Annotated in this window: 376 protein-coding genes, 1 tRNA gene and 4 pseudogenes (2 of these 381 running past the window's edge); 193 read left to right on the top strand and 188 right to left on the bottom strand. The window is 67.7% G+C overall.

What is annotated here, in order from left to right:
• Both IEV93_RS03895 and surE read right to left on the bottom strand, forming a co-directional pair.
• A protein-coding gene (locus tag IEV93_RS03895) for a class I SAM-dependent methyltransferase (RefSeq protein ID WP_188487077.1) crosses the window boundary here: on the bottom strand, positions 1–523 show its 5' portion. 128 nt of this gene lie to the left of the window's left edge; 523 of the gene's 651 nt are visible here — the first part of the coding sequence; the start codon lies at positions 521–523; the stop codon falls past the left edge of the window.
• Between the two features lie 64 nt (positions 524–587).
• Positions 588–1,373 carry a 5'/3'-nucleotidase SurE gene (gene surE, locus IEV93_RS03890; protein ID WP_188487075.1) on the bottom strand — a complete coding sequence of 262 codons (786 nt, stop codon included), beginning with the start codon at positions 1,371–1,373 and terminating at the stop codon, positions 588–590.
• A gap of 136 nt (positions 1,374–1,509) precedes the next feature.
• Between surE and IEV93_RS03885 the strand changes: the two genes are divergently transcribed.
• Genes IEV93_RS03885 through IEV93_RS03870 form a run of 4 tightly spaced genes read left to right on the top strand, consistent with a single transcriptional unit; the run spans position 1,510 to position 4,652 of the window.
• Complete coding sequence (locus IEV93_RS03885; protein WP_188487073.1) at positions 1,510–1,929, top strand: TOBE domain-containing protein; 420 nt, start codon at positions 1,510–1,512, stop codon at positions 1,927–1,929.
• Entirely contained in the window at positions 1,926–2,753 is an 828-nt protein-coding gene (modA, locus tag IEV93_RS03880; protein ID WP_229704873.1) for a molybdate ABC transporter substrate-binding protein, read from the top strand. Before IEV93_RS03885 ends, modA begins: the two co-directional genes overlap by 4 nt.
• A gap of 55 nt (positions 2,754–2,808) precedes the next feature.
• A complete protein-coding gene (locus IEV93_RS03875; protein WP_229704872.1) occupies positions 2,809–3,573 on the top strand; it encodes an ABC transporter permease in 765 nt (254 codons plus the stop codon).
• Positions 3,570–4,652, top strand: coding sequence for a sulfate/molybdate ABC transporter ATP-binding protein (locus IEV93_RS03870; RefSeq protein WP_188487071.1), 1,083 nt, complete (start codon positions 3,570–3,572; stop codon positions 4,650–4,652). The genes IEV93_RS03875 and IEV93_RS03870 overlap by 4 nt, the downstream gene beginning before the upstream one ends.
• On the opposite strand, the gene IEV93_RS03865 is transcribed toward IEV93_RS03870, so the two are convergent.
• The 3 genes from IEV93_RS03865 to IEV93_RS03855 all read right to left on the bottom strand — a co-directional run bounded on the left by IEV93_RS03865 (position 4,639) and on the right by IEV93_RS03855 (position 7,489).
• The gene (locus tag IEV93_RS03865; protein ID WP_188487068.1) at positions 4,639–5,208 is read right to left on the bottom strand and encodes a dihydrofolate reductase family protein; all 570 of its coding nucleotides are present in this window, start codon (positions 5,206–5,208) and stop codon (positions 4,639–4,641) included. The two genes, IEV93_RS03870 and IEV93_RS03865, sit on opposite strands and share 14 nt — an antisense overlap.
• 86 nt (positions 5,209–5,294) lie before the next feature.
• Positions 5,295–6,287: an adenylate/guanylate cyclase domain-containing protein gene (locus tag IEV93_RS03860; RefSeq protein ID WP_229704871.1), complete on the bottom strand. Its 993-nt coding sequence runs from the start codon at positions 6,285–6,287 to the stop codon at positions 5,295–5,297.
• Positions 6,284–7,489, bottom strand: coding sequence for a TetR/AcrR family transcriptional regulator (locus IEV93_RS03855; protein ID WP_188487066.1), 1,206 nt, complete (start codon positions 7,487–7,489; stop codon positions 6,284–6,286). The genes IEV93_RS03860 and IEV93_RS03855 overlap by 4 nt, the downstream gene beginning before the upstream one ends.
• A 146-nt stretch (positions 7,490–7,635) precedes the next feature.
• Between IEV93_RS03855 and IEV93_RS03850 the strand changes: the two genes are divergently transcribed.
• Both IEV93_RS03850 and IEV93_RS03845 read left to right on the top strand, forming a co-directional pair.
• Positions 7,636–8,844, top strand: a complete 1,209-nt coding sequence (locus IEV93_RS03850) for an acetyl-CoA C-acetyltransferase (protein ID WP_188487064.1) — start codon at positions 7,636–7,638, stop codon at positions 8,842–8,844.
• Positions 8,845–8,894: 50 nt separating this feature from the next.
• Entirely contained in the window at positions 8,895–11,069 is a 2,175-nt protein-coding gene (locus IEV93_RS03845) for a 3-hydroxyacyl-CoA dehydrogenase NAD-binding domain-containing protein (RefSeq protein ID WP_188487062.1), read from the top strand.
• Positions 11,070–11,152: 83 nt separating this feature from the next.
• On the opposite strand, the gene IEV93_RS03840 is transcribed toward IEV93_RS03845, so the two are convergent.
• A complete protein-coding gene (locus tag IEV93_RS03840; protein ID WP_188487060.1) occupies positions 11,153–12,547 on the bottom strand; it encodes an MFS transporter in 1,395 nt (464 codons plus the stop codon).
• A 49-nt stretch (positions 12,548–12,596) separates the two neighbouring features.
• Here IEV93_RS03840 and IEV93_RS03835 point away from each other — a divergent pair, with 49 nt between their 5' ends.
• Positions 12,597–13,175: a TetR/AcrR family transcriptional regulator gene (locus IEV93_RS03835; RefSeq protein ID WP_188487058.1), complete on the top strand. Its 579-nt coding sequence runs from the start codon at positions 12,597–12,599 to the stop codon at positions 13,173–13,175.
• A gap of 57 nt (positions 13,176–13,232) precedes the next feature.
• The gene (locus IEV93_RS03830) at positions 13,233–14,768 is read left to right on the top strand and encodes a flavin-containing monooxygenase (RefSeq protein ID WP_188487055.1); all 1,536 of its coding nucleotides are present in this window, start codon (positions 13,233–13,235) and stop codon (positions 14,766–14,768) included.
• Here IEV93_RS03830 and IEV93_RS03825 read toward each other — a convergent pair.
• Entirely contained in the window at positions 14,754–15,668 is a 915-nt protein-coding gene (locus IEV93_RS03825; RefSeq protein WP_188487053.1) for a Brp/Blh family beta-carotene 15,15'-dioxygenase, read from the bottom strand. The genes IEV93_RS03830 and IEV93_RS03825 overlap by 15 nt on opposite strands.
• A gap of 277 nt (positions 15,669–15,945) precedes the next feature.
• Here IEV93_RS03825 and IEV93_RS03820 point away from each other — a divergent pair, with 277 nt between their 5' ends.
• The 3 genes from IEV93_RS03820 (at position 15,946) to IEV93_RS03810 (ending at position 18,867) form a co-directional block, all read left to right on the top strand.
• Positions 15,946–16,782: a bacteriorhodopsin-like gene (locus IEV93_RS03820; RefSeq protein WP_188487051.1), complete on the top strand. Its 837-nt coding sequence runs from the start codon at positions 15,946–15,948 to the stop codon at positions 16,780–16,782.
• A 111-nt stretch (positions 16,783–16,893) separates the two neighbouring features.
• The gene (locus tag IEV93_RS03815) at positions 16,894–17,745 is read left to right on the top strand and encodes an alpha/beta fold hydrolase (RefSeq protein ID WP_188487049.1); all 852 of its coding nucleotides are present in this window, start codon (positions 16,894–16,896) and stop codon (positions 17,743–17,745) included.
• Between the two features lie 297 nt (positions 17,746–18,042).
• Positions 18,043–18,867 carry a GNAT family N-acetyltransferase gene (locus IEV93_RS03810; RefSeq protein ID WP_188487047.1) on the top strand — a complete coding sequence of 275 codons (825 nt, stop codon included), beginning with the start codon at positions 18,043–18,045 and terminating at the stop codon, positions 18,865–18,867.
• Positions 18,868–18,870: 3 nt separating this feature from the next.
• Here the strand turns inward: IEV93_RS03810 and IEV93_RS03805 are convergent, their stop codons facing one another.
• The 3 genes from IEV93_RS03805 to IEV93_RS03795 form a co-directional block, all read right to left on the bottom strand.
• Positions 18,871–19,557, bottom strand: coding sequence for a GAF and ANTAR domain-containing protein (locus IEV93_RS03805; protein WP_229705118.1), 687 nt, complete (start codon positions 19,555–19,557; stop codon positions 18,871–18,873).
• Between the two features lie 342 nt (positions 19,558–19,899).
• A complete protein-coding gene (locus IEV93_RS03800; protein WP_188487045.1) occupies positions 19,900–21,900 on the bottom strand; it encodes a M13 family metallopeptidase in 2,001 nt (666 codons plus the stop codon).
• Between the two features lie 31 nt (positions 21,901–21,931).
• Positions 21,932–22,699, bottom strand: coding sequence for a pirin family protein (locus tag IEV93_RS03795; protein ID WP_188487043.1), 768 nt, complete (start codon positions 22,697–22,699; stop codon positions 21,932–21,934).
• A 202-nt stretch (positions 22,700–22,901) separates the two neighbouring features.
• Here IEV93_RS03795 and IEV93_RS03790 point away from each other — a divergent pair, with 202 nt between their 5' ends.
• The 3 genes from IEV93_RS03790 to IEV93_RS03780 all read left to right on the top strand — a co-directional run bounded on the left by IEV93_RS03790 (position 22,902) and on the right by IEV93_RS03780 (position 27,251).
• Positions 22,902–24,539, top strand: coding sequence for an NTF2-like N-terminal transpeptidase domain-containing protein (locus IEV93_RS03790; protein WP_229704870.1), 1,638 nt, complete (start codon positions 22,902–22,904; stop codon positions 24,537–24,539).
• 44 nt (positions 24,540–24,583) lie between these two features.
• Complete coding sequence (locus IEV93_RS03785; RefSeq protein WP_188487039.1) at positions 24,584–25,972, top strand: lipase family protein; 1,389 nt, start codon at positions 24,584–24,586, stop codon at positions 25,970–25,972.
• 67 nt (positions 25,973–26,039) lie between these two features.
• Complete coding sequence (locus IEV93_RS03780; RefSeq protein WP_188487037.1) at positions 26,040–27,251, top strand: alpha/beta hydrolase; 1,212 nt, start codon at positions 26,040–26,042, stop codon at positions 27,249–27,251.
• Here IEV93_RS03780 and IEV93_RS03775 read toward each other — a convergent pair.
• From IEV93_RS03775 to IEV93_RS03765, 3 genes are read right to left on the bottom strand one after another with little or no spacing between them, the layout of a single operon-like run.
• Positions 27,219–28,823, bottom strand: coding sequence for an ABC-F family ATP-binding cassette domain-containing protein (locus IEV93_RS03775; protein ID WP_188487035.1), 1,605 nt, complete (start codon positions 28,821–28,823; stop codon positions 27,219–27,221). The genes IEV93_RS03780 and IEV93_RS03775 overlap by 33 nt on opposite strands.
• 11 nt (positions 28,824–28,834) lie before the next feature.
• Positions 28,835–29,272, bottom strand: a complete 438-nt coding sequence (locus IEV93_RS03770; RefSeq protein WP_188487032.1) for a DUF3054 domain-containing protein — start codon at positions 29,270–29,272, stop codon at positions 28,835–28,837.
• 29 nt (positions 29,273–29,301) lie between these two features.
• Positions 29,302–30,507 carry a lysylphosphatidylglycerol synthase transmembrane domain-containing protein gene (locus IEV93_RS03765; protein WP_188487030.1) on the bottom strand — a complete coding sequence of 402 codons (1,206 nt, stop codon included), beginning with the start codon at positions 30,505–30,507 and terminating at the stop codon, positions 29,302–29,304.
• A 115-nt stretch (positions 30,508–30,622) separates the two neighbouring features.
• On the opposite strand from IEV93_RS03765, the gene IEV93_RS03760 reads away from it, so the two are divergent.
• Genes IEV93_RS03760 through IEV93_RS03750 form a run of 3 tightly spaced genes read left to right on the top strand, consistent with a single transcriptional unit; the run spans position 30,623 to position 33,793 of the window.
• Positions 30,623–31,915, top strand: a complete 1,293-nt coding sequence (locus IEV93_RS03760; RefSeq protein WP_188490353.1) for an AI-2E family transporter — start codon at positions 30,623–30,625, stop codon at positions 31,913–31,915.
• Positions 31,916–31,927: 12 nt separating this feature from the next.
• Entirely contained in the window at positions 31,928–33,124 is a 1,197-nt protein-coding gene (gene macS / locus IEV93_RS03755) for a MacS family sensor histidine kinase (RefSeq protein WP_188487028.1), read from the top strand.
• A gap of 15 nt (positions 33,125–33,139) precedes the next feature.
• Positions 33,140–33,793 (top strand): response regulator, encoded by a 654-nt coding sequence (locus IEV93_RS03750; RefSeq protein WP_229704869.1) that lies wholly within the window; start codon positions 33,140–33,142, stop codon positions 33,791–33,793.
• 24 nt (positions 33,794–33,817) lie between these two features.
• Here the strand turns inward: IEV93_RS03750 and IEV93_RS03745 are convergent, their stop codons facing one another.
• Complete coding sequence (locus IEV93_RS03745) at positions 33,818–34,258, bottom strand: hypothetical protein (RefSeq protein WP_188487026.1); 441 nt, start codon at positions 34,256–34,258, stop codon at positions 33,818–33,820.
• A gap of 226 nt (positions 34,259–34,484) precedes the next feature.
• Between IEV93_RS03745 and IEV93_RS03740 the strand changes: the two genes are divergently transcribed.
• Positions 34,485–36,518, top strand: coding sequence for a DUF2339 domain-containing protein (locus tag IEV93_RS03740; protein ID WP_188487024.1), 2,034 nt, complete (start codon positions 34,485–34,487; stop codon positions 36,516–36,518).
• 13 nt (positions 36,519–36,531) lie between these two features.
• Here IEV93_RS03740 and IEV93_RS03735 read toward each other — a convergent pair whose 3' ends face one another.
• The 3 genes from IEV93_RS03735 to trmB form a co-directional block, all read right to left on the bottom strand.
• Positions 36,532–39,681, bottom strand: a complete 3,150-nt coding sequence (locus IEV93_RS03735; protein WP_188487021.1) for an MMPL family transporter — start codon at positions 39,679–39,681, stop codon at positions 36,532–36,534.
• 162 nt (positions 39,682–39,843) lie between these two features.
• Complete coding sequence (locus IEV93_RS03730) at positions 39,844–40,560, bottom strand: NYN domain-containing protein (protein ID WP_371873789.1); 717 nt, start codon at positions 40,558–40,560, stop codon at positions 39,844–39,846.
• Positions 40,560–41,273, bottom strand: a complete 714-nt coding sequence (gene trmB / locus IEV93_RS03725; protein WP_188490350.1) for a tRNA (guanosine(46)-N7)-methyltransferase TrmB — start codon at positions 41,271–41,273, stop codon at positions 40,560–40,562. The genes IEV93_RS03730 and trmB overlap by 1 nt, the downstream gene beginning before the upstream one ends.
• A gap of 103 nt (positions 41,274–41,376) precedes the next feature.
• Here trmB and IEV93_RS03720 point away from each other — a divergent pair, with 103 nt between their 5' ends.
• From IEV93_RS03720 to IEV93_RS03680, 9 genes are all read left to right on the top strand, one after another.
• The gene (locus tag IEV93_RS03720; RefSeq protein ID WP_188487019.1) at positions 41,377–42,240 is read left to right on the top strand and encodes a hypothetical protein; all 864 of its coding nucleotides are present in this window, start codon (positions 41,377–41,379) and stop codon (positions 42,238–42,240) included.
• Positions 42,237–43,556 carry a hypothetical protein gene (locus IEV93_RS03715; protein ID WP_188487017.1) on the top strand — a complete coding sequence of 440 codons (1,320 nt, stop codon included), beginning with the start codon at positions 42,237–42,239 and terminating at the stop codon, positions 43,554–43,556. Before IEV93_RS03720 ends, IEV93_RS03715 begins: the two co-directional genes overlap by 4 nt.
• Positions 43,557–43,595: 39 nt before the next feature.
• A complete protein-coding gene (locus IEV93_RS03710) occupies positions 43,596–43,976 on the top strand; it encodes a DUF6802 family protein (protein WP_188487015.1) in 381 nt (126 codons plus the stop codon).
• 148 nt (positions 43,977–44,124) lie between these two features.
• Positions 44,125–45,948 (top strand): phosphoenolpyruvate carboxykinase (GTP), encoded by a 1,824-nt coding sequence (locus IEV93_RS03705; protein ID WP_188487013.1) that lies wholly within the window; start codon positions 44,125–44,127, stop codon positions 45,946–45,948.
• Between the two features lie 102 nt (positions 45,949–46,050).
• Positions 46,051–47,133: an esterase-like activity of phytase family protein gene (locus tag IEV93_RS03700; RefSeq protein ID WP_188487011.1), complete on the top strand. Its 1,083-nt coding sequence runs from the start codon at positions 46,051–46,053 to the stop codon at positions 47,131–47,133.
• Positions 47,134–47,326: 193 nt separating this feature from the next.
• Complete coding sequence (locus IEV93_RS03695; protein WP_188490348.1) at positions 47,327–48,100, top strand: ABC transporter ATP-binding protein; 774 nt, start codon at positions 47,327–47,329, stop codon at positions 48,098–48,100.
• Positions 48,100–50,649: an ABC transporter permease gene (locus IEV93_RS03690; RefSeq protein WP_229704868.1), complete on the top strand. Its 2,550-nt coding sequence runs from the start codon at positions 48,100–48,102 to the stop codon at positions 50,647–50,649. The genes IEV93_RS03695 and IEV93_RS03690 overlap by 1 nt, the downstream gene beginning before the upstream one ends.
• 55 nt (positions 50,650–50,704) lie before the next feature.
• On the top strand, positions 50,705–51,823 hold the full coding sequence (locus IEV93_RS03685; RefSeq protein ID WP_229705117.1) for an epoxide hydrolase family protein: 1,119 nt from the start codon (positions 50,705–50,707) through the stop codon (positions 51,821–51,823).
• Positions 51,824–51,877: 54 nt separating this feature from the next.
• The gene (locus tag IEV93_RS03680) at positions 51,878–52,756 is read left to right on the top strand and encodes a hypothetical protein (protein WP_188487007.1); all 879 of its coding nucleotides are present in this window, start codon (positions 51,878–51,880) and stop codon (positions 52,754–52,756) included.
• 10 nt (positions 52,757–52,766) lie between these two features.
• On the opposite strand, the gene IEV93_RS03675 is transcribed toward IEV93_RS03680, so the two are convergent.
• Positions 52,767–53,534 (bottom strand): class I SAM-dependent methyltransferase, encoded by a 768-nt coding sequence (locus tag IEV93_RS03675; protein ID WP_371873824.1) that lies wholly within the window; start codon positions 53,532–53,534, stop codon positions 52,767–52,769.
• A gap of 117 nt (positions 53,535–53,651) precedes the next feature.
• Between IEV93_RS03675 and IEV93_RS03670 the strand changes: the two genes are divergently transcribed.
• Positions 53,652–54,881: a glycosyltransferase family 4 protein gene (locus tag IEV93_RS03670; RefSeq protein WP_229704866.1), complete on the top strand. Its 1,230-nt coding sequence runs from the start codon at positions 53,652–53,654 to the stop codon at positions 54,879–54,881.
• Here IEV93_RS03670 and IEV93_RS03665 read toward each other — a convergent pair.
• A pseudogene (locus IEV93_RS03665) lies at positions 54,812–55,261 on the bottom strand (nuclear transport factor 2 family protein); the annotation flags it as partial. The gene IEV93_RS03670 and the pseudogene IEV93_RS03665 overlap by 70 nt on opposite strands.
• Before the next feature lie 29 nt (positions 55,262–55,290).
• Positions 55,291–57,030, bottom strand: a complete 1,740-nt coding sequence (locus tag IEV93_RS03660; protein WP_188487003.1) for an MmpA family trehalose lipid delivery protein — start codon at positions 57,028–57,030, stop codon at positions 55,291–55,293.
• A gap of 38 nt (positions 57,031–57,068) precedes the next feature.
• Here IEV93_RS03660 and IEV93_RS03655 point away from each other — a divergent pair, with 38 nt between their 5' ends.
• Positions 57,069–58,295, top strand: a complete 1,227-nt coding sequence (locus tag IEV93_RS03655) for a polysaccharide biosynthesis protein (RefSeq protein ID WP_229704865.1) — start codon at positions 57,069–57,071, stop codon at positions 58,293–58,295.
• Positions 58,296–58,332: 37 nt separating this feature from the next.
• Here IEV93_RS03655 and IEV93_RS03650 read toward each other — a convergent pair whose 3' ends face one another.
• Positions 58,333–59,160, bottom strand: coding sequence for a helix-turn-helix transcriptional regulator (locus IEV93_RS03650; RefSeq protein ID WP_188487000.1), 828 nt, complete (start codon positions 59,158–59,160; stop codon positions 58,333–58,335).
• A 114-nt stretch (positions 59,161–59,274) separates the two neighbouring features.
• On the opposite strand from IEV93_RS03650, the gene IEV93_RS03645 reads away from it, so the two are divergent.
• Together IEV93_RS03645 and IEV93_RS03640 are read left to right on the top strand one after the other, a co-directional pair.
• The gene (locus tag IEV93_RS03645) at positions 59,275–60,495 is read left to right on the top strand and encodes a pyridoxal phosphate-dependent aminotransferase (protein ID WP_188486998.1); all 1,221 of its coding nucleotides are present in this window, start codon (positions 59,275–59,277) and stop codon (positions 60,493–60,495) included.
• A gap of 114 nt (positions 60,496–60,609) precedes the next feature.
• Positions 60,610–61,362, top strand: coding sequence for an SDR family oxidoreductase (locus IEV93_RS03640; RefSeq protein WP_188486996.1), 753 nt, complete (start codon positions 60,610–60,612; stop codon positions 61,360–61,362).
• 61 nt (positions 61,363–61,423) lie between these two features.
• Here IEV93_RS03640 and IEV93_RS03635 read toward each other — a convergent pair whose 3' ends face one another.
• Positions 61,424–61,909 (bottom strand): YqeB family protein, encoded by a 486-nt coding sequence (locus IEV93_RS03635; protein ID WP_188486994.1) that lies wholly within the window; start codon positions 61,907–61,909, stop codon positions 61,424–61,426.
• 150 nt (positions 61,910–62,059) lie between these two features.
• On the opposite strand from IEV93_RS03635, the gene IEV93_RS03630 reads away from it, so the two are divergent.
• Positions 62,060–63,040: a TIGR03560 family F420-dependent LLM class oxidoreductase gene (locus IEV93_RS03630; protein ID WP_188486992.1), complete on the top strand. Its 981-nt coding sequence runs from the start codon at positions 62,060–62,062 to the stop codon at positions 63,038–63,040.
• Between the two features lie 98 nt (positions 63,041–63,138).
• Here IEV93_RS03630 and pgfA read toward each other — a convergent pair whose 3' ends face one another.
• Positions 63,139–64,614 (bottom strand): cell envelope lipid trafficking protein PgfA, encoded by a 1,476-nt coding sequence (pgfA, locus tag IEV93_RS03625; RefSeq protein WP_188486990.1) that lies wholly within the window; start codon positions 64,612–64,614, stop codon positions 63,139–63,141.
• A gap of 148 nt (positions 64,615–64,762) precedes the next feature.
• Here pgfA and IEV93_RS03620 point away from each other — a divergent pair.
• Positions 64,763–65,842 (top strand): annotated as a pseudogene (locus IEV93_RS03620) (acyltransferase family protein); the annotation flags it as partial.
• 14 nt (positions 65,843–65,856) lie between these two features.
• On the opposite strand, the gene IEV93_RS03615 reads toward IEV93_RS03620, so the two are convergent.
• The 3 genes from IEV93_RS03615 to IEV93_RS03605 all read right to left on the bottom strand — a co-directional run bounded on the left by IEV93_RS03615 (position 65,857) and on the right by IEV93_RS03605 (position 71,001).
• Positions 65,857–70,185: an alpha-(1->3)-arabinofuranosyltransferase gene (locus tag IEV93_RS03615; protein ID WP_229704864.1), complete on the bottom strand. Its 4,329-nt coding sequence runs from the start codon at positions 70,183–70,185 to the stop codon at positions 65,857–65,859.
• A 16-nt stretch (positions 70,186–70,201) separates the two neighbouring features.
• Positions 70,202–70,402 (bottom strand): DUF2613 domain-containing protein, encoded by a 201-nt coding sequence (locus IEV93_RS03610; protein ID WP_188486988.1) that lies wholly within the window; start codon positions 70,400–70,402, stop codon positions 70,202–70,204.
• 77 nt (positions 70,403–70,479) lie between these two features.
• Positions 70,480–71,001, bottom strand: a complete 522-nt coding sequence (locus IEV93_RS03605; RefSeq protein ID WP_229704863.1) for a universal stress protein — start codon at positions 70,999–71,001, stop codon at positions 70,480–70,482.
• Positions 71,002–71,092: 91 nt separating this feature from the next.
• On the opposite strand from IEV93_RS03605, the gene IEV93_RS03600 reads away from it, so the two are divergent.
• The 3 genes from IEV93_RS03600 (at position 71,093) to IEV93_RS03590 (ending at position 74,036) form a co-directional block, all read left to right on the top strand.
• Entirely contained in the window at positions 71,093–72,313 is a 1,221-nt protein-coding gene (locus tag IEV93_RS03600) for a glycoside hydrolase family 3 N-terminal domain-containing protein (protein ID WP_188486986.1), read from the top strand.
• Between the two features lie 428 nt (positions 72,314–72,741).
• Entirely contained in the window at positions 72,742–73,353 is a 612-nt protein-coding gene (locus tag IEV93_RS03595) for a TetR/AcrR family transcriptional regulator (protein ID WP_308690806.1), read from the top strand.
• A 56-nt stretch (positions 73,354–73,409) separates the two neighbouring features.
• Entirely contained in the window at positions 73,410–74,036 is a 627-nt protein-coding gene (locus IEV93_RS03590; RefSeq protein ID WP_188486984.1) for a TetR/AcrR family transcriptional regulator, read from the top strand.
• On the opposite strand, the gene IEV93_RS03585 is transcribed toward IEV93_RS03590, so the two are convergent.
• The gene (locus IEV93_RS03585; RefSeq protein WP_188486982.1) at positions 74,022–74,813 is read right to left on the bottom strand and encodes an SDR family oxidoreductase; all 792 of its coding nucleotides are present in this window, start codon (positions 74,811–74,813) and stop codon (positions 74,022–74,024) included. The genes IEV93_RS03590 and IEV93_RS03585 overlap by 15 nt on opposite strands.
• A gap of 126 nt (positions 74,814–74,939) precedes the next feature.
• On the opposite strand from IEV93_RS03585, the gene IEV93_RS03580 reads away from it, so the two are divergent.
• Positions 74,940–75,845: a helix-turn-helix domain-containing protein gene (locus tag IEV93_RS03580; RefSeq protein WP_229704862.1), complete on the top strand. Its 906-nt coding sequence runs from the start codon at positions 74,940–74,942 to the stop codon at positions 75,843–75,845.
• Here IEV93_RS03580 and IEV93_RS03575 read toward each other — a convergent pair.
• The 3 genes from IEV93_RS03575 to IEV93_RS03565 are packed head-to-tail and all read right to left on the bottom strand — an operon-like array spanning position 75,807 to position 79,610.
• Positions 75,807–76,664 (bottom strand): hypothetical protein, encoded by an 858-nt coding sequence (locus tag IEV93_RS03575; RefSeq protein WP_188486978.1) that lies wholly within the window; start codon positions 76,662–76,664, stop codon positions 75,807–75,809. The genes IEV93_RS03580 and IEV93_RS03575 overlap by 39 nt on opposite strands.
• A 4-nt stretch (positions 76,665–76,668) precedes the next feature.
• Positions 76,669–77,571 (bottom strand): glycosyltransferase family 2 protein, encoded by a 903-nt coding sequence (locus IEV93_RS03570; RefSeq protein ID WP_188486976.1) that lies wholly within the window; start codon positions 77,569–77,571, stop codon positions 76,669–76,671.
• Positions 77,572–77,582: 11 nt separating this feature from the next.
• Positions 77,583–79,610 carry an MMPL family transporter gene (locus tag IEV93_RS03565; RefSeq protein ID WP_188490342.1) on the bottom strand — a complete coding sequence of 676 codons (2,028 nt, stop codon included), beginning with the start codon at positions 79,608–79,610 and terminating at the stop codon, positions 77,583–77,585.
• A 244-nt stretch (positions 79,611–79,854) separates the two neighbouring features.
• Here IEV93_RS03565 and IEV93_RS03560 point away from each other — a divergent pair, with 244 nt between their 5' ends.
• Entirely contained in the window at positions 79,855–80,295 is a 441-nt protein-coding gene (locus IEV93_RS03560) for a MarR family winged helix-turn-helix transcriptional regulator (protein WP_188490341.1), read from the top strand.
• Here IEV93_RS03560 and IEV93_RS03555 read toward each other — a convergent pair.
• The 5 genes from IEV93_RS03555 to IEV93_RS03535 all read right to left on the bottom strand — a co-directional run bounded on the left by IEV93_RS03555 (position 80,287) and on the right by IEV93_RS03535 (position 85,327).
• The gene (locus IEV93_RS03555; RefSeq protein WP_188486974.1) at positions 80,287–81,204 is read right to left on the bottom strand and encodes an alpha/beta fold hydrolase; all 918 of its coding nucleotides are present in this window, start codon (positions 81,202–81,204) and stop codon (positions 80,287–80,289) included. The two genes, IEV93_RS03560 and IEV93_RS03555, sit on opposite strands and share 9 nt — an antisense overlap.
• Positions 81,205–81,295: 91 nt before the next feature.
• Positions 81,296–82,273 carry an aldo/keto reductase gene (locus tag IEV93_RS03550; protein ID WP_188486972.1) on the bottom strand — a complete coding sequence of 326 codons (978 nt, stop codon included), beginning with the start codon at positions 82,271–82,273 and terminating at the stop codon, positions 81,296–81,298.
• 106 nt (positions 82,274–82,379) lie between these two features.
• Entirely contained in the window at positions 82,380–82,958 is a 579-nt protein-coding gene (locus IEV93_RS22640; RefSeq protein ID WP_188486970.1) for a CsbD family protein, read from the bottom strand.
• Between the two features lie 133 nt (positions 82,959–83,091).
• Entirely contained in the window at positions 83,092–83,970 is an 879-nt protein-coding gene (locus IEV93_RS03540; RefSeq protein ID WP_188486968.1) for a MaoC family dehydratase, read from the bottom strand.
• Position 83,971: 1 nt separating this feature from the next.
• The gene (locus IEV93_RS03535) at positions 83,972–85,327 is read right to left on the bottom strand and encodes a 3-oxoacyl-ACP reductase (protein ID WP_188486966.1); all 1,356 of its coding nucleotides are present in this window, start codon (positions 85,325–85,327) and stop codon (positions 83,972–83,974) included.
• A gap of 137 nt (positions 85,328–85,464) precedes the next feature.
• On the opposite strand from IEV93_RS03535, the gene IEV93_RS03530 reads away from it, so the two are divergent.
• From IEV93_RS03530 to IEV93_RS03500, 7 genes are all read left to right on the top strand, one after another.
• The gene (locus tag IEV93_RS03530) at positions 85,465–86,796 is read left to right on the top strand and encodes an acetyl-CoA C-acetyltransferase (protein ID WP_188486964.1); all 1,332 of its coding nucleotides are present in this window, start codon (positions 85,465–85,467) and stop codon (positions 86,794–86,796) included.
• A 233-nt stretch (positions 86,797–87,029) separates the two neighbouring features.
• On the top strand, positions 87,030–87,908 hold the full coding sequence (locus IEV93_RS03525; RefSeq protein ID WP_188486962.1) for a siderophore-interacting protein: 879 nt from the start codon (positions 87,030–87,032) through the stop codon (positions 87,906–87,908).
• 129 nt (positions 87,909–88,037) lie between these two features.
• A complete protein-coding gene (locus IEV93_RS03520; protein ID WP_188490340.1) occupies positions 88,038–88,979 on the top strand; it encodes a FecCD family ABC transporter permease in 942 nt (313 codons plus the stop codon).
• A 77-nt stretch (positions 88,980–89,056) separates the two neighbouring features.
• The gene (locus IEV93_RS03515; protein ID WP_188490339.1) at positions 89,057–90,049 is read left to right on the top strand and encodes a FecCD family ABC transporter permease; all 993 of its coding nucleotides are present in this window, start codon (positions 89,057–89,059) and stop codon (positions 90,047–90,049) included.
• On the top strand, positions 90,046–90,903 hold the full coding sequence (locus IEV93_RS03510) for an ABC transporter ATP-binding protein (protein ID WP_188486961.1): 858 nt from the start codon (positions 90,046–90,048) through the stop codon (positions 90,901–90,903). Before IEV93_RS03515 ends, IEV93_RS03510 begins: the two co-directional genes overlap by 4 nt.
• Complete coding sequence (locus IEV93_RS03505; RefSeq protein ID WP_188486960.1) at positions 90,900–92,648, top strand: ABC transporter ATP-binding protein; 1,749 nt, start codon at positions 90,900–90,902, stop codon at positions 92,646–92,648. Before IEV93_RS03510 ends, IEV93_RS03505 begins: the two co-directional genes overlap by 4 nt.
• A complete protein-coding gene (locus tag IEV93_RS03500) occupies positions 92,648–94,447 on the top strand; it encodes an ABC transporter ATP-binding protein (RefSeq protein ID WP_188486959.1) in 1,800 nt (599 codons plus the stop codon). Before IEV93_RS03505 ends, IEV93_RS03500 begins: the two co-directional genes overlap by 1 nt.
• A gap of 28 nt (positions 94,448–94,475) precedes the next feature.
• Here IEV93_RS03500 and IEV93_RS03495 read toward each other — a convergent pair whose 3' ends face one another.
• Positions 94,476–95,123, bottom strand: a complete 648-nt coding sequence (locus IEV93_RS03495; protein ID WP_188486958.1) for a vWA domain-containing protein — start codon at positions 95,121–95,123, stop codon at positions 94,476–94,478.
• A gap of 106 nt (positions 95,124–95,229) precedes the next feature.
• Positions 95,230–96,177, bottom strand: a complete 948-nt coding sequence (locus tag IEV93_RS03490; RefSeq protein WP_188486957.1) for a methionyl-tRNA formyltransferase — start codon at positions 96,175–96,177, stop codon at positions 95,230–95,232.
• A gap of 137 nt (positions 96,178–96,314) precedes the next feature.
• Between IEV93_RS03490 and IEV93_RS03485 the strand changes: the two genes are divergently transcribed.
• The 4 genes from IEV93_RS03485 (at position 96,315) to IEV93_RS03470 (ending at position 122,999) form a co-directional block, all read left to right on the top strand.
• Positions 96,315–96,533, top strand: a complete 219-nt coding sequence (locus tag IEV93_RS03485; RefSeq protein ID WP_188486956.1) for an MbtH family protein — start codon at positions 96,315–96,317, stop codon at positions 96,531–96,533.
• Positions 96,530–98,257, top strand: a complete 1,728-nt coding sequence (locus IEV93_RS03480; protein WP_188486954.1) for an ATP-binding cassette domain-containing protein — start codon at positions 96,530–96,532, stop codon at positions 98,255–98,257. The genes IEV93_RS03485 and IEV93_RS03480 overlap by 4 nt, the downstream gene beginning before the upstream one ends.
• The gene (locus IEV93_RS03475; RefSeq protein WP_188486952.1) at positions 98,254–100,062 is read left to right on the top strand and encodes an ABC transporter ATP-binding protein; all 1,809 of its coding nucleotides are present in this window, start codon (positions 98,254–98,256) and stop codon (positions 100,060–100,062) included. The genes IEV93_RS03480 and IEV93_RS03475 overlap by 4 nt, the downstream gene beginning before the upstream one ends.
• A 95-nt stretch (positions 100,063–100,157) precedes the next feature.
• Positions 100,158–122,999, top strand: a complete 22,842-nt coding sequence (locus tag IEV93_RS03470; protein ID WP_188486950.1) for a non-ribosomal peptide synthetase — start codon at positions 100,158–100,160, stop codon at positions 122,997–122,999.
• Between the two features lie 88 nt (positions 123,000–123,087).
• Here the strand turns inward: IEV93_RS03470 and IEV93_RS03465 are convergent, their stop codons facing one another.
• Positions 123,088–124,077, bottom strand: coding sequence for an ABC transporter substrate-binding protein (locus IEV93_RS03465; RefSeq protein WP_308690804.1), 990 nt, complete (start codon positions 124,075–124,077; stop codon positions 123,088–123,090).
• Between the two features lie 225 nt (positions 124,078–124,302).
• Here IEV93_RS03465 and panD point away from each other — a divergent pair, with 225 nt between their 5' ends.
• Entirely contained in the window at positions 124,303–124,710 is a 408-nt protein-coding gene (gene panD, locus IEV93_RS03460) for an aspartate 1-decarboxylase (RefSeq protein ID WP_188486948.1), read from the top strand.
• Positions 124,710–126,005, top strand: a complete 1,296-nt coding sequence (locus tag IEV93_RS03455; RefSeq protein ID WP_188486946.1) for a lysine N(6)-hydroxylase/L-ornithine N(5)-oxygenase family protein — start codon at positions 124,710–124,712, stop codon at positions 126,003–126,005. Before panD ends, IEV93_RS03455 begins: the two co-directional genes overlap by 1 nt.
• Before the next feature lie 4 nt (positions 126,006–126,009).
• On the opposite strand, the gene IEV93_RS03450 is transcribed toward IEV93_RS03455, so the two are convergent.
• A complete protein-coding gene (locus tag IEV93_RS03450) occupies positions 126,010–127,860 on the bottom strand; it encodes a glycosyltransferase (protein WP_188486944.1) in 1,851 nt (616 codons plus the stop codon).
• 33 nt (positions 127,861–127,893) lie between these two features.
• Between IEV93_RS03450 and IEV93_RS03445 the strand changes: the two genes are divergently transcribed.
• Both IEV93_RS03445 and IEV93_RS03440 read left to right on the top strand, forming a co-directional pair.
• Positions 127,894–128,787, top strand: a complete 894-nt coding sequence (locus tag IEV93_RS03445) for a polysaccharide deacetylase family protein (protein WP_188486942.1) — start codon at positions 127,894–127,896, stop codon at positions 128,785–128,787.
• A gap of 6 nt (positions 128,788–128,793) precedes the next feature.
• Positions 128,794–129,522 (top strand): hypothetical protein, encoded by a 729-nt coding sequence (locus IEV93_RS03440; protein WP_188486940.1) that lies wholly within the window; start codon positions 128,794–128,796, stop codon positions 129,520–129,522.
• Positions 129,523–129,540: 18 nt separating this feature from the next.
• Here the strand turns inward: IEV93_RS03440 and IEV93_RS03435 are convergent, their stop codons facing one another.
• On the bottom strand, positions 129,541–130,947 hold the full coding sequence (locus IEV93_RS03435) for an HNH endonuclease (RefSeq protein ID WP_188486937.1): 1,407 nt from the start codon (positions 130,945–130,947) through the stop codon (positions 129,541–129,543).
• Between the two features lie 75 nt (positions 130,948–131,022).
• A complete protein-coding gene (locus tag IEV93_RS03430) occupies positions 131,023–131,877 on the bottom strand; it encodes a hypothetical protein (RefSeq protein ID WP_188486935.1) in 855 nt (284 codons plus the stop codon).
• A 60-nt stretch (positions 131,878–131,937) separates the two neighbouring features.
• Between IEV93_RS03430 and IEV93_RS03425 the strand changes: the two genes are divergently transcribed.
• Both IEV93_RS03425 and IEV93_RS03420 read left to right on the top strand, forming a co-directional pair.
• A complete protein-coding gene (locus IEV93_RS03425; RefSeq protein ID WP_188486933.1) occupies positions 131,938–132,756 on the top strand; it encodes an S-methyl-5'-thioadenosine phosphorylase in 819 nt (272 codons plus the stop codon).
• Positions 132,756–133,781, top strand: coding sequence for an NAD-dependent epimerase/dehydratase family protein (locus IEV93_RS03420; protein ID WP_188486931.1), 1,026 nt, complete (start codon positions 132,756–132,758; stop codon positions 133,779–133,781). The genes IEV93_RS03425 and IEV93_RS03420 overlap by 1 nt, the downstream gene beginning before the upstream one ends.
• 7 nt (positions 133,782–133,788) lie before the next feature.
• Here IEV93_RS03420 and IEV93_RS03415 read toward each other — a convergent pair whose 3' ends face one another.
• Genes IEV93_RS03415 through IEV93_RS03405 form a run of 3 tightly spaced genes read right to left on the bottom strand, consistent with a single transcriptional unit; the run spans position 133,789 to position 136,921 of the window.
• Positions 133,789–134,814, bottom strand: coding sequence for a sensor histidine kinase (locus tag IEV93_RS03415; RefSeq protein ID WP_188486929.1), 1,026 nt, complete (start codon positions 134,812–134,814; stop codon positions 133,789–133,791).
• Positions 134,814–135,551, bottom strand: coding sequence for a response regulator transcription factor (locus IEV93_RS03410; RefSeq protein WP_188486926.1), 738 nt, complete (start codon positions 135,549–135,551; stop codon positions 134,814–134,816). Before IEV93_RS03410 ends, IEV93_RS03415 begins: the two co-directional genes overlap by 1 nt.
• Positions 135,548–136,921 (bottom strand): glycosyltransferase family protein, encoded by a 1,374-nt coding sequence (locus tag IEV93_RS03405; RefSeq protein ID WP_229704860.1) that lies wholly within the window; start codon positions 136,919–136,921, stop codon positions 135,548–135,550. Before IEV93_RS03405 ends, IEV93_RS03410 begins: the two co-directional genes overlap by 4 nt.
• 107 nt (positions 136,922–137,028) lie before the next feature.
• On the opposite strand from IEV93_RS03405, the gene IEV93_RS03400 reads away from it, so the two are divergent.
• The 4 genes from IEV93_RS03400 (at position 137,029) to IEV93_RS03385 (ending at position 139,911) form a co-directional block, all read left to right on the top strand.
• Complete coding sequence (locus IEV93_RS03400; RefSeq protein WP_229704859.1) at positions 137,029–137,703, top strand: glycosyltransferase family 2 protein; 675 nt, start codon at positions 137,029–137,031, stop codon at positions 137,701–137,703.
• A 62-nt stretch (positions 137,704–137,765) separates the two neighbouring features.
• Positions 137,766–138,377: a TIGR04282 family arsenosugar biosynthesis glycosyltransferase gene (locus tag IEV93_RS03395; protein ID WP_188486922.1), complete on the top strand. Its 612-nt coding sequence runs from the start codon at positions 137,766–137,768 to the stop codon at positions 138,375–138,377.
• Positions 138,374–139,060, top strand: coding sequence for a class I SAM-dependent methyltransferase (locus tag IEV93_RS03390; RefSeq protein WP_229704858.1), 687 nt, complete (start codon positions 138,374–138,376; stop codon positions 139,058–139,060). Before IEV93_RS03395 ends, IEV93_RS03390 begins: the two co-directional genes overlap by 4 nt.
• 74 nt (positions 139,061–139,134) lie before the next feature.
• Positions 139,135–139,911 carry an SDR family NAD(P)-dependent oxidoreductase gene (locus IEV93_RS03385; protein WP_188486920.1) on the top strand — a complete coding sequence of 259 codons (777 nt, stop codon included), beginning with the start codon at positions 139,135–139,137 and terminating at the stop codon, positions 139,909–139,911.
• A 17-nt stretch (positions 139,912–139,928) separates the two neighbouring features.
• On the opposite strand, the gene IEV93_RS03380 is transcribed toward IEV93_RS03385, so the two are convergent.
• Entirely contained in the window at positions 139,929–140,720 is a 792-nt protein-coding gene (locus IEV93_RS03380; RefSeq protein WP_188486918.1) for an alpha/beta fold hydrolase, read from the bottom strand.
• Positions 140,721–140,912: 192 nt separating this feature from the next.
• Between IEV93_RS03380 and IEV93_RS03375 the strand changes: the two genes are divergently transcribed.
• The 5 genes from IEV93_RS03375 to IEV93_RS03355 are packed head-to-tail and all read left to right on the top strand — an operon-like array spanning position 140,913 to position 145,226.
• Entirely contained in the window at positions 140,913–141,818 is a 906-nt protein-coding gene (locus IEV93_RS03375) for an ABC transporter ATP-binding protein (protein WP_188486916.1), read from the top strand.
• Positions 141,818–142,567 (top strand): ABC transporter permease, encoded by a 750-nt coding sequence (locus IEV93_RS03370; protein ID WP_229704857.1) that lies wholly within the window; start codon positions 141,818–141,820, stop codon positions 142,565–142,567. Before IEV93_RS03375 ends, IEV93_RS03370 begins: the two co-directional genes overlap by 1 nt.
• A 4-nt stretch (positions 142,568–142,571) precedes the next feature.
• The gene (locus IEV93_RS03365; RefSeq protein WP_188486912.1) at positions 142,572–143,321 is read left to right on the top strand and encodes an ABC transporter permease; all 750 of its coding nucleotides are present in this window, start codon (positions 142,572–142,574) and stop codon (positions 143,319–143,321) included.
• A 28-nt stretch (positions 143,322–143,349) separates the two neighbouring features.
• Positions 143,350–144,564 carry a sensor histidine kinase gene (locus IEV93_RS03360; RefSeq protein ID WP_188486910.1) on the top strand — a complete coding sequence of 405 codons (1,215 nt, stop codon included), beginning with the start codon at positions 143,350–143,352 and terminating at the stop codon, positions 144,562–144,564.
• The gene (locus tag IEV93_RS03355) at positions 144,561–145,226 is read left to right on the top strand and encodes a response regulator (RefSeq protein ID WP_188486908.1); all 666 of its coding nucleotides are present in this window, start codon (positions 144,561–144,563) and stop codon (positions 145,224–145,226) included. The genes IEV93_RS03360 and IEV93_RS03355 overlap by 4 nt, the downstream gene beginning before the upstream one ends.
• A 9-nt stretch (positions 145,227–145,235) precedes the next feature.
• Here IEV93_RS03355 and IEV93_RS03350 read toward each other — a convergent pair whose 3' ends face one another.
• Together IEV93_RS03350 and IEV93_RS03345 are read right to left on the bottom strand one after the other, a co-directional pair.
• On the bottom strand, positions 145,236–145,739 hold the full coding sequence (locus IEV93_RS03350; protein WP_188486906.1) for a hypothetical protein: 504 nt from the start codon (positions 145,737–145,739) through the stop codon (positions 145,236–145,238).
• Between the two features lie 86 nt (positions 145,740–145,825).
• Positions 145,826–146,422 carry a TetR/AcrR family transcriptional regulator gene (locus IEV93_RS03345; RefSeq protein WP_188486904.1) on the bottom strand — a complete coding sequence of 199 codons (597 nt, stop codon included), beginning with the start codon at positions 146,420–146,422 and terminating at the stop codon, positions 145,826–145,828.
• Between the two features lie 84 nt (positions 146,423–146,506).
• On the opposite strand from IEV93_RS03345, the gene IEV93_RS03340 reads away from it, so the two are divergent.
• Both IEV93_RS03340 and IEV93_RS03335 read left to right on the top strand, forming a co-directional pair.
• The gene (locus tag IEV93_RS03340; protein ID WP_188486902.1) at positions 146,507–146,926 is read left to right on the top strand and encodes a nuclear transport factor 2 family protein; all 420 of its coding nucleotides are present in this window, start codon (positions 146,507–146,509) and stop codon (positions 146,924–146,926) included.
• On the top strand, positions 146,923–147,756 hold the full coding sequence (locus IEV93_RS03335; protein WP_188486900.1) for an NmrA family NAD(P)-binding protein: 834 nt from the start codon (positions 146,923–146,925) through the stop codon (positions 147,754–147,756). The genes IEV93_RS03340 and IEV93_RS03335 overlap by 4 nt, the downstream gene beginning before the upstream one ends.
• Before the next feature lie 131 nt (positions 147,757–147,887).
• Here the strand turns inward: IEV93_RS03335 and IEV93_RS03330 are convergent, their stop codons facing one another.
• Positions 147,888–149,720 carry an acyl-CoA dehydrogenase gene (locus IEV93_RS03330; protein WP_188486898.1) on the bottom strand — a complete coding sequence of 611 codons (1,833 nt, stop codon included), beginning with the start codon at positions 149,718–149,720 and terminating at the stop codon, positions 147,888–147,890.
• 204 nt (positions 149,721–149,924) lie between these two features.
• On the bottom strand, positions 149,925–150,704 hold the full coding sequence (locus tag IEV93_RS03325; RefSeq protein WP_188486896.1) for a deoxyribonuclease IV: 780 nt from the start codon (positions 150,702–150,704) through the stop codon (positions 149,925–149,927).
• 58 nt (positions 150,705–150,762) lie between these two features.
• Between IEV93_RS03325 and IEV93_RS03320 the strand changes: the two genes are divergently transcribed.
• Positions 150,763–152,169, top strand: a complete 1,407-nt coding sequence (locus IEV93_RS03320) for a WS/DGAT/MGAT family O-acyltransferase (RefSeq protein ID WP_188486894.1) — start codon at positions 150,763–150,765, stop codon at positions 152,167–152,169.
• A 66-nt stretch (positions 152,170–152,235) separates the two neighbouring features.
• Here IEV93_RS03320 and IEV93_RS03315 read toward each other — a convergent pair whose 3' ends face one another.
• Positions 152,236–153,129, bottom strand: a complete 894-nt coding sequence (locus IEV93_RS03315) for an alpha/beta fold hydrolase (protein WP_188486892.1) — start codon at positions 153,127–153,129, stop codon at positions 152,236–152,238.
• Between the two features lie 104 nt (positions 153,130–153,233).
• On the opposite strand from IEV93_RS03315, the gene IEV93_RS03310 reads away from it, so the two are divergent.
• The 3 genes from IEV93_RS03310 to IEV93_RS03300 all read left to right on the top strand — a co-directional run bounded on the left by IEV93_RS03310 (position 153,234) and on the right by IEV93_RS03300 (position 155,503).
• Complete coding sequence (locus IEV93_RS03310) at positions 153,234–154,379, top strand: phosphatase PAP2 family protein (protein WP_371873786.1); 1,146 nt, start codon at positions 153,234–153,236, stop codon at positions 154,377–154,379.
• On the top strand, positions 154,376–154,786 hold the full coding sequence (locus tag IEV93_RS03305) for a hypothetical protein (protein WP_188486890.1): 411 nt from the start codon (positions 154,376–154,378) through the stop codon (positions 154,784–154,786). The genes IEV93_RS03310 and IEV93_RS03305 overlap by 4 nt, the downstream gene beginning before the upstream one ends.
• A gap of 69 nt (positions 154,787–154,855) precedes the next feature.
• On the top strand, positions 154,856–155,503 hold the full coding sequence (locus IEV93_RS03300; protein WP_188486888.1) for a DUF305 domain-containing protein: 648 nt from the start codon (positions 154,856–154,858) through the stop codon (positions 155,501–155,503).
• Between the two features lie 7 nt (positions 155,504–155,510).
• Here IEV93_RS03300 and IEV93_RS03295 read toward each other — a convergent pair whose 3' ends face one another.
• Entirely contained in the window at positions 155,511–156,479 is a 969-nt protein-coding gene (locus IEV93_RS03295) for an EamA/RhaT family transporter (RefSeq protein ID WP_188486886.1), read from the bottom strand.
• A 137-nt stretch (positions 156,480–156,616) separates the two neighbouring features.
• Between IEV93_RS03295 and IEV93_RS03290 the strand changes: the two genes are divergently transcribed.
• A complete protein-coding gene (locus tag IEV93_RS03290; RefSeq protein WP_188486884.1) occupies positions 156,617–157,789 on the top strand; it encodes an ATP-grasp domain-containing protein in 1,173 nt (390 codons plus the stop codon).
• Positions 157,790–157,799: 10 nt separating this feature from the next.
• Here IEV93_RS03290 and IEV93_RS03285 read toward each other — a convergent pair whose 3' ends face one another.
• Genes IEV93_RS03285 through IEV93_RS03275 form a run of 3 tightly spaced genes read right to left on the bottom strand, consistent with a single transcriptional unit; the run spans position 157,800 to position 160,740 of the window.
• Complete coding sequence (locus tag IEV93_RS03285; RefSeq protein WP_188486882.1) at positions 157,800–158,633, bottom strand: alpha/beta fold hydrolase; 834 nt, start codon at positions 158,631–158,633, stop codon at positions 157,800–157,802.
• Between the two features lie 39 nt (positions 158,634–158,672).
• A complete protein-coding gene (locus tag IEV93_RS03280) occupies positions 158,673–159,458 on the bottom strand; it encodes an acyl-CoA thioesterase domain-containing protein (protein WP_229704856.1) in 786 nt (261 codons plus the stop codon).
• A gap of 4 nt (positions 159,459–159,462) precedes the next feature.
• Positions 159,463–160,740 carry an MFS transporter gene (locus IEV93_RS03275; RefSeq protein WP_188486880.1) on the bottom strand — a complete coding sequence of 426 codons (1,278 nt, stop codon included), beginning with the start codon at positions 160,738–160,740 and terminating at the stop codon, positions 159,463–159,465.
• Positions 160,741–160,800: 60 nt separating this feature from the next.
• Between IEV93_RS03275 and IEV93_RS03270 the strand changes: the two genes are divergently transcribed.
• Positions 160,801–161,247 carry a GNAT family N-acetyltransferase gene (locus IEV93_RS03270; RefSeq protein WP_188486879.1) on the top strand — a complete coding sequence of 149 codons (447 nt, stop codon included), beginning with the start codon at positions 160,801–160,803 and terminating at the stop codon, positions 161,245–161,247.
• Here the strand turns inward: IEV93_RS03270 and IEV93_RS03265 are convergent.
• Positions 161,216–161,773, bottom strand: coding sequence for a hypothetical protein (locus IEV93_RS03265; protein ID WP_188486877.1), 558 nt, complete (start codon positions 161,771–161,773; stop codon positions 161,216–161,218). The genes IEV93_RS03270 and IEV93_RS03265 overlap by 32 nt on opposite strands.
• A 61-nt stretch (positions 161,774–161,834) precedes the next feature.
• Between IEV93_RS03265 and IEV93_RS03260 the strand changes: the two genes are divergently transcribed.
• Positions 161,835–163,304: a YibE/F family protein gene (locus IEV93_RS03260; protein WP_371873785.1), complete on the top strand. Its 1,470-nt coding sequence runs from the start codon at positions 161,835–161,837 to the stop codon at positions 163,302–163,304.
• On the opposite strand, the gene IEV93_RS03255 is transcribed toward IEV93_RS03260, so the two are convergent.
• The gene (locus tag IEV93_RS03255) at positions 163,293–164,954 is read right to left on the bottom strand and encodes a diguanylate cyclase domain-containing protein (RefSeq protein WP_188486875.1); all 1,662 of its coding nucleotides are present in this window, start codon (positions 164,952–164,954) and stop codon (positions 163,293–163,295) included. The two genes, IEV93_RS03260 and IEV93_RS03255, sit on opposite strands and share 12 nt — an antisense overlap.
• 227 nt (positions 164,955–165,181) lie before the next feature.
• Here IEV93_RS03255 and IEV93_RS03250 point away from each other — a divergent pair, with 227 nt between their 5' ends.
• The gene (locus IEV93_RS03250; RefSeq protein WP_229704855.1) at positions 165,182–166,309 is read left to right on the top strand and encodes a beta-ketoacyl synthase N-terminal-like domain-containing protein; all 1,128 of its coding nucleotides are present in this window, start codon (positions 165,182–165,184) and stop codon (positions 166,307–166,309) included.
• Between the two features lie 56 nt (positions 166,310–166,365).
• Here IEV93_RS03250 and IEV93_RS03245 read toward each other — a convergent pair whose 3' ends face one another.
• The 3 genes from IEV93_RS03245 to IEV93_RS03235 are packed head-to-tail and all read right to left on the bottom strand — an operon-like array spanning position 166,366 to position 168,428.
• The gene (locus IEV93_RS03245) at positions 166,366–166,770 is read right to left on the bottom strand and encodes a PPOX class F420-dependent oxidoreductase (RefSeq protein WP_188486873.1); all 405 of its coding nucleotides are present in this window, start codon (positions 166,768–166,770) and stop codon (positions 166,366–166,368) included.
• 15 nt (positions 166,771–166,785) lie between these two features.
• Positions 166,786–166,989, bottom strand: a complete 204-nt coding sequence (locus IEV93_RS03240; RefSeq protein ID WP_188486871.1) for a hypervirulence associated TUDOR domain-containing protein — start codon at positions 166,987–166,989, stop codon at positions 166,786–166,788.
• A 41-nt stretch (positions 166,990–167,030) separates the two neighbouring features.
• Positions 167,031–168,428 (bottom strand): cation:dicarboxylate symporter family transporter, encoded by a 1,398-nt coding sequence (locus tag IEV93_RS03235; protein ID WP_188486869.1) that lies wholly within the window; start codon positions 168,426–168,428, stop codon positions 167,031–167,033.
• Positions 168,429–168,570: 142 nt separating this feature from the next.
• Between IEV93_RS03235 and IEV93_RS03230 the strand changes: the two genes are divergently transcribed.
• From IEV93_RS03230 to IEV93_RS03210, 5 genes are all read left to right on the top strand, one after another.
• Positions 168,571–170,172 carry a sensor histidine kinase gene (locus tag IEV93_RS03230; protein WP_188486867.1) on the top strand — a complete coding sequence of 534 codons (1,602 nt, stop codon included), beginning with the start codon at positions 168,571–168,573 and terminating at the stop codon, positions 170,170–170,172.
• Positions 170,169–170,909 (top strand): response regulator, encoded by a 741-nt coding sequence (locus IEV93_RS03225; protein ID WP_229704854.1) that lies wholly within the window; start codon positions 170,169–170,171, stop codon positions 170,907–170,909. The genes IEV93_RS03230 and IEV93_RS03225 overlap by 4 nt, the downstream gene beginning before the upstream one ends.
• 19 nt (positions 170,910–170,928) lie before the next feature.
• On the top strand, positions 170,929–171,810 hold the full coding sequence (locus tag IEV93_RS03220) for an aldo/keto reductase (protein ID WP_188486864.1): 882 nt from the start codon (positions 170,929–170,931) through the stop codon (positions 171,808–171,810).
• A gap of 11 nt (positions 171,811–171,821) precedes the next feature.
• A complete protein-coding gene (locus IEV93_RS03215; RefSeq protein ID WP_188486862.1) occupies positions 171,822–175,226 on the top strand; it encodes a pyruvate carboxylase in 3,405 nt (1,134 codons plus the stop codon).
• 103 nt (positions 175,227–175,329) lie between these two features.
• Complete coding sequence (locus IEV93_RS03210; RefSeq protein WP_188486860.1) at positions 175,330–175,884, top strand: HdeD family acid-resistance protein; 555 nt, start codon at positions 175,330–175,332, stop codon at positions 175,882–175,884.
• 79 nt (positions 175,885–175,963) lie between these two features.
• Here IEV93_RS03210 and IEV93_RS03205 read toward each other — a convergent pair whose 3' ends face one another.
• The 3 genes from IEV93_RS03205 to IEV93_RS03195 are packed head-to-tail and all read right to left on the bottom strand — an operon-like array spanning position 175,964 to position 180,851.
• Positions 175,964–178,672, bottom strand: coding sequence for a molybdopterin-dependent oxidoreductase (locus IEV93_RS03205; protein WP_188486858.1), 2,709 nt, complete (start codon positions 178,670–178,672; stop codon positions 175,964–175,966).
• Positions 178,669–179,478 (bottom strand): FAD binding domain-containing protein, encoded by an 810-nt coding sequence (locus tag IEV93_RS03200; protein WP_188486856.1) that lies wholly within the window; start codon positions 179,476–179,478, stop codon positions 178,669–178,671. Before IEV93_RS03200 ends, IEV93_RS03205 begins: the two co-directional genes overlap by 4 nt.
• An 8-nt stretch (positions 179,479–179,486) precedes the next feature.
• Positions 179,487–180,851, bottom strand: a complete 1,365-nt coding sequence (locus tag IEV93_RS03195) for an 8-oxoguanine deaminase (protein ID WP_371873784.1) — start codon at positions 180,849–180,851, stop codon at positions 179,487–179,489.
• A gap of 99 nt (positions 180,852–180,950) precedes the next feature.
• Between IEV93_RS03195 and IEV93_RS03190 the strand changes: the two genes are divergently transcribed.
• Complete coding sequence (locus IEV93_RS03190) at positions 180,951–182,345, top strand: guanine deaminase (protein WP_188490329.1); 1,395 nt, start codon at positions 180,951–180,953, stop codon at positions 182,343–182,345.
• Here the strand turns inward: IEV93_RS03190 and IEV93_RS03185 are convergent.
• From IEV93_RS03185 to IEV93_RS03165, 5 genes are all read right to left on the bottom strand, one after another.
• Positions 182,336–183,601 carry a lipase family protein gene (locus IEV93_RS03185; RefSeq protein ID WP_188486854.1) on the bottom strand — a complete coding sequence of 422 codons (1,266 nt, stop codon included), beginning with the start codon at positions 183,599–183,601 and terminating at the stop codon, positions 182,336–182,338. The two genes, IEV93_RS03190 and IEV93_RS03185, sit on opposite strands and share 10 nt — an antisense overlap.
• Positions 183,602–183,762: 161 nt before the next feature.
• Positions 183,763–184,671, bottom strand: a complete 909-nt coding sequence (gene pucL / locus IEV93_RS03180; protein WP_188486852.1) for a factor-independent urate hydroxylase — start codon at positions 184,669–184,671, stop codon at positions 183,763–183,765.
• A gap of 24 nt (positions 184,672–184,695) precedes the next feature.
• Positions 184,696–185,019, bottom strand: coding sequence for a hydroxyisourate hydrolase (gene uraH, locus IEV93_RS03175; RefSeq protein ID WP_188486850.1), 324 nt, complete (start codon positions 185,017–185,019; stop codon positions 184,696–184,698).
• 10 nt (positions 185,020–185,029) lie between these two features.
• Entirely contained in the window at positions 185,030–185,590 is a 561-nt protein-coding gene (gene uraD / locus IEV93_RS03170; RefSeq protein WP_188486848.1) for a 2-oxo-4-hydroxy-4-carboxy-5-ureidoimidazoline decarboxylase, read from the bottom strand.
• A 2-nt stretch (positions 185,591–185,592) separates the two neighbouring features.
• Positions 185,593–187,575, bottom strand: coding sequence for a solute carrier family 23 protein (locus tag IEV93_RS03165; RefSeq protein WP_188486846.1), 1,983 nt, complete (start codon positions 187,573–187,575; stop codon positions 185,593–185,595).
• A gap of 51 nt (positions 187,576–187,626) precedes the next feature.
• Here IEV93_RS03165 and IEV93_RS03160 point away from each other — a divergent pair, with 51 nt between their 5' ends.
• Complete coding sequence (locus IEV93_RS03160) at positions 187,627–188,322, top strand: nucleotidyltransferase family protein (protein ID WP_188486844.1); 696 nt, start codon at positions 187,627–187,629, stop codon at positions 188,320–188,322.
• Between the two features lie 9 nt (positions 188,323–188,331).
• Here the strand turns inward: IEV93_RS03160 and IEV93_RS03155 are convergent, their stop codons facing one another.
• Positions 188,332–189,651: a lipase family protein gene (locus tag IEV93_RS03155; protein ID WP_188486842.1), complete on the bottom strand. Its 1,320-nt coding sequence runs from the start codon at positions 189,649–189,651 to the stop codon at positions 188,332–188,334.
• 586 nt (positions 189,652–190,237) lie between these two features.
• Between IEV93_RS03155 and IEV93_RS03150 the strand changes: the two genes are divergently transcribed.
• On the top strand, positions 190,238–191,917 hold the full coding sequence (locus IEV93_RS03150) for an endo-1,4-beta-xylanase (protein WP_188486840.1): 1,680 nt from the start codon (positions 190,238–190,240) through the stop codon (positions 191,915–191,917).
• A 77-nt stretch (positions 191,918–191,994) separates the two neighbouring features.
• Here the strand turns inward: IEV93_RS03150 and IEV93_RS03145 are convergent, their stop codons facing one another.
• Positions 191,995–192,420 carry an SRPBCC family protein gene (locus tag IEV93_RS03145; protein ID WP_188486838.1) on the bottom strand — a complete coding sequence of 142 codons (426 nt, stop codon included), beginning with the start codon at positions 192,418–192,420 and terminating at the stop codon, positions 191,995–191,997.
• A 74-nt stretch (positions 192,421–192,494) separates the two neighbouring features.
• On the bottom strand, positions 192,495–193,418 hold the full coding sequence (locus IEV93_RS03140; protein WP_188486836.1) for a TauD/TfdA dioxygenase family protein: 924 nt from the start codon (positions 193,416–193,418) through the stop codon (positions 192,495–192,497).
• A gap of 175 nt (positions 193,419–193,593) precedes the next feature.
• On the opposite strand from IEV93_RS03140, the gene IEV93_RS03135 reads away from it, so the two are divergent.
• Genes IEV93_RS03135 through IEV93_RS03120 form a run of 4 tightly spaced genes read left to right on the top strand, consistent with a single transcriptional unit; the run spans position 193,594 to position 197,680 of the window.
• A complete protein-coding gene (locus IEV93_RS03135; RefSeq protein WP_229704853.1) occupies positions 193,594–194,634 on the top strand; it encodes an ABC transporter substrate-binding protein in 1,041 nt (346 codons plus the stop codon).
• 7 nt (positions 194,635–194,641) lie between these two features.
• Positions 194,642–195,481 carry an ABC transporter ATP-binding protein gene (locus IEV93_RS03130; RefSeq protein ID WP_188486831.1) on the top strand — a complete coding sequence of 280 codons (840 nt, stop codon included), beginning with the start codon at positions 194,642–194,644 and terminating at the stop codon, positions 195,479–195,481.
• Entirely contained in the window at positions 195,478–196,326 is an 849-nt protein-coding gene (locus IEV93_RS03125) for an ABC transporter permease (RefSeq protein ID WP_188486829.1), read from the top strand. The genes IEV93_RS03130 and IEV93_RS03125 overlap by 4 nt, the downstream gene beginning before the upstream one ends.
• A gap of 10 nt (positions 196,327–196,336) precedes the next feature.
• Entirely contained in the window at positions 196,337–197,680 is a 1,344-nt protein-coding gene (locus IEV93_RS03120) for an LLM class flavin-dependent oxidoreductase (RefSeq protein WP_188486827.1), read from the top strand.
• Positions 197,681–197,684: 4 nt separating this feature from the next.
• Here the strand turns inward: IEV93_RS03120 and IEV93_RS03115 are convergent, their stop codons facing one another.
• From IEV93_RS03115 to IEV93_RS03100, 4 genes are all read right to left on the bottom strand, one after another.
• Entirely contained in the window at positions 197,685–198,158 is a 474-nt protein-coding gene (locus IEV93_RS03115; RefSeq protein WP_188486824.1) for a TspO/MBR family protein, read from the bottom strand.
• A gap of 289 nt (positions 198,159–198,447) precedes the next feature.
• Entirely contained in the window at positions 198,448–199,428 is a 981-nt protein-coding gene (locus IEV93_RS03110) for an HNH endonuclease (protein WP_188486822.1), read from the bottom strand.
• A 53-nt stretch (positions 199,429–199,481) separates the two neighbouring features.
• Complete coding sequence (locus IEV93_RS03105; RefSeq protein ID WP_188486820.1) at positions 199,482–199,763, bottom strand: hypothetical protein; 282 nt, start codon at positions 199,761–199,763, stop codon at positions 199,482–199,484.
• Positions 199,764–200,244: 481 nt separating this feature from the next.
• Positions 200,245–201,432: a hypothetical protein gene (locus IEV93_RS03100; protein WP_229704852.1), complete on the bottom strand. Its 1,188-nt coding sequence runs from the start codon at positions 201,430–201,432 to the stop codon at positions 200,245–200,247.
• 365 nt (positions 201,433–201,797) lie between these two features.
• On the opposite strand from IEV93_RS03100, the gene IEV93_RS03095 reads away from it, so the two are divergent.
• The 8 genes from IEV93_RS03095 to IEV93_RS03060 all read left to right on the top strand — a co-directional run bounded on the left by IEV93_RS03095 (position 201,798) and on the right by IEV93_RS03060 (position 209,601).
• Positions 201,798–202,079 (top strand): hypothetical protein, encoded by a 282-nt coding sequence (locus tag IEV93_RS03095; protein WP_188486819.1) that lies wholly within the window; start codon positions 201,798–201,800, stop codon positions 202,077–202,079.
• 151 nt (positions 202,080–202,230) lie between these two features.
• Positions 202,231–202,917 carry a hypothetical protein gene (locus tag IEV93_RS03090; RefSeq protein WP_188486818.1) on the top strand — a complete coding sequence of 229 codons (687 nt, stop codon included), beginning with the start codon at positions 202,231–202,233 and terminating at the stop codon, positions 202,915–202,917.
• 222 nt (positions 202,918–203,139) lie between these two features.
• Positions 203,140–205,260 carry an AAA family ATPase gene (locus tag IEV93_RS03085; RefSeq protein ID WP_188486817.1) on the top strand — a complete coding sequence of 707 codons (2,121 nt, stop codon included), beginning with the start codon at positions 203,140–203,142 and terminating at the stop codon, positions 205,258–205,260.
• Positions 205,261–205,731: 471 nt separating this feature from the next.
• Positions 205,732–206,184: a hypothetical protein gene (locus tag IEV93_RS03080; RefSeq protein ID WP_188486816.1), complete on the top strand. Its 453-nt coding sequence runs from the start codon at positions 205,732–205,734 to the stop codon at positions 206,182–206,184.
• 204 nt (positions 206,185–206,388) lie between these two features.
• On the top strand, positions 206,389–206,613 hold the full coding sequence (locus tag IEV93_RS03075; RefSeq protein WP_188486815.1) for a hypothetical protein: 225 nt from the start codon (positions 206,389–206,391) through the stop codon (positions 206,611–206,613).
• Positions 206,613–207,269 (top strand): recombinase family protein, encoded by a 657-nt coding sequence (locus IEV93_RS03070; protein ID WP_188486814.1) that lies wholly within the window; start codon positions 206,613–206,615, stop codon positions 207,267–207,269. The genes IEV93_RS03075 and IEV93_RS03070 overlap by 1 nt, the downstream gene beginning before the upstream one ends.
• Positions 207,269–208,735, top strand: a complete 1,467-nt coding sequence (locus IEV93_RS03065; protein ID WP_188486813.1) for a tyrosine-type recombinase/integrase — start codon at positions 207,269–207,271, stop codon at positions 208,733–208,735. The genes IEV93_RS03070 and IEV93_RS03065 overlap by 1 nt, the downstream gene beginning before the upstream one ends.
• A 35-nt stretch (positions 208,736–208,770) precedes the next feature.
• Complete coding sequence (locus IEV93_RS03060) at positions 208,771–209,601, top strand: hypothetical protein (protein WP_188486812.1); 831 nt, start codon at positions 208,771–208,773, stop codon at positions 209,599–209,601.
• Positions 209,602–209,623: 22 nt separating this feature from the next.
• Here the strand turns inward: IEV93_RS03060 and IEV93_RS03055 are convergent, their stop codons facing one another.
• Together IEV93_RS03055 and IEV93_RS03050 are read right to left on the bottom strand one after the other, a co-directional pair.
• On the bottom strand, positions 209,624–210,895 hold the full coding sequence (locus IEV93_RS03055; RefSeq protein ID WP_188486811.1) for a hypothetical protein: 1,272 nt from the start codon (positions 210,893–210,895) through the stop codon (positions 209,624–209,626).
• Between the two features lie 150 nt (positions 210,896–211,045).
• A tRNA-Gly gene (locus tag IEV93_RS03050) sits at positions 211,046–211,119 on the bottom strand.
• Between the two features lie 66 nt (positions 211,120–211,185).
• Between IEV93_RS03050 and IEV93_RS03045 the strand changes: the two genes are divergently transcribed.
• From IEV93_RS03045 to IEV93_RS03030, 4 genes are all read left to right on the top strand, one after another.
• The gene (locus IEV93_RS03045) at positions 211,186–212,232 is read left to right on the top strand and encodes a PHP domain-containing protein (RefSeq protein ID WP_188486810.1); all 1,047 of its coding nucleotides are present in this window, start codon (positions 211,186–211,188) and stop codon (positions 212,230–212,232) included.
• Positions 212,233–212,374: 142 nt separating this feature from the next.
• Positions 212,375–213,832, top strand: coding sequence for an HNH endonuclease signature motif containing protein (locus IEV93_RS03040; protein ID WP_188486809.1), 1,458 nt, complete (start codon positions 212,375–212,377; stop codon positions 213,830–213,832).
• A gap of 22 nt (positions 213,833–213,854) precedes the next feature.
• A complete protein-coding gene (gene dcd / locus IEV93_RS03035; protein ID WP_188486808.1) occupies positions 213,855–214,424 on the top strand; it encodes a dCTP deaminase in 570 nt (189 codons plus the stop codon).
• 130 nt (positions 214,425–214,554) lie between these two features.
• Positions 214,555–215,904 (top strand): UDP-glucose dehydrogenase family protein, encoded by a 1,350-nt coding sequence (locus tag IEV93_RS03030; RefSeq protein ID WP_188486807.1) that lies wholly within the window; start codon positions 214,555–214,557, stop codon positions 215,902–215,904.
• 10 nt (positions 215,905–215,914) lie between these two features.
• On the opposite strand, the gene IEV93_RS03025 is transcribed toward IEV93_RS03030, so the two are convergent.
• Entirely contained in the window at positions 215,915–216,634 is a 720-nt protein-coding gene (locus IEV93_RS03025) for a MerR family transcriptional regulator (RefSeq protein WP_188486806.1), read from the bottom strand.
• 118 nt (positions 216,635–216,752) lie between these two features.
• Between IEV93_RS03025 and IEV93_RS03020 the strand changes: the two genes are divergently transcribed.
• The 4 genes from IEV93_RS03020 (at position 216,753) to IEV93_RS03005 (ending at position 221,736) form a co-directional block, all read left to right on the top strand.
• Complete coding sequence (locus IEV93_RS03020) at positions 216,753–217,685, top strand: alpha/beta hydrolase (protein ID WP_229704851.1); 933 nt, start codon at positions 216,753–216,755, stop codon at positions 217,683–217,685.
• The gene (locus tag IEV93_RS03015; protein ID WP_188486805.1) at positions 217,686–218,561 is read left to right on the top strand and encodes an SDR family NAD(P)-dependent oxidoreductase; all 876 of its coding nucleotides are present in this window, start codon (positions 217,686–217,688) and stop codon (positions 218,559–218,561) included. It abuts the gene before it with no gap.
• Between the two features lies 1 nt (position 218,562).
• A complete protein-coding gene (locus IEV93_RS03010) occupies positions 218,563–220,098 on the top strand; it encodes a flavin-containing monooxygenase (RefSeq protein WP_188486803.1) in 1,536 nt (511 codons plus the stop codon).
• A gap of 66 nt (positions 220,099–220,164) precedes the next feature.
• Entirely contained in the window at positions 220,165–221,736 is a 1,572-nt protein-coding gene (locus IEV93_RS03005) for a hypothetical protein (protein ID WP_188486801.1), read from the top strand.
• Positions 221,737–221,751: 15 nt separating this feature from the next.
• Here IEV93_RS03005 and IEV93_RS03000 read toward each other — a convergent pair whose 3' ends face one another.
• Positions 221,752–222,324: a TetR/AcrR family transcriptional regulator gene (locus tag IEV93_RS03000; protein WP_229704850.1), complete on the bottom strand. Its 573-nt coding sequence runs from the start codon at positions 222,322–222,324 to the stop codon at positions 221,752–221,754.
• Between the two features lie 150 nt (positions 222,325–222,474).
• Between IEV93_RS03000 and IEV93_RS02995 the strand changes: the two genes are divergently transcribed.
• Positions 222,475–223,446 (top strand): esterase/lipase family protein, encoded by a 972-nt coding sequence (locus tag IEV93_RS02995; RefSeq protein WP_229704849.1) that lies wholly within the window; start codon positions 222,475–222,477, stop codon positions 223,444–223,446.
• A 21-nt stretch (positions 223,447–223,467) separates the two neighbouring features.
• Here IEV93_RS02995 and IEV93_RS02990 read toward each other — a convergent pair whose 3' ends face one another.
• The 15 genes from IEV93_RS02990 to IEV93_RS02920 form a co-directional block, all read right to left on the bottom strand.
• On the bottom strand, positions 223,468–224,586 hold the full coding sequence (locus tag IEV93_RS02990; protein ID WP_188490324.1) for a PDR/VanB family oxidoreductase: 1,119 nt from the start codon (positions 224,584–224,586) through the stop codon (positions 223,468–223,470).
• 56 nt (positions 224,587–224,642) lie between these two features.
• The gene (locus IEV93_RS02985) at positions 224,643–225,560 is read right to left on the bottom strand and encodes a metal-dependent hydrolase (RefSeq protein WP_188486799.1); all 918 of its coding nucleotides are present in this window, start codon (positions 225,558–225,560) and stop codon (positions 224,643–224,645) included.
• A 10-nt stretch (positions 225,561–225,570) separates the two neighbouring features.
• Positions 225,571–227,322: an SDR family oxidoreductase gene (locus tag IEV93_RS02980; protein ID WP_188486796.1), complete on the bottom strand. Its 1,752-nt coding sequence runs from the start codon at positions 227,320–227,322 to the stop codon at positions 225,571–225,573.
• A gap of 103 nt (positions 227,323–227,425) precedes the next feature.
• Positions 227,426–228,676 carry a glycosyl hydrolase family 28-related protein gene (locus tag IEV93_RS02975; RefSeq protein ID WP_188486794.1) on the bottom strand — a complete coding sequence of 417 codons (1,251 nt, stop codon included), beginning with the start codon at positions 228,674–228,676 and terminating at the stop codon, positions 227,426–227,428.
• A 195-nt stretch (positions 228,677–228,871) separates the two neighbouring features.
• Positions 228,872–230,641, bottom strand: coding sequence for a condensation domain-containing protein (locus IEV93_RS02970; protein ID WP_188486792.1), 1,770 nt, complete (start codon positions 230,639–230,641; stop codon positions 228,872–228,874).
• 65 nt (positions 230,642–230,706) lie between these two features.
• Positions 230,707–232,077: a glycosyl hydrolase family 28-related protein gene (locus IEV93_RS02965; protein WP_188486790.1), complete on the bottom strand. Its 1,371-nt coding sequence runs from the start codon at positions 232,075–232,077 to the stop codon at positions 230,707–230,709.
• The gene (locus tag IEV93_RS02960) at positions 232,074–233,768 is read right to left on the bottom strand and encodes an alpha/beta hydrolase family protein (RefSeq protein ID WP_188486788.1); all 1,695 of its coding nucleotides are present in this window, start codon (positions 233,766–233,768) and stop codon (positions 232,074–232,076) included. The genes IEV93_RS02965 and IEV93_RS02960 overlap by 4 nt, the downstream gene beginning before the upstream one ends.
• A gap of 70 nt (positions 233,769–233,838) precedes the next feature.
• Complete coding sequence (locus IEV93_RS02955) at positions 233,839–235,611, bottom strand: Wzz/FepE/Etk N-terminal domain-containing protein (RefSeq protein WP_188486786.1); 1,773 nt, start codon at positions 235,609–235,611, stop codon at positions 233,839–233,841.
• Positions 235,608–237,023, bottom strand: a complete 1,416-nt coding sequence (locus IEV93_RS02950; RefSeq protein WP_188486784.1) for a hypothetical protein — start codon at positions 237,021–237,023, stop codon at positions 235,608–235,610. Before IEV93_RS02950 ends, IEV93_RS02955 begins: the two co-directional genes overlap by 4 nt.
• Positions 237,013–238,017, bottom strand: a complete 1,005-nt coding sequence (locus tag IEV93_RS02945) for a CgeB family protein (protein WP_188486782.1) — start codon at positions 238,015–238,017, stop codon at positions 237,013–237,015. Before IEV93_RS02945 ends, IEV93_RS02950 begins: the two co-directional genes overlap by 11 nt.
• Positions 238,014–239,303, bottom strand: a complete 1,290-nt coding sequence (locus IEV93_RS02940) for a lipopolysaccharide biosynthesis protein (protein WP_188486780.1) — start codon at positions 239,301–239,303, stop codon at positions 238,014–238,016. Before IEV93_RS02940 ends, IEV93_RS02945 begins: the two co-directional genes overlap by 4 nt.
• Positions 239,296–240,477, bottom strand: coding sequence for a glycosyltransferase (locus IEV93_RS02935; RefSeq protein ID WP_188486778.1), 1,182 nt, complete (start codon positions 240,475–240,477; stop codon positions 239,296–239,298). The genes IEV93_RS02940 and IEV93_RS02935 overlap by 8 nt, the downstream gene beginning before the upstream one ends.
• Entirely contained in the window at positions 240,477–241,523 is a 1,047-nt protein-coding gene (locus IEV93_RS02930; protein ID WP_188486776.1) for a glycosyltransferase family 4 protein, read from the bottom strand. Before IEV93_RS02930 ends, IEV93_RS02935 begins: the two co-directional genes overlap by 1 nt.
• 67 nt (positions 241,524–241,590) lie before the next feature.
• Positions 241,591–242,541, bottom strand: a complete 951-nt coding sequence (locus IEV93_RS02925; protein WP_371873782.1) for an amino acid--[acyl-carrier-protein] ligase — start codon at positions 242,539–242,541, stop codon at positions 241,591–241,593.
• A gap of 5 nt (positions 242,542–242,546) precedes the next feature.
• On the bottom strand, positions 242,547–243,704 hold the full coding sequence (locus IEV93_RS02920) for an acyl-CoA dehydrogenase family protein (RefSeq protein ID WP_188486772.1): 1,158 nt from the start codon (positions 243,702–243,704) through the stop codon (positions 242,547–242,549).
• A gap of 175 nt (positions 243,705–243,879) precedes the next feature.
• Here IEV93_RS02920 and IEV93_RS02915 point away from each other — a divergent pair, with 175 nt between their 5' ends.
• Genes IEV93_RS02915 through IEV93_RS02895 form a run of 5 tightly spaced genes read left to right on the top strand, consistent with a single transcriptional unit; the run spans position 243,880 to position 249,076 of the window.
• The gene (locus IEV93_RS02915) at positions 243,880–244,125 is read left to right on the top strand and encodes an acyl carrier protein (protein ID WP_188486770.1); all 246 of its coding nucleotides are present in this window, start codon (positions 243,880–243,882) and stop codon (positions 244,123–244,125) included.
• Complete coding sequence (locus tag IEV93_RS02910; protein ID WP_188486768.1) at positions 244,122–245,132, top strand: DUF1839 family protein; 1,011 nt, start codon at positions 244,122–244,124, stop codon at positions 245,130–245,132. Before IEV93_RS02915 ends, IEV93_RS02910 begins: the two co-directional genes overlap by 4 nt.
• Positions 245,051–247,534, top strand: a complete 2,484-nt coding sequence (locus IEV93_RS02905) for a glycoside hydrolase family 2 protein (protein WP_188486766.1) — start codon at positions 245,051–245,053, stop codon at positions 247,532–247,534. The genes IEV93_RS02910 and IEV93_RS02905 overlap by 82 nt, the downstream gene beginning before the upstream one ends.
• Positions 247,531–248,646, top strand: coding sequence for a glycosyltransferase (locus IEV93_RS02900; RefSeq protein ID WP_229704848.1), 1,116 nt, complete (start codon positions 247,531–247,533; stop codon positions 248,644–248,646). Before IEV93_RS02905 ends, IEV93_RS02900 begins: the two co-directional genes overlap by 4 nt.
• Positions 248,633–249,076, top strand: coding sequence for a holo-ACP synthase (locus IEV93_RS02895; protein ID WP_188486764.1), 444 nt, complete (start codon positions 248,633–248,635; stop codon positions 249,074–249,076). Before IEV93_RS02900 ends, IEV93_RS02895 begins: the two co-directional genes overlap by 14 nt.
• Here IEV93_RS02895 and IEV93_RS02890 read toward each other — a convergent pair.
• The 5 genes from IEV93_RS02890 to IEV93_RS02870 form a co-directional block, all read right to left on the bottom strand.
• Positions 249,053–250,342 carry a sugar transferase gene (locus IEV93_RS02890; protein ID WP_229705113.1) on the bottom strand — a complete coding sequence of 430 codons (1,290 nt, stop codon included), beginning with the start codon at positions 250,340–250,342 and terminating at the stop codon, positions 249,053–249,055. The two genes, IEV93_RS02895 and IEV93_RS02890, sit on opposite strands and share 24 nt — an antisense overlap.
• A gap of 276 nt (positions 250,343–250,618) precedes the next feature.
• Positions 250,619–251,875, bottom strand: a complete 1,257-nt coding sequence (locus IEV93_RS02885; RefSeq protein ID WP_188486760.1) for an EAL domain-containing protein — start codon at positions 251,873–251,875, stop codon at positions 250,619–250,621.
• A gap of 382 nt (positions 251,876–252,257) precedes the next feature.
• Positions 252,258–255,719: a (Fe-S)-binding protein gene (locus IEV93_RS02880; RefSeq protein ID WP_188486758.1), complete on the bottom strand. Its 3,462-nt coding sequence runs from the start codon at positions 255,717–255,719 to the stop codon at positions 252,258–252,260.
• A 128-nt stretch (positions 255,720–255,847) separates the two neighbouring features.
• Positions 255,848–257,131, bottom strand: coding sequence for an acyltransferase (locus IEV93_RS02875; RefSeq protein ID WP_188486755.1), 1,284 nt, complete (start codon positions 257,129–257,131; stop codon positions 255,848–255,850).
• Between the two features lie 160 nt (positions 257,132–257,291).
• The gene (locus tag IEV93_RS02870; protein WP_188486753.1) at positions 257,292–258,254 is read right to left on the bottom strand and encodes an alpha/beta hydrolase family protein; all 963 of its coding nucleotides are present in this window, start codon (positions 258,252–258,254) and stop codon (positions 257,292–257,294) included.
• Positions 258,255–258,497: 243 nt separating this feature from the next.
• On the opposite strand from IEV93_RS02870, the gene dnaK reads away from it, so the two are divergent.
• The 4 genes from dnaK (at position 258,498) to IEV93_RS02850 (ending at position 262,686) form a co-directional block, all read left to right on the top strand.
• The gene (dnaK, locus tag IEV93_RS02865) at positions 258,498–260,354 is read left to right on the top strand and encodes a molecular chaperone DnaK (RefSeq protein WP_188486751.1); all 1,857 of its coding nucleotides are present in this window, start codon (positions 258,498–258,500) and stop codon (positions 260,352–260,354) included.
• Positions 260,351–260,956 (top strand): nucleotide exchange factor GrpE, encoded by a 606-nt coding sequence (gene grpE, locus IEV93_RS02860; RefSeq protein WP_188486749.1) that lies wholly within the window; start codon positions 260,351–260,353, stop codon positions 260,954–260,956. The genes dnaK and grpE overlap by 4 nt, the downstream gene beginning before the upstream one ends.
• Positions 260,957–261,094: 138 nt before the next feature.
• On the top strand, positions 261,095–262,303 hold the full coding sequence (gene dnaJ, locus IEV93_RS02855; RefSeq protein ID WP_188486747.1) for a molecular chaperone DnaJ: 1,209 nt from the start codon (positions 261,095–261,097) through the stop codon (positions 262,301–262,303).
• Positions 262,288–262,686, top strand: a complete 399-nt coding sequence (locus IEV93_RS02850) for a heat shock protein transcriptional repressor HspR (RefSeq protein WP_188486744.1) — start codon at positions 262,288–262,290, stop codon at positions 262,684–262,686. Before dnaJ ends, IEV93_RS02850 begins: the two co-directional genes overlap by 16 nt.
• Before the next feature lie 295 nt (positions 262,687–262,981).
• On the opposite strand, the gene IEV93_RS02845 is transcribed toward IEV93_RS02850, so the two are convergent.
• The gene (locus IEV93_RS02845; RefSeq protein WP_188486742.1) at positions 262,982–265,462 is read right to left on the bottom strand and encodes a LuxR C-terminal-related transcriptional regulator; all 2,481 of its coding nucleotides are present in this window, start codon (positions 265,460–265,462) and stop codon (positions 262,982–262,984) included.
• Positions 265,452–267,320: an Hsp70 family protein gene (locus IEV93_RS02840; RefSeq protein WP_188486740.1), complete on the bottom strand. Its 1,869-nt coding sequence runs from the start codon at positions 267,318–267,320 to the stop codon at positions 265,452–265,454. Before IEV93_RS02840 ends, IEV93_RS02845 begins: the two co-directional genes overlap by 11 nt.
• A 283-nt stretch (positions 267,321–267,603) precedes the next feature.
• Between IEV93_RS02840 and IEV93_RS02835 the strand changes: the two genes are divergently transcribed.
• From IEV93_RS02835 to IEV93_RS02825, 3 genes are all read left to right on the top strand, one after another.
• Positions 267,604–272,058: an IniB N-terminal domain-containing protein gene (locus tag IEV93_RS02835; RefSeq protein ID WP_188486738.1), complete on the top strand. Its 4,455-nt coding sequence runs from the start codon at positions 267,604–267,606 to the stop codon at positions 272,056–272,058.
• Between the two features lie 206 nt (positions 272,059–272,264).
• The gene (locus tag IEV93_RS02830; RefSeq protein ID WP_188490322.1) at positions 272,265–274,151 is read left to right on the top strand and encodes a dynamin family protein; all 1,887 of its coding nucleotides are present in this window, start codon (positions 272,265–272,267) and stop codon (positions 274,149–274,151) included.
• Positions 274,148–275,611, top strand: a complete 1,464-nt coding sequence (locus IEV93_RS02825) for a dynamin family protein (protein ID WP_188486736.1) — start codon at positions 274,148–274,150, stop codon at positions 275,609–275,611. The genes IEV93_RS02830 and IEV93_RS02825 overlap by 4 nt, the downstream gene beginning before the upstream one ends.
• Before the next feature lie 2 nt (positions 275,612–275,613).
• Here IEV93_RS02825 and IEV93_RS02820 read toward each other — a convergent pair whose 3' ends face one another.
• Positions 275,614–276,168: a hypothetical protein gene (locus IEV93_RS02820; protein ID WP_188486734.1), complete on the bottom strand. Its 555-nt coding sequence runs from the start codon at positions 276,166–276,168 to the stop codon at positions 275,614–275,616.
• A 114-nt stretch (positions 276,169–276,282) separates the two neighbouring features.
• Here IEV93_RS02820 and IEV93_RS02815 point away from each other — a divergent pair, with 114 nt between their 5' ends.
• Positions 276,283–277,419: a DUF7159 family protein gene (locus IEV93_RS02815; RefSeq protein ID WP_188486732.1), complete on the top strand. Its 1,137-nt coding sequence runs from the start codon at positions 276,283–276,285 to the stop codon at positions 277,417–277,419.
• Here IEV93_RS02815 and IEV93_RS02810 read toward each other — a convergent pair.
• Positions 277,416–278,564, bottom strand: coding sequence for an FAD-binding oxidoreductase (locus IEV93_RS02810; protein ID WP_188486730.1), 1,149 nt, complete (start codon positions 278,562–278,564; stop codon positions 277,416–277,418). The genes IEV93_RS02815 and IEV93_RS02810 overlap by 4 nt on opposite strands.
• A gap of 78 nt (positions 278,565–278,642) precedes the next feature.
• Here IEV93_RS02810 and IEV93_RS02805 point away from each other — a divergent pair, with 78 nt between their 5' ends.
• Entirely contained in the window at positions 278,643–279,767 is a 1,125-nt protein-coding gene (locus IEV93_RS02805; RefSeq protein WP_188486728.1) for an amidohydrolase family protein, read from the top strand.
• Between the two features lie 65 nt (positions 279,768–279,832).
• The gene (locus IEV93_RS02800; RefSeq protein WP_188486726.1) at positions 279,833–281,287 is read left to right on the top strand and encodes an LLM class flavin-dependent oxidoreductase; all 1,455 of its coding nucleotides are present in this window, start codon (positions 279,833–279,835) and stop codon (positions 281,285–281,287) included.
• Here the strand turns inward: IEV93_RS02800 and IEV93_RS02795 are convergent.
• The gene (locus IEV93_RS02795; RefSeq protein WP_188486723.1) at positions 281,284–281,727 is read right to left on the bottom strand and encodes a hypothetical protein; all 444 of its coding nucleotides are present in this window, start codon (positions 281,725–281,727) and stop codon (positions 281,284–281,286) included. The two genes, IEV93_RS02800 and IEV93_RS02795, sit on opposite strands and share 4 nt — an antisense overlap.
• Before the next feature lie 252 nt (positions 281,728–281,979).
• On the opposite strand from IEV93_RS02795, the gene IEV93_RS02790 reads away from it, so the two are divergent.
• The gene (locus tag IEV93_RS02790) at positions 281,980–284,187 is read left to right on the top strand and encodes a glycoside hydrolase family 3 C-terminal domain-containing protein (protein ID WP_188486721.1); all 2,208 of its coding nucleotides are present in this window, start codon (positions 281,980–281,982) and stop codon (positions 284,185–284,187) included.
• Positions 284,188–284,284: 97 nt separating this feature from the next.
• Here the strand turns inward: IEV93_RS02790 and IEV93_RS02785 are convergent, their stop codons facing one another.
• The 6 genes from IEV93_RS02785 to IEV93_RS02760 form a co-directional block, all read right to left on the bottom strand.
• Complete coding sequence (locus IEV93_RS02785) at positions 284,285–285,034, bottom strand: MerR family transcriptional regulator (RefSeq protein ID WP_188486719.1); 750 nt, start codon at positions 285,032–285,034, stop codon at positions 284,285–284,287.
• An 81-nt stretch (positions 285,035–285,115) separates the two neighbouring features.
• Positions 285,116–286,867: a pyruvate dehydrogenase gene (locus tag IEV93_RS02780; protein ID WP_188486717.1), complete on the bottom strand. Its 1,752-nt coding sequence runs from the start codon at positions 286,865–286,867 to the stop codon at positions 285,116–285,118.
• Positions 286,868–286,986: 119 nt separating this feature from the next.
• Entirely contained in the window at positions 286,987–287,367 is a 381-nt protein-coding gene (locus tag IEV93_RS02775) for a VOC family protein (RefSeq protein WP_188486714.1), read from the bottom strand.
• Between the two features lie 25 nt (positions 287,368–287,392).
• Positions 287,393–288,730 carry an acetyl-CoA hydrolase/transferase family protein gene (locus tag IEV93_RS02770; protein WP_188486712.1) on the bottom strand — a complete coding sequence of 446 codons (1,338 nt, stop codon included), beginning with the start codon at positions 288,728–288,730 and terminating at the stop codon, positions 287,393–287,395.
• Positions 288,730–289,257, bottom strand: coding sequence for a MaoC/PaaZ C-terminal domain-containing protein (locus IEV93_RS02765; protein ID WP_188486710.1), 528 nt, complete (start codon positions 289,255–289,257; stop codon positions 288,730–288,732). The genes IEV93_RS02770 and IEV93_RS02765 overlap by 1 nt, the downstream gene beginning before the upstream one ends.
• Before the next feature lie 37 nt (positions 289,258–289,294).
• Positions 289,295–290,149, bottom strand: coding sequence for an aldolase/citrate lyase family protein (locus IEV93_RS02760; protein ID WP_188486708.1), 855 nt, complete (start codon positions 290,147–290,149; stop codon positions 289,295–289,297).
• 90 nt (positions 290,150–290,239) lie between these two features.
• Here IEV93_RS02760 and IEV93_RS02755 point away from each other — a divergent pair, with 90 nt between their 5' ends.
• Positions 290,240–291,139, top strand: a complete 900-nt coding sequence (locus IEV93_RS02755; protein WP_188486705.1) for a LysR family transcriptional regulator — start codon at positions 290,240–290,242, stop codon at positions 291,137–291,139.
• Positions 291,140–291,154: 15 nt separating this feature from the next.
• Here the strand turns inward: IEV93_RS02755 and IEV93_RS02750 are convergent, their stop codons facing one another.
• Entirely contained in the window at positions 291,155–291,571 is a 417-nt protein-coding gene (locus IEV93_RS02750; RefSeq protein WP_188486703.1) for a DUF732 domain-containing protein, read from the bottom strand.
• 300 nt (positions 291,572–291,871) lie between these two features.
• Here IEV93_RS02750 and IEV93_RS02745 point away from each other — a divergent pair, with 300 nt between their 5' ends.
• Positions 291,872–292,318 (top strand): DUF1877 family protein, encoded by a 447-nt coding sequence (locus IEV93_RS02745; RefSeq protein WP_188486701.1) that lies wholly within the window; start codon positions 291,872–291,874, stop codon positions 292,316–292,318.
• Positions 292,319–292,330: 12 nt separating this feature from the next.
• On the opposite strand, the gene IEV93_RS02740 is transcribed toward IEV93_RS02745, so the two are convergent.
• The gene (locus tag IEV93_RS02740) at positions 292,331–293,044 is read right to left on the bottom strand and encodes a hypothetical protein (protein WP_188486699.1); all 714 of its coding nucleotides are present in this window, start codon (positions 293,042–293,044) and stop codon (positions 292,331–292,333) included.
• Positions 293,045–293,178: 134 nt separating this feature from the next.
• On the opposite strand from IEV93_RS02740, the gene IEV93_RS02735 reads away from it, so the two are divergent.
• The 3 genes from IEV93_RS02735 to IEV93_RS02725 all read left to right on the top strand — a co-directional run bounded on the left by IEV93_RS02735 (position 293,179) and on the right by IEV93_RS02725 (position 295,903).
• Positions 293,179–293,784: a DinB family protein gene (locus IEV93_RS02735; protein WP_229704847.1), complete on the top strand. Its 606-nt coding sequence runs from the start codon at positions 293,179–293,181 to the stop codon at positions 293,782–293,784.
• Positions 293,785–293,850: 66 nt separating this feature from the next.
• Entirely contained in the window at positions 293,851–295,317 is a 1,467-nt protein-coding gene (locus IEV93_RS02730) for an MFS transporter (protein ID WP_188486697.1), read from the top strand.
• A gap of 70 nt (positions 295,318–295,387) precedes the next feature.
• Entirely contained in the window at positions 295,388–295,903 is a 516-nt protein-coding gene (locus IEV93_RS02725; RefSeq protein WP_229704846.1) for a PaaI family thioesterase, read from the top strand.
• Here IEV93_RS02725 and IEV93_RS02720 read toward each other — a convergent pair.
• The 3 genes from IEV93_RS02720 to IEV93_RS02710 all read right to left on the bottom strand — a co-directional run bounded on the left by IEV93_RS02720 (position 295,889) and on the right by IEV93_RS02710 (position 299,271).
• The gene (locus IEV93_RS02720) at positions 295,889–296,500 is read right to left on the bottom strand and encodes a DUF305 domain-containing protein (RefSeq protein ID WP_188486693.1); all 612 of its coding nucleotides are present in this window, start codon (positions 296,498–296,500) and stop codon (positions 295,889–295,891) included. The genes IEV93_RS02725 and IEV93_RS02720 overlap by 15 nt on opposite strands.
• Positions 296,497–298,044, bottom strand: coding sequence for an LVIVD repeat-containing protein (locus IEV93_RS02715; protein WP_188486691.1), 1,548 nt, complete (start codon positions 298,042–298,044; stop codon positions 296,497–296,499). Before IEV93_RS02715 ends, IEV93_RS02720 begins: the two co-directional genes overlap by 4 nt.
• Positions 298,045–298,245: 201 nt before the next feature.
• Positions 298,246–299,271 (bottom strand): zinc-dependent alcohol dehydrogenase, encoded by a 1,026-nt coding sequence (locus tag IEV93_RS02710; RefSeq protein WP_188486689.1) that lies wholly within the window; start codon positions 299,269–299,271, stop codon positions 298,246–298,248.
• 71 nt (positions 299,272–299,342) lie between these two features.
• Between IEV93_RS02710 and IEV93_RS02705 the strand changes: the two genes are divergently transcribed.
• Together IEV93_RS02705 and clpB are read left to right on the top strand one after the other, a co-directional pair.
• Positions 299,343–299,819, top strand: a complete 477-nt coding sequence (locus IEV93_RS02705; protein WP_188486687.1) for a winged helix-turn-helix transcriptional regulator — start codon at positions 299,343–299,345, stop codon at positions 299,817–299,819.
• 158 nt (positions 299,820–299,977) lie between these two features.
• The gene (gene clpB / locus IEV93_RS02700) at positions 299,978–302,542 is read left to right on the top strand and encodes an ATP-dependent chaperone ClpB (RefSeq protein WP_188486685.1); all 2,565 of its coding nucleotides are present in this window, start codon (positions 299,978–299,980) and stop codon (positions 302,540–302,542) included.
• A 41-nt stretch (positions 302,543–302,583) separates the two neighbouring features.
• Here clpB and IEV93_RS02695 read toward each other — a convergent pair whose 3' ends face one another.
• Positions 302,584–302,958 carry a winged helix-turn-helix transcriptional regulator gene (locus tag IEV93_RS02695; protein WP_188490320.1) on the bottom strand — a complete coding sequence of 125 codons (375 nt, stop codon included), beginning with the start codon at positions 302,956–302,958 and terminating at the stop codon, positions 302,584–302,586.
• A 100-nt stretch (positions 302,959–303,058) separates the two neighbouring features.
• Here IEV93_RS02695 and IEV93_RS02690 point away from each other — a divergent pair, with 100 nt between their 5' ends.
• Positions 303,059–303,778: an SDR family oxidoreductase gene (locus IEV93_RS02690; protein ID WP_188486683.1), complete on the top strand. Its 720-nt coding sequence runs from the start codon at positions 303,059–303,061 to the stop codon at positions 303,776–303,778.
• A complete protein-coding gene (gene budC, locus IEV93_RS02685) occupies positions 303,775–304,557 on the top strand; it encodes a meso-2,3-butanediol dehydrogenase (RefSeq protein WP_188486681.1) in 783 nt (260 codons plus the stop codon). The genes IEV93_RS02690 and budC overlap by 4 nt, the downstream gene beginning before the upstream one ends.
• Before the next feature lie 66 nt (positions 304,558–304,623).
• Here budC and IEV93_RS02680 read toward each other — a convergent pair whose 3' ends face one another.
• Positions 304,624–306,141 carry an MFS transporter gene (locus tag IEV93_RS02680; RefSeq protein WP_229704845.1) on the bottom strand — a complete coding sequence of 506 codons (1,518 nt, stop codon included), beginning with the start codon at positions 306,139–306,141 and terminating at the stop codon, positions 304,624–304,626.
• Between the two features lie 145 nt (positions 306,142–306,286).
• On the opposite strand from IEV93_RS02680, the gene IEV93_RS02675 reads away from it, so the two are divergent.
• Positions 306,287–306,934, top strand: coding sequence for a TetR/AcrR family transcriptional regulator (locus tag IEV93_RS02675; RefSeq protein WP_229704844.1), 648 nt, complete (start codon positions 306,287–306,289; stop codon positions 306,932–306,934).
• Between the two features lie 3 nt (positions 306,935–306,937).
• Here IEV93_RS02675 and IEV93_RS02670 read toward each other — a convergent pair whose 3' ends face one another.
• Positions 306,938–307,291: a VOC family protein gene (locus tag IEV93_RS02670; protein WP_188486675.1), complete on the bottom strand. Its 354-nt coding sequence runs from the start codon at positions 307,289–307,291 to the stop codon at positions 306,938–306,940.
• Between the two features lie 117 nt (positions 307,292–307,408).
• On the opposite strand from IEV93_RS02670, the gene IEV93_RS02665 reads away from it, so the two are divergent.
• Both IEV93_RS02665 and IEV93_RS02660 read left to right on the top strand, forming a co-directional pair.
• On the top strand, positions 307,409–307,840 hold the full coding sequence (locus tag IEV93_RS02665) for an SgcJ/EcaC family oxidoreductase (protein WP_188486673.1): 432 nt from the start codon (positions 307,409–307,411) through the stop codon (positions 307,838–307,840).
• Between the two features lie 28 nt (positions 307,841–307,868).
• Positions 307,869–308,645: pseudogene (locus IEV93_RS02660) on the top strand (M15 family metallopeptidase); the annotation flags it as partial.
• 47 nt (positions 308,646–308,692) lie between these two features.
• Here the strand turns inward: IEV93_RS02660 and IEV93_RS02655 are convergent.
• The 4 genes from IEV93_RS02655 to IEV93_RS02640 are packed head-to-tail and all read right to left on the bottom strand — an operon-like array spanning position 308,693 to position 313,100.
• Positions 308,693–309,373 carry an SDR family NAD(P)-dependent oxidoreductase gene (locus IEV93_RS02655; protein ID WP_188486671.1) on the bottom strand — a complete coding sequence of 227 codons (681 nt, stop codon included), beginning with the start codon at positions 309,371–309,373 and terminating at the stop codon, positions 308,693–308,695.
• Positions 309,374–309,390: 17 nt separating this feature from the next.
• Positions 309,391–310,038 carry a DUF998 domain-containing protein gene (locus IEV93_RS02650; RefSeq protein WP_188486669.1) on the bottom strand — a complete coding sequence of 216 codons (648 nt, stop codon included), beginning with the start codon at positions 310,036–310,038 and terminating at the stop codon, positions 309,391–309,393.
• A gap of 7 nt (positions 310,039–310,045) precedes the next feature.
• A complete protein-coding gene (locus IEV93_RS02645) occupies positions 310,046–311,707 on the bottom strand; it encodes a dihydroxyacetone kinase family protein (RefSeq protein WP_371873781.1) in 1,662 nt (553 codons plus the stop codon).
• A complete protein-coding gene (locus IEV93_RS02640) occupies positions 311,700–313,100 on the bottom strand; it encodes an amino acid permease (RefSeq protein WP_229704843.1) in 1,401 nt (466 codons plus the stop codon). The genes IEV93_RS02645 and IEV93_RS02640 overlap by 8 nt, the downstream gene beginning before the upstream one ends.
• A gap of 93 nt (positions 313,101–313,193) precedes the next feature.
• Between IEV93_RS02640 and IEV93_RS02635 the strand changes: the two genes are divergently transcribed.
• From IEV93_RS02635 to IEV93_RS02625, 3 genes are read left to right on the top strand one after another with little or no spacing between them, the layout of a single operon-like run.
• The gene (locus IEV93_RS02635; RefSeq protein ID WP_188486667.1) at positions 313,194–314,078 is read left to right on the top strand and encodes an SCO6745 family protein; all 885 of its coding nucleotides are present in this window, start codon (positions 313,194–313,196) and stop codon (positions 314,076–314,078) included.
• 51 nt (positions 314,079–314,129) lie between these two features.
• Positions 314,130–314,618: a hypothetical protein gene (locus IEV93_RS02630; RefSeq protein ID WP_188486665.1), complete on the top strand. Its 489-nt coding sequence runs from the start codon at positions 314,130–314,132 to the stop codon at positions 314,616–314,618.
• Between the two features lie 38 nt (positions 314,619–314,656).
• Positions 314,657–315,412 carry a maleate cis-trans isomerase family protein gene (locus IEV93_RS02625; protein ID WP_229704842.1) on the top strand — a complete coding sequence of 252 codons (756 nt, stop codon included), beginning with the start codon at positions 314,657–314,659 and terminating at the stop codon, positions 315,410–315,412.
• Between the two features lie 13 nt (positions 315,413–315,425).
• Here the strand turns inward: IEV93_RS02625 and IEV93_RS02620 are convergent, their stop codons facing one another.
• Complete coding sequence (locus IEV93_RS02620; protein ID WP_188486663.1) at positions 315,426–316,859, bottom strand: amidase; 1,434 nt, start codon at positions 316,857–316,859, stop codon at positions 315,426–315,428.
• Positions 316,860–317,071: 212 nt separating this feature from the next.
• Between IEV93_RS02620 and IEV93_RS02615 the strand changes: the two genes are divergently transcribed.
• The gene (locus tag IEV93_RS02615; RefSeq protein WP_188486661.1) at positions 317,072–317,824 is read left to right on the top strand and encodes a GntR family transcriptional regulator; all 753 of its coding nucleotides are present in this window, start codon (positions 317,072–317,074) and stop codon (positions 317,822–317,824) included.
• A 163-nt stretch (positions 317,825–317,987) separates the two neighbouring features.
• A complete protein-coding gene (locus IEV93_RS02610) occupies positions 317,988–319,373 on the top strand; it encodes an MFS transporter (protein ID WP_188486659.1) in 1,386 nt (461 codons plus the stop codon).
• Positions 319,374–319,422: 49 nt separating this feature from the next.
• Here the strand turns inward: IEV93_RS02610 and IEV93_RS02605 are convergent, their stop codons facing one another.
• The 9 genes from IEV93_RS02605 to IEV93_RS02565 all read right to left on the bottom strand — a co-directional run bounded on the left by IEV93_RS02605 (position 319,423) and on the right by IEV93_RS02565 (position 331,003).
• Positions 319,423–320,028 carry a flavin reductase family protein gene (locus tag IEV93_RS02605; protein WP_188486657.1) on the bottom strand — a complete coding sequence of 202 codons (606 nt, stop codon included), beginning with the start codon at positions 320,026–320,028 and terminating at the stop codon, positions 319,423–319,425.
• Positions 320,012–321,043: an ArsR/SmtB family transcription factor gene (locus IEV93_RS02600; protein ID WP_188486655.1), complete on the bottom strand. Its 1,032-nt coding sequence runs from the start codon at positions 321,041–321,043 to the stop codon at positions 320,012–320,014. Before IEV93_RS02600 ends, IEV93_RS02605 begins: the two co-directional genes overlap by 17 nt.
• Entirely contained in the window at positions 321,037–321,321 is a 285-nt protein-coding gene (locus IEV93_RS02595) for a hypothetical protein (protein ID WP_188486653.1), read from the bottom strand. Before IEV93_RS02595 ends, IEV93_RS02600 begins: the two co-directional genes overlap by 7 nt.
• Before the next feature lie 130 nt (positions 321,322–321,451).
• Positions 321,452–322,648: a M20 family metallopeptidase gene (locus IEV93_RS02590; protein WP_188490315.1), complete on the bottom strand. Its 1,197-nt coding sequence runs from the start codon at positions 322,646–322,648 to the stop codon at positions 321,452–321,454.
• Positions 322,649–322,674: 26 nt separating this feature from the next.
• Positions 322,675–323,901, bottom strand: coding sequence for an aminotransferase-like domain-containing protein (locus IEV93_RS02585; RefSeq protein WP_188486651.1), 1,227 nt, complete (start codon positions 323,899–323,901; stop codon positions 322,675–322,677).
• A 34-nt stretch (positions 323,902–323,935) separates the two neighbouring features.
• Positions 323,936–325,129 carry a M24 family metallopeptidase gene (locus IEV93_RS02580; RefSeq protein WP_188486649.1) on the bottom strand — a complete coding sequence of 398 codons (1,194 nt, stop codon included), beginning with the start codon at positions 325,127–325,129 and terminating at the stop codon, positions 323,936–323,938.
• Positions 325,130–325,161: 32 nt separating this feature from the next.
• Positions 325,162–326,625, bottom strand: coding sequence for an NAD-dependent succinate-semialdehyde dehydrogenase (locus tag IEV93_RS02575; RefSeq protein WP_188486647.1), 1,464 nt, complete (start codon positions 326,623–326,625; stop codon positions 325,162–325,164).
• Entirely contained in the window at positions 326,622–329,648 is a 3,027-nt protein-coding gene (locus IEV93_RS02570) for an FAD-binding and (Fe-S)-binding domain-containing protein (protein WP_188486645.1), read from the bottom strand. The genes IEV93_RS02575 and IEV93_RS02570 overlap by 4 nt, the downstream gene beginning before the upstream one ends.
• A gap of 11 nt (positions 329,649–329,659) precedes the next feature.
• Positions 329,660–331,003: an aspartate aminotransferase family protein gene (locus tag IEV93_RS02565; RefSeq protein ID WP_188486643.1), complete on the bottom strand. Its 1,344-nt coding sequence runs from the start codon at positions 331,001–331,003 to the stop codon at positions 329,660–329,662.
• A 93-nt stretch (positions 331,004–331,096) separates the two neighbouring features.
• Here IEV93_RS02565 and IEV93_RS02560 point away from each other — a divergent pair, with 93 nt between their 5' ends.
• The 5 genes from IEV93_RS02560 (at position 331,097) to IEV93_RS02540 (ending at position 334,972) form a co-directional block, all read left to right on the top strand.
• On the top strand, positions 331,097–332,071 hold the full coding sequence (locus tag IEV93_RS02560) for a D-2-hydroxyacid dehydrogenase (RefSeq protein ID WP_229704841.1): 975 nt from the start codon (positions 331,097–331,099) through the stop codon (positions 332,069–332,071).
• A 130-nt stretch (positions 332,072–332,201) separates the two neighbouring features.
• Positions 332,202–332,729 (top strand): hypothetical protein, encoded by a 528-nt coding sequence (locus tag IEV93_RS02555; protein WP_188486640.1) that lies wholly within the window; start codon positions 332,202–332,204, stop codon positions 332,727–332,729.
• A gap of 81 nt (positions 332,730–332,810) precedes the next feature.
• Positions 332,811–333,752, top strand: coding sequence for a TtfA family protein (locus tag IEV93_RS02550; RefSeq protein ID WP_188486638.1), 942 nt, complete (start codon positions 332,811–332,813; stop codon positions 333,750–333,752).
• A complete protein-coding gene (gene pyrE / locus IEV93_RS02545; RefSeq protein ID WP_188486636.1) occupies positions 333,745–334,317 on the top strand; it encodes an orotate phosphoribosyltransferase in 573 nt (190 codons plus the stop codon). Before IEV93_RS02550 ends, pyrE begins: the two co-directional genes overlap by 8 nt.
• The gene (locus tag IEV93_RS02540) at positions 334,298–334,972 is read left to right on the top strand and encodes a TrmH family RNA methyltransferase (protein WP_188486634.1); all 675 of its coding nucleotides are present in this window, start codon (positions 334,298–334,300) and stop codon (positions 334,970–334,972) included. Before pyrE ends, IEV93_RS02540 begins: the two co-directional genes overlap by 20 nt.
• 72 nt (positions 334,973–335,044) lie before the next feature.
• Here the strand turns inward: IEV93_RS02540 and IEV93_RS02535 are convergent, their stop codons facing one another.
• On the bottom strand, positions 335,045–336,043 hold the full coding sequence (locus IEV93_RS02535) for a hypothetical protein (protein ID WP_188486631.1): 999 nt from the start codon (positions 336,041–336,043) through the stop codon (positions 335,045–335,047).
• A 305-nt stretch (positions 336,044–336,348) separates the two neighbouring features.
• Positions 336,349–337,056, bottom strand: a complete 708-nt coding sequence (locus tag IEV93_RS02530) for a DedA family protein (RefSeq protein ID WP_229704840.1) — start codon at positions 337,054–337,056, stop codon at positions 336,349–336,351.
• 189 nt (positions 337,057–337,245) lie between these two features.
• Between IEV93_RS02530 and fbaA the strand changes: the two genes are divergently transcribed.
• The gene (fbaA, locus tag IEV93_RS02525; protein ID WP_188486627.1) at positions 337,246–338,283 is read left to right on the top strand and encodes a class II fructose-bisphosphate aldolase; all 1,038 of its coding nucleotides are present in this window, start codon (positions 337,246–337,248) and stop codon (positions 338,281–338,283) included.
• 73 nt (positions 338,284–338,356) lie between these two features.
• Here fbaA and IEV93_RS02520 read toward each other — a convergent pair whose 3' ends face one another.
• Positions 338,357–339,634 carry an Rv0361 family membrane protein gene (locus tag IEV93_RS02520; protein ID WP_188486626.1) on the bottom strand — a complete coding sequence of 426 codons (1,278 nt, stop codon included), beginning with the start codon at positions 339,632–339,634 and terminating at the stop codon, positions 338,357–338,359.
• Positions 339,635–339,821: 187 nt separating this feature from the next.
• Between IEV93_RS02520 and IEV93_RS02515 the strand changes: the two genes are divergently transcribed.
• From IEV93_RS02515 to IEV93_RS02495, 5 genes are all read left to right on the top strand, one after another.
• Positions 339,822–340,238 carry a DUF3151 domain-containing protein gene (locus IEV93_RS02515; protein ID WP_188490312.1) on the top strand — a complete coding sequence of 139 codons (417 nt, stop codon included), beginning with the start codon at positions 339,822–339,824 and terminating at the stop codon, positions 340,236–340,238.
• A gap of 46 nt (positions 340,239–340,284) precedes the next feature.
• Positions 340,285–341,397 (top strand): FUSC family protein, encoded by a 1,113-nt coding sequence (locus IEV93_RS02510; RefSeq protein ID WP_229705110.1) that lies wholly within the window; start codon positions 340,285–340,287, stop codon positions 341,395–341,397.
• A gap of 142 nt (positions 341,398–341,539) precedes the next feature.
• Positions 341,540–342,454, top strand: a complete 915-nt coding sequence (locus IEV93_RS02505; protein ID WP_188486625.1) for a cation diffusion facilitator family transporter — start codon at positions 341,540–341,542, stop codon at positions 342,452–342,454.
• A gap of 130 nt (positions 342,455–342,584) precedes the next feature.
• Positions 342,585–343,214 carry a pyridoxamine 5'-phosphate oxidase family protein gene (locus IEV93_RS02500; RefSeq protein ID WP_371873780.1) on the top strand — a complete coding sequence of 210 codons (630 nt, stop codon included), beginning with the start codon at positions 342,585–342,587 and terminating at the stop codon, positions 343,212–343,214.
• Positions 343,215–343,301: 87 nt separating this feature from the next.
• The gene (locus IEV93_RS02495) at positions 343,302–344,021 is read left to right on the top strand and encodes a hypothetical protein (RefSeq protein ID WP_188486620.1); all 720 of its coding nucleotides are present in this window, start codon (positions 343,302–343,304) and stop codon (positions 344,019–344,021) included.
• Here IEV93_RS02495 and IEV93_RS02490 read toward each other — a convergent pair.
• The 3 genes from IEV93_RS02490 to IEV93_RS02480 all read right to left on the bottom strand — a co-directional run bounded on the left by IEV93_RS02490 (position 343,990) and on the right by IEV93_RS02480 (position 351,901).
• On the bottom strand, positions 343,990–347,463 hold the full coding sequence (locus IEV93_RS02490) for an ATP-binding protein (protein ID WP_188486618.1): 3,474 nt from the start codon (positions 347,461–347,463) through the stop codon (positions 343,990–343,992). The genes IEV93_RS02495 and IEV93_RS02490 overlap by 32 nt on opposite strands.
• 9 nt (positions 347,464–347,472) lie before the next feature.
• Positions 347,473–350,943 carry an ATP-binding protein gene (locus tag IEV93_RS02485; protein WP_188486616.1) on the bottom strand — a complete coding sequence of 1,157 codons (3,471 nt, stop codon included), beginning with the start codon at positions 350,941–350,943 and terminating at the stop codon, positions 347,473–347,475.
• Positions 350,944–351,220: 277 nt separating this feature from the next.
• Positions 351,221–351,901, bottom strand: coding sequence for a hypothetical protein (locus tag IEV93_RS02480; RefSeq protein ID WP_188486614.1), 681 nt, complete (start codon positions 351,899–351,901; stop codon positions 351,221–351,223).
• On the opposite strand from IEV93_RS02480, the gene IEV93_RS02475 reads away from it, so the two are divergent.
• Complete coding sequence (locus IEV93_RS02475) at positions 351,879–358,031, top strand: cadherin-like domain-containing protein (RefSeq protein ID WP_188486611.1); 6,153 nt, start codon at positions 351,879–351,881, stop codon at positions 358,029–358,031. The genes IEV93_RS02480 and IEV93_RS02475 overlap by 23 nt on opposite strands.
• Positions 358,032–358,110: 79 nt before the next feature.
• On the opposite strand, the gene IEV93_RS02470 is transcribed toward IEV93_RS02475, so the two are convergent.
• Positions 358,111–358,893 carry a site-2 protease family protein gene (locus IEV93_RS02470; RefSeq protein WP_188486609.1) on the bottom strand — a complete coding sequence of 261 codons (783 nt, stop codon included), beginning with the start codon at positions 358,891–358,893 and terminating at the stop codon, positions 358,111–358,113.
• Entirely contained in the window at positions 358,890–359,519 is a 630-nt protein-coding gene (locus IEV93_RS02465) for a hypothetical protein (protein ID WP_229704839.1), read from the bottom strand. Before IEV93_RS02465 ends, IEV93_RS02470 begins: the two co-directional genes overlap by 4 nt.
• 161 nt (positions 359,520–359,680) lie before the next feature.
• Between IEV93_RS02465 and IEV93_RS02460 the strand changes: the two genes are divergently transcribed.
• From IEV93_RS02460 to IEV93_RS02450, 3 genes are all read left to right on the top strand, one after another.
• On the top strand, positions 359,681–360,967 hold the full coding sequence (locus tag IEV93_RS02460; protein ID WP_188486607.1) for an adenylosuccinate synthase: 1,287 nt from the start codon (positions 359,681–359,683) through the stop codon (positions 360,965–360,967).
• A gap of 4 nt (positions 360,968–360,971) precedes the next feature.
• Positions 360,972–361,637: a hypothetical protein gene (locus IEV93_RS02455; RefSeq protein ID WP_188486605.1), complete on the top strand. Its 666-nt coding sequence runs from the start codon at positions 360,972–360,974 to the stop codon at positions 361,635–361,637.
• A gap of 204 nt (positions 361,638–361,841) precedes the next feature.
• Positions 361,842–363,389, top strand: coding sequence for an alkaline phosphatase D family protein (locus IEV93_RS02450; protein WP_188486603.1), 1,548 nt, complete (start codon positions 361,842–361,844; stop codon positions 363,387–363,389).
• A 31-nt stretch (positions 363,390–363,420) separates the two neighbouring features.
• Here IEV93_RS02450 and IEV93_RS02445 read toward each other — a convergent pair whose 3' ends face one another.
• Entirely contained in the window at positions 363,421–364,830 is a 1,410-nt protein-coding gene (locus IEV93_RS02445) for a phenylacetate--CoA ligase family protein (RefSeq protein WP_188486601.1), read from the bottom strand.
• Between the two features lie 108 nt (positions 364,831–364,938).
• Between IEV93_RS02445 and IEV93_RS02440 the strand changes: the two genes are divergently transcribed.
• Positions 364,939–366,501 carry an adenylate/guanylate cyclase domain-containing protein gene (locus tag IEV93_RS02440; RefSeq protein ID WP_188486599.1) on the top strand — a complete coding sequence of 521 codons (1,563 nt, stop codon included), beginning with the start codon at positions 364,939–364,941 and terminating at the stop codon, positions 366,499–366,501.
• A 9-nt stretch (positions 366,502–366,510) separates the two neighbouring features.
• Here the strand turns inward: IEV93_RS02440 and IEV93_RS02435 are convergent, their stop codons facing one another.
• Entirely contained in the window at positions 366,511–368,115 is a 1,605-nt protein-coding gene (locus IEV93_RS02435; RefSeq protein ID WP_188486597.1) for a Na+/H+ antiporter, read from the bottom strand.
• A gap of 112 nt (positions 368,116–368,227) precedes the next feature.
• Here IEV93_RS02435 and IEV93_RS02430 point away from each other — a divergent pair, with 112 nt between their 5' ends.
• Genes IEV93_RS02430 through IEV93_RS02420 form a run of 3 tightly spaced genes read left to right on the top strand, consistent with a single transcriptional unit; the run spans position 368,228 to position 370,733 of the window.
• On the top strand, positions 368,228–368,536 hold the full coding sequence (locus IEV93_RS02430; RefSeq protein WP_188490310.1) for a UBP-type zinc finger domain-containing protein: 309 nt from the start codon (positions 368,228–368,230) through the stop codon (positions 368,534–368,536).
• A 10-nt stretch (positions 368,537–368,546) separates the two neighbouring features.
• Positions 368,547–370,250 carry a formate-dependent phosphoribosylglycinamide formyltransferase gene (gene purT, locus IEV93_RS02425; RefSeq protein ID WP_371873779.1) on the top strand — a complete coding sequence of 568 codons (1,704 nt, stop codon included), beginning with the start codon at positions 368,547–368,549 and terminating at the stop codon, positions 370,248–370,250.
• A gap of 3 nt (positions 370,251–370,253) precedes the next feature.
• The gene (locus IEV93_RS02420) at positions 370,254–370,733 is read left to right on the top strand and encodes a DUF456 domain-containing protein (RefSeq protein WP_188486594.1); all 480 of its coding nucleotides are present in this window, start codon (positions 370,254–370,256) and stop codon (positions 370,731–370,733) included.
• 184 nt (positions 370,734–370,917) lie between these two features.
• Here the strand turns inward: IEV93_RS02420 and IEV93_RS02415 are convergent, their stop codons facing one another.
• From IEV93_RS02415 to IEV93_RS02405, 3 genes are read right to left on the bottom strand one after another with little or no spacing between them, the layout of a single operon-like run.
• A complete protein-coding gene (locus tag IEV93_RS02415; protein ID WP_188486592.1) occupies positions 370,918–371,742 on the bottom strand; it encodes an ABC transporter ATP-binding protein in 825 nt (274 codons plus the stop codon).
• Complete coding sequence (locus tag IEV93_RS02410) at positions 371,739–372,845, bottom strand: FecCD family ABC transporter permease (protein WP_188486589.1); 1,107 nt, start codon at positions 372,843–372,845, stop codon at positions 371,739–371,741. The genes IEV93_RS02415 and IEV93_RS02410 overlap by 4 nt, the downstream gene beginning before the upstream one ends.
• On the bottom strand, positions 372,842–373,864 hold the full coding sequence (locus tag IEV93_RS02405; RefSeq protein ID WP_229704837.1) for a FecCD family ABC transporter permease: 1,023 nt from the start codon (positions 373,862–373,864) through the stop codon (positions 372,842–372,844). Before IEV93_RS02405 ends, IEV93_RS02410 begins: the two co-directional genes overlap by 4 nt.
• A 192-nt stretch (positions 373,865–374,056) precedes the next feature.
• Here IEV93_RS02405 and IEV93_RS02400 point away from each other — a divergent pair, with 192 nt between their 5' ends.
• The 4 genes from IEV93_RS02400 (at position 374,057) to IEV93_RS02385 (ending at position 377,355) form a co-directional block, all read left to right on the top strand.
• Complete coding sequence (locus IEV93_RS02400) at positions 374,057–374,449, top strand: hypothetical protein (RefSeq protein WP_229704836.1); 393 nt, start codon at positions 374,057–374,059, stop codon at positions 374,447–374,449.
• Between the two features lie 288 nt (positions 374,450–374,737).
• Positions 374,738–375,472, top strand: coding sequence for a lysophospholipid acyltransferase family protein (locus tag IEV93_RS02395; RefSeq protein WP_188486587.1), 735 nt, complete (start codon positions 374,738–374,740; stop codon positions 375,470–375,472).
• Between the two features lie 61 nt (positions 375,473–375,533).
• Entirely contained in the window at positions 375,534–376,328 is a 795-nt protein-coding gene (locus tag IEV93_RS02390; RefSeq protein ID WP_188486585.1) for an SDR family NAD(P)-dependent oxidoreductase, read from the top strand.
• 76 nt (positions 376,329–376,404) lie between these two features.
• The gene (locus IEV93_RS02385) at positions 376,405–377,355 is read left to right on the top strand and encodes an alpha/beta hydrolase (protein WP_229704835.1); all 951 of its coding nucleotides are present in this window, start codon (positions 376,405–376,407) and stop codon (positions 377,353–377,355) included.
• A gap of 49 nt (positions 377,356–377,404) precedes the next feature.
• Here the strand turns inward: IEV93_RS02385 and IEV93_RS02380 are convergent, their stop codons facing one another.
• Both IEV93_RS02380 and IEV93_RS02375 read right to left on the bottom strand, forming a co-directional pair.
• Entirely contained in the window at positions 377,405–377,995 is a 591-nt protein-coding gene (locus IEV93_RS02380) for a DUF1349 domain-containing protein (RefSeq protein WP_188486583.1), read from the bottom strand.
• 44 nt (positions 377,996–378,039) lie between these two features.
• Positions 378,040–378,459 (bottom strand): winged helix-turn-helix transcriptional regulator, encoded by a 420-nt coding sequence (locus IEV93_RS02375; protein WP_188486581.1) that lies wholly within the window; start codon positions 378,457–378,459, stop codon positions 378,040–378,042.
• A gap of 98 nt (positions 378,460–378,557) precedes the next feature.
• Between IEV93_RS02375 and IEV93_RS02370 the strand changes: the two genes are divergently transcribed.
• Positions 378,558–379,217 (top strand): SDR family NAD(P)-dependent oxidoreductase, encoded by a 660-nt coding sequence (locus tag IEV93_RS02370; RefSeq protein WP_188486579.1) that lies wholly within the window; start codon positions 378,558–378,560, stop codon positions 379,215–379,217.
• 22 nt (positions 379,218–379,239) lie between these two features.
• Here the strand turns inward: IEV93_RS02370 and IEV93_RS02365 are convergent, their stop codons facing one another.
• Positions 379,240–380,244 carry an amidohydrolase family protein gene (locus tag IEV93_RS02365; RefSeq protein WP_188486577.1) on the bottom strand — a complete coding sequence of 335 codons (1,005 nt, stop codon included), beginning with the start codon at positions 380,242–380,244 and terminating at the stop codon, positions 379,240–379,242.
• A gap of 62 nt (positions 380,245–380,306) precedes the next feature.
• Here IEV93_RS02365 and IEV93_RS02360 point away from each other — a divergent pair, with 62 nt between their 5' ends.
• Positions 380,307–380,741, top strand: coding sequence for a MarR family winged helix-turn-helix transcriptional regulator (locus IEV93_RS02360; protein WP_188486575.1), 435 nt, complete (start codon positions 380,307–380,309; stop codon positions 380,739–380,741).
• Positions 380,742–380,779: 38 nt separating this feature from the next.
• Here IEV93_RS02360 and IEV93_RS02355 read toward each other — a convergent pair whose 3' ends face one another.
• Positions 380,780–381,763: a hypothetical protein gene (locus tag IEV93_RS02355; protein WP_188486573.1), complete on the bottom strand. Its 984-nt coding sequence runs from the start codon at positions 381,761–381,763 to the stop codon at positions 380,780–380,782.
• Between the two features lie 73 nt (positions 381,764–381,836).
• On the opposite strand from IEV93_RS02355, the gene IEV93_RS02350 reads away from it, so the two are divergent.
• On the top strand, positions 381,837–382,400 hold the full coding sequence (locus IEV93_RS02350) for a TetR/AcrR family transcriptional regulator (RefSeq protein WP_188486571.1): 564 nt from the start codon (positions 381,837–381,839) through the stop codon (positions 382,398–382,400).
• 335 nt (positions 382,401–382,735) lie between these two features.
• Here the strand turns inward: IEV93_RS02350 and IEV93_RS02345 are convergent, their stop codons facing one another.
• Together IEV93_RS02345 and IEV93_RS02340 are read right to left on the bottom strand one after the other, a co-directional pair.
• Positions 382,736–383,104 (bottom strand): hypothetical protein, encoded by a 369-nt coding sequence (locus IEV93_RS02345; RefSeq protein ID WP_188486569.1) that lies wholly within the window; start codon positions 383,102–383,104, stop codon positions 382,736–382,738.
• 34 nt (positions 383,105–383,138) lie between these two features.
• Positions 383,139–384,071, bottom strand: a complete 933-nt coding sequence (locus IEV93_RS02340; RefSeq protein WP_188486567.1) for an alpha/beta hydrolase — start codon at positions 384,069–384,071, stop codon at positions 383,139–383,141.
• 121 nt (positions 384,072–384,192) lie between these two features.
• On the opposite strand from IEV93_RS02340, the gene IEV93_RS02335 reads away from it, so the two are divergent.
• Positions 384,193–384,603 (top strand): MarR family winged helix-turn-helix transcriptional regulator, encoded by a 411-nt coding sequence (locus IEV93_RS02335; protein ID WP_229704834.1) that lies wholly within the window; start codon positions 384,193–384,195, stop codon positions 384,601–384,603.
• A gap of 53 nt (positions 384,604–384,656) precedes the next feature.
• Here IEV93_RS02335 and IEV93_RS02330 read toward each other — a convergent pair whose 3' ends face one another.
• Positions 384,657–385,343, bottom strand: a complete 687-nt coding sequence (locus tag IEV93_RS02330) for a GntR family transcriptional regulator (RefSeq protein ID WP_188486565.1) — start codon at positions 385,341–385,343, stop codon at positions 384,657–384,659.
• 185 nt (positions 385,344–385,528) lie between these two features.
• Here IEV93_RS02330 and IEV93_RS02325 point away from each other — a divergent pair, with 185 nt between their 5' ends.
• From IEV93_RS02325 to IEV93_RS02315, 3 genes are all read left to right on the top strand, one after another.
• Positions 385,529–385,987 carry a carboxymuconolactone decarboxylase family protein gene (locus IEV93_RS02325; RefSeq protein ID WP_229705106.1) on the top strand — a complete coding sequence of 153 codons (459 nt, stop codon included), beginning with the start codon at positions 385,529–385,531 and terminating at the stop codon, positions 385,985–385,987.
• A gap of 637 nt (positions 385,988–386,624) precedes the next feature.
• Positions 386,625–387,320: a nucleotide-binding protein gene (locus IEV93_RS02320; RefSeq protein WP_188486561.1), complete on the top strand. Its 696-nt coding sequence runs from the start codon at positions 386,625–386,627 to the stop codon at positions 387,318–387,320.
• A 128-nt stretch (positions 387,321–387,448) separates the two neighbouring features.
• The gene (locus tag IEV93_RS02315; RefSeq protein ID WP_308690738.1) at positions 387,449–388,171 is read left to right on the top strand and encodes a ParB/RepB/Spo0J family partition protein; all 723 of its coding nucleotides are present in this window, start codon (positions 387,449–387,451) and stop codon (positions 388,169–388,171) included.
• A gap of 311 nt (positions 388,172–388,482) precedes the next feature.
• Here the strand turns inward: IEV93_RS02315 and IEV93_RS02310 are convergent, their stop codons facing one another.
• The 6 genes from IEV93_RS02310 to IEV93_RS02285 form a co-directional block, all read right to left on the bottom strand.
• Positions 388,483–389,301 (bottom strand): SDR family NAD(P)-dependent oxidoreductase, encoded by an 819-nt coding sequence (locus IEV93_RS02310; protein WP_188486556.1) that lies wholly within the window; start codon positions 389,299–389,301, stop codon positions 388,483–388,485.
• Between the two features lie 176 nt (positions 389,302–389,477).
• Entirely contained in the window at positions 389,478–390,638 is a 1,161-nt protein-coding gene (locus tag IEV93_RS02305; RefSeq protein ID WP_188486554.1) for an acyl-CoA dehydrogenase family protein, read from the bottom strand.
• 77 nt (positions 390,639–390,715) lie between these two features.
• The gene (locus IEV93_RS02300; RefSeq protein ID WP_188486552.1) at positions 390,716–392,197 is read right to left on the bottom strand and encodes a class I adenylate-forming enzyme family protein; all 1,482 of its coding nucleotides are present in this window, start codon (positions 392,195–392,197) and stop codon (positions 390,716–390,718) included.
• Between the two features lie 94 nt (positions 392,198–392,291).
• Positions 392,292–394,865, bottom strand: a complete 2,574-nt coding sequence (locus IEV93_RS02295) for a flavin-containing monooxygenase (protein WP_188486550.1) — start codon at positions 394,863–394,865, stop codon at positions 392,292–392,294.
• An 87-nt stretch (positions 394,866–394,952) separates the two neighbouring features.
• Positions 394,953–397,280, bottom strand: coding sequence for an ATP-binding protein (locus tag IEV93_RS02290; protein ID WP_188486548.1), 2,328 nt, complete (start codon positions 397,278–397,280; stop codon positions 394,953–394,955).
• A 236-nt stretch (positions 397,281–397,516) separates the two neighbouring features.
• A complete protein-coding gene (locus IEV93_RS02285; RefSeq protein WP_188486546.1) occupies positions 397,517–398,227 on the bottom strand; it encodes a hypothetical protein in 711 nt (236 codons plus the stop codon).
• Positions 398,228–398,989: 762 nt separating this feature from the next.
• Between IEV93_RS02285 and IEV93_RS02280 the strand changes: the two genes are divergently transcribed.
• Together IEV93_RS02280 and IEV93_RS02275 are read left to right on the top strand one after the other, a co-directional pair.
• Entirely contained in the window at positions 398,990–399,685 is a 696-nt protein-coding gene (locus tag IEV93_RS02280) for a nucleotide-binding protein (RefSeq protein WP_188486544.1), read from the top strand.
• 92 nt (positions 399,686–399,777) lie between these two features.
• Positions 399,778–400,551 (top strand): ParB/RepB/Spo0J family partition protein, encoded by a 774-nt coding sequence (locus tag IEV93_RS02275; RefSeq protein WP_188486541.1) that lies wholly within the window; start codon positions 399,778–399,780, stop codon positions 400,549–400,551.
• A 1,220-nt stretch (positions 400,552–401,771) separates the two neighbouring features.
• On the opposite strand, the gene IEV93_RS02270 is transcribed toward IEV93_RS02275, so the two are convergent.
• The 9 genes from IEV93_RS02270 to IEV93_RS02230 form a co-directional block, all read right to left on the bottom strand.
• Positions 401,772–402,092, bottom strand: a complete 321-nt coding sequence (locus IEV93_RS02270; protein WP_229704833.1) for a WhiB family transcriptional regulator — start codon at positions 402,090–402,092, stop codon at positions 401,772–401,774.
• A 105-nt stretch (positions 402,093–402,197) separates the two neighbouring features.
• The gene (gene leuD / locus IEV93_RS02265) at positions 402,198–402,788 is read right to left on the bottom strand and encodes a 3-isopropylmalate dehydratase small subunit (protein WP_188486539.1); all 591 of its coding nucleotides are present in this window, start codon (positions 402,786–402,788) and stop codon (positions 402,198–402,200) included.
• Between the two features lie 83 nt (positions 402,789–402,871).
• Complete coding sequence (locus IEV93_RS02260) at positions 402,872–403,237, bottom strand: hypothetical protein (RefSeq protein ID WP_188486537.1); 366 nt, start codon at positions 403,235–403,237, stop codon at positions 402,872–402,874.
• On the bottom strand, positions 403,234–404,094 hold the full coding sequence (locus IEV93_RS02255) for a DODA-type extradiol aromatic ring-opening family dioxygenase (protein ID WP_188486535.1): 861 nt from the start codon (positions 404,092–404,094) through the stop codon (positions 403,234–403,236). The genes IEV93_RS02260 and IEV93_RS02255 overlap by 4 nt, the downstream gene beginning before the upstream one ends.
• A gap of 45 nt (positions 404,095–404,139) precedes the next feature.
• Entirely contained in the window at positions 404,140–404,964 is an 825-nt protein-coding gene (locus tag IEV93_RS02250) for a citryl-CoA lyase (RefSeq protein WP_188486533.1), read from the bottom strand.
• Positions 404,961–406,139, bottom strand: a complete 1,179-nt coding sequence (locus tag IEV93_RS02245) for a CaiB/BaiF CoA transferase family protein (RefSeq protein ID WP_188486531.1) — start codon at positions 406,137–406,139, stop codon at positions 404,961–404,963. The genes IEV93_RS02250 and IEV93_RS02245 overlap by 4 nt, the downstream gene beginning before the upstream one ends.
• Before the next feature lie 39 nt (positions 406,140–406,178).
• A complete protein-coding gene (locus IEV93_RS02240; protein WP_188486528.1) occupies positions 406,179–407,543 on the bottom strand; it encodes an amidohydrolase family protein in 1,365 nt (454 codons plus the stop codon).
• 2 nt (positions 407,544–407,545) lie between these two features.
• Complete coding sequence (locus tag IEV93_RS02235; RefSeq protein ID WP_188486526.1) at positions 407,546–408,655, bottom strand: alpha/beta hydrolase family protein; 1,110 nt, start codon at positions 408,653–408,655, stop codon at positions 407,546–407,548.
• A gap of 2 nt (positions 408,656–408,657) precedes the next feature.
• Entirely contained in the window at positions 408,658–410,256 is a 1,599-nt protein-coding gene (locus tag IEV93_RS02230) for a bifunctional 3-(3-hydroxy-phenyl)propionate/3-hydroxycinnamic acid hydroxylase (RefSeq protein ID WP_188486524.1), read from the bottom strand.
• 263 nt (positions 410,257–410,519) lie between these two features.
• Here IEV93_RS02230 and IEV93_RS02225 point away from each other — a divergent pair, with 263 nt between their 5' ends.
• The 6 genes from IEV93_RS02225 to IEV93_RS02200 all read left to right on the top strand — a co-directional run bounded on the left by IEV93_RS02225 (position 410,520) and on the right by IEV93_RS02200 (position 416,393).
• A complete protein-coding gene (locus tag IEV93_RS02225) occupies positions 410,520–411,338 on the top strand; it encodes an IclR family transcriptional regulator domain-containing protein (protein ID WP_188486522.1) in 819 nt (272 codons plus the stop codon).
• 1,061 nt (positions 411,339–412,399) lie between these two features.
• Positions 412,400–413,095 (top strand): nucleotide-binding protein, encoded by a 696-nt coding sequence (locus IEV93_RS02220; RefSeq protein WP_188486520.1) that lies wholly within the window; start codon positions 412,400–412,402, stop codon positions 413,093–413,095.
• 128 nt (positions 413,096–413,223) lie between these two features.
• Entirely contained in the window at positions 413,224–413,976 is a 753-nt protein-coding gene (locus IEV93_RS02215) for a ParB/RepB/Spo0J family partition protein (protein ID WP_308690735.1), read from the top strand.
• Between the two features lie 421 nt (positions 413,977–414,397).
• Positions 414,398–414,961, top strand: a complete 564-nt coding sequence (locus IEV93_RS02210; RefSeq protein ID WP_188486516.1) for an amino acid permease — start codon at positions 414,398–414,400, stop codon at positions 414,959–414,961.
• A gap of 32 nt (positions 414,962–414,993) precedes the next feature.
• Positions 414,994–415,356: a TIGR04076 family protein gene (locus tag IEV93_RS02205; RefSeq protein WP_188486514.1), complete on the top strand. Its 363-nt coding sequence runs from the start codon at positions 414,994–414,996 to the stop codon at positions 415,354–415,356.
• Between the two features lie 2 nt (positions 415,357–415,358).
• Positions 415,359–416,393, top strand: coding sequence for an LLM class flavin-dependent oxidoreductase (locus IEV93_RS02200; protein ID WP_188486512.1), 1,035 nt, complete (start codon positions 415,359–415,361; stop codon positions 416,391–416,393).
• A 537-nt stretch (positions 416,394–416,930) separates the two neighbouring features.
• Here the strand turns inward: IEV93_RS02200 and IEV93_RS02195 are convergent.
• The 6 genes from IEV93_RS02195 to IEV93_RS02170 all read right to left on the bottom strand — a co-directional run bounded on the left by IEV93_RS02195 (position 416,931) and on the right by IEV93_RS02170 (position 423,498).
• Positions 416,931–417,506 (bottom strand): nuclear transport factor 2 family protein, encoded by a 576-nt coding sequence (locus IEV93_RS02195; RefSeq protein ID WP_188486510.1) that lies wholly within the window; start codon positions 417,504–417,506, stop codon positions 416,931–416,933.
• A gap of 296 nt (positions 417,507–417,802) precedes the next feature.
• The gene (locus IEV93_RS02190) at positions 417,803–418,819 is read right to left on the bottom strand and encodes an LLM class flavin-dependent oxidoreductase (protein WP_229704832.1); all 1,017 of its coding nucleotides are present in this window, start codon (positions 418,817–418,819) and stop codon (positions 417,803–417,805) included.
• A complete protein-coding gene (locus tag IEV93_RS02185; protein ID WP_229704831.1) occupies positions 418,816–419,136 on the bottom strand; it encodes a TIGR04076 family protein in 321 nt (106 codons plus the stop codon). The genes IEV93_RS02190 and IEV93_RS02185 overlap by 4 nt, the downstream gene beginning before the upstream one ends.
• A gap of 12 nt (positions 419,137–419,148) precedes the next feature.
• Positions 419,149–420,621: an APC family permease gene (locus tag IEV93_RS02180; protein WP_188486508.1), complete on the bottom strand. Its 1,473-nt coding sequence runs from the start codon at positions 420,619–420,621 to the stop codon at positions 419,149–419,151.
• A gap of 15 nt (positions 420,622–420,636) precedes the next feature.
• Positions 420,637–422,004: a flavin monoamine oxidase family protein gene (locus IEV93_RS02175; protein ID WP_188486506.1), complete on the bottom strand. Its 1,368-nt coding sequence runs from the start codon at positions 422,002–422,004 to the stop codon at positions 420,637–420,639.
• A gap of 48 nt (positions 422,005–422,052) precedes the next feature.
• Positions 422,053–423,498: an APC family permease gene (locus IEV93_RS02170; protein ID WP_188486504.1), complete on the bottom strand. Its 1,446-nt coding sequence runs from the start codon at positions 423,496–423,498 to the stop codon at positions 422,053–422,055.
• A 175-nt stretch (positions 423,499–423,673) separates the two neighbouring features.
• Between IEV93_RS02170 and IEV93_RS02165 the strand changes: the two genes are divergently transcribed.
• Entirely contained in the window at positions 423,674–424,252 is a 579-nt protein-coding gene (locus tag IEV93_RS02165) for a TetR/AcrR family transcriptional regulator (protein WP_188486502.1), read from the top strand.
• A gap of 65 nt (positions 424,253–424,317) precedes the next feature.
• Here the strand turns inward: IEV93_RS02165 and IEV93_RS02160 are convergent, their stop codons facing one another.
• A complete protein-coding gene (locus IEV93_RS02160) occupies positions 424,318–425,772 on the bottom strand; it encodes an aldehyde dehydrogenase family protein (protein WP_188486500.1) in 1,455 nt (484 codons plus the stop codon).
• A gap of 98 nt (positions 425,773–425,870) precedes the next feature.
• A complete protein-coding gene (locus tag IEV93_RS02155) occupies positions 425,871–427,373 on the bottom strand; it encodes a PAS domain S-box protein (RefSeq protein ID WP_188486498.1) in 1,503 nt (500 codons plus the stop codon).
• Between the two features lie 168 nt (positions 427,374–427,541).
• Here IEV93_RS02155 and IEV93_RS02150 point away from each other — a divergent pair, with 168 nt between their 5' ends.
• From IEV93_RS02150 to IEV93_RS02125, 6 genes are all read left to right on the top strand, one after another.
• Entirely contained in the window at positions 427,542–428,714 is a 1,173-nt protein-coding gene (locus IEV93_RS02150) for an acyl-CoA dehydrogenase family protein (RefSeq protein ID WP_188486496.1), read from the top strand.
• Positions 428,715–428,759: 45 nt separating this feature from the next.
• A complete protein-coding gene (locus tag IEV93_RS02145; protein WP_188486493.1) occupies positions 428,760–429,122 on the top strand; it encodes a hypothetical protein in 363 nt (120 codons plus the stop codon).
• A gap of 70 nt (positions 429,123–429,192) precedes the next feature.
• Entirely contained in the window at positions 429,193–430,470 is a 1,278-nt protein-coding gene (locus tag IEV93_RS02140) for an aromatic ring-hydroxylating oxygenase subunit alpha (RefSeq protein WP_188486491.1), read from the top strand.
• Positions 430,463–430,963, top strand: coding sequence for an aromatic-ring-hydroxylating dioxygenase subunit beta (locus IEV93_RS02135; protein WP_188486489.1), 501 nt, complete (start codon positions 430,463–430,465; stop codon positions 430,961–430,963). The genes IEV93_RS02140 and IEV93_RS02135 overlap by 8 nt, the downstream gene beginning before the upstream one ends.
• A gap of 10 nt (positions 430,964–430,973) precedes the next feature.
• Positions 430,974–431,753 carry an SDR family NAD(P)-dependent oxidoreductase gene (locus tag IEV93_RS02130; protein WP_188486486.1) on the top strand — a complete coding sequence of 260 codons (780 nt, stop codon included), beginning with the start codon at positions 430,974–430,976 and terminating at the stop codon, positions 431,751–431,753.
• 34 nt (positions 431,754–431,787) lie between these two features.
• Complete coding sequence (locus IEV93_RS02125; RefSeq protein WP_188486484.1) at positions 431,788–432,738, top strand: PDR/VanB family oxidoreductase; 951 nt, start codon at positions 431,788–431,790, stop codon at positions 432,736–432,738.
• Between the two features lie 5 nt (positions 432,739–432,743).
• On the opposite strand, the gene IEV93_RS02120 is transcribed toward IEV93_RS02125, so the two are convergent.
• The 3 genes from IEV93_RS02120 to IEV93_RS02110 are packed head-to-tail and all read right to left on the bottom strand — an operon-like array spanning position 432,744 to position 435,029.
• Positions 432,744–433,382 (bottom strand): response regulator transcription factor, encoded by a 639-nt coding sequence (locus IEV93_RS02120; protein ID WP_229704830.1) that lies wholly within the window; start codon positions 433,380–433,382, stop codon positions 432,744–432,746.
• Positions 433,383–433,393: 11 nt separating this feature from the next.
• Positions 433,394–433,702 carry a hypothetical protein gene (locus IEV93_RS02115; protein WP_188486480.1) on the bottom strand — a complete coding sequence of 103 codons (309 nt, stop codon included), beginning with the start codon at positions 433,700–433,702 and terminating at the stop codon, positions 433,394–433,396.
• Between the two features lie 31 nt (positions 433,703–433,733).
• Positions 433,734–435,029 carry an amidase gene (locus IEV93_RS02110; RefSeq protein WP_188490301.1) on the bottom strand — a complete coding sequence of 432 codons (1,296 nt, stop codon included), beginning with the start codon at positions 435,027–435,029 and terminating at the stop codon, positions 433,734–433,736.
• 184 nt (positions 435,030–435,213) lie between these two features.
• Between IEV93_RS02110 and IEV93_RS02105 the strand changes: the two genes are divergently transcribed.
• The 5 genes from IEV93_RS02105 to IEV93_RS02085 are packed head-to-tail and all read left to right on the top strand — an operon-like array spanning position 435,214 to position 439,559.
• The gene (locus tag IEV93_RS02105; RefSeq protein ID WP_188486478.1) at positions 435,214–436,449 is read left to right on the top strand and encodes a flavin reductase family protein; all 1,236 of its coding nucleotides are present in this window, start codon (positions 435,214–435,216) and stop codon (positions 436,447–436,449) included.
• On the top strand, positions 436,446–437,549 hold the full coding sequence (locus tag IEV93_RS02100; protein WP_188486476.1) for a mandelate racemase/muconate lactonizing enzyme family protein: 1,104 nt from the start codon (positions 436,446–436,448) through the stop codon (positions 437,547–437,549). Before IEV93_RS02105 ends, IEV93_RS02100 begins: the two co-directional genes overlap by 4 nt.
• A gap of 54 nt (positions 437,550–437,603) precedes the next feature.
• A complete protein-coding gene (catA, locus tag IEV93_RS02095) occupies positions 437,604–438,464 on the top strand; it encodes a catechol 1,2-dioxygenase (protein WP_188486474.1) in 861 nt (286 codons plus the stop codon).
• 16 nt (positions 438,465–438,480) lie between these two features.
• Positions 438,481–438,774: a muconolactone Delta-isomerase gene (gene catC / locus IEV93_RS02090; protein WP_188486472.1), complete on the top strand. Its 294-nt coding sequence runs from the start codon at positions 438,481–438,483 to the stop codon at positions 438,772–438,774.
• Positions 438,775–438,776: 2 nt separating this feature from the next.
• On the top strand, positions 438,777–439,559 hold the full coding sequence (locus tag IEV93_RS02085; protein WP_188486470.1) for an alpha/beta fold hydrolase: 783 nt from the start codon (positions 438,777–438,779) through the stop codon (positions 439,557–439,559).
• Between the two features lie 958 nt (positions 439,560–440,517).
• On the opposite strand, the gene IEV93_RS02080 is transcribed toward IEV93_RS02085, so the two are convergent.
• From IEV93_RS02080 to IEV93_RS02070, 3 genes are all read right to left on the bottom strand, one after another.
• Positions 440,518–441,741, bottom strand: a complete 1,224-nt coding sequence (locus IEV93_RS02080) for an alpha/beta hydrolase-fold protein (RefSeq protein WP_188486468.1) — start codon at positions 441,739–441,741, stop codon at positions 440,518–440,520.
• Positions 441,742–441,939: 198 nt separating this feature from the next.
• Positions 441,940–442,905, bottom strand: a complete 966-nt coding sequence (locus IEV93_RS02075) for an IS481 family transposase (RefSeq protein WP_188486466.1) — start codon at positions 442,903–442,905, stop codon at positions 441,940–441,942.
• A gap of 164 nt (positions 442,906–443,069) precedes the next feature.
• On the bottom strand, positions 443,070–443,840 hold the full coding sequence (locus IEV93_RS02070) for a siderophore-interacting protein (RefSeq protein WP_268237447.1): 771 nt from the start codon (positions 443,838–443,840) through the stop codon (positions 443,070–443,072).
• A gap of 160 nt (positions 443,841–444,000) precedes the next feature.
• On the opposite strand from IEV93_RS02070, the gene IEV93_RS02065 reads away from it, so the two are divergent.
• Positions 444,001–444,609 carry a TetR/AcrR family transcriptional regulator C-terminal domain-containing protein gene (locus tag IEV93_RS02065; RefSeq protein ID WP_188486463.1) on the top strand — a complete coding sequence of 203 codons (609 nt, stop codon included), beginning with the start codon at positions 444,001–444,003 and terminating at the stop codon, positions 444,607–444,609.
• 601 nt (positions 444,610–445,210) lie between these two features.
• On the opposite strand, the gene IEV93_RS02060 is transcribed toward IEV93_RS02065, so the two are convergent.
• The 4 genes from IEV93_RS02060 to IEV93_RS02045 all read right to left on the bottom strand — a co-directional run bounded on the left by IEV93_RS02060 (position 445,211) and on the right by IEV93_RS02045 (position 448,639).
• Entirely contained in the window at positions 445,211–445,699 is a 489-nt protein-coding gene (locus IEV93_RS02060; RefSeq protein ID WP_188486461.1) for a hypothetical protein, read from the bottom strand.
• Entirely contained in the window at positions 445,696–446,325 is a 630-nt protein-coding gene (locus tag IEV93_RS02055) for a nuclear transport factor 2 family protein (RefSeq protein WP_188486459.1), read from the bottom strand. The genes IEV93_RS02060 and IEV93_RS02055 overlap by 4 nt, the downstream gene beginning before the upstream one ends.
• 93 nt (positions 446,326–446,418) lie before the next feature.
• A complete protein-coding gene (locus IEV93_RS02050) occupies positions 446,419–447,471 on the bottom strand; it encodes an alpha/beta fold hydrolase (RefSeq protein WP_188486457.1) in 1,053 nt (350 codons plus the stop codon).
• A gap of 190 nt (positions 447,472–447,661) precedes the next feature.
• On the bottom strand, positions 447,662–448,639 hold the full coding sequence (locus tag IEV93_RS02045; protein WP_229705105.1) for a fumarylacetoacetate hydrolase family protein: 978 nt from the start codon (positions 448,637–448,639) through the stop codon (positions 447,662–447,664).
• A 300-nt stretch (positions 448,640–448,939) separates the two neighbouring features.
• Here IEV93_RS02045 and IEV93_RS02040 point away from each other — a divergent pair, with 300 nt between their 5' ends.
• From IEV93_RS02040 to IEV93_RS02015, 6 genes are all read left to right on the top strand, one after another.
• Complete coding sequence (locus tag IEV93_RS02040; protein ID WP_229704828.1) at positions 448,940–450,205, top strand: thiolase family protein; 1,266 nt, start codon at positions 448,940–448,942, stop codon at positions 450,203–450,205.
• A gap of 4 nt (positions 450,206–450,209) precedes the next feature.
• The gene (locus IEV93_RS02035; RefSeq protein ID WP_188486453.1) at positions 450,210–451,763 is read left to right on the top strand and encodes a class I adenylate-forming enzyme family protein; all 1,554 of its coding nucleotides are present in this window, start codon (positions 450,210–450,212) and stop codon (positions 451,761–451,763) included.
• 51 nt (positions 451,764–451,814) lie between these two features.
• Positions 451,815–453,017: a PucR family transcriptional regulator gene (locus IEV93_RS02030; RefSeq protein ID WP_188486451.1), complete on the top strand. Its 1,203-nt coding sequence runs from the start codon at positions 451,815–451,817 to the stop codon at positions 453,015–453,017.
• 152 nt (positions 453,018–453,169) lie between these two features.
• A complete protein-coding gene (locus IEV93_RS02025) occupies positions 453,170–454,330 on the top strand; it encodes an acyl-CoA dehydrogenase (RefSeq protein WP_188486449.1) in 1,161 nt (386 codons plus the stop codon).
• Positions 454,331–454,569: 239 nt separating this feature from the next.
• On the top strand, positions 454,570–455,754 hold the full coding sequence (locus tag IEV93_RS02020) for an acetyl-CoA C-acetyltransferase (RefSeq protein ID WP_188486446.1): 1,185 nt from the start codon (positions 454,570–454,572) through the stop codon (positions 455,752–455,754).
• Positions 455,755–456,179: 425 nt separating this feature from the next.
• Positions 456,180–456,659 (top strand): hypothetical protein, encoded by a 480-nt coding sequence (locus IEV93_RS02015; RefSeq protein WP_188486444.1) that lies wholly within the window; start codon positions 456,180–456,182, stop codon positions 456,657–456,659.
• Between the two features lie 280 nt (positions 456,660–456,939).
• Here IEV93_RS02015 and IEV93_RS02010 read toward each other — a convergent pair whose 3' ends face one another.
• The 4 genes and pseudogenes from IEV93_RS02010 to ald all read right to left on the bottom strand — a co-directional run.
• Positions 456,940–457,371, bottom strand: coding sequence for a RedY/HapK family protein (locus tag IEV93_RS02010; protein WP_188486442.1), 432 nt, complete (start codon positions 457,369–457,371; stop codon positions 456,940–456,942).
• A 1,090-nt stretch (positions 457,372–458,461) separates the two neighbouring features.
• Positions 458,462–458,620: pseudogene (locus IEV93_RS22705) on the bottom strand (putative immunity protein); the annotation flags it as partial.
• A 107-nt stretch (positions 458,621–458,727) separates the two neighbouring features.
• Entirely contained in the window at positions 458,728–460,650 is a 1,923-nt protein-coding gene (gene acs / locus IEV93_RS02005) for an acetate--CoA ligase (protein ID WP_188486440.1), read from the bottom strand.
• 12 nt (positions 460,651–460,662) lie between these two features.
• A protein-coding gene (gene ald, locus IEV93_RS02000) for an alanine dehydrogenase (protein ID WP_188486438.1) crosses the window boundary here: on the bottom strand, positions 460,663–461,373 show its 3' portion. It continues 402 nt past the right edge of the window; only the last 711 of its 1,113 coding nucleotides appear in the window; its start codon lies off the right edge, out of view — the gene reads right to left on this strand; its stop codon occupies positions 460,663–460,665.

Genomic DNA, 461,373 nt, shown 5'->3' with positions numbered 1-461,373 from the left:
CGAGACGACTCGTGATGCCGTCGAGCGTCGCGGTGGCCTCGTGTGGCGGGTGACCCGCCTCGTCATGTGAGCCGTGGTCGTGGTCGCCACTGCGGTGGCCGACGATCAGGATGGTGCCGCCGGGCGCGACCCACTGCGCCAGTCGGAGATAGAAATCCAGCTGTGGGATCGCCGGATGGGCATAGTTGGTCATCACCAGATCCCAGCGCTGCGACGGCTCCCATGCGCTCGCGTCGGCCTCGATCCACTCGATCTTCTCCGACACCGCAGCGGCGTGCGCTCGGTCGGCCGCCGCCTCCAACGCGGTCGCTGAGATGTCGACGCCGGTCACCTTCCAGCCCTGACCGGCGAGCCAGATGGCCTCCGAGCCGACGCCGCACCCGGCGTCGAGCGCTGTTCCCGGGGTCAGGTCACGCGTCTCGTCGACGACGTACGGATTCGGAGGTGGGACGCGGGACCCTGCGGTGGGCAGCGGGGATTCGCGCCAGTGGGTTTCCCAATACGTCTGATCGAAGTCATGCACACCACCGAGCGTGCCGCCACTGACCCTCGGAGGCAACTCTCTTTGCCAAAACGGCAACTCCGGTTCAGAGCGTCAGGTCGGCGGAGGCCACGCGCTCCAGGTGGGCCGCGACGCTGTCGTCGAGATGGCCGGTCACCGCCACGGCACTCAGGCTTACCAGCCCCGACTTGACCGCCGCGGTGTCGGTGCCCTCCTCGGCGGGCGGGCCGGGGGCGAAGGTGAGTGCGAACTCGCCGTCGCCCTCGCCCTCGCTGTAGCCCATGCGGCCCATCGGGAGTCGGTCGGGTTGTGTCGCAGCGAGTTCCGGCGTCCGCTCATGTCCGGGAGCAGGGACGTTGACGTTGAGGACGGTTCCCTCGTGGACGAGGTCGGCGGGGGTGCCCCACTCGAAAAGAGCCACTGTGACACGCGTGGTCGTGTCGAAGTCGGCGAGTTCCGCGGCGTGGTCCCACGCGAGGTCGGTGGAGACCGCGATGGCCGGGACCCCGAAACTGGTGGCGCAGACGGCTGCGCCGACCGTGCCCGAGAAGTGCACCGCCTGACCGGCGTTCGCGCCCGCGTTGGCGCCGGAGACGACGATGTCGGGTGGCGTCTCGGACAGGACGTGCGACAGACCGAAGATCACCGAGTCCGCAGGCGAACCGGACACGGCCCAGACGTTGTCGTGCCCGTCGGGCCGCATGACGGTCAGCTTGCCGGTGGCGCCGATACGGGCACTCGCGCCGCTCTGGTTCTCGGCCGGCGCGATGGTGAACACCTCATGGCCCGCGGCGCGCAACCCAGCCTCCAGGGCGCGGATACCGGGGGCGGCCCACCCGTCGTCGTTGGTCAGCAGGATCCGCAGGCTCATGGTCCCCGACGCTAGCCGACGCCCACGCCGTGCTGCCGTCCTGTCAGCACGAGACGTGGCAACCGTGACGCCGCGAGTTCGCACGTGCGGATACGATGTCCGCAAAGAACCGCAGATGCGACGACAACGAGGTGTGATGACCCAGATCAGGATCCGCCGGGCGGCTGAACTGCTCGGGGTCAGCGACGACACCGTGCGGCGCTGGGTGGCGAGCGGCGATTTGAGCGGGAGTACCGACACGTCCGGTCGCGCCGTCGTCGACGGCGCGGAGCTGGCCGAACTCGCCCGCGGGCGGGCACCCGAACCGGCCGCCGACGGCACCGGCGTGGAGAGCTCGGCCCGCAATCGGTTCGTCGGTCTGGTGACCGCGGTCCGCTCCGACACGGTCATGTCGCAGGTGACCATGCAGTGCGGCCCCTTCGAGGTCACGTCGTTGATGAGCACCGACGCCGTCGGTGATCTGGATCTGCGGGTCGGTGTTGTCGCCGCTGCGGTCGTCAAGGCCACCACCGTCATCGTCGAACGACCGGACACATCCACGAAAGAGGAACAGTGACACTGTCATTCACCACACGACCGCTCATCCGGATCGCCGCCCTGGCGGGTGTCGCGGCCGTTGGATTCGCTCTGACCGCCGGGTGTTCGTCGGACTCCGAGAACGCCGCCGGTCCGGTCGCGTCCGGATCCGCGGGCGGGAGTTCGTCGGCGGCGTCGTCGACGACGCTGTCGGTGTTCGCGGCGGCGTCGCTGAAGAAGGGCTTCACCGAGATCGCCGACGACTACATGAAGGCGCATCCCGAGGTCACCGTGAAGCTGAACTTCGACGGGTCGTCGTCGCTGGTCACCCAGATCAAGCAGGGCGCGACCGCCGACGTGATCGCCACCGCCGACCAGAAGACCATGACGAGCCTCGGCGATCAGGCCGTCGACCCGCAGATCTTCGCGAAGAACGTGTTGACGATCATCACCGCGCCGGGCAATCCCAAGAAGGTCACCTCGGTGGCCGACCTCGCGAAGCCGGGTGTCACCACGGTGCTGTGCGCGGTCGCGGTCCCGTGCGGCAACGCCGCCGCCCAGGTGGAGCGCATCGCCGGCGTCGACATCACACCCGCCAGCGAGGAGACGTCCGTGACCGGTGTGGTGTCCAAGGTGACCTCGGGCCAGGCCGACGCCGGTCTCGTCTACACCTCCGACGCCAAGGCGGCGGGGTCGAAGGTGGCAACGGTGAACGATCCCGCGTTCGCGGCGGTCGTCAACTCGTACCCGATCGCGACCGTGAAGGACTCGAAGAACGCCGGGGCCGCGGCGACGTTCATCCAGGAGGTGCTGGGCACGACCGGGACCGGCGTGCTCCGGGATCTGGGGTTCGGCGCGAAGTGATGCCCCCGCATTGACGTCACAGTCGGGTCTTCGACCAGTTCCGGCGTGGCTCTACGTGCCCGCCGTCCTCGGGTTCGCGCTCATCATTCTCCCGCCGATCGCGCTGGCGCAGCGCATGCCGTGGGACGACTTCTGGGGCTCGATCACCTCCGAGGCGTCCCTGCAGGCGCTCGGGTTGAGTCTGCGCACCGCCGGCGCCAGCACACTCGCCTGCATCGTCATCGGCGTCCCGATGGCGACCATCTTCGCCCGCAGCGACGGAATGGTGTTGCGCATCATCAGGTCCGCGGTGTTGCTGCCGCTGGTCCTCCCACCCGTGGTCGGCGGTATCGCGCTGCTGTACGCGTTCGGGCGCAAGGGCCTCATCGGTGAGCACCTCACCGTCTGGGGCATCGACATCGCCTTCTCGACCACCGCCGTGGTCCTCGCCCAGACCTTCGTCGCGCTGCCCTTCCTGATCATCAGTGTCGAAGGGGCCCTACGGGTCTCGGGGTCGTCGTATGAGCAGGTCGCGGCCACCCTCGGCGCCGGACCGACCCGCACCCTGCTCACGGTGACCCTGCCGCTGGTCTTCCCCGCGGTGCTGTCCGGGGTGGTGCTGGCGTTCGCGCGGGCCATGGGTGAGTTCGGAGCGACGATCACGTTCGCGGGGAACTCGCCCGGCGTGACGCAGACCGCGCCGCTCAAGATCTACGTCGACGAGATCAGCGATCCGCAGCAGGCCCTGCCGCTGGCGCTCGTGCTGGTGGTCCTCGCGCTGATCGTGGTCGTAGCAGTCCACCTGCGGCGTCCCGGACAACGGCGAACGGCCGTCGTGTGAGCACGGGTCTGAGCGCGTCTCTGCAGCTGGGCACGCCTGCCGTCGACGTCGACTTCGAGGTACCCGCGGGGGCCACGGTCGCGGTCCTCGGCCCCAACGGGGCGGGTAAGAGCAGTGTCCTGAACCTGCTGGCCGGACTGCTGCGGCCAGATCGTGCGACGGTGCGTGTCGGCGACCGGGTCCTGGTGGACGACACGACCTTCGTCGCCCCACACCGACGCTCGGTGGCGTTGCTGTCGCAACAGGCCCGACTGTTCCCGCACATGACCGTTCGTCAGAACATCGCGTTCGCGCCGTCGTCCGCCCGCCTCGGTCGCGCCGAGGTGCGCAGCCGGACGCAGGACTGGATGAGAGCGGTCGGCGTCGTGGACCTGGCCGACCGCAAACCGACGCAACTGTCCGGCGGTCAGGCGCAGCGGGTCGCGGTGGCACGGGCCCTCGCGGCCGACCCCGATGTGTTGTTGCTCGACGAGCCGTTCGCCGCACTCGATGTCGATGTCGCCGCGCGATTGCGGACACTGATCGGGGAGGTACTCGCCGACCGCGGACGCATCACCCTGTTCGTCACCCACGACATCGTCGACGCGGTCAGCCTCGCCGACACCGCGTTCGTGATGGCCGGGGGCCGGATCGTCGACCGCGGACCGGTGCGCGACGTGCTCGCGAACCCGGTCAACGACTTCGCCGCGCGGCTGGCCGGTCTCAACCTCGTCGGCGGGCTGTGGCGGTCGGATCACGTTGCGGGCGAGGGCATCGCCGTGATCGGGGAACCGGTCGACGGGGTCCGGCCCGGTGCATCCGTCCTCGCGGCCTTCGCGCCGCGCTCGGTCGCGGTCTACCGCGAACGGCCGCACGGCAGTCCGCGCAACGTGTTCGCGGGCACGGTGGCCCAGGTGGTCCCGCACGGCGATCGGGCGCTGGCCCGAGTCGAGTGTGCGACGAACACCATCGCCGCCGAACTGACGTGGGCCGCGGTTGCCGACCTCGGGCTGACCGCGGGTACGCCTGTACATCTCGCGATCAAGGCCTCCGAGGTGACCGTCTACCCCACTGCGACCCGAGAGGTCAGCTCGGGTTGACGACGTCGAGGACCTGCTTGCAGATGCCGTTGCCGTAGACCTCGTGTTCGACGACCCTCAGGTGCGTGGTGTCCTTGTCGGCCTGACTGAACAATCGTCTGCCTGCGCCCAGCAGCACCGGGAAGACCAGCAGGTGGTATCGGTCGACGAGGTCGGCGTCGGCCAGGGCCGCACCGAGAGTTGCGCTGCCCTGCACCAGGATCGGTCCGCCGTCGGCCTGCTTGAGAGCTGCGACCTCGTCCACCGACCTCAGGATCGTCGCGGGCCACCGCTCATCGTCGGAATCGAGGCTGGTCGAGACCACGTAGCGGGGGAGGGTGTTCATGTGCGCGAACTCCTCCATCGTCGGCCATACGGGGGCGAACACCTCGTAGGAGGTGCGGCCGAACAGCAGGGCACCGGCTTCCTGCTGCTCGCGACCCTTGATCTCGTACGCCGCGGGGTCGAACTCGATGTCGGTGAACGTCCACCCCGAGTTGCGGTAGCCGGGTTCTCCACCAGGAGCCTCCATGACACCGTCGAGTGAGACGAATGCGGTGACGATCAGTTGGCGCATGACTTTTCCTCCGAGGCTTGCTGTGGTGCGGTCAGCGATACAGACCGGACCCGACCCGGGAACTCATCGCGCCCGGCACGCCGTCGTCAGCTGTCGGGTACGTGATCGCGGTCGTACTCGATCACTCGGGCCTTGAGGTGGCGGTACCCGCGGACGCTCAGCGAGCCGATCGACTTGAAGAAGAAGCGGTCGTCGTCGACGACATCGGCGAACTCCGCGTCGCACAGGGATGTCCCGGGACGAGCGGAGCCGGTGAGTCTCGCGGCGATGTTGACCGGTTCGCCGAACACGTCGCCGAAGCGCGTGAGGACCCGCCCGTAGGCGAGCCCGACCCGCAGGGCGGGGATCTCCTCGCGCTCGGACAGTGTGTGCAGCTCGAGTGCGATCTGCGTCGCCTCGAGTGCGTCGTCGACGGTGAACATCACCGCGTCGCCCAGCGTCTTGACGATCTGACCGCCGTGGGTCGTGATGATGTCGCTGGCCCGCCCCTCGAATGACTCGAGCAGTGCGGTGAGTTCGTTCATCCCGATCTTGCGGGACAGGCTGGTGTAGCCGACGATGTCGCAGAACCCGACCGCCAGTTCGTGTCCCTCTCCGCCGCCGGCGTCGGCGATGCGGCCGGCGTCGAGTCCGCGCAACGCCGACGCGAGATGCCGCCGCCAGATGAGTGTCTGGACGCGGCCCATGGCGAGGGCCATCTGCGCCAGGCTGACGTCGACGTCGGGGTCCTTGTCGAGCTCGTCGAGCCGGAAGGCCTGCCAGTCGGCGAGTCGTGACATGGTCTGACCGATCGCCCTCGCCGCCGCGAGTGCCGACCCCTCCGGCGACGCGCGGTAGGCCGCGATGACCAGCCCCATGGCCGAGAGGTCGTCCTCGGTGAAGATGGCCTCGTCGCGGGCGTCGTGTGCGAAACCGAAGGCTCGCCATATCTCGTCGGCGAACGCACCGTCGATGTCGAGTTCGTCGACGGCCTGGTCGCGGGTGAACACGCGGGGACCACCGAGGAGCACCTCCTCGACGTGGGCGAGGCGATCGTCGGGCCCGTTGCTGTCCGAGGTTGTCGAATCGGGTTCCGTCACAGTCCCAGAACGCCTTTCATGAGGTACGCGAGCTGCCCCGGAAGGGCGGGTCGCTCTCTGCCCCGACGCATCCGCACCGTGTCGTTGGCGATGGACAACGCCGCGTGCACGGTGATCGCCGCCTCGGCCCGGGGGAGTCCGGGCTCGATCTCGGTGACCAGCGCGATCCAGCGTGCCACGTAATGGTGCTGCGCGGCGAGCAGATCGCGCGCATCCAGATTGCGCAGTACCGCGCCGTTGTTGAAGGCCACAGAAAGATCCGGTGTGCTTGTGAGGACGGCGACGTAGGACTCGGCCAGTGCGGCCAACAACTGCCTCGGTGAGGTGGTCACCGCGCCGGCGGCCATCGCGCCGGCCTCGAGTCTGGCGGCACTGCGCCGGCCGATACTGGTCAGGATCGCGATCTTGCTGGGGAAGTGTTTGTAGACACTCGGCCCGGTGATCCCCACGGCCTCACCGATCTCGTCGACCCCGACGTTGCCGAAGCCCTTGCGCTGGAACAGCTCCGACGATGCGTCGAGGATCTCCTCGCGCCGCCCGACGGCCTCGCCGGCGGGCATGGTCACCGCGGTGAGCTCCGGTGCGGTGGCCGGGCGCAGGGCGATCGCCCGACCGACGAGTGTCCGCAGCTGAGCCCGGGCCCGAGTGGCCGGGATGCGCGTCGTGTGCACCGACAGGCTGCCGGTGATGCTGAGCACCGCCCACGCAAGTTGTCGGATCTCCCACGGGCTCAAGTCGTCTCGGCCGAGGAACAGGGCCTGCGCCCAGCGCTCGAGCACCACCGTCGTGCGCGCGGCGACCTCGCTGTTCTGCTCGTCGGAGAGGAACGCGCCGTTCCACCGCCACAGCACCGCGGCCTCCGGACGGCGGATGCCGAGGTTGCAGATCGCGTCGACGAGGACGTCGAGCCGACGTGGGTCGTCGGCCGCGTACCGCTGCGTCGAGGTCAGTGCGCGGTCGGTGCACGTCTCCAGATCGTCCACACCGGTCAGCACGGCGGCGGTCAACAGCGCCTGCTTGTCGTCGAAGTGCCGGTAGAGCGACGGCCCGGTCACGCCGGCCGCCCGCGCGATCTCCGCCACCGACACCTGGGGGTAGCCGCGCTCGAGGAACAGCTGCGCCGCCCGATCGATCAGCTGGCGCTTGCGATCGGCCGGTCGGCGGCTCGTCGAGAGGGCCGGGGGCTCTGGGGTGGCGGACATGGTGAACAGACACTAGCGCAGAATCGAACACCTGCGAAGCAGTCTGACAAGCGGGTATAGCCAAATAAGTTATCGCGCGTTAGCCTATGGCGAACACGGTTGGAAACGTAGAGAGTTCCGAAGAGGAACTGAGAGGAACACCCACCATGAGTGACGCATTCATCTACGAGGCGATCCGCACGCCGCGTGGCAAGCAGCGCAACGGTTCGCTGCACGGAACCAAGCCGGTCGACCTGGTCGCCGGTCTGATCGGTGAGCTCCGCACCCGTTTCCCGGACATGGACCCCGCTGACATCGACGACGTCGTGCTCGGTGTCGTCTCCCCGGTCGGTGAGCAGGGCGCCGTGATCTCGCGGACCGCTGCGCTCGTCGCCGGCCTGCCCGACACGGTCCCCGGTACCCAGATCAACCGCTTCTGCGCCTCGGGTCTCGAGGCCACCAACCTCGCAGGCCAGAAGGTCGCGTCCGGTTGGGACAACCTGGTGATCGCCGGTGGTGTCGAGTCGATGTCGCGCGTGCCCATGGGCTCCGACGGTGGCGCGATGTTCCAGGACCCGGCCACCGCCTATGACCTCTACATCGCCCCGCAGGGCATCGGGGCCGACCTGATCGCCACCCTCGAGGGCTTCAGCCGCGAGGACGTCGACGCCTACGCCGTGGAGTCGCAGAACCGCGCCGAGGCCGCATGGTCGGCCGGCTACTTCGCCAAGTCGGTCGTCCCGGTCAAGGACATGAACGGCGTCCTGATCCTCGATCACGACGAGCACCGTCGCCCGGGCTCGTCGGTCGAGTCGCTGGGCAAGCTCAAGCCGGCCTTCGCGGGCATGGCCGAGATGGCCGGATTCGACGAGGTCGCCAAGCAGAAGTACCACGCCGTGGAGAAGATCAACCACGTCCACACCGGCGGCAACAGCTCCGGCATCGTCGACGGCGCCGCGCTGGTGCTCGTCGGTTCGGCCGAGGCGGGCAAGCGTGCCGGCCTCACCCCGCGTGCGCGCATCGTCGCCACCGCGCAGACCGGCAGCGATCCCACGATCATGCTCACCGGCCCGACGCCTGCGACCGAGCTGGTGCTCAAGAAGGCCGGACTCACCGTCGAGGACATCGACGTCTTCGAGCTGAACGAGGCCTTCGCCTCGGTGGTCATGAAGTGGATGAAGGACCTGAAGATCCCGCACGAGAAGACCAACGTCAACGGCGGCGCCATCGCGATGGGCCACCCGCTGGGTGCGACCGGCGCGATGATCCTCGGCACCGTGGTCGACGAGCTCGAGCGCAGCGGTGGCCGCTACGGCCTCGTCACGCTGTGCATCGGTGGCGGCATGGGCGTCGCGACCATCATCGAACGCGTCTGATCGCACTTCTCCCTTCCACGACTGCATCACATTAAGGACCTTCGAAACACATGAGCGACAACATGATTGCCTGGGACAAAGACGCCGACGGGGTCGTCGTCCTGACCATGGACGACCCGAATCAGGGCGCGAACACCATGAACGACCTGTTCATGACGTCGATCGCCGCAACGGTCGACCGTCTCGAGGCCGAGAAGGACGACATCACCGGTGTCGTGCTCACCTCGGCGAAGAAGACCTTCTTCGCCGGCGGCGACCTCAAGGACATGACCAGTGACCGCGGTGACCGCGACAAGGTCGAGATCGCCACCGAGATCACCAAGCGCACCAACGACATGAAGAAGAACCTCCGTCGTCTGGAGACCTTCGGCAAGCCGGTCGTGTCGGCCATCAACGGTGCCGCCCTGGGCGGTGGCCTCGAGCTCACCCTCGCGACCCAGCACCGCATCGCAGCCGACGTCAAGGGTGCCTCCCTCGGCCTGCCCGAGGTCACCCTCGGTCTGCTGCCCGGTGGCGGCGGCGTCGCGCGCACCGTGCGACTGCTCGGCATCCAGAACGCACTGATGGGCGTCCTGCTGCAGGGACCCCGGCTGCGTCCGGAGAAGGCCAAGGAGATCGGCCTGATCCACGAGGTCGTCGGCAGTGTCGAGGAGCTCCTGCCCGCCGCGAAGGCGTGGCTCAAGGCCAACCCCGAGGCCGTACAGCCGTGGGACGTCAAGGGTTTCAAGATCCCAGGTGGATCGCCCACGAGCCCGTCGGTCGCGCAGTTCCTGCCCGCGATGCCTGCCATCCTGCGTCGTCAGCTCAAGGGCGCCCCGATGCCCGCACCGCGCGCGATCCTCTCGGCCGCGGTCGAGGGCGCGTTGGTCGACATCGACACCGCCACCGAGATCGAGACCCGCTACTTCGTGTCGCTGGTGACCGGCCAGGTCGCGCAGAACATGATCAAGGCGTTCTTCTTCGACCTCAACCACATCAACGGCGGCGGCTCGCGTCCCGACGGCTACGACAAGTGGACCGCCACCAAGGTCGGCGTCATCGGCGCCGGCATGATGGGCGCGGCCATCGCGTACGTCTCGGCCAAGGCCGGCATCGACGTCGTGATCAAGGACATCGATCTCGATGCGGCCAAGCGCGGCAAGGCCTACTCGGAGAAGCTCGAGGAGAAGGCACTCTCGCGTGGGAAGACCACGCAGGAGAAGTCCGACGCGCTGCTCGCCCGCATCCACCCGACCGTCGACGCGGCGGACTTCAAGGGCGTCGACCTCGTCATCGAGGCCGCCTTCGAGTCGGTGGACGTCAAGCACAAGGTGTTCCAGGAGATCGAGGACATCGTCGAGCCCGACGCCGTGCTCGGATCGAACACCTCGACGCTGCCGATCACCATCCTCGCCGAGGGCGTCAAGCGCTCCGAGGACTTCATCGGCATCCACTTCTTCTCGCCCGTCGACAAGATGCCGCTGGTGGAGATCATCAAGGGCGCGAAGACCTCGGATGCCGTGCTGGCCAAGGTCATCGACTACACCCTGGCGATCAAGAAGACCCCGATCGTCGTCAACGACAGTCGTGGCTTCTTCACCTCGCGCGTCATCGGCACGTTCATCAACGAGGCCATCGCGGCCGTCGGTGAGGGTGTCGAGCCGCAGATCGTCGAGCAGGCGGGCCAGCAGGCCGGCTACCCCGCAGCGCCGCTGCAGCTCTCGGACGAGCTCAAGCTCGGTCTCATGCAGAAGATCCGCAAGGAGACCCAGGAAGGCGCCAAGGCCGAGGGCAAGGAGTTCCCCGAGCACGGCTCCTACGAGGTCATCGACCGACTGCTCGAGCAGGGCCGTGACGGCAAGACCGCGGGCAAGGGCTTCTACGACTACGACGAGAACGGCAAGCGCACCGGCCTGTGGCCGGGACTGCGCGAGGAGTTCAAGTCGGGCAGCAAGGAGGTCCCGTTCCAGGACCTGATCGACCGGATGCTCTTCGCCGAGTCGCTCGAGACCGTGAAGTGCTTCGACGAGGGCGTGCTGGAGTCGATCCCCGACGCCAACATCGGCTCGATCTTCGGCATCGGCTTCCCGGCGTGGACCGGTGGTGTCATCCAGTACATCAATCAGTACCCGGGTGGGCTGCAGGGCTTCGTCGATCGTGCCAACGATCTGGCGTCGAAGTACGGCAAGCACTTCGAGCCGCCGCAGTCGCTGGTCGACAAGGCCGCAAAGGGCGAGAAGTACTGATCTGACCCGACAGCAGATGCTCGACGAGCGGCCCGGTTCCTCACAGAGGAGCCGGGCCGCTCTCGTGTGCTGACCAGGACCGGCTATCCGACTTTCGAGGGCGATCGTCGTGCGGCGGGCCGTAGTTCGGAGCCCGCATTGCGGGGGAGCAGCCAGACCGTGATGGCGGGCACGAGACCCACGGCGGCGATGAGAACGAATGCCCATGCGAACGCCGTGTGCGTCCCGGCCTCGGTGAGCCTGCCCCCGAGACTGATCGCGATGGCTGCTGCGGCGACGCCCAGTCCCGTCGCGATCTGTTGGTTGACCACGACGACGGTGTTTGCCGCGCGGCGGCTCTCGGGCCCTATGGTCGCGAAGCCGACCACGGAGAATGCGGTGAGCGCGATGGACCGCAGGATCCCGCCGATGAACGCCAGTGCCGCAAGGGGCACAGGACCCGCCGACGCGGTGCACAGGCCGGTGAGGGCCGTGACGAGGACGAGCCCCGCGGTCGAGAAGGCGAGGAGCGGACGGAAACCGAAGGCTCGGATCAGGGCCGTGGTGAAAGGTTTCGCGCAGATGTTGCCCGCGAAGACGAACATCACGACGACGCCTGCGGTGACCGGACTCCACCCGAACACCGTCTGCATCATCAGCGGCATGAGGAAGGGAACGGCGGAGACGATCATCCAGAAGCCGGAGACGCTCAATTGGGAGATGCCGAGAACACGATCGCGGAGGACTCCGATGTCGACGATCGGCGAGGCATGTCGCCGTAGATGCGCCACCGCCGCTGCGCAGGCCAGACCGGCGCCGAGCACCCATGCCCAGGTGGTCGTCGACGTCGCGGCCGTGTCGCCGATGAGGTGCGCCGACCAGGTGACCCCACCGAGCCCGCACCCGAGCAGGACGAAACCAACCGCGTCGAAACGGCCTGTGCCACCGTCGGTGACCGCCGGTACGAGGCGAAACGCGGCCACGGCCGCGAGTATCCCCAGCGGCACGTTGATCCAGAAGATCGTCTGCCAACCGGCATGAGTCGTGATGAGACCGCCGGCGAGAGGTGCGATGACCGGAGCCAGCAGCCCCGGCCACACGATGAAGGACATGATCGCGAGGACCTTCTCCTTCGGCGCCTCACGCAGCACGGCCTGTCGCCCGACTGGAACCATCAGAGCGCCGCCGATCCCCTGCAGCACGCGCAGTGCGGTGAGTGTCGTCAGGTCGTCGGCGAACGCGCAGGCGAGCGACGCGGCGGTGAAAATCAAGACAGCACCGACGAACACAGTCCTCATGGGCAACCGGGTGATGAGCCAGTTCCCCAGGGGAATGACGACCGCCAGCGCCACCACGTAGGCCGCGATGATCAGGCCGACCCCTGCGGCCGGTACTCCCAGGTCCCGTCCGATGGATGGCGCGGCGGTCGTGACGATGGTCGCATCGAGGTTCTCCATGAAGAAGCATGCCGCCACCACGAAGGCGAGTGAGCGTTTCATACTCGCTAGGCTAGACGCACCGTTGCGTCTCGTCTAGTAGTATTTAGGCATGACCGGTCATCAGGGCAATCGCTACGGGCGGAGCGAGGAGGCGCGCGTGAAGATCGTCAATGCCGCTGATGATCTGCTTGCCGAGAAGGGTTTTGCCGCAACGACGATCGAGGGCATTGCCAAACGTGCGGGGGTGTCCAAGCAGACCATCTATCGCTGGTGGCCGGCCAAGACGGATGTCCTCCTCGAAGCGCTGGTCACCGACGCGACAGAGCGCCTCTCGATCCCCGACTGCGGTTCGCTCGCCGCCGACGTACGTGCGGCCGTCGCGGCGCATGTCCACTTCCTGGCCGAGGACGACGCGGGGAGAGTGCTGGTGGCACTGGCCGCGCACGCTCGCCTTGATCCTGCGTTCGCGGTCGACTTCGACGCATCGTTCCTGATCGAGCAGCGTGAACGTGAGGCCGAGCCGCTCCGAAGGGCGATCGCTCGCGGTGAACTCGGCGGGGACACCGACGTCACCCTTGCGTGCGCGACGCTCTACGGCCCGCTCCACATGATGACCGGAGAGCAGCTCCTGCGCATCGACATCGACGACTACGTCGCGCGCTGGCTGCGAAGTGTTCGTCGAGACTGACGTCGGCGTGACTCTGCGGGCTTTCCTTTCGACGCGTGGTCAGCAATAGTGACATCCATGAATGGCAACGTTGCGCAGTCCGTGCCCGACCACGACGTCGTGATCGTGGGTGGTGGGTTCTCCGGCATCGGCGCGGCCATCATCCTCGCTCGCGCCGGATTCACCGACTACCTGCTCGTCGAGGACGGCGACGGGCTCGGCGGCGCCTGGTTCTGGAACACCTATCCGGGTGTCGGGGTGGACATCCCGTCGTTCAGCTACCAGTTCTCCTTCGAGCAGATCTCCGACTGGTCGCGGGTGTACGCGCCCGGCGACGAACTCAAGCACTACGCCGACCACTGCGTCCGCAAGTACGGCGTCGACTCACACACCCGTCTCAACACCCGGATCGTCGGCGCGGTGTTCGACGACGACACCGACATCTGGACGCTGACCACCGCCGCCGGCGACACCATCTCCGCGCGCCACGTCGTCGGCGCGACCGGTGTGCTGACCCAGCCAAAGCCGCCCGCCATCGACGGACTCGACGACTTCACCGGCACCGTGATGCACACCGCGCGGTGGGACCACGACGTCGACCTCGCGGGCAAGAGCGTGGCGATCGTCGGCACCGGGGCGTCGGCGGTGCAGGTCATCCCCTCCATCGCCCCCGAGGTCGAGCACCTGACGGTCTTCCAGCGCACCGCGATCTGGTGTCTGCCCAAACCCGACGCGATCCTGCCGGGTCCGGCGCGCCTGGCCCTGCGGCGGATCCCGGGACTCAAACGCGTCGCGCGCACGGTGAGCCAGGCCTTCGTCGAGCTGAACTTTCCCGCCCCGGCCCACTTCAACGGCATCGTCCCGATCGCGACGGTGGGGGAGCGGATGGGTCGCAGGCACCTGAAGAATCAGGTGACCGACCCGGAGACCCGGGCGAAGCTGACCCCGCACTACGCACTCGGCTGCAAGCGCCCCAGCTTCTCCAACGCCTACCTTCGCGCATTCAACCGCGACAACGTCACGCTCGAGACCTCGGGCATCGAGTCGGTGACACCGACCGGCATCCGGACGGTCGACGGCACCGACCACGACGTGGACATGCTCATCCTCGCGACCGGGTTCAAGGTGTTCGAGCACGGCAACATGCCGCCATTCCCGGTGCAGGGATCGGGCGGACGCGACCTGGAGACCTGGTGGGACGAGAACCGCTTCCAGGCGTTCCAGGGGGTGTCGGTGCCGGGCATCCCCAACTTTTTCACCATCCTCGGCCCGTACGGCTTCAACGGCTCCTCGTACTTCAACCTCATCGAGACCCAGTCGAACCACATCGTCCGGGTGCTGCGGCACGCACGCGAACAGGCGGCGACGCGGGTCGAGGTGACCGAGAAGGCCAACGCGGAGTACTTCGAGTCGGTGCTGGGCCGGCGGAAGAACCAGGTGTTCTTCCAGGGTGGTTGTGGCAACGCCAACAGCTACTACTTCGACGTGCACGGCGACGTCCCGTTCCGTCCCTCACCCACGCTCGAGACGATGTGGGCGAGCCGTCGTTTCGATCTCGACAGTTATGACTACAGCCGACCTGCGTACGGTCGATCGGCCTCACCCGGCCACTGACACCCGGGAGTCTCTCGGTGGTCGATTGATCGTGGTGTCGATGCGTCGGCGGTGTGCGGCCGAATCCATCGCAGCCACAACGATCATGTGCGGTGTGGTCAGGGCGAGCAGGACGACGATGGCCGTCGCGACCGCGCCGGTGGACGAGCCGTACCCGACGACGACACCGACCACGGCTGCGAGGGTGGCGTAGGCGCCCAGGGTGGCAGGAGCCGCACGACGGATGGTCGCCGTCCACGCCTGCCGGGTGGTCGATGATCGGCGGCCGTCGGCCAACTCGTGTTCGACGAGACGCGCAATGTGCCTGGGGCCGTGCCAGAGTCCGAACCAGAGCGCGAAGGCGACCAGCGGTGCCACCACCGATCCGACCACGCCGATCGCGGCGACGTCGACCAGGACCAGCCATCGTCGCTCGACGACGAGCCGATGTGCAGACACCAGTGCGCTCACTGCCCAGATCGCGATCAGGACGAATCGGGTTGTGCCGCTGCCGAACAGGTCGGCCAACGTCGGCGACAGTGTTCGCAGGGTCTCGTCCCACCCCGGCCCACCCCGGGCGAGGGGCAGTATCAGAGCGCCGGCTCCCGTGAAGAGCATTGCCGTTCGGGCAAACATGCTGGTGCCGAACGGGATGTCCATCGTCTCGACCTCGCCGAGTCCGAAATGCACGATACTGGCGACGATCATCAACGCCAACGGCACCGCTCCACCCCAGTGCAGGACGGCCCACGCCGCGGCTGCGAGCGCCGCGTATCCGACGGTGGCGGTGACCGCCCGCACTGCCAGTACGTTCGCGGCCAGCAGGTGATCGAGCGACCCGTGGGGGACGCCGAGCGCCAGGCCCAGGGCGATGAGCGCGACGTTGACCGCGGTGGCGTCAGCCAGCAGATGCTCGGCCACGATCGCCACGATCGCTCCGGTTATGAGAGCGGCACGGGTCGCGGTTGCTGTGAAGCGAACGGCGCCAACGGATTCTGTGGAGGACACGTCGCCAGTATGCGCGTCGTGCGTCCAGAACCGAGGTCACGAACCGATCACGGTTTGTGAGCCGCATCACGGTTTGACGCCAGAAATCATGAACCATTGATTCATTACTGGACAAGGCGTTCATTTGACGGGTGGGCGTTCGCGACGTGCGAACGGAGCTCGAAAACCGCAGAACCGAAAGTCGAGTCCGATGATTCCCGACGTATTGACCAAGGGGCAGTTCGACACCGTCTACAACGTGCTGTCCCTCGCGATAGCCGCCCAGCTCTTCACGGCGGTGTTCCTACTCGCGGTGCAACCCCGTGTGCTGCAACGATATCGACAGGCCCTGGTCATCTCCGCGATCGTCTGCGGGATCGCGGCCTACCACTATTTCCGCATCTTCGGATCGTTCAAGGCGGCCTTCGTCTCCGACGCCAAGGGCGGCGACGGCACCTACACCCAGGCGATCGGCGAGTCCTTCAACGAGGGCTACCGGTATGTGGACTGGTTGCTGACCGTACCGCTGCTGCTGACCGAACTCGTGGTCGTGTTGGCTCTCGCCCGCAAACTGCAGGCATCGCTGCTGTGGCGGTTGATCCCGGCGTCGGCACTGATGATCGCACTCGGCTACCCCGGCGAGCTCAGTGCCGACAACGCAACGCGTCTCATCTGGGGCACCCTGTCGACCATCCCCTTCCTCTACATCCTCTACGTGCTGTTCGTCGAGCTGACCCGATCGCTCGACCATCAGTCGCCGTCGGTCCGAATGACCGTGTCGCGCATGAGGATCCTGCTGTTCGCAGCATGGGGCGTCTACCCGATCGCGTACCTGCTGCCGGTACTCGGCGGTGACGGAGCGATCGCCTGGGTCAGCAAGCAGGCCGGGTACTCCGTCGCCGACATCGTGGCCAAGTGCCTGTACGGAATCCTGATCTACCGCATCGCTCGACTCAAGTCGTTCGCCGATGACGCCGGCTTCGCGAAGGCTGAGGGCAAGGAAGAGATGGACGGCACCCACGAGGAGATCATCGAGACCCGCCGCTGAACCCGACCCGACACCGACACGAGACCCGGACGCAGCCCTCTGCGCCCGGGTCTCGTGTGCGTTCGACGCGCCGCGGTACCGCATAACTGAAACACGTTCTAGTCTGTCGGTGTGGACGTGACATTCGAGGGCACCGCGCGGGAACTGACCACCGACAACGGCGTGCTGCGCTATCACGAGGCCGGCGAGGGGCCGCCGCTGATCCTGCTGCACGGCTCCGGTCCAGGCGTCACCGGCTGGCGCAACTACCGCGGCAACCTCGGCACCTTCGCCGACCACCACCACTGCTACGTCCTGGAGTTCCCCGGATTCGGGGTGAGCGACGCATGGGGCGGGATGCCGGTGCTCGACGCGGGCAAGTCGGTCAACGTCTTCATGAAGGCGCTGGGGATCGAATCGGCGGCGTTCATCGGCAACTCGATGGGCGGTGTCGTCGGGGTCAACCTGGCCATCCGCAAGCCCGCATTGGTGTCGAAGCTGGTGACCATCGGCGGCGTCGGCGCCAACCTGTTCAGCCCGCAGCCCACCGAAGGACTGCAGCTCCTGCAGGAGTTCGCCGACGCCCCCGACAAGGACAAGTTGGTTCGCTGGCTACGCGGCATGGTCTTCGACAAGGCGCTGGTCACCGACGAGCTGATCGCCGAGCGGTGGGAGGCTGCGAACAACCCCGACGCGCTCGAGACAGGCCGATCGATGTACGGCTCCGCGGCATTCGAGATGCAGCAGCAGTTCATGGCCTCCTCCGACACCCCGCCCTACTGGTCGATGCTGCACAAGGTCGCGTGCCCCACGCTCCTCACCTGGGGACGCGATGACCGCGTCAGCCCACCCGACATGGCGCTGCTGCCGATGCGAACCATCCCGGACGCCGAGCTGCACGTGTTCCCGCGCTGCGGGCACTGGGTCATGATCGAGGCCAAGGCCGCGTTCGAGAGCGCCGTGCTGGCGTTCCTGGGCCGCTGACCAGGAATATCTTTACCATCTCTTTGCCATTGCTACTCTGGGCGGGTGTCCGGGGGGAACAGAGAGATCGACCTTGTCGATGAATGGGATCAACTGTCAACGGCTGTGGGGGCCCGTTTCACCGACGGCGCCGTCTACGGGGCTGCGGTTGCCGAGAGGCGTTCGGTTGCAACTGTATTGGTGCCGTCACGCGAGCGCGGAGAGCTACGCGCGATAGCGGCCCTGTCGACCCGCCGCGTCGGACCGGTCTCGGTGGCGAGGCTCGCCGGCCACGGCCTGGGGCAGGGGGGTGACGCCGTGACGGCCGATGCGTCGGCGGCGCGAGGGCTCGCGGATCGCCTGGCCGAGCGCCGGCTGATCCTGCACCTCGATCAGATGGCCACCGACAGCGATCTGCTCCACGCGCTGCGGGATCATCCGCAATGGCGCGTACACACGCGGGTCACCAGCGACATCCCCATGCTGACGCTCCGACCGGGATGGACCGCGCGCGACGTCCGCAGTGGGCGCACCCTGAGCCAACTCCGGTCGGTGCGCACCAAGTACGCCGCTGCCGGCGACGAGGTGCGGTTCGAGCTCCTGCAGACCACGGCCGACCTCGATCGCCGGTGGGATGACATGCGTCGGGTCGCGTCGAAGCGGGCCGAGTCGCGCCCCGAGTGGGACCAGTGGCTCGAGGGCGAGCGGGGCACGCTGGTTCGCGCGGTTCTCGACGGGGAGGCGCGTGCCGGTCGGATGCGGGTTCTGGGGATGACGGCCGGCGGCCAGTGGATCGGGCACGACATCGCCGTGAAATGCGGCACCACCTGGGCCCGGTACCTCACCCACTTCGACCCCGACCACGCCCGCGTGCAGCCCGGCCATCAGCTGATGGTCTGGATCATCGACCACCACGACGAACTCGGAGTGGACCGGATCCATCACGGTCGGGGAGTCACACCGGTGAAGAAGGCGTGGTCGGACGAGGACCTGCTCGATGCGGTCGACGTCTGGGCCGTTCCCACCTCGATCCCGGCCGCTGGCTCGGTGCTGGCCGTCATCACCGGGATCACGATCGCCCGGGTCCGTACGATCACCGCGCTCAAGCGTGTCGCGCGACGGTTGCTCCGGCGGAACAGGTAGTCGCTACTCGCCGGGGCCGGCGTCGACGACCTGCAGGGCCACGTCGGCCAGCTTCGTGTTGGAGTCCTGCGACAGCCGCGCGAGGAGTCGGAACGCCTCGTCGGAGTTCAGGGTGTAGCGCTCCATCAGCATGCCCTTGGCCTGGCCGATGATGTCGCGATTGGTGAGTGCGGCGCGGATCTGTTCCTTCTCCCGAACCGCGGAGAACGCGATCGCTGCGTGGGCGGCGAACAGACTGCCGATCGACCGGGAGTCGTCGTCGTATGCGTCGACCTGGGTGGAATGCAGGTTCAGGGCACCGAAGTTGTCGCCCTCGACATAGAGGCAGAAGCACAGCATCGAGCGGATACCCAGGTCGGCCGCCGCCCGGGAGAACGCGGGCCACCGATCCTCGGACCGCATGTCGCTGATCCAGACCGTGTCGGAATCGAGCGCGGACCTGATGCACGGTCCCTCGCGGAGTTCGGCCTGCAGACGGTCGGACTCGCGGGCGAGGTCGCCGATGAGCACCGGGCTCTCGACGGTCGCGTCGCCGGTGACCAGCGTGATGCTGGCGTACTCGGCGCCGGGAATGGACTCGACGGCCGACGTGCTGATGGCGCGCAGGATGGTCTCGGTGTCCTTGCTCTCCGACCGGAGGCGACGGGCGATGTCGGCCATCCGTGCGGGTAGGGCGGCGATCGGCGTCACATCGACCGCGCGCGGTGTCTGTGCCAGGACGCCGGCGTCCACGATCTCACCGTTCGATTCGGCGATGGTCTCCATGATCGTTCCCCCTGCGGTCTTCTCCGCGACTTCCTCACTCAACTGATCCATCTCATCTGCTGTTCGTTCGAGGCGCACGGCCACTGTTCGGCGACGACTCCACTCCAGACGACGTCAGTGGTGAGGTCAGTGGTGAGATTGTAGCCAGCGTTTCGCGCCGGTGGCCGGGCGATCGGATAAAGACTGCTTCGCCGACCTCGGTCGACGCGGGTCGAGCGCCTGACCTGCGCCGTTCGTCGGCCGCGGATTCGCACTCGGGTACGGCGCTCACCAGATGTGGACGCGTTGCGACTCCTCGAGATAGAGCGCGTCACCGGGGGAGACCTCGAACGCGTCGTAGAAGGCGTCGATGTTGCGGATGACGCCGTTGCACCGGAACTCCGGCGGCGAGTGCGGGTCGATGGACAGCCGTCGGATGGCCTCGGCCTCGCGGGTCTTGGTGCGCCACACCTGCGCCCACCCGAAGAACACCCGCTGCAGTCCGGTCAGACCGTCGATCACCGGCGGTTCGGAGTCCTCGGTCGCGATCCGGTAGGCGGCCAACGAGATGGACAGCCCGCCGAGGTCGCCGATGTTCTCCCCGATGGTGAATTCGCCGTTGACCGTGTACTTCTCGTCCAGGCCCTTCGGGGTGAAGGTGCTGTACTGCTCGATCAGGGCCCGGGTCCGCTTGCCGAACTCGGTGCGGTCGGAGTCGGTCCACCAGTCGACGAGGTTGCCGTCACCGTCGTACTTGGCGCCCTGGTCGTCGAAGCCGTGGCCGATCTCGTGGCCGATCACCGCACCGATGCCGCCGTAGTTGGCGGCGTCGTCGGCGTCCGGGTCGAAGAACGGAGGCTGCAGGATCGCGGCCGGGAAGACGATCTCGTTCATGCCGGGGTTGTAATAGGCGTTGACCGTCTGCGGTGTCATGAACCATTCGTCGTGGTCGACCGGTCCGCCGATCTTGGCCAGCTCGCGATCCTGCTCGAACGCGTTGGCGCGGGCGACGTTACCGACCAGATCGGCGCGATCGATGTCGAGGCCGTCGTAGTCGCGCCAGGTCTCGGGGTAGCCGATCTTCGGGGTGAACTTGCCCAGCTTGGTCAGGGCCCGCTCCCGCGTCTCCGGGCTCATCCAGTCCAGATCGGAGATGTTGCGGCGGTACGCCTCGACCAGGTTGGCGATCAACTCGTCCATCCGCGCCTTGGCGGCGGGTGGGAAGTGCTTGTCCACGTACAGCTTCCCGACCGCGAACCCCAGTCCGCCCTCGACGAGACCGACGCCGCGCTTCCAGCGTTCGCGCATCGCGGGCGTGCCCGACAGGTTGCGGCCGTAGAAGTCGAAGTTCTCCTCGACGACGTCGCCGGAGAGGTACGGAGCGGCCGAGTGCAGCAGCCGCCACTGCGTCCAGACGATCCACTCGGCCAGCTCCCGCTCGCCGAACAACGCGCCCACCCCGGAGATGAACGACGGCTGTCCGACCACGATCTCGGCGAAGGCCGCGTCGTCGGCACCGAGTCCCCGCAACCACGCGGCGATGTCGAAACCGCCTGCCTCCGTGGTCACCTCGGCCAGGGTGCGCAGGTTGTAGGAGAGTTCGGCATCGCGTCGCCGGACCACGTCCCAGTGGTGGCCGGCGATCGCGGTCTCCAGGGCCATCACGGTCTGCGCACGGTTCTCGGCGTCGTCGAATCCGGCGAGCGTGAACATTTTCCGGACGTGCTCGACGTACTGCTCACGGGTCTGTGCGTGCTTTTCGTCGTGGTAGTAGGACTCGTCGGGCAGCCCGATTCCCGACTGCGTCAGGTGCACCACGTAGCGGTCGGACTTCTTGGAGTCGGTGTCGACGTAGAAGCCGATCGCCCCACCGGTGCCGGTGCGCTGCAGCCCGCCGATGACGCCGGCCAATTCGCTCACCGAACCGACCGCGGCGATGCGGTCGAGGTCGGCGCGGATGGGGTCGATGCCCAGGGCGTCGGCGCGCGCGGCGTCCATGAAGCTCGCGTACAGGTCACCGATCCGTGCGGCGTCAGTGCCCGGGGCGGGGTCGGACTCGGCGCACTCGACGACCAGATCACGGACGTTCTCCTCGGCGGCGTCGCGCAGCGCGAGGAACGATCCGTCCAGCGGACGGTCGTCGGGGATGGCGTGGTCGCGGATCCAGACGCCGTTCACGTGCTCGAACAGGTCGTCCTGGGCGCGCACCGATTCGTCGACCCACTCGAGGTCGATGCCCGAGGGCGGTGTGGAACCGGAGGCGTTGGCAGTGTCAGTCGCAGAGGTCACCCGACCATCCTGGCACCGGTTTCGCGATCCGTCAGGTGCCGGTCATCTGATCGGTGAGCCCGCGGTGCATCTCCCACACCATGATCTCCGCGGCCGACGAGGCGGTGACCGACTCCGCGCCGTGGTCGGTGAACCGGACCGTGTCGCCCGCCGAGAGGGACGTCCCGTCGGACAGCTCGACCTCGCCCGCGACGACGAACAGATGCACGAACCGTGCGACCGGCAGCGCAACCGACCTCCTCGGCGCCGGCCGCCCGATGTGCAGGGACGCATCGCGGTTGCCGATGCCGATCGCGGGGTCGCGGCCCGGATCGCCCGAGGCGACCAGAACCAGCTCGCCCGCGCCGAGTTCGGCGGTCACGTCGTGCTGTTGGTAGCTCGATTCCCCACCCGGACGATCGGGGATCACCCAGCTCTGCACCAGGTGCGCGGGCGCCGCTCCCACGTCCGGTGAGTCGGGCCACGGGTCATTGCGTTCGGTGTGCTCGGTGCCCGAGCCCGCGCTCATCCGCTGCACCAACCCTTGGTGCAGCACGCCGGAGTGTCCGTCGGAGTCCGAGTGCACCATCGTCCCGGACACCACCCACGTGAGGACCTCCATGTCGCGATGCCGATGGGTGTCGAAACCCGCGCCGGGCGCGACGACGTCCTCGTTGAACGCGAGCAGCACACCGTGATGGGTGTTGTCGGGGTCGTAGTGGTCGCCGAAGGAGAAGCTGTGGCGCGACTCGAGCCACTCGGTGGCGGTCCGGGCGCGTTCATCCGAGCGGATGACCCGGCGCGACGATGCGGCAACCATCAGCAGATCCCTTCCGTGCGGTCGGCCCCACGGTAGTACCCGGTGAGTGCGGTGCGGCAGCGGTCGACCACCACATCTGGTGTCCACCCGGCCCCCTGCCCATACGTGCATTCGCCCTGGTTATGCGTTCGTGACGGGACTGTAAGCGAATCGGGAACACCAACGGTGTCATTCGTGATGTGACCAGAGTGAAATGAGTGACGTGAATGTGGCAGTGTCCGGTCGCGCGCGTGTCGCCGCGGCCTCAGTGGTCAGTGGTGTCCTCGTGCTGGCGTCGTGCGGGGTGTTCACCGACGCACCCAAGACCGAGTCGGCGCGCATGCTCGACACGTTCGCGGCCGCCCTCGGGGCGCAGGACGCCTCGCGAGCTGCGCAGCTGACGTCGGCGCCCGGACAGGCGGCCGAGCAGATCGGTGCGACCCTGTCGGGGATGCACGCCGCGACGGTGTCGGTGAAGGTCACCGACCCGGTGGAGTACTCCGACCACACCGCGACCTACAACCTGACCACCCGTTACGACCTGGGCAAGGACCGCGAGTACACGACCCAGACGACCGGGACCGCACGGAAACTGACGTCCGGGTGGCGGGTGCAGTGGGAGCCGACGCTGCTGGCCTCGGGGATGCAGGCCGGCGGTCATCTCGCCGCCGTCCGCACCGACGCCACCCCCGCTCCGGCGGTCCGCGACGGCGCCAACCGCCCGTGGATGGCGCTGCAGCCCGTCAACGACATCGTCATCGACCCGTCGACGACACCCGACCTCCCGCGGACGACCCGCGACCTCGCCCGGGTCATCGCCCCCATCGCGCCGCTGATCACCCCCCGCGTGATCTCCGATCGGCTCGCCGCCGCCCCGGGCAAGCCCGTGACCGTGGTGTCGCTGCGCGACTCGGACATGACCGTGCTTGCGGGCGACCCGAACCGCGTCGCCGGCGTCGACGTCGACAAGACGTCGGCACTGCTGGTGACCGACCGCCGCATCACCTCGCCGTTGACGGCGGGGACGACGAACTACTGGCAGGCCATCCGTGACGCGACCGCGGGATGGGCGGTACAGATGGTCGCCCCGAACGGCGCCACGAACCGTCTCGCCGGCGCGCAGGGTCCGGCCTCCCCCGACGTACGGACGACGTTGAACTCGGGAGTTCAACTGTCCCTGGTCGATTCGGTGGTCGAGGTGGCCCAACCGGCCACGATGTTGGTTCTCGACGCACGGTCGGGCGCCATCCTCGCCGCCGCGGCCAACGACGCCGCCACCTCCGCCGGGATGTCGCTGACCACCTCGACGACGCCGGGCACCACGCTCGATCCGGTCATCGCGGCCATCGATTCCGCGGCCGGTGGCGATCGCGGCGCCGCCGAGGAACAGCTGCACCGACTCGGACTGGGTGTCGGCTACAAGATCCCCGGGGTCTCGATGCCGCTGTCGGACGACGACAAGGCCGCCTCGGTCAGCGCCGCGTCCTACAACCCGAGTTCGTTGACGGTCTCGCCGGTGTCGATGGGTGCGCTGGGTGTCGCGATCGCCCGGATGAGTTCGGTCGCTCCGACCTTCGTTCGTGGGGTCGCCACGACCGTGACCGGCGGCGATCTCGGGCCGGTGGACGCGAAGGTGGCCTCGGCCATCGCCGCGGCGATGCGCAAGACGGCGACGAGCGGTGACGCCAGCGACCTGACCGGGGTGTCGGGCCTGCGCGCGCTGGTCGGTACGAACGGCCCCCAGGGGCCGGGCTGGTTCGTCGGTATCGACGGCGGCAAGGTCCTCGTCGTCCACTGCGCCGGCGAGCGGTCGGGATCCGCAGCACTGCAGGTCGTCCAGAAGTACCTGCGCGTCCGCTGATCGGACTCTTGACGGGTCGGGTGACTCCGGTCACAGTGGGGCGCATGTCCCGGCCCCGCGCGCGATCGTCGACCGTCGCGGCGACGGTGTTGCTTCTGATCGTCACCCTGTGCGGATCCTCTCCGCTCGCGGGGGCGGCACCGAAGCCCCGGCCGTCGGACAGCGGCAGTGTCGGCAGCCTCCTCGATCGGGTGATCCCGCCACCGAAGCTGCCGCCGAGGCCGCGATCCTCGACGCGCGCCGCGCAACCGCCGGCGCAGGCCGAGGAGTTGTCGGTGTCGGAACTGAGCGCGGCGATGATGCCGTCGCCGACCGGTGACCGGTTCTTCGACGAGATGCCCCCCGGGATCGCGGGGCTGCGCAACGGCGAGTTGATCGGCGCACCCCGCGACATCACCGCCACGTCGGCGGCCCTGGTGGGCGCACCGTCGCGGGTGTTCCAGTTCAAGTTCCGGTCCGAGGACTCCTCGGGCGCACCGACATTCGGCACGGCGTCGCTGGTCGTCCCCACCAGGCGGTGGGTCGGTCCGCGACCGGTCGTCGTGAACAACCTGCCGATCGACTCCCTGGGCACCAAGTGCACCCCGGGGTACACGATGTCGCACGGGGTGGGACTCGAGACCGGCGTCACCGACTACATCCCGCCGATGACGGCGCTGGCGGCTGCACGGGGATACGCCGTCCTCATCCCCGATCACGAGGGCCCGCGCATGGCCTACGCGGAACCCACCCTGGCCGGTCACATCGTGCTCGACGCGATCCGCGCGGTCCGGGCGCTCTACCCGGCGGACTTCGGACGTAGTCGGTACGCCATGACCGGGTACTCGGGTGGCGCGATCGCCACGAACGGAGCGGCCAAACTGCTGGACTCCTACGCACCCGAGTTGAAGCTGTCGGTGGTGGGTGCCGCGATCGGCGGCACACCGATCGATCAGAGAGTGCTGTCCGGCAGCATGACCGGGCCGCTGAACTGGGCCAAGGGCGTCTTCATCGGTGCCGGTTACGGCATCGCGCGGGAGCAACCGGAGATCCTGACCAAGCTCAACAACGTGAGCAGGCAGGTGGCGCCGCAGCTGCGGGATCTCTGCATCATCCCGGTGGCGCTGCTGGGTCAGCTGCCGTTCCCCATCGACGTGCTCTCGACCATGCGCGATCCGTTGAACTCGTCGTTCGCGCGAGCCGTGTACGAGCGGAACTCGCTGAAAGACAGGCGGTACGGGACACCGCTCTACGTCTACAACGGAGCGCAGGAGTTCTGGATCCCGTCGCAGATGGCGACGGCGCTCTTCCGGGAGCAGTGCCGACTCGGCGTCCCGTCGGTCCTGCGCCTGGTCCCCGGCGAGCACGTGATCGCCGCCCTCGTCGGTCTCCCGGACGCGTTCACGTGGCTCGATCAGCGCCTGCGTGGACGGTCTGCACCCGACGACTGCTGACGCGGGAACCGAGACGGCGCAGGGTGCCGTTCGACCCGCCGTCCCGGTCACAGGTCATCATGGGGGCATGCGTAGGTTCTCGAGGGTCCTGGCCGCGGTGGTCGGTGTGGTGCTGGTGCTCTACGTCGTCGTCGGTCAGCTCCTCGCGCTGACGCCGGTGCCCTGGATGTCGTGGACGTTGAACGCGAGCTTCCTGCAGTCACTGTGGCTGGCCATCGGCATCCTGCGCGACAACCTCGGCATCTACAACGTGCTCATCGCGCTCGTGTCGGTCGCGCTGATCCTCCGGACGGTTCGTCCGTGGCGATGGCGGCCGTCGGGGCTGAGCCGTCGGCGCACCGTCGCCGCCGGTTTCGCCGCCTTCGGGGTCGCCGCGTCGCTCGTCACCGCCATCGTCATCAGCATCGGTGTCGCCAACGGCGGCGCCGGTTTCGCCTTCTTCACCCCGCCCGGACCGGGCGGTGATCTCGGTGCGAAAGCCGACCGTCGCGTCGTGGTCGGCAGCCCCGACGGAACACCCATCCACGCCGATCTGTACGAACCGACGTCCCCGGGTCCGCACCCGGTGGTCGTCTTCGCACACGGTGGCGGTTTCGTCGCAGGTGCACCCGGTCCGACGCCGTACAACCGCTACCTCGCCGACCACGGCTACGCCGTCCTCGACGTCGACTACCGACTCGCCTCGGACACCGTGCACAACTGGAACACGCAGGTCGGCGACGTGGGGTGCGCGCTGACCTGGGTGACGCGGAACAGCGCGGCCGCCGGTCTCGACCCCGACCGCGTCGTGACGTTCGGTGAGTCCTCGGGAGGCAATCTGGCCATCAACGCCGCCTACCTGACCGCTGCCAAGACACTGAAACCGACCTGTGGGACACCGGAGGAACTGCCCAGGATCGTCGCGACCGTCGGCGGCTATCCGGCGGTGGACTTGACTGCTGCATATGACGATTCGGCGCTGGGGAAGGTCACGGGTCGCCAGTTCATCGGAGGACCGCCGGAGATCTATCCGGACCGTTACCGCTTCGTCGACGCCGCGAACAACCTCACCGCGCAGTCACCGCCGACGTTGATCGTCCAGGGGGGCGCCGACCACCTCGTCCTCGCCGCGCCGGTCAAGCGGTTCGCGGACAAGGTGAAGGCCGCGGGGGTCCCCGCCCGCTACATCGAGTTGCCCGCACTCGACCACGGCATGGGTGACTCCGCATCCACGGGCACCGCAGGCACCATCACCCTGCGCCATGCGCTACTCGACTGGCTCGGCCGATACGCCCGCTGAGTTCGGCGGAGCGTCCAGGTCGATCACCCGGGTGATGTCCAGGTCGTCCACAAAGTGATCGTCGTGGCTGACGACGATGAGCGCGCCTCGGAAGTCGGCCAGAGCCTGCGCGAGGTGATCGCGGGTGACGATGTCGACGTTGTTCGTGGGCTCGTCCAGGATCAACAGCCGAGGGGCAGGGGCGGCGAGCAGGACCGCCGACAGCGCCGCGCGTACTCGCTCGCCTCCGGACAGGTCGCGAACCGGCCGGTCGGCGTCGTCGGCACGGAACAGCATGCGCGCCAGCCCGGCTCGGCGTTGTTGCGCGGTCGACGGCGGACTCGCGACGGCGACGAGGTCGTACGGGGAGGCGTCGGGGTCGAGGCCGTCGGGCACCTGCGGCAGATACCCGACGGACACCTCGGGTGGTGCGGCGAGAACCGCCCGGATGAGTGTCGTCTTGCCCGCGCCGTTGCGACCTCGTAGGTGGACGCGCTCGGGCCCCACGATCGACATCTCGACTTCCCCTGCGGGCAGGTCGATCCGGCGTGGGGCCAGCACCACCTGTCCGGGATGTACGGCGGTGTCGGGGAGTTCGATTCGTACCTCGCGGTCATCGCGGATGGCTTCGGCGGCCATCCCGGCCTGCGCGCGTGCGTCCTCCAGCCGTCGTTGATGGCCGCCCGTCAGCTTGCCCGCCGCCTCCTGCGCGAACCGCTTGCGCTGGTTCATCACGATCTTCGGCTCGCGCTTCTGCTCGTTCATCTTCCTGCCGTACCTCTGCCGCCGCGCGATGACCGTCTGCGACGTGATCAGCTCCCGCTTCTGTTTGGCCGCATCGCTTTTCGCGTGAGCGAGGACCTCGCGGGCACGGTCCTGTTCCGCGCCGACGATCTCGACGAAATCGGAGTAGTTCCCCGTGACGACGCGGACGGTCCCGTCGCGGACCTCGGCGATGGCGTCGGCGTGCTCGAGGAGGTCGCGATCGTGACTGACCGTCAGCACCTGTCCCGGATACCGCCCGATCGCGGCCACCACGAGACGTCTCGCCGCGGGATCCAGGTTGTTGGTGGGCTCGTCGAGGACGAGTAGTTGCGGACCGGCGATCAGCGCGCCGATCAGCGCGATCAGGGTCGACTCCCCGCCGGACAGCTCATCGACCACACGGCTCAGATCGCCCGGATCGTCGACCAGGTGTCCGAGGCCGAGCTGATCGAAGAGGGTGACCGCGCGCTCGTCGACGTCCCAGTTGCCCTCGGCGGCTTCGTGATCGGCTTCGAGGGTGGAACCCGACTCGACACGTGCCAGTGCCTTCCGGATCTCGGCGACCCCGATGAGTTCGTCGACACGTCGATGTCGGTGCATCGAGATGTCCTGCGGCACGTAGCCGACGACGGGCGGACGGTCGACGGACCCTGCTGTCGGTGCCAGCTCCCCGATGATCAGGCGCATCAGCGTGGACTTGCCGCCACCGTTGGAACCGACGATCCCGACGTGGTGTCCGCTCAGCGACACCGACACGTCGTCGAAGATCGGGCTGCCGTCCGGGAAATGAAAGCCCAGCGCGGACAGGGTGACCGATCGCGTGGACATGAGGGGCAATGCTAGGCAGCGGCGCGGCGCCTCGCGACCGATTTTCTGACCAGCCGCCAGCCGATCAGGAACAGACCCAGCACGATGGTCGCGACGATGACGAAGCTGACCGCGATGCCCTGACCGAACTGATCGCGCATCACCATGCCGATGATCAGGGTGGACAGCCAGATGACGACACCCTCGGGGAGGAGTCGGGACGGGCGGAAGTCCGGTTCCGCGAGGTCGCCGGATCGCAGGTGCGAGACGAGGTAACCGATGGCCCAGCCCAGGGCGGCGCCGACCGCGAAGGGCCAGAAGGTGCTGAAGATCCCGCCGACGCTCAACCCGTCGTCGTGGTTGAAACGCCCGATGACGACGAAGACGAGTATCGCGATCAGGTCGAACGCGCCGGCCTCGACGGCCGGTCGGAGCCGGCGACGGCGCGGGGTGGCGGACGGGCGGTTCATGGGCCCACGGTAGCCGGTGTGGGGTGCGCTCAGCTGCCGGACTCGGACTGGTCCCGGCGGCCGCCGGTCGGCGGGTCGGTCCCCGACGTGGTGGCCGGGCCGGGCTCGTCGGTGTCACGGGAGGTGTCGTCGTCGGGGCCGGTGTCGGCGTCCAGATCGGACTCCACGTCGCCGATCGCCTGCCGGAACATGAAGAAGATGACCACCCAACCGACCAGGGCCACCAGCAGGTAGCTGATCAGTCGGTAGACGAGGACGGCGGTGATCGCCTCGCCCGCGCCCATGCCTGCGGAGGTGAGGGCGGGGACCAGTACGGCGTCGACCACGCCCAGACCGCCGGGCAACAGCGGGAACGCGGTTCCGACAGCCTTGCCCGCGGCGTAGGCGACGGCCAGACCGGAGATGGAGGGCTCGCCGCCGACGGCGTAACAGGCGAAGGCGAGGCAGGCGACGTCGGCGACCCAGTTGAACAGCGACCAGGCGAACGCCTCGCCGGTGTGGCGGCCGTTGAGCTGCACCGCGCGCAACTGCTCGAGGATCTCGTACCACCGCTTGACGCCGTGGTCCTCGGGCTTGTCGCGGAAGTGGTTGACCACGTGCAGGAGCCGGGTGCCGAGCCCCTGGATCGACTCGGGATGCCCGGCCACGTACTGCGCGGCGATGACGAAGGCGATGAACCCGCTGATCGAGAAGATCACCGAGAACGGGCTGGTCTTCGCGCCGGCGAGCAGCGCGCCACCCAGGCCGAGGACCGCGAGACCCACGCCCATCAGCAGCCCCGACATCACGACCTGCCACGACGCGACGACCGGGGTGGCGCCCCACTTGCGGGTCTGGCGGTAGGTGAACGCGGGTGCGAGGACGTTGCCGCCGGGCATCGTCTGGCTGACCGAGTTGGCCGCGAGGACGACCGAGAGCGACTTGAGCTGCTTGACCTTGACCCCGGCCGATCGGAGGAGGGTCCGCTGCACCTGGGCGAAACTGTCCATCGAGAACCCCGCGGCGACGATGCACGCGAGGATCCACAGCCAGTTCAGCCGATCCATGCTGTGCCACGCCTCTTCGAGCTTCGGCCAGACCAGGATGGCCTCGACGGTCAGGACGATGATCACCAGGGCGATGGCGACCCAGCGCAACCACCAGAAACGGCGGCGCCCGGGGGCCGTGGAGGGTGCCGATCCTCCGTCGCCGGAGTCGGTGGGCTCGTCGGCGGCGTCACTGTGGTCGGCCGTCATGGACTCACACCCTATCGACCGGCCCACGCCCCCGGGTGCACCGCGCCCGATTTCTCCAGTCTTGCGAGGCTGCCCCGCGGGCTAGTGTTGCGAGGTGACAGAGCGTAGATCGGGTATCGCGGCCGCCGTCGGCGCTGCGCGGAAACGGTCCCCAGCCGAGAGTGCCACGGCCGCATCCGACCGCGAGAAGGTCCACCCGTTGGTGCGCGCGGCGGCCGAGTGGTCCTGGCGGCTCATCGTCGTCGCGGTGGCGATCTTCCTGGTCGCCGCACTGGCCAATCGCTTCGAGGAGGTCATCGTCCCGGTGGCGCTGGCGGTCCTCGGCACGGCGTTCCTGATCCCGTTGGTGGACTGGCTCGACCGCCACGGGCTCAATCGTGGGGTGGCGGTGGCGTTCACGCTCATCGTGTTCCTGGGCGCGGTCGGCGGGATCCTGACCTTCGTGGTCCAGCAGTTCATCGACGGTCTGCCGGATCTGTCGACGCAGGCGACCCAGTCGGTCGACTCGGTGAAGGACTGGTTGGTCAACGGCCCGCCCGGGCTCAAACAGGCGCAGATCGACAGGGTCGGCGACGACATCATCGCCATGATCCAGCGCAACCAGGACAAGATCACCAGCGGCGCCATCGCGACCGCCGGGGTGGTCACCAAGATCGCGACCGCAGGCGTGCTGCTGCTGTTCCTGATGATCTTCTTCCTCTTCGGCGGCGGACACGTCTGGGAGTTCACGACGCGACTCATCCCGTCGGGCAGTCGGCCGAAGGTGTTGGAGGCCGGTCGGGCCGGGTTCGGCACGCTCGTCGGCTACGTCCGTGCGACGGTCGCCGTCGCCCTGGTCGACGCGATCGGCATCGGTACCGGCCTGGCCATCCTGCAGGTCCCCCTGGCCCTACCGCTGGCGTCCCTGGTGTTCATCGGCGCCTTCGTCCCCATCGTCGGGGCGCTGGTGACCGGCGGTCTCGCCGTCCTGGTCACGCTCGTCACCAAGGGATGGATCGCGGCGGTCATCGCGCTGGCCGTCGTCGTCGCGGTGATGCAGATCGAAAGCCATGTGCTCCAGCCGTTCCTGCTGGGCCGGTCGGTGCGGTTGCACCCGGTGGCCGTGGTGCTGGGCATCGCGGCGGGCATCGTGTCCGCGGGGATCATCGGCGGGTTGCTGGCCGTGCCGCTCATCGCGTTCCTCAACACCGCGGTGCGGTCGATGTACACCCAGACCGCACAGGCGGCCGAGTCCGCGGACGACGAGGTGCAGGTCGGCATCTACGCCGCGAAGGCCGACCCGCCCACCTGGGACTCGTCGGATGCCCCCGGTCTCAACGGGCCGCCCGAGACGCCGGACGGAGATGGGACCGACGATCCGGATCCCGACGACCCCGAGCAACCGACGCGTCCCGACACGAGCGACTGACCCCGACCCGCCATGACCGCCGCCGATCGCACGAGCCTGCCGACCCGGCTTGCCCGGTTGGCCGACACCGCGGCCGATGACGCCGTCGCACCGTTGTGGCGTGCGGCCCAGGCGTTCCGGCTGCTGAGCTACCTCTACGCCCTGGGATTCCAGATCGCGGTCAACAACGATCTCGACCACCGCGCCCTGGGCGCGACCCTGTTCGCGGTGCTGACCGTGTGGACCGGACTGTGCACCGTCGCCTACCTCGCGGGCTTCGGTCGGCGCCCGGCGTGGGTGATCGCCGAGGTCGTCGTCGTGTGCCTGCTGATGATGGCCACCGTGTTCATCGCATCCTCCGGGTGGCGGGAGGCGAACCAGTCCATCCCGACCACGCTCTGGGCGGCCAACGCCGTCATCTCCGCCGCCATCCAACTCGGCGCGGTCGGTGGCGGGGTGGCCGCGGTGGCGGTGATCGGCTCCAGCACGGTCGCGAAGGGTTTCGTCAACGTCGACCTCGGGCGCAACGCGGCCGTGGTGATCCTGCTCGCGGTGGGTCTGGTGATCGGCATGGGCGCGGTGACCGCGCGGCGGGCACAGGAACGCCTCGCCGAGGCCGCCCGGCTGACGGCCGCGACGGCCGAGCGGGACCGGTTGTCGCGGCACGTCCACGACGGAGTCCTGCAGGTACTCGCGCTGATCAGCCGTCGTGGTCGGGAGATCGGCGGTCCGACCGCGGATCTGGCGGTGTTGGCCGCCGACCAGGAACGCGCGCTGCGGTCGCTGATCAGCGAGGCCGGGCCGTCCGTCGAGACCGCAGGGGACGGGATGGGTGACCTGTCGGCGTTGCTGCGTGCGCGGGCGTCGGACCACGTCACGGTCAGCGCTCCCGCCGACCCGGTGCTCCTGGATCCGCTGAGGGTGTCGGAACTGCTTGCCGCGGTGGACAATGCGTTGGACAACGTCGTACATCACGCCGGTGACGGTGCGAAGGCGTTCGTGCTGCTCGAGGACCTGTCGGACGAGGTGGTGGTCAGTGTGCGCGACGACGGTGTCGGGATAGCGCCCGGCCGACTGCCCGAGGCGGTCGCCGCCGGCCGGATGGGCATCTCGCAGTCCATCGTCGGACGCATCGAGGCGTTGGGCGGCACCGCTGTCCTCGACACCGGGCCGGACATGGGGACCGAGTGGGAGTTCACCGTGCCCACAACAGGAGGGTCGTCGAAGTGAGGATCGAGCGTGGCGATGGCTGAGCGGACGACGACGGTGATGGTCGTGGATGACCATCCGATCTGGCGGGAGGGGGTGGCACGCGATCTTGCCGAGGACGGGTTCGATGTCGTCGCCACCGCCGACGGGGTGCGTGCCGCGGCCGCACGAGCCGCGGCCGTCCGACCGGACGTGGTCCTGATGGACATGCAGTTACCGGACGGCTCCGGCGTCGACGCGACCCTCGCGGTGCTGGAGGTGTCGCCGTCGACCAGGGTGCTGGTGTTGTCGGCGTCGGCCGAACGCGACGACGTGCTCGCGGCTGTGAAGAGCGGCGCCAGTGGCTATCTGGTGAAGAGTGCGTCGCGGACCGAGTTGGTCGACGCCGTCGTGGCGACCGCGGACGGACAGGCCGTGTTCACGCCGGGCCTCGCCGGTCTGGTGCTGGGGGAGTTCCGACGCATCGCCGGTGACACCGGCCGGGACGAGCAGACGCCGGTGATCACCGAACGCGAGACCGAGGTGTTACGCCTCGTCGCGAAGGGACTCAGCGCCAGGCAGATCGCGACGCGGCTCGGCCTGAGTCATCGGACCGTCGAGAACCACGTGCAATCCACGTTGCGAAAGCTGCAGTTGGCCAACCGCGTCGAGCTCACGCGATACGCCATCGAACACGGTCTCGACGAGTAGCCGGCGGTCGGCCGATCTGCGGACTCACGGTCGGCCCCCGGCCTTCTTCCGTTGCGACAAGCCGCGGGCGACGGCGAGCGCCGGTGCGGCGATGGAGGTCGTGAGTGCGATGGCGGTCGGGATGCCCCGCGGCAACGACCGCCCGAACGCGGCGGGGAAGAACGCTGTCGCGATGACCGGCCCCACCATCGCGGCGCCGATGATCCCGGGGTACCAGAGCTTCTCGATCGTGGGCCAGTGCCGCGACTGCTGAATCCGTTCCTCGCTCACCACGACCGCGTAGGAGATCGGCGAGAAGACCATCGCATAGGCCAGCGGCGCTGCCGGGAGGCCTCGACGCCCCAGCACCTCGTGGACGACCGTGCTCGAGAAGACGCTACCCACGAAGAAGGTCGCGGCCAGCGTGACTGCGATCGCCGGCGTGGACGGGTCATCGTCGGATCCGACATCGTTTGCATCGCTCATCATCTGAACCTAGGGGCTCAGGACCGGGACCTCAAGCGCCTACGCACCCGACCGACACCGACGATGCCGACTGAGATCGTCCGAATACGGGGCCGTCGAGGGCAATATGCCCTTGGTGACCTTCATGTCGGACGATTTCGGTGGCGGAACGCCCCGGGGAAGTCCCCAGGCCGACTGAGTAGTCGTACTCATCTGCCGACGGTCGATTCTGGCGAGGATCGACGGCATGACCGAATCAGATGCTCGTCCCGATCGCCCGGACTGGACCGTCCTGTCCCGGGTCTCTGCGGATTTCGAATCCTTGTCGCGCCAGATGGCGCAGATGTCGTCGCACCTCACCGAGATGCAGTCCACGATGACGGCCCCACGCCCCGGACCGGCACCCGCACCCCAGCCGGCGCCCCGACCCCAGCCGGCGCCGGCTGCTCCGCCCGTTCCGCGGGCACCGCACCCCGCACCGCAGATGTACCCGCCGGATCTCCCGCAGTGGATGCGGCCGGGTTCGGGGCTGGAGTCGCCGACGGCGCAGTTCCCGCCGCGACCGAACCAGGGTCCACCGATGCAGGGCCCGCCCCCGCGACCGATGCCCCCGCGGCCGATGCCGCCCCGCGCACCGATGCCGCAGTACCCGATCGGCCCGCCTCCACCACCGCGACCGGGACTGCTGAAGCGGGCGGCATCGGCCGCCGACGGACGCCTCGTCGGCGCGATCCTGGCGGCTGCCGGTGTAGCGGTGACCCTGGTCGGCGTGGTGCTCCTCCTGGTCCTCGCGGCCCAGGCCGGCATCCTGCGACCTGAGGTCCGGGTCGGTGCCGGTGCCGTCCTCGCCGGTGTACTCGTGGCGGCCGGATGGCGGATGCATCGCCGCGCCGAGGGGCGGATCGGATCGCTCGCACTCGCCGCGACGGGCATCGCCACCGCCTACCTCGACGTCATCGCGGTCACCCGTATCTACGAATGGTTGCCGGCCGCAGCCGGTCTCGCGATCGCCGCGGTGGTCGGTGGTGCCGGTCTGGCCCTTGCACGCCGGTGGGACTCGGAGTACCTCGCACTGGGGGTCCTGGTCCCGCTGATCGTCCTGGCGCCGTTCGTCGCCGACGGTGTGAACCTCACCCTCGTCGGGTTCATGTTGGCGCTCTCGTTGGTCACCCTGCCCGCGCACCTCGGCACCGACTGGCTGTACCTGCACATCGTGCGCGTCGTCGCCGGGACCATCTGGCTCATACCGGCCACCGCTCTCTCGGGCACGGCCACCGACATCGACATGTGGTTGCTGGCCGGCGCGTGTGTGGTCAACGCCGCTCTCACGCTGGGCTCCACCGTCGCGGTGCTACCGCGCCTGAACTCTCGGGTCGCGACCCTCGCCACGGCGGCCACCTCGGTGGTCGGGACGATCCCGCTGCTGGTGTCCGGCGTCGCCGTCGACCGCCACCTCGCCGCCGGCGCGATCGCCCTTCTCGCGCTGACGCTGCTGGCCCTGGTCCTGCTCGCCGACACCATCCCGTCGATGACCGTGGTGCTCCGACACACCTGGGCCGCCCTGGCCGGGGTCGCCGCGCTGATCAGCGTGGTCTCGGCATTCGATGCGCCGGTGGCGGTTCCGGCCCTGCTGGGCCTGGCCGCGACGATCACGGTCGTCGGACGCCACGATGCCGTCGGGCGGTACGTCGGACTCGCGTTCGCCGTCATCGGGGGTCTGGCGTTCGCGGCGCAGTCGCCGGTGTCGGTGTTGGTCGACCCCGTCGACATCAGTCCGTCGCTCGCCGCGTCGACCATCGTCTCGGGTCTGCTGCTCGCGGTGACCGCGGGTGTGACGGCATGGGCGTGGGTCCGCTCGGAGGCCGTCGCCCCGGCCGCTCAGTGGCTCTGGGCGCTGACGGGAGTGGTTGCGCTCTACGCCATCACGAGCGTCTGCGTCACCACCGGCGTGGCCACCGGCGGCGTCGACGCAGGCTTCTTCGCCGGGCACATGGCGGCGACGATCTGCTGGGTCATCGCTGCCGCGGCCGCGCTGGTCCAGGCGACCCGGGTACCGGCGGGGGCGGCGCGGATCGTGCCCGTCGGCGCCGGTCTGCTCCTCGCCGCCGCCGCGGTGGGCAAGCTGATGCTCTTCGACCTCGCCACCCTCGACGGTGCGTTCCGGGTGGGTGCGTTCATCGTCGTCGGACTGATCCTGCTGACGATCGGTTCCCGCTACGCCCGGGTGCTGGGTCGAGACGCGACCGACTCGACCGACACCCCCTCACCGGTGACACGCTAGGTCCGCGACAGAGCTACCCGCCGTTGTTGTTCCGACGACGCAACAGCTCCTGAACGCTGATCTGACGATCATCGCCCCGCTCGTGCCGACGGCCACTGGAATCGTGGTCGTCGGTACGGGCGTCTGTCCGGTCGGCGTCGCGCGGATCGTCCTCGGGACTCAACGACGCGATCAGCGGACGGCCGTTGCGCTGGTCCTCCAGCGACGGACGCCGACCGAGCGGGCCGCGGTCGGCCGACCCGGACGGACCGACGGGGGCGGCAGGGGGACGGGCGCCGGTGCGCTCGGGCGGCACCGGACGTCCACCCCGTACCGGCATCGGCTCCGGACCGCGCCCGGTGGTCGGGCCCGCGGATGTGGGAGCACCGTTCGATACTGCCGACGAGCCGTTGGAACGGGGCTGGTCGCCGCCGCTCGGCGGTCGGGCACTGATCGCGCCTCCGAGACGGATGCCGCTGTCGCCGAGGCTCCAGCCGCCGGTGTCGGGACGCGCACTGCTCGCGCGTCCGCGGGGCGCGCCGGTCCCGGCGGGCGCAGGCGGACGAGCGCCGGTCGTGGTGTCCCGGCTGGGGCGAGACGGTGCGATGGGGCCGCTGTCCTGCGGGGGCGGTGGGCGTCGAGGACCGGCCGGGGCGTCGGCGTCGACCCGACGCACGTTCGGCCGGACCGGACCGTCGTGTGGCGACTGGTCCCGCGAGGGAGGTCCTCCGCGACCGACGACGGGTCGCGGGGGCAGCGGTCGGCCGTCGCGCGGCGGGACGCGGTCCGGGGCGGAGCGTTCCGGACCGACCGGGCGTGGTGCGGCAGGACGGGGTCCGGCACCGCGCCCGCCCGCGGTGGCCATCGCCATCGTGGGCACCTGCGCGACAACGGTTCCCGCGTCGCGACTCGATCCGGGGATGGTCGCGCGACCGGGCTCGTCGTCCAGGACGGTCTCGCCGAGGCCGATCTTGCGCTGGACGGCCTGCATCCACTTCGGTGCCCACCAGCAGTCGTCGCCGAGCAGTTTCATGATCGCGGGGACCAGCAGCATGCGGATGACGGTGGCGTCGAGGATGAGCGCCGCGATGATGCCGAACGCGATGTACTTCATCATCACGATCTCGGAGAACCCGAAGGCCCCGACCACCACCACGAGGATCGCCGCGGCCGCGGTGATGATGCGACCGGTGTGGGCGGTACCGCTGCGGATGGCCTCGGTGGTGGTCGCGCCCTTCTGTCTGGCCTCCACCATCCGGGAGAGCAGGAACACCTCGTAGTCGGTGGACAGCCCGTAGATGATCGCGATGATCAGGACCAGCACCGCCGACATCAGCGGTCCCGGCGTGAAGTTGAACAGCGACGAGCCGTGCCCGTCGATGAAGATCCAGGTGAGCACACCGAGCGTGGACCCGAGGCCCAGCGCCGACATCAGCGCCGCCTTGATCGGCAGCACCACGGACCCGAACTGCAGGAACATCAGCAGGAACGTCACCGAGATCAGCAACACGACCATCAGCGGCAGGTTGTCGAGCAGGGCGTCGATGGAGTCCTGGGTCAGGGCCGGGGTGCCCGCGACGTACATCGTGAGGCCCTGGGTGTCAATCGCCCGCAACGCCGTGACCGCGTCGCCCGCGGTGTTGCGGTCGATGAGACCCGCGGACATCTGGACCACGCCGGTGTTCGTGCCCTCGATGCTGCCGGTCTGGGCGCCCTGGGCGCTGTCGAGGCTGAACTGCTTGGTGAAGCCGGGGATCTTGTTGGCCTCGTCGGCGATGGTCTGGAGCTTGGTGCCGTCGTCGTTGCTGTTCTCGTCGTAGGGGATGACGAGCTTGATGTCCTCGGTGCGCTGCGTCGGGAAGATGCGGTCGAAATCCTGCTGCGCGCTGCGGAAGTCGTTGCCCGGCGGAAGGTACTTCTCGGTGATGCCGCCGAACGAGATGTTGCTGAACGGGATGATGAGCACGAGGAGCAGCAGGACCGTCGGGATGGCGGTCTTGAGCGGGTGGCGCATGACCCAGCCGGCGAGCTTGCCCCAGAAGCCGTCCTCGATCTCCTTCTTGGTCTTGGTGCGACGCAGGAACTTGAAGCCGAGCATGTCGATGCGCGGTCCGAGGATGCCGAGGATGCCGGGAAGTACCGTCACCGACAGCAGCGCGGCGAGGCTCACCGCGCAGATCGCGCCGTAGGCGACCGACTTGAGGAAGCCCTGCGGGAAGATCAGCAGACACGCCAGGGCCGCGACGATGATGGTCGCCGAGAACACCACCGTCTGACCGGCGGTCATCACCGTCCGTTTCACCGCGAGTTTCGGCGGATAACCCTCCGCCAACTCTTCTCGGAACCTGCTGACGATGAACAACCCGTAGTCGATGGCGATACCCAGACCGATGAGCGAGATGACCGGTTGGGCGAAGAAGTTGACCTCGGTGGTCTGGGCGAGGGCGTTGAGGATGCCGGTGGCGCCCGCGATGGTCAGGCCACCGATGATGACCGGCAGCACCGCGGCCACGACACCGCCGAAGATGAAGAACAGCATCAGTGCGACCAGTGGCAGCGCGATGACCTCGGCGCGCGTGGTGTCCTCGGCCGTGCCGTTGGAGATCGCGTTGGCGATCGGTTGCAGACCGGCGAGCTGGAACTGCGCCCCGGGCAGGTCGTAGCGGCCTGCGATGTTGTCGAAGGCCGGCTCGAGCTTCTTGTAGTTGTTGAGGACGGTGGTGTCGTCGTTGCCGCGGACACCGATGCTGATGAAGGCGTGGTCGCGGGAGGCGTCGAAGGTCTGCGCCCGGATCTGGTCCTGGGCGGCCTTCGCTGCGGTGCTCGTCGCCGGTGCGAACGGGTCGATGATGCCCGGATCGTTGCGGTCCACGACGTCGCCGTGGTCGCGGATCATCTCGTCGACGAACTTCTCGACCTTGGTGCCGAACGCGGCGTCGTCGACCTTGGTCCCCGACGGTGGCGTGATCAGCAGGACGATGTCGGACTTGTGATCGCGGCCGAACGTGGTGTCGGCGAGCTGCGATCCCTTCACCGACTGCGACCCGTCGTCGAAGAACCCGCTCTGGGAGAGGTTCTTGCCGAGACCGAGGCCGTACAGGCCGAGGCCGCCCATCAGGACGATCATCACGGCGATGACGGCGAAGCGCATCCGGAACACGAATGTGCCAATGGCTCCGAACACCGGTTACATCCTCTCGAAGGTCGTGGGGAAGTCGTCGCAGAACAGCGCGCGAAAGTTCACACGGGGGTTGCCCGCACCGATTGTCTCAGCTCACCGAGGCGATCGGTGCTTCTGCCAGCGACTCCTTAGCGTTCCCACATTGTCGGTCCCGAGGGACCCTGGCTAGTTCTGACGGCCGGAGAGCAGCGCCGTCAACGGACGGAACGGAGCCAACCAGGCGCCGTCGTCGGGCAGCGAATCGAGGTTGATCCGCGGCAGGGGCTCCCGGAACACCCCGGAGATGTCCTCGAGATCGACGAACTCGACGATGTCGGAGGTGACCGCCCAGCTGGCGTGCTCCCGGAAACCCAGGACCGTGACGGGCGTGCCGTCGGCCGCGACGTCCTCGAGTGGCTCCCGGAAGGCCTGACCGTCGGCCGACGCCACGATCAGCCCCGCCAGCCCCACAGTGTGCCTGCGCAGCTCGATGTGGTCGAGCATGTCCGAATCGACGTCGGTGTCGTCGGCGAGCTTGGGCTTGGCGAAAACGGCGAAGCCCACGTTACGCAACGCCTCGACCCACGGCCGGACCACTTCGGCGCTGCCCGGGACGATGTTGGTGAACACGGTCGCCTCGGGTTCGACCTCACCCTCGTGGGTGTCGGAGATGTCCGCGGTCCGCGCGAGCAGCCACCGACCGAGCGCGTCGAAGCGTGGTCGGTGGGCGGTGGTGGGACGTCCGCCGAGGATCGCGCCGAGACCCATGTCGAGGTTGGGGGCGTCCCAGATGAGCAGGACCCGCGACGCCGGGCTGGTGCCGGAGATGGTCCGGGCGACCCCCGGCCCCTCGGCGATCCCGGTGCCGTACCCGCCCATGTTCGGTGACGCGTCGTCGCCCATCAGTGCTCTCCTGCCCTGGGGATGCGCCGGAGGACGAACTCGGTGACCGAGCGTCCCTCACGGTCGGCGCGGCCCTCGAATTTGGTGGTCGGACGATCCAGCGAGAACGGCGCCTCGCCCTCGAGCGGGACCAGCAGTTCCTGCGCCGCGAGCTCCTCGGCGATCCACTCGGCGTAGTCGGCGTGGTCGGTGGCGATGTGCACGACACCGTCGTCGACGACCGCGTCGGCGATGAGTCCCAGCGTGCCGGACTGGATGAGTCGACGCTTGTGGTGCCGGGCCTTGGGCCAGGGGTCGGGGAAGAAGATGCGGATGCCGGCGAAGAACGCGGTCGGGACCATCTCGCGCAGCACCACGACGGCGTCGCCACGCACGATGCGGATGTTGTCGATGTCCTCGCGCTGTATGAAGCCCAGGAGTTGGGCGAGTCCGGGTTTGTAGACCTCCACCGCGAGCACGTCGATCCCCGGTTCGAGTTTCGCCATCGCGGCGGTCGAGGTGCCGGTGCCCGATCCGATCTCCATGATCACCGGCGCGCTGCGTCCGAACCACTGCTCGAGATCGAGGCGTGTGTCCGTGGCGTCGCGACCGACGATCGGCCACAATGTCTCCCAGTTGTGCTGCTGGGCGGGGGTCAGCGACCCGCGGCGCGACCGGAAACTGGTGACCCGGGGATACAGCCGAGCCCGGTCCCGCAGATCCTCGGCGGTCATCGGGGCCGGATCGGCGGTTGCGGCGGGTCGGTCGGTGTTCTCCACCCTGACATGGTGGCGTATCCGGCCGGTTGTGCACAGCTGGGTCGGGTGTCGGGCAGGCATGAACGCGCAGGAGGGGACGGTCGTGACGCTGGATGTGTCGGGCGCCGAACTCGATCGCGCATCGGAATTCGTGACCGGTCTGCTCGGCCGTTTCCCCCACTCGGCCGATCTGCATCGCGCCGCGCGGGAGCTCGACGTCCGACTCCGGGTCGCCGTGCGCGGGCGTGCGGGTACCGGCCGCGACACCATGGCGCGTGCCGTACGACGGCAGCTCGGGGTCACCCCGATCGGCCCCGGTGACGACGACACCGACGCCGACGTCTGGCTCTACGTACTCGTGGGCTGGCCCCGGCCCGCCGACCGCGTCGCGCTGCGGGGGCTGCCACCGGAGCGCACGGTGCTCGCCCTCGGTAAGGCCGACACCCTCGGATCGTGGGACGACGCCGCCCAGACCGCCGACGCATGCGCTCGTGACCTGGGCCGATCGGTCCGTCCGACGATGCCGCTGCTCGCGTGCGCCGACCTCGTCGACGACGAATTCGAACTGCTGGCGCAGATGCTGCGCGACGACGAGCCGATGCCGTCGATGGCTGCGCACTTCATCAGCGGCGACCGCGCCGAACGCACCCTGCGGATCGGTCTGCTGCGACGACTCGACCAGTTCGGCATCCTGAGCGCGCTGGACCTCCTCGAGGCCGCCGCCGAGGCGGGCAGTCCGCTCGATCGCCCCGCCCTCGAAGCCCTGCTGCACCGGCAGAGCGGCGTCTCGGCGCTGGCGGACCCACTCGCGGCGACGCTGGACGCGGTGCGCCTGCGCCGACTGCACCGCGTCGTCGCCTCGCTCGATCGTGTCGCGGCGAGCGGCACGGCCCGCGATGAGATCGAACACACCCTGTCCCGACTCGTCAGGGTCGACGCGTGATCGGCCGTGTCGTCGTCGCCGGCGTCGGACGATCCGGGGCCGCGACGTTGATCGACGCCCTCGCGGTCGTCGATCCCGGCCTGCGCGTCGAGCGGTGGTCCGAGGGCGTCGCGGCGCAGGCGTCGGTCGGGCTGCTCGTCATCGACCCGTCGTCGGTGGCGGGGGAGTCCGAGCGCGCCCTGCTCGACGAACTGCGGGCCTCGGTCGGCGCCGCCGCGATCGTCTGCACGAAGGTCGACGCGTTCTGGGACTGGCCGACGATCGCGAAGGCGAGCCGACGCGTCCTCGACCCCGCCGAGGCGCTCCCGGTGTTCGCGGTGTCGGGAGCCGCGGCGGTGGCCGGCGCCGCCGACGAGTCCGGCGTCGACGAGCTCGCACGCTGGATCCGTGAGCACCTCGAGGACGTTCCGAGACGGGTCGACGCACGGGCACCCGTCGCACGGGCGCCGGTCGGTGACGCCAGCGATCGGCGTCCCCTCAGTGCCACCACACCGGTCACCGTGGCGGCGCTGACCGCGACCCGCGCCCGGTTGGTGCGCTCGCGCGACCGGGGACGCGCCGATCGGCTCGGTGCGCTGCGCGGTGGCCTCAACCGTCTGCGGTCGGAGGCGGTCGCGGAACTCGACGCCGGTATCCGCGACATCGGCGCGCGGTCGCGGGATGCGATCGGCGGACTGCGCCGCGCCGACGTCGACCGCCACGCGACGTGGTTGGCATCGGCGGTGACCGAACTGAGGGACCGACTCGATGCACGGGTGCACGACGACCTCGACCGCATCCGCTCGGTGACGCTGCTCGGGGTCGAGGCCATGTCGACCGGCCCGGCCTCGGTTCCGAAACGTCCGCCGATCGCCCTACGGCCGCACACCGAGCGCAGGCGCGCCGCCGAGGACGCGCTGGTGGTCGTGCTCGGGGCGTCCGCGGGCATCGGGATCGGCCGACTCGTCGTGACGCCGCTCGCCGGGGTGCACACGCTGCAGTGGATCAGCATGCCGCTGGCGCTGATCGTGGGTGTGGCGATGGCGGCCCTGGTGGTGCGGCTGCGCCGGGTCGGTGCGCTGCGCGCGCAGATGCGGTCCTGGTCCGCCGAGGCGTTGGCCGAGTCCCGCGCGAGCATCGAACACGACGTCGTCGGGGCGGTCACCGCGGCCGAGCCGGTCATCGCGGGTCAGGTCATGCGGCACCACGAACGGCGGTCCCGGATGATCGCCGACGAGGTCGCCCGGGTCGACGCCGACATCCGGGCGCACCGGGCGGGCGGACGCGATGGAACCCCGATCGCCCGCGCCGCGTCCAACACGTCGGGCCCTGCCTGAATTCCGGGCACTGCCTGACCCGAGGGGAGATCAGCACACATGGACGTCAGTTCACCGTTCGACGGACCCGACGACGATGCGACGGACGTCGCGCACGGGGCCGGATCCGGGACACACGTCGATGCGGCCGAACCGCTGCTCGCGTCGGTACCGGTCCACGACCCGCACGACAACCTGTGGATCGCCGACGGTGACCGTGTATGGGACCTCGGACCCGCCGACGTCGATTCCGACGCCGACGGCATCCCGGACTCGCTCACCCGCGTCGGTCCGGGTGGGGTCACCGTCTACACCGACACCGACCACGACGGACGCGTCGACGCGATCACCGAGGTGCACAGCGACGGTGCGTTCGAGTCCCGGCGACTCGACGTCGAGACCGGCGACTGGGTGCGCACCGACATCGGCAGGCTGGACTGATCGGGGCGCCGACGGTGACCCCGATCACCCCCGATCGCTCGATCGGTCCCCCGTTGGTGGATCGGTGCACGCAACCAGTAACCTGGTCAAACACATACGGCGGGTAGATACGCGGCGCTCGCTGGTCGGCCATCCCAGGAGACACATCATGACGTCAGCGACCATTCCCGGACTGGAACCCGGAAGCGCCCCGACCCGGCATCAAGAGCTGCTGGAGTGGGTTGCCGAGGTCGCTCGGCTGACGCAGCCCGACCAGGTCGTGTGGTCCGACGGCAGCGACGAGGAGTGGACGCGGCTCACCGACGAACTCCTCGCGGCCGGCACCATCACCAAGCTGGACGAGGAGAAGCAGCCGAACTCGTTCGCCGCGAACTCCGACCCCGCCGACGTCGCGCGCGTCGAGTCGCGGACCTTCATCTGCTCCAAGCGTGAGATCGACGCCGGACCGACCAACAACTGGGTCGATCCCACCGAGATGCGCGCCACCATGACCGAGCTCTACACGGGCAGCATGCGCGGCCGCACCATGTACGTCATCCCGTTCTGCATGGGCCCGCTCGGCGCCGACGACCCGAAGCTGGGCGTCGAGATCACCGACTCCGCCTACGTGGTGCTGTCGATGCGCATCATGACCCGCGTCGGACCCGCCGTCCTCGAGACCCTCGGCACCGACAAGTTCTTCGTCAAGGCGCTGCACTCGCTGGGCGCGCCGCTACAGCCCGGCGACACCGACGTGCCGTGGCCCTGCAACACCGAGAAGTACATCACCCACTTCCCTGAGGACCGCGAGATCTGGTCCTACGGATCGGGTTACGGCGGCAACGCCCTGCTGGGCAAGAAGTGCTACTCCCTGCGCATCGCCTCGGCGATGGCGCACGACGAGGGCTGGCTGGCCGAGCACATGCTCATCCTCAAGCTCATCAGCCCCGAGGAGAAGGCCTACTACATCGCCGCGGCGTTCCCCAGCGCCTGCGGTAAGACCAACCTCGCGATGATCCAGCCGACCATCCCGGGATGGCGTGCCGAGACCCTCGGTGACGACATCGCCTGGATGCGATTCGGCGACGACGGTCGGCTCTACGCGGTGAACCCGGAGTTCGGTTTCTTCGGCGTCGCGCCCGGCACCAACTGGTCGTCGAACCCCAACGCGATGGAGACCCTCAAGCAGGGCAACACCATGTACACCAACGTCGCCGTCACCGACGACAAGGACGTCTGGTGGGAGGGACTCGAGGGCAGCCACGACCACCTCATCGACTGGCAGGGCAAGGACTGGACCCCGGAATCCGACGGTCCCGCCGCGCACCCCAACTCGCGCTACTGCGTGCCGATGAGCCAGTGCCCGATCATGGCGCCGGAGTGGGACGACCCGCAGGGCGTTCCCATCTCGGCGATCCTGTTCGGTGGACGCCGCAAGACCACCGTCCCGCTGGTGACCGAGGCCCGCGACTGGCAGCACGGCGTGTTCATGGGTGCGACGGTCGGCTCCGAGCAGACCGCAGCCGCCGAGGGCACCGTCGGCGCGATCCGTCGCGACCCGATGGCCATGCTCCCGTTCCTCGGCTACAACGTGGGCGACTACCTGCAGCACTGGATCGAGCTGGGCAAGAGCGCCGACGAGTCGAAGCTGCCCAAGGTCTTCTACGTCAACTGGTTCCGCCGCGGCGCCGACAAGCGCTTCCTGTGGCCCGGTTTCGGTGAGAACAGCCGCGTCCTGAAGTGGATCGTCGAGCGCATCGAGGGCACCGTCGGCGGCGTGGAGACCCCGGTCGGCATCGTCGCGACGCCCGAGGCGCTCGACCTCGACGGACTCGACGTGAACCTCGACGACGTCGCCGAGGCGCTCGCGGTCAACGTCGACGAGTGGCGCGAGGAGATCCCGTCGATCGAGGAGTGGTTCTCCTTCGTCGGAGACAAGCTGCCCACCGGCATCGCCGACGAGTTCGAGGCCCTCAAGCAGCGACTCGCGTAGCGGTTCGCGTCCGCATTCGACGGCATCGCCGGGTCGCTCCGCGACGGCCTTGTGGTCACTCGGATAGCGCTGCGTATCGCTGATTCGGTAGCATCCCGACCCATGGGTCTCAGCCGTCTCGGCCAGCGTGTTCAGATCGGCTGCCTCGTCGGCGCCGTCGCAGTATCCGGACTGGTCGCCGCGGCGCCCGCGAACGCGGCGCCGAACGGCCCCACGGCACGCTACGTCGACACGATGACCGTGCCCGACAACTTCGTGCCGACCCCGTTCCGCTTCGGTGGGCTGTCGGGCATCGACAACATCGGTGGCGGCAATTACGTGGCCGTCAGCGACGACAAGGGCGAGTACGGCCCGGCCCGGTACTTCCAGTTCCGGCTCCCCATCACCCGAAACGGGCAGTTCGCGACCCGGGCCCCCGTGCTGACCAACGCCGGCACCATCCTCGGCCCGGGCAACATCCCGTTGCTGCCGGGGCAGGCGGACCTCGAGGGCATCCGCAAACTGGGTGGCAACTTCGTCGTCAGCAGCGAGGGTGCGCGGCCGTTCGTGCGCGTCGTCAGCCCGCCCGGACTGTACGTCCGCGACATCCCGATCCCGGCCGCGTACCGGCCCGGCCCCGGCCGTGGCCTCAAGACCAACGACGGCTTCGAGGGCCTGACGGTGACCCGCAGCGGCCAGGTCGCGCTGATGACCGAGTCCGCGCTCGTCCAGGACGGCGGCGACCCGACCAAGGCGGCCGGAACCCGATCGCGTCTGCTGATCACCGGCGGCCGGGGCAACAGCGAGTACGTCTACCGCACCGACCCGATCGCCCGGAACGCGAGCAGTCGCGCCACCAACGGCGTCTCGGAGATCCTGTCGATCAGCAGCACCGACTACCTCGTGCTCGAGCGTGGGTTCGACCCGGTCGCGAATCGCAACAGCATCAAGGTCTACGTCGCCACCACGCGCGGTGCGACCTCGGTCACCGGCGTGAACAAGCTGTCCGGCCGCGAGGTGCCGATGTCCAAGCGGCTGGTGTTCGACTTCGCCAAGCTGCCCATGCTGCGTCCCGACAACGTCGAGGGCATGGCGTGGGGTCCGACGATCTCGGGCGGCCGTCGCACACTGATCCTCATCAGCGACGACAACTTCAACAACCCGGCGCAGCACACCAAGCTGCACACGCTCGCGCTCACCTTCTGACGCCGCGGCGTCCGTAACCGCCCACTCGACGTCCGTAACCGCCCACTCGACGGTTCGGGGTGGGTTCATCCTCTCGACCGATGCCACCGGGGTCGAACGCGGGAAAGATCAGGGGATGCCCTGATGGTCACGACTATCCTGGCGAACCAGGATTGACGGCGTGACCCCCACACGGTTCGAGGAGAAGGCATCAATGAGCGTCCCCCAGGATGGTCGGACACCCGGCGCACACGCCGCGACGGCGCAGATCGCCGCGCGCGCAACCGATGTGACCAAGGTGTACGGCTCCGGAGACACCACCGTCGAAGCTCTCAAGGGGGTTTCGCTGTCCTTCGCCGCCGGCGAGTTCACCGCGATCATGGGGCCGTCCGGCTCCGGCAAGTCGACCCTCATGCACTGCCTCGCCGGCCTCGACGACGCCACCGGCGGCACGGTGACCATCGGTGACACGGATCTCACCACGCTCAACGACAAGGACATGACGCGGCTGCGTCGCGACCGGATCGGCTTCGTGTTCCAGTCCTACAACCTCGTCCCGACGCTGACCGCACGGGAGAACATCACCCTGCCGCTCGACATCGCGGGCCGTGAACTCGACCAGGAGTGGTTCGACACGGTGATCGGCCGACTCGGTCTCACCCAACGTCTCGGTCATCGCCCCAGCGAACTGTCCGGCGGACAGCAGCAGCGCGTGGCGTGTGCCCGCGCGTTGGTCGGCAAGCCGCAGATCATCTTCGGCGACGAGCCGACCGGAAACCTGGACTCGCGTTCCTCGGGTGAGGTCATGAGCATCCTGCGTGCCGCGGTCGACGAGTTCGGCCAGACCGTCGTCATCGTCACCCACGATCCGCGGGCGGCGAGCTGGGCCGACCGCGTCGTGTTCCTGGCCGACGGTCGCATCGTGCAGGAACTGCAGTCGCCCTCGGCCGACGACGTGTACGCGTACATGAAGAACCTGGATTCCTGATGGCGGCTCCGGCCATGCGGCGGGTCTCCCTGCGAAACCTCGCCGCGCACAAGGTCCGTCTCGTCCTCACGGTTCTGTCGGTGGTCCTCGGCACGTCGTTCGTGGCCGGGTCGATCATCTTCACCGCCACCATCTCCAGTGCCTTCGACGGCATCTTCGACAAGGTCGCGGTCGGCGTCGACACCCGGCTCAGCCCGAAGGACAGCCAGTCCACCGGGATCGACGAGGCCGTCGTCGCCCAGTTGAACAGCCGCAAGGCCGAATTGGGCATCAGCCGCATCGTGCCGCGCTACAGCGCGCCGGTCACCATCGCCAAGGCGGACGGGACCGCGTTGCAGACCGGTGGCGCGCCGAGCGTCGGCACGGCGTTCCTGCCGCAGGACCAGGCGCTCTCACCGACGGAGAGCAAGCTCTATCCGGGCGGCCGTGCCCCGGTGGGTGCAGGCGAGATCGTGCTGAACAAGTCGGCCGCCGACAAGGCCGATCTCACGGTCGGATCGACGACCAAACTCGTTGTCGCACGGGGGAACAGCACCCCGCAGACGGTCAAGGTCGTCGGTCTGGTCGATCTCCCCGGCGACACCAGCGGCTTCGTGAACGTGCAACTGCAGGAGTCGGTGGCCAAGCAGGAACTGTCCGACGGATCCCGCGCGGCCTACGTCGAGATGTCCGCGGTGCCGGGTGTCTCCGCGCAACAGCTCACCGACCGCGTCGCGTCGGCCGTGGGTGACGACTACAAGACGCAGACCGGCGCGCAGGTGCGACAGCAGGAGAAGGACAACGTCAACCAGTTCCTCGATGTGTTCAACTACATCCTGTTGGCGTTCGCCGCGATAGGCCTCATCGTCGGCACGTTCATCATCTACAACACCTTCTCGATGATCATCGCGCAGCGGGTACGCGAGCTCGCGCTGCTGCGGGCGATCGGCGCGAGTCGTCGCCAGATCACCCGGTCGGTTCTGTTGGAGGCGTTCGTCGTCGGGCTGTTCGGCGGTGTGATCGGTCTCGGGATCGGCATCGGGTTGGCAGCGATCCTCAAGGCCGTCACGTCGTCCACCTCGGGCCTGCCCACGGCGTCGCTGCAGATCACCCCGGGCGCGATCATCTCGTGCATGGCCGTCGGGATCGTGGTCACGATGGTCAGCGCGTACGCTCCGGCCCGCCGCGCGGCGCAGGTCTCCCCGGTCGAGGCGATGCGTGAGAGTGCCACCGACGGAGCCAGTTCGCTGCGTATGCGGACGTCGATCGGCGGCCTGCTCGCGGTCGTCGGTATCGCGCTCGTCCTGGTCGGGACGTCGGGTCAGGGTGCGAAGTTCGCAGCCACCGTCGGCGGCGGCGCTCTCGTGCTCATCTTCGCGGTGGTCTTCGCCGCCCCCGCGCTGTCACGCCCGTTCGTCGGCGCGCTCGGCCGCGTCATCGGCCGACCGTTCGGCAAGATCGGACAGCTGGCCCGTACCAACGCGGTTCGCAACCCACGTCGAACCGCGGCCACCGCATTCGCCCTCACCCTCGGGCTGATGCTCGTGGCCGTGGTGGGTACCTTCGGGTCGAGCCTGAAGGGATCGATCGACGACACGATCAACAAGGAGTTGTCGGCCGATCTGGTGCTCGCGACGTCGGACCAGGGCTCTCTGCCCACCTCGGTTGTCAACGCCGCCAACAACACCGAGGGGGTCGCGTCGACCGTCTCGTTCCGGATCGTGGCGGCGAAGGTGGGCGACGAGACCATCACCGGCGTCTCGCCCAAGGGTGATCTCAGTGCGGTGACACCGTACGAGATGCTCGACGGCGCATCGAAGTCCATCCCCAGCGACGGGATGATCATCTCGGAGAAGACGGCGAAGGCCAAGGGCTGGAAACGCGGCCAGGTCATCGATTTCGTCAGCTTCGACGGCACGCGCGCCGACGTCAGGATCTCCGGGATCTTCAAGGACTCGCAGATCCTCGATCCGTTCCAGATGGGTGACGGAGCGTACGGGAAGCTGGTGCCGGCCGGGTTCCAGAGCGACCGGCTGATCCTCATCAAGGCCGCCGACGGCGTCTCGGTGAATGCGCTGCGCGACAAGTTGACCGCGGCTACGAAGGACTTCCTGACGGTTCAGGTGAACGACCGGGCCGAGTTCGTCGGGCAGGCGTCGTCGCAGATCGATCAGATGCTCGCCGTTCTCTACGGCATGCTCGGGCTCGCGCTGGTCATCGCGGTCCTCGGCATCGTGAACACGTTGGCGCTGTCGGTCATCGAGCGCAAGCGCGAGATCGGGATGCTGCGTGCGATCGGCATGGCGCGATCCCAGATCCGCCGGACCATCTACGTCGAGTCGGTGCTCATCGCCATCTTCGGTGCTGTTCTCGGGGTCATCCTGGGCAGCGTCGTGGGCATCGCCGTGGTCCGGACGTTCAAGGATCTGGGCATCACCACGGCGGTCTTGCCCTACGAGTTGATCGGCATCACGCTCGTCGGCGCGGCCGTCGTGGGCGTGCTCGCCGCGCTGTGGCCCGCGGTCCGGGCGGCGCGGACCAACCCGCTGGAGGCCATCTCCGACGTCTGAGATCGGCGCCGGACGAGCACGGGGCACACTGGGGGACGTGAGCGCAGACGACACCGTGGAACCGTTCCGGATCGAGATCGATCAGGCCGATCTCGACGACCTCGCCGACCGACTGGCCCGCACCCGCTGGGCCGAGCCGGAGACGGTGGACGACCGCAGTCAGGGTCTGCCCGAGGCCTACCTGCGCGACCTCGTCGCGTACTGGGCCGACGGCTACGACTGGCGTCGGCTCGAGCAGCGCCTCAACGGCCTCCCGCAGTTCCGCACCGACATCGACGGCCTGGGCATCCACGTCATCCACGTGCGGTCGTCGCGTGCCGACGCGACCCCGCTGCTGCTGACCCACGGGTGGCCGGGCTCGGTGTGCGAGTTCCTCGACGTCATCGGGCCGCTGACCGAACCCGCGGACACCGAACCGGCGTTCCACCTCGTGATCCCGTCGCTGCCCGGTTTCGGGTTCAGTGACAAACCGACTCGACCGGGCTGGAACATCGAGCGGATCGCCGACGCCTGGGCGACGCTCATGGCGCGCCTGGGCTACGAGCGATACGCCGCCCAGGGTGGCGACTGGGGCGCGATCATCACCACGGCGCTCGGAGAACGCGACGCCGACCACCTGCTGGGCATCCACCTCAACATGCCACTGGCGCCGCCGGATCCCGACGACACCCCGACCGCGCAGGAGGCCGAGATCATCGCGGCCCAGAACGAGCACCGCTGGTACCGGACCGGATATCAGAAGCAGCAGTCGACCCGCCCGCAGACCATCGGCTACTCGCTGGTCGATTCACCGGTCGGACAGGCGGCCTGGATCGTCGAGAAGTTCTGGGACTGGACCGATCACGACGGCGACCTGTCGGCGATCCTCACGCGCGACCAGATCCTCGACGGCGTGATGATGTACTGGCTGACCGCCTCCGGGGCGTCGTCGGCGCGGATCTACTGGGAGGCCGCGCAGGCGGGTACCCGTCCGGATGTGACGGTCCCGGTGGGGGTGTCGATGTTCCCCCGGGAGTTGTTCCGCACCTCGGAGCGCTGGGCCCGCAAGCGGTACCCGACGCTCGCCTACTTCAACGAGCTGGACCGCGGTGGCCACTTCGCGGCGCTGGAGCAGCCGGAGCTGTTCGTCGGCGAGATCCGGGCGTGGGCGTCGCAGTGCCTGAGTTCGTCGTAGACGTAGGACCGCCGTGCAGACTGGATGGCGGACACCACGGAGAGGACCGATGAGATGACCGATCGACCGGACGGCGGGCACGGCGAGCCATCGCCGGGACAGCAGCCCGACGACCCCACCTGGGCGGCGCCTCCGCGCGACGATCAGTGGACCTCGGTCGACGGTCCGCAGGGGCCCGGGTACCCGTACCAGCCCGAACCCGGATACCAGGGCCCCCAGCACCCACCGACGCGCGCGTTCGATCCGGCCGACGGCGGCTACCCGGCCACCGGCTACCAGCCGGACCCGTACACGCAGAACCCGTACCCACCCACGCAGTACGGCTACCAGCAGCCCTACGACCAGGGCGGATACGGCGGCGGCCAGTACCCCCCGAACCAGTACCCACCGAACCAGTACCCCCCGAACCAGTACCCCGGAGACGGTGCGGCCGCGGCACCGCCGCCCGGCGGCGGATCGTCGCGCACGTTGTGGCTGATCGCGGCGGTCGTCGCGCTGCTGGTGGTCATCGTCCTGGTGGCCGGCTACTTCCTCGTGAGCGGCAGTGACGACGATGTCTCGACCCCGGCCGCCTCGTCGACGATCGAGACCACCGAGGACTTCCTGCCGACCGAGGAGTCGACGCCTCCTCCGACCTCCGGGATCCCCGGTGCGCAGCCGTCCGCGTCTGCTGCCCCGGGACAGATCCTGTACTCGCTGAGCGGGAACGGGCAGATCCTCGGACTCACCTACGCGGCCGGCTCCTCCATCAAGATCTCGCCGCGGCCGATCACCCCGCCGTGGGCGGTCGCCACGGACGTGACCGGGACGGCATCGCTGACCGCGGTGGTGCTGCAGGGGCAGGTCACCTGCACCATCACGCTCGACGGCCGCGTGCTCGACACGTCGACCTCGTCGACCGGTCTGCTGCGATGCGAGGCGCCCGCAGGCTGAGACCGCCCGCTCAGGTCCGGTGGAAAACGAGAACGAGGTTGCTGCCCAGCAGTTCTCGTAGTCCGGGGACCCGCATGACCCACCACATCCAGCGGGGCAGATAGCGCGGGAAGGCGGCGATCAGGGTTGCCCGCTCGGGCGGGACGGTCGCGGCCCACCGGAGTCCATCGGCCGCGGTGACCGCGAAAAGGCTGGTGCCGTAGAGGTTCTTGGGGGGATGGCCGTGTCGGCGGGTGTACCGCCGGGCGGCCCGGGCCCCGCCGAGATAGTGCGTCAGCCCCATCTCGTGGCCGCCGAACGGTCCGTACCAGAGGGTGTAGGACAGCACCATGATCCCGCCGGATCGCGTGACGCGCAGCATCTCCGAGCCCATCCGCCACGGATCGGGCACGTGTTCGGCGACGTTCGACGAGAAGCAGACATCCAGCGAGCCGTCGGCGAACGGCAGGTCCATGCCGGAGGCGCGGATGCTCGCCTGGTGCGGCAGCGCGGCCGCGTGCATCTCGGCCGGGTCGGGCTCCACCGACACGTACCGGGCGCCGCGGGCGCGGAAACCGTCGGCGAAGTATCCCGGGCCGCCACCGACATCGACGACGACCGCGCCGTCGAGGGACCCGGGGTACAGGTCGGCGATCAGCTCCACCGAATCCCGCGCCAACGCCGAGTAGAAGCGGTCGGGATCGGTCTGCTCGAACCGGAAGTCGTCGAGCAGTCCGGCCGCGCGTCGCAGCGTGGCCCGACGGGCGAACCGACGGGCGCCGTGCTGGGGCACAGGGATCCGGTCGGGCACGGCCACGACACTAGTGGCACCGCCCTGATCGTCGGTGTCCGGACGTCGGGCCGCTACCCTCGCGGAGAAGATCCGCCCGTGCGGGGGAGTGATCGTGGAGAGGTCGTGAGAGTGGAACAGCAGGTTGTCGAGGCATCGTTGCCTCGCGAGGTGCTGCTGCTCTGCTGGCGCGACACCGACCATCCCCAGGGTGGCGGCAGCGAGCGCTACCTCGAGCGGGTCGGCGCCGAACTGGCCCGCCGCGGCGTCGCCGTCACCCTGCGTACCGCCGGTTACCCGGGTGCGAGCGCGACCGAGATGCGGGACGGCATCCGCATCTCGCGCGGCGGTGGTCGGCTGTCGGTGTATCCACGCGCCCTCGGCGCGATCCTGGCCGGCCGCCTCGGGCGCGGCCCGCTGGCCGGTGTCCGACCCGATGTCGTCATCGACACCCAGAACGGCATCCCGTTCTTCGCCGCGGCCGTCACCCGCGCGCCCGTCGTGGTGCTCGTGCACCACTGCCACCGCGCCCAGTGGCCGGTCGCCGGACGATTGCTCGGTGGCCTGGGCTGGCTCATCGAGTCCCGCATCTCGCCGTGGGTGCACCGACGCAACCAGTACCTGACCGTCTCCGACCCGTCGGCCACCGACCTGCACGCGCTCGGTGTCGAGGCCGAGCGGGTCGCGGTGGTCCGTGCCGGCAGCGACCCGATCCCGGCGCACGCGCGGCCCTCGACGACGACGACGCCCGGCAACCGGCTCTGTGTGGTCTCGCGGCTGGTGCCGCACAAGCAGATCGAGGACGCCCTCGAGGTCGTCGCCCGGCTCCGGGAGTCACGACCCGAGATCCACCTCGACGTCGTGGGTGACGGTTGGTGGGGCGAGCGACTGCGGGTGGTGGCCGCCGACCTCGGCATCGACGACCACGTCACGTTCCACGGCTATGTCGACGAGACCACAAAGCATGCGGTTCTCGCCGCCGCAGATCTGCATCTGATGCCCTCGCGCACCGAGGGCTGGGGACTCGCGGTGATCGAGGCGGCTCAGCACGGAGTCCCCACCATCGGCTATCGGTCGTCGCGGGGTCTGACCGACTCGGTGGTCGACGGGGTCACCGGGGTGCTCGCCACCGACCGCGACGACCTCGCGCGGGTCACCGCGGACCTGCTCGCCGACCACACTCGGCGCGCAGCGCTCGGCACGGCCGGGCGCGAGCGGGTGGAGGGCTACTCGTGGTCGGCGACCGCCGACGCCGTCGCGCTGGTGGCGTCCGCGGCCGTCTCGGGCAGGTGGATCGCCGGTCCGGTGGACAGCGCGAAGCTGGGCACGTCGGCCAGCGACACCGTCGCCTCGTAGGTCCGCTCGTACCCGGTCGAACTGATCCGCCACCCCTCCGGTGTGCGCCGGTAGGTGTCGGCGTAGATCGCGGCCCCGAACAGCATGAACTGGGCGCCCGGCGCGATCACCCGGTCCTGCAGATACCAGCGACCGGTGGCGGTGTCGCCCGTGACCTCGATCTCCGGGTGCCCCACGTGGTGCTCGGTGATGATGTCGGCGGTGCCCAGCGACGTCCGCATGAACGTCACCAGGGTGTCGCGGTCGGAAAAACTCAACGACGCCCCGTACTCACCGGTGACGTCCTCGGTCAGGGTCGCGGTGAACTCGTCCCACCGCTTGGTGTCGAGGGTGCGCAGATAGCGGTACTTCAGCGCGCGGATCTCGGCGGCGTCGGCGATGCTCTGCAGGGTCTCGGCGATGTCTGCGGTCACGCGACCCATTGCACCAGTCGGCGCCCGGCCCCGATGGCCGCTCCGAGAAATCCGAGCACGATGATCCCGAGCCAGATCCCGTGCGCGGTCCACGACACGGCGCGGTCGCCGGCCGACGCCCGGACCACGTCGGGGGCGGGCACCCGGTACAGCGTGAGTGTCGGCCCGCGGAAGGCGACAGCGAGGCCGCTCACCGTCGCCGGTGTGGATCCGTCCTCGACGAGCACCCACCCGACCCCGAGTTCGGCGAGGCGGTCAGACGGCTCCCCGCGGTCGAGGACGTCGGCCACCTCGGTGGCCCGGGAACGGTCCGGGCGGTCGACCGTCGTGCCTCCGACGCTCAACTCGCCGGTGGTCACCACGGGGGCGCGCAGCATCCGGGCCGCCGGATCGAGCGACACGACGCCACCGGTGAAGGCGTAGCGCCGGTTCGTCCCGGCCGGGACGACGGCGACGTCACCCTCGTCCGCGGGCACGATGTCGGCGACGGCCGACCAGTCACGCGGGTAGGCGACGGTCTCGATCGATCCGCCGACCCCCCACGCGAGGTCGGGCAGGGGGAGCGCGATCAGCCCGATCGCGACGACCGCGGCCAACCCACGGGGCACCCACCGGCCGATGGCCTGGACCGCGAAGGCCGCGGACACCGCGTAGAACGGCACCAGCAGCGCGACCCACTTCTGGGTGTCGCGGAGCAGCCCGGCGCCCGGAACGGTGTCGACGATCCACCCGAGCACCGCACGGCCGGGACCGGTCGCGGCCAGGACCACCAGGACCACCGTCGTCGCCCCGAGCCAGAAGAGGTTCGGCAGCAACGGGATACGCCGTCGCCGTCGCCAGGCCTGTGTGCCGCCGATGGCGACGACGGCAAGCAGACAGGCGACCGCCACCGGCGCCCAGACGCCGGAGCGGGTGGACGGCACCGCGTCGGCGTTCCATATCCCTCCGAGGCCTGCGATCGATCCGAGCGTGCCCAGTCCGGTCTCGGCGCGCGCGGCGAACGCGTCGACCGCGGCGCTGTCGGACGTCGCGCCCGCGGATGTCAGGACGGAGGCGACGAGCCACGGCAGGCTCGCGAGGACGACCACGGCCGCTGCCCCGATGACGCGCAACACGCCCTCATGCGCGGTCGCCGACGGGTTCCACAGCACGGGGATCACCAGCACCGCGAGCACGACGAACGCGGCGAGCACTGATCCGGTGGGTGTGAGACCGGCGACCGCCGACCACGCGAGCAGGCTCAGCCAGGTGCCGCGGGTCGGCGCCACGAGGCATCGGTGCGCCGAGACGACGATCCAGCCGAGTGCCCCGTAGCCCACGAGAAGGCTCCACTGACCCTGCAGAAGACGTTCGGCCACATAGGGGTTCCAGATGGCGAGGGCGGCCGCGGCCAGCGCGCCCGGGGTGCGGGCGGCGGGGACGACGCGTAGCGCGAGCAGGCCCGAGCCGACCCCGGCGAGGACGAGCGCACCGAACGTCAGCCCGGCGACGATGAGCGAGCCGTCGACGGCGTGGCTCGCGAGCGCGAGCAGCCAGTCCTGCGGGACGGCGCGGGCCGGGGTCTCGCCCAGCCCCATCGCGGTGTCGGTGACGAAGCTGCGCGGCGTCGACACCGCGTCGCGGTAGAGCAGCGCCTCGCCGTCTCCGATCACCCCGCCCAGCACCGGTGCCAGGATCAACGCGGCCAGCGCGACGCTGAATGCCCACAGCGTCCCGAGGCTGCGGACGCGAGTCATGGGAACCGACACTAGTTGGGACTGACAGACTCGACCCCATGGCGACGGGGCAACGGGCGGGCGGACCCCGCGTGATGTCCGGCGGATCGCTGGCGTCGTCGATGGGCCAGGTCGCGGTCGGCAGCATGGTCGCCAACGTCTGCGCCTATCTGGTGCACCTGCCGGCCAGCGCATGGTTGTCGACGAGTTCCTACGGTGAGTTCGCGGTGTTGCTCCAGGCCACGCTCGTTCTCGGCGTCCCCGCGCTCGCGCTGCAGGCGGTGGCCGCGCGCGAGGTGGTGACGGGTCGTCCGATCGGCTCACTGTTGCGCCTCGGGGGCGTCACCGCCGTGGCCGTCGCGATACTCGCCGCGCTCGCCGTCGCGCCCGTGATGACGTTCGCCCACACCGGTTTCACCGCCACCGCCGCCGCGATGGCGGTCGCACCGTTGCTGGTGCTGATCAGTGTGGGCCAGGGGATCCTGCAGGGTCGCGGACAGTTCCACCGCCTGGCGTGGGTGATCGGGATGGTCGGTGTCGTGCGCACCGTGCCGCCGTTGATCGCGCTGGCCGTCGGCGGGGGATCGGCCGACGCACTGGTCGCGACGATGCTCGGTGCGGTGGTCGCAGTGGTCATCGTCGGGTGGCAGACCGGTGTGCGCGGCCTCGGACCACGATCCGCCGACGCCCCCGTCGGACGACTCTCCCCGACCACGGTGCTGCACGCCTCGCAGGTGCAGCTGGTGTTGATCTCGGCGACGTCGGTGGACCTGCTGCTCGCCCGAGTGGTCCTCAGCGAACACGATTCGGGCGTCTACGCGCTCGGGACGGTGGCGAGCAAGGTGGCGTTCTGGCTGCCCCAGGCCATCGGCCTCGTACTGTTCCCGCGTCTGGCCGACGCACAACGATCGGCGGGCGCGCTGCGCACGGGTGTTCTCGTCCTCATCGGGCTCGCGGGGGTGACGACGGTGGCGGCCCTGATCGGCGGTCCGCTGGTGCCGGTCGTCATCGGCGACGACTACCGGCCGGTCGCGGGACTGCTGTGGCTGTTCGCGATCACCGGTGGCGCACTCGCGATCCTGCAGGTGGCGCTGCTCGCCGCCATCGCCCGGGAGCGCACACGTATCGCGGTGGTGCCGTGGGCGGTGGTCGTCGTCGAGGTGGTCGTCATCCTGACCGCCGCGCACACGGTCCTCGGCCTGGCCGCGATCGCCGCATCCGGAGCCGTCCTCGCCGCGACGCTCACCGTCGCCGCCACCATGCGGACCGCGAGCGTCACGCGCTGAGCGCCACGGACGCAGCAATGCGGGCGGAACATTTGGCTCAGCCGCTCACCGCGGCCAACATCGCCAGTTTCTGGTGGCTCTCGCTACCCGGGGTGGCGGTGTAGACCAACAGGAATTGCGACTGGTCGGGATCGAGCAGTGTCTGACAGTGCACCTCGATCAGTCCGAGTTCGGGATGCAGCAGCCGCTTTCGCTGATCGGGCAACGTGGTGTCCACGTCGTGCCTGCTCCAGTGCTCGGCGAACGCGGGGCTCACCGCGAGCAGCGCGGTGGCGACCTCGGCGGCCCGAGAGGTCGGCCCCTCCGCGGTCGCCGCTGTCCGTAGCCGAGCGGTGTGCGCCCGAGCGTGTATCGCGTGGTCGTCGACGGGGTGCTTGGCCCGGGCGCCGGCGTCGGTGAACCAGCGGTAGGTGACGCTGCGGGCCAAGCCGGTGTGGGCGGTCTCGTCGCCCAGGAGCGCGGTCGCGGGTGCGGTCTGTAGCAACGTCTCGCCCGCGCTGTTGACGACCATTGCCGGGGTGTCGCCCAGGCGGTCGATGATCCGCATCATGCCCGGGGTCACGTGGTCGCCGCGCGCTGCGCGTCGGGGCGTGTTCTGACCGGCGAGCAGGAACAGGTGATCGCGCTCGGCCAGCGACAGGTGCAGGGCCCGGGCGATCGCCGCCAACATCTGATCCGACGGGTGCGGTCCGCGTTGCTGCTCGAGGCGGCTGTAGTAGTCGGTCGACATCCCGGCCAGCAGCGCCACCTCCTCGCGGCGCAACCCGGTGGTCCGTCGGCGGGCACCGCGGGGCAGTCCCACGTCCTCCGGTTGCAGTGCGTCCCGACGTCGCGTGAGGAACTCGGCCAACCCTGCGCGATCCATCGCGTCCACCTCCTGTGTCGCACCCCACGATCGTCGGTCGGGGCGATCTGAACCAGGACTCGTCGGTCCCTGGCTCGCGAAATCTGGTTGCCCTGATGTGTAAGGCTTACCCGCATGGCACGCCAGATCCGTCAATCGCAGAGACTCCGGAACGTCCGCTACGACGTCCGCGGCCCGATCCTCGTCGAGGCCGAGCGGCTGGAGGCCCAGGGGCACCGCATCCTCAAGCTGAACATCGGCAACCCGGCGCCGTTCGGGTTCGACGCGCCCAGCGCCATCCTGCACAACGTCGTCGAGAACATCTCCACCGCGCAGGGCTACAGCGACGCCCGCGGCATCATGTCGGCGCGCACCGCGGTCGCGCAGTACTACCAGACCCGTGGTCTCAAGTCGGTCGACGTCGGCGACATCCTCATCGGCAACGGGGTCAGCGAGCTGATCACCATGGTGCTGCAGGCGTTCGTCGACGTCGGCAACGAGATCCTCGTCCCCGCCCCCGACTACCCGCTGTGGACCGGTGCGGTCAGCCTCGCCGGCGGCATCCCGGTCCACTACCGCTGTGACGAGTCGAACGGATGGAACCCCGACCTCGCCGACATCGAATCGAAGATCACTCCCGACACCCATGCGCTGGTGCTCATCAACCCCAACAACCCGACCGGGGCGGTCTACAGCGAGGACATCGTCCGCGGGTTCGTCGACATCGCCCGTCGCCACGACCTGGTCCTGATGAGTGACGAGATCTACGAGAAGATCCTGTTCGACGGCGCCGTCCACCACCACACCGCGACTTTCGCCGGCGACGACGTCCTGTGTCTGACCTTCAGTGGGCTGTCAAAGGCCTACCGGGTGTGCGGTTACCGCAGCGGCTGGGTCGCGGTGACCGGCCCGCAGCACATCGCAAAGGACTTCCTCGAGGGGCTGCAACTGCTGGCCAACATGCGCATGTGCGCCAACGTCCCCGCCCAGCACGCGATCCAGACCGCCCTCGGTGGCTACCAGTCGATCGACGAGCTCATCGTGCCCGGCGGTCGGTTCTACGAGCAGTCGATGACCGCCTGGCGTCTGCTCAACGAGATCCCCGGCGTCAGCTGTGTGAAGCCGCAGGGCGCGCTGTACTGCTTCCCCCGACTCGACCCCGAGGTGTATCCGATCGTCGACGACCAGCAGTTCGTCATCGATCTGCTGCACGCGGAGAAGATCCTGGTGACCCACGGAACCGGCTTCAACTGGTTCGATCCCGACCACTTCCGGCTGGTGACGCTGCCCGACGTGGCCACGCTCACCGAGGCGATCGGTCGGATCTCGCGCTACCTGGCCCAGATTCGCGCCTGACCCGGACCGGCGATCCCTGGATGAGGGCGTCCTTGTTGTCCGGGCGCTGGCGGCGTGGACTCGAGAAGAGTTCACACCACGCGCCGACAACGGCCCGACCCCCAGGAGTCCCCAATGAAGACCACCGGCAACACCATGTTCATCCCCGGCGGCACGTCCGGGATCGGACTCGGACTGGCCCTGCGCTTCCACGCCGCGGGGAACACGGTGATCGTCGCCGGACGTCGACGCGAGAAGCTCGAGGAGATCGCGTCGGAGCATCCCGGTATCCACACCGTCGAGCTCGACGTCAGTGACCCGGGCTCGATCACCGCGGTCGCCGCCGACGTCCAGGCGAGGTTCGGCGACCTCGACGTCCTCATCGCGATGGCCGGGGTGATGAAGACCGAGGACGTCCACACCGGCGACTTCGTCGACACCGCCGCCGAGGTCGTGACCACCAATCTGCTCGGGTCCATCCGGCTCATCGGGGCGTTCACCGAGTTCTTCGCCGCGAAGTCCGAGGCGACGATCATGACGGTCTCGTCCGGCCTGGCCTTCACCCCGATGGCGGCCACCCCGACCTATTCCGCCACCAAGGCGGCCGTCCACGCGTTCACCGATGCGATCCGTATCCAGCTGGCCGACACCGGTATCCAGGTGATCGAGCTGGCACCGCCGGCCGTGCAGACCGATCTCATGCCGGGACAGGCGGAGGCCGATTGGGCGATGCCGCTCGACGATTTCCTCACCGAGGTGGTGTCGATCATCGACGCCGATCCGACGGTGCGCGAGATCCTCGTCGAGAACGTCAAGCCGCTGCGTCATTCCGAGACCAACGGGAACCGAGACGCGATGATGGCCCAGCTCGCCGGGCAGGTGCACTGAGTCGCTTGAAGGTCAGCAGTCTTTCCCGCTCAGCGGGAAAGACTGCTGACGATCCGCGGATCTACCGCGACTCCCACGGATACCCGTGGCGTCGGAAGGCCTCGCCCGCACGCTTCTTCGCGCCTTCGACATCCTCGTCGAACAGACGGCGGCCGTCGGCGGAGTCGATCACGATCGCCGATCCGTCGAGGTAGGCACCCGACACCTGCTCGCGTCGGATCACCCGCTCGGATCCCTTGTGTTCGAAGATGATCTCGTCGTCGCTGATGGTCAGGCGTGGTTGGGTGACCGCCCAGATCCACATCAGGACGGCGCCGACCGCCGCGAGCGCGGCGGGTCGCAGGAACGCGATGGCGGTGATGTCCACCGACATGATCGCCGACACGAGGTCGTGCGCGGGGACCCAGTCGGCGTCGTCGATCGAGTTCCAGACCAGCGGGAGCAGGGCGCCGATGGCCACGCCGATCGCCGCGCCGAACCCGATGGCCCAGTTGCGGTCGCCCGCCTCGACGCCCAGCACGGTCTCGGTCGGCTTGTGAAAACCCATGCGTCGAAGTGTTCTCGCCGGACGAAACGAACGAAACGGTCAGAAGTACGAATGACGGGCCTGGGCACCATCCGAAAGGATGAGCCACCTCCCGGCGAACTCCTGTCCAACCCTTGCCCTGGAGTGCACTCCAGGACTTAGCGTGGATGCATGAGCATCCGCCTTGGCTACCAGATCCCCAACTTCACCTACCCGGGAACGCCCGCCGACATCGTCCCGACCGTCCTCGCGCAGGCACGGGAGGCCGAGGCGAACGGTTTCGACACCGTCCTGGTGATGGACCACTTCTACCAACTGCCCGGTATCGGCAAGCCGGAGGAGCCGATGCTCGAGGCGTACACGCTGCTGGCCGCGATCGCCGCGGCCACCGAGTCGGTGCAGCTGTCGACGCTGGTCACCGGCAACACCTACCGCAACCCGGCGATGTTGGCCAAGACCGTCACCACGCTGGACCTGGTGAGCGCGGGCCGCGCGGTGCTGGCCATCGGCGCGGGCTGGTACGAGCTCGAGCATCAGCAGATGGGCTACGAGTTCGGCACCTTCACCGACCGCTTCGAACGCCTCGACGAGGCGCTGCAGATCATCGAGCCGATGCTGCGCGGCCGTCACCCCGAGGTCGACGGGAAGTGGTACCAGGCGCATTCGACGCTCAACGAGCCGCGTGTTCGCGACGACCTCCCGATCATGCTGGGTGGTGGCGGCGAGAAGAAGACCTTCGGTCTCGCGGCCCGCTACGCCGACCACCTCAACATCATCTGCAACGCGAGCGAGCTGCCGCGCAAGCTCGACGCGCTCGCCCAGCGGTGCGAGGAAGCGGGCCGCGACCGGGACAGCATCGAGACCAGCTTCCTGGCGTTCACGATGATCGACGAGGACGGCGACACCGCCCGGAAGATGCAGCGCGAGTACCTGATCAAGACCGGTGTCGACTATGACAACCTCGACGACGATGCGCGAGCCGCGGCCACCGACCGGATGTTCGTCGGTTCACCCGACGAGGTCGCCGAACAGATCCAGCGTCGTGTACTCGACGTGGGTGTCGACGGTGTGACCATCAACCTCGTGCCGAACGGACACATCCCTGGAGTGGTCGAGCTCGCGGGCAAGACGCTCGCGCCGTTGGTGGCGTGACCGTGTAGCCCAACTGAAATCGTCCGCCTGGAGCGTCACCTCGGGCGTATTGCCCGAAGCGAGCCTCCAGACGGACGATTTCCGTCGCTGAGATACCGCTAGCGGTTGTCCGGGCCCCGCCAGGGATCGTCACGGCGGGTCTCGGCCGACCCGGGACCGTCCGGGTCGGACCAGCCGGCCTGCGACGGGTCGTCGGTGACACGCGGGATGTTCTGTGTCGCATCGTCATCGGTGCCGCCCGAGCCGCCGGCGTTCTTGCGCAGGTCCGGGAACACCGTGGTCGGTCGGTCGGACGCCCCGTCGTGATCGGGGTCGCGGTATCCGGGGTCGCGGTAGTCGGAGTCACGGAACGCCGAATCGTCCGGGCCGTCGTCGTCGTGGGTGGCGACCGGGTAGTACGGATCGGTGTCACCGCCCGCGGTGGCGGCACGGCGACGCGGTCCGCGCAGCAGCAGGAAGACCCCGGCGACCAACGCGATGGCACCGAGCACGCCGAAGACGATCGGCAGCCAGCGGCCCCACAGCCGGATCGGCGACGCGAGATCCTTGGCGTCGTCGGCCAACGACTCCTGCGTCTTCTGGTCGTAGACGAAGGTGGCGTCGAGGTTGGTCAGTTTGTAGTCGCGCAGGGCGGCCGGTGCGTCGTCGCTGACGCCGGAGATCTTGAAGTACTCCTCGACGTGTTCACGCGCGTTGATGATCGTGCCGCTGACCGGATCGACGTACAGATCGCGAGTTGCCTTGTGGTACAGGTCGGCCGGGAGCTTCTGGGTCCGGTCGATGTCGGGGAAACCGCCGTACCAGGACGACGCCTGGCTCAGCGTGGTGCCCTGCGGCGACTGGCCGTTGGCGTCCTTGAGGCTCGCGAGGTTCGCCTCGGGCACGTCCTGTGTGTAGTGGAAGACCTTGACGCCGTTGATCTCCGAGGAGTCGACGTACTTCAGCGGGCTCGAGGTACGGGTCGTGAGGTCGAAGTAGTTGTAGTTCTTGGACTTGTCGACATCGAACGGGAACCGGTACTGCAGGCCGGTGCGGTCGGGGATGGTGACCGTCTTGTCCGACGCGTCGAGCTGGACCTCGGAGCTGCCGCCCCCGCCGAGGGCGGGCAGTGCGGTGCTCCGGTCGGTGGTGACGCGGTCCTTGGTCGCGAGCAGGAGGGCGCCGAGGCAGCCGCCGCCGCTGGTCGAATCCGAACTGGGCGCAACGGTTTCGCCGGAGATCTTGACCTGGTTGATCCTCGTCGAGGTACCGGCCTGGAAGGTGACCTTCTCGGAGTTGGCCGGCTTCACCACGACCACGCGCTGCTGGCGGGTGAGGTTGGCGTCGGAGACCTCGGGCTTGGTGTCCGACAGCGAGCAGCGGTTGAGGATCTGTGCGGGCAACGCCTGGCTGCCGGTGCCGCCATCGGGTCGCTGCGACGACGCCACCGTGGTGAAGTCGGTGTCCATCGGGGTCTTCTCGAGCTGGCCCACGAGGTACAGCGGGGAGGCGATCGCGACCACCACCAGCAGTGCACCCACGAAGATGAGGACAGGCCCCACGAGTTCCCGGACCGACATTCGGCCTGACGCCATGGCGCAAACTCCTTTTAGAACTTCTCGTGTCGGTGTGGTGAGCGAGCGCATTCCACCTTGCGAGCGAGACTAACAGCCTGGCCGATCGCTCCGGCGCTGCTAGACGGCGATTTGTCGCCTGTGACCGGACCCCGGGTAGTTTCGGCGCATGGTCACCAGTGTCGGCGCCGACGACCGCCCCCGCGGGGCGCCGCTCCGTCCCGGCTTCATCCCGGCCCTCGAGGGCATGCGGGCGCTCGCCTCGATCGGCGTGCTCACCACACACGTCGCCTTCCAGACCCGGTCGGTGGACGGCTCGGTGCTCGGGGCCGTCTGGGGGCGCCTCGACCTGGCCGTGGCCCTCTTCTTCGCGCTGTCCGGGTTCCTGCTGTGGCGTCCACATGCTGCCGCGGCCAGGGGCGGACCGGCCGCGCCCGGGTTCCGTCGCTACCTGCGGCATCGGGTGGTCCGGATCTGGCCCGCGTACCTGGTGGTCGTGGTGTTCGTCCTCGTCCTGCTCCCAGACGCACGCGGCGCGACCCCTACCGTCTGGCTGGCGAACCTGTTCATCGCCCAGATCTATGTCCCGCTGTCGTTGACGCTGGGGATGACGCAGATGTGGACGCTGTCGGTGGAGGTCAGTTTCTACGCACTGCTGCCGCTGATCGCGTTCTCGGTCGTGCGCCTGCGCGGAGACCGCGCCCGGCTGCGGATCCCGCTGCTCCTGGCCGCCGCCGGGATCAGTCTGACGTGGGGATGGGTGGCCGAGGCCCTGCCGCTCGCCGCCGGGGTGGCGCCGAAGAACTGGCTGCCCGGTCACCTGCCGTGGTTCGTGGTGGGGATGGTCCTGGCCGAGATGGCGGCCGCACCGACGCGGGGTCGGATTGCACGGTGGCTCGCCGGGCACCGGATGATGACGACGGTGGTGGTCATCGCCGCCTACGCGGCGGCGTGCACACCGGTGGCCGGTCCCACCGGGCTCGCCGAGGTGTCGTCGGCCCAGTTCGCGGTCAAGATCGTCCTCGGTGCGATCGTCGGCTTCGGCTTACTGGCCCCGATCGTGCTCCGCCCCGACGGTCGGTTCCGATTCCTGGACTCGGCGGTGATGCAGGCTCTGGGACGGTGGTCCTACGCGATCTTCATCTGGCACCTGGCCGTGCTGTCGGCGGTGTTCTCTCTGTTCGGGTTCGGGGTCTTCGGTGGATCGATGTGGGCCGTCTGGTCCCTGACGCTGCTCATCACCATCGGGGTGTCGGCGGCCAGCTACGGCCTGATCGAGGAGCCGGCACGTCGAGCGATGCGCGACGCCGAACGTCGCCGCAGCGAGCGGCGCCAGACCGCGACCGATCGCGAGGCGGGCAGGGCCCCGGCGGCGACGAGCGTGAGCGCCGCCAACGCGGGGAGCTGAACCCACCAGCTGAAACCGGTGTAGCCCGACGGTGACTGCCACGGGCCGAGCGACAACCCGGCTGCGGCCAACGTGAACAGCGCGGCGACCACGAGCGGGAGCGCGCGGGGACGACGCCGCCGGATCCACTGACCCGCCGCGGCGGTCGCGAGCGCCGCCAGGGCGCCGGGCCATCCGGTGAGCAGGGTCAGTGCGACGACGAGCGCACCCGCAGCGGCAAGCGGTGCGCGGATCGGCGTCGCGACCGGCAGGCGGTCGTCGCGGGTCGGGCGCCGTCGGCCGATCAGCGTGGCGCCGAACAGGGCCGCGACCGCGAGCAGCCCGATCAGCAACGACCACCGGTAGGGGCGGTCCAGCGGGTAGTCCAGCGTGATCGTCCCCGCGACACCCGCGGGCACGATCCACCCCTGCTGCCAACCGTCGACGACGATCGGCGTCAGTTCCTGCCCGCCGGCCCGGGCGTGCCAACCCGGGTTCTGTGACTCCGGCACCACGAGGACGCGGGACTCAGCCGAGGCGGGAACGGAGACGGTGCGGTGATCGGCACCCCACTCCTGTGGTGCCAGGGCCTGCTCTCGCTCCGAGCCTTGCTGCGCTCGATTCTCACCCGGCGACCCGGGCCCTGTGCGCGTCAGTGTCGCCGAGTCGACCGTGAACGCCGCCCCGGGGGTGATCGACACCTGCTGCTCACCCGCGGGCAGGGCGAGCGAGTCCGCGCCGCAGGGGACCGCCGGGACCGGGTCGCCGTCGAGAAGGCTGCGTGCGGTGGTGGTCACCGTCATCGGGACCACGCGGCCCGCGACGGCCAGCCCGACGCCCGCGTCGCAGCCCACCGTCACGACACGGTCGGGCGACGGTGCGGGCGGTGCACCGTCCACGGTGATCTCGGCGATGCCCACCGGGGACTGCTTCGCGAAGCCGAGGCTGTTGACGTCGATGAGGTCGGCCGTCGCCAACACCGTCACCGACACCCGGTCGGTCACCGCGGGGTCGAGGGTGATGCGACCGCTCGCGGGCAGCGTCCGGACCTGGCGCCCGGTACCCAGATCGACCGCGACCCGCACCGGCGCAGCCGGATAGAGCCCGCGGGGTCGGGTGATGGTCATCGCGGAGACACGCTGGGGTGCGGGCAGCGTCAGCCGTAGCGACGGCGGCGCGGCGCCCGGTGTGGTGGTCGACTCGGGTGCGATCCACGCCGTCCGGGGGTCGCCGTCGACCGCCGCCGAGGCTGTCCCGCGGGGATCGACGACCAGCGAGGCGCCCTGGGCGCGCACCGATCCCGCGGCCGTCAGCAGGGTGGTCAGGGCGGTGCCGGGAGCACTGCGCAACCAGACCCGCGGGGCGACGTCGACGGACTCGGGCACCGACAGCACCCGGGTGAACACGCCGGGCTCCTCGGGCGCCAGCGCCAGCGCCGCCGAACACCGCGTGACGTCGGTGTCGGCCGCGCACGCCGTCCGACCGCCGAGCTCGGTGCCCAGATCCCACCCGGCGACGGCCCGTCCCGCGACCAACGGCGGCAGGACGACGCTGTGGCGGATGGCCAGGTCGGCGCCCGCCCGGGTGTCGGTGAGCGACATCTCCGCGACGGCGAACTGGCTACCCGCGGTGTTGTTGTCGGTGCCGATGGCGCGCACCTGGATCCAGCGCGTCGGTCCGCTGGGTGCGACGATGGTCGTCTTCGCGCCCGGGGTGATGCCCTGGGCGACCGAACTGCCCGCCTCGGTGGTGACCAGCAGACTCGTGACGGGTGCGCCCAGGGCCTTGCCCGGGGTGACGGTCACGGCGAGGTCGGACCGTGGGCGGGTGAAGTTCACCTGCAGCCACTGACCCACCGCGGAGTCGATTCCCCGGCTGATCCACGACGTGTTCGGGTCGTCGTCGAACGCCGCCGCGGTCGAGTTGGCAGGCGACGTCTGCCCCAACTGCGTTGCGTCCGATGCCGATCCGGACGCGGTCACCGACACCTGATCCGGGGCGCCGTCGAGCAGCCACTGCCCGCGGACCAGACCGGCGCCCGGTACGGGGTAGTCGGGCACGGCGTTCTGGGTGGAGCGTCGGTCCCCGGGGGCGCGGATGGCCGAGCTGTGGTCGTCGACGCGACCGAAGTCCGTCTCCCGGTCGGTCGGCGTATCGGTCACGATCGCCCCGGACGCGCCCGAGTCGTCGACGCCGGCGCGGCGCGCGTCGGCGTCGAGCAAGGTCGGTCCGAGCGGCGTCGCCCCGGTTCGTGCGGCGTGATCCTGCAGGCGCGCCAGCGATTCCGGACCACCGACGATGCGCGGCATCGCATCGAGGTCCACCAGCGACGGCCCGGTGCCCCCGGTGGCGGTGCCGTCCGGGGATGCGGACGCCGACCGGACCGCGAAGATCTGGATCGCGGGCAGCCGCGGCGCCAACCCGTCGTCGCCGACGATGCCCTTGATCGTCCGAGGACCCACCTCGGGGCCGAACCGCGCGACGCGCACCAGCCCGGGCGACGAGGTCAGGGCCTGCTGGGCGAGTATCGGTCGCGCCGACCGCGATGCGGTGGGATCGAGGTCGGCCCGCAGGACGACGTAGCCGACCCCCTGTCGGGCCAGGGTCGCCGCCATCCCCGCCGACCCCCGACCCGAACTGATCAGGCGCTGCACCGAGTCCAGCGCCCGGATCGCGCCGGGCGGCACCAGCGGGATCGCGTCGCGCACGGCCCACGGCACATCGGCCAGGGGTTGCAGCGGCTCGTCGCGGGTCAGTCCCCAACTCTGGTCGGCCAGTGGCGCCCCCGGCACGACGAGGCTGCGTTCGGGGTGCTCGGCGGGACCGGAGTTCTCCTTCAGCCAGTCGGCGGTCTGTGACCAGTAGTCGGGGATCGCGTCGTAGGTCCCCTGCGGGGCGATGCGTCCGGTCCACACCAGCGACCCGGCGCCGACCACGGCGACCAGCAGCGCCATGGTGGCTGCGAGCGCCGGCGACCGTTCCGGATGGGCCGCTGCCCGACCTGCCTGCGGCCAGGAGACGGTGCCCGGCAGCGGGATACGGGCGATCAGATGCGCGATGCCCAGGACGAGCGGGACGCGGATCATCGGGTCGAATTTGTGGACGTTGCGCAGGGGCGCGCCCGCACCGTCGAGGAACACCCGGATCGGTTCGGCCACCGGCGAACCGAGCTGCCCGGCGAAGCCCAGACACATCAGCAGCAACCCGACGACGAGCGCGGTGACGAGTCGTCCTCGTCCGGGCATGCGGCGCATGGCGAGTCCCGCGAGTCCGGCCGCCGCGACCACCCCGGTCGCGACCACGGCCGCCGGCTGGTTCACCAGCAACGACCCCGCCACCCGTTCCGGTGAGACGAACGGAGTCCACGAGCTGGTACCGCGCAGGACCTCGGTGAGCGAGGTCCACTCCGTGGTCACCCGCGACGACTCGATGAAGTCGAGGAACGGCGGGCTCACGCGCGACAGGATCAGCAGCGGGACGATCCACCAGGCGCACGCCAACGCGACCCCGAGCGCCCACCAGCCGGTGAACCGGACCCACCGCGCGGCGGGCCCGGCGTGCGCGGAGCCGAAGGACACCGGGGCGTGCGCAAGCCACCACACGACGGCGATGCCGCAGGCGGCCAGTGTCGCGACGGCGTTGACCGCACCCATCAACGCGACCGCGCAGGCCGATCGGAACGCCAACTGACGCAACGACGATCGCAGTTGTGGGTGGTCCAGGGCGATGACGACCGGGATCAGCACCCACGGCGCGAGCATCATCACCGTCGTCTCCGAGGAGATCGATCCCAGGGTGGTCAACACGCGGGGACTGAGCACGAACGCAGCGGCCGCGACGATCCGGGAGCCGCGGGAACCGATGCCCAGCGCCTCGGCGAGCCGGACGATGCCGAGGAAGCCGACGAAGACCAGCACGGCCCACCACAACCGCTGGGTGATCCACGGCGACAGACCGACGACGTCGCCGAGGACGAAGAACGCGCCGTGCGGGAAGAAGTACCCGTAGGCCTGGTTCTGGACCTGACCGAGGGTGGCCTGCGACGTCCACAGATGCGTCGCGCGGGCGAGGAAGCCGACGGGGTCGGCGGTGAGATCGAGTTTGGTGTCCGCGGCGATGGCGCCGGGGGACTGGACTAACGCGAAGACCAGGGCGGCCACGGCCGCGAGAACGACCCCGCGCCGGGTCAGACGCTGATCATCCACCGAGCGGGGACGAACGTCAGTTCTGCACTCCGGCGTTGTCACGCGTGCCGTAGTCGACCGAGCCCTTCACGAAACCATTGTCCGCGTTGAAGCTGTTGACGTCGGTCGACGGGTTGTCGTCGGAGGAGATGTACCCGCCGAGGAACACGACCGCGATGGCGACGATGACGCCCATGATCCCGGCGATGGCTCCGGCGATGAGGCGGTTGTCGGTCATGGGTGTGGTGCTCCTGAGGTCGACGTCGTACTGCTCGCGTCGAAACTACCATCCGGCCCGTCCGGTTCCGGTGCCGCTCAGGGGCGCGTGGCGGCGGTGGCGTTCGCGGTGCACCGGGCGGGCACGACCAGCACCGGTCGCCGGCAGTGCTTGAGGACCGCCTCGGCGACACTGCTGTGCAGCAGCGCCTTGAGTCCGGACGCGCCGCGGGTGCCCGTGACCAGCACGTCCACCGCCAGCTCGTCCGCGGCGTCGACCAGCGCACCCCACACCGTGGAGTCGACCTCGGCCAGGCGTCCGTCGGCCTCCATCCCGCAGGCACGAGCCCTCTCGACACCCCGCGCGTTGAGGGTGGAGGCCTCGATCCGGAGCAGTTCGTCGACCTCGGTGTCGACCGAGACGCCCACCATCGTCTGCATCCCGCCCGACAACGACGACAACCGCGCGGTCTGATGCGACCCGGTCTCCCAGGCGGTGACCACGACAGCTCGCCGACCGGCGAGGAACCGACCCGCGTAATCGATTGCCCGATCCGCGTTCTCGGTACCGTCGTACGCGATCATGATCAGGTCCGAGGTCTGCTGGTCCGTGGCTGCCATGATGGTCTCCTTCGTCACCTGCGGTGTGGGACGAGAATAGTCCGTGGACTGGGCATTCGTGCGGGAATCATGCCGTGTCAGACTGCTTGCCATGCGGAAAACGGAGGCGCGTCGCCGTCAGGGTGTGGCCGTCGGTGTGGTGGGTCTTCTCGCCGTGCTGGTGGGTTGTGGCAGCGGGGCCGACGGTGTCGCGACCTCGACCAGCAGTGCCGGTTCGACGAGCTCCGCGGCAGCTCCCTCGGCGACGTCGTCGGCGCCGAGCAGCTCGAAGGCGGTCGCCGCCGGATGCGCGTCGCCCGTCGTGGCGTCGATGTCGTTGCGCGACAAGCTGGCCGCGATGCTGGTGGTCGGGGTGAGCGGAACGCAGGACGCGCGTCGCGTCGTCGACACCTATCACGTGGGCGGGATCTTCGTCGGCAGCTTCACCGACTTCTCGATCCTGGCGAACGGTCGCCTGAAGGCGATCGCGGCGCAGTCGAAACGGCCGCTGATGGTGACGGTCGACCAGGAGGGTGGCCGGGTCTCGCGGCTCTCCGAACTGGGTATCGACAGCCCGTCGGCGCGTGAACTGGCGTCGACCTCCACACCTGCGCAGGTGCGCCGCATCGCCGCGAAGACCGGTGCCGGACTCAAGCGTCTCGGGATCAACGTCGACTTCGCGCCGGACGCCGACGTGAGCGACGAATCCGACGACGAGGTGATCGGCGACCGGTCGTTCTCCGACGACCCGGCGGTCGTGGCCCGCTACGCGAGCGCCTTCGCCGACGGACTGCGCGACGCCGGCGTGATGCCGGTGTTCAAGCACTTCCCCGGCCACGGTCACGGCTCGGGCGATTCGCACACCGGCACCGTCCGCACGCCGCCGCTGTCGGAGCTGAAGAACGACGACCTCGTGCCCTACCGCACGCTGCTGCCGGGACCGGCGACCCGCGCGGTGCCGACGGCCGGGGTGATGGTGGGGCATCTGATCGTGCCCGGACTCACCGGCGATGAACTACCCGCGAGCATCTCGGCCCCGGCGATGCGGCTGTTGCGGAGCGGGGCCGGTTACGGCGGGAAACCGTTCGACGGCCCGATCTTCACCGATGACCTCAGTGGGATGGCCGCGATCAGCGCGCGGTACGGGATCGAGGAGGCGGTCGTGCGGGCGTTGACCGCCGGCGCCGACCTCGCGTTGTGGCTGAGCACCGACAAGGTCCCCGATGTGCTCGCCGCTCTCACCTCGGCGGTGCGGGAGAAGCGGCTGCCGCAGGCCCAGGTCGACCGGTCGGTCGCGCGCAACCTGCGAGCGACCGGTGCGGGTGCCTGCTGACGCAGCTGATCGAGACGGCGTCAGCGGGCACTACGCGGGTAACGCATCCGGACACGAGCTGTCCGCGTCACCACCGGACTGGTGGGACGATAGATGCGTCTCCGAACGAAGTACCCCACGTAGAATTCGTTCGGAATCGCGTAGTGCCCGCAGGTCCGTGCGCGTCGGATGTCCCTGTGTGGGACGCGACGCCGCGAGCTCCGCGGCCCCGGGAGTACTCCCCAATATCCCGAAGCCGCGAAATGACAAGGAGGGTGACGGTCGAAACAGCCAGTGAGCTCACGATCGTCATGAGCACCACCGTCCACATCAAGACATCACCCAACGGAACTTTCCTTCCGATTGACCGAGCAGTGCCCCCCGAGACATTCGTCCCTCCGCACTGCTACTGTCGTCCTCATGCACCGTTACGTTACAGCTTGTAATGTATGATGGTCAACACCGGGAGACCACGAGATTCATCGATTGACGACGCCATTCTCGATGAGGCAGCGAGAATGATCGTCGAGATCGGTTACGGCGCGACGACCATCGATGCGGTGGCTCGCGCCGCCGGCACGACGCGTCCGGCGATCTATCGCCGGTACGCGTCGCTGGCGCAGATCGTATCCGCGGCCATGAGCTCGCGCGTGGTTTTCGACCCCCGCACGGACTCGGGTGATCTGCCCTCCGACTTCGACGCACTGCAGAAGCAACAGATCGCTTTCTTCACCGATCCCCTGGTCGTCCGGGCCATGCCCGGCCTGATCGAGGAGAGTTCGCGCAACGACACCCTGCGTTCGCGTCTGTTCGAGGACATCATGACGCCGCGTCGAGCGGCCGTCCGCCGGGCCCTCGACCAGGCCGCCCGCCGCGGGGACATCACCGCCGGTTCCGATCCGGACGAGATCTGCGACCTGCTGACCGGGCCGCTCCTGCTCCGTACCCTGATGCCCGCTCTCGGCGCGGTCGACACCCACCTGGCCGAGGTCACCGTCGCCGCGGCGCTCGACGCGGTGGGTTATCGTCGGGCCGACGTCGCCACGGTCGAACGTTCGTAACTTACTGCCTGGTAAGTTGAGGTCTTCGGTTCGGACCGGGCGGAAGGCGGTGGACCATGGCCGGTGGCACGAAGAGGCTCCCCCGCGCGGTGCGCGAACAGCAGATGCTCGATGCCGCCGTATCGGTGTTCGCCGAGAAGGGCTTTCGCGACACCGCGATGGACACCATCGCCGCCGCGGCGAACATCAGCAAGCCCATGCTGTACCTCTACTACGGATCCAAGGACGAGCTGTTCGCCGCCTGCGTGAACCGTGAGGGCAGCCGGTTCATCGAGGCCATGACCACCGGGTTCGACCCGAACCTCAAGCAGCGCGACCAGGCCCGCACCGTCATCTACGAGTTCCTGCACTTCGTCGACACCAACCGGGCGTCGTGGCGGGTGCTCTACCGGGTGGCCACCGCACAGTCCAACTTCACCGCGATCGTCGACGCGAGCCGCGCCCGACTCATCGAGATGATCGCCGACCTGCTCCGTCGGGGTACGACGGTCGAGGGCGCGACCGAGACCGACTTCGAGTTGATGGCGGTGGCGCTCGTCGGAGCCGGCGAGGCCGTCGCCGATCGGATCACCGAGGGCGACATCGATCTCGACAGCGCCACCGATCTCGTGTTCGGCATGGGGTGGCACGGTCTGGCCGGCGACAAGAAGGTCAGCGGCGAGCACGTCTCACAGATCGGGTAGCGGCAGCTCCATGTTGGGTTTGACGATCCCGCCGTCGATCTCGAGGATCTTCCCGGTCGTGTAGGACCCGGCCGCCGACGCGAGATACAGTGCCGCCGCGGCGATCTCGTCGGTGTGGCCGATGCGACGCAGTGGCGTCGCCTGCTCCAGTCCCGTGCGCATGCCCTCGTCAGAGGTGACCATCTCCAGTGCCGAGGTGGCGATCGCACCGGGTGCGATGGCGTTGACCCGGATCCGCGGTGACAGGTCCTCGGCGGCCAGGCGGGTGTAGTGGGCGAGTGCGGCCTTCGCGGTCCCGTAGGCGGCGAACGCCCGACCGGGTAGCCGTCCCATCGCCGAGGTGATGTTGATGATCGATCCACCGTCGGCGTTCTCCAGCATCAACGGCACCGCGGCACAGGTCAGGGCATGCGCGGTCGAGACGTTGAACCGGAACGCCCCCTCGAGCGCCTTGACGCTGGTGTCGAGCAACGCGCTCGGCATGGTGCCGCCCACGTTGTTGACGACGATGTCGAGCCGGCCGAGTTCGTTCTTCGCGGTGCCGGCCAGACCCGCGGTGACCTCTGGATCGCTGAGATCGGCCGCGACCACGACGGCGCGGCGCCCCAGTGCGCGTACCCGCTCGGCGACCTCGTCGAGCTGGGACTCGGTCCGCGATCCGATGACGACGTCGGCGCCCGCCTCGGCGAACGCGTACGCGATGGCGGCCCCGAGTCCGCGACCGGCGCCGGTCACCACCGCCACCTGCCCGTCCAGTCGGAATCGGTCCTGGATCATCGGCGCTCCCTGAGAGTGATGACGAATATTCGTCGTTACGTGGTCTATCATTTCGACGCGCCGCTCAGTGTAGGGACGGCCGTTCGAACTGACAAGCATGTTCCTTGCCGTGAGAGGACTCGCCCTGTGGTCGATCGATCTCCGTCGCCGCCGACGCGTCGGGTCATCGAGGTGGTGGGGATGCTGGCGTCCGCCGACCGCCCGATGGGGGTGGGCGAGATCGCCGCTGCGTTGGGCATCGCCCGGGCGACGGCCACAGCGGTGGTTCGCGAATTGGCCGACGCCTCGTGGGTCACCCGGGACGCCGACCGTCGTTATGCGGTGGGACCGGCACTCGCCGGTATCGGTGGGCGCCTCCCCGTGGGCGGCTCGGTCGCCGAACGCCTCGAGGTGCTCGCGAGGCAGGTCGGGTGCGGGGTGACGTTGAGTCGCATCGATGTCGGTGCGCTCAGGGTGGTGGCGAAGGCCCACGGCGGTGACCGGGACATCCCCGGTGTGCCGGTGGGACAGCGTGTTCCGCTCGCCTACCCCGCCGGCGCCGCGGTCATGCCCTGGCGCGAGGGTGCCGAACGCGACGGGTGGGTGGCCGGCGCCGACGACGGTGATGCCGCCGAGCGCCTGCTCGGACTGGTGCAACACCGTAGGTACGCGATGTTCCGGCCGACGTCGGGGGACGCGGGACTGGTCGACGTGTTGGCCGACCTGCTCGACGTCGTCGGCGGCGATCTGTTGAGACCACGACTGCGTACCAAGGTCCTGACGCAGTTGTCGGCGCTCACGGCCCGGGCCTACACCGCGGCCGAACTCGACGACGACGGTTCGCTGCCGGTCAGCTACCTCGCGGCGCCGGTCGTGGTCGACGGGAAGGCGATCCACGAACTTCAGATGGGACCGCTGCGGTCGGCCGTCACCCGCGATGAGCGCAATGCCTACATCGGTGCGCTGACCTCGGCGGCGGCCGATCTGGCGCGCGATCCCGGCATGGGGAGCCCCTCAGTGTCCCGTCCGGTCGAGCCGGTAGTGCAGTCGTAACGCGAGGCGTCCGAACACGCGGAGGTGATGGTCGGTGCGTAACACCCCCTCGTCGTCGACGAAGACGTGAAACGTCTCGTGGAGCGGGAGCATGGCCGCGTACCACCGGTTTCGCACCCGCGCGGTCACGTAGGCCCCGTCCGCTCCGTGGGTGCGTGAACGGGAGTGCAACCACAGCGAACCGTCGTCGCCGAGACGAGGGGTGAGGAACACCTGGACGTTGCCCTCCTCGAGCGGGAAGGTGACCTTGACGTGCGGCTGGACCGCGTCGCCGGGTGCAGCCACCTGGTAGAAGCCGCTGTAGACAGGGGAACGGTCCGAGCGGAGTGTGCGCAGCCAGGCGGCGCCGTCGCGACGACCGTCCGGGGTGTCGATGACATGGACCCCGCTGGTCATCCCGCGGCTGACCGACATCGGCGAGATCGGCAGTGCGAGTTGCTGGATACGACGCCCGAACACCCGTGTCACCAGTGCTCCGCCCGGCGCGAAGAGCGGGTTCCACTGCGACCACACCTCCATCCGCCACGCCGCGGTGTGCTCGTAGAAGTCACGCACCAGTGGGTCGATGCCCGCGGACTCGAACTCGGGTCCGTCGAGCAGGTCCACACGGTCGATCAGGCCGTGGTCGGCGGACCGTGGGCGGACGAGGCCGCGTCGATCGAGGGCGTGCAGCCAGTCGTCCCCGACCTCGCCGCGCTCGTTGTGCGGCGCGGCCAACCATCGGGAGCCGCCGGTGAGGTCGACCCGCGTCCCGGTGACCCGCCACCACAGACGGGTGGACAGGTCCAGCGCACCGAGGGAGCGTGTGCGGGTCGGCACGGCGTCAGGCCGTCGGGTAGCGCCCGCGCAGGCGGAGTCGGAGGCCGTGTGCGGTCGATCGGATCGAGATCCGCTCGGCCAGAGGGAATTCCGATGCGTGCGCCGCCACGTCGTCGATGAGCTGTTCCGCGTCGGCGACCTCGTCCGGGGGTGCGCCGGGCCCGGTCAGCGCGGCGTAGGCGCGGTACTCACGACCGAGCGTCGCCCGGCACAGATCCCGGTGGACGTGCGCGGTCGGAGCGTCCGCGGACACGGCCTGCTTGTACGACTCCTGCGATGACGTCTGGGCGGCGTGCCTGCGGTAGGCCACCGACGGGAGTGACGTACGGCCCATCCGGGTCCCGTTGAGCGCCAGTCGCATCCAGAGATCCCAGTCCTCGGCCGGCACGGTTCGATAGCCGCCGGCGTCGAGGATCGCGCTGCGCCGACCGGTGAGCGACGGTTGCATGACCGCGCAGTTCAGCAGCAGCTCGTAGGTGAGCGAGCGTGGGTCGGCGCCGAGCAGGGGCTGCGGTGCGGCGCTGAACCGTCCGGGGCCGATGAACAGCGCGGGCGAGAACACCAGGTCGAGATCGTGTCGGTGCATCAGCGACAGTTGGGACCGGAACCGCCAGGGGAGACTCACGTCGTCGGCGTCCATCCGCGCCACCAACGGGGTCTCGGCCGCGTCGAGCAGGGCGTTGGCGGCACCGGTCACGCCGAGGCGCTTCCCGCCTACGTCGAGGAGGCCGACCCGTCGATCCCGCCGGGCGACGCGGTGCACCACGGCCGCCGTGTCGTCCTCGCTGGCGTCATCGACGACCAGGACCCGCCCGTCGCGGTCGAGTGACCGGGCCACCGACCGGATCGCCTGTTCGACGGTGCGCTCGGCGTTGCGGGCGGGGATCATCACAGTCAGTGCGTCCATCGGCTGCGATGTTAACGAACTGTCGTACCGTTGTCCTGTAGAGCCGTCGAGTCCGCAGGGTGACTCGGCCACCAGATCCGCTCACCGATCAGCGTGAACAGGGCCGGGACCACGACCGTTCGAACCACGAACGTGTCCAACAGGATTCCCAGACCCACGATGATCCCGAGTTGGGTCAGCGTGATGAGCGGCAGGATTCCCAACACACAGAACACCGCGGCCAGCACGATGCCTGCGCTGGTGATGACACCACCGGTCGCGGAGACGGCACGGATCATCGCCGTCCCGATGCGGTGTCCGGCGCTCTCCTCACGCGCGCGGGTGACCAGGAAGATCGTGTAGTCGACGCCGAGTGCGACCAGGAACAGGAACGCGAACAGGACGACGTTGTTGTCCAGGGCGGGGAAGCCGAAGACGTGCTCGCTGACCCAGCTGCCCAGACCCAACGCGGCGACGGTGCTCGACACGGTGACGGCGATGAGGACGAGGGGCGCGAGGACGGCTCGCAGCAACGCGAACAGGACGGCCAGGACGACGGCGAGGATCAACGGGATCAGCAGCAGTCGGTCGTCGCCCGCGGCGTCGCGGGTGTCGAGAGCCTGGGCGTCGCTGCCGCCGACCAGCGCGTCGGCCGAGTCGATGCCGGACAGGGTGGACCGGATGGACTCGATCGTCTCGAACGCGCCGCTCGATGCCGGGGGTGAGGTCAGGACGACGCTCCACCGGGTCTGGCCGGTCTCGGAGGTGCCGGTCTGTCGGACCGATTCGACTCCCGGGGCTCCGGTGATCGCCGCGTCGACCTGACCGGCCACCGCGGTGGACGCGGTCACGGTCGTCGGGTCGGACTGACCGGCGGGGAAGTGCTGGTCGAGCACGTCGAAGCCGACGACCGAATCCGCGCTGACCCGGAACTGCTCGGTCTGCGACAACCCGATCGAGGTACCGAACAGGCCGGCGGCGCAGACGATCAGCAGTGCGAACGCCGCGATCGCCGCCCGGACGGGGTGGCCGACCACGCCGGACGCGACCCGATGCCACACGCCGCGCTCGACGGTGTCGTGATCGGAGTCGGTGCCGGCGCGCGGGATGAACGGCCAGAACAACTTTCGACCGAATAAGCCCAGCGCAGGCGGCAGCACGAACAGGACGAACACCGCCGCGATGAGCAGTCCGACCGCGGCGAAGGCGCCGAGGCTGCGGGTGCTCGGCAGCGCGGCGAGTAGCAGGATGAGCAGGGCGAGGACCACAGTGAGGTTGCTGGCGACGATGGCCGGACCCGCCCGTCGGACCGCTGCGCGCAACGCGTCGCGGTGATCGGGGAAGCGCCGCAACTCTTCTCGATATCGCGAGATCAGCAGCAGCGCGTAGTTGGTACCCGCGCCGAAGACCAGGACACTGGTGATCCCCGACGTCGAACCGTCGAAACTCAGGCCGGTGGCGCTGGCGAGTGCGGTTCCCGCGGAGCTGGCGATGCGGTCGGCGAGACCGACCACGATCAGTGGGACCAGCCACAGGATGGGGGAGCGGTAGGTCGCGATCAGCAGCAGTGCGACGACGAGGGCCGTGACCGCGAGCAGTGTGACGTTGGCGCCGGAGAACGAGTTGGCGATGTCCGCCGCGAACGCGGGGCCGCCGGTGACGTGGGTCTGCAGGTCCGAGGGCAGTCCGGCGTCGGCGGCGTCGCGCAACTCGTCGACGGTGTCGCGCAGGCCGAACCCGCTCAGTGACGAGGAGACGCCGACGGTGGCGAGGGCGGCCTTGTTGTCCGGCGCGACGACGACGGTCGGGCCCTCGGTGGGGTCCTCGCTCGCGGGAAGGGCGCGATCGACGGCGAGCATCCGCGTCCGCGCCTCGTCGATCGCCGAGCGGTCGGTGTCGGTGAGCGCGGCACCGTCCGGTCGGTCGACCACGAGGATGGCCGGGGTGACGTCGGCGTCGGGGAACGCGGCGAGGACGTCGTCGATCTGTGCCGACTGTGCCGAGTCGGGCAGCGACACCGGGGAGTCGTCGCCGGAACCGTTCTCGCCGACGACGGTCATGAACGCGATCGCCAGGATGAGGATCACGAGGCCGATGGCCCACGATCGGCGGCCGCTGACGACGGTGGCAAGGCGATCCCAGGCGGAGGAGGTCGGAGCGTTCGAGTCAGTCCCGCTCGTGCTGTCGTTGCTCGGGTTGTTCACGAATCAGACAATCTCAGAAACTGAACTGTTAAGCAAGTGAGACTTATGTCAGGGTCGTAGGTAGGCTGCCGACGTGGAACGAGCGGAACTCGAGTCGGCGATGGCGGCGGACATGCGTGCCCTGGCGGCCGCGTCCGAGCAGTTGGGTCGGGTCTTCGCGGGCCGGCACGAGCTCGGGGCCAACGATTTCCAGGCCTTGCTGCGGATCATGGTGGCCGACGTCGAGGGAACGCCGTTGACGGTCGGTCGGCTGGGCAGCTCGCTGGGGATGTCGTCGGCGGCCATGACCTACCTCGTCGAGCGCATGATCAGCTCGGGGCACATCCGCCGCGAGCACGATCCGGGCGATCGTCGTCGGGTGATCCTGCGCTACGACGACCACGGTATGGAGGTCGCGCGAGAGTTCTTCGGTCCGCTCGGCGAACTGACCCGTGGTGCGCTCGCCGACGTCGACGAGGCCGATCTCGCGACCGCCCATCGGGTGTTCGGGATCCTGATCGACGCGGTGCGCACGTACGAACAGCGCCTGGCCTCAGGCTGAGGTCGTCGCCTCCGCGCGGCGGACCGTGGCCTCGATCCCGTCGAGCACGACGTCCCAGTGCCGCCGGGCCAGATCGTGGCCCATCCCCGGGATCGTCAACAACTCGGCGCTCGGTATCGCGGCCGCGGTGGCCCGTCCGCCGGACGGGGCGATGACCCGGTCGGCGTCGCCGTGGATCACCAGGGCCGGGATCCGCAGGTCCCGGAGGCCGCGGGTGCGGTCGGCCTCGGCGAAGATCGCCGCGATCTGCCGCCCGGAACCGGTGTCGTCGCCGCCTGATCGGGCCAGCGAGCGCGGCATGATCGTGCGGACGTCGTTCTCGTCGGCCTCGGTCCGGTCGCGGGATCCGATCCGCTCGAACGCAGCGACCATCTCGTCGACCGGGTCGGGTTTCGGGGCCCGCAGCCCGGACAGCAGATAGCGCTTGGACGACTTCCCGTTTCGACGATCACCCGGGCGGCCCATGATCGAGACGAGCGATCGTGTCAGGTCGGGATGCCGGATCGCGGTCTGCTGGGCGATGAACGAGCCCAGCGAGACGCCCACGATGTGGGCGCCGCGGGGTGCGACCGCCCGGATGAGCCCCGCGGTGTCGTCGGCCATGTCCTCGAGTGAGTAGGTCACCGGCGCCGACCGGCGGAGGTACTGCCACGCGGTGGGCGCCGGGCCGGACAGATGTGTCGAACGGCCGACGTCACGGTTGTCGAACCGGATGACGCGGAAGCCGCGGCCGACCAGGTCCTCGCAGAACTCGTCGCGCCACCACAGCATGTCGAGCCCGAGACCCATGATCAGCACGACGGTCGGGTCGCCCTCGGCACCGAAGACCTGGTGGCACAGTCGGATGTCGCCGACGTGCGCGAACTGCTCCGGCGCATCCTTCTGCTCCGCCCGACCCCCGTCAATCATGATCACAGTCTAAACCGGAGGTCCAACAATCGGTTTGAGTTGTCCACACCCCGCCGAGCGTGCCGAAACAACCTACCGACCGTGCCGAAACTCAGCGCTCGATCATCCGCATCTGTGCTTCGTTGTGGTGGTCACCGGCGGCAGGCGGGAGCGAGTCGAGTCGTTCGAGCTGTTCGGCAGACAACGAGATCGCGTCTGCGCCGACGTTCTCCTCGACGCGTGCAATGCGCTTGGTACCCGGGATGGGGACGATGTGTTCACCACGGGACAGCAGCCACGCGAGCGCGACCTGGCCACTCGTCGCACCGACTTCCTCTGCCACGGCCTCGACGACGCCGACGAGCTCGAGGTTGCGGGCGAAGTTCTCGCCGACGAAGCGTGGGTTGTCCGATCGCATGTCGTTCTCGCCGATCTGGTCCGCCGAACGGATCTGGCCGGTCAGGAACCCTCGGCCCAACGGCGAATACGGGACGAAACCGATCCCGAGCTCGGCCAACACGGCCAGGACGCCGTCCTCGGGGTCGCGGGTGAACAACGAGTACTCCGACTGCAATGCACTGATCGGGTGAACGGCGTGGGCGCGGCGGATCGTGGCTGCCGCGGCCTCGGACAACCCGAGGTTGCGCACCTTGCCTGCGGTCACCAGTTCCGCCATGGCGCCGACGGTGTCCTCGATCGGCACGGTCGGGTCGACGCGGTGTTGGTAGAGCAGGTCGATGTGGTCGACGCCGAGGCGACGAAGCGAACCCTCCACCGCGGCCGCCACGTTGGCCGGGCTGCTGTCCAGGCCGGCCTCGTCGCCCTCGGAATGCTTGATCAGTCCGAATTTGGTCGCAAGGACCACCTTGTCGCGGTGACCCTTCAGCGCCTCTCCGACCAGTTCCTCGTTGATGTACGGTCCGTACACCTCGGCCGTGTCGATCAGGGTGACACCGAGATCGATCGCGCGATGGATGGTGCGGATCGATCCGGCGTCGTTGTCGCCGGATCCGCCGTAACCGTGGGACATCCCCATGGCGCCGAGTCCGATTCGTCCTACTTCGAGATCGCCGAGAGTGGTTTTTCGCATACCTCCGTTGTACCGGCCTCCCTCAGACACAAACGCTCCACTTACATCGAAACGCTCCGGTTGCAACCGGAGCGTTTCAACGAAAGTGGAGCGGATTGCGTCGGGGTCAGCGGCGCTTGATCACGATCGCCGCGATGATGCCGGCGATGACCGCCACGATGCCCGCGATGACCGCCGGGTTGGTCGCGGCCTTCTCGACGTCATTGCTGTCGATGCTGCGGATGTTCGACGCGACCTTGTCGGCCACCTCGTTCGCCTTCTTCTCGGCGTTCTGCGCGACGTCCTTGGCCTGGGCCTTCGCGTCGGCGGCGGCGTCCTTGGCCTTGTCTGCGACCTCGTCTGCCTTGACCTTCGCGTCCTGGGCGACGTCCTTCGCCTGCTCCTTGGCGTCCTGCGCGGCGTCTTCGGCCTTGGCTTTGACATCCTTGGCCTGAGCCTTCACGTCAGACGCGACATCTTCGGCCTTGTCCTTCGCCTCGTCGGCGACGTCGGCGGCGGCGTCCTTGGCATCCTCGGCGGCGTCGGAAACCTTGGCGCCGGCCTGCTTGGTCTTGGCGCCGGCCTTGTCGGCGGTGCCCTCGGCCTTGAGGTCGTCGTTGTCGGTGGCGTCACCGACCGCCTTCTTGGCCTCGCCGGCGACTTCCTGCGCCTTGTTCTGTGCCTTGTCGATGAAATCTGCAGCCATGGAACTCACTCCTTCGTGATCGGCCCGACGTCTTCGAGCTCATTGATTGTGTAGTCGTAACGAACAACCTAGATGCACGAACTCCCCGCCGTGACATAGATCACGACGGGGAGTTCATGTCGATCGAGCGCGGTCAGGCGCCGCGCAGGGTGCCGGTCAGGTGCGGGTAGCCCTTGCTGCGGTTGAGAACCGACACGTCATAGCCGTCACCGACCGCGTCGACGTATCCGTTGACCTTGGCGGGCAACAGGATCGGCTTGCCGAACTTCGCCTCGTAGACGACATCGTCGGGCAGGTGCGCCTCGATGCTGCCCAGAATTGCTGCTGCGGTCCACATCCCGTGCGCGATGGCACGGGGGAAACCGAACGCCTTCGCGGTCAGGTTCGCCATGTGGATCGGGTTCCTGTCACCGCTGGCCCCGGCGTAGGCGCGGATGCGCCCCAGGTCGACCGCGAGGGAGACATCCGGTGCCGGCGGACGATGATCCTTCGGCGGCGCGGAACGCTCGCCGTCGGACAGGCTCGTGCGCTGCTGGCTGAGCAGCGTCGAGACCTGCTCGGTCACCAACTCGGTACCCACGCTGATGCGGCTGACCACGTCGACGAGGATGCCCTTGCGGTGCTCGCGCAACTTCTCCGCGTGCGTGGCGATGGACAGCGGCTCACCGATCGAGATCGGGCGCAGCCGGTGGATGCGGTTCTCCAGATGCACCGAACCGACCGCGCCGAACGGAAAAGCCTTGGCGACCATCGTCTGCATCATCAGCGGGAACTGTGCGACGAACGGGAACGTCAGCGGCAGGAACTCACCGAACTGCAGACCGGTGGCCGAGCAGTACGCGCGGACCTGGTCGGCGTCGGTGGTCAGGTTCGACACCGTGTAGGTGGTGTCGGGCAGCGATGCGTCGGGACGCACCGGGCCGCTCTTGCCGATGCCGGGGAGCATTCCCAACACGGCGCTGCGGTAGACGTCCGAGGTCGCGGGGAGGCGCGTGAGCGCGACGGTTGCCATCTCAGGCACCCAGCAGGGCCTGGCCGCACACGCGGACCACGTTGCCGGTCACGGCCGACGACGCCGGGCTCGCGAAGTACGCCACGGTCTCGGCGACGTCGACGGTCTGACCGCCCTGCTGCAGCGAGCTCATCAGGCGGCCCGCCTCACGGGTGGCCAGCGGGATCGCGGCGGTCATGGCGGTCTCGATGAAGCCCGGGGCCACCGCGTTGATGGTGATGCCCTTCTCGGCCAGGATCGGCGCGTAGGCGTCGACCAGCCCGATGACGCCGGCCTTCGAGGTGCCGTAGTTGGTCTGGCCGCGGTTGCCCGCGATGCCGGCGATCGACGAGACGTCGATGACCGCGCCACCGGACTTCAACGCGTCGGCGGCGATGAGGTCGTCGACCAGCTTCTGCGGTGCCAGCAGGTTCACGGCGATGACCGAGTCCCAGCGGGAGGCGTCCATGTTGGCGAGCAGCTTGTCGCGCGTGATGCCCGCGTTGTTGACGATGATGTCGATGCCACCGAAGCGCTCCTTGGCCAGCTCGGCCAGGGTCGCGCCCGCATCGGCGGCGGTGACGTCGACCGGGAACGCGGTCCCCTTGACCTTGTTCGCGGTCTTCGACAGCGCCTCACCGGCGGCGGGGATGTCGGCGACGATGACGTGGGCACCGTCGCGGGCCAGGACCTCGGCGATGGTCGCGCCGATACCGCGTGCGGCACCGGTGACGACGGCGACGCGGCCTTCGAGGGGCTTGTCCCAGTTCGCGGGCGGGGTGGCCTCACCGGTCCCGATGCGGATGACCTGCGCGTCGACGAAGGTCGACTTGGCCGAGAGGACGAAGCGGACGGTCGACTCCAGGCCGGACAGACCGGTCGGGGCGTCGGGGGCGACGTAGACGAGCTGCACGGTGGCGCCCTTGAGCAGCTCCTTGCCCAGCGAGCGGGTGAAGCCCTCGAGTGCGCGCTGCGCGATGCGCTCGTTCGGGTCGGTGATCAGCTCGGGCGTGGTTCCCAGCACCAGGAAGCGTGCGGACGGGGTGACCGACCGCAGCGTCGGTGTGAAGAACTCGTAGAGCTCCTTGAGGTCGGCCGGGGAGGTGATGCCGGTGGCGTCGAGGACCACGGCGCCGAACTTGTCGGCCGACTTGCCGGTGACGTTGTTGTGAATCACCTCATAGTCGGGGGTGTCGAGCAGCTCGCGCAGGGGCTCGATCAGCCGGCCGGACCCGCCGAGCAGGACCGGACCGGTCAGCGCCGGGTCCGACGGCTTGTACCGACGCAGCGGCGGCGGCACGGGCAGACCCGCCTGCTTGGCGATGAACGCGCCCGGAAGAGAATGAACGAATTGCGAGTACAGGCCGGTGTTTGCCACGTCATGACTCCTTGTTGGTTTGGTTTTCCCCACCCCACCCGGCGGTTGCGCATTGGCACCCGGCGGGGTTCGACAAGTAACTTACTCGCGAGTAAGAATACGCTATAGCTTCCATCCGACACCCGGGGAGATCAGCAGTGGCAACAGCAGGAACATCCAAGAGCACTCGAGCCAAGTCCGGCGCCGCCAAGGCGAAGACGGTTCGGCCGGTCGCGATCGTCGGCGGCAACCGAATCCCGTTTGCCCGCCAGGACAAGGCCTACGCCAAGGCCAGCAACCAGGACATGTTCACCGCCACCCTCAACGGCCTCGTGAGCCGTTTCGGTCTGCAGGGTGAGCGTCTGGGCATGGTCGCAGGCGGTGCCGTCCTCAAGCACTCGCGCGACTTCAACCTGATCCGCGAGTCCGTCCTCGGCTCGGCGCTGTCGCCGTACACCCCGGGCATCGACGTCCAGCACGCCTGCGGCACCGGTCTCTCGGCCATCTCGCTCGTCGCCGACGGCATCGCCACCGGCAAGTACGACGCCGGCATCGGCGGTGGCGTCGACACCACCTCCGACGCGCCCATCGGCGTCTCCGAGCCGCTGCGCAAGGCGCTGCTGGAGGTCAACCGGGCCCGCAGCACCGGCGACCGCCTCAAGGCGATCGCCGCACTGCTGCCCAAGATCGGCATCGAGATCCCCAAGAACGGCGAGCCGCGCACCGGCATGTCGATGGGCGACCACGCCGCCATCACGGCCAAGGAGTTCGGCATCAAGCGCGCCGATCAGGACGCGCTCGCCGCGGCCAGCCACCAGAACATGGCCAAGGCGTACGACGCGGGCTTCTTCGACGACCTGATCACGCCGTTCCTGGGCCTGACCCGCGACGAGAACCTGCGTCCGGACAGCTCGGTGGAGAAGCTGGCCAAGCTCAAGCCGGTCTTCGGCGTCGGACTCGGCGACGCGACCATGACCGCGGGCAACTCGACCCCGCTCACCGACGGTGCGTCGGCCGTGCTGCTGTCCAGCGACGAGTGGGCCGCGGAGAAGAACCTCCCGGTGCTCGCGCACCTGGTCGACGTCGAGACCGCCGCGGTCGACTACATCAACGGGCCCGACGGCCTGCTGATGGCGCCCACCTACGCGATCCCGCGTCTGCTCGAGCGCAACGGCCTCACGCTGCAGGACTTCGACTACTACGAGATCCACGAGGCGTTCGCATCGGTCGTGCTCTGCACGCTCGCGGCCTTCGAGTCCGACGAGTACTGCAAGGGACGTCTCGGCCTCGACGCGGCCCTGGGGTCGATCGACCGCGCCAAGCTCAACGTCAACGGCTCGTCCCTCGCGGCCGGGCACCCCTTCGCCGCGACCGGCGGACGCATCGTCGCCCAGACGGCCAAGCAGCTGCACGCCAACGGTGGCGGCCGCGCATTGATCTCGATCTGCGCCGCCGGCGGCCAGGGCGTCACCGCCATCGTCGAGGCCTGATCACCCGTCGGTGACCGTGACCTGCGCGGAGTGACTTCCGAGGGGTTTGCGCAGGTCACGGCACCGGCGAAACAATTTCAGAGAAATGTGTAACGCCTGACGGGCGTCACTCGATATCCAAGACAGCTTCGGCTGAGCTGCCAGACCCCCGACCCGGCAGCTCGGTCGAAGCTTTTTAATGCCCGGGTTCGCCCGCCGACCGGTCGCCGAGATACTTAGGCTAGCCTACGTTCATGGGAACCGTGTTCGGAGCCGTCGTGGCCATCACCGACCTGACCCCACGCCTGCGTCGCGTCGTGTTCGACGTGCCGGATCTCGCGGATCTGGGTCTGCCCGATGCCGGCGACGACGCGGTCGGGATCTACTTCCCGTCCGACGGGCGCAACTGCCCGCCCGCGATGGAGCAGCGTGACGGCGTGTGGGCCTACTTCGATGTCGACACCGCCCCGCCCGGCCGGAACTACACCGTGCGACTGCGCGGACCCGGCCCCCGACAGATCACCGTCGACTTCGTCGTGCACGAACGCGGGGTGGCCAGCGACTGGGTGCGGTCGGTCGAGCGCGGCGATCAGGTCGTGCTGGCGCACGCACGGAGTTGGTACCGGCCCCCGGCCGACACCGACTGGCAACTGCTGGTCGCCGACCTCTCGGGTCTGCCCGCCCTCGCCCGGATCCTCGACGAACTGCCCGCGGGAACCCGTGCGACGGCCATAGTCGAGGTGGGGGACGACTCCGATCTGGCCTATCTCCCCCGCCGCGAGGGCGTCGAGCTGGTGACGTCGGTGGGCACCGGCAACGGATACGCGCAGAGTGCGCTCACCGCCCTGGTCGGCGATGTCGTCCATCCCGAGGGCCGCGGCTACTGCTGGTTCGCCGGTGAGGCGTTGCCGTCGCGGCAGATCCGCAAGAACCTCCGCTCGCAGTACGGGTTCACCCCCGCGCAGTTCGACATCATCGGCTACTGGCGCTTCGACTCCGAGACCTGGGACCGCAAGTTCGAGTCGATGAGCGACGAGCTGGTCGCGGTCTATGAGCGCGCACTCGCCGACGGCAAGGGCGACAAGGTCGCCTCGGAGGAATTCGACCTCGCGCTCGAGCGCGCGGGTCTCTAGGCGACGAGCGTGGTGTCGACCCTGGGTCCGTCCGACCTCGCTGCCCCCGCACCCGCGGGCGGCGCACCGGCCGACCTCGGGCGACGCCGATGGGCGGGCTTGTTCGTGGCTGCCACGGTCCTGGTCGTGATGTGCGTGCTCAGTCTCGCCATTGGCACCGAGTCCGTCGGTCTCGGCACGGTGTGGCGAGCCCTGACGAACTACACCGACACCGGCAACGAGTGGATCGTGCACGATCTGCGGATCCCCCGCACCGTCCTGGGCATCGTCGTGGGCCTCGCCCTCGGACTGTGCGGAGCGCTCATCCAGGGCGTCACCCGTAACCCGCTCGCCGACACCCAGATCCTCGGCATCAACTCCGGCGCGAGCCTGTTCGTGGTGTCGGCGATCGCGTTCGGTGGACTGACCTCGGTGATGTCCTACATCTGGTTCGCCTTCCTCGGCGCCCTGGTGTCGATGGTGTTCGTCTTCCTCGTCGGCATGACCGGCCGCGCCGAGGCCACCCCGGTGCGGGTGCTGCTCGCCGGCGTCGCCATCGGCGCCGTGATGGACGGCGTGGGGTACACGATCCGGCTGCGCAACCCCCGCGCCTTCGACCAACTGCGGTTCTGGGACGCCGGTGCCTTCGACGGCCGCCCGATGTCGGTGGTCTGGGTGATCCTGCCGTTCGTCGTCGTCGGGGTGGTGCTGTCGATCTTCGTCAGCCGGTCCCTCAACGCCGTCGCGCTGGGCGACGACCTCGCCGCCGCGATGGGCGGCAACGTCAGACGCACCCGTGTCCTCGGACTCGTGGCCGTGACACTGCTCGCGGGCTCGGCCACCGCCGCGGCCGGGCCGATCGGGTTCGTCGGCCTGATGGTGCCGCACGCCGTCCGGTGGTTCACCGGCCCGGATTGGCGCTGGATCTGCGCCTACTGCGTCTTCGCGGCGCCCTCGCTCATGCTCGCCGCCGACATCGTCGGTCGCGTCATCATCCCCCCGGGCGAACTCCCGGTCGGCATCGTCACCGCGTTCGTCGGTGCGCCCGTGCTGATCTGGCTCATCCGCCGCTCGAATGCGACAGGCCTGTGACCGCGCCCGAGAAAAGCCCGCCTCCCGTCGATTTCGGCTCGCGCCAATTCGTGCTCCGTCGCGGACCGCGGGTGTCGATGCGGGCGTCGTGGCGCACCATCACCGTCCTGTCCGTCCTCGGCGTCGGCGCACTGGTGCTGGCGGTCTTCGCCCTCGGTGTCGGTGAGTACCCGGTCTCGCCCGCGGGCGTGGTCGAGGTGTTGACCGGTCAGAACCACAGCTTCGACGAGGTCGTCGTCCTGGACTACCGGATGCCGCGAATCCTGCTCGCGCTGGTCATCGGTGCGGCCCTGGGCATCTCGGGTGCGATCTTCCAGGCGCTCACCCGCAACCCCCTGGGCAGTCCCGACGTCATCGGGTTCGAGATCGGCGCCTACACCGGCGCCCTGGTGGCCATCGGCATGCTCGGCGGCAGCTACTACACGACCGCGGCCGGGGCGATGATCGGAGGACTGATCACCGCGGCCGTCGTCTACTCGCTGGCCTACAAGAACGGCGTCGCGGGGTTCCGTCTCATCGTGGTGGGCATCGCGGTCGGCGCCGTGCTGAGCTCGGTGAACCAGTGGATCATCATCAAGATCAAACTGCAGCAGGCGATCACGGCGTCGATCTGGCAGCAGGGGTCGCTCAACGGGCTCGAGTGGGGGCAGCTGTACCCGGTCCTGGTGTGCGTCGCGATCGCTCTGGTCGCGCTCGTCGCCATCGGCCCGCAGCTGCCGATCCTGCAGATGGGCGACGACGCGGCGGGCGCCCTTGGCGTCCGACCCGAACGGGCCCGCATCGCGTACTTCGTCGTCGGGGTGATCCTGGTGGCCGTCGCGACCGCGGCCGCCGGCCCGATCGCCTTCGTCGCGCTGGCCGCACCGCAGCTGGCCCGACGACTGACCGGCGCACCCGGGGTCGGCATGGTCTCCTCAGCCGTGATGGGGGCGTTCCTGCTGTTGTTCAGCGACCTGATCGCACAGAAGATCGTCGCGCCCGCGCAGCTCCCGGTGGGAGCGGTGACGGTGTCGGTGGGCGGCCTCTACCTCATCTGGCTGCTGGTCGTACAAGCCAGGAGAGGTCGATGACACAGGAGAAGTCGATGACACAGAACTCGTTGGGCGCACGCGATCTCACGCTCGGTTACGGCGGAACCGCCATCGTCGACTCGCTGAGCGTCGACATCCCCGCCGGCGCGATCACCGCGATCGTCGGCCCCAACGCCTGCGGCAAGTCGACGCTGCTGCGCGGGCTCGCCCGCCTGCTCAAGCCGACCGCCGGACACGTCATCCTCGACGGCGCCGACATCACCTCCCTCAAGACCAAGGAGGTCGCGCGTCGGCTCGGACTGCTCCCGCAGTCGTCGATCGCGCCCGAGGGCATCACCGTCGCCGACCTCGTCGCCCGTGGACGCTTCCCGCACCAGAAGGTCATGCGGCAGTACTCCCGCGACGACCAGCGCGCGGTGGCGCAGGCCATGGAGGCCACCGGCGTCACGTCCATCGCGGGCCGTCCGGTCGACGAGCTGTCCGGCGGCCAGCGCCAACGCGTCTGGGTGGCCATGGTGCTGGCGCAGCAGACGCCGCTGATCCTGCTCGACGAGCCGACGACGTTCCTCGACATCGCCCATCAGATCGAACTGCTCGACCTGTTCGCCGAGCTCAACGCCGAGCAGGACCGCACCATCGTCGCCGTGCTGCACGACCTCAACCACGCGTGCCGCTTCGCCGACCACATCATCGCCATGAAAGCGGGATCGATCGTCGCGCAAGGTAATCCGGCCGATGTCATCACCGCCGAGCTCGTGGAGGACGTCTACGGGCTGCGGTGCCAGATCATCGACGACCCGGAGACCGACACCCCGCTGGTGATCCCGCGCGCCTCGCGGACCGCCCGCGCCCGGCGGGACCTCTCGTCCGTCCCCGACGTGCGCGAGGCATGAGCGCCGCGGATGTGAGCGGTGCTGCGCAGACCCGTCCGCCCACCGTGCTGACCGGCTCGCGCATCCTGCTGCTCGGGATGGCGCGCAACCGACGATGGCTGACCACCGGCTCCCTGCTGTACGGCCTGCACCAGATCACGCAGGTGCTCGTGCCCGTCGTCATCGGGGTCGTCATCGACCAGGCGGTCAGCACCGGCGACCTCGGTGCACTCGTCGTGTGGATCGCGGTGTTGTTCGGCCTGTTCATGGCGCTGACGCTCACCTGGCGGTTCGGCGCGCGAATCCTCACCTGGGCCGAGGCGGGGGAGGGCTGCACCCTGCGGGTCGAGGTCGCCGCGAAGATCCTGTCGCCGAGGGGCGTTCGCACCGACCTGCGGTCGGGTGAGCTGCTGACCATCTCGAGCAGCGACGCCGACAACACCTCCTACATGCTCGACTACATCCCGCGGATCGTCGAGGCCGTCACCGCCACCCTGGCGTGTGCCGTCGCTCTGATGATCATCAACGTGCCGCTCGGGCTGGGCGTCCTGGTGGGCACGCCCGTCGTGCTCGCCGTCCTGCACCTGAGCGCACCGCTGATCACCCGGCGCGTGCAGGACCAGCAGGAGACGGTGGGTCGGGCCACCGCGGTGGCCACCGATCTCGTCGCCGGGTTGCGTCCACTGCGCGGGATCGGCGCGCAACAGGCTGCTGCGCAACGCTACCGGGACATCAGTCAGACCTCGCTGCAGGCGACGCTGCGCGCGGCGCGGACCCAGCGCGGGTTCGCAGGCGTCTCGGCGACCATCAGCAACCTGCTGTCCGCGGGCATCGCGATCGCGTCCGGCTGGCTCGCGCTCGACGGTCACATCAGCATCGGACAGTTCGTCACCGTCATCGGACTGGCGCAGTTCCTCATCGAGCCGCTCACCCAGCTGACGGTCGTCCCGAGCTGGGTGGCCGAGGCGCGGGCGTCGGCCAACCGGCTGTCGTTGGTGTTCGCGGCGCCGTCGCTGCTGCCCGACGGCGACCGCGACCCGGGTGAGCCGCCCTACGGACTACAGGTGACGGGGCTGGGCTACGGCTCCCTCGACGGCGTCGACCTGACCGTCGAGCCCGGTGAGTTGCTCGGGGTGGTCGCACCGAAATCGGCCGACGCCGAGGCGCTCGTCGCGGTCCTGTCCGGTCGGGTCCCGCCGGAGGAGTACCGCGGGACCGTGCGGCTCGGGGCGAACCACCTCCATGAGATCGAACACCGACAGGCGCGCGAGGCCATGGTCGTCGAACCGCACATCACCGACATCTTCACCGGCACCCTCGGGTCCAACATCACCGCGGGTGCACCGGATCCTGACCCCGAACTCATCACCGACGCCCTGCGCTCCTCGGCGGCCACCGACGTGGTGACGATGCACGACGCCGGCCTCGACGCCCCGGTCACCGAGCGCGGATCGAGCCTGTCCGGCGGACAACGCCAACGGGTCGCACTGGCGCGGGCGCTGCTCGTCGAGCCGTCGGTCCTGGTGCTGCACGACCCGACCACCGCCATCGACTCGGTCACCGAGAAGACCGTGGCCGACGGGATCACCGCGATGCGACACCGCGGCGAGACCGGGTTCACCACCGTCCTGGTCACCAGCAGCCCCACCCTGCTGGCCGGCGTCGACCGGGTCGTGGTGCTGGGCAGCGACGGGGTGGTCGCCGCGGGCTCGCACGCCGAACTGAGCGAGACCGACGACGACTACCGCCGGGCGGTGCTGCGCTGATGGCCGGTCGCTCGACGGCGGCGACCGACGATCTCGCCGACGCCCCCGACACCCTCCTGCCGATCGCGACCGCGCGGGACTCCTGGCGTTGGCTGCGAGCCGAGCTGCGCCGCAACGTCGGTGCGACCACCGCCATGCTGCTGGTCGGGATCGTCGCGGCCGGTGCGTCGGTGCTGCCGACCTACGTCTTCGCCGAACTGATCGACCGCGTCCGCGACCGCGATCCGGTCTCGTCGATCACCGTCATCGCGGTGGTCATCGTCGTTGCCGCCGTCGTCGGCGGCGTGACCACCGGGGTGTCGACGTACCTGGTCAGCAAGCTGGGCGAGACGTTGCTGGCGCGTCTGCGCGAACGCGTGGTCGAGCGGTCGTTGACGCTGCCGACCACGACGGTCGAGCGCGCGGGCAAGGGAGACCTGTTGTCGCGCATCGGCGACGACGTCAACACCATCGGCCGCGCGGTGACCGACGTCCTACCGACGATGATCACGTCGATGCTGATGGCGGTGCTCGGCATCGCGGCCATGACCGGCCTGGACTGGCGACTCGGGCTCGCCGGACTGCTCGCCGCGCCGCTCTACATCGTCAGTCTCCGGTGGTACCTCACCCGGTCGGCGCCGCGATACGCGCTGCAGCGCAGGGCGGTCGCCACCCGCTCGCAGAAGCTGATGGAGGCCATGGTCGGCGCACGGACCGTGCACGCCTACGGACTCGAGGACCGGCATCTCGGTGAGATCGACGCCGCCGCCGTCCGGGCGCGTGACATCTCCATCGGGATCGTCACGCTGTTCACCCGATTCGTGGGGCGCACCAACCGTGCCGAGTTCGTCGGGTTGTCCGCCGTTCTCATCACCGGCTTCTTCCTGGTCCGCGCCGATCTGGTCAGCGTCGGCGCGGCCACCGCGGCCGCCCTGCTGTTCCATCGACTCTTCTTCCCGATCGCCACCATCCTGCACAGCTTCGACGAGGTGCAGTCCGCCGGCGCGAGCCTGGCGCGTCTGGTCGGCGTGGTCGACATCCCCGACGAGGCCACAAGGCCGACCACGGTGCTCGCCGAACCGACAGACACGTCGCTGGAGCTGACCGACATCGAGTTCGGGTACACCCCCGGGCACCCGGTGCTGCACGGGGTGAGCATCCGGATCGCGCCCGGCGAGCGGGTGGCCCTGGTCGGATCGACCGGCGCAGGCAAGACGACGCTCGCGGCGATCGCGGCCGGTCAGTACGCGCCGACGCACGGATCGGCGCGGATCGGTGGCGTGTCGGTCGCCGATCTCACCGTCGATCAGCTCCGACGCCAGGTCACCATCGTGAGCCAGGAGGTGCACGTCTTCGCGGGACCGCTCGTCGACGACGTACGACTGGCCCAGCCGTCGGCCGGTCGGGACGAGGTCCGCGCCGCCCTCGACGTGGTCGGTGCCCTCGAGTGGGTCGACGCCCTGCCCGACGGAATGGACACCGTCGTCGGCGAACTCGGTCGGGAACTGACCGCGGCGGCGGCGCAGCAGCTCGCCCTGGCCCGGCTGGTCCTGGCTGACCCCGCGGTCGCCGTCCTGGACGAGGCGACGGCGGAGGCGGGCAGCCTGGGTGCGCGCGGCCTGGAGCAGGCCGCGGCGGCCGCCACCCGCGGCCGCACCACTCTCGTTGTTGCACATCGGCTCACGCAGGCGGCCGCCGCGGACCGGATCGTGGTGCTCGAGCACGGCCGCGTCGTCGAGATCGGGACGCACGACGATCTCGCCGCCGCCGGCGGCCGCTATGCGCAGCTGTGGGACGCCTGGACCGCACGCTCAGTCTGATGCCCCGGAGCGGACCCGACCGACCGGGTCACCGCCCGCTCGAGCGCTCCCGTTCGAGCGGGGTGAACCCGTCCGCGGGCGGCTCGCCGGCGAGCCGCTTCGACCGCTTGCGACCCTGGTATCCCGACACCGACTCGAACGCCGCGGACACGCCCATCGGTGACGACTCGTAGGTCATGGACTTCTCCCGTTTGAACCCGAGATCGGCCCCCACCTCGACGGCGTCGATGTTCGAACCGAGGAACACGAAGTCCCAGTCGTAGCGCGTCTCCTGCTGCGTGATCAGTTCGCGCACAGCGGTGTTCGACCACTCCCGGCTGGAGTTCTCGTGACCGTCGGTCATCACCAGGATGGTCACCGAACCCGGACGCTCGTGCTCCGGTTTCGCGGCCAGGTCGGTGCCGACGTCGGTGATGAGCTTCGCGATCGCGTCGTACAGCGCCGTCATCGCACGCGGCTCGAGGACCAGCGGCGGCACCTCCGCGATGGGTGTGGCCGAGTAGACGAGTTCGTACCGGTCGTCGAACTGCGCGAGCGTCACGACCGTCTCGCCCTCGGCCGCACGCTCCTTCGCGATGAACGCGTCGAAACCGCCGCGGGTGTCGTCGGCGATGGACTGCATGGAGCCGGAACGGTCGAGCAGGGCGGCGACGAGGGAAAGCTGTGGATCGGTCATGTGCACTCCAGAGAACGAGTCGCCGGGGCGACGCGGACGAACGTGATGGAGCGAACCGTACAAGTGACCACCGACAACCGGCCTCGGTGTGCGCGCCGGCGGTGTCTCAGCGGGGTGTGTTCGTCAGATATCCGCCGCCGCGGGTGAAGTAGTCGAGCGCGGCGTGCTCGACGCCGTCGTCGGTGCGCAGGCGGTCGATGACGAGACCGTGCGAGCCACCGCGGTACGCCTCGCTGCCCGCGACGATGACCATGCCGTCGTCCTCGGCGATGAACACCCGGCCGGGCGTCCCGCCGTAGATGCTGCGCGAGAGGTGCGCGCCGGTGATGCGGAGCCGCTCACCGTGAAAGTACGTGTAGGCGTTGGGATACGGGTCCTGCAGCGCCCGCACGAACCGCTCGATCTCGCCGGCGGGCTTGGTCCAGTCGACCAGGCTGTCGATGTCGGCGCGCTTGTGGAAGAAGGTGCGTCGGCTCAGATCCTGCGGTGTCAGCTCGGCGGTCCCGAACTCGATGGCGTCGAGCGCCTCGATGAGCACCTCGGGGATGAGGTCGATGGTCGCCTGGACCAGACCGGTGCCGGTCGAGGTGTCGGTGATCGGCACGGAACGCTGGGTGATGATGCCGCCGGTGTCGAGATCGTCGTCCATCATGTGGGCGGTCAGACCGGTCTGCGACGCACCGCTGATGAGCGCCCAGATGACCGGCGAGAACCCGGTGAACTCGGGCAGCAGGGAGTCGTGCAGGTTCAGCGTGCCGTGCTCGGGGATGGTGAACAGTTCCGGGGGGAGCCAGGTCCGCCAGTTGTTGGCCACCATCACGTCGGGCGCGATGTCGCGGACTGCGGCGATCAGCCCATCGGTGGGTCGCTTGGCGAGGTGGACGTCGATCCCCTCGCTGCGGGCGAGGTCCTCCACCGAGTCGGCCCAGATCGATTCGTAGGAGTGCTCACTCGGCGGGTGGGTCACCACGAGCTCGACCTGATGACGTGACTTGACCAACGCCTCCAGGGTCTTGTGTCCCCAGGTCTGATAGCCCAGCATCACGACGCGCACAGTCACCCCTTGCCTGGCCCCCGATTTGGTTAGCCTAGCCTTTGATACCATCGCTCAGTTCAGGTATCAAATGCGTCCGTACCGCGGACGCCACGCGTCTTCGCGCCCGATGCCGACCTTCGACGAGAGGAAGTGGATTGTCCAGCAATCCTTTTGACGACGCCGACGGCACCTTCGTGGTGCTGGTGAACGCCGAGGACCAGTATTCGCTGTGGCCGTCGTTCTCCGACGTGCCCGGCGGCTGGACCGTGGCGTTCGGCGACACCGGGACCGACCGTGCGAGCTGCCTCGACCACATCGAGAAGAACTGGACCGACATGCGTCCGCGCTCCCTCCGGGAGCAGATGCAGGCGTGACCGGGGGATGGGTCCTGCGTCGGACCATCACCCGCAACGCCCGGTGGCTCGTCGGCGGTTCGGTGCTCATCGCCGGATATCAGCTGTGCGAGGTCGCGATCCCCGTCCTCATCGGCGTGATCGTCGACCGCGCCGTGTCGTCGGGTTCGGTCGTCTCGATCGCGGTCTGGACCGCCGTGCTCGCCGCGGTCTTCGTCGTGCTCACCGTCCTCTACCGTCTCGGCGCCCGGCAGCTGATGTTCGGGATCGCACGCGAATCGCATCTGCTGCGTGACGAACTCAGCGGCCGCGCGCTCGAACCCGGCGGGCTGGCCGTCGCGGCCGGTCGGGACGACGCCTGGTCGTCGGGTGAGTTGCTGTCGATCTCCACCACCGACGCCGACAACACCTCGTACGTCATCGACTACATCCCTCGCGTCGTGAGCGCGGTGGTCGGGACCGTCGCGTGCGGTGTCGTGCTGCTGACGATCGACCTGGTGCTCGGCGCGATGGTGCTCGTCGGCATCCCCGTCGTGGTGTTGGGTCTGCAGGTCACCGCGCCCCTGATCGCGCGCCGCGTCGAGGCGCAGCAGGACACGGTCGGCCGCACCTCGGGGCTGGCCACCGACCTCGTCAGCGGACTCCGACCACTGCAGGGGATCGGGGCCACCGGTGCCGCGTCCGACCGGTACCGACGGTCGAGCCGCACCTCGCTGGCCGCGGCGTTGCGGGCCGCGCGGATCCAGAGCGTGCACGCGGGCGCCTCCGCCGCGGCCGGCGCATTGGCCGCCATGGGCGTCGCGGTCGCCGCGGTGTACTTCGCGCTCACCGGCGACATGGGTATCGGTGCCCTGATCACCGTCATCGGTCTCGCCCAGTTCCTCATCGACCCGTTCGCGCTGCTGGCCATCGTGCCGAGCTGGGTTGCCGAGGCCCGGGCCAGCGCCAACCGCGTCGCCCAGGTGTTGGCCGCACCCACGCTGCGTGGTCAGAAGGAGACGGCCACCACCGGCTCCGATCCCACGCCGACCGACACCCGTGGTGCGGTGCGCATCGACGCTCGCGCCCACGGCGGACTCACCGACGTCGTCCTCGACATCGCGCCGGGGGAGTACGTGGCCGTGCTGGCGCCGTCGGCACGCGACGCGGTCGCGCTCGTCGAACTGCTGGCCGGCGATCCGACCGCGCCCGCGGGCTCGGTCACCGTCGACGGTCGTCGTATCGAGGACATCGCGGTGGGCACCCGCCGAGACGCGATCGTCGTCGAGCACCACGACTCCCACCTGTTCACCGGCACGCTGGGATCGAACATCGACTGGGGCACCTCGGTGAGCGCCCGACCGGGAGATGTCGCGGCGTCGCTGGCGGCGTCGGCCGCCGACGAGGTGGTCGCGCTGTACCCGGCCGGGCTCGATCACCCGGTGACCGAGCGGGGCGCGAGCCTGTCCGGCGGTCAGCGCCAACGCCTCGCGCTGGCCCGCGCACTCATCGCCGCCCCCGACGTCCTCGTCCTGCACGACCCGACCACGGCCGTCGACGCGGTCACCGAGGCCGCCATCGCCGACGGGATCCGTGCCGTGCGCAGCGGCGCCGGGAAGACGACCGTGGTCATCACCAGCAGCCCCGCCCTGCTCGCCACCGCCGATCGCGTCCTGCTGCTCGTCGACGGCGCGATCGCCGCCGTCGGATCGCACTCCGAGCTGGCCCGCGGACGCGACGACTACCGAGAGCTGGTGTCCCGATGACCATTCCCGACGTGGCGCCGATCCTGCCGGTCGCGCAGTCGCGGCGAACCCTGCGGTGGCTGCGCACCGATCTCGCCCGTCGCCCCCGGACCCTCGTCGCGACGTTGCTCGTCGGTGTCGCCGCGGCCGGTGCCTCGGTCGTCCCGATCTACCTGCTCGGATCGTTGGTCGACCGCGTGCGCGACGGCGCCGACGTGTCCGACCTGTGGCCGCTCGCCGTCGTCATCGGGGTCGCGGCGTTGCTCGGCGGACTCGGCACCGGGGTGTCGACCTACCTGGTCACCAAACTCGGCGAACAGACCCTGGCCGACCTCCGCGAGTCGGTCCTCGCGCGTGCGTTGGATCTGCCCGCCGACACCATCGACGAATCCGGCCGCGGTGACCTGCTCTCGCGCGTCGGTGCTGACGTCGGCGCGGTCGGCAAGGCGGTGTCGCAGGTCGTGCCGACGATGATCAACGCGTTTTTCCTCGGTGTGCTCAGCCTGGTCGGGATGGCGGGTATCGACTGGCGGCTGGGACTGGCCGGGGCTCTTGCCATCCCGGCGTACATACTCGCGCTGCGGTGGTACCTGCCGCGATCGGCACCGCTGTACCGCGACGAGCGGATGGCCATCGCGGCACGCGCACAGGTGATGGTGGAATCGCTGCAGGGCATCAAGACGATCGACGCCTACGAGCGGCACGCCCATCACCGCGACGGGATCAGCGTCGCCTCGGCCCGGGCGCGTGACCTGTCCATCGCGGTGTTCACCCAGTTCACGCGTTTCGTGGGGCGGATCAACCGCGCCGAGTTCATCGGTCTCGCCGCCATTCTCGTCGTCGGCTTCCTGCTGGTCCGCGACGGCGCCGACAGCCCGGGCGGGGGAGTGACCGTCGGTGCGGTGACCGCGGCGGCATTGCTGTTCCATCGGCTGTTCAACCCCATCGGCATGCTGATGTTCAACTTCGACGAGGTCCAGGCCGCCGGCGCGAGCCTCTCGCGGTTGGTCGGCGTCGTCGACATCGCCCTGCCGGACACCGGCGCCACGTCCGGCCGAGGCGACGCCGAACCCCGCGACGCGACGGTCGAGGTCCGCGACGTCCGGTTCGCCTACCACCCGGATCACCCGGTGCTCCAGGGCGTCTCGTTGACGATCCCGGCGGGCACCCGGACCGCACTGGTCGGATCGACCGGTGCGGGCAAGACCACGCTCGCGGCGATCATCGCGGGCATGCGCGACGCCGACTCCGGTTCGGTGACCATTGGCGGTGTCCGGGTGGGTGACATCGACCCCACCCGACTACGGTCGCACGTCGCGACGATCACCCAGGAGGTGCACGTCTTCGCCGGGCCGCTGATCGAGGACCTCCGACTGGTCGCGCCCGACGCCACGCGCGACGAGGTGCTGGCCGCGGTCGGCGCGGTCGGCGCACTCGACTGGGTCACCGCACTGCCCGAGGGCATCGACACCCGGGTCGGCGAGGGCGGTCTGACGCTGACCGCGGCGCAGGCGCAGCACATCGCGCTGGCCCGTCTCGTCCTCGGCGACCCCCGTGTCGTGGTGCTCGACGAGGCCACCGCGGAGGCAGGGAGTGCGAGTGCCCGGGACCTCGAGGACGCTGCTCTCGCGGCCACCGAGGGCCGGACCACACTCGTTGTCGCACACCGTCTCACGCAGGCTGCGGTGGCCGATGCGATCGCGGTCATGGAGCACGGGCAGATCATCCAGTTCGGTTCGCACGCAGAGTTGTTGAGAGATGCGGACGGGCGATACGCCCAGCTCTGGCGTGCGTGGGAGACCGATGCGGTGACTCCGGCAGGGTAGGCTATCCTTACCGGGTGCCCGATACCTCTGTTCTCGAACTTCTCGAAGCCTGGAACGATCGGTCTGCACCTCCGTCGGTGAGCACCGTGCCGGCGATGATCGCCCCGCAGTTCGCCGCGGGCGGCGACACCATCGCGCTCGTGCACCGGGACCTGCGGTTGAGTTACGACGAACTCGGTACCCGCGTCGCGCAGCTCGCGCACCGACTGCGCGCGGAGCATCCCGCCCCCGAGGACATCATCGCCATCGGGGTCCCGCGGAGCGCGGAGATGGTGGTCGGCGTGCTGGCCGTCATGGCGGCCGGATGCGCGTTCGTCCCGGTCGACCCGTCGTGGCCCGCGGCCCGGCGCGCGCAGGTCCTCACCGACTCACGGGCGACCCGGGTACTGGTGGAACCCGGTGACGGCAGGACCGCGTCAGGCGACGGGTGGTCGGTCCCGACCGTCGAGGTGTCGTTGGCGGACTGGGCCTTCGCCGACGAGCCCACCGAACTTCCCGACGTCGAGATCGAGACGAGCCGGTTGGCGTACGTGATCTTCACGTCCGGGTCGACCGGCACGCCGAAGGGCGCCATGATCCGCCACGAGGCGATCTGCGAACGCCTGCGCTGGCAGCGCGACGAGATCCTGCACTTCGGACCCGATGACGCCTCGTTGTTCAAGGCGCCGTTGGCCTTCGACATCGCCATCAACGAGATCCTGCTCCCGCTGGTGACCGGGGGACGGGTCGTGGTCGCCGAGCCGGACGGCGAGAAAGACCCTGAATACCTGCTCGAGCTCATCGAATCCGAGGGCGTCACCTACGTCTACCTCGTCTCGTCGATGCTGGACGCGCTGCTGCAGTTGGATGCGCTCGCGGTGTCCGAACGAGGCGCGGGTGCGTCGGCTCTCGCCGGACTGCGCCACGTGTGGTGCGGCGGCGAGGTTCTCACCCCGGATCTGTTCCGCCGTTTCCGTGATCAGCTGACCACCACGCTCTATCACGGTTACGGTCCCGCCGAGGCCACCATCGGTGTCTCCCATGTGATCTACCGTGACGTCGCCGAACGCATCGCCACCTCGATCGGGTCGCCCAACCCGCACACTCAGCTCTACGTACTCGACGAGGACCTCACGCCGGTCCCGCCGGGCGTCGGCGGCGAGCTGTACGCGGCCGGGTTCCTGCTCGGTCGTGGATACGTCAACGCACCCGCGCTGACCGGCTCCCGGTTCGTGGCCAACCCGTTCGACACCGACGGGTCCCGGATGTACCGCACCGGTGACCTGGCCCGGTGGACGCCCGAGGGGACGCTGGAGTTCCTGGGCCGCGCCGACAACCAGGTCAAGATCCGCGGCCGCCGCATCGAACTCGAGGAGATCGAGGCGGCCCTGGCCGATCACCCGTCGGTACACGCCGCGGTCGTCACCGTGCGCGAGAAGCCGAGCGCGGCGCTGGTCGCCTACGTCACGACGGCGACCGGTGTCGCGAGCGACGAACTGCTGGAGTGGGCGGCGCAGACGTTGCCCGAGTACATGGTGCCGTCGGAGATCACCGTGCTCGATCAGATGCCGGTGACCGCCAACGGCAAGGCCGACCGGGTCGCACTCGCGCGCCGTACGGCGGAACAGGCTGTTGTGCACGCCGTGGGTGAGGCGGCCCCGCCGACCACGCCTCGCGAGGTCGCGCTGTGCGCGGTGTTCGCCGATGTGCTCGACCTCGATCCTGACTGGGGTGACATCGACGCCGACTTCTTCGCCCTCGGCGGCGACAGCATCGTCGCCATCCGCGTCGTGTCCCGGCTGCGCGCCCACGGTTACACCCTGCGACCGCGGGACATGTTCGCCCACCGCACCGTTCGCGCACTCGCGCCGGTGATCGGCGACGCCGCATCGCTCACCCCGCGCACCGACATCGAGGCCATCGGTCCGATCGGGGCCACCCCGATCACCGCCTGGCTCGACGAGGTGGGTGATGCGGTGGAGGGTTTCTACCAGGGCATCACACTGGTCACCCCCGACGATCTCACCGAATCCGATCTCGCCGCTGTCCTCGACGCCGTCGTCGTCCGTCACGAGCTGCTGCGTGCCCACACCGACGGTTACGCAGCGGATCTCGTCGTGGACGGCGATGACGCGCGCGCGCCGCTGACGGTGGTCGACTCATCCATCGCCGATTCGCCAGGCCGTGATCTCGCTGTCGTCGTCGACGACGCGGTGGGCCGTCTCGACCCGACTGTCGGCCGGATGGTCTCGTTCGTGTGGCTCCGCGATCTGCGCCGCCTGCTGGTCATCGCGCACCACATCGTGGTCGACGGGATCTCGCTGCGCGTCCTCGCCGAGGACATCGCCGAGGCACACCGGCGGTTGGTGGACGACGGCGCGGCGGTTGTCGACGACGTCCCGGTGTCGTTCCGCGGCTGGGCCCACGCCCTCCGTGAGGCCACCGGCGACGGCACGTTCGATCCCGACATCGAGTTCTGGTCGCGGGTGGCCGCGACGACCGACGCGCCTCTCGGTGACCGACCGCTGGACGCGGCGGTGGACACCGTCGCCACCGAGGCCCGGCTGCGCGTGGAACTACCGACCGCGGTCACCACCCGGCTGCTCACCACCGTCCCGGATTCGATCCACGGGCGGGTCGACGATCCGATGATCGCGGCGCTGGCCATCGCTATCGAGCGCTGGCGCACCGAGCGTGAGATCGCCGGCACCGCCGGCGAGGTGGTTCTCGAGCTCGAGGGACACGGTCGCGAGGGTGAACTGGTCGGCGACGCCGACGTGTCCAGGACCGTCGGATGGTTCACCACGCTCTATCCGGCGCTCCTGCAGATCGGTCCGGCCGCCGACACCGACCTGACATCGGCCCGGCTCGGTGAGCTGGTCCGCTCGGTCAAGGACCAGTTGCGCGCCGTGCCGTCGCACGGATTGAGTTATGGCGCATTGCGATACCTCGCCGGCCGGGACGATCTCGCCGTCGCACCCCAGGTGCTGTTCAACTACCTCGGCCGGTTCACCGACACCTCCCGGCCGTGGTCCATGATCACCGCCGCGGAGACCACTGTCCTCGAGGGTCGCGGACCGTCGATGCCGCTTCCGCGACTGATCGAGGTGAACGCCGAGACCGCCGACACCGCAGCGGGTCCGGTGTTGTCGGCGGTCGTCAGTTGGCCGCGCGACGCGGTAGGGGCCGACGCCATCGCGCGACTGGCCGACCTCTGGGTACAGACGCTCACCGCGATCGCCGACAACGACCACGTCGCCGGACACAGCGTCTCGGACTTCCCGCTGGTCGATCTCACCCCTGACGACGTCCGTCAGATCGACTCGTCCACGCCGGGACTCACCGCCGTCCTCCCGCTCACCCCGGTGCAGCAGGGGATCTGGTTCCACTCCACCTTCTCCGACGCCCACGACCCGTACGTTGTCCAACAGATCGTCGAGATCACGGGCGAGTTCGACGGTGACATCGATCGGGCCCGTTTCGAGGCCGCGACCGCCGCGGTCATCCGCCGCCACCAGGCCCTCGGGGCCGGGTTCACCACCGTCGCCGACGGCTCGCCCGTCGCCGTCCACGGCCGGACCCCCGCTCCGGAGGTCCGCTGGATCGGCGGTGATGCCCACGAACAGGGCGTCGGCGTCGTAGAGAGCGCTGACGTCGTCGAAAGCGCCGCACGCGCGGACCGCGAACGACCGTTCGACCTGTCCGCCCCGCCGCTCATGCGCTTCACCATGGTGCGCGACGGTTCGGGTGCCGGGTACACGATGATCCAGACGGTGCACCACATCATCGCCGACGGGTGGTCGGTGCCGCTCGTCCTCGACGATCTGCGCACCGCCTATCGAGGTGACCGGTTCACCTCCCCTGCACCGCGATTCGACACCTACCTGCGGTGGTTGGCGGATCGGGACGCACCGGCGGACCGTGCCGCGTGGTCGGAGTATCTGGCCGACGTCGACGGTCCCACCCGCGTCGCGTCCGCCGACGGCCCGATCCGGCACGGAGGCGACCCCGCGGACGGCGACGACCGCTACGGCCGCCGACGTCGGACGGTCGATGCCGGCGCCCGCGCGCGCGTCGGTGAGTTCGCTCGCACCCAGTCGGTCACCACGAGCACCGTGGTGACGTCGCTGTGGGGGATCCTGCTGGGCCGCCTCATCGGCCGGTCCGACATCGTGTTCGGCACCGCGGTCTCCGGGCGCGGTGGGGACCTGCCGGGTGTCGACAGCATCGTCGGCCTGCTCATCAACACCGTCCCGACGCGGGTACGCCACGGCGGGGGATCGTCGGTCGCCGACACCGTACGGGCGGTCGCCGCCGCGGAACTCGGTGTCATCGACCACCACCACATCCCGCTCGCGGAGGTCGGCGAGATCGCGGGGCACGGCGAACTGTTCGACACCCTCGTCGTGATCGAGAACCTGGACCGACCGGCCGCCGCCGCCGACGGTCTGCGCTTCGGCGACGTGCGTGTCATCGAGGCACCGCACTACCCGGTGACGGTGATGATCGCGCTACACGACGACATCTCGATCACCGTCACCAACGACCGATCGGTGATCAGCGACGAGTTCGCCGACACCCTCCTCGACGAGTACGCCGCGCTCCTCACCGACCTAAACGGGCCGCGTGTGCCCGCGGAGACCGCGTCCCGCCCGTCGGCCGTCGAGACCCGCACCGTGAACCGTCTTCTCGCCGACGCCGCCGAGCACCACCCCACGACCACCGCCCTCATGATCGGCGCCGCGTCGGTGACCTACGCCGAACTCACCGCGTCGGCCGCATCGATCGCGACACGACTCATCGACGCCGGTGTCGGCCGCGGTGACGTGGTCGGTCTCGTCGCGCAGCGCTCGGTCGACACCGTCGCCGGGCTGTGGGCGATCATCGCCACGGGCGCGGCCTACCTCCCCATCGACCCGAGCTATCCCGTCGCCCGGATCCGCCACATGCTCGATGCCGCGGCACCGGTCTGCGTCCTGGCCGACGCCACGGGGCGTGCGGTCGTCGACGCGGCCGGTGGCTCGATCCGCGTCGTCGACCTCGGCGGTGACCGAGTCACCGACGCCACCCTGCCCGCCGTCGATCTGACCGCGGCCGACGCCGTCTCGGTGATCTTCACGTCCGGATCGACGGGCACGCCCCGCGGAGTCGTCGGAACCCACGGCGCGCTGGCCAACCGTCTCGCCTGGGCGGGCCGCGACTGGCCCGCGCAGGTGCGTCTGGCGAAGAGCTCGTTGTCCTTCATCGACGGCACCACCGAACTGCTCGGCGCCCTGATCGCCGGAGCGACCGTCGTCCTCGCCGACGACCGGGAGAGCCGCGACGGACCCTCTCTCGCTCGGCTCATCGACGCCGGCTCGGTCGAGCAGGTGCTCGCGGTCCCGTCGCTGGCCCGTGTCCTGGCCGAGGAGTTCGCCGACGAGGTCTCCCGTGTCCGCCGGTGGATCCTCAGCGGTGAGGCGCTCGGCGCGGACACCGTCGCCGCGTTGCGCACCGGCACACCGACGGCGACGATCGTCAACTCCTACGGCTCGTCCGAGGTCGCCGGGGACGTACTCGCCGATCACGCGGTCGACGCCGACGCGCCCATCTCGCTCGGCTGCGCCGTCGCGGGCACCGACACCGTCGTCCTCGGTCGTGCCCTGACCCCGCAGCCGACCGGCGTCGTCGGTGAGATCCACGTCGGAGGTGTGCAACTCGCCCGTGGCTACCTCGACGACCCGGCCGCGACCGCGACCCGATTCGTCGCCGATCCACGCCCGGGTGTCGCGGACGGATCACGTCTCTACCGCACCGGCGACCTCGGCTGGGTCGACGCCGCCGGGGCGGTGTTCTACGTCGGCCGCACCGACGACCAGATCGCCATCAACGGGTTCCGTGTGGAACCGCGCGAGGTCGAGACGGCGATCGTCGCCATCGACGGAGTCGCCGACGCCGCGGTCATCCCTCACGAGTCCGCCGGGACCGTCGAGCTCCTCGCCGCGGTCGTCGCGTCCGACCCCGAGCTGACCCCGCAGACCGTCAGCGCCCGGCTCGCCGACGAACTGCCCCGTCACCTCGTCCCGTCATCGGTGGTCATGGTCGACGCGATCCCGCTGCTGCCCAACGGAAAACGAGACCGCGCGTCGCTGCTGGGAAGGCTGGCCGACGCAAGGTCCGGCGGCTCGCACTCCGCTGACGCGGAGTTCGTCCAACCCGCCACCGACACCGAGCGCGCCGTCGTCGCGGTGATGACCGACGTCCTCGGAGTCGACACCCTCTCGGCCGACGCCGACTTCTTCCGTCAGGGCGGCGACAGCATCTCCGCGATCCGACTCACGGGGCGCCTCGCCCGACTCGGTCACCACATCACCGGCGAGGACGTCTTCCGCGGACGGACGGCGATCGGCATCGCCGCACGGGTGGGCCGGGCGCGGTCGGTGCCCCGTGAGCCGGTCGAGCGATTCGGTACGGTTCGTCTGTCGCGCAGCGTGATCGACGCGGTGATCGCCGGAGCCCGTTCGGCGGTGGACGACATCTGGGCGATGACCCCGCTGCAGCAGGGCGTCTATTTCCAGTGCGCCGACCTAGACGGCGCCGACGAGGACGCCACCTACATCGCGCAGAACTCGTTCACCGTCGACCACCGTCTCGACGTCGGCGCCATGCGCACGGCGTTTGCGGCCCTGCTGAACCGGAACCCACAGCTGCGAGCAGGTTTCCGGTCCGTCGACACCGACACCGACGCCGACGCAGAGTCCGAGACGTCTCTGGTCGCGGTCATCGCCGGGAATCCTCCGATTGACATCAGCGTCCACGACCTCACGGCCGCGAACGACCCGGCCACGAGCCTGGGTGCGATCGTCGACGCCGACCGCACCACACCGTTCGACCTCGAGGCGCCGCCACTGATCCGGCTCGGCATCGTCCACCTCCCGGACGGCACCGACCGACTGCTGCTGACCTACCACTTCCTGCTGTTCGACGGCTGGTCGCGCGAACTCGTGCTGCGTGATCTGTTCGCGCTCTACGACGCCGCCCGGACCGGAAGCGACGCGTCGAGCGCGCCGACGGGGTCGGCACCGTTCACCGACTATCTGCGGTGGTTGGACGAGATCGATCCCGCCGCCTCGCGTGCTACGTGGGCGGACGTCCTGGCCGATGTCACAGAACCCACCCTCGTGGCGGGCACGGGCTCGGCGAATCCAGGGCGGGACACCGCGGATTCCGCACCACTGCAGATCTTCTCCGAGATCTCCGCGGAGCTGACCGCTGCGGTCCACACCACCGCCGATCGACTCGGGGTCACCGACAACGCCGTGCTGACCACGGCGCTCGCCGTCGTCACCGGCCACCATGCGGGCACCTCGGACGTGGTGCTCGGCACGACGGTCGCGGGGCGACCCGGCGAACTGGTCGGCATCGAGGAGACCATCGGTCTGTTCCTGAACACCGTCCCGGCGCGTGTCGACCTGACGCCGTCGCGGACCGTCGCCGACGTCATCCGTGGCGTCGCCGACCAGCGTGTGGCGACGATGCCGCACGACCACGTGGGTCTGGGCGAGGTGCAGCGAATCGCCGGACACGCACCGCTGTTCGACTCGCTGTTCGTGCTGCAGAACTTCCTCGACGACGACACGTTCGCCGATCTCGAACGCGCGCAGGGCATCACCGGGGTCGACTACACCGACACCACGCACTTCCCGATCACCTGGGTGCTGACGCCCGGGGAGTCGATGGGCGTCAAGCTCGAGTACCGGCCCTCGTCGGTCGACACCGGGCTCGCGCACTCGATGCTGACCCGGCTGACCACCGTCCTCAGTGCGCTCGTCGCCGACACCGACCGCGCCATCGGTGCGGTCACCCTGGTCACCCCGGCCGAGCAGGCGACCCTCGAGTCCGACCGGCACATCACCGACCACGATTTCGAGCCGCTGACCGTCGCTGAACTCCTCGCCGATCAGTCGGCACGACGTGGTGACACCGTCGCGGTGGTCTCCGGTTATGAACGGGTGACCTACGCCGAACTCGACGCGCGCATCAACCGCATGGCGCGTCTCCTCCTCGCCCATGGCGCCGGTCCGGAGCGGATCGTGGCGCTCGACCTGCCGCGGTCGGTCGACATGGTGGTGGCGTTGTTCGCGGTGCTGCGTAGCGGCGCGGCGTATCTTCCTCTCGAGCGCGAGTACCCGGTGGAGAGGCTCGCGGCGATCGTCGACGACGCCGAACCCACGATCCTGCTCACCGACGTCGGTGGGACCGCGCTCACGACCGCGGCCGCCGAGCGTGGCTGCGACATCGTCGCTCTCGCTGATCCCGACGTGGTCGCCCGCATGGCCGACGCGTCGGCGAGTGCTCTGCGCGACGACGAGCTCGGTGCCTTCGCCTCGGGCGCCGATCGCCTGCGCCATCCGGCCTACCTCATCTACACCTCGGGCTCCACCGGGAAGCCCAAGGGTGTCGTCACGCCGTACGTCGGGCTGACGAACATGTACCACAACCACGCGACCGCGATCTTCGAACCGACCATCGCACGTGCCGATCGCGGCGCGGATGTTCCTCTTGCCGTGGCCCATACGGTGTCGTTCTCGTTCGACATGTCCTGGGAAGAACTCTTCTGGCTCGTCGCCGGCCACGAGGTGCACATCTGTGACGAGGAGCTGCGCCGTGACGCGCTCGGACTCGTCGAGTACTGCCGTGCGCACACCGTCGACGTCATCAACGTCACGCCGACCTACGCCCACCACCTCATCGACGCCGGGCTGCTTGCCACCGATCAACACAACCCGGCACTGGTCCTGCTCGGCGGCGAGGCCGTCACCGACACGGTGTGGTCCCGTCTGCTCGACGCGCCGGGCGTGGAGGGCTACAACCTCTACGGCCCCACCGAATACACGATCAACACTCTCGGTGCCGGTACCGCCGACAGCGCCACGCCCACGGTGGGACAGGCGATCTGGAACACCCGCAGCCACATCCTCGACACCGCCCTGCGACCGGTGCCCGACGGCGTGGTCGGCGAGTTGTACATCGCCGGAACAGGTCTGGCGCGCGGTTACCACCGGCGCCCAGACCTCACCGCGGCCGCGATGGTGGCCGATCCCTTCACCACCGGTGGTCGCATGTACCGCACCGGCGACCTGGTGCGACGCCGACCCGACGGCAACCTCGACTACCTCGGCCGCAGCGACGACCAGATCAAGATCCGCGGCTACCGTGTGGAACTGGGCGAGATCGAGAGCGTGCTGTCGACGATCGAGGCGGTGGCGCGATGTGCCGTGATCGCCCGCTCCGACGCTGCCGTCCCCGGCCAGAAGACGCTCGCCGCGTACGTGATCCCGGTCGAGGCCGACCGCCAGCCGGCCGATCTCATCGGTGACGTCCGCGACCGGCTCGCCCAGGTTCTGCCCGCCTACATGGTGCCGACGCGCTACGGGGTCGTCGACGACCTCCCGCTGACCGTCAACGGCAAACTCGACATCGCGTCACTGCCGGAGCCGGTCGCGGCCACCCGCGCCGACGCGCGCGATCCCCGGTCGGAGAGCGAGCAGATCGTCGCCGAGCTGTGCCAGACCATCCTGGGCATCGACCGCGTCGGTATCGACGACGACTTCTTCGCCCTCGGTGGCGACAGCATCTCCTCGATCTCCCTGTCGAGCCGGGCCGCGGCCAGGGGGCTGCGGATCAGTTCCCGTGACGTGTTCCGTCGGCGCACGATCCTCGCGATCGCCGCCGCCGCGACCACCGTCTCGGGAGCCGGCGACACCGAGGACGTCGCCGTCGGCACCGTCCCGTCGACACCGATGCTGGCCGAGACACGCACGGCCGGGACCTCGCTCGCCGCGTTCTACCAGTCCATGGTGCTGCGCACCCCGGTCGGCATGACCCATGAGCAGCTGAGTGCCGTCCTCGACGCGCTGGTCACCCGACATGATCTGCTGCGTGCCGAGGTCTTCGGTGGAGACGAGTGGGAACTGGTCGTACCGACCGACGTCACGGTGCGCGAGCGCTACCGTCTCGCACTGTCCGACAGCGACTTCGGCTCCGGTCGCCTCGACGCGGCCATCGCCGAGCGTGCCGCCGCCCTCGACGCACACGGCGGGATCATGCTCACCGCGGCGTGGCACCCGGGCCCGAACACGAACAGCAGCGGCACGGGGAGCGGTCAGCTCCTTCTCGTGATCCACCACCTCGTGATCGACGGCGTCTCGTGGCGCATCGTGGTCGAACACCTCGCGCAGGCGTGGTCACGGGTCCGTGCCGGGAACGACCCTCGGATCGAGCCCGTGGGGACGTCCTTTCGCCGCTGGGCGCAGCTGCTGACCACCACGATCGCGAGTGGCGCCCAGCGCGCCGAGATCGACCACTGGACGGCAACTCTCGAGCCCGTTCCGCCCATCGGTGACCGCGCGCTCGACGCCGCCGTCGACACCGCGGCCACCACCCGCACCATCACCGTCGACCTTCCCCCCGACGTCACCTCCACACTCGCGGGTCCACTGCCGTCGTCGATCTTCGGAGGCGTCGACGAGATCCTCCTGACCGGGTTGTCGTTGGCGAGTCGCGCCTGGCGGGCGGCCCGCCGTCCCGACGTCGACCCGACCGCCCGTCTACTGGTCAACCTGGAGGGGCACGGTCGGCGTCCGGAGGTCCTCGGCACCGCCGGCGACCACGTCGGGCTCGCCGAGACCCTCGGTTGGTTCACGTCGATCCACCCGGTGGCGGTCGACGCCGGCGACGTGGAGTGGGACGACGTCCTGCGCGGGGCGCCCGTCCTCGACGCCGCGCTCAAGACGGTCAAGGAACAGGTCCGGTCCACTCCGTCGCAGGGCATCGGGTACGGCATCCTGCGGTACGTCGACGAGGTCCCCGAACTCGTCGACCTGCCGACACCGGAGATCCTCTTCAACTACCTGGGTCGCTTCGACGCCCCTGATGGGTCGAACTCAGACGGGACCACCGACGTGCCCGACTGGACCTCGGTCCCCGGGATCGGCGAGCTGCACGAGGGGGTCGATCCGTGCAACCCCGCAGCGGCACTCGAGATCAACGCCCGGATCGACGGCACGGGCGACTCCGCCCGGTTCGTCGCCGAGATCACCTGGCCCACCGGCATCCTCGACGACGTCGCCGTGACCGACCTGGCCGACCGCTGGATGGCGGCCCTGACCGGACTCACCCGAGCGCGGGTCGGCGGCCACACGCCGTCGGACTTCGGTCAGGTGGATCTGACGCCTGAGGACATCGCCACACTGTCGCCGACCGACCGACCAGCGGACGACATCCTGCCGCTGCTGCCGCTGCAGAGCGGGATGTACTTCCACTCGATACTGCTGGCCGGTGACCGGGCAGCAGGCGCCGATGTCACCGATCCCTATGTGGTGCAACAGGTCGCCGCGATCACCGGCCGGGTCGATGTCGACCGGTTCGCCGCGGCGATCGACGCCGTCGTGGCCCGCCATGCCGCTCTGCGAGCACGGTTCGCGACCACGTCGGCCGGTGCTCTCGTCCAGGTCATCGAATCCCATCAGACGGCCGACGTCGAGCAGGTGGACCTGCGATCGGACGCCGATCCCTCCGTGAGCGCGGACGAGTGGGCGGCTCGCACGCTGGCCCGACCGTTCGACCTCAACGCCGCGCCACCGATCCGTTTCGCGCTGCTGAGCCTGACCGACACCGAGCACCGACTGGTGCAGACCATGCACCACGCGCTCGCCGACGGCTGGTCCTACCCGCTGATCTTCGCGGACCTGTTGTCCGCCTACCGTTCCGGAGTCGACACCCTCCCGCCGGTCGCGATCGACCTCGCCGATCACATCGCCGCGGTTCATCGCGGCGACATCGCCGACGCTCGGGCCGCCTGGACCGCGGCACTGTCCGGGGTGAACGGTCCCACGTCGATCGCGGAACACCTCCCCACGGTGGCCACCCCGTCGACCGGACACCGAGACGTCTCGACCACCCTGCCCGAGGACGCCACGCGAGCACTGACCGCGGCCGCCCGCACCCGCGGCGTCACCCTCGGCGCCGTCGTCCACGCCGCGTGGGCGCTGGTCCTGGGGCGCATGACCGGCACCGACTCCGTCGTGTTCGGTTCCACCGTGTCGGGTCGTGCGGGCACCGATCCCGACGTCATCGGTGTGGTGGGACTCCTCATCAACACCAACCCGCTCGCGGTGTCCTGGCAGGGTGCCGACTCGCTGGCCGACGTCGTCGCCGGGGTGGCCGCCTTCCAGCTCGAGGTCATGGACGCCCAGCAATTGGGGCTCACCGAGATCGCCCGCCTCACCGGGCATCCGACGCTCTTCGACACGATGGTCGTGGTCGAGAACTTCCCGGATGTCGAGGACACGCCCGGCTCCGATCCGGATGCGCTGCGCGTCACCGGGTTCACCGGCACCGACACCCCGCACTACCCGGTGTCGCTGGTCGCGTTCCCCGGCGACGAGCTGGCGCTGGAGATCAAGTACGACAGCTCCCTGGTGTCCGAGCACTACGCCACCGGTCTCACCCGCGCCGTGGCCGCGGTGATCGACCAGTGGACCGTCGACCCCGAACGTCGCGTCGCCGCAACCGCTCTGGAGCCCACCGCGACCGCCGTCGCGCCGCCGCAGACCGTGCGCTCGGACACCACACTTCTCGCGCTCGTCGCCGCGTCGAGCGCCGAGGATCCCGACGCCACCGCGGTCACGTTCGGCGAGGCCTCGCTGACCCGTCGAGAGCTCGACGAAAGGTCGAACGCTCTGGCCCGCCTCCTCGTCGACGCAGGCGCCCGGCCGGAGGCACGCGTCGGAATCGCGCTGCCGCGTGGACTCGACCTCGTCGTCGCCGTCCTCGCCGCGGTGAAGTCCGGTGCGGCCTACGTGCCGCTCGACACCGATTCACCCGCCGAACGCCTGCGGTACATCACCGGTGACGCCGGCCTGACCGTGCTCGTCACGTCGCAGGCCCTCGCCGAGGTCGTCCCCGTCGCCGACGACACGGCCACGATCCTGCTCGACGGGGACACCCACCGAGAGCGTCTCGAGCGCGCGTCGACCGCCCTGGTCACCGACGCCGATCGCATCGCACCACTGAGACCCGGACACCCGGCGTACCTCATCTACACCTCGGGATCGACGGGAGCGCCGAAGGCCGTCGAGATGCCGCACGCGTCGGTGGTCGCCCTCTTCACCGCCGCGACCGCGCGGATGCCGCTCGACGGTCAGGTGTGGACCATGTTCCACTCCATCGCCTTCGACTTCTCGGTGTGGGAACTGTGGGGTGCGCTGTGCCACGGCGGCCGTCTAATCGTCGTCGACGGCGAGACCTGCCGGGATCCCGAGCGCTTCGTCGAACTCCTGGCCCGGGAACGGGTCACGATGCTCAGCCAGACGCCGTCGGCGTACTACCCGCTGATGGGCCACCCCGGGTTCGCCGATCTGGCGGTCGAGACCGTGGTCTTCGGCGGCGAGGCACTCGATCTCGACCGGGTGCCCGCACGCGGGCACACCCGACTGATCAACATGTACGGCATCACCGAGACCTGCGTGCACGTCACCGATCATGACCTCGGCCACGACACCGGCCGGGCGAGCGTCATCGGCACACCGCTGCCCGGCCTCGACGTGCACCTACTCGACCACCACCTGCAGCCGGTCCCCGCCGGTCTGGTCGGCGAGATCTACGTGGTCGGACCGCAACTCGCACGCGGGTACGCCGCCCGGTCGGCGCTGACGGCCACACGGTTCGTCGCCCACGAGTCGGGCACCCGTATGTACCGCAGCGGCGACCTCGCCTACCGCGACACCGCAGGCGATCTCGTCTACCTCGGCCGTGCCGACCAGCAGGTCGCACTGCGGGGCTATCGCATCGAACTCGGCGAGGTCGAGCATGCGTTGCGGCACCTCGACGGGATCGCCGACGCCGCCGCCGCGGTGGGCGACGACCGCACGGGCCGCAGCGTGCTGACCGCGGTCGTCGTCGGGCGGACACCGGACGCGGTGCCCGACCTGGACGACCTGAGAGCGCAACTGGCCGAACATCTCCCGACCTATATGATCCCGGCGCGGATGGCCTCGGTGACGGCGCTGCCACTCACCGTCAACGGCAAGGTCGACCGCGCAGCCGTCGTCGGCGCCGCGGTGGTCGAGTCGGAGGTGGTCGCAACCCCGACGCCCCCCACCCCGACCGCATCCACACCGACCGACGCCGACGGCCTGGCCGCGGTGGTCGCCGATCTGCTGGGACTCGACCATGTCGGTCCCGACGACGATTTCTTCAGCCTCGGTGGCGACAGCATCGTCGCGATCTCGCTGGTCAACCGGGCGAAGACGCTGGGCGTCACGATCTCGCCGCGGGACGTCTTCACTCACCGCACCGCACGCAAGCTCGTCGAATCCGGGGGAGTCGCCCCAGGTGCAGCCTCACCCGGGGCGGCAGCGAGCGACGACCCCGACCGCCCTGATCCCGATCGGTACGGCGATGTCCTGCTGACCCCGATCGTGCACCGACTCAACGAACTCGGCGGGACCATCACGCGATTGAACCAGGCCGAGGTGCTCTACACCCCCGCCGGCGCCGACGCATCGCAGATCCGTGCTCTGCTCGATGCGCTGGTCCGTCGCCACGATGCGTTGCGCCTGAGGCTGATCCGGACCAGCCCGCTGCTGTGGTCGACCGAGGTCGACGCACCCGGCGCGTCGCCCGATCCGATCCTGCGGATCGTCGACGGCACCGGTCTCGATCACACCGCCCTGACCGCGGCGATCGCGGAGCACTCCGACGAACTCACCGGCCTGCTCGATCCCGACACCGGTCAGATGATCGCAGCGGCCTGGATCGACGCCGGACCTGATGCACGCGGCCGACTGATCCTGGTGATCCACCACCTCGCCGTCGACGGCGTGTCCTGGCGGATCGTGCTCGACGACCTGGCCACCGGGTGGGCCGACGTCATAGCGGGACGGACCCCGGAACTGCCCGCTGCGACGGCGTCCGTTCGCGGTCACGCCACCGCGCTGACCCAGCGTGCCGCCCATCCGGACCTGCTGGGCGAGTTCGAGTTCTGGCGGGCGCAGGTCGAGCCGGGTGCCGACCTGGTGGACGGTCCCGTCCCGTTCGGGCTCACCGTGGGCCAGACCACCGACCGCACCGTCACCGTCGACACCGCACTCACACAGCGGCTGTTGACCTCGATCCCGGTGGCCTTCGACGCCGACATCACCGAGACCCTGGTGGCAAGCCTGGCGTTCGCTGCCGCCCGCGTCCGTGGAGGTGCGGGCGAACTACTCATCGACCTCGAAAGACACGGTCGGGACATCGATCTCGACGGCATGGACCTCACTCGTACGGTCGGGTGGTTCACCACCGTCGCCCCGGTCCGGCTGCCGGCCGTGACCGCGACTGGTGGCGTCGCCGAATCCGTGGGCGCGGTGCGCGACGTACTGCGCGCTGTACCCGACGGCGGTGTCGGTGCCCGGGGCATCGGCTTCGGGCTGTTGCGCTACGCCAACCCGAGGACCGCGGGACTGCTCGCCCGAGGGGCGGCACCCCAGGTGCTGTTCAACTACCTCGGACGCAGTTCCGAGGGGCAGGAACGCGATTGGTTGAGCGCCGCCGAGTCCTCCGCGCTTCGGACCGCGCCGGATGCCGATCTCGGCACGCCGTATCTGCTCGAGGTCAACGCCGTCTGCATCGACGGGCCGGACGGACCCGAACTGCGAATCCACCTCACCTATCCGCAGGAGGGGATCGCCGGGCTCGACGTCGACCGCCTCGGCGACGACTGGCTCGCCGCGCTGGGCGACCTCGACTCGGCGGCCGAATCCGCGCCGACCGTCACGCTGCGCTCACTGCCCGAGGACGATCACACCGCGCTCGTGGACCGCTACGGGTCGGCCCTGAACGATGTCTGGCCGCTGTCGCCGCTGCAGGAGGGTCTGTACTTCCAGGCCACCAGCTCCGACGTCGACGTCTACGTCGCCTGCAACGCCTTCGATCTGGACAGCCGCCTCGACGCGCACGCGCTACGCGAGGCCATGGGCGAGGTGATGGGTACCCATCGCGCGATGCGATCGGGGTTCGTCACCGCGGCGAGCGGTCGGCTCGTCACGTTCATCGTCGACGACCTCGAGGTGCCGCTGACCGAGATCGACCTGACCGGCGTCGACCCGACGGAGATCCCGGCCCGACTGGACGAGATCACCGACGCCGACCGGACGGCCCCGTTCGACCTGGCCGCACCGCCTCTGCTGCGCCTGTCCCTGATACACCTGCCCGACGGTCGCGACCGGTTGATGTTCACCTACCACCTGCTGCTGTGGGACGGCTGGTCCCGGGAGCTGGTGCTCACCGACCTCTTCGCCGCCTACGACCGTCGGGTGGGACGCGCCGCGTCGGCGATCGACCCGCCCCGCGCTGATTTCCCCCGCGCTGATTTCACCGACTATCTGCGCTGGGTAGGGGATCAGGACACCGCCGCCTCGGCGCAGGCGTGGAAGGACTACTTCGCCGGGCTCGAGGAACCCTCGATCCTGTATCCGGCCGCGATCGGCACCGACCCCGTGCTGGCGCGGCGGGTCGACGTGGAGTTCTCCGAGACGGAGACCGAACAGCTCGGCGTCGCGGCACGGCGTGCCGGGGTGACGACGCACGCACTGATCAGCACCGCTCTGGCCCTGCTGCTCTCGCGTCGTCTCGGCCGCGCGGACGTCGTGTTCGGGACCACCGTCGCCGGGCGTCCCACCGACCTCGACGGCATCGACTCGGTCGTGGGTGTCTTCCTCAACACCGTCCCGGTGCGGGTGACGATGACGCCGTCGCAGCGCGCGGCCGACGTGATGCGGCGCGTGCAGGACGACCGCATCGCGATGATGGACCACGAGTACCTCGGGCTCGGCGAGGTCCAGCGCCACGCAGTGCAGGGCGACGGTGACGGCGGTGCGCTGTTCGACAGCCTCTACGTGCTGCAGAACTTCCTGGGCGACGACACGTTCACCGATCTCGAACGGGCGCAGGGCATCACCGGGGTCGAGGCCGTCGACGCCACCCATTACCCGCTCACCTGGGTGGCCATGCCCGGCCGTCGACTGTGGCTCAAACTCGAGTACCGCCCCGACGTGGTCGACGCGGACGAGGCCCGTGGGCTGCTCGACGAACTGCACGCGATCCTGCTCGCCGCGTCGCGGGACGTCGACCGCGGCGTCGCCGGCCTCACCGCACCGGCCGACGCGCACGCCGAGATCACCGGCCGTGCAGTCGACATCGACGATGTGACCATCGCCGAGATGCTGGCCGAGCAGGCGCGACGGTCGCCCGACGCGCCGGCACTGACCCAGGGCGACGAGGAGATCGACTACCGCGAGCTCGCCGAGCGGGTCAACCGCACCGCCCGACTGTTGCTCGACCACGGCGCGGGCCCCGAACAGATCGTCGGCCTCGCGTTGCCGCGGTCGGTGGACATGGTGGTCGGCCTGTTCGCGGTGTTGTCGGTGGGCGCGGCGTATCTGCCGCTGGATCTGTCGGCGCCCGACGAGCGCATCGCCGACCTCGTCGACGACGCCGCACCGCTGCTGGTCCTCGTCACCGAGGAGACCCGACCCCGGATCGAGGGTGCCGCAAACGTTTCCATCTCTGATGCCGCCGACCACCCGGGCCACCCCCTCGAGGCATCCGAGATCGGCGCGTTCGCCCCCGGCAACGCATTGCGTCTCGACCATCCCGCCTACGTCATCTACACCTCCGGTTCCACCGGCAAGCCCAAGGGCGTGGTCACCGGATACCGCGGTCTGACGAACATGCAGATCAACCACCGGGCCGAGATATTCGCACCGGTGATCGCGGCCGCCGGCGGAGCCACGCTGACCGTCGCGCACACGGTCTCGTTCGCGTTCGACATGAGCTGGGAGGAACTGCTCTGGCTCGTCGAGGGCCACCACGTGCACATCTGCGACGAAGACCTGCGACGCGACTCCGCCGCGCTGGTCGCCTACTGCCGTGACCACGGTGTCGACGTCATCAACGTCACCCCCACCTACGCAACGCAACTCCTCGAACAGGGACTGCTGGAGGGGGTCGGCCGCCCGAAGCTGGTCCTGCTCGGTGGCGAGGCGGTGTCAGACCAGCTGTGGAGCGCACTGCGCGACACCCCGGATCTGCTGGGCTACAACCTCTACGGGCCCACCGAGTACACCATCAACACCCTGGGTGTCGGGACCGACGACTCGGATCGGTCTGCGGTGGGTACCCCGATCACCAACACCACCTGCTCCATCCTCGACGGATGGCTGCGACCGGTCCCGGACGGTGTCAGCGGTGAGTTGTACATCCGCGGAGCCGGTCTCGCCCGCTGCTACCTCGATCGCCCCCGACTCACCGCGGCCGCCTTCGTGGCCGACATCACGGGCACCGGTGAGCGGATGTACCGCACCGGTGACCTGGTGCGCCGACGCCCGGACGGTCTCATCGACTACCTGGGTCGCACCGACGACCAGGTGAAGATCCGTGGCCATCGCGTGGAACCCGGCGAGGTGACCGCGGTGATGCTGACGCTGCCCGGGGTGACCGGTGGATCGGTGATCGCGGCCGCCGATGATTCCGGGACCAAGCGGCTCGTCGCCTACGTCGTCGTCGATCCGACGCATCGCGACGACGGTCTCCTCGGCCGGGTGCGCAGCGGCCTCGCGTCGACGCTGCCCGCGTACCTCGTGCCGGCGGCCTACGCGGTCGTCGACAGTCTGCCGTTGACGATCAACGGCAAGCTCGACACCGCAGCGCTTCCCGAGCCCACGGTGATCTCGACGCGGTCGCGCGCGGCGGCGAACAACACCGAGCGCGCCCTCTGCGAGGTGTTCGCCACGGCGCTCGACGTGGGGGACGTCGGCGTCCAGGACGACTTCTTCGCCCTCGGCGGCCACTCCCTGCTGGCCACCCGACTGCTCGGCCTGATCAACGACCGTTTCGGTTCGTCGCTGCGGGTCCGCGACCTGTTCGACGCCCCGTCCCCCGAGGCGTTGGCCCGTCGCATCGCCGCGACCGACTCGGACGCCGCGGGCAGCGTGCGGCCACTCGTCGCGCGCACGGACCCCGGACCGGCACCGCTGGCACCGCCGCAGCAGCAGTTGTTCGTGATGTCGCAGATCGACCCGACATCGACGTCCTACCTGTACCCGCTCGCGGTCCGTGTGCGCGGGCACCTCGACGCCTCCGCCCTGCGCACCGCACTGCTCGCGGTCATCGACCGGCACGAGCCGTTGCGCAGCCGCTACGTCGAGCGCGACGGTCACGTCGTCGCAGACGTCTTCGATTCCTCCGCCGTCGACGCGCAGCTCGTGTTCGGTGTGGAGCAGCTCGACGAGTCGGACCTGCACGACGCCATCGCATCGGAGCTGTCCCGCCCCATCGACCCTGCGGTCGACCTGCCGATCCGGGCGACTCTGCTCGAGGTCGGGACCGACTCGGTGCTGCTGCTCTGCCTGCACCACCTGGTGGCCGACGAGTGGTCCGACGCGGTCCTGCTCGGCGACCTCGACCGTGCCTACCGAGCGGCCGCGGATCCCACCGGCGCGGATACCGCTGCGGCACCGGACGACATCGAGGTCACCTACGGCGACTACGCGCAGTGGGCCCGCGACCGACTCGGCGACCCGACCGACGACTCCAGCGCGCACAGCACCCAGATCGATTACTGGCGAACGCAACTGGCCCACCTCCCGCCCGAGGTCACCGTCGCCCCCGACCTCGTACCGACACGACCCGGCCGCGCCGACGAGGTGTCCACACGCGTCGACACCGCCGTCGCCGATCGTCTCCGGTCGGTGGCCGGGGATGCGGGTGCGACGGTGTTCATGGCCCTGCACGCCGCGCTCGCGGTCACGCTGCGACGGTTCGGTGTCGGCGACGACGTCGTCATCGGCAGCCCGCAGTCCGGACGCACCGAGGCCGCCCTGGCCGACCTCGTCGGGTTCTTCGCCAACACCGTCGTCCTGCGGACGGATCTGTCCGGCCGACCCACGTTCGGTGAGTTGCTGACCCGCGTGCGTGCCGTCGATCTCGCAGCGCTCGACCACGCCGACGTGCCGTTCGCCGACGTGGTCGGGGCGCTCAACCCGGTCCGCTCGCCGGGCCGCAACCCGCTGTTCGCGGTGATGCTCGGGTACTTCCGCAGGCAGACCGACGGAGACGCGGCCGCGATGTTCGGGCTGTCGACCGCCGACGTGGACGTCACGCCCGCCGAGGCCAAGGTCGATCTCAACCTGACGTGCATCGACCACGGCCCGGGCGGGCCGATCGAGCTGGTGCTCGAGTACGACTCGTCGCGCTACCTCGCGGCCACCGCGCGCGATCTGACCGACTGCCTGGAACGGGTGGTCGGCTCCGCGGCAGCCACTCCGGACACCGGAGTTGCCGATCTCGGCATCGTGCCGACGACAGCTGTTCCGGCCGAGGCGGTCGCGACGCCCACCCGCTGGTACACCGAACTGGACGAGCACGCGGCCCGCAGTCCACGTACGCCGGCCGTCATAGCCGGGGGAGTGGGCGTGTCCTACCGGGCGCTGGCCGAACGCAGCCGGGTCATCGCGGACCGACTGGCGCACGCAGGGGTCGGGGCGGAGACGGTCGTCGCACTCGCGATGGACCGCACCGCGGATCTCGTGGCCGCGATGGCCGCCGTGCACCGACTGCACGCCGCGTACCTGCCGTTGGACCTGACGCTGCCCACCGACCGGCTGGCCTACATCGTCGACGACGCCGCGCCGGTGCTCGTGCTCACCGACGGCCACGCCGACCTGAGCTGGTCGTCGGCCCCGGTGCGGACGGTCGACGACGCCCAGTGGTCGTCGATGGGCGGGGAGTCGGAGCGCGCCGCGGTGCCCGACTCGCCACCGGCAGCCGATCTGGCGGCCTATCTGATCTACACGTCGGGCTCCACCGGAAAGCCCAAGGGTGTCAACGTCACCCACCGCGCGCTCGACGCCTTCCGGGCCGGGGTGGATCGGGCGTTCCCGATCGGCGCCGACGACGTTGTCCTCGCGGTCACGACGGTGTCGTTCGACATCGCGGTGCTCGAACTGATCGTGCCGGTGACCACCGGCGCCACCGTCGTGCCGGCCGATGCGTCGCAGGCCGCCGATCCCGGGCGGCTCGGTGACCTCATCGCCACGAACGACGTGACCGTCGCGCAGGCGACCCCGTCGCTGTGGGCGATGGTGACCCGACACCGCGACGCCGACGGCCGGGCCATCGACCTCTCCGGTGTCCGCGTCGCCGTCGGCGGCGAGGCGTTGCCATCCGACCTGGCAGGCGAATTGGTGCGGCGAGCCGCGCAGGTGTCGAACATGTACGGCCCCACCGAGGTCACGGTCTGGGCCACGTCGGCACAGATCGACGCGGCCGCGGCCGCACGACCACCGATCGGCTCGCCCTGGCACACCGTGGTCGGCCATGTGCTCGACGCGGACCTGCGCCCCGTGCCGGCGGGCGTGACCGGCGAGTTGTATCTAGCAGGCGCACAGGTGGCCCGCGGCTACCACGACCGTTTCGGTCTGACGTCGGAACGCTTTGTGGCCGATCCCTTCTCCGCCGACGGCAGCCGCATGTACCGCACCGGTGACGTCGTCCGCGCGCGCCGCGACGGCAATCTGGAGTATCGCGGGCGGTCCGATCACCAGGTCAAGATCCGCGGACACCGGATCGAGCCCGACGAGGTCGCCGCGGAACTGCGGCGGATCGACGGCGTCATCGATGCCGTGGTCGTCGCCGACGACCACCCCGCGGTCGGGTTGCGTCTCGTCGGCTACACCGTCGGCACCGACGTGACCGAGAACGCCTTGCGCACCCGGCTGGGGTCGTTGCTGCCCGCGCACATGGTCCCCGCGCGCATCGTGGTACTCGATGCCTTGCCCCTGACCCCCAACGGCAAGGTGGACCGAAATGCGTTGCCGGAGCCCACCGACGCGGCATCCGATGACGCGTTCGCGGCCGATCTGACGGAGACCGAACGAGCGGTCGCCGACCTGTTCGGGGAGATCCTCGGCGTCCCCGTCTCCGACGTCCACTCCGACTTCTTCGCACTCGGTGGCCACTCGTTGCTGCTGGTCCGCTTGGCCGACGCGTTGGACGAGCGGTTCGATCAGCGCATCGAGGTCCGAGAACTGTTCGGCCTCAGCACCGTCGGGGCGCTTGCCACCCGGATCGACAACCCCACGAACAGGTCTGCCTCCGACGCCCTCGATCCGGTCATCCGATGGGGTGCCGAGGTGGAGGACACGGACGCGGCCCCGGTCATCTGCCTTCCCCCCGCCAGCGGGATGTGCTGGGAATTCGCCGGTCTGGCGCGGGCACTCGGTCCGACGGTCCCGGTGATCGGGTTGCAGTCGCGGTCGCTGACCGACCCGTCGGCGATCGGCCGACCGTTCGACGACGTCGTCGTCGACTATTGCGAACGCATCGACGAGCTCGGTGTCGGGCCACGGATCGCGCTGGTGGGCTGGTCGTTCGGCGGCATCGTCGCGGTCGCGATTGTCGGTGCACTCCGACGTCGCGGGTACACCGTCGACCCGTTGATCGTCCTCGACGCGTACCGGCCGGACAGTGTTGCCGACGACGACGAGCACCTCGCGACGCTGCTGCGTGAACTCGGGATCGCCGTGCCCGCAGCCGAACCGGTCACGATGGACACCGCTGTGCGGTTGGTCGCCGCCGACGACGACTTCCTCGCCTCGCTCGGCGACGACGCGGTTCGCTCGGTGATCGACACCTACCTCGACAGCGATCGGATCATCGCCGACGCGGTACAGGCCGACTCGATCCCCGATCCCGTCGTCGAGCCGGTGACGTTCCTGCAGTCGACGGTGCTCGAGTCCGGCTTCGACGGGAACTCAGCCGCCGGATGGCGGTCGGCGGTGCCCGCTCTCGAGGTGATCGACGTCGACGTCGCGCACTCGCAGATGCTGACCGCGCCCGCCGTCGAGATCATCGTCGGGCTGCTCGGACACTGACACCACACGCACACCGACAACAGAAGAGCGCCGGCCCGAGGAATCGGACCGGCGCTCTCGTGTCTGGGTTCGGGTGGTGGTTACCGGGTCATGCGGTCGCGAGATCGGCGACCGGCTTGCCGGACAGCGCGTTGCTCAGCTGCGGCACGACGACGTCGATCGCGTAGAGCAGCGCGTTGGGACCGCTGTAGGACAGCGCACCCGCCAGCGGCGAGTCGAAGGTCGTGTAGAGCGTCCTGTCGTCACGGACCACGTCGAGACGCGTGAACGCGGGGGAGCCCGCCATCTGCGACTTTGTCGCCCCCTCGACGAACAGCACGTCGCGGTCGAGCAGCGAGAGCTTCTCCTCCGAGACGTCGCCGACGGTGTCCTGCGCGTTGAAACCGAGACCGTCGAACAGTGCGCGGCGGGGGTCGTTCTTCCCGATCAGGTAGTGCCCACCGTTCTCCGGGCCGTAGTCGACGACGAGCGTCTTGCCCGCGAACTCCGGGTGCGCGGCCTTGGCCTCGTCGATCTTCGCCTTCACCTGATCGACCAGGGCCTGCGCCTGCGGCTCCTTGCCCAGCGCCTTGCCGGTGGTGAGGAGCTGAACGTCCCAGGGGGTCTCCTCGTCCTTGTACTCGCTGGACTGGATGACCGTCGGCGCGATCTTCGACAACTGGTCGTAGGTCTTCTGATCGATGGTCTCGTAGATCGCGAAGATCACGTCCGGCTTGGCCTTGGCGATCTCCTCGAGGTTGATCGAGTCGCCGGCCATGGACGGGACACCCTTGCCGCCCGTCGCCGCCTTGACCCACGGCAACTCGTTGTAGGAATCGAAGAAGGCGCGGGTCTGGACCGGCACCACCCCCAGGGCGAGCGTGAAGTCCTGGTCGTTGTAACCGACCGTCACGACGCGCTTGGGGTCCTTGGGCACCTGGGTGGTGCCGAACTTGCCTTCGACCGCGATCGTGGATCCCGACGCCGCAGTGTTGTCGTCGGAGCTGCCACAGGCGGCGAGAAGGCCCGCGCCCAGCACAACGGCTGCGACGAGAGACAGGGCGCGGCGACCGCGCACAGAGAACATGTTCATCGACATTGCGTTAGGGTAGCATTACCTCAGCTCGAGTTCGCGACCCCGTTCCTCATCAGGTGTCGGCCCTGCAGTCGTCGAAAAGTGGGGTTGCACAGTTGGTTTCGCGTCGGCGAACGGCGTGGGCTGCATCACCACATGGTTGTCGACCCGTTCTAAGTAGGTTAGCCTACGCTTTGTTACCCCGTCCGCTCACCGCGGACGACCCCGAACAGAGCGGAGTGCCAGTCGATGCGGCGAACAATGTTGGGTGGCAAGGTGCACCGGGCCACGGTGACCCAGGCCGACCTGCACTATGTCGGGTCGATCACCATCGACCACGACCTCATGCTGGCCGCCGACATCCTCGACGGCGAGCAGGTCCAGGTCGTCGACATCACCAACGGTGCGCGGTTGTCCACCTACGTCATCGCCGGTGCGGCCGGATCGGGTGTCATCGGGATCAACGGCGCCGCAGCCCATCTCGTGGGACCGGGCGATCTCGTGATCATCATGTCGTTCCGTGAGGTCGAGGAATCCGAACTCGTCGGCCACGAGCCGCGCGTGGTGCACGTCGATTCCGCCAACCGGATCGTCGCGCTGGGCAACGATCCGTCGCAGCCGGTCCCCGGCGCGGTCGATCAGTGGGCGAGCGCCTGATGTCGTTGGTGTTGAACGACGTCCTGTCCGCGCGCTCCGGTGGCGGAGACGTCCTCGACGTCGTCGGCGTCGGTTTCGGACCGTCGAATCTCGGCCTGGCCATCGCGATCGAGGAATACAACGCCGAGCACCCCGACTCCCGCGCCATCTCCGCGGAGTTCGTGGAGTCGCAGGAGCAATTCGGTTGGCACACCGGCATGTTGATCCCCGGGACGACCATGCAGATCTCCTTCCTCAAGGACCTGGCCACGCAGCGCAACGTGCGCAGCCGGTACAGCTTCCTGAGCTATCTGACCGAGCGCGGACGTCTGACCGAGTTCATCAACCACCAGACGTTCTTCCCCACCCGCCTGGAGTTCCACGACTACCTGTCCTGGGCGGCGGCGACGGTCGAGGCCACCGTGCACTACGGCACCCGCGCGGTCGCCGTGCGTGACGAGGGCGATCATCTCGCGGTGGATCTGGTGAACGGGACCGACCGCGCGACGCTGCACACACGATCGGTCGTCCTGGCCGGCGGTCTGCACGCCCAGCTGCCCGACGGTGTCGACGAATCCGTGCGGCAGTTCCACAACCATCAGCTGCTGACCAAGCTCGGTGAGCTGCCGGAGCTCACGCACCGCCGGTTCGTCGTCGTCGGTGCCGGACAGAGTGCGGCCGAGGTCGCCGACCACCTGCACGGCACCTATCCCGACGCCGAGGTGCACGGGGTGTTCGCGAAGTACGGCTACAGTCCGGCCGACGACAGTCCGTACGCCAACCGTGTTTTCGACCCGATCGCGGTCGACGACTTCTACGCGGCCGATGAGCCGGTACGTCGTCGGCTGCTCGACTACCACCGCTCGACCAACTACTCCTGCGTCGACCTGCCCCTCATCGAGGAGCTCTACACGCGGGAGTACGCCGAGCGGGTCTCCGGGAAGCGTCGCCTGTTCTTCCACGGTGCGTCGGGCATCAGCGACGCCGAGGACACCGGATCGGGTGTGCGGGTGACGGTGGACCATCACCCGACGCGCACCTCCGAGGTGCTCGAGTGCGACGCGGTCATCTACGCGACCGGGTTCACCCCGATGCCGTTGGACGAAATCGTCGGTGACCTGGTCGCCGACGGACTGGCCCCCGGCGTCGACCGGGACTACAGGCTGCAGACCACGCGCGAGATCCCCGGTGCGATCTACCTGCAGGGCGGAACCGAGCACACGCACGGCCTGACGTCGTCGCTGTTGTCGAACATCGCCGTGCGCAGCGGTGAGATCGTCGAGGCGATCGTGCGGGAGAACGCACTCACCCGCTGAGAACTCAGATCCCGTACAGGCGAGCCCAGTTCTCGACGCTGGTGAGCTGCGGCATCGCCGACCGGTAGTCGTCGGCGACCGCGGGCGCCTCACGGCGGAACCGCAGCGTGATCCGGACGAGTCGTTCTGACATCTCCCGGGCCAGGTCGCGCTGGTGGCGACGTTCGCGGCAACCGTGCTGGGAGGCGTCGGTGACGAAGACGTGGTCGAACTGGCCGACGTGCCACCATTTCGCGTCCTCGTAGGAGATCGCGACCGGGCCGCCGATGAGTCGCCCACGGGCATGGGCGAGTGCGCGTTTGGCCAGCACGGCGTTCTCCCACCCGGGCTTCGGCGGTGGTGCGGCCCGCCGGATCGGGACCGAGGTGGGCACCGAGGTCATCGGCACCACGACGGTGTCGGCGAAGCGGCGGCGTTCGGCGTTGATGTCGCGCAGTGCGGCGGCACCTCCGTCGTCGAGGATCGACGGGCCGGACAGGAAGTCCTCGAGCGCGCGTAACTGGGTGTGCGCCAACCCGTACTGCATGCTCACGATGGACTGGGTGATGGCTCGCCCCATCTCCTTGGCGACGGCGTCGGGGGCGAAACCGGGCTGCAGCGCCGCGGTGATGAGGCCGTTGCGGGTGGCGAAGTAGTGCCCGAACCCGTCGACGTCCTTCCAGTAGAAGTCGGCGTGCCACACCCCGGCGCCGGGCAGCGTGATCGTCGGGACACCCGCACGCGCGGCGCGTAGCCCGTATTCGACGTCGTCCCACTGGAAGAACAGCGGTAGCGGCATCCCGACCCGTGCGAGCACCTCGGCCGGGATGAGGCACGTCCACCAGCCGTTGTAGGTGGCCTCCACGCGACGGTCGGGGATCTTCTTGAGCATGTTCTTGTTCTGCTGCACGAACTTGTCGTCGGTCACGCCTCGACGCAGCGTCACCAGGTCCACCTTCTCGGCCGAGGCGAGCAGGTAGGTCGGGTTGTGCAGGAACAGCATCTGCGCACCGACGATGGAGGTGGTGGCGGTCATGGAGGCGAAGGCGCCGAGTCGCAGGACGGTTTCCGGTTCGCACAGGATGTCGTCGTCCATGAGGATCACGTCCCCGTGCGGGGAGCGCTGGGCGGCCTCGTACAGGCCGCGGCTGAATCCGCCCGCACCTCCGAGGTTGGCCTGGCGCAGGTAGTGAAGCTTGTCGCCGAGCTCGGGCCGGACCCGTTCGAACAGCGGATGTCCCTCGACGGGGGAGTCACCCTGGTCGACCACCCAGACCGACTCGACGTCGGCGAGCGCGACGGGGTCCGAGGCCAGGGCCGCGACCGTCTCGGCGCACTGCGGCACACGGTTGTGCGTGCAGATGGCGATCGATATCGGGCGGGGTGCTGCGGTGGTCTCGACCGACCACTCGACGCCGGCGATCAGCGCCGTGCCGTCGACGGCCTCGAACGCCGGCCAGAGGGCTCCGCCGTCGGCGAACGCGGCGAGTGGGGCGGTCAGCGACACCGTCTCGGTCCCGTGGACGTCGACCGCGTCGACGATGCGCTGGTGACCACCGATGTCGGACGCCATCACCACGACCCGGGCACGCGCCGAGGCCTCCACGCGCACGGTGATCGTGACTGCGGTCGCCGTGGTCCACCGCTGCCAGTAACTGGCCGGGAAGCGGCCGAAGAACGTGTTCATATCCGCCCGGGCGCCCCGGTCGAGGTGCAGCTCCGAACGCGTGCGTCCCGCGCTACCGCGGTGCACCACGGCGTAGAGCGCCTCGTTGGCGACCGGTGTGGTCCCGGCGAACAGTCCGCGGGCGACGACGCGTCGGTCCGATCTGACCGCGGTCGTCGTCTCTGCGGTGGTCGTGTCTGGAGAAGTCACCGTCGCAGGGTATCGCCCTGCATGATGGGGATCATGGCGCTCCCGACACCCGGCCGGTTCGTTCACTCGGCGATCACCTCGCGTCCGCAGTTCTCCTGGCCGCACGATGCCCGGTTGGCGGTGTATGTCGCGGTCAACTGCGAGCACTTCGCCTACGACGACGGCCCCACCGGCCTCGGCTACACCCCTGGGATGGACCAACCCGACACCTACAACTGGGGATGGCGTGAGTACGGCAACCGTGTCGGTGGGTTCCGCGTCGCGGAGACGTTGGAGCGGGTGGGTATCCGGCCGACGCTGCTGGTGAACACCGAGGTCTATGACCACGCGCCCGATCTCATCGCGGCGTTCCGGGCGCTCGACGCCGACGTCGTCGCGCACGGTCGGACGAACTCGGTGCAGCCGAACCAGCTGGACCCCGAGGACGAGCGCCGAGCCATCGACGAGGTGTATCGCGCCATCGAACGTCACGAGGGCAGCGCGCCGCGGGGGTGGATGAGTCCGGGGGCGAACCCGAGTCGGGTCACCGAGGACCTGCTCGCCGCGCGCGGGTTCTCCTACACGCTGGACTGGCCGATCGACGATCAACCCGTCTGGCTGACGACCAAAGGCGGGCCATTGCTCAGCGTCCCGTATCCCCACGAGGTCAACGACCTGCCGGTGTTCGTCCACCACCACGGCACGGCAACGGAATTCGAGGCCATGATCGTCGATTCCTTCGACGAACTGAAGGAGAACTCGCGGCAGCAACCGGTGGTGCTGGCGATCTCGGTGCACACGTTCCTCACCGGCCAGCCCTACCGGCTGCGTCGGTTCCGGGCCGCCCTGGAACACATGACGGCCAACGCCGACGGCGTCTGGTTCACCACCGCCGGCGACATCGCCGAGCATTACCGAGGTCTGTTTCCTGCGCCGAAGTCCGTCTGAGGCGACATGGGGTTCTTCGACACCAACTGCATGATCACCGGCCTGAGCCTGTCCTCGGCGCGTGCCACCGCGGTCATCCTGCGCCGCTCGAAGGGTGCCGACGTCCCGACGTCGGTCGGGATCCACGGCACCTACGACCGGTACGGCACGATCGACCTGATCGAGGAGGACGCGGCGTCCGACCGGGTCGTGGAGTACTTCGTCGACGCGGCACGGGTGGGATCGTTCATCGGCGATCAGGATCCGACCGACCGAGATGTCGAAGGGCTCCTCCGAGTACTCACCGACAGCAACCTCGTCTTCGAGAACATTGGTCAACCCACCGCGACACTCGAGGGCGACCTGGTCACGTTCGCCCTCATCGCCTCCACCGTGTGGGAATCCATCTGTGCCGGTGGTCTTCGCGTCCCGGACGGGCCGCCGTCGCTCGCGGTCCGGGCGTTCGGGGTCACGCCGCTGGCTGCCCACCTCGACGCGTCGTCGTCGCCGGACGTCGACGCGTCGCTGCGGGAGCTGCTCACCGTGGACGCGACGCTCGCCGACGTCGGTCTGCGCTGGGCGTCGGTGTTCGATCCTGATCAGCGATTCCCGTCCGACGGAGCGCAACACAGTCACGACGAGATCGTCCCCACAGTGGGCGTGGCGCGCCGCACTTACCGCGACCACCCCGCGATCCTGGCCGGTGTCGAGGCGTGCATCCGGGAATCGGAATGGGACACCTGGCTTGGACCCTGACCCCCACCACCCGATCGCTCAGCTCTCGAGGTGGCGCGGGTAGGTGGTGAATTGTTCGCCGGTGGTGGTGTTGGTCCAGGTGATCGATCGGTCGTCGTGCATGACGGCTCGCCACAGTCCAGTTGTCTTGGCGTGGTGGTGCAGTCGGCACAGAAGACCCAGGTTGATCCGCACGGTCCAGCCACCCGCGGACGGGTTGGTGTGATCGAAGGGGATGGTGTGGTCGATGTCGCAGGTCTGGCCGGGGTGATCGCAGCCGACGAATCGGCAGGTGCCGTCAGCCCAGATGATCCACTCCCGCATCGATTGTGATGGTTGGTATCTCAATGCTGCTGCCGGTGGCCCGGGCGGCGGGTGATGGCCATCGTTGGTGTCGAAGCCATCGCGGATGATCCCGGCGGCGCGGGTCTTTCCGCGCCGGAACCCGGTCGCGCAGGCATCGGTGGTGCGGGTAGGGGCGGTGGCGTCGTCGAACAGTCCCTGCCATGTCGCGTCGGTGGCGAGGAGGCGGGCGTAGTCGGGATCGATCGGTCCCTGGCCCTCGATGTAGGGAACCATCGCGCCGGTCAGGCCGGCCAGGGTTGCGGCATCGACGTGGACCATCACCTGCGGGGTGCCCGGCAGGAGGTCGGTGCACGGTTCGGTGGTGTCGCCGGATGCGGTGGCATCGGGGCACTGGTCGCGCCCGCAGTGGCATGCCAGCGAGTCCTGACGGCGGGTCATCGCCCGCACCGCGGCGACCCGACGCTGCCCCGGTGTGCGGGGATCGGCGTCGCACAGTCGGTTGGTGAGCCCGGTGATGGCGGCTTCGAGCTCTGCACCGAGATCAGCGGGGACGCAGCCGTCGATCGTTGAGTGGCCATGCCGATCGGGGCGGATCTTCACGTTCTGGTGCCGCTCGAAGTCCGTGCGTTCTGCTGCGGCCAGTTCCGGGTCGATCTCGATCAGCAGGGAGTCGAGTCGATCGCGCATCTCGCGTGTCGACATGGCCTGTTCTGCCATGGTCAGCCCGGCCGACTCCATGAGCTTGCGTGGCAGGTCGTCGAGATGGGCGGTGGTGTCGGCGATCGTGCGGACCCGAGTGAGGTCGAGGTCGCCGCGGTAGAACGCGGCCCGTAGGTCCGGCAACCGATCGAGTTGCAGCGCCAGCTCGATCCACGCCGACGCGACACCGGTCGAGACCTTCAACGCGGTCGCGACCTCGATGGTGGCGCCCTTGTCGCCGATGTGGCCGAACACCGCGCCGTGGCGCTGCATCGCGATCTCACTGCGCCTCAGTTCGAACAGCCGACGAGCGGCGAACACTTTCGCTGCTGCACAACGAAATTCAGAACGCTCCGCTTCCTGGAGGAGGAGCACCGCGTCGGAGGCACACGACGACGCCAACTGGTCGTCGACCATGCTGACATCCACCCCCGCGAACATGACCCCACACTATCGGTCACGTATGACAAAAAGACTGCGCCAGAGCTAGATTCGGGAGTTGTCCACAGTTCAGGATCAATCCACAGGCGGCGGGTCCCGATGCAGCTCGTCGAGCTCGGCGGTGATCTTCGCGCGCTCGGAAGCGCTGAATCGCCGAAGCTGCATCGCGAGTACAGCTTCCGCGCCCATCCGTTCGACGTCCAGTAAGTGGCGCACGGCGGCGACGGCATCCGCAGGCTCGGCGGATCGGGTGACCACCTCGAACACCTCGGTTCGACGAGCGAGAGCCCGGTCGATCGCGGTGAGGATGTCGACGCGCTCACGGTGGCGATCGGCGTCACGATCTCGACGGTGCGATGGGTCGTCGGTGTCGGCGAGTGGGCCGTCCCAGGTGAACACCGAATCGGGGAGTTCGTCGTGGACGGAGATGTCGGAGACCGCGGCGACGGCGATCTGTCCGGCGGACTCCATCCGCGACGTCATCCCGGTCTCGTCATCGAGTACGACCGTCATCGCATCGGAGTCGCTCGTCCCGATCCGCACCGACCACCCTTGTCGCCCGTCGACAAGCACCGACGCCGCGGGGCCGACGTACGCGTCCTGACTCATCTTCATCAGCATCGACTCCGAGCCCAGCAGGTCGAGGGGATTGACCTGCCCGAGGAGCGGTAGAACGATGTCGGCCACCTGGCGCCTCATCTGGCCGTCGCTTCCCCGCAGCACCGTCGCGTCGGGACCTCGGACGTAGACCACCTCATCACTCGACTCGATCCGCCACCGGTTCTGTGGACCGTGCCAGAACCGGAACCGGTCATCGACCGGCGCTGCGTCATCGGCGACGGTGAACCGCAGTGAGGCGCTGAGGAACGACGCCCCCGCCGCGGATTGACGGCCCATCAACTCGACCCAGGAGGGGACTCGGGCATCCATGCGCCGAGACGCTACCCCCGCCACCTGCAGGACCGGGCGTCATCGGGCAGTGTTGTCGCCATGAGCGACCAGCAAGACCGCGCAACGATCGGCGTGATCGGCGGCACCGGCTTCTACTCCTTCTTCGACTCGGGATCGGAGGAGGTGGTCGTCGACACCCCGTTCGGTGCGCCCAGCGCACCGATCTCCGTGGGAACCGTCGACGGCGTGCAGGTCGCCTTCGTGCCCCGACACGGCCGCAACCACGAGTACGCGCCGCACACCGTCCCGTACCGGGCCACCATGTGGGCGCTGCGGTCCCTGGGGGTCCGGCGGGTCTTCGCGCCGTGCGCGGTCGGCAGCCTCACCACCGACATCGGACCCGGCACGCTGGTCATCCCCGACCAGCTCGTCGACCGCACGTCCGGACGGGTGCACACCTTCTTCGACACCTCCGCGGTGCACGTCAGCTTCGCCGATCCGTACTGCCCGCAGCTGCGCACCGCGGCACGGGGGGCCGCGGCGGAATCCGTCGACGGCGGTGCGATCGACGGCGGGACGATGGTCGTCATCGAGGGACCGCGCTTCTCGACCCGCGCGGAGAGTCAGTGGTTCGCCCGCCAGGGCTGGACGCTGGTGAACATGACCGGACACCCCGAGGCCGTCCTGGCCCGCGAGCTCAAGATGTGTTACGCCGCAGTCGCTCTCGTCACCGACACCGACGCCGGGGTCAGCGAGGGCGAGGGTGTGTCAGAGACGGAGGTGTACGCCGTGTTCGAGAAGAGCCTCGACATGCTCAAGGGCGTGCTGACGCGGTCGGTGGTGGCGGCCGACGCCATCGACGACTGCGACTGCGCCCAGGGTGGCCACGACGTCGACGCACTGCTGGCGAGCGTCTGATGAGCACCGTCCTGTTGACCGGCGCCGCCGGGTTCATCGGCTCACACATCCGCGCGCAACTCGAGGCCCGCGGCCATGAGGTCGTCGCCGTCGACGGCATGATCCCGGCCGCCCACGGCCCTGACGCCACCGCACCCGAGGGCGTGACGGTGGCCAATCTCCGCACCGCGGACATCGATTCGATGCTCGGCGGCGTCGACGTCGTGTGCCATCAGGCCGCGATGGTCGGCGCCGGGGTCGACGCGCGGGACGCTCCCGACTACGCCGCCGACAACGATCTCGTCACCGCCCGACTGCTGGCCGCGATGTATCGGGCGGGCGTGAGCAGGCTGGTTCTCGCGTCGTCGATGGTGGTCTACGGAGACGGCACCTACACCGACGCCGTGGGCGCCACCGTGGACCCGCCGGCACGCACCACCGACGCCCTCGAGGCCGGACACTTCGAGCGCTACCTCGCCGACGGCACCCCCGCGCAGTGGGCGCTGACCCCGGAGAGCGCGCCGATCGCACCCCGGAGCTATTACGCGGCAAGCAAAGCCGCGCAGGAGGCGTTCGCGAAGGCCTGGACCCTGGAGACCGGTGGTCAGGTGACCGCGCTGCGCTATCACAACGTCTACGGTCCGCACATGCCCCGCGACACCCCGTACGCCGGTGTCGCGGCGATCTTCCGGTCGCAGCTGGAGTCGGGCATGGCGCCCACCGTGTTCGAGGACGGCGGTCAGATGCGCGACTTCGTCCACGTCGACGACATCGCCCGGGCCAACGTGACGGCGATCGAGAAGACCCCGCCGGGGTTCGACGCGTTCAATGTCTGCTCCGGACAACCGATCACGATCGGCGAGGTCGCGGCCGAGCTCTGCAAGGCCATCGACGGCCCGGACCCGGTGACCACCGGTCGCTTCCGGCCCGGCGACGTCCGCCACATCGTCGCCGACCCGGCCCGCGCCACCGAGGTGCTCGGGTTCACCGCGACGGTGTCGCCGGCCGACGGCATCGCTGCGTTCGCGACGGCGCCGCTGCGCTGATCCGTACTCAGCCGCGGTACAGCGGCAGCGTGACCTCGAAGCGACTGCCGGGGTGACGGTTGCTCACCGAGATCCGCCCCTGGTGCGCCAGCACGAGACCCTCGGCGATCGCGAGGCCCATGCCCGATCCGGCGGGGAGACCACGCTCGGACGGGGGTGTGCGGGCCGCGGTGCCGCGGTAGGCGACGTCGAAGATCCGGGCCATGTCGTGGTCGGCGATCCCGGGCCCGGTGTCGTCGACACGGACCACCGCGACCTCGTCGACCACCTCGATCCCGATGGTCACCGTGCCGCCGTCGGGGGTGTGCGCGATCGCGTTGATCACCAGGTTGGTCAGCACGCGGGCGAGCGCACGGGTGTCGGCGAAGACCGGGACCACCGCGGGTGGCACCGACAGCTCGAACTCGACACCTGCGCGGGCCGCGGTCGGAGTGGACGCGGCGGCGACCTCGTCGACCACCTCGCGCAGATCCACCGCCTCACGGTCCAGGCGCAGCGCTCCGGAGTTGATCTTCGACATCTCGAACAGGTCGTCGACCATGGCCGAGAGGCGGATGGCGTCCTGGTCGATCAACTGGGCGAAGCGGGTCACCTCGGTGGTGTCGGTGACGACGCTGTCGGTCAGCGCCTCGGCAACGGCACGGATGTCGGCGAGCGGGGTCCGCAGATCGTGACTGATCCACGCGATCAGCTCTCGGCGGGAGTGCTCGGCGGCGCGTTCCTGATCCCAGACCTGGCGTTCCCACACTGTGCGTCGGGCCTGGAACCGGGCGAGCGCGATCGAGGCCGGGATGGCCACGAGGAAGACCGTCGCCAGGACGGTGACGGTGCGTTTGAGGTCGTTGGTGAACATGAACCCGCTGACGCCGATCAGGCCCGACAGCAGCGCGACCAGCGGCGTCAACACCAGGATGACGTTGCTGACGACCAGCGAACGCCGACGGACCAGGATCAACACCGCGGTGCCGGCCACCATGACCGGGGCCGACCACAGCAGGGCGGTGACGACGATGGATCCGATGTCGTTGTCCATCATGTGCTCCGATCCCAGCGGTACCCCTGGCCCCACACCGTCTCCAACGTCGCGGCGTCGCCGAGCTTCGCGCGGAGTCGTTTGACGTGCACCGTGACCGTGGACATGTCTCCGAATGTCCACTCCCAGACCTCGGAGAGCAACTGTTCGCGGCTGAAGACGACGCCGGGGTTGCCCAGGAAGAACGCCAGGAGGTCGAATTCACGCTTGGTCGTCGAGATCGGCCGGCCCGCCACGGTCACGGTCCGCGCGTCGGGGTCGAGCACGATCTCGCCGTCGCGGATCGCCGGCGACGCGCCCTCCCCGGCGGTGTCGACGGCCGGCGTGCGGGGATTGGAGCGGCGCAGCACCGAGGCCACCCGCAACGCCAGTTCGCGCGGACTGAACGGTTTGGTCACGTAGTCGTCGGCCCCCGCCTCGAAGCCGACGACCCGGTCCTCCTCCTCGCCGAGCGCGGTGAGCAGGATGACCGGCACCTGGCGGTGGGCACCCGTGCGCATCGCACGCAACGCGCTGAGACCGTCGAGCACGGGCATCATCACGTCCAGGATGACCAGGTCGATCGCCGTGTCGCCGCGGTCGGCCCGGTCGAGGGCGGCGAGCGCCTGCGCCCCGTCGTCGACCACCTCCACCTCGACGCCGTCGCGCTCGAGGTAGCGCCGGACGACGTCGCTGACCACGGGGTTGTCATCGGCGAGCAGGACGCGCGAGCGCCGGCCGTCGGCGGGGACGGTCACCAGTACGTCAAGACCAGGTGATTGATCAGCAGCGCGGTGGCCACCTGCCCGACCAGCCACACGCGGGTCCAGCGCGGCGGGATCAGGGCGGTGGTCACCAGCGTCCACATGCTGAACGGCAGCCAGATGCGTTCGGTCTCGGCCTTGCTCAGGGCGCTCAGATCGGCGATCAGCATCGCGAGGAGCGCGGCGAGTCCGAGGACGACCACGGCGTTGCGGGTGCGGATCGGGGTCCAGCGCATGCTCCGGCCGAGACCGATCGCGACCGCCGGCCCCACGGCGCACAACGTCGCCGCGAAGTTGCCCCATACCCAGTACGAGAACGGGCGGTCGCTGGCGATGCCCTGGTAGTAGCGGTCGGTGACCAGGTGATAGCCGTCGAGCCACCAGAACCCGAACGCCGCGAACAATCCCACGACCACGAGAGCGGCGGGGATCGCGTAGAGCAGTGGACGCCACTGCCGCGCGATGATCAGCACCGCGAGTGCGATCACGCCCATCAGGGTGAGTCCGTAGTTGAGGAAGATGCCCCACCCCAGGACGAGGCCGGCGGCGATGCCGGCGGTCGCCTTCCACCGGGTCTGCGTCGAGGTTGAGGCGATGGCCAACAGCGCGATGCCCCAGGCCGCGACGCCCATGAAGTAGCCGTCGGCCGAGACGCCGATCCACACCGCACCCGGCGTGAGGACGAGGAACGGCGCGATGCGGCGGGCGGTGGCCTCGTCGGCGAGACGGCGGACGGTCACCAGCAGCGCGATCACCGCACTCATGCCGACGACTATGCAGAAGACCCCGGCCCAGGCGCCGCCACCGAGCCCGATGCGGTTGAGCCAGACGAAGGTCAGCAGCGCCCCCGGCGGATGACCGGCGACGTGCGTGGGCCAAGAGATCGGGGTGTAGTCGATGATCCGGTCGCTGAACTCACTGATCATCGTCGGGACGCTGCGCACCAGGTTCACCGACAGCAGGTACTCATCCGGCCGGAGGAGCCGCTGGACGACACCCCGGTTCCACCCGTCGACGAGGGCGAGGCCGAACGTCCAGCCGAGGCCCGCCGCGTAGGAGATGGCGAGTAGACCGCCCCACCGCAGACGAGCGGCGACCTGCGGACCCACTGTGATGACCAGGAGCGCGACGAGTACCGCGGCGATCGTGCCGTAGTCCCAGTGCGGACCGTACTTCGCGAACAGCGGCGGTGCCTGCACGAAGATCTTGAGCTTGAGCTCGTCGGATCCATAGAACGGGACCAGGATGGCCGCCAGCAGCAGGGCTGCCGCCACGAGCAGCGAGGCGGTGTCGCGGATCCACCGCGGACGGTCGACGCCCGGATCGTCCTCGATGCCTGTTTTGTCGTCTCGCGTCTCCGTCACACCACCAACCTAGGGGTGAATTCACGATGGCTCGTCGCGCGGGGCCGCACGTTATGGTTCCGTCATGGCATTTTCCTGGCGAGACGACCTGGCGGAACAATAACCTCGTGAGTGATGAGCAATTTCTGCGCAACGATGAGGTCACCGTCGTGATCCCGTGCCGCGACGAGGCAGGGGCGCTACCCGGTGTGCTGGCGCGGATCCCCGAGGGATACCGCGCGTTGGTCGTGGACAACGGCAGCACCGACGGTACCGCCGACGTCGCACGCGCGCACGGGGCCGACGTTGTGCACCAGCCGATCCCGGGTTACGGCAGCGCTGTCGACGCCGGTGTACGCGCCGCGCAATCGGAGGTCGTGTGCACCATCGACGGCGACGGATCGATGGAACCGTCTGACCTGATCGACCTCGTCGCACTCCTGTCCGAGGGGGCCGACCTCGCCGTGGGCCGCCGCCGACCCGTCGAACGTGGTGTGTGGCCGATGCATTCGCAACTGGGTAGTCGGGCGGCGGCGCGCAGACTGAGTCGCAGGCACGGATTGGACATTCACGACATCGGACCGATGCGGGCCGCTCGGCGTGAACGCCTGTTGGAGTTGAAGATCACCGACATGCGCTTCGGTTACCCGGTCGAGTTGTTGGCCCTCGCCGGCGAGGCCGGTTGGAAGGTCGCCGAGACCGATGTGTCCTATCACCCGCGCACCGCGGGCGAATCCAAGGTGTCCGGCTCACTGGTGGGATCGCTGCGAGCAGCGCGCGATTTCCTCGGTGCGCTGCGGTGACCCGGCGCGCAGTTCTCGTCGTCGCCAAGGCGCCGGTGCCCGGACAGGTGAAGACTAGGTTGATGGCAGCTTATTCGGCGGTCGACGCGGCTCGACTGGCCGCGGCTGCGCTCGTCGACACCCTTGACGTGGCGTTGTCGGTCCCGGACACCGAGGTGGTGGTCTCGCTGGCCGGCGACCTCGACGTCGCCATCGACGCCGAGGGCATCGCGGCCCGGCTCGCCCGCACGACGGTGATCGGGCAGTTCGGCGACACCCTCGGCGATCGTCTGCACCGCGCGCACGTCGATGCCGCCGAGGTGGTCGACGGCGGCGCGGTCATGCAGGTCGGTATGGACACCCCGCAGCTGACCGTCACCCTGTTGACCAGCGGTTTCGACGCTCTCGGCGTCCACGATGCCGCGCTGGGCCTGGCCGCCGACGGCGGGTGGTGGGGTCTCGGAGTGGTCGGTGCACGCGGGGCGCAGACGCTGCCCGCGGTGCACATGTCCCGTCCCGACACCGGCGCCCGCACACTCGACGCACTCCGGGCCGACGGTTCCACCGTCGCCCTCCTCGACTCGTTGTCCGATGTCGATCATCCCGCAGACGTGCCGGAGGTGGCGAAGAAATGTGCGCCGACCAGCGCGTTCGCGACCGCGGCAGCAGAACTCCGATCGGCGGTGCGCCCATGAGCGTCCCAGATGACCTCCAGCCCGACGCCACCGCCGAAGAGGGGCCGCACTTCGACGACGCGTTCCTCGACGCCCTGCGCGGGCAGAACAGCTGGCTGCGGCACGCCGACGGCACGCGCGCCCGTCTGCCCGTCACACGGTGGCTGGGAACCAGCGGCAACCGGGACGACGCCGCGTTCGACCGCCACGTCGCGGGACTGTGCAGCGGACCCACCATCGACCTCGGCTGTGGCCCGGGTCGTCTCGTCTGCGAGCTGATCGAGAGCGGTGTCTCGGCGCTGGGTGTCGACCGCAGTGAACGCGCGGTCGCCATGACCCGTCGTCGCGGGGGAGTTGCCCTGCGCCGCAGCATCTTCGAGCGGATGCCCGCCGAAGGTCGCTGGCATCACGCGTTGCTCATCGACGGCAACATCGGAATCGGTGGCGATCCGTATGAAACGGTCTCCCGCGCCGGTGAACTCGTGTCGTCGGGCGGCACCGTGGTGATCGAACTCGACGCAGGCGTGCACAACGTCTGGCGTGGCGCCGTCCGGGTGGAGTCGCGGCACGTGGCCGGTCCCTGGTTCCCGTGGGCGCGTGCCGGCGTCGGATCCACACGGGAGATCGCCGAACGGGCCGGCCTCGAGATGGGGACCGCGCACGTCATCTCCGGCCGACACCTCGTCGAGCTGATCAAGCCGTAGTTCGGGCCCGCAGAACTGAAGGCGGATTCAACAACCGGTTGATACGTCGCGGCTCGCGATCGTAGGCTGCGGTGGTGGACATAACTGGAGCAAGTGCAATCGTCACCGGTGGAGCCTCGGGAATCGGCGCAGCCGCCGCCCGTCAGCTCGCCGCCAAGGGCGCCAAGGTGGTCGTCGCCGACCTGCAGGCCGAGAAGGGTGAGGCCCTGGCCAAGGAGATCGGCGGCGTGTTCGTCAGCGTCGACGTCACCGACACCGAGCAGATCAAGGCCGCTGTCGACAAGTCGCTGGAGCTGGGACCGCTTCGCGCACTGGTCAACTCGGCGGGCATCGGTTCGGCGCAGCGCACCATCGGTCGCGACGGTGAGTACGACTCGGCGTTCAACCTCGACAACTACAAGAAGGTCATCGCGATCAACCTGATCGGCACCTTCGACTGCATCCGTCTCGCCGCCACCGCCATGGCTCGCGGCGAGGAGACCGCCACCGGCGAGAAGGGTGCCATCGTCTCGATGGCCAGCGTCGCCGCATTCGACGGCCAGATCGGTCAGGTCGCGTACTCGTCGTCCAAGGGCGGCGTCGTCGGCATGACCCTGCCGGTGGCCCGTGACCTCGCCGCCGCCAAGATCCGCGTCAACACCGTCGCCCCCGGCCTCATCGACACCCCGATCTACGGCGAGGGCGAGGACGCCGAGAAGTTCAAGGCGCACCTCGGACAGAGCGTGCTGTTCCCGAACCGTCTCGGCAGCCCGGACGAGCTGGCCTCGATGGTGCTCGAGCTCATTACCAACTCGTACATGAACGCCGAGGTCGTACGCGTCGACGGCGGCATCCGGATGCCCCCGAAGTAGGTAGCGCGACTCCGGGATCAGCCGGTCCGGCCCAGGATGAGTTCCACGGTCTGGGCCGGCTGATCCCACATTGGGAAGTGGCCGCATTTATCGAACCAGTGCAGTTCGGAGCCGGGGAACGCCGCGTGGGCCCGTTCCGCCTGCTTGGGCAGCGTGACACGGTCCTGCCGACCCCATCCGATGGTGACCCGACCGGGCGTGGTCCCTGCGGGTGCGCCCTCCTGCAGTGGACCGTCGACGAGCGCGTCGAGCGCATCGCGCAGCGACGTCGCCTTCTTGAAACTGCGCATCTCGTGCAGGGCCACCGATGCGGGCAGCTTCCACGGCGCGGCCGAGAACTGGGTCAGCAACGCCGTGCGTCCGACCGGGTTGCCGGTGAGCGCGGGCATCACCGGCTGCAACCCGAGAACCAGCGGCAGCGATGCCTTGAGTGCGGTGCTGAAGAAGCGGAGTTCACCGGGGCTCCAGAAGCCGCCGGGATCCAACGCGACGGTGTCGCCACCGACGCCGCGGCGCGCGAGCTCGAGCACCATGCGCGCACCCATCGAACTGCCGACGGTGTCGATGCCTGCGAGACCGTGGGCATCGATGAAGTCGGAGACCGCATCGGTGAGCGACGCGATCGTCACCTCACCCGGCAGAGGTGGGGTGTCACCGAACCCGGGGAGATCGATACTGATCACGTCGCGGTGTTGCGCGAGCTGATCGAGGATCGGCGACCACGAGGCCCAGCTCGCGCCGAGACCGTGGACCAGCAGCAACGGGGTCCCGCTACCGCGGCGGTCGAAATTGAGTGAACCGGCAGCCATGGGCAGGGTCCTTTCACCAGTGGGAGGTCCCGGTGCAACGGCTTCTACGTCGTCAGAGGGCTCGTGACGGCAACGCTACCCGCCACCCGTTCGCGGTGGATCTCAACTCGGTGCGGCGTACATCTCGAGGAGTAGGTAGATACTCCGCGCGGCGGATTCGATCGGTCGTGGGGTTCGGCAGGCTCGACAGTCATGACCGAGATGATCACGACCCATGATCTGACCAAGTCCTATGGCGGCCACCCGGTGGTCGAGGGAGTGAATCTGTCCGTTCCCCAGGGGAGCGTGTACGGACTGCTGGGGCCCAACGGGTCCGGCAAGTCGACGACCATGAAGATGGTGCTGGCGCTGGTGCGCCCGACATCGGGATCGATAACCATCGCCGACCGACCGATGCTGCGATCAACACGTCGCGAACTGCTCGCGGACATCGGCTCGCTGATCGAATCCCCGCCCGCGTACCCGCATCTGACCGGTGCCGAGAACATGCGGTTGATCGCTCGGCTCCTCGATCTCGACGACGCCCAGATCGACCGCGCTGTCGACACCGTGCGACTTCGCGAGCATCTCGACAAACGGGTGCGTGACTACTCGCTCGGGATGAAACAGCGATTGGGTATCGCCCTCGCTCTGGCGCGCGAACCGCGTCTGTTGATCCTCGACGAGCCGACCAACGGTCTCGACCCGGCCGGTATCGAGGAGATCCGCGAACTGCTCCGTCGGTTGTCCGACCGCGGTGTCACCGTGCTCGTCTCCAGCCACCTGCTCGACGAGGTCGAGCGAACCGCAACGGTTCTCGGCATTCTCGACCGCGGGCGCCTGGTCTTCCAGGGCACGCCCGCGGACCTGGTGAACCGATCGTCTCCCGATGTACTGGTGGACACCTCCGAACCGGCGCGCGCGGCGGCGGTGACAGCACGCCGGCACCGCGCGCAGGTCGATGGCCACACCGTTCGGATATCCGGTCTGGACCGCGCGGCGACGGCGGAGGTGGTGTCACGTCTGGTCGGAGACGGCATCGACGTCTACGGAGTGCGCCGGGACACGATGTCGCTTCAGGATGTCTTCATGAACCTGACCGCGGGACAGAGCCTGTGATGACGCGCGCGGTGGTCAACGAGTTCGCGAAGATGCGACGCCTGCGCGTGGTCCCGCTTGTCCTGGCGATGGTGGTCGGCGTGGTCGGGTTGAGCTGTGTCGAGCTGACCGCACCTGATTTCGTGGATTCGCTCGACGATCCCGATGGGGACTCGTGGACGCGGCTGCTGGTGGGTATGGCGACGGCGGTACCGCTGGTGTCACCCATTCTGCTGGCCGCGTTGGCAAGTCGTCAGGTCGACATCGAGCATCAAGGAAACGGGTGGCTCCTGTCGCACGCCGCGGGCCTCGCCCAGGGGCGGCTGATGCGAGCGAAGTTCGCGGCCGTCGGCCTGATCCTGATCGCGGCGACGGTGATCTGCAGTTCGTCGGTGATCGCGCTGGGGGCGGTCATCGGCATCGCCTCCCCGCCGCCGCTGGGCCGCTGGGCGGTGTACACCGCGTCGGTCACGGTGGTGGGTCTGGTCGTGCTCGCATTCCACATCTGTCTCGCCGCCCGAATCGAGAATCAGTTGGTGGGTATGGGAATCGGTGTGGTGGGCGTGTTCCTGGCAGCGTCGAGTTCCGGGCTGCCGACGTGGTCGTCGCACCTGACGCCGTGGGGGTACTACTCCCTTGCAGCGCCCGCCGACTATGTCGACGGCGCCCTTGTCACGGTCCATCCGGCACACCTGAGTCTGCTCGCACTCGCAGTGGTGGGCGTCGCGGCGTTCTGCTTCGTCACGAGCGCTGCACGATCGGAGGTATGAGGTGATGGGTTCGCTGCGAGCCGAGTTGATCAAGCTGCGGCGATCGTCGAGTTGGGTGGTGGTCGCGGGTTTGCCGATGATGGCCGTCGCCACCGGCGCCGCCAACACCGTGTTCTCACGCGGGGGACTCGAGGACGGCTGGCACACGCTGTGGCTGCGGACAGTGGTCTTCCACGGCCTGTTCCCTCTGGCCGTCGGTGTGGCCGTGCTGTCGTCGTTGGTGTGGCGGGTCGAGCACCGAGGCGGCAACTGGAATGCGCTGATGGGTCGGGAGGTGTCGAGCCGTGACGTCGTGACGAGCAAGGTCACCGTGATCGTCGCCCTGACGGCGGCGATGCAGGTCGTGCTGCTGCTGGGCGTGATCGTGGTGGGAAAGGTGATGTTCGGACTCCCCGGCATGATGCCGTCTCGCTACGTTCTCGCCGGCGGGATCATCGTCGTCGCGTCCATCCCGGTGGCCGCCCTGCAGTCCGGTCTGTCGATGTCGGTGACGTCGTTCGCCGCGCCGGTGGCGGTGGCATTGGTGGGTGCCGGTGCCGGCGTGGTGCTGCTTCTCGCGCGGATCGACCTCGCGGTGCCCCTGGTGCCCTACGCGGTTCTCGGTCGGGCCTCCCGGCTGGGGACGGGAACGTTCGACGACGGCGGCACCATCACCGCGGGCGCGGTGATCATGATCGTTGTCGGCGCGGTGGTCGTCGGTGCCGCGATCATCATCGCGTCGGCCGCGGCGGTGGACCGCCGCGACATCCGCTGACAGAATCGGCGGCGCGATGACATCGGACATGAGCAGCGTCGGGGTGCGCGGGTGGTCGAGACGACACCGTAGAGCTGTCGACAGTGCGGTGGCCGCAGCGGTCTTCGTCTACAACCTGCCGGTGCAGGGCGCGTATCTCCCCGACGGTGTGCCGTTTGCCACGGGAGTGCTGATCGCGGTCGGGTTGTGCGCGCCGTACGTCGTCCATCGCGACCATCCGCGGGGCAGTTTCCTGGGCGTCGTCGCGGCAGCGCTCGTGCAGCTGTCGCTGAACGTGGGCCCACTTCCTGCCGACGTGATGCTGGTGCTGTCGGTGTTCGGCGTGGCCGCGCACTGTGGGCGTCGGACGTCGCTCGCGGCGACGGTCGTCGCGATCGTGATCACCTGTGTCGCGACGACTCGATGGGGGATCGGCACCACCGGATCGACGGTCATCGGAATGGTGACGGTCGGGGCGATCATGGTGGCGGCGTGGACGTGGGGATCGGTGATAGGCCGTCGACGCGTCTACGTCGACGGCCTGGAGTCACGCGCCGCAGAGTTGGAGTGGGACCGCGACGAACAGGCCCGAATCGCCACCCAGGTGGAGCGGGCCCGGATAGCGCGCGAGATCCATGACATCGTCTCGCACAGCCTCAGCGTCGTGGTCGTGTTGGCCGACGGCGCGTCGCACGCTGTGCGTACAGATCCGGCCGCCGCCGAACGAGCACTGCGCGATCTCGGTAAGACCGGCCGTGACGCCCTGGCCGACATGCGACGGATGCTCGGTGTGCTCAGAGACGACGAGCCGGGTTCGGATGTGCCGCAACCGAACTTGGCGCGGCTCTCCGAACTCGTAGATTCGGTGTCGCTGCCGGGCGTCGCCGTCCATCTCGCGACCGCCGGAGCCGTCCGCACGTTACCGGCAGGTACCGAGCTCGCGGCGTATCGAATCGTGCAGGAGGCGCTGACCAACGTGCGCAAGCATGCCGGCCCGGCCGTGACACGGGTGGATGTCGTCCTGCGCTTCGACGACGAGCTGGAGATCCGGGTCACCGACGACGGAGGTCGCGTGGCCGCCGCGTCCGAAGTGGACGAGAACACCTCTGCCGCCTCGATTTCAGGAGCGGCGACCGGCACCGGACACGGCCTGCTCGGTATGCGCGAGAGAGTGCGCGTCCACGGCGGCACGATGCGCGCCGGCACCCGCGATGTCGGAGGGTTCGAGGTGGTGGTGAGCTTGCCGATCGGGGACGAGAGATGACGATTCGCGTGGTCCTGGTCGACGATCAGGAGCTGATCCGTACCGGCTTTCGGATGACTCTCGGATCGCAACCCGGCATCGAGGTCGTCGGCGAGGCGGGTGATGGTGTCGAGGCGCTCGACCTGCTGGAGCGGGTGGACGCGGACGTCGTCCTCATGGATGTGCGGATGCCCACCATAGACGGAATCGAGGCCACGCGACGGATCTGCGCCGGCGGCGGCCCACGGGTCCTGATCCTGACGACGTTCGACGACGACGAATACGCCTACTCTGCGCTGCAGGCGGGCGCGAGTGGGTTTCTCCTCAAGGACTCATCGCTGACAGACCTGGTTTCGGCGATCGCGCACGTGCATTCCGGTGATGCGGTGGTGGCACCGAGCACCACCCGCCGACTCCTCGAGCACTTCACCCGCCCAACTCCGGTGCGCAAGGCGCGAGAGTTTCCCGACGAGCTGGACATGCTGACCCCACGGGAGCGCGAGGTGCTGATCCTGGTGGCGCGAGGGCTCTCGAACGCCGAGATCGCCGGGCGCCTCGTCGTGTCCGAGCTGACCGTCAAGACGCACGTGAGTCGGATCCTGATGAAGCTCGACCTCCGCGACCGGGTCCAGGCGGTGGTCCTGTCCTACGAGGTCGGCCTGATCACGGCCGGCGATCGATGAGCCGGTCTCTCACGCGACACCGCCGGTGACCACGTCGATCAGGGCCTCGAGTCCGTGGCGCGCGCCGCACCCGAAGGCGGTCGCGAGGGCCACCCCCGCCGCCGTCTCGAGGGAGTTCGCGGTCTCGCGGTCGACCTCGAAGGTCTCCACGCGACCGTCGTCGGCGACGAGGAACCGCGCCAGGGTGGTCCGACCTCGACGCAGCGCGTTCTCCACCTCGGACACCGGGACGAACGTGTAAGTGTGCCCGTCGAGTTCGAACCGGGCGCGGTAGGAACGGCGGCTCAGGCGGCCCCGTCCCAGCGTCAGTGGACACGGCCGCCCGTCCGCGATGAGGCTCAACTCGGCGCTCTCACGTGTGCCGATCGGGACGCCCGGGCGTTCGGCGTCGCCGGAGACCCGAGCGATCTCAGCGAGCTCGCCGTCGATCTCGACCGTCACGCACCGAGGTTCCACCGACACGGCCACGGCGCGTCCTCGGCCGTCGGTCGTGGAATAGCGGGTGGCAATCACGTTGCCGATGCTAACGGAGTATCTGAATTGTCGCTTTTCTGCCTGCGAGTGAACATCACCCGACGGTGCGTGCGTGCGCGTCACCGTCAGGATTCGGGGGACGCCACAAGTGTCACGATCGCATCGGTCACCGCGTCCAGGTAGGCGCCGTCCACGCGCTGTGCGCGCACCGCCGACCGCCAGTAGACGGGACCGGCGAGGAGATCCATTGCGAGTTCGATGTCGGCGTCGTCGGCGACCTCGCCGCGTTCGCGGGCGCGGGCGAAGATCGCGGCGGCGCGTTCTCGTCGGGGGACCCCGATCATCCTCGTGTGGAGTTCGGCGAGTTCGGGATCGCGGCCGGACTCGGCCACGAGGTCGGGGAGGATCCGCGAGAAGAGCGGATGATCGAGCCAGAGTCGAAGCGCCTCAACCGATTCACGGATGTCTGCACGGAGTGACCCGGTGTCCGGCGTGGCGGCGAGCTCGACGCTGAACTCCGACAGCACCGCGATCGTCATCGCGGTCTTCGAGGGCCATCGCCGATACAGGGCGCTCTTTCCGACCCCCGCGCGCTTGGCCACGGCTTCCATCGAGAGTCGTCCGATGCCGACCTCGGCCAGCATCTCGATCGCTGCGCGGTTGATCGATTCCGTGGTGTCGGCGTTCAGGACGGCGGCTCCGCTGGGACTGCGTCGGATCATCGTCGAATCGTAGCAACGGACGAGACGGTTCCGTTCTGTTAACGTGGTCGGGACGATACCGTTCCGTCCAACAGGAGGTAACTGATGCGAGCCGTTGACGTCATCGATCGGACCCTTGACCTTCTCGTCGACCACGACATGCACGCGTTCGTCGAGATGTTCGCCCCGGACGGGGTGATGGAGTTCCCGCTGGCGACGGGCGATGCGACACGTGCGGTGCGGGGACACCTCGCACTGCACGACTACCTCGACGACTACGCGTCGATCCTCGACATCCGTTCCCTGGACCGCACCGTGCACGTGACCACCGATCCCGAGGTGGTCATCGTCGAGTTCACCGCGGACGGCGTGGTCGTCGCGACCGACCGACCCTATCGAGTGGTCTACGTCGCGGTGATCACCGTCCGTGACGACGCGATAGTCCGCTACCGCGACTACTGGAATCCGGCGGCGGTCGTCGACATCGTGGGTGCGGACGCCCAGCTCGCGGGCGGGCAGGCGTGAGCGCCGTTCTGGTGCTCGGTTCGACCGGGACCGTGGGCAGTTCGGTGTCGGCGCTGCTCGCCGAGGAGGGGGTGAGCGCCCGACGGGCGACACGAAGCCCGCGATCGGCAGGGCAGATCCGATTCGACTGGTTCGACGCCGACACCTGGGCGTCCGCGCTGACCGGGACGTCGGCGGTGTATCTGATCGCGCCCGCCGGCGCTGCCGATCCGGCCGTGGTCGTCGAACCGTTCCTGCACGCCGCACATGACGCAGGAGTGCGGCGAGTGGTCGTGCAGAGCGCGTCAGCGGTGTCCGCCGGCGATCCGGGTCTCGGCGCGATCCACACGCTGGCTCAGCAATTGGTGCCGGAGTGGACGGTGCTGCGGCCGTCGTGGTTCATGCAGAACTTCGTCGGTGAGTCGGCCCTCGCCGACGGCGTGCGCCGGGGCGAGATCGTCACGTCGACCGGCGACGGCCCGGTGGCCTTCGTCGACGCGCGCGACATCGCCGCGGTCGGTGTCCGCGCACTGCTCGACCCGACTCCGCACGTGGGTGCGCACGTCCTGACCGGCCCACAGACTCTGACCTACACGGACGCCGCGGAGGTGATCACGCGAGTCACGGGCACGCCGGTCACCCACCGGTCGGTCACGGTCGACGAGCTCGCCGCGCTGCACGTCGAGCACGGTCTGCCCGCCGAATACGCCCCGATCCTGGCGGGACTCGACCTCGACATCCGCGACGGGTCGGAGAACCGCGTCACCAATACCGTCGAGCGGGTCACCGGGCGAGCACCGAGATCGTTCGAGGATTTCGTCCGCGAGTACCTCGCCGCCGACACAGCATGAACGCGCGTCGCCCGTTCACACGCGCGCCCAGGTTGGCGCGCGTCTGAACGGTGGGAGCGCGTTGGCAGAGCCAGGCAGACGAAAGCGGGCCCGGTCGTGATGACCGGGCCCGCTTCGTGTTCCGGTTCAGATCAGAACGCGGCTTCGTCGAGCTCCATCGGATCGTTGTCGATGTTGTCGATGATGGCCTTGGTGGAGGTCAGCTGCGGGAGCATGTTCTTCGCGAAGAACGACGCGACCGCGATCTTGCCCTCGTAGAACGGCTTGTCGGTGCCCTCGGCGCCGGCGTCGAGAGCCGCGAGTGCGACCTCGGCCTGACGGAGCAGGAGCCAGCCGATGACCAGGTCGCCGACCGAGAGCAGGAAGCGGACCGAACCGAGGCCGACCTTGTAGAGCTGGGTCGAGTCCTCCTGGGCTCCCATGAGGAAGCCGGTCAGCGTCGCGGCCATGCCCTGGACGTCGTCGAGGGCGGTCTTGAGCAGCGCGCGCTCGGCCTTGAGGCGACCGTTGCCCGCCTCGGAGTCGATGAACGAGCTGATCTGGCCTGCGATGTGGGCCAGGGCCTGGCCCTTGTCGCGGATGATCTTTCGGAAGAAGAAGTCCTGCGCCTGGATCGCGGTGGTGCCCTCGTACAGCGAGTCGATCTTGGCGTCGCGGATGTACTGCTCGATCGGGTAGTCCTGCAGGAAGCCGGACCCGCCGAGCGTCTGCAGCGACTCGGTGAGGACGCTGTAGGCGCGCTCGGAGCCGACGCCCTTGACGATCGGGAGCAGCAGGTCGTTGACGCGGAACGCGAGGTCCTTGTCGGCGCCGGAGACGATCTTCGCCGCGGCCTCGTCCTGGTGCGACGCGGTGAACAGGTACACCGCACGCAGGCCCTCGGCGTACGCCTTCTGCGTGAGCAGTGCGCGACGTACGTCGGGGTGGTGGGTGATCGACACGCGCGGTGCGGTCTTGTCGGTCATCTGGGTCATGTCGGCACCCTGGATACGCAGCTTGGCGTAGTCCAGGGCCTGCAGGTAACCGGCCGACAGGGTGGCGATGGCCTTGGTGCCCACCATCATCCGGGCGTGCTCGATGACGTCGAACATCTGCGCGATGCCGTCGTGGACCTCGCCGACGAGCCAGCCCTTGGCCGGGATGCCGTGCTGGCCGAAGGTGACCTCACAGGTGGCCGAGACCTTCAGACCCATCTTGTGTTCGACGTTGGTGACGAAGACGCCGTTGCGCTCGCCCAGCTCGCCGGTCTCGTGGTCGAAGTGGAACTTGGGGAGGAAGAACAGCGACAGGCCCTTGGTGCCCGCGCGGGCACCCTCGGGGCGCGCGAGAACCAGGTGGAAGATGTTCTCGGTCATGTCCTGGTCGGCGGAGGTGATGAAGCGCTTCACGCCGTCGATGTGCCAGGTGCCGTCGTCCTGCTGGACTGCCTTGGTGCGGGCCGCGCCGACGTCGGATCCGGCGTCGGGCTCGGTGAGCACCATGGTGGCGCCCCAGCCGCGCTCGGCACAGATCTGCGCCCACTTCTTCTGCTCGTCGGTGCCGTTGCGCCAGAAGATCTCGGCGAAGCCGGTGCCGGCGCCGTACATGAACAGCGCGGGGTTGGCGCCGAGGACCATCTCGCTGATCGCCCAGAACAGCGACCGCGGGGCGGGCATGCCGCCGAGCTCCTCGGCGATGCCGACCTTGTCCCAACCCGCGTCCATGAAGGCCTTGTAGGACTTCTTGAAGGGCTCGGGGAGGGTGACGGAGTGCTCGTCGGGGTCGAAGACGGGCGGGTTGCGATCGGAATCGGTGAACGACTCGGCGATGGGCCCCTCGGCGAGGGTGCGCACCTCCTTGAGCATGTCCACAGCGGTCTCGTGATCGAGATCGCCGAAGTCGCCGCTCTCCAGGACCTTGTCGAGCTGGAACAGCTCGAAGAGGTTGAACTGCAGGTCGCGCAGATTGCTCTTGTAATGGCCCATGATGGCGTTCCTTTGTTGCGGGGCTGGGATCGAGGCTGCTTCAGCGAGGACCACACGCGAAACCCCGGGCACGCCGTTGTTCCAGTAAGTTACTCGCCAGTAATAAAGCCGAATATACCTTCGGATCCGCCTCGGAACAACTCACGATTCGGAGATGTGCGCCATAGCGGGAGGTGACTGTGACCTGGGCTCGTCGGCCACCGCTCAGGAGAGCGCTGAGCGGAGATATGCCAGGTCATCGGCCACGCCCTCGGACGGGGTCTCGAGGATCACCGGCGCCCCAACGGCCCGCACGATCTCCACGAGCACGTCGGCGTCGATGTGTCCCGATTCGAGATTTGCGTGCCGGTCGCGCCCCGAATCGAATTCGTCGCGTGAATTGTTCAGATGAATCAGGTCGATTCGGCCGGTGATGTTCTTGATGCGTTCGACCAGCCCGACGAGATCCTCGCCGCCCGCCCAGGCGTGGCACGTGTCGAGGCAGAAGCCGGCCTGATCGAATCCGCCGACGGCGTCCCAGAGACGTTCGATGGACTCGAGGGTGCGGGCCATCGCGTGGTCGCCGCCCGCGGTGTTCTCGATGAGGATCGGGACGCCGAAGCCGCCCTTGTCGGCCTGCCGCTCGAAGAGTTTCGCCCAGTTCTCGAAGCCCTGGGCGTCGTCGTCACCGTCGCCGAGATGTCCGCCGTGGACGACCAGGCCGAAGGCGCCGATCTCCGCCGCCGCGGCGGCCTGCTGTTCGACCGCCTTGCGCGACGGCATCCGCAGCCGGTTGTTCAGGCTCGCGACGTTGATGATGTACGACGAGTGCACGACGACGTCGATCGGCGAGGAACGGATGCGCTCGGCGTCGGGGTGCGGTGCGGGCTTGGGCATCTTCCGGTCCTGTGGATCGGTGACGAACATCTGCAGCAGATCCGCCCCCATCGCCTCGGCGGTCCCGATCGGATCGGCGTCTTCGCGTACGTGTGCTCCCAATCGCATGCCGTCCACGATAGGAGTAGTCCAGAGTGGAAGCACAGTCGCGGGAGAGGGCAGCACTATGGAGCGGTTGAGTGGTCTGGACGCGTCGTTCCTGTACCTGGAGTCACGGTCGATGCTGATGCAGGTCGTCGGGATCATCGAGATCGACCCCAGCACCATGATCGGGGGCTACTCCTTCGAGCGACTGCGCACGGAGATGAGCAGGCGGATCACGGCCATGCCGACGTTCCGTCGCAAGCTGCACGACTCGTTCCTCAACATCGACCATCCGGTCTGGATCGAGGACCGGTCCTTCGACATCGAGCGTCACGTGCACCGGGTGGCGCTCCCGTCGCCGGGCAGTGACGCCGAGCTGGCCGAGTTCTGCTCGCACATCGCCGGTGTCCCCCTCGATCGCAGCAAGCCCCTGTGGGAGATCTGGGTCATCGAAGGGCGCGCCGACGACAACGTCGCGATCATGCTGCGCATGCACCACGCGTCCGTCGACGGAGTCTCGGCGGCCGACCTGCTCAACCAGCTGTGCTCGCTGACCCCGGAGAATCCCGAGCTCGACGAGCAGATGATCGGCAAGTCCGCGGGCGGCTCCTCGTTCGCGGGGCTGGTGGCCGACGGCCTGGTCAACTTCACCATCCGCAGGCCGATCTCGGTCGCCCGGTTGCTGCCGCAGACGGTGGCGGTCCCGTTCCAGTGGTTCAACAGGTCCCGTAACGACGAGGCGATGCCCACGCCGTTCAGCGCTCCCCGTGTCGCCTTCAACGGCACCATCACCCCGCATCGTTCCATCGCGTTCACGCAGGTGTCGTTGGATGACGTCAAGCGGATCAAGAGTCACTTCGACGTCAAGCTCAACGACGTGGTGATGGCGGTCTGCGCGGGTGGACTGCGAAAGTATCTGGCCGACACCGACGATCTGCCCGACCGCGGCCTCATCGCCGCCGTCCCGGTCTCGACCCACGACGAGGGCGACGACGACAAGCTGGTGGTGCAGGGCACCAACAAGGTCACCGCGATGATGATGCGGCTGCCCACCGATCTCGACGACGCGGTCGAGCGCATCGACGCGGTGCGGGAATCGTCGACCAGGGCGAAGTCGCACCACAAATCGCTCGACGCCAGCCTGCTGCGCGGGTGGGCGCAGCTGATCCCGCCGAACACACTCAACGCCGCGATGCGCGTCTACGCGAACTACGATCTCGCCGAACGACATCCGGCCGTGGTCAACGTGATCATCTCCAATGTGCCCGGCCCGGCCTTCCCGCTGTACTTCCTCGGGTCCCGCATCAAGGGGCTGTTCCCGCTCGGTCCGGTGATGCACGGGATGGGACTCAACATCACCGTCTTCTCGTGCGACGGACAGCTCAACATCGGCGCCATCGCCTGCAAGGAGCAGATGCCCGACGCGTGGCCGCTGATGCGCGCCATCGAGGACGACATCAAGGCGTTGCTTGAGGCCTGCGACGCCTGAGGGCGCCGAGCGGGCCGAAACAACCCGTCGAGCGTGCCGAAACAACCCGTCGAGCGGGCCGGGTGGTCAGGAAGTGGTGCCGCGCGCAGCCTCATCGACCCAGGTGCACGCCGCGACGAACTCCGGGTTGAACACGTCGGCCTCCAGGACGCAGCAGGCGTGACCCGCGGCGACGTCGAAACGCCGGGCGCCGGGGATCCCGTCGACCAGGAGTTGCTGTCGCGCGATCGGTATGACGCGATCGCGTGTGGTGACACAGACCGCGGTGGGGACATCGATCTCCCGCAACCACGGGCGTGAGTCGAACCTGCCGAGCTCGTAGCCGATCTCGCTGATGTGCGACAACCGCGTCGACCGCACCTGCCGGAGAGCCCAGGCCCCGTCGGACAACCCGCGCTCGTCGAGCACGTGTCCGCGCAGCGATCGCACCGGGGCGGTGAACTTGGTGGCGACCACGTTGACCAACCGGTCGATGGCGAGGCGGCCGGTCGTCGAGGTCCCGAAGTAGGGGCCGGTCGAGGCCAGGACCAAGCCGCGCACGCGGTCGGGATGTGCGCGCCAGGTGAGCTGCGAGGTGCCGCCGCCCATCGAGAACCCGCCGACGAGAAACTTCTCGATGCCCAGGACATCGGCCAGTGCGACGACGTCGTCGGCGCAGTCGGTCAGACGGAAGTGGTGGGATCGGATCCCCCTGCCGTGCCACCGCTGGTCCATGGTGATCACCCGGAACGACTCGCTCAGCGCCGGGATCACCGAGTACCAGGACAGCAGACCTGTCGTCACGACCGCATGCAGCAGGACGATGGGCGGCTTGGTCCCGGTGGGGTCGGAGTCGGTGACAAACGTCTTCCCGCGGCCGGGAAGATCGACCATCGACCCGTCGGGGACGTCGTGGGTCGGGTGGGTCCGGAAGAGGCGGCTCACGCCACCTGCGGCGCGGTCGACGAGGGTGACGGCCATCAACCGATCGTAGCCACGGCCCTCGAAATGACGGGGCGCCGAACGTCGGACAAACTATGGTTTAACAAAAGTGGACAACCGGCTTTCGCGGTGAAGGGTGTTGCGTGACGATTTCCGAGGCCGACCGGTCGTCCGGGGGGACGGCATCCACGCCGGACGGATCAGCCGCGGTCGACGTACCGGAGTCGCCGACCGACGACCATCAGGGCAGCCGCTCGCTGCTGCGCAACCTCCGGATGTGGCGGTACCTCGCCCTGACCGTGTGGCTCGCCGTCCTCGTCTGGCAGTTCATCGAGGTCGGCCTGGCGTTCGACCGCACCCGGCTGATCCTCTGGATGTGCCTGGGGCTGGCCGCCGCGAGCATCGGTCGCCGACAGGTCATCACCGTCCTCGTCGACTGGCTGCCGTTCGTCGGGATCCTGATGCTCTACGACCTCACCCGCAACGTCGCCCAGTGGATGGGGATGCCCACGCACTGGCACCTCGCCGTCGACGCCGACCACGCCCTGTTCGGGGTCAACCCCACGGTGTGGCTGCAGGGCCACATCAAGATGGCCTCACCGCCCTGGTGGGAGGTCTTCACCAGCGTCGTCTACATCTCGTACTTCGTCGTGCCCTACGTGGTGGCCGGCGTGCTGTGGCTCAGGGACCGCTCGGCCTGGCGCCGCTACGCCGTCGCCTTCGTGGCCACGACGTTCCTCGCGCTCGTCGTCTACACGCTGGTCCCCGGGGCTCCGCCGTGGGCCGCCGCACGCTGTTCGGCCGAGCAGGTCGCCGACCACCCGCGCGACCCCGACTGCATGTACACCGAGATCCCGGACGCCTCCGGTGGACTCCTCGGACCGGTCACCACCACCCATCCCGGCGCGCAGCCGTACGTGGAGCGCATCTCGGCCCGCGGCTGGGAGGTGCTCGACATCCGCGCCGCCTCGACCCTGATCTCGGTGGGGCAGTCCAAGGCCAACCTGGTTGCCGCCATCCCGTCGCTGCACGCGGGCCTGACCATGCTGCTCGCATTGTTCATGTGGCCGCGCGTCCGCGCGCTGGGGCGAACGCTGTTCCTCGGTTACGCGGTCGTCATGGCGTTCACGCTCGTCTACACCGGTGAGCACTACGTGTTCGACATCATCGCCGGCTGGGGGCTGGCGGCGGCCGTCATCGCGGTGCAGTACCTGTACCTGCGCAGACGCGGCAGGAAGGGCGCCGAGCCCGAGTCGACATACGCCACGGGGGTATCCTCGGCCGCGTGATCACCGGCCGATATCGACAACCGCGGCCCAACGCCGCGGTGTCGGGCCTGCTCGCGCTCTCGGTCGCGGTGATGCACATCGTGATGGTCGCCTGCCTGTCCGGCGGGTCGGTGACCGCGACCGCATCGCCGGATCCGCACGCGGTGCACAGCGCGACGATGTCGGCCGCGATGGGCTCGGCGACCGAGCACGCAGCGGCGTCCGCCGACTGCCTGATGGGTGATCACGCCTGTGTCTTCGTCCGCGCCGACGCGGTGTTCCTGACGGTCGCGGTCGGGCTGGTCCTCGCCACCGCGCCGCTCGCCATCGCCGCCGTGATCCGACTGGCCCGGCGCGGCGAGCGGCTGGGCCGATCACCCCCGTGGGCCATCCCCGACCATCTGGAACTGTCGGTGATCCGTCGCTGAGGAGATCGTGCCACCACGATCCCCTTCAGCTCGTCGTACGACGAGAACGATCACCCCACAGGAGTTCTGATGTTTCCTCGTGTCACCACAACCGTTGCCCGTCCCTGCCGCCTGCGTGTCGCGGGCGTGGTTTTCGCCGCTGCCGCCGTGATGTCGGCGACCGCCTGCGCGACCGACGGCACCACCACCGCCACACCCACCTCGGCGGCTTCGTCCGCCGCGACCGTCCACAACGCCGCTGACGTGACCTTCTCGCGCGACATGATCCCGCACCACCGTCAGGCCGTGGAGATGGCGGAACTGGCGCCCACCCGGTCGTCCGACCCGCGGGTCGGACAGCTCGCCACGCAGATCGCCGCCGGACAGGGCCCGGAGATCGACGAGCTCGTCGGACGGCTGCGTTCCTGGGGTGAGACGGTGCCCGACGACTCGTCCGGAGACCACAGCGCGATGGACCACAGCGCGATGGACCACAGCGAAGGATCGATGGCCGGGATGATGAGCGCCTCCGACATGGCGGGGCTCGCAGGTCTGGCCGGTCCCGAATTCGACCGCAAGTGGCTGTCGATGATGATCGAGCACCACACCGGGGCGATCGCGATGGCGCGGACCGAGCTGGCCGACGGCACCGATAGGGACTCGAAGGCGCTGGCCACCGACATCGTCGCGGCCCAGCAGTCCGAGATCGCGCGGATGCGGTCGATCCTCGGCGGGTGAGTCGGACCTAGGCCGACGGGCCGGCCTGGGCCGAGTCCGTGCGCTGCTTCGGGCGGCGGCGCCACCCTCCCTCGGTCGGTGGCGCCTCCCCGAAGTGGTCGGCCTCGCTGGACCCGTAGTACGCGACCGCGATGGCACCGATGACGGCGCCGATGAACCCGACGATGGCGAGCCAGCCGAGACCCGGCTCGGCCTCGTCACCGAGGAACAGCACCCCGATGATCCCGGGGGCGGCGGTCTCGCCGACGACCAGTACGGCGGTCACGCCGTTGACCGCGCCCAACTGCAGGGCGACGGTGTGGACGTAGAAGCCGATCGCGCCGGCGATGGCGATCGTCCACGCGGCCGGATCGGTGAGCAAAGTGACGGGATCGAACGGGTCGATACCGCCCAGGATGCGCACGGCGATGGCGATGATGCCGAACAGCAGGCCGGCCGCGGCGCCGCCGATGATCGACCCGCGCGGTCCGAGTCGGTAGATGGCGTAGACCGCGGCGGCGGCGATGGCGACCGTCGCCCCGAACAGCCCCCAGTGGAACGCGAAGGACTCCGCACCCTCGGTCGGGTGGCGCGCGGAGGAGAAGCCGAGCATGCACAGCGAGGCGATGACCGCGCTGATCGCGATCCAGTCGCGGGTGTGTAGCCGGATGCCGAGCACCGCGGTGCCGAGCAGCGCGGTGACGATGAGGTTGGCCGAGACGATGGTCTGCGACAGGAACAGGGGGAGGAAGCGCGCCGCGATGGCGCCGCCGCCGAACCCGAGCACGACGAGCGCGGTGCCGACCAGGAAAGCCGGGTCGCGCAGGGTGGCCGCGGTCGACTGGATCGACGGGCCGCCGGCCGCGGTGGTGCCCGGTGCGCCACCGGCGTCGCGGGCGGTGACCGCGGCACGGCGTGCGCCGAGAGCACGCAAAACGGACGAGAGGCCGTAGCCCAGGGCGGCGAGCGAGGCGAACACGATGCCTATGACGAACACGTGGACACCTCCGCGACCGGTTCGCGCCCCGAATGGGGCCGCGCGCAGGCTGATCCGGTGAAACCGTGCCTGACCGTTGGTTAAGCTACCATGTTGAGATTCTGTCCTTGATCTCGGTGTGAGAGTAATGGAGTCCCATGTCAGCCCCAGGGAGCAAACGTGTCCTGATCACGTTTGCCCGGTCGTTTCTCACCCTTGATCTCGCACGGCTGATGTCCGCGGCCGGCCACGACGTCACCGTGGTCGACAGCATCGGTCTTCCCGTGTCCCGGTTCTCCAACGCGACCTCGGCCTTCGTGAAGGTCCCGTCACCCACGTTCGAACCGCGCGCGTATTGCCGCGAACTGGCGCGGATCGTCACCGAGCGCGAGATCGATCTCCTCATCCCGGTCCACGAGGAAACCGACATCATCGCGATGCTGCGCGCCGATTTCCCCGACACCTGCGAGCTGTTCCTCTCCGACTTCGAGGTGGAGAACAACCTGCACAACAAGTTCGAGTTCCAGCGGGTGCTCGCCGAGCGCGGCATCCCGACCCTCAAGTTCGCGCAGGTTCGCAGCCAGGACGACCTCGAGGCTCTCGACTTCGACACCCCCTTCGCCCTCAAGGAGTGCTACTCCCGCGGGTCGCAGAAGGTCTACAAGGTCACCCCGGGTGACCTGCCCACCGACATCGAGTTCTCGCCCACGAATCCCTGGATCGCGCAGGAGTGGATGAAGGGCACGCCCTACTGCTCCTACTCGGTGTGCCGCGACGGAGAAGTGTTGGCCCACACCCTGTATCCCGTCGGATACGCGATCGACGGCCGCTCCTGCATCGCTTTCGACGCGATCGAGCACGCCGGGATACTCGACTGGATCACCTCATTCGTGAAGCAGCTGAACTTCACCGGTCAGGTCGGCTTCGACTTCATCGAGGACTCCGAGGGGAACCTGTTCACCATCGAGTGCAATCCGCGCGGCACCAGCGGCATCATGCTGTTCGAGCCACACAACCGCGTCGACAGGGCGTTCACCGGTGAGGCGACGGAGTTGATCACCCCGGATCCGGGTACCCGCAAGATGATCGGGTTCGGCATGGGCCTCTACGGCTGGACGAAGGCGTCGCGCAACGGCCGCACCATGCGCGAGTTCGTCCGTGACTTCCGTGCGTACGACGACGTCATCACCAACCGGCGCGATCGGTTGCCGGCGTTCATGATGGTCGTCGCCTACATCGACATCGCCCGCATGTGTTTCAAGTACCGCGTCGGCCTCGCCGAGGCGTTCATGCACGACCACGAGTGGGACGGCGTCGCGATCGAGCCGTGAGGACCGCCGATCAGCGGTGGTCGCGGCAGAAGGCGGTGATCCGGGCGACCGTGTCGGTCTGACCGGCGAACAGACCGCCGTGGGCGACTCCGTCGATCTGCGCGTACTCGGCGTTCGGCATCTTCGACGCCGCGGCGCGGCAGCCTTGCGGCGGGAAGAACAGGTCGTGCTCGAACGCCAGCACCAGGGCGGGTGGGTCGAAGGCCTCGAGGTGTTCGGGTAGTGGTTCGTTCGCGGTGATCCACGAATACGACGCCTGCAGTTGACCTCTCATACCCGCGTCGTTCGTCCAGACCTCCGAGCTCGCGCCCAGCACCTGCTCCCATCCGACCACCGAGGCGGGGTCCTGCAGCAGTGCGGGCTGCAGCGTGGTCATCAACTGCTCGAAGACCATGACGTCGGCGGGGATCTCGCCGTACTTGTCGAGCAGGCCGAGTTCCATGCGTCCGACCAGTTCCCCGATCGGAGACGGCTGCAACCCGGCGAGCAGTACCGCCGCACGCACGATCCCCGGCTGCCTGCGCACGAGGGCCTGCGTCGTGTAACAGCCCATGGAGTACGCGACGACGATGGTGTCCTCGAGACCCAGTGTCTGCAGGAGGCATTGGGCGTCGAAGGCCAGATCGTCGACCGTGTAGGGCGGCTCCGGAGCGGACGACGGCGCGACACCGCGGGCGCTGTAGGAGATGACCTCGAAGCCGGCGTCGACCAGTGCGCCGCTCACGCCGGTGAACTCCCACACGCCTGCGGGTTGCCCCAGACCGCCGACCAGCAGCACCGCCGGGCCGGACCCGGCGCGTTCCACCCCGAGGGTGACGCCGTTGCCGATGTCGATGTTCTCCATGTCGCGCTCCCGGTGTCGTCGGTCTGCTCTGTGGTGCTTCTAGTGCCCGCTGAAATCGATCTGCGCGGCGGCGTTGCTCAGCGCGGTCACCATGCCGGTGCCGAGTGGGCCCAGGTGATCGAACAGGGTCGCGGTGCCGATCGCGATCCCGTCGGAGGTGATGTGGGTGTCGGCGGTGAGGCCGATCCGTTCACCCGCGGGCAACCGCGAGATGGCAACGGTGAGATCGCAGTTGATGTAGCCGATCCCGTCGGAGCCCCAGTTGGTGACCAGACTGGTCGCCTCGGCGGCCATCACGAGCTGTACGAACGGCGTGTTCTCGACATCGAGGACTGCAGGGATGCTCTTCGCCCACAGCTGCTTTCGGCTGCCGTTCTGATGATCGCCCATGGTCTGGGTCCAGCCGGCGTCGGTGCTGCCGTACCACCGTCGGTGCCCCTCGGACTCCGGCGGATCGAACGGGTGCTGCGAGTGCCATTCCTGTCCGGGCGGCGCGGCCGCCCGACGGAGCTGCACCAGTGTCGCCTGCGCGACCACCGTGTCGCCCTGGCAGACGTCGGCCTCGCTGATGTGGATGCGACGCCCGGACCGGACCTCGCGTGTGCGCACCTGAAGGGGTGCATTGCGCGCGGCCTTGAAGAGGTCGATCGTGATGCGGGCCGGCACGAAGTCGTCGAGCCCGAAGTCGATCTCGAGGGACCGGGCGACCGCCGCGCACACCGCGGGACCGTTGAGCATGTCCGGCGCCCACCGTCCGAGGGCGTAGGTGGACGGCAGATAGTGCCCGTCGTCGTCGAGGGTGAAGAAGTAGAGGATCGCCGTCACCGGCTCATCCTGTCCTAACCGGTTCGTCGGCCGTCTCACTGACCCGGTACTGGGTCAGCACCGCCACCAGCGACGCGATGGCCAGCACCACGCCGAACCCGAACAACACCGGGTAGGTGAGCGCGGGTACCGCGTCGTGCACGAGCGCGAGGACCACCGGGGCGGCGAAGCCGAGGTAGGTCAGCGAGTAGAAGACCGCGGTCAGACCGGCCAGGTCGGCCGGTTCGGCGATGCGACCGACCTCGGCGAGTCCCGCCACGAGCGCCATGCCGTAGCCGCAGCCGAGAACGGCACCGGTGACGAGGGTGAGCCACGGGTTGAGCACGGTCGACGCCCAGGCGCCCATGGCCATCCCGGCGATCAACAGCACGAGGGCGGTGACCGAGCTGCGCGCCCGGTCGGGGCGGTCGATGCGTCGGGCGACCGACTGGACACCGAACCCCGCGCTCAACGTGACCAGGGTGACCAACGCGGCGTAGGCGATCTGCAGATCGCCGACCTTCTGGGCCATGAGGGTGGGGAGAACCGCGTAGGCGGCCGCGGCAGCACCGAACACCCACGGGGCGACCGGGATGACGACGCGGATGAACCGACGATGGCCGGCGGCGGTGATGGTGAGGTCCTCACGCAGCGAGCGTGGCGCGGTGCTGGGGTTCACCGTCTCCGGTGGTCGCATCACCCAGATCGCGCCGATCGCGCAGAGGGCGACGTTGACGAGGTAGGCCAGGGAGTCGGGGATCGGTGCCCACTGCGCGAGGACACCCGCGGCGGCGGCCCCGATGCCGAATCCGGCGGTGAGGCTCATCGCGGCGCGGCGGGCACCACGCGTCGCCGACCCGGCCGCCTCGAACGGCGGGCCGGACAGCTCCTTGATCCAGCTGCTGCCGACCGCCATGGCGAGCCCGAGCGCGACACCACTGCAGATACGGCCGATGACCAGCAGCGACACGTGATCGGCGCCGACCGCCAGGATGATCGACCCGAGTGCGGCGATGACCGGCGCCGGACGCATCAGCGGCGCGCGGCCGAACCGGTCGGACAGCGGACCGCCGATCATCAACGCCGGGACGATGCCGACGACGTAGGCGAAGAGCAGGGCGTCGACGACCGGACCGGACAGGCCGTGGCTGTTCTTGTACATGACCAGAAGAGGGGTGAACTCGTTGCCACCCCAGGCGATGGCGAAGATCGCGGCGGCCACGCCCCACCACCGACCGCGGCCGGCGGAGACGGCGGCGGTCCGTTCGGTGGGGACTGACGAGGCGGTGGACACGCTGTTCATCCAATCCCGTTCGCCCGGGCAAGCGCAAAACGGTCGGTGTCGGTGGATACGGTCGGCGCCATGAGCGACTACCGCCTCGTCCCGCACCTCCCGGAGTTGTCCGACTACCGCCGGCTGCGCGCGGAGTCGGGGCTGACGCCGGTGTCGGAGGAGCAGGGCGCTCCCGCACTGGCCAACGCCTGGGCGGGAGCTCACATCGTGCACGAGCCCGGCGGCGAGGTCGTCGCGATGGGGCGGGTGATCGGTGACGGTGGGTGGTACTTCCACATCGTCGACATGGCCACCCTGCCCGACCATCAGCGGCGCGGTCTCGGAGATCGGGTGCTGACCTGGCTGGTCGACACGATCGTCGCCGCCGCACCGGAGGGTCCCTACATCACGCTGATGGCCGATCCGACTGGGCGGCGGCTCTACGAGAAGCACGGATTCGGCACCACGGCGAGCACCGGGATGGTGTTGCTGAGCGCTCGCGGTGTCAGCGGATCAGGCGCAGACCGTCCATCGTGAGCGACCCGTCGGGCGCGGGTAGACCGGCCGCGAGCAACACGGCGGCGGTCTGCAGATCCGGTCCGTTGCACAGTCCGTCGAACATCAGAGTCGTCGCCGCGCCGGACTCGTCGTTCTGTCGGTGCACCACCGCGGCACCCAGCAGCGCGAGTGAACCGGCACGGTCGCCGGTGGTCCACAGCGCATCGGCGGTCGCAAGGTAGAGCGCGACGGCCGGATCGGTCTTGTCCAGCTGCACCAGGGCCCAGGCGTAGCGCTTGGCGGCGTCGACCGTGTCGGCCTCGCCGGGGCCATGGGTGCGCCGGTACTTGCCGTACAGCTCGCGGCACAGCGGCTCGGAGTCCGACCACAGCTCCAACTGACACATGCAGCGGATCGAGTCGTGCAGGTTGGACAGGTACATCAGCGAGTACGGACCGTCGCGTCGCGAGCGGATCTCGCGCAGGACGGAGAACTCGGCGAGCGCGTGGGTCCATTCACCCGCCGCGAGCAGCGCCGCCGCCTCGTCCTGCAGCTCATCGATCACCGTTCCATGATGGCCCTCCGCGCACCGTTCCGGTCGGCGTTTGCCGCATAGAGTGTGCCGGGTGAGCGAGCCTGGCGATCCGCGCGACGACCACCCACACGATCGGGTCGCCGGACACGGTCATACGCACAGCCCGTCGGCGATCCGCGTGCACATGCAACCCACCGTCGCCCGCGTCGTGGTCGGACTGATCATCGCCGCCGCGGTGGCCGTCGTGGTCGGCGCGATCGTGCTGTGGCCGGCGCACCGCCAGCACGAGGTGCCGGTGCAGTTCCAGTCCTCGGCCCCCGACGGTCGTCTGGCCACGGCCACCGGCACGGTGATCGCCCAGACCCGGTCGGCGTGCCTCAACCGGCAGGCCGGCACGGTGTTCGGCGGCGCCGCGCAGGTCACTCCGACCGATGACGGTCCGTGCATCCAGAGCACCGTGCGCATCACCTCCGGTAAGGACACCGACGCCAACACCCTCGTCGAGGTGCCCACCAACCGTGCCCAGTCGGGGACCGCGCCGGGGGCGGTGCCGCAGAACCTGTCGGCGTCGCAGCTCGACCAGGTGCAACCCGGCCAACCGTCGCTGGATCTGGGCGACAAGATCCGACTCGTCGTGTCGCCGGGATCCGACGGGACGGCGTCCTACGCGTTCTACGACTACAGCCGCGGGACGTCGACCATCGTCTGGGCGCTGCTGTTCGTCGCGGCCATCGTTTTGGTGGCGGCGTGGCGCGGCCTGCGGTCGGTCATCGGTCTGGTCATCGCGTTCGTGATCCTGCTCGGTTTCACCCTCCCGGCCATCCTCGACGGCAAATCGCCGGTGGCCGTGGCCATCACGTCGTCGGCGGCGATCCTGCTGATCGTCATCTACCTGGCGCACGGGGTGAGTCTGCGGACCAGCGCCGCCCTGTTGGGGACTCTGGCGTCGCTCGGGGTCGCGGCGGTGCTGTCCTATCTGTCGGTGCAGACCATGCACATCACCGGGCTGTCCGGTGAGCAGACCACCAACCTCCAGGTCTATCAGAACGGCATCTCGACCAACGGGATCCTGTTGGCGGGCTTCATCATCGGCGCCCTCGGCGTCCTCAACGACGTCACCATCACCCAGGCGTCGGCGGTGTTCGAGCTCGCGGGCGGTGGTCGGTCGAGGAGGGCGTCGTTCGCGGCCGCGATGCGCGTTGGCCGCGACCACATCGCCAGCACCGTGTACACACTCGTGTTCGCCTACGCGGGCAGCGCGCTACCGCTGCTGCTGCTGTTCTCGGTGGCCGGACAGTCGTTCTCGAATCTCGCCACCACCGACACCGTCGCGGTCGAACTGGCCCGTTCGTTCGTCGGCGGTATCGCGATCGCGTTGTCGGTGCCGCTCACCACGGCCATCGCGGTCGCACTGGTGCACCGTCACGAACGCCCGGACGGCAAGCGCGGGCACCGACCGGTTCTCCCGCCGCCCCCTCCGACGACCGCGTCGCCGCCAGTGCCGCCGCAGGACTCCGCAGCGCCCCGATCAGTCCCCGGACGGCACTCGCTACCCGATTGACCGCATCCGGATGCGCATGCGTTCGCGCAGACCGGGCACGTAGAACTGGGTGCGGCCGCGTCCCTCGGTCTTGGCCGCGTACATCGCGATGTCGGCGTCACGCAGGATGTCGTCGGCGGTGCGGATGTCACGTTCACCGATCAGGGCCACCCCGATGCTGGCGCCGATGTCGACCAGTTCCCCGTCGACGACGAACGGCTTGCGCAGCGTGCGGTGCAACTCGTCGGCCAGTTGCTCGATGGCCGCGCGGTCGGGACGGTCGAAGACGATGGCGACGAACTCGTCGCCCCCGACCCGGCCGACGAGATCCGATCCCGACACCAACGACTTCAGCCGTCGCGCCGCGACCTGCAGAACGCGGTCGCCGGCGCTGTGGCCCAGGGAGTCGTTGATGAGTTTGAGGCGGTCGAGGTCGATGAACAGCGCCGCCACCGACCCGGCACGCGGGATGGCCGCCAGGGCCTCGCCGAGGTGGGAGACGACCGAGCCGCGGTTGGGCAGTGCGGTCAGCGAGTCATGGGTGGCCGCGAACTCGAGATCGGCCCGGATGGTCTGTTGCTCGGAGATGTCGGTGAACGAGCAGACCGCCGACGAGGTGGACGGCGACCCGGGATCCATCAGCCGGACACTCGTCGAGAGCCAGACGCGACGCCCCGACGGCAGGTCCACACCCAACACGACACCGGCCATCGGTATCCCGGTCTCCATGACCTGACAGATGGGGTGTCCTTCCTCGGCCAGTGCCCGGCCCTCGTGGTCGAACACCTCGAAATCGAGGAACATCGTCGCGTCGTCACCGTCCCCGACGGGCAGGTCCACGCCGGTGATGGCCTTGGCCGCCGGGTTCGCGGTGGTCACCTTGCCGGAACGGTCCACGACGATGATGCCCTCGGCGATCGAGTCGACGACTGTGCGGAAGTACCGCTCGGCCTGCGCCAGCGCGGTCTTGTCCGAGCAGATGACGACGAATCCGTCGTCGACCGCGGTGACCGCCACCGAGATCGCCAGTTCACGTCCGTTGGCCGCGCGGTGTGTCTGCGCCGAGGTGCCGCCGGCGGCCACGATCGCGCGGGCGTCGAAGTCGACACCGAGGGCGTCGTCGATCGGTGCCCCGATCACCTCGATGATGGGGCGTCGGTAGATGGCTGCGGCGGCGGGATTCCAGCTCGCGATCCGGCCGTCGTCGGAGATGGCGATGACGGCGTCGGTCACGTGGTTGACGACCGCCTCCTGATACCGGAGGGCGTCGCGGACCGCGACCCGCGCGGCGACGTCCCGCAGGATGACGAGGTAGGCCGGGCGATCGTCCCAGGTGACGCGGATGGAGGTCGCCTCGACGTCGATCAGGGTGCCGTCCACCCGGACCATCGTGGCTTCGGACGGCTCCGACGAGTCGCCCTGCTGCGCCAGGACCGCGATCCGCTCGAGCATGGCCGACACCGAGTCGGGGTGGACGAAGTCGGTGATCGGGCGGCCGATGATCTCGCTGTCGGCGGCCGCACCCGCCCATGCGACGCCCGCGGTGTTGATCGCGACCACGATGCCGTCGGAGTGCACGCAGACCGCGTCCGGGTAGTCGACGAGTCGCCCGTAGGACCGGTCGGTGATCGAGGAGAGGTCGTCGACCTCGCGTTCGCGTTCCGCGTCCATTCGACGACCCCAGTCCGCTCGGGCACCGCATACGGCGCGTTCTGGTGTCGATTGAAACATTTTTCGCCGAATCGGGGGAGCTGCGGTGGCCATTGCCCCGTCCACCGCCCTTAATCGACAGGGGACGGTTCATCCCGAATCGTCAAGAGGGAAAGCAGGTTAACGAAGTGACATCTCGAATTGCAATCAGCGAGCACAATGCACGTTCTGCAACCCAGATTGCAGGGGTGGGTGCGGTCACCGGGTACGGGTGGTCGCGTACCGATCTGTGGGACGGGTTGCTCAGCGGTAAACCGGCGGCCCAACTGTCCGGCGGCCTGGGGGCGGACGGATGCGACGAGGCCTGGGTCGCGCGGGTCCCGGACGGGGGAGACGCCCGTGACGGTGACAGCCTGTTCACCCGCGCCCTGCGGACCGCGGCCAGGGAGGCGGTCGCCGACGCCCGTGCGCGCGGATGGCGGGCGGGGGCACGGGTCGGCGTGCTGCACGCGACGGTCTATCCCGAGGTGGAGGCGTGGCGGACGTTCCACCGCAGTGACCGCTCCACGCACACCGCGCGCGGATTCATCACCCAGATGCCGTCGACGTCGATCTCGCTGATGATGAAGGAGTTCGGGTTCCACGGTCCGTCGATGTCGGTGGCGTCGATGTGTTCGTCGGGCAACGCGGGCATGATCACCGCGAAGATGTGGCTCGACGCGGGCATCGTCGACGACGTCGTCCTCATCTCGACCGACCTGTCGTTGACGCCGGACACCATCGAGGGCTTCATCCGGATGGGCGTCGCGGTGGGTGACAGCGACCCGCTCGACGCCTCACGCCCGTTCCAGGAGGGAAGTCGCGGGTTCGGCCTCGGTGAGGCGTCGGTGGCGATGGTCATCTCGAACCAGGACAGCGACTCCTACGCCCGGATCCTCGGCGGGGCGATGAGTCACGACGCGTTCCACGTGGTGTCGATCGATCCGTCCCACGAGCAGGTGTTCGGGTGCGTGCGCTCGGCACTCGAGGTCGCGGGCGTCGATCCCGGTGCGGTCCGGTACATGAACGCGCACGGTCCGGGCACCGCTCAGTGCACGGCGGCCGAGACCGCGATCCTGGCCGAGATCTTCGCCGACGCCCCGCAGGTCTACTCGGTCAAACCGCTGGTCGGGCACTGCCAGGGGGCTGCGGCTGCGGTCGAACTCGCAGTGGCGGCGATCGGTTACGACACCGGCGTCATCCCGGCGTCACCGCACGTGTCGGCGGCTCATCCTCGTCTGCTCGACGGTCTGACCCCGATGGAGGAGGGCGTGACGATCAAGACCTCGCTGGGCATGGGCGGTCACAACGCGGCGGTGCTCCTCGACCGGATCTGACCGCCGGTGCTCGGTCGTCGTCCGCGACGACCGCCATCACACCGGCGTGGTGGCGGTCAGCGCGGCGCGGTGACCGCGATACCGACGGTGGAACTCTTGCCCTTGAACAGGCTGCTCGCCGTCGTCGCGAAACGGCCGACGAGGCCGTACTTCGCGTTGATGACCTCACGGGTGTGGGCGGTGCCCGCGTCGTCGAGGATGCGCGCGGTGGCCTCCATCTCGGGCCCGACGTTCTTGCCTGCGCGGTCGCAGGTGGCCAGCGTGACCCGGGGGGTGTTCCCGATCCGCTTGACCTTCCACGACTTCGCCTGCGTCCACATCAAGAGCTCACCCTTGTCGTCGAGGGCCGCCCAGATCGGGACCGGCTTGGCGACACCGGCTTTGGTGTAGGTCGTCAATTGCACGTACTTGGCGGTGCCGATGTCCCCGAAGGGATTAGGCCCGGACGGCGTCGATGCCATGGTCGTCGCCTCCCGCTACTTCTTGTCCAGCGTGGACTCTTTGTGCGCGGCCTTCGACCCGGTCTTGTCCGACTCGACGATCCAGTACGGCTCGTCGTCACTGGCCTTGAACTTCTGGCCCTCGAAGGTGAACTCCGAGGTGCGCTTCTCGGTCGCTTTTCCATGGGTCGGGCCCTGCGGGGTGTTCCAGGAAACCGCGTCGCCCTTGCTGATCGACATGGTCTCGAGGTTACCCGCAGGGCCCGTGGTGAACAGGTGTGTCAGGCGGTGGCCTTCGTGGTCGACACCGCAGGGGTCTTGTCGAACTCGTGCGGGTCGATCATGTTGACCTCGTCGAACGGATCGTCACCGGCGAGCACGGCCTTGACCTTCTCGGCGTCGACGGTCTTGGTCCAGGTACCCACCAGCAGGGTGGCGACGGCGTTGCCGGAGAAGTTGGTGACCGCGCGGGCCTCCGACATGAACCGGTCGATGCCGACGATCAGTCCGAGTCCGTCGAGCAGCTCGGGGCGATGCGACTGGAGTCCGCCGGCGAGGGTGGCGAGCCCGGCGCCGGAGACGCCCGCCGCGCCCTTCGACGCGATGATCATGAACACCAGCAGGCTGATCTGCTCGCCCAGGCTGAGCGGCTTGCCCATGGCCTCGGCGACGAACAGCGACGCCATCGTCAGGTAGATCGCGGTGCCGTCGAGGTTGAACGAGTACCCGGTGGGGACCACGACGCCGACGGTCGACTTCTCCACCCCGAGGTGTTCCATCTTGGCGATGAGACGCGGCAGGGCCGACTCCGACGAGGAGGTGGCGACGATCAGCAGGTACTCCCGCGCCAGGTAGCGGACGAGCTTGAAGATCGAGACGCCTGCGGTGAAGCGCAGGAGGGTGCCGAGGATGCCGAACACGAACACCAGGCAGGTGAGGTAGAACGCGCCCATCAGCATGAGCAGGTGGGTGACCGCGCTCCAGCCGGTCTGTCCGACGACGTTTGCGATCGCGCCGAACGCGCCGATCGGGGCGAGCCACAGGACCATCGACAGGACCTTGAAGATGACCTTCTGGATGCTCGCGACACCGCGCAGGACCGGCTCGCCCTGGGTGCCGAGCGCCTGGATGGCGAAGCCGACGAGCAGAGCGACGAACAGGGTCTGCAGGACGCTGCCGACGGTCAACGACGAGACCAGCGTCTCCGGGATGATGCTCTGGATGAAGTCCAGCGTGCCGCCGGCCTCCTTGCTCGTCTCCGCGAGCTCGGAGCCCTTGCCCGCGATCGACTCGGTGATGTTCAGGCCGTCACCGGGCTGGATCAGGTTGCCGACGACCAGGCCGATGCCGAGCGCCGCCGTCGACATGCCGAGGAAGTAGGTGAAGGCCAGGCCGCCGACCTTGCCGACCGTGGCGGCCTTGCGGACCGAACCGATGCCCAGCACGATCGTGCAGAAGATGATCGGCGAGATCATCATCTTGATCAGTGAGATGAACATCGTGCCGAGGACGCCGAGCTCCTTGCCGAAGCCGGGGGCGAGGATGCCCACCGCGACTCCGGCGACGACCGCGACGATGACCGCGATGTAGAGGTAGTGCGTGCGGTCCTTCTTCGGCTGTTCCGCGGTGTCGGGGACGCGGTCGTCTGATGTCGGGGGTCGATCGTCGGTGGCGGTCATGAGTCCTCCAGATATCTTCCGGGCCGCGTCGATGCGTGCCCGATGTGTCTGGTGGAGATCATGACCTGACACTGTGATTGGCGTCACGGTTGCGTTCATTACGTTCACATTTTTCTCGTCGTCCCGCGCGGAGGAGGTCCCGATGGCCCGGTGGTTTCCGCGCACCCTCGCAGGTCAGGCGTTCGCGATACAGGCGGTGGCGATCGTCGTCGTCATCGCGGTCGCGGCGTCGCTGGCCGCCTACGACGCACGCCGCGACGGCGATCAGGCCGCGCGCGACCGCGTGGTCGCGATCGCGGTGGCCCTGGCCGACTCGCCGTCGACGGTCGCCGCGATCGAATCGGGGACCGCTCCCGCCCGCCTGCAACCGGTGACCGAGCGGGTGCGGTCGGACACCGACCTGGGCTTCATCACGATCATGGCGCCCGATCGGACGCGGTTCACCCACACGAACCCGGCGTTGATCGGGCAGCCGTTCGTCGGGACCATCGCGCCCGCGCTCGCCGGGCGCACGTTCACCGAGACCTACACCGGCACCCTGGGGCCGTCGATCCGCGCGGTCTCGCCGGTGCGTGACGGCTCCGGTCGGATCATCGGTCTGGTCTCGGCGGGCATCACCGTCGCCACGCTGGCCGACCGGTGGCGTGGACAGATCCCGATCATCGTCATCGTGACGGTGATCGCGCTGGCGTTGTCGATGGGCGGGACGCTGCTGGTCCGTCGGCGCCTGCTGCGGCAGACACACGGACTGGCGCCCTCGGAACTGCGCGTCATGTACGAGCACCACGACGCCGTCTTGCACGCGATCTCCGAGGGGCTCATCGTCGTCGACGACGGGGTCGCGGTGGTGGTCAACGACGAGGCCCGCCGGCTGCTGACGCTGGGCGACGGTCCGGTCGACCGTTCGGAGTTGCCGGAGTTCCTCCGAGACGGGGCCGACGGGACCGATCCCCACGACATCCGCGACGAGGTGCACGTGACCGGCGATCGGGTCCTGGTGGTCAACCGCACCGCCATCGACGGTCCGCGCGGGTCGCGCAGCGCAGTGGTCACGTTGCGCGATCGCACCGAACTGCAGGGCGCGCTGGGCGAACTCGACTCGATGCGGGTGTTCGCCGAGTCGCTGCGGTCGCAGGCCCACGAGTCGGCCAACCGGCTGCACACCGTCGTCGGACTGGTCGAGATGGGACGTCCCCAGGACGCGGTGGCCTTCGCGACCACCGAACTCGAACTGTCGCAACATCTCGTCGACCGGCTGACCGCCGCGGTGGGTGAGCCGGCCCTGGTCGCGTTGCTGCTGGGCAAGAGCGCCCAGGCCAACGAGCGCGGCGTCGAGCTGACGGTCACCGAGGACACACAGCTCGGTGCCGACGACGACGCGATCCTCAGCAGCGCCGAGTTGATCACGGTGACGGGCAATCTGATCGACAATGCACTCGATGCGTGCGACCGCTCGGATCCGTGGGTGGAGGTGACCGTGAGCCAGGACGACGCCGGGTTGACCATCAGGGTGGCCGACAGCGGGCCCGGGATGGATCCCGAGGAGTTCGCGCGGGCACGGCGCCGCGGGTACTCCACGAAACCCGTCGCCGACGTCGCCACGTCGGGTGGGCGCGGCCTCGGCCTGGCGTTGGTGTCGCAGGTCGTCGATCGCCACGGTGGGACCATCACCGCGGAGATCACCTACGGCTCGGTGGTCGCGGTGACGGTCCCGCGACCGGGCAGCGGGGGGACTCGCACGTGACGGCGTCCGACCCTCGCCCCGACATCCGGGTGTTGATCGTGGAGGACGAGCCGCTCATCGCCGCGGCCCACGAGGCGTACGTCGAGCGGATCCCCGGTTTCGTCGTCGCCGGTGTCGCCGGGACCGCCCGCGCGGCGCTGCGCACGGTGGCCGCATGCGTGGCCGACGACAACCCGATCGACGTCGTGCTGCTCGACATCGGTCTGCCCGACGCGAGCGGTATCGAGCTGGCGTCGGCGCTGTCCGGGCAACGGCCCGAACCCGACATCATCGCCATCACCTCCGAGCGGGACCTGTCGGTGGTGCGCGCCGCGGTCGCGCACGGGGTGCTGCTCTACCTGCTCAAGCCGTTCACCTTCGCCGCGTTTCGCGACAAACTCGAGCGGTACCGCGGCTACCGCGACGCGCTGCCCGCGGGCACCGACGCCGCCGGACAGCAGGAGGTCGACCGCGCGATGGCGGTGCTGCGCGGATCCGACGACCGGGCCAGCGCGCCGGCAGGAGCGTCGGGTCAGACCACCGAGCACGTCGCCCGGTGTGTCCGCGACAGCGACGACGGGTTGACCGCGAGCGAGGCCGCGGTGCAGGCGGGGGTCTCGCGGGTGACCGCGTGGCGCTACCTCGAACGTCTGGCCGACGACGGTGTCGTGGCGCGCAGCACCGAGTACGGGCGCGCAGGTCGCCCACAGGTGCGGTATCGGTGGCAGGTCGGCGGACCCGGCTCGCGAACGCGCTGAACTCGATAGCGTGTGACCCATGACTCCTCCGGTACCGACCAAGACCCTGAACTCCGGACACGACATCCCGCAGCTGGGACTCGGCGTGTGGCAGGCGGAGAACGACGAGACCGAGCAAGCCGTGGCCCACGCGATCGACGAGGCCGGCTACCGGCACATCGACACCGCGGCCGCCTACGGCAACGAGGAGGGCGTCGGGCGCGGCCTCGCGAGCTCGTCGGTGCCGCGCGAGGAGATCTTCCTGACCACGAAGCTGTGGAACGCCGATCAGGGGTACGACTCGACGCTGGCGGCGATCGACACCAGCCTGGGCAAGCTGGGCGTCGAGTACGTCGATCTCTACCTCGTGCACTGGCCGCTGCAGGACAGCGAGCGCATGAAGCAGACCTGGTCGGCGATGGAGAAGATCGCCGAGTCCGGCAAGGCCCGCACGATCGGGGTGTGCAACTTCGAGCCGCACCATCTCGACGTCATCCGTGGTGACGGCGAGGTCGTGCCCGCGGTCGACCAGATCGAGTTGCACCCGCACCTGCCGCAGCAGGCGCTGCGGTCGTTCGCCGCGCAGCACGACATCGTCATCGAGTCGTGGAGTCCGCTGGGCGGCACCAGCAACTCCGGGTGGGGCAAGGCGTCCAAGCCCAACACCCTGCTCGACGATCCGATCCTCGCCGCGATCGCCGAGAAGTACGAGAAGTCCATCGCGCAGGTCATCATCCGGTGGCACCTGCAGAACGACCTCGTCGTGATCCCGAAGTCTGTTCACGCCGAGCGGATCTCGCAGAACATCGACGTGTTCGACTTCGTCCTCGACGACGAGGATCTGATGGAGATCGCCCGCCTCGACGACGGTGAGCGGGTGGGTCTTCATCCGGACGAGATGAACCTCGGCGCGCCGGACTAGGCTCTGTTTTCATGTTCTCCAAGGTGTTGGTGGCCAACCGCGGCGAGATCGCGATCCGAGCATTCCGAGCGGCCTACGAGCTCGGTGTCACGACCGTCGCGGTCTATCCGTTCGAGGACCGGAACTCGGTGCATCGCACCAAGGCCGACGAGTCCTATCAGATCGGCGACGAGGGCCATCCGGTCCGTACGTATCTGTCGGTGGACGAGATCGTCGACGCCGCCCGCCGCACCGGGGCCGACGCGATCTACCCGGGATACGGATTCCTCTCGGAGAACCCGGATCTGGCCGGGGCGTGCGAGGCGGCAGGCATCACCTTCGTCGGGCCGTCCGCGGAGATACTGGAGCTGACCGGCAACAAGGCGCGGGCCATCGCCGCGGCCAAGGCCGCCGGGCTGCCTGTGCTGGCGTCGTCGGAACCGTCGACCGATGTCGAGGCGCTGCTGACCGCCTCGGAGTCGATGACGTTCCCGGTGTTCGTCAAGGCGGTCGCCGGTGGCGGTGGTCGCGGTATGCGGCGGGTCGCCGACCCGGCCGGTCTGCGCGAGGCGATCGAGGCGGCCGCGCGTGAGGCGGAGTCGGCCTTCGGCGACGCGACGGTGTTCCTCGAGCAGGCGGTCATCGAGCCCCGGCACATCGAGGTTCAGATCCTCGCCGACACCCAGGGCAACGTGATGCACCTGTTCGAGCGGGACTGCTCGGTGCAGCGACGCCATCAGAAGGTGGTCGAGCTGGCGCCCGCACCCAACATCTCCGATGAGCTGCGGGAGCGGTTGTGTTCCGACGCAGTCGCGTTCGCGAAGCAGATCAACTATTCGTGTGCGGGCACCGTCGAGTTCCTCGTCGACCGCGAGGGTCGGCACGTGTTCATCGAGATGAACCCGCGCATCCAGGTCGAGCACACGGTCACCGAGGAGATCACCGACGTCGACCTGGTGCAGTCGCAGCTACGGATCGCGGCAGGGGAGTCGCTCGCGGATCTGGGACTTCGCCAGGAGGACATGGTGATCCGTGGTGCGGCGCTGCAGTGCCGCATCACCACCGAGGACCCGGCCAACGGGTTCCGTCCCGACACCGGTCGCATCACGGCCTACCGCACCCCCGGCGGCGCGGGCATCCGACTCGACGGCGGGACCACCCTGGGCGCGGAGGTCTCGGCCTACTTCGACTCGATGCTGGTCAAGCTGACGTGCCGCGGACGCACCTTCGAGATGGCGGTGGCCCGGGCGCAACGTGCTTTGGCGGAGTTCCGTATTCGTGGTGTGTCCACCAACATCCCGTTCCTGCAGGGCGTGCTCGACGACGCCGACTTCCGCGCGGGCAAGGTGACGACCTCGTTCATCGAGGACCGGCCGCAGCTGCTCACCGCGCACGCCTCCGGCGACCGTGGCACGAAGATCCTGACCTATCTGGCCGACGTCACCGTCAACAAGCCGCACGGTGAGCGTCCGTCGTCGGTGTACCCGCGCGACAAGCTGCCCGAGATCGACCTGACCGTCGCGCCGCCCGCGGGCAGCAAGCAGCGGCTGACACAGCTCGGCCCCGAGGGCTTCGCCCGCGCCCTGCGTGAGCAGTCCGCGCTCGCGGTCACCGACACCACCTTCCGCGACGCGCACCAGTCACTGCTCGCGACCCGGGTGCGGACCTCGGGACTGCTCGGCGTCGCCGGTCACGTCGCCCACCTGACCCCGGAACTGCTCTCCATCGAGGCGTGGGGTGGCGCGACCTACGATGTGGCGCTGCGCTTCCTGCACGAGGACCCGTGGGAGCGGCTTGCCGCGTTGCGTGAGGCCGTGCCCAACATCTGCCTGCAGATGCTCCTGCGCGGCCGCAACACCGTCGGCTACACCCCGTACCCGGACAACGTCGCCGCGGCGTTCGTCTCCGAGGCCACGGCGACCGGTGTCGACATCTTCCGGATCTTCGACGCGCTGAACAACATCGATCAGATGCGTCCGGCGATCGACGCGGTCCGCGAGACCGGGACGGCCGTGGCCGAGGTCGCGCTGAGCTACACCGGCGACCTCGCGAACCCGAACGAGACGCTCTACACCCTCGACTACTACCTGCGTCTGGCCGAGCAGGCCGTCGAGGCGGGCGCACACATCCTGGCCATCAAGGACATGGCCGGACTGCTGCGTGCGCCCGCGGCGACGACGTTGGTGTCGGCGTTGCGGAAGAACTTCGACCTGCCGGTACACGTCCACACCCACGACACCCCCGGCGGCCAGCTCGCCACCTACCTCGCCGCGTGGCAGGCGGGCGCCGACGCGGTCGACGGGGCCAGTGCGGCCATGGCGGGCACCACCTCTCAGCCGGCACTGTCGGCCATCGTGGCCGCGGCCGCGCACACCGAGCGTGACACGGGCCTGAACCTGGAGAACGTCTGCGACCTCGAGCCGTACTGGGAGGCGCTACGAAAGGTGTACGCGCCGTTCGAGTCCGGTTTGCCGTCGCCGACCGGGCGCGTCTACACCCACGAGATCCCCGGTGGGCAGCTGTCGAACCTCCGTCAGCAGGCCATCGCACTGGGGCTCGGTGACAAGTTCGAGTTGGTCGAGCAGGCCTACGCCGACGCCGACCGTCTCCTCGGTCGGGTCATCAAGGTGACGCCGTCGTCGAAGGTCGTCGGCGACCTCGCCCTGCATCTCGTCGGCGCCGGGGTGTCGGTGGACGAGTTCGCCGCCGACCCGGGGCGCTTCGACATCCCCGACTCGGTGATCGGGTTCCTGCGCGGCGAACTCGGTACCCCGGCCGGTGGATGGCCGGAACCGTTCCGCACCAAGGCCCTCGAGGGCCGCGGCACCGCCCGCCCGGTGGTCGAACTCTCCGAACACGACACCCAGCTGCTCGGCGCCGACTCCCCGGCGCGGCGCGCGACGCTGAACCGGCTGCTGTTCCCCGGACCCACGTCCGAGTTCCTCGCGCACCGCGAGCAGTACGGCGACACCTCGTCGCTGTCGGCCAATCAGTTCTTCTACGGACTGCGTCAGGGTGACGAGCACCGGGTGTCGCTCGAACGCGGCGTCGAGCTGCTCATCGGGCTCGAGGCCATCTCCGAACCCGACGAGGCCGGCATGCGCACGGTCATGTGCATCCTCAACGGGCAGCTGCGTCCGGTGTCGGTGCGCGATCGGTCGATCACCGCTGACGTCCCGACGCTGGAGAAGGCCGACCGCACCGACCCGTCGCACATCGGTGCGCCGTTCTCCGGCGTGGTGACCCTCGTCGTCGGTGACGGCGACAGCGTCGAGGCCGGTGCGACGATCGCGACCATCGAGGCCATGAAGATGGAGGCCGCGATCACCGCACCCCGTGCGGGCACGGTCACCCGGGTCGCGATCAGCGGCGTGACGCAGGTCGAGGGCGGCGACCTCATCGCCGTCGTGGCCGTCGGAGACCGCACCGACGCCTGACCCCGCAGTTGGGCACGTAAGCACCGCAGTTGGGCACGTAACTCCACCAGTTGGGCACGTAAGCACTGCAGTTGGGCAGGCGCATTGGCGATACGCTGCTCTCATGACCACGCCGACAACCGCTCCGCACTTTCCCGACCAGATCCGTAACGCGGTCCGCGCCGGACTCATCTCCACGTCCGTGCTCGGCATCGTCCTCGGCGTCATCGCCCTGGTGTGGCCCGGCCCCACCCTGCTGGTCGTGGCGGTGCTGTTCGGCATCTCGCTTATCCTCACCGGTGCCTACCGGTTGTCGATCGCGTTCTTCGCCAAGGGCTTGCCGACCGGTCTGCGCGTGGTGTTCGGGATCATCGGGGCGATCATTCTGGTCGCCGGTGTTCTGTGTCTCTTCGACCCGGCCGAGTCGCTCGTGCTGCTCGCGATCGTGATCGGCGTCGGCTGGATCTTCCAGGGCGTCCACGACCTGATGTCGGATCGCACCGGCGCGCACAACGTGCCGCGGTGGGTGATGGTGCTCTCGGGCGTCGTGTCGATCATCGCCGGCATCGTCGTGATCACCCTGCCGGGATTGGCCATCGGCACGTTCATCACCTTCGGCGCGATCCTGCTCATCGTCGTGAGCGTCGTGAACCTGCTGACCCTGCCCCGCAAGGTCTGAACGCCCACTCGACGTCCGCAACCGCCCACTCGGCGTCCGCAACCGCCCAGTCGACGTCCGCAACCGCCCACTCGACGGGTCAGGGGTTCAGGGACTGCAGGGCCTCCCAGACCCGGGCCGGGTTCATCGGTAACTGGTACACCCTCGCGCCCACCGCGTCCCGGATGGCGTTGGCCATCGCCGGTGCGACCGGGTTGTAGGGCGACTCGCTCATCGACTTCGCGCCGGACGGCCCCATGCGGTCGTAGGTGTCGGCGAAGTACACCTCGGTGTCGGGTGCATCCGACAACCGCGGGATGTGGTAATTCCGGAAGATGTCGGTGGTCACGACACCGTCGTGCAGGATCATCTCCTCGTAGAGCGCGGAGCCGATGGCCTGCACCACGCCGCCCTCGACCTGTCCCCGACACTGCTGTGGGTTGAGCACGACACCGGCGTCGGCAGCCTGGATCGACTGCAGGATCCGCACCCGACCCGTCGGCAGGTGCACGGCCACCCGGAACGCCTGGACGTTGAACGCCACCGACCGCGGCGTCCCGTCATGGTGACCGTCGACGACGATGCCTCCGGCGCCGGCGATCGTCGCCAGCCCCACCGTCGTGGAACCGTGGTGGACGCCGTCGCCGTCCAGGGTGCAGTCCCCGGGGTCCGCACCGAGTTCGCCTGCGCCGACGACGATGATCCGCGCGGCGAGCTCACGGCACGCGGCCTGCACCGCTGATCCCGCGACGACGGTGCCCGCCGATCCGAAGGCCCCGGTGTCGTGCCCGACCGCGTCGGTGTCGCCACCGCGGACGATGATGGCGGTGGGCCGGGTGTGCAGCGCATCCGCGGCGAGCTGTGCGTGCACCGTCGTGGTGCCGTTGCCGAACTCCGCGGTCCCGACCGACACCACGTACGCACCGTCCGTGCGCAGTTCGACGCGCACGTCGGCGATGTGGCCGCGCGGCGGGATGGTGGCGATCATCGATGCCGCCATGCCCTCCCCGACACGCCACGTGGGATCGGCGGTCAGGTCGGAGCCGTCGACGCCCGTCCCGCTCTTCTCGGGAACCGTCGCGCCCGAACGCAGCGCGTCCTGCGCCAGGGTCAGGCACTGGTCGAGCCCGTAGCTGCCGAAGTCGAGATCGCCCTCCTCGACCTCCCACGCGACGAAGTCGTCACCGGGGACGACGACGTTGCGGCGGCGGAGGTCGAACGGGTCGATGTCCAGCGCGCGGGCGAGGTCGTCGAGCGCGCTCTCGATACCGAAGATGATCTGCCCCAGCCCGTATCCGCGGAACGCGCCGGACGGCAGGTTGTTCGTGTACGCCGTGCGCGCATCCACCCGCTTGTTCGCGCAGCGGTACAGCGCGACGGACTCGTTGCAGCCGTGGAACATCACACCGGGACTGTGGTTGCCGTAGGCGCCGGCATCGGAGACCACGTCCACGGCGAGTGCGGTCAGGATCCCGTCGGCGCCGGCGGCGACGGTCACGTCCACGCGCATCGGATGGCGACACGGGGCGACGGTGAACTGGTCGGTGCGGCTCAACTCCCAGACCACCGGTCGCCCGGTCCGCAGGACCCCGAGCAGCACGACGTCCTCGGTGATCAATTCCTGCTTGGCGCCGAACGCACCGCCGATCCGCGGGGCGACGACCCGCACCCGATCACGGTCGATGCCGAAGATGTGGCTGAGCTCGTCGCGGACGAGGAACGGGACCTGCGTGCTCGACCGGATCACGTAGCGTCCGTCGTCGTCACGCCACGCGACGGCACCGTGGGTCTCGAGGTGGGCATGCTGCACGCGTGCGGTCTGGAACGATCCGCGGATCACCGCACCCTTGGCCGCGGCTGCGACACCGGCGGCGATGTCACCGACCTCCCCGTGGACCTCGGCCACCAGGTTGCGGGTCGGGTCGGCGATCCGGGCGTCGGCACCCTTGTCGCCGTGCACGAGTGGCGCATCGGGTGCCAACGCCTCGATCGGGTCGAAGACGGCGTCGAGGATCGCGTACTCCACGTCGATGAGCTGCAGTGCCCGGTGCGCCTCGGTCAGGCTGTCGGCGATCACCGCCGCCACCCGCTGCCCGGTGTAGCGGACGCGTCGGTCGAAGATGCGGCTGTCGTCGGGGTCGTCGGTGCGCGAGTGATGTCGCGCGGTCGAGAACGCGATGCCGGGATCGTCGCGGTGGGTGAGCACGGCGCGCACCCCCGGCGCCGCCTCCGCTCGAGCGGTGTCGATCGACACGATCTCCGCGTGCGCATGGGGGCTGCCGAGAATCGCCACATGACCGGCGTCGGTGGGGATCTCATCCATCGTGTAGCGCTCGGTCCCGGTGACCACGCGAGCGCCGGCCGGTGCACGCGCCGAGTCGTCGGCCGTCCCAATGCCACAGATCGCCTCGCGGATGCCGCGGTACCCCGTGCACCGACAGAGGTTTCCCTTGATGGACCGGTCGAGGTCGGCGACACGATCGTCGTCGAAGGTCGAGGCGGTCAGGACCATGCCCGCGGTGCAGAATCCGCACTGGAAGCCTGCGGTCGCGATGAACCGCTCCTGCATCGGGTGCAGATGCTCCATGGTTCCGAGACCTGCGACGGTGGTGATCTCCGCGTCGGTCGCGCGAAAAGCGGGTACCAGACACGAATGCTGCACGTGGCCGTCGACGAGCACCGAGCACGCACCGCAATCGCCGGAGTCGCAGCCCTTCTTGACCTCGACGTTGCCGTGCTCGCGCAGGTACGTGCGCAGACACTGACCCGGCCGGGGGTCCTGGTCGACCGAGCGCCCGTTGACCTTCACGACGTCACCTCCGCGACCGCGTCGGCGACGAGGTACTCCGTCACCGACATCCGCCAGGGCGCGGTGCCGTGCGCATCGGTGTGGAACCCGTCGGTCGGGATGGCCGAGAGGACCTGTTGCGCAACGACGTCGGGATCGGACGTGGCGACCTCGAGCACGTACGGGCGTCGGGTCGCCGCGGTCACCGACACCACCACCCCGATCGGGGTGCGTCGTGCGATCACGACCGCGCCGGACCGTCCGAGGTGGGCGTAGGAGGCCTTGCGCAGGGCGGTCCGTTGGGTCAGTACCGCCGCCGGGAATCGGATCGACCGCAGGACATCGCCCGTCGCCAGTGAGGTCTGTGCGTTACCGATGACGATGTCGGCGGTGCGGTGCACACTGTCGGTGCCGTCGGCGTGCCACACCAGCAGTTCGGCGTCGAGAGCCGAACACATCGAGATCATCGCTCCCGCAGGCAGGCCCAGGCAGATGTTGCCACCGACGGTGGCCGTGTGCCAGATCTTGTACGACGCGAGCAGTGTGTGCGCGCTCTGCTCGAACAGCGGTGCCGCCCGCCAGTGCGCCGGGTACTCGGCAGTGATCAGACGCTCGATGGTGCAGGTGGCGGCGATCTCCAGGCCGTCGTCGGCGACGACGAGAGCGGGCCAGTCGAGGGTCGTGAGATCGACCAGTCGGCGCAGCGAGGGGTTCGGGTCGCTCATCAGCGACGTCCCGCCTGCGAGCAGCCCGTCTCGACCGTCCAGGCCGACCAACTCATCCCGCGCCCGTGGTCGTAGGACCGAGGTCACCCCGTGTTGATCCACGTCGCGTCTCAGCCCGCGCGCTCGAGGAGGCGGCGGTGTTCGGTCTCGACATCGCGCGCGATCATCTCGGCGTCGACGGCGACGACCTGACCGTCGGCGACGACGGTCGTGCCGCCGACCCAGGACCGTCGGATCGGGGGTTGCGAGCCCAGCACGAGCGCGGCCACCGGATCGTCGATCCCGCTGTGCGCCAGAGTGGTCAGGTCCCACAGCACGAGGTCGGCGAGCTTCCCGGGTTCGACGGAACCGAGATCGTTGTGGCGTCCCAGAACGCGCGCGCCACCCATGGTGGCGAGGCGGAGCGACTGCCGGGTGGTCAACGCGGTGGGACCGCCGACCGCGCGCGCCATCATCACCGCCATGTGTGCCTCCTCGAGCATCCGGCATGATTCGTTGGACGCGGCGCCGTCGACACCGAGACCGACCGGGACCCCGGCCGCGACCAGATCACGGGTGCGCGCGATGCCGGCGCCGAGTCGTGCGTTCGACGTGGGACAGTGCGCCACACCGGTTCCGGAGCGGGCGAGCACACCGATGGCGTCGTCGGTGAAGTGGACGCCGTGGGCGAACCAGACGTCGTCGCCCAGCCACCCGAGATCGCTCATGTACTCCAGCGGGGTGCAGCCGAACCGTTCGGCGCAGAACGCGGATTCGTCGTCGGTCTCGGCGAGGTGGGTGTGCAACCGCACGCCGCGCTCGCGCGCGAGGGCCGCCGACTGTCGGAGCAGATCCGCGGTCACCGAGAACGGCGAGCACGGCGCCAGGCCGATGCGCAGCATGGAGTCCGGTCGCGGATCGTGCCAGCGGTCGATGGCCTCGCTGCTCGCCGCCAGGATGTCGTCGATGCTCTCGACCACCGAATCCGGGGGCAGGCCACCGTCGCGACGCCCGAGGTCCATCGATCCGCGGGTGGGGTGGAAGCGCAGCCCGATGGATCCGGCGGCATCGATCTCGGCCCCGAGGAGGTCGCCGCCGTCGGTGGGGAAGACGTAGTGATGGTCGGTGGTGGTGGTCGCCCCGGATCGCGCCAGCACCGACAACCCGCCGGAGGCGGCGGCCCGTACCCCGTCGGCGTCGATCCCCGCCCACACCGGGTACAGCGTGGTGAGCCAGTCGAACAGCGTGTGGTCGGCGGCCAGTCCGCGGGTGATCCATTGGTAGAGATGGTGATGGGTGTTGACCAGGCCCGGCGTCAGCACGCAGCCCGTGCCGTCGACCCGTTCGGCACCGGGGTGGGCGGCCGGATCCACCTCACCGACCGCGCTGATCCGTCCGTCGGCGATCACCACGGTGGCGTCGGCGAGTTCGCGATCGTCGGGATCGACGGTCACGACGTGTGCGTGCTCGATCAGCGTCACCGCCTGCCCCTCCATGGACGTCCACGCTACGTTCGATCGGTTACGGACGCATGACGTCGAGCGGATCGCCGGTCACACGGGCAGGATGGCCCGATGGGTTCCGGATCTCCCGTGGTGCACCGGGCGCACCTGTTCCACATCGGCGGTGCGCCGACGCTCGACGACGCACGCACACATCTGATCTCGATCCCCGACGGCGCGCTGGCGGTCGGCGCCGACGGGACCATCGCGTTCTCCGGCCCCCACGCCGACCTGCCCGTCGAGTGCGCGCGCTGGCCGGTCTCCGACCACCGCGGCGGGTTCATCCTGCCGGGCTTCGTCGACACCCACATCCACTTCCCGCAGACCTACGCCACCGACTCCTACGGCGGCGGTCAGCTGCTGGAGTGGCTCGACAACTGCATCTTCCCGGCCGAGACGCGCTACGCCGACCCCGCGTTCGCGCAGCGCGCCGCGGCCGACTTCTGTCGTCGGCGCACAGCCGTCGGCACGACCGCGGCGATGGTCTTCGGTTCGGCGTTCCCGGCGGCGCAGGACGCGCTGTTCACCGAGACCGAGCGCGTCGGGCTGCGGATGGTGTCCGGCCGCGGGATCCAGACCACCGGCCAGGCGTCGGCGGCCGCGCTGATCACCGACATCGACACCGCCATCACGCGGTGCGTCGACGAGATCGACCGGTGGCACGGTCGGGACCTTATAGACGTGGCCCTGGTCCCGCGGTTCTCGCTGTCGGTCACACCGGACACGTTCGTCGCGCTCGGTGAGCTCTACGACGACGTCCGCGACCGCGGGGTGTACTTCCACACCCACCTGAACGAGAACAACCGCCCCGGCACCGGCGAGATCGCCGCGACCCTCGGCGCCTACGACGTGGACAGCTACCTCGACACCTACGACGGTCGGTTCCTGCCCGGGTCGCGGGTCGGCGGATCGTCGCTGCTCGGTCGGCGCAGCGTCCTCGCGCACGCGGTGCACTGCACCGACGCCGAACTCGCCCGCATGGCCGAGGCGCAGACGTCCATAGCGCACTGCCCGACGTCGCAGCTGTTCCTCGGATCGGGGACCATGCCGTGGCGGCGGACCACCGCGGCCGGTGTCACGGTCGCCCTGGGTTCGGACATCGGCGGGGGCGACGAATGGCTGATCCCCCAGGTGGCCGCGGACTGTTTCAAGGTGCACATGTCCGAGGTCGGGGACGCGGGGGTGTCGCTACATCCGGCCGAACTCCTGTTCGCCGCGACGCTGGCCGGTGCCCGCGCGTTGGACCGTGAGGACACCTTCGGCAATCTCGACGCGGGGAAGGCCGCCGACTTCGTCGTCGTCGATCCGCAGCGCTGGGAACCGCTGGCACGCACCCTCGAGCACGGCATCCGGGCCGACGACACCGAGACCGCCACCGCGCAGACGCTGTTCGCGCTGTTGATGGGACTACGCGAACCGGCGATCACCGAGGTGTGGGTCCAGGGGAGCCTGGTGACGCCGGCTCCGTCGACGTCGTCTCAGCTGTAGCAGCCGGTGGGGGCCGGTGTCCCCGCGAAGCGATCCTTGAGCCAGTCGAGTGCGCGCGTCAGGCCGCTGACGCCGCCCGCGACGTGCCCGACCGGTGAGCCGCCGATGAAGCGCACCGGGAACGGGATCTCGTCGTACTTGAGCGACGCCGGGTTCTGCGCGCACCACTTGCGGTGCAGTTCGCGGCTGACGGCGATCGGGACCGTCGGGTCGTCGGGGTTGCCGGAGAGGAAGGTCGGGACCGACGGCTTGGCGTTCCCCACGTCCTGATCGTCGATGACGCGCTGGAACTCCGGCGTCGCGTCGATGATCTGACCGATCGTCTTCCCGGACGCCGTCCACTCCGAACTCTTCGGGAACCGGACCGCGGTGGCGGCGATGCACTCGGTCGAGATCTGCTTCAGGGTCGCCCTGCCGTTGGCGTTGAGCAGCGGCTCCACCTTGGTGTCGACGTCGGGATAGCGCGCCAACACGCCGTTGAGCGCGTATCCGATGATGCCGCCGAGGCGCCCGCCGTCGAGGTGGTCGAGCAGCGCCCGCAGGTCGGTCGGGGCGCCACCGGCGTAGATGCCGACCAGCGGCAGGTCGGGTGCGTAGCTCGTCGCCAGCTCGGCCGCCGCGGCTGCGGCGGCACCACCCTGCGAGTACCCGGCGATGCCGATCTTGGTGCCCGGCGCGACCTGGGGGAGTTTGAGGACAGCCCGTCCGGCGTCGAGAACCGCGTTGGCCTGGTCGACCCGCACGGCGAACGTGTGGGTGCCGGGCGTGCCGCCGCCGATGTAGTCCGACGACACCACGCCGTACCCCTTGGCCAGCATGTTGTAGGTGGCGAGCCGTTCGATCTCCGCACGCGGGCCGCCCGGCCCGAAGAACTCGACGCCCGACTGCAGCATCTTCGACGCGGCGCAGGAATCGCCCTGCCCGTGCAGGCCGCCCGCGTAGTCGATGATCGGCCGCGGTCCGGGACCGGTCCACGCGCGGGTGGGTTCGAGGTAGTACCCGGAGACCGCGACCGGCTGCCCGTTCGCGTCGGTGCTGCGGTAGAGCAACCGGGTGCCCTTGGCGGGGACCTTGCCCCAGACGGTCGGCACGGTGATCGCGACCGGGAAGGTCTCGGTGCGGATCAGATCACCCGGTGATCCCGCGGGCAGCGGGTTCGGCGGCTGGTAGAACGCCTCGCTCACGCCGGCGGCCGGGGTGGCGGGGCCGGGGGCGGCCTGTGCGACACCGACCGTCCCGAGCGCAGCGGCTGTCATCGTCACAACCGCGATGCGCAGTAGTTGGGTCACGTCACCACGTAGGTCGGCCATTCGTACTACCCCCGATAATCGTTGTCGCCGTGCGTCACTCGCGCGCACGCGACATGCGTCGCGGAGTGATCATAGGACACAGGGGCGACCGGTGTGCGGGGTTGGGCTCAGCCCATCCAGCCGCGCTGCATGGTCCACGCAGGCCCGGCGTCGGGGGCGTCGTCGCGGATCACACTCGCCTGGATCAGACCGTACGGGCGGTCGTCGGCGTTGAACACCTCGTTCGGGTTCTCCAGGCCGAAGGGCGACAGGTCGTAGACGAAATGGTGCTTGTTCGGGGCGGACAGTCGGATCTCGGCGATCTCGCCGTGGGCCTCGAGCACGGCCGAACCGATCGCGTAGAGGGTCTGCTGCAGTGCGAGTGACTGCAGCGTCGCGAACTCGGAGACGATGATCGCCTTGACGTCGGTGTACACGGCGTCCCAGTCGACGTCGGTGGACGAAAAACGCCACTTGGCCACCAGTGAGGTCGCCATGACGCGGTCGGTGGTCGGTTTCAGGATCGTGTACTCGTCGACCGGGAAACCGTGGAACTCCGAGCCGGTCGACTTGAGGATGGTGAACTCCTTGAGGCCGCAGACGACCCAGGTCCGCTGGTCGTCACCGACACCCTCGACCGTGATGTCGGCGGTGCGGACCTCCTGGCCCTTGCGCACCCAGGTGTGATCGTGTTCGGCGCCGTCGACAACCGCACGCTCCCAGGCGTATTCCTCGATCTCGATGCGGGCGCCGTGCACGGGTTCGTAGCCGTCGACGAAGTGGTACGCCAGATCGAGGCCGTACTGCTCGATGGTCGCGATGCCCTTCTCCTTGGCGTAGGCGTAGGCCGTCTGCTTCTGGGTGTCGGTGGGCAGCACGTTGCCCTGGTCGCCGGTGGTGTGCGCGGCGGCGAAGTCGCCGCGCAGCGCGGTCCCGACGTTGATGTCCTTGATCTCGTGCCGGGGCGAGTCGCGGTAGATCCGGACGACGCGGTTCTCCGCCTTGCCGTACTGGTTCTCGCCGAGGGTGATCCCCATGAGCGGCCTTCCTCTCGTGTTCGGTCAGCTACCGCGGTAGGTGGAATAGGCGAACGGGCTCAGCAGGACCGGGACGTGGTGGTGTCGGGTCGGGTCGGTGATGGCGAAGCAGATGGTGATCTCCGGGTAGAAGCCCTCGACACCGTTCTCGGCGAACCATGCGCCGGTGTCGAAACGGATGCGGTAGGTCCCCGCGCCCAGATCGCCTGCCACATCGGCGATGCGCCCGTCGGAATCGGTTGCGCCGGAGGCGATCGGCATCCCGTCGACATCAGCGAGGACGACTGCGACCCCGTGTGCCGGGGTGCCACGCACCGCGTCGAGCACGTGCGTGCTCAGGTGGCTCATCGCGTCCGACTCATCCGGGCTCCTCCGTGTACCTGTGATCATCCTGTGCGGGATCATCGTAGTACTGCGCCGCCGGACCGAGCATCCGCTCGAGTCGGTTGCGGTTGATCTTGCCCAGTTCCATTCGCAGGACGCGTCGTTCGGTTGCGGCGTCGTTGTCGAGCCGCTCCTTGAGGATGTCGAGCAGGACCTCGGCGGGGCGGCCGTTGGCGAACACCAGGTAGACGTGTCCGAACTTGTCCTCGTACTCGGCGTTGTATTTCGCCAGCTCGGTCAGGACGAGCTCATCGGCCCCGCTCACCCCGGACTGCTCCCGGGTCGAGGCCGCACTCGACGATCGTTCACCGATCCGGGGGTGCCCGTCGAGCGCCTCGTCGAGATCGGCCTCGGTGAGCTCGGCGAGGATGAGATCGGCGCGGTCGTAGAGACTCTCGGCGTCGGTGAAGGGACGCGCCGCCGCCACCCGGACCGCCCAGATCCGCGACGAGCAGCACTCGAACAGCGAGTGCACGGCCTGGCGTTCGGTCAGTTCGTTGAAGCTGTCGATCCCGCGCCAGTTCGGACGCCGCATCCTCAGCGGACCAGTTCGTCGAATCGGCTGAACCGCGCGGTGGCAATGGGATTGGCGTCGGCGACGAGGTCGTCGAAGCGGCGGTTGGCGATCTTCGCGATCTCGATGAGGGCGAACGCGCGCTCACTGGTCGGCGAGTTGTCCATCCGACTCCATCCGTTGCGCAGGACCCGCTCGTACCGCTCGGCCTCGCGGGCGAAGATCACCAGCGGGAACCCGAAATGCTCCCGATAGGCTGACGCGAGCGACACGACGTTGGCGTGCTCGTCCTCCTCGAGATGCGACAGGCCCGTGTGGTCGACGGCCATCGGGTCTCCCGTCTCGTCCTCCGCGCCGAGGTCGGGGAAGGAGTTGATCAGTTCGAGCTGCTCGGGGTCACTGCCGGTGAGCATGGCCTCCTGGAACGATGCGCGCAAGTCGTGGGCGGTCTCGAACGGGCGCTGCTCGTAGGCCCGGTCGACGACCCATTGCGCACCCTGGACGAGGCTGCCGAAGGTCTCCCGGAACGTGTCGATGCTCATCTCGTTGACCTCGGCCAGCCGGATCGACCCGCGGCCGGCCACGGCGGGACCGCGACTGCCGGTGTGGAAGAACAGCAGGTTGAGCAGGATCGCGGTGATGGCGCCCATCGTGATGCCGGTGCTGAACGGGATCTGCAGGAGACCGGGGACCGCCTCGTCGACACCGGGCAGAGCGGGAACGTTCACCTCGACGCCGTTCTCCAGCACGGTCGCGGGTGCGGCCGCCTGCGAGAACTGCACGTAGAGACCCATGGCCAGTGAGGTGCTCGCGATGATCAGGTTGCGGTGGTCGGTGAAGTCGACGGTGGTCAGCGTCTGGATGCCGACGATCGCCACGGTCGCGAACATGATCAGCGCCGCTCCGCCGAGCACGGGTGAGGGGATGGACTCGACGATCTTCGCGGTCTTCGGCAGCAGCCCGAGCACGATCATGATGCCGCCGGCCGCGGCGACGACCCACCGACTCTTGACGCCGGTCAGGCGGACGAGGCCCACGTTCTCGGAGAACGCCGTGTACGGGAACGAGTTGAAGACGCCACCGATGATGGTGGCGAGGCCGTCGGCGCGGACGGTCGCGGCGATGTCCTCCTTCTTGATGCGCTTGCCGACGATCTCGCCGGTCGCGAACACCGATCCGGTGGACTCGACCGCCACGACGAGCAGCACCACGATCAGCGAGACGATGGCGATCACGTCGAACCGGGGCCACCCGAACGCGAACGGGTTGGTGAACCCGACCCAGCTCGCCTCGCCGACCTTGTCGAAGTTCGTGTCGCCGACGATCCAGGCGATGATGGTGCCCACGCCGAGGCCGAGCAGGATCGAGATCGTCGCCCAGAACCCGCGGAAGAAGCGCTGCATCAGCACGATCAACACGATGGTCCCGATGGCGTAGAGCAGCCACCGACCGTTGCCGGGGTCGGGGTTGTGGGTGGCGGGGTCGCGGGTGGCGTCGCCCGCGCCGACCGGCAGCAGGCAGATGCCGATGATGGTGATCAGCGTGCCGGTCACCACCGCGGGGAAGAAGCGGATGAGTCGTGCGAAGAACGGGGCGATGAGGAAGGTGAAGACACCGGCGGCGATGACCGCGCCGTAGACGGTCAGGAGTCCCACCCGGCCGCCGCCGTTGTCGTTGGCGATCTTGATGACCGGGGCGAGCGTGGCGAAGGTGATGCCCTGCAGCAGCGGGAGCCGCACGCCGATCTTCCAGATGCCGACCGACTGCAACAGCGATGCGATGCCACAGGTGAACAGGTCCGCGGTGATGAGCATCGTCAACGCCTCGGAGTCGAGGTCGATGGCGTTGGCGATCAGCAGCGGTACGAGGACCGCGCCCGCGTAGAACGCGATGACGTGTTGCAGACCGAGCGTGAGCAGTTTGCCCGTCGGGGGCACCTGGTCGACCGGGTGAACCTTGCCCGCCTTTCGAGTGCCAAAGTTCTTCAATGCCGCGGGCGTGTTCATGCGGCCCCTCCGTTCGGTCGGTGAATTCCCCTGCGGAAAAGGATGAACCGGATGTGCACCGACCGCGACCTGGGCAGCAAGATATATCGGGTGGACGATCAGGCCGTGTTAACCGGTGACGAGCGGGTCCCGCGTGGGCGGACGAGCCCGGTCGGACCGCAGCCGGGGGCGGCACCGAGGGCACCGGCAGTCGGGTCGTCCGGCGCGGGGGGAGTCGTCGGGGTGGTGCTCGCCGCGGGTGCGGGCACCCGGTACGGGATGCCGAAAGTGCTTGCCGAGCAGGGGCGATGGCTGCAGGCCGCGGTCGGCGCCCTCGCCGACGGCGGCTGTGACGAGGTCATCGTCACCCTGGGTGCCGCGGTGGTCGATGTCCCCGCACCAGCGCGAGCGGTGGTCGTGCCCACCTGGTCCGACGGACTCTCGGAGTCCGTCCGTGCGGGGCTGGCCGCGGCGATGCGGGCCGATTGCGCCGGTGTGGCGTTACTTGTTGTTGACGTGCCCGACACGAACGCGGCCGTTGTGCGTCGCGTCCTCGACGCCGCGGGAGCCCGCCGGTCGGTCCTGGCCCGTGCGGTGTTCGGCGCACGCCCGGGGCATCCGGTGTACCTCGGCGCCGATCACCTCGTCGGGGTGCTCGCGACGATCACCGGTGACCGGGGTGCCGGGGCCTACACAGACCGACGGCCGGACGTCGTCACCGTCGAGTGTGGTGATCTGACGTCCGGCCGCGACCGGGACCTCATGTAGCGCCGGGGGTCAGCTGCGCTGGCAACCGACCACGGGCGCCTTGCCCTCGAAGCGGGCCTGCAGCCAGTCGAAGGCCTTCTCGAAACCGGTGATGCCGCCGGCGATGTGGCCGATCGGCGATGCGCCGATCAGTCGCACCGGGAAGGGGTACTCGCCGAACTGCACGGACTCGGGCTTGAGCCCACACCACTTGGTGTACAGCTCGCGTGTCTGTGTCGGGGGCACGGTCGGGTCGTCGGGGTTGGCCGAGAGGAAGACCGGGACCTCGGGCTTGATGCCGCCGACGTTCTGCTCGTCGACGAACTTCGCCAGGTCCGGACGCTCGGCGAGGATCTGGTTGTAGCTCTTGCCCGACTTCGTCCACGTCTTGGTCTGCGGACGCCCACGGAACGAGGTGGCGACGATGCATTCCCGTGCGACACCGGCGTTGACCGACTTGCCGGTCGCGTTGAGCAACGGGTCGAAGCCGGCCTTGAACGCCGGGTAACGCTCTTCGAGACCATTGACGGCGTACGCGAGTGCGGCACTGAGGCGGTTGCCGTCGAGGTAGGCCATCAGCTTGCGGAGGTCGGTCGGGGTGCCACCGGCGTAGACGCCGACGAGAGGCAGGTCGGGCGCGTAGGTCGAGGCGACCTCGGCCGCGGCGGCCGCGGCGCCTCCGCCCTCGGAGTAGCCGGCGATGGCGACCTTGGCCTTGGGATCGACGACGTCGGTCATCTGGCGGACGGCGCGGGCCGAGTCGAGCACGGCGTGTGCCATGTCGAGGCGGACGCCGAAGGTGTGCAGGCCGGGCGTACCCAGGCCGACGAAGTCGGTGCTGACCACGGTGTAGCCCTTGGCCAGCAGGTTGAAGGTGATGACCGACTCGATCTCGGCCATCGGTCCACCGGGGGTGATGGTCGCGCCGGACTGCAACAGTCGCGACGGGGCGCACTGGTCACCCTGTCCGTGCGCGCCGGGCGCGTAGGCGACGACCGGGCGCGGGCCGGGTCCGTTCCACGGCTTGGGCGACTGCAGGACGTAGCCGGACACGGCGATCGGGGCCCCGACGGAGTCGACCGACCGGTACAGGATCCGCGAGGCCTTCGCCGGGATCCGACCGTTGCCGCTCGGGGCACCGATAAAGGTGCGGAAGTTCTGCACGCGGATGAGGTCACCCGGACTGCCTGCGGGAAGGGGGCTCGGCGGGGTGTAGAAACTGACGTCGGCCGGTGACTGTGTCGCCGTGCTCACCTCGGGAGCGGCGTCGGCGACGGCGGTGGTGCCGGTCGCGACCACCGCGGCGATGGCTGCCCCCGCACCGATGACACGCAGCGTTGACTTCAACATCGTTCTCATGCTGGTTCGTTCCCCATCTATTCCCCCGGACAACCGGCAACTGCGCCGACAACTCGTCGAGCCTATGACACGGCTCACGTGCGCGCGAAGTCGAGCGGCCCCTTTGTGTGGACTCACAACGATCCGGGGTCGGCGTGCACCGGCTGACGGTCGCGGCGGCGCCACCCATGTCCGAACCCGTGGGATTCGGGCGTTCTCGTCGGGGGGATTGCCCGGTCGCGCCCGCTTCCGCAATGTTGTGTTCATCAAACAGACAAAGTGCATTTAATCGCAGATAAAAATGTTTCAAACGTCCTCTGCCGACGGCCGGGCAGGGCGCAATACACACGGCAGTAATTTCGGTCGCAGAATGACGGATCCTGTTCAGCGAGAGCAAATCAGGGGTTCCGCGACATTCGTTCGGATGACCGAAAGGAGGCCCCGGCGGTGAGTTTCTCTTCCCGCACGAATATTTCTTGTTTTCGACGCGCACTTCCACTTCAAAGGTGATTGAATTGCGACCCTGTGGGGGCCACAGACGGAGAAACTCTTGCGCTACCGAAACCCACGCATTCCGCGTATTTCATTGACCCAAGTCGTGGTCGGTTCGATCGCGTTCTCGATGTTCGTGGCGTTCGCGGCCGGGGCCATGCTGCCGACCGAGCGTCCTGCGTACAACATCGTCAACGCCGCGTCGATCAGCAATTCGCCGAACACCGTCGGCATCTCGGACAACGACCTGTATCTGACCGCCGGTGATCCCGCATCGGTAAAGAAGCACCTCGACGAATTGCAGGCGCTCGGCGTCACCAACATCCGCATCGCGATCCCGTGGGCCGCGGTCGAGGCGTCCAACGGGAACTTCGACTGGACGCTCATCGACAACATGGTGTCCGCGGCGGACGCACGAGGGATGGGGATCCTCGGCGTGGTCAACACGACCCCCGGCTGGGCGCGTGGTCAGTACACCAACCTGTATGCGCCGCCGGACAATCCTGCGACCTACGCCAACTTCATGACAGCTCTGGCCACGCGCTACACCGGCAAGATCGGTGCGTACGAGGTCTGGAACGAGCCCAATGCGGCGTTCGCCTACAGCTCGCCCAACGGTCCCGACCCGGCCGGCTACACCGCACTGCTCAAGGCCGCGTACACCGCGATCAAGGCGGCCGACCCCAAGGCGACCGTCATCGGTGGCGTCCTCGGTGCCACCGTCAGCTGGGGCAGCTACGCGTTGAACCCGATCGACTTCGTGACACAGATGTACGCGGCAGGCGCCAAGGGCTACTTCGACGCATTGTCATATCACCCGTACCAGTACACCCTCCCGTTCTCGACGGGTGTGAACGCGCACCCGGACTCCCCCCTGAACCAGCTCAACGCCATCTACGCGCTGATGCAGGCCAACGGTGACGGAACCAAGAGCATCTGGAGTTCGGAATACGGATTGCCCACCGGTCTCGTCGGTGAGCAGCAGCAGGCCGATTACATCTCCGATTTCCTGAACAAGTGGAGCAGCCTCCCGTACGCCGGCCCCAATTTCCTCTACACGACGGTCGATCGGAATTCGTCTGACACGAACGACCCGGAGAGCACTTTCGGCTTGTTCCGTGACAATTGGGTCGCGAAATTGGCGGCAACGGTGGTCAAGAACTGGATTGCCGCGCATCCCGTCACCACACCGCCGACCACGCCCACGACGCCGGTGCTGACACCGGCCGAGCAGGCGGCGCAGGCATGGGCCGCGGCTCTCAACGCCGCGATCGCGCAGTACTTCGCGAATCTCGCGGCCGCTCTGGCCGCGGCGCTGTCCGGTAACGCCGCACCCGCGGCTCCGGCCACGACGACCGCGAACGCCGCGGTGACGCAGGCGGCCGCAACCACGACGGCTCCGACGACCGCGACCACGACGGCGCCGACCACGACGACGCCGACCACGACGACGCCGACCACGGCTGCGACGACCACCGCGACCACGACGGCGCCGGCGACCACGACCCCGTCGACCACGACGGCTCCGGTCACCACGACGGCGCCCACGACGGCGGCGAAGACGACAGCCCCGGTCACCACGACCGGGTCGGCCACGGCCCCGACGACGAGTCCCGTCACCACCACCCCGGCGACGACCAGTCCGACGACCACGGCCACGACCACCCCGAAGACGACGACCCCGGCCGCGACATCGACGGCGACAACGGCTCCGGCCACGTCGACCGCGTCGAAGACGACCACCCCCGCCGCGGCACCGACGAAGACGACCGCAGCGGTCGGCTGAGTCGTCGGCCGACGCCAGGCGAGACAAAAGACCCGCCCCGGGAGATCCCCGGGGCGGGTCTTTTGTGGTGAGTGTGGCTACTTGACCTGGTCCTTCAGGCCCTGAGTCGCCATCTCGATGATGGTCTTCTTCCCCTTCTTGAGAAGGAATCCGGGGACGGGGATCTTTGGGTCGAGGCTCATCTCGAAGTCGACGTGCGTGCCGTCCGCGGTCTCGGTGAGCCGGTACTCCGCGTGCTGTGCCTTCTGCTGGGTGCTCTCGAGAAGGTCCCACGTGACGCCGGTGTCGTTCCAGTCGTAGGTGAGGACCTGCTCATCGGCGATGCCCATCAGCGATGCGGACATGCGCGCCTTGGTGGGTCGTCCGTTGTCATCACGCTCGAGGACCTCGACCTCCTTGTGGATCGGGGACCACGACGGATAGCTCTCGAGATCCGCGATCGCGTCCAGGATGGTCGCGATCGGTGCCGCGATGTCGATGCTGCTGCTTCCACTGACTGCCATGGTTGTCACGATAACGTGACAACGGTCATGGGTAGATAGAGATCGCGAAATTCCTGTTGCCGGCTGATGTGTGATCAGACGGCGTGCGCGACCGGTTCGACGATCTCGGAGTAGTGGGAGGCATCTCCGCTGACGATGCGGCTGCGATTGCCGTGAACGTCGACGGGGACGTCGCCGGCCAGGGTGATCCGGCTCAGGCGGCGGTACTGGTCGTCGTAGTCGGCGACGGCGTAGTGCTGGGTCGCGCGGTTGTCCCAGATCGCGAGGTCGCCCTCGGCCCAGTTCCATCGGATCGTGTTCTCCAATCGGATGATCCGCTCCTGGAACAGCTCGAACAGCTTCGCCGACTCGCGACTGCCGAGACCGACGAAGCCCTTCACGAAATGGCCGAGGAGAAGGGCACGCTCACCGGTCTCCGGGTGCACGCGCACCAGCGGGTGTTCGGTCTCGAAGTACTGCGAGCGGAACTCAGCGCGGTAGTCGGCAACTTTGTCCGACACCGCCGGCGAGGACTCCCCGTGGTTGGCGGCGTAGTCGTAGACGTTGGTGTGGGTGGCCCAGAGGGTCTCGGCCAACACCCGCAACGGCTCCGGCAGTGCTTCGTACGCGGCGACCGTCGAGGCCCAGACCGTGGTACCGCCGTACGCCGGTAGCGTCACCGCCCGCAGGACCGACGCCTTGGGCACCCGGTCGACGAAGGTGACGTCGGTGTGCCAGCTGTTGGCCTTGCCGTTCTCGGAATCGATGGGCAACACCGTGTCCCCGCGTGAGGTCACTGTCGGGTGCGCGATGGTCAACTCACCCAACAGCTTCGCGAAAGCCTGCTGTGACGTGTCGTCGAGATGCTGCTGATCACGGAAGAAGATCACCTTGTGCTCGAGCAGGGCGGTGTTGATGTCGGCGACGGTCCGTGGGTCCAGGTCGCCCGACAGGGCGATCCCGTCGATCCGGGCACCGATGCGTCCGCCGAGTTTGGTCACCGTCAGTTCTGTGGTCACAACAATCCCTTTCGCGATCTCGAGTCACCGCCGCAGCATCGCGATGGTCTGCCGAAGTCAACAGTTGCGGGCCCACGACGACAACACTTTTGCCCCCGTCGCGCAGAAAGGTTGTTCCGCCAACGGGTGTCGGGCGATCTTGGTGGTCAACTGTGACCGACGAATGGAGATCGACGTGAGAACACCCCGGGTACTCATCGTGGCCGTGGCCGTGCTGATGACGGCAGTGGGTGTGACCGCCTGCACCGGCGACCCCGCTGTCGACGAGAACGGCGTGACGACCCTGCGCTATCAGGGATGGCCGGGGCAGGTCATCCTGCCCGAGGTGGCCGAGCACCTCGGCTTCTTCGACGGGAAGATCAAGCTGGACTGGGTCGGCAACACCATCAGCGGTCCGCAGGACATCCAGTCTGCGGCCACCGGACAGACCGACTTCGGCGGCGCGTTCGCCGGTGCCGTGGCCAAGCTGATCACCTCGGGTGCGCCGATAACCTCGGTGATCAACTACTACGGCACCGACCAGCAGACCATCGCCGGCTTCTACGTCCGCGACGACAGCCCCATCACGAAGCCGACCGATCTGGTGGGCAAGAAGATCGGCGTCAACACCCTCGGTGGGCAGCTCGAGGCCGACATCCACGATCAGCTGAAGAAGGACGGTCTGAGCCAGGATCAGATCAAAACCGTTCAGCTCGTGGCGCTTCCGGCACCGAACACCGAGGACGCGCTGCGCAAGGGCCAGATCGACGCCGCGGGCCTGTCGGGTCAGTTCCAGCAGCGCGCGGTGATCAACGGTGGTCTGCGGGCGGTGTTCACCGACCTGTCGCTCTACGGGCCGTTCAACGGCGGACCCTACGTGTTCCGCAATGACCTCATCAAGAAGAACCCCGACGGCGTACGAGCGTTCACCGCGGGTGTCGCCAAGGCGATCGAGTGGGAACGCACCACCCCGCGGGAGAAGGTGTTGGCCACGTTCACCGACATCGTCACCAAGCGTCAACGCCCGAACGACGACACCTCGAGCCTCAAATACTGGCTCAGCGTGGGGGTTCCGTCGAAGGGCGGTCTGCTCTCCGACTCCGACTTCACCCGGTGGCAGAGCTGGCTGCAGGACACCGGCTCGATCACGGGCGACCTCGACGCGTCGAAGTTCTACACGAACGAGTTCAACCCGTACGCCGATCAGGGTGCGAAGTCCGACGCGAAGGTCGGGTGATCGGGCGATGACCGGAACACCGGACGTGCAACCGAAGATCTCGCTGCGCGGGGTCACCAAGAGCTTTCCCGACCGCGAGGGCAGTGGTGCGTTCACGGCGCTGCACGACATCGACATCGACGTCGCACCAGGCGAGTTCGTGACCATCGTCGGTCCCAGTGGCTGTGGTAAGACCACGCTGCTCGACCTCGTCGGTGGTCTCACCGAACCGACCTCGGGTGAGCTGCGCATCGACGGCCGGCCGATCACCGGACCCGGCCTCGACCGCGGGATCGTCTTCCAGCAGTACGCGCTGTTCCCGTGGCGGACCGCGCAGGGCAACGTCGAGTTCGGGCTCGAGGCCAAGGGCGTCGGTCGCCGCGAGCGCGCCCGACGCGCACGCGAGGTGCTCGCGCTGGTGGGACTCGCGGCGTTCGCCGACCGCTACCCGCACGAACTGTCCGGTGGCATGAAACAGCGCGTCGCGATCGCCCGGAGCCTCGCCTACGAGCCCGAGGTATTGCTGATGGACGAGCCCTTCGCCGCACTCGACGCCCAGACGCGTGAACAGCTCCAGGTGGAGCTGCGGTCGATCTGGCAGCGGCTGTCGACGACGGTCCTGTTCATCACGCACGGCATCGAGGAGGCGATCTTCCTCGGTCAGCGAGTGCTGATCATGACGTCGCGACCGGGGCAGATCAAGGAATCGGTCGCGGTCGACCTCGGCGAGGTGGACACGACCACCGATGTCCGGTCGTCGCCGGATTTCGTCGCGCACCGCCATCGGATCTGGGAATCGCTGCACGACGAGGTCCTGCGCTCCACCGTCCTCGCCGGCGGCCCGACCGGGACGGAGGCCACCCGATGACGCTCACCTCGCCGACCCGCACCGTCGCCGCTTCCGAGCCGATCACCAAGGCGCCCGCAGTCGCACCGAGGCGCCGCCGCCGACCGCTCGAGGCGGTGGGCACGGTCGCCAAGCGCTCGATCGCCATCGTGGCCTTCCTGCTGCTGTGGGAGTACGCCCCGAGACTCGGCTGGGTCGATCCGACGTTCCTGTCCCCGTTCAGCGAGGTCGTCCGGGCATGGTGGGGTCTCGCCACATCCGGCGAGCTGTGGAGCAACGTGCAGGCGAGCCTGACGCGTTCGCTGTCGGGCTTCGCGATCGCCATCGTCGTCGCGGTGCCCGTCGGTCTGCTCATCGCCTGGTACCGACACATCGAGGAGGTGTTCAGTCCGCTCTTCGCGATCTTCCTCAACACCGCTGCCGTGGCACTGCTGCCGGTGTTCACCCTCGTCCTCGGAATCGGCGAGACATCGAAGATCGCGATCATCGCCTACGCCAGCTTCTGGCCGGTGCTCTACAACACCATCGGCGGTGCGAAGAACGTCGACCCGCTGCTGATCCGGTCGGCGCGCTCGTTCGACATCGGCAGCCTGGCGCTGTTCCGCAAGGTGATCCTGCCCGCGGCGCTGCCCACGATCTTCACCGGCATCCGTCTCGCCGGGGCCGCGTCCATCCTCGTGCTGATCACCACCGAGTTCGTCGGGGCGAAGGCCGGTCTCGGCTACCTGATCAGCAGCTCGCAGTTCAACTTCCAGATCCCGCAGATGTATGCGGGCATCCTCACCGTCGCGACCATCGGCGTTGCGTTCAACTATCTGCTGGTGGCCATCGAGCGTCGCTTCTCGCGCTGGCGGCCGGCCACATGAAAGGCGTTCGATGACCACGCAACCCGCTCGCCAGATGCACCTCAACGCCTTCCTCATGGGCGTCGGACACCACGAGGCCGCGTGGCGGCACCCGTCGACCGACGAGCGTCGTCTGCTCGACGTGCGGCACTACCAGGAGCTCGCCCGGATCGCCGAACGCGGCAAGCTCGACTCGATCTTCTTCGCCGACAACGTCGCGGTCGGACCGCGGGTGCAGCGGCACGCACTCGCGACGTTCGAGCCGGTCACCCTGCTCTCGGCGATCGCGGTGGTCACCGAGCGGATCGGGCTGATCTCGACCGCGTCGACGTCCTACAATGAGCCCTACAACCTCGCGCGGGAGTTCGCCTCGCTGGACCACATCAGCAACGGGCGCGCCGGGTGGAACATCGTCACCTCCGGCACCGAGGCCGAGGCCCGCAACTTCGGTCACGAGTCGATCCCCGAGCACGCCCGGCGCTACGAGCGGGCCGGTGAGTTCCTCGACGTGGTCACCGCACTGTGGGACAGCTGGGAATCCGACGCGCTGGTGCTCGACCCGGCGGAGGGCGTGTTCGCCGACCCGACGCGCGTGCACGACATAGACCATGTGGGGGAACGGTTTCGGGTCCACGGGCCGCTGAACACGCCGCGTGGGCCGCAGGGCAGGCCGCTCCTCGTCCAGGCGGGGTCGTCGGAGAGCGGCAAGGAGTTCGCCGCGCAGCACGCCGAGGCCGTCTTCACCGCGCAGCGGTCGATCGAGGAGGCTGTGAAGTTCTACTGGGACCTCAAGGGCCGACTGGAACGTCACGGCCGCACGCCCGATCAGGTGGCGGTGTTGCCGGGCGTGGTGCCCTACCTCGCCGAGACCGAGAGCGCCGCGATCGCCCTGGAACGCGAGTTCACCGATCTCATCTCGCCGGACCACGCGCTCGGCCAGCTGTCCCGGATGGTGGGCATCGACCTGACCGGGCACCCGCTCGACGAACCGCTGCCGCCGCTGCCCGACGAGTCCGAGATCGAGGGCGCGAAGAGCAGGTTCTCCCTCGTCAAAAGCCTGGCCCAGGGGGAGGACCTGACGGTTCGGGAGCTGATCGGCAAGCTCGGTGGCGGACGTGGGCACCGCTCGTTCGCCGGCACGCCCGAGCAGCTGGCCGACAACCTCGAGCGGTGGTTCCTCGCGGGGGCCGCGGACGGTTTCAACATCATGCCGCCGTCATTGCCGGGCGGACTCGACCTGTTCGTCGACCGCGTCGTGCCGATCCTGCAGGAGCGTGGACTGTTCCGGCGCGAGTACACCGCGGACACCCTGCGTGGGCACTATGGGCTCGACCCGGTGCCGACGCGTCACCGCACGGAGGCGCTGACTCGGTAGGTGTTCAGCGGTTACGCCACCACAACGTCCCGGACAGCACGGTCGCGAACGCGCACCACGCGGCGTAGGGGGTCAGGGCCGCGGCCGCCGGTGTCGAGACCGCCGACGATCTGCGCACCAGGTCGGCGCTGCTGACGGTGAGCGCACCGGCGACCACCGTGGCCTCCGCGAGTCGGTGGGCGCGGAAGAAAACCCACGTCCACGACCCGTTGAGCACGAGGTTCGCGGCCAGCGCGGCCGTGAACGCGGTCGACTCGTCGCTTCGGTCGGCCGCATCGAGGTCGTCGATCACGGTCGCCGAGCTGATCGCGATGTCGGCGTAGAGCGCGGTCCACACGATCGGGAACGCGATCGGCGGCGGCTGGAACGCGGGCTTGGACAGGGTGCGGAACCACAACGAGTTCGCATCCTTGGACGCCAGGGCGCCGATGGCCGAGGTCGCGGCCGTCGCCGCGGAGGTGAGGAACAGAGAACGCACGGTGCGCCTTTCGTGGAGGATTGCTGCTCTCCACAGTGCCCGACGGGATCGACTCCCTCGTCTTCGATGGAGCCGATGACGGGAATCGAACCCGCGTATTCAGCTTGGGAAAGTGTTGTGGCCCCCGAACGGGTGTTCGCTCTACCTGCGCCTAGGCGTCTCGTGCGCAGCCCATATTCGTCGTGCACCAGCCTCTTTAGAACGGCTGGTGCGCGCCTCTCGTCGGGTCGTGCGCGGGTCCCGTACACCCCATAGGTGCACCACGTGGAGTGGCTGGGGAGTGTACGAGTCAGCGCGCCGCGGCCATCTTCTCGCGAAGCTGGTCAGGGGTTAGCCATGGCGACCCACGGTGGATCATCCGATGACAGTTCGCGCACAGCAGGATGAGGTCCTTAAAACGGTTCCGCCTCTCCCGTGCGACGTGTAGCGGCAAGACGTGGTGGACCTCGATGTAGTCGCGGCCGCGTTCGCCGTACAAAGCCTCAAAGTCGAAGCCGCACACCTCGCAGTGGACGCGTTCGTGGCTATTCAAAAAGTCGGCAATCTTTCCGCGTCGGAGTTTCGGATCACGCTCGTACACGAAATGGCGCCGTTGCAGCAGTCGCCCCTCGACAGCGCCATCGTCTTCGTCGTCAACCGGGAAACTGAGTTCGTCGACTTCATTGGACTCCAGCGTCTCGCGCAGCTTCAGCGCAATCGTGTGCATCCGCTCCGGGTCGGCGAGAAAATCCGCCAACACCGGCCCGTCGTACTTGCCGCCATTAGACGGTGGCCCGGTGTGAGACGGATGATGGCTCGCGATGTTGTCGGTCTTGCGGGCGACGCCGTTCGCATTGCGAAACTTGTCGCCACGGACTTCGGGCGGGTAGAACGGCAGCTTTTGCAAGGTGGCTGATAACTCGATCACCCGCGGATCGTTCTTGTAAAGCGCCTTCCAGTCGTTCTGCATTAGGAGATCGCACGCCAGCACCACCTCGTCGCGCGTCCAATCGAGTCGGTCGTTGGGGATGACGAAGCCAAGGCTGCGCAGCTTTCGGACAGTGGCATTCTCGCCACCGCGAAACTCGCTGGCCAACAGAGGTGAGTGCCCCGGCAAGTAGCCGTGCGCCGCAGCCGCTATGGCCTTCGAGTCGTACGTCTTGGAGCCCCTGCTAATCAAGTAGCTCGACTCGGCAACTGCGTACTTCTCCCGAAACGCCTTGCCCCCGAGATCGTCGTACTCCGCGAGCGCGCTCTCGACAGCAGACGCTGTCAGATCCTTGAGTGCCATCAACCGACCGTATCGCGTGATTCCGACACTTAGCTTGCCAAGGCCGGTGGCCGTTACCTGTTGGCGAGCGGTGTTGTCTCGGAGGTCTGCTTGCACTGCCAGCACTCATACTCGCTGTCAGAGGCGCCGATGTTTTGATGGGTTCCACAGCGCGGACACGTCACCTTGCGCATGCCTTTCGGGACGGGATGGCCGGGGGAGATCAGCAGCGCGACGATGAGTCCGATCAGAGGGAACAGCGCACCCAGCAGAAAAAATCCGGCCGCGCTGCGATTCTTGCCGTTAGCGATCGCAGCGGACGCGCCGCCGCAGATGAGTATGAAGGCGATGATCATCCACGGTTGCATGCCGCGATACTCGCATACTGGACAGGTGTGCGCCGGTAGAGCCAACCAAAAACCCCGCCTCGGCGACCAGGCCGGTGGTCGATGAAGCGGGGCTCGGGAGCGTGGCCGGAGAGTCGGCTCGCTCACCTCGGGATCGCACCCGAGGGGTACTTGGCGATGGCGCGGCGTAACGGGGGTTAGCTACGCGGGGTGTCGCGGGTGCCTGTGCATCGCGTGGGCGGTGCTGCTGTTGGCCGGGGTGCCCGTGGGCAGGCGGCGGCACGTCAACGCCGTAAACGTCGGCATCAGCGGTCGCCTCGACGTGCGGCCAACTCATCGGCCAGGGCGCGCAGCCCGTCGCCGTCGGGCACGGCTGGTGCTTTTCCCCGGTAGATGCCGCCCTCGCCCAGAGGCGCATCCTGTAGACCCGATGGTGTAAGTCCCGGTCCCCAGGATAGTTCGCCGGCCTCCCGGCCGAAGTCGGGCGCCGTCACGTCCAGCTCCACGTCGGGGCGGTGTACGCGCCGCTGGCCTTGACCTGAACGATGCACGCCGCACCCCGGTAGCGCACGCCGCAGCCGAATGACCGCTGGAAGAAGCTGTCTTGCAGGGGGTAACGCTGGTCGCGACCCGCGATGGTGCGCAGGCCTTGATAGGCCACGCTCGGGTGCTGACGGAAAGCGACCGGGTTAGAGCTGCTGTTCGGGCCTCCGGTTGCCACCACGGCGATGTACCCCTGCGGCAGGTAGTAGCTCGGCACAATCCATGCCGGTCCGTACGACCCCGACACCTCCAGGCCGCCGAACTCCGCAGGGGCGATCTGGCCGACGATGTTCTCCGGCGTGAGGTAAGCGGGCGCGCTCGCCGATGGCACGAAGTCGTGCTTGCTCTCGACGCCGTTGGTGACCTTTCCCGCCTGGAAGCTAGAGATTACGTCGGCCTCGTTCGGATGGCACAGCACCAGCAGGCGCGAGCCGGGGGTGGTGCCAAACCCTTTGGAGCGAACCTGGTTCATGCCATCAACGAGGTCGCCGGGGTCCAGCGCAGTGTTTCCCGAGACCAGGTAGTGCGACGTCTGCGCCGGGAACGTCTGGCCCGCGTGACTCGGCGGGGTCATTCCATCCGCTCCGTTCCACAATCCGAACACGCGGTGCATGTGCTCGTTGGCACCCTCGACGGGATTGAACAATCGCCGCAGAAGCGTCCCGGTGGTGAGCCGCACGTCGGACTCCAAAGCGCGGTTGATCACTGAGCGCACCTGTTCGGCCGAGGCGCTTCGAAGAAACTTCCATGTCATTCGTGACGCTAAGTCATAATCTTGGAAGTCGTAGCCGAGAATCAGCGCGTCGGGCTCGGCGCGCAAGCCGGTCGGCTCGCCGAACTCGGAGGCCACCTCGAAGTGGTCGCCACCGATCGTCTGCGGGAGCGCGTCGCCCACGTTCGTGGTGCTGTAGCTGATGAGCGACGCCAGGGCCGTCCGTTCCCGGTTCCACGCGCCCATCACCGTCTGAGCCTCGGCCCAGATGGTGTTGAGGTCGATTTGATCTGCGGTCTGGGAGACCAGCACGTCGCCCTCGGTGCTGTAACCGCGCGCACCGTCACTACCGGACGCGAACAGGTCCATGAGGCGCGCGCGAGTGCCCAGGGAGTGAAATGATTCGGGTTGGGTTGTGGTCATGGTGAGCTCCGGTTCGGGGTATTCCAACGGCTGACGAAGCGGAGCCACTGGCACCCGCAAGTCGGTCCCTGACCGAACTAGAAGGACGATCGCGGTGCGACCGTGATGGTGAGCACTGCCCAACCGCTGCCACAGTAACATGTGCTGTGCTGCAACAGATTTGAACGATATGCACTAGGCGTGGCACGGTGCGCACGGCACGTGTACTGTTAGCCGTAACGCACCGGCTCGACGGCCAGGCGCGGGGTTGACCAGGGGTCAACATGACGGGGCGGGGCCTCGCATCAGTTCCAGACGTAAGTGTCTGGGAGATGCGATTGGCACCGTCCATTTTCGTATCTCCTCGACCGAGAGGAGTGAACAGCATGTCATACCAAGCCACTGCGCCGGTAGACCCGGCGTCAATCACAGTGACGACTACCGAGGTGGTGCCACCGGCTACCGTGCCGGGGATCGAGCCGTTGGACATCAACGATCTGTCCGAGCCGCAGGTGTTCGCCTATCTGCACGCAATCAACCCACACATCACTCGCCGGATGGTGCGGGATGCAGTGTTACGCAAAGAGCTACGGGGCGTTCGCCGTGGGAATAAGCACCTGTTCAGCCGCCGCATTGCACTGGCGTGGATGACCGGCGGTGTCGCATGAACGAACACACCCCTGTTGCAGATCTGCTGGGCGACCAGCTGCTCGCGGCGATGCAGCATCGAGAACATCGAGGCCGATTAGCCACGCAGCCGACTACTTCGCGAGCGTTGCCGGAGCCCGGTACTCGCGCCGAGCTTGGCGGTGGTGTCGCATGAAAATCGGACCCGACGGCCTCATTGTCGAGGCCGATGAAGAAGTTGCACGTCTCCATGCGGAGTCCCTGACGAATGCTTCCCGGCTGGCTGAACGTTTCGATTCGCCGTTACTGGCGCTGTCGCAGGAGCTCACCCTGGCCGTGGAGCACGCGGACTTCGTGGTGCGCAGCTTCGGACCATTGAAGGTGAAGCGCCGGATCACCGAAATTGAGGTCCTGCTTCTCGCTAGCTTTGGCCTCGACCTCGCGTCGCAGCTCCGCAGCAGTCCGCCCTCTGGACTGAGCGTTATCCACGTGGGCGCTCCCGATACTGAATGGTTGGTGTGGACGATTCCGGACGGAAGCGACAACGCCACCGCTATCTGCTTCGAGATACTTCGCCTCGTTGATCCGCTGCAGGACCTTGCGGCCCGTTCTCGGGATGATCAGAACGCGACGACGATGTTCGAAGCGGGGCAGTTTGGTCACCGTCATTGCGACTGGTGCGACCGCGACGTTTCGGCCACGCACTCGGTGTGGGACATGCGTGTCCTGCTGATGGGACGTGGCAACCGGTTGTTCGCCTGGGTGTGCTGTTCTACCTGCGGTCTCGAACTGGAGGGTCAGTACCCCGGCGGGCTGTGCTGGATACCCTCGCCGCCCACACCTTTGGGGACACGCAGTTGGGTGTTCGCGTCCGTCTGACGTCGCTGCCGACCGCCTTACGTCCACCAAGATGACCCGTATACGTGGGCCTCGGTAGGTCAAGGCCCTAGGGAGACACGGGGAGTCGTTCTGGCGTATGGCGCGCCAATCATCCAACAAAGACGCCGCCCCGGTGTTGGGCAGCGGGTCGGCGTCTCGCGAGCGATCCTCGACCATAGGAACCACATGAGCAATGGCAGACCTGACCGCAGACCGATACCAGTGCCAGAACTGAAGCGCTACAGGCGAATACATCCAGACGAGTTCGTAGAGAGCGCTAAGACCCTTGTCGAGCTGGGGTGGCATCCGTTGCCGCTCGGTGGCGAAAAGGGCAAGAAGCCGTTAGTCAGCGGTCACCACGGGCACGAAGGTGTCGACGTCACTGATGAAGACACGTTTCGCGAGTGGGCCGATTTGTGGGCCGCGAACGAGCACGGGCTGAACCTGGCTGTGCGTATGCCTGTCGGGGTGATCGGGATCGACGTGGACTGCTACGACGGGAAGCAAGGCGCAGCGACGCTCGCCGAACACGAACGGCTGTGGGGTCCGCTGCCCGGAACATGGTCGGTGACGGCTCGGTCTGACGGAAGTCGCAAGCTGTTTTTCCGGGTGCCCGCTGGCTGGACCGGTCGGGGCGTCCTCGGTCCCGGGGTGGAGACGCTACAACGCCACCTTCGTTACTCGGTCGCACCTCCCAGCGTCCACGATTCCGGGCTAGTTCGGGCGAGGACACCTGACGGGCGCGACGGCGGCCAGTTGCCGCCCCCAGCGGAGCTGCCGATGCTCCCCGAGGCATGGCTGGATGGTCTCGCGCATGACGCAGGTCTGCTCACGAAAGGGTCTCCTGACGCGGCGAAATCTCTACTGGCCAGCTTCCGGCCGGGGGAGATTTCGCCCGCGGTGCAGTCACAGGTGAAGAAGGTTCGGTCCGCCATCCGGTCCGGGGCTGGCCGTTACGACGCGATGCGCGACGCCGTGATGAGCATGGTTCGGCTCGGATCTACAGGTGCTCGTGGTGTGCGCGACGGCCTGGCCGTAGTGGAGGCCGAGTATGTCCGTGCTGTCTCTAGCTCCCGCGAGGGGGAGGACGTCGCCCGTGATGAGTGCCGACGTGCACTCGACGGTGCGCTTGGTGCGGTGGTGGGCGAACCCAACTACCGGCTGATGGACTTTTACACCGGCGACGTGTTCAACGCTGACGGGTCGGTTCGGGCGGGCTCGTGGCTAGGCAAACTAGTGAGCCCACTCGGTGTGGTGCCGGGTAATGGAAGCGATTCACCCAGAGTCCGGTTCACGGCGATCAGCGCGGCGGTGTTGGCACGACCTGTCCCTCCCATGGAATGGCTGATCCACGGTGTGTGGCCGGCGAACTCATTCGGTCCTGTGGGCGGCGAGAAGAAGACTCTAAAGTCCTACAACCTGATGGCGATCGCTCTGGCCGTCAGTAGCGGCCTGCCGTTGTTCGGCGAGTTCCAGGTGGAGTCGGCGGGGCCGGTGCTTTACTACGCCGCCGAGGGCGGGCAGGCCCCGTTCCAGCGTCGGTTGCAGTCCATCGCGGCTGGGTACGAGATCGACTCTCTCGGAGACCTACCGCTCCACGCGGTGTTCGACGTCGGTGGTCTTGACGAGGATGAGTTCACCGATGCACTACGCCGACACCTCGACGTGTTGCAGCCCTCGTTGGTCATTCTCGACCCGCTGTACGCGTTTCACCCAGCCGGGATTGAGGCAGGCAACTTGTACGACCGCGGACGCATGCTCGCTCAGTTCACCAACGAGCTGCACGGGCAGGCGGCGCTGATGATTGCCGATCACTTCAAGAAGACGGGCGGGTCCGCTCTCGACCTCGACAGCATCTCGCAAACGGGTATGGGCCAGTGGGCCGACAGCTGGGTTCTGCAGCGGCACAGACGCCCGCCCGATCTGGATGCTGGCACGTACAACCTTGCGGTGGAGTTCGGGTCCCGGCAGTGGGGTGGTGGCCGGTGGGACCTGAACTGGCACCTGCCGACCATCGCCGCGCTAGAGGCCGGAGCCTCCTCGCCCGTCTCGTGGTCTATCGAACGATACGACCTCACCGGCGAGGAGGGGCGGGCGGCGGACTCCATCGACCACCGAATCCTTTCAACACTGCGAGCCAGACCAGGGACGCTGACTGAGTCACAGCTCGCAAAAGCAGTCGGCGGGAACAAGACCACTGCGAAGTCCGCCATAGATCGGCTGCGGGCAGATGGCCTGATCACCGCTAAGTCGGCTAAGCGGCGGGAGGGCACGCGAGACGTGACGCGCGAAGTGCTCTCGGCTGCGCGGCTCACGTTCGCGGTGGACAAGGACGACGCGTGATCGCGGTGGGCAACATGCCCCGGCTATGGGGCATGTTGGGGCGAGTTGCCCATCGAACGTGCAAGCACGCAGGTAGCAGGGCTAGGCAACATGCCCCGCCGTTGGGGCGAGTTGCCGCAGCCGGGCGCACAGGGTGTGGGTGGGGGGCAACATGCCCCACCCACCACACCCTTAGGGGCATGTTGGTTTGGGGCATGTTGCCCACTAGGAAGTTCCAACCAGGAGAGCAAGATGAATGAGAATGATTCGAACACAACAGGTTCAACAACTTCGGGGATCGAATCGCCAGACCCATCGAAACGGGTTGTGCAGTGGGGCGACGGCCGGACGCCCGACCCCGAGAAGATATGCACCGCGCGGAGGAGCGACGGGACGCCATGCCGCAAGCAGCGGGTGACAGGTGCGGTGGTGTGCGCCACGCACGGGGGGGAGGCTCCCCAGGTCAAAGCTAAGGCGCGCGTCCGGTTGGAGATGGCCGGTGACAAGCTCGCCCGCGAGCTACTTAAGATCGCCGTGGATGATCCCGGTGTGCCAGCAGCGGTCAAGTTGCAGGCGATCCGGGATGCGCTCAGCCGCATAGGAATTACCGAGCAGAGGGCGCTTTCGGTGGAGGTCGGGCTGACGCCGGGATACGAAGCCCTACTAGGCGACATGATGGGTGGTAGTCGTGCCGAGTCCCGAGCACGCCGAGGGGATAATGACCCCTCCACCACGCCGCAGTGGCTGACCGACGAGCTGGGCCTGATTGACGCTGAGGTCGTTGAGGACGAAGACGCGGCGGGACACACGGCGGTCTCGTCACCGGTGCCGACGCCTTACGCATCTGCGCCCGTGGGCCTGCAAACAATGGAAGACGCGCTGGACCAGCTGCACCACGCCAGCCCACAACCGGCACGCAAGGCTCACCGCAGGTGGCGTTCGTAGGCCTCTGGTGGCATTGCACCCGGCCCAGCACCACGCCACCCGCACCAGTAGGCCAGCAGCCCCGCGTCAACGGCATATCCGATGTGAGGCGCATTCGAATCATCAAGTAAGACAACGGGTGTGAAGTGATGACCTGCATCACACCCACGTACTGTGGCGTAAGGCGTAGGCGTTGCATTACGCCCCAAACCCAAGGGAGACAACATGACCGAGTTCAACGGTGGCACGGTGCCAGCAGGTTACGAAGTGTGGACGGTGACGTTCGGCGACGGCATCTGCTGCGAGGAGCTGGACGTGCTCGCCCCGGTGGGCAGCAGCAGTGACACGGTGCGGACCATCGCTGGCCCGAACATTGCGGCCGACTACCTGCTGGGCCTGCGCATCGTGGATGTGAGCCCGTTCTTGGGCATGACCATCTGGAGCATCTGATGAGCGACCGGCAGCATCTCCTTGGTTACGTCCGGGTGAGCACCGACGAGCAGGCCCGCAGTGGTCTCGGCATCGAGGCCCAGGAGGCCGCGCTCAGGGCAGAAGCGGAGCGGCGCGGATGGGAGCTGACGATACTGCGTGACGAGGGACTGAGTGGCAAGCAAGTGAATCCCGGCCTGCGGGATGCACTTGGGCAGTTGGCCGCAGGCCTCGCAGACGGCCTCGTTGTCGCCAAGATGGACCGCATCAGCCGGTCACTGCTGCACGCGGTGGAGATCCTGGATATGGCCCGTTCGCAGGGGTGGGCGCTTGTCGTCCTGGACCTGGGGGTGGACCTCACCACACCAGCAGGCCGCGCACTGGCCGGGACGATGGCTGTGTTCGCCGAGTTCGAGCGCGAGCTGATTCGTGAGCGCACCCGAGCGGCAGCAGCAGCTGCAAAGGCCCGAGGGGTGAAGCTTGGCCGACCACGCATGGTCACCACCGCCGTGGCCCGGCAGATAGTCGAGCTGCGAGAGCAGGGGTTGAGCTACGCCGCCGTTGCCGCCGCGCTCGCCGAGGCCGGCGAACTCAGCCCAGCTGGGAGGCCCACCTGGCAGGCGTCCACGGTGCGCCGAATCTGCAAGTCCATCGAATTAGCCAAGGCGGCAGCCTGATGGCCCACATTCGTACGCGCACTACGACACAGCAGCACCGCAACGGTCGGGGCGTCACCCACTACGAGGTCCGGTGGCGCGAGGACGTACGAGACGAACGCGGCCTACCGCTTCCGTACGACCCGGCGCACCCGGCAGGCCGTCGGTTGCAGCGCACCCGGCAGAAGTCGTTTCGGGATCGCGCCGCAGCCGAGGCGTATTGCGATCAGCTGAACGCCGAGCAGCATTTGCCGGGCGGTGTGGTGGTTCCGCGGGATCAGCTGTTCGCGCATGCGGCCGACGCATGGTTGGCCAGCCGGACCGACCTGAAGGCCCGTACGCGCGCCGAGTACGGCAACCTGCTGGAGCCGAAGAAGCGCGCCCGCAAGGACGCCAACGGCAACAGCACCGCGCACCTGTCGATCATCGCGACGTTCGGCGGGGTCTCGGTCGGCAGCATCACGCGGCAGCGCATCAGCGAGTGGGTCGGCGCGATGGTGGCAGCGGGTAAGTCGCCCAGCACGGTTCGGCACGCCTACTTCGTGGTGCGGATGGTGCTGGCGCAGGCCGTGGTGGACGGCCTACTGCGCGACAACCCTGCTGACTACGTGAAGCTCCCCAGCGAGCGGACCGCCGAGAGCGGCACACCCGGCGTTGTGGACGACCCCGACATGTTCCTCACGGCGGCGCAGGTGTCGGCGTTGGTGGCGGCTACACCCTGGCCGTTCAACGTCTACGTGCATCTAGCGGCGTGGTCGGGCTTACGGGCGGCAGAGCTGGCCGGTCTACAGGTGGGCGACGTTGACCTGCCCGCCCCTGCGCTCAACCCCAACGCCCGCCCAGAGCCCGGGACCCTGCGGGTGGAGCGCACCGTGATGGCGGATGGTGGCGGTGGGCTGACCTACGACAGCCCCAAGACGCGGGGGAGCCGTCGACGGGTGCCGCTGCCGCCCGCCACCGTGGACCTGATGCGTGAGTACCTGACGATCCACCCGCGCGCTGACGAGCCCAACGCGCCCCTGTTTCCGGCAGTGCGGCTGACCGCGCACAAGCCCACCGGGGTGAGAGCCGCAGACAGTCGCCCTCTCAAAGCGGTAGCGCGACGCCAGGCCGACGTCCTCGCGGAGCAGACCGTGGAGGAGGCAGAACTACGGCTCGACCTGGACTGGAACGCGCTACTCCGACACCAGACGTTTTATAAGGCGGTGTACCGGTCAGCGGTGCTGCGGGCACCCGCAGTCGCCGGCTCGGGCGTCACGCTGCCACCGGGCCTCAAGTTTCACGCGCTGCGGCATACCTACGCGAGTCTCTGTGTGGCGGCAGGTATCCCGCCGTTGGAGATAGCCCGATTCATGGGCCACGCCAAGGTCACCACCACTCTGACCATCTACGCGCACCTGTTCGAGGACGACCACACCGACGCCATGTCCGCGCTTGGCGCGATGGGCCAGCCGACCGGGGAGAACGTGGCGCGTATCCACGGTTAGCGTAAGAAGCAGGACCGCGGACTTACGCTTGTGGCATGGCAGGGCAACGGTTGTCACAGAGGCGGGGCAAATCTGACCCGGACGGTCCTTACGAAGGTGTGCCTGCGCATCTTGCGCACGGCCTTCAATATTGGTTCGAGGGGCTGGCTGGTTACCGAAGTACGCAGGGGATGGACGAGGGCAGGTTGCGTGAGCTTGCTGTCCTCCTCCGAGCCAGAATTGAGCCTGGCGTCGGAGGGGTCGATCTGATGCGCAGCCTCTTACGCTTCGCCGCCAAGTCGGATGACGATTTTCTCGATCTCGTAGACGGTGCGCTTCAAGTGTGGGCGAGCAAAAGTCGAGCGCAATCGTTGTCGAGGGTGCTGGCAGCAGGAGGGTCGATCTGGACGGTCGCGGACGACGGGCTATCGCTGGAGCTTGCGGTGTCAGACCAGGTCCAGGCGACCTTCGTTTCGGCGTCGTCGCAATCAGACGAGGCCAGCATCGAACTACGAGAAGCTTGGTCCAATGCCTTCGGGCGGAATGGCGACCCCTCCGATGCCTGGGGTCACGCGATTAAGGCGCTCGAAGACCTGTTGATACCTGTCGTGGTTCCACAGCAGACCAAACCCACTCTTGGCCATGTAGTGGGTCAACTCCGCCGCCAAGGCCTGAGCTGGGAATTCGTTCTGCCGGGCAAAGATGGCAACTATGACGTTGACCCGCTGGTTGGGATGCTTGAGCTAGTTTGGCCGAATCACGACCGACACGGCGGTTCAGGCGATAAACAAAGACCATCGCAGCAGGAGGCCCGTGCGGTTACAACTCTCGCAGCCACCATCTTGCAGTGGCACCGTGAGGGCTGGGTGGTGCGACCTCGCGTATGAGCCCATTCAATCGATAGCTTTGTCACAAAGATCTGATGTGGTGGGTAAACCAACCAAGGGCAGTGAGCCGGACAATCTTAAAACGTAAATCATCCTCCGTTCCCACTGTTTCTACCAGGTTTAGCTTCTCGAGAATTCGAACTCGATACCGCACTTTTTGCGCGTAGGTCTTGGGATCCTCGGCCAACTGCGCTGCGGGCATAGAGCCGCCGTTCGCAGTCAGTTGGTCGAAAACCTCTTGAGCGGCAACGGTCATTTGCGCCGCAATTATGTCGTAATCGGCCTGCTCGCGAATCCATGTCTCTACCGGGTCCTCGGGAATTCCTTTTCCATCCTCGACCCGCTCGGCCAACCAAAGCGCAATGTCCTGCGCATGCTTGAACGTTTCGCGCAAATTTTTGCCCGCGATCGTATGTAGATACTGAAAGGCAGCTGGGGTGACAGGGGGTCTAGGGTGACCGCCTTGGCTGTACAGGGTGAGGCGCTTCTCAATAAGAGCCTCAATCGAATCATCTGCGACGGGCTCGAGCTGAATTGGGCTGGCTACTTTGCCAGATAGCCGCGGTACGCTCACGGCGGTTTTGACAATGCCGCTTGCGCCAACCAGAACCCACCGCATTCCTGGAAGTCGGAAGACAGTGTCTCGCAAAACATCCAAACAGTCGCGTGCGGCGCCCACGGTTCGAAGAAGTTCTAAGTTATCGATAATTCCAACAAAAGAGCCGGTCTTGTCCGCTGGAAATGTTTCTTGAAGAACGTAAGTGAGATGCTCCTCGAAGCCGGATTCGGAAAATCCACTGCTGCTGTTGGCGGAGGGGGTTGATTTTCCCAACGACACCGGCCCGACGCCTGCGCTCCCACCCTTGAAGATGGGGTTATTAACCCAGGAGCGAAGGTCGTTGAGGCTGGGCACATTATGGTCGCAATTTCGCAAAGTAGTCTCGTGTCGCAACAAGGACTGACTAATCTCGAACAGTATCTTCTTCGATAGTTCATCGGTGTCTTGCTGAAACTGTATTGTGCGGTTTAGTGGAACTATTAAATCTGATTTCAGGTCGATACGTGTCTGCATCGCACGGTAAGCCGCAACTCCCGCCAGACTCGTTTTGCCCACGCCCACAGGGCCTTCTATCGTCGCAATTTGGGAGGACGAATACCAGCGACGCTGAAGCTTGCGGACCTCCAAGTCTCGACCAACCAGCAGAATGCCGCCCTCCGAATCGGGCCGTAGTTCTTCTGTGCCGTAGGGGTTCTTGCGAAATCCAAACGTAGGCCAGATGTCGAGTTCGTCCACGAAACGATTGTTCCACCCGAAGTCCCCTTGCTGGCGGCTGCCGCGCCGCCGATGCGCAACTCGACGCCCCATGTGGAGTGTGTGGGGAGTGTGGGGCCGCAGTCTCGGCTACACCAGAATGGTCGGCCAACCGCTCTACCAGCGGTTATGTGGAGCCGATGACGGGAATCGAACCCGCGTATTCAGCTTGGGAAGCTGATGTTCTGCCATTGAACTACATCGGCGCGCGATCGCAGTCGCGAAGGCAAGCGTAGCAAGGGCTCGCCGCGCGGTGGTGGGAGACTGGACCCATGAGGCCCGTGTCCGATCTGACCGCCCCCATGACGTCGTACGACGCGCTGCTGCGCGTCGCGTTCCTGATGGAGCGCGCCCGCGAGGGGTCCTATCGTGTGGAGGCGTTCCGCAAGGCCGCGGGCATCGTGGCCCAGATGGGACTCGACGAGACCCGCGCCCGGGTGGAACGCCACGCGATCAGCGACATCACCGGCATCGGCAAGTCCACCGCGGCGGTCATCAACGAGGCCGTCCGTGGCAAGGTGCCCGCCCGCCTGTTCACGCTCCAGGAGGAGGTGGGACCGCTCGTCGCCGGTGGCGAGGACCTTTACGCCGCGATGCGCGGAGATCTGCACGCGCACTCGAACTGGAGTGACGGTGGGGCGTCCATCGACGAGATGGTCGACGCCGCAGCCGCACTCGGACAGGAATGGATGGCGCTGACCGACCACTCACCCCGCCTGCGGGTCGCGAACGGTCTGTCGGCCGAGCGGTTGGCGCACCAACTCGACGTCGTCGCCGACATCAACTCCGCACGGGACGACGGGTTCCGGCTCGTCTCCGGCATCGAGGTCGACATCCTCGACGATGGCAGCCTCGACCAGACCGACGAGATGCTCGACCGACTTGAGATCGTCACCGCCTCGGTGCATTCGAACCTGAAGATGGATCGAGGTCCGATGACCCGCCGGTTGGTGACGGCAGTCAGCGACCGACGCGTGAACGTCCTCGGCCACTGCACCGGCCGGCTCGTCGCCGGCGGACGCGGCGAACGCCCGCAGTCGAAATTCGACCCCGAGGCCGTTTTCGCGGCGTGCGCCGAGAACAACACCGCCGTCGAGATCAACTCTCGGCCGGAGCGCGTGGACCCGCCGGACGAGATGATCGAACTCGCAGAAGATCTGGGGTGCCTGTTCGCCATCGATTCCGACGCGCACGCGCCCGGCCAGCTGGACTTCAAGGCCTACGGCTGCGAACGTGCGGAGCGGCTGGGTGTCTCCGCGGATCGCATCGTCACCACGTGGTCGGTGGACGACGTTCTGAAATGGGCTGCGGCGGAGTAGCAACGGGCCGAGATTTTGTCCACTGTTGCTGATCGCTCCACAGTTCCGGCAGTGGATCGCGGCATTTGTCGGAGTCCTTTTCTACAATGGCTCCAGTTGGTCGGACGGTCTCGGGGAGGGGGCGGTGATGACGGTTTCTGCGATGCCGATGCCCACGGCGAGCCCTGTGCTGGATCTGCTCGCGACACTCGACGAGACGCTCGACGAGGTGAACGCCGCCGATCTGTCCCGGCTCGATGAGTCGCAGTTGCGGACACTGCTCCACGGTGTCGAGCGGGTCGCGCGGAAGGCGGCCGTCGCCTCGCATACGACGATCACCGAGATCAGTGACCGTGGCTCGCACACCCGCTGGGGGTACAAGCGCGTCGCGCAGATGGTGGTGGGGGAGTTGAAGATCTCCGCGTCCGACGCTGCGCGCCGGCTCCGGGTGGCCGCGGCGACGGTGTGTATGCGGTCGTTCACCGGTGAGATGCAGGAGCCGAAGCACTTCGATCTGTCGCAGGCGGTGTTCGACGCCGAACTCTCCGAACGTCACGCCGACGAGATCCTGAAAGTGCTGGAGAAGATCCCGGACGCGGTGAGCGCGGAGAAGCGCGAGCGCGCACAGCGGGTGATGACCGAGTCGGCGCGCGACCTCGACCCGCGACAGATCGAGGCCGTCGGTGATCGGCTGCTGGCCCATCTCGATCCGGACGGCACGTTGACCGATGATGCTGATCGGGCAAAACGTCGCGGGCTGTCGCTGTCGCGGCAGGATGCATCGATGATGTCGAAGCTCAAGGGCGAGCTGGATCCGGCGACGCGAGCGATGTTCGATGTCCTGTTCGATGCGTGGGCGCGACCGGGGATGAACAATCCCGAGGATCCGGAGTCGCCGTCGGGGTCCTATTCGGATCCCGACACCGACAGAGATCTGGCTGATGCCGCGGCGCAACGCGACACCCGCTCGGCGCCGCAGCGCCGCCACGATGCGTTGTCGGCGATGGCGGCCTGGTTCATCGCCAATGGCACCCTCGGCTCCCATCGCGGGGCACCCGCGCAGGTGGTGGTGACGATGACCTACGAGCAGGTCATGGAGATGGCTGGTGTGGCGACCACGATGTCGGGTGGTCTGATCCCGGTGGTGGACGCGCTGGAGTTGGCCAAGGCCAACAATCTGTTGCTCGCGGTCCTCGATGCGCAGGGTCTGCCGATGTTTCTCGGTCGCAGCAGGAGGCTCGCGTCGGCGGCGCAGCGGATCGCGATGTGGATCAACGCCCTGGGGTGCACTTTCGGGGGCTGCACGGCCCCGTTCACCTGGACCGAGGCCCATCACGTCACCGACTGGTCCAAAGGCGGGCTGACCGACATCAACCAGTTGACACCGGCGTGTCCCGATCACCATTCGATGGTCGGCGACGGTCCTGAGCAGTGGCAGACCGTCATCGTCGAGCACGGCCGGTACAAGGGGCGATGCGCGTGGATCCCACCGGCCTCGATCGACCCCGAACGACAACCGCGGATCAACCACGCCCACCACCCCGAAGAACTCCTCGAACAGGCGTGGGAACGAGCGCGCACCGCAGAAGACCCCGATCGCAGCGATCCGTGGGGTGGATGAGGGCTGGGTTAACCTCGTCCCCATGCTGCTCTCCGACCGCGACATCCGCGCCGAGCTCGCCAGTGGACGCCTCGCGCTGGAACCGTACGATGCTGCGCTGGTGCAGCCCTCCAGCGTCGACGTGCGTCTCGACAGTCTCTTCCGGGTCTTCAACAACACGCGCTACACGCACATCGACCCGGCGCAGCGCCAGGACGAGCTCACCAGCCTCATCGAGCCCGCCGACGGCGAACCCTTCGTCCTGCACCCGGGAGAGTTCGTGCTCGGCTCGACGCTGGAGGTGTGCACCCTGCCCGACGACCTCGCCGGCCGACTCGAGGGCAAGTCGTCCCTCGGCCGACTCGGGCTGCTGACCCACTCCACCGCAGGCTTCATCGACCCCGGCTTCACCGGACACATCACCCTCGAGCTCTCCAACGTCGCGAACCTGCCCATCACCCTGTGGCCGGGGATGAAGATCGGGCAGCTGTGCCTCATCCGGCTGTCGAGTCCGGCGGAGAACCCCTACGGCAGCGCCGGGATCGGGTCGAAATACCAGGGCCAGCGTGGTCCGACACCGTCGAAGGCGTACCTGAACTTCCGGCCCTCCTGACCCCTCGCACCAGTGCCCGGGACCGGCGACACCACGCGGTAACCACCAGGTCAGCCTACGTTCACCGGCCGTCTTTCGGCCCGATCTCGGTTTGGTGAGAACCGGGATCCACCGCGTACTGTGACCGAACATGAGGGTCACGGTCTTCGGATGTGGATATCTCGGCGCGACCCATGCGGCATGCATGGCCGAACTGGGCCATGAGGTGCTCGGTGTCGACGTCGATGCGAGCAAGGTCGAGATGCTCTCGCGCGGCGAGGTGCCGTTCTACGAACCGGGACTTCCCGAAGTGCTGCAACGCAATCTCGACTCGGGTCGGCTGCACTTCACCACCGACATCGCCGAGGCCGCGTCGTTCGCGACCGTGCACTTCCTCGGCGTCGGGACACCGCAGAAGAAGGGGGAGTACGCCGCCGACCTGCGCTACGTGTTCTCCGTGGTCGACGAGCTGGCCGCATCCCTGACCGGCTCGCACCTGTTGATCGGCAAATCGACTGTGCCGGTGGGTACCTCGGTGGAGATCATCCGTCGACTGAAGGAGTCGGGTACCGAGGCGGACATCTCGGTGGCCTGGAACCCCGAGTTCCTGCGCGAGGGATTCGCCGTGGCCGACACGCTGCACCCCGACCGCATCGTCCTCGGCGTCGACCCCGAGGGGGACCAGGACGCGGTCGTCGCCCAGGTCGAGGAGATCTACGCGACCATCCTCGCCGAGGACACCCCGTTCCTGCGCACCGATCTCGCGACCGCCGAACTGGTGAAGGTGTCGGCGAACGCGTTTCTCGCCACCAAGATCTCGTTCATCAACGCCATCAGCGAGGTGTGCGAGGCCGCCGGCGCGGATGTGTCGACCCTGGCCGACGCGATCGGCTACGACCAGCGCATCGGTCGTCGGTTCCTCAACGCGGGGTTGGGATTCGGCGGGGGCTGTCTCCCCAAGGACATCCGCGCGTTCATGGCGCGCGCCGGTGAGCTCGGTGCCGACCAGGCGTTGACGTTCCTACGCGAGGTCGACTCGATCAACATGCGCCGACGCACCGCGATGGTCGAACTCGCCACCAAGGCGTGCGGCGGCGAACTGTTGGGCTCGAACATCGCCGTGCTGGGTGCGGCCTTCAAGCCCGAGAGCGACGACGTCCGCGACTCGCCCGCGCTCAACGTCGCCGGCCAGCTACAGCTCAAGGGTGCGGCGGTCAGCGTGTACGACCCGAAGGCGATGGACAACTCGCGCAAACTGTTTCCCACGCTCGGTTACGCCGACTCGGCGGCGCAGGCGTGCGAACTGGCCGACGTCGTCCTGGTGCTGACGGAGTGGGCGGAGTTCCTCGAACTCAAGCCCGCCGATCTCGAACCGGTCATGCGCGGCAAGGTCATCGTCGACGGACGGCGCTGCCTCGACCCGGCCGTCTGGATGGCGGCGGGCTGGACCTACCACGGTCTCGGCGGGACGCCGAGGGTCGTGGAACTGCCGCGTCGGTGAGCGGAGCGGTTCACCCCTGTAGGTAGTCCTTCAGCACGTCGGCAAGCGTGCGATCCAGGGCCCGGTTCAGGGCATTGTGCGCGGATGTGGTTGCCACCGCACGCATCTCGTTCATCAGGATCGCCGCCCACTCGGATTCCTCCTCGCCGCGGGGGACCCAGCCCTTGCCGCGACGGGTCACGAACTCGTCGCGGGCGGCGGTGATGAGTGTTGTCGCCGCACCGTCCAGGTCGTCGTCGAGTCGTCCGAACACGTTGAGCAGAGACGTCAGGCTGAGCCCGAGTTCGATGAGACGTCCGAAACCGTAGACGGTGTCGCTGTCGAGCAGCAGATAGTCGCCGCCATCCGGTTCGATGAGGCCCATGTCGGCCATCTTCTCGAAGTCGAGCGGATCGATGGAGCTGACGATCGATTGCAGCGTCGCGGCCGACACCCGCTCCGACGGCGCCTTCGACCACGGTTCGGCGAGGATCTCCTCGACCCCGAGGATCTTCGCCAGACCATCACCGCGCTGCATGCCCTTGATGAAGTCGGCTATGTGGCGGGCGTTGTAACCGCGTTTGAGCAGATCGTTGATGAGCGTCAGGCGCGCGAGATGGTTGTCGGTGTAGATCGCGATACGGCCACGCTTGGCCGGACGGGGCAGTAGCCCGCGGTCCTGATACCCGCGTACGTTGCGGGTGGTGGTGCCGGCAGCCCGCGCCAGGTCATCGATCCGATACTCAGTCATAACAGCGCATGAGCATACCGAACCGCAGGTCACTGACACCGTCCATTGTTACATTGACAAGTGGCACGCTGTGTGGTGATGTCGTGGGGTGAGTCCTTCGCTTCGTTCCCGTGCCCTCGTGGCGTCCACGGCGCTGTGGTTGCGCCCCCTGGCCGACCGGGTGCCCGCCACCGCATCGGGCGTCAAGTTCGCCCGCGTCCTGGTCGCCGGGTCCATGCGCCTCGGCGCGTCCACCCCTCGGGACACCCGCGTCGAGAAAGTCGACACCAGGAGTGCCGGCGGCGCCCGTATCCGCGGGGAATGGGTCTCCGACACCGCGGTCTCCGACACCCGCCGGGTCATCCTGTACGTCCACGGCAGTGCGTACGCGATCTGCTCGGCCGCCACCCACCGCGCCCTGGTGGCCCGTCTGTCGCGCACCACCGGGGTGCAGGCGTTCACCGTCGAGTACCGGCTGGCCCCCGAGTACCGCTTCCCCGCGGCCGCCGACGACGTACGCGCGGCCTACCTGTGGCTCATCGAATCCGGTCACGCCCCGGAGGACATCATCCTGGCCGGCGATTCGGCAGGCGGGCATCTCATCCTGGATCTCGTCGCCGAGAACGCCCGGACCGGGTTCGCCCAGCCGGGTGCCGCGGTGATGCTCTCACCGCTGTTCGACCTCACGTTCTCCCTTGCGGCGCAACGCGAGCAGCGCAGGCGCGACCCGATGATCTCCGCGCGCGCCGCCCGCCGGCTCGTAGCGCACTACACGCACGGCCTCGCCGACGACACCCCGCGACTCAGGCTGGCTCTGTCGCAGGGGATCACCCTGCCGCCGATGCTGGTGCAGGCCGGTGGTGCCGAGATGCTCAGCGCCGACGCCGAGGCGATCGCCGACGCGGTCGTCGCAGCGGGTGGCAGCTGCGAGCTGCAGATCTACGACGGACAGATGCACGTGTTCCAGGCGTTCCCACGCCTGGTGCCCGAGGCCGACCGCGCTCTGAGGGCCATCGCGCGTTTCGTCTCCCTCCACACCACGGCCCAGACCTCGAGACAACGGAGTGCATGAATGAGCAAGTCACCCAACAGGACCCGCAACGCCAATGCGGTGGTCACTGGCGCCGGCAGTGGCATCGGCCGCGCCTTCGCGCTCGAGCTGGCCCGTCGCGGGTCGCGCGTCGTCTGCTCCGACATCGACGGTGACCGCGTCAAGGAGACCGTGTCCATGATCGACCGGCTCACCTCCGGTCGCGCCTACCCGGTCTTCTGCGACGTCTCGGTGAGCGAGGACGTCGACGAGCTCGCGGCGCAGGCACAGGACTGGTTCGGTGCGCCCACCTCGCTGATGATCAACAACGCGGGCGTCGGTATCGGCGGCAAACCGGTGGGCGAGATCGGCATCGACGACTGGCAGTGGGCGCTCGGGATCAACCTGTGGGGCATGGTCTACGGCTCGGAGAAGTTCCTCCCGCAGCTGCGCGAGGCCGGTCGTGGGGGTCTGATCAACGTCGCGTCCACCGCCGCGTTCTCCGCGGCGCCCGGAATGGCCGCGTACAACGTCGGCAAGGCCGGCGTGCTGGCCCTGTCGGAGACGATCGCGGCAGAACTGGGCGGCACCGACCTCGCCGTCACCGTGCTGTGCCCGACCTTCGTCAAGACCAACGTCGCGGTCGACGGACGCATCACCGCCGACGCGTCGAAGCTCGCCGGGACGCTCATGCGCTACACCGGCCTCTCACCTGACCGCGTCGCCAAGGGCACGCTGAACGCCCACGACCGCGGACAGCTCTACGTGGTCCCGCAGCTCGACGCGAAGGCGATCTGGTCGGCCAAACGACATCTGCCGCGCACGTACACGGCAGGACTCGGCCTGCTCAACCGGATCCTGCCCCAGACGGGGGCGCCGTCCGCCGTGCCTGCCCTCACCACGACCGTAGGAGAATGACATGACCGGGACTTCGAAGAAGCGCACCGACCTCAACGACAAGCCCGTGGTCGACACCGCCATCATCGGAGCCGGTTTCGCCGGCATCGGTGCCGCGATCCGGCTGCGGCAGAGCGGTGTCGAGGACTTCGTGCTCCTCGAGCGCGACACCCGACCGGGCGGCACGTGGCGCGACAACACCTATCCCGGTGCCGCATGCGACATCCCGTCGCGGCTGTACTCGTACTCCTTTGCACCCAACCCGGACTGGAGCAAGACCTACTCCGGCAGTGCCGAGATCCTCTCCTACATCGACACGATGGTCGCCGACCACGACCTCGATCGGCGGATCCGTTACGGCGCCACCGTGACCGGTGTCGTCTTCGACGAGGCCAACGGCGTATGGGAATGTGCCATCGCCGACTCCGACCCGCTGTACGCCCGCACCGTCGTGGTGGCGTCGGGGCCGCTGTCGACGCCGGGGTACCCCGACATCACCGGCATCGAGGAGTTCGCGGGCAAGCGCATGCACAGCGCCGACTGGGACCACGACTACGACTTCACCGGCAAGAAGGTCGGTGTAATCGGCACCGGGGCCAGTGGGGTGCAGGTCATCCCCGAACTGGTCCGCTCGGCGGCGCAGGTGTCGGTGTTCCAACGGACCCCGGGCTGGGTGCTCCCACGCATCAACCCGTCGGTCAGCGCGCGGACGAAGAAGGCCTATGCGCGGATCCCGTTGCTGCAGTCGGCCTCCCGTGCGGCCTGGTTCTGGGGCCATGAGTCGGTCGCCCTGGGTGTCGTGTGGAACTCGCCGCTGACGCGGGTCGTCGAGGCCGTCTCGAAGATCAGCATGCGGGCCCAGGTGAAGGACCCGTGGATGCGGCGACAGCTCACGCCCGACTTCCGGGCCGGTTGCAAGCGCCTGCTCATGACCAGCGCCTACTACCCGGCGCTGCAGGAGGACAACTGCCGACTGATCACGTGGCCCATCGCCCGCATCAGCGAGAAGGGGGTGCGGACGGTCGAGGGTGTCGAGCACCAGTTCGACGCGCTCGTGTTCGCGACCGGCTTCGAGGTCTCCAAGCAGGGCACGCCCATCCCGATCACCGGCCGTGACGGACGCGTCCTCGGTGACGAGTGGAGTCGAGGCGCATACGCGTACAAGAGCATCGCCGTCTCCGGCTACCCGAACCTGTACTTCACCTTCGGCCCCAACTCCGGCCCTGGACACAGCTCGGCGCTGGTGTACATGGAGGCCCAGATCGACGCGATCGTCATGGCGGTCACCACGGTGCTGCGTCGTCGACTCGCGGTGCTCGACGTACATCCCACCGCGCAGGCGGATTACAACGCCGACATCCAGCGACGTCTGGAGAAGACGACGTGGAACTCCGGCTGCAAGAGCTGGTACCTCACCGAGGACGGCTTCAACGCGACGATGTTCCCGGGGTTCGCGAGTCAGTACGTCGCACAGATGCGCGGTATCGATCTGACCCATGATTTCACCGCCGTGGCGCTCGCGCCGGACGATGTGGAGGCATCTGTCCGGACGCGATGACATGTTATGTTGGCCTCAGGGTCGGTGACATGGGGAGTGTCGTCGGACCCGGTAGCCAGGGGGATCATGTCTTTAGCCGAACGGGCGCTGGACTCTGATCCGGCAGTGCTCGACGACACCGTGCTGCGCGACATCCGAGCCCGTCTCGGTGCCGCGGGCCTGGCCGACTGTGCCGCGTTCGTCCTGGTGGAACTGTGCGACCGTGGCCTGCAGGCCACGGTGGTCGACGCGGGCACCGGTAGCCGCGTGGCCGAACGTGGCGACGACGCGCTCAGTCCCCGGATGCTCGACCGTGCGGTCGCCGATCACCTGGTCCGGACCGGACGTGTGGAGCGTCCCGAATCCGACGAGTGGGTCGACGAACTGCTGCACCTCGTCACCGGTCTGCGGACGACGCTGGCCACCGCGGACGGCGCGTTCGCGATGGGCACCGCGCACGTCGGGTTGGTCCGGGTCTCGCGGCGCGACCTCGTCGTCGCACTGCACCCGCACCTGATGGTCGCAGCGGCGTTGTGGAGGTCGGCCGCGGCCGACTTCGAGCCCCCGGTCGGTGCCGTCGTCTTCCTGCCCGATCATCGTCGGTGGCCCGGACTCTTCGAGTCTCTCGCGCAGAATGCCTCGATCCCTGCGGTCGCCGTGGAGGACGAGGTCGTTCCCCAGGGCCGCGGGCGCGCCCGACACGGCGCACCGGCGGCGACGTCGCAGCCCGTCGTCGCCGTGCCCGGGCAGTCCGAACAGGTATCGCCGGTGACCACTGCTTCGGCCGAGTTGCCATCTGTCGGACCGGACGCAGCATTCGAGCCGCCTGTGCAATTCGAATCGCCTGTGCCACTCGAGCCGACGCCGGTTTTCGCGTCGATGTCGCGCCCGGTCGAGCCGATGCCGGTCCCGGTCGCGGTGCCCGTGCCGACGCCGGTCGCCGTGCCCGCGCCTGTCGTGCCGCCGGATGCTCCGGCAGCGTTCGTCCCACAGCCTGTCGTGCCCGGGTCCTCCGCGCCACCGAGCCCGCCCGCGGGACCCCATCTGCCGCCGCCCTTCGCGCCGCCACCGCGACGGGTGCGCGACATCGCAGCGCCCATCGTCCCGGGGGACCCGTGGAACCCGCCGATGCCGGCCCCGGGAGGGCACGATGCGTTCTTCGGACCGGGTGGTGAGCGGGAGCCGATCTCCGTGCACGATCATCGTGATGTGAGAGATCCCGGAGGGCCGCGGCACTACTCGCCGCCTACGATGGTCACCGACACGGCGTCGCCCGAGGCGCGACGTGTTCACAATCGTCGTCTGCTGATCGGGGCAGGTGCGGTTGCCAGCTCGGCCGCACTCGGGATCATCGTCCTGACCCTGCCGTGGATAGACCAGGGTCCACCGACGATCGGCGGTCAGATCAACGCCGCGCAGACCGCCCAACCGCCCGTGGGCGCGGTCTCGACGCCCTCGCCGACCCAGCCGTCGCGCCCGCCGTTGGATCTCGGTGCGGCGCGGTCGCCTGCGACGCAGTACACGACCCCTCCGCCCGTCGTCACGCCGCCGACCGCACAGGCCGCACCGCGCCGAAGCAACCCGGCCCCGCGCGCCCGGCCTCGGCCGCGCAGCATCCCCAATCCGATTCCGGGACTGCCACCGATCCTGTTGCCCTGAGCGAGGTCTGGGGCCTCAGCGCGCGGTGACGCCGTTCTCGATCAGGTCGAGCACGGATTCGAAGATCGCATCGCGATCGACCGGGACCGGTGACGCCCCGTCGAGCTCCAGGCTCACCGCGCCGTGCAGGCACGACCAGATGGCCAAGGTCAGTTCGACGGGGTCGTCGTCGCGGACGACACCGGCGGCCTGCGCGTACCGCACGATCTCGGTGAGCGCCCCGAACGCGGCCAGGCCGGAGTCGCCGCCGAGGTTGCACTCCTCGGAGAACATCAGTCGGTACAGGGTCGGGTTCTCCAGCGCGAAGCGTCGGTAACGTCGACCGGATTCCCGGAGTCGCTGCCGTCCGTCGGGATCACGAGTGCCTGCCGTCGTGGCCTGGAGTTGTCCGAACCCGTCCGAGACGATGACCGCGACCAGGCCGTCCTTGCCGTCGAGGTGGTTGTACACCCCCATCGGGGCGACGCCGGCCTCGGCTGCGACCGCTCGCACGGTCAGCCCGCGCGCGCCCTTGGCTGCGAGAACGCGATGCCCGGCGCTGACCAACGCGTCCCGCACCTCCGCACCCGGAGTTCTCTTCGTGGCCACCTCGACAGCCTAATAGAACAATGTCCTACTTGTTTGGTGCGTTGTTCTACAACAGTGGCACATCGTGCTACCGCGGTGGTCGACGTCGCGTCGGAATTCATCTGACCAAACGCTCACGTACATACGTGCGGGAGGTTCACACTGGCCCCCATGTCCGCGGGACGGGTGAGCATGGTGGTGGCAGTGGTCGTGATGCTGCTCGGGTCGGGCGGGGTCGCCTCCGCCGGGCCCGAGCAGTCACGGTCGGTGGTCCCGGGTGCCGCGGCCCCTGTGGTGCGAACCCAGGCCGGGGCGGTTGCCTACGCCAAAGCGCACCCGGACGCTGCCCCGCCGCGTGCCAACGACTTCCGATGCCGGCCGAACGCTGCCCATCCGCGCCCGGTCCTCCTGCTGCACGGGACCGACTCGAGCGCCTACTCCGACTTCGGTGAGATCGCCCCGATGCTCGCCCGACGCGGCTTCTGTGTCTTCGCTATCAACTACGGTGGCCGCCCGTCGACCACGAGTTTCGGAACCGAGGACGTCCGCCGCAGCGGCAGGCAGGTGGCGGAGTTCATTCCACGGGTGCTCGCCGCGACCGGCGCATCGATGCTCGACATCATCGGGTACTCGCAGGGCGCGAACATCGGTCGCTACGTCATCGCCGATCTCGGCGCGGCGAAACAGGTACGCAGGTGGATCGGGCTCGCCGCACCGAGCTACGGCAGCGTCTTCTACGGGCTCGCACCCCTGGCCCGCATTCCAGGACTGGTTGCGGCGGTGGGTCCCGACACCGTCAGCACCGCGTTGGTCCAGCAGATCGCGGGGTCGGAATTCATCCGCCGACTAAACCGCGGCGGCGACACCGTGGCAGGCGTGGACTACACGACGATCGGATCGCGCTATGACGAGGTGATCCAGCCGTACACGAACATCGCGCTCCGCTCGCGGGGTGCGACGAACATCCTCGTCTCGGATCGATGCGCCGCCGACATGGTCGGCCACTTCGGGATGCCCTACGACCGGTACGCCCAGCAATTGCTGATCAACGTAATCGACCCCGGGCATCCCGTCCGCCCGCAATGCCGTTCGGTGCCTCTGGGTTCCGGGATCGCCGAAGTGGTGATCGGCGCCAACTCCTAGCTGCCGGGCGAGCGGGTCCGGTCAGATGTCGAGGCGCAGATCGGACCCCGCGGCGGCGCGCGAGACGCAGGTGAGCATCCATCCGGCGGAGCGCTCCGACGGCGTCAGCAACGTGTCCCGGTGGTCGACCTCGCCGTCGATGACGCGGACCCGACACGTCCCGCAGAAACCCTGCTGGCACGAGTAGGGCACCGACGGCAGCGTCCTACGGACCGCGGCGAGAGTCGACTCGGTCGCCGAGACCTCGACCTCGCGCCCGGTCGCCTCGAGAGTGACAGCGAACGCCGATCCGTCGAGGACCGGTGGGGGACTGAACCGTTCGAAGTGCAGCTCCACGTCGTCGATGTGGGTGAGCTCGCGGCGGATCGCGTTGAGCATGGGTACCGGTCCGCAGCAGTAGACCGCGGTTCCGGCCTCGACGCCGTCGAGGAGTTCGGCGGCCGTCGGGATCCCGCCGTTGTCGTCGGTGCGGACCGTGACGCGGTCACCGTGCGAGCGCAGGGTCTCGACGAACGGCAGGGAGTCCTCGGATCGACCGGTGTAGATCATCGACCAGTCGAGGTCGAGGCGGTCGGCCGCCGCGACCATCGGCAGGATCGGGGTGATGCCGATACCGCCGGCGACGAAGCGCAGCCGCTGTGCGGGCGACCCGCGGCCGGGGAGTGCGAGCGGGAAGGCGTTGCGCGGTCCCTTGACCGAGATGGTGTCACCGACCTGCAGGGCCTCGTGGACCTCGACCGAACCGCCACCGCCGTCGGGGATGCGACGCACCGCGATGCGGTAGTAGGTCCGGTCGGTGGGGTCGCCGCAGAGCGAGTACTCACGCATCCGCCCTGAGGGCAGCAGCAGGTCGAGGTGTGCGCCCGGGTACCACGGCGGTAACTCTCCGCCGTCGAGTGCGACGAACGTCAGCGACACCACGTTCTCGTCCTCGGCCACCACGGTGCGCTCGGCGATCCGGACCGTGGTGACGCCGGTGTTGACGTGGGTGTCCTTCGGCGCCTTCACGAATCGGCCGAGCAACGGATACCAGGAGCGTGTGACGGCGGCGACGAACATCATGGCCGGGTCGTGTCGGAACCGTCCGTAGAGATGCGGCGGGGTCGCCTCGGCGTCGTAGATCTCCATCGGGGCGGCCATGTCGACATCGGTGGGTACCGGTGGGATGTTCGATTCGTCGGTCGGCACGGTGACGCTCACGGATGTGCCGCGCGCGCTGCGGGCGACGCGGCGAGGTAGGCGACAGCCTGTGCGGTGGAACCGATCTGGTCGGGATAGAACGTCGGCTTGAAGTAGCTGAAGGTGGCGAAGATGATCGACCGCAACGTGGGCAGCACGCCCGCACGGGCGCCGCGGGCGTATTCGCGGATCATCCGCCAGTACGAGTACTCGATCGTCGGGTCGCTCTTGGCGATGAACCGGCTGCCGCGGTTGATCAGCATCAACAGACCGACGAGGCTGATCGCCATGGCCCGGCCGCGGCGGAGGTACCCGTCGCCGAAGTAGACCGCGACATCATGTGCGACGCAGCGGTGTTCGACCTCCTCGGCGCCGTGCCACGTGAACAGGTCGGTCATCGCCGGATCGGAGCCGTGCTCGCGCCAGGTGTTGTTCAGCGCGAAGTCGCCGAGGATCGCGGTGTAGTGCTCGATCGCCGCGATCAGCCAGAGCCGCTCGACGAGATCCTTCTTGCGACGATCCTCCGACCAGGACTGCTTGGGCGACAACGCCTTGCGGAACAACCACTGCATCTGACGCTGGAACGGTCGCGGGTCGACGCCGTGCCGGTCGAGGAAGTCCCACAGCACCTTGTCGTGGGCCTCGGCGTGCATGGCCTCCTGGCCGATGAACCCGCGCATGGTGGCGGCGAGCTCCTCGTCGGCGACCAATGGCAGTGCCTCGTTGTAGGTCGTGACGAACCACCGCTCACCCTCGGGGAGCAGCAGGTTCAGCATGCTGATGACGTTCGACGACATCGGATGGCCCGGGATCCAGTGCAGCGGAGTCGCCTCGAAGTCGAACGCGACGTTGCGCGCGTGCAGTGACACCGGTCCCGGATCGTGCTCGCCGGGTGCGATCCGAACTGCTTTCGAGGTGTGGGTTGACTGTGACATGACGATCTCCTCAGACCAGGTTGGTGCGGGCCATGCGCCGGGACAGACCCGGCACGAAGCGGTAGATGCGGTAGCCGACCTTGGCCTCCACCGTCACCGGGACCACCGCGCGGTTTGCACTGATCGCCCCCAGGATCTCCGTCGCCACCCGGTCGGGTGTGAACCCGCGGCGGCGATACATTCCGTTCATCTTGTCGCGCAGCTGTTCCTGGCTGTCGCCGCTCGTGCCGGCGAACTCGGTGGCCGAGATGATGTTGGTGTCGACGATGCCGGGGCAGATGGCCGTGACACCGATGTGGTGTTCGGCCAACTCGGCTCGCAGCGACTCGCTGAGCAGCAGCACGCCGGCCTTGGTGGCGGCGTAGGCGCCGAGTCCGCGCTGCGGGGTGAACGCGGCGGCCGAGGCCAGGTTGACGATCTGGCCGCCGAGTCCGCGCGCGACCATCGCCCGACCGAACAGGCGGCTGCCCGTCGCGACCGACACGAGGTTGATGTCGACGAGGCGTCGGATCTGGGCGTCGGTCGCGTCGAGAAGCGGTCCGGCCAGGCCGATCCCGGCGTTGTTGACGACGATGTCGGGGACGCCGTGGGTGTCGGTGACGGTGGTGACGAACGACTCGAACGCATCGGTGTCGGCCACGTCGAGTGCGTAGGCGTGGGCGGTGCCGCCGGTGTCGGTGATGATGCTCGCGGTCTTCTCGGCCGCGGCGAGGTCGATGTCGGCGAGGACCACCTCACCGCCCTGTTCGGCCAGCAACAATGCGGTCTCCCGGCCGATCCCGCTGCCGGCGCCGGTGATGACGGCGAGCTTCCCGGCGAAGGGTGCGGGGGTGCCGGTGAGGCGGGCGCGGGCGATCGCGGCGCTCGGGGTCCCGCTCTCCAGCGACGTGATGAAGTCGCGGGTCGTCTCGGCCAGCAGCTCGGGCCGCGAGTACGGCAGCCAGTGTCCGGTCGGCAGGTCGCGGCGCCACAACTGCTGCACGTACTGATGGGTGTGCTCGTAGATGGCCGGCCGCAGGGCGATGTCGCGGCGGTTGACGATCTGGAAGACCGGGATGTCGGTCGAGCGGGCGTCCGGATGGAACAGTCGGGGCCGCAGGTTGGCGCGGTAGTACCGCAGGCCCGAGATCATGTCGCGGTGCAGCGTGGGTGAGACGGTCACGTCGCCCGGGGCGGTGCCCTCGACCAGGTGCAGGAACTGCCGCCACACCGGCGCCCACCCGAGCAGTCCGAAGAAGACCTTCGGGACCACCGGTAGCTGGAACATCACCGTGTACGCCGACGACGCGACCTGCGTCAGGGCGGTGCCGACAGCGGACGGGGTCGGGCGGCGGAGCTTGCTGCGGGCCCACATGCCGAGGTGGTCGAGGTTGGGTCCCGACACCGACGTGAACGAGGCGATGCGATCGGAGGCGCCCGGGGTGGTCACGGCCTCCCAGGTCTGGACCGACCCCCAGTCGTGCGCCATCACGTGCACCGGCTTGTCGCTGACCGCCGCGGCGACGGCGAACAGGTCGCCGGCGAGGGCCTCGAGTCGGTACGGGGCGTCGCCCGCCGGTGCATCGGTGGCGCCGTATCCGCGGGTGTCATAGGCGACGACGTGGAAGTCCTCGGCGAGCAGCGGGGCCACGTGCGTCCACAGGTGGTGGGTGTCCGGCCAACCGTGGACCAGCACGACGGTGGGGTTGGATGTGTCGCCCATCTCGAACACCGCCAGCCGCACGTCGGCGCTGGTCACGGTGCGCTCACGCCACGTGGTCATCTGTCATCCTTCGTTGTAACGTTTCGAGCATAACCCAGTCCGCACAGCGAGCGTGACCTGTTACACGTTACTACGAGTTACGTATAAGCGTAAAGCGTGACCGTCAGATGACACCGAGGTCGCTGGCTGTGACTGCACCGCTGTCACTCACCTTCAACTGCCAGCTGTGGCCGTTGGGCGATACCAGAGTGGACCCGAATCGACGACGGCCGATGACCGTCCAGTTCGGCGGGAAGACCGACGACGCGAAGTCCGCGGCCTGGCTGTTGATGAGGTTGATGGCCACGCCGTCGGGGCAAGAGCTCGCGTTGATGCGGAGAAGGGTGGGGGTTCCACCCGGGTCCGCGTCGAACACGACATTGGACAGGTGGGGTTGCCGGCAGTACTGCAGATCGAGGACGATCTGTTTCCCCGCGACCTTGCAGTTGGACATCCCGAACTGAGAAGGCCCGCCGACTCCCGCTACTCCGACGACGATTGCCTTGTTGGCGCCTTCGAACCAGCAGTTCGTCAACCACCAATCGTTGGCGCGACCGTCGATGTAGATGTGGACGTTGGTTTCGGCAACGCTCGGATTGGATACGAATTCGGTGTTCATGAGGGACATGCCGGCGTTGAGATTGTTACCGGTTCCGAGTATTCCCACATAATTGGTGGCGAACTTGCTGTTGGCAACATAGTTCTGAATGCATGAGGTCTTCATCCCTGTACCGAGATTGTTGATATCGCAATCCAGGAAAGAGGTGCCGCCGGTGTTGGCGGTGAGTACGACTCCCGTTTGCGCACGGAATCCGGTTGTGTTCGCCGCGCTGTGCTGGCCGCGGATCATCACGGACTCGAAGCTGCATCGAAAGCAGTTGGACAACGAGATGCCGGTGCCGGACGCGCCGGTTATCCAGAACCCGATGTTCTTGAAGGTGACGTGCTGGGCGTTCGACAGCGACAGCAGGGTTCCGCTGCCCTCGTAGATGATCGTCGACAATCCGGCGCCCGCGCCGAGAATCGTCATGTTGTTGGCCATTGCGGGCAGTGAGGTGACCTTGTAATTGCCCGCCGGGAAGAACATCGGTCGGCCGTTGGCGGCCGCGGATTGATACGCCCTGGCGATGGCGGCGGTGTCGTCGGTTGCACCGACTCCGCCTGCATTGAACGGAGCGGCCTTGACATTCACGTAGTTGAGCGGCAGCGAGGCATCCGGGTCGTTTGCTGTCAGTTCGATGGGCGAGTCGCGAGGGGAGGTCCCCTTTTCCAGCAGGCCTGCTATTGCTGCGGCCGATCCCAGGCCTGCGACGACACCACCCGCGAGAAGGCCTCGCCGTCCGAACTGATTGGGGCCGTCGTGTGAACCGATCATGTGGTGTCCGCTCTACGTGAGGGAACAAGTCCCGGGCCCCCCTGCGCCCCTAAGGAATCATGCTTGAAGCAACTATGAGCGCATGACGCGCCGATCGAAGCGTGTTCTTCCCCGTTTCTTGTTCGATGAGGGACATTGTCCAGAATCAATTTTGTTAAATCTCGAAAATACAACAGCGAACAAGGTGGTGGAATGTCAGCGTGCACGGTCGGTGACGTCGATGCGGACTCCACGGGGCAGCTTCGGCCGAAGTGCTCGGGTGAGATCCTCTGCGCGCGCCGGATCGACGGGCACCACGACGATGGAGGGGCGTGTCGGGTCCACGTCGGCCGAGAGGACGCCGTCCTCCGCGCCGACCTCATCGGCAACGGCGCCGAGATCCACCCAGTGCCCTCGAATGAATCGCCGGTGTGAATGGCGGCCGTGATAAGTGACGCCGTCCGGATGCACCGAGGCGAGCAGATCGGTGTGGGTTGATCCGGTCGGGCCGAGGAGCGTCACACGGCCGACCTCACCGAAAGCCACGTGACGGCCCCGAGAATTCAGCACCAGCAGGCCGGACAACGGCGATCGCGCCGAGGCAGCGGACGCGAGGGCGGCCGGCGACAGGTTCTGCCCACGACTCAGTGCGGCCTCCTCGCGCGGACGGTCGCCGTGGCAGGTCCGGAGACTCTCGTGGGTCTCGATCTCGTCCGCGGTGAGAATCTGATGCTCGATCACCGGAGTGTGCGGTTCACGCGTGACGCACTGGTGGATGAACGTCGAGAGTCGCTCCACGTGCCGGTCGTGCGCCACCTCGGTGTAGAGGTCCGGATTGGTCAGGATCTCGACAGCGATCTGATCATCGGAACCGGTCATGAACACGATGGTCATGTCGGCGATCGGGCCGAAATTGGTCAACTCCCACCGCATCGAGGCGCCGCCGAACTCGTGAACGAGGTCGAATGGCTGCACGTTCACGCTGGGTCCGTGGACGCGTCCGGTCCGCCACGCCGAAGGAACGGCACCGTGAAGATCTTCGGGACGTACGCAGGTGTGGGGCCGACCGCAGATCAGGGCGGAATGGCATTCGACCGCCAGCGATGCGGTTGTCGCGTCGACCGGTACGGCGACACGGATCGGCAGTTCGGTCATCATCATCGACGGAGTTGTTCGCTCCACGGGGGTCGAACGGTTGTGCCGGGGGACGCCGATGACCGCCTCGTCCTCGCCCAGGAGCAGAGCGGTCCATGCCGAGACGATCGCCAACAGGGTCGCGGACAGCGGACGACCCGAGTCGAGATGACCGACATCGATCGCGTCACGGGCGATCGTGATGGTGCTCCGACGAGGGCGGGGCGCGCGCCGCGAGGTGTGTTCGGCAAAGGTCACCCGCCGCGGTGGGTCGGCCAACAGCGATACCCAGTAATCGATGTCGGTGGGTTGCGCAGTGCGTTCGGTTCGCACCAGCTCGCCGAAGTCGCCGAAGAACCCGGGCGGTGACGGATGCCCCCGTAGAAGAGAGACGTAGTGCTGTAGCAGTCGCGTCCGAAAAAGGCCGGCACCGTAGCCGTCCACGACGATGTGGTGGGCCCAGCCCGCCACAGCCACCGTGGTGGCATCGATCGCCGTCACCTCGACTCGAATGAGCGCGGTGTCGGCGAGTTCGAAGGACTGCTCGGAGACGGAGTCCACCCGAGAGTAGAACGCCGCCAGCGGATCCGGCTCCTGACTGAGATCGACGACCACGATGTTCGGGCGGTCGTCCGGCTCGGCAGGTACCTGGGTCCATGATCCATCGTCGTCGTGCAGACGAACGGTCAATGCCGGGGTCTCGGCAAGGGTCCGCTCCATCGCCGCCACCAGCATCCCCACATCAGGAGGTATGCCGTCGATCGATCCGAACCAACAGATGAACCCGACCTGAAAGCCGGGAGAGTCGGGGTGTGCGCTCTGCGCATCCCGCATCCCCAACTGGGAGTGCATGAGGGGCAGAGCATCCGACCGTCGTCTGTTCACCGTGTCTCGCATCACCGCAGGTTCACGTGTCCTCAGTTGGGTCGCTCCACGCCGAGGTCCGTCGCTCGCACCGCGCCCTGGGCGTCGACCCCGAGTCGGAAGTATCGTCCGTTCTCCCCACGGAGGACAATGCCGGCGTCGACATCCTCCGAGACCCATGTACCACTGGGTGCGACGCGGGCAGACACGGCGAAGTTGTCCCCCTGGACCTGCAGGATGTCCTCGGCCGAGTTGGCTTTCCTCATCACCACCTGTGACTGAAAGGTCGCACCGCTCTGCGTGCCGCGACCGATGACCGTCCAGTTGGGTGGGAACACGTCACCGGGAAGATCGAATTCGGACGAGGAGATCAGGTTCATCGCCGTGCCCTCAGGGCAGTTGGTGGTGTCGATCCGGATCTCGGTGACCGGGGCATCGGAATCTCGGTCCAAGGCGACATTCGCCAAGAACGGTTGCCGGCAGGAACGTAGATCGATGCATGTGTCGCGAGCGGCGAGCTTCGCGTTCACCAGACCGAACTGCGATGGTCCGCCGGTGGGCCCGCCAACCGTGATGGCTGTGTTGCAACCCTCGAACCAGCAGTTGGTCAGCCACCAGTCGTTCGCTGCGCCTTCGATCTTCAGGTGGGTGTCGGTGGTCTGCTCGTTTCGGTCGGAGACGAACTCCACGTTGGCGAGAGCGAGTCCTGCGTTCTTGTCGTTGCCGGCTCCCAGAACACCGATGCGATTACTCGTGAACTTCGACGAGGTGACGTAGTTCTGGATGCACCGCGAGGTGAGTCCGATTCCGAAATTGTTGATGTCACTGTTGATGAACGCGGTGCCACCCGAGTTCTGATCGAGGACAACGCCCCGCTGGCGCTCGTACTGCGGATAGTTCTCTCCCGAGTGATTACCCCGGATGACCACCGAGTCGAACGAACAGCGAAATGACGCGGAGATGGTCAACGCGGTGGCGGATGGGTCGGTGACATAGATTCCGACCCGTTTGAACGCGATCCGCTGCTTGCCGTTGATCTTCACCAGCGTCTCGGATCCCGGATACAGCATCACCGATAGGTCGGATCCATCACCGATGACCGTGGAGAAGCTGGGCAACTCCGGTACCGAGCTGAGGCGATAGGTGCCGGCCGGGATGTAGAGGACCAGACGGTCATCGACCTGACTGCACGCGCGACGAAACGCGTCGGTGTCGTCGGTCGTGCCGTCCCCCTTGGCGCCGAACGACTTCACGTTCCGTGCGTTGGGCGCATCGCTGAGGGTGGGCGAATCGGGAACCGCCGGAGGCGAATCGGTCGAGCAACTGGCTGCGAGCGGAACCACGGCTGCGGCAGCGAAGGCGCCTGCCACCAAGCGTCTCCGGGAGAACCTGCCGTTGGCCTCTGGGCCGAGATCGTCGGTCATGGTGAGGTGATCCAATCGAGAATTGGTGCGCGAACCGCAGTCCGCACAGATTCGTGAAAAGCACTGTGGTCGCCCGAGCCGACCGAGATCAGCCGTGGGCGTCGCATGGTCGGATCGATCCGGGCCAGCCCCTCGGGGCCACGCTGGTCGACGTACCAGCCGTAGTCGTGGGGCGAGAGGACCAGGGTGGTGTCGACCCCCGCTTTGACCAGTGGGCGTACGAGGATCTCGGGTATCTGGGTGATGCCCCTCCGACCGAGCTCACGCCACAGTGGGTAGGGGAGTCGGCGACGCAGACCGCTCTTGATCCGGGCCCGTGGTGTCTTCTGCCATTCGGGATCGCTCCGGGGTACGCCGAGATCCTCCGGACGGACGTTGCCCTCGGCCGAGCGCTTTCGACGCCACGACCAGGCAATCGAATTGATGAGGACCGCTGCGCCGGTGTGGAGTTCCCGTGCGACGTATGCGGAGTACCAGGAGCCCGAGCACACGCCGGTGACCAACACGCGACTCGGATCGCTGCTGGCATGGCGGACGGCTGCGAGGGCTTCGCCGATGGCCTCGGTCGAGTAGATCGATGTGGGTCCGGCGACCACGGGCCCGGTCTCGCCGGCGCCGGTGCGGTCGAACCGAAGGGCCTGGCCGCCGGCCGCGGCAACCTGGCGAGCCAGGTCGACCCATTCGCGGTTCGGGCCGACGTGCAGGTCGTTGGCCGTGGCGAAGAAGACCACGGTCTTAGGGTTGTCAACGGTGGTGCGGGCATCTGCGGGCGAGGTGCGGACCGCGAAAAGGCCATGAGCGCCTATGTGTTCGATATGTTCGACAACCTCTGTCGACGAACCGCCGAGCGGGTTCGGCACGGACATCCGCGCGTCGTGGCGTAGGTCCGTGGTGTCGATCGAGTCGACCACCGTGGTCGTGCGGGTGTCGACCCACTCGACGATCTCGTCGATCGCGGCAACGGGCAGCGCCACGAGAAAGCTGTCGGGCGCGATGAATTCGGGCATTCCCTCCACCGTCACGACGTCCACCTCGGGCCGAGCGCAGACGGCGCGAACACGTTTGTCGGTGACCTCGGGGCGGGTCGCCATCAACCGGGCCCGGACGTGATCACCCGATCCGACGAACTCGATCTCCGAGAGTTCTTTGGCGGCCGTCGAGGACAGGGTCGCACCGATCAGGGGCACGTTCTCGCCGGTGTAACCGTCCTCGGCGGCAACGGACAGACGGTGGAGGGCCTGCTGCTCACGGACGAAGGATCGTCCGCGACCCACCGGATCCCAGTGAACGACCCGATCGATCCGCGGCTGATCCGGTAGGACTGCGTCGAGCAACAGCGAGCCGACCCGGAGTCCGATGCCGGTGATGGATTCGATGCCCAATCCGGCGAGGTGGTCCACGGCGAGACCGATACTCGCGCACCATCGCGCGACGGTGTCGTGGCGTACCTGGCAGTCGGCCGAGTCGCCGGTACCCGCGTAGTCGAAGCGCATCACCGCAATTCGCCGTCGCGCGAGGGCGTCGCCCAACATGCGCAGGCCGCGGCACGCGTCCGTCTGTTCCTTGGCGATCGAACCGCAGATCAGCACGGCCCCCCGAACGCGATCATCGACCGGGAGATGGAGCACTCCGTAGAGTGCCAGCTCCTCCGGCCCGAAGTAGAACTCCTCTTGTCTCGTCTGAACGTCCACGTGTGCATCCCCCCGGTGCGTGTGTGTGTACAGCGGTCTCAATTCATCGATCACCATGCCCCCGTTGATGTCACAATCCTCTCCAACGTTGTCGCATACCGGTACCCCTTTTCTGGTCCGCGGGAGTCGTCCCGGCATGTACCTGCCTGGGGAAGGTCCGGCGAACGGGTGCTCCCGGTGCACGGTAGGACGAACCGGTCCCGATTCGGCGAGTCGCCGAGGCCGAGGAGCCGCCACCCTCGGTCGGACTGGTGTGGTCGGACTCATCGAGTTCGACGGATTCGGTTGTCTCGACGGGCTCAGCTGTTGTGACGGACTCCGCTGTTTCGACGGGCTCGGTTGTCTCCACCGGCTCGTCTGATGTGATCGTCGCCGTCGACGGCGTGTGCGCGAAATCAGCCGAGTTCACGGATTCCATGGGTGCAGCCACTACGGGGTAGCTGTCGGTTCCGAGATCCGTGGCCGCGGTCCGTTCTGACGTGACCCGTGTGGTGCGCCCGCGAACGGTGCCGGTCGCTGCTCCGACCACACCGCGGAGCGAACCGAGTCTGCGCGATCTCGGTGTCCGCGAGGTGATCGCGATGAGCCTCGGTTGCTGTTCGCCGCCATGGGACATCTCGGTGAGCGGGCTGAGTTGTGAACGCAACTCGTCCACGGTCATGGTCTCGAGTCCGACCACCACGACCACCGCTGCACTGACACGCGCGATCGCGGCGGTCTCAGGACTCCCGACAAGCTGCGAGGCATCGATCACGACACATCCGCGCTCGGCGGCGAGTCGATCGATGACCTCGTCGCATCGGTCCGAGGAGAGGAGATTGGCTGCGTCGTCGGTGAGATGCCCGGCCGGGAGCACGTCATAGGAACCGGGGGTGTGCACGATGGCGTCGGTCAGCTCCGCCGAGCCGGCGAGCACCTCGGCCAGTCCGGGCGTCATGTTCTGTGCCGTGGCGTCATCGAGCGGCAGGTGAGCGCGCACGAGGATCGTGTCCACCGCGGAGTCGACGAACGATCGGGCGAGCTGGTCGGCGACGGGACCGGTCGCGGCACCGACCCCGGTGACGAGCACCACGAGGCGGTCGGTCGATCCGCGTTGCAGTTGAGAACGCAGCGAACGGATGGCCAACGGGTTGTCGGCGCCCGTGTGCACTGAACGCGTGGCTTTGCCGGCCTCTCGCTCCGTGACCGCTGTATCGACAACGTCGATCCCCACGGCCGCGACCAGGTCGTCGGTGGTGCGGACGGTGTGGTCGAAACGCTCCCGCGCATAGAGGACCATCAGCCCGATCACCAGTCCGCCGACCAGCCCGGCGCCGACGATGGTGCCGGCCGAGGTGCCGGTGACCGCACCCGATGTCGGCGGGTCGACCACGCTCAAGGTCGCCGCCGGTGATCCACCGCCGGCGGGCGTCTCGATCCGTGCGACCAGACGCTGCAGGGCGTCGTCCACCGCAGCCGTGAGCTGCTGCGCCGACTCCGGCGACGTGGAGCTGGCAGCGATGTCGAGCAGCACAGTTCCCGGCGGGTAGCTGACCGTGATCCGTCCGGCCAGGTCGGAGGCCGGCATCTCCATCTGTTGGCTGACGGCGTCGGTCACCGCGGTGCTGGTGGCGAGCGATGCGTAGGAGACCAGTCGTTGCTGCGCGGCCTGTGAGTTCTGCAGCGGATCGCCGCTCGCCCCGCTGAGCGCCTGCACGGACACGTACAGACGGCTGGTCGACACGTACTCGTGACCCAAGGTCATCGAGTACGCGGCTCCGGCGATCACGCCGAGCAGCATTGCCACGACGACTACCCGCCAGCGGCGGCGGAAGGCGCCCACGAGATCGATGCGGTCGTTCATGATGAACCCCCTACGGGTGTCGGAACGGAGATTTTCGAGTCGAGGTGCCGTGGTGCGGCAGCGATACTCGCGCGTCGACGGAACCAGGTGACGACGATGTTCAGGACGAAGAGCGCGATCGCCAGCTGGATGACTTTTCCGAGCGTCTCGGTGATGCCGAGGGCTCCACGCTCGAACAGCGATGGGAAGGCCACGAAACCGAGCGCGGGAACGAGCAGGAGCATCGTGTTGGAACGGAGGAAGCGAGCGACGAGAAGGATCATCGCGATCACGAACACGCTTTCGGCGATCACTCCGGGGTAGCCGCCGATGAGCAGGCCCTCGTTGAGGTGTCCCTCGGCGAGGGACACCGAGATGCCACGCATGTCCACCGAGGATCCGCGTACGGTCTGCGCCCACTGTGTACCCGATTGGAATTTCTCCACACCGAGCTGCGACGGAATGAGGTTCACGATCATGTTCTTCGCCGTGAACACAGGGCTGATCCAGCTTCGGCCGTCCATGTACCAGACGTCGGTCGAGGCCTCGAGGAGGTCGAACCGACGGATGAGGCTCAGGAAGGGCCGCACCAGCGGGGGATAACCGGAATCCGCGGCAGCGGAGGCCAACTCGGTTGCGTCGGAGACCTTGAACGACTGCAACCAGCTGAAGGCGCCGAGCAGGGCCACGCCGCCGACGGCGGTGGCCAGGAACTGGCGCCGGGTGTAGCCCTCGAGGGCGAATCGGATCGCCACCGCGAGCGCCGCCCCGAGGAGCGGGGTCTTCGATTCGGTCAGGATCCCCCACACGAGCTCACCGCCCAGCAGGACCACGATGACGGCCACCGTGCCTTCCGTACGACGGTGCCGATAGAACGCGATCAACCCGAGTGCCGAGAGTCCGGCGAAGTTCCCGACCAGATCGAGATACGGATTTGCGCTGGAGACGTCGCCCGCCTGGCCCGCACTCCCGCTGAGGTACGAGGCCGCGCGCGCCATCGTGCCGATGACGTAGGCGACGCCGAAGGTGGTCAGCAGATCGGTGCCGGGTCCTGTTGTGCCGGGCCGGGATACACGGTCGGTGCTCGTGGTCGCCGACGTGGCGTACCGACGTAGTAGTGCGACCGCGAGGAGGACCACCAGCACGTAGAGCCAGATCGAGATGGCGATCGGATGGAGCACCTCGCGGATCGAATAGCCGTAGCCGGTGTACGCGAGCCGTGGGTCGGCCACACTGTCGGCGAACCTCGGGCTGGGCAGGGCGACGAGCAGGACGACCGGGCGGACCACGAACGACAGTCCCCAGTAGACCACCTGGGCGAGAAGGAAGACCCTGACCAGTACCGGGGCGAGAAATGCCACCGACACCAACGCGGCCAGGCCGACCGCCACCATGATCACCTGGGCGTACGCGCCCCATTCCTCAGTGGACATCGGCCACCATCGCTCGTGCACGGTCGACGTACCGGTGGGCTCCATCGGTGATTCGGCGGTGCCCCCGCGCGGCGATCGCCGCGACCTCGTCGGGGTGGCCGGCGCAGCGCATCAAGATCTCGTCGAGTTCGGCAGGCGAGTCGAACAGGAGCGCTTCGGTGCCCTCGGTGAGCAGTTCGTTGTGCTCATCGGTGCGTTCGCCCACGAAGAGCCCACCGGCCGCGGGTACCTCGAAGGTCCGACACGTGTGGGTGTCGCGGTTGTCGGAGTTGAGGAGCACCAGATTGGCGCACACGGGTGCGATGGCGACAGACAGGTCCTGGCCATAGCTGGGGCCGGCGACCGCGGCCGAGCTCTTCACCAGGGCGGTGTCGCGGCGCCATCCGGGACCCGCCAGATACATGTCCCTGCCGTGTTTCTGAGCGAGGGTGTGCAGCAGGTCCACGCGGTCGGGGCGACGAGCCCCGATGAAACCGACCAGGTAGCGCCTGGGTGTCCTCGTCGCACACGGATGATGCCAGGCCGGATCGTAGGCGCTGAGCACAAAGGTGACGTGTCGTGCACCGCGCGCGGTCATCTCGGCCACGTTGTGACGCTTGGTGGTCACCACTGCGTCCCACCGGGACTCGTGTTCGAGGTATCCGGGGGTGGTGTTGTACGGGTTGGACATGTCGTCGGCGCTGTAGTGCACCCGCAGGGCGGCCGGAACGCTCAGCAATCTCGGCTGATCGAGATGAATCGTCTTGTAGCAGAACAACATGTCCGGACGAAAGGTCGCCGCGGCCTGTTCGATGTCGGTGTGCAGCCGTTCGGTCGTCCACGGGGCCCTGCGTGTGGTCGCCTTGGCGAAGGTCCACGAGGGCGACAGCCGACGCGGCAGGGTGATCGGACTCGAATCGATCACCACCACGTCGTGGCCCGCCTGGCGGAAACCGTCGGCGAGCGAGCGCGCATTGCTGCCGACCCAGTCGTCGCCCACGAACAAGATCTTCACAGCTGCTCACCCACCAGGGTCTTCACGGCTTCCGGCGGCTCGTGGTCTTCGCGACGGGCGATATGGGCCATCCGGAACAGGTAGAACGTCGCGACGGTGGTCTCGGCGATCAGGATGCCCCACACGAGATTCCAGACCGAACCGTTGGTGAACGCGAGACCCAGTGCGACAAGGATGACACCCGTACCGATGGCGGATCCGTACAGGACGCCCCGGGTGTCCCGACACACCGGCAGGATCGCCGTCGTGACGAAGGAGGCCACGGCGGTGCCGGGAAGAACGAATGCTTCGACCTGCAGGAGTGGGACGGCCGAGGTGAACGCGTCTCCGAAGACGAGGGGAACAGCCCATGGTGCGATCAGGCACAGGGCGATCGCGGCACACAGCGAGATGACGAAGGTGATCGCCAGGGCCTGCACCCCGCGGCGCCAGAAATCGCCCTCGTTGCGTCGACCGGCGAGTCGCGGCAGCAACCCGAAGCCGATGGCGTCGAGCATCGACGACGCCGCCTGGGTGGGTCGGTCACTCGCCGAGAACAACCCCAACGAGTGCGCCGAGAGTGCGGCGGAGAAAACCACGGCACTGCCCTGCTCGTAGGTGTTCTCCAGCATCCGCGAGGTGAACACGGGCGCGCCCAGGCGCAGGATCTCACCGGTGTTGCGCGGACGCTCGGGGCGACCGAGTTCTCGGGTGGTCAACCGCCACGTCAACAGGAGCTGCGGTATCGACGACGCCATCAGGCAGACGATCGCCACCGTCGCGTCTCGATAGATCGGCAGCACGCTGACGATGAGGATCAGATAGAGGATCCGACCGATGGATGTGTAGATCACCAGGATGCCGAATCGGCTCTGACCCATCAGAACCCAGTCGTCGCCCATCGAGGAGACCCCGCCCGCGAAGAGCCCGAGGGCGATCATCTGCAGGTGCGGGTGCCCGTTGAACGCCAGACTGGCCACCAGGATCAGTGCCAACACCGAGAGAATCGCCAACCTCACGGCGAGGTAGTTGCCGCGTACCTGGTTGACATCGGCGTCGCGGACCCGTGCGGCGAGGAAGGTGGTGATGCCCATGTCCAGGGCCAGGGATCCGACGAAGAACGCCGACATGCCGATGGCGAGGAGTCCGACGCCCTCGGTCCCGAGCAGGCGGGCGATCAACGGAAGCGTGATGAAGGTGATCAGGTACTGACCGTATTTCCCGAATATCACGTAGGCGATGTCGCGGACGATCGCGATGCGGTCGAACACCTTTCGAGATGGCGGCTTCGTTGCGTGCTCAGACATCGGAGTCGACCTCCGAGACGGCCGGCTGACGAGCACGTGCGTGGAGCGGGAGAACCCGTGCGGCCTCGACGCACGTTCGTTCGATCGAGAAGTCCGCGCTGCGCGCGACACCTGCGGTAGCCAACCGGGTACGGAGCACGGGGTCACCGATCAGTTCGTCGAGCACCTCGGACAGCCGGTGGCCCGCGGACTCGCCGGTGCAGTCCACGAGGACGCCGTCGGTGCCGCTGTTGATGATCTCGCGTGGTCCTCCGGCGTCGGCGGCGATCACCGCACACCCACCGGCCAACGCCTCGACGATCACCTGTCCGAACGGTTCGGTGACACGGGAGCAGTGCACGGCGATGTCGGCGTCCGAGAGAAGGCGCTGCGGATCGTCGATGTGACCGGTGAAGGTGACGCGCTCGGCGATGCCGAGACGCTCAGCTGTCGCCGCGAGATCTCGTGCGTACTGCTCCTCGCCGAAATGGGTTCCGCCGACGAAGGTCACGTGCGGGGCGTGTGCCGACAACGACAGGGCCTCGAGCAGGATGTCCTGGCCCTTCCACTCCGTGAGACGGCCGATCATGCACACCCGGACGTTGGCAGGGGGTCGCTGGTGACGAGGGGAGGGCTCCGGTAGCTCGACACCCGGGTAGGCGACGGCAAGCGGCTTTCCCAGCGTCCACAGGGTCTCCGCGGTGGCGGAGCTGTTGGCGATGTATCCGCGCGCGACCACGGCACCGAGGGTGCGGATGATGATCGCCAGCATCCCACCGAAGAACTCGGTGGTGACGCGGTCGTGTACGTGCCAGATGAGCGGGATCCGCGCGCGCCGCGATGCGATGGTTCCCATCAGCAGTGCCTTGGTGGATTCGGCGACGATGGCGTTGGCACCGGTGGAACGAGCCATCCGCCCGATCGTCACACCTGTCGAGATCATCGAACGAACACCCGCCGCGAGCCGCAGCAGGGAGCCGCCGATCACCACTCTCGAGCTGTCGAAGTCGGTGACGACGCAGTCGGCGGGGACGCCCGCGGCCCGTAGCCGGTCCAGGATGGGACCGTCCTGGGTCGACAGAACACTGACATCGGATCCGCTGTGATGGAGGCCGATGACCATCCGCGTGAAAGCCAGCTCGGCTCCCGACTCCGCGGCGGTGTGGGTGAGGAAGATGATGGGTCCGTCCGTCATCAGACGAGCCCTCGATACGCGGTGACGTGCTTGTCGGCACACGCGGCCCAGGTGAATTGTTCTGCGCGAGCACGGCATCGGTCCGCGGATGGTCGGTCGCCGTCCAGCGCCGCCGCTACCCGATCAGCCAATGCCACGGCATCGTCCGGTGCGACCACGAGACTGTCGTCGAAGCCACGCACCGAGTCGGGCAGCCCACCGACGTCGGTCACGACCGGGGCGCGCCCTGCAGCAAGCGATTCGAGTGCGATGAGACCGAAACCCTCCAGTGCGCGCGTGGGCACCACGGTGATGGTCGCCCGGCGGTAGAGCGCAGTGAGCTCGTCGTCGGTGGTGGCGCCGAGAAAGCGGATCGATGCGGGACCCGTCAGCCGGGCCGCCTGCGCCCTCAGTTCGTCTTCGGCGCCACCGGTCCCGACGATCACCAGGGTGGCGTCAGGACGCCTGCGGTGGATCTCGGGCCAGGCGGTGATGAGGGTGTCGATACCCATTCGTCGCTCGAGTCGACGAACGCACAGCACCATCGGTGCGGAGTCGGCGACGTCGGCAGCCTGGAAACGCTGGAGGTCGACACCGGGGGCGATCACCGAGATACGTTCGGCAGGAACTGAATATCGCTCGACGAGTACGTCCCGGAAATAGTTCGACAGGACGACGTACAGGTCGCTGCCACGATAGCGGCGACGCTCGAATGTGCGCTTGGCCGCCACCGCGAGCCGTGATTCGCCCGCAGCGGCACTCTCGGCGGCCCACGGTCCGTGGAAGTGGGTCACCACGGGGCCGTCGTGCTCACGAGCCGGCGGGCCGTAGAGCGCGAAGTGTCGGTCGACGATGGTGCCCGGTGCGAGGCGATCGGCCCGGGACGTCGCCATCCGGTCGCGGGTCGAGCCGGTCAGCGGCCCCCAACTCGAGCCGCCCGTGGGTGCGTCACCGAACGCCGTGGCCGTCACCGCGACATCCTGCCGATCACGAAGTGCTGCAAAGAAATCAGTGAAGTAGCGGTTGAGTCCACCGCGTCCGGTCCCGAACCATTCGGTTCCGGTCATGTGAACCGTCAGGAGGCCGGTCGCGGTGGTCGTCCCCGTCACGGCGCATCCCGCACGGCCAGATCGCTCACCGTGGGATTCGTGAGTGTACCGAGGCGGGCCAGCCACTCAGATCGAGGCCATGGGTTGCGAACATCGCGAGTGCGATCCGCTCCATGCCGAATCCGACACAGGCGCTGTGGGCGACCTCGCCGTCGGATGTGGTGATGTCGAAGGTCTCGCCGAAGTGATCGCGGTGGCAGTTGCACGACACCAGGGCGGTTCCGTCGTCCAGGTCGCCGTAGATACGCACGACCAGTTCGGTCTTGAGGTTCTCGTCGAGCTGGTTGGCGGCAAGCATTTTCCCGGCCCGCCCGAAGAACGGATCGTTGGCGGGCACATCGACGGCGGTCAGCCCGAGATCGGCGAGCACCTGGAGGCCCCGCGGCACCCAGTCCTCGCGATGACGCTGGGCCTGGTCGGGAGTGCCGACCTGGACGAACTCGTGCATGCGGAAGGCCTGCATCCGGGCCGGATCCACGGCGGGCTCATGCCGGAAGCAGTAGCCGTACACGTCGAGAAGTGCTCCACCGTTCGGCAATTGGCCGCTCAACGTTGCGTAGCTCGGGTGGCAGGCAGCCGACACCAGCATGGTTCCCGCAGATTCGAGGTGGTGGTCCCAGTCGGAGCCGGATTCACGGTCGGCGAGCAGGGCGCGGTGCGCCTTGTTGTCGCCGGTGAAGGTGGAGATGGCTCCGGTCAGGTTGGGGAACGAAGCGATGTAGTCGGTCTTCTCGAACGACTCACGGGGAAACACCGGCGGGAATCGCAGCCGCTTCGGTTCGGTTCCGTGCGCGGCCGCCCCTGCGGCCACGACGAGTGCGTCGATACCCGAGATGACATCCTCGAACACCGCGCCGCGTCCGTAGAGTCCGTCGATACCGGATGGGATGAGCAGACCGGCGTCGACGAGGTCGTCGCGGAACGCCCGCCGCGCACGGGTGAGATCGGTGTCGGTTTCGGCTTCTGTGGTGGTCATCGTCGTCATCCTCGGTACGCCAGCACCAGCTGGGCATTGTTGGCACGGATTCGGTCGTTGGAGACCATCAGCTGCGGTCCGTAGGAGTCCCGGAGAAGGCGTCCCATCGACGCTGCGTGATCCTCGCGGTAACCGCTGATCCCACACAGTTGCAGGGCGCCTGTGACCACATCGACCACCGCGTGCGACGCGTTCAGTTTCAGGTTGTTCATTGCGATGGCGAACCCCACGGTGGGCTCTGCCTCGCCGGAGGCGAGGAAGTTCTCGTATCGCCGGATCTCTTCTGCCACCGAGGATTCGAAACGCTGGTGGACCACCAGGAGATCGGCAAACTTCTGGGCCTGCGGGGTGACGCCGGTGGGGGACTTGCGTGCGGCGGCGCGAACCTGCGACTTCGCCTTGGCGATCGCGGCGTCGGCGATGCCGAGCCAGACCGAGGCCCACAGGGTGTGGCTCCCCGGCAGCATCGTGTGCGCTGAGATGGTCGCGTAGTCGACCGGGAGCACGTTGGTGGCCGCGGTGCGTGCGGAGAGCAGGAATCCGGGGCTGCAGGTCCCGCGGAATCCGAGAACGTCCCAGGTCCCGACCTTCTGCAACGTGGTGTCCGACTTCGGGCAGGCCACCAGGACCTGATCGCTCGGCGGGCTGTCGGGGCCTCGCCGGGCGGTGGTGAAGATGTAGTCGGCGTATTCACCGTACGAGATCACCGGGGCGTTCTTGTCGAGGACGATGTGATCACCGTCGGCGATCACCGAACAGGTGGACGACCGGACGTCTCCACCGGTGGTGATCTCGGTGGTCGCGGAGGCCAGCAGCGATTCGGACTCGGCGATGGTCCGGGTCAACTCGGCTGTCGCGCCGGAGGTGCCGTGCATCGCGAGTGTGAGTGACTGGGTGTGGTGCATCGCGAAGACCATGGCCGCCGAGCTGCACGACTTCCCCAGTGCGCGAGCAATACCCGCGAGGTCGGTGATCGACGTCCCGCGGCCACCCAGCTCCACCGGCAATGCGCAGGAGAGCAGACCTTCGTCCTTCATCGCGGTCACGGCCTCGATGGGGAAGCGGGCATCGCGGTCGACCGCGGACGCGAACTCTGCGGCGGCCGCAACACTGGCTGTTGCGGTGGGTCGGCCCGACATCACGCGTGCGGCGGTCGTGGTCATCGAGATTCCTCTGTTAGATGCCAAAGAAGAGTGATCATCTGCATGTGTTGTTGCAGTGGGTGCTTATTACGTTACACACTGTACCGTATGTGAGCGATGTACAGATCAGTCCGAATTGGCTGTTCGATCGTCGTCCCAAATGCTTGTAGGCACCACAATTCGAAGGATTCAGGCAATGAATGACCGCATCAGAGATATCCTCGCCGCTCACGGAAAGATGGCCGTCGATCCGAAGACCGTCGACGCATCTGCCGACCTCTATGAGATGGGTCTCACATCACATGCGAGCGTGAACGTGATGCTGGCTCTCGAGGACGAATTCGATGTCGAATTCCCGGACGAGGATCTGAAGAAGGCGACTTTCGCCTCGGTGGACAATCTGGCCGCTGTGGTCGGCAGGTTGGTGGAGGCCGCGGCATGAATCCCGCAGGTGATTCGCGCAGCGTGCGAATTGCCACCACTGCGGCCGAGTATTCCCCGCATGCAACCCATTCGGGCGATCGGATCTGGCCGGAGACCAACTGCTATGTCGATCTCTGGATCGAAGTCCTGCACGCGCTCGGGCGCGATCCGGTGCCGGTGTTCGCCAGTGCACTGTCGGTTGACTTCGACGGGGACCAATGGACGTTCCTGAAGGCAGCGCCTGAGGACCTGAGGCAGCTGTACGGAATCTCCGTCACGGAGGAGAACGTGTGGAAACCCGTACTCGACACCGTGGAGTCCGGCCTGGTGCGTGGGATGTTGCACACCGTCGAGGTCGACAGCTGGTGGCTGCCGGACACCGCGGGTACCGACTACCGCAGCGGTCATGTGAAGACGACGATCGTCGCGACACAGATCGATCGTCACCGTCGGACGATGACCTACCTTCACAACGCCGGTCTGCACGAGTTGTCCGGTGACGACTTCGTCGGGCTGTTCAACCTCGGAGATGTGCCGGCGCAGGTGTTGCCGCCCTACGTGGAGCAGATCCGCTTCCACCCGGTTCAGGCGAATCCGACTGCGGCGCTGAGCGTTGCACGCGCCCACCTGGCCCGTCGTCCGGCGCGGAATCCCGTCGACGGACTGGCTGAGGGGGTACTCGAGGCGACCTCGTGGCTCGGTGCCGCCGGGATGTCTGTCTTTCACCTGTGGGCGTTCGCGACGTTGCGCCAGTGCGGTGCGACCGCGGAGCTCGCCGCCGATCTCAGTGAACACCTGGAGACATGGGCTCCGGGAGCAGCGGCCGCGGCGACCGACTTCCGCTCGGTTGCGACGACCGCTAAGGCGATCCAGTTCAAGATGGCGCGCGTCGCGATGGGACGCACCGTCGACGTGCGGCCCGCTCTGGGTGAGATGGCTGCCGCGTGGGCGCGGGCGATGGACACGATGGACAACACGGTCGGCGCAGTGTCCTCGCCATCGGTATCGGTGGGCGCAGACAGCTGATGATCCATGGCTGGCAGGTGCTGGCGGCGTCACCGGATCCGGCGGCGACGCCTGCCGACGTGACCGATCAATGGAACTCGGCGGTGTCGGCGGAGTCGCCGGGAACCGTCGCGGCGATGGCTCCAGAACTGGCGGCCGTCACCGACATCGACGCGCACGACTGGTGGGTGCGGGCGACGATCTCCGTCGACCACCCGTCGCGTCTGCGATTCGCCGGGCTCACGGCTCCCGCGCGAGTGTTCCTCGACGGCGAGCTCGCGGCGACCTGCGAGTCGATGTTCCTGCCGGTCACGGTGTTCGTGGCGGCCGGTACCACCCGGGTCGAGATCGTCTTCGGATCGATGGATCAATGGTTGCGGACTCGGCGGCCACGTGGTCGATGGCGATCCAGTCTGGTTGCCGCGCAGGGGCTTCGATGGGCTCGAACAACGTTTCTGGGTCGTGCGCCGGTCTACGGTCAGCTCCCGGCGCCGGTGGGGATCTGGCGGCCGGTGGAAGTGCTCGCCGACGTACACGACCATCGCTGCTGCGTGACCGTCGACCCGGCCAGGTCGCAGATCCGCGTCGATGGGATGGCCGACCCCGAGTCGCCGGGGCCGATCACCATCGAGGTGGACGACCCGAACGGCGATCGGATCGGTGCGCCGGTCGGGGTGACGGTCGTCGACGGACGGTTCGACGCCGAGGTGCCGGTCGCGGACGCGCAGCTGTGGTGGCCGCGCGGGTACGGAGACCAGCCTCGCTATCGCGTCCGGGTGCTCGACACCGGCCGCGTGGTGCACGAGTCCTCGGTCGGGTTCCGCGTGGTGACGACCCGAACCGACGGTGGTTTCACACTGGTGGTCAACGACGTACCCATCTTCGCGCGCGGTGTGACCTGGTCGCCGCCGGATCCCGTGGCGTTGCAGGTGGAAGCCGAAGTACTCGAACACGGTCTGCGCGCGCTCGCCGACATCGGTGTGACGATGGTGCGCGTGGTCGGTGGCATGGTGTTCGAACAGCCGGACTTCTACCGTCTGTGCGCCGAGCTGGGCATCCTGGTGTGGCAGGACGCGATGCTGGCCACCATCGACCCGCCCGATGAGGCGGCCGACCTCATCTGCCGGGAGATGGCCGAGCTCCTGCGCACCCATTCCGGCAATCCAGCGATCGTGGTGGTCAGTGGGGGGAGCGAGACACTGCAGCAACCCGAGATGCTCGGTCTCGACCCCACGGCCATGTCGCTGCCGCTGCTCTCCGAGCACCTGCCGACGGTGGTCGCGGCGCATGCCGATGTGGTCTACGTGCCGGCCTCCCCGTCCAGCCCGGGGCTCGAGGGGCAGTCGATCCGACCCGATCTCGGTGTGGCGCACTGGTTCGGGGTCGGAGGCTATCTGCGCCCGCTCGACGACATGCGCTCGGCGGGTGTGCGTTTCGCTGCCGAGTCGCTGGCGTTCTCGATTCCTCCGGCACCGGAGTCGGTCGACCGACACTTCGGGTCCGCGTCCGGTGCAGGCCACCACCCACTGTGGAAGTCGGCGGTGCCGCGCGACCGCGGATCGTCGTGGGATTTCGAAGACGTGCGCGATCACTATGTGCGGGAGTTGTTCGGCGTCGATCCCGCCGCGTTGCGCAGGACGGATCCTGAGCGGGGACTGCAACTCGGTCGTGCCGCTGTGGCCGAGGCCATGCGTACCTGCTTTGCGTTCTGGCGCCAGGGCGATTCACGCTGTGCTGGAGCCCTGGTGCTCACCGGTCGCGATCTGGTCCCCGGGGCGGGATGGGGCATCTTCGATTCCGACGGCATGCCGAAGGCCCCGGTGCCGGTGTTGGCCAGGGTGTGGGCGCCCACCACCGTCACGATCGAGGACGCGGGCCTGTCCGGCCTGCGTGTCGACGTCCACCACGATGGACCGCAGGCGATCGCGGGGGAGCTCGTTCTCGTCGCAGCGGGTCCGACCGGGCATGTGGTGGCCGAGGCGGCGACGCCCATCGAGGTGGCGGCCCACTCATCGGTCACCCTGTACGACAGCGGCATCACCGGAAAGTTCGCCGATCTCTCCCACGCGTACCGGTTCGGCCCCGCACCGGCAGACGCGGTGCAGGTGTCACTGCGGGTCGATGGCGCCGAGATCGCCCGCGATGTGCTGGTGGTGGTGGTCCGCACCGGTCAGGTGCACACCGGACTTAGAGCGACGGCGTCGCAGGGAACTTCCGGTGACTGGACACTGGAGGTGAGCGCCGAGGTGACCCTGCGCTACGTCGTGATCGAGATGGCCGGCTGGACACCGAGCGACAACTGGTTTCACATCGTGCCCGGTCAGCCGCATCGGGTACATCTCACCGGCGCCGGGATCCCCGCGGGCCGCGTCACGTCTGTCGATGGCATCCTGTCGGCGAGAATCGAGGTCAGCGCATCGTGATCGACAAGCAACCGTCCATCGCGATCGTCCACGAGCGACTCACGGAGGTGGCCGGCTCCGAGCACGTCGTGGAGCAACTCGCGGTGCGTTGGCCCACCGCGAGCGTCTACGTGCCGTTCGCGAATCCCGAAGCGGTGGTACCCGTGCTTCGTGGTCGCGTGCACACCACCGGTCTGGACCGTCTCCATCGTGCGATCGGACGCCGATCCTATGCGCCGATACTCCCGCTCGTCCCGATGGCGCTGCGACGACTCGACTTCGGTGACGTGGATGCGGTGGTGATCAGCCACCACGCACTGGCTCTGTCCGCGGTGCACGCGACCGAGGTGCCGACAGTCGCCTACGTCCATTCGCCGGCCCGCTGGGCCTGGGATCGCCAGATGCGTGCGGGCGAGGCATCCGGCATGGCGGGAAAGTCAGCGCTCGCAGCGCTCGCCGCCGTCGCGCGACGTACCGAGTCCGGTGCTGCGCCGAGGGTGACCTCGGTGGTGGCCAACAGCACTGAGGTGGCCGCCAGGATCAAGCGGTGGTGGAACCGGGATTCGGTGGTGGTGCACCCACCGGTGGACACCGACCGCTACACGCCGGACACCACGGTCGAGCGAGAAGACTTCTTCCTGCTGGCCGGCAGACTCGTGCCCTACAAGAGACCCGACATCGCCGTGCGCGCCGCAGCTCAGGCCGGAGTGCGCCTGGTGGTCGCGGGCGACGGCCGGCAGGCGGACCTGTGCCGGTCGATCGCGGCGCCCGACACGGAGTTCCTCGGGCGGGTGTCCGATGACGACATGCTGTCGCTCCAGAGGCGGGCGCGGGCGCTCGTCATGCCTGGGGTCGAGGACTTCGGGATCGTTCCGGTCGAGGCGATGGCGTGCGGGACACCCGTGATCGCGGTGGGTGCCGGGGGTGCGTGCGACACCGTGGTCGAGGGACTGTCCGGGGAGCTCGTGCGGGTCGGTGCCGATCCTGCCCTGGTGGACGGTTTCGCCCGGGCGATGGCGACATTCGATTCGTCGTACTACTCGTCCGCCGACATCCGGACACACGCAGAAAAGTTCTCCCGCGTGGCTTTTCGCGAGTCGATGGCTCAGGTGGTCGCCGATGTCTGCCGCTGATCTGGACGTCTTGACGACGCCGGGCGTGCGGATGGGGTGTGATCTGGTCGAGCCGTCCGAGATCGAGGAGTCGTTGCGGGTCTTCGGCGTTCGCTTCACCGATCGCGTGTTCACCGAGCGCGAGTTGCGAGCATGCACCGGGTCCGACGCGATCGCCCGGCTCGCTGCCCGCTTCGCCGCGAAGGAGGCGGTGGCCAAGCTGTTCGCCGACCCCGACCTCGCGATTCCGCCCACCGAGATCGAGGTTGTCGGATCCGGGGGAGCGCCTGCTCTCGAACTGCACGGATCGCTGGCGGATCGAGCTCGCCGCGACGGCTGGCGCGATCTCCGAGTATCGCTGTCGCACACAAGATGTCATGCGATGGCGGTCGTGTGTGTGTCGTGCCCGGGGACGGTTTCCCCCGGCTCAGGAGCCCGTCCCGCGCAATAGCGCGCCGAACGTCAGGATGATGATCTTGATGTCGAGCCAGGCGCTCCAGTTGGCGATGTAGTAGTTGTCGTAGACCGCACGGTCGTCGATGCTGGTGTCGCCGCGTAGTCCGTTGATCGCGGCCCATCCGGTCAGGCCCACGTTGAGGCGGTGCCGGTCCCGGTAGGACGGCACCGATCCCTGGAACTGGGCGACGAAGTGTGGCCGCTCGGGTCGCGGTCCAACGATCGACATGTCGCCCCGGGCGACGTTCCACAGCTGTGGCAGTTCGTCGATCGAGGTCTTGCGGATGAACTTGCCGACCGGACCGAGACGGCTGGCGCGATCGGGGGCCCAGTCGACATCGGACGCCGTGGCCGGGACCGGACGCATCGAACGGAACTTGAAGAGGTCGAACGGTCGACCGTTCCGACCGATCCGCTCCTGACGGAAGATGATCGGGGACTTCGGGTCGGTGAGGAACACCGCGAGCGCGGTGGCCACCAGCACCGGCGCGACGAGGACGATCGCAAAAGCGGCGATGGCGAGGTCGAAAGCACGTTTTGCATGCCAGTACCAGGTGCGCTGGGCGAGGCGGCGGACGTGGATCAGCGGGATGGTGTGGATCCGGTCCATGTCCGAGCTGGCGTGAACGAACTCGAAAAGACGAGGGACGACGAAGATCTCGCACTCCAGGTCGTCGCACTCACGCAACGGCGACACGAAGTGGGAATCGGCGGTGCGGCTGTAGGCGACGATGACCGTCTCGATGCCGTGCTCCTCGACGATCTCTCGGATCGGGCGGCGGGTGGAGTCGACATCGACACCGCTGTCGAGGATCTCGGGGAACGGGTTGTCGTCGACGACGACCATCACGTCGAGTCCGAGGTCGCGCTGCTCGCCGGCACTCTGCAACAGCTTGAAGGCCACCTTGCCGCCGCCGATGATCGCGGTGCGGGTGCGGGTGGTCATCCGACGCCGTCGTGCGCGCAGCACCCCGAAGTAGAAGATCCGGATGATGAACAGCATCGCGGCGACCGCAACACCCTCGGCGAGTGCCCGCTGCAGCGGTGTCGCGGCGTCGAAGATGATGACCAACGCCAGGGTCGCGATCATCGAGAATCCGACGAGGCGGGGGAGTACCAACAGCGCCGAGAGGGTGATGCGGCTGCGGTACAAGCCGCCGGTGCCGAGGATGCCGACGAAGGCGAGCGATTCGAGGACCTGCCAGCGCTGATCGGTGGCGTAGGCGATGGCCGCGGCCACGGCGATGAGGTCGAGCAGCATCAGCACGATGTCTACCCTCTGGCGGCCGAGTCGAAATCGTCGCTCGCGTGCCGTCGGGGAGTCCGCCGCAGGCAACGTCGTCAGCCCTGTTTCTCTCGTGCTCATTGTGATTCCCCCACTGCGACACAATCGAACCGCGCATGCGCGACACGATCCCCCGCGCGGCCCCCGCCGCGCTCCCCAGGCCGACACTTATTCGTGATCGGCTCTTGTTCCGTTACGAATACTACATCGCATGACGGCCGTACGGATGTCGTCGTGGCGACGACCTGGGGACTAGCGGGTGATCTCGCCTGGGGGCAGGGGTTTGCCGAACAGAAAGCCCTGGCCGTGGGTGAATCCGACCTCACGGAGGAGCTCCACCTGGTCGTCACACTCGACGCCCTCGGCCACCGTACTGATGTCGAGTGTCTCGGAGAGGTGACACACCGCCTCGACGATGCGACGTTTGGTGCCCGTGTGTTCCATGCCGTCGACCAGGGAACGATCGATCTTGGCCACGGTGATCGGTTGGTCCATCATGTACCGCAGAGCGGCGTAACCGGTGCCCAGATCGTCGACGCAGATGACGCATCCCAAGTCATGGAGTTCGCGGATGGTCTGTGCGGCAGGGGAATCGGCGGAGATCAGGTCGCGCTCGGTGACCTCGACCCACAGGGATCCGGCGGGAACCCCGTGCGTGGCGAGGCTGGTCCGGACCAGCGCGGTGAGATCGCGATCGTAAAGTTGCTGGGACGAAAAGTTCACTGAAACAAAGAATTCATCGGTCGCGGAGGGTAGTTCGCGCCAGGACCCGAGTTGCCGGATCGCCTCGACGACGCCCCATCGTCCGATCGGGACGATCAAGGACGTCTCCTCGGCCGCCTCGAGGAACTCCCCCGGAAGACGGAGCCGGCCGTCGACGGTCCACCGCAACAACGACTCGTAGCCGACCACCTCGAATGTGTCGAGCTTCACGATGGGTTGGTAGTGCAGGGTGAAGGCCTCGCCGACCGATGACGCCAACTCGGCGGCCAGCGTCACCTCCGCGCGCAGGTCGGCGGTGGAGACGTCGGCGGCGTAGGCGATGTGCACGCCGGTCGTGACCGATGCGTGTATCGCCCCGATGGCGGCCTGCAGGATGTCGGCCGGATCCGACGACGACGAGTCCTCGAAAAACGCGACGCCGATGTTGTTCTGGATGAAGTAGTCGACCCCGCCGACGGTGAGTGTCGACGAGAGCCGCGCCGCGGTGTCGCGTATCAGCGCGGTCGAGTCGCCCTGGCCGGCGTCGAACGCGACACCACCGTTGGCGGCCCCGCCGATGAACACCCGCCCCCGCGACCCCAGGAGCTCGGCGACGGCAACCAACGCGGCCCGGCGGACCTTCATCGCGATCGCCCGACCGAACGCCGCCGCGATGCGATCGGATCCGTCGAGCTTGACGGCGAGGAAGGCAAGGTTGTCCGCGGGGATGCCCGCGGCGATGGTGCGGAGTTCGTCGTCGGAGAGGGCGGTGAGAAGACGGCCCGGCGACTCGTGCTGTTCGGTCACCGTTGCCCTCCCGTGCGTGGCGAGTTGAATCACGACGCCTGATGCCGCACCGGAAGAAATGTCGACCGAGACCATGACGTGACATTCATCATGCCACGACGCGTGTCGAAGAATGCGTGGTGTCGAGCGCTCAGGGGACTGTGTCGGTGAGCGGTCCGGATTCGGAACCCGACCTCACAGGAAGCGTGTGCGCTGCGTGAACTGCCGTGGATCGGTCCTTCTACGACAATCGCCGCCGATTCACGGGGAATTCGGCGGCGATTGTTCGTTTACATTGTGTGGGCGATTATCGATCGCGTAGTCGACACATTTGTCTTTGTGTGCGGTCACAACGAATCAACTGTGACTCACGCCGACCGCAATCGATGTGCATCGCTCTCGATTACGACCCCGGTCGCTTCTTTCCCGCGGCGATCCCGAAACCGGCGGACTTCGATGTCCCCGTCTCGGTGATGACCCGCGCCTGCGTGTCGGAGTCGTCGCTCCCATCGGTGTCGGCCTTCTCCACCGCACCGTTGGACTCGGCTGCACCGTTGGACTCGGCTGCACCGTTGGGCTCGGCCGCACCGTTCGACTGGGCCGACCCGTTCGCTTCGGCCGTCCCGTTCGCCTCTGACGTCGCCGCGGACGGCTCGGACTTCGACGGTGACTCGGCCGAACCGTTGCTCTCGGGCTCGCCCGGGGTGCTCGCGGCCGGCTTCGCCGGTGCCTTGGCCGCCTGACCCGGACGCCTACCCGCGCCCATCCCGAAGCCCTTCGCCTTCGCCTCGGGAGCAGGAGCAGACGGGGTCTCCGGCGCGGCGGATGCCTGCGCCTGCGCCGGCTCCGCGGCCGTGGCCTCGGTGGCCGATTCCTCGTCGGCGGCCGGCTCGGCGGGAGCCGGTGCCTGAGCGGCCTCGGCCGGCTTCGACGGCGCCTTCGCGGCCTGGCCCGGACGCTTCGCACCGCCCATGCCGAAGCCCTTGGCCTTCGGCTCCGCAGCGGGTGCCGCTGTCTCCGTCGAAGCCTCCGCCGGTGCCTGCGTGGACGCCTCGGTTGACGATGCTTCCGCGGGTGCCTCGGACTTCTCGGCGGCCGGCGCCGATGCCTTGGCGGCCTGGCCCGGGCGCTTCATACCGCCGCCCATGCCGAAGCCCTTCGACTTCGGCTCCGCAGCAGGTGCCGCGGTCTGCGCGGACGTCTCGGTTGACGATGCTTCCGCGGGTGCTTCGGACTTCTCGGCGGCGGGTGCCGATGCCTTGGCGGCCTGGCCGGGGCGCTTCATGCCGCCGCCCATGCCGAAGCCCTTCGACTTCGCCGCGGTGGCCGCGGACTTGGCCTCGACGGCCTCCGCGGAGTTCGACGACGCGGGCTCCGCCTTCGACTCGGCGGTCGAATCCTTGGCCGGCGCAGCCGCGGTGGCCTTCGCGGCCTGGCCGGGCCGCTTCATGCCGCCGCCCATGCCGAGCCCGACCTTCGGCTTCGCCGTGGTCTCGGTCCCGGTTGCCTCGGCTGCGGCCTCGGCGGGAGCCGACGACTTCGTGGTCTCGGTGACCTGCTCTGCCTTGACGTCGGTGTCGTCGAGAGTTGCGGTGCCGACCGTGGTCGGGCCCAGGAATCGTCCGCCACGCTTGATCTCGGCGGCCCCCCGGGTCACCGACTCGAGCAGCAGCTGGGCCACGTCGACGACCTCGACCTTGTTCTCGAGGTCGGTGCCGCTGGTCTTGGCGGTGGTGCCGTCACTGAGCATCACCTTGCAGAACGGGCAGCCGGTCGCGATCTTCTGGGGCTGCTCGCCGGAGTCGTCGAGGGTGCTCAACGCCTCGTCGACGCGGTCGAGGTTGATCCGCTTGCCGATGGACTCCTCCATCCACATCCGGGCGCCACCGGCGCCACAGCACATGGACCGCTCGCCGTGACGCGGCATCTCTCGCAACGCCGATCCCGACGCGGACATCAGCTCGCGCGGCTCCTCGTAGACCTTGTTGTGGCGGCCGAGGAAGCAGGGGTCGTGGTAGGTCACGTTCTCCGAGACCGGGGCGACCGGGATGAGTCGCTTGTCGCGGACGAGGCGGTTGAGCAGCTGCGTGTGGTGGACGACCTCGTACTCGCCGCCGACCTGCGGGTACTCGTTGCCGAGCGCGTTGAAGCAGTGGGCGCAGGTGACGACGATCTTCTTGCGTTGCTGCGGCGCGGTGGCGAAGAGCTCACCGAGGGTGTCGATGTTCTGCTGCGCCAGCATCTGGAACAGGAACTCGTTGCCCGAGCGGCGAGCCGAGTCGCCGGTGCAGGTCTCGCCCTCACCGAGGACGAGGAAGTTCACCGCGGCGATGTCGAGGAGTTCGGCGACGGCCTTGGTGGTCTTCTTCGCGCGGTCTTCGTAGGCGCCGGCACAACCGACCCAGAAGAGGTATTCGAAGCCCTCGAAGGTGTCGACGTCCTGGCCGTAGACCGGGATGTCGATGTCGATCTCGTTGATCCAGTTGGTGCGGTCCTTGGAGTTCTGGCCCCAGGGATTGCCCTTGTTCTCGAGATTCTTGAACAGGCCGGCGAGCTCGGACGGGAAGTCCGACTCGATGAGGACCTGGTAGCGGCGCATGTCGATGATGTGGTCGACGTGCTCGATGTCGACGGGGCACTGCTCGACGCATGCGCCGCAGTTGGTGCAGCTCCACAGGGTGTCGGCGTCGATGATGCCGCCGCCGGTGGCGCCCTCGCTCGGGCCGACCAACGGGCGGGCGGCCTCGGCACGCGCGGCGGCCGGGATCTTGTCCAGCGCGGCCTGATCGACATTGCCCTCGGCGTCGACGAGTCCGACCTCGTCGCCCGCGGCGTCGGTGCGGCCGCCGGCGAGCAGGTACGGAGCCTTTGCGTATCCGTGGTCACGCAACGACATGATCAGCAGCTTGGGAGACAGCGGCTTGCCGGTGTTCCACGCGGGGCACTGGCTCTGGCACCGACCACACTCGGTGCAGGTGGTGAAGTCGAGCCAGCCCTTCCAGCTGAAGTCCTCGATCTTGCCCGCGCCGAACGCGTCGACGTCGGGATCGGCCTCCTCCATGACGAGGACCTCGCCGTTCGACATCATCGGCTTGGCGGCGCCCAGGGCGACCTTCGAGCCGAGCTCGCGCTTGAAGTAGATGTTGAAGAACGCGGCGAAGCGGTGCCATGCGACACCCCAGGTGATGCGGCGTCCGACGACGGCCAGCCACACCATGCCCGAGAGCAGCTTGATGGCCGCGAAGATCGACACCAGCAGCGGGCTCTCCGGCAGGATGTGCGCGACCTGCATGGTGAAGAAGTCCGAGCCGACGTGGCCGTCACCGTAGGTCGCGATCTTGCCTGCCTTGACGAAGATCATGCCCAGGCCCTCGAGCAGGACGACGATCTCGACGAAGTACGCGGCGAAGAACCCGGAACCGGCGAAGCGCGACAGACGCTCCGGACGCCGCGGGTGGTTGAGCTGACGGATGATGATCAGCGTCACGATGCCGACGACGGTGCCGATACCCAGCAGCTCGTCGAGCAGATGCCACACGAAGGTGTCGCCGAAGATCGGCCAGTGGAACTCGGGGTCGAAGGTCTGTCCGTACGCCTCGAACCACAGCAGTGAGCCGACGACGAAGCCCATCATGACGAGCCAGTGCGCCCAGCCGACGGTCCGGAACTTGACCATCCGGGTGTGGGCGACGAACTCGATCATCATCTGCTTGAAGCGCGGGATGACCGGGGTGAGTCGGGTGGTGTCGCGCTGTCCCTGGGCGATCGTGCGGAGCATTTTCCACACGCCGGAGAAGAACAGGGCCCAGCAGCCGAGACTGATGAGGGCGGCGATCGTGCCGATGGTGATGGTGGTGGTGCTCAAGGCGGTGGTGCCTTTCTATCCGGGGCGAACGACAGCCGACGCCCAGGTGTCCTTACCTAGACGGTAAGGCCTGGACGCGGGTGCTCGCATGGAAGGTAGACCTAAGTCGCCACCTGGGGTGATGTTGGTTACCCGCGAGTAGGTTCGACCTGCCGGGACGTGTCGGATGTGACGCTCGACCCGGTGGTCCTCTTCGCCCGAACCGGAATTCTCGGACGCCCGGTGAGATACAGCGCGAACGGTGCCCGCCGGAGGCCCTCGGCGATCACGAGGGTGATCGACACGGTGAGCAGATAGACGACGATCGTGGCCCACGGAGCGCCCAGATGCTGCTCGAACCAGCCCTGGGTCTCGGGGGAGTTCAGACGCGGCAGGATGAGCAGCTGCAGGACGAAGACGTGCGCCAGGAAGATCGCGAACGACCGGTTCGACGCGTAGGCGACGACCTTGTTGAACCGCGGCGTGCGGTCGCGGCGGTCCGACCACCGCAGCGCCGTCGCGTACAGCGCGACGATGGCCATGAATATGAACGGCTGCAGCGTGGGGTTGAGCGCGAACCCGGCCAACGCGGGCGGTTGGCCGTCGGCGAGACGCTCGGAGAAGGTGACGTACGCGAAGACCCCGCCGGCGATCACGCCGGCCAGGATCCACCAGCCCCGTCCGCGCAACCACTCGTCGACCCGGTCTCGATGCACTGCGGCAACCGCACCGAGGAACACGAAGAACTGGTACGGCAGGAACGTCGAGTAGGCGTGCCACCAGTTCTCGTACAACCAGCTGCCCTGCGGCGCGCTGAGGTGGTTGAGCGTGTAGAGGACGGCGAGCTGGATGATCAGACTCGCGACCAGCAGCGTGACGTGGTGGTTGCGTGTCTTCCGGACGATCCACAGGATCACCGGGAACAGCAGATAGAACTGGATGATCACGAAGATGAAGTACAGCTGGAAACCGGCTGTGCCCCATATCAAACCGTTGCGCAGCTGCTCGAACCAGAAGCCCATCTCCGACCAGCCGCCGTTGGCCACCACCGAGTAACCCCAGTAGACGACCGACCAGATCAGGTAGGGGATCACCACGAGCTTGAGGCGACGCGGCCAGAACTGGGTGGCCCTGAAGTCCGTCTTGTCGTAGTTGCCGAACATCAGCACGAACCCGGTGAGGAAGAAGAAGGCGTTGCGGGTGAAGTGACCCCACATGCCCAGGGCGTTGGCCAGCACGCTGGTGTCGGAGTTGTTCGTGTTGGACAACACGTGGCAGAAGATCACCAGCAGGAAGGTGCTACCGCGGACGAAGTCCAGCTGATGCAGATGGCCTCGCCGGGTCGTGGCCGGCGCTGACGTGGAGACACCGGTGGCCGATGAGGTGGCGAGCGACGTCGTCGTCGGACTGCTCGCGCCGGTCGCGGTCAGCATCGGGGCGACGGTACCAGCCCCCGTCGTCGACCCCCAGCGCTGTGACCTGGACCACTGGCCCGGGGCGTGCGACGACGACATGCGTCCAGCATCGCGTGCGTTCCTGTGAGGAACCTGTCGGTGCGCTGTCATCGCGCGCGGGAGACGGCGGTCGGCTGGGTCAGGCCGAGGGACGGGTCGACGCCGCGATCATGTCGATGATCTGCAGGAACACCGCTGATCGCGGCGACACCAGCGCGGAGTGGGACTGCCCCCGCAGCAGGACGAGGCGAGCCTTCCCGCCTGCACGTTGCACGGCCGCGACGAACGACATCGACTGGGACGGGGAGACCACGCGGTCGGCCGTGCCGTGCACGGCGGTGACGGGCACGGTCGGGTCGATGTTCTCGATCGGATCCACCGCCCGATAGCGGTCGGGAACCTGCGCGGGCGTGCCGCCGAGGATTCGGGTGACCCGGGTGTCACCGGTGTCCGCGGCCCGCTCGAGGTTCAACGGACCGGCCAGAGAGATGATCCGAGTGGGCTTCCATCGAGACCCCGGGTCGCCGAATTCGCGCGGGGTGGCGGGGTTGCGGGTGCCCGCCCACACCGCGAGCTGCGCGCCCGCGGAGTGCCCGACCAGGGTGGAGTCGGAGGTGTCGATCTCGGGGTTAAGTCGATCCAGCGTTGGCACGTAGTCGACGGCGGCGGCCACGTCGCGAAACGTGGTCGGCCATCCACCGCCGGAGCCGATGCGGCGGTACTCGATGTTGTAGGCGGCCACGCCCTGGGCGGCCAGCGCCCGCGCGATGGGTTCCATGTACGTCTTCCCGTACCGCGCCGTCCATCCGCCGCCGTGGATCAACACCACCAGCGGGACGCTGTTGTCTGCGTGGTTGCCCGCCGGGAGGTACAGATCGCCGTAATCCTGACGTGGATCGCCTGTCCCGATGGGGAGGTAGGGGTATCTGTGCACGCTGATCTCGCGCGTCTCGGGCGTGACCGACGTCGGGGTGGACGTGGCCTTCGCCCCGTCACCCGGCTGGGTCACCTGCCGTACCCCCACGGCGACGCCGGCCGCGACGATGAGCACCAGCACCGCCGTGACCAGCGCGATCGTGCGACGGGACAGTCTGCGAGTCATCGCCGCCGACTATATCCGCGCGGGGCGCGGGGTGCCCGGGAGGAAGTCCGCGGCCGAGCGGGAACAGATCGGCGGGGTCGCGAGTTGAACACCTCGAGAACCTTGAGCGTGCTCCACTCAATTGATTTGACGGGATGAACTTCCTCGCGTAGTAGTTGAGTGGACTCCACTGAGGTTCGAGAAGTCAGTGGTCTGGCCAGCCAAACATCCGGCCGGCGTCGCATACGTAGGAGGTAAGAAGATATGGCTCGTGCTGTCGGTATCGACCTCGGCACCACCAACTCGGTGGTCGCCGTCCTCGAGGGTGGAGAACCCACCGTCATCGCCAACGCCGAGGGATCGCGCACGACCCCGTCGGTCGTCGCATTCGCCCGTAACGGCGAGGTCCTGGTCGGCCAGCCCGCCAAGAACCAGGCGGTCACCAACGTCGATCGCACCATCCGCTCGGTCAAGCGCCACATGGGCGAGGGCGAGTGGTCGCAGAAGATCGACGACAAGGACTACACCCCGCAGGAGATCAGCGCCCGCACGCTGATGAAGCTCAAGCGTGACGCGGAGAGCTACCTCGGCGACGAGGTGACCGAGGCCGTCATCACCGTCCCCGCATACTTCAACGACTCCCAGCGCCAGGCGACCAAGGAAGCCGGCCAGATCGCCGGCCTCAACGTCCTGCGCATCGTCAACGAGCCCACCGCGGCCGCCCTCGCGTACGGCCTCGACAAGGGCCAGTCCGAGCAGACCATCCTGGTCTTCGACCTCGGTGGCGGGACGTTCGACGTCTCGCTGCTCGAGATCGGTGACGGCGTCGTCGAGGTCCGTGCGACCTCCGGTGACAACCTGCTCGGCGGCGACGACTGGGACCAGCGTGTCGTCGACTGGCTCGTCGAGAAGTTCAAGGCGCAGAACGGCATCGACCTGACCAAGGACAAGATGGCGCTGCAGCGTCTGCGTGAGGCGGCCGAGAAGGCGAAGATCGAACTGTCGTCCGGTCAGAGCACCTCGATCAACCTGCCCTATATCACCGTGGACTCCGAGAAGAACCCGTTGTTCCTCGACGAGCAGCTCTCGCGCAGCGAGTTCCAGAAGATCACCTCGGATCTACTCGAGCGCACCCGTGCGCCGTTCCAGGCCGTGATCAAGGACGCGGGCGTCGCGGTCGGCGACATCGACCACGTCGTGCTCGTCGGTGGTTCCACCCGTATGCCCGCGGTCAGCGAGCTGGTCAAGGAGCTCACCGGTGGACAGGAGCCCAACAAGGGCGTCAACCCCGACGAGGTCGTCGCCGTGGGTGCCGCACTGCAGGCCGGTGTGCTGCGCGGTGAGGTGAAAGACGTTCTGCTGCTCGATGTCACGCCCCTGAGCCTCGGTATCGAGACCAAGGGTGGCGTCATGCACAAGCTGATCGAGCGCAACACCACCATCCCGACCAAGCGGTCCGAGACCTACACCACGGCCGAGGACTCGCAGCCGTCGGTGCAGATCCAGGTGTATCAGGGTGAGCGTGAGATCGCGTCGCACAACAAGCTGCTCGGCTCGTTCGAGCTGGCCGGCATCGCGCCTGCGCCGCAGGGTGTCCCGCAGATCGAGGTGACCTTCGACATCGACGCCAACGGCATCGTGCACGTCACCGCGAAGGACAAGGGCACCGGCAAGGAGAACACCATCCGGATCCAGGACGGCTCGGGCCTCTCGAAGGACGAGATCGACCGCATGATCAAGGATGCCGAGGCGCACGCCGACGAGGATCGCAAGCGCAAGGAAGAGGCCGAGACCCGCAACCAGGCGGAGTCGTTGGTGAACCAGACCGAGAAGTTCCTTAAGGAGAGCGAGGACAAGGTCCCCGCCGACGCGAAGGAGAAGGTCGAAGCGGCCATCGCCGGAGCCAACGAGGCACTCAAGGGCACCGATCTCGCCGCGATCAAGTCCGCGGTCGAGACCCTGTCCACCGAGTCGCAGGCCCTGGGACAGGCGATCTACGCGAACTCCGCGGCCGAGGCCGGCGCCGACGGTGCACCCGGTTCGTCTGACGGGGCCGACGACGTCGTCGACGCCGAGGTCGTGGACGAGCCCACCGACACCGATGCCGGTGAGAAGAAGTGACGGCTGACCAGCCGGGTACACCGCAGGAGGAGCCGGGCGATCCGGTCGACCTCGGGGAGGTGAACCCGGAGGACGTGTCCGCAGCGGCGGAGGCGGCGGCGAACGCCGAACCCGCAGAGGCGGGAGAGGCCGACGGTGCCGCCGCGACCGAGCTCACGCCGGAGGAGGCGCAATCGGCCAAGGAGGCGGAGTTGCTCGCCGACCTGCAGCGACTGCAGGCCGAGTACGCCAACTACCGGCGGCGTGCCGACCGCGAGCGTCAGGGTGCGGTCGAGACCGGAAAGGCGACGCTGATCAGCTCGCTGCTCCCGGTGCTCGACGACCTCGACCGCGCTCGTGCGCACGGCGATCTCGACTCCGGCCCGCTCAAGGGCGTGGCCGACAAGATCGTCGACACGCTGAAGTCGCAGGGGCTCAACACCTTCGGTGCCCAGGGTGATGCGTTCGACCCCGCACTGCACGAGGCCGTGCAGCACGACGGGGACGGTGCGAACCCGGTCATCGGCGATGTGTACCGGCAGGGCTACCGCCTCGGCGAACGGCTGCTGCGGACCGCGATGGTCACCGTGACCGACGCGGCCGATGCGGACGCCGGCGCCTAGGCCCGGCGACCCACCAGGCGGACGCCGCACATCGTCGACGCGAACTGCGACAATGGTTCGTGTCGGCGATGTGCGGTCCGTCGGTAGGGCGAATTCGACTTCGATGACGATGTTTCTCACGTGAGGAGGTGACGCCTGATGGCTCCCCAACGCGAATGGCTCGAACAGGACTTCTACAAGGACCTCGGCGTCGCTTCCGACGCCTCGGCCGACGAGATCAAGAAGGCGTATCGCAAGCTGGCGCGGGAACTGCATCCCGACGCCAACCCCGGTGACGCCGCGGCCGAAGAACGTTTCAAGCGGGTGTCGGAGGCGCACAGCGTGCTGTCCGACACCGCCAAGCGCAAGGAGTACGACGAGACGCGGAGCATGTTCGCGGGCGGTCGTTTCCGAGGCGGCGGCAACGGCGCGGGCGGGGGTTTCCCCTACGGATCGAGTCCCGGTGGATACACCACCGGACGTGGTCCGGCGGGTGGTCAGCAGTTCGACGTCGGCGACCTGTTCGGCAACGGCGGTGGCGCTGCGGACGCAGGTAACTTCGGTGACCTGTTCGGCGGCCTGTTCAACCGCGCCCCGCGCGGAGGGTCACGCCCCAAGCGCGGCAACGACCTCGAGACCGAGACGACACTGGGCTTCCGGGACGCCGCGCTCGGCACGACGGTGTCGCTCTCGCTGACGAGCCCTGCTCCCTGCACCACCTGCCACGGCAGCGGTGCCAAGCCGGGGACCAGCCCCAAGGTGTGCTCGACCTGTAACGGCGCCGGTGTCGTGAGCCGCAACCAGGGCGCGTTCGGGTTCAGCGAGCCGTGCGCCGACTGCCAGGGCACCGGGTCGCGGATCGACGATCCCTGCCCCGACTGCTCGGGCAACGGTGTCACCGTGCGCACCCGCACCATCAACGTGCGCATCCCGGTGGGAGTCGAGGACGGACAACGCATTCGACTCGCCGGTCAGGGTGAGGCCGGGTTGCGCGGCGCGCCGTCGGGAGACCTGTACGTGGTCGTCCACGTCCGCACGGACTCGGTGTTCACGCGCGTCGGCAACGACCTGAAGGTCGAGTTGCCGGTCAGCTTCGGCGAACTCGTGCTCGGCGCGACGGTGTCGGTGCCGACACTCGACGGCAACGTCGGTGTCAAGATCCCGCCGAACACCTCCGACGGCCGGACCCTGCGGGTTCGTGGACGCGGCGTGACGAAGCGGTCCGGTGGATCCGGCGACCTGCTGGTCACGGTGAAGGTGTCGGTGCCGTCGAAGCTCGACGAGACCGCGACCGAGAAGTTGCGTGAGTACGCAGAAGCCGAGCGCGCCAGCGGGTTCGCTCCCCGGGCCGGATGGGGCGGTGCGTGATGGAGGGTCGCGAGGAGATGTTCATGATCTCGGTCGCGGCCGAGCTCGCGGGCATGCACGCACAGACGCTGCGCACCTATGACCGGCTCGGGCTGGTCAGCCCGCAGCGTGCCGCAGGCGGCGGCCGACGCTACTCGTCCCGCGATGTCGAGCTGCTGCGCGAGGTGCAGCGGCTGTCGCAGGACGAGGGCGTCAACCTCGAGGGCATCAAGCGCATCATCGACCTGACCAATCACGTCGACGCGCTCGCCCAGCGGGTGCGTGAACTCGAGAACGAGTTGGTCGCCGAGCGTTCCGCCCGTGGTCGGCGTGGAACCGAGTTGGTGCCTGTGCCCCGCACGAGTGCGCTGGTGGTGTGGCAACCGCGCCGCAAGCGCTCCTGACCCGCCAGTTGGGCACGTGAACCCGCCAGTTGGGCACGTGAACCCGCCAGTTGGGCACGTGAACCCGTCGAGTGGGCGGCTGCGGACCGTGAGTGGGCGGCTGCGGACACTGCTCAGGCGTTGGTCGCCCACTCGACGTCCGTATCTGCCCAACCAACGGCCGTAGCCGGCCACTCGGCGTCCGTAAGTGCCCAACCAACGTCCGTAAGTGCCCAACTGGTGGTCTTACGTGCTCAACCGACGTCCGTAAGTGCCCAACTGGTGGCTTTACGTGCCCAACTGGCGGGTGGGGCGGCTAGCTCGCGCCGGATCCGTAGCCTGCGGCGCGCAACGCCGACATCAGCTCCGAGCGCGAACCGACGCCCAGTCGGCGGCGGATACGGGCCACGTGATGTTCGACCGTCTTGGCCGAGATGTACAGTGCCGCACCGATCTCGCGGTAGGTCAGTCCCAGGACGAGCTGTTCGGCGACCTCGGCCTCGCGGTCGGACAAAGCCGACTGCGTACCGACATCGCCGGCACCCACCGGAGCGGTGGTCGCGGTCGGACCGATCGTGCGAGCGGTCTGCAACAACGCGGTTGCCGATCGGGTGTCGCCGATGCGCAGCGCTCCCTCGGCGGCGAGTCGCGCGCCGTCGAACGCGTGCCCGACCCGTTGCAGGCTTCGCGCCGCGACGTCGATGTCGGCCGCGACGACCGGTGTCGGCGCGTCGTCGCCCTGCAGGACCTTCAACCACACCCGACCCGCCTGCGCGAGAACGGCTGCGTACGAGCTGGCTTCGGAGGCGTCCCCCAGGGCGCGGGCGTGCGGGACGAGCGTCGCGGGATCGTCGGAGAGGATCGCGGCCTGCACGCCGTACCAGTGCCAGGCCGCCGACCACACCGGCGGATCGCCGAGGTCGGTGAGCAGCCGGCCGGCGTCGGCGGCCAGGTGCGCCACCCGCGCGACGTCGCCGCACCGGATCGCGGCCAACCACAACTCGCCGAGCGGGAGCAGTGCGAAGAGGTCGACCTCGGCCTCGGCGACGACCGCCTGGGCGTCGCGCCACGCATTGCTCAGGGCCCCCGAGTCGCCTCGGCGACGGGCGATACCGACCGCGAGCGCGTGGCGCAGGAGTAGATCCCGATGTGACCGGGCGGTCGTCGCGGTGGCGACGGCGGTGGCGTCGGCGAGGTCGCCGGCCATCATGGCGGTCCACGCGCGCAGCAGATCCAGGCGCACCACGTACCCCTGGCCGGTCTCGTGGACGCGGTTGAGCACCGCCTGGGCCCCACCGAGATCTCCGCCGTGCAGGTTCAGCAGGACCGCCAGCGCGGCGGCCGATTCCGGTTCCACCACCGACACCCGGCGCAGCGACATCGACCGGAGAACGGGGCCGAGTGCCGGTGCCGGATCGGCGCCCAGCGAGGCCGCCAACCCGTCGGCGAGCAGACCGGACGAGGCGTTGTCGGCGGTCGGGGGTGCGCTGTGCGACGCCTCGGCGAACGCAGCCGCTCCCTCGCGGTCCCCGGAGGCGATCAGCGCGATGGCGCCGATGGCGGCGTCGGCACCGGCACGGTCGGGACCGAGCCAGCGGAACAGTTGCGCGGCACGGGTGTACGTCCCACGCCGTGACGCGACCGCGGCGGCGATGCGGACACCGGTACGGACGGTGTCGGTCGATTCGGAGGCGAGGGCCGCGTCGGCGATCCGGGACGCGACGTCGAGGTCATCGGCCTCCAATGCGGCCTGGGCCAGGGCGACATCGGTGGTGGCGGGATCGGCACCGGCGGTGCGTGCCGCCGACCACAGAGTGACCGCGCGGTGTCCGGCGGCGGCCCGCGCGAAGTCGCACAGGGCCTGCGCGAGAGCCGGATCGACCATGCCCTCGTCGGCCGCGGCGATGGCGCGGTCGGCGTCGAGGGACCGGTTGGCGATCAGGACCCGGACGAGTTCGGCACGGGTGGAACCGATCTGGTGCGCACCGACCACAGCTACCAGGGAGGCGTCCGCTCCCGGCAGGAAGTGGTCGGAGTCGCCGAGGAAACCCGATCCGCGTGCGCGGTCGATCGCGTCGACCGCGCCGGTCCGCGAGACCGCCGCGGTCTGTGCGACCGTGTCGGGGTCGGGTGACGAACCTGCGGCGGCGATGGTCAACACCGCCAACGCATCCCGATCCAACCGACGGAGCTGACGGTGTTGCCAGGCGGAGATCGCGGTGGCGGCGACGGTGTCCAGGGTGCGTCCGTCGGTGCCCTGACCCTGGATCTCGACGGCGTGCAGCGCGGCGTCGACGGCTGCGCGGTTCCCGCCGGTGGCGCGGGCGATGGCCGCGGCCGGCCCGGCGAGCAGATGGCGGCCGGACCGTTCGACCACCCCGGCGGCCGAGATGGGGCGCAGGAGGACCATCCGTCCGCGTGATCGCAGGGCGGCGCTCAGATCCGCGATCGCCTCGCGGTGATCGCGAGGTTCGCCCGCGACCACGACGGTGAGGTCGGTGCGCACGGCCAGCGTGGCGAGGTGGGCCAGGGTGGCGTCGTCTCGGTCCTGGACGTCGTCGACGAGGACGGCACATCCGGGTTCGGGGTCGACGGGCACGTCATGGGCCACCGATACGCCGAGGCGCCGCAACACATCCGACAACGCGGTGAGGACGGCGCTCTTCCCGCTGCCCGCGACACCGACGACGAATGCGCACAGCGGTCGCCCGGCGCTCGACTCGACGTCGAGCAGCAGTGACTGTGCGTCCGGCATACCGGCGAGCGCACCCGTGGGCGAGGAGAGGTCAGTTGCCACCGAGGATCCCGCCGACGGTGTCGCCGACCCCGCCCAGGATGTTCCCGGGAACCTGCGCGGCACGGCCAGGGATGTTCGGGAGGTTCGGGATGGTGGGGAGAGTCGGGAAGTTCGGACGACCCGGGGTCTCCGGGGGCGCGTTGCCGCCGGTGTCACCACCGGTGCCGGTGTCGCCACCGCCGGTGTTCCCACCGCCGGTGCTGCCACCTCCGGTGCCGCCGGTGTTGCCGGTGCCCGTGTTGCCGCCCCCGGTGTTCCCGCCGGTTCCGCCGCCGGTCGAGCCGTTGGACCCGGACCCGGTGCCGCCGTTGTTCTGTGCGCCCGAACCCGACCCCGAGCCCGAACCTCCACCGGCGCCGGGGGAGCCGGTGGCATTCCCGCCGGTGCCGCCGGTCCCTGCGTTCGGTGCGACCGAGGTGCCGCGGTCCGTGGCGCCCGGGGTGGCCGCCGATGACGGGGTGCGTCCGGCGCTCGCCGATGGGGCGCCTGTGGTCGCCGGTGCCGACTGCGTCGGGGTCGCCGCGGGGGCCTCGTCGCCCGAGAGCGCCGTACCGACCGAGAGTCCGCCCGCGGTGAGCAACGCGATGGCGACCGCGACTCCGCCGATGATGGCGAGGCGCTTGTTGCGACCCATGGGGATCTTCTCGACCACGGTCGTGCGGGGGGCCGGCTCGACCGCGCGGGTCTGCGCGGGTACGAGATCGGCCTCGCGTGCGGCGGCGAGATCGGCCACCGCGGCCGCGGCGTTGGCCGGCATCGAGTCGAGAGCGGCTGCAGCCGAATCGATCTCACCGGCCAGGATGGCGGCACCGAACGCCGAGGTGGTCACGGGGTCGGCGTCGACGATCACGGGGACCCGCAGCATCGACGACATCATCTCGGTGACCAGCGGAACCGCCGATCCGCCACCGGTGAGGACGATCGCGGTGACATCGCTGAGGCTGTGCCCGGTGCCGGCGACGGTCTCGCGCAGCAGGGTGAGCGACGTCGCGATCGGCTCGTGCAGGAGATCCTCGACCTCGGAGCGCACCAGACGCGTCTCGGTCCGCAGATCGGGCAGCTCTACCGACACCGTCGTGTCGGTGTCCGACGACAGCGCCTCCTTGGCCGCGGTGCAACGCCCTCGCAGTGTCGCGAGAGCCTCGACGGTGTCGGGTGCGAACGGGTCGAGGTCGTCGAGCGCCGAGACCGACTCGAGGACGTGGGTGAGGATCAACTGGTCGAACGCATCGCCGCTGATGTCCTCACTGCGGACGGGGCGGCCGATGATCTGCGACGCGTCACCGGTGCGGACCACGGCGATGTCGAGGGCGGACCCGCCGAGGTCGTAGACCACGACGAGGTCGGTGTCGGTGGCCGGTGCCGCGGCATGGGATCCGCCCGAGCGGGGGACGCCGCCGGAGGCGAGTCCCTCGGGGCGCGTGGCCTCGGCCGCGGCGACGGCGGCGATGGCCTCGGGGACGAACGTGACGTCGGACAGGCCCTGGGTCTCGGCGGCGGCCCGCAACGCGTCGACGGTGTACGCCTGCCACCCGTTCGGGCATGCGACGACGACGCTGGACGCATCGGAACCGCTCTCGCGGGCCAGGCAGGCCAGCGCGGTCGCGTACAGCTCCTCGCCGCTGAACCGACGGCCGTCGTCGGCGACGAGGGCGACCGGATCACCCACGCGCTGGGTGAAACCGGCGAGGTCAGACGACGCCGTCGACACACCGCCGGCCGCGGTGAGCACGGGTGCACGACCGGGAACGAGCTCCAGGGCCGTCTGCCGGACCAGCGCGTCGTAGGTGCCCGATCGGGTCGTGGAGACCGCCACCGAGGCGGAACTACCGATCTTCAAACCGAGGCCAGAGGCCATGGGGTCGACTCCTCTATGTACGACGCGGGCGTGCGAAGGCCCATTCACGTGACTTCATTCCATTGTCGATATCAAACCTTGTTCTGTTACCGCACGTCAGGAGATTGCGGGGACATCCCCTATTCCCCCTAATGCACCCCCCGACCCCCTAGTCCGAGCCGGACGCGGACGAGGGGGTTGATCCCCGTTGGGCGGGGGGTCGCAGATGCCTAGCGTTGTGGTCATCGGAGATCCGGGATCTCACGAAGAGCTCAGACCTCCACAACCAGCCACAGGAGCCACCATGCCCACCAACGCAGTCCTCGACTTCATCCTCAACCTGCTGCGCGACGACAAGGCGGCCAGCGCGTACTGCCTGAACCCGCAGGCGGCGCTCGACGCGGCCGGGCTCCCCGAGCTCTGCCACGCCGACATCGTCGGTGCGGCGCCGATGGTCGCCGAGTCCGGTCTGTTCCCCGGTGGTCAGCGCCTCGCGTCGATCGTCAACGCCGGCGCGGTCCCGGTCGCGGCAGGCGGTGTCGGTGGAGTGGGACTCGGCGGGGTGAACGCCGGTCTCGGCAACATCAACCTGGGCGGGGTCAACCTCGGCGGGGTCAACCTGGGCGGCATCGGGCTGGGCGGTCTCGGCGGGATCGCACTCGGCGGCCTCAACTTCGGCAGCATCGACTTCGGCAACCTCGCGCTCGGCGGGATCAACCTCGGCAACGGGATCAACTTCGGGTCCGTGAACTTCGGCGGCCTCGGCAACTTCGACTTCAGCAGCCTCAACCTGGGCGCCCTCGACCTCAGCGCACTCAACTTCGGTGTCGTCTCCATCAGCAACCTCGTGTCCGGCGTCCTCGACCTCGGCGACCTGGCCATCGGAACCCAGCTCGGTGCCGTCCTGGCCGGTTCGCTGGCCGCCGCACTCAGCGTCGGCGGAACCGTCGCGGCCACCTTCGGCGCGGCGTTCGGCGCCTTCATCGACGCGGCCGTCGCTCTCGGCGGCTCGCTGGTCAACGTCATCGACCTCAACGGTGTCCTCGACATCGGCGCCACCATCGCCGGCGTCTTCACCGGAGGCCTCGGCCTGGCCGCCGGTCTCGGCGCACAGCTCGCCGGGACCATCAACGCGGCCGTCGCGGTCGCCGGCGGCATCGCGGGCGCTGCGGTGCTCAACGGCACCGCGACCATCGGTGCCGTCCTCGGCGGCGCACTCGGAGTGGGAGGTGCCCTCGCCGGAAACGTCGGTGCGGCCCTCGGTGCAGCGGTCGGTGGACTGATCGGGGTGGGCGGATCCCTGGCCGCCGATCTGTCCGCCGCACTCGCTGCCGGTGTCGGGGTCAGCGGCTCGCTGGTCGCCGTCCTCGCCGGAGCGCTCGGTGTCGGTGTCGGTGCGGTCGGCGGGGTCGTCGCCCAGCTCAGCGGCGCACTCGGTGCGGCGCTCGGCGTCACCGCCGGACTCGGCGGCACGCTGGCCGGTCTGCTCAACACCACCGTGCTCGCCACCCTCGCGGGCGGCCTCACCACCGCGCTGCAGGGCGCCCTGGTCACCGCGCTCGGCGCCGGTGGCGTCATCGGCGCCGACCTCGGTCTCGCGCTCGGCGCGGTCCTCGGCACGGTCACCGACCTGACCGGGATCCTCGACCTCAACGCTGTCATCGGCGCGGGCGGCACCCTCGCGGGCGCCCTGACCGGGGTGCTCGGACTGGGCGGCGGGATCACCGCCGCATTCGCAGGCGCCCTCGACGCCGCGCTCGCCGCAGCAGGCGGTTTCGACCTCGCCGCGGTGTTGGCGGGCGGCGGCAACCTCGGTCTCGCGCTCGGCACGGCACTGTCCGGTGTCCTCGCCGCGGGCGGCGCCGTGGCAGCCAACCTCGGTCTCGCGCTCGGCGGTGTCCTCGGTGTCGCCCTGGGCGGCGGACTGGGAGTGGCAGGCGCGCTCGGCGCACAGCTCAGCGGCCTGCTCGCGGGCGGAGTCGGCCTCGGCACGGCGCTGGCGACCGTCCTCGGCGGAGCCCTGAACCTCGGCGCGGGCGCAGTGCTCGTCGGTGGCGTCGTCGGCAACGTCTCGGCCGTTCTCGGTGGCGCGCTCAGCGCGGCCCTGGGCGCCGGCGGACTCGTCGCGGGCAACCTCACCGCACTGCTGGCCGGCGGACTGACCGCTGATCTCTCGGCTGCTCTCGGCGCCGTCCTCGGCGCCGGCGGCATCCTCGGCGCCGACCTCGGCCTCGCGATCGGCGGCGTCTTCGGTGCCCTCGCGGGCGTGTCCGGTGCACTCGCACTCGCACCGACCATCGGTCTGGCCCTCGCCGGACAGCTCGGTGCCGCACTGGGCATCGGCGGCCTCGCCGTCGGGCAGCTCGGGGCGTCGCTCGACGCACTCCTCGCCGGCGGTGTCGACCTGGCCGGCGTGCTCGCGGGCACCGCGAACATCGGCGCCGTCCTCGGCACGGCACTCGGCCTCGGCGGGGTCCTGGCCGCCGATTTCGGCGCCACCCTCGGCGCGGTCCTCGGGACCGCGCTGTCCGGTGCGCTGGGCGCACAGCTGGCCGGCCTGCTGGCCGGCGGTGTCGGACTGGGCGCCGCACTGTCCACCGTCCTCGGTGGGGCCCTGGGCCTCGACGTGGTCGCCGGGCTCGCGGCGGGTGTCGCCGCAGACCTGACCGCCACCCTGGGCGGAACCCTCGGCGCGGTCCTCGGTGCCGGCGGCGTCCTCGGCGCCGACCTCAACGCTCTCCTGTCCGGTGGACTCACCGGTCAGCTCTCCGGTGCCCTCGGCACCGCGCTCTCCGCGGGCGGCGCAGTCGCTGCGAACCTCGGTGTGGCACTGGGTGCCGCACTCGCGGGCGTGGTCGGTGTCGGTGGTCTGATCGCCCTCGACCCGACCCTCGCACTCGGCCTCGGCGGAACGCTGGCCACCGCGCTCACCGGCGCACTGGGCCTCGACGGTCTGCTCGTCGGCGGCCTCGGGACCACCCTGGCGGCCGCTCTCGGCGCGGGGGTCGACCTGGCCGCCGTCGTCGCGGGAACCGCCGACCTGTCGGCCATCCTCGGCACCACCCTGGGCGCGGGCGGAGCTGTCGCCGCCGGCCTCGGAGCGTCCCTCGGCGCCGTGCTCGGCACTGCACTCACCGGCGGGATCGGCGCACAGCTCTCCGGCCTGCTTGCCGGCGGCGTCGGCCTCGAAGCCGGACTCTCGACCATCCTCGGCGGCGCCCTCGGTCTCGGAGCTGCCGGTGGTCTCGCGACCACCCTGGGCACCACGCTGACCGCCGCGCTCGGCGCGGGCGGACTGCTCGGCGCCGACGTCAGTGCCCTGCTCGGCGGCGGTCTCACGGCCGGTCTGTCGAGCACCCTGAGCACCGCGCTCGGTGCCGGCGGCGCACTCGGCGCCGACTTCGGTGCCGCACTCGGCGGTGTGCTCGGTGCCGGACTGTCCGGCCTCGGTGCGCTCGACCCCTCGGTGGGTCTCGACCTCGGTGCCGCACTCGCGGGCAACTTCGCCGGCGGCCTCGGGCTCGACGGCGCGGTCGTCGGCCAGCTCGGCGCCGCACTCAACACCGTTCTCGGCGGCTCGGTGGATCTGTCCACCGTGCTCGCCGGTGGCGCCGACCTCGGCACCACCCTGAGTGCCGCGCTCGGCGCGGGCGGCTCGGCCGCGGCGGGTCTCGGGGCATCGCTCGGCGCCGTCCTGGGCACCGCGGTCACCGGTGACCTCGGCACGCAGGTCATCGGCGCACTGGGCGGTGGCGCCGACCTCGGCACCGCGATCAGCACGGGCCTGGGCGGCGCACTCGACCTCGACGGTGGCATCACCAGCAGCCTCGGCACCGCACTCGGCGCCGCGATCACCACCGGCGCCGCGGCAACCGGCGGACTCGACGGACAGCTCGGTGCGCTCGCCGATCCCTCGGCGGCCCTGAGCAGTGGACTCGCGGGTGTCGCCGGACTCGGTGGCGCAGCAGGTCTCGGCGGTGCAGCGGGTCTCGGTGGTGCTGCAGGACTCGACGGTGCTCTCGGTGCGACCGGCGGTCTCGGTGCCGCACTCGGTGCCACCACCGGCCTGACCGGCGCGCTCTCGGGCGCCACCGGCCTCTCCGGTGCCACCCCCGGCCTGCCCGATCTCGGGGCAGGTCTGACGACCGGGCTCGGCCTCACCTCGGGGATCGCAGCCACCGCGACCGGAGCCCTGGACCCCACGCCGGGCACCGGTGCCGGACTCGACGGCGCCGTCGGCGCAGGCGCGGGCGGCGCCGTCGATGCCGGTTCGCACGCGGCGGGCGGTCTGGGTCTGGGCGGTCTCGGGCTCGGCTCGGGTGTCGACTCGGCGCTGCAGGGCGGGGCGACCGGCGACCTGGCGGGTGCGCTGCACTCCACCACCTCGGGCGTCGGCGGCCTCACGTCCGGACTCACCGGTTCGACCGCGGGCGCGGCGACCGGCGACGCCTCGGGTGCGGGCTCGCTGCAGGGTGCGACCCACGGCCTGACCGACACCACCGCGGATCTGACCGGATCCACGGCGAACCACGCTGCGGCCGGCGCCGGCTCCACGTGGTCGGGTCTCGACGCCGACCACACCTTCGCCGGTAGCGGCTCGGGCGCCACCGCGGGCGACGGCGGTCTGCACACCAGCGGACTCACCGACGGCCTGACCGGCGGACTCACCGGTGGCGGCGACTCCGCGGGCCAGACGCACACCGAGGCCACCTCCTCGGAGTCGCACCACCTGGACCTCGGACACGGTCTGCTGCCCTGACCGACCGACGCCGCGCGGCGTCACCGCAGAAGAGCTCGTCAGCGCAGCGCGCGCCGGTTGCCCCGAACTACCGTCCGCGCCTGCCTGGCAGCATCGGCCCCGTACGCTGAATTCCTGGCGTACGGGGTCGTTGCGGTTCTCCGCACACGACGCGTCGTGCGCTCCCACCACACCCGACGACAACCCAGGTGAGGTCGACCACCACCATGCAAGCCACCCCCGACGGCCACGAGGTCGCACAGTCCGATGGCTCGGCGGCACGCCAACTCGGCGACCTGCTCGGTCAGATGGGCGGGGTGGCCTCGCGGGCCGACCGCCACGACCTCGTCCAACGGCTCGAGGGTGCGCGCACCCGTATCACCGACCCGCGGTTGCGGATCGTCATCGTCGGTCAGCTCAAGCAGGGCAAGAGCCAGTTCGTGAACTCGCTCCTCAATCTCGAGGTGTGCTCCGTCGGGGACGACGAGACGACCGCTGTGCCGACCCTCGTGCAGCACGCCGACACCCCGTCGGCCGTACTCGTCCTCGACCAGCCCGGCGCCGAACCCACGCGGGTCCCCATCCCGATCGAACAGATCCGGTCGATCACCCCGACCACCCCTCTCGCGCAGGGGCGCGACATCCTGCGTCTCGAGATCAGCGTCCCCAGTCCGCTGCTCGCCGACGGGCTCGTCGTCATCGACACCCCCGGGGTCGGAGGCCACGGCAACCCGCACGCCGCCAGTACGTTGGGCCTGATCCCGTCCGCCGACGCGGTGTTCGTCGTCTCCGACGCCAGTCAGGAGTTCACCGAACCGGAGGTCGTCTTCCTCCGCCAGGTCACCGCGTTGTGCCCCACCGTCGCCTGTCTGATCACCAAGACCGATCTCTACCCGCACTGGCGGGCCATCGTCGACGCCGACCGGGGACACCTGACACGCGAGGGCATCGACGTCCCGCTGCTGCCGATCTCGTCGATGCTGCGCTCACATGCGTTGCGGCTCAACGACGACGGACTCAACACCGAGTCGGGTTTCGCCGATCTGTATACCTACCTGCGGGAGAAGGTCGTCGCGCACGCGGACCTGGCGACGCGCTCGTCGGTGTCGCTCGACCTGCGCTCGGTGTCCGAGCACCTCGCACTGACCCTCGGCAGCGAACTCGCGGCCCTGCGCGACCCGGAGACCGCGGCCGTCGCCGTCGCCGGTCTGCAACGGGCGCAGACCGCGGCCGGTGAGATGCAGAAGAAATCGGCGCTGTGGCAGCAGACGTTGTCCGACGGTGTCACCGATCTGGCCGCCGACATCGACCACGATCTGCGCGACCGACTCCGCGCCGTCACCCGCGAGGCCGAGAAGGCCGTCGACGAGGGCGATCCCGGCAAGGACTGGCCGCAGATCGGGGAGTGGCTCGAAGACCAGATCGCGACCGCGGTGGGCGACAACTTCGTGTGGGCCCACGAGCAGGCGCTGTGGTTGTCGCAGCAGGTGGCCGAGCACTTCGCCGACGCCGCGCAGACCCATCTGCCCGATCTCGACATCTCCGACATCGACGGCGTCTTCGATCCGGTGACCGACCTCGCCGACCTCGAATCCGGACGGCTCGGCATCGGTGCGAAGGCGCTGATCGGGATGCGCGGGTCCTACGGCGGCGTCCTGATGTTCGGTCTGATGACGACGCTGATCGGCCTGACCCTGATCAACCCGATCTCCGTCGGCGCAGGCATCCTGTTGGGCAGCAAGGCATACCGCGACGAGAAGGGGGTCCGCGTCGATCAACGTCGGGCCAAGGCCAAGCAGGCGATCTTCAAGTACACCGACGACGTAAGCTTCCAGGTGGGCAAGGAGTCGCGGGACCGGTTGCGCCACATCCAGCGATCGCTGCGTGATCACTTCACCGAGGTCGCCGAGCAGGCATCGACGTCGATCAACGAGTCGTTGCGCGCCGCACAGGAGGCCGCCTCCCTCGCGCAGTCCGAGCGTGCCGGGCGGATGGCCGAACTCGAGCGGGAGCTCAAAGCCGTTGCCGCGCTGCGCACCGTCGCCAAGCAACTCGACCCAGGTCCCGAGGCCATCGAGCTCGTCACTCCCGGTGAGCGGATCATCGGCGCGTGAGCACGATCGACCGGGCCCGCGAGCTGATCGCAACGGCACAGGACCTCTGGTCCGACGACGCCCGCATCCACCACGAACTCGTGCAGTGCGGTGAACGTCTCGACGAGCCGCTGCGCATCGCGCTGGCCGGCTCGCTCAAGGCGGGCAAGTCCACGCTGCTCAACGCCCTTGTCGGACAGGACATCGCACCCACCGACGCGACCGAGTGCACGCGCGTCGTCACGTGGTATCGCCGCGGCGTGACGCCCACGGTCACGGCGACCTACGACGGTGACCGGACCACCGAGATCCCGGTGCTGCGACCGGACGGCCGACTCACCTTCGACTTCGGCAAGCTAACCGCCGAACGCGTCGACCGTCTCGACGTCACGTGGCCCGCCCGCACGCTGCGCACCACGACCATCATCGACACCCCCGGTACGGCGTCGCTGTCCCGCGACGTCTCGGCGCTGACCGTCGACATGCTGACCCCCGAGGACGGGGAGTCCGGCGCCGACGCGGTCGTGTACCTGCTGCGCACCCTCACCGGCACCGACACCTCGTTCCTCGCGCGCATCGGCGAGTCCATCGGGCGTGACTCCGGGCCACTCGGGGTGGTCGGTGTGGTGTCACGGGCCGACGAGATCGGCGCGGGCCGGATGGACGCGATGATGTCGGCGAGGGACGTCGCCGCGCGCTTCGCGGGCGAGCTCGAGCGGACCGGGTTGTGCCAGGCGGTGGTCCCGGTGGCGGGTCTGCTGGCCCTCGGCGCGCGGACGCTGCGTGAGGTCGAGTACCGGGCGCTGGTGAAGCTGGCCGCGGTCGCGCCCGACGACCTGGTGGTGGCGATGCTGTCGGTCGACCGGTTCGTCGCACCGACCACCGAACTGCCCGTGGAGCCGGCCCTGCGCGCGACGCTGCTCGACCGGTTCGGCCTCTTCGGGATCCGGCTGGCCATCACCCTGATCCGCCTGGGGACCCCGGACTCGCCGACGCTGGCGTCGGAGCTCGTCGCACGCAGCGGACTCGACGAACTCCGCGACGTGATCGATGTGCAGTTCGGGCAGCGGGCCGATCAGCTCAAGAGTCACACCGCGCTCATCGCTCTGGGTCGCATCCTGGCGCACAGCGATTCGCGGGAGGCCTCGGAGATCCGGCACACGGCCGACCGGATGCTCGCCGACGTCCACGGGTTCGCCGAGCTACGCCTGCTGGGCCGGTTGCGGACCGGCGCGATCCACCTGCCCGAGCACCATCTCGACGAACTCACCCGGGTCGTCGGTGGACACGGCATCGAACCCACGCGGCGGCTCGGTCTGGCCCCCGACGATCCGCTGGAGAAGGTGCGGTCGGCGGCGATGGACGCGGTACGCACGTGGCGGGCCCGGGCGACGCATCCGCTGCTCGATCGGCCCACCGCGTTGGCCTGCAGTGCCGCGGCTCGGAGCGCCGAAGGGGTCCTCGCGGCTCTGCCGCGCTGACGTCAGCGTTTCGGGGCGGCGCGCAGCCACCGGCCCACCGACGGCACGAACATCACCCCGGTGGCGATCGCGGCGAGTGCCGCCACCACGAACGGCGACCAACCGACGACCGGGGACAGCAGATCGCGGGCCGGCTCGACGACGGTCCAGAACGCGATCGCCCCGACGACCGTGACGACGCCGACCGTGGTCAGGGTGGTGCGTCCACCGGGGATGCGGTCGCGGATGCGGATACAGCCGTAGAGCGCCAGCAGGACGATCACCAGGGCGATCGCCCCCGCCGCGATCATGGCGATGTCGACCGCGGTCTTCACCTCGTCGGCCGAGGCGGATGCGTTGTCCGCGGCGAGCGAGCGGGTGAGCTCGGATCGGACCTCGCTCTGGCGGATCGCGACCAGGGCGGACGTCGCCGCCAACGCGATGAGGGTGAGGACCCACGCGAGCACGCCGAGGTCGATGATGCGGGGTCGGTCGTCGCTGACCGGCTCGCGCATCGGCGTCACGGCGATCTGCGGACGCGCCGGTCGGGCCGGTCGTTGCGGCTGGTCGGGGGACATGGCACGAGCCTAACCAGCGGGCAGGGTAACGGAGGGCGGGTACGTCCCGATAGGGTCTCGTACGACGAGCGGCCCAACCGGTCCGTCACGCAGCCAGACGCGAGGTGTCAGACGATGAGTCAGGTACTGGGCGTTTCGGTCACCGATCTGCAGATCGCCTCCGTTGTCATGGAGGTGTCCACCGGCAACGTGCTGGCCCGGAACGTCGTGGATCTGACCGACAGCTCCCCGGACACGGTGTTCGACGCGATCACACAGCTGGTCGAGTCCGCCCCGTTCGCGGTGGATGCGGTCACGGTCGCCTGCGCTCAGCGCAGCATGCAGGTGTCGCTGCACAACACCGTCACGGCCGGAGCCAAGACCGACCCGGACTGGTATTCGCGCACCACCATCACCGACACCCCGTTCGCGTTCGCCAATGTCGCCGCGGCACAGTCGGATCAGCGTGGTGTCATCGTGGTCCTCGACCTCGCCGCGGACGCCGTCCCGTTCAACGAACTGTCCATCGCCGCGGTCGACACCGAGTCGGCGACGGTGGTCGGCGCGGTCCAGCTCCCGACCGGCGGTGCACGTGAACCCGTCACCGACACCCCCGGCGCCCAGGCCGTCGCGGGCGCCTTCGGGCTGCTGCCCTCCACCGACGTCGGACGCAGCGGCGTCTTCGTGGTCGGACCGGGCGCCGAGGTCCCCGGGGTCGCCCCGACGCTGGAGTACGAGACCCAGCTCCCCGTCCAGATCGCGTCGGAACCGACCTACTCCGCCGCCCACGGTGCCGCGCTGCACGGTCGCAACCGTGGCGTCACCGGGAGCAACCGCACACGTTGGCTCGCGCTGGTGGGTGCGGCGGTCGCCGCTGCTGTACTCGCCGCCGTCGTGGTCGGGGTCGTGCTGTTCACCGGAGATGACGACGAGCCGTCTCCCGCCGGGTCGGAGTCCTCGGTGACCACCTCGGCACCGACGACCACCACGACGGCACCGACCACCACGCGGTCACGCCCGCCGTCGACCACCACCACGACCACCGAGGAGCAGACGGAGGAGTTCGTGCCGCCACCTGCGCCGCCGCAGGAGACGGTCACCGTGACCCAGCCTCCGCGTACGGTCACCCGGACGACCACGCCGCCGGCGGCCACCACCACCACCACGACCAGCTCTCCCGCGTCGTCGCCCAAGCCCGAGAATCCGAGCGTGCCTGCCCAGGGCAATGCCGGAGGCGGGGCAGCAAACCCGGGTGGTGCCGGCGGCGGCTAGAGCGGATCGCTCTGGATTCTGCTGGCCGGTACGCCCGCGATGATCAGGGATCGTCGGGTGCTTTCGACCATCTCCGGTGACCCCGCGACGATCGCCTGGTGCTCCGACCAGTCCTGATGTGCGAGCGCGACGTCGACGACGGTCCCGATGCGGTGCTCCATGCCCAGACGCGCGAAATCGATGTCGCGGGTGAGCCACCACGGGTTCGTCGGTTCCTCCGACGCCACGGTCACCGTCAGCCACGGGTTGGTGCCCGCGATCTGGGCGAGCGTGCCGACGTCGTACAGCTCGCCGGGGTAGCGCATGCCGTAGAACAGGTGCGTCGGGCGGGAGTCGACCCGCCGCGACATCTCGATGATCAGCGACCGCAGCGGTGCCAGCCCGGTGCCGCCGGCCAGCAGCAGCACGTCGCGGTCGGGTTCCACGGCGAGCGTCCCGTGGCTCTGTGCGAGCGTCCAGACGTCGCCCACGGCGGTCTCGGTGACGATCGACGTGCTCACCGTGCCCGAGGGCACCGCGCGGACGTGGAACTCCAACTCGCCCGATGGGTTCGGTGGGATCGACGGCGACAGATGACGCCAGACTCGCGGCCACTGGGGGACCTGGACCTCGATGTACTGCCCCGCCAGATAGGTCAGCGGGGTGTCGGTGACCAGCCGCACCACCGCGAGATCGCGCGAGAGTCGGTACTTCTCGACGACCCGTGCCTGCCACGTCGCCGGACCGCGGGCGCTCTCCGCGGCTCCGCGCATGACGCCGGTGGCCAGCAGCAACGCCTGCGCGGTGATCGCCGACGTCGCGGGGTCGAAGTCCTCGCCGAGGGTCGAGCTGATCTCGGCCAGCAGCGACCGGAAGAACACGTCGTAGTGCTCGGGGGCGACGCCGAACTTGCGGTGATCGTGGCCGAGCTGACCCAGGAAGCCGATGAGGTCGGTGTGGCCGGCGGGATCGGGGATGACCTCGAAGATGTGGTCGAGGACGCCGAACAGGGCCGTGCGCTGGTGCGCCATCGTCGCCGGGAAGAGATCACGGAGCTCGGGGCGCACCGAGAAGAGGCGCGTGTAGAAGTCGGAGACGAACCGGTCCGGGTCGCGACCGATCGCGTCGCGCACAGCACCCAGCCCGCTGCGCGTGTGACTTCCCATCGCGAACCGACCTCCTGCACTCGACAACTCGCGCGTACCCCCACGGAGTGTCGGTGCCCACGTTAGTACAGTCTGACCATGGTCTTCGGTGAGTCGTCCTCGGATGCACTGGCCGACGTCATCCCGTCGATCATCGACACACACATCCATCAGTGGGATCCGCTGACCACGCCGCGTGAGGCGAGCTCGGTGGCACGCGTGTACCGGTTCTTCCCCGCCGCGGGTGACCGGCTGTTCCGGCTACGCAATCAGGCCGACCGGGAGTTCGCGCTGACGCCGCGGAACCTGTTGCGTCCCTATCGGCCGAGGGATTACCTCGCCGACATCGTGGCGGTCGAGGGTGCGACCGGTGTCCCGGTCGGGTCGGCGGTGCACATCGAGGCAGGCTGGCACGGTGCCGAGGAGTTGGGGCCGGCGGGCGAGACGCACTGGATCGACGAGCTCCCCTTCGGCGAGGGTCGTTCGCCGTCGCTCGGAGCGATCGTCGGGCACGCCGATCCGCGCGCTCCGCACGTCGCGGACCTACTCGACGCCCACCTCCGCGCCGCGAACCACGCGCCGTTCCGCGGAATCCGCTCGATGGCGGCGCGCCACCCCGACCCGAAGGTGCGCGACTGGACCGACGAGGACCACGCGCTGACCTCGGCGTCGTTCCTGCGGGGATTCGCCGAGGTCGCCGCGCGTGACCTCAGCTTCGAGGCGTGGGTGTACTCGCATCAGATGGTCGACGTCGTGCGGCTGGCGCGGGAGTACCCCGAGGTCACCATCGTGCTCGACCACTACGCCACACCGGTCGGGGTCTTCGGCCCGATGGGCTCGCGGACCGGGCACACCGCGGCCGACCGTGCCGACATCTACGCGCGATGGCGGGACGGGATCGCCGAGGTCGCCTCGTGTCCGAACGTCGTCGCCAAGCACTCCGGTCTGGCGTTCCCGTTCCTCGGCTACGGGCACCAGGCGTCGGGCAACATCGGCAGCCAGGCGACGCTGACCGACATGATGGGCCCTCTCATCGACCACACCACCGACGTCTTCGGCCCGGATCGGGTGATGTTCGGGTCGAACTACCCGATCGACAAACCGAACGCGTCGGTGGCCATGATCGTCGGCACGCTGCTCGACGTGTTGACACCGCGAGGACCCGATCTGCTCCGCAAGGTGTTCCGCGACAACGCGATCCGCGTCTACCGCCTCGACGCCTGACCTCCTCGGAAGGGTTCGCGCCACGCTGGGCGCAACCGTGGCGGGCTGTCCCGACGGTCGCGACAATGAACTCCGAAGTCTGTCTATCGAGGAGTGTCGTGTCGCGTCCCATCCGTTTCAATGCCTTCGACATGAACTGTGTCGCCCACCAGTCGCCCGGGCTGTGGCGCCACCCCGAGGACCGGTCGTGGGACTACAACACCCTCGACTACTGGGTGGAGCTGGCCAAGCTGCTCGAGACCGGCGGGTTCGACGGGTTGTTCATCGCCGACGTGCTGGGCACCTACGACGTCTATGCCGGCACCGACGAGGCCGCCATCCGGCAGGGGGCGCAGACGCCCGTCAACGATCCTTTGTTGCTGGTCTCGGCGATGGCGTACGCGACCGAGCACCTCGGCTTCGGCATCACCACCGGCACCGGATTCGAGCACCCAGTCCCGTTCGCGCGCCGCATGTCGACGCTCGACCATCTGACGAAGGGCCGGATCGGCTGGAACGTGGTCACCGGCTACCTGCCGTCGGCCGCGCGGAACATGGGCGAGACCGACCAGCTCGCCCACGACGCCCGGTACGACCACGCCGATGAGTACCTCGAGGTGCTGTACAAGCTGTGGGAGGGCTCGTGGGAACGGGACGCCGTGCGCCGTGACCGGGAGGCCGGTGTGTTCGCCGACCCCGCGAAGGTGCACCACATCGGCCACCGCGGCGAGCACTTCTCCGTCCCCGGCATCCACGTCTCGGAGCCGTCGCCGCAGGGCTCGCCGGTGATCTACCAGGCCGGGGCGTCGCCGCGCGGACTCGCGTTTGCCGCGGGGAACGCGGAGGCCATCTTCGTCGCCGCGCCCACCAAACCGCTGCTGCGTGAGACCGTCTCCAAGGTCCGTGCCGCGCTCGTCGACGCGGGTCGCAGACCGCACGACGCGCGGATCTACACGTTGCTGACCATCATCACCGACGCCACCGAGGAGGCCGCGCAGGCGAAGGCGGCGGAGTACCGCAGCTACGCCAGTGCCGAGGGGTCAATGGTGTTCATGTCGGGGTGGATGGGCATCGACCTGTCGAGCTACGACCTCGACGAGCCGATCGGCAACGTCGAGTCGAACGCGATCCAGTCGGCGGTCGCGTCGTTCCAACAGGCGTCGGACACCGGCAAGGAGTGGACCGTCGGCGACATCGCCGCGTGGGGCGGCATCGGCGGTATGGGTCCTGTGCTCGTCGGATCCGGTGAGAGCATTGCCGATCAATTGCAGAGCTGGGTCTCCGAGACCGACGTCGACGGGTTCAACCTCGCGTACGCCGTCAGCCCGGGCACGTTCTCCGACGTCATCACCCACGTCATCCCGGCCCTGGAGCGGCGCGGCGCGTATGAGCGCGAGTACATACCGGGAACGTTGCGGCACAAGCTGTTCGGTGAGGGCGACCGGCTGCCGGACCGTCATCGCGCGGCCGGTTACCGCGTCGGCGGGGTCAACTCCACCATCGACGACTCGGTGCGTGACGGGATCGGCGCCGGACGCTAGGAGTTCACCAGTCCGACGGACGGCAGGCTCAGGGTTCGAGGAACGCTGAAGGAGAGTCCTACCGGGCCGCGACCAGTGGTGACGAACTTCGGGGTGGACCTACCGACGGCCGTGGTGCCGGTCGCGCCGTTGGCGAAGTTGATCCATTGCACCGACATGTCGACGGAGTACCCGCACGGGCGGCCGCCCTCCGATGCGCACCGACGGCCGACGGTGAACCGGACAACGCCGGTGCCGTTGGTCGCAGCGTCGATCTCGACCACGGCGGCCCCGAGTGGGATCGGGGTGCCTGCAAACGTGTTCACGCGGAAGTCGTGATGGGTGAAGGCGGGTTGCTGCACCGGTAGGGCGTTCGCAGGACCTGCCCCGATGGCGGCGGCTCCTGCGACGGCGCAACCGACGGTGACCGTCCGGACGAGTGTGGTGCGACGTGATGGCATGGGGACTCCTAGAGGCGAAGTATTTGTACAACCTCACTATCGGTACTCGGCAGTACCGCGTTACGCAAGCCCCGGGCCTAAGCCCGGGAACTTGCTCTGTCCGTGGCGGCGAAAGTCTGCGCTGAGCGGGGCGGCGTCGACGTATGTGCCGTGGTTGGTCGCTCCGTGCAGAGTTTCGCCGCGCGTCGTGGGCAGACGCGATCCGTAGCCTCGGTACCGGACCAGCGGTGGCAACGGTGATTAGGAGTGTCGATGACGGACCCGACGAAGGACCTGTCCCTGGAGGAGAAGACGTCCCTCGGTAGCGGCGCGGATTTCTGGACGACGAAGGCGGTCGGCTCCGTTCCGTCGCTGATGCTGACCGACGGTCCGCACGGCGTGCGCAAGCAGACCGGCGCGAGTGACCACCTGGGTCTGGCGGGAAGCGAGCCTGCGACGTGCTTCCCGCCTGCGGTCGGCCTCGGCCAGTGCTGGGACCCCGACCTGATCCATCGGGTGGGCGATGCCCTCGGCCGTGAGGCCCGGGCGCTGGACGTCGATGTCCTGCTCGGGCCCGGGGTCAACATCAAGCGGGATCCGCGCTGCGGCAGAAACTTCGAGTACCTCTCGGAGGACCCGGTAGTCGCAGGCGTACTCGGTGCCGCGTGGGTAAGGGGTGTGCAGAGCGTCGGGGTCGGGACGTCGCTGAAGCATTTCGCCCTCAACAACGCCGAGACCGATCGGATGCGCTCGAGTTCCGACGTCGCCCCTCGGCCGATGCACGAGATCTACCTGCACGCGTTCGCGCACATCGTCCGCACCGCGCGACCGTGGACGGTGATGTGTTCTTACAACCGCATCAACGGTGTGTACGCCGCCGAGAACCACTGGCTGCTGACCGAACTCCTGCGCGAGACGTGGGGATTCGACGGCGCGGTCGTGAGCGACTGGGGTGCGGTGCGCGACCGGGTCGCCGCGGTCCGCGCGGGTCTCGACCTGGAGATGCCGGGCACGGGTCCCGCGGCCGACACCGAGGTGGTCGACGCCGTCCGCGCCGGCGAGCTGTCGCAGGACGCGGTGGATCGTGCCGCCGCGGCGGTGGCCGAACTGGCGCGCCGGGTAGAGCCCGGACGGGAGAACGCGGCCGACGTTGATCTCGACGCCCATCACCGTCTCGCGCGCGAGGCCGCCGCCCGCAGCATCGTCCTGCTCAAGAACGACACCGACCTGCTGCCGCTGACGCCGGGCACCGCGATCGCAGTCATCGGCGAGTTCGCGCAGTCGCCCCGCTATCAGGGCGGTGGCAGCTCCCACGTGAACCCGACGCGGCTCGACATCCCGCTCGACGAGATCCGCGCGCAGGCCGGTCCCGGCGCGGTGACCTTCGCGCCCGGGTTCACCACCGACGGTTCCGGCGACGCCGCGACCCTGCGCGAGGAAGCGGTGCAGACGGCCGCCGACGCCGAGGCGGCCGTCGTCTTCCTCGGACTCGGTGCCGAACAGGAGTCGGAGGGGTTCGACCGCGACGACATCGAGATCCCCTGGGGACAGCTGGATCTGGTGGCGGCGATCGCGCAGGTGCAGCCGCGGACCGTCGTGGTCCTGTCCCATGGCGGCGTGCTGCGTCTGCAACCGGTCACTGATGCGGTCCCCGCCATCGTGGACGGTGCGCTGCTCGGCCAGGCCGGTGGTGGTGCGATCGCCGACGTCCTGTTCGGCGCGGTCAACCCATCGGGTCGCCTGACCGAGACGGTCCCGATCCGTGTGGAGGACTGCCCGTCGTATCTCGACTTCCCGGGCGAGAACTCTCACGTGCGGTACGGCGAGGGTATTCACGTCGGCTATCGCGGCTACGACGCGCGAGGACTGGAGGTGGCGTTTCCGTTTGGACACGGGTTGTCCTACACGGACTTCGAGTACCGCGATCTCTCGGTGGCCTCCGACGAGACCGGTGTCGACGTCGAGATCACCGTCACGAACACAGGTCAGCGGGCGGGGCGCGAGGTGGTGCAGGTCTACGTGACCAAGACCGGGTCGCGGGTGGTCCGACCACCGCGGGAGCTCAAGGCGTTCGCGACGTCATCCGTCCTCGAACCCGCTGCTTCAGAGACGATCTCGGTACGGATTGCGCGCGCCGACCTCGCCTTCTGGGACGAGCGGCGCGGTGACTGGACCGTCGAGGACGGCGCGTACGTCGTCGGGGTGGGCGCGTCGAGCCGTGACATCCGCGCCACCGACATCGTCGACGTGGCCGGTGACGACGACTCGGTCCCGATCACCTGGCAGTCCACCCTGGCCGAGGCGCTGGCCGATCCGGCCGTCGCGGCGGCCATGGCGGACATGCTGCCCGCGGGTGCGTCCGACGGCGGCGATGCCCTGGGCACCGACATCGTCAAGATCATGGGGTCGATGCCGCTGGACCGGTTGAAGCGGTTCGGTATGGGATCCGACGCGCTGGACGACCTCCTGGCCGACGACTGACGCCGGACGCGTCCATAACCGTCACCGATGCGGCGCCATCTGTGCGCTGAGTCCGGATCGGACCTGAGTGGTGACGGTTGTGGTCCGATCCGACTCGTCAGTTTCGAGAGTCGTTGGCGCGCGCGATGAAATCGATCTGTTCCGGCGTCGGTCCACCGAAGTCCCGCTGGATCTCCTCGGTGTTCTCCTCCTGCATGCGGTACATCCCGTCACGCAGGCCGGGGTCGCCGCCGTGGAACTGCTCGAGCAGACCCATCCACTCGGCCGCGAGCGCGGCGGCTTCCTCGGAGGTCGGATCCATCCCAACGGTGATCGCCGCATCGACCTCCGCTATCAATGACGGCCACCGATTCTCCACCGCGCGGATCTGCTCCTCGCCCAACTCTTCTCGACGAACTGCCAGCGCCGCGAGCTGGTCGGCGTCGAAGTAGTTCTCCACTCGTGCATCCACTGTCATCACCCTTCTGATGAGGTCGAGGAGGTCGGTGTCGGTGGGTCGGTCCGCTCGACGCACCGTCGCGAGGACGGTCGCCATATGGGTCTGCAGCCGCTGCATCGCCGCGAGCTGCGTGTCGACGTGATCGGCGTGTGCGACGAGCATCGCCTCGAGCGATGTCTCGCCGGTGATGGCGCAGGCGATCTGTTCCAACGACAGCCCGAGCTGACGCAGGGCCAGGATCTCGTAGAGTCGCTCGACGTCGACTCCGTTGTAGAGCCGATAGCCCGCACCGCTACGACGCGACGGACTCAACAGTCCGATGTCGTCGTAGTGGTGCAGGGTCCGCACCGTGAGCCCGGTCAGCTCCGCCAGTTGTCCGACGCGATAGAGCTTCTCGGGCTCACTCATGCCGACACCCACTTCCTCTCCGGCCACCCGGTGTGGCCGACGAGATCGACGCTAGAGCCGCACGCTACGTGAGGGTCAACATCAGGGACGGGGAACGTTGCGCAGGTTCGATTTGGCCATCTTCATGGCCTCACCCATCCCGCCGTTGAGCACCACCTTGCTCATCGCGAGCGCGAAGCCCTTCAGCTGGGTACCGGTCAGCTTGGGCGGCACCGACAACGCCAGCGGGTCGGTGACCAACTGGACCAGCGCCGGGCCGTCGTGGGCGAGCGCCTCGGCCATGGCGGCGGAGATGTCGCCGGGCTCGGTGACCCGCCGACCGTGGATCCCGACCGCGTTCGCGATCGCGGCGTAGTCGACCGGCGCTACATCGACGCCGAAGTCCGGCAGCCCGTCGACCAGCATCTCTGCCTTGACCATGCCGAGGGTGGCGTTGTCGAACAGCATGATCTTCACCGGCAGCTTGTACATCGCAACGGTGAGGATCTCCGAGAGGAGCATCGATAACCCGCCGTCGCCAGAGATCGAGATGACCTGTCGCCCGGGCTGTGCCGACTGTGCGCCGATGGCGTGCGGCAGTGCGTTGGCCATCGAGCCGTGCAGCATCGAGGCGATGAACTTCCGTCGACCGGTCGGGTTGATGAAGCGGGCCGTCCACACGTTGCACATACCGGTGTCGGTGGTGAAGACCGCGTCGTCGGCGGCGAGGTCGTCGAGGATCGACGCTGCGTACTCGGGGTGGATGGGGACGAGCTTCTCGGCGTTGCTCGCGTACGCGCCGACGACCTTGTTCATCAACTGGTCGTGCTTGGCCAGCCAGGTGTCGAGGTACCGCCGGTCGGTCTTGCGCTCCACCAGCGGCTCCAGCGCGCGCACCGTCGCCCCGACGTCGCCGTGCACCGGGAACCCCACCGCGGTACGCCGCCCGATCTTCGTCGCGTCGATGTCGATCTGCGCGGTCGTGACCTTGTCGGGCAAGAACTGCGAGTAGGGGAAGTCGGTGCCCAACAGGATCAGCAGGTCGGCGTCGTGGATGCCGGCGTGCGCCGCGCCGTAGCCCAGCAGCCCGGTCATGCCGACGTCGTAGGGGTTGTCGTACTGGATGAACTCCTTGCCGCGCAACGAGTGTCCGATGGGCGCGCCGATCTTCTCGGCCAGTGCGACGACCTCGTCGTGGGCGCCCTTGACGCCGTAGCCGGCGAAGATGGCGACCTTCTCGGCGGCGTTGATGGCATGGGCCAGCTTCTCGATGACCTCGGTGGGCGGGGTGACGATCGGGGTCGCCGGGATCGAGATGGGATCCATTGTCGCGGTGGCCGATTCCTCGGCGATGTCGCCGGGCAGGGTCAGCACGGCCACCCCGTTACCGGTGATGGCCGAGTGGATGGCCGCCCGGAACATCCGCGGCGCCTGATCGGTGGTGAGGATCAGCTCGTTGAACAGCGAGCACTCACCGAACAGGCGGTCGGGGTGCGTCTCCTGGAAGTAGCCCGAGCCGATCTCGCTGCTCGGGATGTGCGACGCGATCGCGAGGACCGGGGCGCCCGAGCGGTGTGCGTCGTAGAGGCCGTTGATGAGGTGCAGGTTGCCCGGCCCGCACGACCCGGCGCACACGGCGAGTTTCCCGGTGGTCTGCGCGTCGGCGGCAGCGGCGAAGGCGGCGGCTTCCTCATGGCGGACGTGGATCCAGTCGATGCCGCCCTTGGCCGCGCCGCCGGAGCGCCGCACGGCGTCGACGACCGGGTTCAGACTGTCGCCGACGATTCCGTAGATCCGGGTGACACCCGCGTCGATGAGACCGCGGATGAGTTGGTCGGCAATGGTTGTCGCCATGGAGAACTCCTCGTGAGAGACGTGGTGATCGGCGGGTCCAGCGGGGTGTCGCCGGCCCGTTGCCACGCTAGTCCTGCGCCCGGTGGGCGCGCGAGACGGGCGCGAGCTTGTCTGCTGTGTCACACCGGGTTCGACAGCTCGATGAGGTTGCCGTCGGGATCGCGAACGTAGACGCTGAGGATGTCGCCGGTCGCGCCCGTTCGCGTCACCGGACCCTCGACGATCGGGACGCCGGCCGCGCCGAGTTGCTCGACGATGTCGGTGACCGGTGTCGCCACGAGAAAGCACAGATCGGCGCTGCCGGGTGTGGGCCGGTCGGCCTTCGGTTCGAACTCGTGTCCGGCCTGGTGCAGGTTGATCTTGCTGTGGCCGAAGAGCAACGCGGTCCGTCCCGAGCCGAAGGTGTGCTCGGTCATCCCGAGGACATCGGTGTAGAACCGCACGGTCGCGGCGGGATCGGCGACGGTGAGGACGAGATGGTCGAGCGATTCGATCTGCATCGTGATTTCTCCGTTCGGTGCTGCCTCAGATGAGGTGCCGATCGCGGGCGGCCTCGGTGAGTTCGGCGCGGTGGTCTGGATGCGCGAGGGCGATCAACGACTGGGCTCGCTGGGTCGAGGACAGTCCCTTGAGATCGACCATGCCGTACTCCGTGGCCACATGGTGGACGTCGTTGCGTGCGGTGGTGACCGGACCCGACAGCCGCGGCACGATCTTGCTGATCGTGCCCTGCTTCGCGGTCGAGGCGAACGCGATGACCGACAGCCCGCCTCGCGAGTTGTAGGCGCCGCGAACGAAGTCGACCTGACCGCCGGCAGCGCTGTACTGATGCCCGTTGATCCACTCGGAGTTGCAGGCGCCGGTGAGGTCCATCTCGATGGTTGAGTTGACCGACACGACGTTGTCGTTGAGTGCGATGACCGCGGGGTCGTTGACGTGGTCGACGGGGTGGCTCTCCACGCCGCGGTTGTCGTCGAGGAACTCATAGAACGCCCTGTCACCCATGGCGAAGGTGAACACCGACGTGCCGCGGTGGATCGCCTTGTACCGGTTGGTGACGACGCCGGATTCGATCAGGCCCGCGAGCGCCGGGGTGAGCACCTCGGAGTGGATGCCCAGATCGGTCCGGTCCGCCAGCGCCTCGCAGACCGCCTGGGGCAGTCCGCCGACGCCGATTTGCAGGCAGGCGTGGTCGGGGACGAGTTCGGCGACCCGTCGGGCGATGGTCCGGTCGACATCACCGATCGGGCGTTGTGGCAGCTCGGGGAGTTGCTCGTCGTGTTCGACGATGGCGTCGACCTCCGACACGTGCAGCGCCGACGCGCCGAACACGCGTGGCATGTGTGCGTTGACCTCCACGATCAATCGCTTCGCCTGCCGGGCAACCGAACTCGTGTAGTCGTTGTTGGTGCCGAAGGTGAAGTAGCCGTTCGCATCCATGGGTGACACCGAGACGAGGAACGTGTCGACCGGGATTCGGTCGGCGAACAGTCGGATGGACTGGCTGAACGCGGTGGGAACGAACGAGACGACCTTGCGTCCGTCGCGGTCGCCCTGTTTGATCAACTCCCGCTCGGCACGCTGCAGGAACATCGAGTGCGGACGCAGCGCCCCCATGAGTTCATAGCGGAGCAGGCTGTCCTGCATCGGCTGTTCGGCGTGGAAGTAGTAGAGCTTGACCTCGTCGATCTCGTGTTCGCGGGCACGGTCGGCGAGGGCACGCATCAGCGCCGGTGGTTGGCCGGCGGCCTGACCGAGGGCGACGGTCGAGTGGCTCTCGATCTGCTCCACCGCGGTGTGCGGGTCGGTGAGCTTGGCTGTGTACTCGCCCGTCGTGCGCCGGGGTGTCGTGATGGTGGTCATCAGTAGTTCGCCTCCTGCTCGGGCGCGTGACCGCGCTTGTAGATCAACATGGTTCGCTCGAAGGTCATCACCACGTCACCGTCCTGGTTGGTGCCGGTGGTCTCGACGGTGACGATGCCCTGGGTGGGCCGGCTCTTCGACTCCCGCGCCGCGAGGATCGTGCTCGACGCGTAGAGGGTGTCTCCGGCGAACACCGGGTGCGTCGCACGGACCTTGTCCCAGCCGAGGTTGGCGACCACCTTCGCGCTCACGGTGCGCACACTCATGCCGGTGAGCATGGCGATGGTGAGCGTCGAGTCGACCAGCATCTTCTTCCACTCCGTGGCCGCGGCATAAGCGGCATCGAAATGAACCGGCTGAGTGTTCATGGTCAGCAACGTCATCCAGATGTTGTCGGTGTCGGTGATGGTCCGACCCGGGCGGTGTTCGAACCTGTCGCCCACCACGAAATCCTCGAAGTAGAGACCGGATGTCTCTCGATAGGTGTGGGGGGCCAACTCCCGATAGGCCGGCAGGATGGGGTCCATCTGCTTCTCCTTCTGTTGTGCTGTAGGGCTTTTGGTGTCAATTCGCTCGGGCGAGTATCCGACGGGCCCGCCGCGCGATGGCCTCGTCGATCATCTGCCCGTTCACGGTGCCCACGCCACGCTCGGCGACCCCGACCACCTCGTCGGCCCAACGGATCTCCTCGCCCGACGGTGTGAAGCCGTCGGCGATGGCGACGATCTGGCGCGGATGGATGGCGGCCTTCGCCGCGAATCCGCTGCGGACCGCGTCGCCGACCGAGTCGGCGAGTCCCCCGGCGTCGTGGATGTCGAAGAACGGGGTGTCGATCACGGGCACGCCGAACGCCGCAGCGGCCTGCAGGATCGAGTTCCGCGCCTGCAGGACCACCGCCGTCCCGGGTTCGGCACCGAGGTCGCCTGCCATGTCCGCGGCGCCGAACATCACCGCGGCAGGAGGTGTACGGCCCTCGCGCAGGATCGCGGTGATCTCGGTGACCGCACGGGCGGACTCGATCATCGCCACGAGGTCGGTCACCACGCCCGCATCGTGCAGCGTGTCTGCGACTAGGTCGACCGTCGCCGCCGATTCGACCTTGGGGACGACCACGTAGGCGGGCGTGAGTCGGTGCTCGGCGACGGCGAGGAGGTCACGGAGTCCGGCGACCGACCCGACCGCGTTCATCCGTACCGCGTACCGGACCGCGGTCGCGCTGTCGCGCAGTGCCGTCAGCTTGTCGACGACCAGGGAGCGTGCGCGGTCTTTGTCGCCGGGGGCGACCGCATCCTCCAGGTCGAGGATGGCGACGCCCGCGCCCGCTCGCTCGGCGGCGTCGAAGTGGTCGGGGTCGGTGCCGGGGGTGAACAGCCACGTGGTGGGAATACCGCCCTGGGGAAGTCGCCTGTTCGATGTCATGCCGATGACGTTACGAGCGGCTAATAGTCGCGTCCATCAATACTTATGCGCGATATGCTTGCACTTGACGCAAATGATCGGGGGTTCGCGATGGAGCTCTATCAACTCCGTTACTTTCACGCGGTCGCCGAGCGCGGCGGCCTCCGGGCGGCGGCCGAGCATCTCGTGGTGTCGCAGTCCGCGGTGAGTCGGGCGATCGCGTCGCTCGAGAGCGAGATCGGGGTCCCGTTGTTCACGCGTCGCGGCCGGGTGAACGAACTCAACCGCTTCGGCGTCGCCTTCCGAGATTCCACACGAGATGTGGCTCGCAGCATCGACATCGGGGTCTCGACGGTGCGCGAGCTCGCCGGCGCGGCGGCCGGCACGGTGTCGGTGGGATTCCTGCACTCACTCGGGGCCACGGTGGTGCCGCGGGCGATCCGCGAACATCGACGCACCCACGAGGCGGTCGAGTTCGAGCTGCATCAGAACTCGGGTCGCGACGTCATCACCCGACTCGCGGGTGGGGTGACGGATCTGTGCATCAGTGTTCCGGGCCTGTTCGCCGAGGTGCTCGACGTGCAGTGGGCGCCGCTGTACACCGAGGAGCTGCTCGTCGTGGTGCCGCTCGGACACCGATTCGCGGCGCGGAAGCGGTTGCGTTTCGCCGACCTGGCCGACGAGCCGTTCGTCGCGATGGACCGCGAGCACACGCTCCGGCACGTCTTCGACAACGCGTGCGTGCAGGCAGGGATGTCACCTCGGATCACCTTCGAGGGGACCGACATCGGCACGCTGCGGGGTCTGGTGGGCGGCGGGCTCGGGGTGGCGCTGCTGCCTGCGGCGCCCGGCCCCCGGGACGACGTGGTGGAGGTGCCGCTGAGCGACGCGGGACTGGTGCGGCAGATAGCGATCGGGTGGGTGCCCGACCGCTATCTGCCCCCGGCGGCCGTCGCCTTCCGGGACACCGTGCTCACCATGGTGGGAAAGGCGCCGGCCGCGCGGCAGTGATCGATCTCGGTCGGGTCAGCCGACGAGCTTGCCGACCTCGGTCGCGCAGTACGCCGGGACCGCGGAACGAACGAAGTTGAGCGCCTTGCCTGCGTCCCCGTCGTACTTGTCCTTCACGCTGTCGGCGGCCTCGGCTGCGGTCTTGCCGCCCTTGAGGTCCTCACAGACGTCCTTGGCCTCGTCGACCATGTCCTTGTCGTCACCGAACTTCAGGCTCGCCGCGGCCAGAACCGCGATGAATCCGGCGTCGCGGGTGTCCGAAGCGGCGTTGCCTGCGGAGTCGGCGGCCTTCGATGCGGCGCTGCCGATGTCGTCGGCCGCGTTGTTGGCGGCGTTCGTCGCCGAGTCGGTGGTGCTCTGGGTGTCGGAGTCCGAACACCCCGCGAGGACCAGCGCACTGGCCGCCAGGACCGCGATCACGAGTTTCTTCATGTTTGCCCCATAAAGATCAGTTCCCGACGTATCTCGTCGGCGGCCATCAGTATCGCCCAGCGGCGTGGCGGCATCCCCGGATGCGACAAACCCGTTACCCGCACGGGCCGCCTGAGAGAGCCTTGCCGAGGGCTTCCTCGCCCCCGACGGTCTCACCGACGTGACGCCCGAGCAACCGGCCCCGAGGGGCGGTCATCAGAGATCCGACTCCTGGGGATGAACCCCCATCTGTGCACAACCCGCACTCGGGCACGGCCGCGTCCTGTGTTGTGGTCGGTACCCGGTGCGAGGTTGGCGTGCATGGGAATCCGCTACTACGCCTATCCAGTCCGCGCCGAACTCGTCGATCACGCACGCTCCGACCCGAGGCTGTTCATCTCCGACGACCCACTGATGGATGCGTGGGGTGATCCGGACGATCGTCCGCCGATGCTCTACCTCGACAAGGCGTGGAGGGCGCTGCAGCAGTTGTTCGCCGGTCGCCCCTGCGCGGCGATGGTGCACGGTCAGGTCACGATGTGTGACAACGGCGTCGAGTATCACCCGTGGTTCGGAGTCCTCGATCCCGACGAGGTCGCCGAGGTTGCGCGCGACATCGTGCTCGTCGATGAGCCGGTGGCCGTACCCGGACGCCGCGAGCGTGTCCTGTTCGAGGCGGATTATGTGAGTCAATACCTCGGGGCCGCGCGGGAATTCGCCTGCGGGCTCTCCGCGGAGGGTGCAGGCCTCGTGTACACGATCGGTTGATGAGCAGATCGGTCAGTTCAGGATGTTGATGGCTCGGGCGAGCACCATCGCCACGGTGGCGAGCGCGATCACCGACTGGATCATCATCGCCAGCTTCGCCCAACGACTCAGCGGCATGGTGTCGGTCGGGCTGAAGGCGGTCGCGTTGGTGAACGACACGTAGAGGTAGTCGGCGAAGCGTGGCTCCCAGTCAGGGTCGGACACATCGGGCGTGGTCATCTGAGGGAACAGGAAATCGGGGTACTGCCGGGTGCCCGCCGCGCGGGTGGCCGGTCCGCCGCGGTCGAGGTCCCAGTACCAGAGCCCGAAGATGATGATGTTCGTCAGATACACCGCGCCGCCGGTGGCGAGCAGGGCCGCAGCCGAGACCTTGTGGTCGCCGGAGATGATGTCGGTGACCAGACGGACCGCCGCGTACGCATTGGCCAGGCTGGCGACGGCGATCAGCGTGAGGCTGGCCGATCGCAGCGGACGCGAGACACGGTTGATGCGCAGCGGGTTCGCGATGACCAGCATCACGAGCAACGCGAGTTCGATCCCCGGCAGCAGGTAGCGCGAGGACAGGTTGAGCCGTTGCGGCAGTGCGAGCTGCAGCGCGATCACGGCGACGATGGCCAGCGCGGCGGCCCATCGGGGTTCGCCCTCGGTGATGCGGCGCCAGGCGGGTAGCGCGTCGTTCTCCAGTCGGCGGCGTCGGGACTCGTCGGGTGTGGCGCGATCGTTCACGTCGCGATTGTGCTCTGAGATCAGATCGTCCGGCGACCGCGGATCGCGGTGTCGAGGAAGCCGAGGGCAGGCGGCGTACTTGCTTGAGTCCATTGAGGACCGTTTCTGTCCGCAATGCCTGCGAGGCTGCGTCCATGACCACCACAGAGATGCAAGGAGCCACCATGGACACCGACTCGACCACCGCCGTCACGACCGACGAGCGCACCGAACTGCTCGCCGAATTGGCGCAGGCGCGCGCCTTCCTCATCGGGACGACCGAAGGTCTCACCGACGAGGAGCTGGGTCTGCGACCCACCGCGAGTTCGCTCTGTCTGGGCGGGTTGATCAAGCACGTCGCCTCGACCGAGGCAGCATGGATGCGCTTCGTCACCGAGGGCACGTCCGGCATGGCGTTGACCCTGCCCGACGGGGTGAGCTGGGACGACCTCATGTCGGGCACCGCACGTACGTATCCGCAGTGGGCGATCGATCGTCAGAACGAGTTCCAGATGTTGCCGGGCGATTCCCGCGAATCCATCCTGTCGGAGTACGCGGCCGTCGCGGCGCGCACCGCGGACGTCATCGCGACAGCCTGCGATCTGTCTCGTTCCACCCCGCTGCCCGAGGCCCCGTGGAACGAACCCGGCGCATCGTGGAGCGTTCGACGGGTGCTGATCCATCTGGTGTCGGAGACCGCGCAGCACGCCGGGCACGCCGAGATCATCCGTGAGAGCATCGACGGCCACACCACCATGTGACCTGCTGGTCTCGTCGTTCAGAAGTGGTCGGGAAGACCAGAACGGACATCGGTGTTGCACGACACCATGACCACCGGACCCGCGCCCACCGAGGAATACGAGCCCGATCCGCGACGGTGGACCGCCCTGACGGTCTGCCTCGCGGTCGGCTTCATGACCCTGCTCGACGTGTCGATCGTCAACGTGGCGCTGCCGTCGATCGAGAAGGGGATCGGCGCGTCGTCGGCCGACCTGTCGTGGGTGGTGTCGGGTTATGCGCTGGCCTTCGGTCTTTTCCTGGTGCCTGCAGGCCGCATCGGTGACGCCCGCGGTCGCAAGACCACCTTCATCATCGGGCTGATCCTGTTCGTCGTCGCCTCGGCCGCGTGCGGGTTGGCGACCGGGCCGCTCACCCTCGTGATCGCCCGTCTCGTCCAGGGTCTCGCCGGCGGCATCCTCAGCCCACAGGTGTCCGGCCTGATCCAGCAGCTCTTCCGTGGAGCCGAGCGCGCAAAGGCGTTCGGTCTGTTCGCCGCGACCATCGGCATCTCGACGGCGGTCGGTCCGCTGCTGGGTGGAGTGCTCATCCAACTCGGTGGCGTCGAGCACGGGTGGCGGTACGTGTTCATGGTGAACGTCCCGATCGGCGCCCTCGCCCTCGTCGCCGCGATAAAGCTGCTGCCATCGCGTGATGCCGACTCGCTCCAGCCGCTGCGCGCATCCTCCTTCGATCCGGTCGGTGTGGTGCTTCTCGGCCTCGGTGTCCTCGCGGTGATGCTGCCGCTGGTGCAGGAACAGCAGTGGACCGGATCGGCCAAGTGGCTGCTGTTCATCCCGGCCGCACTGTTGCTGGCGGCCTTCGTGCTGTGGGAACGGCGCCAGGGCGCGCGTGGGCACCAGCAGCTGGTTGATCTCTCCCTGTTCTCCAACCGGTCGTACACGCTCGGCTGCATCATCGGCACCGTCTATTTCGCCGGGTTCACCACGATCTTCTTCGTCTACACGCTGTACGTGCAGCAGGGACTGGGATATTCGGCCCTGCAGGCCGGTCTCGCCGTCACGCCGTTCGCCATCGGTTCGGCGGTGTCGGCGCGGGTCGGCGGGTCGATCGTCGGGCGCTTCGGTCGCAGTCTCGTCGCGGTGGGCCTGGGCATGGTCGTCGTCGGGATGGTCGGCGCGGTGATCGCGTCGCTGCTCGTCCCCGGTTCCGGGGTCGGCTGGGCGGCGGCGGTGCCCCTGCTCATCGCCGGTGTCGGGTCGGGATTCGTGATCTCGCCGAACGTCACCCTCACTCTCGACGAGGTCCCGGTGAAGCGCGCCGGTATCGCCGGCGGTGTGCTGCAGACCGGCCAACGCATCGGGTCGGCCGCCGGTATCGCGCTGGTCGGCGCGGTGTTCTTCGCCCAGATCGCCGATTCGCGCGGTGATTTCGCCCCGGCATTTCAGCTCGGGCTGACGGTGGCCGCCGCACTCGTCGGCGTCGGATTGCTCATCGCCGTCGTCGATGCCGTCACCGCGAAGCGCACCGAAGACAAGACGGTGGCCCCGGTCTGACACCGACGCACGGGCCGACGGCTCGAGGGACGGTGACGCCGCGGTTGCGCCGTGGCCGACAATGGCGGGCGTGAACAACAACAAGACCGTGTTCCACGGCTGGCTGTACAAGCCGTCGAGGTTCCGCCTGCTGGTCGGGCTCTACCCGCCCCTGCTCGGGGCGGGCGTGCGCGTGTCACACATCGCCGACGACTGGACCTCCGGCGCGATCACGGTCCGCGTCCACCCGTGGACGGCGAACCTGCACGGCGCCGCGTTCGGGGGAGCGTTGTTCTCGGCCACCGACGTCCTGTACGGGATGATGCTCGCCGCGCAGCTCGGTCGCCGGTTCGAGGTGTGGACGAAAGCCGCGAGCATCGACTTCCAGGCCCCGGGTCGCGGTCGCCTCGAACTCCGGGTCGAGCTGCCGCACGACGAGGCCGAGCGCATCCGCGACCAGGCGACCCGCGAGGGCGTCACCCAGGTCGTCCACCACGTCGACATCGTCGACGCCGCGGGCACCGTGGTCGCGGCCGCCGATCACACCATGCGGATAAGGTTGCGCAGCAACGACACCGCGACGCACGCCCCGTCAGGCAAACGGTAACGGCGTACCGCCGCGCGCCGTCAGCAGCGTCACCATCAGGTCCACCTCGTTGCTCTGCTCGTCCTGCATCTGCGTGGCGGTCGCGGTGACCGAGCCGTTGTGACCGTGTTGGCGGAGGTACTGCGCCATGCTGATCCCGCCCTGATGGTGCCGGATCATCAACTGCAGGAACCGGATCTCGTTGTCGACACCGGTCGTCTCGTGCAGAGCGGTGAGCTCGGCATCATCGGCCATGCCCGGCATCATGGCCGAGCCGGCGTGCTCAGCGTGGTCGGATCCCATCCACGCCATCGGCGTGGGCGACTGCTCGGGCTCTCCGGCCGCCTGCAGCCACCCGCGCATCTGCCCGGTCTCGGCGAGTTGGGTGCCGGAGATCTGGTCGGCGACGGCACGGACGTCCGGCGTCGCCTGCGGGGAGAGTTGGCCGACGATGGTGATCGCCTGCTGGTGATGGGCCAGCATGTCCTGGGCGAACCCGACGTCGACGCTGCTCAGAGCCGGTGCGGACTCGGAGCCTGCGTTCCCGATCATCACCCCGACGATCATCGACACCCCGGCGGTGAGCGCTACGATGCACAGCGCCCAGCGTTGACTCACCGCGCCGTTCCTGCGCGCGGATCCATCCGAAGCGCCAGGAAGCCGTTGTCCGAGCAGGTCACGTACAGCAGGTCGCCGCGGAACTGCGGCGGTGACATGCACCAGTCCGCCGTCATGTCGACACCGATCAGTCGGGACCGATCGTTGACGATGCCGGTCAGCGGCGCCTGCCCCTGCAGGATCGCCCGTCCCAGCGCCGCGGCACCGATGATGGGCGGGGCCGCGATGTTCGCCAGTCCCGCGTGGATGGAATTGGTCAGGGTGGTGAAGGTCTTGCCCACCTGCGCGGCGGGGTTGAAGTACCCGATCTCGCGGAAACGGTCGGGGTCGCTGATGTCGAAGACCCGGATGCCGGATTGGATCCACCCGCAGGCCATCCGACGCGGATCGACGGGACGGTCCACCGAGCAGTAGTGCGACTCGTAGGCGAACGGTCCGTTGCCGCCGGCACTGGCCACGGCCCTGGTCTGATTCCTCGGCAGGTTGATGGCCAGCTTGATGACGTTGCGCAGCTTCAAGTTCGACGATCGTGCAGCGTCGAACAGCTTTGCGCCACCCGAGCCCGCCTCGTCCATCGAGAACACGTGCGGCTTACCGCCGTAGGTGACGTAGATGCTGTGCTGAGTGATCTGGCCGTCGGTCCAGAACTTCTGGCCGATGTGCGGCGCGAGCCGGGAGACGATCGTGCGCGGCTTGCGGTTCTGGATCGCGGAGACGTCGATCATGGTGAGCCCGGCGAGGTTCGACAGGTACATGGTCTCACCGTCGGGGGTGAATCCCATGCCGTGGGCGGAGATGCCGGTGACGCCACTCCAGACCACCATCGGCCGGCTCGGGTCGGTCAGGTCGACGGCGCTAACGTATCCCGGGGCGACGCCGGACGCCCAGTACGTCCTGCCGTCGGGGGAGAAATCGCCCTCGTGCGTGGTGATCGGTATCGGCATGTTCAGCCGGCTCCCCGCGCCGCGGTTGAGCAGACGCGGGTGCGCACAGTCGGTGGCGATGTCGTAGACGGAGATGTAGCCGGCTCCCTCGAGGATGCCGACGGCGGTACCCACCAGCAGGCCGCGGGCCTCGTTGACCTTCAACGACTCCCAGGTGCCGCCCAACGCCGCGGGCTCGTTCAGGACGGCCGTGCGCCGCGGCCGGGCGGGGTCGGACGCATCGATCACGTTGACACCGGCGGGTTTCCGGTTGAGCAGGTTGGTCGGGAAGCTGGTCCCGGTATAGGTGCACTGCTTGTAGGACGCGCTGGTGATCCCGGTGCCCTCGTTCTGCAGTTGCCCGACGAGGTCGATGTTGCAGTTGTATCCGCGCCGGCTCCGACCACTCTTGCGATCGGACAGCGACACCTCGCCCTGCACCCCGGTCTCGACCCGATCGCCGGGACGACACTGCGCCTGCGGGACCGAAGTGGGCCAGACATCGGCGAAGTCGTCGTAGCCCGGCGGGGCCTTGGCGACGGCCAGCGTCGCGCTCGATGCGAACACGGCGACCACGATCGCGACGATCGTGGTCGCGCGGCGGATGGATGTGACCTGCACGGCGAGCCTCCCGAATGGCTTCTCATCAGATGTGCGAATCGAGCACCGGTGATCCGGTGACCGACCGCAGCACCCCACCTGTACGGATGTGCGCCGCGTCACACACCCGGAGAGTGTCATTGCACGATGGCAGTGATGTCAACCTTCGGCGTCACGGGGCTCCCCGTTGCCGGGGTCGGATGTGACGTGCGAGCGCGGCGACTACCCGCCCATCAGGGACGGCGCGACGAGGACTGGCTTCGCATAGGGCGCGAGCAGCACCTCAGGGGCGTCTGCCCATGGGTGCGTGGTGGATATCTGTTCGGGATGGATGCGATCGCCCTCCAACATCCCGAGTACCGCTTCGAGGTGGGGCATGACGCTGACGAAGCCCGTCGACAGTGTCATGTCGCGCTGGTACATGTCCCACAGCGGTAGTGAGGCGTTGCCGAAGATCATGGCCACGTTCGACAGATGTCCGCCCGGCGCCACACACCGGATGGCCTCGGCGAGAAGCGTCGGGTGGGGTGACGCGCCGATCACCACGGGAAACCTGTTGTGATGTCGAGCGGCATCGACCGTCGGATGCGCCTCGGCCCCGAGTGATCGGGCCTGTTCGCGCCGCTGCTCGTCCGCGTCGACGAGCGTCACGCTGCCCGCGCCGAGGGCGACAGCGTGCTGCACGGCGAAGGAGCCGAGGCTCGAAAGGCTGTTGACGACGAGAACAGACGTACCTGGCCGGCGGGACAATCCGCGCCACACGGCCACATAGGCGTCGGTGAGGTTGTCCCCGCAGCTCGCGGCCCGAACCGGGTCGACCCCGGGGGGCAGCTTGGTGAGCATCGCGTCGGCGAACGGCACCCGCACGAGATCGGAGAACAAGCCGCCGAAATCGCCTGCTATAGGTGCCCCGTATCCGGACAGTCCGGGGTGGGCGGTGCAGGCCGCGCTCAGCCCCAATCGGCAGTTGTCGCAGGTTCCGCAGTTGATGTGCCAGGGCACGACGCACACGTCACCCGGTGCGACGTTGCCGACGCCTGATCCCACCGAGATCACCTCGGCGACGCACTCGTGTCCGATCGGGTAGCCGGTGCCGAAGTCGACGGCACCGGAGATGATCGCGCGGTCGAGGTCGCAGGTGGTCGCGGCGAGTGGATGCACGATCGCCTCCGTGGGGCCCTCGATCGCCGGGTCGGGGCGGTCGGTCCACCGAAGGGCGTTCTCGCCGATGAAGTGCAGCGCTTTCATGTGGGGTGGTCCTTCGTCCGCGAGGCCCAGGAGGTCTGGATAGCGATATCCTACTCAGCTAGGGTCGACGGATGGAGGAATTCGACCGGAGTCGGTGGAGTGCCGAGAACTGCTCGGTGAAAGCGGCGTTGGGCATCGTCGGAGACCGGTGGACCATGCAGGTGCTGCGCGAGGCCTACTACGGCGCGCGTCGCTTCGAGCAGTTCCACGCCGGGGTCGGCTGTGCGCGAACAGTTCTGACCGACCGCCTCAACACCCTGGTCGACCATGACCTGATGTACCGCGAGCCGTATCGGGAACCTCATGCGCGTCAGCGACACGAGTACCGACTGACCCGGGCGGGTATGGAACTGTTCCCCGCGATGATCGCCCTCATGCAGTGGGGTGACCGATGGCTGGCCGGCGCTGACGGCCCTCCGGTCGAGGTCATTCATCAAGGATGCGGGGCCGGCGTGCGAGCGGAACTGGTGTGCAGCGATGGACACCGCGAACTGACACCTCAGCGCGTGGGTCCCCGCCTCGGTCCGGGGGCGCGACCCGGCAGGTGATGTCCGGCCTCATCTTTGTCGTCAGGCGCGGTGCCGAAGAGCCGCCGGCCGACAACGGCCTATAGTTGAGCGGAACAGACTCAAGTCCTCGTGCGTTGAGGAACTCGACGGGCCTTTCGGCCCGAGACACTTCACGCAAGACCTAGGAAGGTGAGCACATGTCCACTCCCAACTCCGGCGGGTTCAACCCGACGACGAAGACGCAGGCCGCACTCTCGGCCGCGGTGCAGTCGGCCACCGCCGCCGGCAATCCCGATGTCCGACCGGCCCATGTGTTGGTCGAACTCCTCGACCAACCCGAGGGCATCGCATCGCCGCTGCTCAAGGCGGTCGGCGTCGACCCGGCCGCGGTGAAGGCGCAGGCCAAGAACCTGGTGTCGCGGATGCCGACCGCCTCCGGTGCGAGCTCCGCGCCGCAGCTCACCCGCGAGACGATCGCCGCGATCACCGCCGCCCAGCAGCTGGCCGGCGAGCTCGACGACGAGTACGTCTCCACCGAGCACCTCGTGGTCGGTCTGGCCACGGGTGACTCCGAGGTGGCCAAGCTCCTGCACGACGTCGGCGCCACCCCGCAGGCCCTGCGTGAGGCGTTCGTGGCCGTTCGAGGCAGCGCACGCGTCACCTCGCCGGATCCGGAATCGACGTATCAGGCTCTGGAGAAGTACTCCACCGACCTCACCGCGCAGGCCCGGGAGGGCAAGCTCGACCCGGTCATCGGCCGCGACACCGAGATCCGTCGCGTGGTGCAGGTCTTGAGCCGCCGTACCAAGAACAACCCGGTGCTCATCGGTGAACCCGGCGTCGGCAAGACCGCCATCGTCGAGGGGCTGGCCCAGCGCATCATCGCCGGCGACGTTCCGGAGAGCCTGCGCGACAAGACCGTCGTCAGCCTCGACATGTCGTCGATGGTCGCAGGCGCGAAGTACCGGGGCGAGTTCGAGGAGCGGCTCAAGGCCGTCCTCGACGACATCAAGGGCTCGGCGGGCCAGGTCATCACCTTCATCGACGAGCTGCACACCATCGTCGGTGCCGGCGCGACCGGCGACTCCGCGATGGACGCGGGCAACATGATCAAGCCGATGCTCGCCCGCGGCGAACTCCGACTGGTCGGTGCCACCACGCTGGAGGAGTACCGCAAGTACATCGAGAAGGACGCCGCGCTGGAACGCCGGTTCCAGCAGGTCTACGTCGGCGAGCCCTCGGTGGAGGACGCGGTCGGCATCCTGCGCGGACTCAAGGAGCGCTACGAGGTGCACCACGGTGTCCGCATCACCGACTCCGCGCTCGTGGCCGCGGCGACGCTCAGTGACCGCTACATCACGTCACGGTTCCTGCCGGACAAGGCCATCGACCTCGTCGACGAGGCCGCGTCGCGTCTGCGTATGGAGATCGACTCGCGCCCCGTCGAGATCGACGAGGTCGAGCGGATCGTGCGTCGGCTCGAGGTCGAAGAGGTCGCGCTCGACAAGGAGACCGACGAGGCGTCGAAGCAGCGACTCGAGAAGCTGCGGCGTGAGCTCGCCGATCAGCGCGAGAAGCTCAACGAGCTCTCCGCGCGCTGGCAGGGCGAGAAGCAGGCGATCGACGGTGTCCGCGATCTGAAGGAGAAGTTGGAGTCGTTGCGCGGTGAATCCGACCGTGCCGAGCGCGACGGTGATCTCGGACGTGCCGCCGAGCTGCGCTACGGGCAGATCCCGGTGCTGGAGAAAGAGCTCGCAGTCGCGGCCGAGAAGAGCGCGCCCGCAGGCGATTCGGTCATGCTCAAGGAAGAGGTCGGCCCCGACGACGTCGCCGAGGTCGTCTCGGCGTGGACCGGCATCCCCGCCGGCCGCATGCTCGAGGGCGAGGTCACCAAACTCCTGCGCATGGAGGACGAGATCGGCGCCCGCGTGGTCGGGCAGCGTGAGGCGGTCGAGGCCGTGTCCGACGCGGTCCGGCGTTCACGTGCCGGTGTCGCCGACCCGAACCGGCCGCTGGGTTCGTTCATGTTCCTGGGGCCGACCGGTGTCGGCAAGACCGAGCTGGCGAAGGCGTTGGCGGAGTTCCTGTTCGACGACGACCACGCGATGGTTCGTATCGACATGAGCGAGTACGGCGAGAAGCACAGCGTCGCACGGCTCGTCGGTGCTCCTCCGGGATACGTCGGTTACGAGTCGGGTGGTCAGCTCACCGAGGCGGTGCGTCGCCGGCCGTACACGGTCGTGCTGTTCGACGAGATCGAGAAGGCGCACCCCGACGTCTTCGACATCCTGCTGCAGGTGCTCGACGAGGGACGCCTCACCGACGGCCAAGGGCGGACGGTGGACTTCCGCAACACGATCCTGATCCTCACGTCCAACCTGGGCGCGGGGGGAAACAAGGACCAGGTGATGACGGCGGTGCGGTCGGCCTTCAAGCCCGAGTTCATCAACCGGCTCGACGACGTGGTCATCTTCGACGCACTGAACGAGTCCGAACTCGAGTCGATCGTCGAGATCCAGATCGGGTCGCTGGCCGCGCGTCTGGCCCAGCGCCGACTGCAGCTCGAGGTGTCGGCCAACGCCAAGAAGTGGTTGGCGGCGCGCGGTTTCGACCCGCTCTACGGAGCGCGGCCGCTACGGCGACTCGTGCAGAAGTCGATCGGTGACCAACTCGCCCGCGGGTTGCTCGCCGGGGACATCCACGACGGCGACGTGGTGCCGGTCAACACCAGCGCCGACGGCGAGAGCCTGGTCCTGGGCTAGACCCGACCCGACCCGCACGACACAGCGCCCGGTGCGACGTCTCATCCGACGTCGTGCCGGGCGTCGCTGTTTCGGGCGTTCGCGGCCTGCACCTCGGGCACATGCGACTCCGCCCAGGCGCGGACCGCGGCCAGCGGCTCCAGCAGCGATCGTCCGAGGTCGGTCAGCGCGTACTCCACGTGCGGCGGTTGGCCGCCGAAGTCCTTCCGGTCCACCAGTCCGTCGTGGTGCAACGCGCGCAGCGTCTCGGTGAGGACCTTGGGCGTGATGCCCTGGATATGGGTCTTCAACTCGCTGAACCGCATCGGGCCCGGCGCCAGCGCGGTCACGACGAAGACCGTCCACCGGGCGCCGATCCGATGCAGCACGACGCGACTCGGACATGTCGGCGCCATGACGTTGTAGGCCTTCGACATCAGGTGTCCCTCCAGGTGGGCGACGGTTTCGTTGTAGATACCGGTATCAAATACATACCGTTCTCCCTGGAAACAGTACGACATCACAGGAGGAACGGACATGGCACAGACACTGGACGGGCAGACGGTACTGGTGGTCGGCGGTGCGAAGAACCTGGGACTGGCGATCGCGACGCGCGCTGCCGAACTGGGCGCCCACGTCGTCATCGGGGCGCGCGACGGTGACGCCGCGGTGACCGCGGCCGCCGGTCTGGAGAACGCCCGCGGCATCAGCATCGACATCACCGACGAGTCGAGCATCGCGGCGGCCGCCGCCGAGCTAGGCGGCGTCGACCACATCGTCGCCACCGCGGCGGCCCATCACAACGTCCCGGTGACCGCCCTCGACCACGACAAGGTGGTCACCGCGTTCGAGGCGAAGGTGATCGGCCCGCTGATGCTGGCCAAGCACTTCGCTCCCGCGATGCCGGCGACGGGCTCGATCGTCCTGTTCTCCGGTGTCGCGGCGTGGAAGCCGGCGCCGGGCAAAGCGATCATGGGCATCACCAACGGCGCGGTGTCGTTCGCGGTGAGCCACCTCGCGAAGGAGCTCGCACCCATCCGCGTCAACGCGATCTCCCCGGGCATCATCGACTCCGGTACGTGGGACGGTATGCCTGAATCCGACCGGGCCGCCCTCTTCGACGGCGTCGCGGGCAGCATCCCGGCCCGCCGCGTCGGCACGACCGCCGACATCGTCGATGCGGCAACATGGTTGTTGACCGCCGGGTTCGTCAGCGGCGAGACCATTCACGTCGAAGGAGGCGCACGCAGCGCATGAGCACCACCAACACATACGCGGTCAGCGACAGGGTCGTGATCATCACCGGCGCCGGGACCGGCATCGGGCGATCGATCGCCCGGGCGTTCCTCGCCAACGGCGCAAAGGTCGTCGTCTCGGGTCGCCGTCGCGATCCGTTGGAGGAGACGGTCGGCGACGCCGCCGAAGGGCACGCCCTTGTGGTCACCGGTGACGTGTCGACGCGGTCGGACGTCGACGCCCTCGTCGCGGCGACCCTCGACGAGTTCGGCCGCATCGACGTCGTCATCAGCAACGCCGGTGTCCACGATGGCGGCGGCGACATCGTCGACATGTCCGACGACAGCTGGGCACTGCTGCGCGGGGTCAACATCGACGGCTTCGTGCACGTCGCGCAGGCGACGCTGCCGGAACTGGTGAAGACCGGTGGCAACTTCATCGCGGTGTCGTCGGTGTCCGGGATCGGCGGCGACTGGGGGCAGGCGGCCTACAACGCCACCAAGCACGCGGTGAACGGGTTCGTGCGTTCGCTGGCCCTGGATTACGGCGGCCGTGGTGTGCGGGTCAACGCGGTCGGCCCCGCGTTCACGCTCACCGAGATGACCGAGGGGATGGGTCGTGACGAGAAGTCGTTGGCCCCGTTCGTCAATCGCATCGCGCTGGGCCGCCCGGGTGAGCCCGACGACGTCGCGCCCGCGGTGTTGTTCCTGGCGTCCGACGATGCCCGCTACATCACCGGCACGATGCTCACGGTCGACGGCGGTACGAGCGCGTCGACGGGACAACCGCACGTCGAGTAGGTCTGACGAAACACGAAGGGCCGCCCCGTTTTATCGAGGCGGCCCTTCGTTGTTCCCGTGTGTGGGTCAGGCGACGAGCAGGGGGTCGGGTGACTCGTCGGCCAGATCCTGCTTGCGCATCCGGATGGTGAACAGCGCGACCACCAGCGCCACGGCCATGAAGCCCGCGCCGGAGTAGAACGCGACGTCGTAGCTGAAGATGTTCGCCTCCGTCAGGCCCTGCGGGGTGTCGGTGTTCGGCCGTCCGGCGAACACCTGCGCCACGATCGTGCTCAGCAGCGCCAGCCCGATCGAGCCACCGATCTGCTGGGTCGTGTTGACCAGCGCACTGGCCACGCCCGAGTCGTCGGCGTCGACGCGGTGCAGCGCAACCGTCTGCATCGAGACGAACACCAGACCCATACCCGCGGCGATCAGGATCATCGCGGGGAGCACGTTCACCAGCCAGGTCGAGTCGGTGTCGAGCTGGGCCAGGTACAGCAGGCCCGCGGTGGCCAACGCCGATCCGCCCACCAGCAGGGCGCGTGGTCCGAAGCGCGGGAGCAGCGAGCTGGCCAGTCCGGCACCGATCACGATGAAGATCGGGAACGGAAGGAACAGGACGCCGGTGCGAAGCGGGGTCTCACCGAGCGTGTTCTGGAAGTAGTAGCTGAGGAACAGGAACATCGCGAACATGGGGATGGGCACGATGAACGAGATCAGGAACGCGCCGCCGCGGTTGATCTCACCCGGGATCCGCAGCGGCAGCAACGGATTCGACACGCGCATCTCGATGGCGATGAACGCGGCGAGGAGCACGACGCCTGCGATGAGCAGCGACACCGTCGATGCTGCGCCCCAACCGGATTCGGCGGCCTTGGTGAAGCCGTAGACCAGGCTGACCAGAGCTGCGGTTACCGTCACCGCGCCGGGCAGGTCGTAGCCGCCGCGTCGGGTGACGGGCTTGTCGCGGATGACCAGGATCAGTCCGCCGATGGCGGCGATCAGGGCGATCGGGGTGTTGATGAGCAGGGTCCAGCGCCACGAGAAGTACTCGGTCAGTGCACCACCCGCGATCAGGCCGATCGCCGCTCCACCACCGGAGACGCCGGCGTAGACGGCGAGTGCCCGGGCACGTTCCTTCTGCTCGACGAACGTCACGGTGATCAGCGACAGGGCCGCGGGCGCGAGCATCGCGGCGAAGACGCCCTGCAGGGCGCGGCCGGCGAAGAACGACGCCCCGTTCCAGGCGAGTCCCGCTGCGGCCGAGGACAATGCGAAGCCGGCGAGTCCGATGAGGAACATCTTGCGGCGTCCGAGGTAGTCGGCCATGCGACCGCCGAGGAGCAGCAGTCCGCCGAACAGCAGCGTGTAGGCGGTCAGGGCCCATTGGCGGTTGGCGTCGGAGATGCCGAGATCGGTCTGGGCGAACGGCAGCGCGATGGTGATGATGGTGGCGTCGAGGACGACCATCAGCTGCGCCAGGGCGATGATGCCCAGCGCCCACCACTTGCGGTTGCTCTTCGGCTCGGTGGCCGACGTGTCGACCGACCGAGTCGTGTCGAGTTCGGTGTCGTCGAGTTCTGGGGGATTGGTGAGTGCCACGATTCCTCGAATCTGGAGAGGGTGTGCCAGGCGGCGCCCGGCAATAGTGGCAGGGTCAGACACTTGGCGTCAAGTGCCAGAAGGCGGCGAGTGACATTTGACGGTTTGCGGCGCTTGTCTCCCTCGGACGGGTACGATGGGGCTCGTGACGGTGGTGGATACCGAGAAGCCGCAGGCCAGAGCCGGTCTGCGTGAGCGCAAGAAGGTACAGACGCAGGCTCGGTTGATCGATGTCGCCCTCGAACTGTGCGATTCGCAGGGGTTCGACGCGACCACGGTCGAGCAGATCTCCGACGCCGCAGACATCTCGCCGCGCACGTTCAACCGCTACTTCGCGACCAAAGAGGACGTCATCCTCGCCCCCATCGACGACATGGTCGCCGCCGTCGCGGCCGCGATGGACGCTCAGCCACGCACCGGCAACGAGTTCCAGGCTCTGCTCGACGCGCACCTCTCGGTGATGTGTGGCGGATGTCCGGAGATCTCCAGCGTCGACCTCGACCGCTTCGAGGTGATGAACCGCATCGCGCAGTCATCGCCGTCGGTGAGTGGCCGCAGCGCCGAGATGGGTGAGATCAAGTTCCGCCGCCTCAGCGAGAAGATCGCCGAACGCACCGGTGCGAGCACCGACGACACGCAGGTGCGCGTCATCGCGACCGTGTGGTTGTCGCTGATGCACCTGGCCATGGACAAGTTGTGCGGCGCGGGAGCGCAGTCGGGCAGCCAGGCCGCACGCGCCGAGGCGCTGCAGTCGACCTACGACGCTTTCCGCGTCGCGGTCAAAGACATCTGACTCTCAGTACTTCTCGCGGAAGCTGCCGATGACGGTGATCGTGTTGCCGTCGGGGTCGGTGATGGCCGAGAGCTGAACGCCCTTCGTCACGGTCTGGATCTCGCCGGTGACCAATCCCCGCGCCGCCATCTCGGCCACATGCGCGTCGATGTCGTCGACGGCGAGGTTCAGCAGGCCCGATCCGGCTCTTCCGGTGTCGACGCTGACCTGTACCCATCCGTGGTCGGTGACCTGCCACTCGACCAGGCTCGGCATGGGGTTGTTGTCGGCGGGCCGACCGAAGAGCCTCTCGTACCAGCTGTTCGCGGTCGGGAGGTCGGACACGGGCACCACTGCGAGCAGATGCACTATCGACATGGGTCGTCCTTTCGTCTGGGGAGTCCGCACACAGATACCGACCCGCCGAGGCGTCGGAACTCATCGGTCATCGACGACATTGACTTCAAGTGGCGTTGAGGTCCTACCGTCACCACCATGGAAACCCACAACGGCCGAACCCACCGCCCGTCGCTCGACAGCGGCGATCACCGTGACGCGATCACCGACCTCATCGACCACCTGCAGCGTGGTCACGACACCGGCGACGCCGACACCTACGACGGGCTGTTCGCCGGCGACATCCTGTGGGGATCGCCGAAAGGCCAGGTGCTGCAGGGGTTCGCCCCCCTCAACGCGATTCATCGCACCCAGCTGACGGGTGCGCCGGCGTCCCCGGCATCGGTGTTCGAACTCGCCCAGGCGTCGGCACCCACCGACGACGTCGTGATCGCGCAGATCCGCAGGCGTGCCGTCAACGGCGCCTTCTCGGAGATGGCGATGTACGTGCTCGTGCGACGTGACGATCGATGGTGGCTCGCCGGCGGTCAGAACACCCCGATCACCGACGTGCTCCCGGCTGTCGACTGAAGACGGGCGACCGTCGCCTCGGGGTGCGATGATCCCGGGTATGGGATCCAGATGGTTCGGCCTCTGCGCCGCTGTTCTCGTTGTCCTCTCGCTGTCTGCGCCGACCGCGTCGGCAGCGCCTGCGACACCCTCCACCACGAGGGCGCCGAGTGACTTCGTCGCGCTGCGCGATGTCGATCCCACGATCCTGCAGGAGATCCGGTACTTCACCCCGCACAACTTCACCGGCGATCCCGTCGACGGTTATCGCGAACCGATCTGCATCCTCACCCGCGAGGCGGCCGAGGGGCTGCACCGGGCACAACTGCAGTTCCTCCTGCAGGGGTACTCGCTGAAGGTGTACGACTGCTACCGCCCGCAGCGCGCGGTGAACGACTTCGTCGCGTGGGCGAAGAGACTCGATGACCAACGTATGAAGGCCGAGTTCTACACCGGCGTCGACAAGTCGAACCTGTTCCGCGACGGCTACATCGCCGGGCAGTCCGGGCACAGTCGCGGCAGCACGATGGACCTGACCCTCGTCCGGTTGCCGGCGCGGTCGACGCGGCCGTACGTGCGCGGCCAGCGCCTCGTCGACTGCACGGCACCGCAGGCGAAACGCTTCGCAGACAACTCGATCGACATGGGGACCGGCTTCGACTGCTTCAACACCCTCGCGTGGCCACTGGACTCCCGTGTCCAGGGCCTACAGCTACGCAACCGTGTGAGGCTCCTCAACGGACTGGTGCAGCAGGGATTCGCCCCGTATCCCTACGAGTGGTGGCACTTCACGTACAAGCCGGAACGCTTCCCGAACACCTACTTCGACTTCCCGGTCGCCCGGTCGCCCGGTCGTCGCTGCGGAGGTAGCCGTCAGTCGAAGTCGCTGCTGGGCACTTCCCGCTCTCCGCCGGTGATGGCCGACAGGACCCGTTTCGCGACCGCGTCCGGAGCGATCCCCTCGGGCATCTTCGGCGGCTCGCCGGCGATGGCCCGGTCGGCCAGGCCGGTCTCGGTGTGCGGCGGTCGGACGTCGACCACGCGGATCTTGCTGCGTCGTGCCTCTTTCGCCGCCGCGATGTACAGCGCGGACGCGGCTGCCTTCACCGCGGAGTAGGTGGCCATCCCCGCGACGGGCTGTTCGGCCAGCACCGCACTGATCCCGACGATGACGCCGCCCTGCTCGACGACCGGCAGCGCCGCCCGCAGCAGACGCAGCGGTCCGAGGAAGTCGATGAGGACCAGGTCGTCGACGGTGTCGTCGTCGATCTCGGCCACCGGCCCGAAGGCCGCGACCCCGGCTGCGTTCACGACGCCGTCGATCCGACCGTGCTTCTCCTTGGCGGCGTCGATGACCTGCGCCGCCGCGGCCGGTTCACGCAGGTCTGCGGTGACGGTGTGCGCGCCGTCGATACCCAGAGCGTCGAGTTTGTCGGCCGATCGGCCGGAGATCGTCAGTGTGGCGCCGGCGTCGGCGAGCAACGTGGCGATACGGGAACCCAGGGCGCCGGTGGCACCGACGACGACGAACACCTTGCCGGATAGATCAGTCATCACTCCATAGTGCACGTCTACCCGCGAGGTGGGGACGGTGCGGCCCGCCGACCCGGCAGGGTCGGCAGCAGGATCACCAGACCGGTGACGATGTCCCAGCCGATGATCGAGTAGACGGCTCCGCGTTCGACGGCGCCCTCGAGGCCGGTGTCGGCGCCTGCGATGGCGAGCAGCGCGACGAAACTCGCGATGCCCAGCACTCCCGCGACACGGGACGCCACGCAGTACCAGCGCGGTGCCCCGATGTCGGCGAACACCCCGCCGGCGACGATCATCGCCGCGTTGCCGCCCACGATCGCGAGCAACGCGCCGAAGCCGTGCAGAGGACTGGCGCCGGCGTGGAACACCCCGACGAGCACGTTGCCGACGCCGTTGATGACGGTGAGCATGACGAACGCGGTGCGTCCCCGACTCGTCCGACCGATTGCGTGGACGAGGAGGAGACCGCCGGCGGCGAACAGGATGCCGTGGACGATGAACGCACCGAGGTTCATCAGGGCCGCCGACGGCGACGCGTCCGGGACACCGAGGGCGCTGATGTAATCCCGGGCGTAGCTGTAGTCCGGATAGCGGACGGCGGCCAGCGCCTCGGTGACGAAGTAGACGAGCCCGCCGATCAGCCACGCCCACGCCGCGAGTCGAACTCCCGAGGGGCGGTGGGTCATCGGCACGTCAGGCGCGCTCGGCGGCCGCGTCGAAGAACCACGAGACCACCAGTGCACCCGGGTCGACGACCCCGCGTGCCCGGTCGCCGACGTAACTCGCGCGGCCGCGCGACGCCACGAGCTCGCGGGTGGACTCGGCTCCGTCGGCCGACGCGGCGGCGACGTCGGAGAGCGACGAGCCCCCGGCGAGGGCATCGGCCGCGGGCGCCAGCGCGTCGACGAGAGTGTCGTCCCCGACGCTCGCGCCGCCGAGGTCCTGTATCTGACGCAGCGCCTCGCCGACCCCGGAGCGCAGTGCCTCGCTCCGATCGTCCGACTCGTCGAAGGCGCGGGCCAGCTCGGCGAAGAACAATCCGAACAGCGCTCCCGACGTGCCGCCGGCACGCACCAGGAACGATGTGCTCATGGCGCGCAGTACTTCGGCGTCGGTCCCGCGCAGCGGCACGGTGAAATGACGCAGCGCCGCAGCCATGTTCGTGCCGAAGTCGCCGTCGCCCGCCTGACGGTCGAGTTCGGTCAGCTCGTCGATCGACCCCTGGACGCGGCCGACGAACGCGCTCAACCACGGCACCTCGTCGCCGGTGTCGGCGGAGTCGTCGGGCTCGGCGAAGCCCACGTCGACCGGGCGCGACCCGCCGGTGGCCGTCCGCGCGGGCCACCCGGGGGCGCCGGTGGAAGCATCGAACAACTCGACGATCTCCTCGTCGCAGCGCACCAGCGTGATCGAGAACCCGGCCATGTCCAGCGCCGTCACCAGCGTCCCGACGATGTTTCGACGGACCTCGTGCCCGCGACCGGCGAGCTGTCGGACGACCTGGTCGAACACCACGTTGAGCTCGAGTGGATGTGTGGCGCCGAGGCCGTTGACGAACGCGATCAGCGACTCCCCGTCGCCGGGCGACAGGGACGCGAGGATCCGGTCGAGCATGCCGGCGACCAGTTCGTCGGCGGGCTGCTGCGATAGCCGGTCGACCCCGGCCTCGCCGTGGATGCCGACGCCGAACTCCATGTCGCCCGGCGGGAGGTCGAAGCTCGGCCGGCTCGCGCCGGGCACGGTGCACGGCGCGAACGCCACCGAGAAGCTGCGCGACCCGGCCGCGACCCGACGGCCGAGGTCGGCGACGGAGCTCAGATCGTCACCGCGGGCTGCGGCCGCGCCACAGATCTTCTCGACGATCACCGTCGCCCCGGTGCCGCGGCGGCCGGGACCGTCGTGGTCGGACTCGGTGGCCACGTCGTCGTCGATGAGAACGTGATCGGTGTCGACCTCGTCGCGCACCATGTTCCTCGCGACCCGGAAGTTCATCACGTCACCGGTGTAGTTCTTGACGATGTGGAGTACGCCCGCGCCGCGGTCGGCGTGGCGGGTGGCGCCGGCGATCTGCAGTGCGTTGGGGGAGGTGAAGACCAGTCCCGGGCATGCGGCGTCGAGCATGCCCGCCCCGATCATCGCCGCGTGCATGGGTTCGTGGCCGGACCCGCCGCCGGAGACCAGGGCGACCCCGTCGTCGGTGCGGTCGGTGCGGTGCAGGAAGCCGGGGTCGGGCTGCCACTCGATGTGGTCCTGCGCGGCGACGAAGCCGGCGATCGCGTCGGTGAGGAACCGATCGGCGTCGACCGCCACGTAGGTGTGCGCGGGGCGATCGGTGCGGGGGTCGTTGTCAGACAATCGAATCCTTCTCGGTGGTCGAGTCGCCCGCTGCGGTGGAACTGCCCAAAGTGCGCTGTCGGTAGATGCCGATAGCGATGATGATCACCGCCGACGCGAGGGAGAACGAGATGGCCTGCTGCTGGTTCTCATCGAACGCCATCAGCGCCAACACGACGACGATGAACACGATGACCGCCGACGTCGCGTAGGGGAACAGCCACATACGCACCGGGGGCACGTCGCCGCGGGCGCGCATGGTGCGTCCCAGGCGCAGCTGGCTGACCGCGATGGCGAGGTAGATGAACAGTGCGACCGCACCGCTGGTGGCCAGCAGGTAGCCGAAGATCTTGTCGGGCAACACGTAGTTGCCGATCACGGCCAGGAAGCCCAGCGCCATCGACGCGATGACGGCGACCCACGGGACGCCGTTACCGGTCACCTTGCGGACCACCGCGGGCGCGTCACCACGGGCACCGAGCGAGTACAGCATGCGCGATGCGGTGTACAGCGCGGAGTTCAGGCAGGAGGCGACCGCGGTCAGCACGACGACGTCCATGATCCGTGCGGATCCGGGAATGCCGATGGCCTGCAACACCGTCTGATACGAGCCGTCGTCGAGGCGGTCGTAGGGGACCAGGGCCACGACCACGAAGATCGAGCCGATGTAGAACAGGAAGATCCGCCAGATCACGGAGTTGACGGCTTTGCTGATGCCCTTGGCGGGATCGGGCGACTCGGCGGCGGCGATGGTGACGATCTCCGAACCCATGAAGGAGAACATGGTGGTCAGCATCGCGGCGATCACCGCGCCGAACCCGTTGGGCAGGAATCCGTTCGGCTCCCAGAGCTTGCTCACCCCGCTGACGTCGGAGCCGGGGAAGACGCCCACGATGGCCAGGACCCCGATCGCGATGAAGGCGACGATGGCCACGACCTTGATCAGCGCGAACCAGAACTCGAACTCGCCGTAGTTGCCGACGCTGGCGAGGTTGGTGGCCGTCAGCAGCACCGTGACCGCGAGTGCCCACACCCACTGCTCGCTGCCGATCACCCGGCTGAGGATGGATGCGGCGGCGGTGGCCTCGACCGGGATGACGAGCACCCAGAACCACCAGTACAGCCAGCCGACCGAGAACCCGGCCCAGCGGCCCATCGCGCGTTCGGAGTAGACCGAGAACGACCCGGTGTCGGGGTTGGCGGTGGCCATCTCACCGAGCATCCGCATCACGAACACGACGAGCGTCCCGGCGAGCGCGTAGGAGATGATCACCGCCGGCCCGGCGGCCTCGATGGCGGTGGCCGATCCGACGAAGAGGCCGGCACCGATGACCCCCGCGATGGAGATCATGGTGATGTGCCGCGGCTTCAGGCTGGCGCCGAGTGAACCGGGCTCGCTCTTGGTGGTGGTCATGGGCCCCTCATCACGTGGTCGGTGATCGTCTCGGGTTCGCGTCGGCGGTGGTTCCACAGTGCCGCGAGGAATCACTCTGGCACAGTGAGGCGCGTGACGTACCGATTCGACGACCAGGCGCGCGCCCGCGCTCGCACCGCCTACGAGACGCTGGAGCCGTTGCACGTCCTGGCGTACTTCAACTCCGGTCTGCAGCAGGCGCAGCAGGACACCGGGCTCGACGCCTACGCCTGGTACGTCGGTGCCCGTGGCGCCCCGCTGGGCGAGTGCGTGCCGTCCGTGGTCTCGGCGGCGTTCTTCAACTTCAGCCCCTCGGTCATCCACCCCGGGTGGATCGCGTCGAAGGAGTACGGACTCGAGCGGGTCTCCGACCGGCGCTTCCGGATGCTCGACGAGGTGCTGACCATCGCCCTGGGCGACCGGGTCTCCGATCCGGGACTGGCTACCCTCGCCGACCGCTTCTATGACATCGCCGCGTCGGTCCCGTACGCCGGTCGCACACTCGCCTCGGCGTGGGCGGAATCGGCGCCGCCCGAACAACCCCATGTCCGGCTGTGGCACGCGACGGCGATCCTGCGCGAGTGGCGCGGTGACGGCCACATCGCCGCTCTCGTCGACGCCGGATTCGATCGCCTCGAGGCCGTGGTGTTCCACGAGGCCCGCCACCCCGACCCGTCGGTGCGCAAACGCGGTCTCGGCAAGAAGCTGTCGCAGATCACCCGCGGGTGGTCCGACGAGCAGTGGGAGGTCGCCGCGGACGCGCTCGCGAGCCGCGGGCTCGTCGACCGCGACGCCGACGGTGAGATCCTCAGCGCGGGTGGGGCGGAGCGGTACGCCGCGATCGAGGCCGTCACCGACGATGCCGCCGCGGGCGCCTGGGCGGATCTCGACGACTTCGACGACCTCATGGCCGCGGCCAAGACCTACGTCAAACCCGTCATCGACTCCGGCATGCTGCCGGGCACCAAGAAGAAGTAAGCGGCGCGCTGGGCCGGCTGCGATGTCCGACCCCGGTGGCATCCTGCGCCCATGTCGTTCGACACCTGGGAGCATCCCGCGCGGTGGCGGATTCACGAGTGGGCGGAGTACGGACTCGACCAGGGATTGGACGCCACCCTGGCCGAGATCGACGCGCAGTCGTGGAGCGACGGTCGAACCGGGTGCATCGACGAGTCGATGGCCACGTTCAACTCCGATGAAGCCTTGATCGCCCGTGTGCTCGCCGCCGAGGGGCACACCGTCATAGCGCTCCCGCGGTCGCTTCGCGAGGGGGTCGGCGACCCGACCGAGGTCCGTCAGGTGTTCGATTCCAGGGTTCGCGTGTCGGGTCGCGGGCGAATGCGGGGGCTCAAGTTCATCGGCGACGATTTCCACTTCGAATGGGGTTCGTGGAACCGACATCTCTGCGACCCGTCAAGCGACACGGTCGCCCGCGAACCCGGCGCGCAGTCGATTTGTTGCGTTGGCCGCAACGACTCGGCGGCTGCCGTGAAAAGCTTGTCACCTGCGGCGACGTAGCGGTTGTCGCGTTCGCTGTCGCGTGTCATCATCGCCACATGACGGATGAGGTCGGCCAGATCGGTATCGGGATGGTGTGTCCCTTCGACATGGCCCTCGACCGCGAACTCTGGCGGTGGATGCCCGACTCCGTCTCCTTGCACTTCACCCGGACCCCGTATCTGCCGCATCCGGTAGACGTCGAACTCTGCTCGGAACTCGCCGACCTCGCGACCATCGACCAGGCCGTGCGATCGGTGATGGCGGTGCGCCCGTCGGCCGTCGGATACGCATGTGCGTCCGGCAGTTTCGTCCGGGGTATGGCCGGCGCGAGCGCCATCTCGACCTGCATGCGGATGGCCGGTGCGCCGGCGGCCGTCACCACCTCCGAGGCGCTGCTGCGGGCGCTGGATGTGATGAATCTCGGCCGCATCGCGGTGGCGACGCCCTATGTGACGGCGTTGACCGATCTGCTCTGCGACTACCTCGCCGAGTCGGGACGCGCGGTGGTCAACCAGGCCGGGCTCGGTCGCGACCACGACATCTGGACCATCCCGTACGAGGTCACCTGCGATCTGATCCGCGCAGCCGACTCCGACGACGCGGACGCGGTCTTCGTCTCGTGCACCAATCTGCCGACCTACGATGTGTTGTCGATGTTGGAACACGAACTCGGCAAGCCGGTGCTCTCGGCCAACCAGGTCACGGCGTGGGCGACGCTGCAGGACGCAGTCCGCGTCGAGGAACGCTCCACCATCGCAACGGGTTACACGTTCGCCGAGCAGTCGTTGTTCGCCCGGGGTTCAGCCGCCTGATTTGCGTAACGCCTCAGTCGGCGTCCTGGATCCGGCGGAAGGGCTTCGCTGCCTCGAGTTCGAAGGCGACCTCGAGCATCGTGGCCTCGTCGCCGTGGTCGGCGGCGAGTTGCACCCCGATCGGCAGGCCCGTGCTGGTGCGTCCGGTGGGCAGAGAGATGGCCGGCCCACCTGTCGCGTTGTTGAGCGGTGTGAAGCTGACGTAGGCGAGTAACCGAGGAAACAGGACGTCGAATCCGTTGGCCGGAGAGAGATGTCCGATCTCGGGCGTCGTGTGTGCGACGACCGGTGAGACCATCAGGTCGAAGTCGGCAAAGGCCCTGTGGTGTTTGGCCTCGGACTGTCGGAGCCGCCAGATCGCCTGCGGGGTGCGCCAGAAGTGACGGAGGAACATCCTCGACAGCCCCTGCGTGAGCGCATCGGTCTTCGTCGGGTCGAACCCGGGACCCATGACGCGCTTGCCGAACTTCTGGATCCCGAAGCCCATCATTCCCCAGAGGTGCACGAAGTCCCGTCGAAACGCATCGAGGTCCTTCTCGGACAACGGCAGTCCGATCTCGGTGACGTCATGTCCGAGGTCGGCGAGCACTCGTGCGGTCTCGGACACCGCCGCTTGCGTCTCGGTGTCCACCGGGATGTCCGGGAGCGACTGGTTGACGACCCCGATCCTTAGACGCCGCGTGCCCGGTCCCTCGATCAGGCCGACCGGCTGCAGGTGGGTGACCGGGCGGTACCGCTCGATCTGGGCCACGAAGGTGGCGGTGTCGCGCACCGAGCGCGTCACCACTCCGTTCGACACGATGTTGACCGGCAGGTCGGCGGCGTGGTCGTCGATGATCTCGCGGCCGCGGGTCATCTTCAGTCCCACCAATCCGCATGCCGCGGCCGGGATCCGGATCGATCCGCCACCGTCGTTGGCGTGTGCGATCGGCACCACGCCCGCGGCCACCAACGCGGCCGAACCACCCGACGATGCGCCGCTGGAATAGTCCGTGTGCCAGGGGTTCCGGGTCGGGGGCAGCGTCTCGTACTCGGTGCTGGCGTTGAACCCGAACTCCGGCAGTGTCGACTTACCGAGGTTGATCATCCCGGTGGACAGGAATTGATCGGTGAAGCCCGCGTTGCGAGGTGCGGGCGTGGCGTTGATCGACAGCGAGCCCTGGTCGGTCGGCAGTCCCGCGACGTCGGTGTTGTCCTTGACGAAGGTGGGAACGCCGGCGAACACCCCGGCTCCGGGGCTCCGGGCGAATCCGCGGGCCCGGTCGAAGTCGGGGGTCTGGATCGCGTTGAGCCGACCGTTCACGGCCTCGGCGCGAGCGATGGCCGCGTCCACGGCCTCGGACGAGCTGATCTCGCCCGACGCGATCGCGGCCGCGACGCCGGTGGCGTCGAGATCGCCCAGTGCGTCGTCGGTGAACGCGTGGACCCGGCTCGCTTCAGTGGTCATCCGACCGACTCTAGCAACGTGGTACACGGTCGTTCCGGCGGTGATCGGACCGAATATGGATCGAACTGCTGGCACCCGGTACGGTCGCCGGGGTAGATTGTCGACAATCTACCAAGCGGCTTCGTCCTCGCTGTCGAGGATCGTCACCTGTCGTCGCCCGGCGACCGAAGTGCGCATGAGGAGACGCTGTTGTACGAACGAATCGAGGAGACATGAGCGACGGCGTCATGAGCGGCGCGCCGCGGCCGGACACCGACGGTGTCATCTCGGGGGCGACGCGCAAACGCGTACTCGAACCACTGGTCCAGGAGTCGACGCCCGCGATCATCGCGCGCAAGCTGCGGACGGCGATCGCGGCCGGTGACTTCCCGCCGGGTTCGCAGCTGACCGAGGCCGGGCTGGCCGCCGACCTGGGGGTCAGTCGCGGTCCGCTGCGCGAGGCCATGCAGCGCCTGACGCAGGAAGGTCTGCTGGTCAGCCACCGCAACCGCGGACTGTTCGTCATCTCGATGGACGATGCCGACATCAACGACATGTACGTCGCGCGATCGGCGGTGGAGCGTGCCGCGTTGGCGCAGGTCGTCGCACGTCGCGATCCCGACGACATCGCCGTGTTGAACGAGGCCATCGACCGGATGCAGTCGTTCGCCGACGCCCCCAACGGTCCGGAGATAGCGGACTCCGACATGAACTTTCACGCCCTGCTGGTCGAATGTGCCCGCAGCCCTAGGCTTTCACGTATCCACGAGACCATCCTCGTCGAGACGAGAATGTGTTTGGGCGCGATGCGTGGAACGTACGCGTCGGCGCAGGCCCGCATCGACGAGCACACCGACATCGTCGCGGCGATCGTGGACGGGGACGCATCGCGTGCAGATGAACTGATGATCGCGCACATGCGTGACGGGCTCGCGCGGCTGCAACCGGACCAAACTTCGCTCACCGCACCGATCCATCGCACGTAAGTGGAGGTAGGGCGCTTTTCTGTGGTGTCGGATAGGTCATTTCGATCCTGTGAACCATCTCGTTCGGTTCCCATCCACCACACGGACGGTCTACGGTCGAAACAATGTCCACTGCGAAAACACCTGCACAAGCGACAGCTCTTCTGCCATTCCGGGAGGCACGATGACCACGAACACCGCCAAGGGATCGGGGTCCGAGTCGACCGCGCTGCCGGATCCCGAGACGCCGGAGGGGCGCAAACTCCTCCGCAAGGCCATCGGCGCATCCGCCATCGGCAACGCGACCGAGTGGTACGACTACGGCGTCTACGCCGCCACCGCCACGTACCTGACGCAGGCGTTCTTCCCAGGTGATCTTGGCACCATCGGCACGATGCTCGGCTTCGCGGTCTCGTTCGCGCTCCGACCGCTCGGCGGCATGGTGTGGGGACCGATCGGCGACCGGATCGGGCGCAAGGCCGTCCTCGCGATGACCATCCTGCTGATCTCGATCGCGACCGCTCTCATCGGTGTGCTGCCGACCCACGCGGTGGCGGGCGTCTGGGCACCGATCCTGCTCATCGCCCTCCGTGTCGTGCAGGGCTTCTCCACCGGCGGTGAGTACGGCGGCGCGGCCACCTTCATGGCCGAGTACGCCCCCGACAAGAAGCGTGGCAAGTACGGCTCATTCCTCGAGTTCGGCACACTGGCCGGATTCGTGCTGGGTACCGCGTTCGTGCTCTTCCTGGAGCTCGGTCTGTCCGACGACCAGATGCAGACGTGGGGCTGGCGCATCCCGTTCTTCTTCGCGCTCCCGCTCGGCCTGGTCGGGCTGTACCTGCGGAACCAGATGGAGGACACCCCGGTGTTCCGCGAGATGGAGCAGAAGGGGCAGATCGAGGGCACCGCATGGACCCGCTTCGTGGACCTGCTGCGCGACTACCGTCGCCCGATCATGGTCATGTTCGGCATGGTCATCGCGCTGAACGTCGTGAACTACACGCTGCTGGCGTACCTGCCGACCTACCTGCAGAACAACATCGGGATGTCGACGACGACCGGCACCGTCACCATCCTCATTGGTGAGCTGGTGATGATGGCGCTCATCCCGTTCTTCGGGCAGCTCTCCGATCGCACCGGGCGCAAGCCGATGTGGTGGGGATCGCTGATCGGACTCTTCGTCTTCGCGCTACCGCTGTTCTGGTTGATGGGTCAGGGATTCGTCTGGGCCATCATCGGATTCGTCATCCTCGGGGTGCTCTACATCCCGCAGCTGGCGACAATCTCCGCGACGTTCCCGGCCATGTTCCCGACCCAGGTCCGCTACGCAGGTTTCGCGATCTCCTACAACGTCGCCACCGCCGCGTTCGGTGGTACCGCTCCGTTGGTCAACGACGCGGTCACACAGAACGACGGATGGGACCTGTTCCCGGCCGGCTACATGATGATCGCGTGCGCGATCGGCATGATCGCGCTGCCGTTCCTCCGGGAGACCGCGGGTTGCTCGTTGCGCGGCACCGACATCCCCGGCGAGAAGACCGACGCCGAGAAGTCCCTCACCAACGCCTGATCGGTGTGCGTTGGGCCGTCGTTCCCGCGTATTGGGCCGTCGCGGCGGGTCAGCGGGGCCGGTCGAGATCGACGGTGTCGCCGGGCAGGCCCCACTCGATCCGTCCGAGGCGGCTGACCGCCGACAGCTTGCCGTAGTCCGGCAGGCCGTCGTCGGCGACGATGGACGGATCGACCGTCAGAGCGACGACCTCACCCATCACGACCACCGAGTTCCCGACCTCGATCGACCGGTGCAGCCGGCATTCGATGGCGATGGGTGAGTCGGCGACCCGGAGGCAGTTCACCATCGTGGCCGGGGTGGACGGAATGCCGGCCTCGACGAACTCGTCGATGTCGGAGTCGAACCCGGCGGAACTGTCATTCGCCTTGTGCATCAACGACTCCGAGACGATGTTGATGACGAACTCGCCGGTGTCGATGGCGTTGCGGGCGCTGTCCTTCGCGCCGCCCACCGAGGTGAACTGCACAACCGGGGGCTTCGTCGACGACACCGAGAAGAAACTGTACGGCGAGAGGTTGTCGACGCCCTCGGTGCTACGGCTCGACACCCAGGCGATGGGGCGCGGGACGATCGACGCGGTCAGCAGCTTGTAGAAGTCGCCCGAATCGACCGTGGCGGGGTCGTGGACGATCCGGTCAGTGGGTGTGCTCATGCTTCCAGTCTGCCCGAGACCTCGCCGGGCGGTCGGCGCCGTCGACGAGCAGTCGCCCCGTCTCGGACAACCGGTAGAGGACCTCGCGTCCGTGTCGACTGCTCTCGACCAGTCCGTTCGCACCCAGGACCCGCAGATTCTGCGACACCGCACTCGGGGTGACCGAGAAGCGATGTGCCAGTTCCGAGGTCGACGCCGGCTCCGCGAGGGCGCACAGGATGTCCGACTTCGGTCCGCCGACGAGGTCGCACAGTGCACCGTTGCGCTCGACGGCCGGTGTTCCCATCAGTAGTCCCGCCCCGCGCGCGGGATACGACACCCACGGCTGCGTGCTCTCCGCGTAGCGCCAGCTCACCGCCCGTCGGGTGAACACGCTGGGGGTCAACACGACGCCGCTGCCGTTCGCGTGGCTCTCGTCCTCGCGGTCGCACGACATGGTCACCTCGATGGTGCCGTCGTCGAGCCACCGGATCCCTTCGGTGAGCCCGTCGAACAGGCCGGCCACGCCGCGTTGTCCGAATTCACGTCCGCGGAAGGTGATGTCGGATTCCAGGACTCGCGCGATCTTCGGCCAGTAGGGGTCGATCACCACCTCGTGGTACCTGCGCAGGGCATCGGCGACGGACTGACCGGCATGTGTGGGGTCGTCGAGCAGCGCCGCGATCTCCGGGCGGGGCTCGAGGCCGTCGCACACGGCGGTGAGGTCGCGGACGACCTGAGCGGTCGGCGTGCTCGCGATGGTCCGGTACTCGTCGTCGAGACCGGGGCGCGTGGTTCGGAGCGGTGGGTTGATGAAATCGGGCATGCTGAACCCGGAGGGGGAGACCAGTGCCGTCAGCAGGGCGAAGTCGTAGTCGTCGCGGCGGGCCATCGCGTTCTGATGCCATGCGGCGAGGTACGGCCGCCCCATCGGGCCGAGGACCAGGGACCACAGACTCAGCGACGTCTCGCCCATCGGCGAGATCGCGAGTCGCACGCGGGCGAGGTCGTCGGTTCCCAGGTGGTAGGTCAGCATCTCAGCAGTGACGGTAGGTCCGATCCCGCTCCCGCACCAGACTTTTTCGCACGCTGCGTCACCTGCGTCGCGATGACCCCGGTCGGCTCACGTCGCCACCGGGCCGCGAGCCGGTGGACGGTCCGCAGCAGCGGTCCCGGCGAGGTGTGCGCGCGTGGATCGTCGGGATCATGAGGTCGGCGTCGCCGAGCGGAATCGTGCCGGTCGGCGATGTGTGCGTAGGCGACGGCCGTGGTCGGGTCGGTGGCGAGATGGCGGTGGCGTCGGTGATCGTCCATGCGTCCGAGCCAACGCCGACATCGGGCGGCGGAGAATTGATTAAGCGTGCGGCTACATCGTCAGGACGCCGTCAACGAGGGCCCAACACGGTGCGACGAGGGCCCAACACGGGGGCGCTCGACGGGCGGGTCAGCCGAGCATGCGCAGGGCGAGCAGGGCGTACGCCCGTGCGGCGATCAAGAGATCGTCGATGAGTACCGACTCGTCGGGCTGGTGGGCCTGATTGTTGATGTCGCCGGGCCCGAGAACGATGCACGGGATACCCAGGTCACGGTTCACGAACCCACCGTCGCACGCCGCGGTCCATCCACCGATGGCGCTCGAACCGCCCGCGGCGGTCACCGAGTCGACCGCCGACAGCACGAGTCCGTGCCTGCGGTCGGTGCGAAAACCGGGCATCGACATCGTGACCGAGATGTCCACCTCGATGCCGTCGGTGTCGATGCCGTCGGCGGCAACGCGCGCACGCAACCGGGCCGCGATCTCCTCGGCGTCCTCGTCGGGCATCAGCCGACGGTCGATGCCGATCGACGCATTAGGCGCGACAGCCGAGATCCCCTGCCCACCACTGATGGTCCCGATGTTCCACGTCCCCGCACCGAGCAGTGGGTCGAGGTCGGACTGCATCGCGTCGTGATCGGCGCGGATGATCTCGATGATGCGGGCCGCGGCGTTGATCGCGTTGCGGCCGTCGGCGGGTCGGCCGGAATGGGCGGCGCGCCCTCGGATCTCGATCTCGATGTAGGAGGCGCCGCGGCAGGCGATGACGGTGTCGAGGTCGGTGGGCTCGGCCACGACGCACCCGGCGAACTCGCCCGAACGCCCGCGGCCCACGAAGTCGCGGACACCGAGGCCGTGCTCCTCCTCGTCGACCGTGCAGACCAATTGCACCGGGCCGGAGAGGTTCTCGCCGGCCAGTGCGCCCGCGGCCACGATGATCGCCGCGAGGCCGCCCTTCATGTCAGTGGCGCCGCGACCGATTATGCGGTCGGCGACCACCCGGGACACGAACGGGTCAGCGGTCCAGCCGGGACCCGGTGGGACGACGTCGGAGTGGCCCAGGAACATCAGCCCCGGTCCGTCGCCGCCGGGCAGCGTCGCCACCAGGTTCGGACGGTCGGTCGCCACCTCGTGGGTGTCGACGGTGCATCCCGCGTCGGCGGCGGCCCTCGCCAGGACCGCGACGGTCCCGGCCTCGGTGCCGCCCGGGTTCACGCTGGGGACGTCGACGAGTGCGCGGGTCAACGCGACCACCGAATCCGCGGTGATGCGATCCAGAACCGACCGCTCACGTGCGCTCAGCGGGCTGGTGTCCCCCAGCGGCATGCGGTCGGCGGTCTCGGTGGTCTCACTCACGCGATCATCTTCTCAAGGCTGCCCGTCAGCCGCTTGATGCCCTCCTCGATGCGCTCGGGGGTGCTGGAGGCGAAACAGAGACGCAGGGCGTTGCGGAACCGTCCACCGGGCGAGAGGGCAGGCCCGGGGATGAACGCGACACCGTCCGCGAGCGCGACCTCGAACAGCTCGCGGGTGTCGATCCCCTCGAACTCACCGGTGAGCGTCAGCCACAGGAAGAAGCCGCCCTCGGGGTTGGTCGTGGTGACGCGGTCGCCCATGTGCCGGGCGATCGAGTCGAGCATGGCGTCCTTGCGCTCGCGGTAGAGCACGCGGATCGAGGCGAGGTGGTCATCGAGTCCGCCGCGGGCGATGTACTCGGCGACGATGTGCTGGTTGGGCACATTGGTACACGTGTCCATGGCCTGTTTGCCGTTGATGAGCAGCTGGCGGATCGACGGATCGGCGTCGACCCAACCGACACGCCACCCCGGCGCCAGGATCTTGGAGAACGTCCGGACCGAGAACAGCAACGGATCCTGCGGGCTGAGCGTCTGGAAGGTGGGGATGTCGTTGCCGGAGAATCGCAGCAGACCGTACGGGTCGTCGTCGATGATGATCGACCCCCACCGATGAGCCAACTCCAGCAACGCTTTCCGGCGCTCCAGCGACATCGTCACGCCGGACGGGTTCTGGAACGTCGGGATCGTGTAGATCGCCTTGGGCGGTCGGTGATGATGTCCGACGAGGTCCTCGAGCTGGTCGACGAGCATGCCGTCTTCGTCCATCGGGACCTCGAGTAGCTGCGCGCCGTAGGAGAGTGCCGTCGCGCTGCCGTTGGTGTAGGTCGGTGACTCGACCACGACCAGGTCGCCGGGATCGATGAACAGTTTGCACGCGAGGTCGAGCCCCTGCATGCCGCCGGTGGTGATGACCAGACGGTCCTCGCTCGACGGATCGGGGGTGCCGGCAAGGTATTTGACCAGCAGCTCGAGCAGACGCGGCTCACCCTCGGTGGCGCCGTAGGTGAACGACGACGCGTCGAGGATGGTGCCTGCGATCTCGCGGAACTCCTCCGACGGCACGGCCTCGTCGGCGGGGGAGCCCATCGCGAAGCGCACGATGTCGTGGGTCTGTGCGGCGAGCAGCGAGGTCGACGAGTCGATCATCGACCCCACGAGATCCTTTGCGCGCCCGGCCAGGGGGAGGGTGGGGGCTTGATTGGCGATGATGCTCGCGGTCATGTGCTCACTCCATTCGGTTCTCGGTACGGGCGCGCTATTTGCGGATCAGCTCGCGCGGGAAGCTGGTGAACGTCTCGACTCCGGTGGCGCTGACGCGGACCGACTCGGACAACTCGAATCCGTAGCCGTCCATCCACATCCCACAGACGATGTGGAACGTCATGTTCTCCTCGAGGACGGTCTCGTCCTCGGTCCGGATGCTGATGGTGCGCTCACCCCAGTCCGGCGGGTAACCGATCCCGATGGAATAGCCCAGTCGCGAGGGCTTCTCGAGTCCGTACTTGGCCAGTGTCCAGTTCCAGGTCGACGCCAGTTCGCGCGTCGGGACGCCGGGCCGGATCGCGTCGAGCACGTTGTTGAGTCCCTCGGCGGTGGCGCCGGCGACGTAGTCGACGTCCTTGTTGGTCCGGCCCAGAGATACCGTCCGGGCGAGCGGACAGTGATACCGGTTGTGCGCTCCGGTCAGCTCGATGACGACCGCCTCGTCGTCGTTGAACGTGCCCTGATGCCATGTCAGGTGCGGGGTGTCGGCCGCGGCCCCGGTCGGCATCATCGGCACGATCGCCGGATAGTCGCCGCCGAAGTCGTCGGTCCCGGTGATCTGGGCCTGTGAGATCGCCGCCGCGGCATCGCATTGCCGCACGCCGACCTCGATGGTGTCGATGGCCGCGCGCATGGCCTGTGAGCAGACCATCCCCGCCTGCCGCATCAGCTGGATCTCGGCGTCGGACTTCACCGACCGCACCCAGTTGACCAACTCGAAGCTGTCCACCAGCTTCCACTCCGGGATCGCGTTGTACAGCGCGCGATAGGCCTTGGGGGTGAAGAAGTGGGAGTCCATCTCCAGACCGACCGACCCGGTCCGCGACGCGGGCGCGATCTGGTGACGTTGACGCAGCGCCCACGCCACCCAGTCGAACGGGTGCAGGTGCGGACGGTGGACGTAGCTCTCCGGGTAGCCGACGATCTGCTCGGCGGGCAACCACGTCGTGCGGTGTGCCCCATGGGCGTCCATCTCACGCGCGAAGAACACCATTTCGCCCTCGATGGGCACGAACAACATCTGCGGGGTGTAGAACGACCACGCGTTGTAGCCGATCAGATAGAAGATGTTCGCGGGGTCGGTCACGATGACCGCCGACAGTCCCTGCCGCTCCATCAAGACACGGACCTTGCCCAGACGCTCGGTGTACTCGGCGTCGGAGAACAGCTGATGTCCCAGGTACAACTCACACCTCTTTCTCGAGTGCGGACAACCGGTCAGGTACGCGGGATGGCGAGGTACTTCACCTCGAGGAACTCGTCGATGCCGATCCGACCGCCCTCGCGGCCGAGCCCGGACTCCTTGACCCCGCCGAACGGCGCGGCCGGGTTCGACACCAACCCGGTGTTGACCCCGACCATGCCGACCTCGAGGGCCGAGGAGAGCCGCAGGGCGCGGTCGATGTCCTGGGTGAACAGGTATCCCACGAGACCCCACTGGGTGTCGTTGGCCATCGCGATCATCTCGTCCTCGTCCTCGAAGGGGATGACCGGCGCGACGGGACCGAAGATCTCGGTCGACATCAGGTCCGACTCCGGACTGACGTCGGCGAGCACGGTGGGCGGGTAGAAGTGGCCGGGTGTGTCGGGGGCGATGCCGCCGCACATGATGGTCGCGCCGCGGCCGACGGCGTCGGCCACCAGATCGCGCACCTTGTCCAGCGCCTTCGACTCCACCAGCGGACCCACCTGCGTACCGTCCTGCGCGCCGTCACCGACCACGAGCGCACCCATCCGGGCACTGAGCTTCTCGCCGAACTGGTGCGCGACGGAACGATGCACGAACAGCCGGTTGGCGGCCGTGCACGCCTCGCCCATGTTGCGCATCTTCGCCACCATGGCGCCCTCGACGGCCTTGTCGATGTCGGCGTCGGCGCAGACGATGAACGGCGCGTTGCCACCGAGCTCCATCGACGTGCGCATCACGGTCCGAGATGCCTGTTCCAGCAACAGCTTGCCGACCTGTGTGGAACCGGTGAAGCTGATCTTGCGCGCGAGGCCGCTGTCCATCCAGGTGGTGACGACCGGACCGGGGTTGTTCGTGGTGACGATGTTGAGGACGCCATCGGGCAGTCCGGCCTCGGTGAGGATGTCGGCCAGCGCGAGTGCGGTGAGCGGGGTGAGCTCGGCCGGCTTGAACACCATCGTGCATCCCGCGGCCACGGCGGGTCCGATCTTGCGGGTCCCCATGGCGAGGGGGAAGTTCCAGGGGGTGATCAGGACGCACGGACCGACCGGCTCCTTGGTGACGAGGATGCGGTTCGCGCCGTCACCGGTGGTGGTGTGGTCGCCGTTGATGCGGACCGCCTCCTCGGCGAACCAGCGGAAGAACTCGGCACCGTAGGTGACCTCGCCCTTGGCCTCGGCCAGGGGCTTGCCCATCTCGGTGGTCATGATCAGGGCGAGATCGTCGGCACGCTCGAGGATGAGTCGGTGTGCGCGGTAGAGGATCTCGCTGCGTGAGCGGGGCGACGTCGCGGCCCAGGACTTCTGGGTCGCGGCGGCGGTCTCGATGGCGCGCTGCGCGTCGACCGCACCGCCGTCGGCGACGGTGGCGATCTGCTCGCCGGTGGCCGGGTTCTCCACGACGAACGTCGAACCGGACTCGGCCGACGACCATGCGCCCCCGATGAACAGTCCGGTGTTGAGCTTGCCGATCAGTTCGGCAGCACGGTTCGTCATGCGTGGTCTCCTCGTGGTCGCGCGGCGGGGTCGCCGCTGGGGTGCGGATCGAGCAACTGTGCCAGGTGGGTGCCGGTCACGGGGGCGATCCCGTCGTCGACGGCGACGAGCTGTTGGACGGCCATGGCGCAGCTGAAGCCGTCGGTCAGCACCGGCTCGTCGTCGACACGGGCGCGCAGGGCCGGTGCGAGGGCCTGCTCGCCGACGGCCATGCTGACCTCGTAGTGGCCGCGCTCGAAGCCGAAGTTGCCTGCGACACCGCAGCATCCGTCGGCGGTGGTCACCGTCGAGACACCGAGCCGGCGCAACACCGAGGCCTGGGTGGCCGGTCCGAACACGGCGTACTCGTGGCAATGGGTCTGCACGGTGACGGCCTCGGGCATGGTCGGTGGCTGCCACCCATCGTCGAGCATCTCACCGACGTGGGCGGCGAAACTGCGCACCCGCTTGGCCACCCGGCGCGCGGCGTCGGTGTGCACCAACTCGGGCATGTCCTTGTACAGCGCAGCGGCGCAACTCGGTTCCGGGACGACGATCGGGCGGTCGGTGCCGTCGTCGAGAGCCTCGGCGGTCTTGGTCAGCACCTTGCGCGCGTGGTCGAGTTGTCCGGTCGAGATCCAGGTGAGCGCGCAGCAGTTGTCCTTCTCGCAGCTCACTCCCTCGGCGGCGGAACCCAGCACGCGTGCGGCGGCGGCCCCGACCTCGGGTCGGAACGCCTTGGTGAACGAGTCGAGGAACAGCACGGTGCCGGCTGCCGGATCCCGGGTGAGGCCGCGCAGGTGACCCCGGACGTCCTTGCGTCGGGAGAACTGCGGCATGGCCCGACGTGCGTCCAGGCCGGCCAGACGCGCGGCCGCGCCGGACAGCTTCGTCGCGAGCACGGCGTTGATCATCGGCGCCATGGCGGTGGCCGGTCGTAGCCAGGCGGGCATCCACCCGAGGGCGTAGTGCGACATGGGCCGCATGCGCCGACGGTAGTGGTGGTGCAGGAACTCCGACCGGTAGGTGGCCATGTCGACGCCGGTGGGGCAGTCGGTGGAACACGCCTTGCAGGACAGGCACAGGTCCATCGCCTCGCGCACATCCTCCGAGCGCCAGCCCGACTCGACATCGGGGGCGTTGCGGATCATCTCCTGCAGGACCCGGGAACGTCCGCGGGTGGAGTCCTTCTCGTCCTTGGTCGCGCGGTAACTCGGGCACATGACCCCGCCGGAGTGCGAGCGACAGCGGCCGACCCCGATGCACGCCTGGGTGGCGTGCACGAACGGGTCGAGACCGTTCTTCGCCTGCGGGTGATCGGCGCCGGCGCTGTGACCGTGGTCGGCGCCGGGACCGGGGATGCCCAGATCGAAGGCGGTCGACCAGGTCCGGCTGGGGATGTCCGCCAACGCGAGGTTGTCGCCGATGGCGTCCGGCTCGACGATGCTGCCCGGGTTGAGGATCGCGGTGGGGTCCCAGATCCGTTTGAACGCGCCGAACAACCCCATCATCTGCGGCGAGTACATGATCGGCAGGAGCTCTGAGCGGGCCCGGCCGTCGCCGTGCTCCCCCGACAGCGAACCGCCGTGGGCCACCACGAGATGCGCCGCGTCCCGACAGAACGCGAGCATGGTCGCGCGCCCGGCCTCGCTGCGCTGGTCGAACGTGATCCGGACGTGCATGCAGCCGGCGCCGAAGTGTCCGTACATGACACCCGTCAAACCGTGCTGGTCGAGGAGTTCGGTGAACCCCTCGAGGTATTCGGGGAGGTTCTCCGGCGCGACGGCCGAGTCCTCCCAGCCGGGCCACGACTCGTATCCGCTGCCGGCGTCGGGATCGTCGAGATCGACCAGGCGCGAGGACAATCCGGCGCCGTCCTCGCGGACGCGCCACAGCATGGAGCGTTGCGTGGGGTCGGTGACGGTGCGTGCGTCGACGAGTCGTCCCTCGGCGCGCAGCTTCTCGAGCAGGTCGGAGATCGCAGCGGGCACGTCGTCCGCGCTGAACTCGTCGAGTTCCACGTAGATCCAGGCGTGTCCGTCCGGCAGTCCCTCGACCGAGGAGCGGCCGCGGCGGGCACGCATGGTGGCGACGATCCGTTCGTCGATGCCCTCGATGGCCGACGGGGAGAAGCTGAGCATGACCGGGACGTCGCGCGCGGCCTCGACGACGTCGCGGTAGCCCAGGCACAGCAGCTGCGGGTGCTGGGCCACCGGCACGAGGCCGACCACCGCGGACACGACCAGCGCGCAGGTGCCCTCGCTGCCGACGAGTGCCCGGGCGACGTCGAAACCGCGCTCGGGCAACAGATGGGCGAGGTGATACCCGGACACCTGTCGGGGGATCCGCTCGAGTTCGGTGCGCAGCGGGGCGAGGTTGGCGCTCACGAGATCACCGAGCGCGGAGGCGATCTCCTCGGCCCGTCGGATCGCGGCGGGGTCGGCGGGGTCGGTGGCGCGCAACCCGGTTCGGGTCGCGGTGACGCGGACTCCGTCGGCGGTCACCAGGTTGATCTCGACGACGTGGTCGGTGGTGCGGCCGTAGCGGACCGAATGGTTGCCGCACGCGTCGTTGCCGATGGCGCCGCCGAGCGTCGCGCGGGACTGGCTCGACGGGTCGGGCGCGAACGTCAACGCCCCGTCGGTGTCGGTGCGCACGGCCTTCTGTAGCTCGGTCAACACGACGCCGGCCTGGGCCAGCGCCGTGCGGTGCTCGGCGTCGACGGTCACGACGCGGGTCATGTGGCGGGACAGGTCGATGACCACCCCCTCGCCGATGGCGTTGCCGCCCATACCCGTTCCGCCACCACGCGCGATGATCGGGATGTCCGCGGAGTGACAGTGCGCCACGGCCGCGGCCACCTCGGCATCGTCGTGCGGGAAGACCACGCACAGCGGCGTCAGCCGGTAGTTCGACGCGTCGTAGGAGTACTCGGCGCGGCGACGGGAGGAGTCGTCGGCATCGAGGCCCAGTGCCCTCAGATCCGACCCGACCCCCGACCGGTCGCCGACGGAGGTCCGGTCGCCGGTGGGTGCATTCGACATCGTCGGTGGGGTCAGCCCAGCACGGAGGACAGCGCGGCGTCGAAACGCGCCAGCCCCGTGGTCATCTCGTCCTCGGTGACGACGAGCGCGGGGATCAACCGGATCACGTTGCCCAGCGGTCCGCAGGTCAGGGTGAGCAGTCCCTCACCGATACACGCCTGCTGGACCTTGGCCGCCGACGCGGCGTCGGCCACCGGGCTGGACGAGGTCGCGGTGGGATCGATGAACTCGATGCCGGCCATCAGCCCGAGGCCGCGGACGTCGCCGATCTGCGGGAACTTCGCCGCGATCTTCCGCAGGCCGGCCAGCATCTGCTCGCCACGCACACGGGCGTTCTCGACGAGGTTCTCCTCGTGGATGACCGCCAGCGTCGCGACGCCCGCGGCGGCTGCGACCGCGTTGCCGCCGTACGTGCCGCCCTGCGAACCGGGCCACGCCTTGGCCATCAGCTCGGTGGGCGCGGCGATCGCCGAGATGGGGAACCCGGAGGCGAGACCCTTGGCGGTGATGATGATGTCGGGGACCAGGCCGACGGTGTGCTGGTGGCTCCAGAACTTGCCGGTGCGGCCGAACCCGGCCTGCACCTCGTCGGCGATCAGGATGATCCCGTGCCTGTCGGCGCGCTCGCGCAGGCCGGCGAGGAACGCCGGGGGAGCGGGCAGGTAGCCGCCGTCACCGAGAACCGGCTCGATGAGCATCGCGGCGGTGTCGTTGGGGGCCACCCGCGAGGCGAACAGGTAGTCGAGCTCGCGCAGGGCGAACTCCACCGCGGTGTCCTCGTCGAACCCGTAGCGGTAGGCGTAGGGGAACGGCGCCATGTGCACGCCGCTCATCAGCGGGGAGAAGCCGGCCGAGAAGCGGGTGCCCGCGGTGGTCAGGCTGGCCGCGGCCACCGTCCGGCCGTGGAAGCCACCCTGGAACACCACGATGTTGGGTCGGCCGGTGGCCATGCGGGCCAGGCGGATCGACGCCTCGACGGCCTCGGAGCCGGAGTTGGCGTAGAAGATCGAGTCGAGCCCCGTGGGCAGCACCTCACCGAGCTTCTCGGTCAGTTCGAGCAGCGGCTGGTGCATCACCGTCGTGTACTGCGCGTGGATGATCTTCCCGCACTGCTCCTGGGCGGCCGCGACCACGCGGGGATGGCAGTGACCGGTGCTGGTGACGCCGATGCCGGTGGTGAAGTCGAGGTACGACTTCCCGTCGGTGCCGTGGATCCACGAGCCCGTGGCGTGATCGACCACGACGGGGGTCGCCTGCTTGAGCCCGGGACTCAGGGTGGCGCGGTTCCCGGTCGGGGCCGGGGTGGTCCCACCGGTCGCAGAGGTGTTCACATCCGAGGTCAGCGTCGAGGTCATGGGTACACCGTGACGGTGGATGGTCTGATTGTCAACAATTGGACTATCGGGCCGGATCGGCGGTTTCCCGACGCCGTTGCCTACCGTGAACGCGTGACTTCCGAACCCACGCCGCGCCTGACCGTCCTCACCCGCGATGACCTCGATCCGCCACACAACCTGGCCGAGATCGAGAAGCTGGCGCAGGTCCGACTGGTGACCGCCGACGAACTCGCCGACGCGCTCCCGGGCACCGAGGTGCTGATGTTCTGGGACTACTTCTCGGCATCGTTGCGCGACCATTTCGACCGCGCCGACGCGTTGGCTTGGATCCACGTCTGCGCCGCCGGGGTCGACGCCATCATGTTCGACGGCCTGCGCGAGTCCGACGTGACCGTCACCAACGCCCGCGGCGTGTTCGACGGCCCCATCGCCGAGTTCGTCCTCGGATCGATACTCGCCTGGGACAAGCGCCTGCACGAGTCGCGTGCGTTCCAGAACGACAAGCAGTGGGAGTGGCGCGAGACGCGCCGCACCACCGGCTCGAGCGCACTCGTGGTCGGGACCGGGGGCATCGGGCGCGCCGTCGCCCGTCTGCTGCGCGCGGCCGGCCTCGAGGTCACCGGCGCGGGTCGCACCGCGCGTTCCGGTGATCCCGACTTCGGCGACGTCTTCGCCACCGACGACCTCGTCGACCACGTCGGGGCCTTCGACAACGTGGTCATGATCGCGCCGCTGACCGAGCAGACGTCGGGTCTCGTGGACGCGCAGGTGCTGCGGGCGATGAAGACGACGGCCCACCTGATCAACGTCGGACGTGGGCAGCTCGTGGCCGAGGACGATCTGATCGCCGCGTTGCGGGCGGGGACGATCGCCGCCGCGTCGCTCGACGTGGTCGAGACCGAGCCGCTGCCGGAGTCCAGTCCGCTGTGGGAGATGCCGCAGGTGGCCATCTCGCCGCACATGAGCGGCGATGTCGTCGGGTGGCGGGACGAGCTGGCCGACAGGTTCCTGGACCGTCTGCGCGGCTACGTCGCGGGCGAGGAGTTCGAGAACCAGGTCGACAAGTCCCGCGGATACGTCCACTAGAGCCCGACGAGACACCGTTCTCAGGCCGGGTGGTGTCACATTCACAGTCCGTTCTCAGGCTGCGCTCTTAACCTCGGGATCACGTTCGGGGCATCGAGCGGTCGAGAACACGGAGGAGGTCGGTGCAGCCATGAACCGACCACGGTTCCGCAGGGCCGGGCGCGACGGCATGCGATCGGGCACCGCGACCACTCTGCTGTGTATGGCCGGCCTCGTCGTCGCAGGTCTGGGGCTCGCTTACTGCGTGCACCTCGGCGCCGAGCGCGGCGACGACAACGACGGGGAATCCACGTCGGCGGCCGCGCTGAAGTACATCGCCCCCAGTTCCTCGCCCACCGGGATGCCCCACACCGTGGGCGCGGCCCCCGCACCGTCGACGGTCTCGCCGAACGGCGGCCTGGCGGTGACGCGGTCGAAGATGCTGCTGGGCACGGTCGACTCGCTCACCTCATCCGAACTCGGCATCCACATGAGCGACGGCCGACGGCACTCCATCACCGTCACGTCCGACACCCACTTCGAGTCGGCCCACAGTTCGTCCTCGCCCACGGTGCGCATCGGGGACATCGTGGTGGTGCATGTGCTCATCAAGGGCGACGAGATGGTCGCCGACCTCGTGGTGGACGGACGCGTGACGGCGTCGAGTCCGGGTAACTGACTCCGGCGACGACCGGTAACCAGCGATGATCACCATGGGCTACCGGGCCGTCGCGCCCCCGAGTGGATAGGGTGTTCCGTGATGACCGCCGTCTACTTCGTGATCGCCGCGCTGGCACTGATCGGTGCGGCCCTTCTGTTGTGGCTCGACCGCCGCCGAACCGCGGTGGTGCGCCGCGAACGAGCGGTGTGGGGTGACGGCCACGGGTTCCGCTACGCCGCCTCCGAGCGCGACGACGCCTCCGGCCTGCGCGACATGCGCTCCGAGCTGCACCGCGCCACCATGGACCTCGCCGACCACGTCGAGATCTCCGACCTGACCTATGGCCGCTACTACGGCGAGGAAGCGGTCGCGTTCGATCTGACCGACGTCGCGACCGTGGTCGCGATCCGCCGCTCCAGCGCGTCGAGTGTCGTCATCGACGTCCGCCAGGAGAAGGTGCTCGCACCCGCCGAGGAGGACGTCGAGCTGCTCGGGGCCATGGGCCGTCGTGTCATGTTCTCCACCCACCTCGACATCGCTCGCCGTGTCTGCGACCGCCGCATGGTCGCGCTGGCGAGCAACGCACCCGACTACATCGAGGTGCTGTGGAACGAGGGCAACTGGTCGGTGGCGTCGATGCCGCTGACCAACGACCCGGTCCGCCTCGACACCGCACTCGAGACCGTTCGCCGTTTCACCGACCTGCTCCGTGTCCTGCCGCCGGTGCTCGATCCGTCGCGTCCGCCGGATCCGCGTGATCCGTCGTCACCCACCGGCCGTGGCCGTCGGGGGCTCGATGAGCCCAAGACCGAGGCGATCTCGCGCGATCAACTGCGTCCGCAGTCGGGTGACGCGGCGGCGTCGGCGCGGCCCTCGGGCCCGCCGTCGGGTCCGTCGCAATCGGCACGGCAGTCCGGTCCGCATCAGCAGCAGCAACCGTCGGGTTCCGGACCGAAGCCCGCGGCGTCGGACACCGGCCGCCGGATGCAGCCCATGCCGGTGCGACGCAGGACCGAACGTCCCACGCGCCTTGATGATTGAGTACGCGAACACCGCAGCCGAGGAGATCGATCGCGTGAGCAGGGAACGACTGGCCGAACTCGTGGCCGAACTCGCCGTCGTGCACGGCAGGGTCACACTCTCGTCCGGCAAGGAAGCCGACTACTACGTCGATCTGCGCAGGGCCACACTGCATCACGAGGCGTCCGCCCTCATCGGCTCGTTGATGCGCGAGCTCACCGCCGACTGGGACTACGCCGCCGTCGGGGGCCTCACCCTCGGCGCCGACCCGGTCGCGACGTCGATCATGCACGCGTCCGGCCGTGACATCGACGCGTTCGTCGTCCGTAAGGCGGCGAAAGCCCATGGCATGCAACGCCAGATCGAGGGACCCGACATCGTCGGCAAGCGGGTGTTGATCGTCGAGGACACCACGACCACCGGCAACTCGCCGTTGAAGGCCGTCCGGGCGGCTCGCGAGATCGGCGCCGAGGTGGTCGGTGTCGCAACGGTTGTCGATCGCGCGACCGGCGCCGACGAGGTCATCGCCGCCGAGGGCGTCGAATACCGATCATTGCTGGGACTGAATGACATCGGACTCGCCTGAGCCCGGTCCGACCGAGTGGGTGAGCGCCGCTGATCCCGTCGGCCTCGGGCCATGGGTCGTCGAACACGGCCCACCGCTTCCCGACGACGTCCACTACGACCCGGAACTGCTGGCCGACGGCGACCGTCGCAACGTGGTCGACCGCTACCGGTACTGGTCTCGCGAGGCCATCGTCGCCGACCTCGACACCCGGCGCCACCCGTTCCACGTCGCCATCGAGAACTTCGCCCACGACGCCAACATCGGGACCGTGGTCCGGACCGCCAATGCGTTCGGCGCCGCCGCGGTGCACATCGTCGGACGCCGACGCTGGAATCGCCGGGGCGCCATGGTCACCGACCGCTATCAGCACGTCGAGCACCACGCCGACGTCGACACCCTGGTGTCCTGGGCGCACGGTGCCGGTCTGTCGGTGGTGGCCGTGGACAACACCCCCGGCGCGACGCGCCTCGAGACCGCCGAGCTACCCCGTGGCTGCGTCCTGCTGTTCGGTCAGGAGGGGCCGGGCGTCAGCGAGGACGCGCGCGAGCGAGCGGATCTGACGGTGTCGATCGCGCAGTTCGGGTCGACCCGCAGCATCAACGCCGGAGTCGCGGCCGGCATCGCCATGCACACCTGGATCCGTCGGCACGCCGACCTCGACACCGCCTGGTAGCCCACCCGAAATGTGCCCTTTCGGCGACGCCGACCTGGGCTTTCGCCCGCCGAAACCACACATTATCGGGGGTCAGGGGTCGATCTGCGGGACACCGGTGACGTGGACACCCGGGTGCAGGCGCTGCTGGAGATCGGCGAGTGCGGCGTCGTCGAGGACGAGGCCGTAGAGGTCCACCGCCCAGTCGTGCTCGGGCGTCGACCATGTCTGCGCGTCGTCCTGCCACTCTTCCTCCCACGGCAACGACGACCGTCGACGGCGGGCGAGGAGTCCGGAGACCGGTCCCCATCCGAGACGCGCGATGAAGGCCCCGTTGTCGTCGTGCGCGTCGAGGTTGACCAGGTCCAGATCGACCCGCACCGACACCGCGAGGTCGAGTTCGGTGACGTGGCTACGAAACCAGTTGAGCTGTCGGCGTTTTCGCTCCGCATGGCTCGGTGCCGCGGGTGACCGGACGTCGGGTACCTCCCACGGCTCGGGTGTGTGGATGTCGCCGGTCCATGCGAAGGTGGTCGCGTCGATCGGGATGCCTGCGGTGAACTCGATGAAGCCCACCGCGATCCCGAAGCCGTCGTTGCGCTCCTCGAGCACCATTCCGGTCCGCTGGTCGACGACCATCTGCATCGGATGCGGCTTGTGCGCGGGGGGCGCCAGTTCGAACGACCAGCAGGCGCGACCGAGGAACTCGACCTCCTCGATCGCCCCGACGGGCTGGGCGAAGTCGGTGCCGATCCACCGCGATGCGGGGCGGGAGGTGAGCAGTTCGTTCCCCGGCCCGTGGTACCCGAGCTCCTGCGCCGACCCCAGCAGTGGCAGATCCTGTCCGAACGCCCACCGCCACGCGTGTTCGCCATCGGTTCTCGCCAGCGGTGCCCCGTCGACGGTGTCGACCCGGACGTTGGGGCCGTCGCGCCACACGAGCAGGTCGTCGACACCGTCGACGTAGACCGGCGGGATGTCGCCGCCGTAACTCAGGTACGGCTCCACCGGACCGGTGCGCCGGATCGTTCCCTGGATCGGCACCGACGGTGCGTCGACCATCGTGATGAGGACCTCGACCCACGCGACCATGGGCCTACCGTGCCACAGGGGCGTACGTGTGGATCCGCCACCAACGTGCGAACCCGCGTGCTGCAGGTGGCGGGTTCGCCAGTTCAAGGTGGGTTCATGAGTTGAGAAGGCGCGTGAAGACGCGCTGCGCAGGATGGGGATCATGGTCATCCGTTGGACGTGGGACGACCTCGAACACGGGAGGGTGGTTCCAATGGTGCGCGACTGGCTGTGGCGACTGCACCTCGTCGCGGCATGAACCCGCCCGGAACTGACAAACCCGCCTCGTGCACGAGGCGGGTTTGTCAGTTGAGAGCGGGTTCCAGCTACGGAGCGTCGATCTCGACCGGCGGCGGGGGACCGGCGGCCTTGCGGCGCTTGTAGTACTCCCAGAGGATGGGGACGATCGACACCAGCACGATGAGGATGAAGATCGGCTCGATGAGCTTCTGGACGATCTCGAACTGTCCCAGCCAGTACCCCAGCAGCGTGATGCCACAGCCCCAGACGATCGCGCCGAGCACGTTGTAGGCGGTGAACAGGGCCGCGTTCATGCGGGCCGCACCGGCGACGATCGGGGCCAGGGTGCGCACGATGGGCACGAAACGCGCCAGGAAGATGGTGATCGGTCCGCGCTTCTCGAAGAACGCGTGCGCCTCGTCGATGTAGCGCTTCTTGAGGAAGCGGTTGCCCTCGGCGAACATCGCGGTACCGGCGTAACGGCCGATCCAGTAACCGATCTGCCCGCCGATGATGGCCGCGATCGGGATGAACAGCAGCAGCTGCCACAGCGACGCGAACTTGCTGACCTCGGCAGATTCGCCTGCCGCGACCAGACCGGCGACGAACAGGAGCGAGTCACCCGGGAGTACGGGGAACAGCACACCCGACTCGACCAGGATCACCACCAGCAGGCCCACCAGGGCCCAGGTCCCGAAGTATCCGAGCAGCGTGATCGGGTCCAGGAAGCCCGGGAGCAACGCGAGGTTGGTGGTCGTGTGGCTCGCGGCTTCGGCCAGGGCGGTGGAATTCACGGGACCGACAATAGCGGGTCGGTCCTGAGGAAACTCTGTGTGTGGGGTGGTCGTCGGCACCGGAGCGGGACGTAGGCGGTTGTGAGTTGCCATACTGTTCGCGAGCGTCTGCGCCCACGGCCCACCATCGGCCGGGCGGTGGACTGACTCGCGCACTGATTCAGACCTACCCGGTTGGAGGACAACCCGATGCCCATCGCCACCCCCGAGCAGTACGCCAAGATGCTCGACAGCGCCAAGAAGGGCGGCTACGCGTTCCCCGCGATCAACTGCACTTCGTCCGAGTCGATCAACGCGGCCCTCAAGGGCTTCGCCGACGCCGGCAGTGACGGCATCATCCAGTTCTCCACCGGTGGCGCGGAGTTCGGTTCGGGCCTCGGTGTGAAGGACATGGTGACCGGCGCGGTCGCGCTCGCCGAGTTCGCGCACGTGGTCGCGGAGCGCTACGACGTCACCGTCGCACTGCACACCGACCACTGCCCCAAGGACAAGCTCGACACCTACGTCCGTCCGCTGATCGCCATCTCGCAGGAGCGCGTCGACAACGGTCAGAACCCGCTGTTCCAGTCGCACATGTGGGACGGCAGCGCGGTCCCGCTCGACGAGAACCTCGAGATCGCCAAGGATCTGCTGGCCAAGGCGGCGTCGGCCAAGATCATCCTGGAGATCGAGATCGGCGTCGTCGGTGGCGAGGAGGACGGGGTCGAGAACGAGATCAACGACAAGTTGTTCACCACCGCCGACGACTTCGAGAAGACCGTCGACGCGCTCGGCGCCGGCGATGCGGGCAGCCGCTACCTGCTGGCCGCGACGTTCGGCAACGTCCACGGCGTCTACAAGCCGGGCAACGTCAAGCTCAAGCCCGAGGTGCTCAAGCTCGGTCAGGAGGTCGCCGAGAAGAAGCTCGGAGAATCCGCGGGCGAGAAGCCCTTCGACTTCGTCTTCCACGGCGGATCGGGTTCGCTGAAGAGCGAGATCGACGAGGCGCTGGGCTACGGCGTCATCAAGATGAACGTCGACACCGACACCCAGTACGCCTTCACCCGCCCGTTGGCCGGCCACATGCTCGCCAACTACGACGGCGTCCTCAAGATCGACGGCGACGTGGGCAACAAGAAGGTCTACGACCCGCGCAGCTACCTCAAGAAGGCCGAAGCCGGGATGACCGAGCGCGTCGTCGAGGCCTGCAACGACCTCAAGTCGGCCGGGAAGTCCATCAGCGCCTGACCTCCCGCCCGGACGAACACGGCCCCCGATCGCATGCTGCGGTCGGGGGCCGTGTCGTCGGCGGTGTCGGTGCTCAGCCTGCCGTGCAGACCTTCCAGGCGTCGCCGTCCTTGCGGAGGCGCAGGGCGACGTCGGTGGTCTTCTCCGGGGTGCTCGTGTTGAACGCGGTCACCTCGACGACGGCGTCGGACCCGTCGACGACGCGCGCCGCCTTGACCCCGCGGACGCCGACCAGTTCGTTGTTGGCCTTCTGCGTCTCGAACTGCTGACGGAACGCCGCGTCGTCGACAGTGTCGTAGAACTGCTTGCGTTCGCCGCAGGTGATCGAGCGCAGGGTGCTCAGGTCCCCGTTGCTCAACGCCGTCGTGTAGGTGGTCGCGGCGTCGGCGGCCTGGTCGGCATCGGGTTTGGTGGGCTCACCGCGGGTGGCGACCACGGCGATGACGACGGCGGCGATGGCCACCACGATGACCACGATCGACGCAACCCACAGGACGACCTTGCGTGATCGTCCTCCCGGTGTCGCCGACGACGTGGCCGTCGCCGGCGGGATGTACTGCGGGGCAGCGGTGTCGGAGCGCCAGCCGGCGTCGCCGGCAGCTGCCTGCGCTCCGGGCGCGGGCGCGGCGGACGTCTTCTCCAGCGACGGCGCGGGTGAGTCCTCGATCGGCTCGGGCTCCGGCTTCGCGACCACCTCGGGCTCGGGATCGGCGGCGACCTCGGGTTCGGGCTCGTGCTCGGCGGCGACCTCGGTTTCGGCGGCGGGCTCGGCGGTCGGGACCTCATCGTCGGCGGGTTCGTCGACGGGAATCTCTGCGTCGGCCAGTTCAGCCGCGGCGAGTTCGGCCTCGGTCGGTTCGACGTCGACGGACGTCGTCGCCTGCTCATCGACGACCTCATCGCCGGTCTCGGCGGACGGGATCTCGTTCTCGGCGTTCTCCGGGTCGTCGTCGAGGTCGACCGCCGGGGTCACCGCGACGGGTTCGTTTGACGCCTCGGGTTCGGGCTCGGAGGACTCGGTCTCCGCCTCGGGCTCCGACGGCTCATCATCGATCGCCTCGATCCCCTCGGTCGGTTCCGGAGGACTCTCTGCCTCTGAATCGTCCGACGAGTCGTCGTCGTCCGATGCCTCGGCGGAGTCCTCGTGGTCGGTGACCCCGGGGATGTCGGCCGCTGCGGACGGTGTGACGTCCGACGCGTCCTCAGTGGTCGCTCTCGGAGAGGGGGCGACGGACTGGTCGGCGGACGGTGACGGCTCGACGGTCGGCGGGGTGCTCGGTCGGCGCAGACGTCGGATGGCCGAGAGCGCTTTCCCAACCGCTGAGCTGCCCGTGTCGTCCGGATGCGACATCCGTGTCCTCACCTTCGTCGTGTGGTTCGGGGCCTCCGGCCATCGCCGCGCCGCTCCCGTCGACCCCGCGAAGAGCGGAGCATCGGCCCGCAGTCGCTCACCCTATCGAACGTCCGGTGGGCCGTCGCACCATCTGTTCGTGCTGCCGGTGGCGCCGCGTGGACCCGGCGGTGTGCACAATAGGACGGTGACGTCCTTCGGAGATCTTCTCGGTCCACAGCCCACCCTGCTCACCGGTGACGACGACGCCGAATCGGATCTGCTCAACGGAACCGACGCGAAGACCGTCGCCGCCGCGCACCCCACCGCGTCGATCGCGTGGGCGTATCTGGCCGAGGCGGCCTTCGATTCCGGCGAGGTCATCACCGCCTACGCCTACGCCCGCACCGGGTACCACCGCGGCCTCGACCAGTTGCGTCGCCACGGATGGAAGGGCTTCGGAGCCGTCCCGTGGAGCCACGAGCCCAACCGCGGTTTCCTGCGATGCGTCGCCGTACTCGCCCGTGCGGCGCAGTCCATAGGCGAGAACGACGAATACCACCGGTGCCTCGATCTCCTGAACGACAGTGACGAGACCGCCGCGGCGGAACTCGGCCTCGCCTAGAGGTCCGAGTACCCGCGGCGCGTCCGACGACGCGCCGCGCCACGCACTGCAGGCGTTCCTGGCGTCCCTGCGCCGACGACACAACCAGCTCCCACCCGCCGTCCGTACGCGCACCCGCCGCGTGTGGCTGTCGTTGCTGCCCATCGCACAGTGTTCGCTCGCCGCCGGCGCCGCCTGGGCCATCGCGACGCATCTGTTCGGCCACCCCACCCCGTTCTTCGCGCCCATCGCCGCCGTCATCTCCCTCGGACTGTCGCTGGGCCAACGCTGGCGCCGCGCGGTCGAGATGGTCGGCGGTGTCACCGTCGGCATCGGCGTCGGCGACCTCCTGGTCCGATGGATCGGCTCGGGCTGGTGGCAGATCAGCGTCGTGGTCGCGCTCGCGATGATCGTCGCGGTCTCGCTCGATCGCGGACCGCTCGTGCCGATCCAGGCCGCGAGCTCGGCAGTCTTGGTCGCCACGCTCCTGCCGCCCGGCGGGGCGGCCGGGTTCAATCGCATGATCGACGCCCTCATCGGCGGCGTCATCGGGGTGATCATCGTGGCGCTCATCCCCACCCATCCGGTGTTGCGGGCACGACGTGACGCCGCCGCCGTCCTCGCCACGATGGGACTCGTCGTCGACGGCGTCGTCGAGGGGCTGCGGACGTCCGACGCCGATGTCATCTCCCGTGCCCTGAGCCGCGCTCGTGGGACACAGGGTGCGATCGACACCATGCGCGCGGACATGAGTGGCGGCAAGGAGATCAGCCACATATCGCCGCTGTACTGGAACTCGCGGCACCGGTTGTCGCGACTCGCGGCCACCGCCGACCCCATCGACAACGCGGTCCGCAACATCCGGGTGATGGCCCGCCGGGCGCTGTCGGGGATCCAGCACGGCGAGGCGATGCACTCCGACGTCATCGACGTGGTGGCCGAGCTGGTCGCGGCGCTGGAGATCCTCCGGGGGATGCTGCTCGCGGATCCGGGCGACTCGCCGGACGGGGCCGATGCCGCACGCGTGCTGCGCAGCATCGCGCGCAAGGCGAAGCCCGAGCTCGTGGCCGGAAGCGGGCTGTCGGAGACGGTGATCCTCGGTCAGGTGCGGTCGATCATCGTCGACCTGCTGATGGTGGCCGGTCTCAAGCGCGAATCCGCGATCGCCACGCTGCGCTGACCGCCGAGCGGGCCCAAACAACCCGCCGAGCGGGCCCAAACAACCCGCCGAACGTGCCGAAACGACGTGTCGAGCGTGCGGTGGGCGACAGTTCCCCCGTACCCGTTGTCTTATATGCGCAAATCCGCATATATTGGCGGGCATGGGTCACGGACACAGCCACTCCCACGCGCCGTCGGCGGATTCGGTCGGTGACCGTCGCCTCTGGCCGATGGTCGTGGGCATGGGGATCATCGGCACGTTCTTCGTGGTCGAGGTCATCGCCGGCGTCATGGCCGATTCACTGGCGTTGCTCGCCGACGCCGGGCACATGCTCACCGACGTCGTCGCGATGGCGATGGGACTGATCGCGTTGCTGCTGGCGCGTCACGGCGGTTCCGAGGGGGCCAAGACCTTCGGCTGGCACCGCGCCGAGGTGTTCACCGCCGTCGCGAACGCGGTGTTGCTCATCGGCGTAGCGGTGTTCGTCCTCTACGAGGCCGTCGAGCGTCTGGGTACCGATCCGCAGGTCCCCGGTCTGACCCTGATCGTCGTCGCGCTCGTCGGGCTCGCCGCCAACCTGGTGGTGATGCTGTTGCTGCGCGGCGATTCCGAGAAGAGCATCGCCGTGCGCGGTGCGTACATGGAGGTCCTCGCCGACGCGGTCGGCAGCGTGGGCGTCCTCATCGCCGGCATCATCGCGCTGACCACCGGCTGGGGCTACGCCGACATCGTCGTCGCCGTGCTGATCGCGCTGTGGGTCGCCCCGCGGGCCATCCGTCTGGCGCTCGACGCCCTGCGCATCCTGTCGCAGCGGGCGCCCGCACATGTCGACGTCGCCGCCGTGCGCGCCGAACTCGAAGCGCTGCCCCAGGTGCACGACGTCCACGACCTGCACGTCTGGACGCTGACCACCGGTATGGACGTGGCCACCGTGCATCTCGGGAGCGACCAGCCCAACGCCGAGGTCCTGACCGCGGCCCGTGCGGTGCTCGAACGCCACGGCCTCGACCATGCGACCGTCCAGGTCGACCCCATCGAGATCCAACGGGCCTGTCACCGCGACCTCACCTGGTGATCCCGCCGACTGGGCGGCTGCGGACGTCGACTGGGCGCTTACGGACGGGGACTGGGCGCCTGCGGACATCGGCCGGGCCGGACGGGTCCGCCGAAAACTGACTGGCGCGGTCCGAGAACGGTCGGAGAGGATGGGCGGCATGACCGCCGACGCGCTGAACCGACTGCACCGCAAACCTGACCGCGGCGGCGACCGGGCGCTGCTGGACGAGATCCTCGACGAGGTGAAGGTCGGCACGTTGTCGACGGTCGTCGACGGGTTGCCGTGGTCGGTGCCGATGCTCTTCGCCCGTGACGGCGACCGCATCCTGATCCATGGTTCGACCGGCGCGGGTGCGCTCCGGCATGTGGCGACCGGTGCGCCGGTCACCCTCACCGCGTTCGTGCTCGACGGTCTCGTCGTCGCCGACACCCTCTTCGACCACTCCGCCAACTATCGTTCCGCCGTCGTCCGGGGAACGCTGGACGAGGTCGACGTCGATCCGTCCCATGCGCTGGACGTGTTGTCGGACAAGCTGATACCGGGTCGAGTCGACGAGGTGCGTGCACACACCGGCAAGGAGATCGCCGCCACCGTGGTCCTCGCGTTGGCGATCCGGGACGGTCAGTGGATCACCAAGGCCCGCAGCGGGCCGCCCGGCGAACCGTCGGAACCCGTGTGGACCGGAGTCGTGCCGACCCGGATCGTGTACGGCGAGCCCGTCGGGGCCACGGATGGCGAGATCCCTGCGTCGGTGCGCGGCCTCACGACCCGCGACTGACCCCCTCGTGGGCGGGTGACGCCCGATGATGTCGTTACCGTCACTCAGATTTACATTTCGTATGCAATCGGTTTCTACCCTTGCCGCGTGAGTACCGGATGCGTCAGCGCGACGATGATGCGCACCCCGCACACGAACAATCCCGTCCGTAGGGCGGCGGAATGGTTCCGGTGCCGGTTCGGTCCGACGGCGACCGAGATGGGTGCGCAGAGCGTCGACACGCTGACCGGCGCCGTCACCGGTCGCGTCCGCTTCGTGAGTCGCACCGATGCCCCGCTCGCCGTCGGTGTCGGCGCCGCGACCGACGGGACCGTGTTCGTGGAGACCGACGGGACCTACGTCTACGTCCCGATCTCCGCGGCACGACACAAGGTGCGCCAGGCCGGTGGATCCGGGACCGACCGGTTCACGCTCACCGCACGCAACCGCTTCGGCCGGTGCGCGGTGACGGTCCGGGTGCCGGTCGTCCCGACCAACCGTGCTCCGGTGCTCGGGGCGGTGTCGGTCGACGCCCCGGATCGGGTGACCGGCGCGGTGACCGGGTCGGTACGTCCCCTGGACCGGGACGCCGATGCGGTCAGCTGGTCCGCGTCGCGCCCGTACCGCGGTCTGGTGATGATGGCGTGCGACGGGACCTTCGTCTACGTGCCGACCACGGAGGCGCGGGTGGATGCCGCGGCCCGAAGTGGCGCGGTCGCCGCGCAGCGTGATTCTTTCCTGATCGTGGCCAGCGACGGGCACGATGGCGTCGCCGCGACCGAGGTGGTCGTCGCGATCAGTCCCGTGACGACTGCGCCGGCCGGCTGATCTGACCCAGCGCATCGATCCGTCGACGCGCCGCGGTGGCCCCGACGTCGTCGGCCAGACGACGGGCGCGACCGACGGTCGCGTCCGACGGCGACCCGTCCCGTCTGGTCTCGAGAAGAGCCGCGAGATAGGCGGTCTCGGCGTACCACCCCATGAAGCCGCGTCGCTCGTGTTCGGTGAACGCGACGTCGAGGTGGGCGGCGGCCCGCTCGTGCTGATCGAGCGCGATCGACAGCTCGGCCAGATGATGGTCGACGACACCGTAGATCGACGCCCACGTGATGGTGCTCTCGCCGGCGTGCTCGAGGAGGAGGTCGTAGACGATCTGGCAGACCTCGGTGTTCCGCACCTGCGCGGCCACGCGCCCGATGGTGGCCATGGTGGCCAGCCACATGTGGTTGCCGGGGATCTCGTTGATCCGGCGCCGGTCGTACCAGTCGACGAGTTCGATTGCGGCGTCCAATTTTCCGACGTCGGCGTACGCAGTCGCGAGACAGACGCGGTAGGTGTCGACGATGTCGAGGCGTTCGATGATGCCGTCGCCCGCGGCCACGATCTCGCTCATGTCACCCCGTAGCGCCCGCAGGGCGAACAACTGTCCCAGCAGACGGCCGTAGGTGTAGGTGACCGCGGGTGAGGCGGGGATGTCGCGGAGCGCCTCGAACGTCGCCTCGCACCGCGCGAGTCGGCCGGCGGCCAGATCGATCGAGAAATCGATGTTGCGCACCAGCCACGCCAACTCCGGGTCGCGCGACACCCGGGCCGGGGTCAGCGCCGACCTGGTGCGCACGGCCGCCGCGAGATGTCCGTACTCGATCTGGTTGCGCGCGAGCCACGTCGACATCAGGGCGTCGACGCGTCGCGTCGGCGACTCGTCGAGCAGGGTCATCAGTTCCGTGTAGGCCGCGTGACGCATCTCGGTGCACAGCGGCACCCGGAGGGCCACCAGGACGGCCGAGAGGGCGGCGACGAGCGCGTCCTGGTCGCCCGATTCGCGTGCCGCACCGATCGATCGCGTCAGCAGATCGCGGAGCACGCGGGGATCGGCCACCCAGAGGAGCTCGATGGCCAACTGCGCCAACAGACGTGCGGCCGCCGATCCGTCCCCGTGGCCGTCGGCCTCGAGCACGTGGAGCGCGTCGTAGAGGGTGTCGATGCGCTCGTGGTCGGAGTGGATGTGCACGTACAGGGTGCCCGGCTGGTCGTTCGCGAGCGTGGCCGTCACCTGCAGTTCGGTGTCGCCGAGCCGTTTCGCCATGGTGACCGCGTCGAAGAGGGTGGGGCGGAACGCCGGATCGCGTGCCTTGCGCTGTGCGCGACCGAGGTCGACCAGCAGACGACACCGCTGCGCGGAATCGCCACGCGGGACCAGCTGTTCGGCCGCGCTCGCGTAGAACACCACGGCGTCCTCGTAGGCCCCGATCGACATCGCGCTGTCGCCGGCCCTGCGGGAGAACTCGGCGGCGCGAGGACGTTCGGAGTCAAGACCCCGGCTGAAGTGGTAGGCGAGCCGGGAGTAGTCCTCCGCGGCGGTCACCCCGCCGAGGTGCTCCGAGGTCCGTGCCACGCGGGTGTGCAGCTCCGAGCGTCGGCGGCCGGTGATACCGGCGTAGACCGACTCCTGCACCAGGGGGTGGCGGAGCCGGATCTTGGTACCAGTGGGGTTCTCGGTGGCCAGTCGGTTGCGCACCAACTCGTCGAGTGCGTCGGCGAACGCCACGTCGTCGAGATCGTCTGCGACCGAGCGCAACACGAGCCGTTGTGCCACCATGCCGATCACCGAACACAGCTGCAGCAACGCTAGCGCAGCAGGGGACAGCAGTCGCTCCCGCTGGGCGACCGACTCCGCGACAGACGCCGGGAGCGTGCCGCCGGCACCCGGCTCGTACGAGCCGATCAGCGAGGCCACGAACAGTGGGAGCCCGTCGGTGCGCTCGTAGAGGGTGGCCGGGTCCAACGCGGTGTCCGCGGCGTCGACCAGCGCCCCGATCTCGGCAATGCTGAACCCGCCGAGATGCAGACGGTGCACGCCGCTCGACCGTGTCGGCGCCGACAGCGTCGCGCGGATGTCGGCGCCATCGGCGAGTTCGTCGCGGACGGTCGCGACGACACACAGTCGGCTCTGTTCGGATGCGTGGATCAGATAGCGGATGACCGCCAGGGTCGCGGCGGATGCCCAGTGCAGGTCGTCGATCACGAGGACCGTCGGTCCCGACCTGACCGATGACGTCAACCAGTCGAGGACCGCGGTCATGATGACCGCGCGCTCGTCGACCTCGGGCCGCGCGGGGGCCATCTCGCCGAACCGCCGCACGGCGTTGGGCACCAGGCGCAGGATGTCGGTGCCGTTGGTGCGCAACCACTCACGGGCCTCGCTCGTGCCGAGCGCGTCCAGCTCCCGGCCGACGGCCTCGACGAAGGGCTCGAAGGGCACGACGGCCTCGTCGCTGCACCGACCGAACAAGATGTGGGCCCCGGCCGCGTGCGCACGTTTCATGATCTCGAGTGCGATCGTGGTCTTGCCGCTACCCGCCTCCCCGGCGACGACGACGAACTGACCACGTCCCCGATCGGCGCGACCGATGGCCTCGGTGATGGCCAGCAACTCGGCCCCGCGACCGACGAACTCGTCGCCGATGTCGATGGTCGGCGGTGCCACTGCAGAGCCGGGCACCGCGGAGCCGGACTCGTCGGCGCGCAGTATCTGGAGGTAGAGGGCTTCGGTCTCGGCCGACGGCGCAACCCCCAGTTCGTCGTCGAGTATCTGACGGCACCGGGCGGCCACCTGCAGCGCCTGCCCTCGTTCGCCGAGGGCCAGGTATCCGCTCATCACCGTGCGATAGGCGCTCTCGCGCAACGGGTCGATGGCGAGAAGGCCCTCGGCCGAGGCGATCGCGCGCGCGGGCCGGCCGAGGGCCAGGGACCCGCCGGCATCGATCTCGAGAGCCCGGCGGCGCAGGTGCTCGATCTCGGTGCGCACGTCGTCGGCCCATGCCCCCGCGGCGCCGATCAGAGCGGACTCGACGGTGAGATCCAGCGCCCGTCGGGCGTCGGCAACCGCGGTGTCCAGATCGCCACCGGGTGCCGAGCAGTACCGCCGGACGAGCTCGATGTCGGTGACGAACCCGTCGGGCAGCGACAACCGGACATTCCCGCCGCGTGACCGGACACTGCCCGCGGGCATCGTCGCCAACTCCATGGTGTCGCGGACGCGGGACAGGACACCGCGCAGTGCGGCGTACCAGGACTGGGGCCGGTTCTCCGGCCAGAGCAGACCGGCCAGCTCGTCCTGCGGGATCTCGCGATGCCGGTTCACGGCCAGGTAGGCCAGGACCTCGACGCAGCGCGCGCCCCCGACCACCCGTGCGTGGACCACATGTCCCCGGTGCACGACCCGCACCTCGCCGATGAGACGGATCGCGACCGCCTCGTCCAATTCCATTGCACCACCCTAAAGGTGGCCGGAACTCGGCGCGGACAGTGCCGCGTCGAGACGTCGCAGGACCGCGGTCGCGCCGGTGTCGGTCGCGCAGCGGCGCGCTCGGGCGACGAGGTGATCGGCGGCCTCCCCGGTGCGTCGGAGGTCCAGCCGGACCGCCAGAGCAGCGGTCTCGGCGTACCAGCCGCGGAACCCGCGCCGGTCGTGCTCTTGGAGTGCGTGGTCGGTGTGGACTCGGGCCGACTCGAGGTCGTCGAGTGCGATGGCGAGATCAGCGAGATGGTGGTGCACGACCCCGAGGACGATCCCGCCGATCCCTACGGTCTCGTTCGCGAAGGGGACCAGGATGTCGTAGACGTACGCGCAGATGTCGGCGTCGGACACGTGTGCCGCCGCGCGCGCCAGCATCGACATCGAGCACAGCCACAGTGGGTCCAGCGACAGGGCGTCGATGCGCTCGGGGGTGTACCAGTCGACGAGATCGGTGGCCTTGTCGAGCTCGCCGACGTCGGCGTACGCGACCGCAAGACCCATCCGGTAGAAGTCGACGATCTCGAAACGCTCCCGGAGTCCGTCGGCGGCCGCGACGACCTCACCGAGATCTCCCCGCAGGATGCGGAACTTGAAGACCGGGGGCAGCAACCGCCCCCAGGAGTAGGTGTCGGTAGGTGATGCCGGGATCGCACGCAGGGCCTCGAGCCGGTGCTCACAGCGTTCGAGTCGACCCGCGGCGACATCGATCGAGTGCTCGGTGTTGAGCACGAGCCACGCCAGTTCGGCGTCCTGGGCGATCTGGGCAGGCGAGATGAGTGCCACCGTCGCCGCGGCAGCCGGCAGTTCGCCGTACTCGATCTGCGCCCGCGCGATCCAGATCGTCTGTATCGGGTCGACGGTTCGCCTCGGCGACGCGGCCAGCAGCTCGGTGAGTTCGGCATAGGCCTGTTTGCGACGGTCGGCCAGCTGCGGCCCCCGGACGGCGATCATCGTCGAGGTCAGCACGGCGATGAGTGCGTCACGGTCGCCGACCGACCGCGCGGCGGCGGTGGCACGATCGACCATGTCACGTCGGGTGGCGTCGTCGGTGGCCCAGATCAGTTCCACGGCCAACTGCGCCAGCAGCAGCGCGATCGCCGAACCGTCCGGGCGACCGGTGGATTCGAGCGCCGCCACCGCGGCGTACAGACTGGCGATTCGCTCGGTGTCGACGACGATCTGAACCGCGAGAACGCCCTGCTGTTCGTTGGCCAGCGCGGCACCGACCTGTAGATCGACATCGCCGAGGCGCTGGGCCATGTCGGCCGCCCCCAGCAGTGTCGCCCGGTAGCCGGCGTCGCGCGCTCTGCGTTGGGCGCGACCGAGGCTCACCTGCAGGCGACACCGCATCTCGGAATCCCCTGGTGGACGGAGGCGTTCGTCGGCGCTCTGATAAAGAACCACGGCGTCCTCGTAGGCCCCGATGGCCACCGCGCTGTCGCCCGCGCGCCAGTAATAGTCGGTGGCGGCGTCACGACCGGACTCCATGCCCCGGCTGAAATGATAGGCGAGGCGGGCGTATTCGGACGGATCGGTCACCGTGCCCTGCTTCTCGAGGGCCAGGGCCGCTCGGGTGTGCAGCTCGCGTCGGCGGTCCTCGGAGATGTCGGCGTACACGGACTCCTGCACCAGCGGGTGGCGCATGAGCACCTCGTGACCGGATTCCGACTCCGCCACCAGGCGCTGCCGAACGAGGTCGTCGAGCGCGTCAGCGAAGTCGAGGTCGTCGAGATCGGGGGTGGCCGAACGCAGGATCGCCCGCGACGCCGTCATGCCGACCACCGAGCAGAGCTCCATCAGGTCTCGCGCGTCGCCGGTGAGCAGACGGATGCGTTGCGCGACCGAGTCGGCGACCGAGTCGGGCAGTCGGCCCGCGGGATCGATTTGTTGTGACCCCAGCAGTGACATGACGAACAGGGGGAGGCCCTGCGTTCGCTCATGCAGGGTGAGGGGGTCGACGGTGGCCCCGACGGACTCCACGAGTGCGCTGACCTCGGTGACGCTGAAGTTGCGCAGACGCAGCCGATGGACGCCACTCGACCGGGTCGGTGCGAGCAGGGTCGTGCGGATGTCGGGGTGTTCGGTGTATTCCTCGCGCACGGTGGCCACGACGCACAGTCGGGTCTTCTCGGACGCGTGGACGACGTAGCGGATCACGGCGAGGGTGGCCGCGGACGCCCACTGCAGGTCGTCGATGACGAGCAACGTCGCGGATGTCCTCGAGGGCGAGGTCAGCCAGTCGAACACGGCGGTCATCACCTCGGCGCGGTCATCACCGTCGGCCACCGGCGCGGATTCGCCGAACCGTTGCGCTGCGTCCGGGACGAGCCGGAGGATCCTGGTGCCTCTCTCTCGCAACCACTCCCGTGCGCCCGTCGGCCCCAGTGCGTCGAGTTCGTGACCGACGGCTTCGACGAAGGGCTCGAAGGACACCACCGCTTCCTCGCTGCACCGGCCGAACAGGACGTCGACGCCGGCCGCGCGTGCACGTTCCAGGGCCTCCAACGCGATGGACGTCTTCCCGCTGCCCGCCTCGCCACGCAAGACGACGAACTGCCCGGAGCCGCGCCCGGCACGGTCGACGGCGTCGGCGATGGTGCGCAACTCGGCGCGTCGCTCGATGAGGTTGTCGGTAGGCGTCGCCCGGTGTGCGAGAGCCGGTGCGGTCACCTGGCTCGGCGCCGGCTCGGCTCGGACCTCGTTCCGGAGGATGCGCAGGTACAGGTTCTCGGTCTCCTGCGACGGGACCACGGAGAGCTGGTCGGCGAGGACCTGACGGCAGCGTGCAGCGGTCTGCAGCGCCCGACCGTGCTCACCGAGGGCGACGTAGCCGCGCATCAGCACGCGGTACGAGGATTCCTGCAGGGGGTCGAGCGCCACGAGTGTCTCGGCGGAAGAGATCGCACGGTCGAGTTCTCCGAGGGCCAACGAGCCGACGGCATCGGTGTCGAGCGCACGGAGGCGGAGGTGGTTGACCTCGGCGCGGATCTCGTCGGCCCAGTGGCCCACCGATCCGATCAGCACGGGTTCCTCGGTCGAGGCGATGACGTCGCGCGCAGCGGGGACCGCGACAGCAGGGTCCTGCGTGAACAACTGCGCCCACGCACGGACCACCTCGAGGTCGGTCGCGGTGGCGTCGGGAAGGGTGAGTCGGACGTTCCCGCCGCGGGAACGGACCGTGTTCGCAGGCAGCGAGGCGATGTCCATCGTGTCGCGAACCCGCGACAGCACCTGCCGCAGCCCGGCGTACCAGGATTGCGGCCGACGATCAGCCCACACGACGCGGGCGAGCTCCTCGTGCGAGACGTCTCGATGCCGGTGCGCGGCGAGGTAGGCGATGATCTCCGCGCAACGACGGCCACCGACCACCTGGGGGTCGACGTCGTGACCGTCGTGCGAGACGCGGATACCGCCGATCAGGCGTATCGCGACCCCCGCGTCGACGTTCATTTAATCGAGCATAAACAAGTTGCGATATCTAAGGAAATCATTGCCCGTGCGTAGATTTACATTTTTTATGCAAATTGTTCGTAATGTGCCCGCATAGCCCCGGGTGGTTGTGCTCGTCGTCGAATGATCAGTGCAGAAGTCGCTGGTGACACGGTGTGTGATGTCTGTTCCGGGTTGTGCGCGAGGGCGCACCGAAGAAACAGGGATCGATGAGTACTCACCGGGTGAACAATCGTGCGAAGGCCAAGGCTCGTGCTGCGAAAGCGGCCAAGGCGGGTCAGGGGCAACATCGCACTCCGCAGCATCGTGAGGTGCCGACGTGGGTCAAGACCAGTGCTTTGACCGTCGGTCTGGGTGCGGCTTTGATCAGTGGGTCGGGTCTGGCGAACGCCGAGACGGCGACCGGTGGCGGCGCGTCGTCGGGTGGGAGCAGCTCGTCGGACGATTCGTCGTCGACGACCCGGACGGTGTCGCCGGCGTCGTCGCCCTCGACGGCCGCTGATACCGCGAGCGGTTCGTCGACGAGTTCGGCGTCGGGCACCGATACCGGGACCGCGGGGAGTGGTTCGACCTCGACGACCAGCGACACCTCGGGTGCGCTTGGCACGTCGAGCAGTACGGGTATCGGCAGCTCGAACTCGACAACGACCCCGGCGCCGGCGTCCACACCGCAGTCGCCGTCGTCCGAGGGCTCGACTCCGACGTCGACCGGTTCGGGGTCGACGTCGGGTTCGGGCTCGACCGGGACCACGGCTCCCGCTGCGTCGACGCCGCCCGTATCGGAGTCGGGGTCGGGTAGCTCATCGTCCGGTGGGTCGGCGTCGAATGCTCCGACGACCGCGCCGACGACGTCGGCATCGACGTCGTCGGGCACGACCGGTGCGACGTCGGGGACGTCGTCGACGCCGCTGATCCCGTCGTCGAGCCTGCCGGTGGTGGGTTCGGCTCCGGTCGTCACCTCGACCGGTCAGGGTTCGTCAGCGGTGTCGCTGGCCTCGGTGTCGGCGGTCTCGTCGGCGCCGATGGTCGCGCCGGCGTCGCAGGCGGTGGTGACGCCGTTGACGGCGTTGGCCGCTGTTGTTCTCTCGATTTTCGGTCTGAACGCGGGTAATGCGTCGACGACGCCGGTTGCTCCGGTGGCTCCGCCGAACCCGTTGGGCGACTTGGTCGCTGCGGTGTTCCGTCGATTCCAGTCGGTGTTCTCGCCGTACCCGACGGTGCAGGGCCCGCAGATGGTCGATCCTCTGACCGGTGTGGTGACCGGTAGCGCGCAGTTCACGAGCCCGTTCTGGTTGCCGCAGTGGTACACCGTGACCGCGCCGACCAACGGCACCGTCACCATCGACAAGAACGGCCGCTACGTCTACACCCCGTCGAAGACCGCGCCGATCACCGCGACCGTGGATTCGTTCACCGTCACCGCGCGCAACTGGATCTCGAAATCGTCGGTGACTGTGCAGGTTCCGATCACCTCGACTGCGCCGCCGACCCCGAACACCCCTGTGGTCGGCACCCCCGACCCGACGACCGGCGCGATCACCGGAACGGTGTCGGCGGGATCGAGCAACGGCACCCCGGTCAAATACAGCGCGCCGTCGGCGACGAGCACCAAGGGCGGGACGGTCACCGTCACCAGCGGAGGCGCGTACACCTACACGCCGACCGCTGATGCGCGGCACCAGGCGGCGAAGACGGGTGCGCCGGCGTCGGCGACGCAGGACACGTTCACCGTGACCGCGACCGACGGACGTGGCGCGACCACGCAGATCGTGGTCACCGTCCCGCTGACCCCGCTTAACGCGGCCCCCGTCGCTCCCGCCAACCAGCCTGCCGGACAGACCAACCCGACCACGGGCGCGGTCACCGGCACGGTCACGGTCACCGATCGCGACAAGGACCCGGTCAAGTACACCGGCCCGACGACCACAGCCGGCGGCACCGGTTCGGTGAAGTTGAACGCCGACGGCACCTACACCTACACCCCGACCGCGACGGCGCAGCACAACGCAGCGTCCGCGACGGGCGCGAAGAGCGACTCGTTCACCGTGGTTGCCGATGACGGTTTCGGTGGTACGACCCAGGTCGTGGTGACGGTACCCATCGCCCCGGTCAACGCCAATCCCGTTGGTGGCGTCCAGACACCCGGCGCTGCAGGCGTCGGTGGTGTGGTGACCGGGACCGTGACGGCCACCGACGGCGACAACGACCCGGTGAGGTTCACCCCGGCGACGACGACCAGCACGACCGGCACCTTCACGGTGAACGCGGACGGCACCTACACCTACACCCCGACCGCGGCGGCGCAGCACAACGCGGCGTCGGCCACGGGTGCGAAGAGCGACACCTTCACCGTGGTGGCTGATGACGGTTTCGGTGGGAAGACCGAGATCGCGGTGATCGTACCGATCAATCCCGTCAACACAGCGCCGACTGTGGGTGGCGCCCCGACAACGGTGGTGAAAACAGTCGCCGTGGGCAGTGGCCCGAACGGCCTGGCCGTCGGCCCCAACGGCGTGATCTACGTGACCAGCTACAACGAGAGCACGATCACGGTGATCGATCCCGTCACCAAGGAGGTCACGGGGACGATCCAGCTCGACAGCAACCCGACCGGTGTCGGTGTCGGGTCCGACGGATACGTGTACGTGGTCACCAATCAGAACAACCGCGTGACGGTCATCGACCCCGTGACCAGAGCAGTGGTCACCACCTACACGGTCGGATCCACTCCGTTCGGCATCGCCATGGGGCCCAACGGTGTTGTCTACGTGACCAACCAGGGATCGGGGACGGTGTCGGTGATCGACACGACGACCGGCGAGGTGCGTTCGGTCGTGGTGGGTCAACATCCGACGGGTATCGCGGTGTCCGCGTCCGGGCGTGTGTATGTCAGCAACTACTTCAGCGGCACGGTCTCTGTCATCGACCCCGCCGACGACTACTCGGTGACAACGGTTTCAGTGGGAAACGGCGCAGCCGGGGTGGCGGTGGCCCAGAACGGCACGGTGTACGTCGTCTCCCAGTCCGAAAGCAAGGTCTACGCCATCGACCCGGTCACGAACACGGTGACCTCGGTCGTCTCGGTGGGCTCCAGCCCGTTCGGCGTCACGGTGGGGGCCGACGGCTTGGTGTACGTCGGGAACCAGGGAAACAACTCACTCTCGGTCATCGATCCCGCGACCAACGCGGTCATCAGGACAGTGAACGCCGTCGGCGGGGGGCCGTTCGCGCTCGCCACCGGCACGAACGGTGATGTCTACGTGATGAACTTCTATGCGGGCACGGTGTCGATCGTGGCAGGGGGCGGCTACACGACGGCGGCACCCGATCCGCAGAGTGGCGCCGTCGCCGGCACGATCGACGTCACCGACGTCGACGGCGACTCCCCCACCTACAGCGGATCCGGTGTGACGACTTCCGGTGCGGTGGTGGTCGACCCTGCGACGGGCAAGTTCATCTACACCCCGACTGCGGCGGCACAGCACAATGCGGCCTCGGCGAACGGCGCCAAGACCGACACGTTCACCCTCATCGCCGATGACGGTTTCGGTGGAATGACCGAGATCGTGGTGACGGTCCCGATCGTCCCGGTGAACTCCGATCCCGTTGCCGGCATCCCGACTCAGAGCGCTCCGGGAGCCGGCGGTGTGGTGACCGGTTCGGTCTCGACCACCGACGGCGACGGCGATACGCCCACCTACTCCGGTCCGTGGTTCACGGACGGTGGTTCGGGCTACGTGCAGGTCAACACCGACGGCACCTACACCTACACCCCGACCGCGGAGGCGCAGCACAACGCGGCGTCGGCGCTGGGGGCCAAGACGGACACGTTCACAGTGATCGCCGATGACGGTTTCGGTGGAATGACCGAGATCGTGGTGACGGTGCCCATCGCCCCGGTCAACGCGCCGCCGGTGGTGTCGACATCACCGACGGTGTCGACTGTCGGCGTGGGTTATTTCCCGACCGGGGTCCTGGTCGGGCCGGATGGTCGGACCTACGTCGTCAATCTGAGCAGTGATTCGGTGTCGGTGATCGAGAACGGCGTCGTGGTCCAGACCATCGACGTGGGTAGCAGTCCACTCAGCGCCGTCGTCGGCTCGGACGGCAAGATCTACGTCACCAATCAGGGCGGCAACTCGGTGTCGGTGATCAACAACGGTGCGGTGGAGACGACGATCGACCTGGGTGTTCGTCCGGTCGGAGTCGCGGCCGGAGCTGACGGGCTCATCTATGTCGCCACCGGCAACGGCGTGTCGGTGATCAGCAACGGCGCCGTTGTGTCGACGATCTCTGTCGAGGCCGGCCCCGACGGCATCGCGGTCGGGGCGGACGGCCGGGTGTACGTCACGCAGTACACCGGCGGATCGGTCACGGTGATCCGAGACGGCCTCGTGGAGTCCACGATTCCCGTCGGCGACTACCCGGACGGTGTGGTGGTGGGACCGGACGGGACCGTGTATGTGACCAACAGCGGTTCCGGCACGGTGTCGGTGATCAAGAACGGTGCGGTGGTGTCGACGATCGCGGTGGGAGCCACCCCGAATCGTGTTGCGGTGGGGCCGGATGGTCGGGTGTACGTCTCCAACAGCGGTGCCAACACGGTGTCGGTGATCAAGAACGGTGTAGTCGTCTCGACCATCAACGGGTTCGACTTCCCGTTCGGCGTTGCGGTGGGTTCTGACGGCGTCGTCTATGTCACCAACCTGTTCGGCAGCACCACAACGATCATCAAGCCCGCCGACGTCACGGTCGGAGATCCTGACAGCTCGACCGGCGCGGTCTCGGGAACGGTGCGAGGATCGGACGCCGATGGTGACACCCTCATCTACAGCGGTTCCGGGGCAACGACTTCCGGTGCCGTGGTGATCGATCCCGCGACCGGGAAGTTCATCTACACCCCGACCGATGCGGCGCGGCACACCGCGGCGTCGGCAACAGGCGCGAAGACCGACACCTTCACGGTCACGGTGACCGACGGTTTCGGCGGATCGACCCCGGTGACCGTGACGGTCGACATCAGTCCGGTCAACGCGCCGCCGGCGGTCACGACGTCACCGACGGTGTCGACGGTCGGTGTCGGTACCACTCCGACCGGTGTCGCGGTCGGTGCGGATGGTCGGACGTATGTCGTCAATCTGAGCAGCAACTCGGTGTCGGTGATCGAGAACGGCGTCGTGGTCCAGACCATCGGCGTCGGCGGTGGTCCACTGAGTGCAGTGGCCGGTTCCGACGGCAAGATCTACGTCACCAATCAGGATGGCAACTCGGTGTCGGTGATCAGCGACGGCGTGGTGGAGACGACGATCGATCTGGGTGTTCGTCCGGTCGGTATCGCGGCCGGTACGGACGGGCGGGTGTATGTGGCCACCGGCAGCGGGGTTTCGGTGATCAGCAACGGCGTCGTGGAGTCCACGATCCAGGTCGGCGCCGGCCCCGATGGCATCGCAGTCGGTTCGGATGGACGGGTGTACGTCGCGCAGATGGGCGGCAGATCGGTCGCGGTCATCCGGAACGGCGTTGTGGAGTCCACGATCCTGGTGGGTGGTGGGCCAGACGGGATCGCAGCCGGGTCGGACGGCACGGTGTATGTCACCAACAGTCAGTCGAACACGGTGTCGGTGATCAAGAACGGTGTGGTGGTGTCGACGATCGATGTGGGCATCACCCCGAACCGCGTTGCGGTGGGCCCGGACGGCCGGGTGTACGTCAGCAACAGTTCGTCGAACACGGTGTCGGTGATCAACAACGGTGTGGTCGAGTCGACCATCGACGGGTTTGTCTTCCCGTTCGGTGTTGCGGTGGGTTCTGAAGGCGTCGTCTATGTCACCAACCTGGCCGGCGGCAGTGCCACGGTGATCACGCCCGCGGGGACCACCGTCAGCATCCCCAGCGCCTCCACCGGAGCGGTCTCGGGCATTGTCCGAGTCACGGACACCGATGGCGACACCCTCACCTACAGCGGTTCCGGGGCAACGACTTCCGGTGCTGTGGTGATCGATCCGACGACCGGGAAGTTCATCTACACGCCAACCAACGCTGCGCGACATGCTGCGGCGTCGGCCACAGGTGCGAAGACCGACACGTTCACCGTCACGGTGACCGATGGCTTCGGCGGCTCGACCCCGGTGACGGTGACCGTGGACATCGCTCCGTCCAACACAGCGCCCGTCGCCGGCACACAGGCCGCTGGGACGGTCAACGCGACCACGGGCGTCGTGACCGGAACGGTGTCGGCGTCTGACCCCAACGGCGATGTGCTCGTCTACTCCGTCCCGGCGACATCGCTTGGCGGTGGAGCAGTCACGATCAACGGTCAAGGTGGCTACACCTTCACCCCGACAGTGGCTGCGCGAGCGGCTGCGGCGGCGGCGAATGCGCCGGCATCGGCGAAAACGGATTCGTTCGTCGTCACGGTGTCGGACGGCTACGGCGGCAGTGTGCGGATCACCGTGAACGTCACTGTCGCACCGACCGTCGAGTCCGGGGCCACGGGTGTGACGGGTCCCGCGGGTCCCAGCACCGGCCCGACGGGAGTCACCGGTAGTACAGGGGTGACATTTGGCACCATCGGGCAGCTCGGAGGACCCACCGATGCCGCGACCGGTGCGGTGTCCGGGATTCTGATGCCGGCCAACACAAGCGCGGGTCCGTTCTTCTACGCTGCTCCGTCGACGAGTCCGGCAACCGGATCAGTGACCGTCACCTCTGCGGGTATGTGGACCTTCACGCCCACCGCTGCGGCACGGACCGCCGCCGCATCGGGCGGCGCGACAACGGATTCCTTTGTCATCACCGTGTCCAACGCCCAGGGGGCATCCACGCCGGTCACGATCAACGTCGCGATCACTCCGGCTCCCTCCACGGGCTCGGGAACGGCAACGGGTCCGGTGAGGCAATACTGTGACAGCCACACGGTCACGACCTCGAGGCCGACGTCGCTGCCGAGTTCGTTCTTCCCGTCAGGGTTCGGAACGGTGAACACGCCGAACGGGAATCCGGCGTCGTACGTGCCTCCGCCGGCGTTCACCGTGCCGCCGACGTCCACCAACACCGGCACCGTCACGGTGGACTGCGTAGTTCGCTGACGATCGCAGCGACAGATCCGCTCTCAACCAACGAACCCGCGTCATACACGACGCGGGTTCGTTTGTTCGACGCGGGAACTCAGCGCCAGAAGACGACCAGGCTGTAGCCGATGGACGCCAGTGTGGAACTGACGCCGGACAACTCGAAGAACCAGTAGATGACGTCGAAGAAGGCGCGGTTCAGCGGCGGCAGCAACAGCACCAGGAACACGAGCAGGAATCCGTACTGGCCCACCGGGGCTAGCTTGCGACGCGTCTCGAGCGACAGATGCGGCTCGATGGCGCCGTAGCCGTCGAAACCGGGGATCGGGATCAGGTTGAGCACGGCTGCGGTGATCTGCAGCAGCGCCAGCATGCCCAGCGCCGACCAGAGGTTGATCGTCGTGGGATCGATCGAGTCGACCTTCGCGCGGATCACGGCCAGTAGCACCACGCCCACGACGATGTTCGCGAACGGGCCGGCCAACGACACGATCGTCCGCTGCGCCTTGGAGAACCCGGCCTGGTTCACGTACACCGCGCCACCGGGAAAACCGATGCCGCCCAACAGGATGATCACCAGCGGCAACGTGATCGACAGACCCGGGTGCGCATACTTCAGAGGATTCAACGTCAGGTAGCCGCGGTTCTCGGCGTTCTTGTCGCCGAAAGCGAATGCCGTGACCGCGTGGCCGAACTCGTGGAGACACAACGAGATCACCCACCCGCCGATGACGAGCAATAGCGCCCCGACGATGGACGTGGCGTTGCGGCCCGGTGTGGACTGCGCCAGCAACACCCCGCCCGCGACGGCAGCAGCGACCACGCCGAGGAACACCGGGCCCGGTCGGACCGAGCGAGCGATCTGAGTCGCGGTGCTCATGGAGAGACCAGCTTCCAGTCCTCGTGGTGGCGGTAGATCGTGGACCGGTGCACCGGGCGGGGAGCCCGGATACCATCACGCTCGACCACTACGTCGATCCCGCCGGTCTGCACGGCGCGCCCGGCGACCCATTTCTGCCGAAATCGTTTCTGCAGTGCGCCTTCGACACCCGGCTCAGTGCGGGTGGGCCGGATCAGCACTGTCTTGGCCTCGCCGAGGAACAAGCGCTCGCTGTCGACGATGGTCTCGCCGGTGAATGACCCGTTCTCGCCGGTGTGGCTGGCCTCGCCGATGACGACAACGGCGGCGTCGTCGCGGATCAAGGGAACCGACACCGCCGTCCCCGACACCGCCAGCTCGGCGGCCGCGTCGCCGGACGGCAACCCGTAGACCTTCGTGCCCGGCGTCGCCTCTGGTGCTACGTAGGCGACCTCGACCCCCAGCGCCTCGGCGATCATCAGACGCGCCACGACGGCACCGAGGAACGCGTCGGGGTGATCGGGTCCCGCGACCACCACCACGCGGGTCACGGCCGCGTCGGCAACCGCCTTGGCCACGCCGGCCCGCATCGAGTCACGGCTGTTCTCGGCGCGGATCACGACGAGGCCGTCCAAGGCGTCGGGCACGGGTACATCGAGCGCGCAGATAACCGTCGTCGTCACGTCAGCGGAGGCCTCTCTCGGCGGGGCCGAGCCATCACGCGCGGCGGAACGGGGTATCTGTCCGATAAAACCAGTAAAGTTGTCCCACGGCCCGGGTGATCCCGTGCCGGAAGGAGCTTGAGGCGATGCCTGCGATCGTACTGATCGGTGCCCAATGGGGCGATGAAGGTAAAGGAAAAGCCACTGACCTGCTGGGGGAGAAGCTCCAGTGGGTTGTGCGCTACCAAGGCGGAAACAACGCCGGCCACACCGTCGTCCTACCCAACGGCGACAAGTTCGCCCTCCATCTCATCCCGTCGGGCATCCTGACGCCGGGCGTGAAGAACGTGATCGGCAACGGCGTCGTCGTCGACCCGGGCGTGCTGCTCACCGAACTCGGCGGGCTCGAGGACCGTGACGTCGACACCTCCGGGCTGATCCTGTCGGCAGACGCGCACCTGCTGATGCCGTACCACGTGGCCATCGACAAGGTGACCGAGCGGTTCCTGGGCAACAACAAGATCGGCACCACCGGTCGCGGCATCGGTCCCTGCTACCAGGACAAGATCGCCCGCGTCGGGGTCCGCGTCGCCGACGTGCTCGACGAGAAGATCCTGACCCAGAAGGTCGAAGCGGCCCTGGAGATCAAGAACCAGATTCTCACCAAGATCTACAACCGACGCGCGCTCGATCCCGAGCAGGTCGTCGACGAGGTCCTGGCGCAGGCCGAGGGCTTCAAGCACCGCATCGCCGACGCCCGGCTGCTGCTGAACCAGGCACTCGAGCGCGGCGAGACCGTGCTGCTCGAGGGCTCGCAAGGCACCCTGCTCGACGTCGACCACGGCACCTACCCGTACGTGACGTCGTCGAACCCGACCTCCGGTGGCGCTTCGGTGGGCTCGGGTATCGGACCCACTCGGATCACCACGGTGCTCGGAATCCTCAAGGCGTACACCACCCGCGTCGGGTCGGGTCCGTTCCCGACCGAGCTCTTCGACGAGTGGGGCGAGTTCCTGGCCAAGACCGGCGGCGAGGTCGGTGTCACCACCGGTCGCGCCCGTCGCTGTGGCTGGTTCGATGCCGTGATCGCCCGCTACGCAACGCGTGTCAACGGCATCACCGACTACTTCCTCACCAAGCTCGACGTGCTCTCCAGCATCGACACCATCCCCATCTGCGTCGCCTACGAGGTCGACGGCGAGCGGGTGGACGACATGCCCATGACGCAGACCGGTTTCCACCACGCGAAGCCGATCTTCGAGGAGATGCCCGGCTGGTGGGAAGACATCTCGGCATGCCGCACGTTCGAGGACCTGCCGCAGAACGCACAGAACTACGTGCTTCGCCTCGAAGAGCTCGCCGGCGCACACATCTCCTGCATCGGTGTCGGACCGGGTCGGGACGAGACCATCGTCCGCCGCGCGATCATCTGAGCCGGTGACGCCCGGGCAGCGGGGTGACGAGTCGCGTGACGTCGAACCCATCGAGGGTCGTCCGTGGATCTCGCGGATGTCGACACCGTCGAGTCGGGTCAAGCGGATCATCGCGGTCATCGGGGCTCTGGCGATCATCGGGGTCGCCGTCCCGTTGTTCATCTCGCTGTTCACCGGCGGCGGTTCCGATGACGATGTGGCACAGGCGCCGTCGTCGGTGCCGCCGGTGACCTCGGTTGCTCGTTCGGCCGAGCCGATGTACTCGAGTCCCGGTGAGTGTGTGTCGCTCACCGCGACCGACCGGGGGATCACCCCGCAGAAGTCGAGCTGCACCGCAGCAGGTTTCACGTTCATCGTCGCCTCGGCGCTGCAGCAGGCATCGGGAGACTGTGGCGTCGGCCAGTACTCGCAGCTCACCCAGCCGGGCTTCGGAAAACTCTGCATCGTGCCGAACTTTGCGGCGGGCGGATGCTATTCGGTGCCCTCGCCCACCGGCACACTCGTCGACTTCCGTGCCACGCCCTGTGACACCCCCGCGGCTGATCGCGCCCAGGTGATCCGTGTGCGGGGCCGCGTGCCCGCGCCGACCATCGACTGCCCCGGCGGTCAGATCGTGTCGTTCGCGAAGCCCAGCCCTCTCAGCTACTGCCTGGCGTCCGCGACCGGCTGAGTTACTGCCGACGTCGACTGGGCGGTTACGGACGTCGACTGGGCGGCTGCGGACGTCGACTGGGCGGTTACGGACGTCGACTGGGCGGTTACGGACGTCGACTGGGCACTGCCGCCCACTGGTGGTCCGCAACCGCCCACTCGACGTATGAAGGCGGGGCCGGGGTTCACCTCCTGTTCGTTTTCGTGGGCAACGATTCGAGCCATGTCTGTCTCTCGTCGTGCTCTGCTGCGTTCGTCCGCCGCTGCCGGACTGCTGGTCCCCGCGAGCGGATTGCTCACCCCACAGGCCTCTGCGGCGCCGGCGCTCATCCGCGCACGGCCCACGCTGTCGCACGGCATAGCCTCCGGTGACCCACGCACCGACGGCGCGCTGATCTGGGCGCGCTCGGACAGTCCGGCGCGGATGATCGTCGAGACCTCGCTGTTCGAGAACTTCGCGTTCCCGCGCCGCTTCACCGGTCCACTGCTGACCCCGGCCACCGATGGCACCGGACGCGTTCGCGTCACCGGTCATCCCGCGGGCGCCACCATCCACTACCGGGTCACGCTCTTGTCCGACCGCGGCACCCGATCGCAGCCGCTGACCGGCACCTTCCGGACCGCGCCCCTGCTGCCGGGGGCGGTGAAACTCAACTGGTCCGGCGACGTCGTCGGCCAGGGCTGGGGCATCAACGAGGCCATCGGTGGACTGCACGGGTTCTCCACACTGGCCGACCGGAACGCCGACCTGTTCATCCACTCCGGCGACACCGTCTACGCCGACGGACCGTTGAAAGAGACCGTCACGCTCGACGACGGTCGCGTCTGGCGCAACGTGGTCACCGAGGCCAAATCCGATGTGGCCCAGACGCTGGACCAATACCGCGGCAATTACAACTACAACATGACCGACCGCAACTACCGTCGGTTCGCCGCATCGACCACCCAGCTCGTCCAGTGGGACGACCACGAGACGTTCAACAACTGGTTCCCCGGCGAGATCGTCGCCAACCCCGCGTACACGCAGGAGAAGCGGGCCGACGTGCTCTCGGCCCGCGCGCTGCAGGCCTTCCACGAGTGGCAGCCGGTCAGCCGCGTCGACGCCGTCGACGGCCGCGTCTACCGCAAGGTGTCCTACGGTCCGCTGCTCGACATCTTCGTCCTCGACATGCGCAGCTACAAGGACTCGAATTCCAACGCCCGCAAACAGTCCGGACACATTCTCGGCGCGCGGCAGGCGCGTTGGCTGGTCGACGGCCTCAACTCATCCCGCGCGGTGTGGAAGATCGTCGCCAACGACCTACCGCTCGGGATCGTCGTCCCCGACACCACCTACGGCGACAAGGACGGTATCGAGGCGGTCGGCCAGGGCGACAACGGCAAGCCGCTGGGTCGCGAAACCGAACTGGCGCAGATCCTCTCGCGCACCAAGCGTGTCCGCAACGTCGTGTGGCTGACCGCGGACGTCCACTACACCGCGGCCAACCGATACGACCCCTCGCGCGCCGCGTTCACCGACTTCCACCCGTTCTGGGAGTTCGTCTCCGGGCCGTTGCACGCGGGCGCGTTCCCGGCGGGCAAGCTCGACGGCACGTTCGGCATCGACCAGGTCTTCGTCCACGCCCCGACCACCGCGAACGTCTCACCCATCACGACGGAGTTCCAGCACTTCGGCGAGGTGCGCATCGACGGCCTTGGTGGCACGTTCACCGTCGACCTGTGCGACACCAGCGGAAAGTTGCTGCATCGCACGGTGATCCCGCGCGAATGAATCGTCACGGTCGGCGGGGTGGTCACGGCGATCAGCGCCTCGGACCACCGACGAGGTCGACGACGCGTAGGAACTTGCCACCCGGGGTGCGCTGCGGGGCTTCGGATCCCAGTTCGACATCGACGGACCGGAGCCCTGCGGCATCGAGGAAGTCGCGTAGTGCCCTCGTGGCGTCCCGCCCGCTCGCGGCGGGGTCGGCGCCCGGCGTCGTAGACAGCCGCACGGTGATATGGGTGGGCGCGTCGCGGACCACCTGGAGCTGCCAGACGCCGGGTATGTGACTAAGCAGCACCGACAGTGCGAGCGGCGATATCAGGGTGCGCCCAGCAGCGGTGTGGAACGATATGAGCTCACCCGAACGACCGTGGATCTCGAACGCCGTCAGCGCACTCCCACATTCGCACGGGTCGGGCCGCACGAGTATTGCGTCACCCATGGTGTACCGGATGATCGGCTGCACTCGACGGTTCAGGGTGGTCAGCAACGTCGAGTGCGACACCTCGCCCGTCGGAGTCGGTCGACCGTCGGCGTCGATCGGCTCGAGGATGATCCAGTCGGAGTTGAGGTGGTGCCAGCCCGAGCGACATCGCGCCGCGATGAACATGGCCTCGGTGGCGACGTACCGGTCGATGATCTGCGCATCCGGCCATGCCCGGTCCATCAGTGCGCGCACCTCGGGGGTCATCGATTCGGAGATGGGCATGAGGACCGCGGGTTCGGTATGAAGTCGACCGGCAAGCTGTTCTGCCGCGAGCGCACCGAGGATCGACGAGTACCCCCCGATGGTCACCGGATCGAAATCATCAACTGCACGGGCGATCTGAGCGATGGGGTCGAGAACCGAGAGCCGCAACGATCGCGGATTGGGTCCGTTCTGCTGATTGTGGTAGCGAGGCGGGCCCATGTGGTGACCGTCGATGCTCACGATCTCGACTGTGCGCCCATGCTTCCGCACGGCGCGGGCGATGGCCCGCAGAGAGGGTCTCGGAACACGGAATCCGAGTGAGTCGACCACCGCGAGAGCTGCGTCCTCGGTGACGAAACGGCCTGGGATCCCAGTCGTGCCAGATGTTTCGCTGTAGAGAAACTCTCCGAGGAAACGGGTGCCGACGGGTGCGTCTTCGCGGACGAACGCATCGAGGGCGTCGACGGTTATCCGTCGGTCTGTGCACCATCGGTCCAGCTCGGCCATCAGCGACGCCTTGTGAGTGATGGGCAGATCCTCGATGGTGACGCTGTCGGGGTCGATGCCGCGGTAGAGCTCGGCGAACAACGGCGAATCCGACTGCGCGTGCGCCACCAGCCGGCGGAGCCGACGCGACGCGCGAGCGTCTATGTCGTGCAGCGTTCCTGCGGCGGCACGCCGAGCATCACGGCGCAGCCACCGTCCACTCCGGTCCAAGTCGTCGGGTTGTCGACCGCCGCCGTATCCGCGAACCATGAATCACAGCGTGACATACGGTAAACGCTCTGGCGCTGTTGACAGCCCGGTAGATTGCTCGCAGACGCTGCGGGAGTGCCGCAGCGCATGCCGCTGATCAGGGGAGCCATGCGCCTGTTGAACCGCAGGGACGCCGACTACGGCTCGATCCTGTTGGGCTCCACGAAAGACAGTCCGCGCATCCAGCGCATCCGCATCCAGATCCTGCTGACCGGGTCGATCCTGCTGTCCAACGCGATCGGCGCGGTCATGGCGGTCGTGCTGGCGAGCGTCGGCATCCCCGAACCCAGCGTGTTCGACGAGAAGTTCTGGTGGGTCAACTTCATCGCGTTGCCCATCTACATCGGGTGCGCCCTGCTCATCGGTGCGGTGGTCGGCACGACGATCATCGTCCGCCAGCTCCGATGGTCGATCCAGGACCGCATCCCCACCCCGCGCGAGGCCCGCAAGGCGCGGCGAATCCCGTGGAAGCTGACCGCCTTCCAGTCGATCTTCTGGATCGGCGCGGTCATCTTGTTCACCATCTCCTACGGCGTCCTCGACCCCAGCCTCATCCCCAAGGTGTTCCTCGTGGTCGGGCTGAGCGGCACCGTGGTCTGTGCCATCTCCTACCTGCTCAGCGAGTTCTCGCTGCGACCGGTCGCAGCCCAGATCATCACCGCCGACCTCCAGTTGCGCCGCAAGCGCAGTGCGTTGCGGACCCGTGCTCTCATCTCGTGGATGGTCGGATCCGGTATCCCGATCGTCGGCATGTTCTTCGTGGTGACCTTCTCGCTGCTGCGCGATCAGACCTCCAAGACCGATGTGTTCGTCGGCATCACCGTGCTCGTGGCCACCGCCCTGTTCACCGGCTTGCTGCTCACCGTCCTCAACACGTCCCAGGTGGTGGCGCCGGTCCGCAGCGTGCGCAACGGGATGAAGAAGGTCAGCGCGGGAGCCACCGACGTCGACGTGGTCATCTTCGACGGCACCGAGCTCGGTGAGCTGCAGGCCGGGTTCAACTCCATGGTCACCGGACTGCAGGAGCGCGAACGGCTGCAGGACCTGTTCGGTCGACACGTCGGCAAGGACGTCGCCGAGGCCGCACTGAGCCGCGACCCCGAGCTCGGCGGCATGGAACGCACGGTGGCGGTGGTGTTCGTCGACGTCATCGGCTCCACCAAGCTCGCGTCCGATCGGCCGCCGTCGGAGGTCGTCACGATCCTCAACCGGTTCTTCGCGGTCATCGTCCAGGAGGTCGAGGAGCGCAGCGGGCTGGTCAACAAGTTCGAGGGCGACGCCGTGCTCGCGGTGTTCGGAGCGCCCATCGACCTCGCCGACAGCGCCGGTGCGGCCCTGTCGGCGAGCCGGGAGATCTCCCGGCGCCTGGCCGAGGAGATCCCGGAACTGAGTGCCGGCATCGGCGTCAGTTACGGCCCGGTCGTCGCGGGCAACGTCGGTGCGATCCAGCGATTCGAGTACACCGTCATCGGCGACGCCGTGAACGAGTCGGCGCGGTTGTCGGAACTGGCCAAGCGCGACCCGACCCGACCGCTGGCCTCACAGCGCGCGGTGGATGCGGCGGCGGCGGAGAGCGAGCACTGGGAGCGACTGGAGAGCCAGACCCTGCGTGGCCGGTCCGAGGAGACCACGGTGTTCGCGGCCCACACCCCGGTCACCGAGCCTGCCTGAGCCGAGTCCTCAGTCGCGCTTCCTGCCCGACCGGTCCGACAGCCCCTCGGCGAGGTCGAGTTGGCGCAGCACGCCGCGCAACACCTCGTCGTCGATGCGGCCGGCGTCGCGTTCGTTGATGAACACCTCGCGCTGGACCTGCAGCAGCTCGGTACGCATCCGCCCGAACGCCACCGTGGGACTCTCGCCGAGCTCCTCCTCGCCGCGCCCGAGTTCCTCCCACGCGAGGTTCTTCCGCGACCGGATCCAGCGCTGCAGGATCTGCACCTGCTCGTGCATGGCGTCGTTGTCGGGGATCTCCTCGGCCATCTCCTCGAGACGCTTGCCGGCCGCGCGTCCGGCCCGGTCCTGCGCCGCGGCGAGTGCGAGCAGATCGGTCCGCCGTTCGTCGCTGTGGACACCGAGGACCCGGATCAGCAACGGCAGCGTCGTGCCCTGGATCAACAGCGTGCCGACCACCACGACGAACGTCAGGAAGATGATCTCGTCGCGCGCCGGGAACGGCATGTTGTCGTCGGTGGTGAGCGGGATGGCGAACGCGGCGGCGAGGCTGACCACACCGCGCATGCCCGACCACGCGATGACGAAGACCGAGCCCGGGGTCGGCGCCGGCTCGCGGTCGCGTATTCGGCGGGAGAGCAGCCGCGGCAGATACGTCGCCGGGAACATCCACAGGATTCGCACGATGATCACCGTGGCCAGGACCGCGACGCCCGACCAGATGATGACCCCCACCGACCGGCCCTTGAGCCCGTCGAGGACCTCGGGGAGCTGCAGACCGATGAGCAGGAAGACGAAGGACTCGAGCATGACGTCGATGGAGCGCCACACCGCGGTGTCCTGCAGTCGTGTCGCGTAGCCCTCGCGCGCCGAGCGTTGCCCGAGGTAGAGCCCGACCACGACGACGGCGATGACGCCCGAGGCATGCAGTTCCTCGGCGACGAAGTACGTCGCGAAGGGGATCACGATGCCGAGTGCGGTCTCCATCGGCGGATCGGTGAGCCACTGTCGGACCTTGGCGATGACGACACCCGCGACGAGGCCGACCAACACACCACCGATCGCGGCCTCCGCGAAGAGCACGATGCCGCCCCACGCGGTGGTGGTGGCACCCACCGCTGCGCCCAACGCCAACCGGTAGGCGGTCAACGCGGTCGCGTCGTTGAGCAGGCTCTCGCCCCCGAGCAACGTCGTCATCCGCCGCGGCAGACCGAGGCGCCGTCCGATGGCGGTGGCCGACACCGCGTCCGGGGGAGCGACGACCGCGCCGAGGACCAGCGCCGCGGCCAACGGGAGCTGGGGCAGCGACCAGTAGGCCACGAAGCCGACGACCACCGCGCTGACCAGCGGCAGCGCGACCGCGAGGAGGCCGACGGCTCGCATGTTCTTGCGCAGCGCGACGTAGGAACTGTCCTGGGCGGCCGAGTAGAGCAGCGGCGGCAGGATCACGAACAGCACGACGTCGGGGTCGAGTTCGGGGGTCGGGAGACCGGGGATCCAGCACACCCCGAGTCCGCACAGCACCAGGACGAGAGGCGACGCGAACTGATATCGCCGCGACAGTGCGGCGATGGCCAACGACACCACGATCACGACGAGCAGTGCGGAATCCACGAGTGCTGCCTCTCCCTACGGCGACCGCTCGGGCCCGGGGGTCGTCACCGGGTGGCCGAACGCGTCAAAGATACGGGACAATGATCGGGTGCGATCTATCAGACGCTCGGTGATGCACCGACTCATCGGCCCCAGCGATGTCGAACCCGAGGGATGCGACGACCTTCTCGCGACGGCCGCCGATCCCACCGACGACCCGATCACGGGCCCGCAGGACACCTGCCACGGCTGCGCGGAGGAGGGCGTCGAGCACTGGGCGCATCTGCGACGCTGCCTGGGCTGCGGATACATCGGTTGCTGCGATTCGAGCCCGCGGAAGCACGCGACCGCCCACCACAAGTCCACCCACCACCCGGTGATGCGATCGGCGGAACCGGGCGAGACCTGGCGCTGGTGCTACGTGCACGCCCAACTCGGATGACCCAGATCGGATGACCCCCGAAGCCATGAACACTCCCGACGGACCGAAGGCGGGCCCGCCCCGTCCCGCCCCGCAGCCGCCGCGCTCGCCCGTGCGACCCGGACCGCCGCCCGGTCCCGCGCCCACGGGGATCTCGTCACGGATCGGCACGCCGTTGTCGCCGTCGGCGACCCGCGTGATGCTGCTCGGCGCCGGTGAGCTCGGCAAGGAGGTGGTGATCGCGTTCCAGCGTCTGGGCGTCGAGGTGATCGCCGTCGATCGATACCACAACGCGCCCGGCCATCAGGTCGCCCATCACGGCTTCGTCATGGACATGACCGACCCCGATGCGCTGCTCGGACTCATCGAGGACCAGCGTCCCGACTACGTCGTCCCCGAGATCGAGGCGATCGCCACCAGCGCGCTCGTCGAGGCCGAGCGTCGTGGGATCACCGAGGTGATCCCCACTGCGCGGGCGACGTCGTTGACGATGAATCGCGAGGGCATCCGGCGCCTGGCCGACGAGCAGCTCGGGCTGCCGACCTCGGCGTACGCGTTCGCCGATTCCCCCGAGCAGCTGGCGTCGGCCGCCGAGCGCGTGGGCTACCCGTGTCTGGTGAAGCCGACCATGTCGTCGTCGGGCAAGGGGCAGTCGATGCTGCGCGGCCCCGAGGATCTCGACGCGGCGTGGCAGACCGCCGCATCCGGTGCGCGGGTGTCCGGCGGGCGGGTCATCGTCGAGGGGTTCGTCGACTTCGACTACGAGATAACGCTTCTGACCGTGCGCGCCGTCGATCCGGCGACGGGTCGGCTCACGACGCACTTCTGCGCGCCCATCGGTCACCGGCAGGAACGCGGCGACTACGTCGAGAGCTGGCAGCCGCAGGCGATGAGCGCGGCCGCCCACGGCGCGGCGATGTCGATCGCGGCCCGGATCGCGACCGCGTTGGGCGACGGGAAGCTCGGCGGGCGCGGCGTTTTCGGCGTCGAGATGTTCGTCAAGGGCGATGACGTCTACTTCTCCGAGGTCAGCCCGCGTCCGCACGACACCGGTCTGGTCACCCTGGCGACGCAGCGACTCTCCGAGTTCGAGATGCACGCGCGGGCCATTCTCGGCCTGCCCGTCGACGTCACCCTGGCGAGCCCCGGTGCGTCCGCGGTCATCTACGGCGGCCGCGACGAGCCGGGCATCGCGTTCGAGAACGTCGCTGCGGCACTGACGATCCCGGAGACCGACATCCGACTGTTCGGCAAGCCGGAGAGCTACCGGCGACGTCGGATGGGCGTCGTCGTGGCGACCGCCGACGACGTCAAGGGTGCTCGTCGTCGCGCCACCGATGCGGCCGGGTTGGTGCGCCCGATCAGCGGGGTCCGTCCGTCCGCGCCTGCTCCGGCGGGGGCGACCGAGGCGATCGCCGCCACGAATCGGCCGCCGCCCGCCCAGAACCCGGTGCAGCAGCCCCCGGTGCAGCCGACCCCGGCCACCGACCGGATCTCGGTCGAGTCGATCGCCCGGCGGGCCCAGGCCGGTGACCCGCCCCTGGTCGATCCTCCGGAGGACTCGTCCGATGAGGCCGCTGTGCCCGCCGAGCGGGAGGACCGTCCCGCCGACCGCGCCGATCAGCCCACGGAACGTTCCGAACTGCCGCGATGGGATGACGACGAGGACGCGTCGACCGAACCTACCGACACCGACGAGGACATCTCGTCGGGGCGCATCAGCGTGGAGAAGTAGTCGATGTCGGCGGTCGGTGAGCTGCTGATCGCCCTGGTGATCGTGATCGGCCTGGTGGGGACCATCGTCCCGATGCTGCCGGGGCCGTCGCTGGTGCTGGCGGCCATCGTCATCTGGGCGCTCTTCGTCGGGGGCTGGGCGTGGGCCGTCGTCGCGGGCGCTGCCGTACTCATCGTCGGGGCCGCGGTGCTCAAGTATCTCGTCGCCGGACGATCGATGAAGCGGTCCGGTATCTCCAACCGCACGGTGCTCATCGGTGGTCTGGCGGGCATCGTCGGGTTCTTCGTCATCCCGGTGATCGGCCTGCCGATCGGGTTCCTGGCGGGTGCGTTCGTCGCCGAGTGGGCTCGCGATCAAGACGTCCGAGCGGGCTGGCGGGGTGCGATCGCGGCGCTGCGAGCCGCGGGGGTGGCGATCCTGATCGAGCTGACGGCATCACTGTTCGCCGCCGCCGGGTGGCTCACCGGCGCCATCGCCATCTGACGCCAGTTGGGCACGTACGCCCACCACTTGGGCACGTAATGACGTCGAGTGGGCGGATACGGACCGCGATTGGGCGGATACGGATACCCGCCCGCCGCAACCGCCCAGTGAACGTCCGCAACCGCCCACTCGACGGGTGTACGTGCCCAACTGGCGTGTTTACGTGCCCAACTGGCGGATTGGGTCAGCGACCGGAGCGGCCCACGGGGACGATCAGCGGCCCACCCGACACCGGGTCGGTGAGGACCATCGACTGCAGACCGAACGCGGCCTCGAGCAGTACGGGGGTGATGACATCGATGGGGGCACCCTCGCGGATGATCGCCCCGTCGCGCATCACCACGAGTGAATCGCTGTACCGCGCAGCCAGGTTCAGGTCGTGCAGCACCATCACGACGGTCTTGCCGTGGTCGGAGCTGAGGTCGTTGACCAGGTCGAGCACGTCGACGGCGTGGGCGAGATCGAGGAACGTCGTCGGCTCGTCGAGCATCACCAGGTCGGTCTCCTGCGCCAGGGTCAACGCGATCCACACCCGCTGCCGTTGACCCCCCGACAGGGAGTCGACCGCGCGGTCGGCCAACTCGGTGGTCGACGTCAGATTCAGGGCGTGCGCGACGGCCTTCTCGTCGTCACGCGACCACTGCCGGTACCAGGACTGGTGCGGGTGGCGTCCGCGGGAGACGAGGTCGATGACCGTGAGTCCCTGCGGCGCAACGGGATTCTGCGGCAGCAACCCGAGCGTGCGGGCGACGTCCTTCGATTTACGGGAGGCGATGTCGGCGCCATCGAGGACGACCGTCCCGGCGCGTGGGGTCAGCAGTCGGCCCAGGGTGCGCAGCAGCGTCGACTTGCCACAGCCGTTCGGGCCGATGACGGTGGTGACCCGACCGGTCGGGATGGTCACGTCGAGGTCGGTGATCACCGGGTCGGCGGCATACCCGACGGTCAGTCCCGACGCGGAGAGGCGGTCGGCCGGTGCCGATGTGCCGTGCGTGTCGACGGTGCTCATGCGGAGGCCTTTCGCGATACGGCGATCATCAGATAGATCAGGAACGGTCCGCCCACGCCCGCGGTCACGACACCGACGGGGATGCCGTCGGGCAGCCAGTGCCGGCACAGCAGATCGCCACCGACGACGAGGACCGCGCCGATGAGGCCGCTCACGAGAGGTGGTGGCGTGGCGACACGGGCGATGCGCATCGCGATCTGCGGTGCGAGCAGGGCGACGAACGCGATCGGACCGGCGGCCGAGACGCAGATCGCGGCCATGGCCACCGCGACGACGAGACCCAGCGCGGAGATGGGGTCCGCCCGGACACCGAGTCCCTGGGCCATGTCGCGCCCCAGGCTCAGCGTGGACATCGCGCGGTTGACGAACCCCAGCACGACCGCCGCCACGGCGAGCGTGATCGCCACCGGCACCACCGACGACCACGACGCATCCGACACCGACCCGACCAGCCAGCGTTGGGCGCGCCCGACGTCGTTGATCGCCGCGCGGGTCAGGGCGTAACCGGTCAGGGCCTGGAACACCCAGGTCAGGGCGACACCGATCAGCACGAGCCGGAACGCGTCGATCCCGCCGCGCCACGCCAACAGGTACATCAGCGCCGCGGCCAGCGCACCGCCGACGAGCGCGGCCGCCGGGACGCCGATGTCGGCGAACCACGACCCCCAGCTCGACCCGAACGCGATGGCGGCCACCGCCGCGGTGCTGGCGCCCGCGGTGATACCGAGGACATCCGGTGTGGCCAAGGGGTTTCGGGCGATGGTCTGGGTCAGGGCACCGGATGCGCCGAACCCGATGCCGACGAGGACGGAGATCAGCGCGCGCGGGAGGGCGACGTCGAAGACGACGACGTTCTCCACCCGGGTGCCGCCGCCGAGCAGGATGCGTCCCACGTCGACGGGACTGAGCGGGTAGTCGCCGGTGCCGACACTCAGCGCGAACAACACCAGAGTGATGACGGTGGTCACGACACCGACCACGACGACCCGTGGTCGGACGAGGAACGATGCGGGCCCGACGCGGAGCACGTGACGTCGCACCGCGCTCTTCACCTCGGTGACCGGGGGTGGGGCCGACGTCCGGTCGGCCGCGGTCGTGCTCACACCGCCACCAGACGTCGGGCCCGGACGAGCTTGATGAGGAACGGCGCCCCGAGCACGGCCAACACCACACCGGCCTGGATCTCACCGGGTCGCGCGATGACGCGGCCGATGACGTCGGAGACGAGCAGCATGATGGCGCCGAGCAGCGCCGAGTACGGGACCACCCAGCGGTAGTCGGGGCCGACGATGAACCGCGCGAGGTGCGGTACGACGAGACCGAGGAACACGATCGGGCCGCACGCCGCGGTGGCGGCGCCGGCCAACAGGGTGATCGCCGCGATGCCGACGATGCGCACCACCGCGATCCGCGATCCGAGCGATCGGCTCATGTCGTCGCCGAGACTGAGCACGTTGAGGAAGAATCCGCTGCCCAGGGCGAGGACCAGGCCGATCGCGATGAACGGGGCGGAGGCGTAGAGGACGTCGGTGCCGCGACCGGTCACCGACCCCACGTTCCAGAACCGCCACGCGTCCAGCGAGGCGGTGTCGGTGAGAACGATCGCCGAGGTGATGGCCAGCAACATCGCTGACAGTCCGGTGCCCGCGAGCACCAGGGTGATCGGCGAGGCCCCGCGGGTCAGCGCCGCGGCACCGAAGACCAGACCCGCGGCCACGACCGCCCCGAGAAGTCCGAAGCCCATGTACTCGATCGGGGTGCTGATGCCGAGCAGGTAGACGCCGGCGACCACGGCGCAGGCCGCACCGGCGTTGACCCCGAGCAGTCCGGGGTCGGCAAGCGGATTGCGTGTGTGCGCCTGCGTCAACGCGCCGGCGGCGCCGATGGCCAGGCCGACGACCACGCCGAGCGCGGTCCGGGGGATGCGCAGGTCACGTACGATGCCGACGACGTCACGGGCGGCGTCCTGCGGAGCGAACAACGCGTCCCACACCTCGCCGAGGCCCAGTGCGCGCGACCCGATCGCGACGGATGCGACGACGAGTGCGAGCAGCACGACCACGAGTCCGACGACACCGGTGGCGCGTCGGCGGGGGACCGCTGAGGACAATCTGCTGCTCACTTTCACGCCCCGTCCGGGGTCTCAGCAAGGGTACCCTAAGTAACAATTTGACGATCATTGGTAACCGATTTGCTCGTTTCGCCGATGCAATCGGTAGCCGTGCATTGCACTTGAGACGTAGCGGATTGGCCGTGACGTCGATACGGGCGGCTGATTCGACCAACGACGGCTGATGGAGAAGGTGGGACACCAATGAAGATGAACGTGCACAACCTCAAGCGAGTCGCTGCTGCGACCCTGGCGACGGCAGCGGTCGGCACCGCCGGGATCATCGGCGCGGCTCCGGCCAACGCCGTGGCTCCGCCGGAGCTGCGTCTGACCGGCGTCGTGTACTGCGACCGCACCGAGTTCGTGGGGACGCTGGTCCGCTCCATGACCGCGACCAACGTCGGCGGCGTGACCATGCGCAACACCACGCTGCAGGAGTTCAACGGTCAGCGTCGTTTCTCCGCCGCACTCAAGCCGGGCGAGAGGCTCAACATCACGACCAAGCAGCGTGGCTGCTTCCCGTCGTCGATCAGCGGCTACACGATCTCCGACATCCGCGAGAACGTCTTCGACAACATCGGCTACTACCGCAACTGATCTCGCCGCGAGGCGAGAACGACAACGGCGGCGGTCCCCGAGGGGGATCGCCGCCGTTGTCGTCGGCATCGAAGCGTGCTCCAGGGGCCTGATTCGGTGATCAGCCCGCCGCGATCGCATCGCGGCTGGCCTCGGCCAGGATCTCGTCGAGTACCGCCACCAGCAGGTAATCCTTGTAGTCGAAATACCAGTAGGCGGTGTTGGTGGTGACCCCTGCGTCGGCGACGGCGTCTTAAAAATACTTGATCTGCGTTCAAGAAAGCGCCGAACCTACGGTACCGTAGGTTCATGGAGATCGCTCTCGCCAACGCTGATGAGGTGTACGCCTTCTACGGCACCCACCGCCAACCGGTCCTGAGGGCGCGGGCGGCGTACGCCTATCTCGCGGCGAGATACCGCCCGGTCATCGGATACGACGATGACGCGCGTGATCGCATCACGGCGTTACGACGACGCGAGGTCAGGTTCGTCGTGTGCGCCAACCATCTGTCCGACAAAGACCAATTCGTCCTCGCTGCAACGGCATTCCGTACGCCGCTTCGGCGCCTGATCGGCCACATCCGAGTCCTGGCCAAGGACGAGTTGTTCGATGACGCCAAGCAGCGGGCCCAGATCGACGTGATGGGAGGGATTCCGGTCTTTCGACCGAAGGACCACCAGATGCGCGCCGCGGTCGCGGCCGGCCGACAGATGATCGATGTCTGTGTCGATCGGGCGACGCGATACGGCGACAGCATCGCTGTGTTCCCCGAAGGCACCTGCAACGTCACCGACCCGTCGACGCTGCTGCCGATCGCCAGCGGTATCGGCCACATCGCGCACGGGATCGCCGGCAACGTCGAGGTCGCACTGCTGCCGATCGGCATCGCCTACCCCGATGACACGCGTGTGGGCGCGCGTGTGGTGCTCGGCGTCCCGGAGTTGATCGATGCGGATGACACCCCGGCGGCGATCACCCGTCAGGTCCGCACGCGATTGCAGGACAGCGTGAGCAGGGCGCGCGCACTCATGGCCGACATGTAGCAATCCGGCGGCAGGCATGCGAAGGTATGCCTTGACTGCAAATCAAGATATAGGGGTTGTGATGTCGATTTCGGGAAGAACGGCCGTGGTCACGGGTGCGTCCGCGGGGATCGGTGCGGCCTTCGCTCGGCACCTGGCTCAACGAGGGGTGGGCCTGGTGCTCGTCGCGCGGAGAGAAGATCGACTGTTGGCGCTCGCCAAAGACCTCACCGCCGACTACGGCGTGCGGTGTGACGTCATCACCGCGGATCTTACCGATCCTGCTGCCCCGCAGGCGATCATGGCGCGTGTCACCGAGCTCGGCCTCGACGTCGACATCCTGATCAACAACGCAGGGCTCTCGGGCAGTGGTGCGTTCGCCGACACCCCGTTCGTGGAGTTGGCGAACGAGATCCAGGTGATGATGACTGCGGTCACCGAACTCGCCCATCTCGCGGTCCCCGGGATGAAGGAACGGGGGTTCGGTCGGATCGTGAACGTGTCGTCGCTGGCGGCGTTGATGCCGCCGGCGGCCAGCCTGCTCTACACCGCCATCAAGTCGTACGTGCTCAACCTGTCCCAGGCGCTGGACATGGAACTCAAACCCCACGGTGTCCACGTGACCGCTCTGTGTCCTGGCTTCACGCACAGCGAGTTCCACGACGTCATGGGGACCCGTGACGCTTCGAACAAACTCCCCGCGTTCCTGTGGCAGGAGGCAGACGCCGTGGTCCGCGAGGGATGGAACGCGGTCGACAAGGGGGCGCCGGTCTGTGTGCCGGGCGTGGTGAACAAGGTGACTGCCGCGGCGGTCAAACCGGTACCGCTGTGGGTCGGCTATCGGCTCGGTAAATCGCTCAATCCGTTCAAGAACTGACCGCGGCCGCGGACGCCTGTGGCGGGGTCGTCGAGGGTATCTTGAGCGGCGATCAAGGCGCTGCTAAGTTTCTTGAATGACGATGAACGATCCCGCTGCACCTGAGGGCGCCGGGTCCCGACGAACGTACGTTCGCGACGATGTCACCTTTGCCTCCGAGGGTGTCGAGTGCGCGGCCTGGCTCTACCGCCCCGACGGGGTCGCCAACCCGCCGATCGTCGTGCTGGCCCACGGGTTCGGTGCGTTTCGCGAGCTCCGTCTCGACGCTTACGCGTCCCGGTTCGCCGAGGCGGGGTACGCAGCGTTGGTCTTCGACTACCGGTTCTGGGGGGCCAGTGCCGGCGAGCCGCGTCGCTTGCTCGACATCGCCGCCCAGCAAGCCGACTGGCGCACCGCGATCGCGTACGCGCGCGGCCTGGCCGGTGTCGACGCAACCCGGGTGGTGGCGTGGGGTTCATCGTTCGGCGGCGGCCATGTCCTGGATCTTGCCGCCCACGATCACGCGTTGTCCGCGGTGATCGCCCAGGTGCCGCACGTCAGCGGACCTGCGTCGTCGTTCTCGCAAGCTCCGGCACACGTTGCCCGGCTGGCGTGGGCCGGCGTGCGCGATCAGGTGGGGGCGTGGTTTGGCCGTGCGCCTCACCGCGTCAAGTCGGTCGGGACGCCGGGCGAGCTCGCCATGATGACCTCGCCCGGCGCCTACGACCTGGTGATGGCGATGGCCGGCGACAAGCGCGACGAACTCCTGGTGGAGAACGACGTCCCGGCTCGAGTTGTTCTCCGGGTGCCGCTGTACTCGCCGGGCCGACATCTCGACAGGATCCTCGCACCCACGCTGGTGCAGCTGGCCACCGGTGACGACGTCACCCCGTACGCGAAAGCGAAACGGATCGTGAACCGCATCCCCAACGGCGAAGTGCTGTCGTACGACATCTCGCACTTCGAGCCCTATCTGGATCCGCATTTCGAGGGAATCGTGACCGACCAGATCGCCTTCCTGGACCACCACGTCAGAAAGAACCGATGACCCCGTCGTGGCGGGACAACACCTACCCCGTGTGCGTGTGCACCGCGGGTCAGGGCTCTGGATGGAGACCGGCGTCGGCGTGATCGCTGCGCCATGACGTGAAGTGAACGGTCAGTTCGGCGTTCAGCGGCGCACAGCAGTACGGCCCCGCTGTCACTTCGGCGTCTGGGGTCAAAGGGGCGACTCGAACGAGTTGCCAGGGATCGTCGTCGACACGGGCGCGGACGGTGAGCGCGTTGCCGGACCGGCTGCCCCGGATGGTCACCAGATGCCCGGTCCATTCGACCACCGGGCGCAGCGACCAGTCCGAGGTGCCCTGGGTGACAACGGCACCTAGGCTGGCCTCTCCATCGGCGACCTCGATGCCGGCCTTGATCCAGGATGTGTCGTCGGTCTTGACGAAGATGCCGGCCTGGTCGAATTGGTGGACGAAGTCGAGGCGAAATTGCACTTCGACCGCGGACTCGAGCGGCAATGGGGCCAGCAGTGCGTGCTCCGAGGCGTGGACGAATTCGTAAGACGTGATGCGCCATGCGTCGCTGCCCTCGCGGGCGGTGACACGCATCCCGTCATCGTCGACCGCGACGGCGGCGGGTTCATGTGTCCAGGTCCCTTCGGGCCAGGCGATCGTGCGGGGCATGACGTCCCTTTCGTGGAAACCGGCGTGCTGGGGGCCATGCGTTCTCAGGCTGTTCCTGATTGCCGCTGGTCGAATGCGTCACGGTGGTGTCGGATCTCCTCGGTGTGTTCTGACGCCCACATCGCCATGCCCAGTACGTGTTCGAGGAGTGAGACACCGAGGTGAGTCAAGGCGTAGTCGACGCGCGGCGGTACCTCGGGGTAGACGGTGCGCGTCACGAGACCGTCGCGCTCGAGGTGGCGCAGGGTGAGGGTGAGCATCCGCTGGGATATGCCAGGGACGCTGCGGTGCAACTGTTTGTATCGCATCGGTGTGTCACGGAGAACGGCGATCACGAGAATGCCCCACTTGTCTCCGACACGGTCGAGGATGCTGCGGATCAACGGGGCATCGTCGCCCCACCCCTCGCACGGACCGGGCAGGGTGGCGTCGATTGCGACCGTTGCGTTCTCACTGGTGGACATAGCGCTCCTCACGAACACGAATGTGCCTTCTTGTGCCGACGGTGAAACACACAGACCATGTGGTTGCACACAAACAGTAACCATTCAGGGGTGAGAACGTGTCGTTGATTGTCATAGTCGGTGCCGGGCCAGGGATGGGCTTGGAGATCGCCCGCGTGTTCGGTCGGAACGGTTTCACCGTCGCGCTCGTCGCCCGTGATCAGGCAAAGCTGGATTCCCTCACCGACGTGCTCAACGGCGAGGGGATCGCGGCGACTGCCTTCACCGCCGATCTGCTCGACGCGGAATCGATCACCGCGGCGTTCGCCCAGATCCGTGAAACCCTGGGAACCGTCGACGTTCTCGAGGTCTCGGCGGCCGACACCAGTTTGCCCGTTGCCGGCGTCCTGGAGGTCACGCCGGCCAATCTTCAACCGCAGCTCGACTTCTACTTCAGTGCGATACATGTGGTGAAACAGGTCGTCGACGACATGATCGCCGCCAGAACCGGCACCATCATCATCACCGCCGGAGGCGGATCGGTGGAGCCGTCACCGGCCATGGCGAACATCAACATCGCCTCAGCCGGTTTGCGCAACTGGGTTCTCAACCTGCACAACGTGCTCTCTGAACACGGCGTGTACGCAGCGCATCTCGCGATCAGCGTGTGGATCGGATCCGGACAACCCGGCACATCGGCAGCCGAAATCGCTCCCACGTACTTCGACCTGTACGAGGCACGCTCCGACGCCGACCCCCGCTACCCCGCGCTGACCTGACGGCTCCGCCGGGTGTCGAGGTTCACCGGTGCGCGGGGGCTCCGCCGGTCAGCCGGGGTACGAGACTGAAGGCGTTGTCGTGCATGACCTTCGCGAGCATTGCGGGACGAGTCGCAAAGTACTCGTCGACGTTGTCGGTGAACCAGCCGGCGGTGCGCGGGTTGGCGGCGGGGAAGTCGGTGCCGAACAGAATGTGGCTCGGGTCGACGAAGTTCTCGAGCGCCACCAGATTCGTCTCGAATCCTGACAGGGCGGTCTCGTAGTAAAACGTCCGGAAGTCGGCGATGATCTGGTCTGCAGTCAGTTCGCAGTCGAGATGGAACGCGCACAGAGCGGCGACGCGGGCAGCCAGATAGGGCGTGCTGCCCCCTGAATGGGCGAGGATGATCCGCACGTTCGGATACTGCCGTTTGCGTCCGCTGGTCACCAGATCGGCTGCGCCTTTGTAGGTCTCGTTCGGAGTCTCACTGATCGGGGTGGGTAAGAACCTGCTCGGGGCCCGATTGCTGCCCGGCGTCTGCTCGCCGTGCAGGAACACCAGCGCGTTGCGGCGATCGAGTTCAGCCCACAGTGGCTCGAAGATCGGGTCGCCCAGGGATCGGGCCTGATCGCCGGTGCCGTAGACGTTGGTCAGGGTGACGCCGTCGGCCCCGAGCACGTCGAATGCATAGGTCAGTTCCTCGAGTGCGGCGTCGGTGTCGGTCGGGGTCGGTAGGTGCGCGAACAGCCCGAAGCGCCCCGGGTGGTCGTCCGCCGCCTGACGGGACAAGGTGTTCACCTCGCGAGCGAAGTGATGCCGCTTGTTCTCCGGCAGTCGCGATTCCACATCGTTGGGTACGGACAGGATCGCGGTGTCGATCTGCAGGCGATCCATGAAGTCCACACTGACCTGCGGTGACCACGCGTCCTCGTCGCGGAATTTCCAGCCGGTGGTGTCGCCGAACAAACCTGAGGTGAGCATGGCGGTCGGCATGAAGTGGTGGTGAAAATCGATCCGGCCCGGTGTGGTGGCGCTGTCTTCAGTCATACCCATACCCAACCTGCAATAGTTGACGCATGTCAATAATAATCGAATGTTAGATTTCTCCCATGGCTGACACCGACGCCCCCGAGCTGCAGTTGCTCGATGCGCTCTACCGACTGAACAAGTTGGTCGTGGCCGACGCCCGGGTGCACGTCGCAGCCGCCGCACACCTGGACCTCGTGGATTTCTTGGTGCTGCGCACGGTCAAGTTGGGCGTCGACAGTCCGGGTGATCTCGTGAGCGACCTCGGTCTCAACCCGTCCGTTCTCAGCAGGGCACTGTCCAAGCTTGCCGACTCGGGCCTGGTGACTCGGGAGATCGATCTCGCGGACTCGCGCCGGTCACGGATCCGACTGACCGATCACGGTGTGCAGACGACCGATGACATCGGGGCGCGGATCACACCTGTTCTGGGTCGGCGACTCCGCCTTCTGAGCCCCGACAGGATTCGGCTCGTGGTGGAGAGCCTGGACGTTCTGTGCGGGGACACGGTCGACTGAAACCGGGCGACGCCCTCACCGGAACGGTGCGGCAGCCGTCAGGCGATGCTGGGCGCCTCCTCGCGCTCGTCGACAGGGACGTCCACCGGTGTCGAGCTCCGGAAATGGGCGGCGACCGAAAGAGTTACGCCGCCGAGGATCCAGGCGATCAGGACGAGCCACTCGTGCAGGGTTGATGCATCGGGGAAGTAGTTGACCTCACGGAAGAGGCTCTGCGAGGCGCCGGGGACGAAGTACTGGCCGATCTCGCCCCAGGGGCCGGTGATGAACTGGTGCGGCGTGGCCCCACCTGAGATCGGGTTCGCGAGCAGCATGGTGATGGCGGCGCCCACGCCGGTACCCGCGGCACCGAGCAGCGCGTTGAGGCCCACAACAGTCGAGGCGGTGCCGAGCATCGCGACCCCGAGGACCAGGGCGTCGGCCCAGAAAGAGCCCGCGACGATGCCGAGCACGGGTCCGGTCACCACGGCGGCCAGGAGGCCGGCGGCGACGCCGTACACGCCGAGGGCGAGGAGTCTGCGCCTCAGGCCGGTGACGAGCGACGAGACCAGGACGCCGCCGACGATGCCGCCCAGGACCAGCGGGAACCCCATTGCGCCGAGACCGGTGCCGGTCGGATCGCCAGAGGCGAGCGGGACCACGTCGGTGACGGTCGGGGTCTTTCCCTGGGTGGCGGTCAGCTGGGCACCGACCTTCTCGATGACCGCGGTGCCTGACGCCAAACCGGCCCCGGCGATCAACACCTCCGGCGCGGCCTGGTCGAGTATGTAGGCGCCGGACACCTGTCGCTCCTTGATGGCCTGGACTGCGTCGGCGCGGGTGTTGTAGGACGTGGCGTCAACAGGCAGCTCGACCCCCTGCGGAAGCGCCCCGCCGACGACGCCCACCGGGAGGTCGCGCGGCTCAGAGGTGGCAATGGGCCAGAGGAAGGCCAGGACCACGAGCGCGACGACGAGTCCGGCGACCAGTCCGAAACCGATGGCGGCAGTGGGACGGGTGCGATCGATGGTGGTGCTACTCATGGTGGTGCTCCCTAAACAGAATGACGGTTCTGTTTGGAGAGTAGCCTAGGTTAGGCTTTGTCGTATGCCTCGAGTGAGTGACGCGTATCGCCAGGCACGTCGGGATGAGATCGTCGCTGCCGCCCTGCGCGTGTTGCGTCGGCGAGCGCTGAACGACCTGACGATGGCCGACATCATCGAGGAGGCCGGCCTGTCCGCCGGCTCGGTCTACTCTCACTTCGCGCGTAAGGACGAGCTCATCGAGCTGGTCGCGGCCGAGGTGATCGGGAAGCGGCTCAGCCTGCTCGCCATGCCGGACGACGAGCCGGCCCGTTCGCCGCGCGAAGTCGTCCGGCGGTGGCTGGTCGGCCTGGAGCAGGCCGGCATCCCGTTCGCGACCGTGGTGCAGTTCTGGGGCGAGGCGGCCTTTGACCCCACGATGCGGGAGATCGTGCAGCGGCGGATGAGCGACATCGAGCGTGCGTTCGCCGCCGCCGCCGAGCGCTGGCTCATCGCCGAGGGGCGAGAGCCCGCCACTGCGCCGACCACGGCGCTGGCGATGCTCACCTTCTGTCAGGGCTACATCGTCCGCAGCGCGGTGCTGGGCGCGCAGGACGTGGATGCGTCGCTCGCGGCCATCGACTTGTCGCGAGGGTGAGGACTGGGCTCGCCGGGTCGGTGTCGAAGGCTTTCTGCGGTGGCACAGCGCAATCTATGACGCGCTCAGTCGGTTGATCGATCGCGGCGTTCCCCGGGACGGGTATCGATGCCGAAGCGCGAAGTGCTACATTGCTTTCCGCCATTCAGGGTGAACTGTTGCTGGAGTACGCAGGCCCTGGCGACTGCGCTGGACACAACGCTCGACGCGCTCGGGCGGGCCTCGGCATCTTGATGGGCCATCGGTGCAGCCCGTCTGAACTCTGGTCAAAATGGTCAGCCCGGGTCAGCGGACTCCGGCTGGGGACGAAAGGCTGCGCGGGTGCGGGGGGCTTCCTACCGAGTGGACTTTGCGAGCCCGGCGACGCTGGTGATCACACCGCCGGCGTTGATCACCGCCCATGCCCAGTTGCCTGGCTTGTTCGTCCGCACGGCCGCGGCGGCATGGTTGGCGCTGAACAGTGCGGACAGCACTGCGAGTCCGCGCAGCTGGGCGCGTACGGGATCGTCATGTCCGGCAACGATCACGCCACCGGCGACCAGGGTGCCGAGGTTCCAGATCGCGATCTCGCGCTGCCACCCTTCGTTGTAGTCCCACGCTGTGCTCGCTGCGAATCGCTGCGGGAAGACTCCCTGTACAACGAGTGCGGCTGCGGTACCGGCAAGCCATGAGGCGGCGGCGGCGCGGGCGGTTGGTCGATACATGAATTCTCCTCAGTAACGCGCGACGCGGCTGACTCTACGACAACGTGCCCTTGTAGAAGGTGTCGAGGACCTCGACTGCCTCCTGCACGTACGCCGGTTCGTCGTACATCTCGTAGTGACCCGCACCCTCGACGACGTGGAAGCCTTTGGCGTTCGGCGCCTTCTCCCACAGGGCGAGGCCGTCCGCATACGAGAAGGTGGTGCCGAGACGACCTCCGACGATGACCTGCAGTGGCTGAGTGAGGAGTTCGTCGGCGAGGTGGAATGCGTCGTAGCCGAGCATCATGGCGTCGCTGGTGAAGTGGCGGCGGTTGGTGGAGTTCTCGTTATAGCCGCGAGGGGTGCGATAGAAGCGGACCGCTTGCAGTGTGTCGACGTCGTTGATCCCCAGGGCTTTTGCCTGCTCCTCGGTGTCGGGGATCCACATGCCGGGATCGATTGATTCGCCGGCGGCCGCGGCGGTGCGGCTGTCACCGACTCTCTCGATCATGGCGATCGCGGAACGTTTCGATGAGGTGTCGGCCTGGCGGAAGGCCCGGCCGACGTTCACGGGCACAACGGTTCCCACGGCCTTGATCCGATGGTCGGTCATCGCGGCCGTGACTGTGTACCCACCACCGGCGCAGATACCGAGGGCGCCGATCCTGCCGTTGTCCACGTAATCGAGGGTCGTCAGGTGGTCGACTGCACATCGAATGTCGTCGACGCGTGCGGCGGGGTTCTCGAGGTCACGCGGCTGTCCCCCGCTCTGCCCTTGAAAGCCAGGGTCGAATGCGAGGACGGTGTAACCGCGGTCTGCCAGAGTGCGTCCGTAGTTCGCTCCGATCTGCTCCTTGACGCTGCTCCCAGGGGTGGAGATGACGATGGCCGGATACGTCGACCCCTCGTCGAGATCCTCGGGAACATGTAACTGCCCAGCGAGGTCGAAGGTGGTGTTGGAAAACGTGGTGTTCTGTGTTTTCGACATGGGATGTAGATCCTTTCCAGGGGACAGCCCTGGGTAACATGTTCCGTACTTGATCTTGTTCGAAACTCAGATTGTTCATTTCTGAACTAGTACGAAACTGTAGCACCTGTCAGGAGGTCCTGTGCCTGCGTCGAACGCCGCCCGAATCTGGTCGCTCAATCATCAGGTCCTCACGCGCGTCATGAACGAGTGCGCACCCGACATCGAGGCTGTGGGGTTGGAGGCGAAGGAGTTTTTCGTCCTCGGCGAAATCGACGACTGTCGGTATCCGGCCGAGCTGGCGCTCCGGCTCGCGCTGCCGAAGCCGAGTGTGACGGTCTACCTCAGGAACCTCGAGGCAAAGGGGTTTGTCCGCCGCGAGATCGACCCGGACGATCTCCGTCGACATCGCTTGGTCGTGACGCCATCCGGCATCGACACCCTGGAGAAAGCGCTGAAGATCCTCTCGGCGAGATTCGACGAGTGGCTTGCACGTCTCGACACCAGTGAGCAGGCGGAACTCCAGAGACTCCTGGCGAAACTGCTCAACTGATTCGACGCAGCTCGACCGGTCCGCTCGGCGATCTTCGGACGCGATCGCCGGCATCAACGAAGATTGCGGCCGAGTGGTTCGCTCCTCGGGGGCTGTTGGGTGGTGCCGAGCAGTTCGTCGATGACGACCGCGAGGCTGTCGGCCAGCCGTAGGGAATCCAGGCGGGCTGCCTCTGGTCCGTCGCCCCGGGCTACCGCGGCGACGACCTCCATACGCTGAGTCACGCTGCGGCGGAGTCGATCCTGGTTGTCGCGGGCCAGATTCCGTAGACGCGCGGTGTGGACCGAGAGTTCCTTCAGCAGTCGACTCAGGTAGGCGTTGTTGCACGCTGCTCGAACGGCGGCATCGAACTCGCCGGAGAGGGCGTAGACGTCCTCGGCGGCGATCTCCGTGGATTCTGCGAGCTGCCGATACCTGTCCACGTATTCCGAGAACGTGTCGTGGACTCTCGTCTGGGCGACGAGCATGAGGGCGTACGACTCGAGGGCTTCACGGGCCTGGTAGAGCTCGACCGCGGTCTCCGCCGACACCGCGGCGACCGCCGCCGACCGGCCTGCGGACTGCGTTACCAACCCGTCGCGACGAAGTCGGGCAAGTGCTTCGCGGATCGGCGTGCGAGACACCGACAGCTGATCGGCCAGCTCGATTTCGCTCAACACTGCGCCGGGTGGGAGATCCCAACTGACGATGCGTTCGAGGAGCGTGTCGTAGACGCCTGGTGCTCGGTCGGTGGGCGGCATGAGTCAACTTTAACGTGTATACCGAATGTATACACATTGCATACAGAGTCTCCGAGAAAGGCGCACTCATGTCGAAGCCAGGTCCCTACTCCACTCAGGTCTCGGTGCCGCTACCCACGGACGGCGACATCCGATCGATCGTCGGCGACGGATATGACCCCGATTCAGTTCTCAACGTGGTGAAGATGTTCGCCGGAACGGAGGACATGTATCCGGCCCTGATAGGGATGGTGCGTGCGGTGTTCGCGACCCCGGGCATCGATGCGCGGCACCGGGAGGTGATCATCTTGCGCGCGGCGTGTGTGCTGCATGCGCCGTACGAGTGGCAGGCCAATGAGCAGATGGCCCGCAACGCCGGGCTCAGTACAGACGAGATCGAGGCCATCTCTGCCGACGGTGCGGTGACGGGCATCGCCGACGACTACGTGCTTCTCTGCCGCGCGGCCGACGAGATGTACTCGTCGGCAGCATCGTTGACCGATTCCACGCTCTCTGCGCTTCTCGCCACCTTCGGTGACGTCGTGACTCGCAAATACATAGCGACGATCGCGTGGTTCAGTCTGCTCAGCCTGTTTCTCAACTCCACTCGAGTTCCGCTGGAGACAACGGACAAGATCGGCGACAGGACCTCGCCACTCGGGTGACGCACGAGCGCTGCGCTGAGATCAAGGGCAGCAGCGGACCTCGTGTTTCTGAGCGGCCCATTTTCTGATCGACGAGGCAGGTTGCCGCTCGAAGCTTTGCCACGTTCTGCTTGCCGGCGCCACGCGGACATCGCGATGCCAAGGAACTGACCGTTGGGCCTCCACGTGTCCGGAGTCTTCCTTCTGCGGACTGGCGGCGAATCGAAGCGACTCCGGAAACGAGGAAGCCCCGACCGGGTTTCCCTGGTCAGGGCCTCTTCTGTGTCTCAACCAACACGTCGGGGTGGCGGGATTCGAACCCACGACCTCTTCGTCCCGAACGAGCGCACCTGGGAGTTTGGTGTTGTTGACGCAGTTGAGAATTCACTGTTTCTGCTGGTGAGCGCCGTTGTGGGTGTTTGTCGGTGATGGCCCCTTTCGGTGCTGCTGCGGACTGTCTGCGGACTGACGATGTTTGGCCAGGTCGTGCTCAGTGGTCGTTCGAACATGCTCTCAAACAACCGTATTCGATCGATGTCTCGTGGCGCACCCCGTCCGAACGAGGACCGCCATCGGGTGGTGTTTACCGCGGTAAACCCCGACGCCGCGAGGCGCCGGGTGACAGGTAGTTCACGAATGGATCGGAGAGGTGGAGAGCATGGGTGTGCACGTGGTGATGAATCAAAAGGGCGGGGTGGGCAAGTCGACGTTGGCGATGAACCTCGCCGCGGTGAAGGCCGACGTCCTCACCGACCCGGCAGGGGAGCGAGGCGTGTCGCCGGTGTTGGCGGTGTCGATTGACCCGCAGGGATCGGCGGTGTGGTGGGCCGATCGGGTCGCGGATCTGCCGTTCCGGATCGCCCAAGCCCACGACGACGTCGGCATGTTGGGTCGGCTTCGGAATCTGCCGGGTGTCGATCACGTCATCGTCGACACACCTGGGTGGATCGGTGACACCCCGGGCGCGACGGACAACGGTGGCACCGGTTACGCGTTGGATGCGGTGTTGGGGTCGGCGGATTTGGTGATCGTGCCGATCGTTCCGGAGCCGTTGGCGTTCGATCCGACGGCGCGGACGATCACGAAGGTGATCGAACCGTTGGGCATCCCGTATGTGGTGGTGATCAACGACTGGGACCCACGAGACGGTCGCTCTGATCTCGAGCAGACCCAAGCGTTCGTCCGCTCGCGCGGATGGCCGCTGGCCCGCAGCGTGGTCCGCCACTACAAGGTGCACGCCCGCGCCGCAGCCGAAGGGCGGGTCGTTACCGAATACGGCTCCAGCCGGGTCGCGCTGCAAGCGCGTGAAGACGTGCAGCGGCTGTGCCTCGAACTCGAAGTGGGGGCTAAGTAGTGGTCGGCGGGCGGGGTGGGCGTGTCGACCTCGCGGACCTAGCCGGGTCGGTGGGGGACAGCTCGACCGTCGATGCACCGACAAACTCGGATGGGGTGTTTCGGGCGAACGTGCCCCTCGGACAGTTGGTGGCGAACCCGCGTAACCCGCGTGCCGAGGTGGGCAACCTCGAGGACCTCGCCACCATCGCCGAACGGCAACTCCAACCAGGCACCGTCGTGACGCGTGCGGCGTGGCTAGCTCTGTGGCCCGAGGATGCGGCCCAGCTGGGCGCCGCGCGTTGGGTCGTGGTCAACGGATGCCGGCGCCTCGCCGCCTGCCACCACTACCAACGCGCCGGCATGGACGTCGTCATCCGCGACACCATCGCCACCAACCGGGAATCAGTCCTGTGGGCGGCGATCGTGGAGAACATCGACCGCCAAGACTTCGACGTCCTCGAAGAAGCCCACGCCGTCGAACTCCTTGTTGCCGAAACCGGCAGCGCCACAGTTGCGGCCGAGCGACTTGGTCGAAGTTCGGGCTGGATTTCTCAACGCCGTGCGCTGCTCAAGCTGGCACCCGAACTTCAGCAGGCACTCCGTGAAGGCGAGCTGGCAGTCCGCGTCGCAAGATCGTTGGCTCGGGTACCTCTCGCGCAGCAAGTCGCTGCGTGGCGACGAGCGCAGGATCGGTGCGATGAGCCGAGAGGCAGCGACACGGGTTCGCGACAAACGTTCCCGGTCGAAGCAGTCGCACGGCTATTGCGACGAACCAAAGCCAACCCGGATCAAATCGCTGCAGCACTGCGCGAAACCTACGACGAATCCCAGCTCGCCGAACTTGCTTCGTTACTACTGCTGCCCGGCTAGCCCCCGACAGCGCTGCTGGGTGCGATTTCTCGCGGTAGTGCCGGGGCCACAATTCATTCACTGCTTAGCGCTCTTCCGCGAGGCGGCGCACCGGATGTCGGTCGGAGACTCAGAGTGTGTGCGGGCAACAATCTCCATTGCTCGAAGACCGCGTTGTGAGGACGACTCGCGGGCGGTTGATGGCTCGTCGTACTGATTTCGATCAATAGTGGAGGCGACCTCGCCCCGGTTAAATGGCTCCGGTGCGTCCGTTTGAGTGGGATAGCGGTCGGTCGCACGGGTGAGGGCGATTACCGTACGTCCGGTAATGGCTACTCGCCGTCGTCCATCCGCTGTAGCCGATTACGTACTCCATCGAATGCCATGATCTGCTCCGTGAAAATGTAGAAGCGGTCGTTGCGGATGGCATCGGCGACCATCGCACCGCACTCGCGTGGCTCGATACCGTTGGCCATCACGTCGTCGATGAGCTTTAGTACCGCGCGTCGCGTCGGGGTATCGAGCGACGCGGGAACATCGGCAGGTCTGTTTCGTTCTGCCTCGACCATTCGCGTTCTGACGTTGGCCGGCGCCAGCAATGAGACACCCACCGGTACCCCGGCCGTTTGCAGCTCGGCGGCAAGCGATTCCGTCAGGCCGACTACGGCGAACTTTGACGCGATGTATGGAGCCATCGTGGGAACGCTGCTGTTGAACCCTGCGATCGACGCCGTATTCACAATGTGCCCCTCGTGTTGCTGCCGCAGCAGCGGCAGAAAGACCTGGCACCCGTGGATGACACCCAGCACGTTCACATCCAGTACCCATCGCCATGCCTCGGGGGGCACCTCCTCGAACAGGCCGCCGTATTCGACTCCGGCGTTGTTGCACAACACGTGGACCGCACCAAAGGTGTCCATCGTCGCTGCCGCGAGAGTCTCGATCGCGCGGCGGTCGGTCACGTCCGTCACGACACCGATCGCTTCGACGCCGGACTCTGTCAGCCTGGCGACGGCCTCGTCGAGGGGCTTTTTCTCGATGTCGGCGAGCACAACCCGCATACCTGCGGCCGCGAACTCCTCGACCATTCCCAGCCCGATACCGCTGGCGGCTCCGGTGACGACGGCTACGCGGTTGTTCAGATCTTTCATTTCAAGTCTCTAGAGGATGAGTAAGTTCATTGGCCTGTTTCGATTGCTGCGTGGCGGGCACGCTCGCCACGCACCCGTGGTGATGTCCATTAACGTCGACCCCCTCCTGCCGTGCTCTCACGTGCGTGATGTGGCTATCAGCCGAATCCATGAGCGGGTCTGATGGCGCGCATGATCTAGCCCTGCAGCAGTGCGCGTGACATCACGACCCGCTGGATCTGGTTGGTGCCCCCGTAGATCTGGGTGATCTTCGCGTCGCGCATCATGCGCTCGACGGGGAAGTCGCGGGTGTAGCCGGCGCCACCGAACAGCTGGACCGCGTCGGTGGTGACCTTCATGGCGACGTCAGAGGCGAAACACTTCGAGGCCGACGAGATGAACCCGAGGTTCTTCTCGCCGCGCTCGGCGCGTGCCGCGGAGGTGTAGACCATCAGCCGGGCCGCCTCGATGTTCATCGCCATGTCGGCGATCATGAACTCCACGCCCTGGAACTGCGAGATGGTCTTGCCGAACTGCTTGCGGTCCTTGATGTACTCGATGGTCTTGTCCAGCGCACCCTGCGCGATACCGACGGCCTGCGCCCCGATGGTGGGACGGGTGTGGTCGAGGGTCTGCAGGGCGGTCTTGAAGCCGGTACCGGGCTCGCCGATGATGCGGTCGGCGGGGATCTCACAGTTCTCGAAATACAACTCCGCGGTCGGCGAGCCCTTGATGCCGAGCTTGCGCTCGTAGCCGCCGGTGGAGAAGCCGGGATCGTCCTTGTGGACCATGAACGCGGAGATGCCGTTGGCGCCCTTGTCGGGGTCGGTAACCGCCATCACGGTGTACCAGGTCGACCTGCCGCCGTTGGTGATCCAGGCCTTGGCGCCGTTGAGCACCCACCCGTCGGCGGTCTCCTTCGCACGGGTACGCATCGCGGCCGCGTCCGAACCGGCCTCCCGCTCCGACAGTCCGTACGAGGCCATTGCCGAACCTCCGGCGATTTCGGGCAGCACCTGCTTCTTGAGTTCGTCGGAGCCGTTGAGGATCAGGCCCATGGTGCCAAGCTTGTTGACCGCCGGGATCAACGACGCCGACGCGTCGGCCCGTGCGACCTCCTCGATCACGATGCAGGCCGCGACCGAGTCCGCGCCCTGACCCTCGAACTCCTCGGGCACGTGGATCGCGTTGAAACCCGACGCATTCAGGGCGTCGAGCGCCTCCTGCGGGAAGCGCGAGTTCTCGTCGACGTCGGCCGCGTACGGCTCGATCTCCTTCTCCGTGAGCGCGCGGATGGCCTCACGCAGCGCGTCGTGCTCCTCGGGCAGGGCGAACAGGTCGAAATCCGGGGCGCTCATCGGCCTCTTTTCTTGGTCGGTGGTTCGTGCCCGCGCGTCGCGGGACAGGCAGATAGTGAGACCGGAGAGCTAACCGGTCAGGATGCGGGGCTGGTCGCGGGCAGTTGGCGACGCAGGGCGGGTTTGTCGATCTTGCCGACGGGATTTTTCGGGACCTCGTCGGTGATGGTGATCGTCACTGGGCGCTTGTATTTGGCCAGGTTGTCGGCGAGGTGCGTCTGAATGTCGTCGGCTGTGATCGTGGTGCCTGGGTTCAGAGACGCGAACATCACCGGTTCCTCACCCCGAACCGGATGTGGCTGTCCCACAACGGCGACTTCGCGTACACCGTCGAGCTGGTATGCGGCGTTTTCGATTTCCTTGGGGTAGATGTTCTCCCCGTTTCGGATGATCATGTCTTTGGCACGATCAACCAACGTCAGGTACCCATCGATGTCGAGTTGGCCGATATCGCCGGTGTGCAACCAGCCGTCGACGACGGTTGTGGCGGTTTCCTCCGGTCGTCCGAGATACCCCCGCATGACATTGGGTCCCTTGACGAGGATCTCGCCGGGACGCCCGTCAGCGATTGCGGCGCCCTGCTCGTCAACGACAATGACGGTCTGCCCCGGCAGCGCCGGCCCGACGGTGCCCGGTTTACGGACACCGTTCAGCGGGTTGACCGTTGACGCGCAGGTTGCTTCCGATAGCCCGTACCCCTCGACCACGGGAATACCGAAACGCTGCTCAAATCTCTCTAAAAGTTCCGCGCTGGCCGGCGCCGCTCCACAGACGGCGAACTGCACCGACGAGGTATCCGGGCGCACTGACTCCGGAAGGTTCGCGAGCATTGTGAAGATTGTGGGCACACCCGAGAAGTAGGTCGGCCGAACTGCCTCGATCCGCTCAAAGAACAGCCGGGGATCAAACCTGCCCAGAATGGTCACAGAGCCGCCCGCAGCCAGTGGCGCCAGCACACTGATGACAATCCCGTTGACGTGAAACAGCGGCAAGATCAGCAAACTGCGCGATGCCTCGTTGTGCGAGAACGCTTCGATCGCCATCGAACTCATCGCGTCGAGGTTGGCGTGATCGAGAATGACTCCCTTTGGGCGTCCAGTGGTGCCGCTGGTGTAGATCAACAGGGCCACGTCGTCGGCTGACCGGTGCAGCTGTTCGGTCACCACCCCATTTTCTGAGTGTTGCTGCTCGAGGATCTCCGTCACCGTCGACACGTCGTCAGGTATTTTCTCGAGGAACGACGAGCCGGTGACGATGATCGCCGCCGAACAGTCCGCAATCTGAAATCCGATCTCGCGTGGGCCCAATGCTGGGTTGACCGGCGTGACCGTCGCCCCGAGTCGCCAGGCCGCGAACAGCGTCACCACGAAATCGACTGCGTTGGGCAGCATCACCGCCACGACGTCGCCGGCACCGATACCTCTCGACCGCAGCACGGCAGCTGCCTGTCCCACTGCGTCGTCGAACTGTCGGTTCGACAGCGATCGGACGTCGTCGGACACCGCGGGTGCGTCCGGTGCGGCGGCGGCCCGCGAGGCGGTCACGGTGGCGAAATGCATCAACAACCCTTCGAATGATGTGAACACTTTGCTGGGACGCACAACGACTTCAGACGTGACCGAGCACGGGCCGTCCTGGTCAGTCGCGACACGCTCAGGCGTCGACGGTCTGCCGCGTCAGAATCGGGCGAAGGAACGCCGCGATGCCCTCTCGGATCTCCATGGATCTCGGAATTGCCCCTGACATCGAGAACGCCGTGTGCGGAAGCCCGTCGAACCGCCGGCACATCGTCGTGACACCCGCAGAAGTCAAGGCCCGGCCGTATTCCTCGCCCTCGTCACGTAGGGGGTCGATACCCATGGTGGCGATGAAGGTGGGCGGTAGCCCCGATAAATCCTCTGCACGCAGCGGCGAGATGTACGGCGAGGTCACATCGGTTGCGTCGCCGGCGTACAGCTGCACCATCCGGGCGCCGACCGCGGTTGAGAGGAACGGCCCGGTGGCGTATCGGATGCGGGACTCGGTGTCGGCGTGAGCGTCGACGCTGGGGGCCACCAGTACCTGCGCGCAGAGCGGTGGGCCGCCGTGATCACGGATACGCAGAGCCGTGACGGTTGCGAGGTTCGCGCCGGCGCTCTCCCCGCCGATCGCGACCTGGGATGGATCGCCACCGTGGTCCTCGACGTGCGACTGCACCCAGTCCAACACCCGCAGGATGTCTTCGGACGCAGCGGGGAACGGGTTCTCCGGGGCGAGTCGATAGTCCGGTGACACCACGACGACTCCGAGCCGGTCGGCCAGATCAGCGCAGGGCTCGTCGAATGCGTCGAGGCCACCGCCGATCCATCCGCCACCGTGGAGCATCACGAGTACCGGCAGTCGGCCATCGCTCGCGGGTCGGTAGATGCGCAGTGCGCGCTGCTCACCGTCGGTCGTGAACTGCGCCTCGGCGATGTGAACGCCGGCGGCGACTGGTGCCTGGAATGCGACGAACCCGTTCATCGCTGCCCGCGCCTCATCGAGGTCTTGCTCCTCGAGCGACTTCAGCCCCATGTTCAGCATCCCGGCGAGCAGAAACACCGCAGCGCCATCGAGATTGACGAGATTCGAGACGGGACGGGCCGCACCGGCGAAGGCGAATCCCGCGTAGTTGTCTGCTTGGACCTCCGCGACGATGGCCCGGAACATCGGCGCACCGGTGAACAGCGACACGGGCGTCCGAGGCTTGCCCGCGATGTTGTCGCCCATGTACCAGGACTGTGACGTCGGTATCAGTGTCGAGTCGGCCACTTCGGTGACCATGGCGTTGTACCGCTCCTCGGCCTCTGCGGTTGCCTCGACGGCCTTGCGTCCCGACGTTGTCATCTCGTGGATGAGCCCGCTGACGAAGTCGACACTGTCCTCGATGGCCAGCGGGTTGTTGAACACTGCGGCCGCGCTCTGCGGCCCGTTGATGTGGAAGAGGTTCGGAAAGCCATGCGTGGCGGTACCGAGATAGCACCGTTGTCCGTTGGCCCAGTGCGCGGTGAGCTTTCGTCCTCCCCGGCCGATGACGCCCATTTTGGTCAATGCGCCGGCGCCTACGTCGAAGCCTGTCGCCAGGATGATCACATCGAACTCGTAGTGCTCGTCTGATGTCGCGATACCTGTCGGGGTGATCGACGAGATCGGGGTCGAACGGGCGTCGACCAGCTGCACGTGGGGGAGGTTGAAGGCCTCGTAGTACTTCGTCTCGAACGGGGTGCGCTTCGCGCCGTAGGCGTGGTTGTCGGGGCAGAGCAACTCGGCGGTCACCGGGTCGGTGACACGTTCGCGGATCTTGGCCCGGATGTAGTCGGCCACGGTCTCATTGGCGCGGGGATCGAAGAGTAGGTCGAAGTAGGTCGAGGCGAGCATGCGGAAACCGCCGCCGTTGTAGTACGTGTCGTAGGTGTGTTCCCGTTCCCCGGGGCTGTCTGCCATCGCGGGCCGCACGGCCCGCGGATATGGCGCCCCGGCGATGCTGTTCCGTGCTTGTACGCGTCGCTCGCGAAAGTTCGCCGCCGCCGCCGCGAACTCGTCGTCCTCGAGCGGCTTGTTCCCGAGCGGGCACGCGTAGTTCGCGGTGCGCTGGAACACCGTCAACTCGGCGACGGTGCTCGCGATGGTCTGGATCACCTGGATACCGGTGGAGCCGGTTCCGACGACCGCCACGCGCTTACCCGCGAGGTCCAACCCCTCGGCAGGCCACTGGCTGGTGTGTACGACGGTTCCGCCGAACACGTCTTCGCCGGCGAAGTCCGACTTCTTCGTCACCCCGAACGCGCCCGCTGCGTTGATGAAATAGCGGGCCTTGGTGATCGACCCATCGTCTGGGGAGACGACCCATTCGGCGGCCGAGTCATCCCAGACCGCGCTCACCACCCGGGTGTCGAAGCGGTAGCTACGCCGGAGATCGAATCGGTCGGCGACGTGGCTCAAATAGGCTCGGATCTCCGGCTGCGCTGCGTAGCGCTCTTTCCAACGCCACTCCCGGGCCAGCGCCTCATCGAACGTGTACGAGTAGTGCAGACTCTCGAAGTCGCAGCGGGCACCCGGGTAGTTGTTCCAATACCAGACGCCACCCGGGTCGGAGCCGGCCTCGAAGGACTGAACGGCCAGCCCGTCCACATTACGGAGGCGATGCGTCGCGTACAGCCCGGAGAACCCGGCGCCGACGATGACGGCGTCTACATGCGTGTGATCCATGCCACTGATGTTCCGCCGGTGAACCGGCGCGCATAAGCGTAGGAATACCTGCCTGCATACCTGTTTCTGATGACCGCGCTCGCGTCGTCACGGTGTCGAGATGTCGCCGTTGCGGGCGAGCCAACCGGCCACCTGGTGGCGTGAGGTCAGGTCGAGTTTCGCCAGTATCCGTTCGACGTGGCCGTCAGCGGTGCGCTTGGAGATCGTCAACCTCGCGGCTATGTCGCGGTTCGACAACCCGTCCGTCACCAGCGCCGCCACCTCGGCTTCTCGCTTGGTCAGTATTTGGGTGATCGACGACGACGAGACTGCGCGCGCCCGTGTTCGCATCACCTGAGCCAGACCTTCGGACGGATGCTGCTGGGAAGCTCCGACCGGTGCTGCGACAACGGGTGCGTCAGGTGTGTGCTGACGCGGGATGCGTTCACGCAAGAGGTCTGCCAGAGGTGCTCCGAACGCCTCCAGCGACGTTCCGAGCGCCGACCACGTCCGGTCGGCGACACGGGACAACTCATCCGCCCGATCAACGTCGCCGCGATCGAAAGCGATGCACGCCAACAGGTGCATGCACAACGCGGTGCAGATGCTGTCGAGGAGCTCGGCCTGGATTGCCAACGCGGCGTCCACTGACCGTTGTGCGTCGTCGAGAGACCCCGCCTGCCATTGGGCCAGGCCCCGTACCCACAATGCGTAGCTTCTGGCCGATCCCTCCCCGGTCGCCTCACTCAGGCGTATGACCTGTTCGCTCGCCTCCAGGGCGCGACGAGGATCGCCGGTGAGCACATGTGCTGAGGCGAGAAGGTAGCCGGCGGTGAGTTGCATGTACCGCTCTGAGATCGACGCATAACGCTGGGCGGCCTGCTCAAATCCCTCGATCGCGCCGGAGATGTCGCCCGTGAAGAGGGCGAGCATGGCGTTGCCCTGCACGACATCGACGGCAATGCGAGGGTCGGCAAGACGCTCGGCAACCGACGACAGGTCGGCGAGGTAGGTGGCGCTCGCGCCAGGGTCGCCCTGAATGAGCGCGATCCACACGTTCGCGAACAGACACTGGGCACGATCGATACCCGGTTCGGAGACACGGGCGAGGGCGGCGTCCGATCGGATGCGACCCTCGGCGAGAAGACCGCCCGACAACCAGTGCCATCGAAGGCGCGCGACCAGCCGCAGGCCTGCTGCCTGCTCGCCGGGAGTGGTCAGACTCCACTCGATCGCAGCAACGTATCCGGGATGGTCCATACGCATCTGCCGGAGCAGGGTTCGTTGTCGATCACTGCACCAACCGTGAAACGCCTGCTCCGCCCGTCGGCTCAAGGCCTCTCTGTGATCGCGGGTAAAGGTCGCGATCTCACCGCTACTCTCGGCCAGTTCCAACCCGTAGTCGCGAAGCGGAGCCGGCAGCCGATATCGCATCTCACCACCGTCCCGCTCGGTCAGAAGGATCGACTGTGAGACCAGGCTCTCGACAAGGCCCAACAGATCGGGTGGTTCGACGTCGGCGGCCGCCATGGACTCGATCAGCTCGATGTCGACGTCGCTCGTGCACACCGAGATGCGGCGCCACAGTGCCTGGGTCTCGGGCGTACACAGGCGATAGCTCCAGTCGACCATCGCTCGCAGCGAACGATGCCGTGAGTCCGTTGTGGCACCGGGCGGCGCCTCCAGTGCCGTGAGGTGGAACCCGAATCGCCTCACGACCTGATCGATTCCGAGAACCCGAAGCTTGACCGCTGCGAGTTCCAGGGCCAGAGGTATGCCGTCGAGAAGTCGGCAGAGTGTGACGAAATCGGATTTGTTGTCCTCGGTTAGTTCGATTGACGAGTCGATGGCGCGAGCGCGGTCGAGAAGCAGGGCAACCGACGGGTTCGCGTTCAGCTGCGGGACCGTCAGGCCTGACTCCGGAACGTCCAGGGGCGCAACGTGGTGCAGTGTTTCACCTGCCACCCCGAGGGATTCGCGACTCGTGGCGATGATCTTCACTCCGGGTGCCTCGCGAAGAACCTCCGGAATCAGGACTCGCAACGTCGGCATCAAGTGCTCGCAGTTGTCCAACAGGATCAGGGAGGTCTGGGCGCGAAGCCCCAACAGCAATTTGCCGCGTGGGCTGGTTGCCGACATGTCCGGGATGTCCAGAGCAGCGATCAACGCCGACTCGACACTCTCGGGTGCCGCCCCGGTCTCGATGTCGGACAGCCTGACCATCCACACGCCATCCGGGAAGTCGTGTGCGCGGCGAGCGAACTCGAGGGCCAGTCGCGTCTTCCCCACGCCCCCGACGCCGGTCAAGGTCAGCAGTCTCGATCCGGTGAGAGCCCCCGCAACCGAGGCGAGGTCGCGTCGCCGGGCGATGAATCGGGTGAGGCTCGGACTTGTGTTCGTCCCGAGCCGTCCTGTCGTACCGCCTGCGCTGGCCATGACGTGATGGTAGGCGGCCATCACGGAGGTCCGATCAGAGCTGGGGCAAGCTCACCCTGAACATGCCCTCCTGCCGACGACACGCTTCTCGAACCTTGGACGCGGTCGGGATCTGCACCGGCGTCGGCCAGGCGCTGGCCTTGGTTACGGGGAAAACGGCGGCCACCGGCCGATGATGTGAGGAGCATTCCGATTACTCCGCGAGCGCCATTGCTGACCTGTGTTCTGTCCAGTTGTTATTGCCGTCCAACTGCGGTGGGTCGTACCTCTGTACCGAAGACCTCTCCGGTGTGTCCGAGGGCATGCATCCTGCCGTACTGGGCGACGGTTTCCCAGGCCACCTCGATCGAGGTGGCTATCCGGTCCCTGAGTGCGAGACGCAGGGTTCTGTCTGCGGCGGCGCTGGATGGATCGTCGGAGAGGTTCGCGCGCAGTTGCCGAAGGTTTTCGGACGCGTTGCACGCCGCCGTCTCCACCGCGATCCAACACCTCTGCGGTGCGTCACGCTGCTGCGGTTCATCACCCAACAGGTCGAGGAAGTAGAAACGTCCCTGCAGGCCGTACATGTCCAGACAGTCCACCATCGGTACGAGAATTGGATCCTCGGTAGCTGCGTCCATTAGCTGGATTAGATAGATGTTCCCGCCCGTACGCTTCCGTAGCTCGCGCCAGACTTTCTCGTGCATGTTCTTCACCCCGTGGCCGTGTCCTCGCATCACGCTCACGGGTGGCCAGCGGCCGTTGTCGTCCAAAGCGGCCAGTCCGAGTGCGAGTTTGTAGAGCTTTTCGAGGCCGATGGACAGCACGGTCAGTATCGGGTCGCGGATGTTGTCGATCAGCGCATCGGTGCGGAGTGCACGCAGCCCATACGCCAACAGATTTCGGGTCGAATCGATTTCGGCAATTAAGGCCAGTTGTTGCCGCTCGTCCAGACCCTCAATTCCCATACGCCGGATAGTAGCCAGCGGATAAGACAAATCGTGGCCGTCCTGCTGTCGATATCTGACCTCTTAGTTGAGCGAAAACCAGTCATTTTTGGCTCGGGACGAGACGGTCCGGTCTGGCCGTTGACCTGCGGGTTCGTGATCGCCAGGCGAATTTGACCTCTTCGTTGGGCACAAACAGTCAATGCAACATTGGGTCGCGGACGCTTGCCTGATCAATGTTGCTCAACGCTGGTCCAACGCGATCAACTGCTCGCGACCGGCGCAGTCCGGCCTGAAATGGGCCCGGATTCTTTCTCCTGCGGACTGTGTGCGGACGCGAGCGAGACCCCGCAGGACCGAGAAACGAGGAAGCCCTGACCGGGTTTTCCCCTGGTCAGGGCCTCTTCTGTGTCTCAACCAACACGTCGGGGTGGCGGGATTCGAACCCACGACCTCTTCGTCCCGAACGAGCGCACCTGCGAGTTTGGTGTTGTTGACGCAGTTGAGGATTCACTGTTTCTGCTGGTGAGCGGCGTTGTGGGTGTTGGTAGGTGATGGTGCCTTTCGGTGCTGCTGCGGACTGTCTGCGGACTGGGCGTATTTCCCCAGCTCGTGATTGCTCGCGATTCGAACCTGCTCCTAAGCAACCGTATTCGATCGACGTCTCCTCGTGCACAGCGTCTGCCCGAGGTCCGCCGAGCGGCCTGGTTTACCGCGGTAAACACCAGCGCCGCACGGCGCGGGATGACAGGCATTTACGGACGGATCGGAGAGGTGGAGAACATGGGTGTGCATGTGGTGATGAATCAAAAGGGTGGGGTCGGTAAGTCGACGTTGGCGATGAACCTCGCCGCGGTCAAGGCTGACGTCCTCGTCGACCCGGCGGGGGAGCGAGGGGTGTCGCCGGTGTTGGCGGTGTCGATCGATCCGCAGGGTTCGGCGGTGTGGTGGGCCGATCGGGTCGCGGATCTGCCGTTCCGGATAGCCCAGGCCCACGACGACGTTGGGATGCTCGGGAGGCTTCGGCATCTGCCGGGTGTCGATCACGTCATCGTCGACACTCCGGGATGGATCGGCGACACCCCGGGTGCGACGGGCAATGGTGGCACCGGCTACGCGTTGGATGCGGTGTTGGGGTCGGCGGATCTGGTGATCGTGCCGATAGTTCCCGAGCCGTTGGCGTTCGACCCGACCGCACGCACGATCACGAAAGTGATCGAACCGTTGGGCATCCCCTATGTGGTGGTGGTCAACGACTGGGACCCACGCGACGGACGCTCCGACCTCGAACAAACGCAAGCGTTCGTCCGCTCACGGGGATGGCCCCTGGCCCGCACCGTGGTCCGCCACTACAAGGTGCACGCCCGCGCCGCAGCCGAAGGTCGGGTCGTCACCGAATATGGATCGAGCAGGGTGGCGCTCCAAGCTCGCGAAGACGTTCAGCGGTTGTGCCTCGAACTCGAAGTCGGAGCGCACTGATGGCCGGCCGCGGTGGACGCGTCGATCTCTCGGACCTGGCCGGCTCGGTCGGTGACCGCTCCACCGTCGACGCGTCCACAAACTCGGATGGCGTGTTCCGGGCGAACGTGCCCCTCACGCAGCTGGTCGCCAACCCACGTAACCCGCGCGCCGAAGTCGGCAACCTCGAGGACCTCGCCACCATCGCCAAGCGACAGCTGCAACCCGGAACCGTAGTGAGTCGCTCGGCCTGGTTGGCGCTGTGGCCCGATGACGCGTCGCAGTTGGGCGCCGCACGGTGGGTCGTGGTCAACGGCTGCCGACGCCTCGCCGCCTGCCACCACTACCAACGGACAGGCATGGACGTCGTCATCCGTGACTCCATCGCTGGCTCGAAAGACACTGTGCTGTGGGCGGCAATTGTGGAGAACATCGACCGCCAGGACTTCGACGTCCTCGAGGAGGCCCACGCCGTCGAACTACTCGTCACCGAAACCGGCAGCGCCACAATCGCGGCCGAGCGACTCGGCCGCAGCCCGGGCTGGGTCTCCCAGCGCCGCGGCCTACTCAAACTGGCACCCGAACTCCAGCACTCGCTGCGCCAGGGTGAACTCGCCGTACGCCTTGCTCGTTCATTGGCGCAGGTACCCATGGCGCAGCAGGTCGAAGCTTGGAGGCGTGCGCAGAGACGTTCCGGCGAGTCGAAAGGCGAGCGATCGGAAGACCGGGGGGCGCAGCTGGTCCCGATCTCCGCAGTTGTACTTCGTGCGATTCAGAGATCGAAAGCTGCACCGACGGACGTAGTTACAGCCATGTGTGAGCTCTACACCGAGCCCCAGATCGACGAGATAATTGCCCTCATTAAGTACCGGCGTCTCGCAACCTAGACCATGCAATGCCGAACGGCCGCGGTTGGTGCGGTGTTTTTCCGGGCCCGCGCGAGGCGTCGGCCATCGCCGGGTCAATCGACGCCATGTGGGGCCGGCGCCGTTTCAGCTCGATTCGCTACTTCAGGGTTTGCGCATGTCGCTACACGCTTAGAGGCGTTCAGGCCCCTTAGATGGCGGGGTGGGCCAGCTTTTTGACTTCCCCTTCTCCCCCGACGTCTGGGGCACTGCCGCAGCCTGGGTGGGTTCTGTCGGCTCCAGTGCCGCCTTCTTGTTAGCCGCGCAGGTATACCGACGCGACGCAAAATTGCGACAGTTCGAACAGGCGATCATGCTTAGATTCGAAGAAGTAAGCCCAGCGCCGCTGGGCATCCTCGCCTTGAACCCCCAGCCGTTAGAACTAGAGCTACATAACACATCTGATCGATATCTGTACTCCGCAACTGCATATCTATCACCGTTGCCGTTATACAAGATTGTAGCGGGATTTGTCTTACTGGGTCCGAGCCGTGACCGGCGCAAGCCGACAGAGGACGACCTGCAACGCGGGCTGGCTGATTACCGAAAAGCATGTGACAGTATGTGGCAGGACGCGAGGGTTGACCGAATTGGGCCGAACTCCTCTGTACGGCTGAAGTTGACCGTGCCCTATTCGCCAACGAGGCGTCTAGTTATCCAGTTCACTGATTCCATGAACCAGCAGTGGGAAATTTCGACAAGTCGGGAAGATATATTCACCGGTAAGCCGCCGAGGTTACGCTACGTCGGTCGCCGACAAATGCGTTTCATGCCCACAATCAAAATAAGCTCGCACATATTTACCCCACCGCAAGTGACGTTGCGCTACTATGCCGACAACATTAAGCTCCGACTGTGGGCTGCTAGGAATAGGCAGTGGGGTCCTGGGGTGGATGGATGGACCCAAAAGTCGTATGACTTCTCGCGAACAGCGGGCCTTGTAAAACACGAGCCAGGCGATCCCCTTTTCTTGGATCTTGTCGATTTGGACTATGAAAACAATGACCCACGGAATGAGGTCCAATAATTGCGCTCACAGTGCGGCCTTGATGCGAAAGGCTGCTGTAAGAGCAGCGCTCGGCGTTGCGAGATCCAGCCTTGGGCATTCCGCGCCCATAGCATTCCGTTATGTCGGTGCCTCGGCCCCCGGGACAGTACGTGAAAGACGACACCGGTCGCGTTAGATTCCCTAGCAAGCGACTTTATAGGGTGGTGTGTCCGGTGAGCAGGGCGCGATCACGAGGGGTGGTTCCGCCCCAGACGCCGTGCGGCTCATGATGGCGCATGGCGTGGGTGTGACAGGCAACTCGGACCGGGCACTGTCTGCAGATTTGTTTTGCGGCGGCTTCGTGGCGTTCGCGAATTTTCCCGCGTGTGGTCGTCGCTGGATAGAAGAGGTCGGTGTCTAGACCGCGACAGTTGGCGTTCAGTTGCCAGTCGTAGTTGCCGGTGATTGGTGGCGGAGGGGTCGCGGGTTGGCCCTTGTACCGGTTTGTCAGCCTGTCGTTGATGGGACCGGTCACAGCGCGGCGTCCTTTCTGCTGCGTGAGTGCGGAACGTTTGAGGCAGGGTTGGTTCCGGGCCGAAATTTCTGGGGGTACGCCCGAGATATGCAGTGTTGTATCGGGTTACCCGGTGACGCGTGGCTTCCACGCGGGGCGTTGCTGCTCGTAGGCGGTGATGTCGTCGGTGTGGTGCAAGGTGATGTCGATGTCATCGAGTCCGGCGAGGAGTTTGTCGCGGCTGTGGTCGTCGATCTCGAAGTCGATAGTCGTGGCTCCGGCGGCGATTGTGCGGTTGTGCAGATCGACCTGGATGTGGTCGTTAGGGTGGTTCTCGGCGGCGGCCCACAAGTGTTCGATGCCGGCCTTGTCGACCTGTGCGGCGAGCAGCCCCGCTTTGAGGGCATTCGAGCGAAAGATGTCAGCGAATCGTGGGGACACGACGGCACGGAATCCGTAGTCCCACAACGCCCACACTGCGTGCTCACGAGACGAGCCGATGCCGAAGTCGGCGCCGGCGAGCAGGATGGTCCCGTCGCTATACGGGGTGGTGTTGAGGATGAATTGCTCGTCGGTGCGCCACGTCGCGAACAATGCGTCGTCGTAGCCGGTGCGGGTGATGCGTTTCATGTACCGCGACGGGCAGATCTGGTCGGTGTCGACACCGCTGCGTCGCAGTGGCACCGCGATACCGGAGACGGTGGTGAACGGCTGCATCGCGGGGTTCCTCTCGCTCGACAGTCGGCATGGTGCGTCCCCCGGGAAGGCGGGGCGGTCGCCGTCCGGGGGCGGGTGGTGCGCTAGGTCGCCACCGACGGGTAGGGCTTGTCGCGCCAGTGCTGCAGGCGTGCACCGAATTCACGCTGAAACGACAGCGGTCCTTTTTCGAGGGTCCAGGTTTCGTCGTAGATGGCGATAAACAGGGTGAGGTTGAGGAAGAAGTGGGCGCCCATCTCGAACAGTGCGACGTAGTCGTGGTTAATCAGGGCGGCGCGTTCGTCGTCGGTCAGCGCGTTGACGGTGCTGGTTTCGCTGTCGCTGAGTTTGGGCCCGATCTCTTCTTCCCAGTGGTCAACGAATTTCTTGGGGTCTTTGGTGTAGGCGTCGAGGTAGTCGGGGTCGCGGTCGACGGTGAACAGAAATTTGTTGACGTAGTACTTGCTCATGCCGGCGCTCCGTTCGGGTACCAGGTGAAGTAGGCCTCCATCGTGTGATAAAGGTCGAAATTATCGACGTAGGCGGCCTTTTCGGGTCCGGCAATTCCCATCATGAGGATGAGGTCCATGAATCCGTGGGTGGCGTTGCCGTGTCCGGCGAGGGTCTCGAGGGTGACGTTGTCGAGGATGGCCTCGATGTCGCCGTTGGCGAGCCACTCGATGGCGTTGGCGTCGAATTCGGGGTCGGGGCCGTGTTCACCGAACTGTCGGGGCCCACCGAGCTCGAGGGACAGGTGCCCGCTGCCGATGGCGGCGATCCGCTTGTCGGAGGGGTATTCGTCGATGACTTCGCGGATGGCGCGGCCGAGGTCCCAGAACCGTTTCGGCGACGGCAGCGGCGGGGCGAAGATGTTGGTGTAGATCGGCACCACCGGCAGGTCGGCCTCGGGGCGGGTGGTGATGATCGGGCAGATGATGGAGTGGTCGATCTTGAGTTCGTTGCTGAACGAGAAGTCGAACCCGCGGTCCATGAGCCCCTGGAGCAGGTAGCCCGAGAGGTCCTCGTGGCCGTCGAGAACATAGGTGGGGATGCCGAATTCGCGCTGTTCGTTGTAGAACGTGGCGTCGTAGCGGGGGGCTTTCCCGATCAGGAAGGTGGGGTAGTTGTCGAGGAAGAACTGGTGGAAGTGATCAGCCCCGACCATGACGAGGATGTCGGGTTGCGCGGCGGTCAGCGTTTCGCGATATGCCTCGACTTTGCGTTGCCATTCGTCGGCGAACGGTGGCCGGTCATCGCCGGTGGCGGTGGAGGCTTTGTAATAGAACGGGTGGTGGGTGGTGCCTAGAACGGCGGCGAGCGGTGCCATGCGATCTCCTGTGATGCGTGCCGGCGTGCGGGGCCGGGGTGGCGATTATGTTGCGGGCAGGTCGGGTTCGACGTAGTAGGCGTTGCGGTCGACGCTCATGTAGATCTGGTTGGCGATAGGTGCGCGATGTTCCTCGGCGAGTTGCCCGAGGAGTCCCGCGCAGCGGGCCAACAGCGCGAATCCGCGGAGCAGTTCGACCGGCAGGTCGATGTCGGCCAACGCGGCGCCACACACCCCGGCACCGTTGAGGGGCAGTTTGCGTCCGACACCGCGTTCACTCATCCGGCCGATTGCCTCGAACAGCCGCAGATGCGGGCCCTTGACGCCGGCGTCTTCGGCGATGCCGATGAGCACCGGGGTGCGGGGGTCGCCGTCTTTGTGGTTGGGATGGCCCAGGCCGGGAACGTGTTTGCCGGTCTGCTTCTGCCGGGCGATCGCGTCGAGGGCCATCTCATCCCAGTCGGCGTCGGTGGTGGGCAGCGCGTTTCCGTTCGCGGTGTGATCGGTGATCGCCGCGTGCAGGAACTGTCCGCAGTCCTCGGTCACGCCGAGGAACCGGGATCCGCCACCGAGCAGTCCTGCGGCGAGCGCGCCCTGCAGCGAGTCCGGGGCGCTGAGGTAGGTGACGCGGGCGGCGATCGCGGTGGGGGTGAACCCGTGATCGGCCAGAGCAACGAGGACCGCTTCGAAGACACGCAGCTGTCCGGGGGTGGGGCGGCGGGTCGCGACGAGCCAGTAGGCGAGTTCACCGAAGCTGATCTTGCCCATCAGTTCCCCGGCGAGGTCGTGGCCGAGGAGGTTGATCTCGGTGGCCGTCGAGGTCCCCAACGATGTCGGATACGTCGGCACAGCACCGTTCGGGTCGGTCATTTCTGGTCTCCTCGGGTGGCGGGGGTGGACAGCCAGTCGCGGACGGCGTCGCTGTCTGCGCCCAGGGCCGGCGGGGCGAGGTCGTAGCGGGGGGTGAAGGTGGAGAACGTGATCGGGTTACGCACCCCGGGCACAGCGTCGTCACCGACCTGCACGACCGGGTTGAGCCCCAGCTTCTCGGCGTATTGCACACCTTCGGCGATGGTGTTGATCGGTCCGTTGGGCACGCCGACGGCGTTGAGTTTGTCGAACCAGTACGCCGCGGGTTGGGTGGCGAGGCGTTCGACGAGCAGCGGCCGCAGCTCCTCGCGGCGCTCGGTGCGGCCCTCGTTGCGGGCGAAGCGTTCGTCGTCGGCGAGTTCGGGGACCCCGAGGACCTCGACGAGTTTGCGGAACTGGTTGTCGTTGCCCGCGGTGATGATCAGGTCGTTGTCTGCGGTGGGCAGCGGTTCGTAGGGGAACAGGCTCGGATGCGCGTTGCCCATCCGGGTCGGTGTCACCCCGCCGGCGACGTAGGCCGAGGTCTGGTTGACCAGACCGCTCATCGCCGAGGCCATCAGGCTGGTCTCGATGTGCTGGCCTCGCCCGGTCTCCGAGCGCAACCGCAGGGCGGCGAGAATCCCTATGGTGGAGTGCAACCCGGCCATGACGTCGAACACGCTGATCCCGGCGCGGTAGGCGGGGCCATCGCTGTCGCCGGTCAAGCTCATCAGACCGGACATGGCTTGCACGATGAGGTCGTAGCCCGGCAGCGATGCCCCTTCGGCGGTGCCGAATCCGCTGATCGAGCAGTAGACGACCGGGTCGTTGCGGTCACGCACGGAGTCGTAGTCGAGGCCGAACCGTTTGAGGCCACCGGGTTTGAAGTTTTCGACCACGACGTCGGCGTGGGCGGTCAATGCCTGGGCGACGGCGAGGTCGTCGTCGTTTTTGAAATCCAGGACGATCGACTTCTTGTTGCGATTGATCGCTGCGTAGTAGGTCGAGACCCCGTCCTCGCGGACCGGTGGCACCCAGGATCGGGTGTCGTCGCCGCCGGGGCTTTCGACCTTAATGACCTCAGCGCCCATGTCGGCGAGCAGCATGGTGGCGTACGGGCCGGCCAGCACCCGCGACAGATCAGCGATCACGATCCCGTCAAGTGGCCGGGCCGGTGTGGAGGAGGAGTCGGTCATGAGGGGTGGTCCTTTCCGGACAGCGAAGCAGAAGAGGGTTCAGCCGTCGACGAGGTCGAAGCTGAACAGTCGATCGCGGGACTGTTCAGCGTGGCGGCGGATGGCGGTGGTGTCGACCCCGGTGAGGCGGCCGGCCCATTTGCGGATGGCGCCGGCGACGAAGACGGTGTCGATGTTGCCGGGGTGCCCGGCGCCGACGATGGAGGCGGCGACGTCGTTGCAGGGCAACAGGTTCGCATCATCGAGGCGCACCATGATCAGGTCGGCGTCTTTGCCGGGGGTGATGCTCCCGGTCTTGTGGGCCAGGCCCGAGGCGCGTGCACCTTCGATGGTGGCCATCGCCAACAGGTCGGCGGGGGTGAACTGCGGCAGCGACTCATACGACGCGGGATCAATGCTGACCCCGGCGTTCTGGGCGAGCAGGGCGGCGCGCATCACGTTGAACATGTCGCCGGCGACCGAGGCCTCGGTGTCGATGCTCAGGCTGGGGCGGATGCCATGGGCCAGGAGCCGTCCGGTGGCCGGGGCGCCGAGCCCGGGCAGTACTGCCTCGACTGCCGCGGACACCGATGCGTGGGCGCCGCTGTCGGCGAGCATCTTCAACTCGTCGTCGCCGCTGGTGCAGCAGTGGATGAACAGCAGGTCCTCGGCGAGCAGACCGGCCTCGCCGAGGGATCCGATGCCCCGGAACTCCGGGCCCCAGGGCCCGTTTCCGACGTGCATGCTCGAGCGGATTCCCAGATCGCGGGCCATCTGCAGGTCCTTGGTGGTGACCTCCAGGGTCGACAGTTCCGGTCCGCGCAGCATCGCCTGCAGGGTGACCAGTGCGTTGTCGTCGGCGAGGAGATCGGCGCGGACCCGGCGGATGTCTTCGGGGTGGGTTGCCTCCCCACGCAGCATCCACTTGTTGGAGTCGATCGAGGGCCACCCGAATGCGAACACCCCGCGGATCCCGGAGTCCCGCAACGCCGAGATCGCGGAATTGGTGTGCTCGGGGCTGTTCTGGATGTGCGATTCGTCGCGCAGCGTGGTGATGCCGGCATCGAGGGCGCCCAGGGCGCCGACGAGGTTGCCGATGTAGACGTCGTCGGGGGTGAACTGCGGGCCCCATGTCACCTGGATGTGTTGGCGGTACTTCGGGAAGTCCCAGCCGGTGCCGACCTGACGGATCGCGCCCTGCCAGGTGTGGCGGTGGGTGTCGATGAACCCGGGCAACACGGCGCGGTCGGTGCCGTCGATGACGGTGGCGCCGGTGGCGTCGAGACCCGGCCCGACCTCGACGATGCGGCCGTCGTCGATCAGGACGTCACCGGTGATGTCTCCGATGGCGTCGTCCTGGGTGAGCAGGTGCGCGCCCTGGATCAGGATGCGCCCGGCGGGGACGGGGGTGTCGGCGGTGCTCATCGTCATCGCTCCTTGGAGGTTGTGAGCCGATCGGCGAACCAGTCGGCGGTGGTGGTGTGTTTGTCGTGTGAGTGGTTGTAGATGCAGTGATCGCCGTCGGGGAACTCGGTGAACGTCTTGTCCGAGGCGCCGGCCCAGTCATATATCGCGCGGGCGTTGTTGATCAGGAAAATCTGATCGGGGGTGCCGTGCATGACGTGCACCGGGCAGCGCAGCGACGCCAGATCCGTCTCGGTCAGCTGGTAGTCGTTCATGGCCGTGCGGGCGTCGTCGGGATCGTCGATGCCCAGCAGCGGTTGGACTTTGCTGATGAACCGTCGGAACCGGTCGAGGATCTCGGCCGGGCGGATGGTGCCGCCGTTGACCATGCACGCCGCGATCCGGCCGTCGCGCGCGGCGGTCAGGGCGGCGAGGTAGCCGCCCATGCTGTTGCCCCAGATACCGACGGTGTCACTCAACCTTTCGTCGGCGACGAGGTAATCGACCATCGCCGAGAACGCGGTGTGCACCTCGGCAGTCATGTGCAGCCCACCGAACAGCCGGGTCTCGCCCTGGCCGGGCCCGTCGACGAGCAGGACCGCGATACCGCGTGCCAGCAGATATGTCGCGCCGACGTGGTATTCCTCGCGCCACCCGTCGAACCCGCCCATCAGGATCACCGTGGGCGGGTTGTCGACCCCGGCCGGGCGCAGCAGCCACCCGTAGAGGTAGCCGCCGCGGTGACCGATCGCGATGTGTTCGGTGCGTGGGTCGTCGAGATCACCTGCGGCGCAGTAGAAATCGATCAGCTTGCGATACATCGGCCGTTTACGGGGGTCGTCGTCGGGCAGGACGACCTGCCCGACGCGGTAGCAGGCGCTGGCATACCGGAAGTAGCTGCGTGCGGTGTCGACGTGCCCGGCGGCCAATGCTGCGGAGGCTTTGTCTGCGGCGACGTCACCGACGCGGGCACCGGCATCGGCCCACGGGGTGCCGGCGTCAGCGAGGGCATAGATCTCGACGACGTCGGCGTAGTCCATGCCGTTGCCGAGCAGCCGCTGCAGCGGCATCGCCCGTTTGTGGGCATCGACCTCCGCCTGCCACGGCGGCGCAGCCTGGTCGGTGTCGGTCACGCTCACACCGACGCCGTGGCGACCGCGTCAGGCTGCGGCACCCGCGCCGGGGCCGGGAAACGCCCGGCCAGACCATCGGCCAGCGAGTCGAGCAGCGCACCGCTCTCGCTGGCGTCGGCGACGCCACCGAAGACCCAGAAGTCAGGGCGCAGCAAGACAGTCTGCGCGCCGATCGAGTCGAGCCATGCGGCGTAGGTGCCCTCGGCGTCGATGATCGGCGCCCCCGACCCGTCCGGGCCGACGTGGGCGATCGTGATCCCGAGGCGGTCGACGAGATCGGTCTGGGCGGCACTGAGTGCGGTGGTGGTCTCGGCCGAGCGGGTCAACAGCACCCACCCGCCGCCGACGACGTCGTCGAACAGTCCGGTCGTGCCGTCGACGGTGACGACTCCCTGGTGGCCGATGCCGCCGGCCATGGGGTCTTCGGCCCGAACGAACGCGGTCGGGCCGGGGATCTCGGGCAGCGGCGGGATCAGCGAGGGATCTGTGAGTGCGGCCTTCATGCCCTGATCGCGCATCGCCGCGATCTCGGGATCGGTGATCACACACGGCAACCCGATCTCGCGGGACAGGTTCATCCAGCCGATGAAGTTGGGTTTGCGGTCCGCGGTGTAGCTCTCGAGGATCTGCGGGGAGGCCTGTCCCTTGAGGATCAGATCCAGACGCCACACCAGCGCCGAGGCGTCGCGGATGCCGTTGCACATTCCCTCACCGGCGAACGGCCACAACACGTGCGCGGCGTCGCCGGCGAGCAGCACGCGCCGGTCCTGCCAGTGCTCGGCGACGACCTCACGGAACCGGTAGACCGGTCGGCGCAGGATCTCCACGTCGTCGGGCCCCACCCACGGCTTGAGTAGCTCCCAGACCCGCTCCTCGGTGAAGTCCTCGGGGGTTTCGTGGGGCAGCAGCGTCCACTCCCAGCGGTGGTGGTGCGCGCCGAGCTGGAACAGACACCCCGGGCGGCTGGCGTCGGCGAACTGGCCGTTGTCGAAGTCGAAGTTGAGCTTGTGCTTTTCCTTGCAGTCGACGACGAGCTGCTCGTAGTCGCAGTTGCCGACCCAGGTCTTGATGCCCAGGGCCTCGCGGATCGGGCTGTTCGCGCCGTCGGCGGCGATCAGGTACTTCGCGCGGACGTCGAACTGCTTGCCGGTGTCGCGGTTTTCCAGGGTGACGGTGACACCGTCATCGTCCTGGGTGAACGACAGCGCTCGGGTGGACATGGTGACCGTGACGTTGCCGGTCTCCATCACCTGACGGTGCATCGCCAGCTCGAGGAAGTTTTGGTAGAAGATCCAGTGCCCGCGGTGACCGTGCGGCCCGATCTGCGACCAGTCCAGGCGCAACAGCAGCTCACCGTCGAACGCCTTGGTGCGCATGTCGTAGTTCTCCCACGCCACCGCATCGCTCTTGAACTCGTCGGCAGCACCGATCTTCTGCAGCGTGCGCACGATCTCGTCGTCCATGTGCCCGGCCCGCGACATGCCATAGAGCTTCGGGTGGGCCTCGAACGCGGCAACCGAATGCCCCGCCTGACCCAGTTGAGCGCTGGCCATCTGACCGACCGGTCCGAAACCAATAACTACGACGTCGTAGGTATCCATGTGCAGGTCCTTTCATGACTTCCATCGAATCGGGCGTCACGGGACCATCCGTAACCGCTCCGTGGCGCTGCCAAGAACTTTGACCACCACACCCGGCGTGTCCGCCTGGCGGACACCCGTCCGTTCCTGTAGCGTCCAGAGTGCAACCTGCAGCGGCATGTGTCAAGCGTCATAGTCGACCGCGGCTCGTGCCCGGGGTCACCGCGCAGGTGAGAGCAGCGGTGGGCGAATAATGGGCAGGGCACTACGCAGCAGGAGGAAAGATGGCGCAACGAGGCAGCGGGCCCGATTTCATCGAGGCACTCGCCCGGGGACTGCATGTGCTCCGGTCGTTTTCCCCCGCCCAGCCCACGATGCGGCTCAGCGACGTCGCCACCGCAGCTGACCTGGCGCGACCGACCGCCCGACGGATCCTGCTGACCCTCGAGGAGCTGGGCTACGTCCGCTCCGACGACGCCGGCGCCTACACGCTGACCCCCCGAGTTCTCGAACTCGGCATGGCCTACGTCGGATCACTGGGGCTGTGGGACATCGCCCGCCCGCACCTGCACGACCTGGTCGCCCGCACCGGTGAATCGTCGTCGATGTCGCAGCTCGACGGATCTGACATCGTCTACGTCTCCCGGGTGGCCGTGCCCAAGCTGATCGCGCTACGGGTGGAGATCGGCACCCGATTCCCGGCCATGGTCACCTCCCAGGGCAAAGTCCTCCTCGCCGCCCTGGACTTCGACGAGGTCCTCACCGCGCTGTCTGAGCGGACTCGCTCAGGACTGCCGGCACCGGCGATCACTGAACCCGACCTCGCCGCGACCCTCGCCGAGGTCCGCGATCAAGGGTGGGCGGTGGCCGACAACGAACTCGCCCCCGGCGTCCGGTCGATTGCCGTTCCCGTCGCCGACGGCGGCGGAGTCGTGCGCGCCGCGATGAACGTCACCGTGCACTCGGCGGAGACCTCGCTGGAAACCCTGACCGGCAGGTATCTGCCACTGCTGCAGGAGACCGCGGCACAGATCAGCGCCGATTGGGCGCAGTGGCAGTCACGGCCGATCGAGCGCGTGCAACCGCACCGTTCCACCGCCTGACCCTCACCGACCCCGCCCACCACCGGCAGTCGTGCGTTTCAAACACCCGCTCCCGGTGGGGTTTCCCCGCCGATAAGGGCGAGCGCGGTATCGCCGCCGATGCGGCGCTCTGGCCACGCTCGTCGTGACCGACCCAACCCCGGCTGTCGTCCGCCAGTCCCCCGTTGGGGGCGGTCGCCCGCGAGCCAATCCATCAAGTGGCCTACTGCGGTTGATCAGGTAGGGCTGACGAAGTATCCCGCGATACTGCCCATAGGTGCCATAGGTGCCAGACAGCGCGCATGGAGGTCGCCCGGGCATCTAAGACCCGTCGCGGCCGGGGGTTGGACGGTGTTGCGGGCCAGCGCAGGCACAGCACGTCTACTCGTAGTGACGAGGTTGAAACTTGGACCACACTGTAGGACTGCGGGTCTTTGGTCAGAGGATGCCGCTTGCGTGCGGTCCTTCGACGCTAGGTGACCTCTTAGGTGGACGCGAAGAATGCACAGCAGTCACGGGTCTGTATGCACACGCCGTCAATGCTGTTCAACACGGGGCCAACCCGACCAACCGCTCGCTGCGCGTAGAGATGGCGCTGAAATGCGGCCGGAGCTTTCTCCTGCGGACTGTGCGGACTGGCGACAACTCGACACGACCCCGGAAACGAGGAAGCCCTGACCGGGTTTCCCCTGGTCAGGGCCTCTTCTGTGTCTCAACCAACACGTCGGGGTGGCGGGATTCGAACCCACGACCTCTTCGTCCCGAACGAGCGCACCTGGGAGTTTGTTGTTGTTGACGCAGTTGAGGATTCACTGTTTCCGCTGGTGAGCGGCGTTGTGGGTGTTTGCCAGTGAGAGCTGGTTTCGGTGCTGCTGCGGACTGTCTGCGGACTGGCGGGGTTTCCCCACCTCGAGCTGGCAGGCTGTCCAAATGCTCCACACATCAACCGTATTCGATCGATGTCTGGTCGTGCGCGATGTCCGCCCGAGGCCCGCCGGACGGCGCGGTTTACCGCGGTAAACACCGGCGCCTCACGCGTCGGGATTGGCAAACACTGACGGACGCTACGAAGGGCGGTTGGCATGGGTGTGCATGTGGTGATGAATCAAAAGGGTGGGGTGGGCAAGTCGACGTTGGCGATGAACCTCGCCGCGGTGAAGGCCGACGTTCTCACCGACCCGGCAGGGGAGCGAGGCGTGTCGCCGGTGTTGGCGGTGTCGATTGACCCGCAGGGATCTGCGGTGTGGTGGGCCGATCGGGTTGCCGATCTACCGTTCCGGATCGCCCAAGCCCACGACGATGTCGGGATGTTGGGCCGGCTCCGGCACTTGCCGGGTATCGATCACGTCATCGTCGACACCCCCGGATGGATTGGTGACACCCCGGGTGCGACGGACAACGGTGGCACCGGCTACGCCCTCGATGCCGTCCTGGGGTCGGCGGATTTGGTGATCGTGCCGATCGTTCCGGAGCCGTTGGCGTTCGATCCGACCGCACGCACGATCACTAAGGTCATCGAACCGTTGGGCATCCCATACGTCGTTGTCATCAACGACTGGGATCCACGAGACGGGCGCTCAGATCTTGAACAGACGCAGGCGTTCGTCCGGTCGCGTGGATGGCCGTTGGCGCGCACCGTGGTCCGCCACTACAAAGTCCATGCCCGCGCCGCAGCCGAAGGGCGCGTCGTCACCGAATACGGCTCCAGCCGGGTCGCGCTGCAAGCGCGTGAAGACGTGCAGCGGCTGTGCCTCGAACTCGAAGTGGGGGCTAAGTAGTGGTCGGCGGGCGGGGTGGGCGTGTCGACCTCGCGGACCTAGCCGGGTCGGTGGGGGACAGCTCGACCGTCGATGCACCCACAAACTCGGATGGGGTGTTTCGGGCGAACGTGCCCCTCGGACAGTTGGTGGCGAACCCGCGTAACCCGCGCGGCGAGGTGGGCAACCTCGAGGACCTCGCCACCATCGCCGAACGGCAACTCCAACCAGGCACCGTCGTGACGCGTGCGGCGTGGCTAGCTCTGTGGCCCGAGGATGCGGCGCAGTTGGGTGCCGCACGGTGGGTGGTCGTCAACGGCTGCCGCCGCCTCGCAGCGTGCCACCACTACCAACGGGCTGGAATGGATGTCGTCATCCGCGACTCCCTCGCACACGACAGGCAGTCAATTCTGTGGGCGGCGATCGTGGAGAACATCGACCGCCAAGACTTCGACGTCCTGGAGGAAGCTCACGCCGTCGAACTCCTTGTCGCTGAGACCGGCAGCGCCACGGCGGCGGCTGAACGACTCGGTCGCAGTTCAGGTTGGATCTCCCAACGACGTGCGCTGCTCAAGCTCGCGCCCGAGCTGCAGCAGGCGTTGCGCAATGGCGAGCTCGCCGTGCGCCTCGCCCGCTCACTCGCTCAGGTACCACTGGCCCAGCAGGTTGACGCGTGGCGTAAGGCGCAAGACCGCCGAGGAGCGGGCCGAGAAGTCCCTAGGGCCGCTGACGTCGCGGCGGAGCCGGTGACACCCGCGACGGTGATGTCCCGGGCATTTCGCAGAGTGAAGGCCCAACCAACGGATGTAGTGGTTGCCGTCTGTGAGATCTATGACGAGACCCAGATCAACGAGCTGATCGTCCTGCTGTCCCGAAACCGGCGGCTGTCGCCAAAGACGTAGTCAACCGGGTGAGCCCGCCCGGCAGGGGATGTCTATCGATCGAACGGCGCCTTGACCGAATGCGCGTCCGCGTTGAAGGTGGGTGAGAGTCAAATCGGAAAGAAGTCGTTCCCCGACTGCCGCCATCGTCGGCCGATCTCTTACACCCAACGAGTCGTCGCCCCTGAAATCGGCGTACCAACATAGCCCGACACTTAGCGGTCTCGCGGACGCGTTCGCGGCCTAGACGCCGGACAGCGAGCCGCCGCCCCAGCTGCTGGCGGGTGTGAAAGACTCCTGGAGAATCGAACGAGTGCGTCGCATGGCGGGGCGTACTAGGCGATGAGGGAGAACTATGTCGGCCAAGGCTTTCGAAGGACGAGGTGGAAGTGTCTTCCTCGGCTTGAGTCAAGATTACGCAGGCCCCGCACTCTTTCACGCAATGTCAGTGATCTTGCTGGCAAGCCTGTTCGCCACCTGTCTCGGGATGACAAATTTTGCAGCTCGGTATCTGCAGCATCTCGCCGGTGACAAGCTCATGCCGTCGGGCTTCGCTACCCTTGCCCAGAACGGCTCGCCGACGCGGGCCGTCGTCGCTCAGATTGCACTCGTATTGCTGGGAGTGGGGGGCGCGGGCCTCCTAGGATCTGATCCATACTTAGACACTGGTGCAGTGCTTTTCGGCGTCGGGGCGGTCTCAGTTGTTCTTCTCCAGCTGATCGCTGCCATTGCCATCGTGAGATTCCTGCACGCGCATAGGCCCGCCAGGCGCTCACAGTGGTGGTCTCGGAGGATCGCACCTCTGCTCGGCCTCGCGGGACTCGCAGCCGCGGTCGTCATCATCATGAGCAGCTTCTCCACGATCACCGGGAAATCGGGGATCTTCTACGAGGTCCTCCCCTGGCTGTCGGTAGTAGCCGTCGTCGCGGGCGGAGTGCGCGGATATCTGCTTGATCGCAGGTTCGACGCGGCTGGCGATGACACCGTAGCGGGTAAGTACACGTGAAGATTCTTCCCGCAACGAGAAATGAGAACCCGATGAAATTCAACGACGAGTACCACCTGTACGACCTGAGAGTCGAGGTCGTCTCCGCGGGTGACGGCCGTCCAATGGTGTGCCGCCACAACGAGGGTGACTTCTTCTCAGTCACCGACGATGACCTCTTGACCTTCCCCGCTGGAGTTTCCTTCCCGATGTACCCACTGGCGGCACTGATCCCAATCCTGTCGGCCAAGACGCGGGAACTCGATCCAAACGACTGGATGTTCACCGACACCGATATCGCGTGTCCGGATCCGAACTGTGGTGGTTTGTTCCACATATCGCGAGGTGAACGAAGGACCTACCGGAACAGTGAGCAGACGACGCCGCGAGAGAACGCGAACCGGAAAGTAGGCTGAATATGGTAAAGGATAGCGAGCACGGCCTCGAGGTCGGTCTCGGTTGGGCCGGCGCTATGAGACCTGGAGAGTACGGGCCGCTGGCCGCCTATGCGGAGAAGGCCGGCGTAGATTCGCTGATTGTTTACAGCGACCTAATGTTTCAACCGCCGCTTGGGCCCTTGCTTGAGATGGCGAACGCCACGAAGTCGGTATCGCTGACACTCGGATGTCTAACGCCGTTCACGGTTCACCCCGTGGAGATCGCCGGTCAACTAGCGTACTTGGACGCGGCGTCCGATGGCCGAGCGACGCTTGGTCTGGTACGCGGCGCGTGGCTCGAGAAGCTCGGGCTCGATCAACGGCGGACTATCACCGCGATCCGCGAGACTTGCGAGATTGTGACCCGCCTGCTCTCGGGTGACCGTTCGGGTTTTGACGGCAAGGTGTTCACGCTCGGAGAGGGACTCGGGCTCCAGTACTCGCCCCGACGTACCGAGGTTCCGCTGACAATCGGTACGTGGAGTCCCAAATTAGCCTCTCTCGCCGGTGAATTGGCAGACGAAGTGGAGGTCGGTGGTACTGCTAATCCCGATATGGTCGAGGTGATTCGCCGCATGACGATGGTCGGAACGGAGATGGCCGGTCGGCCATCCGATGCGCTCGAGATCTCTTTCAATCCCATGCTCGTAATCGATGACGACGGTGAGAAGGCAGAGGCTCTCGCCCGGACGATGGGAGCCATGTACGTAGCCGTAGTGGGTGCTCACGATCCGACCGTCGAGCTCGATCCTGAGATGGTGGGGAAGATGAACGCGCTGATAGCGGACGACGACCACGAGGGCGCCGGGCGGTTGATCAGTCCCGGGTTGCTCCGCAAGTTCCTTATCTGCGGGACCCCGTCGGACGCAATCGACCACCTGCTCGAACTCGAGGAGGCTGGCGTCGATCGCGTGTATCTCGGGAACCCGTTCGGTTTGGACGAGGACACCGGGTTGCGACTGTTGGCCGAGAAGGTGCTGCCGGGTCTGCGCTCCCGCGGATCCCGAGAGGCTTGACCTGCTCCTTTGTCGTCAGCCAACGTGTGGTTCTCACTTACTTCGGAGGTGGCGTGGTTGCGGATACGGCGGTAGATGAACGCCGACCGCGATTGTGGGAGCGCTTACCGGGCCGGGCCGGGCGGCTATAGGCCTCGGCCCCAGGGTGCTTGAAGCGTTCGGCGTCGCCGCTGATTTATGCGCAGTCCGGCCTGGTGAAGCGGCGTTTGCGTCCCCTCCGGGGCTGTGCCGCCTACTAGGGATTGGGCCTCGTCCATAGCACCAGCGCGGCCGGTTGGTCGGAAGGAATACGATACCTAGCCAACGAGATGTCCTAGTGCTCGACGTAGATCCCACATTGGTGGGTTCCGCCACTGTGGGTAGCTCGGCTCTCGGTCGGCCGATTGTGGACGTTGATTAACCTACTTTCCTAGTATGCCCGCTTCAGATACGACCTGACGGTCAACCATAAGGTGAGTAGGGTTGTCGAGACCCTCAGTGGTCCCGTCACATCTCAGTTCAGAAGATTGGGTAGGAGGTGAGTCTGTCGGCAACGAATCAGCCCAGGCCGTTTTTCGAACGCATCAACGTTGAGGCGGACTCGAAGTTTTCGGTGAACCCGTCCGGTAGTGGAGCGGTGAAGACATTCTCGGTGCGAGTACGCGCGATGAGCCAGTGTCCGTCGATGCGGGTGAAGGTGTTGTTCAAGCGGCTGGATCGAAGTAGTGCTGTGCCGTCGGCAAACAGCCAGGGCTGCATATGGATCCACTGTCCCGAGGCGCGGTTGCCCTGAACGTGGATTTGCTCCGACGTCAGATAATGAGCGTTGAGCACCAGAGCGGGGTCACGCTTTTCGCCCCAGAACCGTTGGAAGTGAGCAGATATCGCGGCCTTGCCATCTGCGCGGCCGAACTGGCCCTCGTAGTGGGTGCCGACACCCTCCCATACGGCGTCCTCGGTGTAGAGGGCGAGTATCGCGTCGATGCGGTCTTTGTCGTTGGTGATACCGAATTCGGGACACGGGGTGTCGCACAAGAACATGTATCGCGCCTGGATCCGTCTGATATCGGCCTCGGCTTCTAGTGTCTCGATTCGTGTAGTGAGATCGGCGATAGTATCTGCGGAGATGATCATTTGGTCGTCCAATTCCTGTTGAAATGGGATTTGAGGCACGGTGTCTATTGTCGCGGGGCGATCTCTGCCCGCAGCGCCGGGTGTTGGGTCCACGGGGTGTATGTGGCCACCCCGCCGCGGATTCGGTGGGTCATCACTGCCACTTCTGCCGGAACCGGTGCGGGTGGTCGGAACATCGGATCCCCGAAGACGGTCACCAATTCAAATCCCGTCTCCCCAGCGAACGAGGCGATCGCCCGATGGTCTGCCGGGACCACAGAACCAGCCGGCCGATGCCCACCTCGGCGCCGCGGTTATCAGCACGGAACCAATGACCGGAGAATAGGGAGAACCCGCCGACTCAGCAGGTCGATTCCCCCGGCGGAGTTCAGGCCGAACGGCGAGTCGAACTCGACTCTGCCCGCGCCTGCGTCGTAGCAGGCCGCCGCATGTTCGGCCACCTGTTCGGGTGTCCCGCAGAACGTGAAGTGGTCGAGGATGTCGTCAGGGATGAGGCGGCCCGCGGCCTCGTGGTCATGCTCGTGGAGCAAGGTGCCCATTCGGTCGAGCAACTCGGGATCGCACTCGATCGTTCGGTCGAGTGCGGCTATGGCATGTAAGGGCAGCGCGGCTTCTGTCCGGGCGCGCGTTCGAGCGGCGTTCCCGTCCTCGTCGACGACGGTAACGGCGGTCAAGACGATACGGACATCGTCGAGAGACCGGTCCGCGGCGGCGATTCCACGATTCGCCCAGGCCCTGATGTGCCCGATCATCGCCGGGTTTGCGCAGCCACCCACCTGAATCTCGTCGGCGCGTGCACCGGCGAACTCGGCGAGACGTGGGCTCCACGTACCAATCATCAGTGGCACCGACGGCCGAAAGACGGGGTAGTAGGGCGCGGTCTGAGGGGCGAGCGAATAGACCGTGCCGGTGTACCCGTCGGCGGAGCCGGACAGGACCGCCTGCACGACACCGAGGGTGTCGGTGATGGCGGGCATGGCAGTCGAGGTGTCGATACCCAGCTGATCGAGCCACGAACCCCGGACCAGCCCGAGGAATGCCCTCCCTCCGGAGAGGTGATCCAAATACGCGATCTGACCGGCAATCTCGACCGGGTGGTGGGTCCATGGTGTGTAGCAACCGACCCCGAGTCTCATCGTCGAGGTGGCACGCGCCATGTCCGCGAGGACCATCGCCGGGGGTTGCATCATCAGGTCCCCGAACGCTGTGGCGACGTGGAACCCGGATTCCTCGAGATGTGCTGCCAAGGGGCCATATTCGCCGGGCGACAGAAGGCCACCAAACCCGACGCCGTATTCGACGGGGGTCGTCACGTGAGGTCCTCGGTGCGCATCGTCACCTCACCGACTCGGTCGACGCGCATGATCAGACCCTCCTCGGGGTCCGGACAGCACACGAGCGAGTCCTGTTCGAGCCAATCCGAGTCGGGGAGACGACGCATCTTGGCCGGGAGTAGCGGCAGAACAGACTGAATTGCCCAGTAGCAGAACGCCTGTCCCGCAGGCAGGGTCAGCTGATCACTGTTGCGGACCTCGAAGTAGTCGCCCACCTTCATCCCGCAGACCGACCGCCCTCTGATCTCGCTGACGGTGACGCGTAGATCGTACAGGGTCATTTCGTCGTCGGACACGATGTGTACCTCTCAGAGGATGTGGGCTTCGGGAAAGCTTGTCTGCTCGAGTGGTTTCTCGACGGTGACGATGTCGGGCAGCACATGGTGACGCACCTTGCCGTGATAGACGCCCCATCCGGCACAGACGATCACGAGGACAATCGCGGTGTAGACGCCGTACCGTGATTCGTCGGCCGGAATGGGGACCACCGAGCCGATGACACCCGCGCCGACCGTTGCGCCGGCGAGAACCACAGCGATCCAACCCACGGGGTGCCAGGCCTTGCGTATCAACAGCGCGGCCGCCGCCACGATCAACACGAGATATGCCGTCATCACCAGCAGTCCGCCCAGCGTCGCCCCGATGGAGAACCCGGTGTAAGGGTCCATACCCGTGGCGGACGACGCGACCGCGACGATGGCGATGCAGACGACCGAGACCACGGAGAAGATCGCGATTCCGACGATGGGGGTCTGCCAGCGGGTGACGGAGCCGACCCGGGGCGGCAACAACTTTCCGCGAGAGAGTGCGAATAGGCCCCGCGACGATGCGACCATGAAGCCGATCGCGACCGCGACCATGTCGAGCACAAGGCCCAGCTGCGCGAATGGTGCGATCCAGTGGCCGACGTAGGTTTCACCCATAGTTGACAACCCCAGAGGGTCGGAAGCCCACTGGCCCGCCGCGTTCGGCAGGCCGAATCCGATTGTCCCGGCATACTGCATGAGGAGGCAGAAGCCGCCGACGATGAGGATGGTGGCGATGACCGCGCGTGGCACAGATCGGCGTGCATCCTTGGCCTCCTCGCCGAGCGAGGCAGCGGATTCGACACCGACGAAGAGCAACGCGCAGAACATGAAGGTGGGGAGGAAGTCTCCGGCCGTCGATGCGGTGGGGTCGAGCACTGCGGTGGTGTTACCGGCTGCGCCGCCCTTGGAGATGACCGCGATGGCGATGATCAGGTACGGCACCACCGAGAGGACGAAGATGGTCAGCTGAGCACGGACCGACAGGTCCACGCCGCGGATGTTTAGCGCGGCGACGATCAGCAGGACGCCGAGGCTGATCAACCAGAACGGGACGTCCAAGTCGAGGTAGCGGTTGAAGAGGTCGCGCCCCAGAACACCTGCGCCGATGAGCATCGTGGGCCCACCGAGAATTATGTAGGCCAGGTAGTAGAAACCTGAGGTGGCGATACCGGCGGTCGGCCCGAGGGTTCGTCCGACGTATTCGTACATCACGCCGGCGTGGGTGTAGCGGCGGGCGAACATGACGAGGATGGCCCCGAGACCGAGCACGCCGATCAGGACGATCACCAGGTAGAGCGGACCGGCGCTTCCTCCCTTCGCGGCGACGATGCCGCCCAGTAACGCGGCTGAGGTGATGGGTCCGACCGCCAGTGATTGCGCGACGAGGTCGGTGGTACCCAATTTGTTCTGGGCCAAGCCGGTGGCGACTGTCGGGGGTGACGTCGTGTCCGGTGTCGTGGGTTGTCTGCTCATCTGATTGTCCTCGCTCTATGTGGTGAGTGATCGATGGTGCGCCGACAGCTCGCCGATGAGCTTTCGTGCCGTGACGATCCCGGATTCGATCGCCCCGTCGACAACGACGCCGTTCCATCCCTTGGCGAAGTCGGCGCCGGCGAATCGGAGCCGGGTGTCAGTGGTGTAAAAGGCGCTCCAGCCCTCGAAGAACTGGCCGGACTTCAGGGTCGCCCAGGTTTGCCCGGACCATTTGTCGGCAACCCAGTCGTGCCCGCCGCAGTCGAGAACGGTGAGGTCGCCGCGCCAGACGTCGAGCGCTTTCTGCGCAGACGCCACGTCGTCCAGGTCGATGGCAGTGTGGTCGGAACCGAAGCCAACCAGGATGGTGGCATTCTCGTCATCGAGAAAGTATTCGCTGCGCAGCAACGAGATCGGGTGCTCGCCGGGGGCCCCGGCGATGACCGAGTGGTGGCCCGCGACCTTGATCCAGATCTTGAATCCGGACGAGTTCGTCTTCTCCGTGACCAGTTTCTGTTGGGGCGCGGTCATCGGCGGATCGAACTCGATGTGTTCGAGTGCGCCGATCGGTGCCGTGAGCACGACTGCGTCTGCGTGGTGCGTTGTGCCGTCGGCCAGCGTGAGCTCGACGCCCGTGGCGGTGTGCACGATGCGCGCAACCGCGGTGTCCAAGGCGATGGGGCCGCGGATGTCGGCGGCGATCGAGTCGTAGAGTCCCCGCATCCCGTGGGTCAGCTTGAACCGCAACGTCTGCTCGTCCATCAACGAGCTGCGGTGATCGCTGAGCGCCCCCCAGTGTTTGGCCATGAGAGGAGACGCCGTTGCTGTCGGTCCCTGATAGCCGGCCGACCAGTAGGAATCAGCGAGGTCGATGTCCTCCTGGGTGAAATCGCCGTCGCGGAGACAGTCGAGGACACTTCCGTTGTCTGCAGACCGGAAGCGCGCCAGCAGCTCTGGATCGGTGGTCGGATCGTCGACCACGCGCATCGGGTCGTGCGGGTAAGGGAAGAAGTCGCGCGAGTTCTCGAGGATTTTCTCCTGCACCCGGCTCAGCGCGACATCGAGATCGTGCTCGGTGCCGCGGCGCACGGTGTCACCGCTCACCCAGTAGGCGTCCTCGATGTCCGGGCTCGGGTAGATTTCCTGGCCGTAGCGGGTGATCTCGGTCCACACGAACGGCTGCATCCAGTGCACCCAGGTGGCGCCCATCTCCAGAACGTGACCGCCGAGACGTTCATCGGTCCAAGCGCGCCCGCCGATCCGGTCGCGCGCTTCGTACACGCAGACGTCGATGCCGGCCGACTCGAGCTCACGAGCGGCTACGAGGCCGGAGAACCCGGCGCCGACAACGAAGACCGAGGGCGTTTTTTGAGCAGTAGACATGAGATGTTTCCTTGCCGGTGAGAGTGGGGCGGGTTCGAGAACGAGAGCTCAGCGAATGGTGGTAGATGTCGATGCATGGCGGTTGCGCTTGGCCTCGAGGATCCGGCCCGCGACCATTGCGGCGGCGAAGGTGGCCGCGATGGCGGCGAGAAACACATACGCCAGGGTCCGGGAGCCGCCGATGAGGGTGGTGAAGTTCCCGATCACCAGAATGGTGATGCCCACGAGACCGAGGCCACCCAGGACGGGCGCGATCCTCGTGTGCCACAGGCGCTTGTCGGTGCCGGGGCGGGTGAAGTACACGACGATCGCGATGCTGGTGAGGACCATCACCGCCAGGATGGCCACGATGGCGACGCCGGCCATCCACGTGAACAGCTGCAGCACCGGGTCGGCTCCTGCCAGTGCGAAGACCGCGACCAGCACGAAAGCTGACGCCGTCTGGAGCATCGAGCCCTGATGGGGAGATCCGTGCTTCGGGTGCACGGCCATCAGGCGGCGGGGTGCGAAGCCGCCGCGCGACAGGGCAAAGGTGTAGCGGGAGATGGCGTTGTGAAAGGCGAGCAGTGCCGCGAACAGACTCGTTACCAGCATCACCATCATCACGTCCGAGGCCGCGCCGCCGAGGAACTTCGTGGCTGCGACGAAGGTGAGGCCGGAGGAGTTCTGCTGCGCTGCGGACTGCACCTGGTCGCTGCCGTACGCAAGGACGACGGCCCAGCTGCCGAGCGCGTAGAGCACCCCGATGGTGATAACCGCGACGTAGGTGGCGATGGGCACTGACCGCTTCGGGTTCGACGTCTCCTCGCCGTAGATCGCGGTGGCCTCGAAACCAACGAACGAGCCGATTGCGAACATCAGGGCGATACCGGGCGAGCCGGACAGGAACGCCGATGGCGTGAAGGATTGGACGTCGACGCCGTGGGCGCCGCCTTTGATCAAGACGCCCACGGAGAGCGCGACGATGAGGGCAATCTCGGCGACGAGCAGGATCCCAAGGACTCTCGCCCCGAGGTCGATGCTGCGATAACCAAGCACGGCGACGATCGCCATCAATGTGAACGCCCACACCCACCAGGGCAGATGGGGTCCGCCGAACTTCTCGACTACCCCGTCCAGCGTTGATGCGGCGAGTCCGTAGATCGCGGCCTGGATCGTGGTGTAGGCGAGAACGGCGAGTGCCGCGGCGCCGAGGCCAGGTGATCGCCCCAGCCCATGCGTCACGTAGGCGTAGAAGGCGCCGGTGTCGGTCACGGCCGAACTCATCCCGGCGTAACCGACGCTGAACACCAGGAGGACAACGGCGGCGATCAGGTAGGCCATCGGGGCGCCGGATCCGTCGCCCAGGGCGATCATCACGGGTAACGATCCCGCAATCGCGGTGAGCGGGGCCGCCGCGGCGATGACAAGGAACACGATCCCGCCGATGCCGATCGACCCGCGTAGCCTCGAACCCGCCTGGGCCACATCTTTCTGAGTGGACTGTCCGATCATGATGAAACCTATTTCCCGAGTCGTGCGCCGAGCCTGATGGGTGGGATCAGCGTTGGTCGTCAGCACCGTTTTGGATCTACATCTGTAGAATCATGAGCTGTGGTGAACGCTACAACGAGCGGCCGTTGGGCGTGAGGTGAACAAGATCGGGAAAACCTTTACGACGAGGAGAGCAGTGCCGAAGCTGGTCGATCACGAGGAACGACGACGCGCGATCATCGCCGCGGCATGGCAGATCATCGCCGACCGCGGGATCGACGGGATCAACATGCGCGACCTCGCGGCTGAGGCGGGATACACCAATGGCGCTCTCACGCATTACTTCTCGGGCAAGGATGAGATTCTTCAGACTGCCTTCGAGCACGTCATATACTCGACCAATCTTCGGATCGCCGCCGGCGTCGGACGACGGCGAGGACACGCGGCGTTGCGCAAGCTGTGCTTCGAACTCATGCCGCTCACCGAGGAGTCCACCCTGGAGGCCCGCATCGCGGTGTCGCTGTGGCAGCGGGCGATGACCGACCCGGTAATGGTGCGGGTCAACAACCTGGCGGTAGCCGACTGGAGAACCCGGATCGCCGGGTACTGGCAGGAGGCGGTGGATGTCGGTGAGCTGCCTGCGGTGAATGTCGAGCGGGGGGTGGATCTGCTCATGACTGCGGTGATCGGGTTGCAGGTCACCGCAGCGCTGGATCCGGGATCGCTATCCCGGAAGAGCCAGCTGGCCATGCTGGATGCGGCTCTGAGCCGGTGAGCCGGTGAGCCGGTGGTGTCGGCGATGGGTGACGGATGTTTCTCACGCCGCCCATCGCCGAGGTCTCACAAGACGATGGTGACCGTCTTGGGTTCGGTGTACGACAGAATCCCTTCATAGCCGAGTTCGCGACCGATACCGCTGGCTTTCATGCCACCCCAGGGGAGCTGGGGGGCCAGTGGTGACCAACCGTTGACGCCGATGGCACCGGCGTCGATCCGTCCGGCGATGGTGTGCGCCCGGGACACATCGGTTGTCCACACAGTCGCCGACAATCCGTACTGATTGTCGTTCGCGATGGCGATGGCCTCGTCGTCGGTGTCGAATGGGATGACGATCCCGACCGGTCCGAAGATCTCCTCCTGTGCGACGGCCATGTCGTTGCGCCCGGCGAACACGGTCGGCTCGACGAAGTAACCCGGCCGGTCCGGCGCCGAACCCCCGGCGACAACGTCGGCGCCTTCGCTGGCTCCGCGCTCGAGGTAGCTCAGCACCCGGTCGCGCTGGGCGGCGTTGACCAGCGGGCCCATCGTGGTGGCGGCATCGAACGGATCTCCGAGGACCTGTCCCTGCGCCGCGGCCTTGAGGCCGTCGATGACCGAGTCGTAGACCCTGCGGTGCGCCAGGATTCGGGTACCTGCGGCGCAGACCTCGCCCTGGTTGAAGAACAACCCCATGGCACTGCCGCCGATCGCGGCGTCGAGGTTTGCGTCCTCGAAGATGATCTGCGGTGCTTTGCCGCCCAGCTCGAGCGCAGTTCGCTTGAAGTTGGTCGCGGAGTTGCGCAGGATGGCCCGGCCGGTCTCTGTCGATCCGGTGAACGAGATCTTGGCGATTCCCGGGTGGCGCGCGAGTGCCTCGCCGGTCACCTTGCCGACGCCGGTCAGGACGTTGACCGTGCCTGCCGGGAAGCCGGCCTGCGCGATCAGGTCGGCCAGTCGGAGGATCGACAGGGAGGCGTCCTCGGCGGGTTTGATGATGACGGTGTTGCCGCACGCCAGGGCAGGTGCCAACTTCCATCCCAGGATCATCAGGGGCGCGTTCCACGGGACGATGGCCGCCACGACGCCGAGCGGATCACGTCGTGTGTAGGCGTGCGTTGGGGTCGGTCCGCCCATGTACCCGTCGCTCGCGATGAGTTCGCCGTTGATCTTGTCGGCCCACCCGGCGTAGTAGCGCAGTGTTGCAACCAGGTTCGGGATCATCATGGCGACGCTCATGCCGAAGGGCCGGCCCATGTCGGCGCTCTCGAGTTCGGCGAGACGCTCGGAGTCCGCTTCGACGAGATCGGCAAGCTTGTTGAGCAACATCCCCTTTCGCGAGGGAGCAAGTGATCCCCAGTCGCCTCGGAAGGCGGCGGTGGCCGCAGCGACGGCAGCGTCGACATCGTCAGTTCCCGCGGCGGCGAGTTTCGCGAGGCCCGTTCCGGTGGTGGGGTTCATCGTTGTGAATGTCTCGGTTGCCGCTCGCCATTCGCCGCCGATGAACAGCTCTGTCGTGATGTCGGACAAGTCGACCATTCGAATACTCCTTAGTGGTGCCGGCGGGTTGGCTCACGCTAACCACCAGGCGTCGGGCGGCGCCACTGGTGCTTGCCAACGACGGACTACGGGATTCTTTAGGGTGCCAGCTGAATTGGCGCTGCAACTGACCGGTCGGCCAGCGGTAGTCCGACCCGAACAGCGGTACCGTTCGGCGTGTTCGGCAGATAATCGATGGTTCCGCCGTGGCGCTCCACGATGTGCTCGGAGATGATGAGTCCGATGCCCGATCCTTCTTGCTTGGAACTGAAGGCTCCCGACGCGAGACGGTCCGACGGCACGACGGTCATCCCACGCCCCTGGTCGCGGATCCACACGAACGCCTCACCGTTCTCGGCGCCGGTCTCCAGAGACAGTTCCTTGATCTCCGTAGTGGGTTGAGCGATCTCGTCGATCGCGTTGACACACAAATTGATGATGACCTGACCGATGAGGACGCTCTCGCCCTCGATCTGCAGGGTCCGCTCGGGGATCTGCGCGTAGACACGGATCCCGCGTTCGGCAGCCCTGAGCCGCACGAAGTAAAGGCTCTCCTCGACCGTGGCGTTCAGGTCGATCAACGCCACCGTGCTCTCGATCCGCCGGACGTGCCGCTTGACCGAGGACACGATGTCGGCCGCTCTGCGGAGTTGCTTCTCAATCTGGTCGATTCCGTAGGTGAGGCTTCGCGAGTCCACCGACTCCGACAGCAGTCGGGCCTTCAGTCCGCTGAGATAGTTCGTCGACGCCGCTAGTGGCTGCCCTAGCTCGTGCGCCAGGATCATCGCCATGTCACCCATCGCGTTGTAGCGGCTCAGGTACTGGAGGTTGGCCTCCTGGTAAGCATTCCGACGTTCCCATTCGACTCGCTCGGTGACGTCTCGGATCGTGAGGAGGCGGGATCGGATCCCGTCGTGCGCAACGATCTCGAGATCGCCGGCCAGCCAGGTCGTCGATCCATCGCACTTGGTCACCTCCTGCTGAATGCTCACCGATCCGTGTGGATCATCGAGCCGGCCGACCACGAGCTCGTCGTCCAACTTCGGCTCACATCGACCGAGATCCTCAAGATGAACGTCGCTGAGCTCGGTCGGTGTCCGACCGAACAGAGCCGCGGCATGCGGTGAGATGTCGAGGATGCAGTTGTCCTCGTCGAGGACGACAATGCCCGCCGAGGTATGGGTCATAATGCGTTGCAACGACTCCGAGACCCGTGTCAGCTCTTCTTGGAGCTCGACCTCTTCGGCGATGCTGCGGAACTCGACCATCACCACCGGTCCGTCCTCGCACTGCACCAGTGTCGCCCGCGCATCGGTGAGGAAGTCGACGCCGTCCTTCGACCGGTACTTCCACTGTTTGCGGCTCGAGCCGTGCACCACCGCCGACTGCAGCCATGCCACGCCCACCTCGCGGCGGTACTGTTCCTCTTGCCCGCTCATGTGATGCGCCTTGAGAGGCTTGAGCTCTTCGAGTGTGAGCCCGAACATTCGGCACGCGGCCGGGTTCGCCCACAGGATGTTCTTCGACGCGGCCTCGTGGATGAGAATTCCGGTTCCGGTGTTGAGGATCATCTGTTCGAAATCGCGACGTTCGGGGAACATCTGCCTCACCTCGCTTCCGATGGCCCAGCCTGCGGCGCCTTTCCCGGCACGGCAAGTAAAGGATCACTTAGCTGCGCCGCAGAAAATCCCGATACCGGGCTGATCGGCCCGCTCCTAATGTAGCGCCGGAGAGCAACAAACTTTGCTCGAACTCGAACGGAGACAGCGATGACCGTGCACAGCGTGACGGATCGAGTGGTTGCCGAACCGGCAGGGGCGGCCCGTGCTGCGGCGTTCGACCACGCCCTGGACGTACTGCGGGACCGGCGTGACGAGTTCAACGCTGCGCGTTTCGTCCCCCGTGACTTCATCGCGCTGCTCAAGCGGTCAGGCATGTACCGGGCGTCGACACCCAATCGGTTCGGTGGCGAGCCGATGGCGCCTGCCGACTTCATGAAGATGGTGGAGCGGATCTCGGCGGTCGACCCGGCCACCGGGTGGGTCTCGAGCTTCGGCTCGTCGCTCGTCTACTTCGCGGCACTTCCGGTCGAGTCGCAGGCCATGATCTACGCTGACGGCCCGGACGTGGCGTACGCCGGCGGCCTGTTCCCGATGCAGGAGGCGGAGAAGGTGCCCGGTGGGTACCTCTGCTCCGGGGTGTGGCAGTTCGCGAGCGGTTGCCGCGGCGCCGACATCATCGGCATCGGCCTCGCCGGCGGCCCCGACACTGGCGGCAAGCCCCTCACCGCGCTGGTGCGCCCCGAGGACGTCGAGATCATCGAGAACTGGGCTGTGGCGGGCATGAAGGCAACCGGTTCGCACGCGGTTCGCGCCGATCGCGTGTTCGTACCCGAGGCGATGACGTTCGTCCGCGGTGGTCCCCCTCAGATTGACGAGCCGCTGACCCGATACCCGTCGCTGGCGTATGCCGCCCAGGTGCTCTCCGTGGTCACCCTCGGTGCCGCACGCGGCGCACTGGACTATGTGGTCGAGGTCGGTGCCGCTCGATCGTCGATCACCGGCGGATCCAGCAAGGGCAACCGGCCCGCCTACAAGAACGGTGTCGCGCGGGCCGAGGCCGAACTGCGCTCTGCGCGTGCCTTCTTTTATGAAACGACCGAGTCGGTGTGGCGACAGGCGGTTCTCGGCGAAACCATCTCGGCCGAAGACAGGGCCCTGCTACGCCTCAGCGCGACGCACGCCGCGCACGTGGGCCGCTCGGTCGTCCTGGCGGCCTTCGACCTGGCGGGGACAGGTGCCATCTACGAAACCCATCCGCTGCAGCGTTTTCTCCAAGATGCTCTCGTACCCGCCCAGCACGCGATGTTGCAGACGAACACCTTCGAGGCTGCAGGCGCCGTGCTCCTTGGACTCGACGCCGGCATCCCCAGCTTTCCCTGAACCGACATGCGTCTCGCCCGAACACAGACCCACGAGGAGACTCTCATGGCCACCGAGCCACTGCGCACATTGTTCTGCATCGGAAACAACCAGAACTTCTTCGATCTGCCCAAGGCTGATATCGGTGAGGTGTGGGTTGCCATCTCTTCGATGCTGTCGGCAATCAAGAACATGGACGGCATCGAAGTCATCGGAACGTTCGACGACGACGCCCACATGGTCGGCCCCTCCGACGGGTGGCCTTGGACGTGCTACGTCCTCGCCGACGTCGCCGACCAGCAGACAGTACGCGACGCCTGCAACCTATTGCGCACCACGATGATCGGCGAATACGCGCTGTGGAAGTTCTTCAAGATCGAGGCCCGGATGGGCCGCGAGCTGATCATTCGCGACGACGTCGCCGTCTGACCTCCTCCTGGCCGCCAACCCGGTGTCACAACGAATCCCCGACTTCCCAACAGATCAGGAACACACTGCTATGACCAGCATCGAGACAGCAGCGCCCCGCTTCGGGGACCTGGCCGCCGGCGATCGTGTCGCCGGTCAGCTCTACACCGACCCGGAGATCTTCGCCGAGGAGATGAAGAAGATCTTCTATCGCACCTGGGTGTGGGTCGCGCACGAGAGCGAGATCCCGGAGGCGGGCTCGTTCAAGACCACACAGGTCGGTGACCAGCCGGTGATCGTGACCCGCGACCGGAAGAACACCTTCAACACCCTGCTCAACCGGTGCAGGCATCGCGGCGCGACGGTCTGCGACCAGCGCACCGGCAAGGCCAACGGCTTCACGTGCCCGTACCACAACTGGTCCTACACACTTGATGGCCGCCTGCGGGGCATCCCCTACCCCGACGGGTACGAGGGTGTTGTCGACAAGAATGACTACCCGCTGCAGAAGCTGCGGACCGAGAGCTACCTCGGGATGATCTGGGCGACCTTCAACGCCGACGCGGAACCCCTCGAGGACTTCCTCGGCGACGCCAAGCTCTGGATGGAGCGCTTCCTCAAGCAATCCAACGGGCATCCGACGAAAGTCCTGGGGAGCCACAAGTTTCGGTTCAGGGGCAATTGGAAGATTCAGCTGGAGAACACCACCGACGGGTACCACTTCCCGATGGTCCACAAATCCTGGATGGCGTCGGTCGACGCCGAGACCGCGAACATGATGTCGTTCATGGACGACCCGGCCGCCGAGACCCACGCACTGGGCAACGGACACAGTGTGGCCATCATGGCAGCATCTCACGCCGACCTCGACATCGACGACGGCACTGAGGAGATCCAACCGCGATTCCAACACCTGGTCGACGAGTTGGTCGCGGCCGGTGAACCGATGGATCGCGTTCGTCGCTACATGCGGTCGATGCACGGATGTGGGTTCAACCTCAACATGTTCCCGAACGTCGCGATGTCATCCTCGTTTTTCCGCATCCTCGTGCCGATCAGCGTCGACGTGACCGAGGTGTGGCACATGGCGATCGGAATGGACGGTGGACCGGAAAGCATCAACCGTGAGCGCCTACGTATCCACGAGCACTTTCAGGGACCGTTCGGATTCGGCAGCCCCGATGACGCCGAGGGGTGGGATCGCGTGCAAATCGGCGCCGGCGGTAACCCCACGATGCCTATCCTGGTCAATCGAGGCGAGGGGCGGGAGCGGATCAGCGATGAGGGCTGGCCCACAGCGCATGTCACCGATGAGACGGGAATGCGCGAGTCCTACAGCATGTGGAAGAAGATGATGAGCGATGTCTGACACTCTCACCCTGGGCCTGACCGACACCCGTGTGCTCCGAGCCATCGAGCTGGTGTGGACAGAGGCCACATTGCTCGACGCCAAGGACTATCTCGGATGGGAAGCGCTGTACACCGACGACGCGATGTACGTCATCCCGATCGATCCGAACACCAACGATCACGAGACGTCGCTGAATATGGTCTACGACGACAAACGGATGCGTCGACTCCGGGTGGAACGGATGACGCAGGGCTACGCGCCGTCCGCGGTCGCCGCGGCACGCACGGTGCGTATCGTGTCCCGTTTCACCGTCGCTGAGGTCAGCGACACAGTCGTGACGCTGCGGTCGGCGCAGATCCTGAATTCGTTCAAGCGCAACGCCTTCGCGACGGTGGGTGCCGAGCTCACGCATCGGATCGAGTTGTCGCCCGAGGGTGACAAGATTGCGCTGAAAGTCGCCCGCCTCATCGACAGCGAGGATGCTGTCAGCGCCTCGGGATTCCTGGTCTGAGGTCCGCGCCATGACGACCGAACGAACAGGATCGACCGCCGGCGACCCGACGGCCGGGATCGCCGTGGTCACCGGCGCCGCTGGCGGGATGGGAAGCCACATCGCCCGACGTCTGCATGCCGACGGCCACCGCGTAGTACTCACCGACATCGACGTCGAGGCGGCCATGCAGATCGCGTCGGGGTTGTCGCCAGACGGGTCAACGGCCCAGGCGATAAAACTCGATGTCGCCCATCGCGAGAACTTCGTCGTGGCACTCGCGGAATGCCGTGACATCTGGGGGACACCGAGCATCCTCGTCAACAACGCAGCACTCACCCAGGCCGCCGATCTCATGACCCTGGGCGAGGACGACTTCACACGAGTGCTGTCGACCAACACCAACAGCATCTTCTTCGGATGCCAGGTGTTCGGCGCCGCGATGGCGGATGCGGGATACGGCCGCATCGTCAACATGGCCTCGCTGGCCGGCCAGAACGGCGGCACCGCCACCGGTGCTCACTACGCCACCTCCAAAGGAGCGATCCTCACCGCAACCAAGATCTTCGCCCGCGAGCTGGCCTCGGTGGGCGTCACTGTGAACGCCATCGCGCCCGGCCCACACGACCTCCCGATCGTGAAGAAGACCGTGCCTGCGGACCGCCTGGAGGGCGTCATCGCGGGCATCCCGGTCGGCCGTCTCGGAAGTGCCGATTTCATCGCTGACGTGGTGGGGCTTCTCACTGCACCCAACGCCTTCTTCGTCACCGGCGCGTGCTGGGACGTCAACGGCGGACTCTACGTTCGCTGATCATCGAGCTCATCGCCAGACTCAGGAGACCACCATGCCCCTCGTCGACGTGATCGTGACGGACATCGTCCAGGAGACGCCGACCGTGAAGACGCTGTATCTGTCAAATGCCGACGGTACGTCGATGGGGGCCTACTCGCCTGGTGCGCACATTGATGTGGTCGGCCCGACGTCGATCACCCGGCAGTACTCGCTCTGCAGCCGACCCGACGGCACCGAGACCTACGCGGTCGCGGTGAAGCGGGAGGACAATTCACGCGGCGGGTCGGTCGCCCTGCACGAGTTGAAGGTGGGCGACACCCTGCGTATCAGTGAGCCCCGGAACCTGCTTGGGATCGCGGTCGACGCGACAAAGCACGTTCTGGTCGCTGCCGGCATCGGAATCACTCCGATGTTGAGCATGGCTCGTCACATGCACGTCAACGACATCGATTTCGAGTTGCACTATTTCTCCCGCAGCGAGCAGGAGGCGGCGTTCCTGCCGCTTCTGCGCGACCGGTGTCCCGAGCGGTTGCACGCGCACGTCGGGGTGGCCCGCGATGATCAGGCCGCGCTGATCGGTGCGGCGCTTGCGGGCGCCGCTACGGGAACACACCTCTATGTCTGCGGTCCGGACGGGTTCATGATCAAGGTCGCGGAACTGGCCGGTCAGCATCTGCCGCCGGAATCGGTGCACATCGAAAACTTCCACGCCACCGAGCAGCCCGTGGCAGGGTCGAACACGGCGTTCGAGGTGGAGCTCGACGGGGAGACGTTCCACGTGCCCGCCGACAGGTCCATCGCACAGGTGCTCATCGACGGTGGGGGTGACGTCGACACATCGTGTCAGGAAGGCATCTGTGGGACCTGCATCATGACCGTGCTCGCCGGAGATCCGGAGCATCGAGACAGTGTGCTGAGCACCTCCGAGCGCGAATCAGGCGAGGTCATGGCCGTATGCGTCTCGCGCACCCGTGGTGAGCGACTCGTTCTCGACTACTACTGAGCGGACTAAGGGGCGGTGTCGACGGGGACCTCAACGTCGAAGCGGAGCACATCGCGAACGAGCGTGCTGATGCTGTCCGCATCGGTCTTGGCCTTGATCCGTGCCCGGTGCACGTCAACGGTTTTCACGCTCATGCCAAGTTTTCGAGCAATGTTTTGGCTGGGCAGGCCCTCGACGACCAGCGAGAGGATCTGGCGTTCTCGCGGCGTCAAGAGGGACACCTTGGACGCGATGGTCGCCCGGGCCGTGTGCGCCGAGAACCGTTCGCCGGCGAGATCGACACCTCGCTGCACGGCTTCGAGCAGGCGCTGTGGGGCGTATGGCTTTTCGAGGAAGTCCAGAGCGCCGGCCTGCAGTGTCGACACCGACATCCGGATGTCGCCGTGGGCAGAGACAAAGATTATTGTGACGTGCGGCGCGAACTCGTTGAGCTTCTCCTGGAGTCGGGTACCGCTCATCTGCGGCATGCGGACGTCGAGGACGATGCAGGCCGGGTGTTCGCCGTTGTACACCGACAGGAACTCGTCGGCGCTGTGACAGATCGTGGGGGACATCCCGATGCTGCCGAGCAGCCAGTCGACCGACTCGCACAACTCGGGATCGTCGTCGACGACGTAGACGGTCGCCGGCTGCGGTGCGCTCACGCCTACGACGCTCACGCCGACCGACCGCTGTCGGTCAGCTCATCAGCCCAGGCCGCGTCGGCCGTCCAGTAGTTCATCCCCGCCGCGCTGACGCGATGTTGCCACGGCGAGGTTCGAGCGAGCCACGGCTCCTCCTCACGGACCGATGCGTCGGCAGCGTCCGGGCCGTCCGCCTCCACCGTCCAGTGCACCCAGTTGACCTCGCGGTCGTATTCGTCGTGGACGAACAGATCGACGTGGTGCCACCCGTAGTTGAACGTGTCCTCGTAGCTGGTCAGGAACATCCGGTGGTGTCGGACGGGACGCGGCGGCAGTGTCATGGTGTGTTTCCTTCTCCGATTGGCACAGTAGTCATGCCGGCTGCGGCGGCAGTAAGCGAATGGCGGATTCGATCGCGATGGCGGCGTCGAAGAGAACACTCTCGTGTCCGGGCAGCCCGATCACCTGGAGACCGAGAGGGAGCCCGGACGACGTCCGACCACCGGGAACGGTGATCACGGGCAGGCCCAACAACTGCCACGGGCGGCTCAGGACCGGAGAACCCGTCGCGGACAGACCGGCCGGGGCCGGCCCGAGCGCGCCCGGCCCCACGATGACGGTGCCTCCGTCGAGCATATTCTCGAGGAGAGCGCGCGATCGGTCGCGCCGCAGCAGTGCGTGGGTGTGGTCGTGATCTGATGTCGCGCGACCGGCGGCCACGAGATCGCGGAGCTGCGGACTCAACGACTCGTGACTGGTGTCGTGCAGGACGTTCAGAGTGTCGGCGGCCTCGTGCGCCATGACCACGAGATGGTCGGCGGACAGCGTCTGCACGTGGTCATCCCACTCCAGTTGCGCGCAACCCAGACCGGCGCGCGCAATCAGTTGCGGCACCTCGTCGAGCAGGCGACGCATGTCCGGCTCCACCTCGCCGAGGTCGCTGCCGGACCAGGTCAACGCCATGGGCCGCGTCCGACGTGCGAGAGGTTCGTAACGGGTACCGGTGAACGCTTCGACGACGTACCGCAGGTCAGTCACCGACCGAGTGAGCATCCCCAGCGAGTCCAACGTGGGACTCAGACCAGTCACACCGGCCAAGCTTGTGGTGCCCGCTGCGAAGACCATCCCGGCCGCGCCACAGAACGACGCCGGACGGGTCAACGATCCGGCCGTTTGTGTCCCGAGCGCGAGTGGGATGGTCCCGGCGCCGACGGCCGAGGCCGACCCGCTCGAGGATCCACCCGGGGTGTGTCCATGCGCGTGGGGGTTGTGGGTCGGGCCCGGTGAGAAGTATCCGAATTCGGTGGTGACGGTCTTGCCCTGGACGATCGCCCCCAGATCCCGGAGGCGAGCCACACAGGCGGCGTCGGACCCGGCCGGCTCCCGGCTGGTCACCGACGACCCTGCGCGAGTGGGCATACCAGCGACGTCGATGAGGTCCTTGACGCCGACCGATACACCCCGCAACGGAAGCGATCCCGGTGTCACGTCCAGACGCCGGGCGTCGGACAGCGCGGCGCCGGACAAAGAGACCCAGGCGTGCAGGTGCTCCTCGTGCTGTGTCACCTCGTTGCGAATCTGCGTGGAGAGTGTCTCCGCGGTGACGGCCCCACGATCGATGGCAGCCACCTGATCCTCGATGGGTACTGCCCACCAGGCTTCGGTCATCGATGTTCCTCCGGTCATCTGCACCAGTGTGCCCGCCGCGAGACACCCGCGGTAGTAAAGAAATCCTTGCCCCGTACCCACGCTTTCGGGTGCGCGGTAAAGGATTCCCGTCTGTATCGGATCTCGGCGCGCCCATAGGTTTACGACAACAGCCGAGATCGTCAGAACAGCAGGAGGCATCGCGATGGTGGACACCGCACCCGCGCCGATCGACGCGCAGTTGTTCCGGGAGGTGATGGGTCACTATCCCACCGGGGTCGTGATCGTGACCGGCACGACCGCGAGCGGCGACATCCTCGCAATGGTCGTCGGATCTTTCAACTCGGTGTCGCTCGACCCACCTCTGGTGTCGTTCATGCCGATGAAGACGTCGCGAACCTACGCGGCGATGCAAGAGTGCTCGTCGCTGTGCATCAACATCCTTGGCAGCGATCAGGAGGAGCTCGTCCTGACGATCGCCCAGCGGTGGGAGAACAAGCTCGACGGCATCGACTGGCATGAATCCCCCTCCGGCGATCCCGTTCTCGCGAGATCGGTTGCTTGGGTGGACGTCGCCATCGAGAACACCGTCGAAGCGGGCGACCACTGGATCGTGCTGTGTGCGATCCGCCAGTTGGCGGTGACCAACCCGGTGTCACCGTTGATCTTTTTTCAGGGCGGTTACGGCAGCTTCGTGTGCACGTCACTCATGGCGAGGATGGATCACGACACCCTCCCCGCGATCACCGTGGCCCACGGCGCACGTGAGGCGCTCGAGGCGCTCGCAGCCGAAATCGGCTGTGAAGTAACCGTTTTCACGACCGTCAGTGAGGAGGAAGTCGCCACCGTTTTCTCAGCAACCGGTCCCGGGATCGACAGGGTTGGTGATTTCGGCCGACGGATTCCGATGGTTCCCCCTGTCGGTGACACCTACTACTTCGACAAGGCCCCTGACTGCCAACAGAGATGGCTTGACCGACTTCGTGGAGCCGACGAGGAGGCGATGGAACGGTTCCGCGCACGGCTCTCGTTCCTCGATCGTCACGGCTACTCCTACTCCATCCTCCCCGACGATGCCGGCAGGGACGCCTATGGTGCGGTCCGTGAGGCCACCGAACTGTACTCGAACGGACGGATAACGCCGGCGCAATGGCGGCTGATCCGCGACTCGATGGTCAACTCGGCGGTGGATTATCGGGTCTCCGATCTCGATGATACGCAAAGCTATTCGCTCGGCTCGCTTGTACTCCCGGTGCGTGATCAGGCGGGGGTCCACACCATGACGCTGCGGTTGGCCATGCTGCCCCCGTCGGTGACCCGCGCCCGGATCGAGGGTTGGTTGGATCGTGCGAAAACTGTCGTCGCCGCGCTGGAAGCCGATGACCGTCAGCAAGACCCAATGACCAACCGGGCAAGGGCTGGCTGGAAGGAGAACCGATGAAGATCACCCGGATCGACGCCATTCCGTACCGGATCGGCTACCGGAAACCGCTTCGGTTCGCCAGCGGTGAGGTGCACGCGGCCGAACACGTCCTGGTGCGTGTGCACACCGACGACGGGGTCGTGGGTGTGGCCGACGCGCCGCCGCGACCGTTCACCTATGGCGAGACCCAGCGGGGTCTGGTCGCGGTGATCGAGACAATCTTCGCGCCGCAGATCGTCGGACTAACCTTGGTCGAGCGGGAGGTCGTCCATGCTCGTCTCGGTCGTACCGTGGGTAACCCGGTGGCCAAGGCCGCCATCGACATGGCCATCTGGGACGCACTGGGTCGGACGTTGGATCTGCCGGTCGGCGATCTTCTCGGCGGATACACCGACCGTATGCGGGTCTGTCACATGCTCGGCTTCGACACCCCCGCGGCGATGGTCGACGAGGCCACCCGCATGCGGGATGTCCACGGCATCAGCGTGTTCAAGGTGAAGGTGGGGCGCCATCCGGTCGGCCTCGACACCGCCGTCGTCCGCGCACTGCGCGAGGGTCTCGGCGATGACGTCGAGCTCTACGTCGACGGCAACCGCGGGTGGACGGCCTCGGAGTCGGCGCGGGCGATGGCCGAGATGTCGGATCTGGGTCTGACCCTGGCCGAGGAACTGTGTCCGGCCGATGACGTCCTGGGTCGTAAGTGGCTCGTCGGGCAGCTCGACATCCCCTTCGTCGCAGACGAATCCGCGACGACACCGGCCGAGGTCACCCGAGAGGTCCTGTCCGGTGCCGCGACCGCGATCAGCATCAAGACCGCGCGCACCGGTTTCACCGGGTCGCTGCGCACGCACCATCTCTGCGAGGGCCTCGGCCTCGAGGTGGTCATGGGAAACCAGATCGACGGCCAGCTGGGCACCGCGTGCACGGTGGCGTTCGGCGCCGCGTTCGCGCTCACCTCACGTCGCGCGGGCGAACTGTCGAACTTCCTGGACATGTCCGACGACCTGCTCACCGAGTCGCTGACGATCGCCGACGGTGAACTGGTGGTCCCGTCCGGAGCCGGTATCGGCGTCGAGATCGACGACGACAAGCTGGCCGCGTATCGCATCGACGGTTGACCCCGCCCCACGACTTCTCCATCCAACAGCCCACGAAGAACAAGGAGATCCACCATGAGCGTCGACCAGACGATCACCGCCACTGCCGCAGCGTCCGGTGCCAACGCGACGCAGCGTTTCACCACCGACAAGATCGGTGGCGCGCAGACGCCGCCGGAACGGGTCAGTGAACTCGCGCGCGAGGTCCTCGCATCTGTGCACAAGACGATCCGCGATCACAACGTCACCTACGACGAGTACAACGCGTTGAAGTCGTGGCTGATCATGGTCGGTCAGGACGGTGAGTGGCCGCTGTTCCTCGACGTGTGGGTCGAGCACGTCGTGGAGGAGGTCGCCGCGCAAAGTCGTGAGGGCAGCAAGGGGACCATCGAGGGGCCGTACTACGTGCCCGACGCACCCGAACTCGGCTTCGAGTCAACACTTCCCACCCGTGATAACGAGGCCGGCACCCCGCTGCTGTTCCAGGGGCAGGTCCGCGGGGTCGACGGGACGCCGCTCCCCGAAGCGGTGCTGGAGATCTGGCACGCCGACGCCGACGGTTTCTACTCTCAGTTCGCCCCGGGCATCCCGGAGTGGAACCTGCGCGGCACCGTCACCGCGGACACCGAGGGCCGCTTCCACATCCACACCGTCAAGCCGGCGCCCTACCAGATCCCGACCGACGGGGCCTGCGGCAAGCTGATCTCGGCTGCGGGCTGGCATCCGTGGCGTCCGGCGCATCTGCACCTCAAGGTTGCCGCTGCCGGACATCAGCAGGTCACCACCCAGCTCTACTTCCCGGGCGATTCGCACAACGATGACGACGTCGCCAACGCGGTGAAGCCCGAGCTGATCCTCGCGCCCACCGAGGTCGACGGTGGACAACAGGTGACCTACGACTTCGTGCTCGACCCAGACGTCGACGACAAGTCCTGAAGGGAGTTGCAGAGCAATGCTTTTCGCGGTGACCATGGAAGTAGCGCTCCCGCAGGACATGGAGCCCGACCTCCGTGCCGACACCCTCGCACGGGAGAAGGCGTACTCGCAGGACCTGCAGCGCGCGGGGGAGTGGGTGAGCATCTGGCGATGCGTCGGGCAGTACTCGAACCTGAGCATCTTCGATGTCCGGGACAACGAACGGCTGCACGAGATCCTCTGGAATCTCCCGTTGTTCCCGTTCATGACCATTCAGGTCACCCCACTCGCGCAACACCCCTCCGACATCGCCGCGGGTGAGAATCCGTGACGGTGCCTGATATCGCCCTGACGAGGTTCTCCGAACCGTCAGCCAAGCCAATGCTCGTGCTCGGTCCGTCGCTGGGAACCTCCGTGACGGCTCTGTGGGGGGGCAGTGCGGAGCGTTTGGTTCACCGCTTTGACGTTGTCGGGTGGGATCTTCCCGGTCACGGAGCGAGCATCCCCGCAGCGAAGAGTTTCGACATCGCCGAGCTCGCCGGGGGCGTGATCGCGGCGGTCGAGTGTCTCCTGGCTTTGTCGGGGCGTGACAGGTTCTTCTATGCCGGGGTCTCTGTGGGCGGCGCTGTCGGCTTACAGTTGCTTCTAGATAGCCCCGAGTTGGTGAAAGTTGCCGTAGTGATGTGCACAGGGGCGAAGATCGGTGAGGCGCACGGATGGCGCGATCGTGCGTCAACCGTTCGACAGGCCGGGACGGCCTCGATGGTCGCGGGATCGATCGAGAGGTGGTTCCGGCCGGGGTTGGTCGAACGGCGGCCACGAGAGGCGACCTCGGTGCTGCAGTCGTTACGTGACACCGACGATGAATCGTACGCGCTCGTTTGCGAGTCTCTCGGCGGCTTCGACGTCCGGTCCCGTCTTGCGACCATCAACACACCGGTACACGCGGTGGCCGGTGCCCACGACGCGGTTACCCCGGTGGCATGTTTGACCGAAATTGCCGATGGTGTCCGTCACGGGACGCTGACAGTTCTCGATCATGTTGCGCATCTCGCGCCGCTCGAGAACCCTGCCGAGGCGGCCCGCCTCATCGGGATCCACTGCTCGAACGCATGATGTAGAGATAGCCGCTGCGATGGCCGTTCTTCACCTCGATTCTGGGGGCCGAGGCGGCTAGAGGTTGCAGCCGTGTCTGGCCGACAACCGTGACGCTGTCCGCGCGGATGATCGTCGCCCCCCGACACACCAGGTGCACCTCGGGCCGGCTGGCGTCAATGGGTAGAGCGGGCGCTGGTTGTCGTCCTCCTTGACGGGGGCCTGATGTGCCGCATAAACCGCCGGTCCGGCTGTCCTGCTGGGACGCTAATCGTCATGCTCGCAACTGTCTCGCCAGGACGGACCATCTAGCGGATTTGCGGCCGGTCATCTGATCTGATCCAGCGCGGACGGACCGGCGGTGAGGTGGTCTGAGAAGTGTTGCGACATCAACTCACCCCAATTGCGCAAAACTGCGAATGCTCGCCGCGAATCCTTACCGGCTCGACACCGCGGTCGTCGCGTGCGCCGTCACCGTTGCGTCGCCGCGGCGGGAGCGACCGCTCGATTGCCTCGCCACCCCGTTCGTCTGCAGTGCATTCGGACACGCGGTGATCGGCGCGCAGCTCGATCTGGCAAGAACCGAGTATGTCCGGTTTCGATGCGAGGGGAATCCGCCGCGGTGAAAAGACTTCGTCGCCTGAGCAACGAGATCCTCGCCGGCCCATCGACCGACAGCATGGCCTCGGTCTCGACCCCCGGTACTGGTCATGGCCGGCAGGCCAGAGTCCTCGGTGGCGCGGGAATCGGTGCGTCACCTCGGTACGGTCGCCCCGCGATCGGAAACGCGCATCATCGACGGACCGCGCCACCTGTGCCCGATCCGGCAGCCGCCGTCGTTCGTGTCCGAGTGCGTGCGCTGGATGAAGTCGTCCCGGCAATTGGACTGACTCGATTGGGGTTAGGGGGTTGGAGGCGGTGTGACGCTGAGCCAGTGCAGCGCGGCGCGGAACTGGCTGCGGGCGAAGGTCCACGCATGTTAGCCGGGTTTGACGACGGTGGTCGCCACCTGGCGAGTTCGCCCCAAGGCTGAGGACACCATCTGCACGGTCTGGACCTCTTTGGAACGTCCGGGCGGCGTTCCGCGCCGATAGCTCGCGGCGAGGAAGCCCGCCACGCTGCCGGCAGGCATCGCGGTAGCCAGGGTGACAATGCTGTGCTGCTGAAGTGCGTCGCGCCGACCGGCGAACAACTCGCGTGTGGTGGCAGAGGGCCCGCCGACGACGGATGGCCGCGGGTCTCCGGAGATGCTGATGAATCGCGGAAAAAGTTGGCGGTGACGCGCTGCGAGGGTCATGGCGCATGTCCCGCCCATGGACCACCCCGCCACGACGAGGTCGCGGGGACGGCCGTCGGCCAATGCGCTGTCGAGGCGTCGGACCATCTCCGTCGTCAGATGCGTCTCGGCCCGGCCCCGCGGTCCGTTGACGCATTCGGTGTCGTTGGACAACGCGCCCGACGGGTCGGCGAACACCAGGATTGGTGCTCGCCCGGAATGTCGGCGAGCCCAGTCTTGGGCGCTGTCAATGGCACCGCCGCTGACGATCCAGTCGCGTGGGGTGTTGATGACCCCGGGGATTAACACCACGACGTCGAAACTGTGGTCGCCGTGATCGAACCAGGCCGGCGGCAGCCACACGTATTCTGTGCGCGCCCGGAAGCTGTCGCCCGCCGACCGGGGGAGGACAAACGCGCGTCCGCCCTGCGGAATCTGCCCTCGAAGACGGCTCGCTCGGATCGCGGCGATACCGCCGAGAGGGACGGGTTCGCGACCCGTTGCGGCGTCCACGAGCGCACCAACGGTCGGATAGTAGCCAATCCAGTTGTTGACACCCAGCATCGACGTGGTGATTCCTATCAAGACGCCGACGACCGCGACGCCCCGCATCGCCCACGACGTCCGCCCCCAGCCGAGCGCCAGGGCCACCGTCAGCGCGACCATGACCGCGAGTGCCATCCAGACGGCGATAGGTGCGGTCGACGTGTCGAATCCCTCGTGACCGGCCCATCTGCGAGCGGCGGCCGCAGCAAGGACACCGCCGGTGCCCATCGCCGAGGCCAGCACTAACCTCCGCTGGGCTGAGCGGGCCGCGGAGCGGACGACCACCACAGCGATCCCAGCGGGCACGAGCGTCATCCCGGCGGTCACGGCGGTGCTCAGCAGACTCAGCTGCTGTACCAACGACCACAGGGGGAATTGCATGTCCCCACCGTCTCGAAAGTGACGCGGCGGGCGCATCGGTCATTCGGATGCTGCGTCCCGCCACCTGGCTGGAGCTGCCCGTCGAGCGCACCGGAGGCATGTATCCGGGTCCTAGACTCCGCGCATGGCCAATTTTCCCGTCGATTCGTCGATCCGCGTGATGGTGATCGACGACGAGGCGCTAGTTGTACCCGGACATCAGGTTGGTGACAGGCGGCTGATGGGTGGGTGTCCGCCGAGTGCGCTGTGACGGCGGTCAGTGTTGTAGTTCTCGAGCCAGGGTGCAAGGGCTGCGGTGCGCTCGGCGTTGCTGGTGTAGGGGTGTCGGTAGGCCCACTCGGTGGCCAGGGTGCGGTTGAGTCGTTCGACTTTCCCGTTCTGCCAGGGGCAATGAGGCTTGATGAACTTTTGCGTGATCGCGTGGTCGGCACACACAGCTCGCAGGGAGTGTTGGTACGCCCAGGCGTTGTCGGTCATCAATCGCTCGATCCGATCGATACCGTGGTCGGCGAAGTACGCGATGGCGCGGGTGAGGAAACCAGCGCAGGTCACGCCTTTTTCGTCGGCCAGGATTTCTGAGTACGCCAGCCTCGAGTGATCATCGACCATCGAGTGCACATAGTCGAATCCAACAGGGACAGAACGATTTCGAGCCGACGAGCCCGCGGCGCGGCCTCGCGCTTTCCAGCCACCGCCGGCGGGGATACGGCCGAGCTTTTTGACGTCCATGTGGACCAACTCACCCGGCCGGTCGCGTTCGTAGCGGGTCGCGGTGGTTTTCGACGCCCGGATCACCGCCCCGGTGAGTGGATCGAGCTCACACAGATACGGCATGGCGTGCCGGCGCAGCACCCGTGGGACGGTGCGAGCGGGCACACCGAGTTCTGGTCCGATCCAGTCCGGGCCACGCCGCTGCTCACGTCGTAGCGCAACGATACGGTCCTCAACCGCACTACTGGTCCGCGTCGGCATCCTGTGCGGGCGTGAGGATCTGTCCACAAGACCGGCCTCACCCTCGGCGGCGTGGCGATCGATCCAGGTCTTGATGCATTTGCGTGAGACGCCCATCGCTGCAGCGATATGCGATTGCGGCCACCCAGCTCGGTGGCGCTCGACGATCAGCCTTCGGCCATGGACGGTGGTGCGGGCATTACGGTGGGACACGAGAACCTCCGGAGTGGTGATGGGCCTTCGACAAGCCACACCCCACCCGGAGGTTCTCCCTACTTCAACCCGACACGCCTGCTACCAACGTCCTGTCCGGGTACAGCTAGTAGGTCGCATGCGAAACCAACGGCAATGGTCAGGACTGTGCGTGCCGCGGGGAATCAGCCCGGGCTGCTCTTGCCGTACCGCCAATATCCGCCGAAGGTGATATCGGACTTAGGTATTCCTCGATCGTTGACCAGATGCCGGCGCAGTCCTGTCGGCAACGTGTGTTCGCCGGCAACCCAGGTATAGAACTTTCCTCGAGGCAGGGTCGCGCCCCTCATCTCCCGCAGCAGCCGGGTCCCGGGCACCTCGGTCGGTTCATCACGGACGACCCAGTGAATCTGTGCGGACTCCGGGGCCGACACCTTCTCCGGGATGTCGGAGGCCGTGGGCACTTCGAGGAACACCTCGACACGCAGATCATCGGGAACGCACTCGAGGATCGACAGGACTGCCGGCACCGCACTTTCCTCCCCGGCCAGCAGATGCCATTGGGCATCTGACGGCGGTAGGTAGGTGATGCCTTCGTCGAAGATCCCCACCGGATCGCCCGGCCGCGCATGCTCGGCCCACCCCGATGCCGGGCCGGCGTCTCCGTGGCGCACGAAGTCGATGTCGATCTCGAGGTCGTCGGGCCTGAACTGTCGGATGGTGTAGTTGCGCACCCACGGCCGCCGCGACTTGGACTGAAGCAGGAACTGCCCCAACCAGGCATCGTTCGACACCGTCGGCATCCGCAACTCGCGCTGTCCGTCCCTGGGGAAGAACAGGCGAACACTCTGGTCGAAGCCCATGTGGTCCAGATCGACCAGACCCTCGCCGCCCACGGTGACTCGTCGAAAGCTAGGGCTGATCTCGACGTTGTCGATGACCGTCAACGCGGTCATCCGCCGACTCTTTGGGCGTTGCACTTTTGGGATCACACCCATCGAACACGACCTCCACAACTTGAGCGATGTTCAAATGAACAGTGTTCAAGTTAGGCTACACTTAGTATTGAGTCAAGGTGTGTGTCGAGGCGATCAGCCGCAAGCGAAGGAGAGCGGTGTGCAACTGCGACGAAACGATGTCCTTAGGGGCGCAATCGAATTACTCGATGCCAAAGGCCTCGACGGGCTGACGATGCGCAAGCTGGGGGCGCACCTGGGCGTCCAGCAGGGCGGCCTCTACTGGCACTTCACGAACAAGCTGGCACTACTCGAAGCGGTCGCGGGCGCCCTGGTGGAGGGCGTCGGCGACGATTTACCCCCGGCGCCATGGGCCGAGCAACTCGACATCCTGGCCCACCGCCTGCGTTCAGCGCTCATGGCCCATCGCGACGGTGCCCGGGTCATGGCTGGGACCTACACGACCGACCAAAACACCCTGGCCATCGCCAGAGCCGGTATCGACGCACTGTGCCGAGCAGGCTTCGACCGATCCGAAGCGGCAGCCGCCCTGACCATCATCGGACACTACGTACTCGGTCACACCATCGAAGAACAAGCTATGTTCGGCGTCGACGGACCCGAACATCGGCGCCCCGAACCACCCGATGGGGATGACGATGACCTCGATCGACTGTTTTACGACACCTTCACCAGCGACCCGGCCACCAGATTCGCCTACGGCATACGCACCATCATCAACGGACTCGAGCGTCAGCTATCGCCCTAAACCCGGTTATGTCAGATCAGCACCAAAACCAATACTGCACAGCATATTCGGCAGGCCGATAACATTACGATGTGTCAGGTTGAGGCAATACTGCTGATCACAGAGGCGTGTGGGGTGCCTTCTGGGCTGTCTGGGTCCGGGTTCCGCACGCCGCTTGCCTCGTAGGAGGTCTTAGGTTGCTGATTGGCGGTGGTGTCAGTTCTCTGGCCGGGTGCCGCCGCCGGTGCAGGTAGCGCAGATGTATCGGTTGTCGATTTTGGTGGCGGTAGCGCCAGCAGCGATATGGCCGCTGCAGTAGTCGCAGAGTGACGAAAATGCGGTCCGGAAGACGAATTCAGGCTGGTTCGCGCGATGCGCCGACTTAGGAGGGGTTCGGCCCGCAGGTGTGGGTGGTTGAGCTGATGTCATGATCCACGCACCGGGCGGGCTGACCCCAGCATACGGGTGTGTTGTGGCAGGGCTGGGGGCATCTCGTGCTTGCCTCCCTGAGTTTTGTCGGCTGGTGACTTGGCGCGGGGCCGGTTTGTGTGCATGGGTTATTGACTCACCCGGGTAGACACCGCTGCCTTTGATGTTGCGGCGGTGCCTACCGGGCTTATTGTCACGCTCGCGAGCGGCGTGACGTCCCTGCAGCGTGGGCGATGATCAGCACGAGGCCGATGGTGATCAGGTATCCGCCGATGCGCATGTTCGGGATGGCGTCGTAGAACCCTCCCCAGCTGAGCGGGCCTTTGACCGCGAAGACTGTCACGACGAGTGCGACTAGGGCGATGACGCCCTCTGCGGCGGCGAGCAGTCTTATCCGCGTCACGATCGCCGCTGCCGCGGCCGCAATTGTGACGATCACTAGCGTCCACCCGAGCCACCCGAAGTAGGAGGACTGGACAGTCGACGGGCTACTTGCGGTGATGTCGCCGAGTGTCGCGAAGTCCAGCGACATTTCGGGAACACCGGCCGCGGGCTGGGCGGGGCTGAACAACCACGTCGGCCCGATGAGGCTGATGATCGACAGTATCGACCCAGCGCCGGCGAGTACTGCGAAACCTCCCAGGGTGCGGATGGATGAGCGGGTGGCGGTGGTAGTACTCACGACTGGGCCTCAGCTGAGTTTCGTTCGACGAAGGGGGCGAAGAAGTTCATTCGAATGTCCTCGGGCCGCAACTTCTCGAGGTCGAACCCTGCGTACACGGCGTCGTCTTTGGTGCGTTTGCCCATCGCCGGTTCGGGCAGCGGTACCGGGTAGACGGGGACCTCGAACTCGACGGTGTTGTCGACCAGCGAGTGGCGGTACAGGATCTTCCAGATCCCCTCGCGTCGCTCGAAAATGTCGATGTACCGGCATTCGACCAACTGATGCAGGTAGGGCTTGTCGGGGTTCTGTCCGGGAACTGCCATTTCGTGCAGTACGTGCACGTGGCTCTCCACGAACGCGCGGTCGCCGGCGAACTCGATGATCTCGTTGGTGAGGGAGTGGACGGTGGTGTGGGCGTGGGGGAGTACCTCAGCCACGACCCACTCGGCGAACGGCTGGGCTGGGCCGTTGGCGAACCAGTGGGTGTCGTAGGCGTCGTCGTGGTAGCAGGCTTTGAGGACCTCTGCGTCGAGCCGATCGACTCCGCGGCAGTAGCGGTGCAGGACGTCGCGGATGGCTTCGCGGCTGCGCAGATCGTCGAGGTCGCGTTCGAGTGCGGCGAGACGAGTTTCGGTGTCGGACATGTGTTGTGACTCCTTTGTTTCAAGCTCGGGTTGGCGATGTCCGTTTGGATACCGCCGGCCGTTGCTGTGTCGTGATCGAAGTGGTGTTTTCGATCAGGCTTGTTGGATGAATGCGGTGAACGCGGTGAGCCATTCGTCGCGGGCTTCGATGATGGGCAGGTGGCGTACACCGTCGATCCAGTTGTGTACTACCCGTCCACCCCGCTGCTCGTATTCGCCAAGGACGTTGCGGATCTGGGTGACCATGGGCTGGGTGGGGCAGGTGTCGGCCCCGGGCCAACCCGGTATGAGGCCGGCCGCTCCGAGTACCGCGGCGTCCCAGGTCGATGCGTCGGAAATGATCGAGTCCTCGCCGCCGTGGCTCCATAGAATCGGCGGCTTGTCCTGCAGGTCGACGATCTCGTTCCAGTGCAGATATTTGGGTGAGAGGGCATTCAAGATGCCGCGTGTTCCGGGTGCGGTCCCGGGCCAGTTGTCGGATGCGGCGATGTCGCCGGGGAAGTTGTTCTCGTCGATCCAGGTGGTGAACGTTTCCTCGAGTAACAGGGCCGACAGGTCTGAGGGGTCGGCGGGGTCGCCGCCCCAGAATGTGGGCGGCATGACGTTGCGCGGGGAGAATGGGCTGTCGGTTGATCGGTCTCCGGCTGTGAGGTGTTCGAGGAAGGTGGGGTTGACCATTCCGGCGCCGCTGCCGGCGTAGTCGTCGTACCAGGGCGACCCGTCGAGTCCGACCCCGCCGAATCCGAAGGGCGCTACCGGATCGATCAGGGTCAGCGACGCGGCCGCGTGGCCCTCGATGACAAAGCGGGCGATCGCGCCGCCGCCTGTGGACCATCCGACGAGGTGCGGGGGCTCGGTGATGTCGAGGGCGTCGAGCAGCGCGACGATGTCATCGGCCCAGTCGGAGAGCCCGCGAGTCGCGTCGATCGGTGCGCGTTCGGTCCGGCCGAACCCACGCATGTCTGGTGCGATGACCCGGTAGTGCGAGGGGATGTCGGTCATCACGTGCTCGTAGAACCGGCCGGTCGAGAGATTGCCGTGAATCAGCAGGACCGGTTGTCCGTCGGTGGCCCCTGACTCGATGTAGTGCACGCGCAGACGCGAGGTGTCGACGGTTGCGGACCGCACTCCAGGTAGTAGATCCATGGCGTGAGGCGCCTCCTTCTGTGGGTGGATGCCCGGCGTCGAGCGCGGACGGTGGCGTTAAGGCTGGGACGAAACTGGCCTTGTCGGTGTGACAAAAACAATCATCTGCGATCGATGTGACCCATGTCATTGGCGTCGAATCCAACGTCTACCCGGCGCGGGTGGACTCGTGAACAACTGAATCGGCTGGCTAATTGGCGCCGAATCGTGGTGGGTAGTGCGAGAACCCGGGCAGGCCCGCTGACTGCGTTTTGAGTTCTCTCGCGCCGACCTGGTTCTTGAGCACCCCGATCCCGGTGGCTTCGAGTTCGATGACGTCGCCGGGTTGGATCCACCGGTCGAGCTCGATTCCGCAGCCGCCGCCGACGGTGCCGGTGCCGATGAATTCTCCGGGCACTGTGTCTTCGCCGTAGCTGGCCCAGGCGAGTACCTCTTCGAACGAGTAGGACTGATCTACTGCGGACCCCTGGGCCCACTTTTCGCCGTTGATGCGTGCGGTGACCTGTAGGTCATCGAGATCGACTTCGTCGTAGGTCAAGACGGCGGGGCCGATCACGTTGGCGAAGTTTTTTCCCTTCGCCGGACCCACTTGGGCGGACATCTCGAACGATTGGATGTCTCGTGCGCTGACGTCGTTGAAGATGGTGATGCCGGCGATGTATGACGGAGCGTCGGCAACGGAGATGTCGCGTCCTGCGCGGGAAACGAAGAAGCCCAGTTCGAGTTCGAAGTCGAGTTGGTCACTGTATGCCGGCCACGGAATGTCGTCGCCGGGACCGAGGATCGCTTCGTGGTTGCCGTTGTAGCTGATCGGAAACTGCTGCAGCGGCGCGGGAGGTTCGATGCCGAACGATCGCCGGTAATGCTCGAGGTGGGTGAGGAAATCGCGCATACGCCGAGGTCGGGGGACCGGTGACAGCAGTCGCACATCGTCTCTGCCGGTCAGTATGGGGCGGCCGTTTCCGCCGACGAGCTCGGCGCCTTCGGCCAGCGCCGCATCTACAAGTGCCGCGCCGTTATCGAGGCCTCGGGATCCAGTTTCGAAGAAGGCGATCATGGACTGGAAGTCGGCGCTTGGCATTTGTGGCCGCAGGACGCTGCGCGCTGCCTCGAGGTCGACAACGGTGTCTTTAGACACCGCTCCAAGACACTGCGTGTCATCGCGCATGAAGGTCACTAGCAGCATTTTTGAACACTCCTTGGGTCGCGACGTCGGGAACTCGCTGTTCATCCGATCCGAGTCGCCTGGCTACGTCAACGTCCACCGGGACAACGCCGAGGCAGCGCGGTCGTGCCCGTGAACAACCTGGCGACATCGTCGAATCGGTCGCTTAACCGGCATTGTCGGTGCCAACGCCACGTCGGGTCCGGTTGTCTGCTGATACGAAACCCCCGCCGGTCTGTTGGTTCGCAGGACGTGGTGGTCGGTCATGTCGCCAAACAGAATTACTAGTACCTGCGCAGTCGCGTGACGCGCAGCCTGATGGAAGGTGGCGCAGTAGTGGCGAATCGGGTGTGGGTTGCAGGGGTGGGTATGACGCCGTTCGGCATCCACCGTGAGCACTCGAACTACGAGTTGGCGCGATGGTCGGTGCGCGAGGTACTGAGCGACTCTGGTCGAGGTGTCGGGCCCCAGGCGGTGGACGTCGCGTTCTTCGCGTCGACGACGAATGGCATCTTGCACGATCAGGGCATGATCTCGGGAGAGATTGCGCTGCGGGAGATGGGAATCCAAGGCGTTCCTATCTATAACGTGGAAAACGCCTGCGCCACTGGCGCCACCGCGTTCAACCTCGCTGCGACGTTCATCCGCGCCGGCGACGCCGATGTGGCGTTGGCGGTCGGTACGGAAAAGATGCACATCGGCGACGCGCCCCGAACGATGGCGCTGTTCAACCAGGGTTACGACGTATCGCGACCCGAACTGCTGCAGGACACGCTGCACCAGCTCGGCGGCTCGGACGACGACGCGGGCGATGGCAATCGGTCCATTTTCATGGACATCTATGCCGCGATGGCACGCCAACACATGCGCTTGTACGGCACGACCGCAGAGCAGATCGCCGCCGTGGCGGCCAAAAACCACCGACACGCCGTCGACAACGAGCGGGCGCATTACCGCAAAGCGATGACGACCGACGAGGTTCTCTCGGCACGCAAGTTGTCCTATCCGCTCACAGTCCCGATGTGCGCACCGGTCACCGATGGGGCCGCCGCGGTGGTGCTGTGCAGTGATGAAGGACTCCGCAAGCTACGCACCGCTCATCCCGTCGAGGTCCTCGCATCGGTGATCGGGACCGGAACTGACCGCGACATAACCACATTCGACGGACACATCAGCCAGATGGTTTCCACGGCAGCCTACGAGCGTGCAGGTGTGGCCCCGGCCGACATCGATGTCGCCGAGGTCCACGACGCAGCTGCTTTCGCCGAAGTCCTGCAAAGCGAGATGCTCGGTTTGGTGCCCCCAGGGGAGGGTGGCCCGGCTGCGGCGCGCGGCGACACAGAACTCGGCGGCCGAATCCCGATCAACACCTCCGGTGGCCTGGAGTCCAAGGGCCATCCGATCGGGGCCAGCGGACTCGGTCAGGTATTCGAGCTGACCGAGCAACTGCGCGGCAGGTGCGGGTCCCGACAGGTCGACGGCGCACGGTTGGCGTTGGCGGAGAACGGCGGAGGGTTTCATCGCGGCGAGGAAGCAGTGACCTCGATCATTATTCTCAGAAAGCAGTGACGACGTGGCCGTGATCGACTTCTTCGACAAAGGGTGGGCTTCGGTACCGTCTGCCATCGCCTACCGCACAGCCGATGAGGCCTGGACCTACGACGCTGCCGGACGCATGTCGTGCCGCATCGCGCACGGCCTGCGTGCAGCCGGGATCGCTCGACAAACACCAGTGGCGGTGCTGTCCCCGAACGCACCCCTGGCCTGGATCTGTGTTTTGGGAATCTGGCGATCTGGCGCGGCGTGGGTGCCGCTGAACCCGGGAAGCCCCGCGACCGACAACGCCGCACTGATCGACCGATTCGACGTGGAACTGGTGTTCTTCGACCCGTCGTTGGCGACAGCCATGGCAGCCATCGCAGACGCGTGCCCGCAGATCCAGGCGGTCGCCCTCGCCGCCGGCACCGACACCATCACCCTCGATGAGTGGCTGGGCGACGCACCCGAGACGTCACCGGACCTCGACTACGACATGGACGACGTTGTGGCCCTGATGCCCACCGGCGGAACGACAGGACTGCCCAAAGGCGTCATGAACACCCACCGAAGTCTGTCGGTCATGGTGGTTCATCAGATGCTCGCGATGTCCTATGACGAAGGCGAGGCAATCGTCAATCTCGTCGCCGCACCCATGACCCACACCGCCGGTCTACTGACTCTGCAAACCACAGCCCGCGGCGGGACGGTCGCGATAATTCCGCGCGCCACACCCGATCTGGTACTCAACGCCATTGCCGCGTTCGGGGTGACCGACCTGTTCCTCCCCCCAACGGTCGTCTACCGCCTCCTCGAGGTGCTCGACCGGTGCGACGTAGACACCTCGTCGCTGAAATACCTTCTCTATGGTGCGGCTCCGATGTCGGTGGAAAAGCTTCGGATCGGTGTGCAGCGACTGGGGTCGGTGTTCCTTCAGCTCTACGGCCAAGTCGAAGCCCCAGCGGCCATCGCGTTTCTGCGCCCATCCGAACACATCGTGAACGGCGAGCTCGCAGGAGACGATCGGTTGTCCTCCTGTGGTCGTCCCTACCCGCTGGTTTCAGTGCGGGTGGTCAACCCAGACACCGATACGCCGGCCGCGGTCGGCGTGACCGGGGAAATCTGTGTGCGTGGCGACCTGGTCATGAAGGGCTACTACAAAGATCCCCAACGCACCGCGGACACCATTCGCGACGGGTGGCTGCACACCGGGGACATGGGTCACCTCGACGACCACGGATATCTGCACCTCACCGACCGCAAAAAGGACCTCATCATCTCCGGCGGCTTCAACGTCTACCCCAACGAGGTCGAGCAGGTGATCTGGTCGCATCCCGCAGTCCAGGACTGCGCTGTGGTCGGCGCACCCGACGACGACTGGGGAGAAAGGGTCACCGCGGTCGTCGAACTGAATCCCGAGCAGACGGTAGATGCTCACGAGCTGATCGCTCTGTGCCGGGAACAGCTCGGCGGGGTCCGCACCCCCAAAGAAGTGATCTTCGTCGACAGCCTCCCGCGCAGCGTCAACGGGAAGGTACTGAAGAAGGACATACGTGCCCAGTTCTGGGCTGACGCGGGACGACTCATCTGACACCAAGCCCCCATGCCGTCGTTGTGCCGGTGTACAACAGAAACGACAACCATGGAGGCCGGTGAGGTGATCGGGTCAGGCGACGGCAACGGCGGGCACGAGTCCGCCGACGTGCTGGCGCGTCTGATGGCCGACGTCCCCATATTGATCACCCGGACCGAGCACCAGGTCCGCGAGCTGAGCACCTACGACGCACTGTCTGATGCGGAACTGGCCGAGGCCATCCGCAGAAACGTCGACGACGCCGTCACCAGCCTCGAGGCCAATGCCATACCGCCGCACGTTCAACTGTCGGAGCTGGCAGAAAGAGTCGTGCGTCGCCGCGTCGAGCAAGGAATCCCGGTCGAGGACATGATGCGGACCTACCGAGTAAGCCTGGCCGTGATCAATGACCGGTTCATCGAATTGGCCGTCGATGCCGACGTCAGCTCCCGCGAGTCCTTGCGGTGCTCGAGGTTGCTGTGGTCGCTGAGCGACGCGTTCATGACCTGTGTCGCCCAGGAATATCAACGGTTGAGCGTCGAATCGGCGCTACTCGACGACCAGGCCAAAGCAGACCTGGTCCAAGGACTGCTGTTCGGCACTGGCAACCACTCCGAGATGGTCCGCGCCTGCGAGACCCGCGGGTTGGACCCGTCAGCGTCATTTCACGCAATCCGCGCACGGGTCACCGAGCCCGCCGCGTTGGCGGCGGTATGCCGGGAGCTGCAACGAAGCGGGGCAGAGCGCGGCGGCGCGGCGATCGTGTCACCCTTCCGCGGCGACGCGATCGGTCTCACGACGCGCCCGCCCCACCCCATCACCGGCACGGTCGTGGCCCTCGGGCCACCACTGCCGCTGACCGAGCTGGAGGCGTCGTTCACCAGCGCCGGCCGAGTCCTCGACGCCGCGGTACTTCTGGACTACACCGGAGTCGTCAGCGTGGCAGATGTCAGTTGGCGGGTCGCCGCGATCAACGACACCGAAGTCTCCCGACTGCTCCACGACCGATACATAGCCCCTCTGCGCGAGCGCGGCGAGTTCGGAGAACAACTGCTGCAGTCGGTCCGGCACTTCCTCGCCTGCGACCGCAACGTCGCCGCTGCCGCCGAATCAATGTTTCTGCACAAGAACACGCTGCGCTACCGACTCCGAAAATTCGAAGAACTCGCCTCAGCGTCCCTGGAGGCAACCGACGTGATCGTCGAACTAGCGTGGGCCCTCGAAATCGACGCTGCCGCAGGACACCGCCCGGACACCAACCGAACGGCATAGCAAACCCATCAGATCAGCCCCGTTGTACCCCAGCACCATGGCGTCGATACTGCCTTGACGTTGCGCACGTAGATCATCGACGGTGTCCGCCCCTAGGTTCGAATAGACAGCTCGCGTTCACGAGCCACCACAGTTCTCTAGGAGTTTCGCCGATGTCGGGTAACCCGGATTTCGACCTGTTCGCACTGCCCGAGGAACACGACGCGCTGCGCGAGGCCATCCGCGCGCTCACGGAGAAGGAGATCGAGCCGTACGCGGCCGACGTGGACGAGAACTCGCGGTTCCCGCAGGAGGCGCTCGACGCCCTGAACGCGTCGGGTTTCAACGCGATCCACGTCCCCGAGGAGTTCGAGGGTCAGGGCGCGGACTCGGTCGCGGCGTGCATCGTCATCGAGGAGGTCGCGCGCGCCGACGCATCGGCGTCGCTGATCCCCGCGGTCAACAAGCTCGGCACGATGGGCCTGATCCTCAACGGCTCCGACGAACTCAAGAAGCAGGTCCTGCCCGACCTCGCGACCGGTGGGGCGCTGGCCTCCTACGGATTGTCCGAGCGGGAGGCCGGTTCGGATGCGGCCGCGATGCGCACGCGCGCCAAGAAGACCGCCGACGGCTGGGTGCTCAACGGCGCGAAGGCGTGGATCACCAACGGCGGCAAGTCGACCTGGTACACCGTCATGGCGGTGACCGACCCCGACAAGGGGGCCAACGGCATCTCGGCGTTCATGGTCCACAAGGACGATCCCGGTTTCTCGACCGGCGGCTACGAGCGCAAGCTCGGCATCAAGGGGTCGCCGACGGCGGAGTTGTATTTCGAGAACTGTGAGATCCCGGTCGATCGCATGATCGGCGAGCCCGGGACCGGTTTCAAGACCGCCCTGCAGACACTCGACCACACCCGCCCCACGATCGGCGCCCAGGCCGTCGGTATCGCGCAGGGCGCGCTGGACAAGACCATCGAGTACATCAAGGACCGCAAGCAGTTCGGCAAGACGATCTCGCAGTTCCAGGGCGTGGAGTTCATGATCGCCGACATGGCGATGAACATCGAGGCGGCTCGACTGATGGTCTACACCTCTGCGGCACGCGCCGAGCGCGGCGAGAAGAACCTCGGTTTCATCTCGTCGGCCTCGAAGTGTTTCGCGTCCGACGTCGCGATGAAGGTCACCACCGATGCGGTGCAGCTCTTCGGCGGCGCCGGCTACACCCGCGACTTCCCGGTCGAGCGGATGATGCGTGACGCCAAGATCACCCAGATCTACGAGGGCACCAACCAGATTCAGCGGGTCGTGATGTCACGCGCATTGCTGCGCTGAGTCCCTTTGTCTGCACCAAATGGGGCGACACACTCACCGCAATCATCCGAACCCCACACCGAGTCTCATCGTGAAGCGCACAACGCGTGCGAAGGCAGGAGCCCAGACATGACCGACACAGAGACCGCAGTACGCGGCCGCGCAAGAATGGAGATGGCCGAGCGTCCGGCTCGTGAATCGCGCCATGGAGGGCGCGTCATGTCCAGCGTTGCGGAAGACCATAGGGACCGGAGCGTCGAGTGACCGACCGTTCTGTCATCGTCGGCGGCGCCCGGACCCCCTTCGGTCGGTTGATGGGCTCATTGGCGGGCCTCTCGGGGGCCGACCTGGGAGGCTGGGCGATCAAGGCGACCCTCGCGCGCGCTGGCGTCGCGCCCGAACAGGTGCAGTACGTGATCATGGGACAGGTCCTCACCGCGGGTGCAGGGCAAATCCCCGCCCGCCAGGCCGCCGTCGCCGCGGGGATCCCCATGAGCGTGCCCGCCGTGACCATCAACAAGGTGTGTCTGTCCGGTATCAACGCGATTGCTCTGGCGGACCAACTGATTCGAGCCGGTGAATTCGACGTAGTGGTTGCGGGTGGTCAGGAGTCCATGACGCAGGCGCCGCACATGCTGGAGAACTCTCGCCAGGGTTTTAAGTACGGCGACGTGACGATGGCTGACCACCTCGGCTACGACGGGCTGTTCGACGTGTTCACCGATCAAGCCATGGGCGCCCTCACCGAAGCCCGCAACACCGGAGCCGTCGTCGTCACCCGCCAGGAGCAGGACGCGTTCGCCGCATCGTCGCACCAAAAGGCCGCACAGGCATGGAAAAACGGCCTCTTCTGCGACGAGGTGGTGCCCGTCGAGATCCCACAACGCAAGGGCGAACCCCTCGTGCTGCGCGAGGACGAAGGGATCCGCGCCGACACAACCCTCGATTCGCTGTCTCGTCTGAGCCCATCGTTCGACCGCGACGGCACCATCACGGCGGGATCGGCATCTCAGATCTCCGATGGGGCCGCCGCAGTCGTGGTGATGAGCAAAGCGAAAGCACAAACGCTGGGCCTAGATTGGCTCGCCGAGATCGGCGCGCACGGCGTCGTCGCCGGACCGGACTCGTCGCTGCAGAGCCAACCCGCCAATGCCATCTTCGCGGCATGCACGAAGGAGGGCTTCGACCCGTCCTCACTCGATGTGGTCGAGATCAACGAGGCGTTCGCCGCCGTCGGAATCGCCTCCACCCGCCAGCTGGGGCTCGATCCCGAGAAGGTGAACGTCAACGGCGGTGCCATCGCGATCGGCCATCCGCTAGGGGCATCCGGGGCACGCATCACCCTGCATCTCGCCCTGGAGTTGAAGCGACGCGGCGGCGGTACCGGTGCCGCCTCACTGTGCGGCGGCGGCGGCCAGGGCGACGCTTTAATCCTGCACGTTTGACCAACCGTTCGGGCGGTTGGTTCTAGCGTGACAACGCACTGGTTCCTAACGTCGTTGTGACTGAACCTGATTCGAGCCGATAACATGGACTATGTCAGGTGGAAGGTCGACGGTAGCTGGTAGACAACATATTTTGCCTGGGGCGCTAGCTCTTCTTCTTGGAGTTGGCGTCGTCGGCGACTTTGCGGGCGGGTGCACACAGGTCGGAGATGTACTGGCGAGCGCGACTGTTAAAAACACCGAACACAAATAGGGCGCCGGCGATTACGGCGATGAGTATTGCGACAAGAAACTCTGGCGTCATGTTGGGGCCCTTGGTCGGCGCTGCCTCTAACGGTTCTACTTAGACTGACCGATCCTCCGCGCGTCCGCGACCGGATTGTCGATGAGCCCGTCGCAGCCGGCGCCCCGGGTACGGTGTCCGGATGACTGAACGTAAGTGCGGGTCGCTCTTCGGTGGCGGTTTGCTGGCCGCGGTGGCGTTTACGGCGTGCGGCGCCGAACCTGGCGAGTCGCCGTCTGGACGAAGCGAAGTTACCGTCACGACAGAATCGTCACAGGTTGAAGCGACGTTCTACCAGGTCTCGACCGACAATCCCCTCAACACCCAAGCGCTGATATCACCAGACTTTGAGCAAGATCTCGTTAACGCAATCTCCCGTTGCGACCCAGGCGGGGCGGACAGCCTCAAACGGCGAATGACATTGTCCAAGACGGGAGACTTACCCCCAGAAGTGACCCTGTCCATCGTCGTGGCCCCGGGAGCCAATGCTGGCTCTTGTGCAAACCAGGCTGCCGACACGACCGTGCAACTGCTTTCGAATGCTAAGTCGCTGACATCCATCCGCGAGATACTGAATCCGCTCGAGTTGAGGTTGACGGGAACCGTCTCGAAACGACCCTGAGTCGTCAGGGAGACATGGCCAAAGCGCCTCCAGCGCAGCATATTCTGCGCTCCGATAATTCGCGATTTGTCGGCCGTGGGATGCCCCTCGGTGGCCCGGGTTGGATCGCGTCGGTTTCGTATCGCGGTACACGTCTTACGAACGGTGTGGCTGTGGAGCTCGTCATGGGCCGTTCGTTGAGGAACGTCCGAGGTGTATGGGTAGCGCCGCCCATCTATGGAGCACGCGGGTGTCTCGTCGAATGCGTAGCCACGACGTAGATCTCTTTAGCACCGTATAGTTAGAACTCGGTTTCCGAACCGCTCAGTTGGTCCGCGCTCGACCTGCCGATGGGTTCCAGGAAAGAACACCGAACTGACCCGGGTTCGACCAGCTCGTCGAACCCGGATCGGACCTCGGACAGCGCGGTGCTGTTGTCACGCCACGCGATCCACTCACCCCAGTCACCTACTTCGATGAGTTCGATGAACTCGAAGCCGACACCACCGCCTTCCGCATCCCCCAGGATTCTGAACGCATGAAAGCGCGCGACTTCTTTTTGGTCGGCCAAGGTGGGCTGATCGACCTCTGAAGAGAACTTCACGAATTCCTCGGGTGACACTCCCTCACGCAAGCGAAAAATGTTGACGGCTAGAGCGGTTCCTGCTGTATTTATCATCGAACCAATTTCCTTCCAGGTATTGATCTTCTCGTGCGAATGGTACGCGTACAAGGGGCTGACTTAAAGCTCAAAGCGGACCCGGTACATTGTTGAACCGGTTTGAATGGAACCAGTCTGCCCCGAGCCAGATTCGGAGCCGCAAACCTGTCGCATTTCAAAGTGCAAGAATGCCCCTGGCCCGGCGATTTGAGCAAATGGAACCGCGCATTTAGAGAAATTGACACTCCTGTCTGACAAACAGTTGTGGCGTGGCCATTACCGGGTGATTCCGTGCCGACTTGCGTGGAAGCCCTACATCGATATTCGACGGACTAAGATGCTACGTCAGTCGATGGCGCTTGCCATCGGTAATTCTACGTATTAAATCTTCGGCAGTAGGCGTATAGAACCGTCATTAATGCTCCAAAGCACCCGCAGACGTCGTGAAAGCGAGGACGCTGCTCAGATTCGATCGGCCAGGCCGGGGGAGTGAGATCGCTTCCGACCTTGCTCTTGGCTCGAAGGCACGCGGGGCTACTCGACCGAATTCATCGACACCTGCCGCACTCGATTGACTCACAGTGCACCAGCGTTCCGTGCTGGACGGAGGTGGGTTGCAGGCGACGACCTGGAGGCGCCACGAGACGGAGCGGCACTCTGCGTCAACGGAGGGCGAGAGTACGAATCTGCGGCTCAGTCCGACACCGTCGTGGCAATGAGATGCGCTGCGGCACGGGACGATTTTCTCCCCAAGGTCGCCACAGCGTCGTTTCGGTCGGTGACAGCCGATAGGTAATAGGGCGGACTCGTGATTGGTTTCAGCGCTACGAAAACCGACTGTCGCTGCGAGGCGCCCCGCGATCCGGTAGCGATGTCAAGCAGCGGTCGACACGTGGTGTAGGCCAGCGATGGGACCGGTAGTCTCCGGCGGTTTATGTAGCGCCTGTGTGCACGCTGATGAGTTGGGTGCCGGATGCCGATGTCCGATCACAACAGGTTCAGGATGGATCGGTCTTAGGGTTTGATCCGGGCTTAACCGGACCTAGATTAGTGGTAACGAGACGCGTTGAGGTGGGAAGGGTTCGGGTCGGATTGGTGCAGTTTCTGGCTTGAACACTTTGGTCGGTAGAACGATTGATAGAAGTTCCGGCGCCGCGTCTTTCTATTGCCAGCCACGCTCGCCGGCTTGGGCCGCGGCGGCGGCAATCTGGAGTCCCACCGCTTTCGCGGCGTATGTCGCTGAGTGATGGGCGTGGTCGAACATATGGGCCACCGCGCATAACTGCCCGGACGCGCGGGCGGCAGCCAACGCGAGCGCTGAGCCCGCACTACGCGGCGTCGCGAGCCGCGGCGTGCGCTGCGAACGCCTCTGTCCGGCAGGTAGTCACCGGCAATCCGCCAAGCTTGGTCCAGGTCGAGTGCGGTGAGTCACCGGGGTCGAACTGCACTGATCGCGTCGAAGACTGCCGGGTCGACCAGGGTGGAGGTGTCACCGAGGTCGCGGCCCTCGGCCACGTCGCGGAGCAGGCGGCGCATGATCTTGCCCGAGCGCGTCTTGGGAAGCTCCGGCACGACTGTGATCTGACGCGGCTTGGCGATCGGGGAGATCTCCTTGGACACCTGAGCCTTGAGCTCCGCGATTAGAGCGTCGCCGGTGTTCTCGACCCCGCCGCGCAGGATGACGAAGGCGACGATGCCCTGACCGGTGGTCTCGTCCGCCGCGCCTACGACGGCCGCCTCGGCGACACCGGGGTGGCTCACCAGAGCCGACTCGACCTCGGCGGTGGAGATGCGGTGGCCGGAGATGTTCATGACGTCGTCGACGCGTCCAAGGACCCACAGGTCGCCGTCGTCGTCGAAGCGCGCACCGTCACCGGCGAAGTACCAGCCCTCGTTGGCGTACCGCGACCAGTAGGTGTCCTTGTAGCGCTCCATGTCGCCCCAGATGCCGCGCAGCATCGACGGCCACGGCTCCTCGAGTACGAGGTAGCCAGTGCCACCGGGCCCGAGTTTTTTCCCGTTGTCGTCCACGATGGCGGCCGAGATACCGGGCAGCGGCGTCTGCGCCGACCCCGGCTTGGTGGCGATGACGCCGGGGAGCGGGGAGACCATGATCGCGCCGGTCTCGGTCTGCCACCAGGTGTCCACGATCGGCGCGCTGCCGGCGCCGATGACGTCGCGAAACCAGCGCCACGCCTCCGGATTGATGGGTTCGCCGACACTGCCGAGCACGCGGATCGAGGAGAGATCGTGCGCGTCGGGGATCTGTCGTCCCCACTTCATGAACGTCCGCACCAGCGTGGGCGCTGTGTAGTAGATGGTGACGCCGTACTTCTCGACGATGTTCCAGTGCCGATGCTCGTCGGGTGAGTTGGGCGTCCCCTCGTAGACCACCTGTGAGGCGCCGTTGGCCAGTGGGCCGTAGACGATGTAGCTGTGCCCGGTGACCCAGCCGATGTCGGCCGTGCACCAATAGACGTCCTTGCCCCGCTTGTGGTCGAAGACGTAGTGGTGGGTGTACGCGGTCTGCGTCAGGTAGCCGCCGGCGGTGTGGATGATGCCCTTCGGTGTACCCGTGGTTCCCGAGGTGTAGAGGATGAAGAGCGGGTGCTCGGAGTCGAATGCCTGCGCCTCGTGCTCGGGGGAGGCGGACCCGACGGTGTCGTGCCACCAGTGGTCGCGGCCCTCGGTCCACTGCACGTCATTGTCGGTGCGTTTGACCACGAGGACATGCTCGATCGACGTGGCGCCCTTCACCGCCTCGTCAACCGACTCCTTGAGTGGCGCGGCGCTGCCGCGACGCCACTGGCCGTCGGTGGTGACGATCAGCTTGGCCCCGGCGTCGTCGATGCGCGACCGCAGTGCCGAGGAAGAGAAGCCGGCGAAGACGACACTGTGGGTCAGTCCAAGGCGGGCGCACGCGAGCATCGAGACGATGGCCTCAGGGACCATGGGCATGTAGATGGCCACGCGATCGCCGGAGACAAGTCCGAGCTCGGTGAACGTGTTGGCGGCGCGGCTGACCTCGGCGAGGAGATCGGAGTAGGTGAGGTCGCGGCTGTCGCCGGGCTCGCCCTCCCAGTGGATCGCCACCTGATCGCCGCGGCCCTCCGCGACGTGCCGGTCGACGCAGTTGTAGGCGACGTTGAGCTCGCCGCCGACGAACCACTTCGCGACGGGAGCGTCGGACCAGTCGAGGACCTGCTGGAAAGGGGTGTGCCAGTGCAGACGCTTGGCCTGCTCTGCCCAGAACGCAAGTCGGTCGTCCTTCGCCGCAGCGTAAAGCTCGGCCCCGGCGTTGGCCTGCGCGACGAAGTCGTCACTGGGAGAAAAGGGAGGGGTCTCGGTCATTGAAGCTACCGCTCACGCAAACACATGATTGCCCTGCACGCTGGGTAGATCCGGGAACGCATCCGCGACACCGGGGCACACGATCCTGCCGTCGCGGGTGTTGACGCCCAGCGCCAGCGCAGGATTGGCGGCAAGTGCGGCTTCGACGCCGCGATCAGCCATGTGGCGCAGATAGGCCAACGTGGCGTTGGTGAGTGCCTTCGTCGACGTCTGCGGCACCCCGCCGGGCATGTTGGCCACGCAATAGTGACGGATGCCGTCGACGGTGAACATCGGCGATTCGTAGGTGGTGGGGCGGGAGGTCTCGAATGCGCCACCCTGGTCGATGGCGACGTCGATGAGCAACGCATTCGGCTTGAGCAGCGCAAGCTGCGCACGCGATACGACTTTCGGCGCTGTTCTTCCGGGGACGAGAACTGCGCCCACAACTGCGTCCGCCTGCGCGAGTTCGGTTTCCAAGGTGTGGGCGTCGGAAACCAGTGTTCGTGCCCGGCCACCGAACAGGATGTCGAGTTCGCGGATCCGCTTGCCCGAGGTGTCCAGGATGGTGACCTCGGCCTGCATGCCGAGAGCCAATAGTGCGGCCTGCGTGCCGACGACTCCGCCGCCGATGACGAGGACACGGCAGGGGGCCACACCCGGTGATCCGCCGAGCAGCATGCCGGGACCACCGGCCGGCATGGTCAGATGAGTGGCGGCCGCGTGCGCGGCCAAACGACCGGC

This window comes from Williamsia phyllosphaerae, assembly GCF_014635305.1.
Classification (GTDB): Bacteria; Actinomycetota; Actinomycetes; order Mycobacteriales; family Mycobacteriaceae; genus Williamsia_A; species Williamsia_A phyllosphaerae.
The sequence above is the reverse complement of the archived record's forward strand: the minus strand, read 5'-3'. Positions and strand labels throughout refer to the sequence as shown.

What these genes read in the sequence shown, in the direction of transcription:
- surE (WP_188487075.1), bottom strand. Translation starts at nt 1,373, where the DNA reads ATGAGCCTGCGGATCCTGCTGACCAACGACGACGGGTGGGCCGCCCCC.
- IEV93_RS03885 (WP_188487073.1), top strand. Translation starts at nt 1,510, where the DNA reads ATGACCCAGATCAGGATCCGCCGGGCGGCTGAACTGCTCGGGGTCAGC.
- IEV93_RS03865 (WP_188487068.1), bottom strand. Translation starts at nt 5,208, where the DNA reads ATGCGCCAACTGATCGTCACCGCATTCGTCTCACTCGACGGTGTCATG.
- IEV93_RS03855 (WP_188487066.1), bottom strand. Translation starts at nt 7,489, where the DNA reads ATGTCCGCCACCCCAGAGCCCCCGGCCCTCTCGACGAGCCGCCGACCG.
- IEV93_RS03850 (WP_188487064.1), top strand. Translation starts at nt 7,636, where the DNA reads ATGAGTGACGCATTCATCTACGAGGCGATCCGCACGCCGCGTGGCAAG.
- IEV93_RS03845 (WP_188487062.1), top strand. Translation starts at nt 8,895, where the DNA reads ATGAGCGACAACATGATTGCCTGGGACAAAGACGCCGACGGGGTCGTC.
- IEV93_RS03840 (WP_188487060.1), bottom strand. Translation starts at nt 12,547, where the DNA reads ATGAAACGCTCACTCGCCTTCGTGGTGGCGGCATGCTTCTTCATGGAG.
- IEV93_RS03835 (WP_188487058.1), top strand. Translation starts at nt 12,597, where the DNA reads ATGACCGGTCATCAGGGCAATCGCTACGGGCGGAGCGAGGAGGCGCGC.
- IEV93_RS03830 (WP_188487055.1), top strand. Translation starts at nt 13,233, where the DNA reads ATGAATGGCAACGTTGCGCAGTCCGTGCCCGACCACGACGTCGTGATC.
- IEV93_RS03820 (WP_188487051.1), top strand. Translation starts at nt 15,946, where the DNA reads ATGATTCCCGACGTATTGACCAAGGGGCAGTTCGACACCGTCTACAAC.
- IEV93_RS03795 (WP_188487043.1), bottom strand. Translation starts at nt 22,699, where the DNA reads ATGGTTGCCGCATCGTCGCGCCGGGTCATCCGCTCGGATGAACGCGCC.
- IEV93_RS03785 (WP_188487039.1), top strand. Translation starts at nt 24,584, where the DNA reads ATGTCCCGGCCCCGCGCGCGATCGTCGACCGTCGCGGCGACGGTGTTG.
- IEV93_RS03780 (WP_188487037.1), top strand. Translation starts at nt 26,040, where the DNA reads ATGCGTAGGTTCTCGAGGGTCCTGGCCGCGGTGGTCGGTGTGGTGCTG.
- IEV93_RS03775 (WP_188487035.1), bottom strand. Translation starts at nt 28,823, where the DNA reads ATGTCCACGCGATCGGTCACCCTGTCCGCGCTGGGCTTTCATTTCCCG.
- IEV93_RS03770 (WP_188487032.1), bottom strand. Translation starts at nt 29,272, where the DNA reads ATGAACCGCCCGTCCGCCACCCCGCGCCGTCGCCGGCTCCGACCGGCC.
- IEV93_RS03765 (WP_188487030.1), bottom strand. Translation starts at nt 30,507, where the DNA reads ATGACGGCCGACCACAGTGACGCCGCCGACGAGCCCACCGACTCCGGC.
- macS (WP_188487028.1), top strand. Translation starts at nt 31,928, where the DNA reads ATGACCGCCGCCGATCGCACGAGCCTGCCGACCCGGCTTGCCCGGTTG.
- IEV93_RS03750 (WP_229704869.1), top strand. Translation starts at nt 33,140, where the DNA reads ATGGCTGAGCGGACGACGACGGTGATGGTCGTGGATGACCATCCGATC.
- IEV93_RS03745 (WP_188487026.1), bottom strand. Translation starts at nt 34,258, where the DNA reads ATGAGCGATGCAAACGATGTCGGATCCGACGATGACCCGTCCACGCCG.
- IEV93_RS03740 (WP_188487024.1), top strand. Translation starts at nt 34,485, where the DNA reads ATGACCGAATCAGATGCTCGTCCCGATCGCCCGGACTGGACCGTCCTG.
- IEV93_RS03730 (WP_371873789.1), bottom strand. Translation starts at nt 40,560, where the DNA reads ATGGGCGACGACGCGTCACCGAACATGGGCGGGTACGGCACCGGGATC.
- trmB (WP_188490350.1), bottom strand. Translation starts at nt 41,273, where the DNA reads ATGACCGCCGAGGATCTGCGGGACCGGGCTCGGCTGTATCCCCGGGTC.
- IEV93_RS03720 (WP_188487019.1), top strand. Translation starts at nt 41,377, where the DNA reads ATGAACGCGCAGGAGGGGACGGTCGTGACGCTGGATGTGTCGGGCGCC.
- IEV93_RS03710 (WP_188487015.1), top strand. Translation starts at nt 43,596, where the DNA reads ATGGACGTCAGTTCACCGTTCGACGGACCCGACGACGATGCGACGGAC.
- IEV93_RS03705 (WP_188487013.1), top strand. Translation starts at nt 44,125, where the DNA reads ATGACGTCAGCGACCATTCCCGGACTGGAACCCGGAAGCGCCCCGACC.
- IEV93_RS03700 (WP_188487011.1), top strand. Translation starts at nt 46,051, where the DNA reads ATGGGTCTCAGCCGTCTCGGCCAGCGTGTTCAGATCGGCTGCCTCGTC.
- IEV93_RS03695 (WP_188490348.1), top strand. Translation starts at nt 47,327, where the DNA reads ATGAGCGTCCCCCAGGATGGTCGGACACCCGGCGCACACGCCGCGACG.
- IEV93_RS03690 (WP_229704868.1), top strand. Translation starts at nt 48,100, where the DNA reads ATGGCGGCTCCGGCCATGCGGCGGGTCTCCCTGCGAAACCTCGCCGCG.
- IEV93_RS03680 (WP_188487007.1), top strand. Translation starts at nt 51,878, where the DNA reads ATGACCGATCGACCGGACGGCGGGCACGGCGAGCCATCGCCGGGACAG.
- IEV93_RS03660 (WP_188487003.1), bottom strand. Translation starts at nt 57,030, where the DNA reads ATGACTCGCGTCCGCAGCCTCGGGACGCTGTGGGCATTCAGCGTCGCG.
- IEV93_RS03655 (WP_229704865.1), top strand. Translation starts at nt 57,069, where the DNA reads ATGGCGACGGGGCAACGGGCGGGCGGACCCCGCGTGATGTCCGGCGGA.
- IEV93_RS03650 (WP_188487000.1), bottom strand. Translation starts at nt 59,160, where the DNA reads ATGGATCGCGCAGGGTTGGCCGAGTTCCTCACGCGACGTCGGGACGCA.
- IEV93_RS03645 (WP_188486998.1), top strand. Translation starts at nt 59,275, where the DNA reads ATGGCACGCCAGATCCGTCAATCGCAGAGACTCCGGAACGTCCGCTAC.
- IEV93_RS03640 (WP_188486996.1), top strand. Translation starts at nt 60,610, where the DNA reads ATGAAGACCACCGGCAACACCATGTTCATCCCCGGCGGCACGTCCGGG.
- IEV93_RS03635 (WP_188486994.1), bottom strand. Translation starts at nt 61,909, where the DNA reads ATGGGTTTTCACAAGCCGACCGAGACCGTGCTGGGCGTCGAGGCGGGC.
- IEV93_RS03630 (WP_188486992.1), top strand. Translation starts at nt 62,060, where the DNA reads ATGAGCATCCGCCTTGGCTACCAGATCCCCAACTTCACCTACCCGGGA.
- pgfA (WP_188486990.1), bottom strand. Translation starts at nt 64,614, where the DNA reads ATGGCGTCAGGCCGAATGTCGGTCCGGGAACTCGTGGGGCCTGTCCTC.
- IEV93_RS03610 (WP_188486988.1), bottom strand. Translation starts at nt 70,402, where the DNA reads ATGACCGACAACCGCCTCATCGCCGGAGCCATCGCCGGGATCATGGGC.
- IEV93_RS03605 (WP_229704863.1), bottom strand. Translation starts at nt 71,001, where the DNA reads ATGGCAGCCACGGACCAGCAGACCTCGGACCTGATCATGATCGCGTAC.
- IEV93_RS03600 (WP_188486986.1), top strand. Translation starts at nt 71,093, where the DNA reads ATGCGGAAAACGGAGGCGCGTCGCCGTCAGGGTGTGGCCGTCGGTGTG.
- IEV93_RS03595 (WP_308690806.1), top strand. Translation starts at nt 72,742, where the DNA reads ATGATGGTCAACACCGGGAGACCACGAGATTCATCGATTGACGACGCC.
- IEV93_RS03590 (WP_188486984.1), top strand. Translation starts at nt 73,410, where the DNA reads ATGGCCGGTGGCACGAAGAGGCTCCCCCGCGCGGTGCGCGAACAGCAG.
- IEV93_RS03585 (WP_188486982.1), bottom strand. Translation starts at nt 74,813, where the DNA reads ATGATCCAGGACCGATTCCGACTGGACGGGCAGGTGGCGGTGGTGACC.
- IEV93_RS03570 (WP_188486976.1), bottom strand. Translation starts at nt 77,571, where the DNA reads ATGGACGCACTGACTGTGATGATCCCCGCCCGCAACGCCGAGCGCACC.
- IEV93_RS03565 (WP_188490342.1), bottom strand. Translation starts at nt 79,610, where the DNA reads ATGACCGTCGTCGGCGAGAACGGTTCCGGCGACGACTCCCCGGTGTCG.
- IEV93_RS03560 (WP_188490341.1), top strand. Translation starts at nt 79,855, where the DNA reads ATGGCGGCGGACATGCGTGCCCTGGCGGCCGCGTCCGAGCAGTTGGGT.
- IEV93_RS03555 (WP_188486974.1), bottom strand. Translation starts at nt 81,204, where the DNA reads ATGATTGACGGGGGTCGGGCGGAGCAGAAGGATGCGCCGGAGCAGTTC.
- IEV93_RS03550 (WP_188486972.1), bottom strand. Translation starts at nt 82,273, where the DNA reads ATGCGAAAAACCACTCTCGGCGATCTCGAAGTAGGACGAATCGGACTC.
- IEV93_RS22640 (WP_188486970.1), bottom strand. Translation starts at nt 82,958, where the DNA reads ATGGCTGCAGATTTCATCGACAAGGCACAGAACAAGGCGCAGGAAGTC.
- IEV93_RS03540 (WP_188486968.1), bottom strand. Translation starts at nt 83,970, where the DNA reads ATGGCAACCGTCGCGCTCACGCGCCTCCCCGCGACCTCGGACGTCTAC.
- IEV93_RS03525 (WP_188486962.1), top strand. Translation starts at nt 87,030, where the DNA reads ATGGGAACCGTGTTCGGAGCCGTCGTGGCCATCACCGACCTGACCCCA.
- IEV93_RS03520 (WP_188490340.1), top strand. Translation starts at nt 88,038, where the DNA reads ATGTGCGTGCTCAGTCTCGCCATTGGCACCGAGTCCGTCGGTCTCGGC.
- IEV93_RS03515 (WP_188490339.1), top strand. Translation starts at nt 89,057, where the DNA reads ATGCGGGCGTCGTGGCGCACCATCACCGTCCTGTCCGTCCTCGGCGTC.
- IEV93_RS03510 (WP_188486961.1), top strand. Translation starts at nt 90,046, where the DNA reads ATGACACAGGAGAAGTCGATGACACAGAACTCGTTGGGCGCACGCGAT.
- IEV93_RS03505 (WP_188486960.1), top strand. Translation starts at nt 90,900, where the DNA reads ATGAGCGCCGCGGATGTGAGCGGTGCTGCGCAGACCCGTCCGCCCACC.
- IEV93_RS03500 (WP_188486959.1), top strand. Translation starts at nt 92,648, where the DNA reads ATGGCCGGTCGCTCGACGGCGGCGACCGACGATCTCGCCGACGCCCCC.
- IEV93_RS03495 (WP_188486958.1), bottom strand. Translation starts at nt 95,123, where the DNA reads ATGACCGATCCACAGCTTTCCCTCGTCGCCGCCCTGCTCGACCGTTCC.
- IEV93_RS03475 (WP_188486952.1), top strand. Translation starts at nt 98,254, where the DNA reads ATGACCATTCCCGACGTGGCGCCGATCCTGCCGGTCGCGCAGTCGCGG.
- IEV93_RS03470 (WP_188486950.1), top strand. Translation starts at nt 100,158, where the DNA reads ATGATCGCCCCGCAGTTCGCCGCGGGCGGCGACACCATCGCGCTCGTG.
- IEV93_RS03465 (WP_308690804.1), bottom strand. Translation starts at nt 124,077, where the DNA reads ATGTCGATGAACATGTTCTCTGTGCGCGGTCGCCGCGCCCTGTCTCTC.
- panD (WP_188486948.1), top strand. Translation starts at nt 124,303, where the DNA reads ATGCGGCGAACAATGTTGGGTGGCAAGGTGCACCGGGCCACGGTGACC.
- IEV93_RS03455 (WP_188486946.1), top strand. Translation starts at nt 124,710, where the DNA reads ATGTCGTTGGTGTTGAACGACGTCCTGTCCGCGCGCTCCGGTGGCGGA.
- IEV93_RS03445 (WP_188486942.1), top strand. Translation starts at nt 127,894, where the DNA reads ATGGCGCTCCCGACACCCGGCCGGTTCGTTCACTCGGCGATCACCTCG.
- IEV93_RS03440 (WP_188486940.1), top strand. Translation starts at nt 128,794, where the DNA reads ATGGGGTTCTTCGACACCAACTGCATGATCACCGGCCTGAGCCTGTCC.
- IEV93_RS03435 (WP_188486937.1), bottom strand. Translation starts at nt 130,947, where the DNA reads ATGTTCGCGGGGGTGGATGTCAGCATGGTCGACGACCAGTTGGCGTCG.
- IEV93_RS03430 (WP_188486935.1), bottom strand. Translation starts at nt 131,877, where the DNA reads ATGGATGCCCGAGTCCCCTCCTGGGTCGAGTTGATGGGCCGTCAATCC.
- IEV93_RS03425 (WP_188486933.1), top strand. Translation starts at nt 131,938, where the DNA reads ATGAGCGACCAGCAAGACCGCGCAACGATCGGCGTGATCGGCGGCACC.
- IEV93_RS03420 (WP_188486931.1), top strand. Translation starts at nt 132,756, where the DNA reads ATGAGCACCGTCCTGTTGACCGGCGCCGCCGGGTTCATCGGCTCACAC.
- IEV93_RS03415 (WP_188486929.1), bottom strand. Translation starts at nt 134,814, where the DNA reads ATGGACAACGACATCGGATCCATCGTCGTCACCGCCCTGCTGTGGTCG.
- IEV93_RS03395 (WP_188486922.1), top strand. Translation starts at nt 137,766, where the DNA reads ATGGCAGCTTATTCGGCGGTCGACGCGGCTCGACTGGCCGCGGCTGCG.
- IEV93_RS03390 (WP_229704858.1), top strand. Translation starts at nt 138,374, where the DNA reads ATGAGCGTCCCAGATGACCTCCAGCCCGACGCCACCGCCGAAGAGGGG.
- IEV93_RS03380 (WP_188486918.1), bottom strand. Translation starts at nt 140,720, where the DNA reads ATGGCTGCCGGTTCACTCAATTTCGACCGCCGCGGTAGCGGGACCCCG.
- IEV93_RS03375 (WP_188486916.1), top strand. Translation starts at nt 140,913, where the DNA reads ATGACCGAGATGATCACGACCCATGATCTGACCAAGTCCTATGGCGGC.
- IEV93_RS03370 (WP_229704857.1), top strand. Translation starts at nt 141,818, where the DNA reads ATGACGCGCGCGGTGGTCAACGAGTTCGCGAAGATGCGACGCCTGCGC.
- IEV93_RS03365 (WP_188486912.1), top strand. Translation starts at nt 142,572, where the DNA reads ATGGGTTCGCTGCGAGCCGAGTTGATCAAGCTGCGGCGATCGTCGAGT.
- IEV93_RS03360 (WP_188486910.1), top strand. Translation starts at nt 143,350, where the DNA reads ATGAGCAGCGTCGGGGTGCGCGGGTGGTCGAGACGACACCGTAGAGCT.
- IEV93_RS03355 (WP_188486908.1), top strand. Translation starts at nt 144,561, where the DNA reads ATGACGATTCGCGTGGTCCTGGTCGACGATCAGGAGCTGATCCGTACC.
- IEV93_RS03345 (WP_188486904.1), bottom strand. Translation starts at nt 146,422, where the DNA reads ATGATCCGACGCAGTCCCAGCGGAGCCGCCGTCCTGAACGCCGACACC.
- IEV93_RS03340 (WP_188486902.1), top strand. Translation starts at nt 146,507, where the DNA reads ATGCGAGCCGTTGACGTCATCGATCGGACCCTTGACCTTCTCGTCGAC.
- IEV93_RS03330 (WP_188486898.1), bottom strand. Translation starts at nt 149,720, where the DNA reads ATGGGCCATTACAAGAGCAATCTGCGCGACCTGCAGTTCAACCTCTTC.
- IEV93_RS03325 (WP_188486896.1), bottom strand. Translation starts at nt 150,704, where the DNA reads ATGCGATTGGGAGCACACGTACGCGAAGACGCCGATCCGATCGGGACC.
- IEV93_RS03320 (WP_188486894.1), top strand. Translation starts at nt 150,763, where the DNA reads ATGGAGCGGTTGAGTGGTCTGGACGCGTCGTTCCTGTACCTGGAGTCA.
- IEV93_RS03315 (WP_188486892.1), bottom strand. Translation starts at nt 153,129, where the DNA reads ATGGCCGTCACCCTCGTCGACCGCGCCGCAGGTGGCGTGAGCCGCCTC.
- IEV93_RS03300 (WP_188486888.1), top strand. Translation starts at nt 154,856, where the DNA reads ATGTTTCCTCGTGTCACCACAACCGTTGCCCGTCCCTGCCGCCTGCGT.
- IEV93_RS03290 (WP_188486884.1), top strand. Translation starts at nt 156,617, where the DNA reads ATGTCAGCCCCAGGGAGCAAACGTGTCCTGATCACGTTTGCCCGGTCG.
- IEV93_RS03285 (WP_188486882.1), bottom strand. Translation starts at nt 158,633, where the DNA reads ATGGAGAACATCGACATCGGCAACGGCGTCACCCTCGGGGTGGAACGC.
- IEV93_RS03275 (WP_188486880.1), bottom strand. Translation starts at nt 160,740, where the DNA reads ATGAACAGCGTGTCCACCGCCTCGTCAGTCCCCACCGAACGGACCGCC.
- IEV93_RS03270 (WP_188486879.1), top strand. Translation starts at nt 160,801, where the DNA reads ATGAGCGACTACCGCCTCGTCCCGCACCTCCCGGAGTTGTCCGACTAC.
- IEV93_RS03255 (WP_188486875.1), bottom strand. Translation starts at nt 164,954, where the DNA reads ATGGACGCGGAACGCGAACGCGAGGTCGACGACCTCTCCTCGATCACC.
- IEV93_RS03245 (WP_188486873.1), bottom strand. Translation starts at nt 166,770, where the DNA reads ATGGCATCGACGCCGTCCGGGCCTAATCCCTTCGGGGACATCGGCACC.
- IEV93_RS03240 (WP_188486871.1), bottom strand. Translation starts at nt 166,989, where the DNA reads ATGTCGATCAGCAAGGGCGACGCGGTTTCCTGGAACACCCCGCAGGGC.
- IEV93_RS03235 (WP_188486869.1), bottom strand. Translation starts at nt 168,428, where the DNA reads ATGACCGCCACCGACGATCGACCCCCGACATCAGACGACCGCGTCCCC.
- IEV93_RS03230 (WP_188486867.1), top strand. Translation starts at nt 168,571, where the DNA reads ATGGCCCGGTGGTTTCCGCGCACCCTCGCAGGTCAGGCGTTCGCGATA.
- IEV93_RS03220 (WP_188486864.1), top strand. Translation starts at nt 170,929, where the DNA reads ATGACTCCTCCGGTACCGACCAAGACCCTGAACTCCGGACACGACATC.
- IEV93_RS03215 (WP_188486862.1), top strand. Translation starts at nt 171,822, where the DNA reads ATGTTCTCCAAGGTGTTGGTGGCCAACCGCGGCGAGATCGCGATCCGA.
- IEV93_RS03210 (WP_188486860.1), top strand. Translation starts at nt 175,330, where the DNA reads ATGACCACGCCGACAACCGCTCCGCACTTTCCCGACCAGATCCGTAAC.
- IEV93_RS03195 (WP_371873784.1), bottom strand. Translation starts at nt 180,851, where the DNA reads ATGGAGGGGCAGGCGGTGACGCTGATCGAGCACGCACACGTCGTGACC.
- IEV93_RS03185 (WP_188486854.1), bottom strand. Translation starts at nt 183,601, where the DNA reads ATGACAGCCGCTGCGCTCGGGACGGTCGGTGTCGCACAGGCCGCCCCC.
- pucL (WP_188486852.1), bottom strand. Translation starts at nt 184,671, where the DNA reads ATGGGGATCACCCTCGGCGAGAACCAGTACGGCAAGGCGGAGAACCGC.
- uraH (WP_188486850.1), bottom strand. Translation starts at nt 185,019, where the DNA reads ATGAGCCACCTGAGCACGCACGTGCTCGACGCGGTGCGTGGCACCCCG.
- uraD (WP_188486848.1), bottom strand. Translation starts at nt 185,590, where the DNA reads ATGCGGCGTCCGAACTGGCGCGGGATCGACAGCTTCAACGAACTGACC.
- IEV93_RS03165 (WP_188486846.1), bottom strand. Translation starts at nt 187,575, where the DNA reads ATGAACACGCCCGCGGCATTGAAGAACTTTGGCACTCGAAAGGCGGGC.
- IEV93_RS03160 (WP_188486844.1), top strand. Translation starts at nt 187,627, where the DNA reads ATGTGCACCGACCGCGACCTGGGCAGCAAGATATATCGGGTGGACGAT.
- IEV93_RS03155 (WP_188486842.1), bottom strand. Translation starts at nt 189,651, where the DNA reads ATGTTGAAGTCAACGCTGCGTGTCATCGGTGCGGGGGCAGCCATCGCC.
- IEV93_RS03145 (WP_188486838.1), bottom strand. Translation starts at nt 192,420, where the DNA reads ATGGCAGTCAGTGGAAGCAGCAGCATCGACATCGCGGCACCGATCGCG.
- IEV93_RS03130 (WP_188486831.1), top strand. Translation starts at nt 194,642, where the DNA reads ATGACCGGAACACCGGACGTGCAACCGAAGATCTCGCTGCGCGGGGTC.
- IEV93_RS03125 (WP_188486829.1), top strand. Translation starts at nt 195,478, where the DNA reads ATGACGCTCACCTCGCCGACCCGCACCGTCGCCGCTTCCGAGCCGATC.
- IEV93_RS03120 (WP_188486827.1), top strand. Translation starts at nt 196,337, where the DNA reads ATGACCACGCAACCCGCTCGCCAGATGCACCTCAACGCCTTCCTCATG.
- IEV93_RS03110 (WP_188486822.1), bottom strand. Translation starts at nt 199,428, where the DNA reads ATGGCACTCAAGGATCTGACAGCGTCTGCTGTCGAGAGCGCGCTCGCG.
- IEV93_RS03105 (WP_188486820.1), bottom strand. Translation starts at nt 199,763, where the DNA reads ATGATCATCGCCTTCATACTCATCTGCGGCGGCGCGTCCGCTGCGATC.
- IEV93_RS03100 (WP_229704852.1), bottom strand. Translation starts at nt 201,432, where the DNA reads ATGACCACAACCCAACCCGAATCATTTCACTCCCTGGGCACTCGCGCG.
- IEV93_RS03095 (WP_188486819.1), top strand. Translation starts at nt 201,798, where the DNA reads ATGTCATACCAAGCCACTGCGCCGGTAGACCCGGCGTCAATCACAGTG.
- IEV93_RS03090 (WP_188486818.1), top strand. Translation starts at nt 202,231, where the DNA reads ATGAAAATCGGACCCGACGGCCTCATTGTCGAGGCCGATGAAGAAGTT.
- IEV93_RS03080 (WP_188486816.1), top strand. Translation starts at nt 205,732, where the DNA reads ATGGCCGGTGACAAGCTCGCCCGCGAGCTACTTAAGATCGCCGTGGAT.
- IEV93_RS03075 (WP_188486815.1), top strand. Translation starts at nt 206,389, where the DNA reads ATGACCGAGTTCAACGGTGGCACGGTGCCAGCAGGTTACGAAGTGTGG.
- IEV93_RS03070 (WP_188486814.1), top strand. Translation starts at nt 206,613, where the DNA reads ATGAGCGACCGGCAGCATCTCCTTGGTTACGTCCGGGTGAGCACCGAC.
- IEV93_RS03065 (WP_188486813.1), top strand. Translation starts at nt 207,269, where the DNA reads ATGGCCCACATTCGTACGCGCACTACGACACAGCAGCACCGCAACGGT.
- IEV93_RS03060 (WP_188486812.1), top strand. Translation starts at nt 208,771, where the DNA reads ATGGCAGGGCAACGGTTGTCACAGAGGCGGGGCAAATCTGACCCGGAC.
- IEV93_RS03045 (WP_188486810.1), top strand. Translation starts at nt 211,186, where the DNA reads ATGAGGCCCGTGTCCGATCTGACCGCCCCCATGACGTCGTACGACGCG.
- IEV93_RS03040 (WP_188486809.1), top strand. Translation starts at nt 212,375, where the DNA reads ATGCCGATGCCCACGGCGAGCCCTGTGCTGGATCTGCTCGCGACACTC.
- dcd (WP_188486808.1), top strand. Translation starts at nt 213,855, where the DNA reads ATGCTGCTCTCCGACCGCGACATCCGCGCCGAGCTCGCCAGTGGACGC.
- IEV93_RS03030 (WP_188486807.1), top strand. Translation starts at nt 214,555, where the DNA reads ATGAGGGTCACGGTCTTCGGATGTGGATATCTCGGCGCGACCCATGCG.
- IEV93_RS03025 (WP_188486806.1), bottom strand. Translation starts at nt 216,634, where the DNA reads ATGACTGAGTATCGGATCGATGACCTGGCGCGGGCTGCCGGCACCACC.
- IEV93_RS03015 (WP_188486805.1), top strand. Translation starts at nt 217,686, where the DNA reads ATGAGCAAGTCACCCAACAGGACCCGCAACGCCAATGCGGTGGTCACT.
- IEV93_RS03010 (WP_188486803.1), top strand. Translation starts at nt 218,563, where the DNA reads ATGACCGGGACTTCGAAGAAGCGCACCGACCTCAACGACAAGCCCGTG.
- IEV93_RS03005 (WP_188486801.1), top strand. Translation starts at nt 220,165, where the DNA reads ATGTCTTTAGCCGAACGGGCGCTGGACTCTGATCCGGCAGTGCTCGAC.
- IEV93_RS02995 (WP_229704849.1), top strand. Translation starts at nt 222,475, where the DNA reads ATGTCCGCGGGACGGGTGAGCATGGTGGTGGCAGTGGTCGTGATGCTG.
- IEV93_RS02990 (WP_188490324.1), bottom strand. Translation starts at nt 224,586, where the DNA reads ATGGCCGCCCCGATGGAGATCTACGACGCCGAGGCGACCCCGCCGCAT.
- IEV93_RS02985 (WP_188486799.1), bottom strand. Translation starts at nt 225,560, where the DNA reads ATGTCACAGTCAACCCACACCTCGAAAGCAGTTCGGATCGCACCCGGC.
- IEV93_RS02980 (WP_188486796.1), bottom strand. Translation starts at nt 227,322, where the DNA reads ATGACCACGTGGCGTGAGCGCACCGTGACCAGCGCCGACGTGCGGCTG.
- IEV93_RS02975 (WP_188486794.1), bottom strand. Translation starts at nt 228,676, where the DNA reads ATGATCGGTTCACACGACGGCCCCAATCAGTTCGGACGGCGAGGCCTT.
- IEV93_RS02970 (WP_188486792.1), bottom strand. Translation starts at nt 230,641, where the DNA reads ATGCACTCCCAGTTGGGGATGCGGGATGCGCAGAGCGCACACCCCGAC.
- IEV93_RS02965 (WP_188486790.1), bottom strand. Translation starts at nt 232,077, where the DNA reads ATGACCGACGATCTCGGCCCAGAGGCCAACGGCAGGTTCTCCCGGAGA.
- IEV93_RS02955 (WP_188486786.1), bottom strand. Translation starts at nt 235,611, where the DNA reads ATGAACGACCGCATCGATCTCGTGGGCGCCTTCCGCCGCCGCTGGCGG.
- IEV93_RS02950 (WP_188486784.1), bottom strand. Translation starts at nt 237,023, where the DNA reads ATGTCCACTGAGGAATGGGGCGCGTACGCCCAGGTGATCATGGTGGCG.
- IEV93_RS02940 (WP_188486780.1), bottom strand. Translation starts at nt 239,303, where the DNA reads ATGTCTGAGCACGCAACGAAGCCGCCATCTCGAAAGGTGTTCGACCGC.
- IEV93_RS02935 (WP_188486778.1), bottom strand. Translation starts at nt 240,477, where the DNA reads ATGACGGACGGACCCATCATCTTCCTCACCCACACCGCCGCGGAGTCG.
- IEV93_RS02930 (WP_188486776.1), bottom strand. Translation starts at nt 241,523, where the DNA reads ATGACCGGAACCGAATGGTTCGGGACCGGACGCGGTGGACTCAACCGC.
- IEV93_RS02925 (WP_371873782.1), bottom strand. Translation starts at nt 242,541, where the DNA reads ATGACCACCACAGAAGCCGAAACCGACACCGATCTCACCCGTGCGCGG.
- IEV93_RS02920 (WP_188486772.1), bottom strand. Translation starts at nt 243,704, where the DNA reads ATGACCACGACCGCCGCACGCGTGATGTCGGGCCGACCCACCGCAACA.
- IEV93_RS02915 (WP_188486770.1), top strand. Translation starts at nt 243,880, where the DNA reads ATGAATGACCGCATCAGAGATATCCTCGCCGCTCACGGAAAGATGGCC.
- IEV93_RS02910 (WP_188486768.1), top strand. Translation starts at nt 244,122, where the DNA reads ATGAATCCCGCAGGTGATTCGCGCAGCGTGCGAATTGCCACCACTGCG.
- IEV93_RS02895 (WP_188486764.1), top strand. Translation starts at nt 248,633, where the DNA reads ATGTCTGCCGCTGATCTGGACGTCTTGACGACGCCGGGCGTGCGGATG.
- IEV93_RS02890 (WP_229705113.1), bottom strand. Translation starts at nt 250,342, where the DNA reads ATGCTGCTCGACCTCATCGCCGTGGCCGCGGCCATCGCCTACGCCACC.
- IEV93_RS02875 (WP_188486755.1), bottom strand. Translation starts at nt 257,131, where the DNA reads ATGCTGACCGCGACCGGCGCGAGCAGTCCGACGACGACGTCGCTCGCC.
- IEV93_RS02870 (WP_188486753.1), bottom strand. Translation starts at nt 258,254, where the DNA reads ATGACTCGCAGACTGTCCCGTCGCACGATCGCGCTGGTCACGGCGGTG.
- dnaK (WP_188486751.1), top strand. Translation starts at nt 258,498, where the DNA reads ATGGCTCGTGCTGTCGGTATCGACCTCGGCACCACCAACTCGGTGGTC.
- dnaJ (WP_188486747.1), top strand. Translation starts at nt 261,095, where the DNA reads ATGGCTCCCCAACGCGAATGGCTCGAACAGGACTTCTACAAGGACCTC.
- IEV93_RS02850 (WP_188486744.1), top strand. Translation starts at nt 262,288, where the DNA reads ATGGGGCGGTGCGTGATGGAGGGTCGCGAGGAGATGTTCATGATCTCG.
- IEV93_RS02840 (WP_188486740.1), bottom strand. Translation starts at nt 267,320, where the DNA reads ATGGCCTCTGGCCTCGGTTTGAAGATCGGTAGTTCCGCCTCGGTGGCG.
- IEV93_RS02835 (WP_188486738.1), top strand. Translation starts at nt 267,604, where the DNA reads ATGCCCACCAACGCAGTCCTCGACTTCATCCTCAACCTGCTGCGCGAC.
- IEV93_RS02830 (WP_188490322.1), top strand. Translation starts at nt 272,265, where the DNA reads ATGCAAGCCACCCCCGACGGCCACGAGGTCGCACAGTCCGATGGCTCG.
- IEV93_RS02820 (WP_188486734.1), bottom strand. Translation starts at nt 276,168, where the DNA reads ATGTCCCCCGACCAGCCGCAACGACCGGCCCGACCGGCGCGTCCGCAG.
- IEV93_RS02815 (WP_188486732.1), top strand. Translation starts at nt 276,283, where the DNA reads ATGAGTCAGGTACTGGGCGTTTCGGTCACCGATCTGCAGATCGCCTCC.
- IEV93_RS02810 (WP_188486730.1), bottom strand. Translation starts at nt 278,564, where the DNA reads ATGGGAAGTCACACGCGCAGCGGGCTGGGTGCTGTGCGCGACGCGATC.
- IEV93_RS02805 (WP_188486728.1), top strand. Translation starts at nt 278,643, where the DNA reads ATGGTCTTCGGTGAGTCGTCCTCGGATGCACTGGCCGACGTCATCCCG.
- IEV93_RS02800 (WP_188486726.1), top strand. Translation starts at nt 279,833, where the DNA reads ATGAACTCCGAAGTCTGTCTATCGAGGAGTGTCGTGTCGCGTCCCATC.
- IEV93_RS02795 (WP_188486723.1), bottom strand. Translation starts at nt 281,727, where the DNA reads ATGCCATCACGTCGCACCACACTCGTCCGGACGGTCACCGTCGGTTGC.
- IEV93_RS02790 (WP_188486721.1), top strand. Translation starts at nt 281,980, where the DNA reads ATGACGGACCCGACGAAGGACCTGTCCCTGGAGGAGAAGACGTCCCTC.
- IEV93_RS02785 (WP_188486719.1), bottom strand. Translation starts at nt 285,034, where the DNA reads ATGAGTGAGCCCGAGAAGCTCTATCGCGTCGGACAACTGGCGGAGCTG.
- IEV93_RS02780 (WP_188486717.1), bottom strand. Translation starts at nt 286,867, where the DNA reads ATGGCGACAACCATTGCCGACCAACTCATCCGCGGTCTCATCGACGCG.
- IEV93_RS02775 (WP_188486714.1), bottom strand. Translation starts at nt 287,367, where the DNA reads ATGCAGATCGAATCGCTCGACCATCTCGTCCTCACCGTCGCCGATCCC.
- IEV93_RS02770 (WP_188486712.1), bottom strand. Translation starts at nt 288,730, where the DNA reads ATGACCACCATCACGACACCCCGGCGCACGACGGGCGAGTACACAGCC.
- IEV93_RS02765 (WP_188486710.1), bottom strand. Translation starts at nt 289,257, where the DNA reads ATGGACCCCATCCTGCCGGCCTATCGGGAGTTGGCCCCCCACACCTAT.
- IEV93_RS02760 (WP_188486708.1), bottom strand. Translation starts at nt 290,149, where the DNA reads ATGACATCGAACAGGCGACTTCCCCAGGGCGGTATTCCCACCACGTGG.
- IEV93_RS02755 (WP_188486705.1), top strand. Translation starts at nt 290,240, where the DNA reads ATGGAGCTCTATCAACTCCGTTACTTTCACGCGGTCGCCGAGCGCGGC.
- IEV93_RS02750 (WP_188486703.1), bottom strand. Translation starts at nt 291,571, where the DNA reads ATGAAGAAACTCGTGATCGCGGTCCTGGCGGCCAGTGCGCTGGTCCTC.
- IEV93_RS02745 (WP_188486701.1), top strand. Translation starts at nt 291,872, where the DNA reads ATGGGAATCCGCTACTACGCCTATCCAGTCCGCGCCGAACTCGTCGAT.
- IEV93_RS02735 (WP_229704847.1), top strand. Translation starts at nt 293,179, where the DNA reads ATGACCACCACAGAGATGCAAGGAGCCACCATGGACACCGACTCGACC.
- IEV93_RS02730 (WP_188486697.1), top strand. Translation starts at nt 293,851, where the DNA reads ATGACCACCGGACCCGCGCCCACCGAGGAATACGAGCCCGATCCGCGA.
- IEV93_RS02710 (WP_188486689.1), bottom strand. Translation starts at nt 299,271, where the DNA reads ATGAAAGCGCTGCACTTCATCGGCGAGAACGCCCTTCGGTGGACCGAC.
- IEV93_RS02705 (WP_188486687.1), top strand. Translation starts at nt 299,343, where the DNA reads ATGGAGGAATTCGACCGGAGTCGGTGGAGTGCCGAGAACTGCTCGGTG.
- clpB (WP_188486685.1), top strand. Translation starts at nt 299,978, where the DNA reads ATGTCCACTCCCAACTCCGGCGGGTTCAACCCGACGACGAAGACGCAG.
- IEV93_RS02695 (WP_188490320.1), bottom strand. Translation starts at nt 302,958, where the DNA reads ATGTCGAAGGCCTACAACGTCATGGCGCCGACATGTCCGAGTCGCGTC.
- IEV93_RS02690 (WP_188486683.1), top strand. Translation starts at nt 303,059, where the DNA reads ATGGCACAGACACTGGACGGGCAGACGGTACTGGTGGTCGGCGGTGCG.
- budC (WP_188486681.1), top strand. Translation starts at nt 303,775, where the DNA reads ATGAGCACCACCAACACATACGCGGTCAGCGACAGGGTCGTGATCATC.
- IEV93_RS02670 (WP_188486675.1), bottom strand. Translation starts at nt 307,291, where the DNA reads ATGTCGATAGTGCATCTGCTCGCAGTGGTGCCCGTGTCCGACCTCCCG.
- IEV93_RS02665 (WP_188486673.1), top strand. Translation starts at nt 307,409, where the DNA reads ATGGAAACCCACAACGGCCGAACCCACCGCCCGTCGCTCGACAGCGGC.
- IEV93_RS02655 (WP_188486671.1), bottom strand. Translation starts at nt 309,373, where the DNA reads ATGACTGATCTATCCGGCAAGGTGTTCGTCGTCGTCGGTGCCACCGGC.
- IEV93_RS02650 (WP_188486669.1), bottom strand. Translation starts at nt 310,038, where the DNA reads ATGACCCACCGCCCCTCGGGAGTTCGACTCGCGGCGTGGGCGTGGCTG.
- IEV93_RS02640 (WP_229704843.1), bottom strand. Translation starts at nt 313,100, where the DNA reads ATGACCACCACCAAGAGCGAGCCCGGTTCACTCGGCGCCAGCCTGAAG.
- IEV93_RS02630 (WP_188486665.1), top strand. Translation starts at nt 314,130, where the DNA reads ATGTCGTTCGACACCTGGGAGCATCCCGCGCGGTGGCGGATTCACGAG.
- IEV93_RS02625 (WP_229704842.1), top strand. Translation starts at nt 314,657, where the DNA reads ATGACGGATGAGGTCGGCCAGATCGGTATCGGGATGGTGTGTCCCTTC.
- IEV93_RS02620 (WP_188486663.1), bottom strand. Translation starts at nt 316,859, where the DNA reads ATGACCACTGAAGCGAGCCGGGTCCACGCGTTCACCGACGACGCACTG.
- IEV93_RS02615 (WP_188486661.1), top strand. Translation starts at nt 317,072, where the DNA reads ATGAGCGACGGCGTCATGAGCGGCGCGCCGCGGCCGGACACCGACGGT.
- IEV93_RS02610 (WP_188486659.1), top strand. Translation starts at nt 317,988, where the DNA reads ATGACCACGAACACCGCCAAGGGATCGGGGTCCGAGTCGACCGCGCTG.
- IEV93_RS02605 (WP_188486657.1), bottom strand. Translation starts at nt 320,028, where the DNA reads ATGAGCACACCCACTGACCGGATCGTCCACGACCCCGCCACGGTCGAT.
- IEV93_RS02600 (WP_188486655.1), bottom strand. Translation starts at nt 321,043, where the DNA reads ATGCTGACCTACCACCTGGGAACCGACGACCTCGCCCGCGTGCGACTC.
- IEV93_RS02595 (WP_188486653.1), bottom strand. Translation starts at nt 321,321, where the DNA reads ATGGACGATCACCGACGCCACCGCCATCTCGCCACCGACCCGACCACG.
- IEV93_RS02590 (WP_188490315.1), bottom strand. Translation starts at nt 322,648, where the DNA reads ATGCCGCTGGGGGACACCAGCCCGCTGAGCGCACGTGAGCGGTCGGTT.
- IEV93_RS02585 (WP_188486651.1), bottom strand. Translation starts at nt 323,901, where the DNA reads ATGACCGCGAGCATCATCGCCAATCAAGCCCCCACCCTCCCCCTGGCC.
- IEV93_RS02575 (WP_188486647.1), bottom strand. Translation starts at nt 326,625, where the DNA reads ATGACGAACCGTGCTGCCGAACTGATCGGCAAGCTCAACACCGGACTG.
- IEV93_RS02570 (WP_188486645.1), bottom strand. Translation starts at nt 329,648, where the DNA reads ATGTCGAATGCACCCACCGGCGACCGGACCTCCGTCGGCGACCGGTCG.
- IEV93_RS02565 (WP_188486643.1), bottom strand. Translation starts at nt 331,003, where the DNA reads ATGACCTCGACGCTGACCTCGGATGTGAACACCTCTGCGACCGGTGGG.
- IEV93_RS02555 (WP_188486640.1), top strand. Translation starts at nt 332,202, where the DNA reads ATGAACCGACCACGGTTCCGCAGGGCCGGGCGCGACGGCATGCGATCG.
- IEV93_RS02550 (WP_188486638.1), top strand. Translation starts at nt 332,811, where the DNA reads ATGACCGCCGTCTACTTCGTGATCGCCGCGCTGGCACTGATCGGTGCG.
- pyrE (WP_188486636.1), top strand. Translation starts at nt 333,745, where the DNA reads ATGATTGAGTACGCGAACACCGCAGCCGAGGAGATCGATCGCGTGAGC.
- IEV93_RS02540 (WP_188486634.1), top strand. Translation starts at nt 334,298, where the DNA reads ATGACATCGGACTCGCCTGAGCCCGGTCCGACCGAGTGGGTGAGCGCC.
- IEV93_RS02535 (WP_188486631.1), bottom strand. Translation starts at nt 336,043, where the DNA reads ATGGTCGCGTGGGTCGAGGTCCTCATCACGATGGTCGACGCACCGTCG.
- fbaA (WP_188486627.1), top strand. Translation starts at nt 337,246, where the DNA reads ATGCCCATCGCCACCCCCGAGCAGTACGCCAAGATGCTCGACAGCGCC.
- IEV93_RS02520 (WP_188486626.1), bottom strand. Translation starts at nt 339,634, where the DNA reads ATGTCGCATCCGGACGACACGGGCAGCTCAGCGGTTGGGAAAGCGCTC.
- IEV93_RS02505 (WP_188486625.1), top strand. Translation starts at nt 341,540, where the DNA reads ATGGGTCACGGACACAGCCACTCCCACGCGCCGTCGGCGGATTCGGTC.
- IEV93_RS02500 (WP_371873780.1), top strand. Translation starts at nt 342,585, where the DNA reads ATGGGCGGCATGACCGCCGACGCGCTGAACCGACTGCACCGCAAACCT.
- IEV93_RS02490 (WP_188486618.1), bottom strand. Translation starts at nt 347,463, where the DNA reads ATGGAATTGGACGAGGCGGTCGCGATCCGTCTCATCGGCGAGGTGCGG.
- IEV93_RS02485 (WP_188486616.1), bottom strand. Translation starts at nt 350,943, where the DNA reads ATGAACGTCGACGCGGGGGTCGCGATACGCCTGATCGGCGGTATCCGC.
- IEV93_RS02470 (WP_188486609.1), bottom strand. Translation starts at nt 358,893, where the DNA reads ATGAGCACCGCGACTCAGATCGCTCGCTCGGTCCGACCGGGCCCGGTG.
- IEV93_RS02460 (WP_188486607.1), top strand. Translation starts at nt 359,681, where the DNA reads ATGCCTGCGATCGTACTGATCGGTGCCCAATGGGGCGATGAAGGTAAA.
- IEV93_RS02450 (WP_188486603.1), top strand. Translation starts at nt 361,842, where the DNA reads ATGTCTGTCTCTCGTCGTGCTCTGCTGCGTTCGTCCGCCGCTGCCGGA.
- IEV93_RS02445 (WP_188486601.1), bottom strand. Translation starts at nt 364,830, where the DNA reads ATGGTTCGCGGATACGGCGGCGGTCGACAACCCGACGACTTGGACCGG.
- IEV93_RS02440 (WP_188486599.1), top strand. Translation starts at nt 364,939, where the DNA reads ATGCGCCTGTTGAACCGCAGGGACGCCGACTACGGCTCGATCCTGTTG.
- IEV93_RS02430 (WP_188490310.1), top strand. Translation starts at nt 368,228, where the DNA reads ATGCACCGACTCATCGGCCCCAGCGATGTCGAACCCGAGGGATGCGAC.
- purT (WP_371873779.1), top strand. Translation starts at nt 368,547, where the DNA reads ATGACCCCCGAAGCCATGAACACTCCCGACGGACCGAAGGCGGGCCCG.
- IEV93_RS02420 (WP_188486594.1), top strand. Translation starts at nt 370,254, where the DNA reads ATGTCGGCGGTCGGTGAGCTGCTGATCGCCCTGGTGATCGTGATCGGC.
- IEV93_RS02415 (WP_188486592.1), bottom strand. Translation starts at nt 371,742, where the DNA reads ATGAGCACCGTCGACACGCACGGCACATCGGCACCGGCCGACCGCCTC.
- IEV93_RS02400 (WP_229704836.1), top strand. Translation starts at nt 374,057, where the DNA reads ATGAAGATGAACGTGCACAACCTCAAGCGAGTCGCTGCTGCGACCCTG.
- IEV93_RS02395 (WP_188486587.1), top strand. Translation starts at nt 374,738, where the DNA reads ATGGAGATCGCTCTCGCCAACGCTGATGAGGTGTACGCCTTCTACGGC.
- IEV93_RS02390 (WP_188486585.1), top strand. Translation starts at nt 375,534, where the DNA reads ATGTCGATTTCGGGAAGAACGGCCGTGGTCACGGGTGCGTCCGCGGGG.
- IEV93_RS02385 (WP_229704835.1), top strand. Translation starts at nt 376,405, where the DNA reads ATGACGATGAACGATCCCGCTGCACCTGAGGGCGCCGGGTCCCGACGA.
- IEV93_RS02380 (WP_188486583.1), bottom strand. Translation starts at nt 377,995, where the DNA reads ATGCCCCGCACGATCGCCTGGCCCGAAGGGACCTGGACACATGAACCC.
- IEV93_RS02375 (WP_188486581.1), bottom strand. Translation starts at nt 378,459, where the DNA reads ATGTCCACCAGTGAGAACGCAACGGTCGCAATCGACGCCACCCTGCCC.
- IEV93_RS02365 (WP_188486577.1), bottom strand. Translation starts at nt 380,244, where the DNA reads ATGACTGAAGACAGCGCCACCACACCGGGCCGGATCGATTTTCACCAC.
- IEV93_RS02360 (WP_188486575.1), top strand. Translation starts at nt 380,307, where the DNA reads ATGGCTGACACCGACGCCCCCGAGCTGCAGTTGCTCGATGCGCTCTAC.
- IEV93_RS02355 (WP_188486573.1), bottom strand. Translation starts at nt 381,763, where the DNA reads ATGAGTAGCACCACCATCGATCGCACCCGTCCCACTGCCGCCATCGGT.
- IEV93_RS02345 (WP_188486569.1), bottom strand. Translation starts at nt 383,104, where the DNA reads ATGTATCGACCAACCGCCCGCGCCGCCGCCGCCTCATGGCTTGCCGGT.
- IEV93_RS02340 (WP_188486567.1), bottom strand. Translation starts at nt 384,071, where the DNA reads ATGTCGAAAACACAGAACACCACGTTTTCCAACACCACCTTCGACCTC.
- IEV93_RS02330 (WP_188486565.1), bottom strand. Translation starts at nt 385,343, where the DNA reads ATGCCGCCCACCGACCGAGCACCAGGCGTCTACGACACGCTCCTCGAA.
- IEV93_RS02325 (WP_229705106.1), top strand. Translation starts at nt 385,529, where the DNA reads ATGTTCGCCGGAACGGAGGACATGTATCCGGCCCTGATAGGGATGGTG.
- IEV93_RS02320 (WP_188486561.1), top strand. Translation starts at nt 386,625, where the DNA reads ATGGGTGTGCACGTGGTGATGAATCAAAAGGGCGGGGTGGGCAAGTCG.
- IEV93_RS02310 (WP_188486556.1), bottom strand. Translation starts at nt 389,301, where the DNA reads ATGAAAGATCTGAACAACCGCGTAGCCGTCGTCACCGGAGCCGCCAGC.
- IEV93_RS02305 (WP_188486554.1), bottom strand. Translation starts at nt 390,638, where the DNA reads ATGAGCGCCCCGGATTTCGACCTGTTCGCCCTGCCCGAGGAGCACGAC.
- IEV93_RS02300 (WP_188486552.1), bottom strand. Translation starts at nt 392,197, where the DNA reads ATGCATTTCGCCACCGTGACCGCCTCGCGGGCCGCCGCCGCACCGGAC.
- IEV93_RS02295 (WP_188486550.1), bottom strand. Translation starts at nt 394,865, where the DNA reads ATGGATCACACGCATGTAGACGCCGTCATCGTCGGCGCCGGGTTCTCC.
- IEV93_RS02290 (WP_188486548.1), bottom strand. Translation starts at nt 397,280, where the DNA reads ATGGCCAGCGCAGGCGGTACGACAGGACGGCTCGGGACGAACACAAGT.
- IEV93_RS02285 (WP_188486546.1), bottom strand. Translation starts at nt 398,227, where the DNA reads ATGGGAATTGAGGGTCTGGACGAGCGGCAACAACTGGCCTTAATTGCC.
- IEV93_RS02280 (WP_188486544.1), top strand. Translation starts at nt 398,990, where the DNA reads ATGGGTGTGCATGTGGTGATGAATCAAAAGGGTGGGGTCGGTAAGTCG.
- leuD (WP_188486539.1), bottom strand. Translation starts at nt 402,788, where the DNA reads ATGCAGCCGTTCACCACCGTCTCCGGTATCGCGGTGCCACTGCGACGC.
- IEV93_RS02260 (WP_188486537.1), bottom strand. Translation starts at nt 403,237, where the DNA reads ATGAGCAAGTACTACGTCAACAAATTTCTGTTCACCGTCGACCGCGAC.
- IEV93_RS02255 (WP_188486535.1), bottom strand. Translation starts at nt 404,094, where the DNA reads ATGGCACCGCTCGCCGCCGTTCTAGGCACCACCCACCACCCGTTCTAT.
- IEV93_RS02250 (WP_188486533.1), bottom strand. Translation starts at nt 404,964, where the DNA reads ATGACCGACCCGAACGGTGCTGTGCCGACGTATCCGACATCGTTGGGG.
- IEV93_RS02245 (WP_188486531.1), bottom strand. Translation starts at nt 406,139, where the DNA reads ATGACCGACTCCTCCTCCACACCGGCCCGGCCACTTGACGGGATCGTG.
- IEV93_RS02240 (WP_188486528.1), bottom strand. Translation starts at nt 407,543, where the DNA reads ATGAGCACCGCCGACACCCCCGTCCCCGCCGGGCGCATCCTGATCCAG.
- IEV93_RS02230 (WP_188486524.1), bottom strand. Translation starts at nt 410,256, where the DNA reads ATGGATACCTACGACGTCGTAGTTATTGGTTTCGGACCGGTCGGTCAG.
- IEV93_RS02225 (WP_188486522.1), top strand. Translation starts at nt 410,520, where the DNA reads ATGGCGCAACGAGGCAGCGGGCCCGATTTCATCGAGGCACTCGCCCGG.
- IEV93_RS02220 (WP_188486520.1), top strand. Translation starts at nt 412,400, where the DNA reads ATGGGTGTGCATGTGGTGATGAATCAAAAGGGTGGGGTGGGCAAGTCG.
- IEV93_RS02210 (WP_188486516.1), top strand. Translation starts at nt 414,398, where the DNA reads ATGTCAGTGATCTTGCTGGCAAGCCTGTTCGCCACCTGTCTCGGGATG.
- IEV93_RS02205 (WP_188486514.1), top strand. Translation starts at nt 414,994, where the DNA reads ATGAAATTCAACGACGAGTACCACCTGTACGACCTGAGAGTCGAGGTC.
- IEV93_RS02200 (WP_188486512.1), top strand. Translation starts at nt 415,359, where the DNA reads ATGGTAAAGGATAGCGAGCACGGCCTCGAGGTCGGTCTCGGTTGGGCC.
- IEV93_RS02195 (WP_188486510.1), bottom strand. Translation starts at nt 417,506, where the DNA reads ATGATCATCTCCGCAGATACTATCGCCGATCTCACTACACGAATCGAG.
- IEV93_RS02180 (WP_188486508.1), bottom strand. Translation starts at nt 420,621, where the DNA reads ATGAGCAGACAACCCACGACACCGGACACGACGTCACCCCCGACAGTC.
- IEV93_RS02175 (WP_188486506.1), bottom strand. Translation starts at nt 422,004, where the DNA reads ATGTCTACTGCTCAAAAAACGCCCTCGGTCTTCGTTGTCGGCGCCGGG.
- IEV93_RS02170 (WP_188486504.1), bottom strand. Translation starts at nt 423,498, where the DNA reads ATGATCGGACAGTCCACTCAGAAAGATGTGGCCCAGGCGGGTTCGAGG.
- IEV93_RS02160 (WP_188486500.1), bottom strand. Translation starts at nt 425,772, where the DNA reads ATGGTCGACTTGTCCGACATCACGACAGAGCTGTTCATCGGCGGCGAA.
- IEV93_RS02155 (WP_188486498.1), bottom strand. Translation starts at nt 427,373, where the DNA reads ATGTTCCCCGAACGTCGCGATTTCGAACAGATGATCCTCAACACCGGA.
- IEV93_RS02150 (WP_188486496.1), top strand. Translation starts at nt 427,542, where the DNA reads ATGACCGTGCACAGCGTGACGGATCGAGTGGTTGCCGAACCGGCAGGG.
- IEV93_RS02145 (WP_188486493.1), top strand. Translation starts at nt 428,760, where the DNA reads ATGGCCACCGAGCCACTGCGCACATTGTTCTGCATCGGAAACAACCAG.
- IEV93_RS02140 (WP_188486491.1), top strand. Translation starts at nt 429,193, where the DNA reads ATGACCAGCATCGAGACAGCAGCGCCCCGCTTCGGGGACCTGGCCGCC.
- IEV93_RS02135 (WP_188486489.1), top strand. Translation starts at nt 430,463, where the DNA reads ATGTCTGACACTCTCACCCTGGGCCTGACCGACACCCGTGTGCTCCGA.
- IEV93_RS02130 (WP_188486486.1), top strand. Translation starts at nt 430,974, where the DNA reads ATGACGACCGAACGAACAGGATCGACCGCCGGCGACCCGACGGCCGGG.
- IEV93_RS02125 (WP_188486484.1), top strand. Translation starts at nt 431,788, where the DNA reads ATGCCCCTCGTCGACGTGATCGTGACGGACATCGTCCAGGAGACGCCG.
- IEV93_RS02115 (WP_188486480.1), bottom strand. Translation starts at nt 433,702, where the DNA reads ATGACACTGCCGCCGCGTCCCGTCCGACACCACCGGATGTTCCTGACC.
- IEV93_RS02110 (WP_188490301.1), bottom strand. Translation starts at nt 435,029, where the DNA reads ATGACCGAAGCCTGGTGGGCAGTACCCATCGAGGATCAGGTGGCTGCC.
- IEV93_RS02105 (WP_188486478.1), top strand. Translation starts at nt 435,214, where the DNA reads ATGGTGGACACCGCACCCGCGCCGATCGACGCGCAGTTGTTCCGGGAG.
- IEV93_RS02100 (WP_188486476.1), top strand. Translation starts at nt 436,446, where the DNA reads ATGAAGATCACCCGGATCGACGCCATTCCGTACCGGATCGGCTACCGG.
- catA (WP_188486474.1), top strand. Translation starts at nt 437,604, where the DNA reads ATGAGCGTCGACCAGACGATCACCGCCACTGCCGCAGCGTCCGGTGCC.
- catC (WP_188486472.1), top strand. Translation starts at nt 438,481, where the DNA reads ATGCTTTTCGCGGTGACCATGGAAGTAGCGCTCCCGCAGGACATGGAG.
- IEV93_RS02080 (WP_188486468.1), bottom strand. Translation starts at nt 441,741, where the DNA reads ATGCAATTCCCCCTGTGGTCGTTGGTACAGCAGCTGAGTCTGCTGAGC.
- IEV93_RS02070 (WP_268237447.1), bottom strand. Translation starts at nt 443,840, where the DNA reads ATGACCGCGTTGACGGTCATCGACAACGTCGAGATCAGCCCTAGCTTT.
- IEV93_RS02055 (WP_188486459.1), bottom strand. Translation starts at nt 446,325, where the DNA reads ATGTCCGACACCGAAACTCGTCTCGCCGCACTCGAACGCGACCTCGAC.
- IEV93_RS02050 (WP_188486457.1), bottom strand. Translation starts at nt 447,471, where the DNA reads ATGGATCTACTACCTGGAGTGCGGTCCGCAACCGTCGACACCTCGCGT.
- IEV93_RS02045 (WP_229705105.1), bottom strand. Translation starts at nt 448,639, where the DNA reads ATGCGCGATGACACGCAGTGTCTTGGAGCGGTGTCTAAAGACACCGTT.
- IEV93_RS02030 (WP_188486451.1), top strand. Translation starts at nt 451,815, where the DNA reads ATGGAGGCCGGTGAGGTGATCGGGTCAGGCGACGGCAACGGCGGGCAC.
- IEV93_RS02025 (WP_188486449.1), top strand. Translation starts at nt 453,170, where the DNA reads ATGTCGGGTAACCCGGATTTCGACCTGTTCGCACTGCCCGAGGAACAC.
- IEV93_RS02015 (WP_188486444.1), top strand. Translation starts at nt 456,180, where the DNA reads ATGACTGAACGTAAGTGCGGGTCGCTCTTCGGTGGCGGTTTGCTGGCC.
- acs (WP_188486440.1), bottom strand. Translation starts at nt 460,650, where the DNA reads ATGACCGAGACCCCTCCCTTTTCTCCCAGTGACGACTTCGTCGCGCAG.